The following is a 336548-nucleotide window of genomic DNA, read 5'->3' as shown; positions in this document are numbered from 1 at the left end:
GCCGGCAGGAGCCCAACCAGGGCGTGCAGAAACAGATCGACCTGTTCGGCGCCGCCGAGCGCGTCGGCTTCTACAACACCTTCGCCGCGCGCGCCTTGCAGGACCGCATCGAGATTCCCGAGGTCGGCCCGATCGAGATCAGCCGCGACCGCGAGACCGGCGAGGTCCATGCCCTGCGCGGGCCGCGCTTCGCCTCCATGCAATTCCACCCCGAATCGGTGCTGACCCGCGAGGGTCCGCGCATCATCGCCGACCTGCTGCGCCACGCGCTGGTCGAGCGGCGGCCCTGAGCCAGGAGAGCCCATGCACAGATATGTCGTGATAGACGCCTTCGCCAGCGAACCGCTGCAAGGCAACCCGGTGGCGGTGTTCTTCGACTGCGACGACCTCAGCGGCGAGCGCATGCAGCGCATGGCGCGGGAGATGAACCTGTCGGAGAGCACCTTCGTGCTCCGCCCGCAACAGGACGGCGACGCGCGCATCCGCATCTTCACCCCGGTCAACGAACTGCCGTTCGCCGGCCACCCGCTGCTGGGCACCGCCATCGCCCTGGGCGCCGAGACCGACAAGGACAGGCTGTTCCTGGAGACCAGGATGGGCACCGTGCCCTTCGCCCTGGAACGCCAGGACGGCAAGGTGGTGGCCTGCAGCATGCAGCAGCCGATCCCCACCTGGGAGCACTTCAGCCGCCCGGCCGAGCTGCTCGCCGCCCTCGGCCTGAAGGGCTCGACCTTTCCCATCGAGGTCTACCGCAACGGCCCGCGCCACGTGTTCGTCGGCCTGGAGAGCGTCGCCGCGCTGTCCGCGCTGCACCCCGACCACCGCGCGCTGTGCGACTTCCCGGACCTGGCGGTGAACTGCTTCGCCGGCGCCGGGCGGCACTGGCGCAGCCGCATGTTCTCGCCGGCCTACGGCGTGGTCGAGGACGCCGCCACCGGTTCCGCCGCCGGGCCGCTGGCGATCCACCTGGCGCGCCACCGGCAGATTCCCTACGGGCAGCAGATCGAGATCCTCCAGGGCGTCGAGATCGGCCGGCCGTCGCGCATGTACGCCCGCGCCGAGGGCGCCGGCGAGCGGGTCTCGACGGTGGAAGTGTCGGGCAACGGCGCGGCCTTCGCCGAAGGCCGGGCCTACCTGTGAACGGGCAGAACGGAGGAACGCCGTGATGGGCGTCAACGCGAACATTTCCGAGTCCCTCACCGGGACCATCGAAGCCCCTTTCCCGGAGTTCGAGGCGCCGCCGGCGAACCCCATGGAGGTGCTGCGCAACTGGCTGGAACGCGCCCGCCGCTATGGCGTGCGCGAGCCGCGGGCACTGGCCCTGGCCACGGTCGACGGGCAGGGCCGGCCGTCGACGCGGATCGTGGTGATCGCCGAGTTGGGCGAGCGCGGGGTGGTGTTCGCCACCCACGCCGATAGCCAGAAGGGCCGCGAACTGGCGCAGAACCCCTGGGCCTCGGGGGTACTGTACTGGCGCGAGAGCAGCCAGCAGATCATCCTCAACGGCCGCGCCGAACGCCTGCCCGACGAGCGCGCCGACGCCCAGTGGCTGAGCCGCCCGTACCAGACCCACCCGATGTCGATCGCCTCGCGGCAGAGCGAAACCCTCGCCGACATCCACGCCCTGCGCGCCGAAGCCCGGCGCCTGGCGGAAACCGACGGCCCGCTGCCGCGCCCGCCGGGCTACTGCCTGTTCGAACTGTGCCTGGAGTCGGTGGAGTTCTGGGGCAACGGCACCGAGCGGCTGCACGAGCGCCTGCGCTACGACCGCGACGAAGGAGGCTGGAAGCACCGCTACCTGCAACCGTGACGACACCGCTGCGCCGGCGTTTCATGGCGGATAACCGCACGCGGTTATTCGCCCTACGCGGCCTCGAAGCCCACCCGTTTCATGGCGGGTATTCATCCCTCACGGCCTTGGAACCCATCCGTTTCACGGTGGATAACCGCACGCGGTCATGCGTCCTGCGCGGACTCGGAGTCCGGCCCAGACGATGTTCGGGGTTGGACGCCGTAGCCGAATGCCCGGCGCAATCCGGCGATCGCCTGTTGCCGATCCATGCCGCGCACGGCCGGTGGATCGGCGCGTTCGCAGAATTCGCGCCAGACGAACAGGGTCAGCTCGGCGCCATCGGTAAGGGGGTCGGCGGTCGGCACGCCGAACTGCTGGAGCGTCCGGTAGCGCGTGTCCTCCCAGAACAATTCCTCGACCCAGTCGTACAGTGGAATCAGGTGGAAATGCACCGGCAGGCCGGGCATGTGGCCGTAGCGGCCGACATAGATGCGTCGCGGCCGCAGCAGCGTGTCCATTTCGCGTTCGACCCTGGCCAGCAGCGGCCCGAATTCGGCGAGGGCCTGTTCCGGCAACTGGTGGAAGGCCGTCGCCAGTTGCCGCGAGCCGAGCATGCAGTAGCCGGGCAGGGCCGAGTCGATCCGCTGGTTCAGCGTCCAGTGGCGGGTCTGGTGGATGATCAGCTCGGGCGGGATATGCATGGACGGCGCTCCGCAGATGGGGCGCCCACTGTAACCCGTCGTCAGGGAAGATCCAGCCCGGTCTTGCGCCGTTTCATTTCGTCGATGCGTTGTCGCAGCGCCAGGCGCTGGGCTTCCGGCTTGGCCAGCCACCAGTCGCGCACCGCCGAGTTGTCGTAGCGCGTCAGCCAGGCGGGGAAGCGCGCCATCTGCGCTTGCGGAAAGTCGTTGGCGCGGCCGCGCAGGTAGTGATCGAAGAAACCCAGCACCAGGGCGTTGGGAGCCTGGATGAGGACTTCCGTCGGTGCCGAGCCGAGCAGCCCGTCGCGCAGCGGCCGGCGGATGAACAGCGGATTGTCGGTAAGCCCGGCATGGGCCGAATCGCGCAGTACCAGGCGATGAATGTCCTGGCGCTGGCCGGCGTGCTCGAAGCGTTCGTAGGAAAAGTCGTTGAAGCTTCTCGGGCGGGCCGGCGGTTCGATGCCGAACAGCCGGTAGAAGTTGCCAAGGTCGGCGTGCAGCATCAGCAGCGGTGCCGGGAAATCGCTATCGAAGGGCGCGAAGTCGAAGTCGCCGCCATCGAGGTTGACGGCCGCCGCGCAGCGTCGGTCGACCATGCAGACCGCGCCGGTGGTCGAGCCGCCGAAGGACATGCCCATCTCGCCGGTGTGCGCGAAGTCGCTGGCGGCCACCAGGTCGGCGACCCTGTCCGGGACCTCGCCGGCCTGCAGGCGGTCATGGACGAACAGGCGGTCGGCCAGCCATACCGGCGCGCTGAGGTTGATGGCGCGGTTGGCCGGGGCGGGCAGGTCGAGGGCGGTGTGCAACTGGCCGTCGAGGCGCTGGTCGAGATCGTCGCTGACATAGCCCTGGCGCATGGCCTGCGGCAAGCCGTCGTGGGCGGCCCGGCGCAGGTGTTCGACCAGCCCGGGGTCCATGGGCAGCAGCGTGCCATCGGGCAGGCGGGTCGGCGACGCGTCGCCGCTGTGCTGGATGGCGTAGACCGCGTAGCCGTGGCTGGCCAGTTCTTCCATCAGGGTCCAGTTGCCGCCGGCGAAGGCGCTGTAGCCATGGCTGTAGAACACCACCGGCAGGCGAGCGGAATCGTCGCGCAGCGGGGCGTCCGGATAGGAATTGGTGCGCAGGTGCTTGAGGTAGGCGAGCAACGGCGGAAAGCCGAGTATTTCACCGAAGCCCCGCGCGGTGCTGCGCGCCTCGCCTGGATCGAAATAGTGACGCGGCGCGGCGCCGGCGATCGGGCGTGCCGGGTACCAGGCGCGTACCAGCAGGCGCCGCGGCTGCCCGGCCGGGGTGCCGAGCAGGCCGGGCCGGCTGGGGTCGTCCAGTTCGAAATCGCGCACGCCGACCGCATAGGGGCCGCTCGGCGCCGGCAGCGGCGCGACCGGGAACAGGTACAGCGCGGCGATTGCCAGCAGCACCAGCAGGCCGTACAGCGAACCGGTCCGGAACGGCAGGCCGCGCTCGGGCTTCCGGCGCAGGCAGGCGCCGAGCAGCAGGGAGAAACCGGCGAAGGCGCCGACGCCGGCTTGCCAGCGGTCGTCCCATGCAGCGTACAGGCCGGCGCCGAGCGCCAGCGTCGAGGCGAGCGCCAGCAGGCCACGGTGGCCGGGCAGGGCGGGTATCCACCAGGCGAGCAGGGCCGCCAGCAGGGTCGCGACCAGCAGCAGGTCGACAGCGGTCATGGTGCTTCGCTCCTCGTTTCCACGGGGCGCGTCGGTTGGCTCGGCCAGAACGCCGCCAGCGCCAGCAGCAGACCGACCAGCGCGTAGGGGGCGCGGCTGTCCAATTGGTGGAGCAGCGTGCCGAGCAGCGGCCCGCTGATCAGGCCGAAGCCATGTACGGCCACCAGGGTGCCGGCGGCGGCACCCTGTTCCTCGGCGCGCACGGCATTGGCGTTGAGCGCCGAGACTGCCGGGAATACCCAACCCATGCCCGCCGCGGCGACGAAGAAGGCCAGCCAGAGCAGCGGCGGCGAGTCGGCGAAGCACACGGCGGCGAAGCCGATGGCGGCGACCAGCCCGCCGACCCGGATCAGTCGCGGCGGTGGCCAGTCCAGGCGGCGCACCAGGAGCTGGGCCAGGATCAGCGCGACGCCCACTGCGGTCAGGGCGATGCCGGCCACCCGCGCGGCGTCGGCGGAATCCAGGCGCAGCCGGTCGAGGGCGAAGAAGCCCACGGTGATCTGCGCCACGGTGACGCTGAACATCGCCACGAAGCCCACCGCCAGCGGCCGCCGCAGGCGGCGGTCGCCGATCGCCAGGGCGGCGCCGCGGTTCGGCTGGCGACGCTCCTCGCGCGGCAGCCAGCGCCAGAGCGCCAGCAGGGCGACCAGGGGCAGCGCGCCGGTGACCAGCAACGGCAGGACCAGCCCGTGAGTCGCCAGGAGTCCGGCCAGCCCCGGCCCGATCACCATGCCTATCGCGCTGGCCGCGCCGAGTCCGGCCAGCGCCGCGGCGCGTCGTTGCGCCTCGACGTGATCGGCCACCAGTGCCGCCGTGCAGGCCGGCACCGCGGCGTAGAAACCGCCGGCGAGGCCGCGCAGGAGAACGATACCGGCGAAGGCGAGCAGGGTCGGCAACGTCCAGTGCAGGGCGAGCACGATGAACAGGCAGAGCGAGCCGTAGGAGAGGGCGAAGCCGGCCAGCCCGCCAAGCAGTATCCGCCGTCGCCCATGCCGGTCGCTGGCGATGCCCCAGGGCCGCGCCGCGAGCATCCAGGCGATGCCGCCGACGGTCACCGCGGCGCCGGCCTGCCAGGGCGCCAGGCCGAGCTTGTGGGCGAGCGGGCCGACCAGGGCGACGAAGGACATCACCGCGAGGGTGCAGACGAAGGTCTCAAACATCAGCGGACGCAGGTCCAGGGTGTTGGCGGAGGGCGGCGGGGTGGTCATCTCAGGGGTTCCTTCGGGTTCGCGGCAGGCGCAGCCAGACCCAGCCGACCAGCACCAGCGGAGTGCCCAGGGCGAGCCAGGAGAGCAGGTCGTAGAGGCCGTCGCCGAGCAGCGCCGAGAGCAGCCCGAAGAGGCCGAGCAGGGCCAGTAGCAGGGGCCAGCGGAAGATCATCCAGAGACCGCGCCTCATGCCTTGCCCTCCGTCGCCAGGCTGCCGTCCGGCAGTTCCGCCAGGCGCTTCTCCAATGGCGTCTTGCGTCGGCCGAGCCAGAGGTAGAGACCGCTGGCGAGGATGACGATGCTGACGAGGTCGAGCAGCGCCCAGACGATCTTCAGCGGCATGCCGCCGTAGTCGCCGAAGTGCAGCGGCTGGGACAGCAGGAGCGTCTTCACGTACAGCGGCATCTCGCGCATGTCGGTGAGTTCGCCGCTCTGCGCGTCGATCAGTGCCGGCTTCAGCAGGCGCTCGGTGAGCGGCGTGTTGCCGCGCATGAACACCGCATAGTGATGCTGGCTGCTGAACTGGGTGCCGGGGAAGCCGACGAAGCTGACCTCCATGTCCGGCGCCGCCCGGCGTGCCGTGGCCAGGGCCGCGTCGAGCGAGCCGAGGCGCTGTAGCGGCGGCGCGTCCTTGTAGGGCGCGGTCATTTCCGCCAACTGCCCGCCTTGCCAGAGCATCAGGATCGGCAGGGCCAGGGTGTTGATCACTCCGGTCACGCCGACCACCAGTACCCAGGACAGGGTGACGATGCCCAGCAGGTTGTGCAGGTCCAGCCACTTCAGGCGACGGCTGCGTTCGGCGCGTACCGTGGCGAAGTCCAGCTTGCGCATGAACGGCGTGTATACCACCACCCCGGACACCAGCGAGGCCACCAGCAGCAGGCCCATCAGGCCGAGGAACAGGTAGCCGGGCAGGCCGAGGAACAGGTCGGTGTGCAGCTTCAGCATCAGGTACATGAAGCCGCCCGGCGGCGGCAGTGCGTCGAAGAATTCCCCGGTGCGCGCGTCGAACGGCTGCATGTGGCCGTTCTCCGGCGGCGGTACCAGGCTCGGCGCGCTGATCACCAGGCCCAGCGGGTCGTCCTTTTCGAATACCAGGAAGCGCACCACTTCGCCCGGCCGGGCGGCCAGGGCGCGGACGATCACGTCGTCGTAGTCGATGCGCGGCGACTCGGCGGTGAGCGGCTCGAGCTGCGGATGCGGCTCGAAGTAGTGCTCGATCTCCTCGTGGAAGATCAGCGGCAACCCGGTGAGGCAAAGCATCAGCAGGAAGATCGTGGAGATCAGGCTGGTCCATTTGTGCACCAGGTACCAGGTGCGCAGGGTTTTCGCGGTCATTGGCTGGTCATCGGCGGTTTCTGGTTATGGTGGGGCGGACTCAGAAGTCCGCCGTGAGGGAAAGGGAAAGGGTGCGCGGCGAGCTGATCGACAGGTAGCCGTTGGCTGCGGTCCAGTAGTCCTTGCCCAGTGCGTTCTCCAGGTTGGCGCGCGCCACCAGCGGCTTGCCGGCGACCTGGAAGGCGTAGGCGGCGCCGAGGTCGACGCGGTTCCAGTGCGGCACGGCGAGGGCGTTGGCGCTGTCCACATAGGCCGAGCCGGTGTAGATCCAGCGGCTGTCGAGGGTCAGTCCGTCGACGAACGGGGTGTCCCAGCTGACCCCCAGGTTGGCCTGGCGGCGGGCCACGCCGGGCGCGTCCTTGCCTTCGCTGGCAGGGTCGCCGGTCTTGTTCTGCTCGGGCTTGATGTAGGTGGCGCCGGCCATCACCCGCACGCCGTCCAGCGGTTCGCCATAGAGGCTCAGCTCCACGCCGCGGTTGCGTTGCTCGCCGTCGGCGCGGAAGACGTTGCTGGCGTCGGTATAGGCGTTCGGTTTCCTGATCTCGAACAGCGCCAGGGTGGTGGTGAAGCCGCCCAGGTCGTACTTGGCGCCGATCTCGTATTGCTCGGCCTTGTACGGTGCCAGCACCTGGCCGGCGTTGGCCGCGGTCATCGGCGCCGCCTCGCCCTGGCTGAGGCCCTGGATGTAGTTGGCGTACAGCGACAGGTCCTGCAGCGGCTTGACCAGCACGCTGGCCATCGGCGTCCACACGTGCCGCTTGTCGTGGCTGGTGCGCGCGCCGCTGGTCTGGTCGTAGTTGCGCGACTCGATCTGCTGGCGGCGCACGCCCAGGGTGACCTGCACGCGATCCTCGAGGAACGACAGCCTGTCGGCCAGCGCCACGCCGCCGAGGTCGGTTTCATTGGTCTTCGGAATGCTCCCGTCGAGGCTGGAGAAGTCCGGCAGCGGCGTATGCGGCGAGGTCTGGTAGAGGTTGCCCGGCTGCATCCCGGTGAAGGCATAGACCATGCCCAGCCGTTCGTGCAGGCGGTTGGCGCTGAGCGTCCAGTCGTGGCGGAGCGGGCCGGTGTCGAAGTTGCCGCGCAGGCCGACCTCGGCGGAATAGGTGCGGCGGTCGCCGCGCTGGCGTGCCAGGCTGTTGACGATATCGCCCTGGTTGCCGACGAGGATGCTGTTGGCGGCGATGGTTTCGTAGTTGCTCTGGCGGCCGCCGATGCTGGCGAACGCCGTCAGGTTGTCGGCGAGGTCGTACTCGCCGCGGTTGACCATGGAGTAATCCTCCTGGTCCAGGTAGGAATCGCGCAGGCCGAAGCGTGTCTTCGAGTCCGGGGCGTGGGGGATGTGGGTGGTTCCCGGGCCGGTCAGCAGCGGGCGCACCACGCCTTCCAGGCTTTCCTTCTGGTACAGCAGGTCGCTGGACAGGCGCAGGCGCTCGCCACGGAAGTCCAGGCCCAGGGAGAGCATGGGAAACTCGCGGCTCTGATGGTCGACGGCGGTATCGCCGTTGCGGTAGACGCCGTTGAAGCGCACGCCGAAGGCGTTGTTCTCGCCGAAGCGCCGGCCGATGTCGAGGTGAGTGCCGAGCTGGCCGCGCTGGGTCCAGTCGACGCTGACGCGGGTCAGCGGCTGGTCGTCGGCGCGCTTGGGCACCAGGTTGATGGTGCCGCCGACGCTGCCGCCGGGGGAAATCCCGCCGAGCAGGGCGTTCGGTCCCTTGAGCACTTCCACGCGCTCGGCGAACTCGATCGGTACCCGCCAGAACGGCAGCAGGCCATAGAGGCCGTTGAAGGCGACGTCGGCGTTCTGCACGCTGAAGCCGCGAATCGTGTAGCTGTCCACCAGGTCGCCGCGCCCGCCGACCACCCGCACCGACGGATCGTTGGCCTGTAGCAGGTCGGCGACGCTGCGCGCCTGCTGCTGCTCGATGGTCCTGGCGGTGTAGCTGGTGATGCTGAATGGCGCATCCATCACGTCGGCGTTGCCCAGCATGCCCAGGCGCGCGCCACGGGCCACCTGGCCGCCGGCGTACTCGGCGGGCAGAGTCTCGGCACCGGCGGCCTGGGCGGTGATCAGCGAGGATTGCAGTTCCAGCGCGCCATCGGTGGCTGCCGGCACCAGGGTGTAGCTGCCATCGCTGCGCTGCTGCAACTCCAGGCCGCTGCCCAGCAGCAGGCGGTGCAGCGCCTCGACCGGCGCGTAGCGGCCGCGCAGGGCGGCGCTGCGGCGACCCTCGGTGAGCGCCGGGTCGAACGCCAGGGATACCCCGTTGTCGCTGGCGAAGGCCGACAGGGTACGGCCGAGCGGGCCGGGGGCGATGTCATAGCTGCGCGCCGAGCTGGCGGCGGGCGCCTCGGCGGCAAGCAGGGCGGGGGCCGCGCCGGCGAGGGCGAGGGTCATGGCGGCGGCGTGGATGGCCAGGGACAGCGAACGGGGGCGAAGCGTGCGTACGGGCATGTACAGGGTTCCTCGTGGTCTCTGCGGACCTTGGGTCGGGGCGGATTCCTCTACTTGCCAGCCGAGAAGGAAAAAGGTCTCAGGTCGAGGCGGTTATTTTTCTGCGGAGCCCGGTATGTCGATGGCAACGCCTGTTCCGGCGCAACGGCGGACGGCCTGCCGGGGTGGACGCGAGGGGGCGGTTGCCACGGGGATGGCGGCCGCGCCGTCACGCCGGCACCAGGCTGATCCAGTAGTCGGTCAGCCCGCGCACCTTCAGCGGATAGGTGGCCTGCAGCATGCCCAGCGTGCGCCGCAGGTCCAGCAGCGGATAGGCGCCCGACACCGCCAGCCTGGCCAGTTGCGGGTCGCAGCGCAGTACGCCGCGACGGTAGCGGGCGAGTTCGGCGAGCACCTCGGCCAGCGGCATCCGGTCGGCCATCAGCATGCCGCGGGTCCAGGCGTCCGGCAGGCCGTCGAAGGCCAGCCGGCGCGCTTCGCCGTCGGCGCCCAGGCGCACCGACTCGCCGCTTTCCAGCCAGCGCCCGCGTCCGTGGAGCGGGCTCAGTTCGACCCGCCCGGCGAGTACCGCGACCCGGGTCGCGGCCATCTCCTGGCGTACGTTGAAGCGGGCGGCACCGGCATGCAGCCGCGCTTCGGCGGTGGCGACGCGGAACGGACGCGGGTCGGCGCGGCTATCGACGAAGATCTCGCCGCGCAGCAGGCGTACCAGCCGCTGGCTGGCGTCGAAGGCCAGGTCCACGGCGCTGTCGGTGTTCAGGGTCAGCAGGCTGCCGTCGGGCAGGGTCAGGCGGCGCTGTTCGCCGACGCCGGTGCGCTGGTCGGCCAGCCAGTCGCGCAACGGTTCGGCCTGCCAGGTGGCGAGCCCCAGCGAGGCGCCGCCGAGGACCAGGGCGAGGTGCTTGATCGCGCGCCGCCGGTCCAGCCCGCGCTCGCGGCCGAGGGTCGGCAGGGCCAGCGCCGGCGGCAGTCGGCCGAGGCATTGCAGCAGGCGCTCGGCGCGCTCCCAGGCATGGGCGTGCTGCGGGCTGCGCTGCCGCCACTGGGCGCAGGCCTGGCGCGTGTCGTCGGTGCAGCCGCTGTCCTGCAGGCGCACCAGCCACTCGGCGGCCTCGTCGAGGATCGGCGAGGGAATCCGGCCTTCGTCCGCGGCGTTCATTCCATCAGCTCCAGGCACTGGCGGAAGGCCTGCTGCATGTAGCGCTTGACCGAACCCAGGGACACGCCCAGGCGCTCGGCGATGGCTTCGTACTTCAGGCCTTCGATCTGCGCCAGGAGAAACGCCTGGCGGACCCTGTCCGGCAGGCTGCCGAGCAGGGCGTCTACTTCATGCAGGGTTTCCAGCACCATCAACCGCTGTTCCGGCGGCGGCGCGAGGTCTTCCGGGAGGTTGGCCAGGGCATCGAGGTAGGCGCGCTCCAGCGACTGGCGCTGGAACCAGTTGATCATCAGCCCCTTGGCGACGGTGGTCAGGTAGGCGCGCGGTTCGCGCGCATCCAGTACCCGGCGCGAGGCGAGCAGGCGGGCGAAGGTGTCCTGGGCCAGGTCGGCGGCGTTTTCCGCGCAGCCCAGGCGTCGCCGCAACCAGCCTTGCAGCCAGCCATGGTGGTCCTGGTAGAGATGGCTCACAGCGTCGTGCAGGGAGGCGTCGGCCGGCGGCATGGAGGGGGTCGCTGTTGTAATTGAGAATGAGTCTCATACTACTTACAGCGAGGGCATGCCTACAAGTCCCCCGGATCGGCGGCGCAGCGCCTCAGGCGTTTTCCAGGCCGTACTGGAAGAAAGCCATGTCGGCCAGGCGCCCGGTGGGGTAGAGGAGCCCCTTGCGGGCGGTCTCCAGGCGCGGGAACGACAGCCTTTCTTCGCCGATCAGGCGGTGCAGCGCGGTGAGGGTCCCGCCGTTGACGCTCGTCAGGCCCCGGCGTGGATACAGCGCGCGACAGGCGGCCACGTAGTGGCGGTCGAGGGCGGGAAACTCGCCCCAGACGCCGAGCAGGATCTTGCTCTTCAGGGTGTCGGTCCAGCTCACCCGGCTGCTGAGGGCGTCCATCGACCCGAGTACCGTTTCCAGCAGCTTGCGGTTGTGCGCCAGGCGCGCGCCGTTGCCGGCGAAATCCACCAGGGACAGCTCGAAGAGTTCCGGTCCGGCACCGCTGAAGAGCTGCCGGGCCAGCGCTTTCATCAGGTCCAGGTTGCTGTTCTGCAGCAGTCCCGAGGAGCCACGGAACATGCCCCAGTTGGCCAGGTAGAAACCCAGGTGCAGGGCGGTGGTGTCGAGCTGTTCGGGGGCGGTCAGGTCGTCCCAGCTGCGACTGGGGTCCCAGACATACTCCCAGAGGTACTCCCAGGCCCTCAGGCGCGGGTATTCGTTGCCCGGGGCGGGCGCCAGGCTGGCGTAGTAGCGGTGGACATAGCGGGCGGCATCGAAAGCCATGCGTTCGTTCCCTGGCGGCTTGGAAAGACGGCATGGTAGAGCGTGTGATATCAAAAGGCCATATTGCTGTTCGCAGGGGACGCCTTAGCGCCCCCGCGGAGCGGCCTCAGGTGTTATTGCAGCCCTTGGCGATGGAGTCCTCGTTGGAGGTGTACGGCCGCGAGGGTTCCAGGTTCCACTCGGGCTTGTTGCGGGCGACGTTGAAGTGGCAGACCAGTTGTCGGCGCATGCTGCCGATATTGCTGTCGCGGTTGTCCGGGTTGTCCTTCCATTCGCTGTCCAGGTAGTGGTCGACCACCAGCTCGTTGAAGAAATTGTTGGTCTGGTTGTCCTGGATCTTGCGCCCGCAATCGGTCGGTACCACTTCCAGGGTCATGATATTCTTCCTGAAGCCCGGATCGTCGCGCTCCACCCAGGTGGCGCTTTCCACATAGCGCTCGCAGGCATTCTTCTCGCTGGTCGGGTAGATCGCCTGCTTACGCCCGTCGTAGGCGAACTGCGCGTCCTGCTGGCGGGTCTGCGGCAGTCGCATGTTGATGATCGGGAGGAATGCCTGGACCGACTGGTACCACTGGATCTGGTTGAGCCGAGCGCCCTCCAGGCCGGCGTCCTCGGTGTAGAACGCGGCGAGGATCGACGGCGACTTCGGCGGGTTTTCCTCCCACTTGGCCAGGCGCAGTTCGTTCTGGGTGGTGAAGGATTCGTCGGCGATCTGCGCCATCGCCCGGATGCTCTGGTAGAAGGCCGGGCCGGCGGCGGTATTGCGCTCGTCGCGGACGTCGAAGGAGCACTGCCGCGAATGGTCGCCGCGGTTCTGCCGGTAGTTCGCCGCCCACTGCTCGGCGGTGCTGACGTTGATGTCCTGGCAGGACTTCTCGACGCTGTTCGGCGTGCGCCGCGAATCGGTGCAACCCTGCTGGGCGCGGTCGTCGGTGGCGGCGTCGATGGGGAAGGAACAGAGCACCGCATAGTCCTGGTGGTCCTTCGGATTACCGAAGATGGTGTCGAAGATGAAGCCACTCTTCAGGCCATAGGCGAGCTTGCGGTACTTGGCGTCCTTGCGCAGGTAGGAGGCGGAGACGCCGCCGCTTTTCTGGCTCTTCGGACTGATGCTGTAGAACATGTAGTCGGTCGAAGGCCAGGTGGCGCGGAACAGCACGCCGGAACAGAGGAATGCCGGCTTCGACGGTCCGCCGCAATCCTGGCGGGTGTCGTTGTACAACTGGTTGAGCCGGGCGACCACGTCGTTGCCCCGGTCGGCCTGGGCCGCGGGTGTCAGCGCCAGGCCGGCGGCGGCGAGAAGGTAGAGAAAGATGGATCTGCTTCCGTTCATGGGATGGACTCCACGCAGGTTCGAAGGAGCGGGCCGGGGGCGGCCCGGTTGGTCCCGATGGGGACGAGCGCGACGGGCGGATCGCGGGGGATGAAGCGCTTGCGACGGCATGGCCGTCGGCGTTGGGACGTCAGCGGGACGTGGTGGCGCCAGTCTGCAACCGGGCGCTGCCGGGAATGCCGGGCGACCCCGGCGGGCGCTGGGCGGCGGGGGCCTGCCGAGCGTGTGGGGGAAGTCGCTCGAGGGAGGCAGTGAAGACCGCCGGCGGAGATACGAACAGGGTGGGTAGCGGGGCGGATACAGCGTGGATTCCGTTACGCATCGCAGGCCTCCTTTGCGCCGCGCCGATGGGCTTCCGTCTTACCGTTCGAGCCTAGAAGCGCGGGCCGCGCCGCTCCAGCGGCGGGGTGGCTAGCTAGCAAGGGGGATTAATGCATTCGCAACGGCGCTCGCTGCGATGCACCGTGGTCCGGCATCCACAGGCCACGCCGCTGCCAGGCAACCGTTCCTGGCCGCGCCTGTTGGCGGCGGCGTCGCCCTGCAAGCGCCAGGTATCGGGCTCCGCCGTCAGTCCATGTCGCCGCCATGGTGCGCGGACTGCTCCAGGAGGCTGCCCTTCGCCGTCCTGCCCCTCGCTTCCGGCGACAGCCGGGTTGCCTGCAAGGCGAACCAGAGGGTCGCCACATCGGCGGTGCTGTCCAGCGAGCGACCGCTGATTTCCTCGATGCGGCGTATCCGGTAGACCAGGCTCTGCTTGTGTATGTGTAGCCGCTGCGCGGCGTTCAACCAGGACCTGTTTTCCTCGAGAAAGACCTGCAGCGTGTGTAGCAGTGCGGAGCCATTGGCCGCGTCATAGTCGTGGAGGGCGCCGAGGACCAGACGGAACGCCCGCTCGGCCTCGGCGAGGCTTCTGGGTAGCCAGGGCGCCTCGTCGTCCAGTTCCGCGTAGCGACACAACGGTCGCCGGGAATGGCTGTGGGCCAGGGCCAGACGCGCTTCGCGCAAGGCCTCGGCGCAACGTTCGGCACGACGGAGCGGGGCGCTCACGCCCAGCGAGCTGTCCAGGGCTTCCTGCAGTGTCGAGGCGAGGCCGGCCTGGTGCAGCAGAATGATTTCCTGGCCTTGCGCGCGAACCAGCAGGCGTGAGTCGTGGCCCCGGAAAAGACCGATAGGGTCGGTCGCGAGCCCCTCGGAACTTGTCACGGAAACGACTGCATCGTCGAGATCGAGCCCGGGCAGCAGTTCCTCCAGCCGCTCCTCGGCTTGTTCCCGGTATAGCCGTCGTTGCAGCAGGTCGTCGAGCAATTCCGAACCCAGGCGCAGGTGGCGTTCGCTTTCGACGCGCAGCCGTTCGATCTCTATGCCGAGCACTGCCGTCAGGTGGTGCAGGAGGCTGTAGTCCGGCAGCCGCTCGCCCAGGGCTATCAGCAGGCAGTTCCGGTCGGAGGGAATGCCGATGCTGAGCGCTTCGCCTTCCGCGAGCGGATGGCGAAGGACCATCGGCTGCGGCTCCGCCTGCTCGCGACGGCGGTTGCGCAGCGCGTCGGCCAACTCCACGGGCAGCCCTGGCAGGCCTGGCTGCCAGGCCGCCAGGGTGTCGGGAACAATGAGGTAGAGGCTGCTCCGCACGTCCTTGCCGAGGCGTTGCAGCAGCGCCGGCAGGCCCAGTCCCTGCATGCTCAACCGGGCGCTTTCGTATATCCGGGCCAGGGCGTTGCGGCGCTCGTATTCGTCTTTCTGCCCCGCATCGACGATGGCCCGGGTCACGGCGGCGAAAGGGACGCCGTAGTGGGTGAGAATCAACGGGAAGCCCAGGGCCTCGGCCGTCTCGCGCAGGGCATCGAGGTCGCTCGGGGCCTCCATGTTCTCGCCGATCATCATGCCTGCCAGGCCGGCCTCGGCCAGTCTTCGGACGTAACGCCGTTGCCGCTCGGCCTCGCTCGGTATGCCCAGCCCGGTGGTCATCAGCAGGTCACCCTCGCCGAGCCATTCGGTGGGGTCGTCGAGTTCGCAGACATGCGCCCAGCGAACCGGGCGGTCGAGGCCGCCGGCTCCGCTCAGCAGGCGTGAACGGAGTTCGGGGAGGGCGATCAGGTGGCGGATGCTCTGCGGCATGTCCAGGAAACTCCAGGCATGGGCCTTCAGTGTAATCGCCCCGGGCGCAGGCAGCGCGCCCTGTCACCAACTGGCGGGCAGCATCCCCAGTGCCGAGGCGATCGCATAGACCCCGCTGGAGGCGAACACCAGGACGATCAGCCCCTGTATCAGCGGATGGGCATACCAGCCGCAGCTGAATGCCGGCAGTTGGTCGCCGTGGCGCCGCGCCGCGTTGAGCAGGAGGATGGGGATGATGCCCATCAGTACGCCGCCGAAGGTACCGGCGAAGTACAGCGCGTTCACGAAGCCGCCGAGCCCCGCATAGGCCAGCAGGAACGGCGGGACCGAGACCGCGGCGAGCACCGCCAGGCGTTTGCGCCGGTTGGTTTCGCTGCCCAGGCGGAAGTGGTCGAAGATATTGGTGAACAGGCACCCGCCGAGTCCCCAGTAGGAGGTCAGCATCGCCAGCAAGGCGAAGGTGTTCGCCACGTAGTAGGCCCATTGGCCGAGGGAGCGTCCCCAGCTCAAGGTCGCCACCTCGCTGAGGTTGTCGGGGCCGACCAGGGCGATGACCGAGGCAGGAATGGCCGCCACCAGCAGGAAGGTCAGCAGCATGCCGACCACGATCAGGCGCGGCACGCGCCCGGGGGTTGCCAGGTTGCCGCGCACCAGCTCCGGAACCAGGAACTGCGCGCCGAACACGAAGACCGCCAGGTTGAACACTGGAACCACGTATTGCCACTGGCTCTGCCAAAGGTGGGCGAGACGGGCGTCGTCGTGCATCAGGGTAGCGCCGATGAGGATGCAGACGATGGCCACCATGCCGGCGCTGATCAGCTTCTCGCCCACGCCGAGCGCCTTCAGGCCCAGGTAGAGCACCAGCGCCGAGGGGACGAAGAAGATCAGGCTGCCGACCTGGCGCGTGAGGCCGTACTGGCCGAAGAACTCGAGCATGATGTTGCCGCTGCCGGTCATGTAGGCGACCAGGGCCCCGTAGCTGTTGGCCGCCACCGCGATGAAGATCAGCCAGCCGCCGAGCGGGCCCAGGTAACGCCGGGAGAGGCCGCTGAGCTGGTTGTTGCCGCGGGTTCTCAGGCAGGCTTCGGTCACGTAGAGCATGGTGACGATGCAGAAGAGGCAGGTCAGGGCCAGGCATACCAGCAACGGCACGTAGCCGACCTTGCGGGCGGCGTAGGCCATGCTCAGCACGCCGGCGCCGATGTTGGTGCCGATGATGATCGCGATCGTCTCGAGCGAGCCCAGGGGATGGGCCTTGAGGCCCGATGCGTTGTCGTTCGCTTCTCGCATACCCATTTCTTGTTTCCTCTGTCAGGGCGGTGGAGTTCGGTTCTTCGGGGTCAGTCGAAGATCAGGTAGGTCTTGCGCACGGTCTGGCGGATGTCCCAGGTGCCCTGGGTGGCAGCGGCGAAATAGAGCGCGTCGCCGGCGCGAAACTCCACGGCCTGGCCTTCGTCGGGGGTGAAGCGACCTTCACCGCTGACGATGTAGCTGTACTCGGCCTGCTCGACCTGTCGGCGGAAGCGCCCCGGGGTGCATTCCCAGATGCCGGTCACGCCGTTGCCGTCGGCGAGCGGGCGGTGGGCCGCGGTACGGGTCAGGGCTACCGGTTCGCCCAGGGGCTGGCCGACGGGCGTGGGCGAGGTGAAAGGACTTTCGTCGTCGAGACGGATGAGCGAAGGGTTCATGCCATGGGCTCCTCAGGATTTGTCTTCAAGGCCGGCGGGGGCGAAGCGCGCGAGAAAGCGGTCGGTGGCCGAGGGCGCGGTACCGGCGAGTTCCGCGCGTTCCTTGCGCAGGACGGCGTTGCGCACCAGGGAGCCACCCAGGTAGCGCAGCGGCTCGGGGGGGAAGCTCCGGCAGCGGCGTTCTACCAGCGGACAACGGCTCCACGGGTCGTCGCGGCCGAGGGCGAGGCTGGCGAGGATCCGCCCGCCCAGGCGGCTCGGTCCCACGCCGTTGCCGCTCCAGCCGATGCCGTAGTGGATGTTCTCGTGCAGGCGGCCGAAGACCGGCAGGCTGTCGTAGGTACGGTCGATGGGGCCGGACCAGCCGTCGACCAGCGGGATGTCGCCTAGCGAGGGATAGGTGCGGCGGAAGTCGGCCTCGGTCAGGGCCAGGCTCTCCCGGTCGACGTCGAATACCCGGCCGATGCGCGAGCCGTAGCTGATGGCGCCGGTGCCCTTGCCGAAGGCGATGCGCCCGTCGCGGGTGGTGCGGTAGTAGTCCACCATCAGTTGGGAATCGGTGATGGCTTCCCCGCCGGTCCAGCCGATTCGCTCCAGCCGTTGCGGTATCGCCTCGGTAACCGCGATGGAACTGTTCACCGGCACGATCAGCCTGGAGAGCCTGGGCAGGGCGGCCGACCAGGCGTTGGTCGCGAGAACCACCGCCTTGGCCTGGACCCGGGCCCCGGCGCTCAGCAGCTGTGCCGGCTGGCCGGGAACGATCTGGCTGACGCCACAACGCTCGTGGATTTCCACGCCGAGGGCCAGCGCCACGCGGCGCATGCCTTGCACCAGCAAGGCTGGTTGCACGGTGGCATTGCTGCGCTCGAAGACCCCGGCGAGATGCACCGGCGAACCGGTCCGGCGTGCCACTTCGCTGGCGTCGAGGCGTTCGAAGGGACTGACGCCGAGCCGTTCGCAGGCGGCGAGGGTATCGTTCCAGGCGTCGAGGTGGTGCGCCGTGGTGGCGGTCCACAGCCAGCCCTTCTGCTGGAAGTGCGCATCGATGTCATGCCGCGCGCAGAACTCCCCGAGTTCCTGGATCGCCCGCTCCGCGCTTTCGCCAAGGAAGCGCGCCTGCGCCTCGCTGCAGAAGCCCAGCAAGGTGCCGATCTTCGGCCACCAGGACATCACGAAACCACCGTTCCTGCCGGAAGCGCCGCCGCCGCAGACGTCCTGCTCCAGCAGCAGGACCCGTGCGTCCGGCTCCAGTTGCTTGAGGGTGATGGCGGTCCAGAGCCCGACGAAACCGCCGCCGACTATCGCCACGTCCGCCGAGTGGGTGCCGACGAGGGGGGCGCTGGCGGCGTCGGCCAGGTCGGTCGAGCGCATCCAGTGGCTGGGGGTCAGGGGAGGGGTGAGCGTGAGTTTCATGGCGCGGGTCCGGGGTCGCTGAATCTGGAGCAAGGGTGGCGAGCGGCGCCGTCCGCGACAATTGGACGCAACTAGGAATCGAGGAGGTGCTCTCGTACGATCGTATGAGTCTTGTGAAGGACAGGCCTGGTCGGGACTGCCCGCCCTGTCCGAGCGAGCTGGCAGGCCCGAGCGGCACCGCTGAACCGGAGGCTCAGGCGTCGCGCAGTTCGAAGGCGGGAAACAGCTCTTCCAGTTCTCGCCATAGCTGCGCAGCGCCCTGCGGCGCGGGCTTCGCGAGAAGCTGCGGATCGAGCTGGCGGGCCGGGCGCGCCAGTTGTACGGCGAAGCGCTTCACGCCCATCTCGCGCAGGCGCGTCGCCAGGCGCCAGAGGCGTTCGCTATCGAACAAGCGCCAGTGCACCGTGGTCCGGCATTCGTAGGCCACGCCGCTGTCCAGCAGGCATTCCAGGCTGCGCCAGTTGGCCGCGCCGCTGCCGTCCACGCCGGTAATGGCGGCGACGTCCTCGGCCGGCGCCTTGACGTCGAAGCCCACCCAGTCGCTCTGCGCCAGCACCCGGGCGAAGGCGCGGGGGTTGATGCCGGCGCTGTGCAGGCCGACGCGGAAACCCAGTTCGCGGACCGTGCGCATGGCGTCGCCGAGGGCCGCCTGCAGGGTCGCCTCGCCGCCGCTGAAGACCACCGCCTGCAACAGGCCCTGGCGTCGGCGGAGGAAGTCGAGCAGGCGTGACCAGGGGATTTCCTCCGCGCCGCGCGGCGCGATCAGTTCCGGGTTGTGGCAGTAGCGGCAGCGCCAGGCGCAGCCCTGGCAGAACAGCACGCAGGCGAGCAGGCCGGGGTAGTCGAGGGTGGTCAGGGGCACCAGGCCCCCGACCCTGAGCGTAGCGCTCATCGCGTCTCGCGGAAATGGCGGCGTTCGCGATGCTCGGACTGCTTGCCGGCATTGAACGCTGCCACGGGACGGTGGTAGCCCATCACGCGGGTCCAGACTTCGCAGCGCTGGCGCTGGCCTTCGGGCAACTGGTTGGGGTTCATCGGTGGTACTCCTTGCTGGTGGATGAAAGGAACGACAGGCGACTCAACCGCCGCAGCCGCCGCAACAGCTCTTGGGCGTGGAGCGTTGCAGCAGCTCCTCGTCGCACTTCGGGCAGAACTCGTGCTCGCCGGCCAGGTAGCCGTGCCGCGGGCAGATCGAGAAGGTGGGGGTGACGGTCAGGTACGGCAGGCGGAAGCGACCGAGGGCGGTGCGCACCAGGGTCTTGCAGGCTTCGGCGGAGGAAATCCGCTCGGCCATGTAGAGATGCAGCACGGTGCCGCCGGTGTACTTGCATTGCAGGGCGTCCTGCAGCTCCAGCGCCTCGAACGGGTCGTCGGTGAAGCCCACCGGCAGTTGCGAGGAGTTGGTGTAGTAGGGCGCCTCCGGCGTGCCGGCCTGGAGGATGCGCGGATAGCGCTTGCGGTCCTCGCGGGCGAAGCGATAGGTGGTGCCCTCGGCGGGCGTGGCTTCCAGGTTGTAGAGGTGCCCGCTGTCCTCCTGGAAACCCACCAGCCGCGCGCGCACGTGATCGAGCAGGGCCAGGGCCATCTCGCGCCCGGCTTCGCTGTGCAGTCCCTCGCGGTCGTCGCTGAAGTTGCGCACCATCTCGTGCAGGCCGTTCACGCCGATGGTGGAGAAATGGTTGCGCAGGGTGCCCAGGTAGCGTCGGGTGTAGGGATAGAGGCCGGCATCCATGTGCTGCTGGATCACCTTGCGCTTCAGCTCCAGGCTGGCGAAGGCGAGTTCGAGCAGGTGGTCGAGCTGGCGGTAGAGGCCGGCGGCGTCGCCACGGTGGCGATAGCCCAGGCGCGCGCAGTTGATCGTCACCACGCCCAGCGAGCCGGTCTGCTCCGCCGAGCCGAACAGGCCGTTGCCACGCTTGAGCAGTTCGCGCACGTCCAGTTGCAGGCGGCAGCACATCGAGCGCACCTGGTTGGGCTGCATGTCCGAGTTGAGGAAGTTCTGGAAGTAGGGCAGGCCGTAGCGCGCGGTCATCTCGAACAGGCGCGTGGCGTTGTCGCTGTCCCAGGGGAAGTCGTGGGTGATGTTGTAGGTCGGGATCGGGAAGGTGAATACCCGGCCGTGGGCATCGCCGGCCTGCATCACCTCGATGTAGGCGCGGTTGATCAGGTCCATCTCGGCCTGCAGCTCGCCGTAGGCGAAGGGCATCTCCTCGCCGCCGATGCGCGGCACCTGGTCGCGCAGGTCGTCCGGGCAGACCCAGTCGAAGGTCAGGTTGGTGAAGGGCGTCTGGGTGCCCCAGCGCGACGGCACGTTGAGGTTGTAGATGAACTCCTGGAGGGCCTGGCGCACGCTGGCGTAGTCGAGGCGGTCCTTGCGCACGTAGGGCGCCAGGTAGGTATCGAAGGAGCTGAAGGCCTGGGCCCCGGCCCACTCGTTCTGCAGGGTGCCGAGGAAGTTGACCATCTGCCCCAGGGCGCTGCCCAGGTGCTTCGGCGGACCGGCCTCGACCCGCCCCGGCACGCCGTTCAGGCCTTCGTTCAGCAAGGTGCGCAGCGACCAGCCGGCGCAATAGCCGGCGAGCATGTCGAGGTCGTGGATATGCAGGTCGGCGTCGCGGTGGGCGGCGGCGATGTCGGCATCGTAGACCTCATCCAGCCAGTAGTTCGCGGTGACCTTGCCGGATACGTTGAGGATCAGCCCGCCGAGGGAATAGCCCTGGTTGGCGTTGGCGCGCACCCGCCAATCCTCGCGGGACAGGTATTCGTTCATCGACGCGGCGACGTCCACCAGGGTCTTGCGCTCGCGGCGCAGCCGGCCGTGGCGTTCGCGGTAGACCACGTAGGCGCGCGCCGTAGGGTAGTGGCCGGCCTCCATCAGCACCCGTTCGACCAGGTCCTGGACCCGTTCGATATCCAGGCAGGCGCGTTCCGGCAGGCGTTCCACCACGCGTTCGGCGAGCGCCTGCGCCTGCTGCGGGTCGAACTCGCCGGTGGCTTGGCCGGCGGCGGCGATGGCGCGTTCGATCTTGCCGGGATCGAAAGGGACTTCACGTCCGTTGCGCTTGAGCAGGGTGGCCGGCCAGGTAGCCTTCCGGGGCTGGGTCATTTCAACTTCTCCACAACATGATGTGTTTTGATTTTGCAAAACAACAATATGTTGTGGATTCTGGCGAGCGATGCCGAGCCGGCGTTGATCTGCGTCAACGTCCGGCGGATTGGCCGGGTTCCATTGGAGGTATTCCCCGTGCTCGGGTGACGGCGTATCAGGCCTGGGCGAGGCGGGCGAAGACGACGTAGTTGTCCAACTGCTGCCAGACCGTGGCGGCCTCGGCGAAACCCGCCTGGCGCAGGGCGGCGAGATGGAAATCGAGCGAGCAGTCTTCGTCTTCGCTGGCGCGCCTGAGCGGGCGCCGCGCGAAATGGGCGTCGCGCTGCGCCTTCAGCGGGGCCAGCCGGGGGATCTGCGCGGCGCGTTGCCACCAGTCTTCCCAACTGTCCGCGCCGCTGGCCACGGACGCCTGGAGGACCCGCTCGCGGTGCTTCCGGGACAATTCCGCGAGTCCCGGCCAGCGTCGGTCGTAGCGCATGTGGTCGGCGTTCAGCAGCACGCCGCCGGGGGCGAGCAGCTCGCCGGCCTGGGCGTAGAACCCGGCGAGTTCGGCGGGCGACAGCCAGTGCAACGCGGTGGAAGAGAGCAGCGCCGCGGGCCGTTCGCCGGCGAGGGACTCGCGCGCTTCGGCGACCCGTTCGGTCCAGCCTGGATCGGTGAGGTCGCACTCCACCACGCGGACCCGTTCGGCGAAACCGGCCAGCGCCGTACGCGCGATCTCCAGCAGCATGACGTCGGCGTCCAGCGCCACCACCCGCGCCGCCGGGAAGCGTTCGAGCAGGCGCCGGCCGAGGGAGCCCGGGCCGCAGGCGGCGTCGATGGCGGTGAAGCGCCCGTCGCGGCCGAAGAGGTCTTCGAGCAACTGGAACATCGCCTCGTAGCGCTCCTCGCGCTGGCGGATGTAGCCCTCCTGCTGGCGGTCCCAGCGTTCGAGGAGCGCCATGATCTGCTCGGTTGCGGTCATCTTTCCTCCTGGGGGGCATGCCCGGTTGAGAGTGGGGTCCTGTGCTTCGAGGGATACGGCGAGCGAGACGTTCCCTCGCCTCGATGAAGAAGAAACGGCGGGCATTCTTCATTCGAAGAAATGTTATGTTATAACTTATAAGTATTCATAATTCATACCTGCCGACCATGACCCCCCATTCCTCCCCGCACCGTCTTCCTCCGCTGCGGCTGGCCCGCGCCGTGCCGTTCCTCTACCTGCTTCCCTGCCTGGCGCTGGCCGCGCCGGTCGACCTGGAGCCGACCGTGGTCAGCGCCACCACTACCGAGCGCAAGCTGCGCGACGCCCCGGCCAGCGTTTCGCTGATCGCCGCCGAGGACCTGCGGCGGCGCCCGGTGCGCGACCTGCAGGAAGCCCTGCGCGGTTCGGAAAGCCTGCAGTTCAACGGCGTCGGCATGTCCCGGCGGGGCATCAGCGTTCGCGGCATGTCCAGCGAGCACACCCTGGTGCTGGTGGACGGCCAGCGGATCTCCACCTCGTCCGGGGCCATCGCCCATTCCGACTTCGACCTCGGCTGGGTGCCGGTGGAGAGCATCGAGCGTATCGAGGTGGTACGCGGACCGATGTCCTCGCTCTACGGTTCGGAAGCCCTCGGCGGGGTGGTGAACGTGATCACCCGGCGCGCCACCGATACCTGGACGGGCAGCGGTCTGCTCGATGGCGGCGTGCGCGAGGACGGCCTCGGCGGGCAGAGCCACCAGCTCGGCGCCTATCTCGCCGGGCCGCTGGTGCCCGGCAAGCTGGGCCTCGCCCTGAACGGCGAGAGCCGCCGCCAGCAGGAAACCCCGGACGCCGACGAGCGCCGGCTCTCCGAGCTGGAAGGCGGCAACGCCGACAGCGGTGGGCTGAACCTCAGCTGGACCCCGGACGACGCCCAGCGCATCGACCTCGGCCACCAGCGCGGGCGCGAACGACGCTGGCGCAACAGCGAGACCGGAGGGCCGCGCTCGCGCTACTACGAGTCGCGCGACGTGATCGAACGCGAGCGCTGGTCGCTCGCCCACAATGGCCAGTGGGACTGGGGCAGCAGCCAGCTGCGCACCTACCGCAACCGCCTGGAGCGGCACAACGCGCGTTCCGACGGACAACCGCCGAGCAACCCGCAGCGCCTTACCGACAGCGTGGTCGACGGCCACCTCAGCGTGCCGGCCTTCGAGCGACATCTCTTCACCCTCGGCGGCGAATGGCGCAAGGAAGAACTGGAGGATCGCTCGGTGAATACCGCCGGCGACGCCAGCGCGCGACACAAGGCGCTGTTCCTGCAGGACGAGATCGCCTTCGGCCCGGACTGGTCGCTGACCCTCGGCAGCCGCTTCGACAAGCACGAGGCGTTCGGCTGGGAAAGCAGTCCGCGCCTGTACCTGCTGCACCACCTTTCCGATGCGCTGACCCTGCGCGCCGGCGTCGGCCGCGGCTACAAGGCGCCGAGCCTGAAGCAGCTATCGCCGGAGTATGCGGCGGTCGGTGGCGGCGGGCGCTTCACCATCTACGGCAATCCCGACCTGAAGCCGGAGACCAATACGTCCTACGAACTGGGCGCCGACTACCAGGGCGATGGCTGGTCGCTGAAGGGCACGGTGTTCGAGAACGATGTCCGCGACCTGATCCAGACCGTCTGCGTAGCGCGCTGCGGGGTGCGCGGCGGCGAGATACGCAACTACGAGAACGTCGACAGGGCACGGATCCGCGGCCTCGAGCTGGGCGGCGGCGTGGACCTGCCGGCGGACCTGCGCTGGGAACTCAACTACACCTACCTCGACGCGCGCAACCGCACCGCCGGCCAGCGCCTCGGCGATCGCTCCCGGCACCTCGCCAACAGCCAATTGCGCTGGAGCCCCAATGCCCGCTTCAGCGCCCAGTTGCGCACCGAATACGTCGGCAGCCAGGTGGCCTACAGCAGCAACGTCGGCTACGCCTTGCCGGCCTACAGCCTGTGGCACCTGGAGCTGAGCCAGAAACTCAGCGAGAACCTGACGCTGCGCGGCGGCATCGAGAACCTCGGCGACCAGCGCCTGGCCGACGACGACACGCACTTCACCTATGCCGAACCTGGGCGGACCTTCCATCTCGGCCTGGTGGCGAGCTTCTGATGCGCCGTTCGCTACTCTTCTGCGGCGCGCTGCTGGCCAGTCTCTGTGCCTGGGCGGAGCCGGCCCAGGTGCGTCTGCTCAGCAGCGATTTCGTCCTCCCGGGCAAGCACCAGCGCCTAGCCGGTTGGGCGCGCGAGGCCGGTGTCGAGTTGCGCGGCCTGCGCCTCGGCATCGGCGAGGCGCCGCCCGGCGAGTGGCTGGACGGCGGCGACCTGCTGATCCTCGACACGCCGCGGCCGACCGATCGCGCCCAGGTCGAGCAGGCGCTGGGCGAGCGCTTGCAAGGCGGGACGCAACCCTGGATCCGCGTCGGCGGCGGTCCGCCGGGTTTCGGCAACCTGCCGGCGGCGCTGGGCGGGCGCCTGGTCGGCTACTACGCGAACGGCGGCGAAGCCAACCTGCGCCGGCTGTTCGAGGCGGTCCGACGCTGGCATGCCGGCCTGCCCGTCGACGCGTTGCCGGCGCCGCAGCCCCTGGCGCAGGCCGGCTTCTATCATCCCGACGCACCGGCGCCGTTCGCCGGCCTCGCCGACTACCTGGCCTGGGGCGCCTCGCGCTGGGCCAGCGATGCCCCGCGCATCGCCTTCCTGATCCCGCGCGGCGCCATCGCCGACGCCCAGACCGGCGCCATCGACGAACTGTTGCGGCGTAGCGAGCGGCACGGCCAGGCGCCGCTGGCGGTGTGGTTCGACGACAGCGATCCGGAGGCGTTGAGGAAGTCCTTCGCTGGCGCCGATGTCCAGGCGCTGGTCAACCTGCAGCACCTGCAGAACGGCCCGGCGCGCCGTGCCGAGTTCCTCGCGCTGGACGTGCCGGTATTGCAGACCCTCGGCTACCGCGACGGCAACGAGGCCGACTGGCTGGCCGCCGCCAGCGGGGTGGCGCCGCGTACCGCGGCGGCCTTCCTCGGCATGCCGGAAACCTGGGGAATGAGCGATCCGCTGGTCATCAGCGCCCTGGAGAACGGCGAGCCGAAGCTGATGGCCGGGCAGGCCGAGGCCCTGCTGGACAAGCTCGACCGGCTGCTGCGCCTGCGTCGCCTGCCGGCGGCGGACAAGCACCTGGCGCTGATGTTCTGGAACCACCCGGAGGGCGAGAAGAACGTCGCCGCCTCGCATCTCAATGTACCGGCCAGCCTGGCCCGTCTCGGCGAAGCGCTGCGGGCGGCCGGCTACCGGGTTGCGACGAGCGACGAAAGCGCGCTGATCGATACCGCCCAGCGCCTGCTCGGCGGCTACTACCGGCCGCAGACCCTGGACGCGCTGCATCGCGACGGCCTCGCCGCGAGCCTGCCGCTGGACGCCTACCTGCACTGGTTCGAGGCGCTGCCGGCGGATCTGCGCGAGGAGATGCGCGCGCGCTGGGGCGACCCGCGTCGACATTGGGCCTTGCGCGATATCGACGGCCAGCGACGCTTCGTGTTCCCGGCGGCGCGCCTGGGTAATCTGCTGCTGTTGCCGCAGCCGCCGCGTGCCGGCCGTCCGGGCGAGGCCTACCACGACAGCGCGGTGCCGCCGGACCATCTCTACCTGGCGGTCTACCAGTTCGTCCGCGAGGGTTTCGGCGCCGACGCGCTGATCCATTTCGGCACCCATGGCACCCAGGAATGGCTACCCGGCAAGGACCGCGGGCTGGCGGTGGGCGACTACCCGCTGCGGGCGCTCGGCGACCTGCCGGTGTTCTACCCGTACATCCAGGACAACGTTGGCGAGGCGATCCAGGCGCGCCGGCGCGGGCGCGCGGTCACCGTCAGCCACCAGACGCCGTCGTTCGCCCCGGCCGGGCTGTACGACGAACTGCGCGACCTGCACCAGTTGATCCACGAATACCAGCAACTGGACGAGGGCGCGGTGCGCGAACGCAGCGCCGAGCAGATCCGCGCGGCGGTGCGGGCGGCGCACATGAACGACGACCTGGGCTGGAGCGAGGCAGCGATGCGCGAGGATTTCCCGGCGTTCCTCGGCGTGCTCCACGACCACCTGCACCGACTGGCCGGCTCGGCGATGCCGCTGGGGCTGCACACCTTCGGTGTCGCCGCCTCGCCGGAGCTGCGCCTGGGCACCGTCATGCAGCAGCTCGGCGAGCCCTACTACCGCGCGCTCGGTCTCGACCCCGACGAACTGTTCGCCGCCGATTTCAGGGCGCTGCGGGAAGGTCGTGCCTACCGCACGCTGCAACGCTACCTGCGCGACGGCGGCGAGATCGCCAAGGTGGCCGATCCGCGCCTGCGCGAGCAGTTGCTGCGCGCCCGCGAACTGGACCGCCAGCTCGCCGACACCGGCGAACTGGAGGCGCTGCTCGCCGGCCTCGCCGGGCGCTTCGTCGCGCCCGGGCCGGGCGGCGATCCGATCCGCAATCCACAGGTACCCAGCGGGCGCAACCTGTTCGCCTTCGAGGCCGACAAGGTACCGACCCGCGCCGCCTACGAAGCCGGCGCCGAGGCCTTCGGCCAACTGCTGGAAAGCTACCGCGCCGAGCACCAGGGCAGGGCGCCGGAAAAGCTCGCCTTCAGCCTCTGGTCGTCGGAAACCATGCGCCACCTGGGCATCGTCGAAAGCCAGGCGCTGCACGCCCTCGGCCTGCGCCCGCGCTGGGACGCCGGTGGCCGCCTGCTGGCGCTGGACATCGTGCCGGCGGCGGAACTGGGGCGTCCACGGGTGGACGTGGTGCTACAGGTGACCAGTGTCTACCGCGACCAGTTCGACGGCTTCATGCGCCTGCTCGCCGAGGCCATCGAGCGCCTCGCCGCGCTGGACGAGCCGGGCAACCCGCTGGCGCGCAACAGCCAGGCGCTGGAGCGGCGCCTGCGCGAACGCGGCGTCGAAGCGCCACTGGCGCAGCGCCTGTCGCGCCTGCGGCTGTTCGGCAATGCGCCGGGCGACTACGGCACCGGGGTAACGCAACTGACCCTCGATTCCACCCGCTGGGACGACGACTCGGCGCTCGCCGAGCAGTTCCTCGGGCGCTTGCAGTACGCCTACGGCAGTCGCGACTGGGGCGTGAAGCTGGATGGGGGCAACCTGTTCGCCGAACAGTTGAAGGGTGTACAGGCGGCGATCCTCTCGCGCTCCTCGACGCTCAACGGCGTGCTCTCCACCGACCACCCGTTCGAGTACCTCGGCGGCCTGTCGCTGGCGGTACGCCACCTCGACGGCGCCAGCCCGGCGCTGTACATCGCCGACCTGCGCCAGCGCCAGCCGCGCACCACGGCCGCCGCGCAGTTCCTCGCCAGCGAGCTGCGCGGGCGCTACCTCAGCCCGCAGTGGATCGCCGCGATGCAGCGCGAGGGCTACGCCGGCAGCCTGGAAATGCTCGACCTGGCCAACAACCTGTGGGGCTGGCAGGCGGCGGATCGCACCATGGTCCGCGCCGACCAGTGGCAGGCGTTGCACGACACCTTCGTCATGGACCGCCGCGAGCTGGGTCTCGCCGAGTGGTTCGAAACGCACAATCCGACCGCCCAGGCGCAGATCATCGCGCGCATGGCCGAGGCCATCCGCAAGGGCTACTGGGACGCCAGCGAGCAGACCCGCCGCGAACTGGCCGAGCGCTGGCGGCAACTGGCGGCCGCCGGCGCCGGCGAGGTCGGCGCGGCGACCACCCGTGAATTCATCGAACGGATGGCCGGCGGTTTCGGCGAGGCCGCGGCGCAGGCAGAGGGCGCGGCCGCGTCCGGTGCCGGCGAAACGGTCAGCGGCCGCGTCCTCGAAGAAGTCGCGCCGCCGCCGTCCGGCGAGCCGCAGCCGTGGCTCCGGCTGGCCGCCGCCGTGCTGCTCGCGCTGTTCGCCGCCGGCGCCGTCCGGCAATCCGTAGTCAATCGTCGTCCGATGGAAAATCGCTCATGAATGGTCTGGAAACCAGCCTCTACGAACTCACCCGCCTGTTCCTGCTGCCGGTGCTGCTGTTGATCCTCGCCGCGCTGGCCTACGCCTTCGTCGCCCTCGGCGGCTTCGCCATGGAAGCCTGGCAGCGCCGTCGCGGGCGCTACCGCTCGCGCCTGGCGGCCTGGCAGGCGCTGCATGGCGGCAACAGCGACGACCTCGAACTGTGGATCATGCAGCGCCAGGAATGGCTGCGGATCACCTCGCGCAGCGCGCCGATGCTCGGCCTGGTGGCGACCATGATCCCCATGGGGCCGGCGCTGCTGGCGCTGACCCGCAACGACGCCCAGGGGATCGGCGAGAACCTGGTGGTGGCGTTTTCCGCGGTGATCCTGGCCCTGGTCGCCGCCAGCATCACCTTCTTCATCCTCACCGTGCGTCGCCGCTGGCTGCTCCAGGAACTGCGCGCCGTCGAACGTGCGCGGGAGGCCGGCTGATGCGCTTCCTCGAACACGACGAGGCGGACGACCCGATCCTCTCGATGGTCAACCTGATCGACCTGTTCCTGGTGGTGATCGGCATCCTCCTGATCGTCATCGTGCAGAACCCGCTCAACCCGTTCAGCCAGGACAAGGTGGTGGTGGTCGAGAATCCCGGCGAGGCGGACATGCGCATGCTGGTCAAGGACGGCAAGGAGCTGAAGCGCTACCAGGCCAGCGGCGAGATCGGCGAAGGGCAGGGCAGCCGCGCCGGGGTGACCTACCGCTTGGCCGACGGACGGATGATCTACGTGCCGGAGAGCGGCGGGGAGGCCGGCAAGTAGCGACGCGTACGGCGGAGAGCTGGGACTTTTGCCCGGAGTTCCCGGATAATGGCCGGTTTCCGTTTCTCTTGGTGCTCGCCGTGGAAGTAAAGGTCAATTTTCTCGATAACCTTCGACTGGAAGCCAGGTTCGATGATTTCACGGTGATCGCCGACCAGCCGATCCGCTACAAGGGCGACGGCTCCGCGCCGGGGCCGTTCGACTACTTCCTGGCGTCGTCGGCGCTGTGTGCCGCCTACTTCGTCAAGCTGTACTGCCAGACGCGCAACATCCCCACCGACAACATACGCCTGTCGCAGAACAACATCGTCGACCCGGAGAACCGCTACCGGCAGATCTTCAAGATCCAGGTGGAACTGCCGGCCGACATCTCGGAGAAGGACCGCCAGGGCATCCTCCGCTCCATCGACCGCTGCACGGTGAAGAAGGTGGTGCAGACCGGGCCCGAGTTCGTCATCGAGGAGGTCGACAACCTCGATGCCGACGCCCAGGCGCTGCTGATGCCCGGCACCGATGCCGCCGGCTGCACGCGCATCCCGGGCAAGGACCTGCCGCTGGAGCAGACCATCGCCAACCTGTCGGCCATCCTCGCCGGCCTCGGCATGAAGATCGAGATCGCCTCCTGGCGCAACATCGTGCCCAACGTCTGGTCGCTGCACATCCGCGATGCGCAGTCGCCGATGTGCTTCACCAACGGCAAGGGCGCGAGCAAGGAAAGCGCGCTGGCCTCGGCGCTGGGCGAATTCATCGAGCGGCTGAACTGCAACTTCTTCTACAACGACCAGTACTGGGGAGAAGAGATCGCCAATGCGGCGTTCGTCCATTACCCGGACGAACGCTGGTTCAAGCCCGGCCGCGACGATGCGCTGCCGCTGGGACTGCTCGACGGCCATTGCCTGGCGATCTACGACCCCGACGGCGAGCTGCGTGGCTCGCACCTGTACGACACCAACTCGGGCAACGTGCAGCGCGGTATCTGCGCCTTGCCCTTCGTGCGCCAGTCCGACGGCCAGGTGGTGTATTTCCCCTCCAACCTGATCGAGAACCTCTACCTCAGCAACGGCATGAGCGCCGGCAATACCCTGGCCGAAGCGCAGGTGCAGTGCCTGTCGGAGATCTTCGAGCGTGCGGTCAAGCGGCAAATCCTCGAAGGCGAGCTGGCGCTGCCGGACGTGCCGCCGGAGGTGCTGGCCAAGTACCCGGGCATCCTCGCCGGGATCCGCGGCCTGGAAGAGCAGGGCTTCCCGGTACTGGTCAAGGACGCCTCGCTGGGCGGCGAATTCCCGGTGATGTGCGTGACCCTGATGAATCCGCGCACCGGCGGCGTGTTCGCTTCCTTCGGCGCCCACCCGAGCTTCGAGGTGGCCCTGGAGCGCAGCCTGACCGAACTACTCCAGGGGCGCAGCTTCGAAGGCCTGAACGACCTGCCCCAGCCGACCTTCGAAAGCCATGCGCTGACCGAGCCGAACAACTTCGTCGAGCATTTCATCGATTCCAGCGGCGTGGTGTCCTGGCGCTTCTTCAGCGCCAAGGCCGATTTCCCGTTCGTCGAGTGGGACTTCACCCGGCAGGGCGAGGCTGCCAACGCCGAGGAAGCCGCGACCCTGTTCGGCATCCTCGAAGCCATGGGCAAGCAGGTCTACATGGCGGTGTACGAGCACCTCGGCGCTACGGCCTGCCGGATCCTGGTGCCGGGCTACTCGGAAATCTATCCGGTGGAAGACCTGATCTGGGACAACACCAACAAGGCCCTGGCGTTCCGCGAGGACATCCTCAACCTGCACCGCCTCGACGATGCTGCGCTCGGGGCGTTGCTGGAGCGCCTGGAAGACTGCGAGGTGGACGACTACACCGACATCACCACGCTGATCGGCGTCGAGTTCGACGACAACACGGTCTGGGGCCAACTGACCATCCTCGAGCTGAAAGTGCTCATCGGCCTCGCCCTGAAGCGCTTCGAAGACGCCAAGGAAGGCGTGGAGGCGTTCCTCCAGTACAACGACAACAGCGTCGAGCGCGGCCTGTTCTACCAGGCGCTGAACGTGGTGCTGGAGGTCGTCCTCGACGACGAGCTGGAGATCGCCGACTACGAGGCCAATTTCCGCCGCATGTTCGGCGACGCGCGGATGGATGCCGCGCTGGGCTCGGTGGACGGCAGCGTGCGCTTCTTCGGCCTGACGCCGACCAGCATGAAGCTGGAAGGGCTCGACCGGCACCTGCGGCTGATTGACAGCTACAAGAAGCTGCACGCGGCGCGAGCCAGGATGCAGCCCGTGGTCGACGGCGAGGCCGGCGCTGCCGCGGCTGGCGGCCTCAAGCCTCGGCGCATGGCGATCCGCAAGCGCAAGTGAGGAGGGCGCCGAGGTCAGGGTGCGAGGATGATCATGAGGGAAACTTGATTTCATCACGAAGAAATTGAGTTTGTCTCATGGCATGAGTCTCCCGAGAATCCCTCCATCGACCTTTCGACTGGAGGAACACCCATGGCCCTGGCCCACACTCTCGGCTTCCCACGCATCGGACGCGATCGCGAACTGAAAAAAGCCCAGGAAGCGTTCTGGAAGGGCGAGCTGGACGAGGCCGGCCTGCGGGCCGTCGGCCGGCAGCTGCGCGCCGCCCACTGGCAGGTACAGAAGGACGCCGGCATCCAGTTGCTGCCGGTCGGCGATTTCGCCTGGTATGACCAGGTGCTGACCCATTCGCTGACCTTCGGCGTGATCCCCGAGCGCTTCCGGGCGCACGGCGAGGCCGGGCCGACCCTGCATACCCTGTTCGGCATGGCCCGTGGCGTCAGCGACGACAGTTGTTGCGGCGGTGCCCATGCCCAGGAAATGACCAAGTGGTTCGACACCAACTATCACTACCTGGTCCCCGAGTTCAGCGCCGACCAGCAGTTCCAGCTGAGCTGGGAACAACTGTTCGAGGAGGTCGACGAGGCCAGGGCCCTCGGCCACCAGGTGAAGCCGGTGCTGATCGGTCCGCTGACCTACCTGTGGCTGGGCAAGGCCAAGGGCGCCGAGTTCGACAGGCTCGACCTGCTGGACCGCCTGCTGCCGCTCTACGGCCAGATCTTGCGTCGTCTCGCCGGCCAGGGCGTGGAGTGGGTGCAGATCGACGAGCCGATCCTGGTCCTCGACCTGCCGCAGGCATGGAAGAACGCCTTCGAGCGCGCCTACAACCTGCTACAGAGCGAACCGCTGAAGAAGCTGGTCGCCACCTACTTCGGCGGCCTGGAAGACAACCTGGGCCTGGCCGCCAACCTCCCGGTGGACGGCCTGCACATCGACCTGGTGCGAGCGCCGGGACAGTATCCGAGCATCCTCGACCGCCTGCCGGCCTACAAGGTCGTCTCGCTGGGCCTGGTCAACGGGCGCAACGTCTGGCGCTGCGACCTGGAGAAAGCCCTGGAGGTGGTGCGCCATGCCCGGGAGCGCCTGGGCGAGCGGCTGTGGGTCGCGCCGTCCTGCTCGCTGCTGCACAGCCCGGTGGACCTGGAACGCGAAGACGGGCTGGACGCCGAGCTGAAGAGCTGGCTGGCCTTCGCCGTGCAGAAGTGCCGCGAAGTCGCGGTGCTGGCCCGTGCCGCCACTGAGCCGGAAGCCGCCGAGGTGCTTGCCGCCCTGGAAGAGAGCCGTGCGGTCCAGGCCAGCCGCGCTTCCTCGCCGCGAATCCACAAGCCGGCCGTGCAGGCGCGCCTGGCCGCGATCAAGGCCAGCGACGCCCAGCGTCGCTCGCCGTTCGCCGAACGCATCGCCAGGCAGCGTGCCGGGCTCGACCTGCCGGCGTTCCCGACCACTACCATCGGCTCTTTCCCGCAGACCTCGTCGATCCGCCTGGCCCGCCAGTCGTTCAAGCAGGGCAAGCTGAGCGAGGCCGAGTACATCGAGGCGATGCACAGCGAGATCCGCCATGCGGTGCAGATCCAGGAACAACTGGGGCTGGACGTGCTGGTACACGGCGAAGCCGAGCGCAACGACATGGTCGAGTACTTCGCCGAGCAACTGGACGGCTACGTCTTCACCCGCTTCGGCTGGGTGCAGAGCTACGGCTCGCGCTGCGTGAAGCCGGCGGTGATCTATGGCGACCTGAGCCGTCCGCGGGCCATGACCGTGGAGTGGATCAGGTACGCCCAGAGCCTTACCGACAAGGTGATGAAGGGCATGCTGACCGGCCCGGTGACCATGCTGATGTGGTCCTTCCCGCGCGAGGACGTGTCTCGCGAGGTGCAGGCGCGCCAGTTGGCCCTGGCGATCCGCGACGAAGTGGTCGACCTGGAGGCCGCCGGCATCAGGATCGTGCAGATCGACGAGGCGGCTTTCCGCGAAGGCCTGCCGCTGCGCCGCAACGCCTGGCCGCACTATCTGGAGTGGGCCACCGAGGCCTTCCGCCTGTGCGCCTCCGGAGTCCGCGACGAAACCCAGATCCATACGCACATGTGCTACAGCGAGTTCAACGATGTGATCGAGTCCATCGCCGCCATGGACGCCGACGTGATCACCATCGAGACTTCGCGTTCGGACATGGAGCTGCTGGAGGCCTTCGAGCAGTTCGACTACCCGAACGAGATCGGTCCGGGCGTCTACGACATCCATTCGCCGCGCGTGCCGAGCCGGGAAGAGATCGTCGCGCTGCTGCGCAAGGCGGCCCGGCGGATACCCGCCGAGCGGCTCTGGGTCAACCCGGACTGCGGCCTGAAGACCCGCGCCTGGCCGGAAACCGAGGCAGCGCTGGTGAACATGGTCGCCGCCGCCCGCGAACTGCGTGGCGACCTCGCCCGCGGTTGACCGGCGGGCCTGGTGAGCGGAACGGGACGCCTGGCGTCCCGTTGCGCATTTGCACGTCGGTTCAGCGCGGAGCGTCCACCAGCGCCCGTAGCACATGGTCTTCCCAGACCCCGGCGATCTTCAGGTAGGCGCGGGCGTAGCCTTCCTTCTCGAAGCCGAGGCTTTCCAGCAGGCGCTCGCTGCGTGCGTTGCGCGGCAGGTGGCTGGCCATGATCCGGTGCAGGCCGAGCTGCTCGAAGCAATACCGGTTGGCTACCCGCAGGGCTCGTGCCATCAGGCCGCGGCCCTGCGCCGCAGCGGCCAGGGAAAAGCCCAGGTGGCAGGCCTGGAATACCCCGCGGACGATATTGGTGTAGCTGCAGCGCCCCAGCACCTCGCCGTCGTCGGGATCGAGCAACAGCAGGAGAAGCGCCTCGCCTTCGTCCATGCTCGCCACCTGTAGCAGGGTGCGGGCGCGGGCGTTGTCCACGGAAAAATACCCCGGGTCGCGCAGCGGCTCCCATGGCGCCAGGTGCTCGCGGTTGGCGTTCTCGTAGCGGCTGGTCCGGACGAAATCGTCGGGTTGCAGCGCGCGCAGGAGGAAGTCCGCGTCGCGATGCAGTATCGGCACCTGCCGTCGGTTGCCCGGCAAGCCCCTCGGGTAGTCGGGCGGGAAGGGCGCCAGGGCGGACTTGAAGTCATTCATAGAACTTGCCCGCCAGCATCAGCTGCGCCGCGCGCCGCCAGGCATTCTCCGGCCTGGAATAGCCCGGCAGGCCGTCGCGGGAGTCCTCGCCCCAGGTCGCGGCGGCATCGAGGAAGCCACCGATGCTGCCGTTCTCCCAACCCAGCGGGCTGGGGCCGAACGGTTTCGGCGGGTTGGCGGCGGCGAGGCGGCGGTCTTCCTCCCAGTCCGCCGCCAGCGCGGCGAGGAAGCGCAGGAAACCCGCTTCGTCCTCGACCTGTTCGGCCAGCGCGTAGAGATCGGTTGCCATGTGCTTCCTCCTGGAAGTGGGTTTCGGGATACGACGGCGCGAGGTCGGAGCGCGGTCAGTCCGGGCGCAGCGATCATAGCGCGGACCGGCGCTGGCATGGCTCGCAGCCTGGCTGATGCACGGGCGCGGGGCGATTGTCTGGGCGTACCAATGCCTGCCTCAACCAGAGCGTCTCGGTAGTCGGGCTGGCCGGCCTGGCGATCCTGGCATCGCGCGCCCCGCTGGGTCCCGCCCGCTAGGGGACGGACGGCGATGCGGGCGCCGAGGAAAGTTGCCGGAGCCCGATCTACACTGGCGTTTAGCGGTAGGACGGCTATCTCCGGTTCTCCACTCCCTCGCGATGGACAGGCGCCATCAAGGAGTCGTGCGCGATGCTCTTCGGCAGAAAAAGCAGGGCGGTGGAAAGCGCCGCCAAGGATGAAGACCTGGCGTGGCGACTCGATGCCATCGGGCAGAACGTCGCCACCATCCGTTTCACTCCCGATGGCCAGATACTGTCCGCCAACCCGCTGTTCCTCGCGGTGGTCGGCTACTCGGCGGACGAGCTGGTCGGCAAGCACCATCGGATCTTCTGCGAAGAGGACTTCCAGGCCTCCGCCGCCTACGTGCGCTTCTGGAAGGAACTGGCCAGCGGCACGCCCCAGCGCGGTGTGTTCAAGCGCCTGCGGCGCGATGGTACGCCGGTCTGGCTGGAGGCCACCTATTTCCCGGTGAAGAATGCCGAAGGGGCGGTCGTCGAGGTGCTGAAGATCGCCGCCGACGTGACCCGCAACCATTCCGAACTGCTCCTGCTCAACGCGATCAACGACGCCATACGCCAGTCCATGGCGGTCATCGAGTTCACCCCGGACGGCGAGATACTCGATGCCAACGAGAACTTTCTGCGTCTCTTCGGCTACAGCCTCAAGTCGCTCAAGGGCCAGCACCACCGCATGCTCTGCTTCGACGAGTTCTATCGGGAGAACCCGGATTTCTGGGCTCGGCTGCGGCACGGCGAATTCTCCCGCGGGCATTTCGAGCGCCGCAGCGCCGCCGGCGAGCGGGTACATATTGAAGCCACCTACAACCCGGTCAAGGACAGTTCGGGGCGGATAATCAAGGTCATCAAGTTCGCCATCGACGTTACCGAGCAGGTCAATCGCAACGAGGAAGTACGGCGCGCCGCCGAGCTGTCGTTCTCCACCGCGGAAGAGACCGCGCAGATTTCCACCCGCGGCATCGACTCCCTCGACCAGTCCGTCGCCCTGTCGGCCAAGACCCTGTCGATGGTCAACACCGCCGTCGGCCTGATTTCCCAGCTCACCCACCAGACCAAGGACATCGAGAACATCGTCACCACCATCCAGAGCGTCGCCGAACAGACCAACCTGCTGGCCCTCAACGCCGCCATCGAGGCGGCTCGCGCCGGCGACATGGGGCGCGGCTTCGCGGTGGTCGCCGACGAGGTGCGGCAACTGGCGGCGCGCACCAGCGGCGCCACGGTGGAGATCAAGAACGTGGTCACCGAGAACGTCAAGCTGACCCAGCAGATCAACCACAACATGCAGACCATCGAGTCCAGCGCCCAGGAGAACAACAACCAGATCACCACCGTGGCCGGCATCATGCAGGAGATCAGCAAGGGCGCCGAGCACGTGGCGCGGGTGGTGTCGAGCCTGTTCAAGTGACCTCGGCGCAGGGCTCCGGCGGCCGATAGCGGCGCAGGCGTCGAGCATCCGCCCGCCTTTGTGGCATGGCCATGGCCGTCATTTACTTTGAACGTATCTTCGAGCCGTTCGGTCGGACCTGAAAAAGCGGCATCCGCCGCGCCGATGCACCGACCGTGAGGCTTGTACCATGACCAATCCGGAGCCGGCGGACCTGCCGATCAGCCTGCTGATCAATGGCCAGCGCCGAGAGCTGAGAGTACCCCCGTGGCTGACGCTGCTCGACCTGCTGCGCGAGCGGCTCGACCTGGTGGGCAGCAAGAAGGGCTGCGACCACGGCCAATGCGGCGCTTGCACGGTGTTGCGCAACGGTCGCCGGATCAACGCCTGCCTGACGCTGGCGGTGATGTGCGACGGCGATGCACTGACTACCATCGAAGGTCTGGCCGAGGGTGATCGCCTGCATCCCCTGCAACAGGCGTTCATCCGCCATGATGCCTTCCAGTGCGGCTACTGCACGCCCGGACAGATCTGTTCGGCCCTTGGCTTGGCGAGCGAGGGGCGGGCGCGCTCGCGGGCGGAGATCCGCGAGGGCATGAGCGGCAACCTGTGCCGCTGCGGCGCCTACGGCAATATCCTCGACGCTGTGGAAGACGCCTTGCCGCTGCTCGATCGCGACGGACAGGGAGGGTAGCGCGCATGACGCCCTTCGCCTATGCCAAGCCGGCCGACATCGAGCAGGCGCTGGGCCTCGCCGGCCCGGAGTCGCGCTACATCGCCGGCGGCACCAACCTGCTCGACCTGATGAAGGAAAACGTTGCCAGGCCCCGGCGACTCATCGACATCACCGGCCTCCCGCTGCGCGACATCCGCCGGACGCCCACCGGCGGCCTGCTGGTCGGAGCCCTGGTCAGCAACGCCGAACTGGCCTGGAATCTCGCCGTGGAGGCGGACTATCCCTTGCTAGCCCAGGCGATCCTCGCCGGCGCCTCGCCGCAGTTGCGCAACATGGCCAGCACAGGCGGCAACCTGTTGCAGCGTACCCGCTGCCAGTATTTCTACGACACCGGCACGCCATGCAACAAGCGCGAGCCGGGCAGCGGATGCCCCGCGCGCAGCGGGCTGAACCGCAACCATGCGATCCTCGGCGCCAGCGAACACTGCGTGGCGGTACATCCATCCGACCTGTGCGTGGCGCTGGCGGCGCTGGAGGCTCAGGTACTGGTGCGCGGCCGCGCTGGCGAGCGGCGGGTCGCTTTCGCCGACTTCCATCGCCTGCCGGCAGACACGCCCGAGCGCGACAACTGCCTGGCCGTCGACGAACTGGTCACCGCCATCGAGCTGCCAGCACCGCGCTTCGCCCGGCATTGCCACTACCTGAAGGTGCGCGACCGGGCCTCCTACGCCTTCGCCCTGGTCTCGGTGGCGGCGGCCCTGGAACCGGACGGCGAGCGCATTGGCGAACTGCGCCTGGCGCTCGGCGGCGTGGCCCACAAGCCATGGCGCGTCGCAGAGCTGGAGGAACGTTTCAGGGGCCACCCGGCGAACCGGGACAGCTATGTCCGCTTCGCCGAAGCGCTGCTGCGTGACGCCAGGCCGCTGGCCCACAACGCCTTCAAGATCGGATTGGCGCGCAACGCCATCGTTCGCGCACTGGAAGAAGCCCACTCGGGAGGGATCGGCCAATGAGCAGCCTGCCACACAGCACCGGGCAAGCCCTGGATCGCGTCGACGGGCCAGCCAAGGTCACCGGCCAGGCTCGCTACGCCGCCGAATATCCTGCCGCCGACCTGCTCCACGGCAGCGTGGTCAGTAGCGACGTCGCCCGCGGCCGGGTGCGCGGCATCGACTGTGCGGCGGCCCTGGCGGTACCCGGGGTGGTCGCGGTACTGCATCACCTGAACCGGCCGCCGATGGCGGGCGACGACGAGCCCTACAAGGACGCCGATGCCGCCGAAGGCGAACCCTTCCGCCCACTGTTCGACGACCGCGTCCTGTACAGCGGCCAGCCCCTTGCCCTGGTCCTGGCACGGAGCCTGGAACTGGCCCGCTACGCGGGCTCGCTGCTGCGCATCGATATCGAGCCCGAGCCGCACCAGACCGACCTGCTGGCCGCCCTCGACCAGGCCCATGAGGCTCCCGCCCAACTGCCCGCCGAGCGCGGCGATTTCTACACCGCCTACCGCGCCGCGCCGATTCGGGTCGAGGCCAGCTACAGCACGCCGATCGAGCACCACAATCCCATGGAACCGCACGCGTCCACGGTCATCGTCCAGCCCGACGGCAGCCTGCTGGTGCACGACAAGACCCAGGGGACGCAGAACAGCCAGGCCTACCTGCAAAAGGTCTTCGGCCTGCCCGCCGACAAGGTAAGGGTCTGTGCCGCCTACGTCGGCGGCGCCTTCGGCTCCGGCCTGCGTCCGCAATACCAGTTGGCCCTGGCGGTGATGGCGGCGCTGCAACTGCGGCGGTCGGTGCGCGTAGTGCTGACCCGCCAGCAGATGTTCACCTTCGGCTACCGGCCGCGCACCCTGCAGCGCCTGCAACTGGGCGCCGATGCCGAGGGGCGCCTGCTTGCGCTGGGCCACCAGGCGACAGCGCAGACCTCGCGCTTCGAAGACTTCACCGAGCACGTGGTGGAGTGGAGCGGCATGCTCTATCGCTGCGAGAACCTTTCCCTGGCCTACCGTCTGGTGCCGCTGGACGTCTATACCCCGCTGGACATGCGCGCCCCCGGCGCGGCGCTGGGACTGATCGGGCTGGAATGCGCGATGGACGAACTGGCGGTGCGGCTCGGCATGGACCCCATCGCGCTGCGCCGGTTCAACTTCGCCGAGCGCAACGGCAACGAGGACAAGCCGTACTCCAGCAAGGCGCTGCTGGCCTGCTACGAGGAGGGCGCCCGGCGCTTCGGTTGGCAGGCCCGCGACCCACGGCCACGGAGCATGAGCGAAGGGCGCCAGTTGCTCGGCTGGGGCATGGCCGGCGGCGTCTGGGAGGCCATGCAGAGCAAGGCCAGCGCGAGGGCGCGGCTGGAGGCGGACGGCCTGCTGCGGGTGGCCAGCGCGACCACGGATATCGGCACCGGCACCTACACGGTGATGACCCAGATCGCCGCCGACGCCGCTGGCATGGCGCCGGAAGAGGTGCGCTTCCAGCTTGGCGACAGTGCGTTGCCCAAGGCTCCATTGCAGGGCGGCTCGTTCACCGTCTCGTCGGTCGGTTCCGCCGTCCGCCTGGCCTGCCTGCGCCTGCGCCAGGCCCTGGTCGCCCATGCCAGGGCCCGCCATCCGGAGCTGGCCGGCACCGCCGAAGAACGCTTCCGCATATGCCGTGGCCATCTGGAAGCGGGCGATACGCGATACGCCCTGGCCGACCTGCTGCAAGGGCTGCCGGAAGACGCGTTGCAGGTGGAGGTGGAAGCTGAACCCTCGGCGCGGCGCAAAGGCTACGCCACCGCGACCCATTCGGCGGTATTCGTCGAGGTGCGGATCGACGAAGCCCTCGGTACCCTGCGTGTGAGCCGGGTGGTCAGCGCGGTCGCGGCGGGGCGGGTGATCAACCCGAAGACCGCTCGCAGCCAGATACTCGGCGGGGTGGTCTGGGGCCTGGGCATGGCCTTGCAGGAGGAAACCCAGGTCGACCATGCGCTGGGCCGCTGCATGAACCACAACCTCGCCGAGTACCACATCCCGGTTAACGCCGATATTGGCGATATCGAGGTGATCTTCGTTGACGAACCCGACGATATCGTTAACGAACTGGGCTCCAAGGGCGTCGGCGAAATAGGCATCGTCGGCGTCGCCGCCGCAGTGGCGAATGCCGTGTACCACGCCACCGGCCGCCGCCTGCGCGACTTCCCGCTGACCGTCGACAAGTTGCTCGGCTGAGCCCGGCAGCCTGCGCAAGCGGCTTGGCGGTCACCTGCCGGGTCGCCGGGCTGGACTCTCCCCCAAGGGAAGATCGCAGGCCCCGCTCGCCACCCGCAACGGAGTCGAACACGACATGCCGCCGACAGCCTCGGTGGCGCCCTCGCCGAGCGCTACCGCGATGCCGGTCCAGGCGCACTTGTTGCATCGCGGCCACGCCGAAGCGGACCTGCCCGGCGCCCATTGGGCCATCGCCTGGGCCGAGCGTCCGGCCTGTGGTTGCAAGCGTTCGAGGGCAACCTGGCGGGCGCGAGGATCGTGTGGGTTGGAAGACCGGCGTTCCGCGTAGCGAGCGGTTTTCGCCTGGAAGCACGGTTGCGGGAAAAGTTCCGCTGGAAACCCTCCGACTTGCAGAACACGAGGCGCCCCGCATTCCTTGGCACTGCGCTTGATCGCGGCGAAAAGACCCACGGAAAATCACCGGGTCGTTCAGTCTTTGCCAAAGGAAATCAGTATGAAGAACGCAATGGCCCTGACCCTGGCCGGCCTGCTGGCCGCTCCTTCCCTCGGCTTCGCCGCCGCGCCGGATGCAGTGATGGTCTTCGCCCACCAGGGCGACAAGGGCAGCGTATCCGTCGGCGACAAGCACTTCCGCACCCAGGCCTTCAAGGTCCGCCTGGTGAATGCGGCGAAGAGCGAGATCAGCCTGAAGAACAGCTGCCTGGTGGCGCAGTCCGCCGCCGGCCAGTCCTTCAGGCTGGATACCGTGGACGAGGAACTCACCGCCGATACCCTCAAGCCGGGCGCCTCCGTCGAAGGCGACGCGATCTTCGCCTCCGAAGACGACGCGGTGTACGGCGCATCGCTGGTCAGGCTGAGCGACCGGTGCAAGTAGGCGACTAGCCGTTGCGCAGCGAAAGCCGCAGGGCAGCCTCGGCGGCTTTCGGGTGCGAGGAAACGGCTTTCGAAGGTTTCGGCGCGAATCTGAAATCATTCAGGGCGCGTTTCCGGTGCTTCTGGTTGCCTGGGCTGGGGGCCGAATTCCAGATACCCGGGGCCTAGGGGAGGGGAGACATCGTTCCAGGCTGCGCCCGAGCGAGGCGCTCGACCCACAAGGCACGCCCGGCGCTCTCTCCCGTGTGCGGGAGAGGGTTGGGGTGAGGACCGCCAACACCAGATTCCAAAAAACGAATCCGCACTACTCAAGCCGCAGCTATTGCGATTAGCAGTGGGGGAGGTTGTGGTTCTGCGGGTGGCAATAGGTGTGCCGTTCAGATATGGGAAAGCGCTATGGCTTAGGGAGGGAAGGGCTGTATACGGCCAGTAGCGGCCACTCCCAAAAGAGGTTTAAGGCCAGAGACAGACTTTCGCTCATGCATTCAGCATGGGGTTGTATCTCATGGCGGAATTGGCGAATCGAAAAACACGGTATCGTCCGTCCGGCAGACAGAGCGGCCCTGACCACCACCTCCGCCCCCAACCTGTTTCGAGGACTACTTAGAAGTGGTACTTCTCGAATCGCCTCTTAAACGCTTCCTCCGATCCTTCCATGATGTCGAGGATAGCCGCGGCAGTTTGCTTGAGGTCCGTGCCACCTTGCGCCAAGACGCGCCCCTTCCCACCTTCGGACATCAGCGCGTAGACAAATTCGCTGTCCGCGTTGACTGGTAGGTTGGCGTTATGGGTTGCCAGAATAAGCTGGCGCTGAGTTTTGGACTGCCTCAGTAGCGGAACCAGATCCTTGTAGATGAAGCTGGTGTCGACCTCGTCTTCCGGTTGGTCGATGACTATCGGGCCGTCCCCTCGGACCAGCAATAGATTGAGAATCGCGGTGTTGCGCTGCCCCTCGGATAGCTGGTTGCCCTCAACGCTGCCAATGAGTGTGTGATCTTGCCGGTAGAGCTCAATGTCGATGAGGTCTGGTACTCGTGATACACGCAGCGTGCGCCATTTCTCCTGAACAGTTGTCAGGTAAGGGGGCAGATCTGTTTTGAATTGCTGCAGGATGCTCGGCAACCTGGAGGTGTCCTCCATCACCCAATCTATGTACTCCCAGGGACTGGGCTTCCGAGGAGAAGGAGAGGCTAGAAAGCTGCTGAACAAATACTCGCCGATCCCGTCCCAATCTCTCCCAACCCGCGATCGGCGGTCGGGCTCCAAAGTCCCCCAGAGCAACATGAACGCCAATCTGTTGGCCATGGGGGTGATGGTGACGCGAATGGTTTTTTTAGTTTTCTCCGTAATTTCCAATGCGGTCTGCTGGCGCAGCCTGCACTGCTCCGCCCAGATATCGAAAAGCCGATTCAGCGATTGTTCCAATTCCTGGGAGGTCTTCTCCAGCGCCTTCCACTGCAGCTCTTTGTCTTCCAGGCTGCGTTGCTTGGCTTGCCTGGTCCGATCCAGATCTTGAAGGCGGCTGACATCGCTAGGCTGAACACCTTTTGCCGCGCATGCCGTAATGAAGTTGGAGTGCGCAGCGTCCAGATCCACTGATATCTCACGCCACTGCCGATTCTCGGAGAACAGAGTGGCAAAATCGTTCCGCATCTCGGTGAGCAGCGCATCCAGCTTCTGCTGATAGATCGCTCGGCGTGTAGCTACCTTGGCTGTCTGCTCGGTGAACCAGTCAGCATGTGGCCAAGCCTCAGTAACTGCAGCTGGAGAGCCTTCCGCAGGAGCGAGACTTTCCAGAGCGTTCTCGACTGCACTGACATCCTTTTCGAAGCCATCGCTTAGATTCTGGAAGTAGCGCTTAGCGTGGGTAGCGCGCTGGTAGGCTGCCGCCTCACCCTGAACGTCCTTGCGCGCTTGCCACTGTCGATCGACCTCGACGATCTCTTGCTTCAAGCCGTCGAGTTCGTGCTCGATAGCGCGCATCTGGTCCTGTGCGGCGAACAGTCGCTTGATGTCAGCAGCAACTGTACGCTCCTCGCCTTGAAGCTTTTCGAGCTCAGCTGCGCAAATCTCGTCGATCAGTTCCAGCAACTGAGATTGCCCGCCTGGAGCGGTGAGCTCACTCAACTGTTGCTGGCTGTAGAACTGAATAGGCAGATGGCGCAGGTACGCCGAGAGATCGTGTGCAGTCCCTAATATCAGCGACAGGTCATCGCCAGGCGAGTAGCGCAGCACGTCGACCTGGCCCGGAATGCCTTCCCACTCAACCAGAATCTCGGTGTCAGGAGTGAAGGTCTGCCTTGCTCGTTGGGCCTTGAGCTTCGCCTTCTCTGAAATAGCGTCCGCCTCGTCTCGGGCAAACATGATGCGCAAAAGCTCAAGGATGGTCGATTTCCCGGTACCGCGGGCGCCAATTAGCGTATTGAGATTGCGTGAAAAATTGACTTTCTGGTCTTCCAGGTACCTCAGCCCTTTCACCGTTATCGAGACGATCCGCGGAAAAGTCTCACTCTCGCTGGGACTCGCCTTCTGCAAGCTGATCCTCGAATCGGAATCGAGGAAGGCCTGCTTGAGCGCAGCGATGGACGGACGCGAGCATTTGACCCAGGTGTGGCGGTAGCCCAAAGAGTTGGGCTTAGGGTTTCCTTGCTCATCCACTTTCAGCGACTTTGCGTCTGAGGACTGCACGTAGGCCGGCTGCTTTCCAGGGCGAGACCAGTCTCTATTTTTGCCAGTCAAGATGTCCGATATTTTCTGCCCCAACGGGTACTGAGTAACCTCCAGTGCCAAGAGATCAGGCAACTGGTAATCGGGGCGGTTGTTGGGACGCTGAAGCAGGCCGTCCTCTTGATCGGCGTGGGCGGCAATCACGATGCCGTCATTGTCGTCCTGCACGATTTTCAACAGCTTCGCCAAGCTGATTGGAGAGTCTTCTCGTCTTAGCGGCGTCGGCAAGCCTCTTTCAAACCGTTGCGATTCAGGCAGGCCCAGCTGAATGAGCACTTTGTTTACACGCTCGAGATCGCTGGACTTCTTGACGGGCTCGAACAGGCAAAGCACGTGATAACCGATATCAACTTCAAAGCCTGGCAGGATGTGGATCATTTCGCGCCCCAGCGCTGCGGCGACTGACTTGTTCTGCTCGATCAGATGAGTCAGGAACCAATCTCTCGGGTCAGTCTGGCCAGAAAAGTTGTGGTCAGTGATGCCGATGATCTGCAGCTCGAGCTCATGGCACCTTCTGAGGAAAGCCTGCGCCGTGCTGCTTATTTCGCTCTCGTCGGGGATACCTCCATCCTTTGGTCTGCGAGGATTGCCTAGTCGGAGCTCGGTGTCGCTCCAGTGCTTGCTGTCTTCCGGTGTCTGAACCTGAAAGTCAGCTTTGAACCATCGCATTCCTTGGTACTGGCCCATCGCGGATCTCTAGAAATTACTGGGGGCGGGAAAATACAGCCTAAAAGGCCATCACGACCATCTGCAATAGGCAGATGGTCGTGATGGCCGAGGATAGTCAAGCTTCTTCGCTAGCTACTCTCTCCCAAGGAGCGCTATAGGACGGCAGCTATCTCTCGTCAGAGGCAGCAGTCGGCCAAAAGCGGCCATAGTCTCACTACCATTGCGGTAAGGCTGGGCGGCAGATATAAAAACGGGTGGTACAGCCGGGCTACCGGCCGCTGGTGTGGCACTAGTTCGGGGGCAGTCGTTATCAGGATGGTGGATACGCCGCCCGGCGAACACTGGCCCTATCGCGACGACCCCTTTGGGCGGCATATTGGCAAACGCTGCGACCAGATAGCCGAAGTATGTCACCATCATGAAGGCGCGCTGCTTCACTGCTGCCACTGGGTGCATAACAACTGGGAGCGGCCGTGTTGATGTTGCTTGCAAAAGCATGAAAAACGGTTGTGCTTATATAGCAATTCGCATAACAACGGGGAGGTGCTTTTTGGGTGGTTATACCAACTTTATGATGGGTGTAATATGTCATGTCGTTAAAAAGGTACCGCGTTTATTTTCTGTTCGAATGAGACTTGCTAGTGAGGGCTACTTTAGGAATCTGGATGAAATTAGGAATAATACTTTTGTTCAGAGTTCAGAGTGTATTTCTCACTACAGTTTGCTGTTCCCTCAGTACGACTGGACCTTTACGGGGGTTCAGCATTTGCAACCTTTGTCTATGTCCGATGCCGTTAAGGCGATACGCTGGGGGGAAAGGAATAACACCTGGGAGAAAGATCGTATAGAGATCAATCCGATTGCCTCTCGTGAGGTGAGTTTGGATAGACTTTTTTTTCAGGACACCATTGATGGTCAGAAGATACCGGGAAGTCGGCGTATTAATGCTAATAGTCAATGGGTCACACACTGTTTCCTGTCTGTAGTTGAGCTTAAAGGCGGCTATTACTTTTTATCTACACACTGGTATTTAACCGATGCAGCAGCAACGCTACTGCAGCGCGTGTCAGTTGAGGATATCTCCCTCAGTTCCATAAATTATGAGACCTGCAATCCTTTTAGGCACAACTTTTCCGCCGCTACCCTCCCTGGGCGTTTAAATAAAAGCGAGGATAGAATTGTTAGCAACATCGACAAGCTTCACCAGGAAATAACACGGCTGGAAAAAATAGTTCGCGCGCGCCTGGGCATTAAAAAAGAGCATGAAGGAGTCTATACCCTGGATGCATACAATAATAATGATTGCACTTACTTTGATCTTGATCTTCCGAATTTTTTCAGAGGAAACGCTGCTGCTGGCAGGCATGTGATAGACACCTGCGCCTCCAGTGCTAGCCTTATTCTGGGGGAAAAAGGTGATAAGGAGTTTTTGATCACATCGAATACGCTGAAGCGTGCAAAAATTCCGTATCTCGCTATTTACTCTGTGCCTGCTGTCGATGAACAAGGAAACAGAAAGCATATCCCTCGTGATAGGGTCTTCGCATCAGTTGAGAATTCCATTCATATTTTTCAATTATTATTCCTGCTGAGACGAAAATTTGACGAAACTGTCAAGGCCTATAGTAAGGTCATTGTGTCAGGCCTCAATAGCCCAGGCAAGAACTACAGTCGCCTGTATGATGCAAGCATTGAATTGATGGAGGCTGTTCGCATAGCAGAGATACTTGAAAGCGATGATAGCCTCTATATGTACAAGGTTAGAGATAAGTCTGCTGCCCGTATGCGGGAGTTGGTTGTTCGTCACTTAAAAGACTTTAGAGGTCTAAATGAAGATGTTGCGGTAATGAAACAGATTTGTAGTGAGAAGGTTTCTGCTGAGAATCTCGTGTATCAACGGAGAATGACGTATCTCGTTGTGTTCCTCGCTGCCCTTCAGGTAGTGATCGCTGCTGCGTCGATGAGTGAGTTGAAGGAGGGATTTGGGGCGTTTTGGCGCGTACTCACTATGTAATTTCGACTTGTAACTGGGTTTTCTAATGATCCTGCCAGTAAATACTGGGACTGATGGATGACAGGTATGTCAAGGCCAAGCAGTTGATCAACCCGTTGCGGTGACACTCGATGTTGACGATTTCGACTATTCACTGGGTTATTCTCTGGATGAGAGTCGGGCGTAGGTCTGATCGTCGTTAAATGGTGGTGCGCGCATTGAAAATTCGGCCTTTCGGCAGAGCTGGTCGGGGTTGTAGCCATACCGTTGTCATGCCCCTAGTAGTGTGGATAGTTCTGGCCTCGTAGCGAAACTATAGGCGCGAGCCTTCCTAACCGACTAGGCCTTTCGCCAGAGGCCGCTTTTGGCCGAAATCGGATGCTCGTAAATGGCAAAAAACTGCCGATGACAGTTATTCGTGATAGGGAATAATCGGCCAAACCCAGGCCGTCAGAATCTATTCTGGAAGAGTCAAGACTAAAGCAGTAAATAGAGTTCCGAGTTTTATTTTAGATAATCATATTTTGGCAGCATTAACGTGGATGAGGATTTGAATGAATATAAATTCATCCGAGGCACGACTAGGTGAGCTTACTCGTAAGACGTTTTTATCGATGTGGGCGTATCAGAATCCATACTATACCAAAGGCAAAGAGCTTTGTGATGTGCTAGTGGTTTTTGGAAATGACGTGATAATAATGTCAGATAAGCTCATTAATTTTGATGAGTCGGCTAGAAGGGACGTAGCTTGGAAGAGATGGTACAGAAAAGCTGTAGCGGGTAGCATCCGCCAACTTCGGGGGGCTCTGGGCCAGATAAGGAAGTCACCTGATTCGATATATAGTGACGCAAACGCATCAGCCCCGTTCCCGCTGAGACTACCTAGGGTCGATGAAGCTCGCTTCCATCTTGTTGCCATTGCGAATGGTACTGAAAAAATTTGTGCGAGCACCTTTGGGTGCCCTGGTCTTCGCATTGACACACGCTGTTCAGATGATCAACTCCAGCTGACGGTAGGTGTCAATTACCCCGAATTTGTGCATGTTATTAGCAAGTCTGCGCTCAATGCAATTTTTGACTGCTTTGATACTGCGCGAGACTTAATTGATTACCTTGAGAGAAAGCAAGAAGCATTTCTCGGTGATACAGGCTTTCTGATAGAGGGGGAGGAGAACTTAGTAGCGGCCTATATGCTGAGTCAAAAAGGAAATCGCCAATTTCGGATTCCTCATGAATCTTTTCCAATTGAGAGCGATGTACATGTTGTCAGGTCGGGTATTTGGACGGCATACGTAAAAAGCGATGAACTGCGGGCTCGTGCCAAGATTCGTAATTTTTCATACATTATCGATCAACTAATAGAACATATAGCGCATGAATATCGAAAGGGTGCTCTTTTGATTGGTCAAGATCAGGCTATCTCGTACCATGAGGAACACTTTCGACTGATGGCATCAGAGTCACGAGTTGGTCGTCAGCTTATCGCTGCGGCACTGCACGATGTAATTAATGAAGACCCTAGGACTTTCTGGTGCAATATTTCTTCATCACTTGACGTCGCGGGTCTCATCTATGTGTGGCTCATTTACCCTGAGGTGCCAAGCTCTATTTCGGATGAGGAGCTTGAACATAATCTTCTAAGGCATCTAGGTGAGTATATGCTTGTGGCTCAGGCAAAATTTAGAAGTGCAACAAGAATATTTGGTATATGTTTGCCAAATATGGCGTCTACACGTACTTCTCGAATTTTTCGAGTGGCCGACGGTGAGGTGTGGACTCCTAAGATGCAGCAGATCGCTAAGGAGCTAGAAAAAAGATATGGCATTCTTGCTGGTCTGCAAGAATTCACATATGGAAGTAGGCGGGTTTAGTGAGTTCCGAGGTAATTGCTGTAGTTTTGGTTAAATATCCGCTGGCTGAATATTTTGTATTTTTATGTTGTATTGCTACACATGGGTTATGTGTGAATGATTCTCGATATATATCATTGAATCTGTCTTAATTGAGTTCGTTCTACGACGGCCAGCAGCACTTGAATGCAGACGCTTTTGTCCAATCGCCATAGAGTCCGTCTTTGCCTAGCCTCCCCCCAGTCGTGGGTGTCCGCTTCTGGCCGATTCCGGCCATTCCCGATCAACGTAACACCAAGCATTCCTCCCCCTAAACCCTCACCCATTCCTCCCCAACCTATACCCACTGACCGCCTCGTAAACCGCCTTCCGCAACCGGTTGATCCCGCCGATCGGCCGATGCTCCGGCAGCGCGTGCCAGGGGTTGAACGAGAGGTTGTCACAGAACAGGTTCTGTTCCCGGCTATCAAAATCCTGAGCTGGCACAATGATGTCGGCTATGGTAGCGAAGGGCGCGTCCGACTCCTTCCATTCGACGCTGGTATCTTCGATGGGCATGTACTTGGCCGGGTCCTGGCGCTGCACCTGGAAGGCGTAGCAGGCGGGGGTGCGGTCGATGGAGAGTTGCTGGTACAGGGCGGCGCGGAGGAAGTTGGGCAGGTCCTGGTTCTGCTTCGGTAGCTGGTAGGCCGGGCACTTCTCCGGGGCGGGGACGACGCGGAACTTGATGTTGTGTTCGCCCAGCTTGTACGGCGAGATGCCGTTGTAGCCGGCGTGCAGCGGGCTGTCCGGGGCGGGGGCGAGGGTGCGCAGGGCGATCAGCAGGTGGCGCAGTTCCCAGCTGGCGGGGTTCCAGTTGGGGAAGAAGGCCAGGGCTTTCTTGCCGTCGGCCTGGGCGGCGAAGTTTTGCCGGTATTCGGCGATGTCGCGGATGAAGAACACCGGCTGGTTGAACATGACGAAGTCCTGCTCGCCGTCATGGCCGCGGCCGGGCAGGAGTTTTTCGCCGGGCACGTCGAGCAGCTTGATGGCCATGCCGCGCGCGTCGTTCTTGCTGTCGAACTGCGGGTAGGCGTTGCCGTTGGAGAAGCGCACCCAGGCGTTCCAGCTTTTGCCCGGTTCGGCGAACACGCCGCGACGCAGGGTCGGGTCGAGGTCGGCGCGTACCTTGAACTCGGCCTTCACGCAGCCGTGGGCCTTGGCGTGGGCATCGCGCAGGACGCGGGTGTTGTCGCGGTGCTGTTCGACCACGCGGATGGCGTCCTGGATGATCGCCTGGGTGATGCGGGCTTCGTCCGGGGCGATCTGCTCTTCCGCGGACACCGGGCCGGAGAATTTCCAGGCGTAGTAGAGGCTGCCGATGGCCCAGCCGCCGAGGCCGACGGCCAGCAGGAGGAGGAGCAGGCGGCCGAGCCATTTGCCGAGGAACAGCCAGGCGTGGGTGAGGAGTGCGCGCATGGAGTGGGTGTCCTTGGTGGTGTGCGTTGGCTGTGGGCTTTTATTCTTCTTGGGCGGGGAGTGCGCCACGATTGCTTCTCCCCGTCCTCTGGCTAGGCGTCCCCCCTGAAGGGAGAGGGGCTGCTCGGGGTGGAGAGGGGCGGCGGCGCCATGCCTCGCGCTTCTCCATTTCCCAGGTTCAGCGTTGCGCGGTCCGTTGCTCCGGCGCCGGGCATTTCGGGCCGGGCGTCCAGGGTGGGGTCTGGGCCGGGACCAGGCGGCGCTCGAATTCGGGGTTGCCGAGCACCTTCAGGTATTCCACCAGCGCCCAGCGTTCTTCCGGGCTGAGGGCGCGGCCGATCACGCCGTTCTGCCGGCAGCCGTCGCGGAATTCGTGGCCGCTGTTGCGGTTGCCGGTGAGACGGGTGTCGAGGAGGAAGCCGCCGGGGAATTTCTCGGTGCGGAATCCAACGAATTTCGGATCGAATTCGAAGGTGCCGACGTAGAACTGCGGCGAGCGTTCGGCTGCCGGGGAGAGCAGTTGGAACAGGTTGGGCACCGAGCCGTTGTGCAGGAACGGCGGGGTCGCCCAGACGCCGTCCAGCGGGCGGGCCTTGTAGGCGCGCAGTTCCTGTACGCCGATCGGCAGGTCGAAGCCGTTCATGGTCTTCTGCTGTTCCGGCGGGATGCCTGCGTCCCGGTAGGCGCGCTGCTCGACGAAGGCGGTGATGTAGGCCAGGCCCTTGGCCGAGGACAGTTGCGAGAGGTCGAGTTGCTGCGGATCGGCGCCGATCAGCTGGACGTTCATCCGCGCCAGTTCGTCGACGCTCCAGCCGAGCTTGCGCAGGTCGTAGCGGTGGTCGGCGATGTTGTCGGCGGTGGTCGGATCGGTGCCGATCACCTCGGTCGGCACCATGTGCATGCGCCACTCGGGATTGCGTCCGGGGGCGGCGTATTCCGCCGGTTGCACCTTGGGTGCATGGCAGAAGGCGCAGTTGGCTTCGAACAGGGCGCGGCCCTGGGAGGCGCGTTGCAGGTCGATGCGGCCGAAGAGGTCTTCCGGCCAGGTCGGCGGTTTCAGTTGTTGCAGGGTTTCTTCCAGGGCGTGCAGGTCGTGCAGGCGTACGCTGGAGGCGTAGCGCTGCTCGCCCCGCAGCGGCTGGCCGTGCTCGTCGAAGATCTGCAGGCGCGCGCCGACGCCGAGGGCCTCGCCGATGTTGCGCGCCATCGGCTGCATGGCCGAGCCGTTCCATTGCACCCAGTCGAATTTCCAGATGTCCCAGACCTGCGGATAGCTCACCGGGGCGTTGGCGACGCGGTAGTTGCTCGGGTCGATGGCATCGCCGAAGACGCTGTTGGCGATGCGCCCGAAGGCGTCGGTGCGGCCGGGGCCTTCCTCGGTGGGGTAGAGGTGGCGGCGGGTGTCGTTCCAGGCGGTGCGCAGGAGGGTGTCGAGCACGGCCTTGAAGTCGGCGCGCAGTTGCGACTTGTCCTGTTCGTAGCGTTCGCCGAGGACTTTCCTGGCGAAGCGGTTGAACTTGAACGGGTTGTAGTAGGTGGCGGCCATGCTCGCGCCGAGCGCCTGGCCGAAGGCGCCGCCGCGCAGGGTCGGCACGGTGGCGGCGATGGAATGCATGGCGGCACCGCCGTCGATGCGCAGCGACTTGCCCTGGTAGCGCAGTTCGCCGGTGTGGCAGGCGGCGCAGGTGATGTCCAGGTAGCGGGTGCCGGTCTTCTCGTCGCGGTGCTGGCTGAAGCCCACCGGCAGGTTGCCGGGGTTGAGGTCGCTGGCCTTCTGCTGCGGATCGACGAGGAAGCCGAAGCGGGCGAGGTATTCGGGGGCGGCGAAGGGTTCTTCGGAGAAGGGCAGTTCGAGGGCGGTGAACCAGTCGTAGTGCAGGCCCTTCACCAGGGTGCCCTGGGGCGTGTAGTAGAAGCGCTGGCGGGCCTCGTCCTTCCATTGCGGCAGGTAGCGTACCTCGCTCGGCGCCTGGTAGTGGGGCAGGTTGGGATTGGCGACGTAGTAGACCACCACCCCGACGACCGCCAGCACGATCACGCCGACAACCAGCAGAGCCTTTTTCACGGTGCGCATCAGGAACGTCCTTGTAGGCCTTTTTTTGGCACCGTTATGCCAAGGCGTTGGCATATTGGCAAGCTGCTATCAGCTTTTTTGACAAGGTTTTCTTGACAGCGAACGGGTGAAACGTTTGCGCAGGCCTCGCCTGGCGATGTTGGCGACGAAAGCTCGGTATTTCACCGGAGAAAGGCGGACGCCGGAGCGTCGTGGAACGGCAGGGCGAGGCGCCGGTGGCCTGCCGGTCAGAGACCGGAGAAGGCCAGCCAGGCGATGATTGCGGCGTAGAGCATCCAGGTGGGATCGGTACGGCGGTCGAGCAGGGCTTTCATTTCTTCGCCTCCGCGCTCCAGAAGCCCTGGGCGTTGCGGAAGGGCTGGCGGGCCAGTTGTTCCAGGCGGGTGATGCCGTCGGCGCGCATGGCATTGATCAGGGCCGAGAAGGATTTGGCGGAGTAGCTCATGGTGTCGTCTCCAGTTCCGTTCTGGTTATTCGGGGATCTGGCGACTATGTAAACATCGGCGTTGGCGAATGAAAAATGGATAGTCTCACTAGCCACTATCGATGGAATTGATTGATAGGCGAGAACATCTCCCCGCCGCAGGGCGGGGCGATGCGGATCATTCCGGGTTGAACAGGATCACCGCCGCGCGCAGCTTGCTGCGGCCGAAGCGGCTCATCTTGTCGAACTCGGCGTGGCTTACCGGGATGTGCTGGCAGTCCAGCGGCTGGCGGTGCTGGCTGTGGTCGACGTCGGGATCGTGGAGGTAGACGAAGTCCTCGTCGTAGTGGGTGACCAGCACCCAGTGCGGGGCCTTGGAGCGGGTCAGGCGGTAGCTGCTGATCAGCACCAGCGGCTGGCCGCCCCGAGCCAGCTGGCGCGGGATGTCGAGCCTGGCCGAGCGCTTCTGCTCGACGCCCGAGGCGTCCAGTTCCTCGCAGAAGTCCTCGTGGACCAGGCGCATCACCGCCTTCTTGTCTTCGTTGCGTACGCCGTCGAGGAACAGCGGGCCGCTGGCGGACAGCACCAGCTTGACCCGGAAGCCGCGCCGCCAGGCGGCCAGCGCCAGGCCCTGGGGGCTACAGCCGCCGTGCCCGGCGGTCATGTAGATGGTGGTCGCCTCGCGCCACAGGCGCAGTTCCTCGCGGCGGGTCAACTGGCGTTCCGGTTGCAGCGCGCCCATGGCCATCAGCAGGCAGGCCGGGCCGCAGGTGAAATCGGTGGTCTGCCGGTAGAAGGGCACGTGGCGGCGCTGGTCGTGGCCGGGGTTGCGGATGCGTTTCTCGAAGCGCAGCGCTTCGCTGTGGTCCTCGTAGTAGTCGCGCACGGTGGCGAAGGGACGGTAGCCGTTGCGCTCGTAGAGGGCGATGGCGCCACGGTTGTCCGGGCGCACTTCCAGGCGCATGTAGGCGCGGTCGTTGTCCCGCGCGGCCTGCTCGGCGGCTTCCAGCAGCTTCTGGCCGAGGCCGATGCCGCGGGCGCGCGGGTCGATGGCGATGGAGTAGAGGCGGGCCAGCGAGGTGCCTTCGTGGAACAGCACCAGGGCGTAGCCGAGCACGCCGCCGTCGCCCTCGGCTACCGTCAGGCTGGCGTGGGCGCGGGTGAGCATCCACTGGAAGTTGCGGCGGGACAGGCGATCGTAGTCGAAGCAGCGGTTTTCCAGCTCGACCAGGGCGGACAGGTCGTCCACACCGGCCGGGCGGAGGGTCAGGTTCATAGCGGTCTCCACGGCCGCGGGCGGGAACTTCCGCGCGGGCGTGCTGTAATGGGTGCTGTACGCTTCGGTTTGCTGGCAGGCGCCATAGAGCGGTTTCGCAAGGGATTCCCGCCGAGTATTGGCCGGGATGCGTGCGCCGGCAAGCCGGTTCCGAATGCGCCGTGGTTTCGCTGTCACCCCGGGAGGTGTCGTGAGCAAGCTGTTCATCATCGTGGAACGCAAGGAAGACTGGACGTCCTATTACCCCAGCGAGGATGTGGTCACCGCCCAGGAATACCTGGAACTGCCCATCGACGACGACACTGGCAAGCGGGTCCAGGTGATCAACCTGTGCCGGCACTACAAGTACCTGCGCCATGGCTACTACTGCTCGCTGCTCGCAGAGGCGCGCGGGCACAAGGTGATCCCCTCGGTGCGGACGATCAGCGAGCTGGCCAGGAAGTCGCTGTACAGCCTGGTCCTGGAAGATCTGGATCGCACCCTGGACAAGGCCCTGGCCGCGCACCCCTACGGCAGCACCGATGGTTTCACCCTGACCCTGTATTTCGGCCGTACCGATATCGAGCCGCTGCAGGACCTGGCGCGACAACTGTTCGAGGCGTTTCCCTGCCCGTTGCTGCTGGTGGAGTTCAAGCGCAACCGCACCTGGCACATCGAGGGCATCAAGCCCGGCGCCATCCACAAGCTGCGCGAGGACCAGGAAGACCTCTTCGCCAACGCCCTGGACAGCTTCAGTCGGCAGATCTGGCGCAAGCCGCGTTCGCGCAAGCCGTTCCGCTACGACCTGGCGATCCTCCACGACCCCGGCGAGGCGTTCCCGCCCTCCGACGCCAAGGCGCTGAAGAACTTCGTGCGGGTCGGCCGCAGCCTCGGCATCGACGTCGACCTGATCGAGCGCAAGGACTATTCGCGGATCGCCGAGTACGACGCGCTGTTCATCCGCGAGACCACCAATGTCGCCGATCACACCTACCGTTTCGCCAAGAAGGCCGAGAGCGAAGGGTTGGTGGTGATGGACGACCCGGTGTCGATCCTGCGCTGCACCAACAAGGTGTACCTGGCCGACCTGCTGCGCAGCCACAAGCTGGGCATGCCGGCCACGGAGATTCTCTACAAGGAGAACCCGCAGGAACTGGAGAAGGTCGGCGAGCGCCTGGGCTTCCCGCTGGTGCTGAAGATTCCCGACGGCAGCTTCTCGCGCGGGGTGATCAAGGTGGAGGACCAGGAGCAGTTGCTGGCGGCCAGCGCCGAGCTGTTCGAGCGCTCGGTGCTGATCCTTGCCCAGGAGTTCTTCTATACCGAGTACGACTGGCGTATCGGCGTGCTCAACCGCAAGCCGATCTTCGCCTGCCAGTACTTCATGTCCAAGGGCCACTGGCAGATCTACGACCACAGCCCGGACGCCGAGGAGGTCAGCGGCGATTTTCGCACCATGCCCGTGCACGAGGCGCCGCGCAAGGTGGTGGAGCTGGCGGTGAAGACCGCCAATCTGATCGGCGACGGCCTCTACGGGGTGGACCTGAAGCAGGCCGGCGACAAGGTGGTGGTGATCGAGGTGAACGACAACCCGAACATCGACTGCGGGGTGGAAGATGTCTATCTCGGCGACGACCTCTACAAGCTGGTCCTGGAGGAGTTCGTCCGGCGCCTGGAAGTCAAGCGTCGCGGCTACGACTGATAAGACGATTTCGGCATTGGCGATATAAACAAAGATTCACTTTCGCGCGTCAAAAAATTGCTAGATTTTCCTTTCAGAGCGCCAACATGCCGTTTTTATGACGGTTCAAAGAATTGGCGCCGCAAAGGAGCACACATGCCAGATGCATCGAACCTCCGCCGTCTGCTGGTGGTGGACCCGTGCGACGATTGCCGGCGCCTGTTGCCGGGACTTCGCGAGGCGGGTTGGGCAGTGGACAGCTGCGCGCTGGAAACGGCGCGCGAACGCGCCTGCGACGTCGGCCTGCTGCGCCTGCGGCCGTTCCACCTGGAGCGGCCGGAGACGGTGAAGGACCTGATCAGCCGCAGCGGCACCGAGTGGATCGCCGTGCTCAGCCCGGACACCCTGCCGGTGAATGGCGTCGGCGATTTCGTCTGCGAATGGTTCTTCGACTTCCATACCTTGCCGTTCGACATGGCGCGGGTGCAGGTGACCCTCGGCCGCGCCTTTGGCATGGCCCGCCTGCGCGGGCGCGGCACGGTGCCCGGCGATGCCGAGGGCGAGCACGAACTGCTCGGCGAGAGCCTGGCCGTACGCGACCTGCGCCGGCTGCTGGCGAAGCTGGCGCCGACCGACTCGCCGGTACTGATCCGGGGCGAGAGCGGCACCGGCAAGGAACTGGTCGCGCGTACCCTGCACCGGCAGTCGCGGCGCGCGGACAGGCCGTTCGTCGCGATCAACTGCGGGGCGATTCCCGAGCACCTGATCCAGTCCGAGCTGTTCGGCCACGAGAAGGGCGCCTTCACCGGCGCGCACCAGCGCAAGGTCGGGCGGATCGAGGCGGCCGACGGCGGCACCCTGTTCCTCGACGAGATCGGCGACCTGCCGCTGGAGTTGCAGGCCAACCTGTTGCGCTTTCTCCAGGAACAGCAGATCGAGCGGGTCGGCGGTAGCCGGCCGGTCGAGGTGGACGTGCGGGTGCTGGCGGCGACCCATGTCGACCTGGAGGCGGCGATCGATGCCGGGACGTTCCGCGAGGACCTCTACTACCGGCTCAACGTCCTGCAGGTCGGCACCGCGCCGTTGCGCGAACGGAGCGAGGACCTGCCGCTGCTGGCCCAGCATTTCTCCCGGCTCTACAGCCTGGAGACCGGCCGCCGCCCGCGCCGCTTCAGCGAGGACGCGCTGGCGGCGATGGCGATGCACGCCTGGCCGGGCAATGTCCGCGAACTGGCCAACCGGGTACGTCGCGGGTTGGTCCTGGCAGAGGGAAAGCAGATCGAGGCCCAGGACCTCGGCCTGGAATGCGCGCGCGGCGACGGCCCGCCGTTGTCCAGCCTGGAGGTCTACAAGCTCTGCGCCGAGCGCCAGGCGATGTGTGATGCGCTGGCCCGTTACGGCGACAACCTCAGCGTGGCCGCGCGGATGCTCGGGGTGTCGCGGCCGACCTTCTACCGCCTGTTGCACAAGCACCGGTTGCGCTGAGTGGGCGGAGGGATATCTGCCGGCCAGGCAAAATATCCTGCGTTTCCCAGCCGTAGCGAACTAGAATCCAACCGATCCCGACCGGTTCGCGACAGTTGCTCGTGGCGATTGACAGAATCTGTCAGATCGACGCATATTCACCTAACGCAAACGTTTGCGTCTGGATAATCTCCTGGAAAAGCCTCAATACAACGATAAGAAAAGCTGGAGGATACACCATGAAGCGGGTCGCTTCCCGGCGCCTGTTGGCTGCCGTTGTGCTGACTGCCTGTTCCTCGTTCCTGCCCCTGTCCGCCGTCCACGCGGAAACTCCCGAGAAGCCCAGGATCGCGCTGGTGATGAAGTCGCTGGCGAACGAGTTCTTCCTGACCATGGAGGACGGCGCCAAGGCCTACCAGAAGGAGCATGCCGACCGGTTCGAACTGGTTTCCAACGGCATCAAGGACGAGACCGATACCTCCAGCCAGATCCGCATCGTCGAGCAGATGATCGTGTCCGGGGTCGACGCACTGGTGATCGCGCCGGCCGATTCCAAGGCGCTGGTGCCGGTGGTGAAGAAAGCGCTGGACGCCGGCATCGTGGTGGTCAACATCGACAACCGCTTCGACCCGCAGGTGCTGCAGGCGAAGAAGATCGGCGTGCCCTTCGTCGGTCCCGACAACCGCAAGGGCGCGCGGCTGGTCGGCGAGTACCTGGCGAAGCGACTGAAGGCCGGCGACGAGGTCGGCATCATCGAAGGGGTCTCCACGACCACCAATGCCCAGCAGCGCACTGCCGGTTTCAAGGATGCGATGGACGCGGCGGGGATGAAGATCGTCTCCTTGCAGTCGGGCAACTGGGAAATCGAGAAGGGCAACGCGGTGGCTTCGGCGATGCTCAACGAGCATCCGGACCTCAAGGCGCTGCTCGCCGGCAACGACAGCATGGCCCTCGGCGCGGTATCGGCGGTGCGCGCGGCGGGCCGCGCCGGGCAGGTGAAGGTGGTCGGCTACGACAATATCCAGGCGATCAAGCCGATGCTCAAGGATGGCCGGGTGCTGGCCACTGCCGACCAGTTCGCCGCGAAGCAGGCGGTGTTCGGTATCCAGACCGCGCTCAAGCTGCTCGCCGGGCAAACCCCGGAACATGAGAAGGACGGCGTGGTCGAGACGCCTGTCGAGTTGGTGACCGCGCCCTGAGCCGTCCGATGGAGCCTTCCCATGTCTAGCGACGCATTGCCGCTGCTGAGCATCCGCGGGGTCGGCAAGACCTACGCGCAGCCGGTGCTGGCGGAGATCGACCTGCAATTGTTCGGCGGCGAGGTGCTGGCCCTGACCGGCGAGAACGGTGCCGGCAAGAGCACCTTGTCGAAGATCGTCGGCGGCCTGGAACGTCCCGGCGCCGGCAGCCTGGAGCTCCTCGGCCGGCCTTACGCCCCCGCTAGCCGCCGCGAGGCCGAGGCGCTGGGCGTGCGCATGGTGATGCAGGAACTGAACCTGCTGCCGACCCTGTCGGTGGCGGAGAACCTGTTCCTCCACGACCTGCCCCGGCGCGCCGGCTGGATCGACCGTCGGCGCCTGCGCGCGGCGGCCCGCGAGGCGATGGCCCAGGTCGGCCTGGAGGCGATCGATCCCGACACGCTGGTCGGCGACCTCGGCATCGGCCACCAGCAGATGGTCGAGATCGCCCGCAACCTGATCGGCGACTGCCGTTTGCTGATCCTCGACGAACCCACGGCGATGCTTACCGCGCGCGAAGTGGACATGCTCTTCGAGCAGGTCGAGCGGCTGCGCGAACGCGGCGTGGCGATCGTCTACATCTCCCATCGACTGGAGGAACTGGCGCGGATTTCGCAGCGCATCGCGGTGTTGCGCGATGGCCACCTGGTCTGCGTCGAGCCGATCGAGCGCTACGACGCCGACCAACTGGTGACCCTGATGGTCGGCCGCGAGCTGGGCGAGCGCTTCGACCTGGGTACACGGCAGATCGGCGCGCCGTTGCTGCGGGTGGAGCGGTTGAGCCGGCGCGGCAAGGTGCATGAGGTGTCGTTCGAGGTGCGCGCGGGGGAGATCTTCGGCATTTCCGGACTGATCGGCTCCGGGCGCACCGAATTGTTGCGCCTGATCTACGGCGCCGACCGTGCCGACGGTGGGCAGGTCCTGCTTGGCGATCCGCCGCAGCGCCTGAGCCTGCGTTCGCCGGCCGACTCGGTGCGCCAGGGGGTGGCGCTGATCACCGAGGACCGCAAGGGCGAGGGCCTGCTGCTGGACCAGTCGATCAGCGCCAACCTGGCCCTGGGCAACCTGCCGGCGCTGGCGCGCCACGGGGTGATCGACCGGCGCCGCGAGGAAGCCCTGGCGCGGCGCCAGGTGGAGGCGCTGCGGGTGCGCTGCGCGGACACCGCACAGGCGGTGGGCGAACTGTCCGGCGGCAACCAGCAGAAGGTGGTGATCGGCCGCTGGCTGGAGCGCGACTGCCAGGTGCTGCTGTTCGACGAGCCGACCCGTGGCATCGATGTCGGCGCGAAGTTCGATATCTATGCCTTGCTCGCCGAGTTGACCCGCCGGGGCAAGGCGCTGGTGGTGGTGTCCAGCGACCTGCGCGAGCTGATGCTGATCTGCGATCGCATCGGCGTGCTCTCGGCGGGACGTATGGTGGACACCTTCGAGCGCGACGCCTGGACCCAGGACGCGCTGCTGGCGGCGGCCTTCGCCGGTTACAAGAAACGCGACGCGCTGCTGGCGACGTCGTGAACACGCAACGCAAGGAACCAGAAATGAGCGACCCGACGTCTTCCGCTACCGCCGCCGCAGCGCCAACCCTGCGACGCGGCAACTATTTCGGCCTGGGCACCTACCTCGGCCTGGCCGGCGCGCTGCTGGCGATGATCGCGCTGTTCTCGGCGCTGAGCAGCCACTTCCTCAGCTATGGCACCTTCCTCGCCATCGCCAACCAGATCCCCGACCTGGTGGTGCTGGCGGTGGGCATGACCTTCATTCTGATCGTCGGCGGCATCGATCTCTCGGTAGGTTCGGTGCTGGCCCTGGCGGCCTCGGCGGTAAGCCTGGCGACGCTCGGCTGGGGCTGGGGCGTGCTGCCGGCGGCGATGCTCGGGATGGCCTGCGCGACCCTGGCCGGCTGCGTCACCGGTTCGATCACGGTGGCCTGGCGGATTCCCTCGTTCATCGTGTCCCTCGGGGTGCTGGAGATGGCCCGTGGGCTGGCCTACCAGATGACCGACTCGCGCACGGCCTATATCGGCGACGCCTATGCCTGGCTGTCCAATCCGCTGGCGTTCGGCATTTCGCCGGCCTTCGTGATCGCCCTGCTGGTGATGTTCGCCGCCCAGGCGGTGCTCACCCGCACGGTGTTCGGCCGCTACCTGATCGGCATCGGCACCAACGAAGAAGCGGTGCGATTGGCCGGTGTGAACCCGAAACCCTATAAGATTGCAGTATTCGCCCTGATGGGGCTGCTCGCCGGGTTGGCCGCGCTGTTCCAGATCTCGCGTCTGGAAGCGGCCGATCCCAACGCCGGGGTCGGCCTGGAACTCCAGGTCATCGCCGCGGTGGTGATCGGCGGCACCAGCCTGATGGGCGGGCGAGGTTCGGTGGTCAGCACCTTCTTCGGCGTGCTGATCATTTCCGTATTGGCGGCGGGGCTGGCGCAGATCGGTGCGTCGGAGCCGACCAAACGAATCATTACCGGGGCGGTGATCGTGGTAGCGGTGGTGCTGGATACCTATCGCAGCCATCGCGCCCGCAGACAGGGCTGAACGATGGCGACAATGAAGGACGTGGCGGCGATGGCGGGGGTTTCCTTCACCACCGTATCGCATGTGGTGAACAGGACGCGGCCGGTCAGCGACGCGGTGCGCAAGAAGGTCGAGGACGCCATCGCGCAGCTGCACTACGTGCCCAGCGCGGTGGCGCGCTCGCTGAAGGTGCGCACCACCTCGATCATCGGCCTGCTGGTGCCGAACAGTACCAACCCGTATTTCGCCGAGCTGTCGCGCGGCATCGAGGATTGCTGCGAGCGCAACGGCTACTGCGTGATCCTCTGCAACTCCGACGACAACCCGCAGAAGCAGGCCAACTACCTGCGCGTGCTCCAGGAGAAACGCATCGACGGCCTGGTCCTGGCGTCCGCCGGCGGCGACGGCGCGCTGGCCAAGGGACTGGCGAACATGCGCACGCCGACCGTGATCGTCGACCGCGAGGTGGAAGGCGTGGAAGCCGACCGGGTGCAGATCGACCATGAGATGGGCGCCTACCTGGCGACCCGCCACCTGCTCGAACTGGGCCATCGCGACATCGCCTGCATCGGCGGGCCGCTGTCGACCAAGGTCTCGACGCTGCGGGTCGAGGGCTACCGGCGGGCGATGGCCAAGGCCGGCCTGGAGGTGCGCCCGCAGTGGCTGCTGGAAAGCGAGTTCAGCAGCCCCGGCGGCTACCACGCGGCGCTCGGCCTGCTGGGCGGCGAGGGCGAGCGACCGACGGCGATCGTCGCCGGCAACGACATGATCGGCATCGGCGTGCTGCGCGCCGCGGCCGAGCTGAATATCAGGGTGCCGCACGAACTGTCGGTGATCGGCTTCGACGATATCGAGCTGAGCCGCTTCGTGTTTCCCGCCTTGACCACCGTGGGCCAGTCGATCCGTCTGCTTGGCGAGATCGCTGCGCAATTGCTGCTGCAACGCATCGCCGAGCGCGAGGAGCCGATGCAGCGGCGGGTGGTGGCGCCGGCGCTGGTCCTGCGCGAATCCACCGCGCCGCCGCTGGTGCGGGTCTGAACCGGGCGCCGGGGGCGCCCTCGCTAGAGAGAGGCTGGAACAAGGACGCAACGATGCAAGCGAAAGTACTGGTGGTGGGCAGCCTGAACATGGACCTGGTAGTGCGCGCGCCGCGCCTGCCACGGGGCGGCGAGACCCTCGCCGGGCAGTCCTTCACCACCATTCCCGGCGGCAAGGGCGCCAACCAGGCGGTCGCCGCGGCGCGTCTCGGCGCTGGGGTGGCGATGATCGGCTGCCTTGGCGACGATGCCTACGGCGACCAGCTGTACCGCGCGCTGCAGGCCGAGGGCATCGACTGCCAGGGCGTCGAGCGGGTGGCCGGGGAGTCCAGCGGGGTGGCGCTGATCGTGGTCGACGACAGCAGCCAGAACGCCATCGTCATCGTCGCCGGCGGCAACGGCCACCTGTCGCCGGCCGTGCTGGCGCGCCACGAACACTTGCTGGAGCAGGCGCAGGTGGTGGTCTGCCAGCTGGAAAGCCCGCTGGAGACGGTTGGCCATGTGCTGCGCCGGGCCCATGCGCTGGGCAAGACGGTGATCCTCAACCCGGCGCCGGCCACCCGCGACGTGCCGGCGGACTGGCTGCCGCTGGTGGACTACCTGGTCCCCAACGAGACCGAAAGCGAACTGCTCTGCCGCCTGCCGGTGGACTCCCTGGAGAGCGCCGGGCGTGCCGCCGAGCGCCTGCGCGAAATGGGCGCCGGCAGGGTGATCATCACCCTCGGCGCCCAGGGCGCCCTGCTGGTGGGCGAGGGGCGGGTCGAGCATTTCCCGGTGGCGCGGGTCAAGGCGCTGGATACCACGGCGGCCGGCGACACCTTCGTCGGTGGCTTCGCCGCGGCCCTTGCGCGCGGCCTCGACGAGGCGGCGGCGATCCGTTTCGGCCAGGCCGCCGCGGCGATCTCGGTGACCCGCCTCGGCGCGCAGACCTCGATCCCCTCGCGCGAGGAAGTCGAGCGGGCGCTCGCTGGCGAGGCTTGAGAGGGACGGTGCCGTTGCTACCGGCGGATAACGCCTGCGGCGTTATCCGCCCTGCGCATGCGCAGCTAGGCGAGGATCGCTCCCAGGCTCACGCATCCCTTCGAGGGGTAGGGCATGCCCAGGCTCGAACGGTGGCCCCTCAGAAGTAGTAGGGGAATTTCACGCCGAAGGTAAAGTCCGGCGCGTCCGGAGTGATGCCGATGGACAGGCTGGGCACGATGCTGAACCTGTTGCTCACCGCATAGGTCATGCCCAGGCCGAAGTAGCCGGCGTTGGCGTCGCTGCCGCTGACGGTCTGCCAGCTCTGGCCGTCCTGCTTGACCTTGCTCTTCTGGCTGATCAGCTCTGAGAAGGAGAACGACATGCTCATCTTCTCGTTCAGCGCGAAGGCCACGCCGACGCCGAGTTGGAACCAGTTGCCGAGCTTGACCTTGCCGCCGGTCTTCACGCCTTGCTGCGGGTTGATGTCGTCGAACGACTCTTCGAAGTTGTAGGTATACGACAGGCTGCCGAACAGCACCGCCGGGTCCACCGTCTTCACCAGCGAGATGCCCGGGGTGATCGACCAGACGCCGTTGCCGGTGGGCAGGTCGTCGGGCACGTTGAGGTTGTTGTTGCCCGGTACCTGCTTCAGCTTGATGCCGTAGGGATCCTTGCCGGTGGGCGCCTTGACCCGCAGGCTGACCACCGCGTCCGGGGTGCTCTCGCTTTCGTCGAGGAACTTGTAGGCGACGCCGAAGCTGACGTCGCCCAGGCGTGGGTCGCCGGTCACCGATTTCTCGGTGATCTGCGAGGTCGAGCCGCCGGCGCCGGCGGACTGGTAGGTCGATTCGCGATAGACCACCGGGGCGTTGATATCCACCTGCCAGCGCTGGTTCCAGTTGTAGCGGCCGGTCAGGTCGAGGGTCCAGATGTCGGCATCGATCTGGTCCACGCCGATGTTGCCGAGGAAGATCGAGTCCAGCGCCAGGAAGCCGTTGAGGAACAACTGGCGGGTGTCGTAGTGGCTGTAGGTGAGGCCGGTCTCCAGGCTGAAGGTGCCGCCGCCGAAGAAGCCGCTGGCGTCCTGGTAGATGTTTTCCACGCTGGGCGCGGGCGCGCCATCGTCCTTGAGGCTGGCGCCGTAGGTGCCGGCGACCGCGTTGGCGTCGTTGCGCGCCTGCGCCGGCGGCTGGATCGACTTGACCAGGCGTTGCGGCTGCGGCGCCTGGGGTTGCGCCTCGACCTGGCGCACGCGCTGTTCGAGGACCATCAGGGCGTTCTGCTGGGCCTCGTAGCGTTGGCGCAGCTCCAGGAGTTCCTTCTTCAGCGCCTCGACCTCGGATTCCGTCGCGGCCTGCGCCAGGAACGGGGAAACCAGGGTGGTGGCGCAGAGGACAGCTCGCAGCGAGAGTGTCTGGGTCATGTTTGCCGTTCCGTTTTTATGGCCTTCCGATAGCACAGTGATTTCAGACTAGATCAACTTTCAGTAGCCGCTGGGGCGCAGCGCGCGCAATTGCTCCCAGGCGCAATTCAGTGCCGGATCGGCGCCCGGCCGGTCCTTGAGCATCACCTCGAGCGCCGCTAGGTTCTGCACCAGGTTGCGGTTTCCGCTGAGCGCCACGCTCTGCACCAGGCCGCCGGCGCCGAGGCTTTGCAGGCTGGCGCCCTGGCCGCTGGCCTGGATCGCCAGTTGCAGGGCGCCGCCGTTCGGCGTGACCTTGACCGTGCCGGTCTCGCCGCTGAGGGCGAGCGCACCTTCCAGCGGCGTGCCGCCCGGCAGTGGCGGCGGCGCCTCGCCGTGGCGGACCTCGATGCTGACGCCATTGCTGGCGCTGTTGTGGTCGCCGGCGGTGCGGATGCTCTGGCTGACCCCCTGGGTCTGCGCCAGTCCGGCGCCGCCGAGGACCTGGCCGTTGCCGGCGACGGGTGGCGGGGCGTCGCCTGGCCGATCGACCAGGGTGACGTTGAGGACCGGGCGCGCCAGGTTCTGCCGCACCTGCAGGTCGACGCGTGCGCCGAGGACCTGGCCGCTGGCGTTCTGCCAGGTGCTGCTCATGGTCACCCCGAAGCTGACGATCCGCCCCGGCAGCACGTAGCGCCCGCGCAACTGGGAAAGCTCCTGGTCGCTCAGTTCGGCGGGGGCGAAGAGGTCGCTGGCGGGGGCGGGCAGCGCAGCGCCCAGGCAGCAGGCGAGGACGAAGCAGTGGTGCGTGTACATGGCGTGCTCCCGGAGCATCCGGCTCCTGCGATCAGAAGAAATCGCTCTGGATGAAGCCGAACTCCATCAGTTCGGCGTCCCTGACCGGTTTGAAGCGGTCCAGGCGATTGCGCGCGGTCAGCGGTTCGGGCGGCGTCAGCAGCGGATTGCCGCGGTCGTATCCCTGGCCGATCACGGCGAAGACGATGCCGTTCCAGCCCTTGGCGAACTCTGTCAGCGCGTAGCGTTTGTGCCCCAGCGCCGGGTCACCCACGTACACGTACTCGCCCTGGGTGCGTTGCAGGACGACGAAGTGCTTGTAGCCGCGGATTTCCATCAGCACGATGGCGGGGATCTTCAGTTGTTCCAGTTGCGCCGCCTCGATCCGGTAGCCGCGCGCGCGCATGCCCATGGATTCGACGTAGCGCTTCATGTCGAGCATGGAGAAGCCCTGGGTGCGGACGATCTCCGGGTCGGCGTGGGCGAGCATGCCCTGGATCACCGCCTGCTCGTCGAGCGGGGCGCCGTAGGCCTTCTCCAGGATGGTCGCGAGGGCCGCGGCGCCGCAGCTGAAATCGGTCTTCTGCTCGACCAGGTCGGCGAAGCGCCGCTCGCGGATGCTCTGCACCTGCTTGTAGACCAGGCCGCCGCCGGGCAGGGCGGGAAAGCCGAGGGTCGCCGCCTGGGCGGTGAGGTCGACGAGCAGCAGCAGGGAAAGGATGAGCGTGCGCATGGCCGGTTCCTGTGTCGGATGGAAAAGGGTTCCGGCTGGCGCCGGAACCCCTGGGCCAGGATCAGAAGCCAAGGCTCTCGCCACCGGCCGGGCAGCTGCTGCAACCGGCGGCGATGGACAGGGAGTTGCTCTGCTGGTTGCCGCCACCGGCGGCGATGTTCACCCCGACGTTGCCCGAGACGTTCTGCAACGAGTTGCTCAGGCTGGCGTTGTTGGTGACCGGGGTCTTGAAGCCGACGATCGCCGGGATGAAGCCGGACACCGTGCCTTTCAGGTCGACGTCGCCCTTTTCCTTGAAGGCGAACGCGCCGCCGTCGTGGTTCAGGTCCTTGGCGCCCTGGGCCTGGCTGTCCACGTCGATGTGGCCGGTATTGCTGCCGCCCGGATGGGTCTGGCCTTCCCAGGTGTCGAGGTAGACGTCGCCGATCTGGTCGGAGGTGCCCTTGTAGCTGCCGTCGGCGTTCAGCTTCAGCGACACGTAGGTGCCGCCATAGGCGTAGTTGGCGCTGTTGACGGTGGTGTTGCCGGTGGAGGTCTGCGACGCGGCGCTACCGGCAGTGCTGTACTGGCCGTTGGAGACGGCGGCGGCCAGGTCGTTCTTCTGCTGGTTGAAGTTGCCGGCGGCGACGTTCACGCCCAGGTTGCCCGAGACGTTGTTGGCCGAGTTGCTCAGCGATGCGGTGTTGGGGTTGGAGTAGTTGTTCAGCGTATTGCCGTAGCCGCTCTGCAGCACGCTGGTGCTGGCGGTCGCGGTGCCGAACACGAAGCTGGCGTCGGCGCTGGCCAGCGCGGCGGCGTTGGCCTGCTGGTTGTTGTCGCCGGCGGCGACGTTGACCCCGACGTTGCCCGAGGCATCCTTGATCGAGCCGCTCACCGAGGCATTGTTCAGCGTGCCGAAGTTGCTGACCTTGTTGTTGTAGTTCTGCTGCGTATCCACCACCAGGGCCGTGGCTCCGCCCTTGTTGTTCGACTGCGGGTTGGGTTTCGGCGGGTGCCAGCCACCTTCGTTTCCGGCGTAGGCCGATACCGACAGCACTGCAGCCATTGCCAGGGCCAGCGGGGTCAGGACCATAGTCGCTTTCATGGCGTTTCTCCTTGCATTTCTGTGCTTAGTGTTGGGCTTGTGTTGGCTTGGCAGAGTCATTCCATGACCCTGACGCTGAGGGTGTTCATCGACTGATTGCCCACCCCAGCGCTCTGGTTCACCTGCACCACGCCGCTGCTCCCGGCGAAGGCGCGATCGTCCGTCGAGACGCTGCGTCCCCCCGGGACCGGAGTGGCCGAACCGGAGACTTTGGTCAGCGCCACGCTTTGCGCGAGAACGCTGTCATCCAGGCTTTCCGGGCCGTTGCTGAGACTCAGCCGGAAGGCGTTGATCTGTTGGTTGCCGAGGCCGGCGCCCTGGTTGACGCCGAGGATGCCGCTGCCGCGCAGCGCCGCCCCCGAGATGCTGGCGCTGGCTGCGATCGGCTGGCTGGCGTCGAGTTGCAGATGCTGGCGCTGGTCGCTGCCGACGAGGGCCGCGGAGCCTACCGCGACGACACGAACGTTGCTCTGTTGCTGGGCGTCGCCGGCGGCCTGGTTGAGGGCGAAGTTGCCGCGGTAGGTGCCGCTGTCATCGATGCTGGCGCGATTGCGTGAGGCCAGCGGGTCGGCCTGGAGCGACGCGATACAGGCGAAGGCGAGGAGGAGGGCGGACAGGCGCTTCATTGACCACCCCCGAGCATCTGCAGCGGTGCCAGGCCCTGCTTGAGGCTGCCGTTGATCTGCCCGGCGAGGCCTGCGCCGGCGCCGCCTCCCGCGCCGTGGGTGGTGCCGAGGTTGCCGACGGCCTGGACCGTCGCCGGGTTCGCCGGCTGGCTGGCGAAACCCGGCAGGGCGCTTCCGGTGAGAATCATGCTGCGAATCCCGGAACCGCTGGTCACGATGGCGAAGTCGGCATCGCCCAGTTCGCGGCTCACGGTATTGCCGCTGGCCGCCCCGTTGGCGAGGGCGTTGACCTCGGCGGAGACGTTGGTGTCGACGACGGTGGGATGTGGGTCGGGCACCATGCTCGGACGGTAGGCGACCCGTGGCTGGACCTGGCGCTGGACGACGATCGTACCGTCCGCCGCATGCGCGGGGAGGCTCACCGGCACGGAGCCGACGATGACCAGCAGCGCTGGAACGACGATGCGTAGCGAACTCCCCGACATGATGGCGCTTCCTTCGTTGGCGCTGAGCCCTAATCAGCGTTGGCAGGGAGCGAGCATGGGGCGTGCCGGTTTTGCGTTTTCCTTGTCAATCAAGGGCTTGGAGGTGAGCGCCGGGGGAACCTGGCGGACAGTGTTGCATCCGTGCAACAGCAGGCCCGCCGACCATGGGGTCAAGCCTGCCGGGGAAGCGCCCGGAGCTGTTTCAGCGCCGAGACAGCTTTCCGCGGCGCCGTCGCGAAACGCTCTGCGCCAAGGGCCGGACTGTGCTGGCGGTGTATCGCTGGCGTGACAGGGCCGGCCCTTCAGCCGTCCTGGAGCAGTCCTTGCACTGCGGCGAAAGCCTGGCGCCGGCGCTCGGCCCAGTCGCCGGCGATGGCGCGGTAGGGCTGCCGATGCCGCTCCAGCCAGGCTTGGCATTCGCGGTGGAAGGCCTGGCGCTGCGCCAGTTCCGGCTGGCAGCGCTGGCCGTCGGCGCTCCAGGCCACGCCTTCCGGCGAGAGCAGCAGGTGCAGGTCGTAGCGCCGCCGCAGCAGGGCGGGTTCGAGCCAGTCCGGACAGTCGCCGAAGAGAATCCGGCTCCAGAGGATGTTGCTCAGCAGGTGGGTATCGAGGATCAGCAGCGCCGGCCGTTCCGCGCGAGCGGCCTCCTCCCAGGCCAGTTGCCCGCGGGCGATGGCGGGGATGTCGGCGTAGCAGGTGTCGCGGCGCTGTTCGTCGATGAAGTGGCGGACGTACTCGCCGACCACCCGGCCGCCGAAGCGGGCCTGGAGCTGCTCCGCAAGCCAGCTCTTGCCGCTGGATTCGGGCCCGGTGAGTACCAGCACCTTCATGCGGCGACGCCCTCGCGCAATGCCGGGTCGCGGCGCCAGGTCCGCCAGCCGTGGATCGCCAGCAGGGTGAAGAGGGCGTAGAGGGCGGCGGTCAGGTACAGCGCCTTGCTGGCGAAGAGCGCCACGAACAGCACGTCTACGGCGATCCACAGGGCCCAGCATTCCAGGCGCTTCTGCGCCATCCAGCATTGCGCCACCAGGCTGAAGGCGGTCAATCCGGCGTCCCACCAGGGACTGGCGGCATCGGTGTGGTTGGCCATCAGGTAACCGAGCGCGACGCTGCCGACCAGGCCCGCACCGAGCCCGTAGAGGCGCTGCGCGGCGTTCAGGCGGCTCACCGAGCGGCCGTCGTGGTCCTGCCCGCCGCGGGTCCACTGCCACCAGCCATAGAGCTGTAGCGCCGCGTAGACCATTTGCAGGAGCATGTCCGAATAAAGCTTCACCTCGAAGAATATCCAGGCGTAGAGCGCCACCATCACCAGGCCGATAGGCCAGCACCAGGGATTCTGGCGGACGGTCAGGTAGACGGCGATGGCGCCGAGCGAAGCGGCGAAGAGTTCAAGGGGTGACACGGAAGGCCCTCATGCGACGAGGACGCATTGTAGCGAATGTATCCGGCGCTTCGCGAAGACCAGGGCGGAGGGGACGGGCGCGGACAGATTTGTTCAGACGCCGGCTGGCAAGAATTCCAAGATTCCTGGCCGGCCGCTCTGGTAGCATGCCCGCCGGTTTCGACTTCGGCAGTGGGGGAACTGGTCGGGTTCTTCGGAGTCGTAAGGCCTTCATAAAAGACGGCGAGTGTATCGCCGAGAACAACGAAAGCTCGTTCGGGACAGTAGTAGAAGGGGGAGAAACATGGAGTGGTGGACTGCTTTCCAGGCGTTCATCCTGGGCGTCGTGGAGGGGCTGACCGAGTTCCTGCCGATTTCCAGCACCGGGCACCAGATCATCGTCGCCGACCTCATCGGCTTCGGCGGCGAACGCGCCAAGGCGTTCAACATCATCATCCAGCTGGCGGCGATCCTCGCTGTCGTCTGGGAATTTCGGGGAAAGATCTTTCAAGTCGTCCGTGACCTGCCGAGTCAGCGCCAGGCCCAGCGTTTCACCGCCAACCTGCTGATCGCGTTCTTCCCGGCGGTAGTCCTCGGCGTCCTGTTCGCCGACCTGATCCACGAGTGGCTGTTCAATCCGATCACCGTCGCCCTGGCGCTGGTGGTGGGCGGGGTGGTCATGCTCTGGGCCGAGCGCCGGAAGCATGTGATCCGCGCCGAACACGTCGACGACATGACCTGGAAGGACGCCCTGAAGATCGGCTGTGCCCAGTGCCTGGCGATGATCCCCGGCACCTCGCGGTCCGGCGCGACCATCATCGGCGGCCTGCTGTTCGGCCTTTCGCGCAAGGCGGCCACCGAGTTCTCGTTCTTCCTGGCGATGCCGACCATGGTCGGCGCGGCGGTCTATTCCGGATACGTGTACCGCGACCTGTTCCGCCCCGAGGACCTGCCGGTGTTCGCCGTCGGCTTCGTCACCTCGTTCGTCTTCGCCATGCTGGCGGTGCGTGCCTTGCTGAAGTTCATCGGCAACCACAGCTACGCGGCTTTCGCCTGGTATCGGATCGCCTTCGGCCTGCTGATCCTGGCGACCTGGCAATTCCACCTGATCGACTGGAGCACCGCCGGCGAGGTGTGAGGCCCGGGAACAGGCAAGAGGCGCGGCGCGAGCCGCGCCTTTTTTCGTCTGGCCGCCGCGGGTGGCTAGAATGCAGCGCGAAACGGGTAGCGAGCGAGTGGATGTGGATATGGAAAAGCCGGGCATGATCAGCCGCTGGTATGACGACAAGGGCTTCGGCTTCATCCTGCCGAAGACCGGCGGGGAAGAAGTCTTCCTGCATATCTCCGCGTTCCGCGGCGACCGCCGTCCCCGCCAGGGCGACCAGGTGTGGTTTCTCGCCAGCCAGGATGCCCAGGGCCGCCTGCGCGCCGAGAGGGCGCGGCTGGACGCGCTGACCATCGATCCGCCGACTGTCCGCCGTGGCGCCCAGGCGCCGGTGACGCGGGCCCAGGCGCGGCCGGCGCCGACTCCGCCGAGCGCGTTGCAGCGCCCGTTGGCGAAGCTGCTGGTCCTGCTGATCCTCTGCGTGCTGCCGGCCGCTGGCGCCTGGCGGATGTACCTGGACGGACAGGCCCTCTGGCCGCTGCTGGCCTATCCGCTGGCCAGCCTGCTCGCATTCGCCCTCTACTGGCGGGACAAGCGCAGCGCCGCACGCGGCGACTGGCGTACCCCGGAGGTCCGCCTGCACCTGTTCGAGCTGCTCGGCGGTTGGCCTGGCGCGCTGGTCGCGCAGCAGGTATTCCGCCACAAGACCCGCAAGCTCTCGTTCCAACTGGTGTTCTGGGGCATCGTCCTGCTGCACCAGTCGTTCTGGCTCGACAGCCTGCTCGGCGGGCGCCTGTCCGCCGCGCTGTTGCAGGGGATCGGCTGAACGGCGCGGCTCACTCGCGGGCGCGGCGGTAGGCCGGGCCGGTCTCGCCCGAGGGGCGTTGCAGGGCTTCCACGAGAAAGTCGATCAAGGCACGGATCGCCGGAATCTGGCTGCTGCGCGGCAGGTAGGCGGCCTGCATGGTGCTTTTCGGCAAGGTCCACTGCGGCAGGATGCGCACCAGGCTGCCATCGGCCAGTTCCCTGTCGCAGTAGCCTTCGGGCAGCAGGGTGACGCCGAGGCCGGCCACGGCGGCTTTCTTGCGCAGGACGAAGTCGTCGACGCCCAGGCGCGGTTCGCGTTCCAACTGGTAGCGGCTGCCATCCGGCCCGATCAGGGTCGCGTGGACCTTGCGGTCGTTATGAATAGCGCCGAGGAAGGGCAGGTCTTCGAGGTCTTCCGGATGTTCCAGGCGACGCCCGGCGATCAGCGACGGGGCGGCGAGGATCTGCGTGGTCGCCGGAGCCAGGCGCCGGCAGACCAGCGCAGGGTCCTCGTCGCCGAGTTCGCGCACGCGCAGTGCCACGTCCACCCCCTCGTTGAGCAGGTCGACCCGGCGGTTGGTCAGGAGGATTTCCAGCTGGACCTGCGGGTGTCGTTCGAGAAACCGCGGCAACAGGTCGGCCAGGTTGCTCGAAGCCATGGCCACCGGTGCGGAAAGGCGCAGCCGGCCACGCGGCTCGACGCTCAGCTCGGCGATCACCTGTTCGGCCATCTCCGCTTCCAGCAGCAGGTTGCGGCAGTGCTGCAGGTAGCGTTCGCCGACCTCCGTGAGCGCCAGCTTGCGTGTCGTGCGGTGCAGCAGGCGCACCTGAAGGCGCTCCTCCAGCTCGGCGATGCGCCGCGACAGGCGCGACTTGGGAATCCCCGTCTCGCGTCCGGCCGCGGCGAAGCCGCCGCATTCCACCACCTTGGCGAAGTAGTAGAGGTCGTTGAGGTCGTGGGGCATGCAGGCGCTCCGCTGGGGGAAAAACAGATTGTCCTATGTGTGGGACGAATAGTCATGTTTCTACCGACTAATCGTCGATTGGCCTTGCCGGTAGGATGCAAACCACTCGATCGCCACACTGCGATCCCCCACTTTCAGGAGCGAGACATGAAACTTTTGCATATCGATTCCAGCATCCTCGGCGACGCCTCCGCTTCCCGCCAACTGAGCGCCGAGCTGGTCCAGGCCTGGCGGCAGAACGAAGACGGGCTTGACGTCACCTACCGCGACCTGGCCGCCGACGCGGTGGCGCATTTCTCCGCCCTGACCCTGGCCGCCGGCAGCACCCCGGCGGAGCTGCGCGATGCCGCGCTGAAGCATGAAGTCGCGGTGGGTGAAGAAGTGCTGGAAGAGTTCCTCGCCGCCGACGTCGTGGTAATCGGCGCGCCGATGTACAACTTCACCATCTCCAGCCAGCTCAAGGCCTGGATCGATCGCATCGCGGTCGCCGGCAAGACCTTCCGCTACACCGAGAACGGCCCGGTTGGCCTGGCCGGCGACAAGAAAGTGGTGATCGTCTCCACCGCCGGTGGCGTGCATGCCGGCCAGCCGACCGGCGCGGCCCACGAAGGCTACCTGCGCACCGTGCTGGGTTTCTTCGGCATCACCGATATCGAAGTGGTTCGCGCCGAAGGCCTGGCCTATGGCGAGGAGCCCCGCGCCCAGGCCATCGCCGCCGCCCGCCGGCAGATCGCCGGGCAGTTCGCCGCGGCCTGATCCCCGCGTCATCGGAAAACCCCGCTTCGGCGGGGTTTTCGCGTTGTGCGCAGCGGCGCGCTGCGTGTAGATTGGCCGGACAATTACAAGCACAAGGAACCGGCCTGTGAGCGCGTGTTACTGCCGCAACTGCGGCGCCCGAGCGACCCGTCTCGTCGAGAACGGCATCTGCGAAGCCTGCAAGCGGCGCTCGGACATCAATCCGAAGAACGTCCTGATCGCCGCCGCCCTGATCGTCTACATCGGGGTGAACGTGGCTGCCTACATCAAGGACCACCCGCCCCGCGAGCTGACCGCCGAACAGCGCGAGAAGATCGCCGAGGGCCAGCGCCTGGCGACCCGCGCGGCGATGATGGCCGGCTACGTCGACTGAGTCGCGCTCCCCATAGGCCCTGCGCGTCCATGCCGGAATGAAAAAGCCCCGCGGATGCGGGGCTTTCGCGTTGCGCGACGGGGACTCAGACGATTACGCCCTGGCTGCGCAGGTAGTCGTCATAGCTGCCGCTGAAGTCGGTCACGCCGTTCTCGCCCAGCTCGATGATACGGGTAGCCAGTGAGGAAACGAATTCGCGGTCGTGGCTGACGAAGATCAGCGTGCCCGGATAGTTGTCCAGCGCCAGGTTCAGCGCCTCGATGGACTCCATGTCCAGGTGGTTGGTCGGCTCGTCCATCACCAGCACGTTGGGGCGCTTGAGGATCAGCCGGCCGAACAGCATGCGGCCCTGCTCGCCGCCGGAGATCACTTTCACCGACTTCTTGATCTCGTCGTTGGAGAACAGCATGCGGCCGAGGGTGCCGCGCACCAGTTGTTCGCCGCCCTGGGTCCACTGGGCCATCCAGTCGAACAGGCTCATGTCGTCGGCGAAGTCGTCGGCATGGTCCTGGGCGAAATAGCCGACGTCGGCGCTGTCGGTCCATTTCACCTCGCCGCCGTCCACCGGCAGGTCGCCGACCAGGCAGCGCAACAGGGTGGTCTTGCCGATGCCGTTGGGGCCGATGATGGCGACGCGCTCGCCGGCCTCGACCTGCAGGCTCAGGCCCTTGAACAGCGGCTTGCCGTCATAGCCCTTGCTGATGTTTTCCACGGTCACCGCCTGGCGGTGCAGCTTCTTGTATTGCTCGAAGCGGATGAACGGGCTGACCCGGCTGGACGGCTTGACCTCTTCCAACTGGATCTTGTCGATCTGCCGGGCGCGGCTGGTGGCCTGCTTGGCCTTGGAGGCGTTGGCCGAGAAGCGGCTGACGAAGGATTGCAGCTCGGCGATCTGCGCCTTCTTCTTGGCGTTGTCCGACAGCAGGCGCTCGCGGGCCTGTTCGGCGGCGGTCATGTACTCGTCGTAGTTGCCCGGGAACAGGCGCAGCTCGCCGTAGTCCAGGTCGGCCATGTGGGTGCAGACGCTGTTCAGGAAGTGGCGATCGTGGGAAATGATGATCATGGTGCTGTTGCGCGCGGTGAGCACGCCTTCCAGCCAGCGGATGGTGTTGATGTCCAGGTGGTTGGTCGGTTCGTCGAGCAGCAGCACGTCCGGGTCCGAGAACAGCGCCTGGGCCAGCAGTACGCGCAGCTTCCAGCCGGGAGCGACGGCGCTCATCGGGCCGAAGTGCTGCTCCAGCGGGATGCCCAGGCCGAGCAGCAGCTCGCCGGCGCGGGACTCGGCGGTGTAGCCGTCGAACTCGGCGAACTGGACTTCCAGCTCGGCCACCGCCATGCCATCTGCCTCGCTCATTTCCGGCAGGGAGTAGATGCGGTCGCGTTCGGCCTTCACCGCCCAGAGTTCCTCGTGGCCCATGATCACCGTATCGATGACGCTGAAGTCCTCGTAGGCGAACTGGTCCTGGCGCAGCTTGCCCAGGCGCACGTTGGGTTCCAGCATGACCTGGCCGGCGCTCGGCTCCAGGTCGTTGCCGAGGATCTTCATGAAGGTCGACTTGCCGCAACCGTTGGCGCCGATCAGGCCGTAGCGGTTGCCGTTGCCGAACTTGACGGAAACGTTCTCGAACAGCGGCTTGGCGCCGAACTGCATGGTGATATTCGCGGTGGAGATCAACTTCTTTACCTATAGAGGACTTACGCACGCCTGGACCATGGCGATACCGGTCTGCTACCGGTCTCGGCTTTCCGCTGCGCTCCATCTGGAGCATGGGGCGATCCTGCGGGCATTCGTGGAGTGCCGCAGCCAGCGTCATGACGTGGCTGTAGCGCGATGAAGGCGGGGTGTGATGCCTGGCATTCGGCGAATTGTCTCACAGGTGCGCCTGCCGTTGCATGACAGCGTACGCCGAAGCGGTTTTTCCCGCTGCCCGGCAGGTGGTAGAGTCCCGTCTTCCGCTTATCCGCAAAGGACTCCCCGATGAAGCCCGCTGTTCTCCCCGCGTTGTTGGTTCTGTCGCTGCTGGGTGGTTGCGGGGATTCATCGTCGGACGGAAAGGCCGCTTCCGGGCCGCTGGCGTTGCACTGCGGAGACTTCGGCAAACTCGAGGTGATCGACGGTTTCGCCAGTCTCAAGCTGCCCGACGGCAGCAGCGTCCAGTCGCTGGGCGGCGATGTCCGCAGCCTCGCCGATGGCCAGGCGCTGAGCGCGATTTCCTATAGCGACGGTTCGGTCCTGTACCGCCAGGCGGGCGACACGCCCGGCTACCTGTACACGCCGGCCAAGGGCCAGCGGCAGGCCTGCGAGACGCGCTGATCCGCGCCATCTACGCGCGGGTTTTCGCGGCCGCCGGGTTGATCTTAGCCACGCAGGCGCAGGCCGGCTGTCGCATCGCTCGTCGAGCCGCTAGAATCCCGCTCCCCATTCCCCGCAAGGCCCGCCAGCATGCCGCATCTCGTCATCGAAGCCACTGCCAACCTCCGCCTCGAAACGTCCCCCGGCGAACTGCTGGAGCAGGCCAATGCCGCGCTGTTCGCTTCCGGGCAATTCGGCGAGGCGGACATCAAGTCGCGCTTCGTCACCCTGGAGGCCTACCGGCAGGGAACCGCAGCGGTCGAGCGCGCCTACCTGCATGCCTGCCTGTCGATCCTCGACGGGCGCGACGCGGCGACCCGCCAGGCGCTGGGCGAGGTGCTCGGCGAGGTGCTCGCCGGAGCGGTGGCGGGCGGCGGCGAGGAGGGCGTGCAGGTCAGCGTCGAAGTGCGCGAGATGGAGCGCGCCAGCTACGCCAAGCGCGTCGTCGCCCGGCAGCGCTGAGAGACTGGCGCGCGCCTGGCTCAGATCCAGGCGTTCAGCGTCGCGCCGGCCTGCGTCGGGTCCTCTTGCCGTCCCGGCGCCTGGCCGTTCTGCATGGCGATCATCTCGCGCATGCGTTCGCCGATGCCTTTCTCCACCTGTTCGCGTTTCTCCGGCGGCATCGCGTCCAGTTCCTCCTCGGTCAGGCCGAGGCTCTTCAGGACCTGCTCGCGCATCCGCTCGGCGGGCGATTTCTGCATGTACTCCTTGAACTCGTCATAGGCCGACTTGCCTTCGCTGGCGCCGGCAGTGGCATTCGCCTGGTTCTGCTTCAGCGTCAGGTTCAGCTTCGCGAAACCCTCGTCCAGGGCCTGGCGGGCGGACTCCGTGGCGGGATCGGCGGCCTCGTTGCGCAATGGCGTGCCAAGGGCGGGGCGCGGTTTCAGCAGATCGCCGTTGCCGATCTCGGTGCTGGCTTGCCGCTGGTTGTTCGGGTAACGCGCAGACCAGCCGGAAAGGCTGGCGGGACCGATGCTGTTCATGACCTGCCTCCATGGAAATGAATGACCGCCGCTCCGTCGCAAGGGCCGTGCCAGGTCGCCGAACCCCGCGCCAGAGGGCTCGGTGCATGGCGCAGGGCGGGGCGGAGGCAAGCGCTTGCCGCGAACGGCAACGGCGTTCCTCGGTTAGAATGTCCAGCTTGTGCAGCAGGTTGCGAAGAGAGCCATGACCGACACTTCCGACGATCGAACCGGAGATGCCTCCGGCCTGTCGAAGCGCCAGGCATTCCATCGGCAGCACCGGCAACGGGCGGAGGAAGAGGCGCGGCGCCTGCTCGACGCCCGCGCCGAACAGGGCGGCCGCTGGCTGGACTGGGTCGCGGGCCAGCTCTACCTCCTGCGTCCGCCGGAATACGCGGCCATGGTGCGTCGCGAACTGCAGCGCCTGAGCGGCGACTGAAGCTGGCGAATTTGTCAGCGCGGATTGCAGTTTCGCCAGGAAACCCATGCCACTGGTAAGGTGGCGATCCCAGAAGATCAGAGGAGGCGGTATGCCTTTGAAGCAGTTTTCCAGTGCACTCGTTCTCGCGGCCCTGCTCGCCGGTTGCAGCAGCAACGGCGACAGCCCGTCCACCGAAGGCGCCAGCGTAGCCACCGGCAGCGCCAGCGCGCCCGCGGCCACCCCGGCAGCGGACGGCCGTTGCGATGCCAATGCGGTGCAGGCCTATGTCGGCAAGCAGGCTTCCGCGGCCATCGTCGAGGAGGCCCGCCGCGCCGCCGGAGCGGAAGTCGCCCGGGCGCTGCGCCCGCACGATGCGGTGACCATGGACTACAACCCGCGCCGGCTGAACATCGATGTCGACGACACGCTGGTGATCAAGCGCCTGTCCTGCGGCTGACCGCCCAGCCCCGAATACGAAGAAGCCCCGCATCGCGGGGCTTTCTCTTGGCCGTTCGACGAGGCCTCAGATGGCGGTACTGCGTAGGGCGGCGTTGGACTGGCTGACGGCGGTTTGCGGTTTTTCCTCGAGAATTGCCTGACGCTTGGCCTGGTATTCCTCGAACGACAGGCTGCGCCGGGCCAGGTCCTCCAGCGCCAGTTGCCTGACCTCGTCGCTGCTGTACGGGCGAGAGGGGTTGTAGTCGCTGGCGCAGCCGGCGAGGGCGAGGGAGAACAACAGTACGCTGATGAGTGCCTTGGCCATGACCGGCTCCTGGATTCGCTTTCCTGGGGGAATGGTCGAAAGGCTAACAACCGCGCCGCTGCGCTAGAAATCATCCTGCTCGATAGTGCTTATTCGTTCGGCTGAACGCGGGAAGAAGCGCTGCCGGCGGCGCCAGCCGGGCCGTGGGGTGGACGACGCGATTGGCGCCGCCCGCCGGCATGTCCCGCGCTCGGCCGGGAGAACAAGCGGCAGGCCGCTGGGGCCTGCTCAGGCGGCGACTTGCGCAGGCTTGCCCAGCAGGCGGTCGACCAGGCTGCAGGCGGCGAGAGTGGCGACCGAGGGGATCAACCAGGCCAGGCCCTGTTCGGCCAGCGGCAGGTGCAGCAGCCATTGCGGGAAGTCCTGGCCCAGGCCCGCCGCCTTCAGGGCATCGAGCACGCCGAACGCCAGGGAAACCAGCATCACCGGGGCGAGGATGCGCGTCGCCGAATGCCAGAGGCCGATGCAGAAGCTCAGCGCCACCAGCACGATGCACGGCGGATAGATCGCGGTGAGCACCGGGATCGAGACCTGGATCAGCTTGGTCAGGCCGAGGTTGGAAACGATGAAGGAGAACCCTGCCAGGATGATCACCAGGCTGCGGTAGGACAGCGGCAGGCGCTGGCAGAAGTACTCGGCGCAGGCGCAGGTCAGGCCGACCGCGGTGACCAGGCAGGCCAGCGCGATAAGTCCCGCCAGGAACGAGCTGCCGAGGCTGCCGAAGGTATGTTGCACGTAGGCATGCAGGACCGCCGCGCCGTTGCTGGCGTCGGCGGCGATGGCATGGCTGCCGGCGCCGAGCCGGAACAGGCTGACGTAGACCAGCACTAGGCCGACACCGGCGATCAGCCCGGCGACGATGGCATAGCGGGTGATCAGCCGCGGCGACTGCACGCCGCGGGAACGGATGGCGTTGACGATGACGATGCCGAAGACCAGCGCGGCGAGGGTGTCCATGGTCAGGTAGCCGTTGACGAAACCCTGGGAGAACGCGGCCTGGGTGTACTCCGGCTGGGCCGTGCCGATCGGGCCGGCGGGCCAGAGGAAGGCAGCGACGCCGAGAATCGCCAGGGCGAGGATCTTCAGCGGGGCGAGGAAGCGTCCGACGGTGTCCAGCAGGCGACCGGGGTAGAGGGAGATGGCCAGGGCGAGGAGGAAGTACGCCAGGCTGTAGACGAACAGCGCCGTGCCGCTCTCGCCGAGCAGCGGCACCACGCCGACCTCGAAGGACACCGTGGCGGTGCGCGGAATGGCGAACAGCGGGCCGACCGCCAGGTAGCAGACCGCCGCCAGCAGGCCGCCGGCATACCTGCCGATCGGATGGCTGAGGGCGTCGACCGAACCGCCGACCTTGGCCAGGGCGATCACGGTGATCACCGGCAGCCCCACCGCGGTGATCAGGAAGCCCAGCGCCGCCAGCCACACATGGGGGCCGGACTGCAAGCCGACGATGGGCGGGAAGATGATGTTGCCGGCCCCGACGAACAGGGCAAAGGTCATAAAACCAAGCGCCAGGATGTCCCGGCCTTTCAAAGCGTTCATGCTGGAGAGGTACCGCGCTGCTCGAGGAAATTCACAGAAGGGTTTCCCGGGGGGTAGGGGAAACGGCACTCATCTGGATGGGACGAGCAGGGGAGGCGGCCGCCGTCCTTGTGGGAACCGGGCCGTAAGCTTGGCATGCTAACGAAAATGCCGTGGTCGCGGGATAGACATTGGTCTGGCTGTCCTTTTGTTGAAAAACGACGTCGCAATCAGAACAGTCCGTAGGCACCGGCGCCGGAGCGCTCCGCATTCCTTGCCGCTTGCTGTCTTCCGCCTGCGTCGGCGGCGCCATACGGGGGTATGACGGCGAACCCGGAAAACGCCCGGAAAGCTTCCCGCGAACTTTTTGAAATCCGGCTGAAAGCCCCGGAATACAAGGGCTGCGGCGCTTCCGAAGGGTTACGTTTTCTGTAGGTATTCTTCACGAAAGATTGACGGATCGCCGAGCAGACTGCCGCCGTCGTCGAGTGCTGCCAGGGGCAACGCTGCGCACGGCAACCCGTAAGTCAGTGAAGATCCGTGCCCATGTCGAAAGCCCGCGCCGTCCGTCCCGAACTGCTGACCCTGCTGGTCAGCCTCGCCTTCCTGCTGTTCTACAACCTGCCGCTGTGGCAACGCCTGCTGGCGATCACCCCGGGGGGCTGGCAGGGCCTCGGCATGATGCTGGCGGTCGGCCTGATGATCGCCGCGATCTTCAACCTGGCGCTGACCCTGCTGGCGTTCCGCTGGCTGCTCAAGCCGGCGCTGACCCTGCTGATCCTGGCGGCCGCCGGTACCACCTACTTCATGACCCAGTACGGCGTGCTGATGGACGTCGGCATGCTGCGCAACGTCATGCAGACCAACCCGGCCGAGGTCGCCGACCTGCTTTCGCCGAAGCTCGCCGTCTACCTGGTGTTGCTTGGTGCGCTGCCGGTCTGGCTGCTGTGGCGCACCCCGGTGCGCTACCGGCCGTGGCCACGCGAGCTGCTGAGCAAGCTGCTGGTGGCGCTCGCCTGCCTGGCCCTGCTCGCCGGGGTGGCGCTGGCCAATTACCAGGGGCTGTCCTCGCTGTTCCGCAACAACAAGGAACTGCGCCTGCAGGTCACCCCGAGCAACCTGGTCGGCGCCGCCATCGGCTACGCCAAGGGCCAGGCCCAGGCCGCCAGCCAGCCGCTGCGGCCGATCGCCGTCGATGCCCGGCGCGCCGCCCTGTGGCAGGGCCATGCGCGCAAGTCGCTGACCGTGCTGGTGGTGGGCGAGAGCGCGCGGGCACAGAACTTCGGCCTCAACGGCTACGCTCGCGAGACCAACCCGCGGCTGAAGGCCGAGGAGGGCCTGATCAACTTCTCCAACGTGCACTCCTGCGGTACCGAGACCGCGGTGTCGGTGCCCTGCATGTTCTCCAACCTGGGCCGCGCGGACTACAGCGACGCTCGCGCGCGCACCCAGGAAGGCCTTCTCGATGTGTTGCAGCGCGCAGGCCTGCGGGTCCTGTGGCGGGACAACCAGTCCGGCTGCAAGGGCACCTGCGACCGCGTCGCCTTCCAGGACCTGAGCGAGAGCAAGGATCCGGCCCTGTGCGCCGGCGGCGAGTGCCATGACGAGATCCTCCTGCGCGACTTGCAGGCCTTCATCGACGGGCTGCAACAGGACACCGTGCTGGTCCTGCACCAGATGGGCAGCCACGGCCCGGCCTACTTCAAGCGCTATCCCAGGGAGTACGAGAAGTTCACCCCGGTCTGCGCCAGCAACGACTTCAGCGCCTGCTCGCGGGACAGCATCATCAACGGCTACGACAACACCCTGCTGTACACCGACCACGTGCTGGCCAGCCTGATCGACCTGCTGCGCAAGAACGAAGAGCGCATCGATACCGGCATGCTCTACCTCTCCGACCATGGCGAGTCGCTCGGCGAGTACAACCTCTACCTGCATGGCACGCCTTACCTGCTGGCGCCGGACCAGCAGAAGCACGTCGGCATGCTGGCCTGGTTCTCGCCCGGCTACCAGAGCGCCTTCGGCCTCGACAGTAGCTGCCTGCGCCAGCGCAGCAACGAGGAGCTGTCCCAGGACAACCTGTTCCACTCGATGCTCGGCCTGCTGGAAGTGCGCACCGGCGCTTACGATCCCGGCCTCGACCTGTTCGCCCCGTGCCGTGCGCCGGAGGTCCTGCAGGCGCTCAAGGCCGACGGCGGACGGGCGCTGTACTCCGAGGAAGCGTCTGGCCAGGAGCCGCCGGCTTCCTGATACGACTCGGCGAAAGGACTATTTCCTTCGCCTCGCGGAAGGGTAAGGTTCAGCCTCGGAACCCGCGAGGACGCCCATGGATCGCCACGCCCAACACCACCCCAGGAGCCGCGCCTGCGTGCTGCCCAACGGCCTGCGCCTGCACCTGGCGCATGATCCGGCGGCATCGCGCGCCGCTGCCTGGCTGCGGGTGGCGGCGGGCAGCCACGACGAGCCGAGCGCGCATCCCGGCCTGGCCCACTTCCTCGAGCACCTGTCGTTTCTCGGTGGCGCGGCGTTTCCCGGCGACGAGCGCCTGATGCCGTGGTTGCAGGTGCGCGGCGGCCAGGTCAACGCCAGCACCCGGGGCAGGACCACCGACTATTTCTTCGAGGTGACGGCGGAGCACCTTGGCGCCGGTCTGGCACGGCTGATCGACATGCTCGCCCGCCCCTTGCTGGACATCGATGCGCAACGGCGCGAGCGCGAAGTACTCGAGGCCGAATACCTGGCGCGCTCGGCCGACGAGCAGACCCTGATCGACGCGGCGCTGGCCCTCGGCCTGCCCGCCGGACACCCCCTGCGGCGTTTCGCTGCCGGGCGCCGCGACAGCCTGGCCCTGGAGAACGATGCGTTCCAGCGGGCCCTGCGCGAATTCCATGCCGCCCACTATCACGCCGGCAATTGCCAGCTATGGCTGCAAGGGCCGCAGGCACTGGACGAGCTGGAGAGGCTGGCGCAGCGTGCCTGCGCCGACCTGCCGGGGCGCGCGCCAGGCGCGAGTCCGCCGCCGCCGCCGTTGCTGCCCTTCGCCGGCGAAGCGCTGGCGCTGCGCCTGCCGGGACCGCCGCGGCTGGTGCTGGGCTTTGCCCTCGACGCTTTGCGGGAGGCCGACGAACAGACCCTGCAGGCGTTCGCCGAATTGCTCGGCGATCGCTCGCCGGGCGGGTTGCTGGCGGCACTCGGCGAACAGGGCCTGGGCGAATCGGCGGCGCTGCGGGTGGTTCATCGGGACGCGCGGCAGGCGCTCCTGGCGTTGACCTTCGAACTGTTCGACGGCAGCGCGGCGGCGGCGCTGGAGGCGGCCTTTTTCGACTGGCTGGGCGACCTGCGCGACGATGCCGCCAGCCTGCTGGCGGCGCGCCGGCCGTTGCTGGCGGAGCCCACTGCACCGCTGGAGCGACTACGCCAGCGCGTTCTTGGCCTGCCAGCGGAGATTCGCCCGGCCTGCCTGGACGCGCTGCGCGCCGACCGTTGCCTGCGGCTGCACCTGGACAGCGAACTCGACGGTGCCGAAGCGCGCTGGTCGGCGGGCTTCCGCCTGAGTGTGGCGCCGGTTGCCGCAGCGCCGCCGCTGGCCGCGCAGCGGCATGCCTGGCGCTTCGAACTGCCGTTGCCGCCCAGTGCCGCCGCCGAGGGCGCGCTGTTCCTGCGCTGGCGCTTTCCCGGTGTGCCCGCACGGTCACGCTTCCTGGCGCTGCGCCAGGCGTTGCGTCCGCTGTGCGGCCAGGCGCGCCTGGGGGGAGTGGAGATGGGCCTGGAGGCGCTCGGCGAAGACTGGTCGCTGAGCCTGCTCGGTCCGCGCGATCGCCTCGAGGCCGCCGTGCGCCCGGCCCTGGCCCGGCTCCTCGCGGCGCCGCCCGACTGGCGCGCAAACGGCGAGCGTCTGTCCTCCGCCGAGCGGCGCTGCAGCGCCACTGGCCTGCCGATCCGGCAGTTGCTGGACGCCTTGCCCGGCCTACTCGGCGAGCCGCTGGCGGAGGTCGACGACTGGCGGCGGACCCGCTGGGACGCCTTGGTCATGCAGGCCGCGATGCCAGATCCCCGATGGATGCCCGGCCAGGCTGCCGGCGAGCGCCTGGAGCCTCTGCCGCCGAGGCCCGGACGGCATCGCCGCGAACTGGCCATGGACGGCGAGTCGGCGTTGCTGCTGTTCTGTCCGCTGCCCACGCAGGAGGTGCCGATGGAGGCGGCCTGGCGCTTGCTGGCGCGCCTGCACGAACCGGCCTTCCAGCGGCGCCTGCGCGACGAGCTGCAACTGGGCTACGCGTTGTTCTGCGGCTTCCGCGAGGTCGGCGCCCGGCGCGGCCTGCTGTTCGCCGCGCAATCCCCGCGTGCCTGCCCGGAACGCCTGCTGGAGCATATGGAGACCTTCCTCCAGCGCTCCGTCGAGGCGCTCGCGCAACTGCCGGCGCAACGCCTGGCCGGCCTGCGCGAAGCCCTCGCCGACGACCTGCGCCGAGCGCCGGGTAGCTTCGCCGAGCGAGCACGGCGCGCCTGGGCGGAGCACCTTGGCGGTGGCGCCGGTCGCTCCCGGCTGCTCGCCGAGGCCGCCCTCGGCCTGAGCGGCGACGACCTGCTCGCGGCCCAGGCCCGGTTGCTGGAGGCGCGCGGCGGCTGGTGGGTGCTTTCCAGCCGGCGCTGAAGCGAGCCACGCGGTAACTCGACGACAGCCTTGCCGGCGTCACTGCGGCGTTAGGTCGAAAGCCGCGCTGCTTCGGTGGCGCTCCCGCCGCGACCAAGGTTGCGCTACCGCCGGAGGAGCGCTGCCCGCGCCTTGCGCAGCGGCACGCGCGCCCACCATGAAGAAGCGTCGAAGCAGGCCCAAGGAAGCGTATGGCCGGGCTTTCCCGGTTTCGATAATCGGCTCCGCCACGACCGGCCCGGTCGTTTCACCTCGCGGAGTGCGCCATGAACAAGAACAACACCGCCGTTCGCCGAATCCTGCCGCTGACCCTGGCCTCGCTGGGTGCCCTGGGCGGCCTGCAACCGGCCGCCGCCGACATCCTGCTGTACGACAAGGACGAGACCACCTTTTCCACCGACGGCTACTTCAACGCCTTCTACGTCAACAGCGACGTCGACCGCCAGGGCGAGACCTACGATCGCCGCCAGTCGCGGGTGAAGATGGGATTCCTGCCGAACTACATCGGCTTCAACTTCGGCAGGAAGGTCGACGAGCTGAGCCTCGGTGGTCGCGCTTCCTTCTGGGTGACCATCAACGACAGCGAGACCGACGGCACCGATACCGCCATCGACGTCCGTCAGTTCTACGGCACGGTCGCCGGCGACTGGGGCGAGGTGCTGATCGGCAAGGACTTCGGCCTGTTCTCGCGCTCGAACATCTTCCTCGACGAACTGCTGGCCGGTTTCGGCAACCCCAGCGACACCCTCGGCCTGGTGGACGGCAAGGGCGTCTCCTTCGGCAACATCGGCACCGGCTATCCGTATCCGTTCCCCACCTCGCAGATCACCTACCGCAACAACAACCTGCTGCCCGGCCTGCGCATCGCCGTGGGCATCCTCGACCCGATCGACTCCAACCAGATCGACAAAGATGCCAGCGACGGCCTCGACGACAAGGCCTACCAGGACAACCCGCGCTACGAGAGCGAGGTCAGCTACCAGTTCGACCTGGCCGGGGCGCAGGTCTACAGCTGGATCAACGGCGGCTACCAGACTTCGAAGAACACCAGCGACAGCGTCGACAGCGTGACTTCCAAGGGGGTCGGCTATGGCTTGCAGGTGAAGATGGGCGGTTTCTCCGTGACCGGTTCGGGGTTCACCGCCAAGGGCATCAATCCCTTCTTCACCAACAACGCCGGCGAAGCCGCGCTGCGCGAGGTGGACAGCCGCGGCGCATTGCTGCAGGGCTCGTATTCATGGGGCAAGAACCGCCTGGCGCTGTCCTACGGCAAGACCGTCGACGACGGCAACGGCCTGGGTTCCGCGGCCGACTACGAGAGTCGCGGCATCGCCTATTTCCGCACGATCAACGACAACCTCAAGCTGGTCGCCGAGCTGAACCGCTACCGGATCGAGGGGCGCGACGGTGCCGCGCTCGACGAGGACACCGACACCGTGGCCCTCGGCGCCGTACTGAACTGGTGATACCGCTACTTTCGAAGGACCCCGCCGCGACCCAAGTAGGATAGGGGCCGCGGCGGCGCCCTTCGTAGAATGCTGGCGAGGCGGAACGACGGGGGAGCGGGCATGTACGAAGGGCAGGGGGAAGGGGTCAGCAGGGGCATGTCCAGCGCGCGCGACGTCGAAGTGGTGGCCCAGGACCTGGCGCGCCAGCTTATCCATCCGCACCTGGGCTTCGTGCTGTTCTTCTGTTCCGCGGAATACGACCTGCCGGCCCTTGCCGAGATGCTCGAACGCTACTTCGGCGGCATCGACCTGGTCGGCTGCACCACAGCCGGCGAGATCACTCCGGCGGGCTACGGGCGCGGCTGCGTCAGCGCGGTGGGCTTCGACGTGCGCAGCTTCGCCATCAGCAGCGCGCTGATCGACGAAATGGAGCGCTTCAGCCTGCTGGACGCGCAGCAGATGGTCGAGACCCTGGTGGCCGGCTGTCGCCGCGGCGGCCTGGCGCCGATCAAGGACCACAGCTTCGCCCTGACCTTGCTCGACGGCCTGTCCAGCCGCGAAGAGGTGGTGCTCGCCGCGCTTGGCGCGGCGCTCGGCGCGATCCCGCACTTCGGTGGCTCGGCCGGCGACGACCGCCACCTGACCCACACCCATGTCTACCACCAGGGCCAGTTCCATACCGGGGCGGCAGTGGTGGTGCTGGTCAACACCTGGCTGGACTTCGAGGTCTTCACCACCCATCACGTGGTGCCGCGCGCCGAAAAGTTGGTGGTGACCCGCGCCGACAGCGGCAGCCGGCGGGTCCACGAACTCAACGCCGAGCCGGCGGCGCTGGAATACGCCCGGCTGGTCGGGGTGGCACCGCAGGCGCTGGATTTCGCCCTGTTCTCCGCGCATCCGCTGGCGGTGCGGGTCGACGAACGCTATTACGTGCGCTCGATCCAGCAGGCCAACGAGGACCTGAGCCTGACGTTCTACTGTGCGGTGGAGAACGGCATCGTTCTCACCGCGATGAGCACCGGCCCGCTGTTGCCCAACCTGGAGGCGCAGTTCCGCCGCCTCCACGAGCGCCTCGGACCGCCGTTGCTGACCATCGGTTGCGACTGCTTCCTGCGGCGCCTGGAGCTGGAGGTCGGCGGTGACACGCAAGCTACCGCCGCGTTTCTCCGCAGCCAGCAGGTGATCGGCTTCAACACCTACGGAGAGCAATTCAATGGCATGCATATCAACCAGACCTTCACCGGGGTCGCCATTGGCCGACCCCGCGGAGGTGTCCGTCGCTGAGCTGCAGGCGCGGGTCGTCGCCCTCGAAGAAGAGCGGCACAAGTTGCAGCGGATCAACCAGGCGCTGATCGGACGCATCGAGTCGAGCGCCGCGCAGAGCGACGAGGCCTACGGCGCCTTCCAGTATTCCGTGGTGCTGGCCGAGCAGGTCCGCGAGCGCACCGACGCGCTGAGCCAGACGATGCTCGAACTGAAGGCCAGCAACCAGTTGCTCAGCGACGCTCGCCTGCGTGCCGAGACCGCCCACCAGCATCTGCTCGACGCCATCGAAAGCATCTCCGACGCCTTCGTCCTGTTCGATCCGCAGCAACGCATCGTGTTGTTCAACGAGCGCTTCCGCGCGCTGTGGATCGACAGCCGGGCGCGGATCGGCCCTGGCATGCGCCGCGCCGAACTGCACCGGCTGGCGCGTAGCGGCGGGCTGATCGTCGAGGAACAGCGCGGCGGCGACCAGCAGACCCTGTACCGCCTGCGCGACGAGCGCTGGCTGCGGATGAGCGAGCGACCGACCCGCGACGGCGGGCTGGCGGTGCTCTACAGCGACGTCACCGAGATCAAGCTCAGCGAGACCGCGCGCCGCGAGCAGGCGCTGGCGCAGAAGTCGCACCTGTTACAGCGGGCGGTGGACAATCTCTCCCAGGGCGTGGCGATGGTCGGTGCCGACGGCGTGCTGGAGTTGTGGAACCGGCGCTTCCTGGAGCTCTGCGGGCTGGCGCCGATCGCCGGGCACCGGGCCTTCGCCGAAGTCATGGCGGAGAGCGAATTGCCGTTGCTCACGCCGCGCAGCCAGGACTCCCAGGGGAGTCCGCTGAGCGCCCGCGAGCAGCGCCTGTTCGATGGCCGGGTGCTGGAGATCCGTACCCATGCGCTGCCCACCGGCGGCTTCGTCAACACCTTCACCGACATCACCGAACGCTATCGCCACGCCGAGGCGTTGCGTGCCAGCGAGCGCTGGATCCGCCTGATCACCGACCAGGTGCCGGCGCTGATCGCCTATCTCAGCGACGAACTGGTCTACGAATTCACCAACAAGGTCTACGAGGAGTGGTACCGCTGGCCCAGCGGCTCGATGCTCGGCCGCTGCCTGCGCGACGTGCATGGCGCCGAGCACTGCCGGCGCCTGGAGCCGTACTTCGAGCGGGCCCTGGCCGGCGAAAGCGTGACCTTCGAGATCGCCGAGACCGCGTTGTCCGGCGAGGAGCGCTACATGCAGCGCTCCTACGTGCCGAACCGCCAGGCCGACGGCCGGGTCGCCGGGCTGTTCGTGCTGATTCGGGATATCACCGAGCGCCGGCGGACCGCCGAGGCGCTGCACCAGGCCTACCAGAACCTCGAACAGCGGGTGCGCGAGCGGACCGCCGAGCTGACCACCCTCAACGACCAGTTCAAGCGCGAGATCCACGAGCGCAGCCAGGTCGAGGCGCGCCTGCGCGAAGCCAAGCGCGAGGCGGAACAGGCCAACCTGTCGAAGACCAAGTTCCTCGCGGCGGTCAGCCACGACCTGCTGCAACCGCTGAACGCCGCGCGGCTGTTCACCAGCGCCTTGCAGGAGCGCGGCAGCGCGACGCGGGACAACGAGGCGCTGGTGAACAACATCAGCCATTCGCTGGAGGACGTGGAGAACCTGCTCGGCACCCTGGTGGACATTTCCAAGCTGGACGCCGGCGTGATCACCCCGGACATCGCCCCGTTCGAGCTTGGCGAACTGCTCGGCAACCTGGCCGCGGAGTACCGCCAGGTAGCCGCCAGCGAAGGGCTACGCCTGGACTTCGTGGCCTGCGGGGCGCTGGTCCGCAGCGACCAGCAACTGCTCGCGCGAATCCTCCGCAACCTGCTTTCCAACGCCATCCGCTATACCCCGCGAGGGCGCGTGCTGCTGGGTTGCCGCCGGCATCGGCAGCGCCTGTCGATCGAGGTCTGGGACACCGGGGTGGGCATCGCCGCCGACAAGCTCGGCGAGATTTTCCAGGAATTCAAGCGCGGCGAGTCACAGCGTTGTCACCAGGACCGCGGGCTCGGCCTGGGATTGGCGATCGTCGACAAGATCGCCCGCATGCTCGGCCACCGGGTCCGGGTCGGCTCGCTGCCGGGCAAGGGCTCATGCTTCGCCATCGAGGTACCGCTGGCCCGCCATGCCCCGCGCAGTCGCGCCGAGCCGCTGGCCAGCGCGGACGACCTGCGCGAGCGCCTGCGTGGTTCGCGGGTGTGGGTGCTGGACAACGATGCGGCGATCTGCGCAGGCATGCGCACGTTGCTCGAAGCCTGGGGCTGCCGGGTAGTGACGGCGCTGTCGGAGGAAGACCTGGCGCGACAGGTCGACAACTACCATGCCGAGGCCGACCTGCTGATCGTCGACTATCACCTCGACGACCAGCGCAACGGCGTCGACGCGGTCGCCGCGATCAACGCCCGGCGCGGCTCGCCGCTGCCGGCGCTGATGATCACCGCCAACTACAGCAACGAGCTCAAGCAGCAGGTCCGCGAGCTTGGCCATACCCTGATGCACAAGCCGGTGCGGCCGATGAAGCTGAAGACCGCGCTCTGCCACTTGCTGGAGCGCGAAGCCTCGGTCTGATTCAGGCGCCTTCGCGCGCCGCGCGGCCCAGGCGCGGGGCGAGGATCAGGGCGATCCCGCCGAGCACCGCCAGGGTCGCCGGCGGCAATCGCGGGGCGAGCGGCTCGCCGAGCAGCAGGGCGCCGCAGAGGGCGGCGAGCACCGGCACGCTGAGCTGCACCGAGGCGCCCTGGATCGCCGTCAGCCCCGGCAGTGCGCTGTACCAGACGGCGTAGCCGAGGCCGGAGGCGAGGGCGCCGGAAAGCAGGGCATAGGCCAGCCCGGCGCCGTCCAGCCGCAACTGTCCGTGGAATGCCAGGAGCAGCAGGGCGGCGAAGGCAAGGGCACGCAGGAAGTTGCCCGCGCTGACCGCCAGCGGATCGCCGCCGCCGCGGCCGAGCAGGGTATAGAGGCCCCAGGCGAGGCCGGACAGGAGCATCAGCAGGGCACCGCCCAGCGGCGGCGCGCTGGCTCCGGGGAGCAACAGGAACAGCAGGCCGCCCAGGGCCAGCAGGAAACCGAGCAGCGCCTGTCCGCCCAGCCGTTCGCCGCGCAGCAGGCCGGCCAGCAGCAGGGTGACCTGTACCGCGCCGAATAGCAGCAGCGCTCCGGTGCCGGCGTCCAGCTGCACGTAGGCGTAGGAGAACGCGGCCGCGTAGACGAACAGCGCCGCCGCCCCGCGCCAGCCGCCGCGCGCGGGCGTGGCCGGGCGCCGGCGCAGATGCAGCAGGACGGCGAGCATGAGGGCGCCGGAGAAGAGACGCAGGGCGGTGAAACTGACCGCGTCGATGGCGGTGTCCTTCAGCGCCGCGCGGCAGAGCAGCGAATTGCCGGCGAAGGCCAGCATCGCCAGGACAGTGAGCAGCAGGGTACGGCGGTCGGGCATCGGCGGGTCTCAGCGGCGCAGGTAGGCGGCGAAGTCGATGTCGCCGGCGCTGAGGATCGCCTGGACCCGGTTGTGTACCTTGAGCTTGCGCAGGATCGCCGAGACGTGCGCCTTCACCGTGGTCTCGGCGATGTCCAGGTTGTAGGCGATCTGCTTGTTCGACTCGCCCCTGGTCATCCGCTCCAGCACCAGCAGCTGCTTGCGGGTCAGGGCCTGGAGCAGTTCCGGGGAGATGCCGTGTTCTTCGTGGCCGCTGCGTCGCGGCGAACTCTTCTGGGTGCGGATCACGTCCGAGGGCAGGTAGACGTTGCCGTTGAGGATCTGCTCGATGGCTTCGGTCATCTGCGCGCGTGGCGAGGACTTGGTGATGAAGCCCACCGCGCCGTAGGTGATGGCCTGTAGCACCACCTGCTTGTCCTGCTCGGCGGAGACGATAACCACGGGAATGGTCGGGGCCTCGTTGCGCAGGTTCATCAGGCCGTTGAGGCCGTGCATGCCGGGCATGTTCAGGTCGAGCAGGATCAGGTCGAGGTCGTCGTGTTCCTGGGTCAGGCCCAGGGCGCTGTCGAGGTCGGCGGTTTCCATCACTTCGCTGCCGGGGAATCCGTCGGCGATGACATTGTGGATGGCCTCGCGGAACAGCGGGTGGTCGTCGGCGATCAGGATCTTGTACATGGCCTGCACCTCGTTATTGTCGTTATGGGCGGCTGGTGGCGGCTCGGGGCACGCGGGCGGATGCGAATGCGCTCACGGTAGCAGTCGTGGGCGCGATAGCCCAGCGGGTGGGCGTTCCGCCGCGCGCTGCCGGGGACGCGTCGCGGACGGTCGGCAGCCGGGTAGGCGGAGAAGGCGAACTCGGTACTGCGGCGGGACCGCCGCAGGGTAGTCGGGCGCTACGCGGGACAAGGCAAGGCGGGGCATGGCGGCTTCTCGTCGGTTCTTCTTGTATGCGTCATTACAGGGCAGGCGCGCTGCTTTGGAAATTCGACGTCCGGAGGGGTGAACCAGTACCAAAGTAGCAGAACCAGGCGCTTGCGCAGCGCTCCTGCTGCATCGGCGGCGCCCGCAAGGGCGGCTGGAGGCGGGTGGCCGCGCAAAAGTAGCGGCCCGGCAGTACCAAGGTAGTAGCACGCCGTGGCTCCGCGCGTCCTAGCATGTCTCGATAACGACAATGGACAGGAGTCGCCGCCATGCGCATCGCCGTCACCCTGGTGTTGCCCATCCTGCTGATCCTCAGCCTGCTCGGGGTCGATTTCCTCTATTCCCGCCACCTCGGCCAGGAAAGACCTGCCGCCTGCGCCGTCGGACAGGCCTGTCGGATCGCCCCCTGAGCCACGCCATGGATGACCTGCGACCCGCCGGCCCGGCGGAGTACCGCTGGCTGCTCGCCGTGCAGGAGCGCGAGCGGCGCTTGCTGGCCCAGGCGATGCATGACGATATCGGCCAGTACCTGACGGGCATCCGCACCCAACTGTTGTTGCTGCGCTGCACGGCAGGCGACGGGCAGCCGGCGCTGGCACGCCTGGAGCGCTACTGCCAGGGGCTGGACGACAGCTTCCGCGCGCTGCTGCGCGGTCTACCGCCGCCGGCCCTGCAACGCCAGTCGCTGGACGAGGCGCTGCGCGCCTGCGTGGCGGACTGGCAGGAAGGCCAGGGCATCGCCTGCGAGCTGCGCCTGGGCGGTCCGCTGCCGCCCCTGGATGCGGCGGCCGGGACCCATCTCTACCGCCTGTTGCAGGAGGCGCTGAACAACGTCGCCCGGCATGCCGGCGCCAGCCGCGTGCGGATCCGCCTGCAATGCCGTGGCGGCTTTCTCTACCTGAGCGTACGCGACGACGGTCGCGGCTGCGCGGCGGACCCGGCACCCGGCTTCGGCCTGGACTCGATGCGCCAGCGCGCGCGCTGCCTGGGCGCTGAACTGAGCCTGCGCAGCCGTCCCGGACAGGGCCTGGCGTTGCGCCTGCGGATGCCGCTGGAACGCGACGACTGAGAGGAGAGGACGATGAAGATCCTGCTGGTGGACGATCATTTCGTGGTCCGCGAAGGGCTGGCCGCGCTGTTGCGCGGGCTGCTCCCCGACGTGGAGGTGAACGAGGCCGGCGACGGCGAAGAAGCCTTGCAGGCGGTGCAGCGGGAAATTCCTTCGCTGGTCATCGTCGATCTCGGCCTGCCGGGCATCAGCGGCCTGGAACTGACTCGCCGGCTGCGCCAGCGCCTGCCGCAGTTGCGTGTGCTGTTCTTCAGCCTCCACGACGAACTGGCCCTGGTGCGCCAGGCGCTGGATGCCGGTGCCCGCGGCTACGTGACCAAGCGAGCGGCGCCGACGGTGCTGCTGGAGGCGATACGGCGAGTGCTCGCCGGCCAGCTCTATCTGGAGCAGCCCCTGGCCACGCGCCTGGCCTGCCAGTCGTGGGAAGAGCAGGGCGGGGCAGCGTTGCGCGGGCTGACCCGTCGCGAGTTCGAGATCTTCCGCCTGCTCGCGCGTGGCCTGGCCCTGCGCGAGGTGGCCGAGCACCTGGGGGTAAGCGCCAAGACCGTGTCCAACCATGTCAGCCTGCTCAAGCAGAAGTTGCAGGTGAGTACCCAGGCGGAACTGGTGCACCGGGCCATCGACAGCGGCGTGCTGCGGCTGGGCCTGCCGCTGCCGCTCGCCGAGGAGGCTCGCGGCAGCCTCGGCTAGGGGGGCCGTCGCTGCTGTCCGGCGCTTCACTGCCAGCCCGCGGGGCAATCCTTGCAACCCTGCATGTTGCTGCCCTGGAAGTTGCCGAAGCGCACCTTGCTGCCGCGCAGGTCGGCATCTTCCAGGTTGGCCTCGGCCAGCTTGACTTCCTGCAGGTTGGCGTCGCGCAGGTCGGCGCCCTTGAGATCGGCGCGGGACAGCCAGGTCATCTCCAGGTCGGCGGCGCGCAGCGTGGCCTGGTGCAGGCGGCCGCCGCTGAGACGGGCGAACTCCAGGTAGGCGGCGGTGAGGTCGGCGCCTTGCCACTGGGCGCCCTGGGCGAACAGGCCCCAGGCCTGGATCGCCACCGCCCTGGCGCCGGAGAGGTCGGCCCCGCGCAGGTTGGCTTGCTGCAGGCTGGCGCGGGTGAGGTCGGCACCACGCAGGTTGGCTTTTTCCAGGTTGGCCAGGTCGAGCCTGGCGTGACGCAGGTCGGCGCCGGAGAGATCGGCGCCGGCCAGGTCGATGCGGCCGAGGTCGAGGTTGCGCAGGTCGGCGCCGCGCAGGTCGGCCTTGGCGCAGCGCGCGCCGGGCTCCAGGCGGCAGCCGGCGATGACGCGGACGTCGTCGATGTCGTCGGCGGCCTGGGCCAGGCCGGCGCCGAGCAGGGCGGCGCAGAGGAGGAAGGTCTTCATCGGGATACTCCGCAGGCGGGGAAAGCCGCGCCTCGCAGGGCGCGGCGCGGGGATCAGCGGCTGGCGGTGCGGTTGTCCCAGCTGGGCAGCTTGAATACCCAGAAGGAACCGCCCTGGGCCACCGGCCGGGTCAGGTCGGCCATGTCGCCGCCCCACAGCGGCACGGCGCCGCCGTAGCCGACGGTCACGCCGAGGTACTGCTCGCCGTCCTGTTCCCAGGTGATCGGTGGCGAGACGATGCCGCTGCCGGTCTGGAATTTCCACAGCTCCTTGCCGCTCTTCGCGTCGAAGGCCTTGAAGTAGCCGTCGCCGGTGCCGGTGAACACCAGGTTGCCGGCGGTGGCCAGCACCCCGGCCCAGAGCGGCAGGTGTTCCTTGTGTTCCCAGACCACCTTGCCGCTGACCGGGTCCATGGCGCGCAGGCTGCCGACGTGGTCGTCGTACATGCGCTTGATCCGGAAGCCCATGCCAAGGTAGGCGCTGCCCTTCGTATAGCTGACCTCCTCGGTCCAGTAGTCTTCCTTCCAGTGGTTGGCCGGCACGTAGAACAGGCCGGTGTCCTGGCTGTAGGCCATCGGGTTCCAGTTCTTGCCGCCGAGGAACGGCGGCGATACTTCCACCGCCTTGCCATGCTTCTGCCCCGGTTCCGGCAGCGGCGGGCGCTGGCCCTCGCGCTCCACCGGGCGGCCGGTCTTCAGGTCGATGTGGCTGGCCCAGGTGATGTTGTCGACGAAGGGGAAGGCGTTCTGCAACTTGCCGTTGCTGCGGTCGACCACATAGAAGAAGCCGTTGCGGTCGGCGTGGGCGGTGGCCTTGACGATCTTGCCGTCCTTGGCCTTGTAGTCGAACAGCACCAGTTCGTTGTTGCCGGAGAAGTCCCAGGCGTCGTTGGGGGTGTGCTGGTAGAACCACTTCACCTCGCCGCTGCTCGGGTCCACCCCGACCTGGCCGGAGGTGTAGAGGCTGTCGTAGTCGTGCGGGTTGCCGCCCTTGGCGGTGCGCGCCCAGGTGTTCCACGGGCCGGGGTTGCCGGCGCCGACGATGATGGTGTTGGTCTCGGCGTCGAAGCTGGCGCTCTGCCAGGGAGCGCCGCCGCCGTGGCTCCACGACTCGACCTTGCCGGTCGGCGAGTTGCGATCGTCCGGCCAGGAGGGTGCCTTGACGTCGCCGGTCACCGTGCTGTCCTTGCCGTTCAGGCGGCCCATGTGGCCTTCGACGAAGGGACGCATCCAGATTTCCTCGCCGGTATCCGGATCGCGGGCGAACAGGCGGCCGACCACGCCGAACTCGTCGCCCGAACTGCCGTGGATCAGCAGGACCTTGCCGGTCTTGCCGTCCTTCACGATGGTCGGCGCGCCAGTCATGGTGTAGCCGGCGCCGTGATCGGCGAACTTCTTCTTCCACACCACCTTGCCGGTGTTCTTGTTCAGCGCCACCACCGAGGCGTCGAGGGTGCCGAAGAACACCTTGTCGCCATAGATCGCGGCGCCGCGGTTGACCACGTCGCAGCACGGGCGGATGTCGTCGGGCAGGCGGTGGTTGTAGGTCCACAGGCGCTTGCCGGTCTTCGCATCGAGGGCGAACAGCCGCGAGTAGGAGGCGGTCACGTAGATCACGCCGTCGCTGACGATGGCCTGGGACTCCTGGCCGCGCTGTTTCTCGTCGCCGAAGGAGTACGACCAGGCCGGGGTCAGCTTGAACACGTTGTCGGCGTTGACCTGCTTGAGCGGGCTCCAGCGCTGGGCGTGGGTGCCCATGCCGTACTGCAGCACGTCGCCGGTGGTCTTGTCGTCGTTGGCGATGTCCTCCCAGGTCACATCCTTGGCCAGCGCGGCGCCAGCGCTGCCCAGGGCGACGGCGAAGGCGAGGCAGTGCAGGCTCGGGCGCAGGAGGCCGGCAGGGGCGGGTGAGGTTCTTGTTGTCATGATCGGGTTCCCGTTTGGAGTGAGGGTCGAGAAACGGCAGGCCGCTGCTCGGGCCGCGGCGGCTTCATGGTGGAAGCGGGGCGCGCCGACGGGAACGGAAGATCGCCCGATTCGTCCGGGAAGACTTCCCGGACGGGGCATGACTTGGACTTGCTGCCAAAGCCCCGCGTAAGGCCTTCCGAGGCTCTACTCCGAAGGGAGTAGGCGAGGACGCCCAAAGCAGGATTCGGGCGCGCGGCGGAGCTTCCTAGGATGGCGATGAGCGCCGTTTGGCGCCCGTGCCTTGTCCTGTCTCCCCGGAGGAATGAAGTGATGAACAAGAACAACGCCTTGCGCGGCCTGCTGGTGCTGGCCGGTCTCAGCCTCTCGAGCCTGGCGCTGGCCCACGGCGATGTGACCCCCCAGGCAGTGGACACCAAGGGACTCGAGCCGCTGGGCAAGGAATGGCGCGACACCAACCCCTACCGCAAGCCCTACGCCAAGCACGACCTCGCCGTCGAGATCGGCGCCTCCGCCTACAACCAGAACTGCGCGCGCTGCCACGGCCTGGAAGCCAAGTCCGGCGGCATCGCCCCGGACCTGCGCCTGCTGGAGACCGGCGCCGAGGGCGACGAATGGTTCAAAGAGCGGGTCATCAACGGCGCGGTGCGCGATGGCGCGGTGTACATGCCGAAGATGGCCGACTTCATCAGCCAGGAAGGCCTCTGGGCGATCCGCAGCTATCTGGAAAGCGTGCACGTCGACGAGTGACGCGCCCGACCCTTCGCCGCCGACCGCGGCGCCCTTGCACGAGTCCGCCGCGCCACGGCGGAACGACCACACAGGAGAGCTTCGCCATGATCTACGCAGCGCCCGGAACCCCCGGTGCCGTCGTTACCTTCAAGCCTCGCTACGGCAACTACATCGGCGGCGAGTTCGTGCCTCCGGTCAAGGGCCAGTACTTCACCAACACCTCGCCGGTGAACGGCCAGCCGATCGCCGAGTTCCCCCGTTCCACCGCCGAGGACATCGACAAGGCCCTCGACGCCGCCCACGCCGCCGCCGACGCCTGGGGCCGCACCTCGGTGCAGGAGCGTTCGAACATCCTGCTGAAGATCGCCGACCGCATCGAGCAGAACCTGGAACTGCTCGCCGTCACCGAGACCTGGGACAACGGCAAGGCCGTGCGCGAGACCCTCAACGCCGACATCCCCCTGGCCGCCGACCACTTCCGCTACTTCGCCGGCTGCATCCGCGCCCAGGAAGGCTCCGCCGCCGAGATCAACGACAGCACCGTGGCCTACCACATCCACGAGCCCTTGGGCGTGGTCGGGCAGATCATCCCGTGGAACTTCCCGCTGCTGATGGCCGCCTGGAAGCTGGCCCCGGCGCTGGCCGCCGGCAACTGCGTGGTGCTCAAGCCGGCCGAGCAGACCCCGCTGGGCATCTGCGTGCTGCTGGAACTCATCGGCGACCTGCTGCCGCCGGGCGTGCTCAACGTCGTCCAGGGCTTCGGCAGGGAGGCCGGCGAGGCCCTGGCCACCAGCAAGCGCATCGCCAAGATCGCCTTCACCGGTTCCACCCCGGTCGGCTCGCACATCCTCAAGTGCGCGGCGGAGAACATCATTCCCTCCACCGTCGAGCTGGGCGGCAAGAGCCCGAACATCTATTTCGAAGACATCATGCAGGCCGAGCCGGCGTTCATCGAGAAGGCCGCCGAGGGCCTGGTGCTGGCCTTCTTCAACCAGGGCGAGGTGTGCACCTGCCCGTCCCGCGCACTGGTCCAGGAGTCGATCTACCCGGCGTTCATGGAAGAGGTGCTGAAAAAGGTCAGGGCGATCAAGCGCGGCGACCCGCTGGACACCGAGACCATGGTCGGCGCCCAGGCTTCCCAGCAGCAGTACGAGAAGATCCTCTCCTACCTCGACATCGCCCAGCAGGAAGGCGCCGAGCTGCTCGCCGGCGGCAGCGTCGAGAAGCTCGAAGGCAACCTGGCCAGCGGCTACTACATCCAGCCGACCCTGCTCAAGGGGCACAACGGCATGCGCGTGTTCCAGGAGGAAATCTTCGGCCCGGTGGTCGGCGTCACCACCTTCAAGGACGAAGCCGAGGCCCTGGCCATCGCCAACGACACCGAGTACGGCCTCGGCGCCGGCCTCTGGACCCGCGACATCAACCGCGCCTACCGCATGGGCCGCGGGATCAAGGCCGGTCGCGTGTGGACCAACTGCTACCACCTGTACCCGGCCCACGCCGCGTTCGGCGGCTACAAGAAGTCCGGCGTCGGTCGCGAGACGCACAAGATGATGCTCGACCACTACCAGCAGACCAAGAACCTGCTGGTGAGCTACGACATCAACCCGCTGGGCTTCTTCTGAGCGGTCCTCAGCCGCCGCGGATCGCTCCGACCCGCGGCCTTTCCGCCAAGGCACCTGCGGGTGCGCTCGTCCCGCGTCCCGACGCGGCTTTCCCCATGGCGGGTTCTGGCGCGACGCGGCCCTGGCCGCGTCTTTTTTTTCGCCTCGCCGCCGCCCCTGCATGGACTAGGCTTCTGCCCTGCACCAGGGCGAACCAGGGGGCGCAACGGCGTTCTCCCGGCGAACCTTGGGCGGGACAGGCAGTCCCTACCAAATCAGGGGGAAAACTCCTTCGAAAGTCTCATTCGGAGCGAGCCCCGCTGATGTTTAACTCGACCTGCCGGAATCGCCCGGCCCCACCAGAGAGGATCGACCCCATGTGGACCAAGCCCAGCTTCACCGACCTGCGTCTCGGTTTCGAAGTGACCCTCTACTTCGCCAACCGCTGATCCGTTCGGCCCCGGTCTTCCGGGGCCTCCCTCCAGCCCGCGGGGCAGACCCATGCACATCCGTATTCTCGGTTCGGCCGCCGGCGGCGGCTTCCCCCAGTGGAACTGCAACTGCCGCAACTGTCGCGGGGTCCGCGACGGCAGCGTAGCGGCCCAGCCACGCACGCAATCCTCCATCGGCCTGTCCGACGACGGCGAGCGCTGGATCCTCTGCAACGCCTCGCCCGACATCCGTGCCCAGATCGCCGCCTTCCCGGCCCTCCAGCCGGCGCGTCGGCCGCGCGATACGGCGATCGGCGCGATCGTCCTGCTCGACAGCCAGATCGACCACACCACCGGCCTGCTCAGCCTGCGCGAAGGCTGCCCGCACGAAGTCTGGTGCACGCAGATGGTCCACCAGGACCTCAGCGAAGGCTTCCCGCTGTTCCCCATGCTTTCCCACTGGAACGGCGGCCTGCGCCACCGGCCGATCGCCCTCGATGGCGCGCCTTTCGCCATTCCGGCCTGTCCGCGCCTGCGCTTCACCGCGATCCCCCTGCGCAGCAGCGCGCCGCCGTATTCCCCGCATCGCGGCGACCCCCATCCGGGCGACAACATCGGCCTGTTCGTCGAGGACCTCGATAGCGCCGGTACCCTGTTCTATGCGCCGGGCCTCGGCGAGGTGGACGAGGCGCTGCTCGAATGGATGCGCCGCGCCGACTGCCTGCTGGTGGACGGTACGCTCTGGCGCGATGACGAGATGCTGGTCTGCGAGGTCGGCGACAAGCTCGGCCGGCAGATGGGGCACCTGGCGCAGAGCGGGCCGGGCGGCATGCTCGAGGTGCTGGCGAAGGTGCCGGCCGCGCGCAAGGTGCTCATCCACATCAACAACACCAATCCCATCCTCGACACCGCTTCGGCAGAACGCGCCGAACTGGATGCCAGTGGCATCGAAGTGGCCTGGGATGGCATGCACATCCAGCTGTAGGGGGCCAACATGAGCCGTGCCGCCATGGATCGCGCCGAATTCGAACGGGCGCTGCGCGACAAGGGACGCTACTACCATATCCACCATCCGTTCCATGTCGCGATGTACGAGGGCCGTGCCAGTCGCGAACAGATCCAGGGCTGGGTGGCGAACCGTTTCTACTACCAGGTCAACATCCCGCTGAAGGACGCGGCGATCCTGGCCAACTGTCCCGACCGCGAGGTCCGCCGCGAGTGGATCCAGCGCATCCTCGACCACGACGGCGCCCCCGGCGAGGCGGGCGGCATCGAGGCCTGGCTGCGTCTGGCGGAAGCGGTGGGCCTGGAGCGCGAGCAGGTGCTCTCCGAGGAGCGGGTGTTGCCCGGCGTGCGCTTCGCCGTCGACGCCTACGTCAACTTCGCCCGTCGCGCCAGTTGGCAGGAGGCGGCGAGCAGTTCGCTGACCGAACTCTTCGCCCCGCAGATCCACCAGTCGCGGCTGGACAGCTGGCCGCGCCACTATCCGTGGATCGAGGCGGCCGGCTACGAGTATTTCCGCAGTCGCCTGGCCCAGGCCCGGCGCGACGTCGAGCACGGCCTGCGGATCACCCTGGAGCACTATCGGACCCGCGAGGCACAGGAACGCATGCTGGATATCCTGCAATTCAAGCTGGACGTGTTGTGGAGCATGCTCGACGCGATGAGCATGGCCTACGAACTCGAACGCCCGCCGTACCATACGGTGACCCGCGAGCGGGTCTGGCATCGGGGGCTGGCATCATGAGCCTGCCGTCGCTCGACATCGTGCCGATGCTGCGCCGGGGCTTCCGCTTCCAGTTCGAACCGGCCCAGGACTGCCATGTGCTGCTCTACCCCGAAGGCATGGTCAAGCTCAACGACAGCGCCGGGGAAATCCTCAAGCTGGTCGATGGCCGCCGCGACGTGGCGGCCATCGTCGCGGCGCTGCGCGAGCGTTTCCCCGAAGTCCCCGGCATAGACGAAGACATCCTGGCGTTCCTCGAGGTGGCCCATGCGCAATTCTGGATCGAGCTGCAGTGAAAGCGTGGGGCCGCCGCTCTGGCTGCTGGCCGAGCTGACCTATCGCTGTCCGTTGCAGTGCCCGTACTGCTCGAACCCGCTGGAATTCGCCCGCGAGGGCGCCGAGCTGAGTACCGCGGAATGGATCGAGGTGTTCCGCCAGGCCCGCGAGCTGGGCGCCGCACAGCTCGGTTTCTCCGGCGGCGAGCCGCTGCTGCGCCAGGACCTCGCCGAACTGATCGAGGCAGGGCGCGGCCTGGGCTTCTACACCAACCTGATCACCTCCGGCATCGGCCTCGACGAGGCACGCCTGGCGCGCTTCGCCGAGGCCGGGCTGGACCACGTGCAGATCAGCTTCCAGGCCGCCGACGAAGAAGTGAACAACCTGCTCGCCGGCTCACGCAAGGCCTTCGCCCAGAAACTGGCGATGGCCCGCGCGGTGAAGGCGCACGGCTATCCGATGGTGCTCAACTTCGTCACCCACCGGCACAACATCGACAACATCGAGCGGATCATCCAGCTGTGCATCGAGCTGGAAGCCGATTACGTCGAACTCGCCACTTGCCAGTTCTACGGCTGGGCCGCGCTGAACCGTGCCGGGCTGCTGCCAACCCGCGCCCAACTGGAGCGCGCCGAGCGGATCACCGCCGAATACCGCCAGCGGCTGGCCGCCGAAGGCAATCCGTGCAAGCTGATCTTCGTCACCCCCGACTACTACGAGGAACGGCCGAAGGCCTGCATGGGCGGCTGGGCCAGCGTATTCCTCGACATCACCCCCGACGGCACCGCGCTGCCGTGTCACAGCGCGCGGCAATTGCCGGTGCAGTTTCCCAACGTGCGCGAGCACAGCCTGCGCCACATCTGGTACGAATCGTTCGGCTTCAACCGTTACCGCGGCGACGCCTGGATGCCCGAACCCTGCCGTTCCTGCGAGGAGAAGGAGAGGGACCACGGCGGCTGCCGCTGCCAGGCGTTCCTCCTCACCGGCGATGCCGACGCCACCGACCCGGTCTGCGCCAAGTCGGCACGGCACGACCTGATCCTCGCGGCCCGTCGCCAGGCCGAGGAGGCGCCGCTTGGCCTGGACGCGCTGACCTGGCGCAACCAGCGCGCGTCACGCCTGATCTGCAAGGCCTGAGGCAATGGTCGACTACGGCGACTGGCCGAGCGACTGGAGCGCCGAGCGCGCGGTGGCCGCCGGGCGCGATTTCAGCGAGCTGAAGGCGGCCCATGGTGGGCTGGCCTGGGTGGAATTCGATCCGGCCAGCGCGCGCTCGCGCCTGTACCTGTGGCGCGACGGCGTGCTGGAGGAGCCCACCGCGCCGGACGGCTCGGTGCGCAGCCGGGTCTACGAGTACGGCGGCGGCGCCTGCTGCGTGACGCTCGACGGGCTGGCCTGGGTCGACGAAACCGACCAGCAGGTACGCCGCTGGCGAGCGGGCCGCGCAGCCCAAGTGCTGGGCGGCGGGGCGCAGTGTCGCTACGGCGACCTGGCCTACGTCGATGCCTGGGATGCCCTGCTGGCGGTGGAAGAGAGCCATGGGCCGACCGGGGTCGTGCATCGCATCGTGCGCCTGGACGCCGATGGCGCGCGCCGGGTGCTGGTCGAGGGCGCCGATTTCTACGCCGCGCCGCGTGCCGCCGGCCAGGGGCGGCGGCTGGCCTGGATCGAATGGGACCGTCCGCACCAGCCCTGGACCGAGACCCGCCTGGGCCTGGCGGAGAATGGGCGTACGCGCTGCCTGGCCGGAGCCGGAGGCGGCGAGTCGATCCAGCAACCACGCTTCGATCCCGCCGGCCGCCTTCACTGGCTGAGCGACCGCGACGGCTGGTGGCGTCCCAGCGCCGAGGTAGCGTTGGCCGGCTGCTTCGCCGATGCCGACCACGCTGGCGCGCCCTGGCAATTGGGCGCTTGCAGCTACCTGCCGCTGGGAGAGGGAAGGCTGCTGCTCAGTCGCGTCGAGGCCGGCGGCGGGCAACTGTTCCTGCGCGAAGCGGACGGCAGCGAGCGGCGCCTGGCCGCGGACTGGAACCGGTTCGCCGGACTGGCCGCGGATGCCCGGGCGTTCTACTGCATCGCGGCGGCGGCCGGGCGCCTGCCGGCGCTGCTGGCGATCCATCGCGACGAGCTGCGTGTCGAGGTGCTGCGTGGCGGCGAGCGACCGCTGGCGGAGGACGACCTGTCGCATCCGCAGGCCTTCGTCTATGGGCTGGGCAACGGCGAAAACGGCCACGGTTTCTTCTATCCGCCGCGCAATGCCCGCCGCCGCGTCGATCCCCGACGACCACCGCCGCTGCTGGTGTGGCTGCATGGCGGACCGACCTCGATGCATTCGCCGGCGTTCGATGCCGGCCTGCAGTTCTGGACCCAGCGCGGTTTCGCCGTGGCGGCGCTGAACTACCGGGGCAGCAGCGGCTACGGCCGCGCCTATCGGCAGCGCTTGCGCGGCCAGTGGGGGCGCCTGGAGTTGCGCGATATCGAGGCCGCGCTGGCGCAGCTGGACGCGGAGGGACGGATCGACCGCGCCCGGGTCTTCGTCCGTGGCGCCAGCGCCGGAGGCTACAGCGCGTTGCGCGCCCTGGCTTGCCTCGATGGCCTGCGCGGCGGCGCCAGTCTCTATGGGGTCAGCGATCCGTTGGCACTGGCGCGTTGCACCCACAAGTTCGAGGGTGACTACCTCGACTGGCTGATTGGCGACCCGCTGCGCCAGCGCCGTCGCTACCTGGTGCGCAGCCCGGTGCTTCAGGTCGGGCGTATCCGCGCGCCGGTAGTGTTCTTCCAGGGCGGGCTCGACGCGGTGGTGGTGCCGGAGCAGACCGAGGCGATGGTCGCCGGCCTGCGGCGCAGCGGCGTGCGCGTGGAGTGCCACCGCTATCCGCAGGAGCGCCACGGTTTCCGCCAGCCGGCCAATCGCGCCCATGCGCTGCTGGCGGAATGGCGCTTCTACCTGGGCCTGCTGGAGGATTGAAAGGGCCGCCAAGGTCGCATTGCAATAACCGACGAATGCAGTAGGCTGCCGGCAATGTCCGATAACAATAAGAATGGTCTGTCAGATGAGCCACGACCTCAGCCAACTGCGTAAATTCGTCTCGCCCGAGATCATCTTCGGCGCCGGCTGCCGGCACAGCGTCGCCAACTACGTGAAGACCTTCGGTGCGCGCAAGGTCCTGCTGGTCTCCGACCCCGGCGTGCTCGCCGCCGGCTGGGTCGCCGACATCCAGGCAAGCCTGGAGGGGCAGGGCATCGACTACTGCCTGTATACCGACGTTTCGCCCAACCCCCGGGTCGACGAGGTGATGCTCGGCGCCGAGTTCTATCGCAGCGAGGGCTGCAACGTGATCGTCGCGGTGGGCGGCGGCAGCCCGATGGATTGCGCCAAGGGCATCGGCATCGTCGCCGCCCATGGCCGCAGCATCCTCGAGTTCGAAGGCGTCGACCGGCTGCGGGTGCCGAGTCCGCCGCTGATCCTGATCCCGACCACCGCCGGGACTTCGGCGGACGTCTCGCAGTTCGTGATCATTTCCAACCAGGACGAGCGCATGAAGTTCTCCGTGGTGAGCAAGGCGGTTGTGCCTGACGTCTCGCTGATCGACCCGGAAACCACGTTGACCATGGATCCCTTCCTTTCGGCCTGTACCGGCATCGATGCACTGGTACACGCCATCGAGGCGTTCGTCTCCACCGGCCACGGGCCGCTGACCGATCCCCACGCGCTGGAAGCGATGCGCCTGATCGATGGCAATCTGGTACAGATGATCGCCAACCCCGGCGACATCGCCCTGCGCGAGAAGATCATGCTCGGGAGCATGCAGGCCGGGCTGGCCTTCTCCAACGCCATCCTCGGCGCGGTGCATGCCATGTCGCACAGCCTCGGCGGCTATCTCGACCTGCCCCACGGCCTGTGCAACGCGGCGCTGGTCGAACACGTGGTGGCGTTCAACTACAGCGCCGCGCCGGAACGCTTCAAGGTGATCGCCGAGACCTTCGGCATCGATTGCCGCGGTCTGACCCAGGGGCAGGTCCGCCAGCGCCTGGTGGACCACCTGATCGCCTTCAAGCACGCCGTGGGTTTCCACGAGAGCCTCGCCCTGCACGGGGTCGGCAGCTCCGACATTCCTTTCCTCTCGCGCCACGCGATGCAGGACCCGTGCATCCTTACCAACCCGCGCGAGTCGAGCCAGCGCGATGTCGAGGTGGTCTATGGCGAGGCCCTCTGAGCAGCAGCAGGAGGCCCTGGCCGGGTTACTCGGCCTGGGCAGCCACTCCGCGCGCAAGAGCCACTACCCGGAGCTGCTGGCGCGCCTGGAGGAGCTGGAGGCCGAGCGCAACCGCTACAAATGGCTGTTCGAGCACGCGGTGCACGGCATCTTCCAGGCCAGCCTCGGCCAGGGGCTGCGCGCCGCCAATCCGGCGCTGGCGCAGATGCTCGGCTACGACGATCCGCAACAGGTGCTCTGGTCGCTGGAGGACATGGCCGGGCAACTGTTCGTCGGCGGCGAGGCCGAGATGCGACGGATCCGCGCGCTGCTGCGCGAGCGCGGCGGCCTGTTCGGCTACGAGACGCGCCTCTGGCGCAGGGACGGCAGTCACATCGAGGTATTGATGAACCTGCTGCTCAGGCACGACGAGGAAGAATTGGTCGAAGGTTTCGTCGCCGACATCACCGAGCGGGTCCAGGCCCAGCAGCGCCTGCAGACCATGAACGAGGAGCTGGAGCGGCGGGTAGCCGAGCGCACCCACGAGCTGGAAGAGCTCAACCGCCAGTTGCGCCAGGCGCGCGACGCCGCCGAAGCCGCCAACCACAGCAAGGACAAGTACCTCGCCGCCGCCAGCCACGACCTGCTGCAACCGCTCAACGCGGCGCGGCTGCTGGTCGACACCCTGCGCGAACGGGGCCTGCCGGCCGCCGAACTGCAACTGGTGGAGCGCACCCACCTGGCCCTGGAAGGTGCCGAGACCTTGCTCACCGACCTGCTGGAAATCGCCCGGCTCGACCAGAGCGCGATCCGTCCGGACCTGGACGACTATTCCCTCGACGAACTGCTCGCTCCGCTGGCCTCGGAGTTCGAGGAAGTCGCGCGTGCCGCCGGCCTGGCCCTGCGTGCGCGGATCCCGCGACTGGCAGTGCGCACCGACGCGCGCCTGCTGTCGCGGATCCTGCGCAACTTGCTCAGCAACGCCTGCCGCTACACCGAGCGCGGCAGCGTGCTGCTGGGGGCGCGCCGGCGTGGCGGCAAGGTACGCCTGGAGGTGTGGGACACTGGCCGGGGCATCCCCGCCGACCAGTTGCAGGCGATCTTCCTCGAGTTCAACCAACTGGACGCCGGGCGCGCTTCCGAGCGCCGTGGCGTCGGACTCGGGCTGGCCATCGTCGACCGTATCGCCGGCATCCTCGGCTACCGCATCGAGGTGCATTCGACTCCAGGCCGAGGCTCGCTGTTCGCCATCGAGGTGCCGCTGGTCCGCAAGCCGGCGCGGCCAGCACCCGGCGAGGCGATTGCGCGGGTTTCGGCTGGTGATCCGCTGCCGGGACGGCGGCTGCTGGTGGTGGACAACGAGACCGAGATTCTCTTCAGCATGTCCGCGCTGCTCGGCCAGTGGGGCTGCGAGGTGCTTACCGCCACCGACCTGGAAGGCGCGCGCAAGGCGCTCGATGGCCGCGCGCCGGATGCGATCCTGGTCGACTACCACCTGGACCACGGCGCTACCGGTTGCCAGTTGCTGGGCGCCTTGCGCGAGGACTACGGCGCGGAGATCGCCGCGGTGATGATCACTGCCGACCGCAGCGACGATTGCCGCCGCGCGCTGGCCCGCCTGGGCGTGCCGCTGCTCAACAAGCCGCTGAAGCCCGGCAAGCTGCGCGCGGCCCTGAGCGCCTTGCTCGGCGAGCTCTAGAACGCGTACCGCCGCCTGGGACGGTGCACGCCCTAGCCAGGCCGGCGGCTGCGCCGGTGCAGTGCGACGGCCAGGGCCAGCCCGCCGAGCGAGGCCAGGCAGGCGAAGAGGAACATCGAGCGGAAGCCGAACAGGTTGGCGACGAAGCCCACCAGCGGCCCGGTGATGCCCAGCGACAGGTCGACGAACAGCGAGTAGGCGCCCAGCGCCGCGCCACGGTTGGAAGCCGGTACCATGTTCACCGCTTCCACGCCGAACGCCGGGAACACCAGGGAGAAGCCGAAGCCGGTGAGGGCCGCGCCGGCCAGGCCGACCCAGGGATTCGGCGCGCTCCACAGCAACAGCAGGCCGAGGCTTTCGACGCCGAGGCAGATGATCGCCACGCGGAAGCCGCCGAGCCGGTTGATGCTATTGGCGAACAACAGCCGGGCGCCGATGAAGCAACCGCCGAAGGCACTCAGGCAGAGCACTGCGTTGGCCCAGCCACGGCTGGCGTAGTAAAGGGTGATGAAGGTGGCGATGGTGCCGAAGCCGATCGCCCCCAGCGCCAGGCCCATACCGTGCGGGGTGACCCGGCCGAGCACATGGTGGAACGGCAGTCGCTCGCCGTGCACCAGCGGCGCCGGCAACTTCGGCCAGGCCAGGGCGAAGCCGAGCGCCCCGAGCAGGACGATGGACGCGCCCATGCTCCACAGCCCCAGCCACTGCACCAGCAGCACCCCTAGCGGCGCCCCGAGGGCGATGGCGCCGTAGCTGGCGATGCCGTTCCAGGAAATCACCTTGGCGGTGTGCGGCGCGCCGACCCGGCCGATGCCCCAGCCGATCGCCGCCGAGCCGACCAGGCTTTCCGCCGCGCCGAGTACCAGGCGGCCGACCAGCAGGCTGGCCAGGCTCAGCGCCGGCCAGCCCTGGATCGCCACCGAGAGCAGCATGAACAGCCCGCTCGCGGCGCTGCCGGCCATGCCGTAGAGCACTGCGCGCTTCGGCCCGAGGCCGTCGATGACGCGCCCGGCGTAGGGTCGGGCGAGCAGGGTGGCGAGGTACTGCAGGCTGATCACCAGGCCGGCCAGCACCGAGCCGTAGCCGAGGTCGTCGTGCACGTAGCCGGGCAGCACCGCCAGCGGGATGCCGATGGTCAGGTAGCCGATGAAGGTGAACATCACCACCGAGACGATCTGCAGGGTGACGTTCTGCCGGGCGCTGTCCTGCGCCGGCGGGGTGGGGCGGATATCGACGGACATGTGGGAAACGCGGTCGCAGTGGGTTGTCGCGGTCCGCCATGATGACCGTTGCAGATGACGAATGAAAGCAGGCTAACGGATTCGCCGGGCTATCGGCGACGCGCGGTGCCCGGCGCTAGCGCGTTCAGAGACGCTGGAAGAGACCCGGGTAATCGATCACCAGGCCCTGTTCGTCCACCAGCAGTACCGCTTTGAACGCGCTGCCTTCGAGGTTCTCGTAGAGGTAGTGGCTGGCGTCCAGGCGGGTGTATGCCTGGCGCATGCTACGCGGCTCCAGGGCCGGGGCCTCGATGTAGAGCGCGCGGATTTCCGCGCGCTGGCCATCGGCCAGGCCCAGGCGGCGGATCGGGAAGGTGTTGGTGAAGGGGCTTGGCCAAATATCGATGTCCAGGCAACCGTCGAATGCCGGTAGCGCTTCGCCGTCGCCGTCCTGCCAGTGGCCGCGGCCATCGGCGAGCAGGTGCAGCTTGCGCACCCCGGTTTCGCTTTCGACGTGGAACACCGCCTCACGCAGATGCCAGTCGGCGTCCCAGCGCAGCCGGTAGTCCAATTGGTAGGGCAGGCCGCTGCGTTCGTCCGGCGCGCGCAACTGGCTTTCCGCCTGGTCGTCCTCCAGGCGCAGGGCCTCCCAGCTGGACGACGGCGAGCGCCACAGGCCGGCCCAGGTGTACAGACGGTCGCGACTCATGCGTCGAGTACCAGGCCGAGGCGCTGGCGCTTGGGCAGGCGCGCCACCACCAACTGATGGGAACGGACCAGGGCCTCGCGCAACTCCGCCGCCTTCATCGGGTAGGGGCGGGCCATGACGATCCAGTGCGCGCGCGCCAGGTAGGGCGCCGGACGGATGCCGGGGCGGTCGACATAGCCGAGGAACAGCTCGCTGCCGACCTTGAAGGCCAGGCCGCCGTCCTTGTCGACGAAGTCGAGGATGGCGAACATCTTGTTGCCGGCCACCGAGAACACCCGGTTCGAACCCCACTTGAGGTCTTCCCGGGCGCCGGGCAGTTGCAGGCAGAAGGCGGCGATCTGGTCGGCGGTCATGGACGCTCCGGTGGCGGTTCAGTCGCGGAAATACACTTCCAGGAGATGGTAGCCGAACTGGCTCTTCAGCGGACCCTGGAGCACGCCCACGGGTTTCCTGAAGATGGCATTGTCGATGGACCTGACCATCTGCCCCGGGCGCACCTCGCCGAGGTCGCCGCCGCGCTTGCCGGACGGGCAGGTCGAATGCTTCTTCGCCAGCGTGGCGAAGTCCTCGCCCTTGGCCAGGCGCTGCTTCAGTTGCGCGGCCTCGGCTTCGGTCTTGACCAGGATGTGGCGGGCCATGGCGACGGGCATGGAATTACCTTTTGCGGTAGGACGGAACGCGCATTCTAGCCCAGGCTCGCCGCGGCTTCAGTCGCGCAGTTCGGCGAGGTCGCGATAAAGCTCCAGCGCCTGCGGGTTGGCCAGGGCGTCGGTGTTCTTCACCGGGCGGCCGTGGATCACGTTGCGCACCGCAAGCTCGACGATCTTGCCGCTCAGGGTGCGCGGGATATCGGCGACCTGGATGATCTTCGCCGGTACGTGGCGCGGCGTGGCGTTGGCGCGGATGGTCTGGCGGATGCGTTCGCGCAGCGGCTCGTCGAGTCGCACGCCGTCGCGCAGGCGGACGAACAGCAGCACACGCACATCGCCCTGCCAGTCCTGGCCGATGGCGATGGACTCGAGGACTTCCTCGACCTTTTCCACCTGGCGGTAGATTTCCGCGGTGCCGATGCGCACGCCGCCGGGATTGAGCACCGCGTCGGAGCGGCCGTGGATGACCAGCCCGCCGTGGGCGGTTTCCTCGGCGTAGTCGCCATGGGCCCAGACGCCGGGAAAGCTGGCGAAGTAGGCGTCGTGGAACCTGGTGCCATCCGGGTCGTTCCAGAAGCCCAGCGGGATCGACGGGAAATGCCGGGTGCAGACCAGCTCGCCCTTGCCGCTGGCGAGGCGGCGGCCGTCGTCGTCCCAGATTTCCACGGCCATGCCCAGCGCCTTGCATTGCAGTTCGCCGCGCCACACCGGCAGCACCGGGTTGCCGATGGCGAAGCAGGAAACGATGTCGGTGCCGCCGGAGATCGACGACAGGCAGAGGTCGCTCTTCAGCTCGCGGTAGACGTAGTCGAAGCTTTCGTGGGCCAGCGGCGAACCGGTGGAGAGCAGTGTCCTCAGGCTGTCCAGGCGGTGGCTGTGGCGCGGGCGCACGCCGGCCTTCTCGAGCGCCGCCAGGTACTTGGCGCTGGCGCCGAACACGGCGATGTCCTCGGCGTCGATGAGGTCCAGCAGGCGCTCGGGGCCGGGGTGGAACGGCGAGCCGTCGTAGAGCACCAGGCTGGCGCCCACCGCCAGACCGGAGGCCAGCCAGTTCCACATCATCCAGCCGCAGGTGGTGTAGTAGAACAGCCGGTCGCCGTCGCCCAGGTCGGTGTGCAGGCCGTGCTCCTTGAGATGTTGCAGGAGCACGCCGCCGGTGGCATGGACGATGCACTTGGGGACTCCGGTGGTGCCCGACGAATAGAGGATGTACAGCGGCTGCTCGAAGGGCACCGGGGTGAAGACCGGCTCGCCCTCGGCCTGGTAGAACCCGTCCCACAGCGCGACCTGCGCCTGGCAGCGGTAGTCCTGCGGCTGCGCCTGCGGACGGTCGTAGGGCACCACCAGCAGTTGCTCCAGGCCGGGCAGGCCGGCGAGCACCTCGTTGAGCTTGGCGGTCAGGTCCAGCGACTTGCCGGCGTAGCGGTAGCCGGCACAGGCGATCAGCACGCGCGGTTCGATCTGGCCGAAGCGGTCGATCACGCCCTGGGTACCGAAGTCCGGCGAGCAGCTCGACCAGGTCGCGCCGAGGCTGGCGGTGGCGAGCATGCCGACCACGGTCTGCCAGGTGTTCGGCATCAGCGCGGCGACCCGGTCGCCGGGGCCTATGCCCAGGGCGGCGAGGCGCTTCTGCAGGCCCGCCACGTGACGGGCCAGTTCGGCGTGGCTGAGCACCTCGCGGCGACCGTCTTCGCTCACCGCGATCAGCGCCGGGGCATCATCGCGGCGGCGCAGCAGGTGTTCGGCGAAATTCAGCGTGGCGCCGGGGAACCAGCGCGCCGAGGGCATCTGCGCGCCTTCCTCGAGGACCGCACGCGGCGGTTGCTGGAAGCGCACCTCGAAGAAGTCGACGATGGCCTGCCAGAACGCCTCGCGCCGCTGCACGCTCCAGGCATGCAGCGCCGGGTAGTCGACCAGGCCGAGGGCGTGCCGCTGGTTGACGAAGCGTCGGAAGGCCTCCATGCGACTGGCGGCGATGCGTTCGGCGGAAGGGCTCCAGAGCGGTGCGGGCATGGCGTGTCCGTCCTTGTTGTTGTTCCGGGACATGCAGGAAGCATAACCGGACCCGCCGCTGCCTGCCTCACTCCGTGGACTGGTCCTGCGGCAGCGCCAGCGAGCGCCAGTCGGTGCCATGCAGCAGCACGTCGCTGAGGGCCTGGGCGGCGGTGGACAGCTTGTGCTCGCTCAGCCGCAGCAGGCCGACCCGTCGCTGCACCTGCGGCGCGTAGAGCGGCAGGCAGCGCGCGCCGAGTTCCTGCATCTGCTGGATGCACAGGGTCGGCACGGCGCTGACACCGAGTCCCTGGGCGACCATCCGCCCGACCGTGACCAGTTGGTGGCTCTCGAACGCCACCGGCAAGCGACCGTGCTCGGCGGCCACGCTTTCTTCCAGGAGCAGGCGCACCGCCGAGGGGCGTTGCAGGGTGATGAAGGGCTCGCCGAGCAGTTCGCGCCAACTGATCCGCTCCTGCCCGGACAGCGGCGAGCCGGTCGGCACCACGGCGACGAAGCGGTCGCTGTAGAACGGGGTGAACTCGAGGTTTTCCAGGGACTCCGGCTCGAAGGCGATGCCCAGCTCGACGCGTCGGTTGCGGACCATCTCCAGCACCTGCTCGTTGATCACGTCGTGCACCGCCACGTTGACCCGCGGGTGGCGTTCGCGAAAGGTCTTCAAGACCAGCGGCAGCAGGTTGCCGGCGAAGGAGGGCATGGCGGCGATGGAGACCTTGCCCAGTTGCAGGGTGAAGTGCTGGCGCAGCAATTCCTCGGTATTGTCCCAGTCGGCCAGCAGGCGCAGCGCCAGCGGCAGCAGGGTCTCGCCCTCGGGGGTGAGGCTGACGCTGCGGGTGGTACGTTCCAGCAGCGGACCGCCGAGGCTTTCCTCCAGGCTCTTGATCGCCAGGCTCAGGGCCGGCTGGGAGAGGTGCAGGCGTTCGCCGGCCTGGGCGAAGCTGAGGCTCTGCGCCACGGCGAGGAAGGCGCGCAACTGCTTGACGGTCATTTATTTGTTTTTCTCATCAATGGATTGGAAAAACAAACTTAACAAATCAGTCCGCAGCGGAGAAGCTCTGTGCGACCCGGCAGTCAGACTGCCGCACGCACAATCACAAGAGCCGGAAGAGGCACAGCAGCATGAGCGGACTCGACAAGCGAGTAGGCAGTTACGAAGAGGCCCTCGAAGGCCTGACCGACGGCATGACCGTCCTCGCCGGGGGCTTCGGCCTCTGCGGGATTCCCGAGAACCTGATCGCGGAAATCCGCCGGCGCGGGGTCAGGGACCTCACGGTGGTCTCGAACAACTGCGGCGTCGACGGTTTCGGCCTCGGCGTGCTGCTGGAAGACCGGCAGATCCGCAAGATGATCGCCTCCTACGTCGGCGAGAACGCCCTGTTCGAGCAACAACTGCTCAGTGGCGAGCTGGAAGTCGAACTGACCCCGCAAGGCTCGCTGGCCGAGAAGATCCGCGCCGGCGGCGCCGGCATCCCGGCCTTCTTCACCGCCACCGGCTACGGCACCCCGGTCGCCGAGGGCAAGGAGGCGCGCGAGTTCAATGGCCGCCACTACATCCTCGAACCGGCCATCACCGGCGACTTCGCCATCGTCAAGGGCTGGAAGGCCGACCATTTCGGCAACGTCGTCTATCGCCACACCGCGCAGAACTTCAACCCGCTGGTCGCCACCGCCGGGCGCATCACGGTGGTCGAGGTGGAGGAGATCGTCGAGCCCGGCGAACTGGACCCGACGCAGATCCACACCCCCGGCATCTACGTCGACCGGATCATCCAGGGTCGCTTCGAGAAACGCATCGAGAAACGCACGCTGCGCGCCTGACGGCGGCCGCTACAACGACAAGAGGTTTCCCCAGATGGCACTTACCCGCGAACAGATGGCGCAGCGCGTGGCGCGCGAATTGAAGGACGGCTACTACGTCAACCTCGGCATTGGCATCCCGACCCTGGTGGCCAACTACGTACCGGAGGGCATCGACGTCATGCTCCAGTCGGAGAACGGCCTGCTCGGCATGGGCGCGTTCCCCAGCGAGGCGGAAGTCGACGCCGACATGATCAACGCCGGCAAGCAGACCGTGACCGCCCGCGTCGGCGCGTCGATCTTCGACTCGGCGCAGTCCTTCGCCATGATCCGTGGCGGCCACGTCGACCTCACCGTGCTCGGTGCCTTCGAGGTGGACGTGCGCGGCAACATCGCCTCCTGGATGATCCCCGGCAAGCTGGTCAAGGGCATGGGCGGCGCCATGGACCTGGTGGCCGGCGCCGAGAACATCATCGTCACCATGACCCACGCCTCCAAGGACGGCGAGTCCAAGCTGCTGCCGTACTGCACCCTGCCGCTGACCGGTTGCGGCTGCATTCGCAAGGTGCTCACCGACCTGGCCTACCTGGAGATCGAGGACGGCGCCTTCATCCTCCGCGAGCGCGCCCCCGGGGTCAGCGTCGAGGAGATCGTGGCGAAGACCGCCGGCAAGCTGATCGTCCCCGAGCACGTGCCGGAAATGAGTTTCTGAATCGCGGCCCGCGCGGCCGGCGCCTCCACGCAAGGCGCCGGCCGCGCGGACCGTCCTTTCCAGAGGGCGTAGGATAGGAGCCTGTCGCACCGCCTACGTCCACCCGCAGCGATTCGGCCCGGCCACGGGCGAATCCAGGAGAACCATCCATGCAAGACGTCGTCATCGTCGCCGCTACCCGTACCGCCGTCGGCAGCTTCCAGGGCTCGCTGGCCGGCATTCCCGCCCCCGAGCTGGGCGCCGCGGTGATCCGCCGCCTGCTCGAACAGACCGGTCTCGATGCCGGCCAGGTCGACGAAGTGATCCTCGGCCAGGTGCTCACCGCCGGTTCCGGGCAGAACCCGGCGCGCCAGGCGGCGATCAAGGCCGGCCTGCCGGTCGGCGTGCCGGCCATGACCCTGAACAAGGTCTGCGGCTCCGGCCTCAAGGCCCTGCACCTGGGCGCCCAGGCGATCCGCTGCGGCGACGCCGAGGTGATCGTCGCCGGCGGCCAGGAGAACATGAGCCTGGCGCCCTACGTCATGCCCGGCGCCCGCACCGGCCTGCGCATGGGCCATGCGAAGCTGGTCGACAGCATGATCGAGGACGGCCTGTGGGACGCCTTCAACGACTACCACATGGGCATCACCGCCGAGAACCTGGCGGAGAAGTACGGCCTGACCCGCGAGGAGCAGGACGCCTTCGCCGCCGCTTCGCAGCAGAAGGCCATCGCCGCCATCGAGGGCGGGCGCTTCCGCGACGAGATCACGCCGATCCAGGTCCCGCAGCGCAAGGGCGAGCCGCTGAGCTTCGATACCGACGAGCAGCCGCGCGCCGGCACCACCGTCGAGGCCCTGGCCAAGCTCAAGCCGGCCTTCAGGAAGGACGGCAGCGTCACCGCCGGCAACGCCTCCAGCCTCAACGACGGCGCCGCCGCGGTATTGCTGATGAGCGCAGCCAAGGCCAAGGCCCTGGGCCTGCCGGTGCTGGCGCGGATCGCCAGCTACGCCAGCGCCGGGGTCGACCCGGCGATCATGGGCATCGGCCCGGTCTCCGCCACCCGTCGCGCGCTCGACAAGGCCGGCTGGAGCCTGGAGCAACTGGACCTGATCGAGGCCAACGAGGCCTTCGCCGCGCAGTCCCTGGCGGTGGGTCGGGAACTGGGCTGGGATGCCGCCAGGGTCAACGTCAACGGCGGCGCCATCGCCCTTGGCCACCCGATCGGCGCGTCCGGCTGCCGGGTGCTGGTGACCCTGCTGCACGAGATGATCCGTCGCGACGCGAAGAAGGGCCTCGCCACCCTGTGCATCGGCGGCGGGCAGGGCGTCGCCCTGACCCTGGCCCGCGACTGATCCATCGACCTGCCGCTCGCGGCGTGATCGCGCCATGTCCTTTCGCGGGGGCATGGCGCGCTCGTGTCCAGGGAACGAGCGGCGGACGGCCTTGACCGTCCGACCGGCCCCGTACCGTTCCGCCCCTCGGGACGGCCGGGTGCCCAGGGAGCCGTAGCACACACAGGCGGCCCCGTAGTCGCCGAATAACAATAAAACCGAGAGAATCCGCGATGACCGCTATCCTTCCCATCCAAGAAAGCCGCTCCGCGCGCTTCGCCATGCGTTGCTCGAACTGGGCCGAGCGCTGGTTTCCCGACTCCTGGGTGTTCGCCGCCCTGGCCATCCTCATCGTCAGCCTGGCCGCGCTGGCCATGGGCGCCGGACCGACCGCCACGGCGAAAGCCTTCGGCGACGGTTTCTGGAGCCTGATCCCGTTCACCATGCAGATGGCCTTCGTGGTCATCGGCGGCTATGTGGTGGCCAGTTCAGGCCCCGCCTCGCGTCTCATCGACCTGCTCGCGCGGGTGCCGAAGAATGGCCGCTCGGCGGTCTGCTGGGTGGCGCTGGTGTCGATGCTCGCCTCGCTGCTCAACTGGGGCCTCAGCCTGGTCTTCGGCGGCCTGCTGGTACGCGCCCTGGCGCGCCGCAGCGACCTGCGCATGGACTACCGCGCCGCCGGCGCCGCGGCCTACCTCGGGCTGGGCGCGGTGTGGGCGCTGGGCCTGTCGTCGTCGGCCGCGCAGTTGCAGGCCAACCCGGCCAGCCTGCCACCGTCGATCCTGGCGATCACCGGGGTGATCCCCTTCACCGAGACCATCTTCCTCTGGCAGTCCGGGGTCATGCTGCTGGCGCTGATCCTGGTCTCGCTGGTGATCGCCTACATGACCGCGCCGAGCGCCGCCAGCGCCCGCGACGCCAAGGATTGCGGGGTCGACGTGAGCTTCACCGCTCCGGCCAGGCTGGCGCCGACCCGGCCCGGCGAGTGGCTGGAGCACAGCCCGTTGCTGATCATCCTGCTGGTACTGCTGGCCGGCGGCTGGCTGGTCCACGAGTTCTCGACCAAGCCGGCGATCCTGGCGATCTCCGGGTTGAACACCTATAACCTGCTGTTCCTGATGCTCGGCGCGTTGCTGCACTGGCGCCCGCGCAGCTTCCTCGACGCGGTGGCGCGCGCGGTGCCGACCACCACCGGGGTGCTGATCCAGTTCCCGCTGTACGGCTCGATCGCGGCGATCATGACCACGGTCAACGGCAGCGACGGCGAGACCCTGGCCCACCATATCTCGACCTTCTTCGTACAGATCGCCTCCCACGACACCTACGCGCTGCTGATGGGCGTGTACTCGGCGGTGCTGGGCTTCTTCATTCCCTCCGGCGGCGGCAAGTGGATCATCGAGGCGCCGTACGTGATGCAGGTGGCCAACGAGCTGCAATACCACCTCGGTTGGGCGGTGCAGATCTACAACGCCGCCGAGGCGCTGCCGAACCTGATCAACCCGTTCTACATGCTGCCGTTGCTCGGCGTGCTGGGGCTGAAGGCGCGCGACCTGATCGGCTTCTCGTTCGTCCAGTTGCTGGTGCACATCCCGCTGGTGCTGGTGCTGCTCTGGGCCCTGGGCAGCACCCTGGCGTACATCCCGCCGGTGATGCCGTAGCGCATCGGCGGACCGACCTGGCCCCGATAACTTCCTCTCCCTGAAGGGAGAAGGTTGGGGAGAGGGTAGCCGCGCCGGGAAACGAGGTATCGGCGGATAACGCCTGTGGCGTTATCCGCCCTACGCAATGGGGCGGGCGAACTCCGGATGGTTCCCTCTCCCTTCAGGGAGAGGGTCTGGGGAGAGGCTGGCCGCCCCGGCTACTGCGCCACCCAGCCGCCATCCATGTTCCAGGCCGCGCCGCGCACCTGGTCGGCGGCTTCGCTGCAAAGGAACAGCGTCAGTCCGCCGAGTTGCTCGGGGGTGACGAAGGCCAGCGAGGGTTGCTTTTCCGCCAGCAGGTCATGTTCCGCCTGTTCGGGCGAGACGCCCTCGGCGGTGCGCGCGTCGATCTGCTTCTGCACCAGCGGGGTCAGCACCCAGCCGGGGCAGATGGCGTTGCAGGTCACCGGCGTGCGCGCCGTTTCCAGCGCCACACTCTTGGTCAGGCCGAGCACGCCATGCTTGGCGGCGACGTAGGCGCTCTTCCCGGCCGAGGCGACCAGGCCGTGGGTCGAGGCGATGTTGACGATCCGCCCCCAGCCGCGCGCGAGCATGCCCGGCAGGGCCAGGCGGGTGGTATGGAACACCGAGGACAGGTTGATCGCGATGATCGCGTCCCAGCGTTCCGTGGGGAATTCCTGCACCGGCGCCACGTACTGGATGCCGGCGTTGTTGACGAGGATGTCGACGCCGCCGAAGGTCCGCTCGGCGAAGGCCATCAGTTCGCCGATCTGCTCCGGGCTGGAGAGGTCGGCCGGGTGGTGCTCTGCGCGCACGCCGCGGGCGCGGACCTGCGCCAGTGCCGCGTCGACCTCGCCGAAGCCGTTGAGGAGCAGGTCGGCGCCGGCCTCGGCCAGGCTCAGGGCGATGCCCAGGCCGATGCCGCTGGTGGAACCGGTGACCAGGGCGGTCTTGCCTTTCAGGGTCATGCTGTTTCTCCCGCTGGATGAAAAAAGGGCGGATCAGACCAGGCCGGTGGCGTAGAACAGCCCGATGACGAAGAACACCGCCAGGGTCTTGATCAGGGTAATACCGAAAATGTCCTTGTACGCCTCCCGATGGGTCAGGCCGGTGACCGCCAGGAGGGTGATCACCGCGCCGTTGTGCGGCAGGGTATCCATCCCGCCGCTGGCCATGGCGGCGACCCGGTGGAGGACTTCCAGGGGGATCTGCGCGGCGTTGGCGGCGGCGATGAAGGTATCGGACATCGCCGCCAGGGCGATGCTCATGCCGCCCGACGCGGAACCGGTGATGCCGGCCAGCAGGGTGACGGTGATCGCTTCGTTGACCAGCGGATTGGGAATGCTCTTGAGCGCGTCGGCCAGCACCAGGAAGCCCGGCAGCGAGGCGATCACCGCACCGAAGCCGTATTCCGAGGCGGTGTTCATCGCCGCCAGCAGCGAGCCGGCCACCGCGCTGCGGGTGCCTTCGGCGAGGCGGCTGCGGATCGCCGCGAAGCCGCTCGCCAGCACCAGCAGGATGCCCAGCAGCAGGGCCGCCTGCACTGCCCAGATCGCGGTGAGCTTGCCGACCTCGGTCTGCAACGGCTTGGCCATGCCGGCCAGTTGCAGGGTATGGACCTGGCCGTACCATTGCGGGATCCAGTGGGTGAACAGCAGGTTGGCGACCCCGACCAGCACCAGCGGCGAGAGCGCCAGCCAGGGATTCGGCAGGCGCAGGTCATCGGCGGTCTCCGGCTCGTTGCGCAGGTCGCTGCCGTAGCCTTCGCCGTTGCGCCGCGCCTTGTTCGCCTGGCGTCGCAGGTAGAGCATGCCCACGGCGAAGACGAACAGCGCGCCGAGGGTGCCGAGCCAGGGCGCGGCCCAGGCGTGGGTGCCGAAGAAGGTCGAGGGGATGATGTTCTGGATCTGCGGGGTGCCGGGCAGCGCGTCCATGGTGAAGGAAAACGCGCCGAGGGCGATGGTCGCCGGAATCAACCGCTTGGGGATGTCGCTCTGGCGGAACATCTCCGCGGCGAACGGGTAGACCGCGAACACCACCACGAACAGCGAGACGCCGCCGTAGGTGAGCAGCGCGCAGACCAGTACGATCACCAGCATCGCCTGGCGGGTGCCGAGCAGGCGGATCGCCGCCGCGACGATGGAACGGGAGAAGCCGGCCAGCTCGATCAGCTTGCCGAACACCGCGCCAAGCAGGAATACCGGGAAGTAAAGCTTGATGAAACCGACCATCTTCTCCATGAACACCCCGGTGAAGGTCGGCGCGACCGCGCTGGGATCGGTGAGCAGGACGGCGCCGAGGGCGGCGAGGGGGGCGAACAGGATGACGCTATAGCCCCGGTAGGCGGCCAGCATCAGCAGGCCCAGGGCGGCAAGGGCGATGATCACGCTCATCGGGCATATCTCCACGGCGCTGCGGGGCGCGCTTCGCATGGGGAAGGCGCTCCGGGCCTGTTTCTTGTTGTCGAACGGTGCGGGCACCGGCGTGACGGCCTGGAACGGGGCAGGGCCGTCGGAAAGGCACGTTGCGATAACCGTGCCAGGCCCCAGAATCGCGGTTTTCGTGGGCTGCGGCGAGACGAAGGGGAGCGTGGGGAATAGCGTTGTCTCAAAATGGAGACGTAATCGAGCGAAAGTTCCGTGGCTATGCAGGTCTCAGTTCGTCTCTATTTCGAGACGAGTCCCGCTATCGAGACGCATGCCCAGCGCCACGATCTTCTTGTACAGGGTCGAGCGACCCAGGCCCAGGCGTTTCGCCGCTTCCACCACATTGCCGGCACTCTGCGCCAGGGCCCGTCCGATCAGGTCGCGCTCGAAGGCTTCGCGGGCCTGTTGGAAATCCCCGACCGGCCTGTCGTCCGCCGCTCGAGGCAGCTCTGGCAGCGGTTGCAGGGGGCCCAGCGCCGCGCCGAGGGCGGCGGCGTCCAGCAACGGTTGGTCGGCCAGCAGCAGCGCGCGTTCCAGCACGTTGCGCAGTTCGCGGACGTTGCCCGGCCAGGCATGCCGGGCGAGCAGCGCCAGGGCGTCGCCGCCGAGTTCGTGGAGACGGCCGTGGTCGAGGCTGTCGAGGATCGACTCGCAGAGCGCCGGGAGGTCGTCCAGGCGCTGGCGCAACGGTGGGATCTCGATCGGCAGGACGTTCAGCCGGTAGTAGAGGTCAGCGCGGAAACGGCCTTCGCGCATCGCCTGCTGCAGGTCGATGGAAGTGGCGGCGACCAGGCGGATGTCGCTGCGGATCACTTCGTTGGAACCCACCGCTTCGAACTCTTTCTCCTGTAGCACGCGCAACAGCTTGCCTTGCAAGGCCAGCGGCATGTCGCCGATCTCGTCGAGGAACAACGTGCCGCCCTGGGCCACCTGCAACTTGCCTGGCCGGCCCTTGCGCTCGGCACCGGTGAAGGCCCCCGGGGCGGTACCGAAGAATTCGGCCTCCAGCAGGCTTTCCGGGATCGCCGCGGCGTTCACGCTGACGAAGGCCTTGTGCGCCCGCGGCGAAGCGCTGTGGATGGCGTGGGCGAGCAGTTCCTTGCCGGTGCCGGTCTCGCCGAGCAACAGCACCGGCGCTTCGCTGGCCGCGCCACGGCGGGCGCGGCGCTTGACTTCCAGGCTGGCCGGACTGGTGCCGACGAAGTGGCTGAAGCTGTACTTGGCCTGGCGCGCCTGCAATTGCGAGCGGGTCGAGGCCAGTTCGCGCTGCATGCTCAGGTAGCGGGTCACCAGCGGCGACAGAGAACGCAGTTCGTCGAGCAGGGCGAAGCCGATGGCGCCGATCACTTCGCCGGCGTCGTCGTGGATCGGCAGGCGCATCACCACCAGCGGGTCCTTCGCGCTGTCCATCATGTCCAGCAGGATCGGCTTGCCGCTGCCTACCACTTCGCGCAGCAGGCTACCGGGGATCACGCTTTCGCAGGGCCGGCCGATGGCCTGCGCCGGGTCGGCGAGGCCGAAACGCTGGGCGTAGCGCTGGTTGATCCAGACGATGCGGGCCTCGCGGTCGACGATCACCGTGCCTTCGCTGGAGCCTTCGACGATCTCGAACAGCGAACGGATCGCCTGCTGGCGCACGCGTTGGTAATCCTGGAGGCTGTCGGCGTCGTTCATCGGCGGCTCCTGCGGCGGACGGCGAAACGGCCCGCCACTGTAGCCGGGAAGCCGCTCGCGGTGAAGGCTCAGGATTCCTCGACGGCCAGCGCGGCGGCGCTTTCCCGCTGCGCCTGGGCGGCGGGCGAGCGGACCTGGAGGATCAGTAGCGCGGCGAGCCCGGCGGGAATCGCCGCAAGCATGAAGATGTTCTCCACGGATATGTGCATGCCTAGCAGCAGGCTGCCGAACAGTGGGCCGAGGATCGAACCGAAGCGGCCCACGCCCAGCGCCCAGCCGGTGCCGGTGGCGCGTACCTGGGCCGGGTAGAAGTTGCTGGCGAAGGCGTTCAGGGTCAACTGCCCGCCGATGATGCAGAAGCCGGCGGCGAAGACGAACGCCAGCAGCCAGCGCGGCTGGTCGTGGTTGAGGCCGAGGAGCAGGGTGAACAGCGCGGCGCCGGCGAGAATCGCCGCCAGCAGGCGGACCTTGCTGCGCAGGCGGTCGGCGAGCCAGGCCAGGAGCATCGCGCCGAGGGTGCCGGCGAAGAGGAACATCGAGGTCGCCAGGTTCGCCGCATTGCGTGTCAGGCCGCTTTCCTGGAGCAGCGAGGGCAGCCAGCTGACCATGAAGTAGAGCAGGATCAGGCTGACGAAGAAGGTCGCCCAGAGCAGCAGGGTCGGCCGCGCGTAACCGTGGCGGAACAGCTCCAGCACGGTCAGGCTTGCCGCCGGCTCGGCGTCGGCCTCTGCCGGCGGCGGCTGCCAGCCCGGCGCCATACGCTCGCTGAGCTGGCGCAGGCGGGCATAGGGCGGTGCGTCGCGGAGCAGGCGCGGCAGCGACTCCGGGAGGAACAGGAGGAGGAAGGGGAACAGCAGCAACGGGGTGACGCCGCCGGCGAGGAACACCGCCTGCCAGCCGAAGCCGTCCATGAAGGCGGCGGCGACGAAACCGCCGGCGGCGCCGCCGAAGGAGAAACCGCAGGCCGCCAGGGTGACCATCAGGGTACGCAGGCGCGGTGGCGAATACTCGGCCATCAGCGCCATGGCGCTGGGCATCGCCCCGCCCATTCCGATGCCGCAGACGAAGCGCGCCAGCATCAGGCTTTCCAGGGAACCGGCGAAGACCATCAGGACGGTCAGGCTGGCGTAGATCAGCACGCAGCAGAGCAGCACCCGGCGGATGCCGAAGCGGTCCGCCAGCGGCGTCACCAGCAGCGAACCGACGGTCAGGCCGAACAGGTTGGCGCTGAACACCGGGCCGAATGCGGCCTTGTCCAGGCCCCATTCCTGGGCCAGGGTCGGCACCACGTAGCCGAGCACCTGGGCATCGTAGCCATCGGTGACCAGCAACAGGGCGAGGAGCAGCAGCAACAGCCACTGGTAGCGGGACACGGGGCGCGCGTCGAGCGCCGCGCGAAAGCTGGCGATCTGGTTGTGCATCGCAAGGTACCTGAGGTTCTTATTGGTGATGGGGCGTCCGGCGGACGCCCCCCTTTATCTTCAGGAGCGGGACTCTGCGGTCCCTCAGGCGGCCGGGGTGTCCGGCTGGTTGGCCGGATGGGCCTGGCGGAACGCCGGATGGGCGGCGGCCAGGTCGGCGACCCGGCGGATCCGTGGCCAGGCGTCCAGCGCCACGCCGAAGCGCTCGGCGGCGTAGAGCTGCGGGACCAGGTAGACGTCGGCCAGGCCCGGCCGGTCGCCGAAGCACCAGCCCTGGTTGCCGATCAGTTGCTCGACGGCGGCGAGACCCTGGCCGACCCAGTGGCCGATCCACTGCCGGACCTGCTCTTCGTCGTGGCCCCACTGACGCAGCAGGTTGAGCACGCTGGCGTTGTGCAACGGGTGGATGTCGCAGCCGACCAGCGCCGCGACTCCGCGCTCGCGGGCGCGGCGCAGCGGATCGCTGGAGAGCAGGGCGGGTTGCGGGTAGCGCTCCTCGAGGTACTCGATGATCGCCGGCGACTGGATCAGCAGCTCGCCCTCGTCGACCTGCAGGGCCGGTACGCGGCCCTGCGGGTTGAGCGCCAGGTAGGCGGGTTGGCGGTGTTCGCCGCCGTCGCGGACCAGGTTGACCGGCAGCGACTGGTAGTCCAGCCCCTTCAGCGCCAGGGCGATGCGCACCCGGTAGGAGGAGGTGGAACGGTAGTAGGTATAGAGCTTCATCCGCGCGCCCCCGGAAGGGCCGCGAGCACCTTGCCACGACATTCGCCGAAACCGATCGAGACATGTCCCTCGCGCTTGCAGCGGGCGCGGAGGATGACCTCGTCGCCGTCCTCGAGGAAGCGCCGGGTCTCGCCGGAGGCCAGTTGCACCGGCTGCTTGCCGCCAGCGGTGATCTCCAGCAGCGAGCCGAACTGGCCGGGCTCGGCGCCGGACAGGGTGCCGGAGCCGAACAGGTCGCCGGGCTGCAACTGGCAGCCATTGACGCTGTGGTGGGCGACCATCTGCGCCACCGTCCAGTACATGCTCAGGCTGTTGCTCAGGGTCAGGCGCTGCGGCGGCAGGCCTTTCTCGCGCAGGCCCTCGGTGAGCAGCAGGACCTCCAGCTCGATGTCGAAGGCGCCGTGGGCCTGGTCGTTGTCGTCGTAGAGATACGGCAGCGGCCGCGGGTCGCCTTCGGGGCGCGCTGGCTGGGCACGGCGGAACGGCTCCAGGGCTTCGGCGGTGACCACCCAGGGCGAGACGCTGGTAATGAAGCTCTTCGACAGGAACGGGCCGAGCGGTTGGTATTCCCAGGCCTGGATGTCGCGCGCCGACCAGTCGTTGAGCAGGCAGAAGCCGGCGATGTGCTCGGCGGCGCGGGAAACCGGGATGGCTTCGCCGAGGGCGTTGCCCTGGCCGATCCAGATGCCCAGCTCCAGTTCGTAGTCCAGGCGCGCGCAGGGGCCGAACACCGGCTCGCTGGCGCCGGCCGGCAGGGTCTGGCCGTTGGGCCGGCGCACTTCGCTGCCGGAGACGCGCACGGTCGAGGCGCGGCCGTGGTAGCCGATGGGCACGTGCTTGTAGTTGGGCAGCAGTGGGTTGTCCGGGCGGAACAGCTTGCCGACGTTCTCGGCGTGGCGGATGCCGACGTAGAAGTCGGTGTAGTCGCCGATCCTGGCCGGTAGGTGCATTTGGCACTCGGCGGCCGGATGGAGCAGTTCCGGGCGCTCCGCGGCGCCTTCGCCGAGCAGCTCCAGCAGGCGCTGGCGCAGCGCCACGCGGGCCGGCTTGCCGAGGGCGAAGAAGGCGTTCAGCGCGCCGCCGCGGGTGGCTTCGGCGGCTTCGCCGGCGGCACCCTCGAACAGCCCGGCGGCCAGCGCCGCGTCCAGGTCGAGGATCGAGTCGCCGATGGCCACGCCGCAACGCGGGCTCAGGCCGGCACGGCTGAAGATGCCCAGCGGCAGGTTTTGCAGGGGAAAGTCGGCATGCCCATTGGCGGAGGCGACCCAGCTACGAGTGGGGGTTGGCTGGTTCATGGGGTTATCTCCGTTGCGGGTTGAAGGTGGATACGAGCGACGCCCAGCAGGCATCGTAGTCATTCTGCAGGGCCGGCGTCTCGAGGGCGGCACGGCTCGGCCGGAGTACCTGGCTGGTCTCGAACATGAAGGCCATGGTCTGGTCGATCCTGTGCGGCTTGAGGTCGGCGGCGATGGCCTTGTCGCAGCTTTCCGCGTCCGGGCCGTGGGCGCTCATGCAACTGTGCAGCGAGGCGCCGCCGGGCACGAAGCCGCCGGCCTTGGCGTCATAGGCGCCCTGGATCAGGCCCATGAATTCGTTCATCAGGTTGCGGTGGAACCATGGCGGACGGAAGGTGTTCTCGGCCACCATCCAGCGCGGCGGGAAGATCACGAAGTCGATGTTGGCCAGGCCGGGGACGCTGGTGGGGGAGGTCAGCACGGTGAAGATCGACGGGTCCGGGTGGTCGAAGCTGACCGTGCCGATGGTGTTGAAGCGGCGCAGGTCGTACTTGTAGGGCACGTTGTTGCCGTGCCAGGCGACCACGTCCAGCGGCGAGTGGTCAAGCTCGCAGGCCCACAGTTCGCCGAGGTATTTCTGCACCAGTTGCAGCGGCTGGCGGCTGTCCTCGTAGCGCGCCACCGGGGTCAGGAAGTCGCGCGGATTGGCCAGGCCATTGCTGCCGATCGGGCCGAGGTCGGGCAGGCGCAGCGGCGCGCCGTGGTTCTCGGCGATATAGCCGCGTGCCTCCCCGTCGAGCAGCTCGACGCGGAACTTCATCCCGCGCGGGATCACCGCGATCTCCAGCGGTTCGACTTGCAGCGCGCCGAGTTCGGTGCACAGGCGCAGACGGCCCAATTGCGGGACCAGCAGCAGTTCGCCATCGGCGTCGTAGAAGCAACGCTCCATCGAGCGGTTGGCCAGGTACTGGTAGATGCTCACGCCGGCGGGCTTGTCGCCGGGCGCGTTGGCGGCCATGCGCAGCAGGCCGTCGAGGAAGTCGGTGGGCTGCTCGGGCAGTGCCAGCGGGTCCCAGCGCAGGCGGTTGGGAGTCGGCGCATCCAGTTCGGCACCGGCGATCTGTCGTTCCAGGCGGCGGAACGGCGGATGCTTGGCCGACGGCGTGATGCGGTACAGCCAGGTGCGCCGGGCCTCGCTGCGAGCCATGGTGAAGGCGGTGCCGGAGAGCAGTTCGGCGTACAGGCCGTAGGGCGCTTTCTGCGGGGAGTTCTGGCCGACCGGCAGGGCGCCGGGGAGCGCTTCGCTGCTGAATTCGTTGCCGAAGCCCGATTGATAGGCGAGGGCAGTGGAGTCGAGGTTCATCTGAGGCCTCCGGGGAGTGGGGGCAGCTTGCCGCCGATCCGCCGGGGACCTGGCACGCTGGCTGCGTTATTTTTATCGTAATTCAATTACGCATAACGTAATTTGAGTGGAAAGCAGCGTCAAGCTATAACGTCGGCCCCGCCCGCAGGAACCCGCGTCCATGGAAAAGAACAGCAGTCCCGCCGAAACCTCCGGCAAGCAGAAGGTCCGCTCCGCCGAAGTCGGTACCGATATCCTCAAGGCCCTCGCCGAACTCTCCCCGGCGACCTCGCTGTCGCGCCTGGCGGAGCATGTGGGGATGCCGGCGAGCAAGGTCCATCGCTATCTGCAGGCATTGATCGCCAGCGGCTTCGCGGTCCAGGACGCCTCCACCAATCATTACTCGCTGGGGCGCGAGGCCCTGCGCGTGGGCCTGGCGGCGCTGGACAGCATGGACGTGCTGAAGAGCGCCGCCGCGCCGCTGGCCGAGCTGCGCGACGAGCTCAACGAGACCTGCTTCCTCGCCGTCTGGGGCAACCGTGGCGCCACCGTGGTACAGGTGGAACAGGCGGTGCGCGCGGTGACGGTGGTCACCCAGGTCGGCTCGGTGCTGCCGCTGCTCGGTTCGTCCACCGGCCTGGTGTTCGCCGCGTTCCTGCCGGAACGCGAGGTGGCCGAGCTGCGCGAGGAAGAGTTGGCCGGGCGCGCCGACCATCCGCTGGCCGACCCGGCGGCCTACGCGGTGCTGCTGGAGGGCATCCGCGCGCGCGGCCTGCATGCGATCCATGGGCTGCTGATGCCTGGGGTGGAGGCGCTCTCGGCACCGGTGTTCGACGCCCGCGGGCGGGTGGCGGCGGTGCTCACGGTGGTCGGCCCGGCGAGCATCTTCCAGGCCGAGGAGCAGGGGCCGGCGGCGGAACGGCTGCTTGCGACGACTCGGGCTATCAGTTGGCGGATGGGGTATGACGGCACCCAGGGTGGATGATGCAGTCTCCGAGCCTGAGGGTGATGTCAGGTAGGGTGGATAACCGCCCGCGGTTATCCGCCGCTTCTCAGGCCTTGGCCAGCAACGCCTTCGCCGCTCGCGATCCGTTGCTCTTGCCGAGCACCGCGCAGATGCGCTGGCCGGCGTCGACCAGGGCGTGCATGTCGACCCCGGTATGGATCTCCAGGCCGTTCAGCAGGTAGAGGACGTCTTCGCTGGCGACGTTGCCGGTGGCGCCCTTGGCGTAGGGACAGCCGCCGAGACCGGCCACCGAGCTGTCGAATACCGCGACGCCTTCCAGCAGGCTGGCGTAGATGTTCGCCAGGGCCTGCCCGTAGGTGTCGTGGAAGTGCCCGGCGAGGCGCTCGCGGGGAACCTCGCTGGCCACCGCCTCGATCAGCCGGCGGGTGGCGCCGGCGGTGCCGACGCCGATGGTGTCGCCCAGGGACACTTCGTAGCAGCCCATCTGCTGGAGTTCACGGGCGACCCAGGCGACCTGGCGCGGATCGACATCGCCGTCGTAGGGACAGCCGAGCACGCAGGAAATGTAGCCGCGCACCCGCACCTGGTGCTGGCGCGCCGCCTCCAGCACCGGTACGAAGCGCTCCAGGCTGTCCCTGATCGAGCAGTTGATGTTGCGCTGGGAGAAGGCTTCCGACGCGGCGGCGAACACCGCCACTTCCTTCACCCCCGACTCCAGCGCCGCCTCGAAGCCTTTCAGGTTCGGCGCCAGCGCCGCGTAGGTCACGCCGGGACGCTGGCGGATGCCGGCGAACACCTCGGCCGAGCCGGCCATCTGCGGCACCCACTTGGGCGAGACGAAGCTGCCCACTTCGATGTAGTCCAGGCCGGCGGCGCTCAGGTCATCGACCAGGCGGATCTTGTCGGCCACCTCGATCGGCTGTTTCTCGTTCTGCAGTCCGTCGCGCGGACCGACTTCCACCAGGCGGACCTTCTTCGGCAGGTTCATGCTGTTCCTCGTCTTGGCTGTCAGGCCTGGTTCTCGTCCAGCTCCACCAGCGGCGTGCCTTCCTCTACCAGTTCGCCCTCGCTGCAATACAGCGCCTTCACTACCCCGGCGTGGGGCGCGCGGATGCTGTGTTCCATCTTCATCGCCTCCAGCACCACCAGGGCGGTGCCGGCTTCGACCGTCTGGCCGGGCTCGACCAGGACCCGCACGATACTGCCGTTCATCGGCGCGCTCAAACCACCCTGGTGGGCATGGGCGGCCTCGGCCTCGGCGATCGGGTCGACGGCTTCGATGGCCAGCAGTTCGCCCTCCCATTCGAGGAACAACTGGCGTCCGCGGCGCAACGCCGCCGAGCGACGGGTGACACCGTCCACCCGGCTGACCAGGTCGTCGCCGTCCAGGCGATACTGGCTGGGGCTGGCGTGGCGCAGGCGGACGCAGCGGCGTTCGTCGCGGCAGCGCAGCATCAGGTCGGCCTCCCGCGCCAGGGCGCTGCGCCAGCCGTCGTTGCGGCTCCACGGCGAATGCGGGTCGTCGTCGCGACGGTGGCCCGGTTCGCTCTGCAGCCAGGCTTCGGCGGCGGCTTGCCAGAAATGCTCCGGCAGCGCTTGCGGCGCCGGCAGCAGGTCGTCTTGGTGGCGCGCGATGAACCCGGTGTCCAGTTCGGCGGCGGCGAACGCCGGATGGCCGAGGATGCGGCGGAGGAACGCCAGGTTGGTGCGCAGGCCGCCGACCGAGGTTTCCGCCAGCATCGTCAGCAGGCGCTGGCGGGCTTCCTCGCGGGTTTCGCCCCAGGCGATCAGCTTGGCCAGCATCGGGTCGTAGAACGGCGAGACCTCGTCGCCTTCGCGTACCCCGCTGTCGACCCGCCGGCCGGGGCCGGCGGGCGCTTCGCGGTACAGCGCCAGGCGGCCGCTGGCGGGGAGGAAGCCGCCCTCGGGGTCTTCCGCGTAGAGCCGCACTTCGATGGCGTGGCCGTTCAGCGGCACCTGTTCCTGTGTCAGCGGCAGCGCCTCGCCGCGAGCGACGCGGATCTGCCAGGCGACCAGGTCGAGGCCGGTGATGGCCTCGGTGACCGGGTGTTCCACCTGCAGGCGGGTGTTCATTTCCATGAAGAAGAACTGGCCGCGTTCGTCGAGGAGGAATTCGACGGTACCGGCGCCGACGTAGCCGATCGCCTGCGCCGCGCGTACCGCGGCCTCGCCCATGGCCCGGCGCAGTTCCACACCGAGACCGGGGGCGGGGGCTTCCTCGACGACCTTCTGGTGGCGGCGCTGGATCGAACAGTCGCGTTCGTTGAGGTACAGGCAGTGGCCATGGCGGTCGGCGAATACCTGGATCTCCACGTGGCGCGGCTTCAGCAGGTATTTCTCCACCAGCATCCGCGCGTCGCCGAAGGCGGCCTTGGCCTCGCGCTGGGCGGAGGAAAGGGCCTCGGCCAGCTCGGCCTCGCGCTCCACCACCTTCATGCCCTTGCCGCCGCCGCCAGCGGCGGCCTTGAGCAGCACCGGGTAGCCGATGCGCCCGGCTTCCCGGCGGAAAGTCTCGAGGTCCTGGGCTTCGCCGTGATAGCCGGGCACCAGCGGCACGCCGGCTTCTTCCATCAGCGCCTTGGCCGCCGACTTGCTGCCCATGGCGTCGATGGCCGCCGCCGGCGGTCCGAGGAAGAGCAGGCCGGCTTCCTCGCAGGCGCGGGCGAAGTCGGCGTTCTCCGAGAGGAAGCCGTAGCCGGGGTGGATCGCCTGGGCGCCGCTGGCGAGGGCGGCGGCGATGATCCTGTCGCCGCGCAGGTAGCTGTCGACGGGCTTGGCGCCGCCCAGGTCGACGGCGATGTCGGCTTCGGCGACGTGGCGGGCGTGGCGGTCGATGTCGCTGTGCACGGCGACGCTGCCGATGCCGAGGGCGCGCGCGCTGCGCATCACCCGGCAGGCGATCTCGCCGCGGTTGGCGACCAGGAGGCGCTGGATGCTGCGGTAGTCCGGGTTCATGCGTCGTTTCTCCAGGCGGGCGTGCGTTTCTCCAGGAAGGCGCGCAGGCCTTCCTGGCCTTCCGGGCTGATGCGGATGCGGGCGATGGCCGCCTCGGTGTAGCGGCGCAGCGCCGGGCTCAGCTCGGCGGCCTCGACCTCATGGTAGAGCGCCTTGCAGGCGACCAGGGCGCGCGGGCTGTTTTGCAGCAGGTTGGCGATCCAGGCCTCGGCCTGGCTTTCCAGTTCGGCGGCGGGACAGCTTTCGCTGAGCAGGCCCAGTTCGCTGGCGCGGCGTCCGTCGAAGCGCTCGGCGGTCAGCGAATAGCGCCGCGCGGCGCGCTGGCCGATGGCCTTGACCACGAACGGGGCGATGGTCGCCGGGATCAGGCCGATGCGTACCTCGGACAGGCAGAAGGTCGCGTCGTCGCTGCCGATGGCCATATCGCAGCAACTGACCAGGCCGACCCCGCCGCCGAACACCGCGCCCTGGACCACCGCCAGGGTCGGCTTGGGCAGGTTGTAGAGATGGGTCATGAGTTCGGCGATGCGCTGGGCGTCGGCCAGGTTGCCCTGGTAGTCGAGGTCCACCGACTGCTGCATCCAGGCCAGGTCGGCACCGCCGCAGAAGTGCCGGCCACGGCCGCGCAGCACCAGCAGGCGGACCTGCGGGTCGCTGCCGACGCGATCGATGGCCTGCAACAGTTCGTCGATCACGACGGCATTGAAGGCGTTGTTCTTTTCCGCCCGGTCCAGCCACAGGGTGGCTACGCCGCGCGGGTCGATCTCAAGCTGGATGGTCTGGAATTCGCTCATGCTGGTCTGCTCGTCACATGCGGAACACGCCGAAGGCGGTCGGCTCGATGGGGGCGTTGAGGGCGGCGGAAAGCGCCAGGGCGAGCACCTCGCGGGTCTGCGCCGGATCGATCACGCCGTCGTCCCACAGTCGCGCGCTGGAGTAGTAGGGATGGCCCTGGTGCTCGTACTGTTCGAGGATCGGCGCCTTGATCTTCGCCTCCTCTTCGACGCCGAGCTGCTGGCCGGCGCGCTCGGCCTGCTCGCGCTTGACCTGGGCGAGCACCCCGGCGGCCTGTTCGCCGCCCATCACGCCGATCCTCGCGTTCGGCCACATCCACAGGAAGCGCGGGTCGTAGGCGCGTCCGCACATGCCGTAGTTGCCGGCGCCGAAGCTGCCGCCGATCAGCACGGTGAACTTCGGAACCCGCGCGCAGGCCACCGCGGTCACCAGCTTGGCGCCGTGCTTGGCGATGCCGCCAGCCTCGTACTTCTGGCCGACCATGAAACCGGTGATGTTCTGCAGGAACAGCAGCGGGATGCCGCGCTGGCAGGCCAGTTCGATGAAGTGCGCGCCTTTCTGCGCGGCCTCGGCGAAGAGGATCCCGTTGTTGGCCAGGATGGCTATCGGATAGCCGTGCAGGTGGGCGAAGCCGCAGACCAGGGTGGTGCCGAACAGCGCCTTGAACTCGTCGAACTCGGAGCCGTCCACCAGCCGTGCGATCACTTCGCGCACGTCGTAGGGCTGCTTGCTGTCGGCGGGAATCACCCCGTACAGCTCCTCGGCGGGGTACAGCGGTGCGCGCGGCGCACGGCATTGCAGCTGGCCCTGCTTGCGCCAGTTGAGGTTGGCGACGCAGCGGCGGGCGATGGCCAGGGCATGGTCATCGTCCTCGGCATAGTGGTCGGCGACCCCTGAGACCTTGCAGTGCACGTCGGCGCCGCCAAGTTCCTCGGCGCTGACCACCTCGCCGGTAGCGGCCTTCACCAGCGGCGGCCCGGCGAGGAAGATGGTGGCCTGTTCGCGCACCATCACGGTTTCGTCGGACATCGCCGGCACGTAGGCCCCGCCGGCGGTGCAGGAGCCCATGACCACGGCGATCTGCGGGATGCCGCGGGCACTCATGTTGGCCTGGTTGAAGAAGATCCGGCCGAAGTGCTCGCGGTCGGGGAACACCTCGTCTTGGCGCGGCAGGTTGGCGCCGCCGGAGTCCACCAGGTAGATGCATGGCAGGCGGTTTTCCAGGGCGATGGCCTGGGCCCGCAGGTGCTTCTTCACAGTCAGCGGATAGTAGGTGCCGCCCTTCACCGTGGCATCGTTGCCGACGATCATGCATTCCACCCCTTCGACCCGGCCGATCCCGGCGACGATGCCGGCGGCGGCGACCTCTTCGCCGTAGACTTCGTGGGCGGCGAGGGCGGAAAGCTCGAGGAACGGCGAGCCGGGGTCGAGCAGGCGGTTGATGCGTTCGCGCACCAGCAGCTTGCCGCGCGCGCTGTGCCGGGCCTGGGCGGCGCTACCGCCGCCTTCGTGGATGCGGCCGAGGAGGGTGCGCAGGGCGTTGACCTGTTCCAGCATGGTCGCGGCGTTGGCCGCGAACTCGGCGGAGCGTGGATTGATCTGGGTGTGCAGGATGGCCATGGCGGTGGCTCCGTGTCGAGGTGGGCGGAAGCGGTTGGCGCCCGCTCCCGACCTGGCGATGCGCCTGTCGATGCAATGGAATGCCCTCTCCCTGGCGGCAAAGGGCCGGAAAGAGCGAGGCTTCAGCGGGTTTCGTTGAACAGCTCGCGGCCGATCAGCATGCGGCGGATCTCGCTGGTGCCGGCGCCGATCTCGTAGAGCTTGGCGTCGCGCAACAGGCGGCCGGTGGGAAACTCGTTGATGTAGCCGTTGCCGCCGAGGATCTGGATCGCGTCCAGGGCCATCTGGGTGGCGCGCTCGGCGCTGTAGAGGATCACCCCGGCGGCGTCCTTGCGGGTCGTCTCGCCGCGGTCGCAGGCGGCGGCCACGGCGTACAGGTAGGCGCGGCTGGCGTTGAGGGCGGTGTACATGTCGGCCACCTTGCCCTGGACCAGCTGGAATTCGCCGATGCTCTGGCCGAACTGGCGGCGGTCATGGATGTACGGCACCACCACGTCCATGCACGCCTGCATGATTCCCACCGGGCCGCCGGAAAGCACCACGCGCTCGTAGTCGAGGCCGCTCATCAGTACCTTGACCCCGCCGTTGACCGCGCCGAGGACGTTCTCCTCGGGTACCTCGACGTCCTGGAAGATCAGTTCGCAGGTGTTCGAGCCGCGCATGCCCAGCTTGTCCAGCTTCGGCCCGCGACTGAAGCCTTTCCAGTCGCGCTCGACGATGAACGCGGTGATCCCGTGCGCGCCCTTGTCCGCGTCGGTCTTGGCGTAGATCACATAGGTATGGGCATCGGGACCGTTGGTGATCCACATCTTGCTGCCGTTGAGAACGAAGCGGTCGCCGACCCGGTCCGCGCGCAGCTTCATCGAGACCACGTCGGAGCCGGCGTTGGGTTCGCTCATCGCCAGCGCACCGATGTGTTCGCCGGATACCAGGGCCGGCAGGTAGCGGGCCTTCTGTTCGGCGTTGCCGTTGCGCTTGATCTGGTTGACGCAGAGGTTGGAATGCGCGCCATAGGAGAGCGCCACCGAAGCCGAGGCCCGGCTGATCTCTTCCATGACCACGGCGTGGGCCAGGTAGCCCAGCGCCGAACCGCCGTACTCCTCGTCGACGGTGATGCCGAGCAGGCCCATCTCGCCGAACTTGCGCCACATGTCCATGGGGAACTGATTGTCCTGGTCGATCTGCGCGGCGCGCGGCTGCAGTTCGGCGGCGACGAAGCCGCGCACCTGGTCGCGGAGCATGTCGATGGTTTCGCCGAGGGCGAAGTTGAGGCTGGGATAGGTCATGCTTTCACCTGTAATTGTGCTTGTCCGGTTTAAAGCTTTGAATGAGGTTTATGTTTCAACTGTCTGTTTGTTATAGCTTTTGATAAGCGCCGCTCGACAGCGCTCCTCGGCAGTATCCAGTTCCAGCTGCATCTGTTCGATGTCCAGCAACTGTTGTTCCAGCTGGGCGCGGCGCTCGGCGATCTTCTCCAGCATGGTGTTCAACTGCTTCTGGTTGCCGCTGCTCGGGTCCGGGTCGTAGAGCTCGATCAGTTCGCGGCATTCGGCGAGGGAAAAACCGATGCGCTTGCCGCGCAGGATCAGCTTCAGGCTGACCTTGTCGCGCGGCGAATAGATGCGTTCCTGGCCGCGTCGCTCGGGGGAGAGCAGGCCTTGCTCCTCGTAGAAGCGGATGGCGCGGGTGGTGATGTCCAGTTCGCGGGCGAGATCGGAGATGGTGTAGGTGATGGACATACGCTGGCACCTGCTTGTTTACCTTTACGTTAACGTAAAGCTGCGCCGAAATCCTGTCAACGCCTGGAACGGGGGAAAAATGACAGCCGTGAAAGATGCTTGTCAGAAAGATTTAATCGGCGCCTCATGAAAGGGCGCGGATGGCTCTGTTCTGCTTCGCCGAACACTGTGTTTCTCGGAGGAGTCGTAACGATGAGTCGGCTGATGACCTACAGGACGCTGCTGGCTTGCCTGCTCGCCGCGTTGCTTGCGCTGCTGGTGGCGGGCCAGCAGCAGCGCGCGTTCGAGCGAATCTGGTTCAAGCTGGAGCAGCGCTACGGCGGCGATGTTGCGCGCGAGAACGCCCTGCGCCTGGCCGACTATCGGGTCGATATCGAAGCCCGCGTGCTGGGCGCGGAGTCCAACGTGTCGGCGCTGTCCTTCGACCCCAGCCGGCGCAGCCTGGTCAGCGTGACCAACCAGGACCCGCATTTCCTCGAACTGTCGCTGGACGGCGAATTGCTGCGACGCATCCCCCTGCGCGGTTTCCAGGATCCGGAGGCTATCGAGTACATCCGGCCCGGCGTCTACGTGGTCGCCGAGGAGCGTCGCCAACGCCTGGTGGAGATCCATGTCGACGCCGACACCCGGGTGATCGACATCGACGATCCGCGCAACGCCCGGAAGTTCTCCCTGGGCAGTGCAAACAAGCGCAACAAGGGCTTCGAGGGGTTGGCCTACGACCCGCTGCGCGAGCGCCTGTTCGTGGCCCGGGAAAAGGCGCCGGTGGGCATCATCGAGGTAAACGGCTTCTTCAACGACCGCGGCGAGGCGCTCGACCTGAGCGTCGGCGGCGACCCGCAGCGCGATCGCGGGTTGTTCCTCACCGATCTGTCGAGCCTCTACTACGACAAGGCCAGCGATCACCTGCTGGTGCTTTCCGACGAGTCGCGGGTGGTCATCGAACTGGATCGCGCCGGGGATCCGCTCGGCAGCCTGACCCTGCGTGGCGGCAACCATGGCCTGACGGACGACGTGCCGCAGGCCGAAGGGTTGGCGATGGACGACCGGGGCAGCCTGTACGTGGTCAGCGAGCCGAACCTGTTCTACCGCTTCAGCCGAGCGCTGCCAGCGGCCGACTAGGGTGGGAAAAGGACGGCGGAATTCAGGCTTGCGCGCCGGATAGCGCCGGCGCGTAGCCGATCATCTGTCGCAGCAGCGGGTCGGTGAACTGTTGTTGCCAGTCGTCCAGCTTGCCCCGAAGGTCGGGGCCGTTGGCCGGAACGATGGGGGTCGCGCGCGGCTGGCGAGGCGTCGGCGAGCAGGCGCCGAGCAGCCCGACGCACAGTGCCAGGGTGGGGAGTGAGAGTTTCGCTAGGGGCATCAGGCTTGCTCCGTCGGGATCCGGGGCGAGTTGCCGGTGCGCGGCGCCTTGCGCAACCGGAACAGGCGCCCGACCACCAGGAAGAACAGCGGTACCAGGAACACCGCGAGTACCGTGGCGGTGACGATCCCGCCGAGCACCCCGGTGCCGATGGCGACCTGGGCGCCGGAACCGGCGCCGCTGGAGAGCGCCAGCGGGACCACGCCGAAACCGAACGCCAGCGAGGTCATGACGATCGGTCGCAGGCGCAGGCGCGCGGCCTCCAGGGTCGCCTGCAGCAGGCTCATGCCTTCCTGGTAATGGTCCTTGGCCACCTCGATGATGAGGATGGCGTTCTTCGCCGAGAGGCCGATGATGGTGATCAGGCCGACCTTGAAGTAGATGTCGTTGGGCAGACCGCGCAGGCTCACCCCGAGCAGTGCGCCGAGTACGCCCAGCGGCACCACCAGGATCACCGCCAGCGGGATCGACCAGCTTTCGTAGAGAGCGGCCAGGGCGAGGAACACGATCAACACCGAGAGGGCGAACAGCGCCGGCGCCTGGGCGCCGGACAGGCGTTCTTCGAAGGACTGGCCGGACCACTCGTGGGCGATGCCCTCGGGCAGGCCCTGCATCAATTCCTCCATCGCCTGCATGGCTTCGCCGCTGCTGTAGCCCGGCGCGGCCTGGCCCTCGAGGTTGAACGAGGGATAGCCGTTGTAGCGGGTCAGTTGCGGCGGGCCGAGGGTCCAGGCGGCCTTGGCGAACGTCGCCAGCGGCACCATCTCGCCCTGCTCGTTGCGCACGTGAAGCCGGCCGATGTCGTCGATGCCCAGGCGCTTGGCGCCGTCGGCCTGGACCACCACCTTGCGCACCTGGCTGCCGTGCATGAAGTCGCCGATGTAGTCCGAGCCGAACATCACCGCCAGGGTGGTGTTGATCTCGTCCATGCTCACGCCGAGGGTCTCCGCCTTGCGCCGGTCGATGTCAAGGCGGATCTGCGGCGCCTCGCCCTGGCCGGCGAACATCACGTTGGCCAGACGCGGGTCCTCGGCGGCGCGCGCCAGCAACTGGTCGCGGGCCTTGACCAGGGCCTCGTAGCCAACCCCGCCACGGTCCTGCAGGCGGAAGTCGAAGCCGCTGGTGGAACCCAGGTCCGGCAGCGGCGGCGAGTTCATCGCATACACCGTACGGTTGGGCAGGCCGGCAAAGCGCTGGTTGATGCGCTCGACGATGGCGCCGACGTGCTGGCTGGCCTCCCGGCGTTCCGACCAGTCCTTCAGGGTGGCGAAGATCATCGCCGAGCTGGTGCCGTCGCCGTACAGGCTGAAGCCGCCGACCGCATAGGCGTAGGCCACCGGTTCGTGCTCCGCCAGGTAGCGCTCGACGTCGCCGACGTTGGCCATGGTCTCCGCCATCGGCGTGCCTTCGGGCTGCATCACCATGATCATGAAGTCGCCCTGGTCCTCTTCCGGCAGGAACGCCTGCGGCAGGCGCACGAAGAGCAGGGCGACCACGCCGATGACCAGGGCGTAGACCAGCATCCAGCGGATCGGCCGGGCGAGGATGCCGGCCACCGCGTTGCGGTAGCGTCCGGTCAGGCGCAGGAAGGCGCGGTTGAACCAGCCGAAGAAGCCGCGCTTCTCATGGTGGTCGGCGTCGATCGGGCGCAGCAGGGTGGCGCACAGGGCCGGGGTCAGCGACAGCGCGAGGAACGCCGAGAAGCCGATGGAGACCGCCAGGGTCACCGCGAACTGGCGGTAGATGTTGCCCACCGCGCCGCTGAAGAACGCCATCGGCACGAACACCGAGACCAGCACTACGGTGATGCCGACGATGGCCCCGCTGATCTGGCGCATCGCCTTGACCGTGGCGTCGTGCGGCGACAGGCCTTCCTCGGCCATCAGCCGCTCGACGTTCTCCACCACGATGATCGCGTCGTCCACCAGGATGCCGATCGCCAGGACCATGCCGAACATGGTCAGCACGTTGATCGAGAAGCCCAGGCCGAGCATCACCGTGAAGGTGCCCAGCAGGGCCACCGGCACCACCAGTGTCGGGATCAGGGTGGCGCGGAAGTTCTGCATGAACAGGTACATCACGGCGAACACCAGCAGCATCGCCTCGAGCAGGGTGCTGACCACCTTCCTGATCGAGATCTCGACGAACGCCGAGGTGTCATAGGGGATGTTGTAGCTCACGCCCTCCGGGAAGTAGCGCGACAGCTCGTCGAGGGTGGCGCGGATGCGCTTGGCGGTGGCCACCGCGTTGGAGCCGGGCGCCATCTTCACCGCCAGGCCGGTGGCGGTCATCTGGTTGACCCGCGAGACGAAGCCGTACTCGCTCTGGCCGAACTCGACGCGGGCCACGTCGCGCAGGCGGATCGCGCCGCCGTCGGCGCGGATGCGCAGCGGAATTTCGCCGAACTGCTCGGGCGTCACCAGGGTGTCGTCGACCTTCACCGTGGCGCTGATCGGCGCCGAGTCGGGGACCCCGAGGTTGCCGATGTCGCCCACGGTGAGGCGGGCGTTGTGCCGGCGCACGGCGTTGACCAGGTCGCTGGCGCTGAGGTTCATCGAGGTCAGCTTGGCCGGGTCGGGCCAGATGCGCATGGCGTACTCGGCGCCCCAGGTCTCGACCTTGCCCACGCCCTCCACCCGGCGCAGCGCCTGCAACACGTTGGACGAGGCGATCTCGCCCAGCTCCATGGCGTCGTAGCGGCCGCTGGAGGAGGTAAGGGTAACGATCAGCTGGATGCTGTCCGCCGCCTTCTCCACGTAGATGCCGTCGCGCCGCACCGATTCGGGCAGGCGCGACTCGACGATCTTCAGGCGGTTCTGCACTTCCACCGCGGCGAGGTCGGCGTTCACGCCCTGGCGGAAGGTCAGGGTCAGCGAGGCCTGGCCGGTGCTGCTGGTGGCCTTGGTGTAGAGCAGGCCGGGCGCGCCGTTCATCTCGCGCTCGATGATCGCGGTCACCGCTTCCTCGACCACCTTGGCCGAGGCGCCGGGATAGCTGGCGCTGACGTTGACCACCGGCGGCGCGATGTCCGGGTACTGGGCGACCGGCAGGAAGCGGATCGCCAGGACCCCGGCGAGCACGATCAGCAGGGAGATCACCCAGGCGAAGACCGGCCGGTCAATGAAGAAACGAGCCATTCGTAGCGTTCTCCGTCACTGGCCCGCCGGCGAGGCGGCCAGCGGTGAGGGGGCGTCGGCGCTGGCCGGCTGGCGGACCACCGCCTGGACGCTGGAGCCGGCGGCATGCTGGGCGGCGTTCTCGACGATCACACGCTCGCCGCCCTTGAGCCCGCGGCTGATGATCCAGTCGCGGCCCTGCAGGGTGTCGGCGCGGACCTCCACGTCTTCCACCACGCCCTGTGGGTTGACCACCTTGACCACGGCGGACTGGGCGGTACGGATCAGCGCGTCGCGCGGGACGGTGATCGCCTGCGGGTTCACCGCGCGCTGCAGGCGCACCTGCACGTAGCCGCCGGGCAGCAATTCGCGATGCGGATTGCGGAACAGGGCACGCATGGCGATGGTGTCGGTGCCGGGGTCGACCGCCAGGTCGGAGAACAGCAGCTCGCCGGCCAGCGGGTACTCGCTGCCGTCGGCCAGGACCAGGCGCACGGCGATGTCCTTGTCGGCGACACCCTTCACCTGGCCTTCGCGGATCGCCCGCTGCATGGCGGCGACTTCGCCGGCCGGCTGGGAGAAGTTCACGTAGATCGGATCGATCTGCTCGACGCGGGTCAGCGGTGTCGGCGAGTCCTCGCCGACCAGCGCGCCTTCGGTGACCAGCGCGCGCCGCGCGCGGCCGTCGATCGGCGCGGTGACCGTGGCGTAGCCCAGGCGCAGGCGGGCCTGCTCCAGTTCGGCCTTGGCCGAGGCGATCTGCGCCAGGGCCTGGCGCGCGTCGGTCTGCGCTTCGGTGTACTCGCGTTCGCTGATGGCGCGGTCCTTGATCAGGTCGGCGTAGCGCTTGAGCTTGTCGGCCGCCGCCGCGTGGCTGGCCTCGGCCCGGGCCAGGGCGCCGCGGCTGATGTCCAGGGCCGCCTTCAAGGGCGCAGGGTCGATCTGGAACAGCACGGTGCCGGCGCGGACGTCCTGGCCTTCCTCGTACAGGCGACGGGTGACGATGCCGGCGACGCGCGCCCGCACTTCAGCCTGGCGGTACGCTTCCAGGCGTCCGGGCAGCTCGCTGGTGATGCCGATAGGCGCCGGCCTGGCGACGATCACGCCGACCTCGGCGGGGGCCTCCGCAGTCTTCCCGGCGTCCGCTGCTTCTTCGCAGCCCAGCAGGAATAGGGCGACCAGGGCCGCCAGCAGCCCGCGCAGCGAGCCGGTCCATTGGATGTGCATGGGTGTCCCTCGATTCGTGAACTCGCGAGCTTGCCCGGGAAAGGGCACCGCAACTCACGAGCGGCGCGACAGTAGCATATAATCAATCATGAGTGATTAATTAATTGGCGTTTCTGTAACATATCCTTATGATCTGCGGCGCCTTTCCCTTGTGAGGACGTTCAGTGGCCAGGAAAACCAAAGAGGAATCCCAGAAAACCCGCGACGGCATACTCGATGCCGCCGAGCGGGTTTTCCTGGAAAAGGGCGTGGGCACTACTGCCATGGCCGACCTGGCGGACGCCGCCGGGGTTTCTCGCGGTGCGGTCTACGGCCACTACAAGAACAAGATCGAGGTCTGCCTGGCGATGTGCGACCGCGCCTTCGGCCAGATCGAGGTACCCGACGAAAACGCCAGGGTGCCGGCGCTGGATATCCTCCTGCGCGCCGGCATGGGCTTTCTCCGCCAGTGCTGCGAGCCCGGTTCGGTGCAGCGGGTGCTGGAGATCCTCTACCTCAAGTGCGAACGCAGCGACGAGAACGAGCCGCTGTTGCGCCGCCGCGAGCTGCTCGAGAAGCAGGGGCAACGCTTCGGCCTCCGGCAGATCCGCCGGGCGGTGGAGCGCGGCGAACTGCCGGCGCGGCTGGACGTCGAGCTGGCCAGCATCTATCTGCAATCGCTCTGGGACGGCATCTGCGGCACCCTGGCCTGGACCGAGCGCCTGCGCGACGATCCCTGGAACCGCGCCGAACGCATGTTCCGCGCCGGCCTCGACAGCCTGCGCAGTTCTCCCTACCTGTTGCTGGCGGACGCCTGAGGGCGTCAATCGTCCGCCATCAGGTGCCTGCGCTGGTCCTCGGCGCCGGCGACCGCCAGCCGCTGGGCGTCTTCCTCGCTGATGTGCAGGCGCTTGCCGTCGATGTAGAGCACCGACAGGCGCGCCTCGGCGTCGGTACCGATGCGCAGGCTGTCGACCGGCGCGCGATGCCGGCTGCCTTCGATCTCCACGCTGCAGACGCCTTGTTCCGAATCGATTTCGATGGACATGGGAGCCTCCTGTTTTTTCCGCCTACCTTGGGTGGACCCCGGGCATCCGCGCGGGTTCTGTCACGGTAGCTTCACGCCAGCGTCACGCGCCTGCCACCGCGCTTGGCTGCAATCGTCCGCAGAGAGAGGGCGAGGCCAGCGGAGGACGACGCCATGCGGCTATGCGTGATTGGTGCGGGCTATGTGGGACTGGTGACGGCGGCCTGTTTCGCCGAGATGGGCAACCAGGTGCGTTGCGTGGAGCGTGACCGCGAGCGGGTCGCGCGGCTGAGACGCGGCGAGATGCCGATCTACGAACCGGGCCTGGAAAGCATCCTGCGCGATCAGCTGGACGCCGCCCGCCTGACCTTCACCGCCAGCCTGGCGGAAGGCCTGGCCGACGCCGAAGTGGTGTTCATCGCCGTCGGCACGCCGTGCGGCGAGGACGGCTCGGCCGACCTCAGCCACGTGCTGGCGGTCGCCGAGCAACTTGGCGCGCAACTGCGCCAGGCCTGCATCGTGGTCAACAAGTCGACCGTGCCGGTGGGCACCGCCGAACGGGTCGAAGAGATCATCCGCCTGGGCCTGGCGCGCCGGCGCAAGCGCTTCCGGGTGGCGGTGGCGAGCAATCCGGAGTTCCTCAAGGAAGGCTCGGCGGTGGACGACTTCAGGCGCCCGGACCGGGTCATCATCGGCAGCGCCGAGACGCAGGCCGGGGAAACCCTGCGCCAGCTCTACGCGCCGTTCCTGCGCAATCACGAACGGGTCCTGCTGATGGGGCGCCGCGAGGCCGAGTTCAGCAAGTACGCGGCCAATGCCTTCCTCGCCACCAAGATTTCCTTCATGAACGAGATGGCCGGGCTGTGCGCCCTCACCGGCGTCGACATCGAGGACGTGCGCCGCGGCATGGGTAGCGACAAGCGCATCGGTACCCATTTCATCTACGCCGGCTGCGGCTACGGCGGCTCGTGCTTTCCCAAGGACGTCCGCGCGCTGATCCGCAGCGCCGAGCAACAGGGCTTCGACAGCCAGATACTGCGTGCGGTGGAAGCGCGCAACGCGCGGCAGAAGGAACTGCTCTTCGAGACCCTCGGCGAACTGTTCCAGGGACGCTGGCAAGGGCGCACGGTGGCGCTCTGGGGGCTGGCCTTCAAGCCGGGTACCGACGACCTGCGCGAGGCGCCGAGCCTGGTCCTGCTGGAGGCGCTGCTGCGCCACGGGGTGCGGGTCAGGGCCCATGACCCGGTGGCCAACGCCGGGGTCGCGGCACGCTATCCGGACGCGCTGGCGTGCGCCCAGTTGACGCTCCACGACTCGCCCTACGCGGCCGTCGAGGGCGCCGATGCCCTGGTGCTGGTGACCGAGTGGAAACAGTTCCGCCAGCCGGACTTCCAGAAAATCCGTGGATCCATGCGAACTCCCCTGTTGGTCGACGGTCGGAATCTCTACGCACCGGCGCGGATGGCGGAACTGGGCTTCATCTACCAGGGCATAGGACGTCCAAGGGCCGGGCATTGTAAGGCGAGCGCAGCCTGATTAGACTGCGCGCCATCCGCATACTTCGTCCATGTCGAAGGATTCTCATGATCAAGAAATGTCTTTTCCCGGCCGCCGGTTACGGCACTCGTTTCCTCCCGGCCACCAAGGCCATGCCCAAGGAAATGCTGCCGGTGGTGAACAAGCCGCTGATCCAGTACGCGGTGGAGGAGGCGCTGGAAGCCGGCCTTTCCGAGATCGGCATCGTCACCGGCCGCGGCAAGCGTTCGCTGGAAGACCACTTCGACATCAGCTACGAGCTGGAACACCAGATCCGCAACACCGACAAGGAAAAGTACCTGGTCGGCATCCGTCGGCTGATCGACGAGTGCACCTTCGCCTACACCCGCCAGGTGGAGATGAAGGGCCTCGGCCACGCCATCCTCACCGGTCGTCCGCTGATCGGCGACGAGCCGTTCGCCGTGGTCCTGGCCGACGACCTGTGCCTGAACCTCGAAGGCGACAGCGTGCTGAAGCAGATGGTCAAGCTGTACAACCAGTTCCGCTGCTCCATCGTGGCGATCCAGGAAGTGCCGCCGGAAGAGACCAACAAGTACGGCGTGATCGCCGGCGAGATGATCCGCGACGATATCTTCCGGGTGAACACCATGGTCGAGAAGCCGAAGCCGGAAGAGGCGCCGTCGAACCTGGCGATCATCGGCCGCTACATCCTGACCCCGGACATCTTCGACCTGATCGAGCAGACTGAACCGGGCAAGGGCGGCGAGATCCAGATCACCGATGCCCTGATGAAGCAGGCCCAGGACGGCTGCGTGCTGGCCTACAAGTTCAAGGGCAAGCGTTTCGACTGCGGCAGCGCCGAGGGTTACATCGAGGCGACCAACTTCTGCTACGAAAACCTCTACAAGACCGGCAAGGCTCACTGAGCCTCGCCGTTCCCGATGAAGAACGCCGCGTCCCCGATGGGGGCGCGGCGTTTTTCGTATGAGGCGAACGGCCATGGGGGGTATCCGCCCTACCTGAGCTGTCGGCGGGCGTGGCGTTGTTGGCGTCGGGCGAATAACCCCGCCAGCCTGGCCTGGGCCACGCGGCGCCTCCGCGCCCGGTCAGGGAATCGGCAGCGTCTCGGAACCCGGGCCCAGCGGCTGGCCGTAGCTGAACTCCACATAGTTGCCCGCGGGATCGCGCAGGCCGCAGTAGTAGCCGACCGGATAGGGCTCGTCGCGCGGCGCCCAGACCAGGCAGCCGGCGGCCTCGGCGCGGCGCGCCAGATCGTCTACCGCGGCGCGGCTGGAGAGGGCGAAGCCGAAATGACTGTAATCGTCGCTGGCCAGGTTGCGCGGCTGGCCGCCGGGCATGATGACGAAGATGAAGCGTTGTTCCTGGCCGGGTTCGGCCATCCAGACGATTTGCGAGCCTTTGCCGGGGCGCCGGTGGATCACCCGCATGCCGCAGAAGGTTTCGTAGAAGGCGATGCAGGCGTCGAGGTCGGGGACGTGCAGCGCCAGGTGGGTGAGGGTGGGGGACATCGCGCTTACCTCCACGGACAAGCATAGCCCATCGCCTGCCAGGCCCTGCGCTGAGCCGTTTCGACAGGTTTCTGCGTCGATCCGGCGGGAGCCGACGCTGGTGAATGGGTTATGCTGGAACGCATCTGATCCAGGAGTAGGAACATGTCTTTCGATTTCGATCTGTTCGTCATCGGCGCCGGCTCAGGGGGCGTACGCGCCGCCCGCTTCGCCGCCGGCTTCGGTGCCCGTGTCGCGGTGGCGGAGAGTCGCTACCTGGGTGGCACCTGCGTCAACGTCGGCTGCGTGCCGAAGAAGCTGCTGGTCTATGGCGCGCATTTCAGCGAGGACTTCGAGCAGGCCCGGGCCTATGGCTGGAGCGCCGGCGAGGCGCAGTTCGACTGGGCGACCCTGATCGGCAACAAGAACCGCGAGATCCAGCGGCTCAACGGGATCTACCGCAACCTGCTGGTGAACAGCGGGGTGACCTTGCTCGAAGGTCACGCCCGTCTGCTCGATGCGCACAGCGTCGAGGTGGACGGCCAGCGCTTCAGCGCCAAGCACATTCTCGTCGCCACCGGTGGCTGGCCGCAGGTGCCGGACATTCCCGGCAAGGAACACGCGATCACCTCCAACGAAGCGTTCTTCCTCGAGCGCCTGCCGCGCCGCGTGCTGGTGGTCGGCGGCGGCTACATCGCCGTCGAATTCGCCTCGATCTTCAACGGGCTCGGCGCCGAGACCACCTTGCTCTACCGTCGCGACCTGTTCCTGCGCGGCTTCGACCGCAGCGTCCGCGAGCATCTGCGCGACGAATTGGGCAAGAAGGGCCTGGACCTGCAGTTCAACAGCGACATTGCCCGTATCGACAAACAGGCCGATGGTAGCCTGGCCGCGACCCTCAAGGACGGCCGGGTGCTGGAGGCGGACTGCGTGTTCTACGCCACCGGGCGGCGGCCGATGCTGGACGACCTGGGCCTGGAAAACACAGCTGTGAAGCTGACCGACAAGGGCTTCATCGCGGTCGACGAGCACTACCAGACCAGCGAACCGTCGATACTCGCCCTCGGTGACGTGATCGGTCGCGTCCAGTTGACCCCCGTGGCGCTGGCCGAGGGTATGGCGGTGGCACGGCGATTGTTCAAGCCGGAGGAGTATCGCCCGGTGGACTACAAGTTGATTCCCACCGCGGTGTTCAGCCTGCCCAACATCGGCACCGTCGGCCTGACCGAGGAGGAGGCGCTGAGCGCCGGGCACAAGGTGAAGATCTTCGAGAGCCGCTTCCGGCCGATGAAGCTGACCCTTACCGACGACCAGGAAAAGACCCTGATGAAGCTGGTCGTGGATGCCCACGACGACAGGGTGCTGGGTTGCCACATGGTCGGCGCCGAGGCCGGCGAGATCCTCCAGGGTATTGCGGTGGCGATGAAGGCCGGGGCGACCAAGCAGGCGTTCGACGAGACCATCGGCATCCACCCGACCGCGGCGGAAGAGTTCGTCACCCTGCGCACGCCGACGCGCTGAGCCGCGTCTGAACGAAGAAGCCGGCCCCTGGGCCGGCTTCTTTCATTTTCGCGCTCAGCGCGAGGGGGCCTCGGCCAGCGCCGCCGCTGCGTCGTCGCGGCGCCTGGCGTAGCGTTGCGCGAGCACCGCGCAGACCATCAGCTGGATCTGGTGGAACAGCATCAGCGGCAACACCATCGGCCCCACCGCACTGGTGGCGAACAGCACCTTGGCCATGGGCACGCCGGTGGCCAGGCTCTTCTTCGAACCGCAGAAGACGATGGTGATCTCGTCTTCCTTGCTGAAGCCCAGGCGTCGCGCCAGCACCGTGGTCAGCACCAGGGCCAGGGCGAGGATCACGCAGCAGGCGACGGTCAGGCCGAGCAGCGCCAGCCAGGGTACTTCGTGCCACAGGCCCTGGATCACCGCGGCGCTGAAGGCGGTGTAGACCACCAGCAGGATCGAGCCCTGGTCGACATAGCGCAGCACCGGCTTGTTGCGCTCCACCCAGGCGCCGATCCAGCGCCGCAGGACCTGGCCAGCGATGAAGGGTACCAGCAGTTGCAGGGTGATCTTGCCGATGGCGTCCAGCGCGTTGCCGGTCTCGCCTTCGGCGCCGAGCAGCAGCTTGACCAGCAGCGGGGTAAGGAATACGCCGAGCAGGCTCGACACGGAAGCGCTGCATACCGCTGCCGGCACGTTGCCGTGCGCCAGCGAGGTGAAGGCGATGGAGGATTGCACCGTGGCCGGCAGGGCGCAGAGGAACAGGATGCCGAGGTACAGCTCCGGGGTGACCATCGGCGACAGTGCCGGTTTCAGCGCCAGGCCGAGCAGCGGGAACATCACGAAGGTGCAGGCGAACACCAGCAGGTGCAGGCGCCAGTGGGTCATGCCGGCGATGATCGCCTGGCGCGACAGCTTGGCGCCGTGGAGGAAGAACAGCAGGCCGATGCCGATGTTGGTCACCCATTCGAAGACCACGGCGGTCTGGCCGCTGCAGGGCAGGAAAGTGGCGAGAAGGACGGTGGCGATCAGCGCCAGGGTGAAGTTATCCGGAAGGAAACGCGGTCGGGACATGGGCACGCTCTGCAGGATCGGGGGAACACATGGCAGTCTTCTGGCTGCCTGGCGAACCTGCACTGTAGCCATGGGCTGGGCGACCGGCTAACGCCAGAAGGCCAGCCGATGACGCCGAATGGACAGGGCGGCCGCCGCGCCGCCCCGAGGGGCTCAGACGACGCTGGCCAGCAGCGGCTCGCTGACGCTGGGACGGACCTTGCCGGCATGGGGAGAGAACTCCAGGCGGACGGCGAGCACGGTGACCAGCGAGCGCAGCTTCTCCGCGATCACGCTGGCGCGGTGCTGGCTGAGGCCGGGGAAGGTCAGCAGCAGGCGGATCTTGTGGTCCTCGCGGTCGGCACGAACCCGCTCCGGGGTGAAGGACTGCACGGCGAACAGGTTGAGCACCCGGCACAGCAGGTCCGGATCGGCCATGCCCTCGATATGGAAGATCGACAGGGTCTCGGTATCTGCGCAGGAGGTTTCCCAGACGTTCGGGCGGATCACCTGGCGTTCTTCGCCGTCAGGGTGTTTGGCCAGGAAAAGGGGGGCGAGGGTTGACATGTGACGCTCCAGGCAGTGTTTCGACGAGAGAAATTCTCCCAGAGGCGTGCCGGATTTTTTCTCCTGTTTTTGCGTGATTTTGCGCTATATGTGCATACTTGATTCCTATATTTTTCTTTGTAGGGAATATTTATGTCCATTCCATTGGATATCTACGATCAGCGTATTCTTGCGTTGCTGCAGGAGGAATCCTCGCTTTCCACCGCCGAGATCGCCGAGCGCATCGGACTTTCCCAGTCGCCCTGCTGGCGGCGCATCCAGCGCCTGAAGGAGGAGGGGGTGATCCGCAAGCAGGTGACCCTGCTCGACCGCAAGAAGATCGGCCTGAATACCCAGGTATTCGCCCAGATCAAGCTCAACGCCCATGGGCGCAAGAACCTCACCGACTTCGCCGAGGCGATGCACCAGTTTCCCGAGGTGCTGGAGTGCCACGTACTGATGGGCGCGGTGGACTTCATGCTGCGTATCGTCACCCGCGATATCGAATCCTACGAACGCTTTTTCTTCGAGAAACTGTCGGCGGTGCCGGGCATCCAGGAAGTGAACTCCATCGTCGCCTTGTCGGAAATCAAATCCACCACTACCTTGCCCCTGCTCGCTCCCTGAGCCTTCCCGGAGAACGCCTGCCCATGACCATCAGCAAGACCAAGTCCAGCTTCTACCGCCGCCTCTACGTCGCCTACCTGATCGACAGCGGCACCGCCAGCGTGCCGGAGATCATGGCCGCCACCGGCATGCCCCGGCGTACCGCCCAGGACACCATCGCCGCGCTGGAGGAACTGGACATCGTCTGCGAGTTCGAGCAGCGGGAGGGCGCGCGCAACCACCAGGGCGGCTATGTCATCCGCGACTGGGGGGCGGTACGGCGGGAGTGGGTGGCAGAACAGCATGAACGGATCGCCGCTGCCCTGGAGTATCCTACCGGCGGCAACCTGGCTGGCCGGTGAGGGAGAAGCTTGCCCGGTGAAACCGTCTTTGGCTTACCCGATGGAAAACAAGGAAAAAGGAGATCTCGTATGGACGCACAGGAATTGCTGGACGCACTGCGAAAGAAGCTCGGCACGAGATACCAGGGAGAGTTGGCCGAGGCACTCGGCGTTTCGCTGCAGACGCTGACGAACTGGAAGAACAGCGACAAGAAACTGAGTGTCGAGCAGATCGCCGGGGCTATCGCGAAATCTCGCCAGGCCGCGGTGAAAACCTCCCAGTACGAAACCATCCGACCTGTCGTGGAGTTCTACGGGATAGAACGCTACCGTTCGCGCGATGACAGGAAATGGCAACTCTTCCAGGCGAACACCCTTTATGCGCAGGGACTCAAGGACAAGCTGCTGGATGCCCACGGCATCTACATCTTCTACGATTCCCGCGGGCATTCCATATACGTGGGCAAAGCCCGCGAGCAAAGCCTCTGGAAGGAAATGAACCTCGCCTTCAACCGTCCAAGGGCCATCCAGAAGATCGTCCTGGTTCCTCACCCGAAGAGAAACCAGACATTCAGTCCAGGCCACGAGAAGTTGCGACAGCCGAAGGATACTCAGCTGGAACTCTGCGATCTGGCGTACTTCTTCAGCGCCTATCAGGTCGTTGACGGAATGATCAACGATCTCGAGGCTCTCATGGTCCGGGGGTTCGCCAACGACCTGCTGAACGTGAAGATGGAAACCTTCGCCCATAGCCGGAGATGAGTGTTCGCGTGCGGCAGGGAGGGTGGGTTAAAAGAAGGAGGGGCTCAAACTGCCTCCCCTCCCGAGCATGCGTTCTTCAGATGCCGCGCTGTTCCAGGGTGGCCTGGCGGGCGCGCTGGGCCAGCTCCTCGGCGGGCTGGACGTTGCTGCCGGCGGTAGGCGGCGGTGACGGCATATGCGGCTTGAGGTAGGCCGCCAGGCTGACGCCGCAGTAGACCAGCAGGGCCATGGCGATCAGCGCCTTGTATGGGTCGATGTCGGATCGGCGCTTGCAGACCATACAGATATGCCCTTCGCTGGCTGGGCGTTCGCCACAGTTGCGACAGCGGATCATGCCTTCCTCCCGCCGGATTTTCCCGCCTGCCAGAACGCCAGCGAGGCTTCCTCGCGGGCCTGCTCGGCGCTCAGGCCGATATCCTTCAGTTCCGCCGCTTCCAGGTCCAGCAGCGCGCGCCGGGTCAACTGGCGTTGCCGGGCCAGGCGATAGCCGCGACGCAGGGCCTGCGCCAGGTTGTCCATCGCGGAGAGTGGGAAGGGGCCATCGAGGCGTTGGCGGCGCTCGGATTTCGCACTGAGTCGCGTCATGCTGCGTACTCCATATTGATCGGCTGGACGACGGAGATAGAATGGCCATCGCGCGCTGTTCCGTACAGGTCCAGAAAAGGTGGGTTGACTGCATACAGATCAAGCGCTCCCCGGCCTGAATGGTGGATTTCGCCACCATCTGTACCGGTCCCGCTTTCGCTCACGCTGGAGTCCCGTTCATGACCCTTTATCTGCAACTCGCCGAGACCCTCGGTTCGCGCATCGAACAGGGCCTCTACCGTCCGGGCGACCGGCTGCCCTCGGTGCGGGCCATGAGCATCGAGCACGGCGTCAGCCTGAGCACCGTGCAACAGGCATACAGGCTGCTGGAAGATCGCGGGCTGGCCGAACCGCGGCCGAAGTCCGGCTATTTCGTCCCGGCCGCGCGACAGATGCCGCCGCTGCCGGCGATCGCCCGCCTGGCCCAGCGGCCGGTGGAAATCTCGCAATGGGAGCAGGTGCTGGCCCTGGTCAGCACGGTGCCGCGACCGGACGTGGTCCAGCTCGGCCGCGGCATGCCGGACATCTCCAGCCCTTCGCTGAAACCGCTGACCCGCAGTCTGGCCCGGCTCAACCGCCACGCCGACGCCCGTGCGCTGGCCTACGACGGGATCCACGGCTCGCCGTTGCTGCGCGAGGAAGTCGCCCGCCTGTTGGTGGACTCCGGCTGTCGGGCCACCGCCAGCGACGTGGTGATCACCACCGGCTGCCACGAGGCCCTGTCGGTGAGCATCCGCGCGGTGTGCGAACCGGGCGACATCGTCGCGGTGGAGTCGCCGAGCTTCCATGGCGCCATGCAATCGCTGAAAGGCCTCGGCATGAAGGCCCTGGAGATCCCCACCGATCCGGTCAACGGCATCAGCCTGGAAGCCCTCGAACTGGCGCTGGAACAGTGGCCGATCAAGGCCATCCAGGTGACCCCGAACTGCAACAACCCGCTCGGCTACATCATGCCCGAGTCGCGCAAGCGGGCGCTGCTGGCCCTGGCCCAGCGCTACGACGTGGCGATCATCGAGGACGATGTCTACGGCGACCTGGCCTACACCTATCCGCGCCCGCGCACCATCAAGTCGTATGACGACGATGGCCGGGTGCTGCTCTGCGGGTCGTTCTCCAAGGTCCTGGCGCCGGGCCTGCGGATCGGCTGGATGGTACCCGGGCGCTACGCCGACCGCGTGCTGCACATGAAGTACATCAGTACCGGCGCCAGCGCCCTGCAACCGCAACTGGCGATCGCCGAATTCATCGGCAACGGCCACTACGAGCCGCACCTGCGGCGCATGCGCGCCCAGTACCAGCGCGGACGCGACCTGATGATCGACTGGGTGGCGCGCTATTTCCCGGAGGGCACCCGCGCCAGCCGGCCCCAGGGCGGTTTCCTGCTCTGGGTCGAGCTGGACGAGGCGTTCGACACCCTGCGCCTGGACAAGGCCTTGCGCAACCGCGGCGTACAAGTCGCGGTGGGCTGCATCTTCTCCGCTTCCGGCAAGTACCGGAACTGCCTGCGGATGAACTACGCGGCGTTGCCGACCCCGGCCATCGAGCAGGCGGTCAGGCGAGTAGGGGAGAGCGCTTGCGAGCTGCTGGAGCCTTGCGAGGCCTGAGCGGCAGTCGTGCTTTCGACGCAGTCGACGATTGCGCAAATAGCAAATGCTAATCATTCGCATTGTTTGCTAGAGTTGCCTGACGCATGCATCCGCCGGCTCCACTGGGCGCCGGTCACCAGGAGACCATCGTCATGTCGCAACCCGCCTATCGTCTGTTCAATGTCGAACTCAAGCGCCGTGAGCAACTCAGCCCGGCGCTGACCCGCTTCGTCTTCGGCGGTCCGGAGGTCGCCGAGATGAAGACCCTTGCCGCCGACCAGCGGATCAAGATCCTCTTCCCCGATGCCAGCGGCCAGCCGCCCAGCCTGCCCGGCGGCAGCGAGTGGTACCAGGCCTATCGCAGCGTCGAGCCGGCCCGCCGGCCGCCGATGCGTACCTACACCATCCGTGCGCTGCGCGCCGAGCAGGAAGAGGTCGACGTGGAGTTCGTCCTCCACGGCGAGAACGGCCCGGCCTCGGCCTGGGCGACCCACGCGCGGATCGGCGACCGCCTGCAACTGGCTGCGCCCAACCGGCAATACGGCGATGACCCCGGCGGCTACGAATGGAAGCCGCCGGCTGGCGTCCGCCATATCCTGCTGATCGCCGACGAAACCGCCTTGCCCGCGGTGGCGGGAATTCTCGAGGAGCTGGCCGGCGAAGCCGAGCCGCCGGTGGTCGAGGCCTTTCTCGAAGTGCCGGGAGAAGCCGATATCCTCGACCTGCCGGCGATTCCCGGTGCGCGCCTGCACTGGCTGCCGCGCCACCAGGCCGGCATCCATTCGCGCAACGGCGAGCGGATGATCGAGGCGGCGCGCCAGGCGCGGCTGCCGGAACGCGAGGTGGCGGGTGGTGCGGCCCAGGAACTGGAGGACATCGATATCGACGAGGAGATCCTCTGGGAACTGGCGAGCCCCGAGAGCGGCAGTTTCTACGCCTGGGTCGCCGGCGAGTCGGCGGCGGTGATGGCGATCCGGCGCTACCTGGTGCAGGAGCGCGGTATCGACAAGCGTCATCTGACCCTGATGGGCTATTGGCGCCTGGGCAAGGTGTTCGACTGATGGGCCGCTTCGTCGGGAAACAGGCGGACGGCTACGAGACGCGGATCGGCCGCCTGTTGCCGGGCTACGAGTTGCTGCACCTGCTCAGTCGCGCGCAGTTGCTGGCCCGTCTGCCGGAACGGGCGCGCCTGCTCAGCGTCGGCTGCGGCGCCGGCGGCGAACTGGCGGAGCTGGCCGGGTTGCGTCCAGGCTGGCGTTTCGTCGCGGCGGACCTGTCGGCCGACATGCTCGCCCTGGCCCGCCAGCGCTGCGCCAGGCTCGGCCTGCTGGAGCGGATCGAGCTGCACTGCGGCGACGTCGCCGGGCTACCGCCTGCGCCGCCTTGCGATGCGGCGCTGGTTCTGCTGGTGCTGCATTTCCTGCGCGGCGACCAGGCCAAGCGGCGCTTTCTCGAGGCGGTCGCCGAGCGTCTGGCGCCAGCGGCGCCGTTGCTGCTGGCCAACCTGATGGAAGCCCGGGACGCCTTCGAACGTCCGGTGCAGGCCGAGGCCTGCCGCTTGGCCGGGCTTTCCCCGGAGGACAGCGACGGCATGCTGCAACGCTTGCGCGAGGATTTCGATCCGTTGTCCGAGCAGCGCCTCGGCGAACTGCTGGAAGACACCGGCTTCGTCCTGCCCAGCCGCTATTTCCAGGCCGTGGGCTACCAGGCCTGGATCGCCTTCCGCGCCGGCTGAGGATGCCTCAGGCGAGGCGCGCCTGCGGCGTGATCTGGCGTGGGTCGGTCAGCAGCTCCAGCAGCGCCGGGCGTCCGCTTTCGCGGGCGCGGCGGAACGCGGCGGGGAAGTCGGCGCTGCATTCCACTCGTTCGGCGTGGGCGCCGAAGGCTCGCGCCAGGGCGACGAAGTCGGGGTTGTCCAGGCGGGTGGCGGATACCCGCCCGGGATATTCGCGCTCCTGATGCATGCGGATGGTGCCGAGCATGCCATTGTTGACCACGATCACCACCGGCGTCGCGCCGAACTGCGCGGCGGTCGCCAGCTCCTGCGGATACATCATGAAACAGCCGTCGCCGGCGAAGCACACCACGCTGCGCTGCGGATCGCGCAGGCTGGCGGCGATCGCGGCGGGCAGGCCGTAGCCCATGGCGCCGTTGGTCGGCGCCAACTGCGTGCGGGCCTGGCGATAGCGGTAGAAGCGATGCACCCAGACGGCATAGTTGCCGGCACCGTTGGCGATCACCGCGTCGTCCGGCAGGTTTTCGCTGAGGTACGCGACCACGGACGCCAGGTCGACGCCCTGGACGGCGGGGTCGCTCGCGGCCGGGGTCGAGTAGGCCAGGTAATCGGCATGGGCGGCTTCGCGCCAGTCCTGCCAGGTGCTCGAGGGCAACGGCGCGAGGTCGGCCAGGGCCTCGGCGAAGGCACACGGGGTGGCCTGGATCGGCAATCGCGCCAGGTAGACGCGGTTCAGTTCCGCGCTGTCCGGATGCACGTGGATCAGCGTCTGCGCGGGGGCTGGACTACGCACCAGGCTGTAGCCGGCGCTCGGCGCTTCGCCCAGGCGCGCCCCGACCACCAGCAGCAGGTCGGCCTGGCGCAGCCGCTCCAATAGCGCCGGCGCCGCGCCGAAGCCCAGTTGTCCGGCGTAGTGCGGGTCACGGTTGTCGAACAGGTCCTGGCGACGGAACGAGGTGGCCACCGGCAGGCCATTGGCCTCGACGAAGGCGCCTAGCCGTTTCCTGGCGGCACTGTCCCAGCCGCTGCCGCCAAGTACCAGCAGGGGGCGCCTGGCGTTCGCCAGCAGTTCGCGCAGTTCCGCCATCGCCGTGGCGCCCGGCCGCCCCGGAAGCACCCTTGGCTCCGGCGCATCGGCGACCTGCGCGAAACCGAAGAGGATTTCCTCGGGCAGGGCGACCACGACCGGGCCCGGTCGGCCCGAGGTGGCGACGCTGAAGGCGCGGCCGACGATCTCCGGGATGCGTTCGATACGGTCGATTTCCACGGCCCACTTGGCCAGGCCCGAGAACATCTGCACGTAGTCGACTTCCTGGAACGCCTCGCGGCCCTTGAAGGCGCTTTCCACCTGGCCGACGAACAGGATCATCGGCGTCGAGTCCTGCTGCGCCGTGTGCACGCCATTCGCCGCATGGGTGGCACCGGGGCCGCGGGTGACGAAGCAGATGCCTGGTCGGCCGGTCAGCTTGCCGTAGGCATCGGCCATGTTCGAGGCGGCACCCTCGTGGCGGGTGACGATGGTGCGGATGCCGTTGGCGTCGTGCAGCGCATCGAGCACCGGCAGGTAGCTTTCCCCGGGGATGCAGTAGACGGTATCGACGGCATTGCGCCGCAATGCCTCTACCAGGATCTGCCCGCCGTTGCGCTGGGGAAGGGAGTCGGACATGAGGGCCTCGCTGCGCACGTTGTGGTTGCCCCGATATTCGGCCCAAAGCGCGCCAGCGCCAAGCGACCTTTCTTCGCGAGTTCATTCCCGTGGCGCATGAACCCTCGTTCTTCGTTGCGGAGGAGGCCCCTTTCAGCGCTTCATCTGGACGAGAAGGGGACTGGAGCGTCATCGCAACGGGTCTCCTCTAGGCGGATCGGAGAGCGCGGTTTTCCGCTCGTTTCTCCATCTTCTCCTCAATTATGTCTATGTAACTATTTCCTCTAGCAAAAAGGATTGTTCTTACATTATTTATAAATTTTCTTTGTTAGTTTTTCCTCGAGCAGTGCTGTTTGGCGGCTTCCTGAGGGGAAGATTTTTGCTGGGGCGCTGAGATAGAGGACGAGTTTTTGTTTGGTCGTCGGTAAGTTTCGGCTTTTTGTCTTTTAGTCCGATGGGCAAGGGTACCAATGAGCAGGGAGGTTTTTAGGGTGAAATTTTTATCCGGTTTCTGGGAGCGCCGTCGTGCGAATGGCACTCCTCTAGTGTGTATCGAAGAGCGTGGCAGTGGTGCAGGCGAATTCTCGTCGGTGTCCCGTAGGGTTGAAACTGCTCCTGACGTACGTAGCGTTGCGTCTGCAGATTCGGAGCAGTGGATACATTCCCAGGAGTACGAGCTTTCTTTCTGGAAGGATAAATGGCCCTATCGCCATCTGTCTGTCGAGGAACTACAAGAGGCCCGGCATAAGGATGCAATGTGGTTTCTTGGGAAGATGGGGTTCACGTACGGCTCCTCGCATTATCGCTACGAAGGTTTTGAAGGTAAGGTTTTGGAAGTAGGTAGTGGGCCGATCGGCTTTTTCGAGAAGGTCGAAGGCGTGACAGTGACTGCCCAGGACTCATTGATGGGGCTGTATGCAGAGAATCTTCCATTCTCGATTCTCGGGGAAAGAGGTTCTTCTTGTTATATAAGGGATGGTGTTGCCGATATAGAGAGTGCGTTCGATTTCGTCGTTTGCTCAAATGTGCTTGACCATACGGCCGACTGGATCCAGTTCCTGGTTGACTGTGTGGGTAGGTTGAGGACGGGCGGTGAGCTACTGTTGGTGACTGACTCTCGCGGAGTTCCAGCAATCGGGCATACACAGATATTCAGCCATGATCAACTGGTTCGTGTCTTGGAGTTGCTGGGAGCAAAGCAGTTCAAGGTGAAAGCCGTCGAGCGGGAGGATGGCGTTCACTGTGACTATCGTCATTATTTTCGGGTGGTTTTCTGAATTTCTCCGTGTCAATTGCTCTGCCTGGACGGGCGCTAGATTGGTATCGGCATTTCGGGGCTGGAGCCGGAAATATTGTGTTGGTGGCCAGTGGTTGGATGGTTTTGATTGAAAAATAAAATATTATGAAAGGGATTTTCATGAAGAAGTCTATGATTTCTTGTTTGTGTTTTGTGCTTCTTCTGCACTTTTCATTGGTTTCGAAAGTTGCGGCGGAAGTCTTTTGTGAGTCTTGTCTACAGGTGCGGGTGGAGCGCCCGCTAGTAGTTAGGGGTGGGTCTCACGAGCCTGGCCTGGATACTAAGTTTTATGTAATAAAGCTCTCTGAAAATTTATTCAGAGGCTACAGTTCCGGAGGTGGTGATGCTTACGCAATAACCGGGCCGGAGGCCTGGTCTATGGGCTGGCCTGCCAATAAGGTGTTAAGTAAAGGTGCCGCAGGGTCCTACAGCGAGTGTGGAGTATGGATAAATTCTCCGGTTAAGATCGGAGATGTCTATGTTGCAGCCGTGCATCAGGAGCAAAAGTGCGACTACATCAATGGTGGGCAGACGCACAAGTCAATGGGGGTATCGTTTTCTTATGATGGTCTATCTTGGGTTAATCCAATTACTGTGTTGACCAGCCCTGAGGCACCGAAGATGGGGACCCAATCTGGGGAGGGTGACTGTTCACTGGTTCGGGCCCCCGATGAAGGCTACCTCTATATGTATTGTTTCAGGCCGGGGCGATGGGATAATATCGTGGCGCGTGCTCCGGAGGCATCTTATATGTTCCCGTCAAGCTGGAGGAAATTATATAAAGGAAATTGGAGTGAGCCTGCGGTTGGTGGTATGGCAGATAGTTTGGGTACTATAGGGAGTAGTGTTGGGTATTGGCGGGCTGGACGTAAAGTTATTGCGCTTGATCTCGATCCATGGTTTGGCGGGATAAAGCTGTCATTGTCCTCGGATTATAAGAATTTTTTTACTCTTAAGGATCCTCTTGTTCCGTTTGTTAAAAATGATTGGGATCGAAATTTAATCGGGAAGTCAACTGACTTAATCGCATATGTGGGGGTCGTGAATCTACTTGGCGGTGGGAATCGAGTTGATAATTCTGGATGGGGTATCACCTATACTTATATACCGCATGGAGGAACGCTAAAGGAAAAGTATCTCGTCTTTCAAGGGGTTAACATGAAGGTGGTTAGTGAACCTCAACAGGCTTCCGTAGGTTTGGCTCTTACCCGCTGGGAGCACAGGAGTGGGAAATACAGAGTTACTACTCTGCCTGTGGTGAGACAATCCGAGTACACCGAGCGTAATCGTATCGCATATCTCCTGACTCGTCCTGTCGTTGGTATTGAAACGCTTGAGGTGGAGGAGTGTGTGAATAGACAGGATCCCGATGATTATCTCGTGACTGATGCAGGAGGATGTGACGGGAGCGGACATGATCGAATCGCCACTATCGGCTGGGTGTATAAATACCCACAAAAAAATACGGTCCCTATTTATCGCTGTTACTCTCCGCTTGGCGAAAATCATTTTCTATCATCGAATGCAGGGTGTGATGATTTGGGAAGCTTGGAATGGAAGCTTGGATATGGTTTGAAGTAAGGCAAAAATTTTCGATTGCCGCTTCAGTTGTTTCCACCTGTTCTTACGAGCTATTGGTTTGTAGCCCCCTGCAAGAGGCTGTCTGCCGAAATCATGCCGTCCGGCGTGCAGCGACTGACATCGATCAAATCAGCCACCACTTGAACAGGAAGAAGAACGCCATGCCCAGCAGCATGCTCGCCAGGGTATTGCGGGTATAGAGCACCAGCGCCACGGTGACTGCGCCGCTGACCAGGTAGGGATTGTCGTAGCCGAGGTCGATGCGCCCCTCGGGCATGAACACGATGGGGCCGCAGATCGCCGTGAGCATTCCCGGCACGGCGAAACCGAGGAACTGCCGCAGGTTGCTGCCGAGGCGGATCGGCAGGCGCGGTTCGAGGAACAGGTAGCGGTTGAGGAAGACGATCGCGCCCATCCCGAAGATCACTGCCCAGACCATGGCGCCTCCCGATACAGCTTGTTGCAGATGAAACCGGCGGCCATCCCGGCGAGACCGGCGAGGACCAGCGCCGAACTCCATTGCCAGTGGCTGAACAGCACCGAGCAGAACAGCGAGGTGGCCACGCAGACCAGCGTCGGTACGTTGCGCACCAGCGGCGCGACCAGCGCGATGAAGGTGGCGGCGATGGAGAAATCCAGGCCCAGGTGTTCGAGACCGGGAATGCTGCGGCCAAGCAGGATGCCGGCGAGGGTGAACAGGTTCCAGGCGATATAGAAGGTCAGGCCGACGCCGAGGGCGTACCAGCGGTTGAAGTTGCGCCGGTCGTGCTGGCTGGCGAGGGCGAAGAACTCGTCGGTGAGCAGGAAGCCCAGGCCGATCCGCCAGCGTCCCGGCAGAGGCGACAGGACCGGCCGCAAGCTCATGCCGTAGAGCAGGTGCTGCGAGGTCAGGAGGAGGGTGGTGAAGATGATCGAAAAGAACCCGGCACCGCCCTTGAGCATGCCGATCGCCACCAACTGGGCGGCGCCGGCGAAGACGATGGCGGACAGGCCCTGGCCCTCGGCCGGGGTGAGGTTGGCTTCGATGGCCATCGATCCCGCCAGCAGCCCCCAGGGCGCGACGGCCAGGGACAATGGGAGGATGGCGACGGCGCCGCGGAGAAAGGCTTGGCGGGGCAGGTCGTGGGCAGTCATGGGGGCATGGCGGTGGTGAACGTCGGTCCAGCATGCCAGCAGGCGCATCGGGCTGGCTTGAACGATCTTGCTCTTCGTATCCGTTATCCACGCAGGCGAAAGCGGCCGGTGTCCTTCCTTATATAAGGAGGACGGGCAGGGCAGGCGGCGGACGAGCGAGGGCCGCTCGAGGGCGCTGCGAAGAATCGAGGGAGAGAAGAACCGGAGCGGAGCTAACGCGGATGCTGACCGATCTTGTGGCCGCGGAACTTGGCGCCGAGGGACGGCTGGTAGGACATGGAACACCCGGTTTATTGCTGTTGTAGGGTTGGCACAGCTTAGCCTTGTTCAATTTTTCGTACAACGGAGCCTGTAAAATATCTGCTGCACCAGGTTGAACACCTTGCCTGGCCTGGCTTTGGCCGCTTTCGCGATGCGCTGGAAGGCCCTGTCTACGGCCATTTCGCCGTCCGCGAGGGCGACGAGAGGGCTATTGACAACAAATTGGCTTTCCGATTGACTCTGGCTCCAGCCCCCGCATGATTGAAATTTTTAACAAAAAAGGTGTTGCATCATGTCGGTACCCCTGCGTGCCGTTCAGCTCACTGAGCCGAGCCTGTTCCTTCAGGAACATCCCGAGGTCCAGTTCGTCGACCTTCTGATTTCAGACATGAATGGCGTGGTTCGCGGCAAGCGAATCGAACGCAACAGTCTGCCCAAAGTCTTCGAAAAAGGTATCAACCTTCCCGCTTCCCTGTTCGCCCTCGATATCACCGGCTCCACCGTAGAGAGTACCGGCCTGGGTCTCGACATCGGCGACGCCGACCGGATCTGCTACCCGATCCCCGGCACCCTCTCCATGGAACCCTGGCAGAAGCGGCCGACCGCGCAACTGCTGATGACCATGCATGAGCTGGAAGGTGATCCCTTCTTCGCCGACCCCCGCGAAGTCCTGCGCCAGGTGGTGGCCAGGTTCACCGAGATGGAACTGACCATCGTCGCCGCCTTCGAGCTGGAGTTCTACCTGATCGACCAGGAGAACGTGAACGGCCGGCCGCAGCCGCCGCGCTCGCCGATCTCCGGCAAGCGTCCGCAGTCGGTGCAGGTGTACTCCATCGACGACCTCGACGAATACGTCGAGTGCCTCCAGGACATCATCGACGGCGCCCGCGCCCAGGGCATCCCGGCCGACGCCATCGTCGCCGAATCCGCACCGGCGCAGTTCGAGGTCAACCTGCATCACGTCGCCGACCCGATGAAGGCCTGCGACTATGCGGTGCTGCTCAAGCGCCTGATCAAGAACATCGCCTACGACCATGAGATGGACACCACCTTCATGGCCAAGCCCTATCCGGGCCAGGCCGGGAACGGACTGCACGTGCATATCTCGCTGCTCGACAAGCATGGCAACAACATCTTCACCAGCGAGGATCCCGAGCAGAACGCCGCATTGCGCCATGCGATCGGCGGCGTGCTCGAGACCCTGCCGGCCTCTATGGCCTTCCTCTGCCCGAACGTCAACTCCTACCGCCGCTTCGGTTCGCAGTTCTACGTGCCGAACGCGCCGAGCTGGGGCCTGGACAACCGCACCGTGGCCCTGCGCGTGCCCACCGGCAGCCCGGACGCGGTACGCCTGGAACATCGCGTCGCCGGCGCCGACGCCAACCCCTACCTGCTGCTGGCCTCGGTGCTTGCCGGGGTGCACCACGGGCTGACCAACAAGGTCGAGCCGGGTGCCCCGATCGAAGGCAACTCCTACGAGCAGTTGGAGCCGAGCCTGCCGAACAACCTGCGCGACGCCCTGCGCGAACTGGACGACAGCGAGATCCTGGCGAAGTACATCGATCCGAAGTACATCGACATCTTCGTCGCCTGCAAGGAAAGCGAGCTGGAGGAGTTCGAGTACTCGATCTCCGACCTCGAGTACAACTGGTACCTGCACACCGTGTGAGCATGGGCGGGCGGCTCCGGTCCGGCGCCGCCCGCCCGTTCTTCCGTCGAGGTTCCCACCCTTGCTGAAGGTAGACGGCGGCAAGCCTGCGGTTTCCGCCCGTCCGCCTTCCTTTGCTGTGCATTAGAAAAAGAAGAAATCGAGGCAAGCATACCCATGTCGAATCCTCCCCCCACCGCAGAACGAACCCAGCTTCGCAAGTCCCTCAAGCTGTGGCAGATCGTCATGATCGGGTTGGCCTACCTGACCCCGATGACCGTCTTCGACACCTTCGGCATCGTATCCGGGATTTCCCAGGGACACGTGCCCACCGCCTACCTGCTGGCCCTCGCCGGCGTGCTGTTCACCGCGATCAGCTACGGCAAGCTGGTCCGCCAGTTCCCCACCGCAGGCTCGGCCTATACCTACGCGCAACGAGCGATCAATCCCCATGTCGGCTTCATGGTCGGCTGGTCGTCGCTGCTGGACTACCTGTTCCTGCCGATGATCAACGCACTGCTGGCGAAGATATACCTGACCGCATTGTTCCCCGAGGTCGCCCCGTGGATCTGGGTGGTGATGTTCGTGCTGATCATGACCCTCATCAACATCAAGAGCGTGAATCTGGTCGCCAATTTCAACACCGTCTTCGTGCTGGTCCAACTGGCGATCATCGTGGTCTTCATCGGCCTGGTGATTCACGGCCTGAACAACGGGGAGGGGACCGCCACGGTGCTCAGTACCCAGCCGTTCTTCTCCGAGCACGCGCATCTCTCGGCGATGGTGGCGGGGGCGACGATCCTCTGCTTTTCCTTCCTCGGTTTCGACGCGGTGACTACGCTGTCCGAGGAAACCCGCGACGCCGGCAGGGTGATCCCGCGGGCGATCTTCCTCACCGCGCTGTACGGCGGGGTGATCTTCATCACCGTGTCGTATTTCCTGCAGTCCTATTTCCCGACCAACGTACGCTTCAAGGAACCCGACGCGGCGCTGCCGGAAATCGCCCTGTACGTCGGCGGCAAGCTGTTCCAGTCGATCTTCCTCTGCGCCACCTTCATCAATACCCTGGCGTCGGGCCTGGCCTCCCAGGCCAGCGTGTCGCGCCTGCTGTATGTGATGGGGCGGGACAACGTGCTGCCGGAGCGGATCTTCGGCTTCGTCCATCCGAAATGGCGTACGCCGTCGATCAACGTGCTCATCGTGGGCATGGTGGCGCTCTCGGCGATCTCCTTCGACCTGGTGACCGCGACCGCGCTGATCAATTTCGGCGCCCTGGTGGCCTTCACCTTCGTCAATCTCTCGGTGATCGTGCATTTCTATGTGCGCGGCGGGCGCAACCGCAGCCTCAAGGAGCATTTCCACTACCTGGTCCTGCCATTGCTCGGCGCGGCCATCGTCGCGGTGCTCTGGCTCAACCTGGAAAGCACCTCGCTGGTGATGGGGCTGATCTGGGCCGGACTGGGCTTCGGCTACCTGTTCTACCTGACTCGCAGCTTCAGCCGTCCGCCGCCGCGCTTCCAGGAGAGCGAGCTGAGCCCGACCCAGTGAGGCGAGCGGTGAATGGATTCAGCGGAAATGTGAAGGAAAAAGATTGGTAATCTTCACGAAATTTTCACGGTGACGGGTCAATCATGGACCCATGGCTAACGGACTAGCCCCCCATCTGAAGCCCGCCTCATGGCGGGCTTTGGCTATCTGCAGACAGCGAATTTCGCGTTTTCCCTCCTTTTCACAGGGATTTCCGGCCTCCCGGCTGGCAATGCGCCTGCGACGACATGTCCGAATCCAGACAGAATTGGACGCCCCCAAAAAGCGCAGACACGGCTAGAATCCACGCCGTCCCGATCCGGTTCGATGGCCGTGGCGGGGGAGCCCGGTATCCGCTGGTCGGTGTTTCCTGTGGTGCTGCGCGTCCTTCCCTAGACTACCCGGCTCGCTCGAACCATCCCTTCGCGGGGGCGGAACGGCACAGGGTCGTTCGGCATGGAAGCTGCCTGGGCCGGCCTTCGACACACCTATAAGAGTAGAAATCTGCATGACATACCCTGAACGTCCCCTGCTTCATCTGCTGACGCGTACCAGCCTGGTGGGCCAGATCATCGTCGGCCTGATCGCCGGCCTGCTGCTCGCCAGCTTCTTCCCGGCCGCCGCGCTCAAGGTCGGCTTCATCGGCAAGGTCTTCGTTTCCGCGCTGAAGGCCGTTGCGCCGGTACTGGTGTTCGTCCTGGTGATGGCATCCATCGCCAACCACAGGCAAGGCCAGCAGACCCATATCCGGCCGATCCTGCTGCTGTACCTGGTCGGTACCTTCAGCGCCGCGGTGGTGGCGGTGATCGCCAGCTTCGCCTTCCCCTCGAGCCTGGTGCTGGCCAGCCATCCGGGCGAGATGTCGCCTCCGGGCGGCATCGCCGAGGTGCTCCAGTCCCTGCTGCTGAGCGTGGTGGACAACCCGGTCAACGCCCTGATCTCGGCCAACTTCATCGGCATCCTGGCCTGGGCCATCGGCCTCGGCATCGCTTTCCGCCACGCCAGCGATACCACCCGCAACCTGCTCTCCGAGCTGTCCAACGGCGTCTCGCTGATCGTCAAGGTGGTGATTCGCTTCGCCCCGCTGGGCATCTTCGGCCTGGTCGCCTCGACCTTCGCCGAGTCCGGCGTCGAGGCCCTGAAAGGCTATGCCCACCTGCTGGTGGTGTTGCTCGGCTGCATGCTGTTCGTGGCCTTCGTGGTCAACCCGCTGATCGTGTTCCTGAAGATCCGCCGCAATCCCTATCCGCTGGTGCTGACCTGCCTGCGCGAAAGCGGCATGACCGCGTTCTTCACCCGCAGCTCGGCAGCCAATATCCCGGTCAACCTGCAGCTCTGCGAGCGTCTGGGCCTGCACGAAGACACCTATTCGGTATCGATCCCGCTGGGCGCGACCATCAACATGGCTGGCGCGGCGATCACCATCACCGTGCTGACCCTGGCAGCGGTGCATACCCTGGGCATCGCCGTGGACGTACCGACCGCGATCCTGCTCAGCGTGGTGGCGTCGATCTGCGCCTGCGGCGCGTCCGGCGTGGCCGGCGGTTCGCTGCTGCTGATCCCGCTGGCCTGCAGCCTGTTCGGGATTCCCAGCGAGGTGGCGATGCAGGTGGTGGCGGTAGGCTTCATCATCGCGATCCTCCAGGACTCCGCGGAGACCGCGCTGAACTCCTCGACCGACGTGCTGTTCACCGCAGCCGCCTGCGAGGCGGAAGAGCGCAAGGCGAGCGCCGCCTGATTCGATCCCTGGGTCACGGAAGAAACCGCCTTCGGGCGGTTTCTTCGTTTCGCCCCGGCGTGCTTTGACCTGTGCGCCGCGCTGCGGCCTAATGGTCGCCCGTCCTTCCCGAGTTGCCGCATGTCGTCTCCTTCCTTGCCCGATGCCAGTCTCCGCGCCAGCACCCTGCATCTGCCGGCCGGTCCCTGGAGCACCGTGCTCGACTGTCTCTGCGCGCGTTTCCCGGCCATCGACCGTGACACCTGGCTGGCGCGCATGCAGCGGGGCCGGGTGCTGGACGCCGAGGGGCGTGCGCTGGGCCCGCAGGCGGCATATCGCGAAGGCCTGCGTGTGCACTACTTCCGCGAGTTGCCGGTGGAGGCACCGATTCCTTTCGAGGCGCGCATCCTGTACCGCGACGAGCATCTGCTGGTGGCGGACAAGCCGCACTTCCTGCCGGTGATGCCGGCCGGCGGCTACGTCGAGCAGACGCTCCTGGCGCGGCTGGCCCGCAGCACCGGCAATCGAGACCTGGTGCCGCTGCACCGGATCGACCGGCATACCGCCGGGCTGGTGCTGTTCTCGACCAATCCCGGCAGCCGCGGGCGCTACCAGGCGCTGTTCCGCGAGCGGCGCATCGACAAGTGCTACGAAGCGATCGCTCCGGCCTTGCCGCAACTGGACTTCCCGTTGCTGCGCAGGACCCGCCTGGTGCCCGGCGAGCCGTTCTTCCGCATGCGCGAAGGCGAGGGCGAGCCGAACAGCGAGACGCGCATCGAGGTCGTCGAGCGCAACGGCCGCTGGTGGCGCTACCGGCTGTATCCGGTGACCGGCAAGAAGCACCAGCTGCGCGTGCACCTCGCGGCACTCGGCGCGGGTATCCAGAACGATGGGTTCTATCCCGAGCTGCTGGACGCCGAGGGCAGCCCCGACGACTACCTGCGGCCGCTCAAGCTGCTGGCCAGGGGGCTGCGCTTCGACGACCCGCTGAGCGGGGAGAGGCGTACGTTCGAATCCGGGCTGCGGCTCGATTGGCAGGTGTAGGCGACAGGCTCGCCAGCGGAATGCTGGCGTACGTCGCCGACCCGGAGCGCATGGCGCGTTTCTATGAACAGGTGCTCGGCCTGGAGGGCTGCGCGGGCGAGTAGAAGGATCGCCCGCTGGTGCGGCTGGACGCGCCCGCCGGAGCGGGCGCGGGTCGCTCAGGGACGCTTGTCCAGCTTGACCACCAGGCGCAGTTGCTCGACGCAACCGCGGCTCTGCTCGATCAGCTTGCCGAACTCGGCGCTGTTGATCTCGTCGTGGTTGAGCCAACTGGTCTTCTGCACTTCCCGATAACGATAGTGGTAGCCGCCATCCTTGGCCGGTTCGGCCTGCAGGTCGATGTCGAACCAGGGACTGCGGATCTCGCAACTGTGCGCCGGCTCGTCAGTCTTGCCGCCGGACAGGCTGATGTCGTAGGACGTGATCTGCGGTTCGCCCAGGTACAGCTCGGCCAACTGGCCTTCGCTACGGTACTTGGCGAAGGCATCCCACTGGCTGGCCAGGTCCTGGCGGTTGTAGAAATACTCTCCGCCGAGCCGGTCGAGGGCGCGGCGGTCGGTAAGCCTGGCACTGATCGTATAGCTGGGCGGCAGCACGAACTGGCTGTCGTCGCGCTCCAGCACGCAGTCGCTGCCTTCCTTGGCGAAGTTGCGGCACAGGTCCTGGTCGGTGCTGGTGCGGCCGCGCTGGCGATCGGCGACGCTGAGCTGCATCAGCGGCGCGTTGGAAAGCTCCACGCGCGACTCGACCCGGGCTTCGCCGTCATGGGTGTAATGCTCGCTGCGGGTCACGCGCAGGGTGTCGCCGGGCGCTTCCAGGGGAATCTCGTCGCGCCGCACCTTGCCGTCGGCGCCCAGCACCAGCGCCCAGCGCTGCTGGATGTCGGGCATGATGCGGCCGGGAGCGAACACCGGGTTGGTCGGGTCCAGCCACCAGGTCTTGCCGTCCACCTCGGCGCGGACGATGGCATGGTTCGGCGCGTACATGCCGGGCACCAGCAGGTCCCAGACCACGTCGCCGCGGCTGACCAGGGTCGGTTCGGCCTTGATCCCGGCGGCCTTGAGCATGGCGGCGAGGAGGATCGCCAGGTCCTTGCAGTCGCCGTAGCCATTGCGCTCGATCTCCGCCAGGGAGAAGGGCACGTAGCCGCGCTCGCTGGCGCGCCAGTCGCCCAGGTAGCGGTAGGTGTCGTTGATGTACTGCATCAGGCCGGCGACCTGCTCGCGGGCCGGCTTGCCCTTCACCGCGGCGACGGCCGCCGCGGCGCCCTTGGGCAGCTCCGCGGCGAGGATCTCGTTGTAGCGCGCGGCGAACGGGCCGAAGTTGTCCTGCAGGTCCAGCGAACTGCCCAGCTCCAGGCGCGGGGTATGGCGCAGGTAGGCGTTGCCGGCTTCGTTGATGTAGTTGGTGTATTGCGGCTTTTTCAGGCTGACCTTGAGGGTCTTCTTGTCGGCGCTCTGTTCGATGCGATAGGCGTCCATCAGCTCGCTGCGCACGAAGATCGGCCGCTCGGCCTTGAACTCGGCGACGAAGCGGTCGTCGCGCACCGGCATCGGCGGGCGGCTGAGAATGTAGTGGAACTGGGTGCTCAGCGGCTTGGCAGTGAAGTGCTCGCGCAGGGTGTAGCTGATACGGGTGCCGACGCGCAGGTTGGGGAACGCCAGGGAGGTCTGACGTTCGCGCAGGAAGCCCTGGTCCGGGTTCGGCGCGGTGCGCGTATCGATCTGCGACTGGTCCAGCGGCACCGGCTTGCCGCCGGGCTGGGTCAGCTCGGCCTTCTCCACGATCAGGCTGTCGGTCTCCGCGTAGCTGCGATCGATGCGCGAGAGCATCTCGCGGCCGCTCGGCTTGAGGATGGTGAAGCTGTAGGTGCTCACGCAATCGGTGCTGTTGTCGGCGTTGAACTGGCAGCGGAACTCGGTTTCGCCGGCCAGCGGCGCCTCGGCGATCGGTTGCAGTGCGGCGAGGGCCGGGGTGGCGGCGCAGAAGACGCTGGCGGCGAGGAAGGAAGGGGAGAAGGGATGACGGGGCATCGGTGCCTCAGGATGAAACGTTTGAGCGGAGCTCCCAGGCGTCGCCTGGCGCATGGGGGCGCCGGGCGATAGCCGGGGAGATGGACCCTGAATGATAGGTTTTATCAATTCCGCATGTCGACCGGCGGGTCCGGTTATGTGCGGAATGTCGCCGTTGCGATCTTTTCGCCGGCTTCATTTGCCGGGCTTTGCCGTTCTGTGGCAGGCGCACGCCTGTTCCTGGCGCTCCGGAACCGGGTCGTAGCCGCCCGGGTGCCAGGGGTGGCAGCGCAGCAGCCGGCGCGCGCCGAGGTAGCCGCCTCGCAGCGCGCCATGCACGCGGATGGCTTCCAGGGTGTAGTGCGAGCAACTGGGGTAGAAGCGGCAGCGGGGACCGATCAGCGGGCTGATTGCGTACTGGTAGAAGCGGATCAGCCCGATCAGCAGGAACTTCATGGCGAGCCCTCGGCGGGGTTGCGGCGGCGAGCGGGCATTGTAGCGCCGTTGTCGGTCCTCAAGGAGCATTCTCCGCCGCGCAATAAAGGGTCCGCCCGTCGACGAGGCTGCGAGCAGTCGCCAGGCGGCCGCGCAGGCCGGGTTCTTCCGGCGCCAGCGTGCCTTCGCGCCAATCGCCTCCGCGCAACGGAATCAGCGCCGAACGGCCGTAGCCCGGGCAGTACGCCTCGGCGTCGCCCTCCAGATAGTCGACGCCGTCCAGGGTCAGCTCGCCGACATTCCAGCGCGCGCCGAGGTAGGCCTGGCGGAACGGCCCGTCGGCAAGGACGTAGAAGCCCCCGCGCACCTCGCTGGCCGCCGTGGCGAAGCCGATGGTGCGTCGCGGTTGCGGGATCACCAGCAGCGGTCGCCGTGGGTCGGCGAAGGCCTCCTGCAACTCGACCAGGCGCTGGCGGGTGGCGCCCATCTCGCGCCGGTAGCGCTCGCCGCGCGCCCGCGCGTCGTCGGGAAGTTCGCTCCAGGTCGGAGGCTGGTCGCGCAGCAGGTAGTCCAGCGGCCAGGTGCCGGCCGTCGCGGCTTCCTTCCAGTCCGCGTCGTCGTCGCGCAGGTCCAGCAGCACTCCGGCCAGCGCGCCGATCTCGTAGGCTTCGCTGTCGACGCCGACGCCGATCTCGTTGGCATCGTAGAAGGCCAGGGCGTACTCCCGCAGCGCCTGCCGATAGCGTTGCGGATCCTCGGCGAAATCGGTGCGGTAGCGCGCGGCGGCGGCCATCTCGATGTAGCGCGCGGTGCCTTCGCTGAGATCGACCTGCGCCGCCAGCCGGCTTTCCTCGGGAGCCGCTTCGCGCCAGCGGCGCAGCCAGCCCTGGGCGTCGCTCAGGTAGCTGTCGCGCTGCCCGGGCGTGCGCAGGGCCTGGAGCAGCGACTGGAACAGGGCATAGCGGTATTCCCGCGGGCGCGGGTCGAGCGTGGCCAGGTCGCCGCGATAGCCACCGGGCTTGCGCAGGCCCGGCCAGTCTTCCTGGGCGTAGCGATGGAAGGCTTCGTGCGGGCCGATGGCGGCCAGCGTCTCGCTATTGCCGGTATTGCTCCGCAGGTGCGCGGCGCTGATCTGCAGCAGCACCGCCGGACGGCCCCGGTAACGCGGAAAGGCATAGCTCAGGTCGAGATCCGGGTCGCTGTCGCCCGCCGCCGTGGTGCGCTGCGCGCGGCCTTCGGCATCGGCGACCCAGGTACTGCGGCCATCGCTGTAGAGGAAGGCCTTGTCGGCCATCCGCCAGCCGGGCCAGAGTCGTTCGCTGTGCTGGCCGACGGCATGGACATAGGCCAGGTAGCGGCGGGCGAACGACTCGCTGTCCGTCGCCGCGGCGGGAAGGGACAGGGCAAGCAGGAGCAGGGGCAGGGCTCGGGTCATGGCGGGTACGGTTGCGCAAGGTCGGTCGGGGCGACGAAGGTATGCCGCCGCTTCCCGATTGACCGTCGCGGCCGCTGCCGCGTTCCCCTAGGCGGTGTTGCGCGCCCGCGCCAGGTCGCGCAGCGGCGGGGCGCCGAACAGCCGGCTGTACTCGCGACTGAACTGCGATGGGCTTTCGTAGCCGACCCGGTAGCCGGCGGCGGCCACTTCCAGGCCCTCGCTGAAGATCAGCCGGCGCGCTTCCTGCAAGCGCAGCTGCTTCTGGTACTGCAACGGGCTCATCGCGGTCACGGCCTTGAAGCGGTGGTGCAGGGTCGAGGGGCTGAGGTTGACCACCTGGGCCAGTTGCTCGATGCGCAGCGGCTTGCCGTAGTTCTGGTTGATCCAGTCGATGGCGCGGGTGATGCGGTGGGCCTGGCTGTCGGCGATGGCGATCTCGTGCAGGCGCTGGCCCTGGCCGCTGCGCAGCAGCCGGTAGAAAATCTCGCGGAGGATCAGCGGCGCCAGCATCGGGATGTCGCGCGGGCTGTCCAGCAGATGGATCAGGCGCAGCACCGCATCCAGCAGGCTGGCGTCGATACGGTCGACGTAGAGGCCACGGTCGCCGCGCCGGCTGGCCACTTCCATGGGCCCGGCGTCGGAGATCAGCTGGGTGATTTCCGCAGGGTCGATATCCAGCCGGACGCAGAGGTAGGGCGCGTCCGGCGAGGCGTCGATCACCTGGCCGGCCAGCGGCAGGGTGACCGAGACCACCAGGTAGTGCAGCGGATCGTAGATATAGCGTTCCTCGGCCAACTGCACCTCCTTGCGGCCCTGGGCGATGATGCACAGGGCAGGTTTGTGCATGCCGCGCGCCGGCAGGGTGGGGCCGTCGGCGCGAATCAGGGCGAGGGGGTCGACGGCGGTGCCGTAGACACCGTCGCTGGGACAGTGCTCGAGCAGCAACTGCGCCAGTTCGCTCTGGCGCTGGCGCAGTTCGGCGGGGAGATCGACGGAAAGAAGCGGGGTGTTTTCGCTCATGCGGGGACTCGCGGGGGAAACCTTCCCAAGACTAGCGCGCGCCGCGGCGGCAGGCACTCATCGCGATGAGCGTTGGCAGGATCAGGCAAGCATTCGCCAGGAACAGGCAAGCCAGCTCGTCGCACGGGGCGCAAGCGGATGAGAAAAAACCGGAACGCGGCAGTTTCAGGCAAGAACCCGACAGTATCCGTCTACCGATTCCCCGCGCCATCCCCCTAATCTGGCTGGCATGGCGGAATCTCCGTCATGCCGATGGGAAACACATGCAGGGGGACACACCTATGTCAAATCAACAGGCCAGACTGTCATCGGGCGGCATGTCGCCGGAGCGCGCGCCGGGTGCCTTCCGTTCGCGGCCGGTGCGCGACGGCGCGCTGGTCCCCGAGGCGCCTTCCCGTTCGCCTTCCGGCCCCGCCGCGGGCGGCACGCTGGCGCGGCGGACCCATCCCGGCAACTGGTAATCGGAGGCAGGGCACATGCGTCACCCTTACACCCCACAGCGGCCGGCCGGCGTCTTGGCGCCGCCGGCCCTTCCACTCCTGGTGCCGCTTGCGCAGCGGCGAATCCATGTCGAGGAGGCAGAGAGCATGCCAGCGTTCAATCGGGCCAGTCACCTGGTCAGCATTCGCGCCCGCAGCGGCCAGTCGCACCGCCTCGGCCTGCGCCTGCAAGAGCTGGCGCAGGCGGGCCAGGCCGCGCCCGGTTGCCTGCGCTACGAACTGCGCCAGGCGGACGGGGACTCCGACCTGTGGTTGTTGCACAGCGAGTGGAGCGATGACGCGGCCATGCAGGCGTACCTGGCCGGCGACGCCCAGCGGGTCTTCGCCGAGGTGCTCTGGCAAGCGCTGGCGGCGACCCTGGACGTGCAGGAGCGGCCGTTCTGAAACCGGGCGGGCGGATGACTCGGCGCGGCGTCCGCCCGTCCCCCTTGTTCTGGCCTCTCAGCGACCCGGCGTGACCGGCGACTGGTCCGCTCGTTCGTCTTCGACGTCGCGATGTCGCTCGAAGGCGGTCGCCGGCGAGCCATCGGCATTGACCTGCAACACCGCGCGCGGACGGCCGTCCTCGCCAATGAATACCTGGCCGATCCCGGCGCTGTTCCACAGGCGCTCGCCGGCCTGGCTGTGCTGCGGAACGCGCGGGCGGATTTCCAGACTGCGCCGTTGGGTCAGCCAGTTCAGCGGCGACCAGGGCGCATAGAGCCAGCGATTGAGGCGGTCGAACCAGTCCAGCAGGCGTCGCGGGAATTCGTTCTTGATCCCGCTGCTGGTGATCTGCCAGAGCCGTGGCCCGCGCTCGCGATGGCGAATCCGGATGTCGTAGACGAAGGAGTAATGCACGTCGCCGGAAAGGATCAGGTAGTTACCCGGCGTACGCGAGTGGCGGAAGATGTTCATCATCACCGAGGCCGCGCCGCGATGGGCCATCCAGTTTTCCGCATCGACCAGCAGCGGCTGGCCGATCCAGCTGAAAAGCTTCTGTACGCCCTCGATCAGCTTGACCCCGAACATCGGCGCCGGCGACACGATGATCGCCGCCTTTTCGCCGAGCAGGTCCTGCTGGAATTCACTCAGTGCCTCCCAGTCCATCAGCCCGGAGGGCCGGCCCAGGTTGCGCTCGCTACGCCAGCGGCGGGTGCGCGTGTCGAGGACGATCAGGGTCGGGCTGCCAGGCAACCGGTAGTGCCAGTGCTGGAAGTCGAGCAGGGCATCGAGCAGGCGGTCCTGCTCGGCGCAGGGCAGCCGGCCGTCTGCCGCGGCACCCTCCATCAGGGCCGCGACCGGCGCCAGCCATTCGCCGCAATGCTGCGGGTCGTTGCCCCAGCCCTGGCAGAGCAGGTAGGCGAGCAGGGCGTTGCCGATGATCCGCCGGGAGAACGGATGGCCGTAGGCGGTCAGCTCCCAGCGTGCTGAAAGGTTCCAGTCGTCGGTGATGTCGTGGTCGTCGAAGATCATCAGCGACGAGATATGCGCCAGCGCCCGCGCCACGCGGGGCAGGCCATCGCGGAAGGCTTCGATGTGCCGGCGCTCGCCGGCGAAGCGCTGCGCGTGCCGCGCATCCAGCCCCGGCGGCGGTTCCAGCCTGACCAGGCGCCAGGGCGCCGGCGACCAGACCAGCAGGTACATCGCCAGCACCTCGGCCAGGCCGACCAGATGGTTGTGGGCGTTGGCCGAGGTGAAGATCGGCTTCTTCACCCCGCCGAAGAAGCGCTCGCGCAGGGCTTCGTTGGACTCGAAGGCGGGCAGCAAGTCCTCGCGCCGGTAGTAGGTGGCCGGGTGCGCGTAGAGTGCCTCGCTGTCGTTCACCAGTGCGCCTTCCAGGTGTTCGCCGTACAGGCCGAGGCGGTGGATCAACCCATGGATGGCCACCAGCATCGGCCCGGCGACGTCGTCGGCGTAGACTTGGTCGCCGCTCATCATCAGCAACGCCGGGCGGCTTTCGGCCTGCAGCAGGTTTTCCTCCAGCAGCCGGTCGACCTGCAGCAGGCCATCGGCCGCTGGGTGATGCGGCTTGCGGCAGGAGCCGTGGAGCAACTGGTCGAGACGTGGCTTGAGCACCAGGCTGGCGCGCTGGCGACCGGGGTAGAGCAGATGCGGCGCCCATTCGGCGATTCCCGCAGGCTCCCGGCCGTCGGCGGCGAGGCGCAGGTCGTAGTCGACCAGGCGGGCGCAGGGCAACGGCGGGTCGAGCGCGACATCCAGCAGGTGCAGCCAGGCATGGGTGCCGATGCGGATGGCCGAGTGGGTTCCTTCCGCGAGGCGGACCCGACGCTCCGCCTCGCCTTCGCTGGCGAGGATCAGTTCGATGGTCGTCGGGCATGACGTGGCCAGCCAGAACACCAGGCGTCCGGGCTCTGCGCGGCGCAGCAGGGGACCGGCCAGGACCAGGGGCAGGGCTTCGTCAGGCGGGGTGTCGTTGGGGAGCGAGGCGGACATTGGTACGGGCGTTGTCGACGCGGCGAAACAAGCTGACGAGTATGCCGCTTTCGGCGGATCGCGGCGTTGCCATTTCGTAAGGAATGACGACAGTCGTCGCGGGATGGCGATCTTCTAATGCCAAAAAGTTAAGTACACCTTAATTAATATTCTTTTTTGCGTTCGAGCTTCTGCGGCATATTGCCTTCCGCGCAGGCCCGGCGGCCTGCCATCGCTGTTTGCGGGAGGGACACGTGCAATCCGACGTCGGCGCCGCCTCCCGCCGATCAAGGTTTCGCCTGCCACCCCGACGCCCGGTGGCGCAGGCCCGTAGCACGAGAGTGCGGAATGGGCATGGATCAGACACGCAATCGCCTCGTCGGCCTGATGTTCCAGAACGACTATTCCTGGCTGAGCGGGCGCCTGCGGCGCTACCTCGGCTGCCCCCACAGCGCCGAGGACATCGCCTCGGAAACCTTCCTCAAGGTCCTTGCCCTGCCGGATCCGGCAAGCATCCGCGAGCCGCGCGCGCTGCTCACCACCATCGCTCGCCGGCTGATGTACGACGGCTGGCGGCGCCAGGACCTGGAACGCGCCTACCTGGAAAGCCTGGCCGGGCTTCCGGAGGCCCTCGCGCCGTCCGCCGAGGAGCAGGCCCAGGTGGTGGAAACCCTGCTGCGCCTGGAGCGCATGCTCGCCGGGCTGTCGCCGAAGGCCCGCGCCGCCTTCATCCATAGCCAGATCGGCGGACTGACCTACGTGGAGATCGCCTGCTTGCTGGAGGTTTCCGTCAGCCGCATCCACCAGTACATGGTCGAGGGCTTCAAGCAGTGCTACCAGGTGCTTGCCGAATGAGCCAGGGAAGGCGAGAACGCATCCTCGACGAAGCGGCGCAGTGGATGGCGCTGCTGCAATCCGGCCATGCCGGCGCCGAGGAGCGCCTGGCGTTCCAGCAGTGGCGCCAGGCCGATGCCGAGCACGGTGCGGTGTTCGACCGGCTCAGCCTGGGCTTGCAGTCGTTTCGCAACGAGCCCCTGCACGGCTTGCGCGCCGAGCAATTGATCGGAGCCCTCGAGGCGCCGTCCGCTCGTCGCCGGTTTCTCCAGCGCAGCCTCGCCCTGGCGGCGTTCGGCGTGGCGACGCTGGCGCTGGGGCGGATCGGCATCGTCGGCTTCCCCTGGCCCGGCGACCTGTACACCGGCACCGGACAACGCCAGAGCTTCCGCCTGGAGGATGGCAGCCAACTGGTGCTGGACGCGCGCAGCCGGGTACGCCCCGAATTCGATGGCTACCGGCGTCGCCTGCGCTTACGCGAGGGCCGCCTGCTGGTTGACGTGGCACGGGATCCGGCGCGGCCGTTCGTCGTCGACACCGGGCGTGGCCAGGTCGAGGCGCAGGGAACCCGCTTCCAGGTCAGCGATGACGGCGCCAGCTCGCGAGTGGTGGTGCTCGAGTCGCGGGTGCGGATCACCACTGCCGACGGACGGCAATGCCTGTTGGAGCGCGGCCAGAGCGCCCGTTTCGACGCCTCGGCGATTCTCGCCCGAGGTCCTGCCGAAGGCGGCGAGAGCGCCTGGCTGGATGGCCGGCTGGAGGTCCGCGACCGCCCGCTGGGGGAGGTGCTGGAAGCGTTGCGCGCCTATCGCCGCGGCATCATCAGCGTCGCCGACGACGCGGCGGCGCTGCGCGTCAGTGGCATCTACCCGCTGGACGACAGCGGCGTGGCGCTGGCATTGCTGGAGCAGAGCCTACCGATCCGGCTCGACTACCACGGGCCCTACTGGGTCAGCATCGCCAGCCGCTGAGGCGCGCGCCCGGCGGCGAGCCGGGCGGCGCGACGCTTCAGAACGGCTTGGTCGGCAGGTACTTGCCGTCGAGGGTGATCACCGCCCGCGAGCCGCCTTCCGGGTCCTCGACCTTCTTGATGTCCAGCTTGAAGTTGATCGCGCTGATGATGCCGTCGCCGAACTGTTCGTGGACCAGCGCCTTCAGGGTGCTGCCGTAGACTTGCAGCATCTCGTAGAAGCGATAGATGGTCGGGTCGCTGGGAATGCCGCCGGGAATGCTGCCGCGCAGCGGGATGCTTTGCAGCAGGAGCACCGCGTCGTCGTCCAGGCCGAGTTGGGCGGCGACCTTGCGCGCCGCCGCCTCTGGCAGGGCATGCTGGCCGAGCAGGGCGGCGGTGACGAAGGTCAGGGCGAGACCGGTGCCGTCGGCCAGGTCCTGCCAGGACAGGCCCAGGCGGGCCTTGTTCAGGACCACGGTCTCGGCCAGTTGCTGGCGCGCGTTGGGGGACACTTGGCTGTGTTGCATGAGATGACTCTCCTTGCGGGTGGTTGTGAGGAAAGGGATTCAGGCGACCGCCTGCCCGGGTTCGCCGCCTACCGCGCGCACTTCGGGATGCTCGGCGAGGGAGACGAAGCGCCGGCTGGCGCCGTCGAGGGCGTCGATGCGGCCGCTTTCGATGTCGTAGACCCAGCCGTGCAGGTTCAGCCGACCCTGCTCCAGGGCGCGGGCGACGCAGGGGTGGGTGCGCAGGTTGGCCAGTTGGGCGATCACGTTGTGCCGCACCAGGGCGTCCAGCCGCGCCGCCTCGGAGGCGTGTTCGTGGGCGCTGTTCATCGCCCGTGCGGCCTCGGCGTGGTGCAACCAGCCGGCCACCGCCGGCAGCTGGTCGAGACAGGCGCAGGAAGCGATGGCGCCCATCGCGCCGCAGTCCGAGTGGCCGCAGACCACGATGTCGCCGACCCCGAGCACCGCCACCGCGTATTCCACCGAGGCGCTGACCCCGCCGGGCTGCGGCCCGTAGCCGGGGACGATGTTGCCGGCATTACGGATCACGAAGAGTTCGCCGGGCTCGCGCTGGGTCAGCAGTTCGGGGACCACCCGGCTGTCCGAGCAGGCGATGAACAGTGCCTTGGGGGCTTGCCGGGTGGCCAGGGACTTGAACAGTTGCGAGCGCGCCGGGTAGGCGTCGCGCTGGAAGCGGAGAAAGCCGTCGATGATGTCACGCATGGCGCTGGGCTCCTGGCCGTCGAATGGTGGGGCCAGGATGCGCGGATTGAGCCATAGGGTCCAAGACCGGTTTATTATTCCAGTCATTGGTCTGGTCTATAGTTGGATGTTTCCATGCTGCTTCGCCACCTGCGCTACCTGCTCGCTGTCGCCGAGCATCGCAACTTCACCCGCGCCGCCGAGGCGCTGCACGTTTCGCAGCCGACCCTGTCGCAGCAGGTGCGGCAACTGGAAGAGCAACTGCGCGTGCAATTGCTCGACCGCTCCGGCAGGAGCGTGCGTCCCACCGATGCCGGCGAGCTGTACCTGCTTCATGCGCGGCGTGCCTTGCGCGAGCTGGAAGCGGCGCAACGAGCGATCCACGAGGTGCGCGACCTCAGTCGCGGCCGCCTGCGCCTGGGCATGACGCCGACCTTCACCTGCTATCTGGTGGGCGCCCTGGTGGATCCGTTCAATCAGCGCTATCCGGGCATCGAGTTGAGCCTCGAGGAGTTGCCCCAGGACGCCCTGGAGGCGGCGCTGATCGACGATCGCCTGGACCTTGGCGTGGCCTTCAGCGAGCCGGGTTCGGTGGAGATCGACAGCCAGCCGCTCTACCTGGAGCGCCTGGGCCTGGTGCTGGGGGCGGAACACCCGGCGGCGGACGCGCCGCTGGCCGCCGCAGCGCTGGCGGAGTTGCCGTTGGCGTTGTTGCGCGACGACTTCGCCACGCGTCGGCATATCGACGCTTACCTGCGCCAGCAAGGGGTGACGGCGCGGGTGGCGCTGGAGGCGAACTCGATCAGCGCCATCGTCGACGTGGTTCGCCGCGGAAGACTGGCAAGCATCCTGCCGGAGGCGGTGGCGCGCCAGCAGGCCGGGTTGCGCTGCGTGGCGCTGCGGCCGGCGCTGCCGACCCGCCAGGTAGCGCTGTTCTGGCGCCAGGGCAGCCACCCCGGTGCCGCGCGCCTGGCCTTCCAGGCCCTGGCGCTGGAGCTCGGCGCCGAGCTGGGCGACGCCTGAGCGGGATCAGCCGCGACTCGGCTGCAACGCCGCGGACTCCTCGCGGCGCAGGCGCAGGGCCAGGGCGGCGCCGCACAGGGCGAGCAGGGCGCTGAGCGCGGTCACCCATTCGATGCCGCGCGCCTGGCTGGCCAGCAGGCTGGCGGCATCGGCGCCGCGCACCTGGGCGTTGGCCAGCGCCACCAGCAGGGCCAGGCCGAGCGCGCCGCCGATCTGCTGGGTCATCGAGGCCATCCCCGAGGCGACGCCCTGTTCGGCGGGATCGACGCCGCTGGCGGCGCTCACCCACATGGCGGTCCAGGTCATGCCCTGGCCGACGCTGAGGATCACGATGGCCGGCAGCAGCGCCAGGAAGCCGCGCCCCAGCGGCAGGCACGCTGCCAGCAGGCCGAGCCCGAGTGCGCCCAGCAGCAGGCCGGCGACCAGCGTCGCGCGTGCCCCGTGGCGGGCCAGCAGGCGCTCGGCGACGCGGATACCGAGGGTGCAGAGCAGAGTCGCCGGGAGGAACGCCAGGCCGGTCTGCAACACGCTGTAGCCGTACACCGACTGGAAGTAGATGGCCAGGAAGTAGTACTGCACGCCGTAGCTGCTCATGAAGATCGCGGTCAGCAGCATCGCCACCTGCAGGTTGCGGTTGCCCAGCAGGCGCAGCGGCATCAGCGGGTCGCGGCTGTAGTGTTCGATGGCGAGGAACGCCAGTAGCAGCGGGACGGAAAGGTAAAGTCCGAAACGTACCGAGGGCGCATCCCAGCCCGACTCGGGGCCCTGGACCAGGGCGAAGACCAGCAGGGTGGCGCCGGCGGTGACCGTCAGCGCGCCGGCCAGGTCGAAGCGCCGACCGCGCTGGCGCCGGGCGTCGGCCGGGATCAGGCGCAGGGCGAGCAGCGCCGCGGCGCCGGCCAGCGGCACGTTGACCAGGAAGATCGAGGCCCAGCCGAACAGCTCGGTGAGCGCGCCGCCGAGCGCCGAGCCGAGGGCCAGGCCGAACGCCGAGGCGATGCTCCAGATCGCCAGGGCACGATTGCGCGCCGGGCCCTCGGCGAAGTGATTGCCGATCAGCGCCAGGGTCGCCGGGAACAGCAGCGCGCCACCCAGGCCCTGCACGGCGCGGGCGAGGATCAACGGCAACTCGCTCTGGGCCAGCCCGCCCGCGAGGGAGGCGAGGGCGTACAGGCTTTGCCCGAGGACGTACATGCGGCGCCGGCCGAGCAGGTCGGTGGCGCGCCCGCCGAGCAGGAGGAAGCCGCCGAAGGCCACCGTATAGGCGCTCACCACCCATTGCAGGCGTTGCGCCGAAAAATCCAGCGCCCGGCTGATTTCCGGCAGAGCGACGAACACGATGGTGGCGTCGAGGGCGATGATCAGTTGCGCGCAGGCGAGCAGGGCGAGCATCCAGTTGGAAGGGGCGGCACGGTCCGTCACGGTGGGACTCCTGGTCTGGGTTGGGCGCGGCCAGTGTTTCTCATGCTGGAATCGTGATAAATAGCCTCTCCGTCCTTTCACTGATGAAAATAATCATCGATGAGATCGCCATGGACCTGAATGCCGTCAAGTTGCTCGCCCGCGTGGCCGAGACCCGTAGCTTCACCCAGGCCGCCGTTTCTCTCGGTCTGACCCAGTCCGGCCTGTCGCGCGCCATCGGCCGGCTGGAAGCCGAACTCGGCGTGCGTCTGCTGCACCGCACCACCCGCAGCGTCAGCCTGACCCCGGACGGCCAGCTGTTCTACGAGCGCTGCGCACCCTTGCTGGCGGAACTGGAGGAAGTCGAGAAGTTGCTGGTGGACCGCCAGTGCGCGCCGAGCGGTCCGCTGAAGATCACCACCCCGCAGGCGCTCGGGCGGATCGTGATCATGCCGGTGCTGCGCGAACTGACGCGGCGCTACCCGCAATTGCAGATCGAGGCGGCGATGACCGATCGCCTGGTCGACCTCACCGAGGAAGGCTTCGACGCCGCCGTGCGTCTCGGTCGGGTCGGCGACGTGCGCCTGATCGCCCGGCCATTGGCGGCGTTGCGCTGGGTCACGGTGGCGTCGCCGGAATACCTGCGTAGCCACGGCACGCCGGAGCGCCTGGAGCAACTCGCCGGGCACAACTGCCCGACGGTGCGCGACCTGCACACCGGCAAGCTGCTGGAGTGGCAGTTCCAGCGCGACGGCCAGCCGCTGAGCCTGGCGGTGCGCGGCGACCTGGTGCTGGACGTGGCCGACGCGCTGGTCGACGCGGCGCTGGTCGGCCAGGGCATCGTCCAGGTGATGGGCTTCATGGCCGAGGAGGCGATCCGCCGGCGTCGACTGGTACGCATCCTCCAGCCGTTCGAACCGCCGCTGTGCCCGGTGTCGCTGATCTACCCGCCGTCGCGGCAGTGCTCGCTGAAGATCGGCGCGCTCTACGAGGAACTGAAGAGCGCGCACTGGTGCGGGGCGCTGACGTACTGACCCGAGGGCGGCAGGGCGGATAACGCCGTGTTCGGACCGGCGGATAGCCGCAAGCGGCTATTCGCCCTACGCGGGGCAAGGCCGGTAGCCGAGCTTGGGGGTGATTTTGGGGTAGGGCGAATAACGCCGGAGGCGTTATCCGCCGCTATGCCTATTCGCCCGCGCTTATAAGCTCAGAACAAAGCGTTCCAAGCCTGCCCTGCAAATCTCCCGCGCTCATCGCTCATCCCCTGGAAACCATGTTTTCGGGGGGAACCGAACGATGCCGCACCATGCTCCATCCACACGCCTGCCTTCCAGCCTGGCCCTGGCCGCGCTGCTCGCGGCGGCCCTGGCCGCGCCGCCGGAGGCACGTGCGGAGACGCCCGCGCCCGCCGCCAAGGCGCTCACCTTCGACGTCGCCGCCGGCCCGCTGGACCAGGTGCTGCTGGGCATCTCGCGACAGAGCGGCTTGCTGATCTCCTTCGAGCAGTCGCTGGTGCGCGGCCGGCAGGCGCCGGCGGTGCGCGGTCCGCTGAGTGTCGACCAGGCCCTGGAACAGGCCCTGCGCGGTAGCGGCCTGCAGTTCCGCCGTTCCGAGCGCGGCGCGGTGATTTCCGCCGCGCCGCTGCGCGCGGCCGTACCGGCGGCGAAGGTGCAGCCGCTGGCGGCGAAAGCGGAGCAGACCCTGGAGCGGGTGGTGGTGACCGGCTCGCGGATTCCCCGCGCCCAGCAGGAAGGGCCGTCGCCGGTCACGGTGATCAGCAGCGAGGAAATCCAGAACCGTGGCTACCGCAACGTCTTCGAGGCCTTGCAGACGCAGACCCAGAACACCGGCATGACCCAGGGCGAGGACTACGGCAACACCTGGCAACCGGCGGCCAACGCCCTCAACCTGCGCGATCTCGGCCCCAACCACACGCTGGTGCTGATCAACGGCCGGCGCGTCGCCGACTACCCGACCGCCTATGGCGGCTCGGTGAACTTCACCAACCTGGCGAACATCCCGGCGGTCATGATCGACCGCATCGAGATCCTCAGCGGCGGCGCCTCGGCGATCTACGGCTCGGATGCCATCGCCGGGGTGGTCAATATCGTCCTGAAGAAGAAATTCGATGGCGTCGACGTCAACCTGCGCGCCGGCACCACCGAGCGCGGCGGCGGCGACAACCAGCGCCTGCAACTGGTCGGCGGCGGCGCGACGGGCGACTTCGAAGGCCTGTTCGGCCTGCAGGTCGAGCAGCGCCAGCCGGTCTGGGCCAACCAGCGCGGTTTCATGGACAGCTACCCGGACGGCAACAACGTCGGCTACCGGCTGAACCCGCAGAGCGGACGCTACCTCGGCGACGCCTCCTGCGCCGGCCTCGGCGGCCTGTTCGGCGGCAACGTGGCGCCGGTGCCGGGCGCCAGGGGTGGCTATCGCTGCATGACCGACCAGTACTACAACAACTACTGGACCCTACAGACCAAGAAGGAAAACTACGACGGCTACGCCGGCGGCACCTGGCACCTGAGCGACAGCGGCAAGCTGTTCGCCGACCTGCTGTTCGGCTTCGACCACCTGCAGAACAATACCCGCGGGCCGTCCTTCACCTCGCCGGACTTCATCAATGCCTCCAGCGGCGACCTGGAGCGCTGGTACCGGCTGTTCTCGCCCGAGGAGATCGGCGGCAAGAGCAGCAACAACAGCAAGTGGCGCGAGGTGTCCTGGACCGGCACCCTCGGCTACAGCGACCGCGTCGCCAATACTTCCTGGGAATACGAACTGGCCGCGACCCGCTCCGAGTACCGCAGCGACCGCACTACCCGCTACACCCCGGCGGCCGGGATCCTCGACCTGTACCTGGGCCGCAAGCTCGGCGAACGCGACGGCTACCCGGTCTACGATCCCGATCCGGCGCGCCTCGGACGTCCGCTGAGCGAGGAAGAGTGGCGCAGCCTGCGGCGCAACGTGACCCAGCACAGCGAGTCCTACTCGCAGACCTACAGCTTCACCGGCAACGGCGAGCTGTTCGACCTGCCGGCCGGCCCGGTGGCCTTCGCCGGCGTGCTGGAGGTGGGCAAGCAGGGCTACAGGATCCGTCCCGACTCGCAATACAACGACGGCTCTCTCTACAACGTCTCCAAGGCCAGCAGCTCCGGCGGCTCGCGCGACCGTTACGCCGCCGGCGGCGAATTCAGCATCCCGCTGCACGACACGCTGCTGGCGTCCGCCGCCGGCCGCTGGGACCAGTACAGGTTCAGCGGTCGCACCGAGGAGCAGACCACCTACAACCTGGGGCTGGAGTGGCGCCCGCTGACCAGCCTGCTGCTACGCGGCAGCTACGGCACCAGCTTCCGCGCGCCGGACCTGAACTACATCTACCAGGCCGACGCCAACGGCTACTACCCGGCGCAGAAGGACTACTACGGTTGCGAGAAAGGCGTCGACGGCGCCTGCAAGAACGGCCGGGTCGACTACGTGCAGAGCGGCACGCCCGACCTGAAGTCCGAGCGCGGGCGCTACTGGAGCTACGGCTTCGTCTGGTCGCCGTCGAGCAGGTTCGACTTTTCCGCCGACTACTACCACATCCAGATCGATGACCTGCTGACCACCCTCGATCCGGACAAACTGCTGCGCGACGAGGCGGCCTGCCGTAGCGGCGGGCTCGATCCGGCCTCGGCGCAGTGCCGCGACACCCTGGCGCGGGTCGAGCGCAACGCCGGCGACGCCAGCGTCGACCCGAATCGCCTGAACAAGGTCTACGTCAATGCCATCAACGCGGCCAAGGAGCGCACCAGCGGCATCGACCTGCGCAGCAACATCCGCTGGGGCGCCGGTGACTACGGCGCCTTCTCCTCGACCCTCGGCTACACCCTGGTGTTGTCCCACGACTACAAGCAGTCCGACGACTACCCCAGCGAGAACCAGCGCGACAGCCTCGACTCCCACGACTGGCGCAGCAAACTCAACGCCAGCCTGACCTGGGACTACGCACAGTTCACCTCGACGCTCTTCGCGGTGCGCTACGGCAGCGTTACCAACGCCGCTGGCAGCGGGCGCCTGAGCCCGTGGACGGTGTTCAACGCCAGCGCCCGCTACCGGCTCAACGAACGCGCCAGCGTCGGCCTGACGGTGAACAACCTGCTCGACCAGATCAAGGAGGACGACTCCGATGGCTGGCCGTACTATCCCACCGGCAACTACGACGCCATGGGCCGCCAATGGTGGCTGGACTTCAGCTATCACTTCGGTGGTTGAGCCATGCCCGGACGCATCCTGGTCTTCGCTTGCTGCCTGCTCGCCAGCCTGGCCCGCAGCGAGCCGCGCCATGCCATCACGCTCTACGACGAGCCGGCGAAATATCCGCCGGGTTTCCAGCACTTCGACTTCGTCGACCCGCAGGCGCCCAAGGGCGGCAGCCTGCGGCGGATGGAAAGCGGCAGCTTCGACACGCTGAACCCCTTCGCCAACCGCGGCACGCCGATCAGCATGACCCAGGCCGCGCTGATCTACGAAACCCTCGGCTTCCAGTCAATGGACGAGCCGTTCACCGAATACGGCTACCTGGCGCGCTACATCGAGAAAGCCCCGGACAACAGCTGGGTGCGTTTCCATATCGATCCGCGGGCGCGCTTCAGCGACGGCGTGGCGGTCACCGCCGAGGACGTGAAGTTTTCCTTCGATAGCCTGGTCGAGCAGGGCAGCCCGTTCTGGCGCGCCTACTACAAGGAGGTCCGCGAGCCGGTGGTGGAGGATCGCCTGCGCATCCGCTTCGATTTCCGTCATGCCGGCAACCGCGAACTGCCGCTGGTGCTGGCCCAGCTCTACGTGCTGCCCAGGCATTGGTGGCAGGGACGCGACTTCAACCGCAGCAGCATGCAGCCGCCGCTGGGCAGCGGACCTTACCGGCTGGAGAAGGCCGAGGCGGGGCGTTCGGTGAGCTACCGGCGCAACCCCGACTGGTGGGCGCGCGACCTGCCGGTCGGGCGTGGCCTGTACAACTTCGAGCGGATCCGTTTCGACTACTACCGCGACAGCGGCGTGGCCTTGCAGGCGTTCAAGGCCGGGCAGGCCGACATCAATGTCGAGACCAGCGTCAAGGCCTGGAGCAGCGGCTACGACTCGCCGGCCCTGCGCGATGGCCGGTTGCGCCAGGAGAGCTTTCCCTACCCGTACCCGGCCAGCCTCCAGGGCCTGGTGTTCAACCTGCGCCGGCCGCTGTTCGAGGACCGCCGGGTACGCCAGGCGCTGAGCCTGTTGTTCGACTTCGAATGGACCAACCGACAGCTCTTCGGCGGTCGCTACAAGCGCCTGCGCAGCTATTTCGACAACTCGGAGATGGCCGCCCGCGGCCTGCCCGGCGCCGACGAACTGGCCTTGCTGGAGCCGCTGCGCGGGCAAATCCCCGAGGAGGTCTTCGGCCAGGCCTACGCTCCGCCGGTGAACGACGGCAGCGGCGATATCCACGAGCGCCTGGTGCAGGCCTACCGCCTGCTCGGCGAGGCCGGCTGGCATGCCGTCGACGGGCGCCTGCTGGACACCGCCGGACGGCCGCTGCGCTTCGACCTCCTGCTCCAGGGCAAGGGCCTGGAGCGCGCGCTGCTGCCGTTCCAGCGCAACCTGGCGCGGATCGGCATCGATATGCGCCTGCGCCAGGTGGACGCTTCGCAATACATCGAGCGCATACGTGCGCGGGACTACGACATGATCGTTTCGAGCTTCTCCCAGTCCAATTCGCCGGGCAACGAGCAGTACAGCTTCTGGCATTCCTCCAGCTACGCCGATCCCGGCGGCTACAACCGCATCGGCCTGAAGGACCCGGCCATCGACCGGCTGGTCCAGGCGGTGGTCGAGGCCGACTCGCGGGCCGCCCTGGAAACCGCCGTGCGCGCCCTCGACCGGGTGCTGCAATGGGGCTACTACCTGATCCCGACCTGGTATTCCGACGAGGTCTGGATCGCCAGTTGGAATCGCTTCGGCCGACCGCCGCAGGCGCCGCGCTACAGCCTGGGGCTGAACACCTGGTGGGAAGTCCGCGAGCGGGCCGCGCCGAGCCGGGAGGCGCAGTGACATGGGCGGCTACCTGTTGCGCCGCCTGGCGCTGATCCTGCCGACCCTGCTGGGCATCCTGCTGATCAACTTCGCCATCGTCCAGGCCGCACCCGGCGGGCCGGTGGATCAGGCCATCGCGCGCCTGCAGGGCGTCGACGGCGGCGGTCCGCTGGGGCGTGGCGGGGAGGGTGGGCATGGCGCTCTGGAACCGCAGCGCCACGGCGAGACCGGCATCGATCCGCAGCTGGTGGCCGCCCTGGAGCGCCAGTACGGCTTCGACAAGCCGCCGCTGCAACGGCTCTGGCTGATGCTGTCGAGCTACGCCCGGCTGGATTTCGGCGAGAGCTTCTACCGCGACGCGCGGGTCATCGACTTGATCGCCGAGAAGCTGCCGGTCTCGCTGTCCCTGGGCTTGTGGGCGACACTGATCACCTACCTGGTGTCGATTCCCCTGGGGGTGGCCAAGGCGGTGCGCCACGGCAGCGCCTTCGACCTGTGGAGCAGCGCGCTGGTGGTGGTCGGCTATGCGGTGCCCGGCTTCCTCTTCGCCATCGTCCTGATCGTGCTGTTCGCCGGCGGCAGCTACCTGGACTGGTTCCCCCTGCGCGGCCTGGCTTCCGAGGGCGCCGAGCGCCTCGGCCCGCTGGCGCGCTTCGCCGATTACCTCTGGCACCTGGCGCTGCCGGTGGGTTCGCTGGTGGTCGGCGGTTTCGCCAGCCTGACCCTGCTGACCAAGAACAGCTTCCTCGACGAGATATCCAGGCAGTACGTCGCCACCGCTCGCGCCAAAGGGCTCAGCGAGCGCCGGGTGCTCTACGGCCATGTGTTCCGCAACGCCATGTTGCTGGTGGTGGCCGGGCTGCCGGCGGCGCTGGTCTCGGTGTTCTTCACCGGGTCGCTGCTGATCGAGGTGCTGTTCTCCCTCGACGGCCTCGGCCTGATGGGCTACGAAGCGGCGCTCGGCCGCGACTACCCGGTGGTGTTCGGCAGCCTGTTCATCTTCACCCTGCTCGGGTTGCTGGTGAAGCTGGCCGGCGACCTGGCCTACAGCCTGGTCGACCCGCGCATCGACTTCGCCGCGAGGAGACAGTGAGATGGCCATCGTCCTTTCCCCGCTGCACCGCCGCCGCCTCGCCGCGTTCCGCGCCAACCGCCGCGGGCGCCTGGCCCTGCTGCTGTTCCTCGCGCTGTTCGTCACCTGCCTGTTCGCCGAGCTGATCGCCAACGACCGCCCGCTGCTGCTGGAATACCGTGGCCAGTGGTTCCTGCCGGTGCTGCGGGACTATCCGGAAACCGCCTTCGGCGGCGAGCTGCCGTTCCCGCCGGACTACCGCGGCCGCTTCATGAGCGAACGCATCGCCCGCGACGGCTGGGCGCTGTGGCCGCCGATCCGCTTCGACGCGCGCAGCATCAACTACGCGCGCCCGGCGCCGGCGCCGCCCTCGGCGGAGAACTGGCTGGGTACCGACGACCAGGGCCGCGATGTGCTCGCGCGGGTGATCTACGGCCTGCGCCTGTCGATTCTCTTCGCCCTCGGCCTGACCCTGGCCTCGTCGTTGCTGGGAATCTGCGCAGGCGCGGTGCAGGGCTACTACGGCGGCTGGATCGACCTGTTCGGCCAGCGCTTCATCGAGGTCTGGTCGGGTCTGCCGATGCTTTACCTGCTGATCATCCTCGCCAGCCTGGTGCAGCCCGGGGTCGGCTGGCTGCTGGCGATCATGCTGCTGTTCTCCTGGACCAGCCTGGTCGACGTGGTTCGCGCCGAGTTCCTGCGCGGTCGTCACCTGGAGTACGTCAAGGCGGCGCGAACCCTCGGCCTCGGCGACGCCGGGGTGATGTTCCGGCACATCCTGCCCAACGCCATGGTCGCGACCCTGACCTTCCTGCCGTTCCTGCTCTGTGGCGCGGTGACCACCCTGACCGCCCTGGACTTCCTCGGTTTCGGCCTGCCGCCCGGCTCGCCGAGCCTTGGCGAACTGGTCGGGCAGGGCCGCGACAACCTCCAGGCGCCCTGGCTCGGGCTGACCGTGTTCGTGGTCCTGGCGACCTTGCTCAGCCTGCTGGTGTTCATCGGCGAAGCGGTGCGCGACGCCTTCGATCCGAGGACATGAGATGAACCGGGAACTGTTGCGAGTGGAAAACCTGAGCGTCGCCTATGGCGACACGCAGGTCGTGAAGGGGATCGACTTCAGCCTACGCGCCGGCGAGACCCTGGCCCTGGTCGGCGAGTCCGGCTCCGGCAAGTCGCAGACCGCCCACGCCCTGCTGCGCCTGCTGCCGGGCGCGGCGCGCCTGGGCGGCAGCGTGCGCCTGGACGGCGAGGAACTGCTCGCCCTGTCGCCGCAGGCATTGCTGGCGATTCGTGGGCAGCGCATCGGCATGGTGTTCCAGGAGCCGATGACCTCGCTCAATCCATTGCAGCGCATCGGCCGCCAGGTCGGCGAGGGCCTGCGCCTGCATCGCCGCCTGCGTGGCGCCGCGCTGCGCGGGCGGGTACTGGAACTGCTCGAACTGGCCGGCCTCGAGCAGCCGCGACGCCTGCTCGAGGCCTATCCGCACCAGCTCTCCGGCGGCCAGCGACAGCGAGTGATGCTGGCCATGGCGCTGGCTTGCGAGCCGCAACTGCTGATCGCCGACGAACCGACCACAGCTCTCGACGTCACCGTGCAGAAACGCCTCCTGGAGCTGCTGCAAAGCTTGCAGCGACGGCTGGGCATGGCGATCCTGCTGATCAGCCACGACCTCAACCTGGTGCGCCGGGTCGCCGATCGGGTCTGCGTGATGCGCGATGGCCAGATCGTCGAGGAGAACGCCTGCGAGACGCTGTTCCGCTCGCCCCGGCATCCCTACACGCGCCTGCTGATCGAGGCCGAGCCGGGTGGGCTGGCGGAGCCGGTGGCGTGCCGCGAGACCTGCCTGGAGGTGCGCGCGCTGAGCCTCGACTACCCCGCGCCCGGCGGCTGGCTGCGCCGGCGCGCGGGACTGCGCGCGGTGCACGAGGTCAGCCTGCGGCTGCGCCGTGGCAGCACCCTGGGGATCGTCGGCGAAAGCGGTTCGGGCAAGTCCTCCCTCGGCCAGGCGCTGCTGCGCCTGTTGCCGGCCGAAGGGCAGATCCTGTTCCAGGGCGAGCGCCTCGACCGGCTGCACGGCAAGCGCCTGTTGCCATTGCGCCGGCAGTTCCAGGCGGTGTTCCAGGACCCCTACGGCAGCCTCAACCCGCGCCTTAGCGTGGAACAGATCGTCGGCGAAGGCCTGCGTATCCATGGCATCGGCGATGCCGGCGAACGCCGCGCGCGGGTGCTGGAGGCACTGCGCGAGGTCGGTCTCGACGAGCCTTGCCTGGAACGCTATCCCCACGAGTTTTCCGGCGGCCAGCGCCAGCGCATCGCCATCGCCCGCGCGCTGGTGCTGAAGCCGGCGCTGATCCTGCTCGACGAACCGACCTCGGCGCTCGACCGTAGCGTGCAGTGCCAGGTGGTCGAGCTGCTGCGTCGGTTGCAGCGTCGCCACGGGCTGAGCTACCTGTTCATCAGCCACGACCTGGCCGTGGTACGCGCCCTGGCCCACGACATCCTGGTGCTCAAGGACGGCCGGGTGGTGGAGCAGGGCAGCGCCGCTGCGCTGTTCAGCCAGCCGCGCCACCCCTATACCCGCGAGTTGCTCGGAGCGATACCCGCGCTGCGCCTGGAAGAGCATCTGCGGGTGGCCGGGCTGGGAATCTGAGGCGGGAAACCATGCTGACTCTAAGGATGTTCCGAAAGGTTCTTTCCAGACGCCCCGGCGCTTTTCTTAAGATCGGCCTGCGGGCCCGTCAGGGACAAGGAGCCATGTCGGCTTCCGGGTCCGTCCGATCGATTGGGGGAATGCGATGAGTTCGTTACCGTTGTACTTCGATTACGCCGCCACCACGCCCGTGGACGAGCGCGTGATCCGGGCCATGGTGGAGTGTCTCGGTTACCAGGCGTGTTTTGGCAATCCCGCGTCGAATTCCCATGCCTACGGCCGCCAGGCGCGGCGGGCAGTGGAGCGGGCCAGGGAGCAGGTGGCCGCGCTGGTCGGCGCCAGCGCCGGGCAGATCGTCTGGACTTCCGGCGCCACCGAATCCAACAACCTGGCCCTCAAGGGCGTGGCCCAGGCGCTGGACGCACCCGGCCACCTGATCACCAGTCGCCTGGAGCACAAGGCGGTGCTGGACACCGTGCAGCAACTCGCCGAGGACGGCTGGAGCGTGACCTGGCTGGCGCCCGGCATCGATGGCCTGATCCGGCCGGAACAGGTGGAGGCGGCCTGGCGCGCCGATACCCGCCTGGTGTCGCTGATGCGGGTCAACAACGAACTCGGCACCCTGACCGACATCGCCGCCATCGGCGAACGGGTGCGCGAGCGCGGCGCGCTGTTCCACGTCGACGCGGCGCAGGCCAGCGGCAAGGTGGCGATCGACCTGGGCCGCCTGGCGGTGGACCTGATGTCGTTCTCCGCACACAAGACCTACGGGCCCAAGGGCATCGGCGCGTTGTACGTCGGGCCGCGCGCCGAGCGGCGGCTGAAGGCGCAGATCCACGGCGGCGGACACGAGCAGGGCCTGCGTTCCGGGACCCTGGCGACCCACCAGATCGTCGGTATGGGCGAGGCCTTCGCCCTCGCCGGCGAGCTTTTCGAGGAGGAGGGCAGGCGCATCGCCGGACTCCAGCGGCGTCTGCTGGAGGGGCTGGCGCAGATCGACGGCTGGCGCCTGAACGGCAGCGCCGACGCACGCATCGCGCATACCCTGAACCTGACCTTCGACAACCCGGCCTTTGTCCCCCAGGCACTGGAGTCCAGCCTGGCGGTGTCCAGCACCTCGGCCTGCAACTCGGCGCGGCCGGCGCCGTCCCACGTGCTTCTCGCCCTCGGCCACGATGCCGCCAGCGCTGGCCGCAGCGTGCGCCTGAGCCTCGGTCGCTACACCCGCGAGGCCGACGTCGACGCGGCGGTGGCCGCCCTCAAGGCCGCGGCGGATAGTGGCGCGCCGGCGTGGCAGCCGTTCCTCGGGGTATCCAGGGCAGGCTGAGCGGCCGGCTCGACCCGCCCTCGCCGAAGCCAGGGGCTGCGGATAACCGCGAAGCGGTTATTCGCCCTGCGGCTCCAGGGGCTTTTCGTCTTTGCCGCCATTTCCCGGCAATGTGCGCTTGGCGGATCATCCAGGTTGGGTATCATGCGTCGCCATTCCCATCCACCGCCGACGGAAGTCAGGCTTTGCCTGCGTGAGCCCAATGGACGATCTCTCCCCCGATTCCGCCTTGCCGCCTGCCGGCAGCGCCCAGGACAACGACGCGCCGCGCCAGTTGGTGGTCTGCATCGACGGAACCTCGAACCGCTTCGGCGACCAGCCGACCAACGTGGTGCGCCTGTACCGCTCGCTGTCGCGCGATCCGCGCAGGGTGCTGGCCTACTACGACCAAGGCGTCGGCACCTTCGGCCTGAAGGAAACCCTGTTCGAGTGGCAGAAGTTTCCCTCGCGGATCGCCGGCCTGGCCTTCGGCTGGGGGCTCAAGCGCAACGTCGAGGGCGCCTATCGCTTCCTCGCCGAGCACTACCGGCCCGGCGACCAGATATTCCTCTTCGGCTTTTCCCGCGGGGCCTACGCGGTGCGGGTGCTGGCCGCGATGCTGCGCGCGGTGGGCCTGATCGATGCGCACCAGCCGCACCTCTTCGACTACGCCTGGACCCTGCTCACCACCCGCATGCCGCCCCGCGACGAAGACAAGCGGGCCGGCACGCGTCGCCGCGGACCGGACTTCGGCCTGCTGGGACGCTTCCGCAAGGTCTTCGGCCGGCAGGTGAAGGTGCACTTCCTCGGCCTGTTCGACACCGTGACCTCGGTGGGCTGGGTCTACGACCCGCTGACCGTGCCGTATTCCTCGAACAACGAAATGGTCGACGTGGTCCGCCAGGCCCTGGCCATCGACGAATGCCGCTGCTTCTTCCGGCAGAACCTCTGGTTCGGCGAGAAGGACCGCAAGTCCGACGTGTTGCAGGTGTGGTTCCCCGGCATGCACTCCGATGTCGGCGGTGGCTATGCGCCGAAGGACTCGCGGCTGGCTCTGGTGGCCTTTACCTGGATGCTCGGCGAGGCGCTGGAGGCCGGCCTGCATGTCGACCCGGCGCGCAGCCGCGACCAGTTGCGCGCACGTTCGAAGCAGGGCCCGGACCCGACCGCGCCGATCCTGCCGGTGATGACCCGGCCCTGGCGCCTGGCCGAGTGGCTGCCGCTGCTGGTCTGGGACCGCCGCAGCGGCAACCGCGCCTGGCGCTGGTCGCGTGGCCGGCCGCGCTCGCGGCCGCTGGAACCGGTCGGGCAGGAAACCCGGGTCAAGCTGCACGGTTCGGTGCAGCGGCGGCTGGACGAATGCCCCGACTACCGGCCGTGCAACCTGCCAGCGCTGGAACGCTGCGACCTCATCGACGATTCGCCGTTGCTCGACGGCTACCGCTAGCGGCTGGCCGCGATCGCGTTCAGAACCACATGCGGATACCGGCGACGAAGCGCGCCTCGTCGTCGTCCTCGCCCTCGGCGCGGGCCAGGTCGGCGCTGTTGCCGTAGGAGCGGTTCCAGGTCACCCCGATGTAGGGCGCGAACTCGCGACGGATCTCGTAGCGCAGGCGCAGGCCCAGCTCGCTATCGGCAAGGCCCGAACCGATGCCGCGGGCGGGATCGTTCCTGCCGTACAGGTTGACCTCGGCGCTGGGCTGGAGGATCAGCCGGTTGGTCAACAGGATGTCGTACTCGCCCTCCAGGCGCAGCGCGCTCTGGCCGTTCTCGCCGAGGAAGGCGGTGACTTCCGCCTCGAAGTCGTAGAGCGCCAGGCCCTGCACGCCGAACGCCGCCCAGGTCTGCGGCGAGCCGGGCTTGAAATCCTGGCGCACGCCGGCGACCAGGTCCCACCAGGGACCGATGGCGTGCCCGAACAGCGCCTGGACCTCGGCGTCCTCGGTCTTGCCGTCGAGCCGTTCGCCTTCGCTGCGCAGCCACAGGCGGTTGATGTCGCCGCCGATCCAGCCGCTGGCGTCCCAGGCCAGCGCGCTGCCGTCGTCGGCGTCCTGGTATTCCAACTGGTCGAGCAGGAAGAAGCTGTTCAGCGCGCTGTCGTGCACCTTGTGCCCCTCCAGCGGCGGAAAGGCGGCACGGCGGTCGGCCTCGGTCGGCACCGGGATCGGCGTACGGCTCTGGCTGGGCGCGGCCTGCGCCGGAGGTTGCCGCGCAGCGCGGCTCATCCCCGGCATCCGGCCATGGTCCATTCCCTGGTGCTCCATGGGCTGTGCCGGGGCGGGCGATGCGGCGCCGTGGTCCATCCCCGGCATCCGGCCATGCCCCATCCCCTGGTGGTCCATGGGTTTCGCCGGGGCGGAGGTCCTCTGGCCGTGGTCCATGCCAGGCATCGCGCCGTGGTCCATGGCCGAGTGGTCCATGCCATTGTCCCGCGCGGCCTCGACGGGATTCGGCAGGCCCAGCAGCAGACCCAGGGCGAGGGCACCGCCGGCCAGGCGGGCGGGTTTCGGCTGGCGGCTCATGCGTTGTCTCCTTCGTCTACCCGCACTTCGCGGAACATGCCCATCTCCATGTGGAACAGCAGGTGGCAGTGATAGGCCCAGCGTCCCAGGGCGTCGGCGGTGACCCGGTAGCTGCGGCGGGTGCCCGGCGGCATGTCGATGGTGTGCTTGCGCACCAGGAAGTTGCCTTGCTCGTCCTCCAGGTCGCTCCACATGCCGTGCAGGTGGATCGGGTGGGTCATCATGGTGTCGTTGACCAGGACGATCCGCAGGCGCTCGCCGTAGGTCAGGCGCAGCGGCTCGGCGTCGGAGAACTTGATGCCGTCGAAGGACCAGGCGAACTTCTCCATGTGCCCGGTCAGGTGCAGCTCGATGGTGCGCCCCGGTTCGCGGCCGTCCGGGTCGGCGAAGCGGCTGCGCAGGTCGGCGTAGGTCAGCACCCGCCGCCCGTTGTCGCGCAGGCCGAGGCCGGGGTCGGCGAGCTTCGGTGTCGGCGTCATGGTCTGCATGTCGACCAGCGGGTTGCCGTCCTCCGAAGCCGGATGGGACTGCATCGGCATGGTGTCCATGCCCATCCTGGAGTGGTCCATGCCGGCCATCTTGGAGTGGTCCATGCCGTTCATGTCCATGCCGGCCATCTTCGAATGGTCCATGCCATTCATGTCCATGCCCGACATCTTCGAATGGTCCATCTCGCTGGCGGGCCTCGTCGCCGCGCCATGCCCCATGGCGCCGTGGTCCATGCCGCCCATGCCCATGTCGTCCATGCCGATCAGCGGGCGCGGATCGGGCGTCGGCACCGGCGCGCTAAGCCCTTCGGCCAGCGCCAGGGTGCCGCGGGCGTAGCCGCTGCGGTCCATGGACTGGGCGAAGAGGGTATAGGCGCGCTCGCCGCCCGGTTCGACGATCACGTCGTAGGTCTCGGCCACGGCGATGCGCAACTCGTCGACGCTGACCGGCTCGACGTGCTGTCCGTCGGCGGCCACCACGGTCATCTTCAGGCCGGGAATGCGGACGTCGAAATAGCTCATCGCCGAGGCGTTGACGAAGCGTAGGCGGAGCTTTTCGCCGGGGCGGAACAGGCCGGTCCAGTTGCCGTCCGGCGGCTGTCCGTTGAGCAGGTAGGTATAGGTGTAGCCGCTGACGTCGGCGAGATCGGTGGGACTCATCTTCATCTCGGCCCACATCTTGCGGTCGGCCAGGGTCGCGGCCCAGCCGTTGGCGCTGACGTCGTCGATGAAGTCGCCGACGGTGCGCTTGTGGAAGTTGTAGTAGTCGGACTGCTTCTTCAGCTTGGCGAGGATGCGCTGCGGCTTCTCGTCCGACCAGTCGCTGAGCAGCACCACGTAGTCGCGGTCGTAGCTGAACGGTTCCGGCTCGCGGGCGTCGATCACCAGGGCGCCGTAGACCCCGGCCTGCTCCTGTAGCCCCGAGTGGCTGTGGTACCAGTAGGTGCCGTTCTGCCGGACCTTGAAGCGGTATTCGTAGAGACCGCCGGGAGCGATGCCCTCGAAGCTGAGGCCCGGCACGCCATCCATGTTGGCCGGCAGGATGATGCCGTGCCAGTGGATCGAGGTGTCCTCGGCGAGGCGGTTGCGCACCCGCAGGGTCACGTTGTCGCCTTCGCGCCAGCGCAGGGTCGGGCCGGGCAGCGAACCGTTGATGGTCATGGCGGTGGCCGGCGAGCCGCTGAGGTTCACCGGGGTCTCGCCGATGAACAGGTCGAAACTGTCGCCGGCGAGCAGGTTCTGCTGGCCCGGCCCGGCCAGGGCCCAGGCCGGGGCGCGCCAGAGACCCAGTCCGCCGAGCAGACCGGTGGCGGCGAGGCCTTTGACGAAGGTGCGTCGCGAAGTTCTGTGCATCCGCTGGTTTCCACGCAGGTGGCAGGACGGACTGCGCGAGCCTGCGCAGCCGGGAGGTCGCGGCCCCGCCAGGGCGGTGCGGCGATGCGGACACCCTAGCGGCACGCGCCTGTCGGCAAGCTGTGGGGAAGATTACAGTGCTGTCAGCTCAGCGCGGCGGGTTCACCAGGTGGCGGTCGAAACCGCGCGCCACCAGGCGTTCCCAGGCGTCCATGACCTGCGCCGGGATCGGGCAGGCGACCTGGAAGCCCAGCGCCGGGTAACGCATGATGCGGTCAAGGTCGCCGACCATCTCGTCGATCACCCCGAGTACGCCGACCAGGTTCGAGATGCCGTCGGGAAATGCGTAGTCGGGCGCATCCACGTGTCCCTCCAGACCCGGCCAGCGGACCGGCAGGGTCAGCGCCACGCGGCGGATCGAGTTGGGCTTGGTGACGAAGGTCGCGCGGCGCAGGTCGGGGAACAGCTCGCGGGCGAAGGCGATGTTCTCGGCGAAGTTGGTCGCCCGCGGCTCGATCACGATGAGGCTGTCGCTTACCCCGCGCGCCCTGGCGTGGCGGGCGAACAGCTCGGCTTCCGGCTCGACCCAGAGATGGCGCGTCCAGTGCCCGGTGTTGCCGGTGAACAGCAGGCGTTCGGCGAGGCCGCGTTCGAGCAGTTCGCAGGCGTGGTCGCAGACCCGCAGGTCGTAGGAGCCGCATACCACCAGCAGTTCGCAGGGCACATGGCAGCGGCCCTGGCCGAGGAAGTCCCAGAGCAGCCGGGCATCTTGCAGGGTCGGGCTCATGGGACGCCAACGCTCCTCTCGCTGCCGGTCGTGGCGGGGTGCCGATGCTGGCAGTACAGCCGGTCGTCTTCGCGGACGATCCGTAGCTCGCGGAAATCCCGGACCGACCAGCGCGCGCCGGCGGCGAGCAGGCCGCTCTCCTCGCCGATCGCCACGCAGGTCGCGCCGGCGGCACAGGCGGCCTGCACGCCGCTGAGGGAGTCTTCGAACACCAGGCAGCGCGACGGTGCCACGCCGAGCCTGGCCGCGGCCAGGCGATAGCCATCCGGAGCCGGCTTGCCGTGGACCACGTCGTCGCGGCTGACCAGGGTGCGGAACGCCGCCTGCAGGTCGTGCTGGCGCAGCACGTGGTCGATGCGTGCCGGCCAACTGCTGGTGACCAGCGCCAAGGGCACGTCCAGCCAACGCAGCTGGCGGATCACCGCGGCGACGCCGGGCAGCAGGGGACAGTCGGCGCCTTCCTCCAGCGCATCGACCCGTTGCTTGAGGATCCGCCGGCGCTCCATCGGCAGGTGGCCGAACAGATAGTCCAGGGTGTAGCCGCCCGGGCGACCGTGCACGTGGTCGCGCAGGCAGTCCGGGCCGAGCGCCACGCCCTGTTCGCCGGCGACCCGGCTCCAGGCCGCGGCGATGGCTTCGCGGGAGCTGATCAGGACGCCGTCCATGTCAAACAGAACGGCTGAAAACGCTAGTCGATGCATCTCGGGCACTCTGTAGGGCAAGCCAGACCAGGACCGCGCCGCCGAGGGCGAACAGCGCCATGATCAGATAGGACCACTGCGGCAGGCCTTCGTACAGCCAGCCGGCGGCCGGACTGGCGAGGCCCATGGGCAGCGCTACCGCCAGAGAGTAGTAGATCCCCTGGGTCAGTACCCGCGCGCTTTCCGGCGCGTGGTCGCGGATGTAACGCATCACCGCGGCGTGGTAGGCGGCGAAGCTGAGGGCGTGCAGGCACTGGCCGAGGAGGATCGCGGCGAGGTGTTCGCTGCCGGCCAGCAGGCCCCAGCGCAGCGCCGCGCAAAGGCTGGAGAAGAGCATCACCTGGAGCGCCGGGTGGCGGTCCAGGATGCGGTTGGAGACGGCGAAGAAGCTGATCTCGGCGATCACCGCCAGGCCCCAGAAGGCGCCGACCGAGAACGACGAGTAGCCCAGCGTCTGCCAGCCCAGCGAGGCGGTGGTGAAGTACAGCGAGTGGCTCAGCTGGATCATTCCCGCCGCGGCGATGGCCAGCAGCAGGGGGCGTTGCCGGAGGATCCCGCGCAGGTCGGGACGGCGCCTGGCGCCCGGCAGCGGCGAGTCCGGACGGCGCAGGCTGCGGCGACGGAGGAACAGGCAGGCCAGCGCGGTGAGCAGCATCGTCAGGCCGACCAGGGCGGGCACCAGTTGCTGGCCGAACCGACCGAGCAGCAGGCCGCCCAGGGTCGCGGTGAGGATGAAGGCCAGCGAACCGACTGCGCGTACCCGCCCGTAGTTCTGCAGGGCGGCCTTGTCGCGCTTGAGCAGGTAGGATTCGGTGAGCGGCAGCACGCTGGTCCAGAACGCGCCGTAGAGCACGCTCAGGGCGATGAACAGGGGCAGGCCCTCGGCCAGCTGGAACAGCAGGGCGCAGGCGCCGGCCAGGGCCGCCAGCAGGGTCGCCAGGCGCAACTGGTCGATGCGCCAGTCGGCCACGTAGGTCAGCGCCACCCCGGCGATCACCTGCGGCCAGTAGGCCGCGGCGATCAACAGGCCGATCTGGCTGGCGCCGAAGCCCAGGCTGGCCAGCCAGGTCGGCCAGAACGGATAGATCAGCCCCTCGGCGGCGAAGTAGCCGGAAAAGATCAGGTACATGCCGGTTCCCGCGTCGCCGTGCCGGTTCGCTGCGGTTTGCGCCTCACTCGAAGCGCGCCCTGGCGAAGGCGTTCTCGCCCTTGCGCCAGACCAGCAGGGACTCGCCCAGCACCACCAGGTCGACCATGCCGTCCTCCAGCGCGCCGAGGGCGTCCTGCGGGGCGCAGACGATCGGTTCCTCGTGGCGGTTGAAGGAGGTGTTGATCAGTGCCGGCTGGCCGCTGCGGGCATGCCAGGCATGCAGCAGGGCGTGCATGAACGGATCGGCCTGCGGCCGGATGATCTGCGGCCGCGCGGTGCCGTCGACATGCACCACCGCCGGGCAGCGCGCGCGGAAATCCGCATGGCAGTCGTAGGTCATGGTCATGTAGTCGGCCGCCACCTGGTCTTCACGCCAGCCAACGTAGCAAGCCTCGGCGTGTTCTACCGCGGTGACCGGGGCGAATGGCATGAACTCGGTGCGTTCCATGCGCTGATTGAGCCAGTCGTTGGCGCTGGCATCGCCGGGATGGTAGACGATGCTGCGGTTGCACAAGGCGCGCGGGCCGAACTCCATGCGGCCCTTGAACATGCCCAGCACCTGGTTTTCCCGCAGCGCTTCGACCAGCGTCTCGATCAGGTTGGCCGGCCGGCTGTAGGCCAGTTGCGGGTACTGGCTGGCGATCAGCTCGGCATTCTGCGCGGCGCTGCGCGCGTCCGGCCCGAGGGCCATGCTCGGCGCCGGGAAGCGCGTACCGTTCTCGCGATAGGCCACCGCCACCGCCGCGGCCAGGGCCAGGCCGCCGTCGCCCATGCAGGGCAGCACGTAGACATCGCGGACCCCGGGGATCTCGCGCAGGCGCTGGTTCAGCTTGACGTTGCCGAACACCCCGCCGGCCAGGCACAGGTTGGCGCAGCCGGTGCGCGCCACGTGCTCCCGGGCGATGGCCACCAGCAGGTCTTCGGAGTGCCGTTGCGCGGCGGCGGCGACATCCGCCGGGCGTTCCGCCGCGCAGCGTTGCAGCAGCGGATCGCTGTAGCCGTCGTAGGAGGGCAGGTACAGTTCGCCGCAGCGGGCGCGCAGGCGGCCGTTCTCCAGGCGGATCATGTCGTTCATCAGCGGCAGCAGCTTTTCCGCGTCGCCGAACGCCGCCAGGCCGGTGATCTTGCCTTCGTGGCGGTTCGGCTTGAAGCCGAGCAGGCGGGTGATGCGCCCGTAGAAGTAGCCCAGGCTGTCGACGCTGGTCTCGCGTTGCAGGACCGTCTCGCCGCCGTCGGCGCGGTAGTGGGTGACGGTGAGCGACTGGAAGTCGCCGCGGCCGTCGCAGGTGAGGGTCAGCGCCTCGTCGAACGGCGAGCAGACGAACGCGCCGAGGGCGTGGCATTCGTGATGGTCGATGTACTCGACCTTGCCGCGCAGGCCGTTGGCGCGGACGAAGGCATCGAATTCGCCGCGCTTGGCCTTGTCGTTGGCCATTTCGTCGGCGATCCGCTTGCGCAGGTGCGGCAGGCCCTCGGGACGCTCGCGGGCTTCCTCGAGGACCCGGTCCAGATAGAGGTCGAGGTGCCGCCCGGCGTCGAACCCGGCGTTCCAGCCGTAGGCGATGCGGTCGATGTCGGCCAGGTCGATGCCGGCCTCGCCGAGCACATAGTCGATGGAGCGGCTCGGCCAGGCCTTGTGGTCCTTCTGGCGGGTGAAGCGCTCCTCGCTGGCGGCGGCGACGATCCCGCCGTCGCGCACCAGGCAGGCGCCGGCCAGGTCGTTGTTGGTGATCCCGAGAATGATCATGCGGTGTCCTCTTGCGCGAACGGGTGGGGGGCGAGAGGCGTAATAGGTTGCATGGCACCGGGAGCCCAACAACCTGCCAGATCTGGTCGCCTGCGAAATCTGGCAGGGCTACCGGATCTGGTAGCTGGACAGCCGTCGACGGGCTTGCCGGCCATACCGGCCGGGCGCCCGCGCCGGCATCAGAAGCTGTAGCTGAGGCGGCCGAACAGGATGCGCCCGTAGGGATCGGTGTAGCGCGGGTCGTAGCCGCTCTGGAAGGTGTAGGTCTGGTTGCTGAACGGCGGTTCGCGGTCGAACAGGTTCTTCACCCCGAGGGTCAGCCCCAGCGCGTGGCTGAGGCGGTAGCTGCCGGCCAGGTCCCAGAGGTTCCACGAGCCGACCTTGCCGTGGCTGGCGCGGTCGTAGTCGTTGTAGCCGCTGGTGTAGCGGTTGCTCAGGGTGGCCTGCCAGGCGTCGCGGCTCCAGGTGGCGTTGGCGACGTGCTTCCAGCGGGCGATCACGCCGACGCCCTGGAAGTCGCCGACGTTGTCCAGGTACTGGCCGCCGATCTGCTGCTGGAAGTCGTAGCGGGACACGTAGGTGCCTTGCAGGTCGAGCCCGAACTGCCCGTAGCGGCTGGCCGGGAAACGATAATCGAGGCTCAGGTCGACGCCGCTGGTCTTTACCTTGCCGAGGTTGGCCAGTCCGGTGACGACGTGATCGATCGAGCCGTCGGCCTTGCGCACGATGCGTCCGGCGTAGGCCTGCGGGTCGGCGAAGATCGCCGCTTCGGGAAACTCGGCGATCTGGTTGGCGATCCTGATCCACCAGAAGTCCAGGCCGACGGAAAGGTCGCGCAGCGGCTGGTAGACCAGGCCCAGGGTAACGTTGCGCGCGGTTTCCGGTCGCAGGTCGGTATTGCCGCCGGTGGCGTTGTAGAACTGCTGGGCGCAGTCGCGGTTGGCGATGCCGCCCTGGCTCGGCTGGCCGCCGGCGCACAGGCGCGGGTCGTCGTAGTTGGCGCTGGTATAGGTGGTGAAGGTCGGGTTGTACAGTTCGTACAGCGACGGCGCACGGAAACCTTCGCTGTAGGCGCCGCGCAGGACCAACTGGCGGAACGGCTGGAAGCGGAACGAATATTTCGGGTTGCTGGTGCTGCCGAAGTCGCTGTACTTGTCGTGGCGGATCGCCGCGCTGAGTTCCAGGCTGTCCAGCACCGGCACGTTGAGTTCGGCGTACTGCGCCTTCAGGTTGCGCTCGCCGCTGACCGTGGCGGCGGGATCGACGCCGAGGCTCTGCACGTTGCCGGCGAAGTCCTGGATGTCCTGGTGGAACGCTTCCTTGCGGAACTCGCCGCCCAGCGCCAGGGCCGCCGGCCCGGCGCCGAACCAGTCGCCGATCTCCCGGCTGGCGCGGGCGTCCAGGCCCTTGACGCGGCCGACCGAGGTACGGAAGTCGCCGCTCAGGGCATGGCTGCCGAGGTAGGCGAGGCCGGCGTCGGTCTGCGGCCCGAACGGGTTCAGCGTCCCGTTGGCGATGCCGAGGGCGGCGGCGCGATCATCGACGTAGCCGCTGTGGATATGGTCGACCACCTTGTTCTGGTTGTACGAGGCGCCGATATCGTAGTCCCAGCCGGCGAACTGGCCGTCGAAGCCGAGCAGCAGGCGCTGGCCGGTGTTCTGCGAGGATTGCAGGCGCGGCCCGAGCACGCTCTGTCGCCAGTTGACCTCCACCGGCCGGCTCGGGTCGAGGACGAAGCCGCCGGGTCCGGGAGTGATGCCGTTGCCGGGATAGAAGGCGGTGCCGGGATCGATCTGCAGGCCGGTGAGGGTCCCTGGGCCGACCTGGGTAGCGTTGTCGTTGCGCGACCAGAAGTACTCCAGGCTGACGTTGTGCTCGTCGGCCAGCTTGCCGGTGGCGCGGCTGAACACCGAGGTCTTCTCGGTTTCCGGCACCAGGTCGAGGTAGCGCCACAGGCTCTGCCGGCAGATGCCGTTGCGCGGAATCAGGTCGGCGCCCTTGCAACCGCCGGCGGCCAGCGGATTGCTGGCGTTGGCGCCCTGGCTCCAGTTGCCGGGGAAGGCGGTTCCGGAACTGTAGTCGAGGCCGCGTCCCGGCTGGTAGTTGTAGGTGTAGCCGCGGTCCTTGGCGCCGAGGCGCTCCTGCTTGTCGTAGTTGGCCACCGCGAAGACATTGAAGCGATCCTCCTCCAGCTCGCCGAAGCCCCAGCTAGCGCTGACGTTGCGCTGGTTGCCGCCGCCGTCGTGGGTGGGGGAGGCGTAGCCGCTGTCGAAGCGGCCTTCGTTCAGGCTCTTGCGGGTGATGAAGTTGATCACCCCGCCGATGGCATCGGTGCCGTACAGCGCGGAGGCGCCGTCGCGCAGCACCTCGACCCGGTCGATGGCGGCGAAGGGAATGGTGTTGAGATCCACCGCGGAGCCGTCGATGGCATTGTTCGCCAGGCGCCGGCCGTTGAGCAGCACCAGGGTCTTGTTCGCGCCGATTCCGCGCAGGTCGGCGAACGAGGCGCCGCCGGTGGCGCTGCCGACCGAGCGACTGGAGTTGTATACGCCCTGGTTGCCGGAAAGCCGGCCGATCAGTTCCTCGGTGCTGGTCACGCCCTGTTGGCGCAGCTCCTCGGCGCGCAGGACGCTGATCGGCACCGCGGTTTCCGCATCGACCCGGCGGATCGCGCTGCCGGTCACCTCGATTCGTTGCAACTGGACCGTGGGCGGGTCGACAGGCGCCTGTTCCTCCGCCGCGGCGGCGCTGCCGGGAGCGAGCTGCAGGGCCAGCAGCAGGGCGGCGCCCAGCGGCGCGTCGGTGTGGAGCGATCGGTGCATGGTCGGGGCATCCCTTGTTCCGGTGTGTCCAGGGATGTCCGTCGAGCCGGGGGATTTTCCAGGGACGGCTTAGACCTTTGCGCCATGAGTTTATGTCCGCTGGGAACAAGCCCTGCCGTCGCGCCTTTCGTCGGCGGGCCGGAGCGGCAGAACCAGTCCCCTCTGCCGAGGTCGAAAAGCAGGCGTCGCGGCGGTGCTGCGGCGTCCTTTCTTCAGCTACATTTTTCTTTCAGCAGTCGTTCCCATCATCCAGGGCAGCACCCAAGGGGCAGATCATGGCTCGCACCACTCCCATCGAGCTTTATCGCAACATCGGCATCGTCGCCCACGTCGACGCCGGCAAGACCACGACGACCGAGCGGATCCTCTTCTACACCGGCGTCAACCACAAGATGGGCGAGGTCCATGACGGCGCGGCGACCATGGACTGGATGGTCCAGGAGCAGGAGCGCGGCATCACCATCACCTCGGCGGCGACCACGGCCTTCTGGCAGGGCTCGACCAAGCAGTTCCCGCACCGCTATCGCTTCAACATCATCGACACCCCCGGCCACGTCGACTTCACCATCGAGGTGGAGCGCTCGCTGCGCGTGCTCGATGGCGCGGTGGTGGTGTTCAGCGGCGCCGACGGAGTCGAGCCGCAGTCCGAGACGGTCTGGCGCCAGGCCAACAAGTACCATGTGCCGCGCCTGGCCTACGTCAACAAAATGGATCGCCAGGGCGCCGATTTCCTCCGCGTGGTCGCGCAGATCAAGCAACGCCTGGGCCATGTCCCGGTGCCGATCCAACTGGCGATCGGCTCGGAGGAAAACTTCAGCGGGCAGATCGACCTGGTGAAGATGAAGGCCATCTACTGGAACGATGCCGACCAGGGCACCAGCTACCGCGAGGAGGAGATCCCGGCGGAGCTGCGGGCGCTGGCCGAGGAGTGGCGGGCGCACATGGTCGAGGCCGCTGCCGAGGCCAACGACGAACTGATGAACAAGTATCTGGAAGGCGAGGAACTGAGCATCGAGGAGATCAAGGCCGGGCTGCGCCAGCGGACCCTGGCCAACCAGATCGTACCGGCGGTGCTCGGCTCCTCGTTCAAGAACAAGGGCGTGCCGCTGGTGCTCGACGCGGTGATCGACTATCTCCCGGCTCCGTCGGAAATCCCGGCGATCAGGGGCACCGACCCGGACGACGAAGAGAAGCACGACGAGCGCCATGCGGACGACGACGAGCCTTTCTCGGCGCTGGCGTTCAAGATCGCCACCGACCCCTTCGTCGGCACCCTGACCTTCGCCCGCGTGTATTCCGGGGTGCTGACTTCCGGCGACGCGGTGCTCAACTCGGTGAAAGGCAAGAAGGAGCGGGTCGGGCGGATGGTGCAGATGCACGCCAACCAGCGCGACGAGATCAAGGAGGTGCGCGCCGGCGACATCGCCGCGCTGATCGGCATGAAGGACGTGACCACCGGCGACACCCTGTGCGCCATCGACAAGCCGATCATCCTCGAACGCATGGACTTCCCCGATCCGGTGATCTCGGTGGCGGTGGAACCGAAGACCAAGGCCGACCAGGAGAAGATGGGCATCGCCCTGAGCAAGCTGGCCCAGGAAGACCCGTCGTTCCGGGTGAAGACCGACGAGGAGACCGCGCAAACCATCATTTCCGGGATGGGCGAGTTGCACCTGGACATCATCGTCGACCGCATGCGCCGCGAGTTCGGCGTCGAAGCCAATATCGGCAAGCCGCAGGTGGCCTATCGCGAGACCATCCGCAACACCTGCGAGATCGAGGGCAAGTTCGTCCGCCAGTCCGGCGGCCGCGGCCAGTTCGGCCATTGCTGGATCCGCTTCGCTCCGGCCGATGAGGGGCAGGAAGGCCTGGAGTTCCACAACGAGGTGGTCGGCGGGGTGATTCCCCGCGAATTCATCCCGGCGATCCAGAAGGGCATCGAGGACCAGATGCAGAACGGCGTGCTCGCCGGCTACCCGCTGATCGGCCTGAAGGCGACGGTGTACGACGGCTCCTACCATGACGTCGACTCCAGCGAGATGGCGTTCAAGATCGCCGCCTCGATGGCCACCAAGCAACTCTCGCAGAAGGGCGGAGCGGTGCTCCTGGAGCCGGTGATGAAGGTCGAGGTGGTGACCCCGGAGGACTACATGGGCGATGTGATGGGCGACCTCAACCGCCGGCGTGGCCTGATCCAGGGCATGGAGGATACCCCGGCGGGCAAGGTGATCCGTGCCGAGGTCCCGCTGGGCGAAATGTTCGGCTATGCCACCGACGTGCGCTCGATGTCCCAGGGGCGCGCGAGCTACTCGATGGAGTTCGTTCGCTATGCCGAGGTACCGGCCAGCGTGGCCGAGGCGATCGTCGCCAGGCAGGGCCGCTGAGAGCCGCCGCGCGCCGCCGAGGCCAGCGGCGGCGCGCGCCTTTGCGGGAGCGGCAGCCGCATCTTCGGCGCCGATGCGCTTGCCAAGCGGGGTTTTTGACGCCCCCTGGATGCTTAACTATAAGACAGTGACCAAGGCCCGCACCTATACGGTCACAAGGATGGCGAATCGATGCTTGCTTCAGCGATTGCCAGCGGTACCGCAGTCTCCCAGGTCTCCAAGCATCTCCTAATGTTCCTGGCCGCCCTTTTCCTCGCCCTCGGTGCATGCGGCTGGGCGATCCTGCACATCGCCAGGCACCAGGACGACATCGCCATCGAGCAGAGCCATTTCTACGTGGAAAAGGCGCTGCAGAATCGCCGGGAAAATTCCGAGCAGTTCTCCACCACCTATTCGTTCTGGACCGATGCTTACGTCTATCTGGGAAACCGGGTCGACGTGGACTGGGCCTTCACCAAGAACAACCTCGGCTCGGTGCTCTACACCACCAACGGCTACGACGGCGTCTTCGTCATCGACGACCGTGGCACTCGCTACGCCATGCTCGAGGGCGAGCTTTCCGAACGCTCGCTGGCCGACTCGCTGAACGCCGACACCGGGGACATCCTCCGCTCCGCACGCCGTGCCGCGGTGGACGAAGCGGCGATCAGCCGCTACGTCGACTTCGACGGCGCACCGGCGATCCTGGTTGCCTCGGCGATCAAGCCCACCAGCGATCATGCGCCCATCGACCTGGCCAAGGCCTCGGTGATGGTCTTCGTCGACCGGCTGACCCCGGCGAAGCTGGCCAAGCTCGGCGGCGACTACGGCATCGCCAACCTGCACCTGCTGGCCGGCGGCGCGGCGGGCGACAAGGAAAGCCTTGCCCTGGAGGGCACTCCCCATCGCCTGGCCTGGGTGTCGTCGCGTCCGGGTAGCGCCATGCTGCGGGAGACCGCGTTGCCGCTGCTGGGAATCTTCGTGCTCGCCGCCGGGCTGCTGTTCTGGCTGAGCCGCAGCGCCGTGCTCAACGCCCGCGCGGTGGATCGCCAGCAGAAGGTCCTGAAACGCAGCAACCAGGCCCTGCTGGCCAGCGAGGAACGTTTCAAGTCGATAGCCGAGGCGGCCTCGGACTGGATCTGGGAAGTCGACGGGCATTTCGTCTTCACCTATCTCTCCGTGCGCTTCCGCGACGTCACCGGCTACCAGCCGGAGGCCTGGATCGGGCGGCGGCTGGACGAGTTGCTGGATAGCGATACGGTGAACATCGTCAAGTGGCTGGAAGGGCTGCCCGATGCCGGTGCGCCGTCCAGCCTGGTCTGCGCTTTCCGCGACAGCCAGGGCCAGGCGCGGGTCGGCAAGCTGAGCGCCAGCGCGATCCGCAACGGCGTCGCCAGCGGCTATCGCGGCACGGCGGCCGACATCACCGACGAGGTCGAAGCCCATGCGAAGATCCAGCATCTGTCCCTGCACGATGCCCTGACCGGCCTGCCGAACCGCAACAAGCTGTTCCAGTTCCTCGAACGCCTGCTGGCGGAAAAGGCTGGCAAGTCGCCGGTAGCGGTACTGATGCTCGACCTCGACCGCTTCAAGCCGATCAACGACCAGCACGGCCATCCCGCCGGCGATGCGGTGCTCTACGCCATCGCCGAACGGCTGCGCGCCTCGACCCGCGACCAGGACATGGTTGCCCGGCTCGGCGGCGACGAGTTCGTGGTGGTCAGTACCCACGTGTCGTCGAAGCTGGAAATCGAGAAGTTCTGTAGCCGGCTGATCGACGTGATCAACCGCGAGGTCGCCTACGAAGGGCACAGCTTCCATGTCGGCGCCAGCATCGGCGTGGCCCTGGCGCCGGAGCACGGCGGCGATCCGCGGGGCCTGCTGCGTTGCGCCGACGTGGCGATGTACGAGGCCAAGGCCGCGGGGCGCAATACCTGGCGTTTCTACTTGGAAGCGATGGACTCCCATCTCGCCGAGAAGAAGCTGCGCGAGACCGAGTTGCGCGCCGCCTTGCAGAACGGCGAGTTCGAGTTGTACTACCAGCCGCGTTTCCTGGCGCAGGAACAGACGATCGCCTCGGCGGAGGCGTTGATCCGCTGGAACCATCCGCGCCGCGGGCTGATCGGCCCGGACGAGTTCATCGGCCTGGCGGAAGAAAGCGACCTGATCGTGCAGATCGGCAACTGGGTGCTGCGCGAGGCCTGCGCCACCGCCGCCAGCTGGCCAGGCGAGGTGATGGTCTCGGTGAACGTGTCGCCGGCGCAGTTCATGACCGGCGATATCGTCTGGCAGGTGCGCGAGGCCCTGCGCCTGGCCCGCCTGGATGCTCGCCGGCTGGAGCTGGAGGTGACCGAGAACGTCATGCTCAACGATGTCGATGGCGCGCTGCGGACCATGACGGCCCTCAAGGAGCTGGGCGTCCGCCTCAACATGGACGACTTCGGTACCGGCTATTCCTCGCTCGGCTACCTGCGCACCTATCCCTTCGACAGCATCAAGATCGACAAGCGCTTCGTCGCCAGCATGGAGAAGACCGGGCGCGACCGTTCGATCGTGCAGGCCATCATCAATCTCGGCAACGCCCTGAACCTGCGGGTCACCGCCGAGGGCGTGGAGACCGAAGGGCAGATGCACATCCTGCGCGACGAGCAATGCCACGAACTGCAAGGGTTCCTGCTCAGCCGGCCGCTGGATGCGCAGCGCCTGCGCGATCTGCTGGAGCGCGAGGCGGGGCAGACCCAGGCGCCACAGGTTTCCGCCGAAGGCCATGCTGCGCGCCGGCCTTGAGAGGGAGTCAGAAGGGCGCACGCGGTGCCTCGGCGGCCCTCGGTTCAGCGATCGCCCTGCGTATGGTTCAGAAAATGCTGAACTGATTATTTGACCTGACTGATTCCCTTCCCGTCTTCGCTTGCCGACACTCCGTCCTTCCCATGGCCTTGTGCCAGGGCCAGCGCCGGTGGTCGCTACCCGCTTCGGGCGAATCGCGGTGATGGTCTGCTACGACCTGGAGTTTCCCGAATGGGTGCGCCTGCCGGCGCTGTCCGGCGCACAACTGCTCTGCGCACCGGTGAACTGGCCGGCGGCACCGCGTCCCGAGGGCGAGCGGCCAGGCGCGGCTGGGCGAATGAAAAAGGGCGCGGGCCAGTATCGGCGCCGCGCCCTTTTGCCGGAGGAGAACCTTATTCCAGTTCGGCTGCGCTCTCTTCCTGGCGTTTCAACCCGGTATGACTGATGGCGTGCAGAGCGGTATTGAACTGCACGGTCTCGTTGAAACCCTTGACGATCTGCGCCAGCTTCTCGCGGGCGCTTTCCAGCTTCTTGAAGCGCTCGCCGAGTTCCAGGCTGCGCTGCTGGACGCTGGCTTCGCGCTTTTCCAGTTCGGCCTGGCGCAGGTTCTGCTGGCTGCGCAACTCTTCGAGGCGTTCCTGCTCGATCTGCAGTACCTCGGCTCGCCGCGCGCTGCTGCGCTCGCGGGCTTCGACGCTTTCCGCGAGTTGTTGCAGGGCCGCGCTGCGCTCGGCGAGGAGACGGTTGCTCTGCTCGGTTTCCCGCTCCAGCGCCTGGCGGTCGTCCTGCAGGCGCTTGTGCCACTGCCGGAGCTGCTTTTCCTTTTCCTGCAATTGCCGCTCCTTCTCGTGCAGTTGCGTCTGGAGCGACTCCAGCGACTCCTGCTGCTTGAGCGCTTCCTGCTTCTGCTGGCTCAGTTGCTGGGCCATGCCGGCGAGGTCGGCCAGGGTGCCCTGCACGTCCTGTAGCAGATGCTCGGTATCGTTGCCGATATCGAGCGCGGTATCCGTATCCACGTGGGCTTCATCCTCGGGTTGGCGAATGACGGCGGCGGCCTGGGTGGGCGCCTCTCTGGCGTTGGCCCCGCCCTCGGCGCCGGCCAGGCGTGCGGGCGGCACCCGGAGGCGCAGCGACAGGCTGGGGACCCTGGCCGATACCGGTTCCGGCGCGGGTGCGGCGAGGGGGGAGGGGCTCGGGGGCATGGAGGATTCCTCGGCGGCGTCTGGAGACGGAAGGTTGGCGCTGCCCGTGGCGTCGGCGGCGTGCAGCGCGGGGTGGAGCATCTGCGCCAGGTCGGCAAGCTCCTCGCGAAGATGACTGGCGTTGTCGACGAAGGCGCCGATGGCCTCGGCATCCGCTACCTTGGCGGACTGCTCCGCTTTCGCCGCGAACTCGGCTGGCGCCCCACCCTCGGGCGCTGCCGTTTCCGCCTCCGGCCGCGGCTCGGGCTCGACGCATCCGGCCTCGGTGACGGTTTCGTCTTCCGCCGCCTCGGGCTCGTCGATGGGCTCCGCCGGCCCGTCCGTGGTCTCGTCCGCATCGTCTTCGGCGAGGACATCGGGAGCGGCGTCTTCGAAAAGGGCCTCCTGGACGAGCGGCGGGACTTCCGCGCAGGGTTCCTCGCCATCCAGGGCGGGGCCGTAGCCATGGGGGGACTCGAAGGTGACGAGCTTCATCACCCATTCGCGTTCGAGCACCAGGGAGCGGTGTTCTTCCCGCCGCGAGGGGGCGATGGCCGCGTCCTGCAGGTCGATGAGGTGGTAGGCCAGATCGCTGGTCCGGCGGTTGCCGGTGGTGGCTTCGCGGACCAGTTGGCGGAACACCTGGATGGCCGCCTCGCAGGCCTCGTCGGTGTCGAGACGGCCCAGGCGGAAGCCGTCGTCGGTCTTGAACAGGGAGGCGATGTAGACGCGCGAGTCGTTTTCGTCGACCTGTTCGTTGAGGCTGTAGGCGATGAAGTTGCGGTCGCTGGCGGGAATGGCGAAACCACACAACAAGGCCGCATTCAGTTCCGTCTGCTCGGCAGTTTCCACACTGATGGTTCGAAGAAGCATAAGCCCTGGAGATCCCGTTGGTGCTTGAAAGGTGTAACGGGCGAGGGTACCGGGAGCTATGGGCGAGGTAACTTGGACGAGTCCTATTGCCTTGTAAGAAAAATCTTGAAGATTTTACTGCGTGCCGTGCCCAGCGCACCGCGCAGGCTCGTCCGCTCGTACGGGGCCGGCGCGCTTCAGCGATCCGCCATCAGGACGACGATGGCCTCGGCGACGAAGTCGGCGTTGCGCTCCAGGGTCTGCAGGTGGTTCATGACGACATCGTAGGTTTCGCCGCCTTCATGGCGCTTCGCCCAGATCGCCAGCTCCTCCAGGGCCATGCCGAGGGCACTCTGGTTCTGGTTGAGACGGCAGAGCAGGGCGACAGTCAGGTCGTGATCCAGCATGGCGGTACTCCTGATCCTGAAAAACTCAGCGTAGCCCCCCTGGCGCTCCGCCGACACGGAAGCGGTTCACGAAAAGACGAAACGGTTCAGCCGCTGCCGACGGGGTGGCCTGCGTTCGTGGCCGGTGCCCACGGCGCAGCGCTTTCGATAGCCCCCCGGCAGCTTCGGACCGACCTGGCAAGGGGACCTATCCGAACGGCGAGGGTGGCCCGCGGTGGTGGCGCGCCGCATGGCCAGTTCCCCATGCCGCCTGGCTATACTGGCGGCGCGGGAACAAGACGCCGTCCATGAAGAGCGTCCCGGACCCGAACGTCGCGCTTCCTGTCATCTCCGCTACCTATCTTTCGTTCTTCTGCCGCGAAACGGCTTTCGGAAGCAGGCTGCCGGCGGTCGTTCGTCGCGCCGTCCCGGGGTTTCCCTGCCCGTGCCGATCCGACCCGTGTTGCCAGCGAGGGGTATGTACGCAATGTCCGTGACCGATGCCAGTTTCCCGATCATCAACTGGTCGAAGGCGATGCCTTCGTTGCGCCAGCTGATGTATTTCGCCTGTGTCGCCGAGTACGGCAGCATCGGCCAGGCCGCCGAGGTGCTGCACGTTTCGCAGCCGTCGCTGTCGCGGCAGATCCAGGCGCTCGAAGCGCACATCGGCGAGGCGCTGTTCGTCCGCGGTCCGGCCGGGGTGAGCCTGACCGAGGTGGGCAGGGTGGTGCATTGCCGCGCGGTGAAGATCATCGCCGAGGCCAAGGCGCTGACCCGCGACATCGGCGACGGCGACGACCGCCAGTTGCACATCGGTTTCAGCCGCTACCTCGATCCCGGCTGGTCCGGCGAGCTGGCCCGGCAACTGAAGGAAGCGCGGGTGTGCAGCGCCGTTTCGCCATCCTGGGCGCCATCGCTGGACCTGCTCAGCCTGGTCCGCGAGTCGTCCCTGGACGCGGCGATCATCGGCGCGCCACCGAAGGTGGTGCGTGAATACGAGCTGATGGAGATCGGCAGCTACGAGCACGTCATCGCCCTGTCGGAAACCCTGCACCGGCGATTGGCGCCCGACTGGTCGCTGAACGACCTGATCGGCGAGCCGCTGCTGGTACCGAAGGACTCGCTGTTTCCCGCCTACAGCCAGTTCATGAACGATGCGATGGATGCCGCTGCCTTCGCGCCCCGGCGCAGCGTGCGGCCGAACGACCTGAGCATTCTCCTGGCCCAGGTCGCCAGCGGCGACGGCTTCGCCTTCCTGCCGTTGTCGCTGACCAAGTTCGCCTATCCGGGGGTGGCCTTCACCGCTCTGCCGGCGGCGGTCAACGAAGGCTTCCGCCTGCCGGTGGGGCTGGCGGTGTCGCCGACTTCGCGGCTTCGCGCCAGCGACACCCAGTTCGAATGCTTCGTCGAGACCGCGCGGCGGGTCGCCGCCGGTTGAGGGACGCGGCCGGGAGCGCCGGCCGCGCGAGGGGCTTCAGAGGGTCTTCATGTACTCGACCAGGGCGCGGCGCTGCTGCTCGTTGAACTGCGCGTTGCCGTAGTCGTGGCCGCCATTGGCGTTGCCCGGCTTGCCGCTGTCGAAGAGGAAGCGGTTGGCGCCGCCGGCATCGGTGATGTAGCCGACGTTGACCGGGTCGAACTCGACGCTGCCGGTATAGAAGGTCCGCGGCCGCAGGTCCGGCGGCAGCAGCAGATCGTAGAGGGTCGCCACCGAGCCGTTGTGCAGGTAGGGCGGGCTGGCCCAGATACCGTTCAGCGGGCGCGCCTTGTAGGCCATCAGGTCGCTGGTCATCGCCAGGCACTGCTCCAGGCGCCGGGCCTTGTCGCTGCCGGCCGCGACGTTTTCGGCCAGGAGCAGGGCGCCTGGCGCGTCCGCGGCGGTCGCTTCGGCGCTGTCGGCGTCGGGGCTGTCCGGCACCGGACTGATCAGCGGCGGCAACTGCCCGTCGAAGATGCCCAGGGCGGCGGTCTGGAAGGCACCCAGGGCGACGCTCAGGCCGCGCGCGGCCAGGGCCTGGACCACCACTTCCTGGAGCACGTCCACCGCATAGGCCTGCTTGCCGTAGAAACCGCGCTGGCCGGTGCCGACGAAGGACAGGTAGGGCTTGCCGCGCACGTAGCCGGTCTTCAGTTGGGCGATGCTGTTGCAGGCGGTCCACGGGTCGGTGCCGATCGGCGCGACCTCGCCGCGCGCCTGCAGGTGGGTGAGCACGGTCTTCACCGGGGTCCGCAGGTCGTTGCGGTCCAGCGGCGTGTGGCAGCTGGAGCAATGTTGCCGGTACAGCTCGCGGCCCTCGGCGACCCTGGTCGGCTCCGGGGCGCCGAACAGCTGGTTCGGCCAGGCCGGCGGCTTCAGTTGGCCGAGCTGGTCTTCGATGCGGATCAGGTTGTCGACGTTGATGCTCGACGGGTAGCCGATGTGCAGCGCCGACTGGATCGGGCTGAGCACCTTGACGTCGGCGAATACCCCGACCGCCTCGCCGGCGTTGCGCGCCAGGGCGCCGACGTCGAACTTGCGGTTGTCGATCTCGACCACGTTGATGTGGTTCGGGTTGAAGCCGGTCCACTGTACGCGGTCCAGCTGCGGTACGTTCCACAGGAACGGATAGCTCACGGGGGCGTCCTCGGCGCCGTAGATCTGCTCGTCGGCATGCAGTTCGTAGCCCACCGAGTTGAAGATCGAACCGATGGCGTCCAGGCGGCCCGGGCCGAACTCGGGATCGTGCGGCAGGTTGAAGTGCGAGCCGTCGCGCAGGCGCACGATGGTGGCGTCCAGGGCTGCCTGCAGGCGTGCCTTGTTGGCGTCGTTGTAGCCGCTGACCAGGCCATCGGCGCCGAGCACCTTGCGGGCGAAGCGCTCGAACTTGGCGGTGTCGGCGCGGGTGCTCTGCAGGGCGCCGAGGATCTCCAGCTGGAAGCCGGCGAGGTCGCCCATGGTCTGCCCGCCGTAGACGGTCAGCTGGGTGCCCTGGTAGCTGATGTGCGAAGTGTGGCACATGCTGCAGGTCGGTCCGACCCAGGGTTCCCTGGAGCCCTGCAGGGCTTTCCAGCGCAGCTTGGTGAAGGTCAGGTCGCTGTCGTCGCTGCGGTCGACCGCGTAGCCCTGCACCACCTTCACGCTGGAACCGCCGAGGGTGTGCGGGACATAGCCGTACTGGCGGATCAGCGCATCGGACATCAGCGGTTCTTCGCTGGCGCACTGCTCCAGCGCCACCAGCCAGGCCAGCGGCAGCATCCGCGAGCCCTGGCCGGCTTCCAGCCAGGCGGTCTTCTGGGTCTGGTTCCAGCCCTGGTCGAGGTCGACGCCGCTGTCGTCGGCGAATGCCGGGGCACCGGCGAGGACGGAAAGGATGGCAAGGCTGAGTCGCGATAGGGTCATCGGGCGGTTCTCTCTATTGGGCATGTGGGCGGGGCCGGCTCACAGGGTCTTGAGGTATTCGAGCAGCGCCAGGCGCTGGCTTTCGTCGTACTCGCGGGCGAAGTCGTGGCCGGCGTTGGAGTTGCCTTCCAGGTGGGTGTCGAAAAGGAAGGCGTTGTCCGGGCCGGGCGCGGTGAGGTAGCCGACCCGGCTCGGATCGAACTCGTGGCTGCCGGTGTAGAAGGTGGCCGGCCGTTGCTCCTGGGGCAGCAGCAGGTCGTACAGCGACGGCACCGAACCGTTGTGCAGGTAGGGTGCGGTGGCCCAGATGCCGTTCAGCGGGCGAGCGATGTAGCCGAGGAATGGATGCTCGGTATTCAGGCAGTAGTCCTTGCGCGCACTCTTGTCGGTGGGGACTTCGCCGGCGGCGAGGCTCTGCGCCTGGCTGTCGGCAGGGGCGGCGCCGGCCAGCAGCAATTGTCCGGCGGGCACCGCTTGCAGGCTGTCGGAGCCGGGCAGGGTCTGCTGCCCGGTGACGATGGCGTGGATGATCTCGGCGATGCCGTCGGCCAGCTGGCCTTTCTTGCCGAGCATGATCTGGAACACCTCGGGGACCTGCATGTCGGCGATCTTCGAAGTCCGCCCGACGATGCCGACGCCGCTGGGGGTGCCGAGGGACGGTCGGAACAGGCCGAAGTAGTTGCCGCTGGGGCTGCTGAAGGTGAAGGTGTTGCAGGCCATCCACGGGTCGGTGCCGATCGGCGCGTCGTCGCCATGGGCCTTCAGGCGCACCTGGCGGACCTTGATCGGGGTTTGCAGGTCGTCGCGGCCGATGCTCGCATGGCAGGCCGCGCAGTTCTCCTCGTAGAGGCGCTTGCCCTGGGCCAGCCTGGCGCTGTCCGGGGCGCCGAACAGCTGGCTCGGCCAGGCCGGCGCCTTGAGCTTGTGGATCAGGCCCTCGACACGGGTCAGGTTGTCCACGCGGATGCTCGATATATAGCCCTCCAGGCCGGACAGCGGATGGCTGACCACGTCGCCGTAGTCGCCCTGGACCACGCCGATGTCGCCGGCCAGGTAGCCGAGGTCGAAGACCTGGCCGTTGAGGTCGAGGACCTTGACGTTGGGCACGAATCCGCTGGATTGCAGCTTGTCCATCTGCAACGTGTGCCACAGTGCCGGGAAGCTGGTCGGCGCGTCGGTCGGGTTCGCTTGCAGATGGCGGGCGCCGGAGTTGATTGCCGCGCGGTTGAGTGACTGGCCGGTGGCGTCGAGGCGCCCCGGGCCGGGTTGCAGGTCGGTCGCGGACATGCTCAGCAGGGTGTCGATCAGCGCCGCGCGTTTGACCAGGGCGGCCTTCAGCAGCTCGCGGTTGGCCGGGCTGTCCTCGCTGCCGAGGACGTTGCCGGCGAAGCGCGCGAACTTGTCGCCGTCGTCGCTGGTGCGGCGCAGCGCGGCGAGCACTTCGTCGAAGATCGCCTGGACGTTGGCCAGGGTGGCGCCGGCGTCGACGGTCAGTTCGCTGCCGCGGTAACTGATGTCGGTGGAGTGGCAGCCGGCGCAATTCAGCCCGACCCAGGGTTCGCTGGACGACTGGCGGGCTTTCCAGCGCAGGCGGGTGTCGGAGAACTGGCTGTCGTCCTGCTGGTCGAGGGCGAAGCCGCGCGGCAGGCGCAGTTCGCCGCCTTGCCAGTTGCGCAGGGGAAAGCCGAGGCGCCGGGCGTTGTCTTCGGAGAACAGGCGTTCCTCGCTGTTCGGACGTTCCAGCGCCTGGGCCCAGGCCAGCGGCAGCAGCCGCGAACCGAGTGAGGCGTCGTACCAGGAGGCGCGCTGCTCGGCGTTCCAGCCTTGCTCGAGCTGGATTTCGGTGGCGACGGCAGGGTTGCCGGCGGCGGCCAGTGCGGCGGCCAGCAGGACCCGCGAAAAGGTCGGATGCATCGTGTTCCCCTCATGGCTGACGACGTCTGCGTCCCCACAGGGCAGAGCGATGCAGTGCGCTCGATGGCTGGGCGTGCCGCCACTTCGTCCCTGACGGGAGCGCGCCGGCCGCGGCGCGCCGCGGGCCGGAACGTCCGGTTGGGCATACGCTACGGAGTCGCGGCGGCCGGCGGGTAATGCTTTTTGTGCGACGGAAAAGGTATGGGAAACGGAACCGCCCGGTCCGGAAAGGGCGCGCCGGTCGGGCTTCGCCGGGCGCGCCAGGTTCGCAGGGCGGAGAGCGCCTAGGGCGTTGCCCGTTCTATCGGACAATCCCTGCCGGGCTTGCGGACGAAGACCAGGTAGAGTGCGCTGAGCAGCGCGAGGAACGGCACGCCGAAGACCAGGGTCATGCGGAACGCCTCGGTGAAGAAGGTGGTGACCAGGATCGCCGCCATCAGCGCCAGGCCGAGCAATGTCGACCAGGGCGCCAGGCGCATGCGGAAGGCCAGCGGCGCGCCGCCGTGGCGGGCGCGGTGGCGGCGGAAGCAGAGGTGGGTGAAGAAGATCATCAGCCAGGTGAAGAGGGCGCCGAACATCGACACCGCCATCATCAGGGTGAAGGACTGCTCGGGGTAGACTAGGTTGAGCAGGGTCGCCAGGGCGATACCGACGCTCGACAGCAGCAGCGCGTTCAGCGGCACGCCCTGGCGGCTCAGTTCGCCGAGGCCCTTCGGCGCGTGCCCCGCGCGCGACAGGCTGAACATCATCCGGGTGGTGATGTAGAGCTGGCTGTTCATCGCCGACAGCGCGGCCACCAGCACCACGAAGTTCATCACCCCGGTGGCGCCGGGCAGGCCGATCGCCTGCATCACCGTGACGAACGGGCTCTGGCTCTGCCCGGCCTGGTCCCAGGGGACGATGGCGAGCATCAGCGCCAGGGTCAGCAGGTAGAACACCACCAGGCGCACGATGGTCGAGCGGAACGCCGACCTCACCGCCTGTTCCGGATGTTCGGCCTCGGCGGCGGCGACCGCGATCATCTCCACGCTGAGATAACTGAAGATCGACACCACCACGGCGATCCACATGCCTTTCAGGCCGTGCGGGAAGAAGCCGCCGTGGGCGCTGTAGTTGTGCACGCCGTAGGCCGGGTTGGCGGAGCCGAACACCAGGTAGGCGCCGAGCAGGATGAAGGCGACGATGGCGGCGATCTTCAGTGTCGAGAAGCAGTATTCGAAGTTGCCGAAGGCTTTCACGCTGCTGGCGTTCAGGCCGATCAGCAGGGTCGAGAAGGAGATGATCCAGACCCATTCCGGGATACCGGCGAACCAGTACTTCATGTACATGGCCACCGCCGTGACCTCGGTGCCCACCGCCAGGACGATGGCCGCCCAGTAGGCGTAGCGCACCAGGAACCCGGCCAGCGGGCCGACGTAGTGCTCGGCGAAGGCGCCGAACGAGCCGGGGGTGGCATGGGCCACGGTCATTTCCGCCAGGCAGCCCATCAGCAGCAGGGTGATCAGCGCGCCGATGGCATAGCTGAGCAGGACGCTGGGGCCGGCGAAACCGATGGCGAAGGCGCTGCCCATGAACAGGCCGGTGCCGATGGCGCCGCCGATGGCGATCATGCTCATCTGCGCGGCCGAGAGCCGCCGTTGCAGGCCCTGTTCGCGGCGCGAGATGGCCTCGAAGCCCTGGGGGTCGTTCATCTGGATGTCCTCTGGAATCTTATTGGGGTTCTTATGAATTGCCGAGGGAACGTCGGTGGCGATGTGCGGGTGCCGGTCGCGGGCTCCTGTGCGCGAGAGCGGTGGGTGCTCGCGGGCCGCGCCGGGAATACCGGCGCGGTCCGCGTGGGCGGGACTCAGGTCACCTTGTGCCGGACCTGGTAGCGCGGCTCTTTCCAGGCTTCGCTCTGGAGGATTTCCAGCAACGCCTGCACCGCATCCCAGACCTCGACGAAGCGGGTGTACAGCGGGGTGAAGCCGAAGCGCAGGATGCCCGGCTCGCGGTAGTCGCCGATTACCCCCCGGTCGATCAGGGCCTGGACGATGGCGTAGCCCTGGGCATGCTCGAAGCTGACATGGCTGCCGCGCCGGGCATGCTCGCGCGGGGTCACCAGGGTCAGGCCGAAGCGTTCGCAACGGCTTTCCACCAATTCGATGAACAGATCGGCGAGGGCCAGCGACTTGTCGCGCAGGCGCTGCATGTCGGTCCGGGCGAAGATATCCAGGCCGCATTCGACCAGGGCCAGCGAGGTGATCGGCTGGGTGCCGCAGAGGAACCGGGTGATGCCTTCGCCGGGCTGGTAGCGCGGCTCCATGGCGAACTGGCGGGAATGACCGAACCAGCCGGACAGCGGTTGCCAGACACGCTCGCGCAGGCGCGGCGCGACCCACACGTAGGCCGGCGAGCCGGGGCCGCCGTTGAGGTACTTGTAGGTGCAGCCGATGGCGTAGTCGGCGTCGGCCGCGTGCAGGTCCAGCGGCAGCGCGCCGGCCGAGTGGGCCAGGTCCCAGATCGCCAGGGCGCCGTTTTCGTGGACCAGGCGGGTGACCTCGCGCATGTCGTGCAGGTAGCCGGTCTTGTAGTTGACATGGCTGAGCATCACCACCGCGGTATCCGCGTCGATCGCCGCCGGCAATTGCTCCGGGTCATCTACCAGGCGTAGCCGGTAGCCGCGCTGGAGCATGTCGGTAAGGCCCTCGGCGATGTACAGATCAGTGGGGAAGTTGCTCGATTCGGAAACGATCACCTTGCGCCCTGGCGCGTCTTCCTCCTGGATCCGCAGGGCGGCGCTGAGCACCTTGAACAGGTTGATCGATGTGGTGTCGGTGATCACCACTTCGCCGGCGCGCGCGCCGATCAGGGGCGCCAGCTTGTCGCCGAGGCGCTCAGGCAGGCCGCGCCAGTCGGCGCTGTTCCAGCTGCGGATGAGCCCCTCGCCCCATTCCGCGGCGACCACTTCGGCGGCGCGCTCCACGGCGGCCCGGGGGCGGGCGCCGAGGGAGTTGCCGTCGAGGTAGATCACGCCGTCGGGCAGGGCGAACAGTTGGCGCAGGTCGGCCAGGGGATCGCCGGCGTCGAGCGCCAGGCAGTCGTCACGAGTGGTCATCGGTTACTCCGCGGTAGGCAGGGCGCGCAGCACGGCACGCACCGGGCTGGCATCGAGGTGGGTGAATTTCAGCGGCAGGGCGAGCAGTTCGTAGTCGCCGGCGGGCACGTCGTCGAGGACCACGCCTTCGAGGATCGCCATGCCGTGGCGGCCCACCGCGTGGTGGGCGTCGAGGGTCTTGGAGTGCTGGGGGTCGAGCGACGGGGTGTCGATGCCGACCAGCCTGACGCCGTGCTCGGCGAGGCACTCGATGGTGGCCGGAGCGATAGCGCAGAAGCCTTCCGGCCAGTTCGCCGGGACCCGTTCGAAGGTCCGCAGCAGCACCCGCGAGGGCAGGTCGTCGAGCTGGCCGGCGAGGTGTTCGGGGGTCACCAGCGGGTTAGCGCCGATACAGTGGATCACCCGGCACGGTCCCATGTAGACGTCCAGCGGCACCTGGCCGATGGGCAGGCCGTCGGCGCGGTAGTGCAGGGGGCCGTCGACGTGGGCGCCGGTATGCGGCGAAAGGGTGATCCGGCCGACGTTGACCGGGCACTGCTCGTCCAGCCGCGCCGCCCATTCCTGCTGGAACGGCGTGTCGCCGGGCCAGGTCGGCGTGTTCGGGTCGAGGGCGGGACTGATGTCCCAGTAGCGGAGCGAAGTCATTGTTTTTCTCCGGAAATCCAGCGAATGATAATGAACGAGATTTCGGAGAATTTTCGTGCGAAATGCAAGGTCGCATGGCAATCTATTCGCACAAAATTCGAAGATAGCTATTCATTCTGATAGGAACTGCACATGTCCCTGGACGCCATCGATCTGCGCATTCTCCGTCACCTGCAGCAGGACGGGCGGATGAGCAACCAGGACCTGGCGGAGAAGGTCTCCCTCTCGCCATCCGCCTGCCTGCGCCGGCTGCGCCTGCTGGAAAGCGAGGGGATCATCCGCGGCTACTCGGTGGAACTGGATGCCGAGCGACTGGGCGTGGAGCTGGAAGCCATCGTCCATGTGTCGCTGCGCCAGGACGTCGAGGGTTGGCACGAGGCGTTCATCGCCAGGGTCCGGGACTGGCCGGAGGTAGTCACCGCCTATGTGGTGACCGGCGCCACCAACTATGTGCTACGGGTCCGGGCGCGCAACCTCAAGCACTATTCGGACTTCATCGTGAACAAGCTGAACCGCGCCGCCGGCGTCACCGACATCCGCTCGGAAATCGTCCTGCAGGAGATCAAGGCCGGTGCCGACCTGCTCGACCTGGTGAACCTGAAGAGTTGAACGGGGCGACCCCTCATAAAAGCATGAGTGCAATGAGAGGGACGAATTTTCAGTCGCCGAGGGAAATAATTATTTTGTCTTTTTTCATGGGGTTACGAGTTATTAGCTAATGAATAAATAGTCTGCCGGAATTGATTTTCCCCGTGCTAGGTTTCCTCCGTCCCCGTTGCCGGGTTGTCAACGTTACACGGAGGTTAGGCGGTGAGTGAATATATCGAGACCGACGACGCAAGTTACTTCCGGGTCAGGCGCCAGGCCTATGTTTCCGCGGAACTGCACCGGCGCGAACTGCACGAGATATTCGACGACAGCTGGCTGTATGCCGCCCACCTCAGCGAACTGCGCGAGCCCGGCGACTTCATCACCCGCGACGTCGGCGGGCGCAACCTGATCATCCAGCGTCGCGCCGATGGCGAGCCGGCGGTCTACCTGAACGCCTGCGCGCACCGTGGGGCCAAGGTCTGCGCCGAGCGCCAGGGCAACAGCCAGCGTTTCACCTGTCCCTACCATGGCTGGACCTACGACAGCCACGGCAGCCTGATCGGCCTGCCGGACAAGGCCGCCTACCAGCATGCCGGGCAATGCCATCCGGAGCTGTCCCTGACACGGGTGAAACACGCGGTCTACCGCAACTTCCTGTTCATCCACTACGCCGCCCGGCAACCGTCCCTGGAAACCTACCTGGGCCAGGCGAAGGACTATATCGACCTGATCTGCGACCAGTCCGAGGCGGAACTGGAGATCATCCCCGGCGGCTTCGAGCATTCGATCAAGGCCAACTGGAAGCTGCTCGCGGAAAACGGCGTGGACGCCTACCACCTGCCGTTCGCCCACAAGCGCTACCTGGAATACCTGAATACCCTCGGCACCGATCCGGAGTCGCACAAGCGCCACGGTCGCGGCGAGGCGCTGGGCAACGGCCACGCGCTGATCATCAGCGGGCCGCCGTCCACCGGACGGCCGATCGCCTACTGGAGCCCGTTGTTCCCGGAAGCGCTCAAGCCGTCCATCGCCGCCAAGTTCGAACGCCTGGTGGAACGCTTCGGGCAGGCGCGGGCAGAGGACATCGCCCACACCAACAAAAGCCTGTTCATCTTTCCCAACCTGGTGATCAACGACATCCTCGGCCTGAACATCCGCTCGTTCTTCCCGACTGCCGCCGATGAGGTCAGCGTCACCGTATGGGGCGCCGGCTTCGCCGATGAGACCCGCGAGGAGCGGGCGGCGCGGATCAATGGGTTGATCTCGTTCATCGGCCCGGGCGGTTTCGGCACCCCCGACGACGTCGAGATCCTCGAATCCTGTCAGCGCGCCTACGCCCACGCCGCCCTCGGCTACAGCGATTTTTCCCGCGGCATGGGACCGGCAACCCGCCGCCACGTCGACGAGGAGCAGAACCGCGGCTTCTGGCGCGAGTGGAGCCGCCGGCTCGGGCAGCAGCCCGCCGCCCTGCGGCGTCTCGCCGTGGCCGTCTGAGCCGTCTTCAACCATCGCTCCCTGCAGATCCCTGCGCGCCGCCCTGGCTACGCGGGGAATAAAGGGTCACTGCAAGGAACGTCATCCATGTGTGGAATCACCGGCTGGACCGACTGGAGCCGCGACCTCGGCGAGCAGCGCAGCATCCTCGAACGCATGACCCGTACCCTGGCCCCGCGCGGGCCGGACGCCGAAGGCCTGTGGCTGTCGCGGCACGCGCTGCTCGGCCATCGGCGCCTGGCGATCATCGACCTGGAGAACGGCGCCCAGCCGATGCTTGCCGAGGCTGGCGGGCGGGTGGCGCTGACCTACAGCGGCGAGGTCTACAACTTCCGCGAGCTGCGCGCCGAGCTGGAGACGCTGGGCCAGGTCTTCCGCACCCGCTCGGACACCGAAGTGGTGCTGCGCGCCTATCTGCAATGGGGCGAGGCTTCCTTCGCCCGCCTCCGCGGCATCTACGGCTTCGCCCTGTGGGACGAGCGCGAGCAGAGCCTGTGGCTGGTGCGCGATCGCTTCGGGGTCAAGCCGCTGTACTACTACCCGACCGCCGGAGGCGTGCTGTTCGCCTCGGAACCCAAGGCGATCTTCGCCAACCCCGAGGCCAACCCGGTGCTCGACGCCAGCGGCATCGCCGAGCTGTTCGCCCTGACCACCGCGCCGACTCCCGGCCACGGCCTGTACAAGGGCCTGCGCCAGGTCCGGCCGGGCCAGGCGCTGCGCTTCGACCGCAATGGTGTGCGCGAGTTGGTCTACTGGGCGCTGCGCGCGGAACGTCACGAAGAGGGCGCCGAGGACAGCGCCGAACGCGCCGGCCAGTTGCTCCGCGAGGCGGTGGCCGAGCAACTGGTGGCCGACGTCCCGCTGGGCAGCCTGCTTTCCGGCGGGCTCGACTCCAGCGCCATCAGTGCCTTCGCGGTGGCCGCGCTGGATGGCGACGCGCGGCGCCTGCCGACCTTCTCCGTGGACTTCCCCGGCGAAGGCCGCGGCTTCGTCCCGACGCCCTGGCAAAGCAGCTGGGACGAACCCTATGCGCAGCTGGCGGCGAACTTCCTCGGTACGCCGCACCGTACCGTGCTGGTCGCCCCGGAAGAGGTGCTGGAACAGGACGAGGCGGTGCTCCAGGCCCGCGACCTGCCCGGCTGGGGCGAGCTGGACGCCTCGCTCTACCTGCTGTTCCGCCAGGTCCGCGAGCACACCACGGTGGCACTGTCGGGCGAGTCGGCCGACGAGGTGTTCGGCGGCTACCCGTTCTTCCACGACCCGAGCGCCCTCGCACACGACGGCTTCCCCTGGCTGGCCGGCAAGAGCGGGCCCTGGCAACTGCTGCGGCGGGAGGTCGCCGAACGGGTGGCGGCGCCGGAATACATCCGGGCGCGCTACCGCGAGGCCCTCGCCGAAGTGCCGCGGCTGGATGGCGAGGATGCCGCCCAGCGACGCCAGCGCGAGGTCGCCTACCTGGCGCTGAGCCGCTGGCTGCCGGCGATGCTCGAACGCAAGGACCGGATGAGCATGGCGGTCGGCCTGGAAGTGCGCGTGCCGTTCTGCGACCACCGCCTGGTGGAGTACGTATGGAACCTGCCCTGGGCGCTGAAGAGCGTCGCCGGGGAAAGCAAGAGCCTGCTGCGCCGGGCCCTGCGCGGGCACCTGCCGCAGGCGATCCTGGAGCGGCGCAAGAGCGGTTTCCCGGCCAACCCCGACCCACGTTACCTGGCGCTGCTGCGCGAGCGGGTCGGCCGCCTGCTCGACGACGGCCGCTCGCCGCTGTTCGAACTGGTGGACGCCGGGCGGGTCCGCCAGGCTCTCGAACAGGGCACGCCGCTGCCCAGCCCGCGTGCCTCGGCGAGCCCGACCGCCGGCCTGGCCTACCTGCTGAACCTGGACCGCTGGCTGACCCGCCATGGGGTCGACATCAGCCTCTGAGCGGCACTTTCTTCCCGGAGGATACTCATGAGCCTTGCCTTGTCCCGTCCCGACAGCGACCTGCTGGCGCGGGTCAGCGATTTCCTCGTCGCCGAAGCCGAGCTGCTCGACGACCGCCTGCTGGATACCTGGTTCGCGCTGTTCGAGCGCGCCGCACGCTACCGGGTGCTGCCCTTGCAGGAGCAACTGGCCGGCCAGGCGCCGGAGGACAGCCTGTACATCATCGACGACGACCACGTGCGCCTGCGCGAGCGGGTCGACAGCATCCTCGGCGGGCATACCTGGATGGAGCAGCCGCGCTCGCGCACCCGCCGCCTGGTGGGCAACGTGCGGCTGAAGCGGGTCGAGGGCGAACTGGTCAGCAGCCGCAGCAACTTCGTCGTCCATCAGTTCCGCAACCGCGAGGCCTGGAGCTTCGTCGGCGAAGCCAGTCATGTCCTGCGCGACGGCCCCGGGGGCTTGCGCATCGTCTCGCGGGAGATCCGCCTGGACCACGAGACCATCAGCGCCCAGCGGCGTATCAGCATCATCCTGTGAGGCGCCGCCTATGAATACCGATCCGTTGCTGCCCGGCTTCGACTACCTGACCCTGCACACCTCCGCCGCGCGCCTCCGCGTCGCCGTGAAGGGCAGCGGCCCGCCGCTGCTGCTGTTGCATGGCTATCCGCAGACCCACCTGGCCTGGCATCGCATCGCTCCGCGCCTGGCCGAGGACTACAGCGTGGTCCTCGCCGACCTGCGCGGCTATGGCGAATCGCGGGCGCTGGACGAGGAGGGCGCCGACTATTCCAAGGCCGCGCTGGCCCGCGACCAACTGGAAACGATGGGCCAGCTAGGCTTCGAACGCTTCGCGGTGATCGGCCACGACCGCGGCGCGCGGGTCGGCTATCGCCTGGCGCTGGACCATCCGCAAGCGGTCGCGGCCTTCGTCTCGCTGACCGTGGTGCCGATCCTCGACAACTGGGCCGCGGTGAACAAGGCCTTCGCCCTCAACGCCTATCACTGGTTCCTCCTCGCCCAGCCGTACGACCTGCCGGAGCGCCTGATCGGCGCCGATCCGGAGCACTTCCTCGACTACACCCTGCGACGCATGGCCCAGGGCCGCAACATCTACCACCCGCAGGCGCTGGAAAGTTACCGCCGGGCGTTCCGCGACCCCGCCGTGCGCCATGCGATGTGCGAGGACTACCGGGCCGCGGTGGGCGTCGATGCCGACGCCGACCAGGCCGATCGCGACGCCGGCCGGCGCCTGCAATGCCCGGTCCAGGTGCTCTGGCAGGAGCGCCCCTACGCCGCCGGGCAGCATCCGCTGGAAATCTGGAAGACCTGGGCCGGGCAGGTCGAGGGCGCCGCCATCGGCGCCAGCCACATGCTTCCCGAGGACGCGCCGGACGCCGTGCTGGAGCACCTGCTGGGGTTTCTCGCCAGCCACCGGGAGGCGCTCCGATGAGCGCCGTCGAACGCGATCCGGCGGCGCAGGCGACGCTCTGGCGACAGCGGGTGTTCGAGGTGCACGCGGCGATGTCCGCCTACGTCGCCGAGCGCCATCGGCGTGAAGACCTGGGGGACTGGGTGGCGACCAGCGCGCGGATATTCGCCGATCTGCCGGCGACCGACGACCTGCGCGCCGAAGCCTGGCAGGCGGTGTTCTTCCGCGCCCAGGCGCTGATCGAACAGTTCATCGTCGCGCGCCCGGCGGATTACCGGCTCGACGACTGGGCGCGCGCCACCGCGCGGATCTATCGCGCGCTGGAACCGGCGGGGCGGGGCGATCCGGCCAGCGCCGCCGACCGTCTGGCACGCCAGGCCGCGCTCTACGGTTCGCGTTTCGAGGTGCAGGCCGAGGCTGACGGGCGCGCGGTATTCCACAACCGTCACTGCGCGATCTGGGACTACCGCGAGCGCGCCCGCGCCCGAGGCGTGCCGATCACCCTGGAGTCGGCCTGCACCTATTGCACCAAGCTGCTGTCGGCGTTCGTCGCCGCCAGCGATTGCCGCGCCGACTGGCGGCTCTACGAAGAGCCGCAAGGCCACGGCTGCGTATGGACCATCACGGCGGACAGCCTCAACCAAGGAGCAGGCGTACATGAACGCGATCATTGAACAGGCGCGCAGCCTGGACGGCTACCAGGATTCCAGCGAACTGCTGCAACGTCGCGACCAGGACTGGGTGCTCGACCGCGCCGGCATCGAGCCGCGCAGCCTGCTCGATCTCGGCTGCGGCATCGGCTCGCTGCTGCTCGGCGGCGCCCGGCGCTGGCCCGGCCTGCAACGGTTGTGGGGCATCGAGCGTTCGCCGCTACGCCTGGAGCAGGCGCGCGCGCAGTTGCGCGGGGCTGGCGTCGAGGCGCGTCTGCTGGAGGGCGACCTGCTCGACCTGCCGCCGCTGGCGGAACGCTTCGAGCTGATCAGCATGACCGCCGTGCTGCACTGGCTGTATCCCGATGAAGAGCGGCTGTTCCGGTGGGTCGCGCGGCACCTCGAGGCGCAGGGGGTATTCCTGTTCACCTCGCACCATCCGTTCGCCGAGGATGGCCTCGGCGGCGAGGACGACCTGGTCGCCCAGGCCCTGGTCGAGATGGGCCTGGCTGCGCCGGAACGGGTGGCGGCGCTCTACGCGGAAGCCGGGCTGCTGCCGATGGGCACCCGCACCCGTGGCCGGGAGGCGTTGCGCGAACGCGTCGAACGACACTTCCGGGTCGACTCCATCGTCTCCCGCCCGGCGGTCCTGCGTGTCGCCGACTCCGCCGAATACCAGCGTTTCCACGCCGCCACCTTCGGCACCTATTTCGCACCGCTGGTGCCGGCGACGCGCCTGGAGGAATTCTTCGTCCGCCTCGGGCGGATCGCCGAGCGGCGCATGCAGGCCGACGGACAGGTCAGCGAAATCCCGGTCAGTGTCTGGCGCTGCCGGGCTCGGGAGGGCGAGGCATAACCTTATGCGCAATCGGTCTGCCGCGCGGCTGAAAATCGGTACGGGCAATTGCACTCGGTGGCATCCGCAACCGATCAAGGATGAACCGACCATGTCCAACCCGCGTTCGCCACGTCTTCGACTTGTCCCCGTGCTCTGCGCGGTCGGCCTGGCCTGCCTTGGCCAGCCCGGCGAGTCGGCGGCAGAGGAGGTCCGCGCCACCAGCAGCGCCGAGATTAAGCGCTTCGACATCCCGGCCGGCGAACTGGCCCAGGTACTACTGAGCATAGTCCGCCAGAGTCGCACCCCGATCGCCTTCGACCAGCACCTGGTGGAGGGCCTGCCGGCACCGGCGATCCAGGGCTCCTACAGCGTCGAGCAGGCGCTGCAGCGGGCCTTGCAGGGCAGCGGCCTGGAATACAGCCGCAGCGCCGCTGGCGTGCTCAGCCTGCAACGCGCCACGGCGCCGGATGCCGCGCTGCCGGCGGCGAAGCCCGCCGGGACCCTGGCCACGGTGGTGGTCACCGGCACCCGCAAGGCCGATGTCAAGGCCGGCGAGAGCCTGGCACCGATCGATGTGGTCAGCGCCGAGCAATTGCGCGACAGTGGCAGCGGCGACCTGCGCGACGCCCTGGTGCGCCTGCTGCCCTCGCTGTCGCGCCAGGCCCAGGCCTACAACGCTTCGGCGCTGACCAACGCGCAGTCGCTGCGCGGCCTGAGTCCCAACCACGTGCTGGTGCTGGTGAACGGCAAGCGCCGTCACGAGACCGCCAACATCAATGTCAGCGGCGGGCTGCAGAGCGGCTCCACCGGGGTCGACCTGGATACCATCCCGCTCGCCGCCATCGAGCGCATCGAGGTGCTGCGCGACGGCGCCTCGGCGCAGTACGGCTCGGACGCCATCGCCGGGGTGATCAACGTCATCCTCAAGTCGGCCGACCACGGCGGCCGGCTCGCCTACGACAACGGTCGCTACGGCGATGGCGACGGCCTGACCCAGAACGGCGGGGTGAATGGCGGCCTGCGTTTCGGCGAGAGCGGTTTCCTCAACCTCAGCGCGCAGTTCCGCGAACAGGCGCGGACCATCCGCGCCGGCATCGACCAGCGTACCGGGCACTACGGCAACCCGTCCATCGGCGACCCTTCGCTGCACCGCCAGGCGCTGGCCTACAACGCCGGCGTGGCGCTGGACGACAACGTCGAGCTGTACAGCTTCGCCACCTATACCCATCGCTCGGTGTCCTCGGCGCAGATCTACCAGTTGCCGTCCCTGGCGCCGCGACTCTATCCGAACGGCTTCACCCCGCGCATCACCAGCGACGAGGACGACTATTCGCTGACCCTCGGCGCCCGTGGCGGCGAGCTGTTCGGCGCCTGGGACTGGGACCTCAGTTCGACCTACGGTGCCGACCGCCCGGAGATCGGCATGGACCATTCGATCAACCTCGCCCTCTACGGCGAGACCGGCGATTCGCCGCGCTCCTTCGACCTGGCGCGCTACAAGGCCACCCAGTGGACCAACAATCTCGACCTGCGCCGCGACTTCGACCTCGCCTGGCTGCCGGCGCCGCTGAATTTCTCCTGGGGCCTGGAGCAGCGCCGCGAGCTCTACGAGGTCGAGGCCGGCGATCCCTGGTCCTACTACAACGGCGGTTCCAAGGCACTCCCCGGGCAGGCGCCGGCCACCGCCGGACAGTGGAGCCGCGACGTGCTCGGCGCCTATCTCGACCTGTCCATCGCCCTCGACGAGCGCTGGCAACTGGAGACGGCGGCGCGCTACGAGCACTACAGCGACTTCGGCAGCACCACCAACGGCAAGCTCGCCAGCCGCTACCGCTTCAGCCCCGAGGTATCGGCGCGGGCCAGTCTCAGCAGCGGCTTCCGCGCGCCGTCGCTGGCCCAGGAGAACTACACAAGCCTGGGCGTCTCGCCGACCATCGCCAGCGGCCTGCTGGCGGTCAACTCGCCGGCGGCCAGGCTGCTCGGCGCCGAAGACCTGGAGCCGGAAAAATCGATCAGCTACAACCTCGGCCTGGTGCTCGATCCCTTGCCGGACCTGAACCTGGCCATCGACGCCTATCGCATCGAGATCCGCGACCGCATCGTCGACGGTGCCACCTATTCCGGACAGCCGGCGATCGATGCGCTGCGCGCCGGCGGGATCAGCATCCCGGCCGGACTGACCCAGGTCAGCACCCACTACATGACCAACGGCGCCGACACCCGTACCCACGGCCTCGACCTCACCGCCAGCTACCTGACCCGGCTCGGCGAGTGGGGCCGGATCGACTGGCGCCTGGGCGCCAACGTCAATCGCACGAAGCTGGTCAGGAATCATCGCGGGCGCAACGGCCAGCCGCTGCTCAACGACCAGCAGCAGGCCTGGATCACCAGCTCCACGCCGCGCAGCCAGGTCAGCCTGCAGGCCGACTGGAGCTACCGGCGCTGGGGCCTGACCCTGCGCGAAACGCGCTACAGCAAGACGGTTTCCGAACTGGACTACTACACCGGCGAGCATGCCTATTCGACCACGGTCTTCAACCGCTTCGAGAACTCGCCCAAGTACATCACCGACGTTGCCCTGCGCTATGCGGCGAGCCGCAACCTGACCCTGAGCGCCGGGGCCAACAATCTGTTCGACGTGAAGCCCGACAAGCTGCCGGCCGAGAGCGCCTACCTCGGCTTCAACCAGTACGACACCTATGCCTCGCAGATCAGCTTCAACGGCGCCTTCTACTACCTCGGCGCGGCCTACACCTTCTAAGGAGGACGAACCATGAGCATCGAACTGCGCGGCGGCGTGCGCGCCTCCGCGGTCATCGGCGACAGTGCCTTCGCCCGCCAGGCCGCGCGTTTCCTGCCTGACACCCGCAGTCGCGCGGTGAGCGCCTTCGACATCCAGCAGAAGGCCCGCCTGGAAGAGGCGGACGGCCTCGACGGCGCGCTGTTCACCGTTTCCGCTGCCTGGCCCGACCCCTGGCTGGTCGCCGGCTGGGCTTTGGCCGCGGCGCCGCGCCTGCGCGCCACCGTCGCGCACCGACCGGGGAGCGCCCAGCCGACCGTTGCCGCGCGCGCCCTGGCCACTCTCGACGGCCTGTCCAACGGGCGCGCCGGCGTACACCTGGTGATCGGCTCCAGCGACGCCGACGTGCGCCGCGACGGCGACTTCGCCGACAAGGACGAACGCTACCGGCGCGCCGTGGAGTACCTGGAGGTCTTCACCCGCGCCCTGGAAAGCCGCGAACCCTTCGACTACCACGGCGAGTTCTACCGCCTGGAGGACGCCGGCAGCGGCTTCCTGCCGATCCAGCGGCCGCGCCCGCCGCTATCCGTTGGCGGCTCCTCGGCGCAGGCACAACGCCTGGCGGTGCGCTTCGCCGACGTCTACGCCGGCCACTTCGCCAGCCCCACGCAGACCGCGGAGCTCAAGCGCAGGCTGAACGAGGAGGCGGCGGAGCAGGGACGGCGGCTGAAGTTCTGGAAGCACTTCCAGGTGATCCTCGGCGACAGTCCGGCGGCGGCCCTGGACATCGCCGAGCACTACCGCCAGGCCGCTTTCGAACTGCTTCTGGCACGGCCCCTCGACGAACTGGCGGCATCGCCGCAGGTCGCCCGCGACGGCGAGCGCGACCGGCTCGCCCGGCTGGAGCCGGAGGCCTTGCGCGAATGGGTGGCGAATACCGTGCAGCGCAGCTTCGCCGGGGTGCTGGTGGGCAGCGTCGGCGAGGTGGCGGAACAGATCCTGGCCTTTCATCGCGCCGGCATCGAGATCGTCCAGCTCGAGGCCACCACCGAGAACGCCGAGGACATCCGCTTGCGCCGCCAACTGATCGAGCGCCTGAGGCGTGACGCATGAGCGGCGTCGCCCGCGAGGCCATGGAGGACGTCGCGCCGGCGCCTGGCGTCGGCGAGTTCGGCGTGGCCAGTTGTGGGGTGCTGCTGGCCTCGGTAGTGGGGGTGATCTTCGGCCCCACCGGGCTGGTGATCAGCAGCTTCTCGCTGTTCATCGAGCCGATCGCCGCCGACCTGGACTGGGACCGCGGCCAGTCGGCGCTGCCGGTGACCCTGCTGGGCCTGGCGGTAGCCCTGAGCAGCCCGCTGAAGGGCTGGCTGGTGGATCGCTGGGGCGCGCGCGCCCTGGTCCTGCCGCTGACCGCCGCGCTGGCCCTGTGCCTGGCCAGCCTGGCGCTGGCGCGCAGCGGCTGGCAGCTATACCTGCTGTTCGCGCTGCTCGGCCTGCTGACGCCGGGCAACATTCCCTATGCGCGGATTCTCGGCGGCTGGTTCGAGCGTCGTCGCGGCGCGGCCTACGGCATCCTCGGACTCGGCTTCGGCGTCGGCGGGCCGCTGGCGCTGTACCTGGGCAGCGCCTGCATCGACGCCTTCGGCTGGCGCGCCACCTTCCTCGTCTATGGCCTGCTCGAAGGCCTCCTGGCGCTGCCGCTGCTCTATGCGTTGTTCCGCGAGCGACCCGGCGACCTGCCGCAGGCGCTGCGCCCGCCAGCCGACGCGCTGCCCGGAGCGACGCCAGGCCAGGCCTGGCGCTCGGCGGACTTCTGGCTGATCGTCGGCAACCTGATCCTCGGCGTGTTCGCCGTCACTGGCGTGATGGTGCATGGCGTGCCGCTGTTGCAGGAGCGCGGCCTGTCGCGGGAAGTCGCCACCGACGTGCTGGCGGCGCTGTGGGTCGGCATGATCGTTTCGCAACCGGCGCTGGGCTACCTGCTGGACCGCTACGACACCCCGCGCATCGCCTTGCCGTTCGCCCTGCTGGCGGCGCTCGGGCTGCTGCTCCTGCTCCTTGGCGGACCGCCGGCGCTGCTCTGGGGCGCGGTGTTCCTGATCGGCCTGGGCGCCGGCGGCGAGACCGGCACCACCCAGTACTTCGTCAGCCGCTACTTCGGCCTGCGCCATTTCAGCGTGATCTATGGCTCGATCCAGCCCTTCACCTTCGCCATCGCCATCAGCCTGGGGTCCTGGCTGCTGGGTTACTTCTACGACCGCGCGGGCTCCTACGCGGGCTCGACGCTGGTCCTGCTCGGCGCGTTCGGCGTGGCGGCAGGGCTGCTGGTCATGCTCGGGCGCTATCGCTACGCCATCGACGGGGAGGCACGCAGCCATGGGCGAGACTGAACGGAGCAGGGCGGAGGTCGGCGTCTGGCTGCTGGCCGGACTGGCCTTCGTGGTCGGCACGGTGGAACTGGTGGTGGCCGGGGTGCTCGACGAACTGGCCGCCAGTTTCGCCGTCAGCCAGGGCCGGGCCGGGTTGCTGATGAGCCTGTACGCGCTGGTCTATGCGCTGCTCGGCCCGCTGCTGGTCTACCTCAGCGCCGGTATCGAGCGCCGCCGCCTGCTGGCCGGCGCGCTGCTGGCGTTCATCGGCGCCAACCTGGCCAGCGCCGCCGCGCCGAGCTTCGCCCTGTTGCTGGCGAGCCGGCTGCTGGTGGCGGCCAGCGCCTCGGTCATCGTGGTGGTGGCGATCACCCTGGCGGTGGCCATTGTCGCGCCGGAACGGCGCGGCCGAGCGATCGGTCTGGTGTTCGCCGGCATCGTCGCCTCGCTGGTGCTGGGCGTACCGCTGGGCACCCTGATCGGCGAGTTCTGGGGCTGGCGTAGCCTGTTCCTGCTGCTCGCCGGGGTCGCGTTGCTCGGCCTGCCGCTGCTCCTGCGCCTGCTGCCGGCCATCCCCGGCGCGCCCGGCATCGCCCCGGCGGAGCAACTGCGGGCGCTGGCCCGGGGCCGGGTGCCGTTCGCCCACCTGGCATCGCTGTTGCAGATGACCGGCCAGTTCACCGTCTACACCTACATCGTGCCGTTCCTGGTCGGCAGCATGGCCCTCGACAAACCGACCATCAGCCTGGTCCTGCTGGTCTACGGGGGCGGCGGCATCCTCGGCGCGCTGCTCGGCGGACGCGCCGCCGACCGCTGGCCGGGGCCGGCCACCTTCGTCGCCTTCCTGCTCCTGCACGCACTGGCCCTGGTCCTGCTGCCGTTCGCCACCGACGGCCTGCCGCTGCTGCTGGGCGCGGTGGTGTTCTGGTGCGTGTTCAACATGGCGCCGGGGCCGGCGATCCAGAAATACCTGGTGGAACTCAGCCCGGACACCGCGGCGATCCAGATCAGCCTCAACACCAGCGCGATCCAGCTCGGCGTGGCCCTGGGCGCCTTCATCGGCGCGATCCTGGTGGACCAGGTGGCGGTGCGCGCGCTCCCCTGGTGGGGCGCCGCGCTGATCCTCGGCGCCGCCGCCTGCGGCTGGCTGTCCGCGCAGCGGCCGGCGGGCACGGCGGACTGCCGGGAGCGCCTCGATTGATTCCCTACCGCGCGCCACGGGAACAGCCCCGGGCGCCGTTCCTCAACCTCCAGGCTCACTACCGCTATCCGTGGCGTGGCCTGCCAGCAGCGAACGCTTACCATGGATAGCCAAGGCTCCATCAAGAACACCCTGATCGCCCAGTTGTTCCAGCAGAACTACGACTGGCTGTGCAAGAAGCTGTCCTACCAGACCGGCTGTAGCCACAGCGCCGAAGACCTCGCCGCCGAGGCCTTCCTGCAGGTCTGGATGCTCCCCGACCCGGCGTCGATCCGCTCGCCGCGGGCGTTCCTCGCGACCATCGCGCAACGCCTGATGTACGAGAGCTGGCGGCGCAAGGACCTGGAGCGCGCCTACCTGCAGATCCTCGCCGAGGCGCCGGAGGCGGTGCAGCCGTCGCCTCACGAGCAGTGGATGCTGATCGAGAGCCTGCAAGCCATCGACCGCCTGCTCGACGGCCTGTCCGGGCAGGCCAGGGCAGTGTTCCTGATGAGCCAGCTGGAAGGCCTGACCTACGTGCAGATCGGCGAACGCCTCGGATTGTCCCTGGGGCGCATCCACCAGTTGATGAAGGATGCCTTGCACTGCTGCTACCGGGGATTCCAGGAATGAGCGAGAAGCCGGAACGGCAACGCATCGTCGAGGAGGCCATCGAATGGATGGTGCGCCTGCAATCCGGCGACTTCAGCGCCGCCGAGGGCGATGCCCTGGAACGCTGGAAGGCGCTGTCGAGCGAGCATGCCGAGGTGTTCCGGCAACTGCTTGGCAGCCTCGCGCCGCTACAGGACTCGCCCTGGCGCGGCCAGCCGAGCGCTACCGTGCTGCGCGCCCTGGAGCAGCCGTCGAGCCGCCGGCGTTTCGTCGGCGGCGCCCTCGGGCTGTTCGTCCTGCTCGCCGGCGGCGCCGGCCTGGAGCGCTGGGTCCAGGCCGGCATGGGTCTGCCCGGCGAACTGGCGACCGGCACCGGCGAGCGTCGCGACTGGTTGCTGGCCGACGGCAGCCGCCTGCGCCTGAACGCGCGGAGCAAGGCGCGACCGCTGCTCGACGGCGCCCAGCGGCGCCTGGAGCTGCGGCGCGGCGCGATGCGCCTGGAAGTGAAGGAGGACCCGCGCGGCGCCTTCGCCCTCGACTGCGCCGCCGGACGGGTGGACTGCGCCAGCGGCAGCCTGCTGCTGGCCGAGGAGCGCGGGGCGATCCGCCTGGTGACCCTGCGCGGCAGCGCGCGGCTGACCACCGGTGAGGGACGCCAGCTGGCGGTGGCGGCACGACGTAGTCTGCTGTTCGATGCCGGCGGCCTGCTCGAACAGGGCCCGATGCAGGCCGGAGAGGATGCCTGGGCCAGCGGCTGGCTGGAGGTCCACGACCGCTCCCTGGCCTGGGTCGCGGAGGCCTTCCGGCCCTATCTGCCAGGCATCCTCCAGCTCGACGCGGAGATCGCCGGCAACCGCGTCAGCGGTCTGTTCCCGCTGGACGACATGCACACGTCCCTGGACATGCTCGGACGCAGCCTGCCGATCCGCGTGCTGCGCTACAGCGACTACTGGATCAGCCTGCGCCCCGCCTGACTCATTCGTCGAAGAACAGCAGGCAACGCAGTTCGATACTCTGCCGCGGCGGCGCATCGGCCGGGGTGCAGGGATCGTCGAAGGCGGTGTGCGCGCCGAGGCGGGCCTGCGCGTCCTCCCGCGAATCGTAGATCTTCAGCAGCAGCGCTTCCTCCGGCAGCAGGTGCGGGTAGTAGTACCAGCGGTGCTCCGGGTTGGGCTTGACCGAGTAGGTTTCGCCCACCTTGTCGCGGTACACCAGGTCACTGGCCACCAGGTCGTCGAACGCCAGGCTGCGGGCGTCCAGCAACGCCAGCGGCGCGCGCTGCGCCGGGTGGCCGAACGGACGCCACAGGTTGACGATCTGGAAGCGTCCGGCCAGGCGCCGTTCGGCGCGTTCCGCCGGCAGGTGGTCGCGGACCCGGCGCGGCGCCGAGCGCAGGGTCTGGTCGTTGTGCACGTAGCGCACCGGTTCGCGCAGGCCGCGTTCTTCGCGCCCGGCCTGGTCGACGCGCAGCGTGTGGTCGAAGATCACCGCCTCGGCGGCGCCGGTCAGGCGGCGGAGCAGGGCGATGCTTTCCGGGTAGTAGCGTTCACGAACCTGGGCTTCATCCTCGAAATCGCCCACCGCGCTCGCCTCGCGCACCAGTTGGAAACCCTCGCGCTCCAGGCTGGCCGGTTGCGCCAGCAGACGCGCATTGCGGATCGCCACCCGGGTCGGCTGCAACAGCGCGCTGCGCTGCGGCGTCCCGGCGGGGGCCGGATAGGTGTAGGCGACCGGCCGTTGGCCGTTGTCGCGGATATAGTTGACCTCGGCCTCGACCTGCTCCGGCGCGTGCGCCGGCCATGCGTGTTGCTGGCAACCCATGTGTCGTTCTCCCGTTGCCAGCGGAGATGCCTCCGCTGCCGCGCCGCCGGATGCCGCGCGTGAACGGCCAATCTAGCCGCTGGCAGGCGGCGGCGAAACGAACATCGAGCGCTGGCGTCCTGCCTTCGTGGAATAAGCCCGGAGCGGCTCAGGACATCGCGTCGAGTCGTCGCCGCTGGCGATACTGGCGCGGCGTCATGCCTTTCCAGCGCCTGAAGGCATGGCTGAAGTTGGACACCTCGCCGTAGCCGAGGCGCTCGGCGATCTCCTCCAGGCGAATCGCGCCGGTGGCCAGCAGCTCTTCGGCGAGGGCCTGGCGCACCTCGTCGAGCAACAGGCGGTAGCTGCTGCCCTCGTCGTCCAGGCGGCGACGCAGGGTACGCACGGTGAGGTGCAGTTCCATGGCCAGGGTCTGCATGTCCGGCAAGTGGCCGGGCGTCCTCAGCAAGCGGTCGCGGATGCGTCCGGCCAGACCGCCGCGCACCTGGCGGCGGGCGAGCAGGGCGCGGCACTGCTCCTCGCAGGCGCGCGCCACCTCTGGATTGGCGCCGGGCAGCGGGAGGTCGAGGAAGCGCCGTTCGAAGACCACCCGGTTGTCCGCCTGGCCGAACGCCGGGCACAGGCCCAGCTCGCGCACGTAGGGCGCGGGATCGGCGGGCGGTGGGCGGCGGAAGCCGGCGCGGAGGATCGGCAGGCGCTGCCCGGTGAGGTCGCGCTGGATGCGCAGCACGCCACCGGCGTCGCGTTCGAGGAGGAAAATCCGCAGGTCCTCGGGAATGCCGGCGTCGTCGAGCACCAGGTGCGCTTCATCGTCGTGTACCTCCAGGCGGATGCCAAGGAAGGCGAAGGTCAGGTCGAGGTAGCGCAGGCCCAGTTGCGCGGCGCTGAGGAAGGTCGGGCTGCTGAGCAGGGCGAAGCCCCAGATGCCGTAGGCGTTGAGGTGATAGCGCAGGCCTGCCGCCAGGCCCGGCGCGCAGGCGTCGCCCAGGTGCCGGACCAGGTTGCGCACTACGCTCAGTTCCTGGGCCGCGTCGATTTCCCCGGAGGGATCGCCGAGCAGACGGATATCCAGGCCGCTACCTGCCAGGCACTGCTCCAGGCCGAGGCCGCGGTCGATGCCGAACTGGATCAGCAGGTGCGCGCTGATGGCGCTGCGGCGGGGAGACCAGGGCGGAGTGGGCATGGTGGCGTCCGAGGTTGACCGAAAATCACAACTTTATGTCCGGCCCGGCCATAACGCCAGTCGCCCCGGCGAACTAGGATGCTGCCATCCGCCGCTGGGCGGAATCGCGCCGGACGGCGTGGCAAGCAACAAACGGGAGCACAACAATGCACAACGAGTCCCGCCCTGAAGCCCCCTTGCGGGTGCTGGTGGTCGGCGCCGGCTTCGCCGGTCTCGGCTTGGCGATCCGCCTGCGACAGGCAGGCATCGACGATTATCTGGTCCTGGAAAAGGCCGCCGATGTCGGCGGTTGCTGGCGGGAAAACCGCTACCCGGGCGCCGCCTGCGACGTCCCCTCGCATCTCTATTCGTTTTCCTTCGAGCCGAAGGCCGACTGGTCGCGCAAGTTCGCCCCGCAGGCGGAAATCCTCGACTACCTGCGGCATTGCGCGGACAAGTACCGTCTGCGCGAGAAGATCCGTTTCCACTGCGAGGTGGAGGAGGCCCGTTTCGACGCCGGCAGCGGCGAATGGCAGGTGCGCTGCGCCGATGGCCAGACGCTGCGCGCACGGGCCCTGGTCTGCGCCACCGGCCAGTTGAGCCGGCCGCTGCTGCCGCGCCTGCCCGGCCTGGAGCGCTTCCAGGGTCCGGCGTTCCACTCGGCGAACTGGGACGCCGAGGTCGAGCTGGCCGGCAAGCGGGTCGCGGTGATCGGCACCGGAGCCAGCGCCATCCAGTTCGTCCCGCGGATCGCCCCGCAGGTGCAACGCCTGTCGCTGTTCCAGCGCAGCGCGCCTTACGTGATCGCCAAGCCGGACCGCACCTACGCCGACTGGGAACGCCGCCTGAAGGCGCGCTGGCCGTGGCTGCAACGCCTGGATCGGGGGCTCAAGTACCTGCACCACGAATCGCGGATGCTCGCCTTCGCGACCTTCCCGGCGCTGATGAAGGTGATGCGGCTGAGCTTCCATCGTCACCTGCACCGGCAGATCGCCGATCCGCAACTGCGCGCGCGGCTGGTTCCCGACTACCCGCTGGGTTGCAAGCGCATCCTGATCAGCAACGACTATTACCCGGCGCTGGCCAGGAGCAATGTCGAACTGGTCGACACGGGCATTCGCGAAGTCACCGAAGACGCCGTGGTCGGCCGTGACGGCCGCCGGCACGAGGTCGACGCGATCATCTTCGGTACCGGCTTCGCCGCCACCGAGTTCCTCGCCCCGATGCGCATCCTCGGCCTCGACGGACGCGACCTGCGGCAGGCCTGGGCGGATGGCGCGGAAGCCTACAAGGGCATCAGCGTCAGCGGCTTCCCCAACCTGTTCATCCTTTACGGGCCGAACACCAACCTCGGCCACAACTCCATCGTCTACATGCTGGAAAGCCAGTTCCCCTACGTGCTCGGCTGCCTGCGCCAGCTCCAGGCGCAGGGCTTGCGCTACCTCGACGTGAAGCCCGAGGTCCAGCGGCGCTTCAACCTGGAGGTGCAACAGGGGTTACGCCATACCGTCTGGGAGCGTGGCTGCGACAGCTGGTACAAGACTGCCGCCGGCAAGAACACCAACAACTGGCCGGGCTACACCTTCGTCTATCGCTGGCGTACGCGCCGGCCGGAGCTTGCCGACTATGACCTGGCCCGCTGAAGCGCCCCTGATGCCGCCGCCGCAACGCCTGCGCGCCGGTCTCCTGCGCGGCTGCCTGCGCCTGTTGTTCCGCGGGCTGGTCCGTCCGCCCATGCCAGTGGCGCTGCAACGCGGCGTGTTGCGCGGGCTGAGCCTGGCGACGCTGGGCGCCGGCGGCGTCGTCCGCGAGCGCCGCAGCCTCGCCGGCGTGCCCTGCGAGTGGTTGCGGCCGCGCGGGGTGGAGGCGCGGCGCCGGGTGCTCTACCTGCACGGCGGCGCCTACCTGATCGGCTCGCCGGCGACCCACCGGGCGATCACCACGCACCTGGCCCGGCGTTGCGCCGCCGAGGTCTGCGCGGTGGACTACCGGCGCGCCCCGGAACATCCGTTCCCCGCCGCCCGCGACGACGCCCTGGCGGTCTACCTGGCATTGCTGGAGGCCGGCCATTCGCCGCGCCGACTGCTGCTCGCCGGTGACTCGGCGGGCGGCCACCTGGCGCTGTCCCTGGCCCTGGAGCTGAAGGCGCGCGGCTTGCCGTTGCCGGCCGGGTTGCTGCTGTTCTCGCCCTGGACCGACCTCAGCTGCCAGCGCCTGCACACGCCGGAGGCCGGCGACCCGCTGCTGTCGCGGGCCTGGCTGGAAAGCGCGGTGCGCCTGCTGCTGCCGGCCGACGCGGAGCCAGGCTCGGCCGCCCTGTCGCCGCTGCATGCCGACCTGGCGGGGCTGCCGCCGCTGCTGGTACAGGTCGGCGAGGACGAGCTGCTGCGCGACGACAGCCTGCGCCTGGCGCAACGGGCCGGTGAGCAGGGCGTCGCGGTGCGATTGCAGCGCTACGCCGGTTGCTGGCACGTGTTCCAGGCCCATGCCGGCGTGCTGGCCAGCGCCGACCGGGCGTTGGACGAGGCGGCGGCGTTCGTCGTCGAATGCAGCGCGGAGGGCGGCCAGTGCAGAACATCCTGATCAGCGGTGCCGCCTCCGGGATCGGCGCCGCCAGCGCGCGGCTGTTCCACCGCCGGGGCTGGCGGGTCGGTTTGCTGGACATCGATGCCGAGGCGTTGCGCGGCTTGGCCGCGGAACTGCCGGGCGCCTGGCAGCGTGCCGTGGACGTCAGCGAGCCCGACGCGGTCGGCGAGGCGCTTGCGCAGTTCTGTGCCGATGGCCGCCTGCGCCTGCTGTTCAACTGCGCCGGCATCCTGCGTTTCGGCCGCTTCGAAGAGGTCGCCCTGGAGGACCACGCGCGGTTGCTGGCGATCAACCTGCAAGGCGTCCTCAACTGCTGTCACGCGGCCTTTCCGTTCCTGCGCGCGACGCCGCAGGCGCAGGTACTCAACATGGGCTCGGCATCGGGGCTTTATGGCGTACCGGAGATGGCCGTCTACTCGGCTTCGAAGTTCGCCGTGCGCGGGCTCACCGAGGCGCTGGAGCTGGAATGGCGCCGCCACGGGATTCGCGTCGCCGACCTGATGCCGCCGTTCGTTCGCACGCCGATGGTCGCCGGGCAGGCCTACCAGCCGCCGGTGTTGCGTCGCCTGGGGCTGAGACTGGACGCCGAGGATATCGCCGAGGCGGCCTGGCGGCACGCGCACAGCCGGCGGGTACACCGGCCGGTGGGCGGGTTGTTCACGGCGCTGTACTGGGCTGGGCAGTTGTCTCCGCCGTGGGTGAACCGAGCGGTGATGGCGTGGTTGTCGCGGGGTTAGGCTCTGCGCAGGATGGATAGAACGGATTAAAGCTTGGGTGGGTTTCACGCTGGATGGTCTAGCTGCTTTTCGTGGCTGCCTCGACTTCTTGTTTCGCCGTCCCAGGCGAGTGAAATCCATGGTAGATCTCGGACCATAGGTATGCCTTAGCCAGGCGCCGGTGCTTATCGCTACCGTTGAGCCCAAGAGTCCTCCTCGGGTGGGACCGTTGCCTCCCGTATCAAGCACGCATCGTCAGCATCTCTTGGGGGCCTTCGCGTAGGAGCGCTGCCAGGACTGCGAAGCCGTCAGATAACGTATTCCCCCCTCCTGGGGAATTGCTGACGCTGATTCGAATGGCCTGGGGAAGCGTACCGCGGCCCGTACTAAAGGCCTCTGCGGTGGTGACAAGATGCTGCTGTCCGCGCATGCCTTGCTCTATTTCGATGGCGCGCCAGGGGGCTGGCACTTCTACCCAGAAATGCGGACAGCATAGATGGCTGCGATAGGTCAGGCCCTGCAGCAGGTCCACAACCAGCGCTTGGCGACGCGCGATTTCCCCTCTCTGGTATTCGAGCAGTGCGCTTGCAGTACCGTCCTCGACCCATCGGCTCGCAATCTCGAGAACCAGTGGTGTCGCCATCCAGCACGAATTGCGAAGCGCTGCTGCCATGCGACTTACCATGGATGCAGGAGCATGAACGTATCCAACCCGCAATCCTGCAGCGACCGCCTTGCTCATGCCACCGATGAGGATGCCCCGCTCAGGCAGCAGATGGCAGAGAGGGGTGGGGCGTTCGGCCATCAATACAGCATGGGTTTCGTCCTCGATGACGATCAAGCCGTGCTCGCGGCAGATCTTCGCGATTTCCTTCCGCCTGGCGCCTGACATCACTGCAGTGGTCGGGTTCTGGATGGTGGGTGTGCAGTACAGGGCGGTGATCCTGTTCGTGCGGCAGGCCTCTTCGAGGGCGTCGGGCAGTAGCCCCTCTTCATCCATTTCCAAGCCGAGCACCTTGATGCCCAAGAGTTGCGCGGCACTGATCAGCCCAGGATAGGAGAGCTGCTCCGTTACCAGGGTGTCGCCGGCGCGCAGCATGGCCATAAGCACGACGAGCAGACCGTGTTGGCTGCCATTGACGCACAGAATCTGCTGGTGCTCCGCTTGAAACTCACCGTGAGACAGCCATGTTGCTCCCGCTTGCCGGTGTCGGAGCAGTCCTGTGTCGGGTGTGTAGAGCATTAACTCCTGCAGGAGCTCAGGGGCCGCACTCAATTGCTGAAGGCTGCGGGAAAGCAGTTCGGTCTCATTGCCCGGAATATGCATATTCCGGCTCATGTCGTTGCACATCTCGGTGCTGTCTACGAAATTGCGAAAGCCCGCCTCCCGAGCACGTTCTCGACCGCGGTTGCGGACGAACGTACCGTCGCCGACCCGAGCCTCAACCAGCCCCATGCGCTCCAGCTCACCATAGGCCCGGCTCACCGTGCCCGCGGTCACACCGAGCTTGTCCGCGAGGATGCGATGTGGCGGCAGCTTGACTCCCTGCCCGAGAACCCCATTGCGAATAGATTCTTCGATGCCCTGGGCCAGCCGTTTGTACTTCAGGCCGGGCCCTTCTGGTAGGAAGAATCTGAAAATTGAATCGGTGTCAATATTTGCTTTGACCGGCATATTTTCTCCGAATTAACCTCAAATAAAGAGGTTTGATAAGCAATAAAGGGCGTCAATCAAAGAATAACATGGGGGAAAGACGTGCAACTTATGTCAATTCAAGCTCTGACTATCAACAGGCGGCAGGTACGTGTGGCCAGCCTGGTGACCGCTGTTCTATTTCTAGTGGTGTGTATCAGCTGGGGGACTACCTGGCTCGGCATCAAGATCGCCGTGGAGAGCGTGCCGCCGCTAACTGCCGCCGGATTGCGCTTTCTGATCGCATTTCCGCTTTTCCTGCTCTTTGCGCGGCTGCGCCACGAGACGATCTTTTTCCCGCGGCGACTCCTGGCCTTCTTCGTCTTCGTGACGCTCGGCTACTTCAGCGTGCCCTACTACCTGCTGAACTATGGCGAGCAATACGTCGCTTCAGGTCTTACCGCGCTGCTGTTCAGCAGCATGCCCGTGTTCATCCTGATCTTCTCCGCGATCTTCCTGCGCGAGCGCATCTACCTGTCGCAGATCCTTGGTATTGCGATTGGCTTCGGCAGCCTGTTCATGATCATCAGGTCTCAAGGGCTGCATCTGGACTACACGGAGTTGTTAGGCGTACTTGCCATCCTGCTCGCGGCGATCATGCACGCACTCAGCTACGTCATCACCAAAAGGCAAGGTGCTGACATCGGCGTGATCACCTTCAATACGCTGCCCATTGGCATCGCCGGCTTGGGGCTGTTCATGGCCGGACTCGTGATGGAACACCCGAACCTGTCTGCCGTCACAAGCCGATCTTGGGCTGCCCTGATCTATCTCGGTCTGGTGGCATCAGTCGGGGGATTCATCGTGTACTTCTTCCTGCTCAAGCGTTTGAGTCCCGTTGTGCTGTCGTTCGTCTTCATCATTTTCCCGGTGTTCGCCGTGATCATCGGCGCCTGGTACGAAGGGGTTGCCATCTCTCGCGAGTTGATTGGCTTCACCGTGCTCCTATTGGCTGGATTTGCCATCACCAAGCTTCCCATCGAGAAGCTGCTCGGCAGGAGGTGACATGAATACGAACGTGTTGACCGAGCATGCATTGAGCGTGATCTACAGACACGCCTGCAGGACCTATCCAAGGGAATGCTGCGGATTCGTTCTCGCCGATGCAAAAGTGAAAGAGGGTACGAACATCCAGGATGAACTGCACATGGCTGACCCCCGGAGGTACCCACGCACGGCCGCCAACGGGTACACGTTTTCCGTGACGGATACCGTATTCCTCAACAGCAGCTTCAAGACGTGCAGCCCGGTATCCGTCATCTACCACTCCCACCCGGACGTCGGTGCCTACTTCAGCCGGGAGGATATCGACAAGGCATTGTATGCCGGGGAGCCAATGCTGCCGGTCGACTACCTGGTTGTTGATGTGGCCGCCGGCAACGTTCGCGGCGCAAAACTGTTTGCCTGGCGCAACGGACGCTTTGAATGCACACGAGAGTTCGGGCCATCGAGCCAGGACGAGTAGACATCTGGCAAGGAGCTGAAAAGTGAAGACGGTAATTTTTCCGGAAGTACTGGTACGGGCCGCCCAACTGGAAGGCGGGCGCCTGGAGGGAGCGGGCTTGACGGTTGGCGAGCTGCTGGCAGGCCTTGCCAGGAAGCATCCTTCATTACTCGGGCACCTGTATTACGAAAACGGTCAATTGAAAGAACACTTCCTGCTGACCCACAAAGGTTCGCTAGTCAATCTGGATGGCGAGCTTTCCGATGGAGATGAAGTCGAAGTCATGCTCGCGACATCTGGCGGTTCTGGCGTTGAAGCGTTGAGCGACGAAGAAGTTCAACGCTACGTTCGCCACATCACGTTGCCAGGCGTTGGCAGGGAAGGCCAGCAGCGCCTGAAGCAGGCCAGGGTGCTGATAATCGGAACGGGCGGCCTGGGTTCGCCCGCTTGCCTTTATCTGGCCGCAGCAGGAGTGGGCACCATCGGGCTGGTTGACTTTGACGTGGTGGAGTCGAGCAATCTCCAGCGCCAGGTCGTCCATGGCTATAGCACGCTCGGTATGCCGAAGGTTGAGTCCGCCCAGCGCCGGATGCAGGACCTGAACCCCTACATTGAAGTCGTAACCCACCGTTACGCCATCGACGCGGACAATGCGCAGTCACTGATTCAGAGCTATGACCTGGTATTGGATGGCACCGACAACTTCGCCACACGTTACTTGGTCAACGCGGTTTGCGCCAAGCTCGGAAAACCACTCGTCTTTGGCGCGATCTATCGGTTCGAAGGTCAGGTCAGCGTCTTCAATCTGGAGGGAGGCCCCTGCTACCAATGTCTCTTCCCGAACAATCCCCCGCCTGAGATGGCTCCAAGCTGTAACGCAGGGGGAGTTATTGGTGTGCTGCCTGGAGTGATTGGCCTGCTGCAGGCAACCGAGGCGGTGAAGGCCCTCGTCGGCCTGGGCAAGTCCCTATCAGGCAGACTTCTTCGATTCGACGCGCTGCTCATGCACTTCAATGAAGTGAAGTTCAATCGGCGCGACGATTGTCCGGCCTGCGGCAAAACCGCTGCAGAGAATCCCCACCACTGGAGGGAGGGATTGCTCTGCCAGGCAAGCGCGGCACCGTCGCAACGACTCGACGACGATCGCTATATCGATCCCAGCTGCCTGTTGCAGTTGATGAAATCCAACAGCGAAAACTATGCCCTTCTGGATGTACGCGACGCGGGCGAGCTCGAAGTGTGCCAGTTGCCGGGGATCGTCCACGTTCCCTTGAACGAACTCGCCAGCCATTTCGCCAATCTCGACTTCAGTAAGCGCTACATCCTCGTGTGCTACGCCGGCACTCGTGCCGAACGCGCGGCCATACAGCTCATGGGGGCAGGGTTCTCCAACGTCCAAGTGCTCGATGGCGGCATGAAGCGATGGGCGAAAGAGATAGAGCAGCACATGCCGATGTACTGAACCATAGGCAGGGAAAGCATGATCTACGATTCGCTACTCGATTTAATTGGCGGGACGCCGGTGATACGGCTGAGCAAATTGTCTGCTCGCCTGGGGGTGAGCGTATTCACCAAGCTGGAATCCTTCAATCCAGGAGGAAGTCATAAGGCGCGTATCGCGCTCTGGATGATTCTGGATGCCGAACGCAAAGGAATCCTGGTGCGCGGGAAAGGGCAGACCATTCTCGAGCCGAGCGGGGGAAATACGGGGATTGGACTGGCAATGGCGGGGAACATCCTGGGGTACCGCGTGACCCTGGTGGTTCCCGACAACTACAGCCCTGACAAGAGACAATTGCTCGAGCTGTATGGCGCTCACGTCGTGCTGTCGGATAGCAGAAAAGGGAACAACTCGCATGGCGAGCTGGCAATCCAGATACTGCTGGAACATCCGGAGTTCGTCATGCTCAACCAGCAGCGCAATCCAGCTAACCCGCAAGCCCATCGCGAAGCTACAGCCCTGGAAATCCTGAGGGACTTTGCAGGCCAGCCACCCCCGGACTTCTTCTTCGCTGGCATTGGAACTGGTGGACATATCACGGGTGTTGGAGAGGTGCTGAGGAACCACTGGCCGGATATGGCCATCTATGGCGTGCAGCCAGAGCAGTGCGACTTGCTCGACGATAGGCACGCACCGCATGAGATTCAGGGACTTTCCATTGGTATCGTGCCGGAAGTCTGCAACCTCGGCATTGTTACTGGCATGGTCGGGGTGTCGAAATCTGCCTGCTTATCGATGATCCGGGAAGTCCTGCAAAACGACTCTGTGAGCATGGGGTTGTCCTCCGCAGCCAACCTGGTCGCGGTGCTGAACATGGCATCTGCCATGCCGTCAGGCGCTCGTGTACTGACGATGATCTACGATGGCGTCGAGTCATACATGGACGCTTTTCGATGAAGTTGTAGAGCAGAGCACGGCGATAACGCTTGCATGGTCGAAATGAGGTCGCATGCGATGGACAAACTGGTAGGTAATCTGATGCGCGCGGCATTGATGGAGTGCTGCTCACCCCAACTGGTGGAGCGGATAGTCGCTCATTCGATGTTCGAAGAAGCCAGACGTTGGTGCGAGGAAGACCTGCAGGCATTCGCCAGCAAGGATCCAGCCGCACAGGGACGGACATCCGACATTGCGTTTGGCTACAGCTCGTTCAAGGCAGTGCTGCACTACCGGCTTTCCCACATGCTGTGTCTGCGAAGCACATCTGAAGGCGATCCTGAGAGAGCGTTGGAGGCTACCGCGCTCCTGGTCTCCTCTCGTGGAAAGCTCCTGTCGGGCGCGGAAATCCACCCAAGATGCAAGATTGGCAGTCGATTCATCCTGGACCATGGGCATGGCACGGTCATTGGCGAGACAGCGGTAATCGGTGATGACTGTTACATCCTCGGAGGTGTGGTATTGGGGGCAACTGGCATATCGGCTAATCCCGCCGGTAAGCGTCACCCCACCATAGGGAGCCGCGTCCAAATCGGGGCCTTCACGCGTGTACTGGGTGACATCGCTATCGGCGACGATGTGTTTGTCGGTCCGCATTGTGTCATCAAGGACGACATCCCTGTCGGTTCAGTCGTAACCCTGCGTTCTGAACTACAGGTCATCCGAGGCCCCCACATAGTTCAGCAACTACAGCCGGCAGCCACGCAGACCCAAATTCAACCAATGGAGGCATCATGACGCAGACCGCCTCCCTTTTTCTCCAGGACTCCTACCGGGAAGAGTGTTTGGCGAGAATCACCGATGTCGTTGAAGATGGCCTGCTGCTCGACCAGACCGTTTTCTATCCCCAGGGGGGTGGCCAGGCTGGAGACAGTGGTTGGCTGACGCTGGCTGATGGCACGCGGCTCCGGATCGCCGATACACGCAAGGGGACAGAAGCAGGTGCTGGCAGGGATGCCATCCTGCATATCCCAGCTGAAGGCCAGGCAACCGTTCTCCGAGCAATGAAGCCTGGCGAGGTGGTTCTTGCGCAGATCGATTGGGTGCGTCGTTACCGGCACATGCGACTGCATACCGCAGCGCACATGCTCTGTGCTGTCCTGCCCTATCCGGTCAATGGGTGCAGCATCACTGATGAGCATGCGCGCCTGGACTTCGTGACGAGTGAACCGCTGTCCCGCGAGGCCATTGATAGCGCCTTGGCGGCAATGGTCGAGGCAGCACATCCGGTTTCGATCGACACCATGAGCGACGATGCACTGCGGGCTAGGCCAGATCTGGTGCGCACCATGAGTGTCCAACCTCCGATGGGCGCCGGGCAGGTTCGGTTGGTGAGTATTAAAGACACCGACCTGCAGCCTTGCGGTGGAACCCATGTGGCGAATACCGAAGAAGTTGGGGTGGTGCGCGTTTCCAAGATGGAGAAGAAATCAGCGCGCACCCGTAGGGTGGTACTGGTACTGGGTTGAGCGACTACCGTCGACATGGCCGTCGGTTTCCCATTCTACGCCACAGGTCACCCTCGCCACGCCCGGCAGCTCCATGCAATGCCAGAGGGCCTCAGGCCGGCAACAACGGCCGACAGGCTTCGACGAAGCGCCGGCAGGCACCCGCACATTCGCGCTCCAGCGGCTCGTCGCCATCGCAACGCTCCGCGCATGCCAGGGCATAGCGCGCCGCCAGCTCGCAGGCGGCCGGCGCCCATGGGCTGCGGCGCTCCAGCAGCAGAGCGGCGAGGCGGCAGAGGTCGGCGCAGTCGCCGGCGTGCTGGCGTTGTTCCCTGCTGGACTCGGTGCAGAGCGCCAGGTAGCGCTCGCACGCGCGGATGCAGTCCTGGGACGCGAGCCGGCAGCGCTCTTCCGGCGCCTGGGCGGCGGCACCGCCGAGCAGGGCGTCGGCGTCGGTTTCCAGCAGGGAGCCGGGGTCTTCGTTTCCGGGATCGTTGATGGCGCGGGTCATGGCGGCACCTCCTGGCGATTGCGCCCATGCGGGCCCTGTTCCTTGGGCCGGTCGACGATGCCGACAGTTCAGTCGATTTCGCCGTCGGCACCGCCGCTCGATTGCCTTGAACCCTCGCCCGCGGTGCCAGTCCTCACTGGTACGACCCCAGACACGACCAGGAGGCGAGAATGTCCAGCACGGTTGCCGATCAATTGCTCGAACGCTTGAGCCAGTGGGGGGTGAAGCGCGTCTTCGGCTACCCCGGCGATGGCATCAACGGGATCATGGGCGCCATGGGCCGGCGCGCCGAGGCATTCGACTATATCCGCGTGCGCCACGAGGAGATGGCGGCCTTCATGGCCGGCGCCCACGCCAAGTTCACCGGAGAGGTCGGGGTGTGCCTGGCCACCTCGGGGCCGGGCGCGATCCACCTGCTGAACGGGCTCTACGACGCGCGCATGGATCATCAGCCGGTGCTGGCCATCGTCGGCCAGCAGGCGGCTACCGCGTTGGGCAGCGACTACCAGCAGGAAGTCGATCTGCAGAGCTTGTTCAAGGACGTTTCCGCCTATGTCGAGACCGTGGTCAGCCCGGCACAACTGCTCCATGTGCTGGACCGAGCCCTGCGCGTGGCGGTCGGCGAGCGGCAGGTGGTGACGGTGATCGTGCCCAACGACGTGCAACAGATGGCGGCCCCGAAGCGCCAGCCCCACGAGCACGGCCACGTGATGTCGGCGGTGGGCTTCGTCCAGCCGCGACCCTACGCGCGCGACGCCGACCTGGAGGCCGCCGCGGCGATCCTCAATCGCGGCCGGCGCGTGGCGATCCTCGCCGGTGCCGGGGCCCTGGGCGCGCACCGGCAACTGGAAGCGGTCGCCGAGCGCCTGGCCGCCGGAGTGGCCAAGGCGCTCCTGGGCAAGGCGGCGGTTTCCGACGACCTGCCGTACGTGACCGGCTCCATCGGCCTGCTCGGCACCCGCGCCAGCAGCATGCTGATGTCGCATTGCGACACCCTGCTGATCGTCGGCAGCACTTTCCCCTACAGCGAGTTCCTACCCAAGGCCGGCCAGGCGCGGGCGGTGCAGATCGACCTGTATCCGCGCAACATCGGTATCCGCTATCCGATCGACCAGGCCTTGCTCGGCGATGCAGGGGAAACCCTGGAGCGCCTGCTGCCGCTGCTCGAGCAGAAAAAGCACGGTGCCTGGCGCCGCCGGGTCGAGCGGGCGGTGACGGCCAGTCGCGAGGAAGCCCGGCGCCAGGCCGAAGAGCCAGCCGACCCGATCAACCCGCAGCGGGTATTCCGTTCCTTGTCGGAGCAACTGCCGGACGATGCGATTCTCTGCGGCGACAGCGGCTCGCATACCAACTGGTACGCCCGCGACATCCGCATGCGCCCGGGCATGCTCGGCTCGCTGTCGGGCAAGCTGGCGACCATGGGCAGCGGCGTGCCCTACGCCATCGCCGCCAAGCTCGCCTATCCGCAGCGGCCGGTGGTGGCGATGGTCGGCGACGGCGCCATGCAGATGAACGGCAACGCCGAACTGGTCACCGTGCAGCAGTACTGGCAGCGCTGGGACTCGCCGACCTTCATCGTGCTGGTGCTGAACAACGGCGATCTCAACCAGGTGACCTGGGAGCAGCGTGCCCTGGCCGGCGACCCGGAGTTCAGCCCGGCGCAGGAAGTGATCGATTTCCCCTACGCGCGTTATGCGGACATGCTCGGCTTCAAGGGCATCCGCGTGGATCGCCCGGAGGACATCGACGCCGCCTGGGCCGAGGCCTTCGCCGCCGACCGCCCGGTGCTGCTGGAGGTGGTCACCGACCCGAACGTGCCGCCGCTGCCGCCGCACATCAGTTTCGAGCAGGCCAAGCACCTGCTTGGCGCCATGCTGCAGGACGATCCCAAGCGCTGGGGGGTGATTCGCCAGAGCGCCCGGCAGGTCCTCGCGCGGCACTGAGCAAGGCGGTCGCGGCGCTCAGTCGGCGCGGCCGCTACGCAACTGGTCGGCCAGTTCGCGGTGGTGGTAGAAGCGCGCCAGCCATTCGTCGGCGAAGCGGCGCAGGTCAGGATCGGCGGAGTCCCGGGCGATTCCCTCGAAGCGTGCAACCAGACGGTCCTGCTGGCGAATCTGCGCGTCGAGGAAACCGCGCTCGTCGAAGCCGCCGGGAGCCGCGGCCTGCCGTTCGGTCTGGCGCTGCGAGGGCAGCGCCAAGGCCTTTTCCCCGGCCAGGGCGCGTAACTGGTGGTCGAACTCCTGCTGTTCGGTGAGTACGCGCTTGGCATAGAGCTGCACCGCCTTGTTTTCGGATCGGCGCATGGCTTGCTCGGCTGCCTCCACCTGGGCCTGGCTGTCGGCCAGGCTGTCGGCGAGCAGGGCGCGGGTATCAGCGGGTTCGGCCTGGACGGCCAGGGGCAACAGCAGGGCGGCGATCAGTGACAGGCGACTGGGCATGGCGAACCTCCGGACGGGACGAGTGTGCGGTGGACGCTCGCCATACGGCGCCGTTCAAAAAAACCGCCTATGCGTCCCAGGCCGCCAGCAGGCGTCGATGCTCGCGGTGCGCCGCCTCCTGCACCGTCGGCAGCAGCCGCACCCGCTGGCCTGGCAGGCATTGCGCCAGGCGCGCCAGCGCCAGCGGGGCGAGGGCGCCGAGACGGGGGTAGCCGCCGATGGTCTGGCGGTCGTTGAGCAGGACGATCGGCTGACCGTCCGGCGGCACCTGCACCGCGCCGAGGGCGATGCCTTCGGAAATCATCGACTGCTGCCGGCATTCCAGGCGCGGGCCGAGCAGACGTACGCCCATGCGGTCGGCGCGTGTATCCACCTGCCAGTCGCCGTTGAACGCATCGAACAGGCTCATGGCCGGGAAGTCGCCGATCTGCGCGCCGAGGATCAGCTCCAGGCGCGCTTCGCCGGTGCAGTCCATGATCCGTTCGCTGGGCAGGGGCAGCGCGCGCGGTCGCGCGCCATCGGCCAGCCAGCCGAGGCTGTCGCCTGCGGCCAGGGCCTTGCCGTCGGCGCGGGGGCCGCCCAGGCCTTCGCGGGCCACCGTGGCCAGGCTGCCCAACTGGCGCTCGCCGGCGAAGCCGCCGGGCGCCGCCAGGTAGGCGCGGGCGCCCTGGCGCGGGTGGGCGAAGGCCAGGCGCTGGCCGCCGCGCACGGCGAACGCGCCCCAGGCCGGTAGCGGCTGGCCATCGAGGGTCGCGCCGAGATCGCCGCCGGCCAGGGCCAGCCAGCCGTCGGCGTGGCATTCGGCGACGAAACCGCCGAGGGCGATCTCGATCACCGCGGCGTCCAGGGGATTGCCCAGCAGCCAGTTGGCCCAGCCCATGGACAGCCAGTCGAGGGCGCCGCCCTGGGTCACGCCGAGATGGCGGCAGCCGAAGCGGCCGCGATCCTGCAACTGGACCAGCGGGGTGCTCTGGCACACCCGCAGGCCGCCGTGGATGGAGTCGTTCATGCCTGGACCTCCAGGGGCGTGTCGTCGCCGCCGAGACGGACGAATTCGGCGTGTCCGATGGGTTCGAAACGCACCCGGTCGCCGGCGCGCAGCAGGCTGTAGCCGTCCAGGGTGAGGTCGAACAGGCGCACCGGGCAGCGCCCGAGCAGGTTCCAGCCGCCTGGCGAGGCCTGCGGATAGACCGCCGTCTGGCGCTCGGCGATGCCGACGCTGCCGGCGGCGATGCGTTGCCGGGGAGTCGCCAGGCGTGGCGCCGCCAGGGCTTCCTCGACCAGCCCCATGAAGGCGAAGCCGGGGCTGAAACCGAGGGCGAAGACCCGGTACTCGCGCTGGCTGTGGCGGCGGATCAGCTCGGCGACGCCGAGCTGCTTGCGCCGCGCCAGGGGGGCCAGGTCGGGGCCGACCCGCGGGTCGTACCAGGTCGGCAGGACGTGCAGGCGGCCGCCGTCCTGGCGTCTCGGGTGCAAGTCGGACAGCGCCGCGGCGATCCGCGCGCGGGCTTCGCCGGGGTCGAGCTGGAGCAGGTCGTATTGCAGGAGCAGGGTGGTGTAGGACGGCACCAGGTCGAGCAGGGCGGCGCCGAACGCCGCCCGCAGGTTTTCCTCCGCCGCCAGCAGCCAGGGCATGTTGGCTTCGTCGATGCGCTCGAACAGGCGCAGGACGAAGCTGTCGATGGCGGCCACCTCGATGCGCGGTTGCGGTTGGCTCATGCCGCCTCCAGAGCGTCGCGGATGCGCCGCACCGCGGCCAGCGAGGCGGGGTTGTCGCCGTGTACGCAGAGGGTCTGCGCCTCCAGCGCCAGGGCGCTGCCGTCGCTGGCTCGCAGCGCCGCGCCACGGGCCAGCAGGAGGGCCTGGGCGAGCACCGTCTCGGCGTCGTGGTGTACCGCGCCGGGCTGGCTGCGCGAGACCAGGTAGCCGGCGCCGTCGTAGGCGCGGTCGGCGAACGCCTCGAACCACAGCTCGATGCCGTGGGCCTCGCCCAGCGCGCGCGCCGCGGTGTTGTCGCGGGTGCTCATCAGCATCAGCGGCAGGGTGCGGTCGTAGGCCGCCAGTGCGCGCAGCACGGCGGCGAGGATCGCCGGGTCGCGCATCATGTCCTGGTACAGCGCGCCATGCGGCTTGACGTAGCGTACCCGCGTGCCCTGGGCGCGGCAGAGTCCGTCGAGGGCGCCGATCTGGTAGAGCAGCAGGTCTTCCACTTCCTGCGCCGAGCAGGCCAGCGAGCGCCGGCCGAAGCCGACCAGGTCGGGGTAGCCGGGGTGCGCGCCGATGCGCACGCCATGCTCCACCGCCAGGGCCACGGTGCGGCGCATGGTGCCGGGATCGCCGGCGTGGAAGCCGCAGGCGATGTTGGCGCAATCGATCAGCGGCATCACCTCGGCGTCCAGGCCCATGCGCCAAGCACCGAAGCTCTCGCCGATATCGCAGTTCAACAACAGGTTGTTCATGCAGGTTCCTTCAGGTCATTGCTCGCCGGACCTCACCACAGCGCCAGGCTGTAGCTGAGGATCAGGCGATTTTCGTCGAGGTCGTTGGCGAAATTCGAACGCACCGTGGCGTTGCGCCATTTCACCCCGAGGTTCTTCAGCGGCCCGCTCTGCACCACGTAGCCGAGGTCGGTGTTGCGTTCCCATTCCTTGCCGTCGTTGGCCGCGCCGCGGGCGACGTTGTCGCCGGAGACGTAGCGGCTCATGAAGCTCAGGCCGGGCAGGCCGAGCGCGCCGAAATCGTAGTCGTAGCGCAGTTGCCAGGAACGCTCGTCGACGTTGCCGAAGTCGCCGATCTGGATGAAGTTGACCAGGTACGGGTCGCTGCCGGCGATGTAGGGATAGGGATCGTCGCCACTGATCCGCTGGTAGCCGGCGGCCACCGCGTGGGCGCCCAGGCGCAGGCTGAAGAGGGCGCCGAAGGCGCGGTTGTCCAGTTCGCGGAAGCCGCCGTCCTCGCTGGCCCGGGCGAAGCGCAGGTCGCTCTTGAGCGAACGCTGTCCGCCGAGGTCGAGGGTGTGTACCAGGCCGGCGAAGGTCTGCCGGTAGATGTCCCTGAGCCGACCCTGGTGCAGGCTGGCGGTCAGCGCCGGGGTCAGGCGATAGTCGCCGCCGGCGAAGTCGAAGGCATCGCTGCGCCCGCCGATGCGGTTGGCGCTGAACACCTGGTAGTCGCTGGAGCTGTTCAGCTTGTTGCGGTCCAGGTGCGCGCCGCGCAGGGTCAGGCCGTCGATCTCCTGCACGTCGAGCAGCGCGCCGTGGAACAGTTCCGGCAGCAGGCGTGTGTCGTTGGCCGAGACCAGCGGGCTCTTGAAGTGCAGCGTGCCGACCTTGAGCAGGCTGTTGGAGACCCGCGCCTTGGCGGTCAGGCCGAGCTTGGCGTAGTCATCCTGGGAGCCGCCGGCGGAGCCGTCGGCCGGCAGCAGCCCGGTTCCTCCGCTGCCGCCGCCGGAGTCGAGCTTGAAGCCGAGCAGGCCGATGGCGTCGACGCCGAAGCCGACGGTGCCTTCGCTGAAGCCGGACTCCAGGCGCAGGAGGAAGCCCTGCGCCCATTCGTCGGCGTTGTCGCGCGCGCCGCTCTGGCGGAAGTCGCGGTTGAAGTAGAAGTTGCGCAGTTCGAGGCTGGCGTGGCTGTCCTCGACCAGGTCGGCCTGGGCGAGCAGCGGCCAGCCCAGCCCGCTGCCGGCGAGCAGCGCGGCAGCCAGGCGGGGAGTGGGATGCATGCTGGGATTTCCTCGGTCGACGGCTCAGAGTTCCAGTTGCTTGCCGCGGGTTTCCGGCAGGCTGAGGGCGGCGAGGATCACCACGCCGTAGGAGACCGCGGCGAAGGCGCCGATCCCCAGGCCCAGCGAGAGCTTCTGGCCGAGCATGCCGATCAGCATCGGGAACAGCGCGGCGATGGCGCGCCCGGCGTTGTAGCAGAAGCCCTGGCCGGAGCCGCGGATGCGGGTTGGGAACAGTTCGGTGAGGAACGAGCCCATGCCGCTGAAGATGCCCGAGGCGAAGAAGCCGAGCGGGAAGCCGAGCCAGAGCATGGCGCCGTTGCTCACCGGCAACTGGGTATAGAGCAGGACCACGGTGAAGGAGCCGACGGCGAACAGGACGAAGTTCTTCTTGCGCCCGATCAGGTCGGTGAGGAAGGCACTGACCACGTAGCCGACGTAGGAGCCGAGGATCACCATCGCCAGGTAGCCGCTGGTGCCGAGCACGGTCAGCCCGCGTTCGGTCTTGAGGAAGGTCGGCAGCCAGGCGGTGATGGCGTAGTAGCCGCCGAGCGCGCCGGTGGTCAGCAGCGAGGCGCGCAGGGTGATGCTGAGCATCCCGGGGGCGAAGATCTCGTAGAAGCTGACCTTGTCGGCGCCCTGGTTGCGTTGCCTGGCCTCGCGGTAGATCGCCGGTTCCTTGACCAGCCGGCGTACCACCAGGACGAACAGCGCCGGCAACAGGCCGAGCATGAACAGCGCGCGCCAGGCCTCTTCCGGTGGCAGCAGGCTGAACATCAGCGAGTAGAGGATGGCGGTGAGGCCCCAGCCGATGGCCCAGCCGGACTGCACCAGGCCGACCGCCTTGCCGCGGTCGCGGGCCTTGATCACTTCGCCGATGAGTACCGCGCCGGCGGTCCATTCGCCACCGAAGCCGAAGCCCATCAGGGTCCGTGCGACCAGCAACTGCTCGTAGTTCTGCGCGAGGCCGCAGAGGAAGGTGAAGAAGGCGAACCAGAGCACCGTCAGTTGCAGGGTCAGCACCCGGCCGATGCGGTCGGAGAGGATCCCGGCGATCCAGCCGCCGGCGGCGGAGGCGAGCAGGGTCATGGTGTGGATGAAGCCGGCTTCGCCGGTGCCGATCCCCCACAGGGCGATCAGGGTAGGGATCACGAAGCTGAGCATCTGGGTGTCCATGCCGTCCAGGCCGTAGCCGATCTTGCAGCTCCAGAAGGCCCGGCGTTCCTGCTTGTCGAGGGCGCGATACCAGCCGAAATGACCGTCCCGGGAAGCGTCCGGGCCGGCGTCGAGGGTCATGTGTTTTTCCATGGGGGCACCGATCGTCGTTATTGGTGTTATGAAGATTCGGTGGGCGCCGTCGCACCCGGTGGTCGCATTCTTCGAGGCTGGCCAGCGAGCGTCCAACTAATTTATGCGGCCGCCGGGGATAAGAAATTTCGATGGCGGAGCAGGCCGTCATGCGTCGATCATGTGCCGCCGGAAGGTGGGCGCTGGCATGGAAGCTGCTCGCTCCCGCCACCTTGTGTCCCTTGCCCGTCGGTACCCGCCACATGAACCTGAAATTCCTCGAGACCTTCGTCTGGGTCGCGCGCCTGAAGAGCTTCCGCCTCACCGCGGAGAAGCTGTTCAGCACCCAGGCTTCCATTTCCAGCCGGATCGCCGTGCTGGAGGACGAACTCGGCGTGAAACTGTTCGTCCGCGACTCGCGTGGCGTGACCCTGACCCCGGAAGGCGACAAGGTACTGGCCTACGCCGAGCGGATGATGGACACCATGCACGCGCTGAAGCAGTCGCTCGACACCGGCGCCAGCACCCAGGGACGGATCCGCATCGGCGCCATGGACACGGTCATCCACACCTGGCTGAGCCCGTTGGTGGCCAGGGTCACGGAAACCTTCCCGGCGGTGGAGATCGAGCTGATGGCGGACACCGCGCGCAACCTCTCCGAGCAGTTGCAGAAGGGCTACCTGGACCTGATCTTCCAGACCGACTCGCTGCGCCACGAGTCGGTGCTGAACCTCGAACTGGGCAGCTATCCGCTGCGCTGGATCGTTTCCACCGGCTCGATCTACCACCGCGACTACGCCTCGCTGGCGGACCTGGCGCGGGAGCGGGTGGTGACCTTCTCCAAGCACTCGCGGCCGCACCAGGACGTGCTCGGCCTGCTGCACGCCAACGGCGTCGCGGCGCCGCGCCTGAACTGCGTGAACTCGGTGGCGGCGATGACCCGCCTGCTGCGCGACGGCTTCGGCGTCGGCGCTTTGCCGCCGGCGCTGGTCAGCCAGGAACTGGAACGCGGCGAACTGACCCTGCTGCGCCTCGGCCCGCCGCCGCCGAACCTGCCGGTGGTGGTGTCCTGGCGCGGCGGCACCGGCCTGGAACTGGTGGACGAAGTGGTGGAGCTGAGCAAGGCGGTGCTGGCCGACTACGCGGTCAACGTTGGCCCGGAGTGCATGCTCCTGGCGCCGCTGAAGAAAGGAGTGGGGCGGCTGCGTTCGCGCTGATTCGGATTTTCCGATCGCCCCTGGCGGAAAAATCTCGTTGGACGCTGACCGCCGTCCGCTTCTACAAACCTGCCAACAACGACGTCCGCCAGCGCACGGAGCCGCCATGCCCGAACCGACCTTCCACGAACTCGCGCAACTGCCGCCGCCGGTCCTGCGCCAACTGATCCGCCGCGGCGACTACACCGGCCATACCAGCGGCCTCGGCCAGCGCCACTTGCAGGCCAACCTGGTGATCCTGCAGAAATCCTGGGCCGACGAGTTCCTTCGCTTCTGTGCCCTGAACCCCCGGGCCTGCCCGCTGCTCGACGTCAGCGAACCCGGCTCGCCGCACTTCGCCAGGCTCGGCGCGGATATCGACGTGCGCAGCGACCTGCCGCGCTACAGGGTGCATCGACGCGGTCAGGAGCCCGTCGAGGTGAGCGACATCGGCACCTTCTGGGAGGCGGATTTCGTCGCCTTCGCCATCGGCTGCTCGTTCTCCTTCGAACAGGCGTTGCTCGACGCCGGCATCGGCCTGCGCCACCTCGAGCTGGGGCGCAACGTGGCGATGTACCGCAGCTCCATCGCTACCCGGCCGAGCGGTCGCCTGGCCGGGCCCACGGTGGTATCGATGCGGCCGTTGAAGGCCGCCGAGGCGATCCGGGCGATCCAGGTCACCAGCCGCTTCCCTATGACCCATGGCGCACCGCTGCACCTGGGCGATCCGGCGCTGATCGGCATCCGCGACCTGGCGCGGCCCGACTACGGCGACCCGGTGCCGCTCGCGGCGGACGAGATCCCGCTGTTCTGGGCCTGCGGGGTCACGCCCCAGGCGGTGCTCGCCGAGGTTCAGCCGGAGCTGTACATCAGTCACGCGCCGGGGCACATGCTGGTCAGCGACCGACTCTACGACGAGCTCTGAGGGGCGTCGTCCTTCGCCGGACCGGGGATGATCGCCAGGTGGCGCAGGGCATCCGGCTCCAGGCTGTAGCTCTTGCCGCTCGGCGCTTCGATGAGCCGGCCGAGGGCGTAGAGGGTGAAGTAGCGCACCGTTTCGGCGCAACCGAGGATGTCTTCGAGGTAGCGCCGATGCGGATAGCCCTGCAAGGTTTCCGGGGCGACGTAGAGGAATACCGGCTTGCCGTCGATGCGGTCGCGGAACTTGAAGCGGAAGCCTTGCGGCCGGCTCGGCGCACCGTAGCGCCGGACCAGGTCGGCGCCGCCGTAGAATACCTTGCCGGCGCTGCCCGGGGCGGCATAGCCGATGTGCTGGAAATAGGCGCGCAGCGGTATCCGGCCGAGGCCGCTGATGCGGATGTCCAGTTGCTTGAACTCTTCCGCCGGCAGCTCGGCGCGGGCCTGGCGGAAGGTGTCGACGAGCAGTTCGAAATCGCGGGTGCGCCGTGGCCGTTGCGTTCTCTGCCGAGGCGCGGCGGGAGCGTCGGTGCGCACTGCGGCGGAGGCCGGCGGCTGTCCCTCGGCGTCCGGGTCCGCTTGCGGCGGCGCGGCCTCCTCGGCAATGGCCGGGTCGAACTCCTCGAAGTAGGCATCCAGCTTGTCGCGGATGCGCCGCTGGCCGGCATCCTCGGCGGACTCGCCCGGGCGCAGAGCGTCCTCGTCCTCCTCGACGAACCATTCGCAATCCGACAGATGGGTGGAGTGCGGGAACTTGCTGAAGTGCGCGGCCTTGCGGGTGTCCTGCGGCAGCTTGTCGTAGTTGCTCGCCGATACCTTGATCCCCTGTGCCCGGCACCCTTCGCTGGAGCAGAGGAAATCGAAGCGTTTGCGCGGCTCGGCCTGGGAGAAGTATTCGCGGCGGGCGCTGGCGATGGAGATCACCCGATCCAGTTGCACGCAGTAGGCCAGTGCTATCCGTTTGAACGCCATGTTCCCAATCCTTCCGCCGGTTCGAGCGGGCCATTATGGCGCCTGGCGATGGGTAGGCAAGCCGACGGCCTTCCGCACCTGCCGAAGCCGGGCACATGGCCTTGCTCGAATTCAAGCGCAAGAACCGGAGTTCTTGCGCTTGAACGGCGAATTAGTCTGCGGGCATCATCCGCTCCCACAGGGGAAACGCCATGAGCCAGCAGCCCGATCCTTGCAACGCCTACCACACCGACGAACAGCGCTGGGCCGCCGTGCTGGCGCGCGACGCGGCGGCGGACGGGGCGTTCGTCTATGCGGTGAAGACCACCGGGGTCTATTGCCGCCCGAGTTCCTCGGCGCGTCGGCCCAGGCGCGAGAACGTCGAGTTCTTCGCCACTGCCGAGGCCGCCGAGGCCGCCGGCTATCGGCCCAGCCGGCGCGCCGCCGGCGACCGCAGCCTGGCGGCGGAGCAGCGCGCCGAGCGGGTGGCGCAGGCCTGCCGGATGATCGAGACGGCGGAGACGCCGCCGGCACTGGAGGCGCTGGCCGCCCGACTGGGCATGAGTCCGTTCCACTTCCATCGTCTGTTCAAGGCCGAAACCGGCCTGACGCCCAAGGCCTACGCCTCGGCCTATCGTGCCCGGCGCCTGCGCGAGCGCCTGGGCCAGGCGTCCGCCTCGGTGACCGAGGCGATCTACGACTCCGGTTTCAACTCCAACAGCCGCTTCTACGAGTCCTCGTCGCAACGCCTCGGCATGCGCCCGCGCGATTACCGCGATGGCGGCGCCGGCGCGGCGATCCGTTTCGCCATCGGCCAATGCTCGCTGGGCGCGATCCTGGTGGCGCAGAGCCAGCGCGGCATCTGCGCGATCCTCCTCGGCGAGGAGCCGGAGCCATTGCTGCGCGAGTTGCAGGACCAGTTCCCGCGCGCCCAGCTACTCGGCGGCGACGCCGACTTCGAACGGCTGGTGGCGCAGGTGGTGGGCTTCGTCGAGTCGCCTCAACTGGGACTGGACCTGCCGCTGGACGTACGCGGTACGGCGTTCCAGGAACGGGTCTGGCAGGCACTGCGGGAAATACCGCCGGGCAGCACGGCGAGCTACGCGCAGATCGCCGAACGGATCGGCGCGCCGCGAGCGGTGCGCGCGGTGGCCCAGGCCTGCGCGGCGAACCGGATCGCGGTGGCGATTCCCTGCCACCGGGTGGTACGTCGCGACGGCGACATTTCCGGCTACCGCTGGGGCGTGGAGCGCAAGCGCGAACTGCTGCGCAGGGAAGAGCGGGATTGAACCCAAGGCCAGGCGATACGCGGCCCGGAATGCAAAAAGCCCACTCGATGGTGGGCTCTATGCAATGGGGCGCTGGTCCTTCAGCTGGTTCCAGTATCCATGTCAGCGGTGAAAATTTCGTGAAATGAAACGACAACCCTGACCGTTCGTCCTTTCCTCCGTCGTTTCATTCGTCGCTGCACGCACGCGCTTGCTTCAGGTAGTGCAACACCTGGCGCTCGCCGTGGGAGTCCAGGTACACCAGGGTGGCGCGCACCACCTGGCAGGTATCGCTGGGCGCCTCGTCGACGCTCAGCACCCTGGCCACGTCCAGCGGCATGCCGTAGACGTAGTCGGCAGTCGCCGCACCGGCGATGGCCGGCACCAGCAGTAGTGCGACGCAGCAGAGGTAGAGCTTGGCTCGGTTCATGGACGGTATCTCTCCATCCCCCCGCGAAGCGACGGCGCAAGGGCGCCGCCGACGCCATGGGTGGAACCCGCTTCGTCGGTCGCGACGGGTTCGCCACCTCCGTCCAGCAGTATAGAACGGCGGCCTCAGCCGCCGTCGAGGGAAAGGATGTAGCCCAGTTGCGGTGCCGAGCGCCCGGCCAGCAGGTCCTGGTAGACCTCCAGCACCTCGCTGCCGCCGACACCGCGGCGGACCTGGATCCAGCCGCCGACGAAGGCCGAGAACTCGCCCCAGACTTCCGCCAGGCGCGCCTGGAACGCCGCGCCGCCCCAATCCTTGAGGCGTTTTTCCGCCTGCGCCGGGGCGAAGAACAGCTTCGGCGTCGGACCCGGCAGCGCCTTCGGCAGGCCACCGCGCTGGTCCCAGTGGGCGGCGCCGACCAGGCAACTGTAGCGCAGGCGGTCGCCCAGGCGCTGGTGCAACTGGCCGAGCAGGGCGCCGTTGCCGGCGAAATCCACGCTCAGCGCGTCTCCGCTGGCGTCCAGTGCGTCCAGGCGGTCGTAGGCCAGGACCTCGTCATAGCAGCCCAGGCCTTCGACGAAGGCGCGGTTGCCCGCGGAGGTCAGGCCGACGATGCGGTAGTCCTGGCCGCGTTGCGCACGATTGCGCTGGAGGAGGAAGGCCAGGCCGATGGCGGTCTTGCTCGAGGCACTGCTCAGCAGCAGGTCGGTGGCGCCGAAGAAGGCATGCTCGGCGAGGAAGTCGTCGAGCAGGAACGAGGTGGTGAACAGCGGCCGCAGGAGCATCTGCAGGGCCTCGTCGGAGGCCCGGTAGAGCGGGTCGCTGCTGCAGCGCAGGTACTGGTTGTAGACCGACGGGAGGTTCCGGCGGTGCTCGCTGGCGTCGACGAAGCCGCTGCCGCGGACCTGCGCCGGCGCGACCAGCAGGTGGCTGGCCATCGGATAGTAGCCATAGAAGCGCTCGCCCGGTTCGACCCCCGGGCAGCGCGAGGCAAGCACCTCGGCGAAGCCCCAGACCGGGACGATGCCCAGCCCCTCGCCGGCCGGGAAGAACTCCCAGTAGCGCAGGGCATCGCCGAGGGCGGCATAGGTGACGTTGTTGGCGGTCAGGGCGAACTCGCCGACCGCCAGCAGCGCCTGGCCTTCCGCCAGCGCCTCCGTGGCGGGCAGGTTGCGCGTACGCAGGGCGGCGGTGGCGAGCTGGCGACGCTCGACCACGACTTCGGTGATGCGGGTCATGGCAGGTTCCTCCGCCTCAGGCCTTGCTCGCGGCCAGATAGGAGGCCAGGCGCCGGCCCATCTCCTCGCCGAGGGCCTGGAGGCCGCTCATGGGACGGACCATCACTTCGAAGTCGACGATCCGGCCGTCGTCGTCGAAGCGGATCATGTCGATGCCTTTCAGTTCGCGTTCGCCGACCCGGGCGCTGAATTCCAGCACCACGCTGCGGCCGTCGGCGCTGGCCAACTGGCGGTGATAGGCGAAATCCTCGAAGACCGTGAGCACGGTATTCAGGATCATCGAGACCACCGGTGCGCCGGCATACGGCTTGTGCGCCATCGGCGAGCGGAACACGGCGTCGGGGTGCAGCAGGCGCGGCAACCCGGAGAGGTCGCGGCGGGCGATCAGCCCGTGCCATTCGGCGAGGGTGGCGGCGGCGTTGGCTTCGAGCGGCAGGCTGGTCATACGGTGGCTCCTCTGGCGGGTGCTGGACTGTATCCCCGGGGCGGCCTGGGGCCGGTTGCGGGGCGGAGCCTCACCATAGGTTGCGGGAAAGGCCTCGCTCAATGATCGAAAGTGACGGAAGACTGATCCTCGCGCGCAACCTATGACTCAGCCCTGTTCGATCTGCACGATCTGCTCGCGCAGCCATTGCAGGCCGGGCGTCGCTTCCTGCTGGCGATGCCAGATCAGGTTGACCTGCACCGGGGCCATCTCGAAGGGGACGTCCGCCAGTTGCAAACCATGGCTGCCGGCGAAGCGCTCGGCCAGGCGGCGTGGCACGGTGCCGAGCAGCTCGGTGCTGGCGACGATGGCCGGGATGGTCAGGTAGTGAGGCACCAGCAATTGCACCTGGCGCTGTACCCTGGCCGAGCCGAGGACGATCTCCAGCGGACTGCCGCGCCCGACCCGCGGCAGGATCGAGACGTGCTGCGCGGCCTCGTAGGCCGCGCGGTCGAGGCCGCCGCGGAAGGCCGGATGGCCCTGCCGGCCGATCACCACCAGGCGTTCCTCGCCGACCGGCCGGTAGGCCAGCTCGGGCTCGTCGAAGTACAGGTAGTCGATCGCCAGGTCGAGTTCGCCGCTGGCCAGTTGCGCCGGGATCGAGGCGCCTTCGTCGGGACGTACCTCCAGCGTCACCCGCGGGGCCAGGGTCTTCAAGCGGGTCACCAGGCCCGGCAGCAGGCGCAACTGGGCATAGTCGTTCATCGTCAGGCGAAAGGTCCGCGCAGTGTGCGGATCGAAGGTTTCCTGGGAGCCAAGGCCGGCCTGCAGCAGATGCAGGGCCTGGCGCACCGGCACGTACAGGGCGAGGGCGGCGGCGGTGGGTTCCAGGCCCTTGGCGGTGCGCCGGAACAGCGGCTGGTCGAGCTGCTCGCGCAGGCGGGCGAGGGCGTTGCTCACCGCCGGCTGGCTGCGATGCAGGCGGATCGCCGCGCGCGACAGGTTGCGTTCGCGCATCAGGGCATCGAAGACCAGAAGCAGGTTGAGGTCGAGCTGCTGCAAGTTCAGCTTCATGAATAATCCTCATTCTATTTATCCATTACCCTGATAAGACTGGCATCGCTACACTCGAATGCAAGCCCTTCCGCCCCGGCGGATCGGCCCGGTTCGCGGCCCAGCCAATAACAATCACACGCGAGATGCCGACCATGTCCTTCGATCCCCAACCCTTTCGCCAGCAGTACCGCGCGGCCATCCGGCCCGGCTACAACCCCTGGCTGCACGCCGGCTTCGTCCTCGCCTACGGCGGCGCCTGGATCGTCTTCTTCCTCTCCCGACTCGAGCAGCCGAGCCTGCTGGAATGGCTGACGGTGCCGGCCGCGCTGGTGTTCTTCAACTGGGGCGAGTACCGCATCCACAAGTCCCTCGGCCACCACAAGCACCCGCTGGGGCGGATGTTCTACAAGCGCCATACCGGCGACCACCACAGCTTCTTCGTCGCCGGCCAGATGCGCTACGAACAGGCCCGCGACTGGCGGGTGATCCTGTTCCCGGCCTGGCTGGTGGTGGTCTTCAGCCTCGGCGCGCTGCTCGCCTGGAGCCTGCTCGGCCTGCTGAACGACAACCTCGCCGCGCTGTTCGCCGCGACCCTGCTGCTGGGCTACCTCAGCTACGAGATCTTCCACGCCTGCGAACACCTGCCGCCGGAGCATCCGCTCAGCCGTCTGCCGTGGATCCGCCACATGCGCCGCCTGCACGAACTGCATCACCGTCGCGAGCTGATGCAGACGCACAACTTCAACCTGGTCTTCCCGTTGATGGACTGGTGCTACGGTACCCTCCACTGGGAAGCGGAAACCGCCGAGGAGCACGCCATGACCCGCATGCAGCACCGAATCGAGATCGCCCGCGGGCCCGAGGCGACCCTCGCCTACGCCGCCAGCCCGGGGCTCTGGCCGGAATGGCATCCCTCGTCGTTGCGGGTCGACGGCGCCGCTGGCCCGCTGCCGGCCGGCGCGCGCTTCGAGGAGGACATTCACGCCGGCGGCCGCGCCGGGCACTTGTCCTGGACGGTGGTCGAGTACCAGCCGGGACACCTGTGGCGCGCCAACGCCCGTGGCGACCGGGGTCTGCACCTGCGCCTGAGCTACGAATGCCAGCCGAGCGCGGCCGGCACCCGCTTCGTGCGCACCCTGGAATACCGCTTCGACGGCTGGTCGATGCGCCTGGCCAACCTGTTCCTGCTGCGCCGTCGCATCGAACGCGAGTCGGAGGAGTCCATGCACCGCCTGCGTCGGGTCGCCGAGGCGCGGATAGCGGCGGCGGAAAGCGTATGATCGGGGTCCGCGGGGGCGGATCGCAGAAGGACACCGATGAACAAGTTTGCCGAAATGACCACCTTCGTCAGCGTGGTCGACGCCCATAGCTTCTCCGAGGCCGCCCGCCGCCTGGGCACCACCAAGTCGCAAGTCAGCCAGCGTATCCAGCAACTGGAGAGGCGCCTGGGCCGGGTGCTGCTGAACCGCACCCGGCCGCTGAGCCTCACCGACCCCGGTCGCACCTACTACGAACATGCCTGCCGCCTGCTACAGGAGCTGGAGCAGGCGGAAGCCTCGGTGCTCGACGCCGATGACGACCTGCGCGGCCAGTTGCGCCTCTCCGCGCCGCTGGCCTTCACTCCGCGCTACCTGGCGCCGCTGCTGGCGCGCTTCGCCGAGCGCCATCCGCAATTGCGGGTGGACGTGCAGGCCGACGATCGTTTCGTCAACCTCCAGGAACCGCGCTTCGACATGGCCCTGCGCATGGGCCGGCTGGACGACTCCTGCCTGGTGGCGCGGCCGATCACCGCCAACCGCCACCTGCTCTGCGCCAGTCCCGACTACCTGGCGCGGCATGGCGTGCCGCAGCATCCCGAGGAATTACAGGCGCACGACGGGCTGGTCTACTACAACCGCGAGCCCGGCGGCATGCTCTGTCTGCCGGTGGACGGTGAACCGGCCTCGTTCCGCATCCGGGTGAGGATGCGCACCGACTCCGGGCACCAGTTGCTCGAAGGTGCGCGCGCCGGGCTCGGCCTGGCGATCCTGCCGAGCTTCCTGGCCGCCGATGCCTTGCTGGCCGGCGAGCTGCTGCCGGTCCTGCCTGGCTACTCGCCGGACGGCGGGCAGGTTTCCGTGGTCTACCGCAAGACCCAACGGACGCCCCGGAAGATCCTCGTCCTCGGCCAGTTCCTCGAAGAGGAAATCGGCGATCCGGCACCCTGGGACCGCGCGCTCATCGAGCGTGGCCTGTTGCCGCCGGGCTGAGTTCGGAAAAACCGAACCAGCGGTTCGCCTTCCGCTGTCTGTCGCCGAGGGCGCGCCGGGCATAGCGTTGCTCCCGTCAATCGATCTGGATACGGGAGAACCCCATGCACCAACCCGAAAACCCGGCGCGCCGCACCTTGCTGGCGCAGACCGTCGCCGGCTCCGCCGCGCTCGCCCTGGGCTCGCTGCTCGGCGGCGCGCCCGGCGTGGCCAGCGCCACGGCGGAAACGCCCCGCAAGGCCTTCGATGGCGGCAGGATCGATGTGCTGATCGTCGGCGGCGGCTCCGCCGGCGCGGTCCTCGCCCGGCGCCTGAGCGAGCGCGGCGACCGCCGGGTACTGTTGCTGGAAGCCGGCCAGGCCTATCCGGCCTGGGACTACCCCAGGATCATCGCCAGCAGCGACAGCGTCGGCGGCGACCCCTCCAGCGACTGGGGCTACCAGTCCCAACCGGGGGCGATCGGGCACCCGATCCATGCGATCCGCGGCAAGGTCCTCGGCGGCAGCTCGGCGATCAACGGCGCGGTGGCGATCCGCGCGCGGCGCGAAGACTTCGCCCGCTGGAACCTGCCGGGCTGGTCCTACGACGACCTGCTGCCGGCGTTCCGCCGCCTGGAGACCCGCCAGGGCGGCGACCCGGCCCTGCACGGCGGGGACGGACCGCTGCCGGTGCGGCAACTGAGCCGCGCCGATCTCTCGCCGATGCAGAGGGCCTTCGTCGACGCCACCCTGGCCAACGGTTTCAAGGCCATCGCCGATTTCGACGGCGCCGACGCCAACGGCGTCGGGCCGTACCCGATGAATGTCGTCAACGGTGTGCGCGTCAACACCGGCATGGCCTACCTCGACAACGCCGTGCGCGGCCGCGCCAACCTGTCGATCCGCGGCGACGCGCTGGTCGACCGGGTGCTCTTCGAAGGCAAGCGCGCGGTGGGCGTGCGCCTGGCCTCCGGCGAGGAAATCCACGCCGGCGAAGTGATCCTCAGCGCCGGCGCCTACGGCAGCCCGGCGATCCTGCTGCGCTCCGGTGTCGGCCCGGCCGACGAGCTGAAGGCGCTGTCGATCCCGTTGCTTGCCGACTTGCCGGTGGGCCGCCGGCTCAAGGACCATCCGTTCTACTACAACGCCTATGCCGCCCGGCCGGAGCGCATCGGCGCGCAGTCGCCGGTGATCGGCGCCAAGCTCTGGACCCATAGCTCGCGGGCGCAGAACGGCGAGCTGGACCTGCACATCACCGCCACCCACCTGTTCCCCGCCGAGATGAGCCCGACCGGGGTCGGCTTCGTCCTCGCCGTGGCCCTGACCCGGCCGCAATCGCTGGGCAGTGTGCGCCTGGCCAGCCGCGACCCGGCCGTCGCGCCGCTGATCGACCTGAACTTCCTCGCCGAGGCCGAAGACCGCGCGCGGTTGCTGGAAGGGGTCAAGCTGGCGCGCCGGATAGGCCGCAGCGAACCGCTCGCCGGGCTGATCCACGCCGAACTCGGGCCGGGGCCCGAGGCACGCAGCGATGCGCAGATCGAAGCGGCGATCCGCGCCACCCTCGATACCTACCACCACCCGACCTCCAGCGCGCCGATGGGCCGCGCCGGCGAGCGCTGGGCGGTGGTCGACCTGGAGGGCAGGGTGCATGGCCTGCAAGGATTGCGGGTGATCGACGCCTCGATCTTCCCCGATGCCATTTCGGTGGCCACCAACATCACCACCATCGCCGTTGCCGAGCACCTCGCGCAGCGCATCGCCTGACCGACCCAGGAGAACTTGCAGATGAACGGACACGCCAGACACTGGATCGACGGCGCATGGCTCGATTCCGCGCAGCGGGGACAATCCTTCGACCCGGCCAGCGGCCAGCCGATCGGCACCTACGCCGACGGCGGGCGGGCCGAGGCCGATGCGGCGATCGCCGCCGCTGTGCGCGCCTTCGAAGATGGTCCCTGGAAGGACGACCACGCGCTGCGCGCGACAGCCCTGGAGGAAATCGCCGCGGCCTTCGAGCGGCATGCCGATGCGCTCATCGACCTGCTTGCCCTGGAGAACGGCAAGATCAAGCCCGAGGCTGCCTTCGAGGTCGGCATGGTGCCGGGCAAGCTGCGCTACTACGCCGGCCTGGCGCGCAGCGAACGGGGCGCCAGCGGCACGCCGCGCCCCGACGTGGTGTCGCTGGTGCTGCGCGAGCCGATGGGCGTCGCCGGCATCATCGTGCCGTGGAATTCACCGGTGGTGCTGATGATCCGCTCCCTGGCGCCGGCGCTGGCCGCCGGTACCACCACGGTGGTGAAGATGCCGGGGCAGACCGCGCAGACCAACGCCATGGTCGCGCGGATCATCGCCGAAGCGCCGTCGCTGCCTGCCGGGGCGGTGAACATCTTCAGCGAATCGGGTTCCGAAGGCGCCCGGCGATTGATCGACGCGGCCGAGGTGCCGGTGATCAGCTTCACCGGCTCGAGCGCCACCGGCCGAGCGATTTCCGCCGCCGGCGCGCGGCACCTGAAGCGCTTCGGCCTGGAACTGGGCGGCAAGACACCGCACCTGGTGTTCGACGACGCCGACCTGGACGCCGCCTTGCCCGTGCTGGAGAAGTCGCTGACGGTGTTCGCCGGGCAGTTCTGCATGACCGGTTCGCGCCTGCTGGTGCAGCGCGGCGTTGCCGAACGGCTACGCGAACGCCTGGCGCAGCGCCTGGAAAACCTGCGCGTGGGGCCGGCGGCGGACCCGCGCAGCGACATGGGGCCGCTGATCGACAAGGCCAACGTCGAGCGCGTCGAGCGAGCCGTACGCCAGGCCATCGCCGCCGGCGCGCGGGTGGTGGTCCGCGGCGGCCCGGTAACCGAGGGCGAGCTGGCGGCCGGCGCCTTCTACCGTCCGACCCTGCTGGAGGTCGATGATCCGGACCTGGACATCGTGCAACAGGAAACCTTCGGACCGGTGCTGACCCTGCAGGTATTCGAGCACGAGGAGGAGGGCGTCGCCCTGGCCAACCGCAGCGAGTACGGGCTGGCGGCCGGGGTCTGGACCCGCGATGTCGCGCGTGCCTTTCGGGTGGCGCGGAAGATTCGCGCCGGCACCGTGTGGATCAACGACTGGGCCAAGGTCTACGACGAATTCGAGGAGGGCGGCTACCGCCAGTCCGGCCTCGGCCGGCTGAACGGGGTCGCCGCCCTGGACGACTTCGTCGAATACAAGCACATCAGCCTGACCACCGGCGCGGCCTGAGCCTGGGCGAGCGGTGCGGCCGACGGCGCCGCCCGCTACTCCCAGGAGCGGGAATACACGTGTTCGCGGAACAGCTCGGGCAATCCGGAAACCTGCTTGAAACGCAGCACCTCGTCATTGTCCATGCCCAGTTCGCGGGCCACGTCGGCCTCGCTCCAGCCGGCCTTGAGCAGGGTCACCACGATCGCCGTCATCGGCAACACGCCGTGCACGCCGCGTGCTCGGTTGTGGCGGATGGTGGCGGCGATGCGCTCGCTGTCGCCTTCGCGCCCGGCGCGTATCGCGGCGATCGGCAGGTAGCCGTGCAGACGCTGGCGCAGCGCGCCCTTGGCGCTGCCCACGCGCAGGCGGTGGAAGCCGTCGACCACCTCGTAGCGCCCGTCGGCCTGCGGATAGGCGACGATGGGCTGGGTGAATCCGTCGGACTCGATGGACAGCCTCAGCAGTCGCATCTCCGGCGGCGCGACGGTATTGGGGTTGTAGTCGTTGCCGGCGACGCGCTCGGCACGCACCCACTGCACGCAATCGACCGGCTCTTCGGCGAACGGACTGTGCGCGTGGAGCAGCCGGCGGATCCGGTTGATGGCTTCAATCCGCTCGGCAAGCGGCAACCCGTGCAGTTCGCCGAACAGCGTCTCGGCCCGCTCCGTCAGTGTCTTTGTCTGTGCCATGGGCTTTCCTCATGAGCGTCACCCAGCTACCCCGGGTGGAATGCACGGCGAAGCCGTGCGGTTCGAGAAGGCGCGCGCAGGCCTGGGGCGCGCGGGTGGTACAGGCCAGCCCGAGTTGGTCGACATGTCCGAGGACCCGCTCGCGCAGGGTGCGGAACAGCCCGCGACCGCGCGCTTCCGCACGCAGGTAGGCATCGCGCAGGCGAACCACGTCGGGATGTTGCTCCAGGCTGACGAACCCCAGTATCCGCGTGTCCCCCTGGCGGCGGAGCACGAACCAGCGGTGGTAGGGACCGTCGCTCAGCGGGTAGCCGCCGCATTCGCGGCGCACCCGGGCGCTGGCGAAGAAGCGGCCCATGCTGGCGAAGAAGGCGGCCTCGTCGTCGAACGAGCGCCACTGCAGGATCTCGCAGTCTTGCGGGCGGATCACGAGCGCTTCTCCCGACCGGGGACCAGTCTGTCGATATCGGCCTGGGAGAAGCCGAAGGACAGCGAGCGGGCCATGTCCTGCTTCAGCAGGGATAGCGCAATACGCCGCCAGGACGGCTGCTTGCGACGATTCTCCAGGGCCGGGATCCCCGCGTCCGGCCAGATGGCAAGGGGATAGTCGTGCTGCTTCCACCAGAGGATGAAACGCTCGATGCGCCGCTGGTAGATGCCGCGCAGAGGCGGCGGCATGCTGCGCAGGAGGAACTGGCTGTACTCGCGCCAGGTGCCGAAGGAGGGCGGCAGGCCAAGGCCGCCACGGTAGCCGAGGAAGCGCTGGCGACAATAGCGCGCCCCATAGTTGGCGCCGGCGACGCGCCGGACTACCTTGAACCAGGTGCGTGGCTCGATCCGGTGGAACAGGTCGAGGCCCTTGCGCTGGTCGTCGCCATAGGGCTGGCAGATGCGCATCTGCGAGAACGGCACGCCGGCGCGGTACATCTGGTCGTAGAGGCGGTTATAGGCGTAGCCGTGGTCGGCGACGCAACGCCAGAGATCCTCGAAACGCCAGTCGTAGATCGGGAAGAAGCTCACCGCCTGCGGGTTGGCCCGGTCGCGCGCGCTCCAGGCCAGCGGCGCGGAGCCGCCCGGCGGCGTCCAGGCGCATTGTTTCGCCCGGCTCCTGCGCTTGACCGCCAGGTAGCGATTGAGCGATTCGTCCGAACGGATGCCGACCAGGAACGCGGTAGGCTCTTCCCTGGACAGCCAGGCGTTGAAGCCGGCGACGAACTCCTCGAACTCCATGCGGTAGCGGTAGAAGGGGAAGAACCCCGGGTCGCTGATCACCCCCGGGTGCTTCGGCAGCGGGCGCACCCAGTCGGCCTCGGCGCCGGGCTCCCAGCAGCACCAGTAGGGTTCCTCCAGGCTGGAGGCGTTGCGCAGGTTGAGTGGCAGGCAGACCCACCAGGGGCGTACGTCGGGATGCCCGAGCATCTCGCTGACGTGATCGATGGTGGCCTGGTACTGCCCCTCCAGGTCGATGAACAGTACGTCCACCGGGCTGCGTCCCAACTCGCGTGCCACGTCCAGCGCCAATTGCAGGGTGACCGAGCTGTCCTTGCCGCCGGAGAAGGCGACACAGACGCGCTCGAAGTTCCGGAATACCAGTCGGAGGCGGGATAGGGTTGCGGCATGCACATCGGCATCCTGGTAATGCTTGCCTGCCATGGGTGCGAACCTCTTCTTTTAATAACTATTGAGGGAGACCGTTGCGACGACGGTCCATGTGCAATGTTTGTTTCGGAGTTTCTCCAAGCTATTTTTTCGAGAGTCGCGGCAGCCGGCACGTTCGGCGACGTTGGACTCCGAATCAGTGGATAACGGAAATATGTCCAGGCACTTGGCAGAGCGACGACCAACAGGCCCGACAACTGTCGTGCAGGAACTTTTTCAATGCTAGGCGAAGCCGTGGTTCGAGTTGTTGACTTGTCGCAAGACGGATTCTCCGAACAGCATCGGCGCAGCGCCCACTTGCAACGAGAGTGCGCACGCCGCCGTTGGCACTCGTCTGCGCACCGGACTTCTGAGCGGCGGCGGAAAAAGCTTGCTGCGCAAGGAGAAGCGCCTGCGGGTGAACATGAAAATTGCCCGGGAAAAGTCGAAGGTAATTATTCGTTGAATAACAGGGAAGTGCATACTTCCAACTTGGAAGTTAACTGCATGGCACCATCCATGCATTACACGGATGACGGTTTTTATTATAAGTCCAAACTGGCGAAGACAAGCAAGAGAGGCCGGATGCCAGAGTTCCATAGTCGGAAATACAAGCGTTGCAATGTCGACGGATAGCGCGAAGAGGCGGCGGTACCCTGCGAAACGAGGCAATTCCCCGAATGGCGGGCACTCGAACGGATTTATAAGTCCGCCGTTCGGCGTTCACCTCGACGCCTGTGCACGGGATACTTATATCGGTGGTTCGCACCACTGATTATCGATTTGAACTCGTTCGAGTCTTTACCGCGTTCCCGGCCGAAATAAAAGGCGGGTGGACGATTATTGCCTCACACAAGGAACATAGGCATGACCAGAACTTCGAACCCATGCGCAGTGGTATTGGCCTTTGCGGCAATTGCCGCTTCGGGAACCGCGATGGCGGCAAACACTATCACATTCAGCGGCGAAGTGACCGACCAGACCTGCCAGGTCGCGGTCAACGGCTTCACCGACCCCACGGTGATCCTCGACAGCGTACCGGTGAGCGCCCTCGATGGCGCAGTGGGCCGCAGCGCCGGCGAAACCGCCTTCACCCTGCAACTCACCGATTGCGTCGCGCCGACGGCCGACGAGCATTTCACCACCCTGTTCCAGGCCACCAACCCCAGCGCCGCCGGGAACCTGGTGAACACCGCCGCCAGCGGCGCGACGGGCGTGGCGCTGCAATTGCTCGATAGCGTCGGCGGCAACCCGGTCGACCTGGGCGGCGGCGCGGCGGTGCCCGCCGGCGACATCGTGCTCGCCAACGGAGCCACCAGCACCAGCTACGACTACGCGGTGCAGTACGTCTCCGAAGCGGCGACCGTGACGCCCGGTCCGGTACTCGGCGCCGTGACCTACACGCTGCGTTACGAGTGAATGCCGGCGGCGCATGCGCCGCCCCTTCCTTTTCCCAGCACTAAAGCCGGGCCCGGTCGCTGGACCGTGCCCGGCCAGGTAAGCCGCATGCCCAGACATTCGTACCGATCCGGCAGGACATCGGCGCTTCTGCTCGTCCTGCTGGCGAGCATCGCCCAGGCGCGGGCAAGCGTGGTGGTGACCGGGACCCGGGTGATCTATCCCGGCGAGGCACGGGAGAAGACCGTGCAACTGAGCAATCGCGATGCGTTTCCCAACGTCGTCCAGGCCTGGGTCGACATCGACGCCCCGGACGTGCCGCCGGACCAGGCGGACGCGCCGTTCCTGGTCAACCCGGCGGTATTCCGCATGGCCCCGGACAGCGGCCAGACGCTGCGCATCGTCTACACCGGGCAGGGCCTGCCGGGCGATCGCGAATCGCTGTTCCATCTCAACGTCCTGCAGATCCCGCCACGCAACAGCAGCCATGCGGATCGGAACCAGATGCTGCTGATGCTGCGCAATCGCCTGAAGCTGTTCTACCGCCCGGCGGGCATCCAGGGCCGTCCCGAGGACCTGCCCGGGCAACTGCGTTTCGCACTGGTCCGGCGCAGCGCCGGCTGGGCGGTGCGGGTGGACAACCCGAGCGGCTACTACGCCTCGTTCGCCAGCGCCACGCTCAGCGTCGGCCAGCGCCGCTGGCGCTTGCGCAGCGGCATGCTGGAGCCGCGCAGCCATGCCGAATGGCAGGCCGAAACCCGAGAAGCCCTGCCGCCGGGACGCGTGCGCCTGCACGCGCTGCTGATCAACGACTACGGTGCCCATATGGATATCCGTCATGACCTATCGCCATGAACGCCGCTGCCGCACCGGCACGGCCCTGATGGCGGGCGGCATGGCGCTGGCGGCGAGCGCCTTCGGTCATGCCCAGCCCGGCTACGAATTCGATGATCGCCTGTTGCTCGGCTCTTCCCTGGGCGGCGGCGACCTGTCGCGCTTCAACCAGGACGGTCGGATCGATCCGGGTCGCTATCACGTCGATGTCTACCTCAACGAGCGCTTCGCCAGCCGCAGCGAAGTGAGTTTCCGCGCCAACCCCGCCAGCGGCGCGGTGGAGCCCTGCCTCGACGAAGACTTCCTGCGCCAGCGCCTCGGCGCCAAGCCTGGTGACGATCCGCGCAAGAGCGGCGACGGGCGCCACTGCGCCTTTCTCGATGCACGCCTGCCCGGCTCGCGGTTCAGCCTGGACGTCGCCCGCCTGCGCCTGGATCTCTCGGTGCCGCAAGCCTTGCTCGACCTCAAGCCGCGCGGCTACGTCAGCCCCGAGGAGTGGGACGCCGGCGACAGCATGGGCTTCGTCAACTACGACACCAACCTCTATCGCTCCGAATACCGCGGCGGCGAATCGGGACGATCGGACTACGCCTATGTCGGCCTGAACAGCGGCATCAACCTCGGCCTGTGGCGTTTGCGCCACCAGTCCAACTACACCTATTCCCGCTACAATGGGCAGGCCAGGCGCAAGTGGAACAGCATCCGCACCTATGCCCAGCGCGCCTTGCCGGCCTGGCGCAGCGAACTGACGGCGGGGGAGAGCTACACCGCCGGCAACCTGCTCGGCAGCATCGGCTACCGCGGCCTGAGCCTGGCCACCGACGACCGCATGCTGCCCGAGTCCCTGCGCCGCTATGCGCCGCAGGTGCGCGGCACCGCGGCCACCGCGGCGCGGGTGGTGATCAGCCAGAACGGCAGGAAGATCCGCGAGGTGAATGTCGCCCCCGGTCCGTTCGTCATCGACGATCTCTACGACAGCGCCTATGCCGGCGATCTGGATGTCCAGGTGTTCGAAGCCGATGGCAGCGTATCGAGCTTCAGCGTGCCGTTCGCCTCGGTCCCGGAGTCGATGCGTCCCGGCATGTCGCGCTACAGCTTCACCCTGGGCCAGGCGCGCCAGTACGGCGACGGCGACGACCTGTTCGCCGACTTCACCTACCAGCGCGGCATGAGCAACGCCCTGACCGCCAACCTGGGACTGCGTGTCGCCGACGACTACCTGGCCATGCTGGGCGGCGGCGTCCTCGCCACCCGCTTCGGCGCCTTCGGCCTGAACAGCACCTATTCCAGCGCACGCGTCGAGGATGGCGCGCGCAAGCAGGGCTGGCGCATCGGGCTCGACTACAGCCGGACCTTCCAGCCCACCGGCACTACCCTGACCCTGGCCGGCTACCGCTATTCCACCGAAGGCTACCGCGAACTCGGCGACGTGCTCGGCTCGCGCGACGCACTGCGCCACGGGGACACCTGGGATTCCGGCAGCTACAAGCAGCGCAACCAGTTCAACCTGCTGGTGAGCCAGGCCCTCGGCGGTTACGGCAACCTCTATCTTTCCGGCTCCTCGAGCGATTTCTACGACGGCAAGAGCCGCGACACCCAATTGCAGTTCGGCTACTCCAATACCTGGGGGCAGTTGAGCTACAACCTCGCCTGGTCGCGGCAGACCACCACCTACTACCAGGAGCAGGGCGACCAGGACCCTGGCGTCGAGCTGCTCCGGCGCGACCGGCGCAGCGGCCAGCGCAACGACACCCTGACCCTCAGCGTCTCCATGCCGCTGGGTTCTTCCAGTCGGGCGCCGACGCTCAGCGCCATGGCTACCCGGCGCTCCGGCGACAGCCGTGGCGGCAGCCTGCAAACCGGGCTGAACGGTACGCTGGGCGACGAGCGTACCTGGAGCTACGCGCTGTCCGCCAACCGCGACAGCGAGGTCGCCGACACCACCTGGAACGGCACGTTGCAGAAGCAGGCGGCGCTGGCCACCGTGAATGCCGGCTATGCCCAGGGCGATCGCTACCGGCAATACAGTGGCGGCATCCGTGGCGCGCTGGTCGCCCACCGCGACGGGCTGACCCTTGGCCCCAGCGTCGGCGATACCTTCGCCCTGGTCGAGGCCAAGGGCGCCAGCGGTGCCGCGATACGCGGCGGGCAGGGCGCGCGCATCGACGGCAACGGCTATGCGCTGGCCCCCTCGCTGTCGCCCTATCGCTACAACCCGATCTCCCTCGATCCCGTTGGCATCGATCCCGACGCCGAACTGCTGGAAACCGAGCGCAAGGTCGCGCCCTACGCCGGTGCCAGCGTGCGCGTGACGTTCAGGACGCTGACCGGCCATCCGCTGCTGATCCAGGCACGGCGCGAGGACGGCAGTGTGCTGCCGCTCGGCGCCGTGGTGGTCGACGACGGCGGGGCGGCCATCGGCATGGTCGGGCAGGGCGGCCAGGTCTATGCGCGCGCGGAAAACCAGCGGGGCAGGTTGCTGGTGCAATGGGGAACGGCGCGCAAGGAGCGTTGCGAGTTGCCCTACGACCTGGCCGGTGTGTCTCGCGACCAGGCGCTGATCCGCCTGCGCGGCACCTGCCGGGCAGCCACCACCGACTCCAACCTGGAGAACGCCAGATGAACCGCACGCTTCCCCTGCTGCCCGCGCTGGCCCTCGGCGTGTTGCTGGGGCTTCCCGCCAGTGGCCAGGCGACTTGCTACCGGGTCACCTCGGTAGGCAGCGAGACGACCACCTCGAACACCCAGATCCGCCCAGGCGAAGGTACCGCCGGCAGCTGGACCGGCGCCTGCGACACCTGCAATGGCTCGCTCGGCCTGCCCAGCGTGGTCAACGTCAGCGACGAGAGTTTCCAGCCCTATCCGACGCTCATCGCCAGCGCGGTGGCGCCGCTGACCCAGTACGGCGCCACCGGCGGCTACGACCCCGAACGGGTGTTCTTCCGCTGTAGCGCCGGGGACGCCGTCTACGAGATGTTTTCTACCAACGGCGACGATCTCTATAGCGGCTACTACACCGGCGCCGACACGGTGGGCAACGACATCGGCCTGCAGGATGCCTACCGGACCGCCTGGCCCAACGTGCTGCTGCGCCTGACCAACGTCGAGACGGGGGAAAGCATCACGCCGATCTGGAAGGAGCGCCAGCTCTCCGGGCTGGACATCGACTCGCGCGGCTTCCAGCTGGTCAAGGCGAAGAACCTCGCAGCGGTACGCGCCGAGCTGTACAGCGCGCCGCTGGAGGCGATCCGCTACTACTCGCCGACGATCCTCTCGCAGCCCTATTCCTACACCCAGCCGGCGGCCTACATCGCCATCAAGGGGCCGGGCCTGACCGCGCCGACCGTCGGCCAGGCGCACGTGGGCGGCAACTGGGGCGGCTGGTACAGCAACTGGCCGGGTGCCATCGGGCTGTACCGCTACGTGACCCTGAAACGCTATCCCACTTGCGCGGTGATGACGGTCACCCCGCACGTGCAGTTCCCGTCCATCACCCTGGCAGAGATCGATAGCGGCGGCGTGCGCGAGGCGCCCTTCGAACTCACCTTCAAGTGCCAGAGCGGCATGACCAACGGCACCGGGGCCGGCGCCACGGCGCTGGGCATCCGCGTGTCCAGCGGGGCCCTGGCGGCCAGCCCGGCGCTGGGCCTGGTCAACGCCAGTGGCGGACTGTCCTACCTGCTCTCCGACCGTTACGGGGAGCCGGGCATTGCCCGTGGGGTCGGCATCCGCATCTACCGCGACGGCACGCCGATGACGCTCCTGGCCAACGAGAACTCCGCCGGCGGCAGCAACGCCGAGGCCACCGGCTGGTACCCCGCCATCGGTGGCGCGACCCAGGCCAACGGCGGTAGCGGCGGCATCGACCTGTACCGCGAAACCTTCCGCGCGCGCCTGGAGAAACTCGCGCTCGGCAGCCAGCCCGGCGTCACGGCGGGGCGAGTCGAGGCCACGGCGCAGGTGGTTATCCGTGTCCAGTAGGCGCGCGCTCGCGCTGCTGGCCATGCTTTGCCTCGCGCCGACGAGCGAGGCCGGAGTGACCGCGGAGCGCACCCGCCTGGTGTTCGTGGAGGGCCAGCGCGAGGCCTCGTTGCTGCTGGTCAACCAGAATCCCTACCCGGTGCTGGTGCAGGCGTGGGTCGATGACGGTGCCCTCGACGGCGAACCGGATACCGCGCTGGCTCCGTTCCTGCCGCTGCCGCCCGTATTCCGCCTGGAGCCGGGACGCCAGCGCAGCCTGCGCCTGCTGGCTACCGGCCAGGCTCAGGCACGGGATCGCGAATCGCTGTACTGGCTGAACATCTACGAGATCCCCCCGCAAGCCACCGCCGAGGCCGCTGGCCGGCCCCGGCTCACGGTCACCCTGCGAACCCAGATGAAGGTGCTGTACCGCCCGCACGGCCTGCATCCGCACGCCGAGGACGCGGCCGCCGAACTGGGCTTCGCGCTGCGCGACGAGACCCTGCGGGTGGACAACCCGACGCCGTACTTCGTGTCCCTGGCGGGGCTGGCGCTGGAGATAGGGGAGACGCGCCTGGATCTGCCCGGAACGCTGCTGGCTCCGCGCTCGCAACGACGCCTCGGCCTGCCGCGGCGGGTGGACGGCGGGACGCGCGGCGAGGTGGCGTTCGACTGGATCGACGACAACGGCGTCAGCCGCCAGGAAAGGAAAGCTCTACAGTGAACAGTTCCCCACAGGCTCGCCAGCACGAGCACCCACCGGCCGTTGCCGCCTCCCTGGCCGGCGACCTGCGCCTCGCCCGGCGTTTCCAGGCCGCCCTGGCGCGCGGTCGGGTGCGCCTGGACTGGCAGGCCGTACGGCATGCCGGGCATCCGGAATGGGAGCCGCTCTACCGGGAAACCCTGCTCAGGGTCACGGCCGCCAGCGGCGAGCCGCCGTTGCCGACCCAGGAACTGATCCTGGCGCTGGAGCGGCTCGGCCTGATACGCCTGCTCGATCGCTGCGTGCTGGGCACGGTCCTCGACCGGCTGAACGCCGAGCCTACCTTGCGCCTGGCCTGCAACCTGTCGCGCCAGAGCGCGGCGATGGATGCCTGGTGGGAAGCGGTCTGCCGATGGCTGGCCGCCCGTCCGCAGGTGGCACGGAGGCTGACGCTGGAGCTGACCGAGACCGCCGTGGGCGAGAGAGTCGCGACCCGGGAGTTCATCCGACGCCTGCGCGAACATGGCGTGCGCATCGCGATAGACGACTTCGGCGCGGCGCACAACAACCTGGACTTCGTTCTCGATGCCCGTCCCGATGTGATCAAGATCGATTGCCGGTATACCCGCGAAGCACGTCGCTCGGCGAAGGGCGTCGAAGTGCTGCGCCATCTGCTGGCCCTGTGCCGCGAACTGGCGCCCTGCGTGGTCCTGGAAGGTCTCGAGGAGGACGATGCGTTCGCCCGGCTGCCGACCGGGGACGTCTATCTCCAGGGCAACGCGATCGCGCCGCCGATGCGGGTCGAACCGCCGCTGTCCGTACGCCGGCCGAAGAGCCGGGCGCGGATCGAGGCGCTGGCGAGCCGCCAGGGGTGACCGGGGAGGGCGCCCGGCCTGGCACGGTCGGCGAAAAATCTGAACGGTCGGCCGGCGGCGCCGTCACAGCAGCGACGATGCCGAGGTGCGTTGTGCCGAAGTCCCGGCATTTTTTCCCTGTCACGCCAACGGAGTCGACCATGAACAGAGCAATCAGCCTTCCCCTCAAGGGAGCCGCTTGGCTCCTGCTGGTCCTGGCCCTGCCTTTCGCCAACGCCCAGGACATGAACAAGACCGCGCCACAGACCTTCGTCAGCGAGGCCTCGGCGGCCGGCGTAGCGGAAATCGAAGCCGGCAAGATGGCGCTGGAAAAGAGCACCGCCGCCGATGTGAAGGTATTCGCCAAGCAGATGATCGACGACCACGGCAAGGTCAACGCCGAACTGCGCAGCCTGGCCGAGCGCAAGAAACTGGAGGTCGAAGACGACGCCAGCCTGACCGACAAGGCCAAGGCGACCCTGCTCGACCTGCGCGACGCCTCCTTCGACCCGGCCTACGCCAATAACCAGGTGGCGGCTCACGAAAAAGCCGTGGAACTGTTCACCCAGGCCGCGGACAACCTGACCGACCCGGAACTGCAGGCATTCGCCAAGACCCATCTGCCGGCCCTGAAGCATCACCTGGAGATGGCCCGCGCGCTGGCCAAGGCGCACCCATCCAAGTAACGCCCCCGCGGGCGGAGCCTGGCCAGGCATGAGTTTCAGCCTGTGGTTGCTGGTACTGGGCTGCATCCTGCTGACGCTCGGCCTGGCCTCGGCCTACCTGCGCCTGCTGCCGGTCAGCACGTCGTTCATCTACCTGCTGTTCGGCCTGGCCATCGGCCCGGCCGGGCTGCACGCCTGGCGCAGCGGCCTGGCGGACATCAGCGGCTGGTTCGAACACCTCAGCGAGGCGGCGTTGCTGATCTCGCTGTTCATCGGCGGCCTCAAGCTGCGCCTGCCGTTGCGCTCGCCGGCCTGGACCGCTGCCTGGCTGCTGGCCGGACCAGTCCTGCTCGGCTGTATCCTCGGCCTTACCCTGGGCGCGCATTTCCTGTTCGGCCTGGACTGGGGGCTGGCCTTGCTGGTCGCGGCGATCCTCGCGCCCACCGATCCGGTGCTGGCCAGCGACATCCAGGTCAACCACGCCGGCGACGACGACCGCCTGCGCTACGCCGTATCCGGCGAGGCGGGACTCAACGACGGCATCGCCTTTCCCTTCGTCATCGCCGCCCTGCTGCTGATCGGTCAGGGCGGCGGCCTGCCCGGGGAGTTCGACCGCAGCGGCCTGGACTGGCTGCTGCGCGACGTGCTCTGGGCGATTCCGCTCGGCCTGCTGGTGGGCTATTGCCTGGGCCATGGTCTCGGCCGCCTGGCCATCCACCTGCGGGCGCGGCACACCGACACCTCGGTGTCGGCCAACGACTTCCTCGCCCTGGCGCTGATCGCGCTGTCCTATGTCGGCGCCGACGCACTGGGCGGCTGGGGCTTCCTCGCCAGCTTCGCCGCCGGGATCGGCCTGCGCCACGCCGAGGTGGCGACGCTGGGGCGCGCCTCGGCACCGGCCGAGGCGCAGGCGGCCGCCGCCGACGTGCGCGAGGCAGGGCAGGCCAGCGGCGCCATCGAGTACGGCGCCGACCGCAGCGAACACCCGAAGGTGGCGGCCGGCGCGGTGATGCTCGACGTGCTCTCCTTCGGCAACCTGCTGGAGCGCTCGCTGGAAGTGCTGCTGGTGACCCTGCTCGGCGCCATGCTCTACCAGCACTGGGACTGGCGCGCGCTGCCGCTGGCGCTGCTGCTGTTCTGCGTGTGCCGGCCGGCGATGGTCTGGCTGCTGGTCGGCCGGCGGCTGATGCACCCGGCGCAGCGGCGCCTGCTCGGCTGGTTCGGCATCCGCGGCATCGGCAGCCTGTACTACCTCAGCTACGCGCTGAACCAGGGGCTGCCTACGGCGCTAGCGCATACCGCCAGCGACCTGGTGCTGAGCCTCGTCGCCCTGAGCATCTGCGTGCACGGCCTGAGCATCCAGCCGCTGCTGATGCGCCAGGCGCGCAGCGTCAGTCGCCGCGATCGGGAATGATCGAGATCTTGCCGTTCTTCTCGAGGATGGCGAAGCGGATCTGCTCCATGCGTTCCAGGCCCTGGGTCTCGCGGGCGGCCAGGAGAATGTCTTCCTCGCGCAGGCGGGCCTCGGCCAGGCGTGCGTGCAATGGCCTGCCGTACTCGACGATGAGCGTCGGGGAGCCCTCGATCAGGGTGTCGAGCTTCGGATGACGCAGCTTGAGCAGGGACAGACCGACGTCGATGACGATCAGGGTGATGATCACCAGTACCGCGTTGACCAGCGAGAAGTCGTCGCCCAGCAGCGCCTGCTGGGTGGCTTCGCCGATGATCATCAGCAGCAGCAGGTCGAAGGTGGTGATGTCGGTCAGTGAACGCCGCCCGGCGATGCGGAAGAGTACCAGCAGGACCAGGTAGAGCGCGGCGGCTCGCAGTATGGAATCCATCGTGCGCCTCCTCGGAACGGATGACTCAGGGGTAGATGAACTGGTCGAAGGCCAGGCTCTCGCCGGCGAACTCCAGTCGACTGGCGACTTCGCCGAGCTGGTTCGGCAACAACGTCAGGAACAGGCTCAGGCGACCGTCTTCGTCGAGCCTTCCCTCCAGTTCCAGGCCACCCCGCCAGCTGTGACTGCGCAGCGGTTGCGGTTGCAGGCTCTGGATGCTGTGCGCCTGTAGCAGTCCGCCGCCCAGGCGCACGCCAACCTCTGTGCCCGGCGCGCCGCGCAGATCGATGCGCAGGCGGCTGGCGGCGCCGCTGCGTTCGAAACGCTCGTAGGCCAGGGTCAGCCTGCCGCTGTCGCTGACCAGCGTCCGCGAACTCAGAGGCCCGCCGGCGAACACCCCGGTCAGCGCCAGGAGGATCACCCCGAGCAGGACCCACAGGCCCGCCCGTTCGAAACGCCAGGCGCGGCGCTGGCTTTCCAGGCGCTCCGGGATCGGATACTCGCGCTGGTCGAACGCATCGTCTGCGGCGTCTTCTGGGGCAGGGCGCATGGCTGGCTCCTTCGCTCGCGGTCTCTCAGGCTGGACCCCGGTCGACGTGGTTGGTGCCGGCGGGCTTACCAGCGGTCCGCGCGGGTCGGGCAATCTGCACGATGAACAGGCGCCTTCCGGGCACTCTGCTGATCGCACTTTGCGATCAGTCCGCGCCCAATCGCCGTGGTCACGCTGCTCCGGCGCAAGCGGGGCGGACGGCGCGAACCTTGCAGCGAAGCCTTCCTGACAATCCGACAGGGAGAACCATGGTGAACGGAGAAAACAAGATCGTCCTGGTCCTCGAAGAACACGCCGACCAGCTCTGGCGGATCGAGGAATTCCTCCTCGATCGAGGCTACGCGGTGCTCAGCGCGGCGAGTCGCGACGAAGCCCTCGACCACCTGGCCTCGGACGCGGTGATCGACCTGTTCCTGCTCAGCGAGCAGCTCGAAGGTCCTCTGAGCGGCAGCATGCTCATCGAAACCAGCCTGCCGGTGCGCCCGCGGATGCGGGTGATCCTGCTCAGCGACAGCGCTCGCGTCGGCATCGACCCGGCGGCACCCTATCCGGTGCTGCTCAAACCGGTGACCCTGGAGGAACTGGGGAAAGCCATCGATATGGTCCTGCACAGCGCGCCGGTCTGCCCCGGCGTCTGAGCACCGAGGAGCCCACCATGCCCAGCAGCAAGCCGCTCGCCGAGTACGCCCGCAAGCGCGATTTCCGCCAGACCCCGGAGCCCAGCGGCCGCAAGCCTCGCAAGGACAGCACCGGGCTGCTCCGCTATTGCGTCCAGAAGCACGACGCCAGCCGCCTGCACTACGACTTCCGCCTGGAGCTGGATGGCACCCTGAAGAGCTGGGCGGTGCCCAAGGGGCCGTGCCTCGACCCGGCGGTGAAGCGGCTCGCGGTGCAGGTTGAGGACCATCCGCTGGACTATGCCGATTTCGAAGGCAGCATCCCCCAGGGGCACTACGGCGCCGGCGATGTCATCGTCTGGGACCGAGGCGCCTGGACGCCTCTGGACGATCCGCGCGAGGGCCTGGAAAAGGGCCATCTCAGCTTCGCCCTGGATGGCGAGAAACTCTCCGGGCGTTGGCACCTGATCCGCACCAACCTGCGCGGCAAGCAGCCCCAGTGGTTCCTGGTCAAGGCCAAGGACGGCGAGGCGCGCAGCCTGGATCGCTTCGACGTGCTGAAGGAGCGTCCCGACAGCGTGCTCAGCGAGCGTACGCTGCTGCCCCGCCATGGCGAAGCCGCCACGCCCGCGGCCAGGCCGGCGCGACGCGGCAGGAGCGGGGGGAAGACGCCGATGCCCGAGTGGATCGCCCCCGAGCTGGCCAGCCTGGTCGAGCAGCCTCCGCGAGGGGAGTGGGCCTACGAACTCAAGCTGGACGGCTATCGGCTGATGAGCCGCATCGAAGACGGCCACGTGCGCCTGCTGACCCGCAACGGCCATGACTGGACCGAACGCCTGCCACACCTGGAGAAGGCCTTGGCCGGGCTCGGTCTGCAGCGCAGTTGGCTGGACGGCGAACTGGTCGTCCTCGACGAGGAGGGTCGACCGGACTTCCAGGCCCTGCAGAACGCCTTCGAGGAAGGTCGCGGCGAGAACATCCTGTACGTCCTCTTCGACCTGCCGTACCACGAAGGCGAGGATCTGCGCGATGTCGCCCTGGAGGAGCGCCGCGCGCGCCTGGAGGCGCTGCTGGAAGGGCGAGACGAAGACCCGCTGCGGTTCTCCGCGACGCTCGCGGAAGACCCCCGCGACCTGCTGGCCAGCGCCTGCAAGCTCGGTCTCGAAGGCGTGATCGGCAAGCGTCTGGGCAGCGCCTACCGTTCGCGCCGCAGCAACGACTGGATCAAGCTGAAGTGCCAGTTGCGCCAGGAGTTCGTGATCGTCGGCTATACCGAGCCGAAGGGCTCTCGCCGGCATATCGGCGCCTTGCTGCTCGGCCTCTACAGCCCTGACGAGGAGCGCCGGCTGCGCTATGCCGGCAAGGTCGGCAGCGGCTTCACCGCGGCCAGCCTGAAGAAGGTCCGTGAGCGCCTGGAACCCCTCGCGGTCCGTTCCAGCCCATTGGCGAAGGTGCCGCCGGCGCGCGAGACCGGGTCGGTGCAGTGGGTGCGCCCGCAACAGCTGTGCGAGGTTTCCTATGCGCAGATGACCCGTGGCGGGATCATCCGCCAGGCAGTGTTCCACGGCTTGCGCGAAGACAAGCCGGCGCGTGAGGTGACCGGCGAGCGTCCCGCCGGCCCGCCGCCGCTGCGCGGCGCGCGCAAGGCCGGCGCCGGTGCGTCGCGGGCGGCCACCGCCGGCGTGCGCATCAGCCATCCGCAGCGGCTGATCGACCCGTCGATCCAGGCCAGCAAGCTGGAACTCGCCGAGTTCCATGCGCGCTACGCCGACCTGCTCCTGCGCGACCTGCGCGAGCGCCCGGTGTCGCTGGTGCGCGGCCCCGACGGAATCGGCGGCGAACTGTTCTTCCAGAAGCACGCGGCGCGCCTGAAGATCCCCGGCATCGTCCAGCTCGACCCGGCGCTCGATCCCGGTCATCCGCCGCTGTTGCAGATCCGCAGCGCCGAGGCGCTGGTCGGCGCGGTGCAGATGGGCAGCATCGAATTCCATACCTGGAACGCCAGCCTGGCCAACCTGGAGCGGCCCGACCGTTTCGTCCTCGACCTCGACCCGGACCCGGCGCTGCCGTGGAAGCGCATGCTCGAAGCGACCCAGCTGAGCCTGACGTTGCTCGACGAGCTGGGCCTGCGCGCCTTCCTCAAGACCAGCGGCGGCAAGGGCATGCACCTGCTGGTGCCGCTGGAGCGCCGGCATGGCTGGGACGAGGTCAAGGATTTCGCCCAGGCCATCTCCCAGCACTTGGCGCGCCTGATGCCGGAGCGTTTCTCGGCGGTTTCCGGGCCGCGCAACCGGGTCGGCAAGATCTTCGTCGACTACCTGCGCAACAGCCGCGGCGCCAGCACCGTGGCCGCCTACTCGGTGCGCGCCCGCGAAGGGTTGCCGGTGTCGGTACCGGTGTTCCGCGAGGAACTCGACTCGCTGCAGGGCGCCAACCAATGGAACCTGCGCAGTCTGCCGCAGCGCCTCGACGAACTCGCCGGCGACGATCCCTGGGCCGACTACGCCGGCACCCGCCAGCGCATCAGCGCGGCCATGCGGCGCCAGCTCGGGCGCGGCTGACCGTCCGCGAAAAAGGCGGAACTCCCCCGGCGCACAGGGCCTCCACCGTGCAACGAGATGCCGAGGAGGCCCCCGATGGATACCGCCTACCTGATCCTCGCGCTGCTGGTCCTGTTGCTCCTGGTGGATGCCTGGGCCATCAACAGCGTGCTCCGCAGCGACAGCTCCGCCAGTCGCAAGCTCGGCTGGTCGCTGCTGATCCTGCTCCTGCCCGTGCTCGGCCTGGTCCTCTGGGGCTGGACCGGCCCCCGTGGCTTGCGCCCGGTGACCTCGCCGGAACACAGCAAGTGAACCCCACTGGAGATTGCCCATGAACAGCGAAACCTGTGCCTGTCCCAAATGCACCTGCCAGCCCGGCGCCGATGCCGTCGAACGCGACGGCCAGCACTATTGCTGCGCGGCCTGCGCCGGCGGCCACCCCCAGGGCGAGCCGTGTCGCGACGCCGATTGCCCCTGTGGCGGCACTACCCGGCCCCAGGTGGCGGAGGATCGCCAGCTGGACGACGCGTTGAAGGAGACCTTTCCCGCCAGCGACCCGATCTCGCCCTGAGGAGCGTGCCATGCCCGACCTGCAACTCGCGGACGAGGCCTCTCGTCTGGTGACCTACCTGCGTAGCGCCGACCTCAGCCTGATCACTGCGGAATCCTGTACTGCCGGGCAGATCAGCGCCGAACTGTCGGCGGTGGCCGGCAGCGGCAAGGTGATGGAAGGCGGCTTCGTCGTCTATTCGCCGGCGGCCAAGCTTGCCCTGCTGGGGCTCGACCCGAACTGGCTGGAGCGTTTCAACCTGACCAGCGTGGAGGTCGCCGAGGCCATGGCCAGGGCGGCCCTGCAACGCAGTCCGGCGAGCGCCGCGCTGGCGGTCACGGGGTTGCTCGGCAGTGAAGCGAAGGACGGCATCCCGCCCGGTACCGTGTGCTTCGCCTGGGCCTTCCGGTTGCCCGCCGGCCTCGCCTTGTTCTCGCGCCGCGAGCGCTTCCACGGCGACCCCGCGCGGATGCGCCGGGAAGCCACCCGCTGGGCGCTGCGGCGCCTGCCCGAATTCCATCAACGCGCCTTGCGCGGCGAACGCGCCTGAGGCGTCCGACAGAGAGGAAACCACCATGAGCGAACAGCGACAGACACTGCCGGCGCAGCACCAGGACCAACGTCCCGGCCACGAAAGCGAGATGCAGCCGAAGCCGGAGTTCGTTTCCGCCGATTACCGTCCGGCGGCCAAGCTGGAAGGTAAGGTGGCCCTGGTCACCGGCGGCGACAGTGGTATCGGCCGCGCGGTGGCGGTGGCTTTCGCCCGCGAGAAGGCGGATGTGGTGCTGGTCTACCTGGATGAGAACGAAGACGCGGCGAAGACCCGCGAGATCATCGAGTCGCTCGGCCGCCAGTGCCTGGCGTTCGCCGGCGACGTCGCCGACGCCGGCTTCTGCCGCCAGGTGGTGGACACGCTAAGGCAGAAATGGGGGCGCCTCGACGTGCTGGTCAACAACGCCGGCGAGCAGCATCCGCAGGCGCGCCTGGAGGACATCAGCGAAGAGCAGTGGGAGAAGACCTTCCGCACCAACATCTTCGGCATGTTCCAGTTGACCAAGGCGGCCCTGCCGCTGATGGGCAAGGGCGGGGCGATCATCAACACCACCTCGATCACCGCCTACAAGGGCAACCCCCAGCTGATCGACTATTCCTCGACCAAGGGCGCGATCACCTCGTTCACCCGGTCGCTGTCGATGAACCTGGTCAACCGCGGCATCCGCGTCAACGCCGTGGCCCCGGGCCCGATCTGGACGCCGCTGATCCCGTCCACCTTCAGCGCCGAGAAGGTCGCCCACTTCGGCGCGGATACGCCGATGGGCCGGCCCGGCCAGCCGGAAGAGCTGGCCGCCAGCTACGTCTACCTGGCCTGTAACGACTCGTCCTACGTCAGCGGCCAGGTGCTGCACGTCAACGGCGGTACGGTAGTCAACGGCTGAGGCGCCCCGGCGGCCGCGTTCACTCGCGTGCCGCCGCCGGCAGCAGGGGGTAGACCCGTACCGCGCTCAGACGCTGCGGGAACAGCAGGGGATAGCAGAGTTGCAGGCGAACGTGCGCCTCGCTGGTGCTGAGGGTTGGCGCGAAAGTGGTGAGCACGGTCCGGCCGGGTTGTCCGGCGTCTGAGAAATGAACCATGAAAGCCTGCATCGGAGCGCTCCTGCCGGGATACGGGAAAGGTCACTGCTCAGTGAAGCTGCGCTCCAGCTCTCGCGCCAGTCCGCACACCGACCGTTGGCAACGGCATTCCTCCCGACTGACGCCGGCGCCCGGCGGTTCCGTCGTGCGGACAGGCGGGCCGCCGGCGAAAAAGAATGAACCATCGCGGCCGCCGCGACTCCGCTTCTAGGTAGCCGGAACGGCCGGCCGCGACGCAGACAAGGAGCATGCCGATGAAACGCGACTGGGGGTTGATCAGGGATCTGCTGGAGCATCTGGAAAGCCTTGGCTTCGGCCAGCACTGGGAAGCACGCGAGCTACCCGGTCATTGCCGCGAGGCGGTGGCCTACCACTTGCAGTTGCTCAACCAGGCGCAACTGCTCTGCGGCAGCGTCCAGCATTCCTGGACCGGCCAGGAGCAATGGGTGGTCCACCACCTGACCCTGGCCGGCCACGACCTGCTCGACCGCCTGCGCCAGGAAAGCGCGGCGGCCGCCGTGCCGGTACGCAAGAGCGCCTGAGAAAACCCCGCAAGCACCGGCCTGCAGCGGCGGGCCGGAAGGAAGCCCGGCGATGCCCGACAGCCAAGACCAGACCCCAAGTGCGGTCCAGACCCTGAAAGCCAGCATCCTCGCCAAACTGCGCTACAGCGTCGGCCGCGACCCATCCACCGCGTGCCCGCACGACTGGTTCGAAGCGGTGGCCCTGGCGGTGCGCGACCACATCATCGACCACTGGGAGGAGGCCACCCCGCAAGGTGAAGCGCCCGCGCGCAAGCGGGTCTACTACCTGTCCCTGGAGTTCCTCATCGGTCGCCTGTTGCTGGACAACCTCGGCAACCTCGGGCTGCTCGAGGAAACCCGCCAGGCCCTTGCCGAGCTGGGCGTCGACCTGCAGCGGATCGTTGCCCTGGAGCCGGACGCGGCGCTCGGCAACGGCGGCCTCGGACGCCTGGCGGCATGCTTCATGGAAAGCATGGCCAGCCTCGACATTCCCGCGCATGGCTATGGCATCCGCTACGAGCATGGCCTGTTCCGCCAGGTGCTGACCGACGGCTGGCAGCAGGAGCAGACCGAGACCTGGCTGGATTTCGGCAATCCCTGGGAGTTCGAACGACCCGAGGTCAGCTACTACATCGACTTCGGCGGCAGCGTGCAGGTCGACAGCGAGCACAGTGGCCGAGCCATCTGGCGGCCGGACGAGCGGATCCGGGCGATCGCCTACGACACGCCGATCGTCGGCTGGCGGCGTGCCAGCGTCAATACCCTGCGCCTGTGGCGCGCTCGCGCCGAGGAAGACCTGCAACTGGACCGTTTCAACGCCGGCGACCATATCGGCGCGGTGGTCGACGTGGTCAAGGCGGAGAGCATCTCGCGGGTGCTGTATCCGGCAGACAGCACCGAGGCCGGTCAGGAACTGCGCCTGCGCCAGGAGTACTTCTTCGTCTCAGCCTCGCTGCAGGACCTGCTCGACCGCCACCTGCGCCATCATCACGACCTGCGTAGCCTGCCGGAACAGGTGGCGATCCAGCTCAACGACACCCACCCGGCGATCGCCGTCGCCGAGCTGATGCGGCAACTGGTGGACGTGCACCAACTGGCCTGGCCGGACGCCTGGGCGCTGAGCGTGGCGACCTTGTCCTACACCAACCACACGCTGCTCCCGGAAGCCCTGGAATCCTGGCCGGTGGCGCTGATGGAGCGCCTGTTGCCGCGCCACATGCAGATCATCTACCTGATCAATGCCTTCCATATAGACGCGCTGCGTGCCCAGGACATCCACGACTTCGACCTGTTGCGTTCGGTCAGCCTGATCGAGGAGGGCCACGGCCGACGGGTGCGCATGGGCAACCTGGCGTTCCTCGGTTCGCACCAGATCAACGGGGTATCGGCATTGCACACCGAGCTGATGCGCGAAACCGTGTTCCATGACCTGCATCGCCTCTATCCGCAGCGCATCAGCAACAAGACCAACGGCGTGTCGTTCCGCCGCTGGCTGTTCCAGGCCAACCCGGGGTTGACCGAGCTGCTGGTGGAGACCCTCGGCGCCGACCTGCTGGACACCCCGGAACGGCGCCTGCCGGACCTCGAGGAGCACGTCGAGGACGCCAGGCTGCGGGCGCGCTTCGCCGAGCAGCGCCGGCAGAACAAGACCGCCCTGGCGCGCCTGGTGCTGGACAGCCTCGGCGTGGCGATCGAACCGGAAGCGCTGTTCGATGTGCATATCAAGCGTATCCACGAATACAAGCGGCAGTTGCTCAACCTGCTGCACACCGTGGCGCTGTACCAGGAGATCCGCAACGACCCGACCGCCGACCGCGTGCCGCGGGTGAAGATCTTCGCCGGCAAGGCTGCCGCCAGCTACCACCAGGCCAAGCTGATCATCAAGCTGGCCAACGACATCGCCCGCACCATCAACGACGACCCCACCGTGCGCGGCCTGCTCAAGCTGGTGTTCCTGCCCAACTACAACGTCAGCCTGGCCGAGGCGATCATTCCCGCGGCGGACCTCTCCGAGCAGATTTCCACCGCCGGGCTCGAGGCCTCCGGGACCAGCAACATGAAGTTCGCCCTCAACGGCGCGCTGACCATCGGCACCCTGGACGGCGCCAACGTCGAGATGAGCCAGCGGATCGGCCTGGAACACATGTTCATCTTCGGCCTCAGCGCCCAGCAGGTGGAGCAGCGCCGGCAGGCCGGGGAGCTGGAGATGGGCGGGGTGATCGCGGCCTCGCCGCGGCTGGAGGAAGCCCTGGAGGCGATCCGCAGCGGGCTGTTCTCGGCCGACGACCGCAGCCGCTACGAAGGGCTGGTGGACGGCCTGGTGCACGACGACCGCTTCATGCTCTGCGCCGACTTCGAGGCCTACTGGCATGCGCAGTGCCGGGTCGAGGAAGTCTGGCGCGAGCCCGATCGCTGGTGGCGCTCGGCGTTGCTCAACGTGGCGCGGATCGGCTGGTTCAGCGCCGACCGGACGATCAGCGAATACGCCCGGGATATCTGGAAGCTATGAAGGGCCTTACCAGAAGCCGGCCGGGTGACGGCGTTCGGGGCCCTCCAGGCGAAGGTCGAAGGCGCGGCGGAAGAATACCGCCAGCTCGCTGTCCAGCACCATCGGGTTGATCGACGCCAGCTCGGCCGGCAGGCTGTGCCATTCCTGGGCCCCGGCCAGGTACTGGCGATGGATGACCCGCTCGCCGGGAATCGCCAGCAGGCTGTAGTGGCTTTTCTCGCCTCCCGGCTCGCCGACTTCCAGGCGCAGGCGAGGATGGCCGTCCTCGTCGAGGTCGAGGTCCACGTTGCAGTCCAGGCCGTAGCTGCGCGCCTCTTCGCAGGAGTCGACGAAAAGCGGTTTCGCCACCTGTTCCACGAGAGAAATGAAATAGTGCTGGAATCGCACTTCGTCACTGTTTTCCATGGCGAGTTCCATTTGTTTTAAAGTTCGACGATTAATTATTGAATGGGTCTATCGGAATGTCAGGGATTGCAATAGAAAAGAATAATTAAGTGCCTCCGCCTGGGCATTCTTCGGCATTCGCTCCATGATATTCGGGGTAGGGTTCCTGATCACTGTCTCCCGGTTCGAAATTCCATTCATGGCAATCGCGATCGGGTTCTTCGTTGCTTACAACGGGATCGCTGTAGGCCGGATGCTCGTAGGGTTTCATGGTTCTCCTCCGAGATGTGCGGGCTTTCATCTGACGCAATTCGGGGATTCCTGTCAATGCTGGCAATGGAATAAGGCAAGGATCTTTGAACCCTATGGATTGCGCTCGAAACATGCTGGCAAAACGCTTCGCTTTCATTCGCTGAAAATAATCTGAACCACTGGCGAAACACCCTCTCAGAGTTAGGGCATGCGCAACGCATGCGTCCATGAAATCTGTTCTGAAGAGATTATTCGGAGGAAATAGAAATGGCACAGCATCAAGGTGGTAAAGGCAACTTCGCGGAAGACCCGAAACGTGCTTCGGAGGCCGGCAAGAAGGGCGGCCAGGCCAGCGGCGGCAACTTCAAGAACGATCCGCAGCGGGCCTCCGAGGCTGGCAAGAAAGGTGGCCAGCGCAGCCACGGCGGGAACTGATAACCGCGCAGTGAAGTGAATGGGGCGGAGCAGGGAGGCATCCGCCCCATTTTCATGCCCAGGATGAGGAGAGGAAACCGATGAGCGAGCAGAACAACGAGCAGCGCAGCCAGGCGGCCGGCACCGACACCGTCGACCGTGGCAACAGCAACGCCAAGCTGGAACAGCTGGAGGCCTATCGCGAGGACGCCACCGGAGAGGCCCTGAGCACCAATACCGGCACCCGCATCGCCGATAACCAGAACACCCTGAAGGCCGGCGAGCGCGGACCATCGTTGCTCGAAGACTTCATCATGCGCGAGAAGATCACCCACTTCGACCACGAGCGCATTCCCGAGCGCGTGGTCCACGCTCGTGGCTCGGCGGCGCATGGCTACTTCGAGGCCTACGAGGACCTCAGCGACCTGACCAAGGCCGGCTTCCTCGCCGAGGCGGGCAAGCGTACCCCGGTCTTCGTGCGTTTCTCCACCGTGCAGGGGCCGCGCGGGTCCGCGGATACGGTGCGTGACGTACGCGGCTTCGCCGTGAAGTTCTATACCGACGAAGGCAACTTCGACCTGGTCGGCAACAACATGCCGGTATTCTTCATCCAGGATGCGATCAAGTTCCCCGACTTCGTCCATGCGGTGAAACCCGAACCGCACAACGAGATTCCCACCGGAGCGTCTGCCCACGACACCTTCTGGGACTTCGTTTCGCTGACCCCGGAGTCGGCGCACATGGTCATGTGGCTGATGTCCGATCGCGCCATTCCGATCGCCTACCGCAACATGCAGGGCTTCGGCGTGCACACCTTCCGCCTGGTCAACGCGGCCGGCGAGAGCGTGCTGGTCAAGTTCCACTGGCGACCGAAGTCCGGGACCTGCTCGCTGGTCTGGGACGAGGCGCAGAAGCTCGCCGGCAAGGACCCCGACTTCAACCGGCGGACCCTCTGGGAGGACATCGAGAAGGGCGACTATCCCGAATGGGAGCTGGGCCTGCAGGTGATCCCGGAGAACCAGCAGGACAGCTTCGACTTCGACCTGCTCGACCCCACCAAGCTGGTGCCCGAGGAGTTGGTGCCGGTAAGGGTGGTGGGGCGGATGGTACTCAACCGCAACCCCGACAATTTCTTCGCCGAGACCGAACAGGTGGCGTTCCACGTCGGCCACGTGGTCCCCGGAATCGACTTCACCAACGACCCGCTGTTGCAGGGTCGGCTGTTCTCCTATACCGACACCCAACTGCTGCGCCTGAGCGGGCCGAACTTCAACGAAATCCCGATCAACCGCCCGCTGTGTCCGTTCCACAACAACCAGCGCGACGCGCCGCACCGGCAGACCATCAACCGCGGCCGGGCTTCCTATGAACCGAACTCGATCGACGGCGGCTGGCCGAAGGAAACCCCGCCGGCGGCGCGCAACGGCGGCTTCTCCACCTACCACGAGCCGGTCAGCGGCAGCAAGCTGCGCAAGCGCGCCGACTCCTTCGCCGATCATTTCAGCCAGGCCGCATTGTTCTGGCACAGCATGAGCGAGGCCGAGCAGGCGCATATCGTCGCCGCCTACAGCTTCGAACTGTCCAAGGTCGAGCGGCAATCGATCCGTGAGCGCGAAGTCAACCAGATACTCCTCAACATCGATCCGCAACTGGCCGCCAGGGTCGCGGCGAACGTCGGTGTGCAGCTCGCCGCGCCGGCCAACCCGGCACCGCAGCCGAAGCCGTCGCCGGCGCTGAGCCAGATGAACCTGCTGTCCGGCGACATCCGTTCGCGCAAGGTGGCGATCCTGATCGCCGACGGCGTCGCCGAGAGCGACGTCAGCGACCTACGCGACGCGCTCCGCCAGGAGGGCGCGGACGCCAAGCTGATCGCGCCCAGCGCTTCGCCGGTGCAGGCCGAAAACGGTGCCGAACTGATCCCGGAGGGAACCTGGGACGGCCTGCCGTCGGTAGCCTTCGACGCGGTCTTCGTGCCTGGTGGCGCGGCCAGCAGCCAGGCCATCGGCGCGGACGGACGCGGCCTGCACTACCTGCTGGAAGCCTACAAGCACCTGAAGCCAGTGGCCTTCGCTGGCGATGCCCAGGCGCTGGCCAGCCAGCTTTCGTTGCCTGGCGACCCCGGCGTGGTGCTCGGCGCCACGGCCACCGATGTCTTCCCCGGTCTGCGCCAGGCATTGATGCAGCACCGGATCTGGCAGCGCGAGGCGGCGACCAAGGCGATCCCCGCCTGAGGAGCGCCGCTGGCGAATCCGATCGCACCTTCCCGTCGTCTCGTCGGTCACAGCTGGAAAGGGCGGCTGGCCGAGCGATTCGGCGGGAGGACCCGGATGACCTTGCGTTGCCTGATCGGCGGTTGCGATTGGTGCCGGCAACCGGCGTTGCGACTGGGTGAGGAAACCTTCGACTGCGAGCGCTGCCTGCGTTGCGGTGCCCTGCGCTACAGCGGGATACAACGCCGATGAGCGCCTGGGAGACGCTGTGGAAGATCCTCGGCGAGGAGTTCGCCGATCTCGCCGACTTCGAGCAGACCGCCCGCGCCGCGTTGCGCCTGCTGCTGGCGGCGGCGCTCGGCGCGGTACTCGGCTACGAGCGCGAGCAGAGCGGCAAGGCCGCCGGCCTGCGCACGCACATGCTGGTAACCCTCGGCGCGGCGCTGTTCGTCATGCCGCTGCAATTGCAGAGTGGCGGGGCGGACGCGCTGAGCCGGGTGATCCAGGGCACCGTCGCCGGCATCGGCTTCCTCTGCGCCGGCACCATCCTCAAGGCAGGTCGGGAAAGCCGGGTCAGGGGCCTGACCACCGCGGCGGGTCTCTGGGCCAGCACCGCCATAGGCGTCGCGGTCGGACTCGGTCACCAGGGTACCGCGGTGCTCGGGACGGTCCTGGCGCTACTGGTGCTGCATGTCCTGGCCTGCCTGAACCGTTCGCCGCCATCTTCCGATAGCCATTGAGGAGAGTTCCGTCATGTTCAAGGACTTCGACGCCTGTACCGCCTGGACCGACGCGATGCAGGAGCGCTGCCAGCCGGTCGGCCTGATCCTCTATCAGCCCAAGCGGCGTGGCGCGGCGGTACGCATGCTGTGGGTAGTGACCCCGGGTTGCAGTTGCCTGAGCGACGCCGAGACCGCCGCCGACAACCTGCTCCAGCGCATCACCGACATCGCCGCCGACGGCCGCGTGCGTTACGCGGACGGCGGCACGCTGTAACCATCAAGAGGAGGAAACCGGCATGGCGCGTGCGATCTGGAAAGGCGCGATCAGCTTCGGCCTGGTGCATATACCGGTGAGCCTGTCGGCGGCGACCTCGTCGCAGGGCATCGATTTCGACTGGCTCGACCAGCGCAGCATGGAGCCGGTCGGCTACAAGCGGGTGAACAAGGTCACCGGCAAGGAGATCGAGCGCGAGAACATCGTCAAGGGCGTGGAGTACGAAAAGGGCCGCTACGTGGTGCTGAGCGAGGAAGAAATCCGCGCGGCGCATCCCAAGTCGACCCAGACCATCGAGATCTTCGCTTTCGTCGATAGCCAGGAAATTCCCCTGCAGCACTTCGATACCCCGTACTACCTGGCCCCCGACCGGCGCGGAGGCAAGGTCTACGCGCTGCTCCGGGAGACCCTGGAGCGCACCGGCAAGGTCGCCCTGGCCAACGTCGTCCTGCACACCCGCCAGCACCTGGCGCTCCTGCGGCCTCTGCAGGACGCCCTGGTGCTGATCACCCTGCGCTGGCCGTCGCAGGTGCGCAGCCTGGATGGCCTGGAGCTGGACGAAAGCGTCACCGAGGCGAAACTCGACAAGCGCGAGCTGGAGATGGCCAAGCGCCTGGTGGAGGACATGGCCTCCCACTGGGAGCCGGACGAATACAAGGACAGCTTCAGCGACAAGATCATGAAGCTGGTCGAGGAAAAGGCCGCCAAGGGCCAGCTGCACGCGGTGGAGGAAGAGGAGGAGGTGGCTGGCAAGGGCGCCGACATCATCGATCTCACCGACCTGCTCAAGCGCAGCCTGCGTTCCCGCGCCGGCGGCGGCAAGGACAAGGGCAGCGAAAAGGCCGGGGCCGACGCGAAGGGTCGCGCCAAGTCCGGTGCCTCGCGTTCGCGGCGCAAGGCCTGAGGCGAGCCGCTGGGTAAATCAACCTGAACCAATCGGTCGCCGGCGGGCTCGGAATCAATGACCGTCCGCGCCGCCGGCCATTCGAGGCCGGCGGAAGCCTCGCGACCCATCGCCGAACCCACGTCCCGGAGGAGCGCGCCTCGATGAGTTCGATTGTCCGCAACAGCGACGATGATCCGCTGGTCATCGCCATCCAGCAGCCCCGTATCGCCATCGAGTCGGTCAGCCCTGTGGTGGAAGAGGGTGCCTATCCCGCGAAGACCGAGAGCGACCGCGACCTGCGCCTGGCCGCGCGAATCTTCGCCGATGGCCATGAGGTACTCGGTGCCGAGGTGGTCTGGCGGCGTGTCGGGGAAACCGCGGAGCGGCGCCTGCCGCTGCTGCCCGAAGGCAACGATTTCTGGAGCGCGCAGTTGCGCACGCCGCCCTGCGGCCGCCTGTACTTCCGTATCGAGGCCTGGATCGACCGTTTTGCCGGCTACCGCCGCGAATTGCGTGCCAAGCATGGCGCACGCCTGCCGCTGGACCTGGAGCTGCGCGAGGGCGACGAACTGCTGCAGCGCTGCGCCGAGCGCGGCGGTCCGGAGATCGCCGCCGCCTGTGCGCCGCTGGCCGAACGCCTGCAGGCCTGCCAGAGCGTCGAGGAGCGGGTGGCGCTGTGGCTGGCGGCGCAGACCGGCGAACTGTTGCGTCTGGTCGGCCCGCGCGAGCACCTGGTGCGCAGCCGCGAATACCCGGTGGAGGTGGAGCGACCGCTGGCGCGCTTCGCCAGTTGGTACGAGCTGTTCCCTCGCTCGGAAAGCGGCGACCCGACACGCCACGGTACCTTCGACGACGTGATCCGGCGCCTGCCGCAGATCGCCGCGATGGGCTTCGACGTTCTCTATTTCCCGCCGATCCACCCCATCGGCCGCACCCATCGCAAGGGCCGCAACAATTCCTTGCGTGCCGAGGCCGGCGACCCCGGCAGCCCGTATGCGATCGGCAGTGAGGATGGCGGCCACGAGGCGATCCATCCCGAACTGGGCGACCGCGAGGATTTCCGCCGGCTGCTCGTTGCGGTGCGCGAGCACGGCATGGAACTGGCGCTGGACTTCGCCATCCAGTGCTCCCCCGACCACCCCTGGCTGCGCGAGCATCCCGGCTGGTTCGCCTGGCGTCCGGACGGTAGCTTGCGCTACGCGGAGAACCCGCCGAAGAAGTACGAGGACATCGTCAACGTCGACTTCTACGCCGAACAGGCCCTGCCGAGCCTGTGGGAAGCCTTGCGCGACGTGGTGCTGGGCTGGGTCGAGCAGGGCGTGACGCTGTTTCGCGTCGACAACCCGCACACCAAGCCACTGCCGTTCTGGGAGTGGCTGATCGCCGAGGTGCGCGGCCGCCATCCGCAGGTGATCTTCCTTTCCGAGGCGTTCACCCGCCCGGCGATGATGGCGCGCCTGGGCAAGGTCGGCTTCAGCCAGAGCTACACCTATTTCACCTGGCGCAACGACAAGCAGGAACTGGCGGAGTACTTCGCCGAACTCAACCAGCCACCCTGGCGCGACTGCTACCGGCCGAACTTCTTCGTCAACACCCCGGACATCAATCCCTGGTTCCTGCAACGCTCCGGCCGCCCCGGCTTCCTCATCCGTGCCGCCCTGGCGACCATGGGGTCGGGGCTGTGGGGCATGTACTCCGGCTTCGAGCTGTGCGAGGCGGCGGCCTTGCCGGGCAAGGAGGAGTACCTCGACTCGGAGAAATACCAGTTGCGTCCGCGCGACTACCAGGCGCCGGGCAACATCGTCGCCGAGATCGCCCGGCTCAACCGCATCCGCCGGGAAAACCCGGCATTGCAGACGCACCTCGGGTTCCAGGCCTACAACGCCTGGAACGACCGCATCCTGTATTTCGGCAAGCGCACCGCGGACCTCGCCAACTTCGTCCTGGTGGCGGTCTGCCTGGACCCGCACGAAGCCCAGGAGGCGCATTTCGAACTGCCGCTGTGGGAGTTCGGCCTGCCCGACGACGCCAGCCTCCAGGGCGAGGACCTGATGAACGGGCATCGCTGGGTCTGGCACGGCAAGGTCCAGTGGATGCGCATCGAACCCTGGCACCTGCCGTTCGGCATCTGGCGCGTGCGGCGCGTCGACGCATAAGGAGAAACCCATGGCCAGACGCGAGAAACCGGTCTTTCTCAACGACCCGCAATGGTACAAGGACGCGGTGATCTACCAGGTCCACGTGAAATCCTTCTACGACGCCAACAACGATGGCATCGGCGACTTCGCCGGGCTGATCGAGAAGCTCGACTACATCGCCGACCTCGGCGTGAACACTCTCTGGCTGCTGCCGTTCTACCCGTCGCCACGCCGCGACGACGGCTACGACATCGCCCAGTACCGTGGCGTGCACAGCGACTACGGCAGCCTCGCCGACGCCCGCCGGTTCATCGCCGAGGCCCATCGACGCGGTCTGCGGGTGATTACCGAGCTGGTGATCAACCACACCTCCGACCAGCATCCCTGGTTCATCCGCGCCCGCCACGCGAAGAAGGGATCGCGCGCCCGCGACTACTACGTCTGGTCGGACAGCGACGAGAAATACCAGGGTACGCGGATCATCTTCATCGACACCGAGCAGTCCAACTGGACCTGGGACCCGGTAGCCCAACAGTACTACTGGCACCGCTTCTATTCCCACCAGCCGGACCTGAACTTCGACAACCCGCAGGTCCTGCGCGAGGTGCTCGGGGTGATGCGCTACTGGCTGGACATGGGCGTCGACGGCCTGCGCCTGGACGCGATTCCCTACCTGATCGAACGCGACGGCACCAGCAGCGAGAACCTGCCGGAGACCCACCAGGTGCTCAAGCGCATCCGCGCCGAGCTGGACGCGCACTATCCCGACCGCATGCTGCTGGCCGAGGCCAACCAGTGGCCGGAAGACACCCGGCCGTACTTCGGCGGCGAGGATGGCGGCGAGGGCGACGAATGCCACATGGCCTTCCACTTCCCGCTGATGCCGCGCATGTACATGGCCATCGCCCAGGAGGATCGCTATCCGATCACCGACATCCTGCGCCAGACCCCGGACATCCCGGCCAATTGCCAATGGGCGATCTTCCTGCGCAACCACGACGAGCTGACCCTGGAGATGGTCACCGACGACGAGCGCGACTATCTCTGGAACCACTATGCCGCCGACCGCCGCGCGCGCCTCAACCTGGGCATCCGCCGGCGCCTGGCGCCGCTGGTGGAGCGTGACCGGCGGCGCATCGAGCTGCTGCACAGCCTGCTGTTGTCGATGCCGGGCACGCCGACCCTGTACTACGGCGACGAGATCGGCATGGGCGACAACATCTACCTCGGCGACCGCGACGGCGTGCGGACCCCGATGCAGTGGTCGGTGGACCGCAACGGCGGCTTCTCCCGCGCCGACCCGGCGAAGCTGGTGCTGCCGCCGATTCTCGACCCGCTGTACGGCTACCAGACGATCAACGTCGAGGCGCAGGCGCGCGACCCGCATTCGCTGCTCAACTGGATGCGCCGCCTGCTCGCCGTGCGCAGCCAGCAGAAGGCCTTCGGCCGCGGCAGCCTGAAGATGCTCGCGCCGAGCAACCGACGGATCCTCGCCTACCTGCGCGAATACGCCGAGGGCGAACGGCAGGACAGCATCCTCTGCGTGGCCAACCTGTCGCGCGCGGCCCAGGCGGTGGAACTGGACCTCGCCAGCCATGCCGGCAAGGTGCCGGTGGAGATGATCGGCGGCATGTCGTTCCCGCCGATCGGCGAGCTGACCTACCTGCTGACCCTGCCGCCCTACGGCTTCTACTGGTTCTACCTGGCCGACGCGACGCAGATGCCGAGCTGGCACGTGGCCGCCGACGAGCGCCTGCCGGAACTGCCGACCCTGGTGGTCAAGCAGCGCCTCGGCGAGCTGCTGCAGGGCGCATCGCGGAACATCCTGGAAGGCGAGACGCTGCCGGCCTACCTGCCGAAGCGCCGCTGGTTCGCCGGCGAGAAAGGCCAGCCACGGCTCTGCTACATCGTTCCGCTGGACGAGGCGGAGCCGCGCTGTGCATTGTGCGAAGTGGAGATCGACGGGCTGCGCTACCAGTTGCCGCTGGGCTTCCTCGACGCCGACCAGCGCGGCGACAGCCTGCCTCAGTTGCTGGCCCTGGCGCGCCTGCGGCGCGGTCGCAAGGTCGGCCTGCTGACCGACGCCGCCAGCCTGCCGCTGTTCGCCCGCAAGGTCCTCGCGCAACTCCGCGCCGAGGCGGTGATCGCCCACGGCGACGGCGAGATCCAGTTCATCCCGGCGGCGGGACTGGCGGAAATGGACGACATCGCCGACGAAGACGTCCTGCCGTTCTCGGTGGAGCAGTCCAACAGCTCGATCCGCTTCGGCGAGCGCATGGTCCTCAAGGTGCTGCGCAAGATCCTTCCGGGGCTGCACCCGGAAATCGAGGTCGGCGGCTACCTGACCCGCCACGGCTACCCCGGCATCGCACCGTTGCTCGGCGAGGTACGGCGGGTCGGCGCGGATGGCGAGCCGCACACGCTGATGATCCTGCAGGGCTACCTGAACAACCAGGGCGACGCCTGGAACTGGACCCTGGACAACCTGGAGCGAGCCGTGCGCGACGAGATATCCGCGGCCAGCGAGGCGCTCGAAGGGCAATACGACAGCCTCGCCGAACTGCGCGGCTTCGCCGCCAACCTCGGCGCCCGGCTCGGCGAGATGCACAGCGTACTGGCCGGCGAGTCGGACGATCCGGCCTTCGGCAGCCGCGAGAGCGACGAAGCCAGCGTCCAGGCCTGGGCGCTGCGCATCGCCGAACAGTTGCGCGAAGCCGGCAAACGCCTGAGCGAGCCGCCACGGCCGTTGCAGGGCGAGGCGGCGGAACAGGCGCGGCGCCTGCTGGAACGCCTGCCGGCGCTGCTCGAACGCCTGCCGCTGCTGGCCCGGCAGGCAGCCGGCGGGCTGCTGATCAGGGTTCACGGCGACCTGCACCTGGGCCAGGTGCTGATGGTCCAGGGCGACGCACGTTTCATCGACTTCGAGGGCGAGCCGGCGCGCAGCCTGGAAGAGCGCCGCCAGCGCCACAGTCCGATGAAGGACGTCGGCGGCATGCTGCGCTCGTTCGACTACGCGGCGGCGATGGTCCTGCGCAACGCGCAGAGCACCGATAGCTCGGAACAGGCCGACAGCGCCCGGCGCAAGGTCGCCATGCGCTATCGCAGCGAAGCCCGCGACGCCTTCCTGGCCGGCTATCGGGCCGCCGCGGCGGGTCTCATGCACGCCTGGCACGGTCGCGAAGGCGAGGGGGCGGCGCTGGCCCTGGCCTGCCTGGAAAAGGCCGCCTACGAACTGCTCTACGAAGCCGACTACCGCCCCGACTGGCTGGAAGTGCCTCTCGCCGGTCTGGCCGAACTCACCGAACACCTCCTGAAGGGCAAGAACCGATGAGCGAACCGATGTCCGAACGCGAACGCTGGCAACTGGAGCTGGACAAGCTGCAGCGCGGCCTGCAGGGCGATCCATTCGCCTTCCTCGGCCCGCAGCGCGACCCCGGCGGCGAAGGCGGCGTGCTGCGCGCCTACCTGCCCGGCGCGCAGCGCGTCGAGCTGCTCGACGAAGACGGCGCGACGCTCGCCGAACTGGAGCAGAGCGACCCCGGCAGCGGCTTGTTCCAGCGCCACCTGGAGCGCCTGCCACCGCGCTACAGCCTGCGCGTGCACTGGCCGGACGGCGTGCAGGAAAGCGAAGACCCCTATGCCTTCGGGCCGTTGCTCGGCGAACTCGACCTCTACCTGTTCGCCGAAGGCAACCACCGCCAACTGGCCTCCTGTCTGGGCGCGCAACTGACCCGTCACGAAGGCGTGGAGGGCGTGCGCTTCGCGGTCTGGGCGCCGAACGCCGTGCGCGTCTCGGTGGTCGGCGATTTCAACGGCTGGGACGGGCGCCGTCACCCGATGCGACGACGCTATCCATCCGGCGTCTGGGAACTGTTCGTCCCGCGCCTCGGCGAGGGCGAACTGTACAAGTACGAGTTGCAGGGCCACGACGGCCTCCTGCCGCTGAAGGCCGACCCCCTGGCGCTGGCCTGCGAGACGCCGCCCGGAACCGCTTCGAAGACCTGCGCGGCGTTGCGCCACGAGTGGCGCGACCAGGACTGGCTGGCCCGGCGCGCGGAGCGCCAGGGCTATGCGGCACCGCTGTCGATCTACGAAGTCCACGCCGGCTCCTGGCGCCACCGCGACGGCCGGCCGCCGCACTGGTCGGAACTGGCGGAGGAGCTGATTCCCTACGTGCGCCAGCTCGGCTTCACCCATATCGAGCTGATGCCGGTGATGGAACATCCCTTCGGCGGCTCCTGGGGCTACCAGCCGCTCGGGTTGTTCGCCCCCACCGCGCGCTACGGCACGCCGGAGGACTTCGCCGCGTTCGTCGACGCCTGCCACCAGGCCGGCATCGGCGTGATCCTCGACTGGGTGCCGGCGCATTTTCCCACCGACGCCCACGGCCTGGGCCGTTTCGACGGCACGGCGCTGTACGAGTACGAACATCCCTTCGAAGGCTTCCACCAGGACTGGGATACCTACATCTACAACCTTGGCCGCAGCGAGGTGCACGGCTTCATGCTGGCCTCGGCGCTGCACTGGCTGCGCACCTACCACGTCGACGGCCTGCGGGTGGATGCGGTGGCCTCGATGCTCTATCGCGACTATTCGCGCAAGGAAGGCGAATGGCTGCCGAACCGCCATGGCGGCCGGGAGAACCTGGAGGCCATCGACTTCCTCCATCACCTCAACCAGGTGGTCGCCAGCGAAACCCCCGGCGCGCTGGTGATCGCCGAGGAATCCACCGCCTGGCCCGGCGTCAGCCGTCCGGTGGCGGAGGGCGGCCTGGGCTTCAGCCATAAGTGGAACATGGGCTGGATGCACGACAGCCTGGCGTACATCGGCGAAGACCCGCTGCACCGGCGCTATCACCACCACCAGTTGACCTTCGGCCTGCTCTACGCCTTCTCCGAGCATTTCATCCTGCCGATCTCCCACGACGAGGTGGTACATGGCAAGCACTCGCTACTGGACAAGATGCCCGGCGACCGCTGGCAGAAGTTCGCCAACCTGCGCCTGTACCTGAGCTTCATGTGGTCGCACCCGGGCAAGAAGCTGCTGTTCATGGGATGCGAGTTCGGCCAGTGGCGCGAGTGGAACCACGACGGCGAACTGGACTGGTACCTGCTGCGCTATCCGGAGCATCAGGGCGTACAGGACCTGGTGGCGGCCCTCAACCGGCTGTACCGCGAACTCCCCGCACTGCATGCGCGCGACGGCGAGGCGCTCGGCTTCGAATGGCTGATCGGCGACGACCAGGCGAACAGTGTCTACGCCTGGCTGCGCCACGCGGCCGGCGAGCCATCGCTGCTGGCGGTACACAATTTCACCCCGGTGCCGCGCCAGGGCTATCGGATCGGCGTACCGCAAGGCGGCGACTGGGACGTGCTGCTCAATAGCGACGCCCAGGCGTTCGCCGGTTCCGGCGCAGGCAGCCAGGGCCGCGTCTCCAGCGAGTCGTGCGGCGCCCATGGCCAGGCGCAGTCGCTGGTGCTCGACCTGCCGCCGCTGGGCACGCTGCTGCTGCGTCCGGCCGGCTGATTCAGGCCTGGCCCTGGCGCAGGCGGCGCTGTTTGCGGCGCAGGCGGATCGCCCGGCGCTCCAACAGCAGGTAGACCACGCAGGCCAGCGCCAGGGGTAGGAGGAAATACAGCACCCGGTAGCCGATCAACGCGGCCAGCAGCACGCCCTGGGACAGGCGTCCCTGGAGCAGGGCGATGAACACCGCTTCGAGCACCCCGAGCCCGGCCGGGATATGGGTGATGACCCCGGCGATGCTGCTGATCAGGAGGATCGCCAGGACGCTCGGGTAATCCACGCTGTGCGGCAGCAGGCTGTACAGCAGGAGCGCCATCAGCGACCAGTTGCTCGCTCCGAGCAGGCCTTGCAGGGCCGCCAGCCGCCAGGACGGCAGGGTCAGCCGATGCTCGCGCCAGCCCCAGGCGCGGCGGCGGGCGAAACGGCAGGCCAGCAGGTAGCCTGCGGCCAGCGCCAGGAGCAGGGCGCCGATCAGGCGCAGGCCGTCGCTGCCGAGCTTCCAGCCCGGCGGCAAGGCCGGCAGGCCGCAGCTGAACAGGATGCCGGCGAGCAGCAGGTAGCCGAACCAGTTGGTCACCAGGCTGAAGGTGAGGATCCGGGTGATATCGGCGATGTCCAGGCCGAGCCGACTGTACAGGCGATAGCGCAGCGCCACGGCGCCGACCCAGGAACTCAGGTTGAGGTTGAACGCATTGCACACGAACGCCACGGTGAAGACCCGCCGCTTGGGCAGCGAGTGGCCGATGTAGTAGCGGCTGAGCAGGTCGAAGCTGCTGAACACCGTATAGCCGGCGGCCGCCAGCAGCAGCCCGAGGAACAGGGTCGCGGGGCGATACTCGCCGAGGGCGTGGCGGACTTCCTGCCAGTCGAGATTCTTCACCAGCAGGAACAGCAGCACCGGGACCAGCACGAAGAACGCCAGGGTCAGCAGCCTGCGCAGCCAGCGCCAGTGAGCGCGGCGTGGCGCCGCCGAGGCAGTTGCGTGACCGCTGCCGTTCATGGGTTGCCCCGCTGGCCCTGGCGTTCCTGCCAGCGCCGCGACGGACGCGGCTCCAGCGATTTCAGGCGCGGCAGATGGGCGGGTACCCAACCGGCGATAGCCGGAAAGTGCCTGGAAAAGTGGAAGCCGAGGAAGATCAGCGGCGCTCGCCACCAGTAGCCGCGCCTCGCGTGGCGGCGGCTGATGCGCCGGCAGTGGCGGCGCGCCAGCTCGCGCAGGTGCTGGTAGAGCTGGCCGTTGAAGGCGACGTCGCGGATCACCAGGTTGGCCTCCAGGTTCAGCGACAGGCTGAGGGGATCGAGATTGCTCGAGCCGATGGTCGACCAGTCGTCGTCGATCACCGCGACCTTGCCGTGCAGCGGACGCTGGCAGTATTCGTGGATACGCACGCCCTCGCGCAGCAGGTAGTCGTAGAGCAGCCGGCTGCACAGGCGCACCAGCGGCATGTCCGGCATGCCCTGTAGTACCAGGTCGACGCGCACGCCGCGGCGCGCCGCATCGCGCAGCTCGCGAAGCAGGCGGTAGCCGGGGAAGAAATAGGCGTTGGCGATCAGCAGGCGTCGCCGCGCCTGGCGGATCGCCTGCAGGTACTCGCGCTCGATGTCGTCGCTGGACTGGTCGTTGTCGCGGATCACCAGGCGCACCCGCGCCGGCTGCCCGGCGCCCGACGGCCGCAACGGCGGGTAGTCGGCGTCCGGTTCGAGCAACGCCAGGCAGGCCTGGCGGATATCGCGCACCACCGGACCCTCGACGCGCACCGCGTAGTCCTGCTTGGCCATGTTGCCGCGACGCACCAGGTGGTCCTCGCCGTAGTTGATGCCGCCGACGAAGGCCTGCTGGCGATCGATCACCACCAGCTTGCGGTGCAACCGGCGAAACAGGTTGGTACGCATGCCGAGCAGGCGCGGGCGCGGGTCGAACAGGTGCACGCGAACCCCGGCGGCGGTGAGCCTGGCCAGGTAGTCCGGGCTGAGCGAGGCGGTGCCGTAGCCGTCCACCGTGACCTGTACCTCGACACCGCGCTCGGCGGCGGCGCTGAGGGCTTCCTGCAACTGCCGGCCGACCTCGTCCTCGAAGATGATGAAGGTTTCCAGGAGGATCTCCCGGCGCGCCTCGGCGATGCACTGGAACAGGCGCGGAAAGTACTCTTCGCCGTTGATCAGCAGTTCTACGCGGTTGCCGTCGCGCCAGGGGAAGTTCATGGCTCCACCTCCACCGCCAGCGGCAGGTGGTCGGACAGGTGCGACCAGGGCCGCCGCGAGAGGATGCGCGGCTGGCGCCCGCGGGCATTGCGCAGGTAAATGCGGTCCAGCGGCAGCACCGGCCAGCGCGCCGGGAAGCTGCGCGCCGGCCGGCCCTGGGCGCCGACGAAGACTTCGCGCAGGCCGCAACCGGCGAGCAGTTGGTCAGCGCGCTGGCGCCAGTCGTTGAAGTCGCCGGCGACCACCACCGGCTCGCGCTCCGGCAGGCCCGCCACCAGTTCGCAGAGCAGTTGCAACTGGCGCTGGCGCTGCGCCTCGCGCAATCCCAGGTGCACGCAGACCGCGTGCAGCGGACGGCCGATGTCGATCACCGCATGCAACAGGCCGCGCTCCTCGTTGCCCGCCACCGAGACGTCGAGGTTGCGGTGGGCGAGGATCGGATGCTTGGAGAGCACGGCATTGCCATGGTGGCCTTCGGGATACACCGCGTTGCGCCCGTAGGCGAACTGCGGCCACATGCTGTCGGCCAGATACTCGTATTGCGGCGCCGGCGGCCAGGATGGCAGGCGCGCGGCGTGCAGGCTATGGGAGCCGAGGACCTCCTGGAGGAACACCAGGTCGGCACCGACGCTGCGCACCGCTTCGCGCAACTCCGGCAAGATGAAGCGCCGATTGAACGGGTTGAAACCCTTGTGGGTGTTCACCGTCAGCACCTGCAGGCGTGGCAGGATCATGCGGCACTCTCCCGCAGGTCATCGGGCAACTGTCCGGGCACCGTGCGCAGGCCGCCGTCGAGTTCCAGCAGCTGCAGGAGGCGCCGGGCGTCGTAGGGTGCGCGCACCTTGACGTCGTTGTCGAAGTAGCAGTACAGGTCGCGCGCCGTCGCCGTCGCCGGTGCGTCCTGGCTGGCCCGGCGCAGGTCGTCGGCCTGGCCGCCGCCGGCCCAGGCGCGGATCCGTGCCTGCCACTGGCCCAGGGCCGCTTCCGAATAGCCGCTGCGGTACAGTTCCTTGTCGCCATGCAGGCGCAGGTACAGGAAGTCGGCGCAGACGTCGCCGAGCAGCGGCCACTTGCCGGCGGTATCGGCCACCACCAGGGCAACCCGGTATTCGCGCAGCAGCTCGATGAACGTCGGGTCGACGAAGCTCTCATGGCGGATTTCCACGGCATGCCGCAGGCGCTGCGCCGGATCGCCGTCGAGGTAGCCCTCGCGGTGCAGGCGCGCGGCGCTGTGCCGGGCGAGCTTCTGCGCGGCGGCGCCGTCGCGCGGCAGGCGGGCGAGGAAATCGGCGAACAGCTCGCGGTCGAAGCGCATGCTCGGCGGGAACTGCCAGAGGAACGGGCCGAGGCGCTGGCGCAGGGCGAGGGGGCCGGAGGCGAAGAAGTTCGCCAGCGGCTCGTCGATCTCGCGCAGGCGCCGCACGTGGGTGATGTAACGCGGGGCCTTGACGCTGAAAACGAAGTCCTCGGGGGTGTCCTCGGCCCAGCCGCGGAAGCGCTCGGGCGTCTGCAGGGCGTAGAAGGTGCCGTTGATCTCGATGCTGTTCACCGCCCGCGAGGCGAAGCGCAGTTCGTCCTTCTGGCGCAGCCCCTCGGGATAGAAGTCACCTCTCCAGGGGGCGTAGCGCCAGCCGGAAATGCCGATGCGCAGGCGTGCCGGTGCGCTCATGCATCACCCCCGGGCGCCGCTTTCCGGCGTCGGCCGGCGCGCCAGTTCGTCCACCGCGCGTTCGTCGAGGCGTTCCTCGCCGCCCTCGACCTGGCGCTTCTGCGGCACCAGTTCGACCTTGATCCAGCCGGTCTCGCGGCGGTCGAAGGCTTCGAAGGCCTCGATGGCGTCGCCGATCGGCTTCACCTGGGTGAGGATCTTCGCCGGGTCGATACGTCCGCTGAGCACATGTTCGAGCAGCAGCGGAATGTACTTGCGGTGGTGGCAGTTGCCCATGCGGATGGTCAGGTTGCGGTTCATCGCCAGGCCGATGGGAAACTGCCGCGAGTCTTCGGCGTAGACGCCGATGATCGACAGGGTGCCGGCCTTGGCCAGGCCCTGCACCGCCCACTCCAGGGCCTGTGCGGGGGCGTTGCCGGGACTCCAGCTGGTGCCCTCCTGGCGCGGCGCCGGGGTGGCGGTGCCATGGCTGTGCTCGGCGTCCACGCCGACGGCGTCGATGGCGCGGTCCACGCCGATCCCGGCGGTCAGCCAGCGCAGGGCCTGGACCGGATCCTCGCGCTCGAAGTCGATCACTTCGGCGCCTTGCTGGCGGGCCATGTGCAGGCGGTCCGGGTGGCGGTCGATGGCGAACACCCGGGCGGCGCCGAGGAGCAACGCGCTGGCGATGGCGAACTGGCCCACCGGACCGCAGCCGAACACGGCGACGGTGTTGCCGGGGGCGATACCGGCCAGTTCGGCGCCGAAGTAACCGGTGGGGAAGATGTCCGACAGGAGTATCGCCTGGTCGTCGCTGATGCTGCTGGGCAGGCGGATCAGGCCGATGTTGGCATAGGGAATCCGCGCTTTCTCGGCTTGCAGCCCATGGAAGCCGCCGTTGGCCCGGGAACCGCCGAAGAACGCGGTGCCGGCCTGGCTGCCGCCGGGGTTGGCGACGTCGCACTGGGCGTAGTAGCCGGCTCGGCAATACACGCAATTGCCGCAGGCGATGGTCGAGGGAATCACCACCCGGTCGCCGACCTGCAGGTTGCGCACTTCGTCGCCGAGCGCCTCGACGATGCCCACGCCCTCATGGCCGAGGATGGTTCCCGGACGCATGCCGCCGACGCTGCCACGGACGAAGTGCAGGTCGGTGCCGCAGATCGCCGAGGCGGTCAGCCGCACGATGGCGTCGGTGGGCTCCTGCAGGCGCGGCTCCGCCACGTCTTCCAGGCGGATGTCGCCGATGTCATGGAATACCACGGCTTTCATGGCGTTCTCCCGGTTGGGGCCCGGCCTCGGCCGGAATGGCAAAGGCGGGCCGGGTGGAAGAAAGGCTCAGTAGTGGGCCTGGGCGACGCCCTGCAGGACGGTGGCGCTGGAGGCCTGGTCGCGGCAGCTGGCGATGTTGCCCAGGGAAACCACGCCGACCAGCCGCTTCTCGCGGTTGAGCACCGGCAGGCGGCGCATCTGGATGTCGGCCATGTTGCGGGCCACGTGCTGGACGTCTTCGTCTTCGAAGCAATAGTGGATGTCGCCGCTCATGATGCGGCCCAGCGGGGTATCCCCGGACAGGCCGCCGGCTACCGCGCGGATGGCGATGTCGCGATCGGTGATCATCCCGACCAGGCGGTCGCCTTCGCCGACCAGCAGGGCGCCGCTGTCGATCCTCGCCATGGTGGCGGCCGCCTCGCGGATGCTCTGCTGCGGGTCGGCGACCTGGACGTTGCGGGTCATGATGTCGCTGATCTTCATGCTGTCCTCCTGTGTAGGGTGGATGTGCGGGCGCCGCGTGCGGCACCTACAGGTTCCGACTGGAGGTGCCGGGGGCGGTTCAGCTTTTTTCCCCGCCGTTCATCCTTCCGCTCCGGCGCCCGGCGGTTGTAGCTCGAACAGCAGGAAACTGCGGCCGCCGACCAGGAACTCGCTGGCGAACGGGTAGCGTTCGCCGAGCGGGTCCTCCGGCCGTTGGGTATCCAGCAGGCAGGTCCAGCCGCTGCCCTCGGCCACCTCGGGAAGACGGAAGGACACCGCGTCGTGGTAGGCATTGAGGATCAGCAGCAGGGTGGCATCCTCACCGCTGCGCAGGATCCCGGTGGGTTGCGCGCGGCCATCGAGGAGCACGCCGAGACAGCGGGCGTGCTCGTCGTGCCAGTGTTCCTCGGTCATCTCCTCGCCGCCGGGCGCCAGCCAGGTGACGTCCTTGACACCCAGCGCCTCGTTGTACTCGCCGACCAGGAAGCGCCCCCTGCGCAGGATCGGATAGCGTTGGCGCAGGGCCAGCAGGCGCTGGGTGAAGGCCAGCAGCGAACGGCCCTCGTCGTCCAGCCGCCAGTCGATCCAGCCCAGTTCGTTGTCCTGGCAATAGACATTGTTGTTGCCCTGCTGGGTGCGGCTGAACTCGTCGCCGGCGACCAGCATCGGGGTGCCCTGGGACAGCAGCAGGGTGGACAGCAGGTTGCGCATCTGGCGCAGGCGCAGGGCGCGGATCTCCGGGTCGTCGGTGGGGCCCTCGCAGCCGTGGTTCCAGGACAGGTTGTGGTCGCTGCCGTCGGCGTTGTTCTCGCCGTTGGCCTCGTTGTGCTTGTGATCGTAGGAAACCACGTCGCGCAGGGTGAAACCGTCGTGGGCGGTGACGAAGTTCACCGACGCGTAGGGCCGCCGTCCACGCTGGTCGTAGAGATCGCCGGAGGCGGTTAGGCGTCGCGCCAGTTCCGGCAGCATGCCGTCGTCGCCGCGCCAGTAGGCGCGCACGCAATCGCGGAAACGGTCGTTCCATTCCGCCCAGCCGGGCGGGAAGCCGCCTACCTGGTAGCCGCCGGGGCCGCAATCCCAGGGTTCGGCGATCAGCTTGCACTTGCTCAGCACCGGGTCCTGGCGGCAGGCGACGAGGAAGCCGTGGCGCTCGTCGAAACCGTCCGGATGGCGGCCGAGGATGGTCGCCAGGTCGAAGCGGAAGCCGTCCACGCGCATCTCCGTGGCCCAGTAGCGCAGCGAGTCGGTGACCATCTGCAACACGCAGGGGTGGCTGAGGTCGAGGGTGTTGCCGGTGCCGGAATCGTTGATGTAGTAGCGGCGCTGGTCGGGCATCAGGCGGTAGTACGAGGCGTTGTCGATGCCGCGCATGCACAGGGTCGGACCCAGCTCGTTGCCTTCCGCGGTGTGGTTGTAGACCACGTCGAGGATCAGCTCCAGCCCGGCGTCGTGGAGGTGCGCGACCATCTCCTTGAACTCGTTGACCTGGCCGCTGGCGAGGTAGGCCGGGTGCGGGGCGAAGAAGGCGATGCTGTTGTAGCCCCAGTAGTTGCTCATGCCGTTTTCCAGCAGGTGCTTGTCGTCGACGAAGCCGTGGATCGGCAGCAGCTCGACGCTGGTCACCCCGAGCCGGCGGATGTGCGCCAGCAGGTCGGCGTTCATCAGCCCGGCGAAGGTCCCGCGAACCGCCTCCGGGACCTGTGGATGGCGCATGCTGAGGCCGCGCAGGTGGGCTTCGTAGATCACCGTGCGGTCCCAGGGGACGCGTACCGGCGGGCGCTCGGCCCAGGTGAAGGCCGGATCGATGACCTTCGACTTGGGCACGAAGGGCGCGCTGTCGCGCTCGTCGAAGCTGAGGTCGGCGTCGGCCGAGCCGATGGTGTAGCCGAACAGCGCCTCGGACCAGCGCAGGCGGCCGACCAACTGCTTGGCGTAGGGATCGAGGAGCAATTTGTTGGGATTGAAGCGGTGGCCGGCATCCGGCTCGTAGGGACCGTGCACCCGGTAGCCGTAGATCTGCCCCGGGTGGGCGTCGGGCAGGTAGCCGTGCCAGATCTCGTCGGTGTATTCGGGCAATTCGATGCGCTCGATCTCCTTTTCCCCGCGCGCGTCGAACAGGCACAGCTCGACCTTGGTCGCGTGGGCCGAGAACAGCGCGAAATTGACGCCGAGGCCGTCCCAGGTGGCGCCAAGGGGGAAGGGGTGCCCTTCGCTGATCCGCGAAGGAGCGGGGCTACGCTTTCTGCTCATGCACTGGACTCCTCATTCGCCCGCTTCGGGCTTGCGGCGGCTGCGCGGCTTGGCCGCCGCCGGTTTTTCGCTGGCGGGCCGCGCCGGGGACGCGGCCCTCGGCTTGCGCGGCTTGGCGGCCGGCGCTTGCAGCAGGGCCGGGGTTTCCTTGGCGGCCTTGGCCCGACCGCGGGTCTTCTTCGGTGCCGCCGCGGCGGCTTCCGCTTCGGCCAGTTGCCGGGCCATGGCCCAGTGGCGTTCGGCCTGGCCGTCGGGGCAGCCCTCGGATTCCCAGATCTGGTAGGCGAACTCTCGTATGCGTTTTTCGTCGGCGCTCATGGGGTGTCCTCCTGGGCGAGGCGGTAAAGCAGGTTGACGGGAAAGTCGGCGAGCACTTCGGACAGGCTCAGGTGCCCGTCGCTGGGCAGCGGCATGGTGGAAAACAGGCCGCTGTAGGTGCATTCGGAGAGACTCGGCGGCAGCAGCAGGCAGGTGTCGCCCCAGGCCTCGGCCGGCACCTGCGGCTGCGTGGCGTGGCCGAGCAGGGCGCAGGCCAGGCGCGGGACCACCACCAGCAGGCAACCGTGACGACTGCGCCGGGCGAAGGCCAGGACCCGCTCGGCATGCTCGCCGCTGACCTCCAGGGGCAGGTAGTCGCCGTCGCGGAACAGGCCCGGCTGCATCCGCCGCAGCCCCAGCACGCGGGCGATCAGGGTCTGCTTGATGCGACCGTCGCGCCAGTGCTCCAGCAGTTCCGGGAAGGGCGTCGGCGCGGCCAGGGCGGCGGCGTGCCGGGCGAAGTCCACCGGCCTCCGGTTGTCCGGGTCGACCAGGCTGAAGTCCCAGTCCTCGCGCCCCTGGTAGAGATCGGGGATACCCGGGCAGGTCAGGCGCAGCAGGCATTGGGCGAGGCCATTCAGGGCCCCGGCCGGCATCAGTCGCGCCGCCGCGTTGCCCAGCGACTGGCGCAGGGCCTGGGCCAGTGGCGCGCGCAGGAGCTGTTCCAGATAGTCGGCGCAGGCGCGCTCGTAGTCTTCGTCGGGCGCGGTCCAGCGCGTGCGCAGCTTGGCTTCGCGCAAGGCCTTGCATTGCCATTCGCGCATCCGCGCGAGGAACGCTTGGTCCAGGGCGGCGCCGTCGCAAGGCGCGTCGAGCGGCCAACTGCCGAGCAGGGCCTGGAACAGGATCAGCTCGTCGCCGGGACTCGGCGCCGGCCCTTCGGCGAGGTCGCGGCGCAACGGCGTGGCCAGGCTTTGCCAGTGCTCGACGTTACGCGCGAACCAGGGCGCCAGTTCACTGAGCGCCGCAAGACGGGCGCGGGCGTCCTCGCCGCGCTTGTGGTCATGGCTGGCGGTGGCCAGCAGGGCGCGCGGGCTGGCCAGGCGCCTGGCTTCGCAGGCGGCATGGAATTCCTCGGCGGAAGCGGCGAAGCGCTGCGGGTCGAAGCCGACGTCGTTGCGCGAGAGCAGGGCCGCCGAGCGATAGCAGGCGGTATCCTCCACGGCCTTGGCGGCGGTCGGCGAACTCAACTGCTGGAAGCGCGCCAGCAACTCGCCGCGCAGGCGCCGCAGCGGACCGGGCGGCAGCTCGCGCAGCGGCTGCCCGCCGAGCCAGCGTTCGAGATGGTCGAGGACCGCCCGGTCGGCTTCGTCGAGATCCTCGCGGGCCGCCTCTGCGGCATAGCGGAACACCTCGCGATCCTGCACCGAGCGACCGCAGGCCCCGGCGTAGGTACGGTAGACCGGAAAGCGCGCGAGCAACTGGAACAGCGCGCGGCGGATACCGCCCAGGGTCAGGTCGCGGCTGGCCAGGTCGGCCCGCGCCACCCGCAAAAGACCCTGGGCGAGGTTCTCCAGGTCACCGGCGAGGCTTCCCGCCAGGACCAGTTGGCGAGCCTGGTAGACCTCGTCGAGAAACGCCTCCGGGCGTCCGCTGACCCGCTGCCAGAGTTCGCGCAACGGTCGTTCGCCGCGCGGATCGTGCTGCAACAGGCTGACCTGGTTCATGAAGTCGTAGCCGGTGGTGCCGTCGCACAGCCAATCCTCGGGCAGGCGCTCCTCGCCACCGAGGATCTTCTCAACGTACAGCAGCATCGGCGCGCCGCCGCGATGGGCGCGGATCCGCTCGCTGCGGCGGCGCAGGCGTCGGCAATAGCCGCGCGGATCGGCCAGGCCGTCGACGTGATCGATGCGCAGGCCATCGAGCAGACCGTCCTCGAGCAACTGGAAGACCTTGCCGTGCACGGCCTCGAACACCTCGCCGCGCTCGACCCGCAGGCCGACCAGTTCGCTGATGTCGAAGAAACGGCGCCAGTTGATGTCGTCCGCCGCGGTGCGCCAACTGGCCAGGCGGTAGTGCTGCGCCTCGAGCAGGCGGTGCAGGCGTTGGCGAGCCTCCTCGTGGCGTTCCTGGAGTTCGCCCAGCGTGCGCTGGAGGGCTGCGCGCGGAGCGCTCTCGGCGAGCGCAGCCGCCAGTTGACGCTGCATCTCGCGCAAGGCCTCGCGGTCCTGCCGGCACTCGCGGAAACCGCCGGCCAGGGCTGACAGGCGCGGCTCGCCGCTGTCTTCCAGCAGCTCCGGGTAACTGCCCGGCCAGAGGGGGAAGCGCTGCTCGCCGTGGCTCGCCAGCAGGCGGCCGGCCTCGCGGTCCAGGCTCAGGCCGATCTCCCCGGCAGCCAGGACCTCGCCGTAGTCGCTGCGCAGGAACGGCAGCAGCACCTGGCCGCGCAACGCGGCGTCGTGGGATTCCCACTGAATGTCGAAGAAACTCGCGTAGGGACTCTCGCGCCCCCATTCGAGCACGTCCTGCCACCAGGGATTGGCGCCGCCGCCGATGCCCATGTGGTTCGGCACTATGTCCATGAGCAGGCCCATGCCGCGTTGCCGCAGCCCCTGGATCAGGCGCAGCAGCGCCGGCTCGCCGCCCAGTTCCGGATTGATCCGGGTCGGGTCGACCACGTCGTAGCCGTGGCTGGAGCCGGGCCGCGCGCGGAACAGCGGCGAGGCGTAGAGATGGCTGATGCCCAGGTCGGCGAAATAGTCCAGCCAGGGCAGGGCATCGTCGAGGGTGAAGCCGGCGTGGAATTGCAGGCGCAGGGTAGCGCGGGGCTCAATCATGGGCGGCCTCCTCGGCATCCCGGCGGCTGCGTTCGAGCAGGCGCAGGCGCCGGTCGACCTGCGGCGTTCCGAGCATCTGCGCGGCGTTTTCCGGCCAGCGCCGCCGCCAGTTCGGGTGGGCGTCGCCGGGGCCGGGCAGGTTCGGCTGCTCCAGGCTGCCCAGGGCGTCCTCCAGGGGCAGTAGCACCAACGGCGCGGGGGTCGCTCCGACATAGCCGATGCAGGCGTCCAGCGGCACTTCGGCGGCGGGGTCGGGATCGACCGGCGGTTCGAGGCTGGCGGCCAGCGCCCGGCGCTCCTCGGCGCGCAGTTCCAGGTCGGCCGCGCATTCCTCGGCGCTGCGGTGTCCGGCGCGGCCGCGCCAGTGGATGTCCTGGCCCCGCCACCAGCCGGACAGGCTCGGCAGGTCGTGGGTGCTGGTGGTGGCCATGGCGTCCGCCGGCCATTGCGCCGGGGGCACGAAGCGTTCGCCGCGCCGCTCGAAGAGCAGCACGCGGGTACCCAGCACTTGGCGGCGTGCCAGTTCCTCGCGCAGGCCTTCGGGAACGGTGCCGAGGTCCTCGCCGATGACCAGCGCCGAGGCGCGACTGGCCTCCAGCGCCAGCAGGCGCAGCAGCTCGCGTTGCGGGTAGCGCAGGTAGGCGCCGGCGTGGGGCGGCTGGCCGCGCGGGATCAGCCAGAGACGTTGCAGGCCCATCACATGGTCGATGCGTAGCCCTCCGGGCCAGGCCAGGTTGGCCCGCAGCATCTCGCGGAATGCCCGGTAGCCGTGGCGGCGCAGGCCTTCGGGATTGAACGCGGAAACGCCCCAGTCCTGTCCGGACTGGTTGAGGATGTCCGGCGGCGCGCCGACATTCACTTCGGCGAGCAGCTCTTCCTGCCGCGACCAGGCCTGGCTGCCGCCGCCATCGGCGCCCACCGCCAGGTCGGCGACCAGACCGATGGCCATCCCGGCCTCGCGCGCCTGGCGCTGGGCATGTTGCAGGCAACGTTGGGTCAGCCACTGGCCGAAGGCACGGAAGTCCACTTCCTCGGCGTGATCGGCGCAGAACGCGGCCACCGCCGGCTCGCCGGGGCGGCGCAGCGGCTCCGGCCAGCGTCTCCAGTCGGGGCCGGCGCCCAGGTGCGCCTGCAGGGTCTCGAAGCGGCAGTGGTGCAGCAGGGCCTCGCCGGCTTCGCGGCGGAATTCGGCGAGGTCGTGGCGCAAGGGACTGGCGCGCTCGGTGAAGTCGCGGTGGAGCTGGCGCAGCAGGCGCATGCGCAGGTCCGCCGCCGCTGTCCAGTCGATCAGCTCCAGGCTCTCCAGGCGGGCCATCTCCGCGGCCAGGCCGGCGCGACGGATCGCCTGTTCCACCGCCGCCGCGCCGAGAATGGTCGCCGGCGCGGCGTGCAGGACATTGAAGAACAGCCGGCTGGACGGCGAGTAGGGGCTGTAGGCATGTCCGTTGGCCTCGGCCAGGGCGTGCAGCGGGCTGATCGCCAGCGCGTCGGCGCCATGCCGCGCGGCGCTGCGCAGCAGGTCCTCGAGGGCGGCGCTGTCGCCCAGGCCGCCGTCGCCGGGGCGGCGCAGGGCATAGACCTGGGCGGCCAGACCCCAGCGACGCGAGCGACCCGGGGCGAGGCTGGCCAGGGACGGGCAGCTCGGCGGCGCCATCGCCACCGCCCATTCCCGCTGCTCCAGCGACAGCTGCGCATAGCCGCTGCGGGCCTGCGCCGGCAGGCGGCCTTCGGCGTCCAGGCGCAGGGCGATCCGCGTGCCGTCCTCGTAGACCAGCTCGCCCGGGGTGCCGGCGGGGCCGAGCGCTTGCTCCAGCGGCTGGCCGCATTCGCCGACCAGCAGTCCGAGGTTGGCGCTGTCCTCGCGCAGCCGGGCCAGCGCGGCCAGGCTCTGTTCGATCTGTTGCGGACTCTGCGCCGGATAGCCGAGTGCTTCCAGCAGGCCGCGCTGGACCTCCGGGTCGACCCGCTGCGGCCGTCCGTTGGCGTCCTGCCAGTCGAGTTGCAGGCCCACGGCGGCGGCCAGTTCGGCCAGGCGTGCGTCACTCATGGGCGGGCTCCAGGCTGACCGCGATGCTGCGGGGACTTAGGCGGCCGCGGCGATACTCGGCACAGGCGAGGTTGTCGAGGAACAGCACCCGGGTGGCGGCCGCCGGCGGCTCGACTTCCGCTTCGAGCGGAGAAGGGTTGAAGTCGATTCGCCAGTCACTGCCGTCACCGAGTCGCCAGCGCGCCGACAGCGCGGCGCCGGCGATGGTGGTAACGCCCAGCGAACGGGCGCCGCGCAGGCGCGGGATCAGGTGTTCATGACGGATTTCCAGCAGTTGCCGGTAGAAGCCGCGCCAGGCCGGGTCGCAATCGGCCAGGCCGGGACGCGAGCGCTCGAAGGTCTCCACCGCGTTTGGGTCGGGGAGCGAAGCCAGGGTGGCGCCCTCGCCGAAGCGGCCGAACTCGCCGAACTCCTTGCGTCGTCCCTCGCGGACCGCGTCCGCCAGTTCGCCCTGGTGATCGGTGAAATACAGGAACGGTTCGCGCGCGGCGCATTCCTCGCCCATGAACAGCAGCGGAATCATCGGCGCGAGCAGTTGCAGCGCTATCGCCAGGCGCAACGCCTGGGGTTCGGCGAGGACGCTGAGACGCTCGCCGAAGGCGCGGTTGCCGACCTGGTCGTGGTTTTGCAGAAACAGCACGAAGGCGTCCGGCGCCAGGTCGGCACTCGGTTCGCCGCGCGGCCGGCCGTGGCGGTTGGCTTCGCCCTGGTAGACGAAGCCTTCGGCCAGGCAGCGCGCCAGGCAGCGCAGCGGCTCGGGGTAGTCCTGGTAGTAGCCGTCGTTCTCGCCGGTGAGCAGGACGTGCAGCGCATGGTGGCCATCGTCGTTCCACTGTGCGTCGTAGCCCTGGCGCAGCAGGCTGGCGCGGTTGTCGTCGTTCTCCAGGACCAGGTGCACATGGCGCTCGGGGCCGGCGGCGCCGCGCAGGCGGCGGGCCATCTCGACGAGGAACGCGCTATCGGGAATCGCGTGCACGGCATCGAAGCGCAGGCCGTCGACGCGATAGTCGAGCAGCCACATCAGGGCGTTCTCATAGAAGAACTCGCGGACTTCGCCGCGACGGAAATCGATGGCCTGGCCCCAGGGCGTCTGCCGGTCGTCGCGGAAGAACGCGGCGGCGTACTGCGCGAGGTAGTTGCCGTCCGGGCCGAAGTGGTTGTAGATCACGTCGACGAAGACCATCAGGCCCATGCCGTGAGCGCTGTCGATCAGATGCTTGAGTTGCTCGGGCGTGCCGTAGGCCGACGCCGGGGCGAACGGCAGCACGCCGTCGTAGCCCCAGTTGCGGCGACCGGGAAACTCGCCCAGCGGCATCAGCTCCACGGCGGTCACGCCCAGTTCCACCAGGCGCGGAAGGAAGTGCTCGACCTCGGCGTAGGAGCCGAACAGGCCGACGTGCAGCTCGTAGATCACCGCTTCGTGCCAGGGCCGCCCGCGCCACTCGTCGACGCGCCAGGCGTAGGCGCCATGGTCCAGCACCTGGCTGTGTCCATGCACGCCGTCGGGCTGGAACTGCGAGGCCGGGTCCGGCACCCCGGGACGACCATCGATGCGGTAACGGTAGCGGGTGCCGGGCGGACAGGGCAGGGTCGCCTCGAACCAGCCGCTGTCGCTGCCTTCCAGCGGCCAGTCGCGGCCGTCGGCGGTCTCGACCCGGACCTCACGGGCGTCCGGAGCCCAGAGGCCGAAGCAGGTCCGGCCGTTGCCTTGGAACTGGGCGCCGAAGCGGCGCCGGATCGCCATCACTGGCGTACCCCGCGCAGGGCCGGAGCGGTATTCCTCAACAGGCGCCGGTACAGGCGGTTGTAAGGCTCCACCGAGTCGCTCCAGAACATCGGCGCGGCCATCGCCTTGCAGCGCATGGCGTTGAGCAGCGAGGGACAGTGGTAGACGTTGATCGCGCGCATCACCGCATCGAGGTAGCTCTGCGCGGTTTCCTCACGGAACAGGAAGCCGGTGACCCCGTCGACGATGGTATCGGCGAGGCCGCCGGTGCAGCGCGCGATCGGCAGCGAGCCGAAGCATTGCGCATAGAGCTGACTGAGCCCGCAGGGCTCATAACGCGAGGGCATGAGCAGGAAGTCGCTGCCGGCGTAGATACGGCGGGCCTCGGTCTCGTCGAAACCGATGTGCACGCCGACCTGGCCGGGATGACGCCGGGCGAGTTCGAGCATGGCCTTCTCCAGGTTCGGCTCGCCACGGCCGATGCTGACCAGACGGCCGCCGGCCTGGAGCAGGGCATCGCTGATCTCCAGGGTCAGGTCGATGCCTTTCTGCTGCACCAGGCGCGAGACCACCGCGAACAGCGGCCCCTTGCCCGGCTCCAGGCCGAAACGCTCCTCCACGTAGCGCGTGTTGGCGCGCTTGCCGGCCCATTGGCGGGCGCTGAAGCAGGCCACCAGGTGCGGATCGCAGTGCGGCTGCCAGCTATCGTCGATACCGTTGACGATGCCGCTGAGCTGACGCTTCTCGACCTTGTACTTGAGGATGCCGTGCAGGCCGCAGCCGTATTCCGGGGTAGTGATTTCCTGGGCGTAGGTCTCGCTCACCGTGGTGATGTGGTGGGCATGGGCGATGCCGGCCTTGAGGAACGACAGGCGCCCGTGGAACTCCATGCTTTCGTGGCTCAGCGCTTCGTCGGGGAGGCCCAGTTCGGCGCTGCATTGCAGGTCGCAGAGGCCCTGGTAGGCGAGGTTGTGGATGGTAAACAGGCTCGGCGTGCGCACGCCGTTCCAGGCCATGTAGGCCGGCGTCAGCGCCGACGGCCAGTCGTTGGCGTGCACCAGGCCCGGTTGCCAGCCCTGGGCGCCGCGTCCGCCGGCGATCTCGGCGGCGGCCAGGCACAGGCGGGCGAAGCGCAGGTGGTTGTCCGGCCAGTCGTTGCCCTGGTCGTCCATGTACGGCGTACCCTCGCGCTCGTAGAGCAGCGGGCAGAGCACCAGCATGACTTCCAGGCCGTCGTCGAGGGTCACCAGGCCGATCTCGCAGGGCGGGATCGCCGCCCGGCCGGGCAGGCTGCCGATGATCCGCAAGTCGCGGCAGCGCTCCAGCACCTGGCGATAGCCGGGCAGCAGGACTCGCACCGAATGCTCGCGCTTGAGGACCCTCGGCAGCGCGGCGGAAAAGTCGCCGAGTCCGCCGACCTTGACGAAATCGCTGAGCTCGGCGGTAACGAAGAGTATCCGATCCCTCTGTTGCGGCGGGTCCTGCGGGTGCAGCAGCGACGGAAAAGCGGTCAGTACCGCGGGTTCTTCCAGGCAAACGCCTGCAACAGAATGTCCCATGTCATCCTCCGGTCGTACGTTGTCCTTGGCGTTGGTCGGTCGGACTCCGTCGCGCCGTGGCATGGGCGAAGTCCTTGCTAGGGGTGACCGGAGGGGAGCGCCGGAAGTTTAGTTTTTTTTACCGGCGGCTCGGCTTGCGAGAAGCCGCGCCAGGGGGTTGCAGGCGAGACGACGGGCGCAACGGGTTGCCGAATGCAAGGCTCGGCAGGGGCTTTCTTGCAAATTGCAAATATCAATTCGCCGCTTTGTTTTTCAACCTATTGATTTATAAGAAATTAATTTTCAAGAAGAATTGGTACGCCTTCTGCTCGAAAGGGATGCGCCTGATTACCGGCGTCAAAGAATCTGATGAGACAGGAGGCCAGCAATGCTAGATACCGATGAAAACGTGGTTGAGTACCTGGAAGAGCATTTCAAGGATGTGCGCGTCAGTTGCGAACCTCGCCCTGACGGCGCGTTGCTGGTGACCTTGCGTAATAACCAGGGCAAGCGCCTGATGAGCCGGGCGATCTCCGGCCAGGAGCAGAGCAGCCCGCTGTTGCTGAACCAGGTGCTGGAACGCATCCGCCGGGACCTGATCATCGACCAGGGGCCGTTGCAGACGCGCGACAGCGACTATTTCCGCAAGCGCATCGACCTGCTCACGTTCCGCGACAGCGACAACCAGCATCTCACTCATCGCAAGGTCCTGGTCGCCGGCGGCAAGCTGCGTACCATGAGCCTGGCTCGCTGAGCAGGCTGTTTCAGCTCCGGGTCGGTCAGTCGCCGACCCGGCCTTCCGACGCATGGTCCGAACCAAATCCGTCTTCGCCCCCTCCATCTAGAAGTCATCCCTACGATGGAGGCGGACATGCGTTTTCCCACTTCTGCATCATCGGGCGCGACAGCGACCACTCCACGCAACCCCTCGAGGGATCCGGACGAATATCCGGTTCCTGACCACGAAAGCCACGTCCCCCAGGAATTCCCGGAAGAGATTCCGATGGAACAGCCCAACGAAGAGCCCCTCTCGCCCATACCGGAGCCCTGAATGCCCGGTTTCCATCCAGGAGGAGCGGAACATGAGCGCAGACCCTCGGCAGAGACTGGTGGTGGCCCATAGTGTCGATCCCGCGGCCGCCGAACACGAAGTGCAGGGCAACCTGGCCCTGGCGCGCTGGCTGGCGGAAGTCCAGAAGCTGGAGTTCGGCGGCCGCTACGAACCCGAATTGCACCAGCGAGGCCCCCTCTACCTGGTCCCGACCCGCACCCTGGTCGGCAGGGAGACCGCCGTGCGCCTGGGCGTGAACAGTGACGAAGATCTGCTCGGCGGTTTCGTCGAGCACGCGTTCATCGCCGGCAAGGCCATCGTCCATCCGCTGCCGCGCGGCGGCGTGGCGCCGGAAGGCTGGAACCCGCTGTTCGCGGAGAAGGTCCGCGACGTCGTGCTCAACGGCGTCAGCGTCTTCAGCCTGGCCGACGCACACCGCGCCGGCGCTCGCATGCTCGCCGAAGGACCGGTGCGGGCCAAGCTGGCGGAGGCCTGTGGCGGCCTCGGCCAGTACGTGGCGCACGACCTCGACGAACTGGACGGCTGGCTCGGCGGGCTGGAGGAGCGCCAGTTGGCGCAGGGCCTGGTACTGGAAGTCAACCTGGAGAGCATCGTCACCCACAGCGTCGGCCAGCTCCGGGTCAACGGTTTCCTGCTGAGCTACCACGGTCACCAGCACCAGACCCGCAACGCGCGCGGCGAACTGGTCTATGCCGGCTCCGACCTGCTGGTGGCGCGCGGTGGCTACGCCGAGCTGCTGGCCCTGGACCTGGCCCGTGAGGTGCGCCAGGCCATCGAGTACGCGCGGATCTTCGACACCGCCGCGGCGATCTTCTTCCCCGGCTGCTTCGCCTCGCGGCGCAACTACGACATTGCCCAGGGCCGGGACGGCAACGGTCGGGAGCGCTTCGGCGTGCTCGAGCAGTCCTGGCGGGTCGGCGGCGCGAGCAGCGCCGAGATCGCCGCGCTGGAAGCCTTCCGCGCCGATCCGGGGCTGCCCGCGGTGCGCGCCGCGTCGTTCGAGATCCACGAAGACAAGCGCCTGCCGGACAACAGCCGGGTGATCTATCGCGGTCCCGACGAACACGGCGACTTCCTGCTCAAGTATGCGATGACGGGGGAGGCATGACGGCGAACAGCGAACGCATCCGCATCGGGGTCGGCGACGACCGGATCGAAGGCACCTTCCTCAGCCCCCGGGCGAAGGTTCCCGGCGTGCTCTTCGTGCACGGCTGGGGCGGCAGCCAGCAGCGCGACCTGAAGCGCGCCCAGGGCATCGCCGGGCTCGGCTGCGTGTGCCTGACCTTCGACCTGCGCGGCCACGGCGCGGAAAGCGGGCGCCAGGCACTGGTGACGCGCGAGGACAACCTGCAGGACCTGCTCGCCGCCTACGACCGGCTGGTGGCCCACCCGGCCATCGACAGCGAGGCGATCGCGGTGGTCGGCACCAGCTATGGCGGCTACCTGGCGGCGATCCTCAGCCAGTTGCGCGCGGTGCGCTGGCTGGCCTTGCGGGTGCCGGCGATCTACCGCGACGAGGATTGGCTGACGCCCAAGCTGCTGCTCGACCGCGAGGATCTCAGCGAATACCGCAGCAGCCTGATCCCGGCCGCCAGCAACCGAGCCCTGCAGGCCTGCGCGGGATTCCGCGGCGATGTGCTGCTGGTGGAGTCGGAGTTCGACAGCTATGTGCCGCACTCGACCATCATGAGTTTCCGCGCCGCCTTCCAGCAGACCCATTCGCTGACCCACCGGATCATCGACCACGCCGACCATGCGCTCAGCAGCGAGGCGGCGCAGGACGCCTATACCTCGATCCTGGTGGACTGGATCACCGAGATGGTGGTCGGCGAACGTCTCAGCATCACCCCGGCCTACGCCACCATCCATCCGGCTTTCTGAACGCTCCGCGACGGCGAGCCTCCCACCTTCCGTGGGTGCTGGTTGCTGCCCACGTTCCGTGCCGGCAGGCGCCGGCGCCGACAGATGCGAGAAATCCCGGACAGCTCCGGGCCAAGGAGAGCGAAATGAACCAGACCAACCTCGACGACACCCTCGACGTACTCAACGACCTGCTGCAAACCAGCAAGGATGGCGAGGCCGGTTTCCACGCCTGCGCCGAGGACCTGCGCGACCCGCAGTTGAAGGCGGCGATGCTGGAGCAGAGCCGCGACTGCGCCGCGGCCGCCGACGAGCTGGAGCGGATCGTCCTGGAACTGGGTGGCAAACCCAAGGACAGCACCAGTTTCGCCGGTGACCTGCATCGGCGCTGGGTCGACCTGAAGTCACTGGTCACCGGCAAGGACGAAGAGGCGGTGCTCAACGAATGCGAGCGCGGCGAGGATGTCGCCAAGCACCGCTACCAGGCGGCGCTGGAAAAATCGCTGCCGGCGGAGATCCACCAGGTGATCGAGCGCCAATACCAAGGCGTACTCCGTCACCACGACCGGGTCCGAGCCCTGCGCGACGCCCGCGCCTGAGCCGACCCCGCGAGGAGGAGCGCGCCATGAGCCAGTCCCTGGCTTTCCTGCTCATCGGCCTGGCCACGCTGGTGGGTTTCTACGACCTGTGGGCCTTCGTCAGCGTGTTCCGCAGCGATCGCAGCGTGAATTCGAAAGCCCTGTGGTCGTTGCTGATCGCGGTGCTGCCGGTGCTCGGCGTGCTGATCTGGGCGGTCGCCGGCCCGCGTGCGGCGACCGCCCGTCCTCGCGACTGAACTCGGCGGAGGAACGCGCGCTCAGCCAGAGAGAGTGCCGGAGCACTCGGATAACAAACCGATGAGGAGCGACCATGAACGCCATCGAATTGCTGGTCCATGACCACGAGACCGTGAAGAAACTGCTCAACGAACTCAGCGAGACCACCGAACGGGCGCTGAAGAAGCGCAGCGAGCTGCTGGGCAGGCTGGAGCTGGAACTGGTGCTGCACACCGCCATCGAGGAAGACATCTTCTATCCGGCGATCAGGGAAAGCGGCGGCAAGGAAGAGCTGAAAATGTACTACGAGGCCAAGGAGGAACACCGCACGGTGGATTCCCTGGTCCTTCCCGACCTCAAGCGCACCCGCCCGGATACCGTGCAGTTCGCCGGCCGGGTCAAGGTGCTCAAGGAACTCCTCGAACACCACATCGAGGAGGAAGAGGGCGAACTATTCCCACGCGCCCGGCAATTGCTCGACGCCGCCGCCCTCAAGCAACTCGGCCAGGCCATGCAGCAGCACAAGAAAGAGCTGAAAGCGCGCCTGGAAAAACGGGCGGCCTGAGGCATGCGCGAAGAAGACCGCGCCTTGCTCGAGGAACTCCTGCTGGCACGTGGCCCCGGTGGCCAGGAAGACGAGGTCAGGGCCATCTGCCAGCGGGAACTCGAGGGCTGTTGCGACGAGGTCGGCAGCGATGCCGCCGGCAACCTGGTCGCGCGCATCAGCCCGCCGCACCTGCCGCGCGAGCAGGCGCGGCGGGCCGCGGTGCGGCTGCTCGCGCACCTCGACGAGATCGCCATGATCGTCAAGCGCGTCGAGGCCGACGGTACCCTGCGCGTAGTGGCGCTCGGCGGCGCCCAGCCGGTGAGCTTCGGCGTCTGTCCGGTACAGATCCTGGCCGGCGAGGCGGTACTCGACGGCGTGCTGTCCTACGGCAGCATGCATGCTACCGGCGAGTCGCCGCAGGGCTCCGACGTGCTCTCGGGCGCGGTGCACTGGCGCGACGTACACGTGGTCACCCGGCGCAGCGCCGAGGAACTGGCGAACCTGGGCGTGCGACCGGGTACCCGCGTGGTGCTCAACCGTCTGTGGCGGCGCCCGTTGTACTTCCAGGATTGCGTCGCCGCGCACTTCCTCGACGACCGCGCACCGCTGCTCGCAGTGCTCGGCGTGGCTCGCGAGATCGCCCGGCGCCGCGATGAGTTGCACGGCGACCTCTACCTGGTGCTCACCACCATGGAGGAGGAGAGTAACGCCGGCGCGCTGTTCGCCGCGCGCCGACTGCCGGGCGACATCAGCATCGCGGTGGAAGTCGGCCCAACGGTAGCCGAATACGGCACCCGGCTGTGCCGCGACCCGATCGTCAACAGCGGCGACTCCAAGGGTTATTACAGCCGCCATGTCACCGACCGCCTGTTGCGCGCCGCCGAACGCTGCCAGTACCAGCCGCAGGCGGCGCTGCTGGTGGACTTCGCCTCGGACGCCAGCGCGCTGCTGAGCCACGGCGAGGCCGCGCAGGTCGGCTGCATCGGCATTCCGACCGAGAACACCCACGGTTTCGAGATCGTCCTGGAAGAGGGCATCGAGGCTTGCCGGCGGACGCTGGTCGAGTTCCTCGTGCAACCGCCGGACGACGAAGCCTGACCGATAACCGAAGCAAGGAGAATTCCATGAACGAATACCTGCCGACTTCGACGGCCAATGGCCTGCCGCACAACCTGCAGCGCGGCGAGCGACTCGCTTCCATCGGCGCCGGACTGGTCCTGGCCGGCTTCGGCCTGGCCCGCGGTGGCTTGCCCGGCGCCTGCAAGGCGGTCGCCGGCGGCCTGCTGGTCAGCCGCGGGTTGAGTGGGCATTGCCATGTCAAGGGCCTGCTCAATGAACCGCGAGAAGAGTTGCAGTTGCTGCGCGAAGAGGTGCAGCACCTGACCCGCCGCCTGCAGCGCCTGCAGGAGCGCCAGCGCGACGACTCGCGGCAGGACGCTGCGCTGGACGCCGAACTGCCGCCGAACCTGCCGTGATAGCCATGGGCCCTGCGCCTGGCGCAGGGCCCATCGAAGAGAGGAGGGCGAGACGATGGCCAGCCATCTGTTCCTGATCAGCTACATCCTCGACGACCAGCCGATGACCTGCGAATTGCACAGCGAGGCGGATACCCTCAGCCGCGAAGAGGCCCGCCGCCACTTGGAGGCACTGCATCGACCGCACGACGCCGAGGCGATCAGCGATATCCAGGTCAGCAAGGTGGAGCGTACCCATGAGCCGGGCACCACGCCGGGACACTACCAGCAGCCCTGACGGCGGGAGGGGAAAAAGAAGGGGGGAGGGGCTCAGCCGGTGCCGGTCTGGAGTTCCGCCTCGAACTCGCCGAAGCGCCTGATTTCCTCGCGCAGGTTGAGGATGAAGGCGCTGAGGTCGCTGAAGCTGCTGCTCTTCAGGAAGTCGCTGTTGGGCACGATGTAGAGCGCGCCGTGGGGGCCGTCGACGCGGCAACTGATGGTCACCGTGAAGTCGGGGTTCAGTTGGCACTGGCAGTCGTGGTCGCGCAGTTCCTCCTCGAGGATCTTCTTCAGGTACAGGTAGGAAAGGTTCATCTGGTCAGGTCTCCCCAGTTCGCGAAGCGCAAGAAAAAGATCCACTCCGTCCCTGGAGCGGGATTAGCCTGAATCAGAGAGAAACCGTCGATACGTACAACGGTAGGGATAACTATAGGCGCCGCGCCGATGAAATACCGGCCACATCCAGAATCTGCGGGATAAGCTGTATCCCGCATGAGGCGCGGGATGCAGAATGCAAGAAGTCGTGCAGAACGCTCATGTCGGAGTGCGATCATGACGGGCGAAAAGCCCGTTCGGCGCTCCTTATGGGCATTCGAAAGAACTTTTCGCCCATATGGTTATATGGATTTTCTCGATATTTCCTCTAGGAACCTCGCCGGCTCGTTGGCGAAGAAGCCGATCTTTTTTGCCGGGTTTCCCGCATCGCCCGCCGCAATCCCCTTGCCACCCCGTAACCGAGCAGGCAGCCGAGCAGGGTAGCGCCGACCTGCAAGACCAACCCCAGGGCATTGGCCAGGCTCGGCGAGCGTGCGAGTACGCCGGCTTCGGGCCAGAACGCCAGCCATACCGCGACGAAGGCGAGCACCAGGTCGTACCAGGCGCCGCTGACCCCGCCCGGGCGGTAGCCGCGAACGAAAACGATGAAGGCGCTGAAGGCCAGGGCCAGCAGCAGGGTGCCGAAGGCCTGGCTGAGGGTATCGGGTCCGGACATGGCGGGTTCTCCTCAGGGCGCCAGGCGCAGGCACTGGCGCTTGTGCAGGCCGAGACGGACTTCGTCGAGCAGCGCTTCGGCGCAGGCGAACACCCTGGCGGCCTCCACTTCCGCGACGTCGCCGGCGCGGCTGAAATCGTCGATGCGCAGGCCGGCGGGCAGGCTCGGGACCTCCACCAGCGTCCAGTCCAGGCCGCTGACCGTGAGGCTGCGCTCGAGCCCGGCACCCAGTTGCTCCTCGCCGGCATCGCGCGGCGCCACCAGCCATTGCCAATGGCCAAGCAGGAACAGGCGCGGTACCTCGGCGCGCAGGGCGCCATCGATCAGCGCGGCGCAGATCGGCGGCAAGGCTTCGGCGGCGTAGTCGGACAACGGCGCGAACAGCAGGTCGAGACCAGCAGCCGCCTGGCTGACCTCGATCGACGACGCCAGGCTGGCTGGCTTGCAGCGCAGCCCGGGGCGCGCCTGCAGGCTGTTGAGATCGGCTTGCAAGGCGCTGACTTCGATCTGTCGCTGCAAGGCGGCGGCGATCAGCGCCTGGCTCAGGCTGTCGTGGGGATGGAATATCCCCAGCTTCAGGGTTGCGGTTTCCAGATTGCGCATGGGAACTCCGGGGTCGGTGCGGTGGAAAGGAGATGTCCCTACCTGCATATCGAAAGCCATACTCCGGACAAGGTTCCGGCGAATGGAATTCGCCGGCCGCGCCGGGGTCTTCCGAAAGGTCGGCCAAGTTCCTGGGGCGAGCCAGCGAGCGGCCGGAAGACGTTCTTCGTACTACCTTGCTGGGTGTGCCTTGCAGCCCGGGTCGAGCAGCCGACGAGTGAACACGTCCATGAAAACCACAAGAAAACCGAAAGTCCCCTTGAACCAGGCCACGCGCAACCGCCTGCTCGACGAAGCGGTCGACGACTACGCGATCCACACCCTGGACAGCGCTGGCCGTATCGCCAGCTGGAGCGCCGGCGCGGCGCGCCTGTTCGGCCACGACGCGAGCGAGATCCTCGGCCGCGACTACGCCTGCTTTCATACCCGCAAGGACCGCGACGCCGGCGTTCCGCAACAGGCGCTGCGCCAGGCGGATGCCGAGGGCCGCTTCGAGACCGAGGGTTGGCGGGTGCGCAGCAACGGCAAGCGCTTCTGGGCGCAGGTGGTGATCGACGCCATCCGCGACAGCCAGGGCCAGTTGCTCGGCTTCGCCCAGCTGATCCACGACCTCAGCGAAGGGCGAGCGGCCAAGGAGGCGCTGCGGCGCAGCCAGGAGCAGTTCCGCCTGCTGGTGCAGAGCGTTACCGACTACGCCATCTACATGCTCGACCACCGCGGGCGGATCACCAACTGGAACCTCGGCGCCCAGCGGATCAAGGGCTACCTGCCGGAAGAGGTGATCGGCCGGCACTTCTCCTGCTTCTACACCCCCGAAGACCGCGAGGCCGGCGAGCCGGCCCGCGGCCTGGCCGCCGCCGAACGCGAAGGGCGTTTCGAGAAGGAAGGCTGGCGGGTGCGCAAGGACGGCAGTCGCTTCTGGGCCAACGTGGTGATCGATCCGATCCGCGACAGCGATGGCCGGCTGATCGGCTTCGCCAAGGTAACCCGTGACATCACCCACCGGATCGAAGCCGAACGCGAACTGGAACGGGCCCGCCAGGAGCTGTTCCAGGCCCAGAAGATGGAGTCCCTGGGGCACCTGACCGGCGGCGTGGCCCACGACTTCAACAACCTGCTGACGGTAATCATCGGCAGCCTCGGGCTGCTGAAGAAACGCCTGCCCGGCGACCAGCGCACCGCCGACCTCTTGCAGAACGCCCTGGAGGCCGCCCAGCGCGGCGCCAACCTGACCCAGCGGATGCTTTCCTTCGCCCGCAAGCAACGTCTCGATCCACAGCCCTGCGCGATCCCCGACCTGTTGCGCGGGATGACCGACCTGCTGATCCATTCCCTGGGACCGAGCGTATCGATCGAGACGCGCTTTCCCCTGGATCTCGACCTCGGCCTGACCGACGCCAACCAGCTCGAACTGTCCATCATCAACCTTGCCACCAACGCCCGCGACGCCATGCCCAACGGCGGGCGCATCGTCTTTTCCGCGAGCAACCAGCGGGTGCCGGCGGACAATCCCCATCGCCTCGCACCGGGCAACTATATCTGCCTGAGCATCAGCGACACCGGCAGCGGCATGGACGAGGAAACCCTGCGCCGTGCGGTGGAACCCTTCTACACCACCAAGGGAATTGGGCGTGGCACCGGGCTGGGCCTGTCGATCGTCGACGGCCTCGCCGAGCAGCTCGGCGGCCGGCTCACCCTGGAGAGCCAGCCGGGCGTCGGCACCACCGCGAACATCTGGATACCCGCCGTCCCGCGAACCCCGGAAAGCGCCCGTACGGGCAATGGCGCGACGCCGCAGGCGCCCAGCGAAAGCGAGCGGGTGCGCTTGTCCTGTCGAGTACTGGTGGTGGACGACGATCCGCTGGTGTTGAACAACACCGCGGCGATGCTGGAGGACCTCGGTTGCTCGGTACTCAAGGCCGACTCCGGCAGCCTGGCCCTGGAGATTCTCACGGCGACGCCGGAGCTGGACATCCTCCTGACCGACCAGGCGATGCCACGGATGAACGGCAGCCAGTTGGTGGAGCGGGTCATGGCCCAGGGCCGGCCGCTGAAGATGGCCCTGGCCACCGGCTTCGCGGAAAAGATCGAAGGCGCGGCGGCACAGTTGCCCAAGCTGGCCAAGCCGTTCGGCCAGGAAGAGTTGTACCTGTTCCTGACCGGCACGCTGAAGGCCGGCTGAGCCTCAGCGCAGGTACTCGCCGCTGCCGGCCAGGCTTTGCCCCCAGAACTCGATGAAGATGAAGGCGGTGGTCAGCAGGGTCAGGAAGCCGACGCCGAGGATGCAGAAGGCGTAGAACAATGTCTGCCGCTCCTGCATGCGCATGAACAGCGGCAGGCCGGTGAACAGCAGGCGTGCCGAGTAGGCGCAGGCAGCCGCCGCGGCCAGCAGCAGGAGGATCCGCCAGGGCACCAGGGCGACGATCCCGGCGAGCATCAAGGGCACGGCGATCGCCGTGGTGAAGGTCAGGCTGCCCGGTACGCTGGGGCGCGACGGCGTGCGGAACAGCACCCAGCGTACGAATAAGCCCATGATCACCACGCCGGCGACGAAGCCCAGGTAACACATCGTCGCCAGCAGCAGGGCGCTGCCGCTGGAGAGGTGTTGCACGCTGTCGTTGCCCGGCAGCGACCAGCCGACCTGGGTAGTGCCGATGAACAGGCAGGCCGCCGGCAGCAGCGGCAATAGCAACAGCGGAACGAGGAAGGCGAAAGGGTGATGGTCGTAGTCCTGGCGCAGACGAGGCCAGGCATTGGAGGGACTGATCAGTAGCCGAGCCATTTCGCGGGTCATGACGGGCACCTCTTTTCTGTGGCGTTCAGGAGTCTGGACCGGCCCGGCGCGAGGGGGTTCAGGTGGCGTGCCGGGCGGTCCGCGACCGCCCATCCAGGGCCTTGAACCGGAAGACGCGGGGAGCGCCGAAAGACAAACGTCCCTGTCTTCCGGAGGAGCCCATGACCACCTACGAAATCCAGCACATGCGCGGCTGGCGGCGTTTCGCCCGCACCGTGCGCGCCGCCAGCCGGGCCGAGGCGGAACGCCTGTGCCTGCCCTGGGAGTGGGTGGATGGCGAGGTCCTCGCGGTGATTCCGGCCGAGGCCGAGGTGGCCGAGCGCTGGCAGCGCCTGAACGAGGATCTGGTGGAAGGCCTGGAGCGCCTCAGGCGGGACGAGTGACCCGCAGGCCGACCACGGCGATCCGCTCGGCTTCGCGGTAGGCGGGGCTGTCCAACTCTTCGGCGAACACGTCCGGGTCCAGTTCCTGGTAGTCCCAGTCCCACTCCCGAGACGCCAGGCGTTCGCGGATGCGGGCGAGGAACGGATCGCCGCCTTCGACCATCGCCACCCCGGTATACAACAGCAGGCTGCCGCCGGCTTCCAGGCGCTCGAGGGCGGCATCGACGATTGCCAGCGAGAGCCCGGCGCCGAGCATCCCGCCACCATGCCGGTAGGCGCGCTCCGAGGCATCCAGGAGATAGGGCGGGTTGGCCACGATCAGGTCGAAGCGACCGGGCGCCTGGCTCAGCAGGTCGCTACGCGCCAGGGTCAGGTTACCGACCCCCGCCAGCGCCGCGTTGACCCGCGCCAGGTCGAGCGCCGCCGGATTGATATCCAGCCCGTGTACTTCGGCGTCCGGGCAGGCCATGGCGATGCGGATCGCGCCGGGGCCGGCGCCGCAGCCGATATCCGCCGCACGGCGGATGCGTGCCGGATCGGACGATGCCAGGTGGCTGCGGATCAGCCGGTCGAAGCGGTAGGTGTCGGGGCCGAAGAACACCGCGTCGGCGGCCAGGGTAGGGAAGGCCGAATGGACGAACAGTTGCTCGCCGAGGCTGGAGACGCGCACCTGGCTGCGCCAGCCGTCCGCCTCGCGGCGGATCAGGTCGGCGCCGGCAAGAAGGGTCAGCCAGTCGCCCGGCAGGCTTTCCCCGGCGAATGCCCGGCTCCAGCCGAAGATGCCGGCCAGGTCCCGGGCCATGCGGTTTTCCGGGCGGGCGTTGACGCGCTCATGGGTAGCCGGGGTGACGGTGACGAAACGGTAGTCCTGGCCTCGCAACCAGTTGCCGAGGCTGACCAGGACGTCCAGGCGCGGATCATTCAGGCTGGGCATGGGCGGCCCTCCAGCGCTGGCTGAACATCCGCGTGGCAAGGAGACCGGCGGGTCCGTGGTGGCGGTGCGGGGCCATCAGTTCGAGAAGGCGTGCGACGCCCTGCTCGGGGGATAGCCGCAGCAGCTCGCGCCGCAGCGCGACCTGCTCGGCATCCACGTCTCCGCCCGCCGTCGCCGGCTCCGCCAGCGGCGCAAGCGGGTCCCTGTCCGCCGGAGCGGGGGCTTGCCAGTCGCCAGCGATCCAGTCGTACAGCAACTGCTGCTCGTAGGGAGTGAAGACTCCGAACATTGCCGCCCGGTCGCCCTCGATCAGGTTCCAGAAGCGGCTGCCGCGCGGATCGGCATGGCGCCGGATCCAGCCCTCTTCCTCCAGGCAGGCGAGAAACGCCGGGAACCGCCCGGGCACCGCCAGCCACTGGTTCACCGTGCGCCCGCCGATCCGGCAACGATCCGAATGCATACCGGCGGCGTAGGGGCGCTTGCGCTCGAACATGGCCAGCAATTCTTCCTCGAGATCGAAGCCGTCGATTACCTGCGTAGTGCTCAGGCCGACCTCGTTCAGGCGGTAGCCGTTCCTCACCCGTTCGAGGAAGGCCGCGCGCCCGCCAAGCTGCGGCAGGTTGTCGTAGAGCGCGCGCAGGGCCTTGCGCGCATGCCCGCTGGCGGCGTTGTCGATGGTCACGTGCAACTGGAAGTAGTAGGGGTCGAAGCCCAGCTCGCGCAGCTCCTGAGTGGTGATCAACAGGTGCAGCGGCGGTTGCTCGTAGCCGAGGTTGTAGCCGATCACTTCGGGCAGGTAGTCCGCGGCGAGGTGGCCGAGGGCGAGTTGCTGGGTGCCCTGCAGGTAGTGGAGGTCGCTGAGGCCTTCGACTTCCTCGCTGCCGATGCTGGCCAGCAGGCGCCGGTAGAGCAGGACGTGGTTGCGTGCCGGGACGCCGTCGCCGAGTTCTTCGAGGAAGGTCTCCAGCAGCGGCCGCAGGCGTTCCTCGCCATGATGCGGCAACAGCCCATAGAGCCAGGCGCCGTCGACCAGCTTGGTCGGGGCCACGCTGCGAATGAAGTGCATCGCCTGGGAGGGAACCTGGAAGTAGCGTCGCCCTTCGCCGCGCCGACGTGCCCGGAGGTATTCGGCATGCGCCTCGGCGGTGCGCCGGGCCCCGGCGTCGAGCCAGGCCGGCCAATCGGCGGGGTCCTCCGGCAGGTCGTCGTCATGGGTGGCGGCCAGGCTCAATTGCTGGTCGAGGAACTCGCCGGCGGCTTCGAGGTGCTCGCGGGGCTCGTCGAGCAGGGCGTGGTACAGGTCGCGGACCCTGGGCGAAGGGCTTGCACTGGAGGCAGGGAGGGGCGAAGACAGGCTCATGTCGCGTTCCTTGTCGTGGGTTTGCGGGGGCGGCCGGGGCGACCACACATATGGGTGCGAGTGACACCAGGGGAAAAAGGTTTCACTGGCAGGATCGGCGGCGCGCCGGGGAACCTCACGGCGGAAAAAACGAACCTCGACGGCACTCCGGCGTCTTCCCGAGACAATCCCCGGGAGCTGCGCCGATGACCCACGACCTGGCCGCCAGCGGCCTTCGCTTCGGCATCGAGGAAGAATTCTTCCTGCTCGATGCCTCCGACCTGGACATCGTCCGCTCCGCCCCCGCCGGATTCGTCGCGGCCTGCCGCGACACGCTCGGCGAGCATTTCGCCGAGGAGATGTTCGAATGCCAGGTCGAGGTGGCCAGCCCGGTGTTCTCCACCCTGGCCGAGGCCGCGCGCTTCCACGGTCAGGCCCGGCAACGCCTGGCGCATCTGGCCATGGACTTCGGCCTGCGCTCGCTCTGCGTCGGCACCCATCCCTTCGCCGACTGGCGGCGGGCGCGAAGCAACCCGGCGGCGCACTTCGCCCGCCTGTTCGAGGACCAGGGGCGGGTGGCCCGGCGCAGCCTGGTCTGCGGCCTGCACGTGCATGTGGAGATACCGCCGAGCCACGACCGCATGGCTGTGCTCCAGCGCGTGTTGCCGTGGCTGCCGCTGCTGCTGGCGTTGAGCGCATCCTCGCCGTTCCGCGGCGGCCGGCGCAGCGGCCTGGCGAGCTATCGACGGGCACTCTGCGGCGAGTGGCCGAGGATGAACATTCCTCCTGCCTTGCCCGACGAGGACGCCTATCGCCGCCACCTGGCGCTGCTGCGCGAGACCGGCTGCATCCGCGAGGATGGCCAGGTCTGGTGGATGATCCGGCCGTCATCCCATGTGCCGACCCTGGAGCTGCGTATCTGCGACGCCTGCCCGCGCCTGGCCGACGCGCTGAGCCTGGCCGGGCTGTTCAGGGCGCTGGTGGGCGAAGCGCTGGGCGCGGACCCGCGTGCGTTGCCGGTCGCGCGCGACGCCTGCCTGGAGGAAAACTACTGGCAGGCGCTGCGTTACGGTTGCGCCGGCCGCTATCTCGTCGAAGGCCGCTGCGTAGGTGCCGGGGACTGGCTGGAAATGGCCTGGCGACAGTGCCGGCCGCAGGCCCGCCAGGGCAACGAATGGGCCTACCAGCATGCCTGCGGGCTACTCGAAGAGACCTCCGCCGCTCGCCAGTTGCGGCGTTACCGGAGGTTGCGCGAAGCGGGCCAGGAGCGCCATCCGGCACTGCGCCGGCTGGTGGAGGAGCTGCTGGAGGAAAATCTCCAGCCGGCCTTGGCCGGCTAGCGCGCCGTTCATCATTCCCTTCATCCTCGGCTACACCGCCTGCAGCTACTACGTATTTCGCGGCAAGAGCGCCGATGCCGGCTATCACTGAGCCGGGCCGGTCAGGAACAGGCGCGCCCGATCCGCGGCGTACGGCGGGCACCGGCGAGGAGCAGGGCGAACTCGTCGTGAAGGACTTCGCTCATCCGGCGTACCGCCTCGTCACTGGCCAGGAGATCGAGGGCGACTCCTGGAATGGTGATGTTTTCTTGCGGATTGACATGGCTGCTGAATTGCAAGGTGACTTCATGGGTATCGCTGATGGAAACCAGGCAGTCGTAGCCAGCCAGGTAATTTCGGAAACTGTTGGCAATCATGCGGGGCGTAGTCATGGCTGATACTCCAGGGTGGATCGTTACTCTGACCTTAGCCGCGACGATACCCGCGAGCGAAACATGCAACGATCGACGGGCGCCTCTTCCAGGCAGGCGAAACGAAACGGCAAAGGCCTCGCTTTCTCCATCGCGAACCGACGATTTCGACGCAATTGCCGAAACGCGGGTGAGGCCAGGAAATCTTCTTTCCAAGGAGACGCGCCTACGGACACGCGAGACCCTCGTCGCTCCTCGAACCACCGGCTTGCTGCGCCCGGTGGCGGCTTTCGTCGCCCTCGAAGCGCGCCGGCTCAGTCGCGGCGTTCCGACGGCACCAGATTGCCGTGGCCGTGTCCGCTCTCCCGGCGCGGCCGGGCACCGAAGCGCTGCCAGACACGCTCGTGGAAATAGAACGCCACGGTGTTGCAACTGGGTTCGATCAGCGCGATCAGGCCGCCGGTCAGCACCGAGCCGGTCAGCGTGTAGGCCACGCCGAAGGCGATGCTGAAGTGCAGTATGGCGAAAGTCAGGGTCTTGAGCAGGGGCGCCTGCGGGTCCGATCGCCCGCAGCACGCCCCGATCACCCTTGGGTTCATCGCTTGGCCTCGGTGTCCGGCTGAGAGTCGCGGGCAAGGAAGGCCTGGGTGAGTTCCGGCAGATGGTCGCGCAACCAGTCCGCCATGGCTTGTTCCTGGGGCAGGATGCGTTCCAGCGCGGCAAGGGTTTCGGCGTCGCCGACCTCGCGGGCGGCGGCGATCAGCACGGTGTAGGCGGCGATCTCCATGTTTTCGAACACATAGCCGCTCATGGCGCCCTTGACCACTTCGTCGCTGACTGTCATGCCAGCCACCGCCTGGCCGAAGGCCATCAGCTTGGCGCCGATGTCCTTCAGCGTCGACGGACTGCTGTCCAGGCGCTTCAGACACTCCTCGAGCAGACGCTGCTGGCCATGGGTTTCCTCGATGTGCTGTTCGATCCGCGTCTTCAGTTGCGGATAGTGTTCCAGCCGCGCGGCTTGCGCTTTCAGCATCTGCTCGGCCTGTTGCTCCATGGCGTGGGCATCGCGCAGCCAGTCCAGCAGGTTTTCCTGTTTGCTCGTCATCGCGGTTCTCCTCGGTGTGTATGTGTCTGCTCAGAGGTGGCCGCCGGGCGCAGCGTTCAGTTTCTTTTCCGACCGGTAGCAGTCAGCGCAGCGGCGCCGTTGCGCCAGGCGAGACGCGTTGGGGAAAAGTTCTGAACCATCGCCCGCTGCGGGATTCCGAGCTTCCGTGCGCAGGATGAAAGCGCCGCTTCGAATAGCCGTTGTTCGAATGTCCGTCGGAGGGAAGGTCCACGAACCCACAGAGGAACGAACCATGTTCGTACATGACAAGCGACTGCAGTACACCGTCAGGGTCGCCGCGCCCGATCCTGGCCTGGCCAACCTGCTGCTGGAGCAGTTCGGCGGGCCGCAGGGCGAGCTGGCCGCCGCCATGCGCTATTTCACCCAGGGCCTCGGCGAGTGCGATCCCGGTCGCAAGGACCTGCTGATGGACATCGCCACCGAGGAACTCAGCCACCTGGAAATCATCGGTTCGATCGTCGGCATGCTCAACAAGGGCGCCAAGGGGCGTCTGGCCGAAGCGGTGGAGGAGGAGGCCGAGCTGTACCGTTCGTTGACCGGAGGCGGCAACGACTCGCATATCACCTCGCTGCTTTACGGCGGCGGGCCCGCCCTGGTGAACTCCGGTGGCGTACCCTGGAGCGCGGCCTACATCGATACCATCGGCGAGCCGACCGCGGACCTGCGTTCCAACATCGCCGCCGAGGCGCGTGCGAAGATCGTTTACGAACGACTGATCAACCTCACCGACGATCCCGGCATCAAGGATGCGCTGACCTTCCTCATGACCCGCGAGCTGGCGCACCAGCTTTCCTTCGAAAAGGCCCTGCACTCGATCCAGCCGAACTTCCCGCAAGGCAAGCTGCAAGGGATGCCGGAGTTCGCCCGGCGTTACCTGAACATGTCGCGCGGCGAGGGCGACACGCGCGGTTCCTGGAACGAGGGTGATGGCTGGGAATACGTGGAGGCGCCACAGCCGGCCCTGGATGGAGGCGACGGCACGGCCAGCGTGAACCTGTCCGAGACTGAGCAGGAGGTGTTGCAGCGAATGGCAGACCGCACCCGCTCCGACCCCATGACCGATCCGCTGACAGGTGCGGACCTGGGCGCTGGCGCGGCTGCCGACAAAGCGCCTTGAGCGCGGATGCCCGACGTCGGCGGGCGAGTCCCGGCCTCCACGCCCGGCACCTTAGCGTGGAGGCACGGCAGAGGAGCCTCGAGATGACCGCCAAGCGCGAAACACCCGAGACAGAAAACACCCCGCTGAGCCCCGCCTCGCCGACGCTACGTCCCGAGCGGGGCAAGCGCGACCAGGCGAGCGAGGCGCAACCGGAATTCGCCCCGGACGATCCCGACGTAGCGGGCCCCGGCGAAGCCCGTCGTCCCGCCTGAAGTCGCCGGCGCCCGCAGGGCGCCGGTCATTTCGTCCGGTCGTTGGAAAGCCCGGCGGGGCGGGCGGTCATCAGTAGGGAGAATGCAGCAGGGAGTCCGCCGCCATGAGTTTTTCCCGTTTCGCCCAACGCCTGTCCAACTGGGCCGGCCGCCCGCCAACCTTCGTCGTTGCCCTCGGATTGATCCTGTTGTGGGCGATCAGCGGGCCGTTCTTCGACTTCAACGATACCTGGCAACTGGTGATCAATACCTCGACCACCATTGTCACCTTCCTCATGGTCTTCCTCATCCAGAACACCCAGAACCGCGATACCGACGCGCTGCATATCAAGATCGACGAACTGTTGCGCAGCACCCGACGTGCCCACAATGCGCTGCTCGGTCTGGACGACCTGGACGCCGATACCCTTCGCGAACTGCGTCAGCGCTACCAGCACATGGGCGAGCAGGACGGCGAGACGCCGGAAAGCGTCGCCGCCGAGGAAGAGCGCCAGTGCGGATGCGGCGAGGAGCGACGGCGCGCCGACTGAACCGCCGCGCCGCGATGGCTCATGGGCGCAGGACGACCTTGCGGCAATCCTCGCGTTTTTCGTCGAACAGGGCGTAGCCCTCCGGTGCGTCGTCCAGACGCAGGCGGTGGCTGATGATCGCCTCGGGATGCAGGTCGCCGTTGCCGATGTGTTCGAGCAAGGCCGGCAGCAGTGCCTGTACATGGGTCTGGCCCATCTTGAAGGTCAAGCCCTTGTCGAAGGCATCGCCGAACAGGAAGCCATGGATGAAGCCGGCATACACGCCCGGCACGCTCACTGTGCCACCCCGCCGGACAGCCGCGATGCACTGGCGTAGTGCCTTGCCGCTGCTGGCTTCGAGCTTGAGCGCGGTGAGCACGGTTTCGGTGACGCTGCCCTTGGCCTCGAAGCCCACCGCGTCGATCACCGCGTCGACGCCGCGGTGCCCGTCGGTGCGCTCGATGATCGCCGCGGCGGGATCGTCCTCCTGGTCGAAGTCGATGGGAATCGCACCGTAGGAGCGCGCGGCGAAGTCCAGCCGGTAGGGATGGTGGTCGACGATGAAGATCCGCTCGGCGCCCAACATCCGCGCGCAGGCGGCGGCCATCAGGCCGACCGGGCCGGCGCCGTAGATCGCCACGCTACTGCCCTGGCGGACGCCGGCATTGCGCACCGCCTGGTAGCCGGTGGGGAGGATGTCGCTGAGGAACAGCACGCGTTCGTCTTCCATTACGTCGGGAATCACGAAAGGCCCGCTGTTGGCCTTGGGCACCCGAACGTATTCGGCCTGGCCACCCGGCACGCCGCCGTACAGGTGGCTGTAGCCATAGAGCGCCGCGCCCGGCGGAATCTGCTTCTTGTTGAGGATCGCGCCGCGCCCCGGGTTGGTGGTCTCGCAGGCGGCGTGCAGGTTCAGGCGGCAGAAGAAGCACTCGCCGCAGGCGATGACGAAGGGCACCACCACCCGGTCGCCCGGACGCACCGCGGTCACGGCCGAGCCGACTTCCTCGACGACGCCCATGAACTCGTGGCCGAGGATGTCGCCCTGCTCGACCATCGGGATATTGCCCCGGTAGAGATGTAGGTCGGAGCCGCAGATGGCGGTGGCGGTCACGCGAAGCAGCAGGTCGTCGGGTTCCTGCAGGCGCGGTTCGGCAACCCGATCGATACGGACATCGTGGCTGCCGTGGAAGGTGAGGGCGCGCATGGCATTGCTCCTGGCTGTGGGTCGTGCAGGTGGGGCGTGCGCAGCAGCACCGGAGTTCATTCGGCGGGATGGGTGGCGCTCGATACCGGCCCCCGGAGGCCACTGCACGCACGTTGAGTCGTGGAGGCCGGCGAGGAACGCAGGCCCTCGCTCCCTGGGTGCCATTCGTCGCGACGATGGCTCACGGCGGACGTACGGCAATCCTCTGTAGGGAAAGCATTGCAGACCGTCGAGGAACCGATACGGAAAGAGAGGCGAGCATGTCCAAGCAGCACATCATCCATTTCACCGGGCCGATCAATTCGTCCACCTGCGGCAATCTGATCAACACTTGCGCCAAGGTCCTGCAACAGGAGGCCGAGGAGTTGCGGATCAACATCGCCACCATGGGCGGGGAATGCAGCTACGGCTTTACCCTGTACAACTTCCTGCGCGCGCTGCCGGTGCCGATACATACCCACAACCTGGGTACCGTCGAGTCGATGGGCAACATCCTGTTCCTCGCCGGCGAGCGACGCAGCGCCAGTGCCCACAGCAAGTTCCTGTTCCATCCTTTCCACTGGACCCTGCATGGCGCGGTGGACCATGCGCGGATGGCGGAATATGCGATGAGCCTCGACTACGACCTGGAGCTTTACGCCCGGATCGTCGCCGAGAACACCCGTGATGCGCCGGAACGCCTGGACATCCCGCGCTACCTGATGGCCTATCCGCGCATCCTTGGTCCGGAAGACGCCCTGGCTTGCGGACTGATCCATACGGTGGACGATTCGCCTATACCCGCTGCCGCCTGCCAGTGGAGTATCCATTCTTAGTTTCCCGCGCCGCCCAGCATATTCCGGCAAGCGGAAGGCCTTGGATCGGCTAATGATTTTTTCGTCCCAGGGCGCCCGCAAAGAGTTTGAACGATCCATCGCGCAAGCCTTCGGAGTAAGTGCACGCGGCGAAAAACGCCGCATCCCTTTCAACCCTCGAGAGGAGGACACGAGCATGACCGACAAACGACAAGGCATGAGCACCAGCGAAGCCGGGCAGAAAGGCGGCGCAGCTACCTCCAGGAGCCACGGCAAGGAGTTCTACCAGGAGATCGGCCACAAGGGTGGCCAGGCCAGCGGCGGCAACTTCGCCAATGACCCGCAGCGCGCCGCCGAAGCCGGGCGCAAGGGTGGCCAGCAGAGCGGAGGCAATTTCGCCAATGACCCGGAAAGAGCCGCCGAGGCGGGCCGCAAGGGCGGCCAGCAGAGCGGCGGGAACTTCGCCAACGATCGGGAAAAGGCCTCCGAGGCAGGACGCAAGGGTGGCCAGCACAGCCACGGCGGCGGACGCTCGTCCTGACCGTGCCGAACCGCTGAAGCGTACGGCGCATCCCCAACGGGATGCGCCGTTTTCACATCGGCCGAAGAGAGCCGGTCCGGGGCTTCGGAAAGTCCCGTTCGAACAGGCGGCAGGATGCCCATGCCGCCGGGGAAAGCGGGCTTTGCCAACGACCTTCGCGCATCAGACCTTACGTTGGAAAAAGTCGAGCGCCTCCTGGAAGCTGGGCCGCAGCGGCACGTTCCAGTCGGGATGGGCGGTGAAGTGATAGCCGTTGCCCTTGATGCACTCGACCAGCAAGGAAAAGCTCTTCCGATCCGCCACCACGCAGACCTCGTCGAAGCGAACGGACTCTTCTCCGACCCGATGCTCCATGGCCCGGGGAAGGTAGAAGGTGACCGGGAAGTTGTCACCCATATGGGAGCCTGGGTTGCCCGCATCGTCGCTGTGGTGAAACATCTCCCTGTGCTCCCCCCGGCCCAGGCAGTCATTGAGGGCGTCCACCAGTTGCCGCGTGCGCGGAGTGATGTTTCCCCTGGCCATATCCTCCCTGCCATAGAATCCGTCCTCGCTCAGGGGATCCTTTGCACCGAGGGGGGTGTATCTGACCGCGGTATTCCTTCTTGCATCGAGACCACCACTGCCATGCGCCTCGATCGAGGGCGCTACCAGGAAGAGGTCATAATCGGCGGTCATCGCCAGCCCGCAAGCCGGGCTGGCCAGTACCTGCACCGCTTCCGACCGCCCCAGGCGGCTGATCCTGTAGAGACCGTCCGGCTCCTGGCGGGCTTCGAACTCATAGCGTTTGCCGCTGGGGCCCTGCGCGGTCAGGAGGCGAACCGGCCCGACACCGTCTGCCACCAAGCCGAAATTCCGCACCAGCTCCGCAAGGCGTTGCCGAGAGATCCGCAGGTCGGTCTGGGTATAGGCTCCGCCATCCATTCCCTTCGCCACAGCCAGGTTCAGCTTGCGTATTTCCGCCGTGTCGCGGTCTTCCCGCTTGCTGAGATGCTGGTCGACACAGATGAACCCCGCCTGCGGACCCCAGTTCGAGCTTTTCCCCTTCACCGAGAAGCCCTTGGTCGGGAAACCCTCTTCGATCAGCGTGGTGACGATTCTTTCAACCGGGCGAATGCCAAAGACGGTATTCGTCTGCCTGGCCACCGCCTGCATGCGCAAGGCATGTTCGACGGGAACCCCCACCCCCTGCGCATCGAACAGGTCCTGTAGAGCCCGTGCCTGCATATCCGCAGGGCGCAGTAGCGGTCCGGGCTGTGCCGTTGCGTTAGAAACCACCTGACGATGACCGTCGATACGCATGGTTCGTTTTCCCGCATATGCCAAAGAAGGAGTCGAGAATAAGAATCCGGGCAGCGGCGAGATATCAGAAAACGCGGGCAAATTTTTTGTTTTCCGCACGCTGCCCGCGCGAGCGCTAGGTAGATGACGGCGACGCCGGGAAGAAACTTCGAACTCCCCGTATGCGGGCGATTCACAAGCAGGGAGAGCCGCGCCGAAAACGGCGCGCCGGAAGAAGGAGACAGAACGATGAAAGTCCGGGAAATCATGAGTCGCGAAGTACGTACCGTCACCCCCCAGACCACCCTCGGCGAGGCGGCGCTGCTGATGCGCCAAGCCGATATCGGCGCCTTGCTGGTCAACGAGGGCGAGCGCCTGACCGGCGTGGTCACCGACCGCGACCTGGCGGTGCGCGGCCTCGCCGATGGACTCGGAGCCGACCGCCCGGTGCGCGAGGTGATGAGCGGGGAACTGCGCTACTGCTTCGAGGACGAGGAAGTGGACCATGTGGCGAAGAACATGGCGCAACTGGAGAAGCGCCGCTTGCCGGTAATGGATCGCAACAAGCGCCTGGTAGGCATCGTCTCGCTGGCCAACATCGCGACCTGCAACGCCGACAAGCTCAGCGCCAACCTCTTGCGCGGCGTGGCCCGCGCGCACTGAGTCGGACATCACGGAACGACGGGTGGTGGCGATCTGCGGCGGCAGCGCCGGGGTCGGGTGAGCGATACACCGGTGACGGCCAGAGGGCGTCGCCGCCAAGGCGGCGCAGGTGGTCCAGGCGCGCGACCAGGCCGGG

At 67.4% G+C, this 336548-nt stretch carries 299 protein-coding genes and 4 pseudogenes (1 of these 303 only partly in view); 162 read left to right on the top strand and 141 right to left on the bottom strand.

Features of this window, described 5'->3' with window-relative positions:
• The 3 genes from FHW81_RS18825 to phzG all read left to right on the top strand — a co-directional run.
• Nucleotides 1-290 (top strand): glutamine amidotransferase-related protein (locus FHW81_RS18825; RefSeq protein ID WP_429479798.1); only part of this gene is annotated, 290 nt, incomplete at its 5' end.
• Nucleotides 291-303: 13 nt separating this feature from the next.
• Nucleotides 304-1140 (top strand): phenazine biosynthesis protein PhzF, encoded by an 837-nt coding sequence (gene phzF / locus FHW81_RS18820; protein WP_003117652.1) that lies wholly within the window; start codon nt 304-306, stop codon nt 1138-1140.
• Nucleotides 1141-1165: 25 nt separating this feature from the next.
• Nucleotides 1166-1810, top strand: a complete 645-nt coding sequence (phzG, locus tag FHW81_RS18815) for a phenazine biosynthesis FMN-dependent oxidase PhzG (protein WP_003112073.1) — start codon at nt 1166-1168, stop codon at nt 1808-1810.
• A 146-nt stretch (nt 1811-1956) separates the two neighbouring features.
• Here the strand turns inward: phzG and FHW81_RS18810 are convergent, their stop codons facing one another.
• The 18 genes from FHW81_RS18810 to FHW81_RS18725 all read right to left on the bottom strand — a co-directional run bounded on the left by FHW81_RS18810 (nt 1957) and on the right by FHW81_RS18725 (nt 22232).
• A complete protein-coding gene (locus FHW81_RS18810) occupies nt 1957-2493 on the bottom strand; it encodes an HIT family protein (protein WP_016253536.1) in 537 nt (178 codons plus the stop codon).
• Between the two features lie 41 nt (nt 2494-2534).
• On the bottom strand, nt 2535-4175 hold the full coding sequence (locus tag FHW81_RS18805; protein WP_023128954.1) for a hypothetical protein: 1641 nt from the start codon (nt 4173-4175) through the stop codon (nt 2535-2537).
• On the bottom strand, nt 4172-5383 hold the full coding sequence (locus FHW81_RS18800) for an MFS transporter (RefSeq protein WP_023091400.1): 1212 nt from the start codon (nt 5381-5383) through the stop codon (nt 4172-4174). Before FHW81_RS18800 ends, FHW81_RS18805 begins: the two co-directional genes overlap by 4 nt.
• Nucleotide 5384: 1 nt before the next feature.
• Entirely contained in the window at nt 5385-5573 is a 189-nt protein-coding gene (locus FHW81_RS18795; RefSeq protein ID WP_003088166.1) for a hypothetical protein, read from the bottom strand.
• Entirely contained in the window at nt 5570-6721 is a 1152-nt protein-coding gene (locus tag FHW81_RS18790; RefSeq protein ID WP_003119181.1) for a PepSY-associated TM helix domain-containing protein, read from the bottom strand. Before FHW81_RS18790 ends, FHW81_RS18795 begins: the two co-directional genes overlap by 4 nt.
• A gap of 40 nt (nt 6722-6761) precedes the next feature.
• Complete coding sequence (locus FHW81_RS18785; RefSeq protein ID WP_003144451.1) at nt 6762-9176, bottom strand: TonB-dependent receptor; 2415 nt, start codon at nt 9174-9176, stop codon at nt 6762-6764.
• A 208-nt stretch (nt 9177-9384) separates the two neighbouring features.
• Nucleotides 9385-10335 (bottom strand): FecR domain-containing protein, encoded by a 951-nt coding sequence (locus tag FHW81_RS18780; protein WP_014603025.1) that lies wholly within the window; start codon nt 10333-10335, stop codon nt 9385-9387.
• Complete coding sequence (locus tag FHW81_RS18775; RefSeq protein ID WP_003088185.1) at nt 10332-10838, bottom strand: sigma-70 family RNA polymerase sigma factor; 507 nt, start codon at nt 10836-10838, stop codon at nt 10332-10334. The genes FHW81_RS18780 and FHW81_RS18775 overlap by 4 nt, the downstream gene beginning before the upstream one ends.
• A gap of 91 nt (nt 10839-10929) precedes the next feature.
• A complete protein-coding gene (locus FHW81_RS18770) occupies nt 10930-11610 on the bottom strand; it encodes a hypothetical protein (RefSeq protein WP_003114933.1) in 681 nt (226 codons plus the stop codon).
• Nucleotides 11611-11716: 106 nt separating this feature from the next.
• Complete coding sequence (locus tag FHW81_RS18765; protein ID WP_023091399.1) at nt 11717-12943, bottom strand: DUF2599 domain-containing protein; 1227 nt, start codon at nt 12941-12943, stop codon at nt 11717-11719.
• Nucleotides 12944-13510: 567 nt separating this feature from the next.
• The gene (locus tag FHW81_RS18760; protein ID WP_023091398.1) at nt 13511-15058 is read right to left on the bottom strand and encodes a PucR family transcriptional regulator; all 1548 of its coding nucleotides are present in this window, start codon (nt 15056-15058) and stop codon (nt 13511-13513) included.
• A 63-nt stretch (nt 15059-15121) separates the two neighbouring features.
• Nucleotides 15122-16354: an aromatic amino acid transport family protein gene (locus FHW81_RS18755; protein ID WP_003105845.1), complete on the bottom strand. Its 1233-nt coding sequence runs from the start codon at nt 16352-16354 to the stop codon at nt 15122-15124.
• Nucleotides 16355-16398: 44 nt separating this feature from the next.
• Entirely contained in the window at nt 16399-16746 is a 348-nt protein-coding gene (locus FHW81_RS18750) for a cupin domain-containing protein (RefSeq protein WP_003088200.1), read from the bottom strand.
• A 12-nt stretch (nt 16747-16758) separates the two neighbouring features.
• On the bottom strand, nt 16759-18159 hold the full coding sequence (locus tag FHW81_RS18745; protein ID WP_003119176.1) for an NAD(P)/FAD-dependent oxidoreductase: 1401 nt from the start codon (nt 18157-18159) through the stop codon (nt 16759-16761).
• Between the two features lie 193 nt (nt 18160-18352).
• Nucleotides 18353-19051, bottom strand: a complete 699-nt coding sequence (locus tag FHW81_RS18740) for an anaerobic ribonucleoside-triphosphate reductase activating protein (RefSeq protein WP_023088034.1) — start codon at nt 19049-19051, stop codon at nt 18353-18355.
• Nucleotides 19048-19194 carry an anaerobic ribonucleoside-triphosphate reductase gene (gene nrdD, locus FHW81_RS18735; RefSeq protein WP_003088212.1) on the bottom strand — a complete coding sequence of 49 codons (147 nt, stop codon included), beginning with the start codon at nt 19192-19194 and terminating at the stop codon, nt 19048-19050. Before nrdD ends, FHW81_RS18740 begins: the two co-directional genes overlap by 4 nt.
• Nucleotides 19195-19237: 43 nt before the next feature.
• Nucleotides 19238-21265, bottom strand: coding sequence for a ribonucleoside triphosphate reductase (locus tag FHW81_RS18730; RefSeq protein WP_003111559.1), 2028 nt, complete (start codon nt 21263-21265; stop codon nt 19238-19240).
• A gap of 157 nt (nt 21266-21422) precedes the next feature.
• The gene (locus FHW81_RS18725; protein ID WP_003088221.1) at nt 21423-22232 is read right to left on the bottom strand and encodes a class I SAM-dependent methyltransferase; all 810 of its coding nucleotides are present in this window, start codon (nt 22230-22232) and stop codon (nt 21423-21425) included.
• A 167-nt stretch (nt 22233-22399) separates the two neighbouring features.
• Here FHW81_RS18725 and FHW81_RS18720 point away from each other — a divergent pair, with 167 nt between their 5' ends.
• The 6 genes from FHW81_RS18720 to metE all read left to right on the top strand — a co-directional run bounded on the left by FHW81_RS18720 (nt 22400) and on the right by metE (nt 33789).
• Complete coding sequence (locus FHW81_RS18720; RefSeq protein ID WP_003144445.1) at nt 22400-24361, top strand: TonB-dependent receptor domain-containing protein; 1962 nt, start codon at nt 22400-22402, stop codon at nt 24359-24361.
• Nucleotides 24361-28206, top strand: coding sequence for a cobaltochelatase subunit CobN (cobN, locus tag FHW81_RS18715; protein ID WP_033982102.1), 3846 nt, complete (start codon nt 24361-24363; stop codon nt 28204-28206). Before FHW81_RS18720 ends, cobN begins: the two co-directional genes overlap by 1 nt.
• Nucleotides 28203-28679 carry a MotA/TolQ/ExbB proton channel family protein gene (locus FHW81_RS18710; protein WP_034054856.1) on the top strand — a complete coding sequence of 159 codons (477 nt, stop codon included), beginning with the start codon at nt 28203-28205 and terminating at the stop codon, nt 28677-28679. Before cobN ends, FHW81_RS18710 begins: the two co-directional genes overlap by 4 nt.
• The gene (locus FHW81_RS18705) at nt 28679-29005 is read left to right on the top strand and encodes a DUF2149 domain-containing protein (RefSeq protein WP_003088238.1); all 327 of its coding nucleotides are present in this window, start codon (nt 28679-28681) and stop codon (nt 29003-29005) included. Before FHW81_RS18710 ends, FHW81_RS18705 begins: the two co-directional genes overlap by 1 nt.
• An 80-nt stretch (nt 29006-29085) precedes the next feature.
• Nucleotides 29086-31356, top strand: coding sequence for an OsmC domain/YcaO domain-containing protein (locus tag FHW81_RS18700; RefSeq protein WP_031627920.1), 2271 nt, complete (start codon nt 29086-29088; stop codon nt 31354-31356).
• A gap of 132 nt (nt 31357-31488) precedes the next feature.
• The gene (gene metE, locus FHW81_RS18695) at nt 31489-33789 is read left to right on the top strand and encodes a 5-methyltetrahydropteroyltriglutamate--homocysteine S-methyltransferase (protein WP_106120668.1); all 2301 of its coding nucleotides are present in this window, start codon (nt 31489-31491) and stop codon (nt 33787-33789) included.
• A gap of 61 nt (nt 33790-33850) precedes the next feature.
• On the opposite strand, the gene FHW81_RS18690 is transcribed toward metE, so the two are convergent.
• On the bottom strand, nt 33851-34420 hold the full coding sequence (locus FHW81_RS18690) for a GNAT family N-acetyltransferase (RefSeq protein ID WP_003119171.1): 570 nt from the start codon (nt 34418-34420) through the stop codon (nt 33851-33853).
• 46 nt (nt 34421-34466) lie between these two features.
• The gene (locus FHW81_RS18685) at nt 34467-34763 is read right to left on the bottom strand and encodes a DUF7660 family protein (protein WP_003114923.1); all 297 of its coding nucleotides are present in this window, start codon (nt 34761-34763) and stop codon (nt 34467-34469) included.
• Nucleotides 34764-35134: 371 nt separating this feature from the next.
• On the opposite strand from FHW81_RS18685, the pseudogene FHW81_RS18680 reads away from it, so the two are divergent.
• The 6 genes and pseudogenes from FHW81_RS18680 to FHW81_RS18655 form a co-directional block, all read left to right on the top strand.
• A pseudogene (locus tag FHW81_RS18680) lies at nt 35135-35902 on the top strand (PAS domain-containing protein); the annotation flags it as partial.
• Complete coding sequence (locus FHW81_RS18675; protein WP_369700333.1) at nt 35879-36430, top strand: methyl-accepting chemotaxis protein; 552 nt, start codon at nt 35879-35881, stop codon at nt 36428-36430. The pseudogene FHW81_RS18680 and the gene FHW81_RS18675, both read left to right, overlap by 24 nt.
• Nucleotides 36431-36599: 169 nt before the next feature.
• Complete coding sequence (locus tag FHW81_RS18670; protein WP_012614257.1) at nt 36600-37103, top strand: (2Fe-2S)-binding protein; 504 nt, start codon at nt 36600-36602, stop codon at nt 37101-37103.
• 5 nt (nt 37104-37108) lie between these two features.
• Nucleotides 37109-38098 (top strand): FAD binding domain-containing protein, encoded by a 990-nt coding sequence (locus FHW81_RS18665; protein WP_023091395.1) that lies wholly within the window; start codon nt 37109-37111, stop codon nt 38096-38098.
• Entirely contained in the window at nt 38095-40299 is a 2205-nt protein-coding gene (locus tag FHW81_RS18660; RefSeq protein WP_016263568.1) for a xanthine dehydrogenase family protein molybdopterin-binding subunit, read from the top strand. Before FHW81_RS18665 ends, FHW81_RS18660 begins: the two co-directional genes overlap by 4 nt.
• Nucleotides 40300-40792: 493 nt before the next feature.
• Nucleotides 40793-41173, top strand: a complete 381-nt coding sequence (locus FHW81_RS18655; RefSeq protein WP_003088277.1) for a DUF4354 family protein — start codon at nt 40793-40795, stop codon at nt 41171-41173.
• A gap of 602 nt (nt 41174-41775) precedes the next feature.
• On the opposite strand, the gene FHW81_RS18650 is transcribed toward FHW81_RS18655, so the two are convergent.
• On the bottom strand, nt 41776-44586 hold the full coding sequence (locus tag FHW81_RS18650) for a TrlF family AAA-like ATPase (RefSeq protein ID WP_023091393.1): 2811 nt from the start codon (nt 44584-44586) through the stop codon (nt 41776-41778).
• 532 nt (nt 44587-45118) lie between these two features.
• Between FHW81_RS18650 and FHW81_RS18645 the strand changes: the two genes are divergently transcribed.
• Together FHW81_RS18645 and FHW81_RS18640 are read left to right on the top strand one after the other, a co-directional pair.
• Complete coding sequence (locus tag FHW81_RS18645; protein ID WP_023091392.1) at nt 45119-46582, top strand: hypothetical protein; 1464 nt, start codon at nt 45119-45121, stop codon at nt 46580-46582.
• Nucleotides 46583-47115: 533 nt separating this feature from the next.
• Entirely contained in the window at nt 47116-48432 is a 1317-nt protein-coding gene (locus FHW81_RS18640; protein WP_023091391.1) for a hypothetical protein, read from the top strand.
• Nucleotides 48433-48729: 297 nt separating this feature from the next.
• Here FHW81_RS18640 and FHW81_RS18635 read toward each other — a convergent pair whose 3' ends face one another.
• The 4 genes from FHW81_RS18635 to FHW81_RS18620 all read right to left on the bottom strand — a co-directional run bounded on the left by FHW81_RS18635 (nt 48730) and on the right by FHW81_RS18620 (nt 53643).
• Nucleotides 48730-49869 carry a catalase family protein gene (locus tag FHW81_RS18635; protein WP_003144436.1) on the bottom strand — a complete coding sequence of 380 codons (1140 nt, stop codon included), beginning with the start codon at nt 49867-49869 and terminating at the stop codon, nt 48730-48732.
• Between the two features lie 178 nt (nt 49870-50047).
• On the bottom strand, nt 50048-51943 hold the full coding sequence (locus FHW81_RS18630; protein WP_003111268.1) for a di-heme-cytochrome C peroxidase: 1896 nt from the start codon (nt 51941-51943) through the stop codon (nt 50048-50050).
• A 310-nt stretch (nt 51944-52253) separates the two neighbouring features.
• Nucleotides 52254-52388 carry a hypothetical protein gene (locus tag FHW81_RS18625; RefSeq protein ID WP_003088290.1) on the bottom strand — a complete coding sequence of 45 codons (135 nt, stop codon included), beginning with the start codon at nt 52386-52388 and terminating at the stop codon, nt 52254-52256.
• 157 nt (nt 52389-52545) lie between these two features.
• Nucleotides 52546-53643: a GNAT family N-acetyltransferase/peptidase C39 family protein gene (locus FHW81_RS18620; RefSeq protein ID WP_003121988.1), complete on the bottom strand. Its 1098-nt coding sequence runs from the start codon at nt 53641-53643 to the stop codon at nt 52546-52548.
• A gap of 190 nt (nt 53644-53833) precedes the next feature.
• Between FHW81_RS18620 and FHW81_RS18615 the strand changes: the two genes are divergently transcribed.
• The 7 genes from FHW81_RS18615 to rbsK all read left to right on the top strand — a co-directional run bounded on the left by FHW81_RS18615 (nt 53834) and on the right by rbsK (nt 62536).
• Nucleotides 53834-55321, top strand: coding sequence for a RimK family protein (locus FHW81_RS18615; protein WP_003088294.1), 1488 nt, complete (start codon nt 53834-53836; stop codon nt 55319-55321).
• Between the two features lie 135 nt (nt 55322-55456).
• Nucleotides 55457-56785, top strand: coding sequence for a sigma-54 dependent transcriptional regulator (locus FHW81_RS18610; RefSeq protein ID WP_003102344.1), 1329 nt, complete (start codon nt 55457-55459; stop codon nt 56783-56785).
• Nucleotides 56786-57003: 218 nt separating this feature from the next.
• The gene (locus tag FHW81_RS18605; protein WP_012614246.1) at nt 57004-57963 is read left to right on the top strand and encodes a sugar ABC transporter substrate-binding protein; all 960 of its coding nucleotides are present in this window, start codon (nt 57004-57006) and stop codon (nt 57961-57963) included.
• 21 nt (nt 57964-57984) lie between these two features.
• Nucleotides 57985-59517 (top strand): sugar ABC transporter ATP-binding protein, encoded by a 1533-nt coding sequence (locus FHW81_RS18600; protein WP_023091390.1) that lies wholly within the window; start codon nt 57985-57987, stop codon nt 59515-59517.
• 23 nt (nt 59518-59540) lie between these two features.
• The gene (locus FHW81_RS18595; RefSeq protein WP_003088303.1) at nt 59541-60539 is read left to right on the top strand and encodes an ABC transporter permease; all 999 of its coding nucleotides are present in this window, start codon (nt 59541-59543) and stop codon (nt 60537-60539) included.
• 3 nt (nt 60540-60542) lie between these two features.
• Nucleotides 60543-61556, top strand: a complete 1014-nt coding sequence (locus tag FHW81_RS18590) for a LacI family DNA-binding transcriptional regulator (RefSeq protein ID WP_003119158.1) — start codon at nt 60543-60545, stop codon at nt 61554-61556.
• A gap of 53 nt (nt 61557-61609) precedes the next feature.
• Entirely contained in the window at nt 61610-62536 is a 927-nt protein-coding gene (rbsK, locus tag FHW81_RS18585; protein ID WP_023091389.1) for a ribokinase, read from the top strand.
• 139 nt (nt 62537-62675) lie between these two features.
• Here rbsK and FHW81_RS18580 read toward each other — a convergent pair whose 3' ends face one another.
• The 8 genes from FHW81_RS18580 to pnuC form a co-directional block, all read right to left on the bottom strand.
• The gene (locus FHW81_RS18580; protein WP_003088309.1) at nt 62676-63941 is read right to left on the bottom strand and encodes a transporter; all 1266 of its coding nucleotides are present in this window, start codon (nt 63939-63941) and stop codon (nt 62676-62678) included.
• A gap of 60 nt (nt 63942-64001) precedes the next feature.
• Nucleotides 64002-64754 carry a hypothetical protein gene (locus tag FHW81_RS18575; RefSeq protein WP_016561808.1) on the bottom strand — a complete coding sequence of 251 codons (753 nt, stop codon included), beginning with the start codon at nt 64752-64754 and terminating at the stop codon, nt 64002-64004.
• 13 nt (nt 64755-64767) lie between these two features.
• Nucleotides 64768-65448 carry a C39 family peptidase gene (locus FHW81_RS18570; protein ID WP_003117395.1) on the bottom strand — a complete coding sequence of 227 codons (681 nt, stop codon included), beginning with the start codon at nt 65446-65448 and terminating at the stop codon, nt 64768-64770.
• 61 nt (nt 65449-65509) lie between these two features.
• Complete coding sequence (locus tag FHW81_RS18565) at nt 65510-66532, bottom strand: hypothetical protein (RefSeq protein ID WP_003113480.1); 1023 nt, start codon at nt 66530-66532, stop codon at nt 65510-65512.
• Between the two features lie 56 nt (nt 66533-66588).
• On the bottom strand, nt 66589-67158 hold the full coding sequence (locus tag FHW81_RS18560; protein ID WP_003113479.1) for a hypothetical protein: 570 nt from the start codon (nt 67156-67158) through the stop codon (nt 66589-66591).
• Entirely contained in the window at nt 67155-67643 is a 489-nt protein-coding gene (locus FHW81_RS18555) for a hypothetical protein (RefSeq protein ID WP_003113478.1), read from the bottom strand. Before FHW81_RS18555 ends, FHW81_RS18560 begins: the two co-directional genes overlap by 4 nt.
• Before the next feature lie 302 nt (nt 67644-67945).
• A complete protein-coding gene (locus FHW81_RS18550) occupies nt 67946-68473 on the bottom strand; it encodes an AAA family ATPase (RefSeq protein WP_003450281.1) in 528 nt (175 codons plus the stop codon).
• Nucleotides 68470-69045 (bottom strand): nicotinamide riboside transporter PnuC, encoded by a 576-nt coding sequence (gene pnuC / locus FHW81_RS18545; RefSeq protein WP_003088324.1) that lies wholly within the window; start codon nt 69043-69045, stop codon nt 68470-68472. The genes FHW81_RS18550 and pnuC overlap by 4 nt, the downstream gene beginning before the upstream one ends.
• Before the next feature lie 283 nt (nt 69046-69328).
• Between pnuC and FHW81_RS18540 the strand changes: the two genes are divergently transcribed.
• Nucleotides 69329-70162, top strand: a complete 834-nt coding sequence (locus FHW81_RS18540) for an undecaprenyl-diphosphate phosphatase (protein WP_003113476.1) — start codon at nt 69329-69331, stop codon at nt 70160-70162.
• Nucleotides 70163-70232: 70 nt separating this feature from the next.
• On the top strand, nt 70233-70955 hold the full coding sequence (locus tag FHW81_RS18535; RefSeq protein ID WP_004343273.1) for a DUF1294 domain-containing protein: 723 nt from the start codon (nt 70233-70235) through the stop codon (nt 70953-70955).
• Between the two features lie 10 nt (nt 70956-70965).
• Here FHW81_RS18535 and FHW81_RS18530 read toward each other — a convergent pair whose 3' ends face one another.
• Entirely contained in the window at nt 70966-71901 is a 936-nt protein-coding gene (locus FHW81_RS18530; protein WP_003119152.1) for a LysR substrate-binding domain-containing protein, read from the bottom strand.
• Between the two features lie 147 nt (nt 71902-72048).
• Between FHW81_RS18530 and azoR2 the strand changes: the two genes are divergently transcribed.
• Complete coding sequence (gene azoR2 / locus FHW81_RS18525; RefSeq protein ID WP_003088332.1) at nt 72049-72657, top strand: FMN-dependent NADH-azoreductase AzoR2; 609 nt, start codon at nt 72049-72051, stop codon at nt 72655-72657.
• 106 nt (nt 72658-72763) lie between these two features.
• On the top strand, nt 72764-73030 hold the full coding sequence (locus FHW81_RS18520; protein WP_003088334.1) for a hypothetical protein: 267 nt from the start codon (nt 72764-72766) through the stop codon (nt 73028-73030).
• 85 nt (nt 73031-73115) lie between these two features.
• Here the strand turns inward: FHW81_RS18520 and FHW81_RS18515 are convergent, their stop codons facing one another.
• Nucleotides 73116-74705, bottom strand: a complete 1590-nt coding sequence (locus FHW81_RS18515; protein ID WP_003111315.1) for an ABC-F family ATPase — start codon at nt 74703-74705, stop codon at nt 73116-73118.
• A gap of 303 nt (nt 74706-75008) precedes the next feature.
• Between FHW81_RS18515 and FHW81_RS18510 the strand changes: the two genes are divergently transcribed.
• Both FHW81_RS18510 and FHW81_RS18505 read left to right on the top strand, forming a co-directional pair.
• Complete coding sequence (locus tag FHW81_RS18510; protein WP_003119150.1) at nt 75009-75344, top strand: hypothetical protein; 336 nt, start codon at nt 75009-75011, stop codon at nt 75342-75344.
• Nucleotides 75345-75473: 129 nt separating this feature from the next.
• The gene (locus FHW81_RS18505) at nt 75474-75845 is read left to right on the top strand and encodes a 5-carboxymethyl-2-hydroxymuconate Delta-isomerase (RefSeq protein ID WP_003139776.1); all 372 of its coding nucleotides are present in this window, start codon (nt 75474-75476) and stop codon (nt 75843-75845) included.
• 20 nt (nt 75846-75865) lie between these two features.
• On the opposite strand, the gene FHW81_RS18500 is transcribed toward FHW81_RS18505, so the two are convergent.
• A complete protein-coding gene (locus FHW81_RS18500; protein WP_003139775.1) occupies nt 75866-76366 on the bottom strand; it encodes a hypothetical protein in 501 nt (166 codons plus the stop codon).
• Nucleotides 76367-76550: 184 nt separating this feature from the next.
• On the opposite strand from FHW81_RS18500, the gene FHW81_RS18495 reads away from it, so the two are divergent.
• Together FHW81_RS18495 and FHW81_RS18490 are read left to right on the top strand one after the other, a co-directional pair.
• Nucleotides 76551-76784 carry a hypothetical protein gene (locus FHW81_RS18495; protein ID WP_003450286.1) on the top strand — a complete coding sequence of 78 codons (234 nt, stop codon included), beginning with the start codon at nt 76551-76553 and terminating at the stop codon, nt 76782-76784.
• A 91-nt stretch (nt 76785-76875) separates the two neighbouring features.
• Nucleotides 76876-77223 carry an I78 family peptidase inhibitor gene (locus FHW81_RS18490; RefSeq protein ID WP_003088494.1) on the top strand — a complete coding sequence of 116 codons (348 nt, stop codon included), beginning with the start codon at nt 76876-76878 and terminating at the stop codon, nt 77221-77223.
• A 66-nt stretch (nt 77224-77289) separates the two neighbouring features.
• Here FHW81_RS18490 and FHW81_RS18485 read toward each other — a convergent pair whose 3' ends face one another.
• Both FHW81_RS18485 and brnQ read right to left on the bottom strand, forming a co-directional pair.
• Entirely contained in the window at nt 77290-77529 is a 240-nt protein-coding gene (locus tag FHW81_RS18485; protein ID WP_003088496.1) for a hypothetical protein, read from the bottom strand.
• 228 nt (nt 77530-77757) lie between these two features.
• Nucleotides 77758-79071 (bottom strand): branched-chain amino acid transport system II carrier protein, encoded by a 1314-nt coding sequence (brnQ, locus tag FHW81_RS18480; RefSeq protein ID WP_003113469.1) that lies wholly within the window; start codon nt 79069-79071, stop codon nt 77758-77760.
• 525 nt (nt 79072-79596) lie between these two features.
• On the opposite strand from brnQ, the gene FHW81_RS18475 reads away from it, so the two are divergent.
• The 5 genes from FHW81_RS18475 to nahK all read left to right on the top strand — a co-directional run bounded on the left by FHW81_RS18475 (nt 79597) and on the right by nahK (nt 89011).
• Entirely contained in the window at nt 79597-81300 is a 1704-nt protein-coding gene (locus FHW81_RS18475; protein WP_004343291.1) for a phosphoethanolamine transferase, read from the top strand.
• 76 nt (nt 81301-81376) lie between these two features.
• Nucleotides 81377-83704 carry a pyrroloquinoline quinone biosynthesis protein PqqF gene (gene pqqF, locus FHW81_RS18470; RefSeq protein WP_049876859.1) on the top strand — a complete coding sequence of 776 codons (2328 nt, stop codon included), beginning with the start codon at nt 81377-81379 and terminating at the stop codon, nt 83702-83704.
• A 266-nt stretch (nt 83705-83970) separates the two neighbouring features.
• The gene (locus FHW81_RS18465; RefSeq protein ID WP_023086329.1) at nt 83971-85170 is read left to right on the top strand and encodes a porin; all 1200 of its coding nucleotides are present in this window, start codon (nt 83971-83973) and stop codon (nt 85168-85170) included.
• Nucleotides 85171-85272: 102 nt separating this feature from the next.
• Nucleotides 85273-86436, top strand: a complete 1164-nt coding sequence (gene nosP / locus FHW81_RS18460; protein WP_023089884.1) for a nitric oxide-sensing protein NosP — start codon at nt 85273-85275, stop codon at nt 86434-86436.
• Nucleotides 86366-89011: a hybrid sensor histidine kinase/response regulator NahK/ErcS' gene (nahK, locus tag FHW81_RS18455; protein WP_010895594.1), complete on the top strand. Its 2646-nt coding sequence runs from the start codon at nt 86366-86368 to the stop codon at nt 89009-89011. Before nosP ends, nahK begins: the two co-directional genes overlap by 71 nt.
• Before the next feature lies 1 nt (nt 89012).
• Here the strand turns inward: nahK and FHW81_RS18450 are convergent, their stop codons facing one another.
• Complete coding sequence (locus FHW81_RS18450) at nt 89013-89876, bottom strand: DMT family transporter (RefSeq protein WP_003113465.1); 864 nt, start codon at nt 89874-89876, stop codon at nt 89013-89015.
• A 9-nt stretch (nt 89877-89885) separates the two neighbouring features.
• On the bottom strand, nt 89886-90551 hold the full coding sequence (gene agmR / locus FHW81_RS18445; protein ID WP_023091386.1) for a response regulator AgmR: 666 nt from the start codon (nt 90549-90551) through the stop codon (nt 89886-89888).
• A gap of 515 nt (nt 90552-91066) precedes the next feature.
• Between agmR and FHW81_RS18440 the strand changes: the two genes are divergently transcribed.
• The 3 genes from FHW81_RS18440 to FHW81_RS18430 are packed head-to-tail and all read left to right on the top strand — an operon-like array spanning nt 91067 to nt 92556.
• Nucleotides 91067-91207: a hypothetical protein gene (locus FHW81_RS18440; protein WP_023091385.1), complete on the top strand. Its 141-nt coding sequence runs from the start codon at nt 91067-91069 to the stop codon at nt 91205-91207.
• Nucleotides 91208-91215: 8 nt separating this feature from the next.
• A complete protein-coding gene (locus FHW81_RS18435) occupies nt 91216-91866 on the top strand; it encodes a sensor histidine kinase (RefSeq protein ID WP_023091384.1) in 651 nt (216 codons plus the stop codon).
• Nucleotides 91867-91878: 12 nt separating this feature from the next.
• Nucleotides 91879-92556 carry a response regulator transcription factor gene (locus FHW81_RS18430; RefSeq protein ID WP_003124732.1) on the top strand — a complete coding sequence of 226 codons (678 nt, stop codon included), beginning with the start codon at nt 91879-91881 and terminating at the stop codon, nt 92554-92556.
• Between the two features lie 26 nt (nt 92557-92582).
• Here FHW81_RS18430 and FHW81_RS18425 read toward each other — a convergent pair whose 3' ends face one another.
• Both FHW81_RS18425 and exaA read right to left on the bottom strand, forming a co-directional pair.
• Entirely contained in the window at nt 92583-93230 is a 648-nt protein-coding gene (locus FHW81_RS18425; RefSeq protein ID WP_003088520.1) for a pentapeptide repeat-containing protein, read from the bottom strand.
• Between the two features lie 53 nt (nt 93231-93283).
• A complete protein-coding gene (exaA, locus tag FHW81_RS18420; RefSeq protein WP_003088524.1) occupies nt 93284-95155 on the bottom strand; it encodes a quinoprotein ethanol dehydrogenase in 1872 nt (623 codons plus the stop codon).
• Nucleotides 95156-95467: 312 nt separating this feature from the next.
• On the opposite strand from exaA, the gene pedF reads away from it, so the two are divergent.
• The 10 genes from pedF to FHW81_RS18370 all read left to right on the top strand — a co-directional run bounded on the left by pedF (nt 95468) and on the right by FHW81_RS18370 (nt 105819).
• Nucleotides 95468-95905 carry a cytochrome c-550 PedF gene (pedF, locus tag FHW81_RS18415; protein WP_003107652.1) on the top strand — a complete coding sequence of 146 codons (438 nt, stop codon included), beginning with the start codon at nt 95468-95470 and terminating at the stop codon, nt 95903-95905.
• Between the two features lie 86 nt (nt 95906-95991).
• Entirely contained in the window at nt 95992-97512 is a 1521-nt protein-coding gene (exaC, locus tag FHW81_RS18410) for an acetaldehyde dehydrogenase ExaC (RefSeq protein ID WP_003117412.1), read from the top strand.
• A gap of 356 nt (nt 97513-97868) precedes the next feature.
• Nucleotides 97869-97940, top strand: a complete 72-nt coding sequence (gene pqqA / locus FHW81_RS18405) for a pyrroloquinoline quinone precursor peptide PqqA (protein WP_003106462.1) — start codon at nt 97869-97871, stop codon at nt 97938-97940.
• 52 nt (nt 97941-97992) lie between these two features.
• Nucleotides 97993-98907 (top strand): pyrroloquinoline quinone biosynthesis protein PqqB, encoded by a 915-nt coding sequence (gene pqqB / locus FHW81_RS18400; protein ID WP_023091383.1) that lies wholly within the window; start codon nt 97993-97995, stop codon nt 98905-98907.
• 9 nt (nt 98908-98916) lie between these two features.
• Nucleotides 98917-99669 carry a pyrroloquinoline-quinone synthase PqqC gene (pqqC, locus tag FHW81_RS18395; protein ID WP_003111679.1) on the top strand — a complete coding sequence of 251 codons (753 nt, stop codon included), beginning with the start codon at nt 98917-98919 and terminating at the stop codon, nt 99667-99669.
• A complete protein-coding gene (gene pqqD, locus FHW81_RS18390) occupies nt 99666-99944 on the top strand; it encodes a pyrroloquinoline quinone biosynthesis peptide chaperone PqqD (RefSeq protein WP_023091382.1) in 279 nt (92 codons plus the stop codon). The genes pqqC and pqqD overlap by 4 nt, the downstream gene beginning before the upstream one ends.
• The gene (gene pqqE, locus FHW81_RS18385; protein ID WP_003119136.1) at nt 99916-101061 is read left to right on the top strand and encodes a pyrroloquinoline quinone biosynthesis protein PqqE; all 1146 of its coding nucleotides are present in this window, start codon (nt 99916-99918) and stop codon (nt 101059-101061) included. Before pqqD ends, pqqE begins: the two co-directional genes overlap by 29 nt.
• A gap of 4 nt (nt 101062-101065) precedes the next feature.
• A complete protein-coding gene (locus FHW81_RS18380; RefSeq protein WP_031801555.1) occupies nt 101066-102892 on the top strand; it encodes an alpha/beta hydrolase family protein in 1827 nt (608 codons plus the stop codon).
• A gap of 85 nt (nt 102893-102977) precedes the next feature.
• On the top strand, nt 102978-104141 hold the full coding sequence (gene ercA / locus FHW81_RS18375) for an alcohol dehydrogenase-like regulatory protein ErcA (protein WP_003088548.1): 1164 nt from the start codon (nt 102978-102980) through the stop codon (nt 104139-104141).
• Nucleotides 104125-105819, top strand: coding sequence for a hybrid sensor histidine kinase/response regulator (locus FHW81_RS18370; protein ID WP_003106469.1), 1695 nt, complete (start codon nt 104125-104127; stop codon nt 105817-105819). Before ercA ends, FHW81_RS18370 begins: the two co-directional genes overlap by 17 nt.
• 32 nt (nt 105820-105851) lie before the next feature.
• On the opposite strand, the gene FHW81_RS18365 is transcribed toward FHW81_RS18370, so the two are convergent.
• The 6 genes from FHW81_RS18365 to FHW81_RS18340 form a co-directional block, all read right to left on the bottom strand.
• A complete protein-coding gene (locus FHW81_RS18365; RefSeq protein ID WP_023091380.1) occupies nt 105852-107060 on the bottom strand; it encodes an MFS transporter in 1209 nt (402 codons plus the stop codon).
• Nucleotides 107061-107184: 124 nt separating this feature from the next.
• On the bottom strand, nt 107185-107748 hold the full coding sequence (locus FHW81_RS18360) for a putative glycolipid-binding domain-containing protein (protein WP_003088555.1): 564 nt from the start codon (nt 107746-107748) through the stop codon (nt 107185-107187).
• Entirely contained in the window at nt 107745-108101 is a 357-nt protein-coding gene (locus FHW81_RS18355) for an MmcQ/YjbR family DNA-binding protein (RefSeq protein ID WP_003111913.1), read from the bottom strand. Before FHW81_RS18355 ends, FHW81_RS18360 begins: the two co-directional genes overlap by 4 nt.
• Nucleotides 108102-108119: 18 nt before the next feature.
• The gene (locus tag FHW81_RS18350; RefSeq protein ID WP_003088559.1) at nt 108120-108398 is read right to left on the bottom strand and encodes a peptidylprolyl isomerase; all 279 of its coding nucleotides are present in this window, start codon (nt 108396-108398) and stop codon (nt 108120-108122) included.
• Nucleotides 108399-108455: 57 nt separating this feature from the next.
• Nucleotides 108456-110411 carry an acetoacetate--CoA ligase gene (locus tag FHW81_RS18345; protein WP_023114324.1) on the bottom strand — a complete coding sequence of 652 codons (1956 nt, stop codon included), beginning with the start codon at nt 110409-110411 and terminating at the stop codon, nt 108456-108458.
• Between the two features lie 67 nt (nt 110412-110478).
• Nucleotides 110479-111399, bottom strand: coding sequence for a LysR family transcriptional regulator (locus FHW81_RS18340; RefSeq protein WP_003088564.1), 921 nt, complete (start codon nt 111397-111399; stop codon nt 110479-110481).
• A 131-nt stretch (nt 111400-111530) separates the two neighbouring features.
• Here FHW81_RS18340 and FHW81_RS18335 point away from each other — a divergent pair, with 131 nt between their 5' ends.
• From FHW81_RS18335 to FHW81_RS18320, 4 genes are all read left to right on the top strand, one after another.
• Nucleotides 111531-112229 carry a CoA transferase subunit A gene (locus FHW81_RS18335; protein ID WP_003088566.1) on the top strand — a complete coding sequence of 233 codons (699 nt, stop codon included), beginning with the start codon at nt 111531-111533 and terminating at the stop codon, nt 112227-112229.
• A gap of 34 nt (nt 112230-112263) precedes the next feature.
• A complete protein-coding gene (locus FHW81_RS18330; protein ID WP_003088567.1) occupies nt 112264-112920 on the top strand; it encodes a CoA transferase subunit B in 657 nt (218 codons plus the stop codon).
• Nucleotides 112921-113069: 149 nt separating this feature from the next.
• Nucleotides 113070-114251 (top strand): acetyl-CoA C-acetyltransferase, encoded by a 1182-nt coding sequence (locus FHW81_RS18325; protein WP_003121716.1) that lies wholly within the window; start codon nt 113070-113072, stop codon nt 114249-114251.
• 212 nt (nt 114252-114463) lie between these two features.
• The gene (locus tag FHW81_RS18320) at nt 114464-115888 is read left to right on the top strand and encodes a short-chain fatty acid transporter (protein ID WP_003088572.1); all 1425 of its coding nucleotides are present in this window, start codon (nt 114464-114466) and stop codon (nt 115886-115888) included.
• Nucleotides 115889-116088: 200 nt separating this feature from the next.
• Here FHW81_RS18320 and bdhA read toward each other — a convergent pair whose 3' ends face one another.
• The 7 genes from bdhA to hmgA form a co-directional block, all read right to left on the bottom strand.
• Nucleotides 116089-116859, bottom strand: coding sequence for a 3-hydroxybutyrate dehydrogenase (bdhA, locus tag FHW81_RS18315; protein ID WP_003113501.1), 771 nt, complete (start codon nt 116857-116859; stop codon nt 116089-116091).
• A gap of 33 nt (nt 116860-116892) precedes the next feature.
• Complete coding sequence (locus tag FHW81_RS18310) at nt 116893-118284, bottom strand: GntP family permease (RefSeq protein ID WP_031629149.1); 1392 nt, start codon at nt 118282-118284, stop codon at nt 116893-116895.
• Between the two features lie 261 nt (nt 118285-118545).
• On the bottom strand, nt 118546-119991 hold the full coding sequence (gene hbcR, locus FHW81_RS18305; protein ID WP_003162265.1) for a sigma-54-dependent transcriptional regulator HbcR: 1446 nt from the start codon (nt 119989-119991) through the stop codon (nt 118546-118548).
• 68 nt (nt 119992-120059) lie between these two features.
• Nucleotides 120060-121412, bottom strand: coding sequence for an MFS transporter (locus tag FHW81_RS18300; RefSeq protein ID WP_003113504.1), 1353 nt, complete (start codon nt 121410-121412; stop codon nt 120060-120062).
• Nucleotides 121413-121496: 84 nt separating this feature from the next.
• On the bottom strand, nt 121497-122135 hold the full coding sequence (maiA, locus tag FHW81_RS18295) for a maleylacetoacetate isomerase (protein WP_016561820.1): 639 nt from the start codon (nt 122133-122135) through the stop codon (nt 121497-121499).
• Nucleotides 122132-123430 carry a fumarylacetoacetase gene (fahA, locus tag FHW81_RS18290; protein ID WP_003100400.1) on the bottom strand — a complete coding sequence of 433 codons (1299 nt, stop codon included), beginning with the start codon at nt 123428-123430 and terminating at the stop codon, nt 122132-122134. Before fahA ends, maiA begins: the two co-directional genes overlap by 4 nt.
• 4 nt (nt 123431-123434) lie before the next feature.
• Entirely contained in the window at nt 123435-124733 is a 1299-nt protein-coding gene (hmgA, locus tag FHW81_RS18285; RefSeq protein WP_003100397.1) for a homogentisate 1,2-dioxygenase, read from the bottom strand.
• A 160-nt stretch (nt 124734-124893) separates the two neighbouring features.
• Between hmgA and FHW81_RS18280 the strand changes: the two genes are divergently transcribed.
• Nucleotides 124894-125697, top strand: a complete 804-nt coding sequence (locus tag FHW81_RS18280) for an IclR family transcriptional regulator (RefSeq protein WP_003100395.1) — start codon at nt 124894-124896, stop codon at nt 125695-125697.
• 67 nt (nt 125698-125764) lie between these two features.
• Here FHW81_RS18280 and liuE read toward each other — a convergent pair whose 3' ends face one another.
• From liuE to liuR, 6 genes are all read right to left on the bottom strand, one after another.
• Nucleotides 125765-126667: a bifunctional 3-hydroxy-3-isohexenylglutaryl-CoA lyase/hydroxymethylglutaryl-CoA lyase gene (liuE, locus tag FHW81_RS18275; protein WP_003117340.1), complete on the bottom strand. Its 903-nt coding sequence runs from the start codon at nt 126665-126667 to the stop codon at nt 125765-125767.
• Between the two features lie 20 nt (nt 126668-126687).
• Nucleotides 126688-128655, bottom strand: a complete 1968-nt coding sequence (liuD, locus tag FHW81_RS18270; protein WP_023091377.1) for a methylcrotonyl-CoA carboxylase subunit alpha — start codon at nt 128653-128655, stop codon at nt 126688-126690.
• Nucleotides 128652-129449 (bottom strand): gamma-carboxygeranoyl-CoA hydratase, encoded by a 798-nt coding sequence (locus tag FHW81_RS18265; RefSeq protein ID WP_003088598.1) that lies wholly within the window; start codon nt 129447-129449, stop codon nt 128652-128654. Before FHW81_RS18265 ends, liuD begins: the two co-directional genes overlap by 4 nt.
• A gap of 13 nt (nt 129450-129462) precedes the next feature.
• Nucleotides 129463-131070 carry a methylcrotonyl-CoA carboxylase subunit beta gene (gene liuB, locus FHW81_RS18260; protein WP_003100387.1) on the bottom strand — a complete coding sequence of 536 codons (1608 nt, stop codon included), beginning with the start codon at nt 131068-131070 and terminating at the stop codon, nt 129463-129465.
• 122 nt (nt 131071-131192) lie between these two features.
• The gene (gene liuA / locus FHW81_RS18255; RefSeq protein WP_003100385.1) at nt 131193-132356 is read right to left on the bottom strand and encodes an isovaleryl-CoA dehydrogenase; all 1164 of its coding nucleotides are present in this window, start codon (nt 132354-132356) and stop codon (nt 131193-131195) included.
• A 48-nt stretch (nt 132357-132404) separates the two neighbouring features.
• Nucleotides 132405-132809: a liu genes transcriptional regulator LiuR gene (liuR, locus tag FHW81_RS18250; RefSeq protein WP_012614228.1), complete on the bottom strand. Its 405-nt coding sequence runs from the start codon at nt 132807-132809 to the stop codon at nt 132405-132407.
• A 192-nt stretch (nt 132810-133001) separates the two neighbouring features.
• Between liuR and FHW81_RS18245 the strand changes: the two genes are divergently transcribed.
• Nucleotides 133002-133931 (top strand): SdiA-regulated domain-containing protein, encoded by a 930-nt coding sequence (locus FHW81_RS18245; RefSeq protein ID WP_003088602.1) that lies wholly within the window; start codon nt 133002-133004, stop codon nt 133929-133931.
• A gap of 22 nt (nt 133932-133953) precedes the next feature.
• Here FHW81_RS18245 and FHW81_RS18240 read toward each other — a convergent pair whose 3' ends face one another.
• The 3 genes from FHW81_RS18240 to mexX are packed head-to-tail and all read right to left on the bottom strand — an operon-like array spanning nt 133954 to nt 138515.
• The gene (locus tag FHW81_RS18240; protein WP_023091376.1) at nt 133954-134172 is read right to left on the bottom strand and encodes a hypothetical protein; all 219 of its coding nucleotides are present in this window, start codon (nt 134170-134172) and stop codon (nt 133954-133956) included.
• Nucleotides 134172-137309 (bottom strand): multidrug efflux RND transporter permease subunit MexY, encoded by a 3138-nt coding sequence (mexY, locus tag FHW81_RS18235; protein ID WP_023091375.1) that lies wholly within the window; start codon nt 137307-137309, stop codon nt 134172-134174. The genes FHW81_RS18240 and mexY overlap by 1 nt, the downstream gene beginning before the upstream one ends.
• 15 nt (nt 137310-137324) lie before the next feature.
• Nucleotides 137325-138515 (bottom strand): multidrug efflux RND transporter periplasmic adaptor subunit MexX, encoded by a 1191-nt coding sequence (mexX, locus tag FHW81_RS18230; RefSeq protein ID WP_003118551.1) that lies wholly within the window; start codon nt 138513-138515, stop codon nt 137325-137327.
• 164 nt (nt 138516-138679) lie between these two features.
• Here mexX and amrR point away from each other — a divergent pair, with 164 nt between their 5' ends.
• Nucleotides 138680-139312 (top strand): efflux pump transcriptional repressor MexZ, encoded by a 633-nt coding sequence (gene amrR / locus FHW81_RS18225; RefSeq protein ID WP_003088626.1) that lies wholly within the window; start codon nt 138680-138682, stop codon nt 139310-139312.
• Between the two features lie 5 nt (nt 139313-139317).
• Here amrR and FHW81_RS18220 read toward each other — a convergent pair whose 3' ends face one another.
• Nucleotides 139318-139542 (bottom strand): DUF3203 family protein, encoded by a 225-nt coding sequence (locus tag FHW81_RS18220; protein ID WP_023116590.1) that lies wholly within the window; start codon nt 139540-139542, stop codon nt 139318-139320.
• A gap of 153 nt (nt 139543-139695) precedes the next feature.
• Here FHW81_RS18220 and FHW81_RS18215 point away from each other — a divergent pair, with 153 nt between their 5' ends.
• Together FHW81_RS18215 and galU are read left to right on the top strand one after the other, a co-directional pair.
• Nucleotides 139696-141057, top strand: coding sequence for a UDP-glucose 6-dehydrogenase (locus FHW81_RS18215; protein WP_016253509.1), 1362 nt, complete (start codon nt 139696-139698; stop codon nt 141055-141057).
• A 47-nt stretch (nt 141058-141104) separates the two neighbouring features.
• Nucleotides 141105-141944, top strand: coding sequence for a UTP--glucose-1-phosphate uridylyltransferase GalU (gene galU, locus FHW81_RS18210; RefSeq protein WP_003088639.1), 840 nt, complete (start codon nt 141105-141107; stop codon nt 141942-141944).
• 180 nt (nt 141945-142124) lie between these two features.
• On the opposite strand, the gene FHW81_RS18205 is transcribed toward galU, so the two are convergent.
• Nucleotides 142125-142547 carry a VOC family protein gene (locus FHW81_RS18205; protein ID WP_060774246.1) on the bottom strand — a complete coding sequence of 141 codons (423 nt, stop codon included), beginning with the start codon at nt 142545-142547 and terminating at the stop codon, nt 142125-142127.
• Nucleotides 142548-142691: 144 nt separating this feature from the next.
• Between FHW81_RS18205 and gorA the strand changes: the two genes are divergently transcribed.
• Nucleotides 142692-144047: a glutathione-disulfide reductase gene (gorA, locus tag FHW81_RS18200; RefSeq protein WP_003100366.1), complete on the top strand. Its 1356-nt coding sequence runs from the start codon at nt 142692-142694 to the stop codon at nt 144045-144047.
• 54 nt (nt 144048-144101) lie between these two features.
• Here gorA and FHW81_RS18195 read toward each other — a convergent pair whose 3' ends face one another.
• Both FHW81_RS18195 and FHW81_RS18190 read right to left on the bottom strand, forming a co-directional pair.
• A complete protein-coding gene (locus FHW81_RS18195) occupies nt 144102-145103 on the bottom strand; it encodes a bile acid:sodium symporter family protein (RefSeq protein WP_023091374.1) in 1002 nt (333 codons plus the stop codon).
• A gap of 153 nt (nt 145104-145256) precedes the next feature.
• Nucleotides 145257-145649 (bottom strand): hypothetical protein, encoded by a 393-nt coding sequence (locus FHW81_RS18190; RefSeq protein WP_003088646.1) that lies wholly within the window; start codon nt 145647-145649, stop codon nt 145257-145259.
• A 132-nt stretch (nt 145650-145781) separates the two neighbouring features.
• On the opposite strand from FHW81_RS18190, the gene FHW81_RS18185 reads away from it, so the two are divergent.
• The 3 genes from FHW81_RS18185 (at nt 145782) to FHW81_RS18175 (ending at nt 147337) form a co-directional block, all read left to right on the top strand.
• The gene (locus FHW81_RS18185; protein ID WP_003100361.1) at nt 145782-146255 is read left to right on the top strand and encodes an Lrp/AsnC family transcriptional regulator; all 474 of its coding nucleotides are present in this window, start codon (nt 145782-145784) and stop codon (nt 146253-146255) included.
• 23 nt (nt 146256-146278) lie between these two features.
• Entirely contained in the window at nt 146279-146596 is a 318-nt protein-coding gene (locus FHW81_RS18180) for a winged helix-turn-helix domain-containing protein (protein WP_003450460.1), read from the top strand.
• Between the two features lie 69 nt (nt 146597-146665).
• Nucleotides 146666-147337, top strand: coding sequence for a hypothetical protein (locus FHW81_RS18175; protein ID WP_003450462.1), 672 nt, complete (start codon nt 146666-146668; stop codon nt 147335-147337).
• Between the two features lie 76 nt (nt 147338-147413).
• Here the strand turns inward: FHW81_RS18175 and FHW81_RS18170 are convergent, their stop codons facing one another.
• Together FHW81_RS18170 and FHW81_RS18165 are read right to left on the bottom strand one after the other, a co-directional pair.
• On the bottom strand, nt 147414-147671 hold the full coding sequence (locus FHW81_RS18170; RefSeq protein ID WP_023091373.1) for a hypothetical protein: 258 nt from the start codon (nt 147669-147671) through the stop codon (nt 147414-147416).
• Nucleotides 147668-147922: a DUF1127 domain-containing protein gene (locus FHW81_RS18165; protein ID WP_023091372.1), complete on the bottom strand. Its 255-nt coding sequence runs from the start codon at nt 147920-147922 to the stop codon at nt 147668-147670. The genes FHW81_RS18170 and FHW81_RS18165 overlap by 4 nt, the downstream gene beginning before the upstream one ends.
• A gap of 179 nt (nt 147923-148101) precedes the next feature.
• Between FHW81_RS18165 and FHW81_RS18160 the strand changes: the two genes are divergently transcribed.
• The 3 genes from FHW81_RS18160 (at nt 148102) to FHW81_RS18150 (ending at nt 151243) form a co-directional block, all read left to right on the top strand.
• Nucleotides 148102-149526: a PLP-dependent aminotransferase family protein gene (locus FHW81_RS18160; RefSeq protein ID WP_003088661.1), complete on the top strand. Its 1425-nt coding sequence runs from the start codon at nt 148102-148104 to the stop codon at nt 149524-149526.
• A gap of 134 nt (nt 149527-149660) precedes the next feature.
• Entirely contained in the window at nt 149661-150569 is a 909-nt protein-coding gene (locus FHW81_RS18155) for a siderophore-interacting protein (RefSeq protein WP_171893964.1), read from the top strand.
• Complete coding sequence (locus tag FHW81_RS18150; protein ID WP_003100350.1) at nt 150569-151243, top strand: class I SAM-dependent methyltransferase; 675 nt, start codon at nt 150569-150571, stop codon at nt 151241-151243. The genes FHW81_RS18155 and FHW81_RS18150 overlap by 1 nt, the downstream gene beginning before the upstream one ends.
• 7 nt (nt 151244-151250) lie before the next feature.
• Here FHW81_RS18150 and FHW81_RS18145 read toward each other — a convergent pair whose 3' ends face one another.
• Nucleotides 151251-152909: a thiamine pyrophosphate-binding protein gene (locus tag FHW81_RS18145; RefSeq protein WP_023091370.1), complete on the bottom strand. Its 1659-nt coding sequence runs from the start codon at nt 152907-152909 to the stop codon at nt 151251-151253.
• Between the two features lie 734 nt (nt 152910-153643).
• Between FHW81_RS18145 and FHW81_RS18140 the strand changes: the two genes are divergently transcribed.
• Both FHW81_RS18140 and FHW81_RS18135 read left to right on the top strand, forming a co-directional pair.
• Complete coding sequence (locus FHW81_RS18140) at nt 153644-154165, top strand: class I SAM-dependent methyltransferase (protein WP_003113514.1); 522 nt, start codon at nt 153644-153646, stop codon at nt 154163-154165.
• Nucleotides 154166-154290: 125 nt separating this feature from the next.
• Entirely contained in the window at nt 154291-155766 is a 1476-nt protein-coding gene (locus FHW81_RS18135; protein WP_171893963.1) for a hypothetical protein, read from the top strand.
• Between the two features lie 124 nt (nt 155767-155890).
• Here FHW81_RS18135 and FHW81_RS18130 read toward each other — a convergent pair whose 3' ends face one another.
• Entirely contained in the window at nt 155891-156205 is a 315-nt protein-coding gene (locus FHW81_RS18130; protein WP_003088669.1) for an AzlD domain-containing protein, read from the bottom strand.
• Nucleotides 156190-156900, bottom strand: a complete 711-nt coding sequence (locus FHW81_RS18125) for an AzlC family ABC transporter permease (RefSeq protein WP_003162262.1) — start codon at nt 156898-156900, stop codon at nt 156190-156192. Before FHW81_RS18125 ends, FHW81_RS18130 begins: the two co-directional genes overlap by 16 nt.
• A 553-nt stretch (nt 156901-157453) precedes the next feature.
• Between FHW81_RS18125 and FHW81_RS18120 the strand changes: the two genes are divergently transcribed.
• From FHW81_RS18120 to FHW81_RS18105, 4 genes are all read left to right on the top strand, one after another.
• Entirely contained in the window at nt 157454-158830 is a 1377-nt protein-coding gene (locus FHW81_RS18120; protein ID WP_003118546.1) for a glutamine synthetase family protein, read from the top strand.
• Between the two features lie 156 nt (nt 158831-158986).
• Nucleotides 158987-160357 (top strand): APC family permease, encoded by a 1371-nt coding sequence (locus FHW81_RS18115; protein ID WP_003106497.1) that lies wholly within the window; start codon nt 158987-158989, stop codon nt 160355-160357.
• 487 nt (nt 160358-160844) lie between these two features.
• On the top strand, nt 160845-162074 hold the full coding sequence (gene sstT, locus FHW81_RS18110) for a serine/threonine transporter SstT (RefSeq protein ID WP_003106499.1): 1230 nt from the start codon (nt 160845-160847) through the stop codon (nt 162072-162074).
• Between the two features lie 120 nt (nt 162075-162194).
• Nucleotides 162195-163097, top strand: a complete 903-nt coding sequence (locus FHW81_RS18105) for an RluA family pseudouridine synthase (protein WP_003106501.1) — start codon at nt 162195-162197, stop codon at nt 163095-163097.
• Nucleotides 163098-163255: 158 nt separating this feature from the next.
• Here FHW81_RS18105 and FHW81_RS18100 read toward each other — a convergent pair whose 3' ends face one another.
• The 4 genes from FHW81_RS18100 to cmrA all read right to left on the bottom strand — a co-directional run bounded on the left by FHW81_RS18100 (nt 163256) and on the right by cmrA (nt 167999).
• The gene (locus FHW81_RS18100) at nt 163256-165130 is read right to left on the bottom strand and encodes a DUF3857 domain-containing transglutaminase family protein (protein WP_003114879.1); all 1875 of its coding nucleotides are present in this window, start codon (nt 165128-165130) and stop codon (nt 163256-163258) included.
• 174 nt (nt 165131-165304) lie between these two features.
• Nucleotides 165305-165565 carry a membrane protein insertion efficiency factor YidD gene (gene yidD / locus FHW81_RS18095; protein ID WP_003106504.1) on the bottom strand — a complete coding sequence of 87 codons (261 nt, stop codon included), beginning with the start codon at nt 165563-165565 and terminating at the stop codon, nt 165305-165307.
• Between the two features lie 58 nt (nt 165566-165623).
• Nucleotides 165624-166979 carry a hypothetical protein gene (locus FHW81_RS18090; protein WP_023086310.1) on the bottom strand — a complete coding sequence of 452 codons (1356 nt, stop codon included), beginning with the start codon at nt 166977-166979 and terminating at the stop codon, nt 165624-165626.
• Nucleotides 166980-167066: 87 nt separating this feature from the next.
• Nucleotides 167067-167999, bottom strand: coding sequence for an AraC family transcriptional regulator CmrA (gene cmrA / locus FHW81_RS18085; protein WP_003106506.1), 933 nt, complete (start codon nt 167997-167999; stop codon nt 167067-167069).
• Between the two features lie 587 nt (nt 168000-168586).
• Between cmrA and FHW81_RS18080 the strand changes: the two genes are divergently transcribed.
• Nucleotides 168587-168883 (top strand): antibiotic biosynthesis monooxygenase family protein, encoded by a 297-nt coding sequence (locus FHW81_RS18080; protein WP_003118540.1) that lies wholly within the window; start codon nt 168587-168589, stop codon nt 168881-168883.
• 57 nt (nt 168884-168940) lie between these two features.
• Here the strand turns inward: FHW81_RS18080 and FHW81_RS18075 are convergent, their stop codons facing one another.
• A complete protein-coding gene (locus FHW81_RS18075) occupies nt 168941-170935 on the bottom strand; it encodes an alkaline phosphatase D family protein (RefSeq protein ID WP_003118538.1) in 1995 nt (664 codons plus the stop codon).
• 327 nt (nt 170936-171262) lie between these two features.
• Between FHW81_RS18075 and FHW81_RS18070 the strand changes: the two genes are divergently transcribed.
• Together FHW81_RS18070 and FHW81_RS18065 are read left to right on the top strand one after the other, a co-directional pair.
• Nucleotides 171263-171769 carry a sigma-70 family RNA polymerase sigma factor gene (locus FHW81_RS18070; RefSeq protein WP_003114876.1) on the top strand — a complete coding sequence of 169 codons (507 nt, stop codon included), beginning with the start codon at nt 171263-171265 and terminating at the stop codon, nt 171767-171769.
• The gene (locus FHW81_RS18065; protein WP_003114875.1) at nt 171766-172719 is read left to right on the top strand and encodes a FecR family protein; all 954 of its coding nucleotides are present in this window, start codon (nt 171766-171768) and stop codon (nt 172717-172719) included. Before FHW81_RS18070 ends, FHW81_RS18065 begins: the two co-directional genes overlap by 4 nt.
• A gap of 37 nt (nt 172720-172756) precedes the next feature.
• Here the strand turns inward: FHW81_RS18065 and cynS are convergent, their stop codons facing one another.
• Both cynS and cynT read right to left on the bottom strand, forming a co-directional pair.
• A complete protein-coding gene (gene cynS / locus FHW81_RS18060) occupies nt 172757-173227 on the bottom strand; it encodes a cyanase (RefSeq protein ID WP_003088707.1) in 471 nt (156 codons plus the stop codon).
• 39 nt (nt 173228-173266) lie between these two features.
• Nucleotides 173267-173929, bottom strand: coding sequence for a carbonic anhydrase CynT (gene cynT / locus FHW81_RS18055; RefSeq protein WP_003107081.1), 663 nt, complete (start codon nt 173927-173929; stop codon nt 173267-173269).
• A gap of 114 nt (nt 173930-174043) precedes the next feature.
• Between cynT and cynR the strand changes: the two genes are divergently transcribed.
• A complete protein-coding gene (cynR, locus tag FHW81_RS18050; protein WP_003114874.1) occupies nt 174044-174931 on the top strand; it encodes a transcriptional regulator CynR in 888 nt (295 codons plus the stop codon).
• 6 nt (nt 174932-174937) lie between these two features.
• Here cynR and FHW81_RS18045 read toward each other — a convergent pair whose 3' ends face one another.
• Nucleotides 174938-176323: an MFS transporter gene (locus FHW81_RS18045; protein WP_044069207.1), complete on the bottom strand. Its 1386-nt coding sequence runs from the start codon at nt 176321-176323 to the stop codon at nt 174938-174940.
• A gap of 140 nt (nt 176324-176463) precedes the next feature.
• On the opposite strand from FHW81_RS18045, the gene FHW81_RS18040 reads away from it, so the two are divergent.
• From FHW81_RS18040 to FHW81_RS18005, 8 genes are all read left to right on the top strand, one after another.
• Nucleotides 176464-177366: a LysR family transcriptional regulator gene (locus tag FHW81_RS18040; RefSeq protein ID WP_003107805.1), complete on the top strand. Its 903-nt coding sequence runs from the start codon at nt 176464-176466 to the stop codon at nt 177364-177366.
• A 262-nt stretch (nt 177367-177628) separates the two neighbouring features.
• Nucleotides 177629-180586, top strand: a complete 2958-nt coding sequence (locus FHW81_RS18035; protein ID WP_031673530.1) for a TonB-dependent receptor — start codon at nt 177629-177631, stop codon at nt 180584-180586.
• Between the two features lie 3 nt (nt 180587-180589).
• Entirely contained in the window at nt 180590-182398 is a 1809-nt protein-coding gene (locus tag FHW81_RS18030; RefSeq protein ID WP_019395681.1) for an extracellular solute-binding protein, read from the top strand.
• Between the two features lies 1 nt (nt 182399).
• A complete protein-coding gene (locus tag FHW81_RS18025) occupies nt 182400-183473 on the top strand; it encodes a microcin C ABC transporter permease YejB (RefSeq protein WP_003160166.1) in 1074 nt (357 codons plus the stop codon).
• Between the two features lies 1 nt (nt 183474).
• Nucleotides 183475-184491 carry an ABC transporter permease gene (locus FHW81_RS18020; RefSeq protein WP_003162651.1) on the top strand — a complete coding sequence of 339 codons (1017 nt, stop codon included), beginning with the start codon at nt 183475-183477 and terminating at the stop codon, nt 184489-184491.
• A 1-nt stretch (nt 184492) separates the two neighbouring features.
• Entirely contained in the window at nt 184493-186103 is a 1611-nt protein-coding gene (locus FHW81_RS18015) for an ABC transporter ATP-binding protein (RefSeq protein WP_010792375.1), read from the top strand.
• 145 nt (nt 186104-186248) lie between these two features.
• The gene (locus FHW81_RS18010) at nt 186249-187430 is read left to right on the top strand and encodes an aminotransferase class V-fold PLP-dependent enzyme (protein ID WP_010794113.1); all 1182 of its coding nucleotides are present in this window, start codon (nt 186249-186251) and stop codon (nt 187428-187430) included.
• A 202-nt stretch (nt 187431-187632) separates the two neighbouring features.
• Nucleotides 187633-188856, top strand: coding sequence for a DUF2235 domain-containing protein (locus tag FHW81_RS18005; protein ID WP_033980852.1), 1224 nt, complete (start codon nt 187633-187635; stop codon nt 188854-188856).
• A gap of 19 nt (nt 188857-188875) precedes the next feature.
• On the opposite strand, the gene FHW81_RS18000 is transcribed toward FHW81_RS18005, so the two are convergent.
• The 7 genes from FHW81_RS18000 to FHW81_RS17970 all read right to left on the bottom strand — a co-directional run bounded on the left by FHW81_RS18000 (nt 188876) and on the right by FHW81_RS17970 (nt 198979).
• Complete coding sequence (locus tag FHW81_RS18000; protein ID WP_023110094.1) at nt 188876-189931, bottom strand: copper resistance protein B; 1056 nt, start codon at nt 189929-189931, stop codon at nt 188876-188878.
• The gene (locus FHW81_RS17995; protein ID WP_003103645.1) at nt 189928-191772 is read right to left on the bottom strand and encodes a copper resistance system multicopper oxidase; all 1845 of its coding nucleotides are present in this window, start codon (nt 191770-191772) and stop codon (nt 189928-189930) included. The genes FHW81_RS18000 and FHW81_RS17995 overlap by 4 nt, the downstream gene beginning before the upstream one ends.
• Nucleotides 191773-191920: 148 nt before the next feature.
• Nucleotides 191921-192559, bottom strand: coding sequence for a YdcF family protein (locus FHW81_RS17990; protein ID WP_003088740.1), 639 nt, complete (start codon nt 192557-192559; stop codon nt 191921-191923).
• Nucleotides 192556-193224, bottom strand: a complete 669-nt coding sequence (locus FHW81_RS17985) for an HAD family hydrolase (protein WP_003103648.1) — start codon at nt 193222-193224, stop codon at nt 192556-192558. The genes FHW81_RS17990 and FHW81_RS17985 overlap by 4 nt, the downstream gene beginning before the upstream one ends.
• 1 nt (nt 193225) lies before the next feature.
• A complete protein-coding gene (locus FHW81_RS17980) occupies nt 193226-194389 on the bottom strand; it encodes an MFS transporter (protein WP_003114866.1) in 1164 nt (387 codons plus the stop codon).
• Between the two features lie 43 nt (nt 194390-194432).
• Nucleotides 194433-196157: a carbamoyltransferase family protein gene (locus FHW81_RS17975; protein WP_015648711.1), complete on the bottom strand. Its 1725-nt coding sequence runs from the start codon at nt 196155-196157 to the stop codon at nt 194433-194435.
• A gap of 179 nt (nt 196158-196336) precedes the next feature.
• Entirely contained in the window at nt 196337-198979 is a 2643-nt protein-coding gene (locus FHW81_RS17970) for a TonB-dependent receptor (protein WP_003103655.1), read from the bottom strand.
• A 275-nt stretch (nt 198980-199254) separates the two neighbouring features.
• On the opposite strand from FHW81_RS17970, the gene fusA reads away from it, so the two are divergent.
• From fusA to FHW81_RS17955, 3 genes and pseudogenes are all read left to right on the top strand, one after another.
• Nucleotides 199255-201363, top strand: coding sequence for an elongation factor G (fusA, locus tag FHW81_RS17965; protein ID WP_010794118.1), 2109 nt, complete (start codon nt 199255-199257; stop codon nt 201361-201363).
• Between the two features lie 171 nt (nt 201364-201534).
• Nucleotides 201535-204129 carry a bifunctional diguanylate cyclase/phosphodiesterase gene (locus FHW81_RS17960; RefSeq protein ID WP_003120255.1) on the top strand — a complete coding sequence of 865 codons (2595 nt, stop codon included), beginning with the start codon at nt 201535-201537 and terminating at the stop codon, nt 204127-204129.
• 160 nt (nt 204130-204289) lie between these two features.
• Nucleotides 204290-204493 (top strand): annotated as a pseudogene (locus FHW81_RS17955) (nitrilase-related carbon-nitrogen hydrolase); the annotation flags it as partial.
• Between the two features lie 28 nt (nt 204494-204521).
• On the opposite strand, the gene FHW81_RS17950 reads toward FHW81_RS17955, so the two are convergent.
• Together FHW81_RS17950 and FHW81_RS17945 are read right to left on the bottom strand one after the other, a co-directional pair.
• Complete coding sequence (locus tag FHW81_RS17950; protein ID WP_003142545.1) at nt 204522-206183, bottom strand: hypothetical protein; 1662 nt, start codon at nt 206181-206183, stop codon at nt 204522-204524.
• A gap of 176 nt (nt 206184-206359) precedes the next feature.
• Nucleotides 206360-206569, bottom strand: coding sequence for a hypothetical protein (locus FHW81_RS17945; protein WP_003088759.1), 210 nt, complete (start codon nt 206567-206569; stop codon nt 206360-206362).
• A gap of 514 nt (nt 206570-207083) precedes the next feature.
• Between FHW81_RS17945 and FHW81_RS17940 the strand changes: the two genes are divergently transcribed.
• Nucleotides 207084-207986 (top strand): LysR family transcriptional regulator, encoded by a 903-nt coding sequence (locus tag FHW81_RS17940; RefSeq protein WP_003121680.1) that lies wholly within the window; start codon nt 207084-207086, stop codon nt 207984-207986.
• 36 nt (nt 207987-208022) lie between these two features.
• Here the strand turns inward: FHW81_RS17940 and FHW81_RS17935 are convergent, their stop codons facing one another.
• The 5 genes from FHW81_RS17935 to kynB form a co-directional block, all read right to left on the bottom strand.
• Nucleotides 208023-209927 (bottom strand): 10S-dioxygenase, encoded by a 1905-nt coding sequence (locus FHW81_RS17935; RefSeq protein ID WP_033980855.1) that lies wholly within the window; start codon nt 209925-209927, stop codon nt 208023-208025.
• A 39-nt stretch (nt 209928-209966) separates the two neighbouring features.
• A complete protein-coding gene (locus FHW81_RS17930) occupies nt 209967-211841 on the bottom strand; it encodes a (7S,10S)-hydroperoxide diol synthase (RefSeq protein WP_016253489.1) in 1875 nt (624 codons plus the stop codon).
• Between the two features lie 284 nt (nt 211842-212125).
• A complete protein-coding gene (locus FHW81_RS17925) occupies nt 212126-213532 on the bottom strand; it encodes an amino acid permease (RefSeq protein ID WP_003114855.1) in 1407 nt (468 codons plus the stop codon).
• Nucleotides 213533-213687: 155 nt separating this feature from the next.
• Nucleotides 213688-214938 carry a kynureninase gene (kynU, locus tag FHW81_RS17920; protein WP_003114854.1) on the bottom strand — a complete coding sequence of 417 codons (1251 nt, stop codon included), beginning with the start codon at nt 214936-214938 and terminating at the stop codon, nt 213688-213690.
• Between the two features lie 3 nt (nt 214939-214941).
• Entirely contained in the window at nt 214942-215583 is a 642-nt protein-coding gene (kynB, locus tag FHW81_RS17915; RefSeq protein ID WP_010794122.1) for a kynurenine formamidase KynB, read from the bottom strand.
• Nucleotides 215584-215715: 132 nt separating this feature from the next.
• On the opposite strand from kynB, the gene kynR reads away from it, so the two are divergent.
• The 13 genes from kynR to FHW81_RS17850 all read left to right on the top strand — a co-directional run bounded on the left by kynR (nt 215716) and on the right by FHW81_RS17850 (nt 230380).
• A complete protein-coding gene (gene kynR / locus FHW81_RS17910; RefSeq protein ID WP_003088777.1) occupies nt 215716-216192 on the top strand; it encodes a kynurenine pathway transcriptional regulator KynR in 477 nt (158 codons plus the stop codon).
• A 201-nt stretch (nt 216193-216393) separates the two neighbouring features.
• A complete protein-coding gene (locus FHW81_RS17905; RefSeq protein ID WP_003142518.1) occupies nt 216394-217668 on the top strand; it encodes an aromatic ring-hydroxylating oxygenase subunit alpha in 1275 nt (424 codons plus the stop codon).
• Between the two features lie 87 nt (nt 217669-217755).
• Nucleotides 217756-219588 (top strand): asparagine synthase (glutamine-hydrolyzing), encoded by a 1833-nt coding sequence (gene asnB, locus FHW81_RS17900; RefSeq protein WP_003105325.1) that lies wholly within the window; start codon nt 217756-217758, stop codon nt 219586-219588.
• Nucleotides 219589-219615: 27 nt separating this feature from the next.
• On the top strand, nt 219616-220125 hold the full coding sequence (locus FHW81_RS17895) for an aromatic-ring-hydroxylating dioxygenase subunit beta (RefSeq protein WP_003105327.1): 510 nt from the start codon (nt 219616-219618) through the stop codon (nt 220123-220125).
• 10 nt (nt 220126-220135) lie between these two features.
• Nucleotides 220136-221038, top strand: a complete 903-nt coding sequence (locus FHW81_RS17890; RefSeq protein ID WP_060774243.1) for an alpha/beta fold hydrolase — start codon at nt 220136-220138, stop codon at nt 221036-221038.
• Entirely contained in the window at nt 221035-221691 is a 657-nt protein-coding gene (locus tag FHW81_RS17885; protein ID WP_003118518.1) for a hypothetical protein, read from the top strand. The genes FHW81_RS17890 and FHW81_RS17885 overlap by 4 nt, the downstream gene beginning before the upstream one ends.
• The gene (locus tag FHW81_RS17880; RefSeq protein ID WP_003105335.1) at nt 221675-222523 is read left to right on the top strand and encodes a class I SAM-dependent methyltransferase; all 849 of its coding nucleotides are present in this window, start codon (nt 221675-221677) and stop codon (nt 222521-222523) included. The genes FHW81_RS17885 and FHW81_RS17880 overlap by 17 nt, the downstream gene beginning before the upstream one ends.
• Nucleotides 222524-222614: 91 nt before the next feature.
• Complete coding sequence (locus FHW81_RS17875; RefSeq protein WP_023091359.1) at nt 222615-225266, top strand: TonB-dependent receptor; 2652 nt, start codon at nt 222615-222617, stop codon at nt 225264-225266.
• Between the two features lie 12 nt (nt 225267-225278).
• Entirely contained in the window at nt 225279-226358 is a 1080-nt protein-coding gene (locus tag FHW81_RS17870; protein ID WP_003120261.1) for an LLM class flavin-dependent oxidoreductase, read from the top strand.
• Complete coding sequence (locus FHW81_RS17865) at nt 226355-227635, top strand: MFS transporter (RefSeq protein WP_003105341.1); 1281 nt, start codon at nt 226355-226357, stop codon at nt 227633-227635. The genes FHW81_RS17870 and FHW81_RS17865 overlap by 4 nt, the downstream gene beginning before the upstream one ends.
• Complete coding sequence (locus tag FHW81_RS17860; RefSeq protein WP_010794128.1) at nt 227622-228815, top strand: MFS transporter; 1194 nt, start codon at nt 227622-227624, stop codon at nt 228813-228815. Before FHW81_RS17865 ends, FHW81_RS17860 begins: the two co-directional genes overlap by 14 nt.
• A 102-nt stretch (nt 228816-228917) precedes the next feature.
• Nucleotides 228918-229427: a sigma-70 family RNA polymerase sigma factor gene (locus tag FHW81_RS17855; RefSeq protein ID WP_003107976.1), complete on the top strand. Its 510-nt coding sequence runs from the start codon at nt 228918-228920 to the stop codon at nt 229425-229427.
• A complete protein-coding gene (locus tag FHW81_RS17850) occupies nt 229424-230380 on the top strand; it encodes a FecR family protein (protein ID WP_003118512.1) in 957 nt (318 codons plus the stop codon). Before FHW81_RS17855 ends, FHW81_RS17850 begins: the two co-directional genes overlap by 4 nt.
• Before the next feature lies 1 nt (nt 230381).
• Here FHW81_RS17850 and FHW81_RS17845 read toward each other — a convergent pair whose 3' ends face one another.
• Nucleotides 230382-231227, bottom strand: a complete 846-nt coding sequence (locus FHW81_RS17845) for a CmcJ/NvfI family oxidoreductase (RefSeq protein WP_003107935.1) — start codon at nt 231225-231227, stop codon at nt 230382-230384.
• A gap of 148 nt (nt 231228-231375) precedes the next feature.
• Complete coding sequence (locus tag FHW81_RS17840; protein ID WP_023091358.1) at nt 231376-232410, bottom strand: AraC family transcriptional regulator; 1035 nt, start codon at nt 232408-232410, stop codon at nt 231376-231378.
• A gap of 146 nt (nt 232411-232556) precedes the next feature.
• On the opposite strand from FHW81_RS17840, the gene FHW81_RS17835 reads away from it, so the two are divergent.
• The 3 genes from FHW81_RS17835 to FHW81_RS17825 are packed head-to-tail and all read left to right on the top strand — an operon-like array spanning nt 232557 to nt 235712.
• Complete coding sequence (locus tag FHW81_RS17835; RefSeq protein WP_003161548.1) at nt 232557-234032, top strand: flavin-containing monooxygenase; 1476 nt, start codon at nt 232557-232559, stop codon at nt 234030-234032.
• 10 nt (nt 234033-234042) lie between these two features.
• The gene (locus FHW81_RS17830) at nt 234043-234972 is read left to right on the top strand and encodes an alpha/beta hydrolase (protein WP_079278994.1); all 930 of its coding nucleotides are present in this window, start codon (nt 234043-234045) and stop codon (nt 234970-234972) included.
• On the top strand, nt 234957-235712 hold the full coding sequence (locus FHW81_RS17825; protein WP_023091356.1) for an SDR family oxidoreductase: 756 nt from the start codon (nt 234957-234959) through the stop codon (nt 235710-235712). Before FHW81_RS17830 ends, FHW81_RS17825 begins: the two co-directional genes overlap by 16 nt.
• Nucleotides 235713-235932: 220 nt before the next feature.
• Here the strand turns inward: FHW81_RS17825 and mdrR2 are convergent, their stop codons facing one another.
• Nucleotides 235933-237366 carry a transcriptional regulator MdrR2 gene (mdrR2, locus tag FHW81_RS17820; RefSeq protein ID WP_023091355.1) on the bottom strand — a complete coding sequence of 478 codons (1434 nt, stop codon included), beginning with the start codon at nt 237364-237366 and terminating at the stop codon, nt 235933-235935.
• Nucleotides 237367-237498: 132 nt separating this feature from the next.
• Here mdrR2 and FHW81_RS17815 point away from each other — a divergent pair, with 132 nt between their 5' ends.
• The 6 genes from FHW81_RS17815 (at nt 237499) to FHW81_RS17790 (ending at nt 242734) form a co-directional block, all read left to right on the top strand.
• Nucleotides 237499-238389: a DMT family transporter gene (locus tag FHW81_RS17815; RefSeq protein WP_003120268.1), complete on the top strand. Its 891-nt coding sequence runs from the start codon at nt 237499-237501 to the stop codon at nt 238387-238389.
• A 1-nt stretch (nt 238390) separates the two neighbouring features.
• Complete coding sequence (locus FHW81_RS17810) at nt 238391-238849, top strand: Mov34/MPN/PAD-1 family protein (protein WP_003106151.1); 459 nt, start codon at nt 238391-238393, stop codon at nt 238847-238849.
• Nucleotides 238850-238871: 22 nt separating this feature from the next.
• Nucleotides 238872-240290, top strand: coding sequence for a molybdopterin-synthase adenylyltransferase MoeB (gene moeB / locus FHW81_RS17805; RefSeq protein ID WP_023091354.1), 1419 nt, complete (start codon nt 238872-238874; stop codon nt 240288-240290).
• An 18-nt stretch (nt 240291-240308) separates the two neighbouring features.
• Nucleotides 240309-241226, top strand: coding sequence for a PLP-dependent cysteine synthase family protein (locus tag FHW81_RS17800; RefSeq protein WP_003106153.1), 918 nt, complete (start codon nt 240309-240311; stop codon nt 241224-241226).
• An 81-nt stretch (nt 241227-241307) separates the two neighbouring features.
• Nucleotides 241308-242003, top strand: coding sequence for a serine O-acetyltransferase (locus tag FHW81_RS17795; protein WP_003120270.1), 696 nt, complete (start codon nt 241308-241310; stop codon nt 242001-242003).
• Nucleotides 242000-242734, top strand: a complete 735-nt coding sequence (locus tag FHW81_RS17790) for an alanyl-tRNA editing protein (RefSeq protein WP_003106155.1) — start codon at nt 242000-242002, stop codon at nt 242732-242734. Before FHW81_RS17795 ends, FHW81_RS17790 begins: the two co-directional genes overlap by 4 nt.
• Before the next feature lie 91 nt (nt 242735-242825).
• Here FHW81_RS17790 and FHW81_RS17785 read toward each other — a convergent pair whose 3' ends face one another.
• On the bottom strand, nt 242826-243224 hold the full coding sequence (locus FHW81_RS17785; protein ID WP_003160191.1) for a four-helix bundle copper-binding protein: 399 nt from the start codon (nt 243222-243224) through the stop codon (nt 242826-242828).
• A gap of 170 nt (nt 243225-243394) precedes the next feature.
• Between FHW81_RS17785 and FHW81_RS17780 the strand changes: the two genes are divergently transcribed.
• Nucleotides 243395-245167, top strand: coding sequence for a thiamine pyrophosphate-requiring protein (locus tag FHW81_RS17780; protein WP_023091353.1), 1773 nt, complete (start codon nt 243395-243397; stop codon nt 245165-245167).
• An 18-nt stretch (nt 245168-245185) separates the two neighbouring features.
• Here the strand turns inward: FHW81_RS17780 and FHW81_RS17775 are convergent, their stop codons facing one another.
• The 6 genes from FHW81_RS17775 to FHW81_RS17750 all read right to left on the bottom strand — a co-directional run bounded on the left by FHW81_RS17775 (nt 245186) and on the right by FHW81_RS17750 (nt 250679).
• Nucleotides 245186-245662, bottom strand: coding sequence for a DUF4142 domain-containing protein (locus FHW81_RS17775; protein WP_023091352.1), 477 nt, complete (start codon nt 245660-245662; stop codon nt 245186-245188).
• A gap of 67 nt (nt 245663-245729) precedes the next feature.
• Nucleotides 245730-246671 carry a biotin-dependent carboxyltransferase family protein gene (locus tag FHW81_RS17770; RefSeq protein WP_023091351.1) on the bottom strand — a complete coding sequence of 314 codons (942 nt, stop codon included), beginning with the start codon at nt 246669-246671 and terminating at the stop codon, nt 245730-245732.
• Complete coding sequence (locus tag FHW81_RS17765) at nt 246668-247381, bottom strand: 5-oxoprolinase subunit B family protein (protein WP_023089100.1); 714 nt, start codon at nt 247379-247381, stop codon at nt 246668-246670. Before FHW81_RS17765 ends, FHW81_RS17770 begins: the two co-directional genes overlap by 4 nt.
• Nucleotides 247378-248121: a 5-oxoprolinase subunit PxpA gene (locus tag FHW81_RS17760; RefSeq protein WP_003113623.1), complete on the bottom strand. Its 744-nt coding sequence runs from the start codon at nt 248119-248121 to the stop codon at nt 247378-247380. The genes FHW81_RS17765 and FHW81_RS17760 overlap by 4 nt, the downstream gene beginning before the upstream one ends.
• Nucleotides 248122-248153: 32 nt before the next feature.
• Nucleotides 248154-249383 carry an OprD family porin gene (locus FHW81_RS17755; RefSeq protein WP_023091350.1) on the bottom strand — a complete coding sequence of 410 codons (1230 nt, stop codon included), beginning with the start codon at nt 249381-249383 and terminating at the stop codon, nt 248154-248156.
• A 24-nt stretch (nt 249384-249407) separates the two neighbouring features.
• Nucleotides 249408-250679 carry an MFS transporter gene (locus tag FHW81_RS17750; protein WP_003122793.1) on the bottom strand — a complete coding sequence of 424 codons (1272 nt, stop codon included), beginning with the start codon at nt 250677-250679 and terminating at the stop codon, nt 249408-249410.
• A 254-nt stretch (nt 250680-250933) separates the two neighbouring features.
• On the opposite strand from FHW81_RS17750, the gene FHW81_RS17745 reads away from it, so the two are divergent.
• On the top strand, nt 250934-251887 hold the full coding sequence (locus FHW81_RS17745; protein WP_106120666.1) for a LysR family transcriptional regulator: 954 nt from the start codon (nt 250934-250936) through the stop codon (nt 251885-251887).
• Between the two features lie 106 nt (nt 251888-251993).
• Complete coding sequence (locus tag FHW81_RS17740) at nt 251994-252791, top strand: putative hydro-lyase (RefSeq protein ID WP_003120275.1); 798 nt, start codon at nt 251994-251996, stop codon at nt 252789-252791.
• On the opposite strand, the gene FHW81_RS17735 is transcribed toward FHW81_RS17740, so the two are convergent.
• Nucleotides 252776-253756, bottom strand: a complete 981-nt coding sequence (locus FHW81_RS17735; protein WP_023091349.1) for a hypothetical protein — start codon at nt 253754-253756, stop codon at nt 252776-252778. The two genes, FHW81_RS17740 and FHW81_RS17735, sit on opposite strands and share 16 nt — an antisense overlap.
• A gap of 191 nt (nt 253757-253947) precedes the next feature.
• Here FHW81_RS17735 and ada point away from each other — a divergent pair, with 191 nt between their 5' ends.
• Nucleotides 253948-255024 (top strand): bifunctional DNA-binding transcriptional regulator/O6-methylguanine-DNA methyltransferase Ada, encoded by a 1077-nt coding sequence (gene ada / locus FHW81_RS17730; RefSeq protein ID WP_003161846.1) that lies wholly within the window; start codon nt 253948-253950, stop codon nt 255022-255024.
• A 166-nt stretch (nt 255025-255190) separates the two neighbouring features.
• Here the strand turns inward: ada and FHW81_RS17725 are convergent, their stop codons facing one another.
• The 4 genes from FHW81_RS17725 to FHW81_RS17710 all read right to left on the bottom strand — a co-directional run bounded on the left by FHW81_RS17725 (nt 255191) and on the right by FHW81_RS17710 (nt 258169).
• Nucleotides 255191-255433, bottom strand: coding sequence for a DUF2790 domain-containing protein (locus FHW81_RS17725; protein WP_003088835.1), 243 nt, complete (start codon nt 255431-255433; stop codon nt 255191-255193).
• A gap of 125 nt (nt 255434-255558) precedes the next feature.
• The gene (locus tag FHW81_RS17720) at nt 255559-256671 is read right to left on the bottom strand and encodes a DUF2855 family protein (protein ID WP_023091348.1); all 1113 of its coding nucleotides are present in this window, start codon (nt 256669-256671) and stop codon (nt 255559-255561) included.
• A 16-nt stretch (nt 256672-256687) separates the two neighbouring features.
• Nucleotides 256688-257116 carry a nuclear transport factor 2 family protein gene (locus FHW81_RS17715; RefSeq protein WP_003102139.1) on the bottom strand — a complete coding sequence of 143 codons (429 nt, stop codon included), beginning with the start codon at nt 257114-257116 and terminating at the stop codon, nt 256688-256690.
• A gap of 147 nt (nt 257117-257263) precedes the next feature.
• Nucleotides 257264-258169, bottom strand: coding sequence for a LysR family transcriptional regulator (locus FHW81_RS17710; RefSeq protein WP_003142490.1), 906 nt, complete (start codon nt 258167-258169; stop codon nt 257264-257266).
• 125 nt (nt 258170-258294) lie between these two features.
• On the opposite strand from FHW81_RS17710, the gene FHW81_RS17705 reads away from it, so the two are divergent.
• From FHW81_RS17705 to FHW81_RS17690, 4 genes are all read left to right on the top strand, one after another.
• The gene (locus FHW81_RS17705; protein ID WP_010895600.1) at nt 258295-259431 is read left to right on the top strand and encodes an SRPBCC family protein; all 1137 of its coding nucleotides are present in this window, start codon (nt 258295-258297) and stop codon (nt 259429-259431) included.
• 36 nt (nt 259432-259467) lie between these two features.
• Nucleotides 259468-260400 (top strand): LysR family transcriptional regulator, encoded by a 933-nt coding sequence (locus FHW81_RS17700; protein WP_003102145.1) that lies wholly within the window; start codon nt 259468-259470, stop codon nt 260398-260400.
• A gap of 104 nt (nt 260401-260504) precedes the next feature.
• Entirely contained in the window at nt 260505-262142 is a 1638-nt protein-coding gene (locus FHW81_RS17695) for a GMC family oxidoreductase (protein ID WP_023091347.1), read from the top strand.
• A 21-nt stretch (nt 262143-262163) separates the two neighbouring features.
• On the top strand, nt 262164-263612 hold the full coding sequence (locus FHW81_RS17690) for an aldehyde dehydrogenase family protein (RefSeq protein WP_003160203.1): 1449 nt from the start codon (nt 262164-262166) through the stop codon (nt 263610-263612).
• Between the two features lie 35 nt (nt 263613-263647).
• Here the strand turns inward: FHW81_RS17690 and FHW81_RS17685 are convergent, their stop codons facing one another.
• From FHW81_RS17685 to FHW81_RS17675, 3 genes are read right to left on the bottom strand one after another with little or no spacing between them, the layout of a single operon-like run.
• Complete coding sequence (locus tag FHW81_RS17685; protein ID WP_023091346.1) at nt 263648-264283, bottom strand: IbrB-like domain-containing protein; 636 nt, start codon at nt 264281-264283, stop codon at nt 263648-263650.
• The gene (locus tag FHW81_RS17680) at nt 264201-264713 is read right to left on the bottom strand and encodes a GNAT family N-acetyltransferase (protein ID WP_031772080.1); all 513 of its coding nucleotides are present in this window, start codon (nt 264711-264713) and stop codon (nt 264201-264203) included. Before FHW81_RS17680 ends, FHW81_RS17685 begins: the two co-directional genes overlap by 83 nt.
• The gene (locus tag FHW81_RS17675) at nt 264710-265936 is read right to left on the bottom strand and encodes a phosphoadenosine phosphosulfate reductase (protein WP_023084299.1); all 1227 of its coding nucleotides are present in this window, start codon (nt 265934-265936) and stop codon (nt 264710-264712) included. Before FHW81_RS17675 ends, FHW81_RS17680 begins: the two co-directional genes overlap by 4 nt.
• An 852-nt stretch (nt 265937-266788) precedes the next feature.
• On the opposite strand from FHW81_RS17675, the gene FHW81_RS17670 reads away from it, so the two are divergent.
• The 8 genes from FHW81_RS17670 (at nt 266789) to FHW81_RS17635 (ending at nt 275749) form a co-directional block, all read left to right on the top strand.
• Nucleotides 266789-267340, top strand: a complete 552-nt coding sequence (locus tag FHW81_RS17670; RefSeq protein WP_033944139.1) for a fimbrial protein — start codon at nt 266789-266791, stop codon at nt 267338-267340.
• A gap of 87 nt (nt 267341-267427) precedes the next feature.
• Nucleotides 267428-268174, top strand: coding sequence for a fimbrial biogenesis chaperone (locus FHW81_RS17665; RefSeq protein ID WP_015648745.1), 747 nt, complete (start codon nt 267428-267430; stop codon nt 268172-268174).
• The gene (locus FHW81_RS17660) at nt 268158-270776 is read left to right on the top strand and encodes a fimbria/pilus outer membrane usher protein (protein ID WP_023110072.1); all 2619 of its coding nucleotides are present in this window, start codon (nt 268158-268160) and stop codon (nt 270774-270776) included. The genes FHW81_RS17665 and FHW81_RS17660 overlap by 17 nt, the downstream gene beginning before the upstream one ends.
• Nucleotides 270773-272134: a fimbrial protein gene (locus tag FHW81_RS17655; protein ID WP_003122783.1), complete on the top strand. Its 1362-nt coding sequence runs from the start codon at nt 270773-270775 to the stop codon at nt 272132-272134. The genes FHW81_RS17660 and FHW81_RS17655 overlap by 4 nt, the downstream gene beginning before the upstream one ends.
• Complete coding sequence (locus FHW81_RS17650; RefSeq protein WP_003113635.1) at nt 272124-272837, top strand: fimbrial biogenesis chaperone; 714 nt, start codon at nt 272124-272126, stop codon at nt 272835-272837. Before FHW81_RS17655 ends, FHW81_RS17650 begins: the two co-directional genes overlap by 11 nt.
• Nucleotides 272834-273691, top strand: a complete 858-nt coding sequence (locus tag FHW81_RS17645) for an EAL domain-containing protein (RefSeq protein ID WP_023464702.1) — start codon at nt 272834-272836, stop codon at nt 273689-273691. Before FHW81_RS17650 ends, FHW81_RS17645 begins: the two co-directional genes overlap by 4 nt.
• A gap of 140 nt (nt 273692-273831) precedes the next feature.
• Nucleotides 273832-274356, top strand: a complete 525-nt coding sequence (locus tag FHW81_RS17640) for a DUF4142 domain-containing protein (RefSeq protein WP_003088871.1) — start codon at nt 273832-273834, stop codon at nt 274354-274356.
• Nucleotides 274357-274384: 28 nt separating this feature from the next.
• Nucleotides 274385-275749 (top strand): cation:proton antiporter, encoded by a 1365-nt coding sequence (locus FHW81_RS17635; RefSeq protein ID WP_003142470.1) that lies wholly within the window; start codon nt 274385-274387, stop codon nt 275747-275749.
• Here FHW81_RS17635 and FHW81_RS17630 read toward each other — a convergent pair.
• Together FHW81_RS17630 and FHW81_RS17625 are read right to left on the bottom strand one after the other, a co-directional pair.
• Nucleotides 275727-276176, bottom strand: coding sequence for a DUF421 domain-containing protein (locus FHW81_RS17630; protein ID WP_003102168.1), 450 nt, complete (start codon nt 276174-276176; stop codon nt 275727-275729). The two genes, FHW81_RS17635 and FHW81_RS17630, sit on opposite strands and share 23 nt — an antisense overlap.
• Before the next feature lie 25 nt (nt 276177-276201).
• A complete protein-coding gene (locus FHW81_RS17625) occupies nt 276202-276726 on the bottom strand; it encodes a hypothetical protein (protein WP_003088874.1) in 525 nt (174 codons plus the stop codon).
• A 248-nt stretch (nt 276727-276974) separates the two neighbouring features.
• Here FHW81_RS17625 and FHW81_RS17620 point away from each other — a divergent pair, with 248 nt between their 5' ends.
• The 6 genes and pseudogenes from FHW81_RS17620 (at nt 276975) to FHW81_RS17595 (ending at nt 281869) form a co-directional block, all read left to right on the top strand.
• Entirely contained in the window at nt 276975-277364 is a 390-nt protein-coding gene (locus FHW81_RS17620) for a response regulator (protein ID WP_003102170.1), read from the top strand.
• A gap of 17 nt (nt 277365-277381) precedes the next feature.
• Nucleotides 277382-279904, top strand: a complete 2523-nt coding sequence (gene ligD, locus FHW81_RS17615) for a DNA ligase D (protein ID WP_023087998.1) — start codon at nt 277382-277384, stop codon at nt 279902-279904.
• A gap of 75 nt (nt 279905-279979) precedes the next feature.
• Nucleotides 279980-280195, top strand: coding sequence for a PLDc N-terminal domain-containing protein (locus tag FHW81_RS17610; protein ID WP_003088893.1), 216 nt, complete (start codon nt 279980-279982; stop codon nt 280193-280195).
• 19 nt (nt 280196-280214) lie between these two features.
• On the top strand, nt 280215-280454 hold the full coding sequence (locus FHW81_RS17605; RefSeq protein ID WP_003120196.1) for a metallothionein: 240 nt from the start codon (nt 280215-280217) through the stop codon (nt 280452-280454).
• Between the two features lie 10 nt (nt 280455-280464).
• Nucleotides 280465-281012, top strand: a pseudogene (locus FHW81_RS17600) (CinA family protein).
• The gene (locus FHW81_RS17595; protein WP_003100806.1) at nt 281009-281869 is read left to right on the top strand and encodes an SDR family oxidoreductase; all 861 of its coding nucleotides are present in this window, start codon (nt 281009-281011) and stop codon (nt 281867-281869) included. The pseudogene FHW81_RS17600 and the gene FHW81_RS17595 overlap by 4 nt, the downstream one beginning before the upstream one ends.
• A gap of 19 nt (nt 281870-281888) precedes the next feature.
• On the opposite strand, the gene FHW81_RS17590 is transcribed toward FHW81_RS17595, so the two are convergent.
• Nucleotides 281889-282077 (bottom strand): hypothetical protein, encoded by a 189-nt coding sequence (locus FHW81_RS17590; RefSeq protein ID WP_003088902.1) that lies wholly within the window; start codon nt 282075-282077, stop codon nt 281889-281891.
• A gap of 242 nt (nt 282078-282319) precedes the next feature.
• Here FHW81_RS17590 and FHW81_RS17585 point away from each other — a divergent pair, with 242 nt between their 5' ends.
• Complete coding sequence (locus FHW81_RS17585; protein WP_003100808.1) at nt 282320-282607, top strand: DUF2513 domain-containing protein; 288 nt, start codon at nt 282320-282322, stop codon at nt 282605-282607.
• A gap of 52 nt (nt 282608-282659) precedes the next feature.
• The gene (locus tag FHW81_RS17580) at nt 282660-285098 is read left to right on the top strand and encodes a glycogen/starch/alpha-glucan phosphorylase (RefSeq protein WP_003100816.1); all 2439 of its coding nucleotides are present in this window, start codon (nt 282660-282662) and stop codon (nt 285096-285098) included.
• 6 nt (nt 285099-285104) lie between these two features.
• Here FHW81_RS17580 and FHW81_RS17575 read toward each other — a convergent pair whose 3' ends face one another.
• Nucleotides 285105-285503 (bottom strand): hypothetical protein, encoded by a 399-nt coding sequence (locus tag FHW81_RS17575; RefSeq protein WP_003100818.1) that lies wholly within the window; start codon nt 285501-285503, stop codon nt 285105-285107.
• 498 nt (nt 285504-286001) lie between these two features.
• Between FHW81_RS17575 and FHW81_RS17570 the strand changes: the two genes are divergently transcribed.
• From FHW81_RS17570 to glgB, 9 genes are all read left to right on the top strand, one after another.
• A complete protein-coding gene (locus FHW81_RS17570; RefSeq protein WP_003088912.1) occupies nt 286002-286169 on the top strand; it encodes a general stress protein in 168 nt (55 codons plus the stop codon).
• Nucleotides 286170-286249: 80 nt separating this feature from the next.
• On the top strand, nt 286250-288379 hold the full coding sequence (gene katE / locus FHW81_RS17565) for a catalase HPII (protein WP_003144291.1): 2130 nt from the start codon (nt 286250-286252) through the stop codon (nt 288377-288379).
• Nucleotides 288380-288475: 96 nt separating this feature from the next.
• A complete protein-coding gene (locus FHW81_RS17560; protein ID WP_003088917.1) occupies nt 288476-288610 on the top strand; it encodes a PSPA7_2676 family Cys-rich small protein in 135 nt (44 codons plus the stop codon).
• Complete coding sequence (locus tag FHW81_RS17555; RefSeq protein WP_003100824.1) at nt 288607-289098, top strand: MgtC/SapB family protein; 492 nt, start codon at nt 288607-288609, stop codon at nt 289096-289098. Before FHW81_RS17560 ends, FHW81_RS17555 begins: the two co-directional genes overlap by 4 nt.
• A gap of 13 nt (nt 289099-289111) precedes the next feature.
• On the top strand, nt 289112-289354 hold the full coding sequence (locus FHW81_RS17550) for a hypothetical protein (RefSeq protein WP_003088922.1): 243 nt from the start codon (nt 289112-289114) through the stop codon (nt 289352-289354).
• A gap of 22 nt (nt 289355-289376) precedes the next feature.
• Nucleotides 289377-290258 carry a Ku protein gene (locus FHW81_RS17545; protein ID WP_003100825.1) on the top strand — a complete coding sequence of 294 codons (882 nt, stop codon included), beginning with the start codon at nt 289377-289379 and terminating at the stop codon, nt 290256-290258.
• A gap of 143 nt (nt 290259-290401) precedes the next feature.
• Nucleotides 290402-292396 (top strand): alpha-1,4-glucan--maltose-1-phosphate maltosyltransferase, encoded by a 1995-nt coding sequence (locus FHW81_RS17540; RefSeq protein WP_003120192.1) that lies wholly within the window; start codon nt 290402-290404, stop codon nt 292394-292396.
• Nucleotides 292397-292406: 10 nt separating this feature from the next.
• Nucleotides 292407-295709 carry a maltose alpha-D-glucosyltransferase gene (treS, locus tag FHW81_RS17535; RefSeq protein WP_003088929.1) on the top strand — a complete coding sequence of 1101 codons (3303 nt, stop codon included), beginning with the start codon at nt 292407-292409 and terminating at the stop codon, nt 295707-295709.
• Entirely contained in the window at nt 295706-297904 is a 2199-nt protein-coding gene (gene glgB, locus FHW81_RS17530; RefSeq protein WP_019726157.1) for a 1,4-alpha-glucan branching protein GlgB, read from the top strand. Before treS ends, glgB begins: the two co-directional genes overlap by 4 nt.
• A gap of 1 nt (nt 297905) precedes the next feature.
• On the opposite strand, the gene FHW81_RS17525 is transcribed toward glgB, so the two are convergent.
• From FHW81_RS17525 to glgA, 12 genes are all read right to left on the bottom strand, one after another.
• Nucleotides 297906-298901, bottom strand: a complete 996-nt coding sequence (locus FHW81_RS17525; protein WP_106120665.1) for a lysylphosphatidylglycerol synthase domain-containing protein — start codon at nt 298899-298901, stop codon at nt 297906-297908.
• Nucleotides 298898-300103: a cardiolipin synthase ClsB gene (clsB, locus tag FHW81_RS17520; RefSeq protein ID WP_003118106.1), complete on the bottom strand. Its 1206-nt coding sequence runs from the start codon at nt 300101-300103 to the stop codon at nt 298898-298900. The genes FHW81_RS17525 and clsB overlap by 4 nt, the downstream gene beginning before the upstream one ends.
• Entirely contained in the window at nt 300100-300837 is a 738-nt protein-coding gene (locus FHW81_RS17515; protein WP_003118105.1) for an endonuclease/exonuclease/phosphatase family protein, read from the bottom strand. The genes clsB and FHW81_RS17515 overlap by 4 nt, the downstream gene beginning before the upstream one ends.
• A complete protein-coding gene (locus tag FHW81_RS17510; RefSeq protein WP_017149007.1) occupies nt 300834-301772 on the bottom strand; it encodes a DUF72 domain-containing protein in 939 nt (312 codons plus the stop codon). The genes FHW81_RS17515 and FHW81_RS17510 overlap by 4 nt, the downstream gene beginning before the upstream one ends.
• A gap of 3 nt (nt 301773-301775) precedes the next feature.
• Nucleotides 301776-303023 carry a zinc-dependent alcohol dehydrogenase gene (locus FHW81_RS17505; protein ID WP_060774239.1) on the bottom strand — a complete coding sequence of 416 codons (1248 nt, stop codon included), beginning with the start codon at nt 303021-303023 and terminating at the stop codon, nt 301776-301778.
• A gap of 66 nt (nt 303024-303089) precedes the next feature.
• Nucleotides 303090-303506 (bottom strand): CBS domain-containing protein, encoded by a 417-nt coding sequence (locus FHW81_RS17500; protein ID WP_003088942.1) that lies wholly within the window; start codon nt 303504-303506, stop codon nt 303090-303092.
• 99 nt (nt 303507-303605) lie between these two features.
• Nucleotides 303606-305756 carry a glycogen debranching protein GlgX gene (glgX, locus tag FHW81_RS17495; protein ID WP_003113651.1) on the bottom strand — a complete coding sequence of 717 codons (2151 nt, stop codon included), beginning with the start codon at nt 305754-305756 and terminating at the stop codon, nt 303606-303608.
• Nucleotides 305757-305768: 12 nt separating this feature from the next.
• Nucleotides 305769-306074 carry a DUF2934 domain-containing protein gene (locus FHW81_RS17490; RefSeq protein WP_003113653.1) on the bottom strand — a complete coding sequence of 102 codons (306 nt, stop codon included), beginning with the start codon at nt 306072-306074 and terminating at the stop codon, nt 305769-305771.
• Nucleotides 306071-308851 (bottom strand): malto-oligosyltrehalose synthase, encoded by a 2781-nt coding sequence (locus tag FHW81_RS17485; RefSeq protein WP_003158703.1) that lies wholly within the window; start codon nt 308849-308851, stop codon nt 306071-306073. The genes FHW81_RS17490 and FHW81_RS17485 overlap by 4 nt, the downstream gene beginning before the upstream one ends.
• Nucleotides 308844-310898, bottom strand: coding sequence for a 4-alpha-glucanotransferase (gene malQ, locus FHW81_RS17480; protein WP_003120183.1), 2055 nt, complete (start codon nt 310896-310898; stop codon nt 308844-308846). The genes FHW81_RS17485 and malQ overlap by 8 nt, the downstream gene beginning before the upstream one ends.
• Complete coding sequence (gene treZ / locus FHW81_RS17475; protein WP_014602956.1) at nt 310891-312642, bottom strand: malto-oligosyltrehalose trehalohydrolase; 1752 nt, start codon at nt 312640-312642, stop codon at nt 310891-310893. Before treZ ends, malQ begins: the two co-directional genes overlap by 8 nt.
• A complete protein-coding gene (gene glgA / locus FHW81_RS17470; protein WP_003115521.1) occupies nt 312642-314183 on the bottom strand; it encodes a glycogen synthase GlgA in 1542 nt (513 codons plus the stop codon). The genes treZ and glgA overlap by 1 nt, the downstream gene beginning before the upstream one ends.
• Before the next feature lie 367 nt (nt 314184-314550).
• Between glgA and FHW81_RS17465 the strand changes: the two genes are divergently transcribed.
• From FHW81_RS17465 to FHW81_RS17425, 9 genes are all read left to right on the top strand, one after another.
• Nucleotides 314551-314916, top strand: a complete 366-nt coding sequence (locus FHW81_RS17465) for a DUF3509 domain-containing protein (protein ID WP_003113659.1) — start codon at nt 314551-314553, stop codon at nt 314914-314916.
• A gap of 328 nt (nt 314917-315244) precedes the next feature.
• Complete coding sequence (locus FHW81_RS17460; protein WP_017149010.1) at nt 315245-316342, top strand: DUF3182 family protein; 1098 nt, start codon at nt 315245-315247, stop codon at nt 316340-316342.
• Complete coding sequence (locus FHW81_RS17455; protein ID WP_003113660.1) at nt 316339-317115, top strand: alpha/beta hydrolase family protein; 777 nt, start codon at nt 316339-316341, stop codon at nt 317113-317115. The genes FHW81_RS17460 and FHW81_RS17455 overlap by 4 nt, the downstream gene beginning before the upstream one ends.
• A gap of 125 nt (nt 317116-317240) precedes the next feature.
• Complete coding sequence (locus FHW81_RS17450; RefSeq protein WP_003113661.1) at nt 317241-317693, top strand: PA2169 family four-helix-bundle protein; 453 nt, start codon at nt 317241-317243, stop codon at nt 317691-317693.
• Nucleotides 317694-317719: 26 nt separating this feature from the next.
• Nucleotides 317720-317929, top strand: coding sequence for a PLD nuclease N-terminal domain-containing protein (locus FHW81_RS17445; protein WP_003113662.1), 210 nt, complete (start codon nt 317720-317722; stop codon nt 317927-317929).
• Nucleotides 317930-318003: 74 nt separating this feature from the next.
• Nucleotides 318004-318474 (top strand): hemerythrin domain-containing protein, encoded by a 471-nt coding sequence (locus tag FHW81_RS17440; RefSeq protein ID WP_003113663.1) that lies wholly within the window; start codon nt 318004-318006, stop codon nt 318472-318474.
• A 3-nt stretch (nt 318475-318477) separates the two neighbouring features.
• Nucleotides 318478-319554 (top strand): M42 family metallopeptidase, encoded by a 1077-nt coding sequence (locus FHW81_RS17435; RefSeq protein ID WP_003088971.1) that lies wholly within the window; start codon nt 318478-318480, stop codon nt 319552-319554.
• A 26-nt stretch (nt 319555-319580) separates the two neighbouring features.
• Entirely contained in the window at nt 319581-319931 is a 351-nt protein-coding gene (locus tag FHW81_RS17430) for a YgaP family membrane protein (protein ID WP_003088973.1), read from the top strand.
• A 55-nt stretch (nt 319932-319986) separates the two neighbouring features.
• Nucleotides 319987-320208, top strand: a complete 222-nt coding sequence (locus FHW81_RS17425) for a hypothetical protein (protein WP_003113664.1) — start codon at nt 319987-319989, stop codon at nt 320206-320208.
• Between the two features lie 32 nt (nt 320209-320240).
• Here the strand turns inward: FHW81_RS17425 and FHW81_RS17420 are convergent, their stop codons facing one another.
• From FHW81_RS17420 to FHW81_RS17410, 3 genes are all read right to left on the bottom strand, one after another.
• Complete coding sequence (locus FHW81_RS17420; protein WP_003144276.1) at nt 320241-320549, bottom strand: hypothetical protein; 309 nt, start codon at nt 320547-320549, stop codon at nt 320241-320243.
• A gap of 283 nt (nt 320550-320832) precedes the next feature.
• Nucleotides 320833-321180, bottom strand: coding sequence for a hypothetical protein (locus tag FHW81_RS17415; protein WP_003088982.1), 348 nt, complete (start codon nt 321178-321180; stop codon nt 320833-320835).
• A gap of 12 nt (nt 321181-321192) precedes the next feature.
• On the bottom strand, nt 321193-321783 hold the full coding sequence (locus tag FHW81_RS17410) for a hypothetical protein (protein ID WP_003088985.1): 591 nt from the start codon (nt 321781-321783) through the stop codon (nt 321193-321195).
• Between the two features lie 229 nt (nt 321784-322012).
• Here FHW81_RS17410 and FHW81_RS17405 point away from each other — a divergent pair, with 229 nt between their 5' ends.
• The gene (locus FHW81_RS17405; RefSeq protein WP_010794153.1) at nt 322013-323965 is read left to right on the top strand and encodes a hybrid sensor histidine kinase/response regulator; all 1953 of its coding nucleotides are present in this window, start codon (nt 322013-322015) and stop codon (nt 323963-323965) included.
• Between the two features lie 3 nt (nt 323966-323968).
• Here FHW81_RS17405 and FHW81_RS17400 read toward each other — a convergent pair whose 3' ends face one another.
• Nucleotides 323969-324577: a Yip1 family protein gene (locus FHW81_RS17400; RefSeq protein WP_033980866.1), complete on the bottom strand. Its 609-nt coding sequence runs from the start codon at nt 324575-324577 to the stop codon at nt 323969-323971.
• Nucleotides 324578-324738: 161 nt separating this feature from the next.
• On the opposite strand from FHW81_RS17400, the gene FHW81_RS17395 reads away from it, so the two are divergent.
• Entirely contained in the window at nt 324739-324960 is a 222-nt protein-coding gene (locus FHW81_RS17395; RefSeq protein ID WP_009876384.1) for a hypothetical protein, read from the top strand.
• On the opposite strand, the gene FHW81_RS17390 is transcribed toward FHW81_RS17395, so the two are convergent.
• Nucleotides 324944-325894, bottom strand: a complete 951-nt coding sequence (locus tag FHW81_RS17390) for a methyltransferase (RefSeq protein ID WP_033980867.1) — start codon at nt 325892-325894, stop codon at nt 324944-324946. The two genes, FHW81_RS17395 and FHW81_RS17390, sit on opposite strands and share 17 nt — an antisense overlap.
• Nucleotides 325878-327254, bottom strand: coding sequence for an iron-containing redox enzyme family protein (locus FHW81_RS17385; RefSeq protein WP_003089000.1), 1377 nt, complete (start codon nt 327252-327254; stop codon nt 325878-325880). Before FHW81_RS17385 ends, FHW81_RS17390 begins: the two co-directional genes overlap by 17 nt.
• 185 nt (nt 327255-327439) lie before the next feature.
• Here FHW81_RS17385 and FHW81_RS17380 point away from each other — a divergent pair, with 185 nt between their 5' ends.
• Together FHW81_RS17380 and FHW81_RS17375 are read left to right on the top strand one after the other, a co-directional pair.
• On the top strand, nt 327440-328573 hold the full coding sequence (locus FHW81_RS17380; RefSeq protein WP_003113671.1) for a carboxylate-amine ligase: 1134 nt from the start codon (nt 327440-327442) through the stop codon (nt 328571-328573).
• Nucleotides 328563-328664, top strand: a pseudogene (locus FHW81_RS17375) (hypothetical protein); the annotation flags it as partial. The gene FHW81_RS17380 and the pseudogene FHW81_RS17375, both read left to right, overlap by 11 nt.
• Nucleotides 328665-328674: 10 nt before the next feature.
• Here the strand turns inward: FHW81_RS17375 and FHW81_RS17370 are convergent.
• The 3 genes from FHW81_RS17370 to FHW81_RS17360 form a co-directional block, all read right to left on the bottom strand.
• Entirely contained in the window at nt 328675-328944 is a 270-nt protein-coding gene (locus FHW81_RS17370; protein WP_003116974.1) for a hypothetical protein, read from the bottom strand.
• A 293-nt stretch (nt 328945-329237) separates the two neighbouring features.
• Nucleotides 329238-329522 carry a DUF2061 domain-containing protein gene (locus FHW81_RS17365; protein WP_003115518.1) on the bottom strand — a complete coding sequence of 95 codons (285 nt, stop codon included), beginning with the start codon at nt 329520-329522 and terminating at the stop codon, nt 329238-329240.
• The gene (locus FHW81_RS17360; RefSeq protein WP_003113674.1) at nt 329519-330028 is read right to left on the bottom strand and encodes a ferritin-like domain-containing protein; all 510 of its coding nucleotides are present in this window, start codon (nt 330026-330028) and stop codon (nt 329519-329521) included. The genes FHW81_RS17365 and FHW81_RS17360 overlap by 4 nt, the downstream gene beginning before the upstream one ends.
• Before the next feature lie 253 nt (nt 330029-330281).
• Here FHW81_RS17360 and FHW81_RS17355 point away from each other — a divergent pair, with 253 nt between their 5' ends.
• From FHW81_RS17355 to FHW81_RS17345, 3 genes are all read left to right on the top strand, one after another.
• A complete protein-coding gene (locus tag FHW81_RS17355; protein ID WP_003113675.1) occupies nt 330282-331166 on the top strand; it encodes a manganese catalase family protein in 885 nt (294 codons plus the stop codon).
• 83 nt (nt 331167-331249) lie between these two features.
• A complete protein-coding gene (locus FHW81_RS17350; RefSeq protein ID WP_003113676.1) occupies nt 331250-331420 on the top strand; it encodes a hypothetical protein in 171 nt (56 codons plus the stop codon).
• A gap of 104 nt (nt 331421-331524) precedes the next feature.
• The gene (locus tag FHW81_RS17345; RefSeq protein ID WP_003116972.1) at nt 331525-331950 is read left to right on the top strand and encodes a low affinity iron permease family protein; all 426 of its coding nucleotides are present in this window, start codon (nt 331525-331527) and stop codon (nt 331948-331950) included.
• A gap of 19 nt (nt 331951-331969) precedes the next feature.
• On the opposite strand, the gene FHW81_RS17340 is transcribed toward FHW81_RS17345, so the two are convergent.
• Nucleotides 331970-333136: a zinc-dependent alcohol dehydrogenase gene (locus FHW81_RS17340; RefSeq protein ID WP_060774237.1), complete on the bottom strand. Its 1167-nt coding sequence runs from the start codon at nt 333134-333136 to the stop codon at nt 331970-331972.
• Between the two features lie 260 nt (nt 333137-333396).
• Here FHW81_RS17340 and FHW81_RS17335 point away from each other — a divergent pair, with 260 nt between their 5' ends.
• The gene (locus FHW81_RS17335) at nt 333397-333951 is read left to right on the top strand and encodes a ClpP family protease (RefSeq protein WP_003113679.1); all 555 of its coding nucleotides are present in this window, start codon (nt 333397-333399) and stop codon (nt 333949-333951) included.
• A 175-nt stretch (nt 333952-334126) separates the two neighbouring features.
• Nucleotides 334127-334471 carry a general stress protein gene (locus FHW81_RS17330; protein ID WP_003113680.1) on the top strand — a complete coding sequence of 115 codons (345 nt, stop codon included), beginning with the start codon at nt 334127-334129 and terminating at the stop codon, nt 334469-334471.
• A gap of 162 nt (nt 334472-334633) precedes the next feature.
• On the opposite strand, the gene exoY is transcribed toward FHW81_RS17330, so the two are convergent.
• Nucleotides 334634-335770 carry a type III secretion system adenylate cyclase effector ExoY gene (gene exoY / locus FHW81_RS17325; RefSeq protein ID WP_106120664.1) on the bottom strand — a complete coding sequence of 379 codons (1137 nt, stop codon included), beginning with the start codon at nt 335768-335770 and terminating at the stop codon, nt 334634-334636.
• Between the two features lie 228 nt (nt 335771-335998).
• On the opposite strand from exoY, the gene FHW81_RS17320 reads away from it, so the two are divergent.
• Nucleotides 335999-336412 carry a CBS domain-containing protein gene (locus FHW81_RS17320; RefSeq protein WP_003089022.1) on the top strand — a complete coding sequence of 138 codons (414 nt, stop codon included), beginning with the start codon at nt 335999-336001 and terminating at the stop codon, nt 336410-336412.
• On the opposite strand, the gene FHW81_RS17315 is transcribed toward FHW81_RS17320, so the two are convergent.
• Nucleotides 336372-336548: the 3' portion of an alpha-amylase family glycosyl hydrolase gene (locus FHW81_RS17315; protein ID WP_071535968.1), read on the bottom strand. 51 nt of this gene lie beyond the right edge of the window; 177 of the gene's 228 nt are visible here — the last part of the coding sequence; its start codon lies beyond the right edge, outside the window — the gene reads right to left on this strand; it ends in the stop codon at nt 336372-336374. The genes FHW81_RS17320 and FHW81_RS17315 overlap by 41 nt on opposite strands.

The sequence above is a fragment of the Pseudomonas sp. RC10-4-2 genome, assembly GCF_050433085.1.
Classification (GTDB): Bacteria; Pseudomonadota; Gammaproteobacteria; order Pseudomonadales; family Pseudomonadaceae; genus Pseudomonas; species Pseudomonas aeruginosa.
The sequence above is the reverse complement of the archived record's forward strand: the minus strand, read 5'-3'. Positions and strand labels throughout refer to the sequence as shown.

Coding starts and splice junctions, on each gene's coding strand:
- FHW81_RS17630 (WP_003102168.1), bottom strand. CDS start 276,176: ATGGATTCCATACTGCGAGCCGCCGCGCTCTACCTGGTCCTGCTGGTA.
- FHW81_RS17795 (WP_003120270.1), top strand. CDS start 241,308: ATGCGCGCGGCATTGATGGAGTGCTGCTCACCCCAACTGGTGGAGCGG.
- FHW81_RS17700 (WP_003102145.1), top strand. CDS start 259,468: ATGAACAAGTTTGCCGAAATGACCACCTTCGTCAGCGTGGTCGACGCC.
- malQ (WP_003120183.1), bottom strand. CDS start 310,898: ATGAGTGACGCACGCCTGGCCGAACTGGCCGCCGCCGTGGGCCTGCAA.
- FHW81_RS18595 (WP_003088303.1), top strand. CDS start 59,541: ATGAGCGACCCGACGTCTTCCGCTACCGCCGCCGCAGCGCCAACCCTG.
- FHW81_RS18360 (WP_003088555.1), bottom strand. CDS start 107,748: ATGAGTCGCGACCGTCTGTACACCTGGGCCGGCCTGTGGCGCTCGCCG.
- katE (WP_003144291.1), top strand. CDS start 286,250: ATGAGCGAGCAGAACAACGAGCAGCGCAGCCAGGCGGCCGGCACCGAC.
- FHW81_RS17400 (WP_033980866.1), bottom strand. CDS start 324,577: ATGACCCGCGAAATGGCTCGGCTACTGATCAGTCCCTCCAATGCCTGG.
- FHW81_RS18770 (WP_003114933.1), bottom strand. CDS start 11,610: ATGGCTTTCGATGCCGCCCGCTATGTCCACCGCTACTACGCCAGCCTG.
- nahK (WP_010895594.1), top strand. CDS start 86,366: ATGGCATGCATATCAACCAGACCTTCACCGGGGTCGCCATTGGCCGAC.
- FHW81_RS18775 (WP_003088185.1), bottom strand. CDS start 10,838: ATGCCGCCGGCCGACGCCTCCCTGCACGACGCTGTGAGCCATCTCTAC.
- liuD (WP_023091377.1), bottom strand. CDS start 128,655: ATGAACCCGGACTACCGCAGCATCCAGCGCCTCCTGGTCGCCAACCGC.
- gorA (WP_003100366.1), top strand. CDS start 142,692: ATGTCTTTCGATTTCGATCTGTTCGTCATCGGCGCCGGCTCAGGGGGC.
- FHW81_RS17465 (WP_003113659.1), top strand. CDS start 314,551: ATGCTAGATACCGATGAAAACGTGGTTGAGTACCTGGAAGAGCATTTC.
- FHW81_RS18345 (WP_023114324.1), bottom strand. CDS start 110,411: ATGCCCGCACCGCTCTGGAGCCCTTCCGCCGAACGCATCGCCGCCAGT.
- FHW81_RS18320 (WP_003088572.1), top strand. CDS start 114,464: ATGACCGCTATCCTTCCCATCCAAGAAAGCCGCTCCGCGCGCTTCGCC.
- FHW81_RS18205 (WP_060774246.1), bottom strand. CDS start 142,547: ATGTCCCCCACCCTCACCCACCTGGCGCTGCACGTCCCCGACCTCGAC.
- FHW81_RS18125 (WP_003162262.1), bottom strand. CDS start 156,900: ATGACTGCCCACGACCTGCCCCGCCAAGCCTTTCTCCGCGGCGCCGTC.
- FHW81_RS18005 (WP_033980852.1), top strand. CDS start 187,633: ATGGACGATCTCTCCCCCGATTCCGCCTTGCCGCCTGCCGGCAGCGCC.
- FHW81_RS18015 (WP_010792375.1), top strand. CDS start 184,493: ATGAACCGGGAACTGTTGCGAGTGGAAAACCTGAGCGTCGCCTATGGC.
- FHW81_RS18010 (WP_010794113.1), top strand. CDS start 186,249: ATGAGTTCGTTACCGTTGTACTTCGATTACGCCGCCACCACGCCCGTG.
- FHW81_RS18800 (WP_023091400.1), bottom strand. CDS start 5,383: ATGACCACCCCGCCGCCCTCCGCCAACACCCTGGACCTGCGTCCGCTG.
- FHW81_RS17780 (WP_023091353.1), top strand. CDS start 243,395: ATGTCCAGCACGGTTGCCGATCAATTGCTCGAACGCTTGAGCCAGTGG.
- FHW81_RS17435 (WP_003088971.1), top strand. CDS start 318,478: ATGCGCGAAGAAGACCGCGCCTTGCTCGAGGAACTCCTGCTGGCACGT.
- glgA (WP_003115521.1), bottom strand. CDS start 314,183: ATGGGACATTCTGTTGCAGGCGTTTGCCTGGAAGAACCCGCGGTACTG.
- azoR2 (WP_003088332.1), top strand. CDS start 72,049: ATGAAACTTTTGCATATCGATTCCAGCATCCTCGGCGACGCCTCCGCT.
- phzG (WP_003112073.1), top strand. CDS start 1,166: ATGGGCGTCAACGCGAACATTTCCGAGTCCCTCACCGGGACCATCGAA.
- FHW81_RS17405 (WP_010794153.1), top strand. CDS start 322,013: ATGAAAACCACAAGAAAACCGAAAGTCCCCTTGAACCAGGCCACGCGC.
- FHW81_RS18580 (WP_003088309.1), bottom strand. CDS start 63,941: ATGACCCAGACACTCTCGCTGCGAGCTGTCCTCTGCGCCACCACCCTG.
- FHW81_RS17935 (WP_033980855.1), bottom strand. CDS start 209,927: ATGACCCTATCGCGACTCAGCCTTGCCATCCTTTCCGTCCTCGCCGGT.
- cynS (WP_003088707.1), bottom strand. CDS start 173,227: ATGCAACACAGCCAAGTGTCCCCCAACGCGCGCCAGCAACTGGCCGAG.
- ada (WP_003161846.1), top strand. CDS start 253,948: ATGAGCCAGCAGCCCGATCCTTGCAACGCCTACCACACCGACGAACAG.
- FHW81_RS17705 (WP_010895600.1), top strand. CDS start 258,295: ATGCCGACCATGTCCTTCGATCCCCAACCCTTTCGCCAGCAGTACCGC.
- FHW81_RS17545 (WP_003100825.1), top strand. CDS start 289,377: ATGGCGCGTGCGATCTGGAAAGGCGCGATCAGCTTCGGCCTGGTGCAT.
- FHW81_RS17660 (WP_023110072.1), top strand. CDS start 268,158: ATGACCTATCGCCATGAACGCCGCTGCCGCACCGGCACGGCCCTGATG.
- FHW81_RS18590 (WP_003119158.1), top strand. CDS start 60,543: ATGGCGACAATGAAGGACGTGGCGGCGATGGCGGGGGTTTCCTTCACC.
- FHW81_RS17610 (WP_003088893.1), top strand. CDS start 279,980: ATGGATACCGCCTACCTGATCCTCGCGCTGCTGGTCCTGTTGCTCCTG.
- FHW81_RS17675 (WP_023084299.1), bottom strand. CDS start 265,936: ATGGCAGGCAAGCATTACCAGGATGCCGATGTGCATGCCGCAACCCTA.
- FHW81_RS17335 (WP_003113679.1), top strand. CDS start 333,397: ATGTCCAAGCAGCACATCATCCATTTCACCGGGCCGATCAATTCGTCC.
- FHW81_RS17555 (WP_003100824.1), top strand. CDS start 288,607: ATGAGCGCCTGGGAGACGCTGTGGAAGATCCTCGGCGAGGAGTTCGCC.
- FHW81_RS17690 (WP_003160203.1), top strand. CDS start 262,164: ATGAACGGACACGCCAGACACTGGATCGACGGCGCATGGCTCGATTCC.
- FHW81_RS18655 (WP_003088277.1), top strand. CDS start 40,793: ATGAAGAACGCAATGGCCCTGACCCTGGCCGGCCTGCTGGCCGCTCCT.
- exoY (WP_106120664.1), bottom strand. CDS start 335,770: ATGCGTATCGACGGTCATCGTCAGGTGGTTTCTAACGCAACGGCACAG.
- FHW81_RS17760 (WP_003113623.1), bottom strand. CDS start 248,121: ATGAACAACCTGTTGTTGAACTGCGATATCGGCGAGAGCTTCGGTGCT.
- FHW81_RS17395 (WP_009876384.1), top strand. CDS start 324,739: ATGACCACCTACGAAATCCAGCACATGCGCGGCTGGCGGCGTTTCGCC.
- kynU (WP_003114854.1), bottom strand. CDS start 214,938: ATGACCACTCGTGACGACTGCCTGGCGCTCGACGCCGGCGATCCCCTG.
- FHW81_RS18350 (WP_003088559.1), bottom strand. CDS start 108,398: ATGCCCGTCGCCATGGCCCGCCACATCCTGGTCAAGACCGAAGCCGAG.
- FHW81_RS18760 (WP_023091398.1), bottom strand. CDS start 15,058: ATGCCGCAGAGCATCCGCCACCTGATCGCCCTCCCCGAACTCCGTTCA.
- exaC (WP_003117412.1), top strand. CDS start 95,992: ATGATCTACGCAGCGCCCGGAACCCCCGGTGCCGTCGTTACCTTCAAG.
- FHW81_RS18115 (WP_003106497.1), top strand. CDS start 158,987: ATGTCGAATCCTCCCCCCACCGCAGAACGAACCCAGCTTCGCAAGTCC.
- FHW81_RS18135 (WP_171893963.1), top strand. CDS start 154,291: ATGAAAGGGATTTTCATGAAGAAGTCTATGATTTCTTGTTTGTGTTTT.
- FHW81_RS17985 (WP_003103648.1), bottom strand. CDS start 193,224: ATGGACGGCGTCCTGATCAGCTCCCGCGAAGCCATCGCCGCGGCCTGG.
- FHW81_RS17510 (WP_017149007.1), bottom strand. CDS start 301,772: ATGAGCGCACCGGCACGCCTGCGCATCGGCATTTCCGGCTGGCGCTAC.
- FHW81_RS17770 (WP_023091351.1), bottom strand. CDS start 246,671: ATGAACGACTCCATCCACGGCGGCCTGCGGGTGTGCCAGAGCACCCCG.
- FHW81_RS17790 (WP_003106155.1), top strand. CDS start 242,000: ATGACGCAGACCGCCTCCCTTTTTCTCCAGGACTCCTACCGGGAAGAG.
- mdrR2 (WP_023091355.1), bottom strand. CDS start 237,366: ATGCCGGTCAAAGCAAATATTGACACCGATTCAATTTTCAGATTCTTC.
- FHW81_RS18160 (WP_003088661.1), top strand. CDS start 148,102: ATGACCCTTTATCTGCAACTCGCCGAGACCCTCGGTTCGCGCATCGAA.
- FHW81_RS17865 (WP_003105341.1), top strand. CDS start 226,355: ATGAGCGGCGTCGCCCGCGAGGCCATGGAGGACGTCGCGCCGGCGCCT.
- FHW81_RS17830 (WP_079278994.1), top strand. CDS start 234,043: ATGCCGCCGCCGCAACGCCTGCGCGCCGGTCTCCTGCGCGGCTGCCTG.
- FHW81_RS17590 (WP_003088902.1), bottom strand. CDS start 282,077: ATGCAGGCTTTCATGGTTCATTTCTCAGACGCCGGACAACCCGGCCGG.
- glgX (WP_003113651.1), bottom strand. CDS start 305,756: ATGAGCAGAAAGCGTAGCCCCGCTCCTTCGCGGATCAGCGAAGGGCAC.
- FHW81_RS18195 (WP_023091374.1), bottom strand. CDS start 145,103: ATGTCCCGACCGCGTTTCCTTCCGGATAACTTCACCCTGGCGCTGATC.
- FHW81_RS18075 (WP_003118538.1), bottom strand. CDS start 170,935: ATGTCCGCCTCGCTCCCCAACGACACCCCGCCTGACGAAGCCCTGCCC.
- brnQ (WP_003113469.1), bottom strand. CDS start 79,071: ATGAACGCTTTGAAAGGCCGGGACATCCTGGCGCTTGGTTTTATGACC.
- FHW81_RS18625 (WP_003088290.1), bottom strand. CDS start 52,388: ATGAGCTACTCCGCCAAATCCTTCTCGGCCCTGATCAATGCCATGCGC.
- cobN (WP_033982102.1), top strand. CDS start 24,361: ATGCGCCGTTCGCTACTCTTCTGCGGCGCGCTGCTGGCCAGTCTCTGT.
- FHW81_RS18090 (WP_023086310.1), bottom strand. CDS start 166,979: ATGACCCGAGCCCTGCCCCTGCTCCTGCTTGCCCTGTCCCTTCCCGCC.
- FHW81_RS18105 (WP_003106501.1), top strand. CDS start 162,195: ATGTCGTCTCCTTCCTTGCCCGATGCCAGTCTCCGCGCCAGCACCCTG.
- FHW81_RS18185 (WP_003100361.1), top strand. CDS start 145,782: ATGTCCATTCCATTGGATATCTACGATCAGCGTATTCTTGCGTTGCTG.
- FHW81_RS18485 (WP_003088496.1), bottom strand. CDS start 77,529: ATGGCCAAGGCACTCATCAGCGTACTGTTGTTCTCCCTCGCCCTCGCC.
- FHW81_RS18310 (WP_031629149.1), bottom strand. CDS start 118,284: ATGAGCGTGATCATCGCCCTTGCCGCCCTGGGCCTGCTGATGCTGGCC.
- FHW81_RS17800 (WP_003106153.1), top strand. CDS start 240,309: ATGATCTACGATTCGCTACTCGATTTAATTGGCGGGACGCCGGTGATA.
- FHW81_RS18145 (WP_023091370.1), bottom strand. CDS start 152,909: ATGTCCGACTCCCTTCCCCAGCGCAACGGCGGGCAGATCCTGGTAGAG.
- FHW81_RS18130 (WP_003088669.1), bottom strand. CDS start 156,205: ATGGTCTGGGCAGTGATCTTCGGGATGGGCGCGATCGTCTTCCTCAAC.
- FHW81_RS18150 (WP_003100350.1), top strand. CDS start 150,569: ATGGGCCGCTTCGTCGGGAAACAGGCGGACGGCTACGAGACGCGGATC.
- FHW81_RS18300 (WP_003113504.1), bottom strand. CDS start 121,412: ATGCACAACCAGATCGCCAGCTTTCGCGCGGCGCTCGACGCGCGCCCC.
- FHW81_RS17360 (WP_003113674.1), bottom strand. CDS start 330,028: ATGACGAGCAAACAGGAAAACCTGCTGGACTGGCTGCGCGATGCCCAC.
- ercA (WP_003088548.1), top strand. CDS start 102,978: ATGAGCCACGACCTCAGCCAACTGCGTAAATTCGTCTCGCCCGAGATC.
- FHW81_RS18755 (WP_003105845.1), bottom strand. CDS start 16,354: ATGGGTATGCGAGAAGCGAACGACAACGCATCGGGCCTCAAGGCCCAT.
- ligD (WP_023087998.1), top strand. CDS start 277,382: ATGCCCAGCAGCAAGCCGCTCGCCGAGTACGCCCGCAAGCGCGATTTC.
- maiA (WP_016561820.1), bottom strand. CDS start 122,135: ATGAAGCTCTATACCTACTACCGTTCCACCTCCTCCTACCGGGTGCGC.
- FHW81_RS17500 (WP_003088942.1), bottom strand. CDS start 303,506: ATGAAGATCAGCGACATCATGACCCGCAACGTCCAGGTCGCCGACCCG.
- FHW81_RS18490 (WP_003088494.1), top strand. CDS start 76,876: ATGCCTTTGAAGCAGTTTTCCAGTGCACTCGTTCTCGCGGCCCTGCTC.
- FHW81_RS18765 (WP_023091399.1), bottom strand. CDS start 12,943: ATGAACGGAAGCAGATCCATCTTTCTCTACCTTCTCGCCGCCGCCGGC.
- FHW81_RS18575 (WP_016561808.1), bottom strand. CDS start 64,754: ATGCTCCGGGAGCACGCCATGTACACGCACCACTGCTTCGTCCTCGCC.
- FHW81_RS18710 (WP_034054856.1), top strand. CDS start 28,203: ATGAATGGTCTGGAAACCAGCCTCTACGAACTCACCCGCCTGTTCCTG.
- hbcR (WP_003162265.1), bottom strand. CDS start 119,991: ATGAACGACGCCGACAGCCTCCAGGATTACCAACGCGTGCGCCAGCAG.
- FHW81_RS18265 (WP_003088598.1), bottom strand. CDS start 129,449: ATGAGCGAATTCCAGACCATCCAGCTTGAGATCGACCCGCGCGGCGTA.
- FHW81_RS18450 (WP_003113465.1), bottom strand. CDS start 89,876: ATGCCCGACCGCCGTACCCTGCTGCTCACTGTCCTGGCGATGCTGGCC.
- FHW81_RS18030 (WP_019395681.1), top strand. CDS start 180,590: ATGCCCGGACGCATCCTGGTCTTCGCTTGCTGCCTGCTCGCCAGCCTG.
- FHW81_RS17990 (WP_003088740.1), bottom strand. CDS start 192,559: ATGAGCCCGACCCTGCAAGATGCCCGGCTGCTCTGGGACTTCCTCGGC.
- FHW81_RS18215 (WP_016253509.1), top strand. CDS start 139,696: ATGCGGCTATGCGTGATTGGTGCGGGCTATGTGGGACTGGTGACGGCG.
- hmgA (WP_003100397.1), bottom strand. CDS start 124,733: ATGAACCTCGACTCCACTGCCCTCGCCTATCAATCGGGCTTCGGCAAC.
- FHW81_RS17605 (WP_003120196.1), top strand. CDS start 280,215: ATGAACAGCGAAACCTGTGCCTGTCCCAAATGCACCTGCCAGCCCGGC.
- FHW81_RS18165 (WP_023091372.1), bottom strand. CDS start 147,922: ATGACGCGACTCAGTGCGAAATCCGAGCGCCGCCAACGCCTCGATGGC.
- metE (WP_106120668.1), top strand. CDS start 31,489: ATGGCCCTGGCCCACACTCTCGGCTTCCCACGCATCGGACGCGATCGC.
- FHW81_RS18020 (WP_003162651.1), top strand. CDS start 183,475: ATGGCCATCGTCCTTTCCCCGCTGCACCGCCGCCGCCTCGCCGCGTTC.
- cmrA (WP_003106506.1), bottom strand. CDS start 167,999: ATGAGCGAAAACACCCCGCTTCTTTCCGTCGATCTCCCCGCCGAACTG.
- FHW81_RS18035 (WP_031673530.1), top strand. CDS start 177,629: ATGCCGCACCATGCTCCATCCACACGCCTGCCTTCCAGCCTGGCCCTG.
- FHW81_RS17835 (WP_003161548.1), top strand. CDS start 232,557: ATGCACAACGAGTCCCGCCCTGAAGCCCCCTTGCGGGTGCTGGTGGTC.
- galU (WP_003088639.1), top strand. CDS start 141,105: ATGATCAAGAAATGTCTTTTCCCGGCCGCCGGTTACGGCACTCGTTTC.
- FHW81_RS18355 (WP_003111913.1), bottom strand. CDS start 108,101: ATGACCGCCGACCAGATCGCCGCCTTCTGCCTGCAACTGCCCGGCGCC.
- FHW81_RS18635 (WP_003144436.1), bottom strand. CDS start 49,869: ATGCGCGCACTCCTCACCCACGCCTGGCTGTTCCTCGGCAAATGGCTC.
- FHW81_RS17940 (WP_003121680.1), top strand. CDS start 207,084: ATGCCTTCGTTGCGCCAGCTGATGTATTTCGCCTGTGTCGCCGAGTAC.
- FHW81_RS17765 (WP_023089100.1), bottom strand. CDS start 247,381: ATGAGCCAACCGCAACCGCGCATCGAGGTGGCCGCCATCGACAGCTTC.
- FHW81_RS18555 (WP_003113478.1), bottom strand. CDS start 67,643: ATGTCGGGGAGTTCGCTACGCATCGTCGTTCCAGCGCTGCTGGTCATC.
- FHW81_RS17885 (WP_003118518.1), top strand. CDS start 221,035: ATGAGCGCCGTCGAACGCGATCCGGCGGCGCAGGCGACGCTCTGGCGA.
- FHW81_RS17370 (WP_003116974.1), bottom strand. CDS start 328,944: ATGACTACGCCCCGCATGATTGCCAACAGTTTCCGAAATTACCTGGCT.
- asnB (WP_003105325.1), top strand. CDS start 217,756: ATGTGTGGAATCACCGGCTGGACCGACTGGAGCCGCGACCTCGGCGAG.
- FHW81_RS17710 (WP_003142490.1), bottom strand. CDS start 258,169: ATGAAGCTGAACTTGCAGCAGCTCGACCTCAACCTGCTTCTGGTCTTC.
- FHW81_RS17560 (WP_003088917.1), top strand. CDS start 288,476: ATGACCTTGCGTTGCCTGATCGGCGGTTGCGATTGGTGCCGGCAACCG.
- liuA (WP_003100385.1), bottom strand. CDS start 132,356: ATGACCTATCCCAGCCTCAACTTCGCCCTCGGCGAAACCATCGACATG.
- FHW81_RS18340 (WP_003088564.1), bottom strand. CDS start 111,399: ATGACCGTCAAGCAGTTGCGCGCCTTCCTCGCCGTGGCGCAGAGCCTC.
- FHW81_RS18370 (WP_003106469.1), top strand. CDS start 104,125: ATGGCGAGGCCCTCTGAGCAGCAGCAGGAGGCCCTGGCCGGGTTACTC.
- FHW81_RS18440 (WP_023091385.1), top strand. CDS start 91,067: ATGCGCATCGCCGTCACCCTGGTGTTGCCCATCCTGCTGATCCTCAGC.
- clsB (WP_003118106.1), bottom strand. CDS start 300,103: ATGAACTTCCCCTGGCGCGACGGCAACCGCGTAGAACTGCTGATCAAC.
- FHW81_RS17745 (WP_106120666.1), top strand. CDS start 250,934: ATGAACCTGAAATTCCTCGAGACCTTCGTCTGGGTCGCGCGCCTGAAG.
- FHW81_RS17460 (WP_017149010.1), top strand. CDS start 315,245: ATGAGCGCAGACCCTCGGCAGAGACTGGTGGTGGCCCATAGTGTCGAT.
- FHW81_RS18750 (WP_003088200.1), bottom strand. CDS start 16,746: ATGAACCCTTCGCTCATCCGTCTCGACGACGAAAGTCCTTTCACCTCG.
- FHW81_RS17330 (WP_003113680.1), top strand. CDS start 334,127: ATGACCGACAAACGACAAGGCATGAGCACCAGCGAAGCCGGGCAGAAA.
- FHW81_RS18670 (WP_012614257.1), top strand. CDS start 36,600: ATGACCAATCCGGAGCCGGCGGACCTGCCGATCAGCCTGCTGATCAAT.
- FHW81_RS17635 (WP_003142470.1), top strand. CDS start 274,385: ATGAGTTTCAGCCTGTGGTTGCTGGTACTGGGCTGCATCCTGCTGACG.
- FHW81_RS18725 (WP_003088221.1), bottom strand. CDS start 22,232: ATGACCGCAACCGAGCAGATCATGGCGCTCCTCGAACGCTGGGACCGC.
- liuR (WP_012614228.1), bottom strand. CDS start 132,809: ATGTCCATCACCTACACCATCTCCGATCTCGCCCGCGAACTGGACATC.
- FHW81_RS18785 (WP_003144451.1), bottom strand. CDS start 9,176: ATGCCCGTACGCACGCTTCGCCCCCGTTCGCTGTCCCTGGCCATCCAC.
- FHW81_RS17580 (WP_003100816.1), top strand. CDS start 282,660: ATGCCCGACAGCCAAGACCAGACCCCAAGTGCGGTCCAGACCCTGAAA.
- FHW81_RS17425 (WP_003113664.1), top strand. CDS start 319,987: ATGGCCAGCCATCTGTTCCTGATCAGCTACATCCTCGACGACCAGCCG.
- FHW81_RS17655 (WP_003122783.1), top strand. CDS start 270,773: ATGAACCGCACGCTTCCCCTGCTGCCCGCGCTGGCCCTCGGCGTGTTG.
- FHW81_RS17720 (WP_023091348.1), bottom strand. CDS start 256,671: ATGACCCGCATCACCGAAGTCGTGGTCGAGCGTCGCCAGCTCGCCACC.
- fahA (WP_003100400.1), bottom strand. CDS start 123,430: ATGAACCAGCCAACCCCCACTCGTAGCTGGGTCGCCTCCGCCAATGGG.
- FHW81_RS17380 (WP_003113671.1), top strand. CDS start 327,440: ATGACCCACGACCTGGCCGCCAGCGGCCTTCGCTTCGGCATCGAGGAA.
- FHW81_RS18380 (WP_031801555.1), top strand. CDS start 101,066: ATGGTCGACTACGGCGACTGGCCGAGCGACTGGAGCGCCGAGCGCGCG.
- FHW81_RS18630 (WP_003111268.1), bottom strand. CDS start 51,943: ATGCGCACCGTGAAAAAGGCTCTGCTGGTTGTCGGCGTGATCGTGCTG.
- FHW81_RS17585 (WP_003100808.1), top strand. CDS start 282,320: ATGAAACGCGACTGGGGGTTGATCAGGGATCTGCTGGAGCATCTGGAA.
- FHW81_RS17930 (WP_016253489.1), bottom strand. CDS start 211,841: ATGCATCCGACCTTTTCGCGGGTCCTGCTGGCCGCCGCACTGGCCGCC.
- pqqD (WP_023091382.1), top strand. CDS start 99,666: ATGAGCCTGCCGTCGCTCGACATCGTGCCGATGCTGCGCCGGGGCTTC.
- FHW81_RS17570 (WP_003088912.1), top strand. CDS start 286,002: ATGGCACAGCATCAAGGTGGTAAAGGCAACTTCGCGGAAGACCCGAAA.
- sstT (WP_003106499.1), top strand. CDS start 160,845: ATGACATACCCTGAACGTCCCCTGCTTCATCTGCTGACGCGTACCAGC.
- FHW81_RS17385 (WP_003089000.1), bottom strand. CDS start 327,254: ATGAGCCTGTCTTCGCCCCTCCCTGCCTCCAGTGCAAGCCCTTCGCCC.
- FHW81_RS18570 (WP_003117395.1), bottom strand. CDS start 65,448: ATGCGCACGCTCATCCTTTCCCTGCTGCTGCTCGTCGACCTCACCGCC.
- FHW81_RS18190 (WP_003088646.1), bottom strand. CDS start 145,649: ATGTCAACCCTCGCCCCCCTTTTCCTGGCCAAACACCCTGACGGCGAA.
- FHW81_RS17870 (WP_003120261.1), top strand. CDS start 225,279: ATGAGCATCGAACTGCGCGGCGGCGTGCGCGCCTCCGCGGTCATCGGC.
- FHW81_RS17880 (WP_003105335.1), top strand. CDS start 221,675: ATGAACGCGATCATTGAACAGGCGCGCAGCCTGGACGGCTACCAGGAT.
- FHW81_RS18505 (WP_003139776.1), top strand. CDS start 75,474: ATGCCGCATCTCGTCATCGAAGCCACTGCCAACCTCCGCCTCGAAACG.
- FHW81_RS18730 (WP_003111559.1), bottom strand. CDS start 21,265: ATGACCCAGCCCCGGAAGGCTACCTGGCCGGCCACCCTGCTCAAGCGC.
- FHW81_RS17640 (WP_003088871.1), top strand. CDS start 273,832: ATGAACAGAGCAATCAGCCTTCCCCTCAAGGGAGCCGCTTGGCTCCTG.
- FHW81_RS18720 (WP_003144445.1), top strand. CDS start 22,400: ATGACCCCCCATTCCTCCCCGCACCGTCTTCCTCCGCTGCGGCTGGCC.
- FHW81_RS17525 (WP_106120665.1), bottom strand. CDS start 298,901: ATGAACGGCAGCGGTCACGCAACTGCCTCGGCGGCGCCACGCCGCGCT.
- FHW81_RS18175 (WP_003450462.1), top strand. CDS start 146,666: ATGGACGCACAGGAATTGCTGGACGCACTGCGAAAGAAGCTCGGCACG.
- kynB (WP_010794122.1), bottom strand. CDS start 215,583: ATGACTTCGCTCCGCTACTGGGACATCAGTCCCGCCCTCGACCCGAAC.
- liuB (WP_003100387.1), bottom strand. CDS start 131,070: ATGGCCATCCTGCACACCCAGATCAATCCACGCTCCGCCGAGTTCGCG.
- rbsK (WP_023091389.1), top strand. CDS start 61,610: ATGCAAGCGAAAGTACTGGTGGTGGGCAGCCTGAACATGGACCTGGTA.
- FHW81_RS17755 (WP_023091350.1), bottom strand. CDS start 249,383: ATGCATCCCACTCCCCGCCTGGCTGCCGCGCTGCTCGCCGGCAGCGGG.
- FHW81_RS18475 (WP_004343291.1), top strand. CDS start 79,597: ATGTCGAAAGCCCGCGCCGTCCGTCCCGAACTGCTGACCCTGCTGGTC.
- liuE (WP_003117340.1), bottom strand. CDS start 126,667: ATGAACCTGCCGAAGAAGGTCCGCCTGGTGGAAGTCGGTCCGCGCGAC.
- pqqC (WP_003111679.1), top strand. CDS start 98,917: ATGAGCCGTGCCGCCATGGATCGCGCCGAATTCGAACGGGCGCTGCGC.
- FHW81_RS17595 (WP_003100806.1), top strand. CDS start 281,009: ATGAGCGAACAGCGACAGACACTGCCGGCGCAGCACCAGGACCAACGT.
- FHW81_RS18335 (WP_003088566.1), top strand. CDS start 111,531: ATGAGCGGACTCGACAAGCGAGTAGGCAGTTACGAAGAGGCCCTCGAA.
- FHW81_RS17740 (WP_003120275.1), top strand. CDS start 251,994: ATGCCCGAACCGACCTTCCACGAACTCGCGCAACTGCCGCCGCCGGTC.
- bdhA (WP_003113501.1), bottom strand. CDS start 116,859: ATGACCCTGAAAGGCAAGACCGCCCTGGTCACCGGTTCCACCAGCGGC.
- FHW81_RS17670 (WP_033944139.1), top strand. CDS start 266,789: ATGACCAGAACTTCGAACCCATGCGCAGTGGTATTGGCCTTTGCGGCA.
- FHW81_RS18510 (WP_003119150.1), top strand. CDS start 75,009: ATGAAGCCCGCTGTTCTCCCCGCGTTGTTGGTTCTGTCGCTGCTGGGT.
- FHW81_RS17810 (WP_003106151.1), top strand. CDS start 238,391: ATGAATACGAACGTGTTGACCGAGCATGCATTGAGCGTGATCTACAGA.
- FHW81_RS18000 (WP_023110094.1), bottom strand. CDS start 189,931: ATGAGCCGCCAGCCGAAACCCGCCCGCCTGGCCGGCGGTGCCCTCGCC.
- FHW81_RS17895 (WP_003105327.1), top strand. CDS start 219,616: ATGAGCCTTGCCTTGTCCCGTCCCGACAGCGACCTGCTGGCGCGGGTC.
- FHW81_RS18620 (WP_003121988.1), bottom strand. CDS start 53,643: ATGAACCTGACCCTCCGCCCGGCCGGTGTGGACGACCTGTCCGCCCTG.
- FHW81_RS18660 (WP_016263568.1), top strand. CDS start 38,095: ATGAGCAGCCTGCCACACAGCACCGGGCAAGCCCTGGATCGCGTCGAC.
- FHW81_RS18325 (WP_003121716.1), top strand. CDS start 113,070: ATGCAAGACGTCGTCATCGTCGCCGCTACCCGTACCGCCGTCGGCAGC.
- FHW81_RS18795 (WP_003088166.1), bottom strand. CDS start 5,573: ATGAGGCGCGGTCTCTGGATGATCTTCCGCTGGCCCCTGCTACTGGCC.
- FHW81_RS18705 (WP_003088238.1), top strand. CDS start 28,679: ATGCGCTTCCTCGAACACGACGAGGCGGACGACCCGATCCTCTCGATG.
- FHW81_RS18170 (WP_023091373.1), bottom strand. CDS start 147,671: ATGATCCGCTGTCGCAACTGTGGCGAACGCCCAGCCAGCGAAGGGCAT.
- FHW81_RS17410 (WP_003088985.1), bottom strand. CDS start 321,783: ATGCGCAATCTGGAAACCGCAACCCTGAAGCTGGGGATATTCCATCCC.
- FHW81_RS18430 (WP_003124732.1), top strand. CDS start 91,879: ATGAAGATCCTGCTGGTGGACGATCATTTCGTGGTCCGCGAAGGGCTG.
- FHW81_RS18070 (WP_003114876.1), top strand. CDS start 171,263: ATGGGCATGGATCAGACACGCAATCGCCTCGTCGGCCTGATGTTCCAG.
- FHW81_RS18100 (WP_003114879.1), bottom strand. CDS start 165,130: ATGCCCCGTCATCCCTTCTCCCCTTCCTTCCTCGCCGCCAGCGTCTTC.
- FHW81_RS17980 (WP_003114866.1), bottom strand. CDS start 194,389: ATGTACCTGATCTTTTCCGGCTACTTCGCCGCCGAGGGGCTGATCTAT.
- FHW81_RS17840 (WP_023091358.1), bottom strand. CDS start 232,410: ATGCCCACTCCGCCCTGGTCTCCCCGCCGCAGCGCCATCAGCGCGCAC.
- FHW81_RS18560 (WP_003113479.1), bottom strand. CDS start 67,158: ATGAAGCGCCTGTCCGCCCTCCTCCTCGCCTTCGCCTGTATCGCGTCG.
- FHW81_RS17485 (WP_003158703.1), bottom strand. CDS start 308,851: ATGATTGAGCCCCGCGCTACCCTGCGCCTGCAATTCCACGCCGGCTTC.
- FHW81_RS18465 (WP_023086329.1), top strand. CDS start 83,971: ATGAACAAGAACAACACCGCCGTTCGCCGAATCCTGCCGCTGACCCTG.
- FHW81_RS18650 (WP_023091393.1), bottom strand. CDS start 44,586: ATGGGCCAGTACCAAGGAATGCGATGGTTCAAAGCTGACTTTCAGGTT.
- FHW81_RS17430 (WP_003088973.1), top strand. CDS start 319,581: ATGAACGAATACCTGCCGACTTCGACGGCCAATGGCCTGCCGCACAAC.
- FHW81_RS18780 (WP_014603025.1), bottom strand. CDS start 10,335: ATGAACGCCGCGGACGAAGGCCGGATTCCCTCGCCGATCCTCGACGAG.
- FHW81_RS18045 (WP_044069207.1), bottom strand. CDS start 176,323: ATGCTCGCCCTGCTCGCCTGCGCGCAACTGATCATCGCCCTCGACGCC.
- FHW81_RS17445 (WP_003113662.1), top strand. CDS start 317,720: ATGAGCCAGTCCCTGGCTTTCCTGCTCATCGGCCTGGCCACGCTGGTG.
- FHW81_RS17925 (WP_003114855.1), bottom strand. CDS start 213,532: ATGAACGACCCCCAGGGCTTCGAGGCCATCTCGCGCCGCGAACAGGGC.
- FHW81_RS18810 (WP_016253536.1), bottom strand. CDS start 2,493: ATGCATATCCCGCCCGAGCTGATCATCCACCAGACCCGCCACTGGACG.
- FHW81_RS17665 (WP_015648745.1), top strand. CDS start 267,428: ATGCCCAGACATTCGTACCGATCCGGCAGGACATCGGCGCTTCTGCTC.
- FHW81_RS17540 (WP_003120192.1), top strand. CDS start 290,402: ATGAGTTCGATTGTCCGCAACAGCGACGATGATCCGCTGGTCATCGCC.
- FHW81_RS18120 (WP_003118546.1), top strand. CDS start 157,454: ATGTCGGTACCCCTGCGTGCCGTTCAGCTCACTGAGCCGAGCCTGTTC.
- FHW81_RS17345 (WP_003116972.1), top strand. CDS start 331,525: ATGAGTTTTTCCCGTTTCGCCCAACGCCTGTCCAACTGGGCCGGCCGC.
- FHW81_RS18665 (WP_023091395.1), top strand. CDS start 37,109: ATGACGCCCTTCGCCTATGCCAAGCCGGCCGACATCGAGCAGGCGCTG.
- FHW81_RS18365 (WP_023091380.1), bottom strand. CDS start 107,060: ATGTCCGTCGATATCCGCCCCACCCCGCCGGCGCAGGACAGCGCCCGG.
- FHW81_RS17440 (WP_003113663.1), top strand. CDS start 318,004: ATGAACGCCATCGAATTGCTGGTCCATGACCACGAGACCGTGAAGAAA.
- FHW81_RS17620 (WP_003102170.1), top strand. CDS start 276,975: ATGGTGAACGGAGAAAACAAGATCGTCCTGGTCCTCGAAGAACACGCC.
- FHW81_RS17995 (WP_003103645.1), bottom strand. CDS start 191,772: ATGCACAGAACTTCGCGACGCACCTTCGTCAAAGGCCTCGCCGCCACC.
- FHW81_RS18565 (WP_003113480.1), bottom strand. CDS start 66,532: ATGAAAGCGACTATGGTCCTGACCCCGCTGGCCCTGGCAATGGCTGCA.
- FHW81_RS18080 (WP_003118540.1), top strand. CDS start 168,587: ATGCCAGCGTTCAATCGGGCCAGTCACCTGGTCAGCATTCGCGCCCGC.
- FHW81_RS17365 (WP_003115518.1), bottom strand. CDS start 329,522: ATGAACCCAAGGGTGATCGGGGCGTGCTGCGGGCGATCGGACCCGCAG.
- FHW81_RS18425 (WP_003088520.1), bottom strand. CDS start 93,230: ATGAAGACCTTCCTCCTCTGCGCCGCCCTGCTCGGCGCCGGCCTGGCC.
- FHW81_RS17390 (WP_033980867.1), bottom strand. CDS start 325,894: ATGCCCAGCCTGAATGATCCGCGCCTGGACGTCCTGGTCAGCCTCGGC.
- FHW81_RS17455 (WP_003113660.1), top strand. CDS start 316,339: ATGACGGCGAACAGCGAACGCATCCGCATCGGGGTCGGCGACGACCGG.
- cynR (WP_003114874.1), top strand. CDS start 174,044: ATGCTGCTTCGCCACCTGCGCTACCTGCTCGCTGTCGCCGAGCATCGC.
- FHW81_RS17415 (WP_003088982.1), bottom strand. CDS start 321,180: ATGTCCGGACCCGATACCCTCAGCCAGGCCTTCGGCACCCTGCTGCTG.
- FHW81_RS17850 (WP_003118512.1), top strand. CDS start 229,424: ATGAGCGAGAAGCCGGAACGGCAACGCATCGTCGAGGAGGCCATCGAA.
- FHW81_RS18025 (WP_003160166.1), top strand. CDS start 182,400: ATGGGCGGCTACCTGTTGCGCCGCCTGGCGCTGATCCTGCCGACCCTG.
- FHW81_RS18435 (WP_023091384.1), top strand. CDS start 91,216: ATGGATGACCTGCGACCCGCCGGCCCGGCGGAGTACCGCTGGCTGCTC.
- FHW81_RS17350 (WP_003113676.1), top strand. CDS start 331,250: ATGACCGCCAAGCGCGAAACACCCGAGACAGAAAACACCCCGCTGAGC.
- FHW81_RS17550 (WP_003088922.1), top strand. CDS start 289,112: ATGTTCAAGGACTTCGACGCCTGTACCGCCTGGACCGACGCGATGCAG.
- kynR (WP_003088777.1), top strand. CDS start 215,716: ATGTCCCTGGACGCCATCGATCTGCGCATTCTCCGTCACCTGCAGCAG.
- FHW81_RS17450 (WP_003113661.1), top strand. CDS start 317,241: ATGAACCAGACCAACCTCGACGACACCCTCGACGTACTCAACGACCTG.
- pqqF (WP_049876859.1), top strand. CDS start 81,377: ATGGATCGCCACGCCCAACACCACCCCAGGAGCCGCGCCTGCGTGCTG.
- FHW81_RS17860 (WP_010794128.1), top strand. CDS start 227,622: ATGGGCGAGACTGAACGGAGCAGGGCGGAGGTCGGCGTCTGGCTGCTG.
- FHW81_RS17340 (WP_060774237.1), bottom strand. CDS start 333,136: ATGCGCGCCCTCACCTTCCACGGCAGCCACGATGTCCGTATCGATCGG.
- FHW81_RS18535 (WP_004343273.1), top strand. CDS start 70,233: ATGCAGCGCGAAACGGGTAGCGAGCGAGTGGATGTGGATATGGAAAAG.
- FHW81_RS17845 (WP_003107935.1), bottom strand. CDS start 231,227: ATGGGTTGCCAGCAACACGCATGGCCGGCGCACGCGCCGGAGCAGGTC.
- FHW81_RS17515 (WP_003118105.1), bottom strand. CDS start 300,837: ATGATCCTGCCACGCCTGCAGGTGCTGACGGTGAACACCCACAAGGGT.
- pedF (WP_003107652.1), top strand. CDS start 95,468: ATGAACAAGAACAACGCCTTGCGCGGCCTGCTGGTGCTGGCCGGTCTC.
- FHW81_RS17505 (WP_060774239.1), bottom strand. CDS start 303,023: ATGAAAGCCGTGGTATTCCATGACATCGGCGACATCCGCCTGGAAGAC.
- FHW81_RS17735 (WP_023091349.1), bottom strand. CDS start 253,756: ATGGCGTTCAAACGGATAGCACTGGCCTACTGCGTGCAACTGGATCGG.
- FHW81_RS18065 (WP_003114875.1), top strand. CDS start 171,766: ATGAGCCAGGGAAGGCGAGAACGCATCCTCGACGAAGCGGCGCAGTGG.
- FHW81_RS18550 (WP_003450281.1), bottom strand. CDS start 68,473: ATGAAGGTGCTGGTACTCACCGGGCCCGAATCCAGCGGCAAGAGCTGG.
- FHW81_RS17890 (WP_060774243.1), top strand. CDS start 220,136: ATGAATACCGATCCGTTGCTGCCCGGCTTCGACTACCTGACCCTGCAC.
- FHW81_RS17970 (WP_003103655.1), bottom strand. CDS start 198,979: ATGCACCGATCGCTCCACACCGACGCGCCGCTGGGCGCCGCCCTGCTG.
- FHW81_RS17945 (WP_003088759.1), bottom strand. CDS start 206,569: ATGCTGGATCACGACCTGACTGTCGCCCTGCTCTGCCGTCTCAACCAG.
- FHW81_RS17855 (WP_003107976.1), top strand. CDS start 228,918: ATGGATAGCCAAGGCTCCATCAAGAACACCCTGATCGCCCAGTTGTTC.
- yidD (WP_003106504.1), bottom strand. CDS start 165,565: ATGAAGTTCCTGCTGATCGGGCTGATCCGCTTCTACCAGTACGCAATC.
- pqqE (WP_003119136.1), top strand. CDS start 99,916: ATGCGCAATTCTGGATCGAGCTGCAGTGAAAGCGTGGGGCCGCCGCTC.
- glgB (WP_019726157.1), top strand. CDS start 295,706: ATGAGCGAACCGATGTCCGAACGCGAACGCTGGCAACTGGAGCTGGAC.
- FHW81_RS17725 (WP_003088835.1), bottom strand. CDS start 255,433: ATGAACCGAGCCAAGCTCTACCTCTGCTGCGTCGCACTACTGCTGGTG.
- exaA (WP_003088524.1), bottom strand. CDS start 95,155: ATGACAACAAGAACCTCACCCGCCCCTGCCGGCCTCCTGCGCCCGAGC.
- FHW81_RS18530 (WP_003119152.1), bottom strand. CDS start 71,901: ATGCCCCACGACCTCAACGACCTCTACTACTTCGCCAAGGTGGTGGAA.
- FHW81_RS17355 (WP_003113675.1), top strand. CDS start 330,282: ATGTTCGTACATGACAAGCGACTGCAGTACACCGTCAGGGTCGCCGCG.
- fusA (WP_010794118.1), top strand. CDS start 199,255: ATGGCTCGCACCACTCCCATCGAGCTTTATCGCAACATCGGCATCGTC.
- FHW81_RS18610 (WP_003102344.1), top strand. CDS start 55,457: ATGCCAGATGCATCGAACCTCCGCCGTCTGCTGGTGGTGGACCCGTGC.
- pqqB (WP_023091383.1), top strand. CDS start 97,993: ATGCACATCCGTATTCTCGGTTCGGCCGCCGGCGGCGGCTTCCCCCAG.
- FHW81_RS17750 (WP_003122793.1), bottom strand. CDS start 250,679: ATGACCCTCGACGCCGGCCCGGACGCTTCCCGGGACGGTCATTTCGGC.
- FHW81_RS18600 (WP_023091390.1), top strand. CDS start 57,985: ATGTCTAGCGACGCATTGCCGCTGCTGAGCATCCGCGGGGTCGGCAAG.
- nrdD (WP_003088212.1), bottom strand. CDS start 19,194: ATGAACCCCAACCAGTTGCCCGAAGGCCAGCGCCAGCGCTGCGAAGTC.
- FHW81_RS17490 (WP_003113653.1), bottom strand. CDS start 306,074: ATGAGCGCCGACGAAAAACGCATACGAGAGTTCGCCTACCAGATCTGG.
- FHW81_RS17960 (WP_003120255.1), top strand. CDS start 201,535: ATGCTTGCTTCAGCGATTGCCAGCGGTACCGCAGTCTCCCAGGTCTCC.
- FHW81_RS18155 (WP_171893964.1), top strand. CDS start 149,661: ATGTCGCAACCCGCCTATCGTCTGTTCAATGTCGAACTCAAGCGCCGT.
- FHW81_RS18605 (WP_012614246.1), top strand. CDS start 57,004: ATGAAGCGGGTCGCTTCCCGGCGCCTGTTGGCTGCCGTTGTGCTGACT.
- FHW81_RS17775 (WP_023091352.1), bottom strand. CDS start 245,662: ATGCCCAGTCGCCTGTCACTGATCGCCGCCCTGCTGTTGCCCCTGGCC.
- FHW81_RS17695 (WP_023091347.1), top strand. CDS start 260,505: ATGCACCAACCCGAAAACCCGGCGCGCCGCACCTTGCTGGCGCAGACC.
- FHW81_RS18640 (WP_023091391.1), top strand. CDS start 47,116: ATGAATATAAATTCATCCGAGGCACGACTAGGTGAGCTTACTCGTAAG.
- FHW81_RS18740 (WP_023088034.1), bottom strand. CDS start 19,051: ATGAGCGCTACGCTCAGGGTCGGGGGCCTGGTGCCCCTGACCACCCTC.
- FHW81_RS17715 (WP_003102139.1), bottom strand. CDS start 257,116: ATGACCAGCCTGCCGCTCGAAGCCAACGCCGCCGCCACCCTCGCCGAA.
- FHW81_RS18805 (WP_023128954.1), bottom strand. CDS start 4,175: ATGACCGCTGTCGACCTGCTGCTGGTCGCGACCCTGCTGGCGGCCCTG.
- FHW81_RS18140 (WP_003113514.1), top strand. CDS start 153,644: ATGTGGTTTCTTGGGAAGATGGGGTTCACGTACGGCTCCTCGCATTAT.
- FHW81_RS18745 (WP_003119176.1), bottom strand. CDS start 18,159: ATGAAACTCACGCTCACCCCTCCCCTGACCCCCAGCCACTGGATGCGC.
- FHW81_RS17625 (WP_003088874.1), bottom strand. CDS start 276,726: ATGCGCCCTGCCCCAGAAGACGCCGCAGACGATGCGTTCGACCAGCGC.
- nosP (WP_023089884.1), top strand. CDS start 85,273: ATGTACGAAGGGCAGGGGGAAGGGGTCAGCAGGGGCATGTCCAGCGCG.
- FHW81_RS18245 (WP_003088602.1), top strand. CDS start 133,002: ATGAGTCGGCTGATGACCTACAGGACGCTGCTGGCTTGCCTGCTCGCC.
- FHW81_RS17875 (WP_023091359.1), top strand. CDS start 222,615: ATGTCCAACCCGCGTTCGCCACGTCTTCGACTTGTCCCCGTGCTCTGC.
- FHW81_RS18280 (WP_003100395.1), top strand. CDS start 124,894: ATGGAAAAGAACAGCAGTCCCGCCGAAACCTCCGGCAAGCAGAAGGTC.
- FHW81_RS17685 (WP_023091346.1), bottom strand. CDS start 264,283: ATGGCACAGACAAAGACACTGACGGAGCGGGCCGAGACGCTGTTCGGC.
- treZ (WP_014602956.1), bottom strand. CDS start 312,642: ATGGCGATCCGGCGCCGCTTCGGCGCCCAGTTCCAAGGCAACGGCCGG.
- phzF (WP_003117652.1), top strand. CDS start 304: ATGCACAGATATGTCGTGATAGACGCCTTCGCCAGCGAACCGCTGCAA.
- FHW81_RS18040 (WP_003107805.1), top strand. CDS start 176,464: ATGGACCTGAATGCCGTCAAGTTGCTCGCCCGCGTGGCCGAGACCCGT.
- mexY (WP_023091375.1), bottom strand. CDS start 137,309: ATGGCTCGTTTCTTCATTGACCGGCCGGTCTTCGCCTGGGTGATCTCC.
- treS (WP_003088929.1), top strand. CDS start 292,407: ATGGCCAGACGCGAGAAACCGGTCTTTCTCAACGACCCGCAATGGTAC.
- FHW81_RS18220 (WP_023116590.1), bottom strand. CDS start 139,542: ATGTCCATCGAAATCGATTCGGAACAAGGCGTCTGCAGCGTGGAGATC.
- cynT (WP_003107081.1), bottom strand. CDS start 173,929: ATGCGTGACATCATCGACGGCTTTCTCCGCTTCCAGCGCGACGCCTAC.
- mexX (WP_003118551.1), bottom strand. CDS start 138,515: ATGCACATCCAATGGACCGGCTCGCTGCGCGGGCTGCTGGCGGCCCTG.
- FHW81_RS18685 (WP_003114923.1), bottom strand. CDS start 34,763: ATGGCAACCGATCTCTACGCGCTGGCCGAACAGGTCGAGGACGAAGCG.
- FHW81_RS18790 (WP_003119181.1), bottom strand. CDS start 6,721: ATGACCGCGAAAACCCTGCGCACCTGGTACCTGGTGCACAAATGGACC.
- FHW81_RS18180 (WP_003450460.1), top strand. CDS start 146,279: ATGACCATCAGCAAGACCAAGTCCAGCTTCTACCGCCGCCTCTACGTC.
- FHW81_RS18495 (WP_003450286.1), top strand. CDS start 76,551: ATGACCGACACTTCCGACGATCGAACCGGAGATGCCTCCGGCCTGTCG.
- FHW81_RS17575 (WP_003100818.1), bottom strand. CDS start 285,503: ATGGAAAACAGTGACGAAGTGCGATTCCAGCACTATTTCATTTCTCTC.
- FHW81_RS18500 (WP_003139775.1), bottom strand. CDS start 76,366: ATGAACAGCATCGGTCCCGCCAGCCTTTCCGGCTGGTCTGCGCGTTAC.
- FHW81_RS17950 (WP_003142545.1), bottom strand. CDS start 206,183: ATGCTTCTTCGAACCATCAGTGTGGAAACTGCCGAGCAGACGGAACTG.
- FHW81_RS18540 (WP_003113476.1), top strand. CDS start 69,329: ATGGAGTGGTGGACTGCTTTCCAGGCGTTCATCCTGGGCGTCGTGGAG.
- agmR (WP_023091386.1), bottom strand. CDS start 90,551: ATGTACAAGATCCTGATCGCCGACGACCACCCGCTGTTCCGCGAGGCC.
- FHW81_RS17785 (WP_003160191.1), bottom strand. CDS start 243,224: ATGACCCGCGCCATCAACGATCCCGGAAACGAAGACCCCGGCTCCCTG.
- FHW81_RS18240 (WP_023091376.1), bottom strand. CDS start 134,172: ATGCCCCTAGCGAAACTCTCACTCCCCACCCTGGCACTGTGCGTCGGG.
- FHW81_RS17320 (WP_003089022.1), top strand. CDS start 335,999: ATGAAAGTCCGGGAAATCATGAGTCGCGAAGTACGTACCGTCACCCCC.
- FHW81_RS17975 (WP_015648711.1), bottom strand. CDS start 196,157: ATGATCATTCTCGGGATCACCAACAACGACCTGGCCGGCGCCTGCCTG.
- FHW81_RS18330 (WP_003088567.1), top strand. CDS start 112,264: ATGGCACTTACCCGCGAACAGATGGCGCAGCGCGTGGCGCGCGAATTG.